Here is a 452011-nt window from a genome sequence, read left to right as displayed (position 1 = left end):
CTCGTAGCCGGATCCGGGCTTCTCCAGCAGGGACACGAGGATCGCGTGGTCGAGCGCCATGCCCCCGATCCTGCTATGCAACGAGTTGCATAGCAAGGTCGTCCGGGGCCGGTGAGACGCGGCTCACCTCCGGATCCGCCCCTCGGAGTTCACACCCCCGTCATACGCGGCCCTTGCCGCCCGCTCGAACGGTCGTTCATGATCTGCGCCATGCCAGCAGACGTCCGCGCCGCTTCCGGGCCGGTCCCGCCCCTGCCGCGCCGGGTGCGCGTCGGGTACGGGCTCGGCTCCCTGTGCACCGGCACCTTCGCCACCGTGCCCGGCCTGATCCTCCTGTACTACCTGACCGACGTCCTGGCCGTGCCCGCCGCCGTCGCCGGCGTCGCGGTGTTCCTGCCCAAGGCGTGGGACGTCCTCGTCAATCCGGTCGTCGGCGCCCTCTCCGACCGCAGCCGGCTGCGCGGCGGGCCACGCCGGCCGTTCCTGCTCCTCGGGGCGTGCACGCTCCCGCCGCTCTTCGCGCTGGTCTTCGCCGCGCCGCCGCTGCGGGGAGCGGCCGCCGCCGGGTACGTGGCCGTCCTGTTCCTGCTCGCGGCCACCGCGTACGCCGTCTTCCAGGTGCCGTACGTGACGATGCCCGCCGAGATGACGGAGGACCCCGCAGAGCGCGGCCGGGTCCTCGGCTGGCGCGTCGGGTTCCTGGGCGTCGCGATCCTGCTGTCCGGCGCGCTGGCCCCGGCGATCGCCCATGCCGACGGCGACGGCCCGGCGGGCTACCGGGTGATGGGGGTCGCCGTCGCCGGGCTGCTCGCGATGGGGATGTTCGGGGCCTGGTTCACCACCCGGTGGGCGCCGGTGGCTGCCCGCGGCGAGGCCGAGCCGTCGCTGCGGGCGCAGCTCGCCGCCGCCCGCTCGAACCGTCCGTTCCTCTTCCTCGCGGGCATGTGGACCCTCCAGGCCCTGGCCGTCGGCGTGATGCTCGCCGGGGTGCAGTACTTCGCCACGTACACCCTGGGCTCGCCCACCGCCGTCACCCCGCTCTTCGCCGGTCTGATCGGCCCGCTCGTCCTGGTCATGCCGCTGTGGACCCGGCTCGCGCGCCGCTCCGGCGCGAAGGCGGCGCAGTGGTGCGCCTCCCTGCTCTTCGTCGCCGGGGCGCTCCTCCTCTCCCTCACCCCGGTGACCGGACCGGCCGTCGGGTACGGCGCGGTCGCCGTCGTCGGCGTCGCCTACGCGGGGCTCCAGCTCCTCCCGCTGACCATGCTCGCGGACACCCTGGCCGCCGACGCGGTCCGCACCGGCCGGCAGCGCGCGGCGACCTTCACCGGTCTGTGGACCGCCGCCGAGACGCTGGCCTTCGCCCTGGGCGCGGGGGTGTTCGCGCTCGTCCTGGCCGCGACCGGGTTCCGCTCCTCCGACGCGGAGCACCGGGCGGCCCAGCCGGAGGCGGCGCTCACCGGCATCTCCCTCGGCACGAGCCTGCTGCCCGCCGTCCTGGCCGCCGCGAGTTTGTGGCTGCTGCACCGCTACCGCGAGGCCCCCTCCGCGGCCGTACCCGCCGTACCCGAACAGGCTGCCCCGCAGCAGGAAGTGAAGGCCCGCCGTGCCGACTGATCCCGTGGTCCCCGCCCGTACCGCCGCCGAGGTCCTCGCCGAGCTGCGCGGCCTGCGGGAGGCCGACGCGCCCACCCGGGGCGGCCGGACCTTCGCCTACGTCTACGACGCCGGGGTCGAGGGCCTCGACGAGCTGGCGGCCGCCGCGTACACGTCCTTCGCCACGGTCAACGGCCTCGACCCGACCGTCTTCCCGAGCGTGGCCCGCCTGGAGAACGACGTGGTGGGGGCGGTCGCCGCGCTGCTCGGCGCGCCCGGCGCCCGGGGCACCTTCACCAGCGGCGGCACGGAGAGCATCCTGCTCGCGGTGAAGACGGCCCGCGACCACGCGCGCGCGGAGCGCGGGGTGACGGCCCCTCAGCTCGTGCTGCCGTCCACCGCGCACGCCGCGTTCCACAAGGCCGCGCACTACCTGGGCCTGGAGGCGGTCGTCGTCCCCGTCGACCCGGACACCTTCCGCGCCGACGCCCGCGCGATCGACGCGGCGGTCACCGACCGCACCGTCCTGGTGGTCGCCTCGGCCCCCTCGTACGCGCACGGGGTGGTCGACCCGGTGGCGGAGATCGCGGCGGCGGCGGCCGGGCGGGGCGTGCTCTGCCACGTCGACGCCTGCATCGGCGGCTGGCTCCTGCCCCACCTGCGGCGCGCCGGGCGGAAGGTGGAGCCCTTCGACCTGTCGGTGCCCGGGGTCACCTCGCTCTCCGTCGACCTGCACAAGTACGGGTACGCCGACAAGGGCGCCTCCGTCGTCCTGTACCGGGACGCCGGGCTGCGGCGCCACCAGTACTTCGCGCACGCCGGCTGGCCCGGCTATCCGGTGGTCAACCCCACGGTCCAGGGCACCAAGTCCGGCGGTCTGCTCGCCCAGGCGTGGGCGGTCCTGCGGTACGTCGGCGAGGACGGCTACACGGCTCTGGCCGGGCGGGTCGCCGAGGCCTCGGACCGGCTCCTGGCCGGGCTGCGGGCGATCCCGGGGGTACGGGTCCTCGGCGACCCGGCCGCCGGGCTCGTCTCCTTCACCGTCCTGGACGGCGGGGGCGGGCCGGACCTGAGCCTGCTGCTGCACCTGGCCGACGAGATGCGGGGCCTCGGCTGGTACCTCCAGCCCCAGCTCTCCTTCGACGGCCTGCCGCCCAATCTGCACCTGACGCTGACCCCGGCCACCGCCGGCCGGGTGGACGCCCTGGTCGAGGACCTCGGGACCGCGCTCGTCGCCGCCCGCGCGCTGCCTCCCCTGACGGCCGATCCGGCGCTCGTCGGCTTCGCCGCGCGGCTCGACCCGGCGGCGCTCGGCCCGGACGAGATCGCCGCCGTCCTGGCCTTCGCGGGGCTCGACAGCGACGGGGGCCTGCCCGCCCGGACGGCACCGGTGCTCGTCCTGCTCGACGCGATGCCGGGGCCGCTGAAGGAGCGGCTGCTCGCGGAGTTCGTCGGGTCGGTCTTCCACAACGGGAGCTGAACCGGGCCCCGTTCTCCCCCGCTGCCCACCCTCGGCCGAAAACCCGTGGGCACGGGGAGGGACGGGCCGTACCGTTCTGCCGGTGGAGATCACCTTCAGGAAGCTTCCGGACGACCGGCACGAGATCGTGGTGCGCGACCGCGAGGGGCCGGACGTGCGACTGCCGCCCCGGCCGACCGGCCAGACCCTGCCGCACGACCTGGTGCACGCGGTCGTCGAGACCGCCCTCGGGATCGACGACGGGTTCTGGGGCGCGACGGCGCGCGGCGCGACCTTCGAGGGGTTCGAACGGGTCGAGCCGGGGCGGCACCGCCGCTCGGGCCTGAAGGTGCTGCGCCGCGGCGGTGACGCCGTGATGGCCGCCGAGCTGTCCGTGAACTGGGCCTACCGCGCCTGGCGGGGCCTGCCCACGGAGGGCAGGGGCGTGGGCCGTCCGCTCCTCTCCCCGGAACGGCTCGCCCTGACCACCGCCCCGCTCGACGCGGCGGCGGCCCGCTGGCACGACGTCCCGGAGGGCGGCGCGCTGGTGTGGCGCTGGGGGACGGACGGGCGGTAGCCCCGCCCCGGGCCTCCCGCCGGGCTCCACGTGCACACCCGGTGGTCCGGGGCGACCATCGAGGTATGGCTGGTAACCCGACGGCCACGCGGGCAGGCTCCGCCGCCTCGCGTGCGCCCCGCCAGAAGCTGGCGCTCGCGGCCATGCTCTTCGCGGTGTCGATGACCTTCATCGACCAGACGATCGTCTCGATCGCCGCCCCGAACATCACGGCCGAGCTGGGCCTCTCCGCCTCCGGGATGCAGTGGGTCGTCAACGCCTATCTGCTCTCCCTCGCCGCGTTCTTCGCGCTCGGCGGACGGCTCTCCGACATCTTCGGGCACCGCCGGATCATGCTGACCGGCACGCTGCTCTTCGTCGTCTCGTCGGCGCTCTGCGGCGCCGTGCCCTCCGGGGACTTCGCGCTGACCTGGCTGATCGTCTTCCGCGCCACGCAGGGCCTGGGGGCCGCGCTGATGTTCCCGGCGGCGCTCGCCGTGGTCATCGCGGTCTTCCCGGTGGAGCGGCGCGGCCGGGCGCTCGCCCTGTTCTTCGGGCTCTCCGGCGCCCTGACCGCCATCGGCCCGCTGCTCGGCGGCTGGCTGACCGCCTGGACCTGGCGGGCGATCTTCTGGGTGAACGTGCCGGTCGCCGTCGTCGCGATCGTGCTCACCGTGCTCGCCCGGGTCACCGAGAGCCGCCGCCGCGAACGCCTGGACGTCGTCGGCGCCGTCCTGGTCGCCGTCGGCATGGGGCTCGGCGTGCTGGGCTTCCAGCAGGCCTCGTCCTGGGGCTGGAGCTCCGTCACGACCTGGGCCTGCATCGTCGGCGGCATGGTGGTCCTGGTGCTGTTCTACGGCTACGAGCGGCGCACCGCGCAGCCGCTGATCGACTTCGACGTCTTCCGGGACCGGGCCTTCACCATCGACAGCCTCGTGCTGTTCTTCGCGATGCTCGCCTTCGTGCCGGTCTTCTTCTTCGCGTCGGTGTACGCCCAGGTGTCGCTGAGCGCCTCGCCGAACCAGGCCGCGCTGTTCCTGCTGTACTTCTTCATCGGCTTCGGCATCGCCTCCCAGTGGGGCGGCAAGATCCTCGACAAGCGGGGCGCCCGCCCGGCCATGAAGATCGGCTGCGCGCTCGGCGCGGTCGGCTTCTACCTGTGGGCCCAGAAGCTGACCGACCTGTCGATGCACGACCAGTGGCCGTACGCGGCCATGGCGGGCGCCGGCATCGGGTTCCTCCTCGCCCCCGCCTCCACCGACGCCGTCAACCGCTCCATCGGGGCCTCGTACGGCGAGGTCACCGGCATCACCCAGACCGTCCGCAACTACGCGGCGGCCATCGGCATGGCCGTCTTCAGCACCGTCCTCGCGCACGTCTCCGCGAACCGGATCACCGACACGCTCACCGAGCGCGGTCTGCCGCCGGCCGAGGCGGAGGCGACGGCCGGGAGGGTCGCGGAGGCGGTCACCGGCCATCCGGACGGCCGGGCGCCCACCGGGGACGGGCCCGTCGCCAAGGCGCTCCAGGGCGCGGGCGACGCGATCCGGATGGACTTCGCCGAGGCGAACCAGTGGGTCTTCTACGGCATGGCGATCGCGCTGGCCGTGGCCTTCCTCTTCGCCCTGGCGCACCCGGGGACGCGGGTCACCGGGAAGCCGCCGGAGGAGTGAGGCCCCGGGCCTAGGGCGTGTGTCGAAAGTGGCGTCGTCTGCCCGAAGGGCAGGCCCGGCGGTGTCCGGTGCGTGCGATCGCAAGGCGGAGGGTCGCCCCGATACTGGTTGTATCGGGGCGATCCGACAACGCGGCGAGCGTGCGTGCCGGACACCGCCGGGCAGGCGGGACTTTCGACACACGCCCTAGCGGGCCGCTCCGGGGAAGCGGAACTCGGTGCGGCGCCGGCCGGTGGTCCCCGGCTCCAGCACCGCGCTGGGGTACGCGGGGCGGTTGGGGGCGTCGGGGAAGTGCTGGGGCTCCAGGCACACCGCGCCGTGGCGGGGCAGCGGGCGGCCCTCGGGGTCGGTGAGCGTGCCGTCGAGCTGGTTGGCGGTGTAGACCTGGAGCCCGGGGGCGGTCGTCCACACCTCCATCGCGCGCGTCCCGCCCGGGGCGGCGAGCCGCGCGGCCCGGCGCGGCACGGCGGACTCCCCCGCCTCCCCTCCGGACAGTGCCCAGCAGTGGTCGTAGCCGCCGGCGCGGCGGACCTGTTCGTCACCGTCGGCCAGGACGCCGTCGCCGAGGCGGCGCGGGGTGGTCAGGTCGAAGGGGGTCCCCGCGACGTCCGCGACCGGGCCGAGGGGGATGCCGTCGGGGTCGACGGGCAGGTATCCGGCGCCGTCCACCCCGAGGGTGTGGTCCAGGACGTCCCCGCCGTCCGCCGCCAGGTTGAAGTAGGCGTGGTGGCTGAGGTTGACGACCGTCGTGCGGTCCGTGGTGGCGGCGCAGTCCAGGGCGAGGGTGCCGGCGGCGTCCAGCGCGTACACGGCGGTGACGTCGAGCGCGCCGGGGAAGCCCATGTCGCCGTCGGGGCTGTGCAGGCTCAGCCGCAGCCCGGCCGTGTCGCCGTCGGTGAAGGGCTCCGCCCGCCACACCCGGGCGTCGAAGCCCTCGGGGCCGCCGTGCAGGGCGTGACCCCGGTCGTTGACGGGGATCTCGTGGGCGGCGCCGTCGAGCGTGAAGCGGCCGTGGGCGATGCGGTTGGCGTAGCGGCCGATCAGCGCCCCGAGGTACGGGCTCTTCTCCGCGTACCGGTCGAGCGTGGGCAGCGACAGGACGACGTTCGCGGTGCGGCCGGTGGCGTCGGGGACGCCGAGGGCGTGCAGGACGCCTCCGTAGGTGAGGATCTCCGCGTGCACGCCGGAGGGGGATGCGAGGTGCCAGAGCGTGACGTCCTCTCCTTCCGGGGTGGTGCCGAACGGCCGGTGACGGACGGTGGGTCGGGGCATGGGGAGTCCTCGGGACGGGTGGGTGGCGGGGGTCTTGCTCTGTTCGAGGGTGCGGGCGTGAGGCGGAGCGGGGGCGAGGGGACGGGGCCGGTGGGGGCGATGGGGCCGGTGGGCCGGTGGGGCGTACTCCGCCCCGGCGGTCAGTCCGCGTCCCCTCCCCCGGGGGCCGGTGCGACCGTGTGGGCGCCGCCGGTGGATTCGCGGACCGCGAGCCGGTAGCCGGGCCTGATGCGGCGGGGCTCGGTGACGGTGCCGCCCGCGAGGCGTTCGACGAGCCGGTCGACGGCGTGCCGGGCGATGGCCTGCTTGTCCGGGCGGACGGTGGTGAGGCCGATCGCGCCGTAGCGGCTCTCCTCGATGTCGTCGAAGCCGACCACGGCGATGTCCTCGGGGACGCGCAGGCCGCGTTCGGCGAGGGTGCGCATCGCGCCGAGGGCGATCAGGTCGTTGTACGCGAAGACGGCGTCCGGGCGGGCGCCCCGTCCGAGGAGCTCCGCCATGGCCGCGGCGCCGTCGCCGCGCCCGTAGCCGTCGGTGGCGACGACCAGGGTCTCGTCGGGCTCGACGCCCGCGGCGGTGAGCTCCTCGCGCCAGCCGCGCAGGCGCAGGTGGGCGGGCTGGCGCTCGCGGCCGGTGCGGGAGCCGAGGAAGGCGATCCGCCGCCGGCCGAGGTCGAGGAGGTGCCGGACCGCGCTGCGGGCGGCGGCCACGTTGTCGATGGCGATCTGGTCGTACGGCGCCTCGTACTCCCGCTCGCCGAGGAGCACGAGCGGCGAGGTCTCCTGCCGGGCGAGCAGGTCGTCGTTCTCCAGGTGGATGGGGCTCAGGATCAGGCCGTCGATGACGTGGGAGCGGAACTCCTGGCAGACCAGGAGCTCCCGCTCGCGCAGTCCGGCGGTGTGGTCGACGAGCACGGTGTAGTCGTGCTGGGCGGCGGCGTCGATGACGGCGCCCGCCAGCTCGGCGAAGTACGGATTGCCGAGCTCGGGCACGGCGAAGGCGATGATGCCGGTGCGGCCCTTGCGCAGGTGCCGGGCGGTGAGGTTCGGACGGTAGCCGAGCTCGTCGATGGCCCGCTGCACCTTGGCGCGCATCTGCGGGGTGACGTGGGGATAGTTGTTCACCACGTTGGACACGGTCTTGATCGACACGCCGGCCCGCTGCGCGACGTCCTTGAGGCTGACGCCCACGGAACTCCTCTGGTTCGGCTCTGACCGGGCGGACCGGTGGTCCGGATGGTCCGGGTGGGGTTGGCTCCGGCGTCAGAGCGTTCTTCTGCTCCGTGAAACGTACCGCTGCGCCACGACGACCAGGATCAGGAAGCCTCCGCTGACCACCGACTGGTACGAGGAGTTCAGCGAGCCGATCTGGTTGATGAGGTTCTGGATGACGGCGAGCAGCAGGACGCCCCACAGGGTGCCGCCGACCGAGCCGGCGCCGCCGACCAGGAGCGTGCCGCCGATGACGACGGCGGCGATGGCGTCGAGCTCCATGCCGGTGCCGATGATGGTGACGCCGGAGGAGAGCCGGGCCGCGTTGAGGGCCCCGGCGAAGCCCGCGAGCAGACCGCTGAGCACGTACACCGTCACCTTGGCGCGGGCGACCGGCAGTCCCATGAGGGTGGCCGCGTCGCCGCTGCCGCCGACGGCGAACAGGGTCTGTCCGAAGGAGGTGCGCTGGAGGAGGACGCCGCCCGCGCCGAACAGGGCGAGCGCGACGAGGATCGGGTAGCCGAAGCCGAGGAAGCTGCCCTGGCCGAGTTCGGCGAACGCCGAGCCCTTGGGCACCAGATGGGTGGTGGCGCCCTCGTCGGTGAGGGCGAGCAGCAGTCCGCGCGCGCCGAGCAGGGAGGCGAGGGTCACGATGAAGGGCGCCATGCCGGCGCGGGCGATGAGCAGGCCGTTGAGCAGGCCGATCGCGCCGCAGACCACGAGCGGGACGAGGAGCGCCGGCAGCAGGCCCCACTGCGAGGCCCAGGCGGCGAGGACGCCGCCGAGGGCGAAGACGGAGCCGACGGACAGGTCGATGCCGCCGGTGATGATCACCAGGGTCATGCCGAGGGCCACGATCGCGAGGAACGAGGCCTGGACGAGGACGCCGCGGGCGTTGTCGAGGGTGGGGAAGGTGGGGTACGCGAAGGAGGCGATCAGCACGACGAGGAGCAGGACGGCCAGCACGCCCTGGCGCTGGACCAGGGAGAGGAGCCGCTCCGGGCCGGAGGCCCCGGCGGCCGTGCGGTCGGTCTTCGCCGCGGCGCCCGTCCCCGGCGCGGTGAGGGAGGAGGTGGGGTTCATCGGGATCGGCGCTCCCGTGCGACGTAGACGGCGGCGATGATGATGGCCGCCTGGGCGATCTGGGCGGTGGAGTCGGGCAGGTCGTGCTTGACGAGGGTGGCGCGCAGCAGCTGCATGAGCAGGGCGCCCGCGACGGTGCCGAGGACGCGGACGGAGCCGCCGCTGAGCGGGGTTCCGCCGACCACGACGGCGGTGATGGCGGAGAGTTCCATCAGGGTGCCGAGCGAGGACGGGTCGCTCGCGGTGAGCCGGGCGGTGGCGAGGACGCCGGCGAGGGCGGCGAGCACACCGCACAGGACGTAGACCCCGGTCAGGACGCGCTTCACGGGCAGGCCGGCCAGGGTGGCGGCGGCGCGGTTGCCGCCGATGGCGACGACCTGGCGGCCGAAGGTGGTCCGGTGGACGAGGAAGGCGACGGCGAGCGCGAGGGCTCCGGCGACGACCACGACCAGGGGGACGCCGAGGAGGCTGCCGGTGCCGAGGGCGAGCAGGTCGGGGTTGACGATCTGCTTGAGCTGTCCGTCGGCCATCACGAGCGCGAGGCCGCGTCCGCCGACGAACAGGGCGAGGGTCGCGACGATGGGTTGCAGCCCCACCACGGAGACCAGGGTGCCGTTGACCGCGCCGACGAGGGCGCCCGCGAGGAGGGCGACGAGCAGGGCGGGCACGAGTCCGTAGCCGAGGTAGAGCGGCAGCAGCGCCGTGGCCAGGGCCATGGCGGAGCCCACGGACAGGTCGACGCCCTCGGTGCCGATCACCAGGGCCATGCCGAGGGCCACGATGACGATCGGGGCGACCTGGACGAGCTGGGTGCGGAGGTTGTCGGCGGTGAGGAAGTGGTCGGTGAACAGGGCGTTGAACAGCAGGAGCGCGGCCACGGCGGCGTACACGCCGTACTCCTGGAACCACGCGGCGGCGTTCGGCCGGGTCCCGGCGGCGCGGGCCGGCGCCGCGGTGGCCTGGGTGGTCATCGGGGGTCCTCCTCGGCGGCCGGGGCGCCCGGTGCGGTGGGTTCGGGGTTCTCGGTGGTCTTCGCGAGCGGTACGGGGCCGGGCCCGGGCCCGGCTTCTCCGGCGGGTGGCGCGTGGTCGGCGAGGGCCGCGAGCAGGGCCTCCTCCGACACGTTCTCGCCGACCAGTTCGCCGGCCGCGGCGCCGTTCCTGAGGACGACGATCCGGTCGGCGCCCTCGACGAGCTCCTCGATGTCGGAGGAGATCAGGAGGACGGCGAGGCCCTCCCGCGCGAGTTCGTCGACGAGGGCCTGGACCTCGGCCTTGGCCCCGACGTCGATGCCCCGGGTGGGTTCGTCGAGCAGCAGGACCTTCGGTTCGAGGCAGAGCCAGCGGGCCAGGAGGACCTTCTGCTGGTTGCCGCCGGAGAGTTCGCCGACCTTCTGCTCGGGGCTGGACGCCTTGATCCGCAGCCGCTTCATGAAGACGTCGACCACCCGGTCCTGCCGCTCGCGCGAGACGATGCCGGCGCGGGAGAGCCGGGGCAGGGCGGCGAGCACGATGTTCTCGCGGACGGACAGGCCGGGGACGATGCCCTCGGCCTTGCGGTCCTCGGGGAGCAGGCTGATCCCGGCGCGGATCGCGCTCGCGGAGGAGAGCCGGCCGAGCGGTGTGCCGCCGACGCTCACCCCGCCCGCGTCCAGGGGCAGGGCTCCGGCCAGGGCCTTGGCGGTCTCGCTGCGGCCGGAGCCGAGCAGGCCGCCGAGGCCGAGCACCTCGCCGGGGCGGAGGTCGAGGGAGACGCCGTCCAGCTGGTGGCGGCGGGTCAGGCCGGTGGCGGTCAGGACGGGTTCGCGGGTGATGTCGTGGCCCTCGGCGCCGAAGCTCGTCACGCCGTGCCGGCGCACCTCGGAGATCTCGCGGCCCAGCATCATGGAGACGAGCCGCACGCGGTCGAGTTCGGCGAGCGGGCCGGTGTGGATGTGCCGGCCGTCGCGCAGGACGGTGACCCGGTCGCAGATCCGGTAGAGCTCGTCCATGCGGTGGCTGACGTACACCACGGCGATGTCGCGCCGGCGCAGGTCGTCGATGACGCGGAAGAGGGTCTCGACCTCGCGCGGTTCCAGGGAGGAGGTGGGCTCGTCCATGACGACGACGTGGGCCTCGACGGAGACCGCCCGGGCGAGGGCGACCATCTGCTGGGTGCCGATGCCCAGGGTGTTCAGCGGCCTGCGGGGGTCGACGGCGACGCCGAAGCCGCCGAGGAGTTCCGCGGCCTCGGCGTGCATCCGGCCGAAGTCGATGAGGCCGAGGCGGTTCTTGGGCTCGCGGCCGAGGAAGATGTTCCGGGCCACGCTCATCAGCGGGACCAGGTTCACCTCCTGGTAGATGGTGGAGATGCCGGCCTCCTGCGCCTCGGAGGGGCGGGCGAACCGCACCGGCCGTCCCGACAGGAGCAGTTCGCCGCCGTCCGGGCGGTGGACGCCGGTGAGCACCTTGATGAGGGTGGACTTGCCGGCGCCGTTCTCGCCGACGAGGGCGTGGGTCTCGCCGGCGCGGAGGGTGAACGAGACGTCGTCGAGGGCGACCACGCCGGGGAAGCGCTTCCCGACGCCGTGGGCCTCCAGCACCGTCGGCGCGGTGCCGCTCGCCGCGGACGCCGGCGTTACGGGGGGTGCCATGAACGTGGCCTTCCGAAGAGGGGTGATGAAGGGGATGGGGTCGGGGCCGCCCCGTCGCCGCGCGACGGTGAGCGAGACCGCCGCGGCGGGGAGGCGGGGCGGCCCCGCGGCCGGGCGGAGGCCCGGGCCGGTGGGCGTACGGACCGGGCCGCGGTTCCCGCCGGAACCACGGCACCGGCCCGTACGGATCGGGGGGCGGTGCGGAGGACGGCCCGTACCGGCCGTGGGTCAGTACGCTCCGCCGAGGGATTCCTTGGCGTTGGCCGGGTCGTAGGAGCGGTCCGAGATGATGACGTCCTCGGGGATGCCCTCGTCGGCGTAGAACTTCTGCGCGGTGGCGAAGGCCAGCGGGCCGAAGCGCGGGTTGGACTCGATGACGGCGTTCAACTCGCCGTTGGCCAGGGCCTGGACGGCGTTGCGGGTGCCGTCGATGGACACGATCTTCACGTCCTTGCCGGGGGCCTTGCCCGCCGCCTTGAGGGCGGTGACGGCACCGAGGGCCATCTCGTCGTTCTCGGCGTAGACCGCCGTGATGTCGGGCTTCGACTGGATGAGCTGCTCCATGACCTGCTGGCCCTTGTCGCGGGCGAACTCGCCGGTCTGCTGGGCGACGATCTCCAGGCCGGGGGCCGTGGCCTTCACCTGGTCGACGAAGCCCTTGGTGCGGTCGGTGGTGACGCTGTTGCCGGAGGAGCCGAGCAGGATCGCGACCTTGCCCTTGCCGCCGGTCGCCTTCACCATCGCGTCAGCGGCCCGCTTGCCCTGCTCGACGAAGTCCGAGCCGAGGAAGGCCAGGTAGTCCTTGCAGGCGATGGCGTTGATCTTGCGGTCGATGGTGAGGATGGGGACCTTCTTGGCGGCGGCGGCCTGGAGGGCGGGCTCCAGGCCGGCGGAGTTGAGCGGGGCGACGATGAGGAACTGGGCGCCCTGGGCGAGCATGTCCTGGATGTCGCTGATCTGCTTGGAGAGCTGGGACTGCGCGTTGGTGGTGAGGAGCTTCTTGACGCCGACCTTGGCGGCCTCGTCCTTGATGGACTGCGTCTCGGCGATGCGGAAGGGGTTGGCCTCCTTCTCCGACTGGGAGAAGCCGACGATCGCGTTCTTGAGGTCGAGCTTCGGCGCGCCGTAGGAGGTGAGGGTGCAGCCCTCTCCGGCGGCGGACGCGGTCGGCGTCTGGACCGTCTGGGCGCCCTGGCCGCTGTCGCCGCCCGCGTTGTCCGCGGTCTCCGACTTGGCGCAGCCGGAAAGGGCGAGCGCGGCGGAGGCGACGACGGCGCAGGCAACGGAGAGGGTGCGGGTTCTCTTCGGAAGGGTCGGCGAAAGGGTCATCGGGAGGACACTCCTTGGCGGGGGACAGCACCGCCGAGTGGCGTGCGGTCGCGCGGGGCGGGAAGAGGAGCCGGTCTGCCGCGATGGGCCGGCGGACCGTTGGTGCACAGCCTCGATCCACCCGGATCAAGGCTCTGAGCTGGGAGGACAAAGGCTCGGAGCAGCCGTTCGTCAGGTCGGCGGCTTCGGCTTTACAACGTTATAACCGCGTCCCGGCGAGCACGGCAAGGGGCCGGGACGACGTTTCCGGAATGCGTCCCCGCGGCGAAGCGGCCGTAACGGTCCCCGGGGTGACGGACCGTCGGCGCGGCCCCCGCACGAGGTCTGGACAGCCTCCGCACCGCGTGCTGTCATTCCGCTGCACACGATTTTCCAACGTTGGAATGACGGCCGTCCGCTCCCGCCGGCGTCCCCCGTGCCGGGGCGCGGACCGGCCGTACGCCGTCGTCCCCGGCCCGTCGGCGCGAGCGCGCGGCGACCGGCCGGACCACCCGTGCCCCGAGACGGACGCGCGGCACCACCGGAGTGCCTCCGGTGTCACGCCTCCCTGGGGCCCGGCTCCGATTCCCCTCTCCACGAGGAAAGACTCGATGACACGACGAAACACCCGCCCCCGAACCGGAATGGGGGCGCTGCTCACCGCGGCGGCCCTGGTGCTGTCCGTCGGCGCCCCGGTCTCCACCGCCTCGGCCGCGCAGCCGGCCGGGGCCGCCACCGCGTCCGCCTCCTCCCCCGCCGCCCCGGCCGCCCCCTCCCCGTCCGCCCGTGACGCCGCCGTCGAAGTCCACGGTCTGAAGGGCGAGTACTTCAGCATGTCGGCGCCCGGCGCCCGGGACTTCGCCGAGCTCGGCGGCACGTCCCTAGACCCGCGGATCGACTTCTCCGGCCTGACCGGCACGTTCCAGTCGCTCACCGGCCGGACCGAGCACACCACCGCCCGCTGGACCGGCCGGATCGAGGCCCCGGTCACCGGCGACTACACCTTCCACGGCATCGGGGACAACGGCTTCCGGCTCTTCGTCGACGGCGAGCCGGTCATCGACCACTGGGTGCCCGACTGGGACCGGGAGCAGACCGGCGCGCCCGTCCACCTGAAGGCCGGCGAGAAGCACGACTTCCGCCTGGAGATGTTCCAGGACGTCGGCGGCGCGAACATGTTCCTGCGCTGGTCGACGCCGACGCTGCCCAAGCAGCTCGTCCCGGAGTCCGCGTTCACCCCGCCCGCCGGCTTCGAGGTCTATCCGGTGGAGCCGACCGTCCCGGCGGACGGACGCCAGGTGCGGCTGCGGTTCGACCACCGGGTCGGCGGCCTGGAGAAGGTGGCGGACCACCTCACCGTCGAGGCCGACACCACCCCGATGCCGGTCAAGAGGGTCCGGGTGGCCCCGGGCGACCGCAACAGCGTCCTCGTCGACCTCGCGGAGCCGATCCAGAAGGGCCAGCGCGTACGGGTCGACTACGACGGTCTCGGCGGGCTGAGGAACGGCGCCGAGACCGTGCCCCGGATCCTGCGCTGGGCGGCCAACGCCTCCACCCACCGGCTCACCACCGAGTGGGGCGACCGGCTGGACGAGAGGAACCCGCTGCCGGAGTACCCGCGCCCCCAGCAGGTGCGCGGCAAGTGGAAGAACCTCAACGGCCCCTGGCAGTTCGCCGGGGCCGGGGCGGGCGAGACGCCGGTCTTCGGCAAGGACCTGGACGAGCGGATCACCGTCCCGTTCCCGGTCGAGTCGCAGCTCTCCGGCATCGAGCGGCACGAGGACCACATGTTCTACCGGCGCCTCGTGGACGTGCCGAAGGAATGGAAGGTCGGAAAGACCGGCAAGGGCGACCGGCTGATGCTCAACTTCGGCGCCGTCGACTACCGGGCCCGCGTCTGGGTCAACGGCAGGCAGGTCGCCGAACACACCGGCGGCTACAACGCCTTCGGCGCCGACGTCACCGACGCCCTCAAGGCCGAGGGCCCGCAGGAGATCGTCGTCGCGGTCACCGACACCGGCGGCCCGAACCAGCCCACGGGCAAGCAGTCCACCAACCCGGGCGGCATCTTCTACACCCAGTCCTCGGGCATCTGGCAGACGGTGTGGATGGAGCCCGTCGCCCCCGTCTCCATCGACGACGTCGTCACGACCCCGGACATCGACACCGGCACCCTGGCCGTGAAGGTCGAGTCGGCCCGCGCCTCGGCCGGCGCGCGCGTGGAGGCCGTGGCCCGCGACACCCGCGGCCGGGTGGTCGGCCGGACCACCGGCCCCGCCGGTGCGGAGCTGCGCCTGCCGGTGGCGAACCAGCGCCTGTGGAGCCCGGACAACCCGTACCTCTACGACCTTGAGGTGCGGCTGACGGACGGCAGGTCGTCCGACCGGATCGACAGCTACTTCGGCATGCGGAAGATCGCGGTCGAGAAGGTCGGCGGCTTCCCGAAGCTGGTCCTCAACGGCAAGCCGGTCTTCTCCCTCGCCACCCTCGACCAGGGCTTCTGGCCGGACGGCCTCCACACCCAGCCCAGCGACAAGGCGCTCGCGTTCGACCTGGAGGCCCACAAGAAGCTCGGCTTCAACGCCGTGCGCAAGCACATCAAGGTGGAGTCGCCGCGCTGGTTCTACCACGCGGACCGGCTCGGGCTCCTGGTCTGGCAGGACTTCGTCTCCGGCAACCTCACCGACGACACCGGCCACCGGGCCTTCGTCGACCAGGGCCGCGAGATGATGCGCCAGCACCACGACTCCCCGTCCGTCATCGGCTGGATCGTCTTCAACGAGGGCTGGGGCGAGTGGAACCGGGAGGAGACCGGGCGGATCGCCGAGGCGGTCAAGGCGGCCGATCCGTCCCGGATCGTCAACGCCCACAGCGGGGTCAACTGCTGCAACTCCAAGGGCGACTCCGGCAAGGGCGACGTCCTCGACCACCACGACTACAACAACACCGACGCCCCCTACCCGGACCACCGGATCGCGATGGACGGCGAGCACGGCGGCTTCACCCTGCGCACCCCCGGCCACATGTGGCCCGGCGCCCCGACCGTGATCTACAGCGGCGTCGCCGACAAGGAGGCGCTGACCCGGACGTACGTGGAGAACACCGAGAAGTTCTACCTGGAGGCCGCGGGCGCCGAGCTGTCCGGCTCCGTCTACACCCAGATCTCCGACCTGGAGAACGAGCTCAACGGCCTCTACACGTACGACCGCCGGGAGATCAAGGTCGACCCGGTGCGGGTCCGCGAGATCAACCGCAAGGTGATCGCGGCGGGCGCGGCCGCCGGGCAGCGCGCCCCGCTCGCGGGCGGCGGCTCCTGGTCCCTGGACGAGGGCGCGGGCACGACCGCGCGGGACTCCGGGCCGCAGAACCGGCCGCTCACCCTGAACGAGGGCACCGCGTGGGGCCCGGGCGTCGACGGCGGCGCGCTGAGGTTCGACGGGAAGGGTCACTTCGCCCAGACCGACGGGCCCGTGATCGACACCACCACGAGCTACACCGTGTCCGCGTGGGCCACGCTCGACGCCCTGCCGGGCAACTACGCGACCGTGGTCAGCCAGGACGGGCGGCGCCGGGAGAACCCCTTCTACCTCCAGTACGGGCAGGGCGCCTTCGCCTTCAGCACCCCGGGCGGCAACCGGGCCCGGTACGCGACGACGCCCGAGCTCGGCCGCTGGTACCACCTGGTGGGCGTGCGGGACGCCGCGAGGAACGAGATCCGGCTGTACGTGGACGGCTCGCTCGTGGCGACGGCGGCCTCCGGCCCGGCGGACGTGAGCACCGGCCCGCTCGCGGTCGGGCGGGCCAGGTGGGGCGGTGGGAACGTCGACTTCTGGAACGGCTCGGTCGACCGGGTGCAGGCCTTCGACAGGGCGCTCTCCTCCGAGGAGGTGACCGCGCTGCACACGGCCGGGAAGCCGTAGCCGGCACATGAAGGAGCGGGTCCTCCCGGGCGACAGCGCCCGGGAGGACCCGGTCCTCGTTCGACGAGGGTCCGTCAGGGCGCCCAGGGCGCCTCCAGGGTCCAGCCGCTGTCGGCCGTGAGCGTCTGCGGGCGGTCGAAGCCGCCGCTGCCGGCGCCCGAGGCGATGGACACCGCGGACTCGAAGTGGCGCAGGTACGCGCCGGGGACGTTCAGCGACTCGAAGGTGACGCCGGTCCCTCCGACGCCCGGCCGGGCGCAGAAGGTGGCGTCCTGCCGGAAGAGCGCGGAGCCGTCGTCGGCGGCGGTGCGCACCCGGCTGTCGGCGTGCCGCAGGAAGCGGCCCGGGTAGTTCACCGACTCGAAGGAGTAGCAGGACGAGTCGGCGAGGCCGCGCCGCACGGTGAACGTGGCGTCCTGCTTGAGCAGGGCGCCGCTGCCCGCGTTGACGATCTCGGTGAAGGCGAGGCTGTCGGCGTGGCGCAGGTAGCGGTCGGTGTGGCCCCAGGTGGTGACGCGCAGCGAGCGCCGCACGTCGGTGGGGAGGAGGACGGAGCTGCGCCACAGGGCGGGCTCCGCCGTGTTCCAGGTGGCGTCCGCCGCGAAGGAGGAGGCCGAGTCCCAGGGGTTGGCGCCGCCGCTGCGGGCCAGGTACACGGCGTCGGCGTAGTGCCGCAGGTACGCGCCGGGGAAGTTCAGCGACTCGTACGAGGTGCCGCCGGCCGCGAGTCCGGTGCGGGCGCACCAGGTGGCGTCGGCCGCGAACGACCCGCCCGTGCCGGCGTCGACGCGCACGCGGCTCGCGGAGTGGCGCAGGTAGCGGCCGGGGAGGTTGACCGACTCGAAGGAGTAGCAGCGCGGGTCGGCGAGTCCGGCGACCGTGCGGAAGGAGGCGTCCTGGCGGGCCCCGTCCGCGGAGGCGCCGGTCAGCACGTCGGTGCGGGCCAGGGAGTCGGCGTGCCGCAGGTAGCGGTCGGTGAAGCCGGGCGTGGTGACCCGGAAGGAGCGCACGTGGCCGAGGGTGTGGCCGGGTGTCGCGTTGAGGTTGCGGGAGGCCGCGATCAGGGAGCCGTGGGCGGCGCGCAGGGCGGCGGTGTCGACCTTCTGGACCCGCCGGTCGTAGGTGAGCAGGCCGTTGTACTCGCCCTCGACGTCGGTGATCTCGGTGTAGACGTAGGCGGAGACGCCCTTGGTGGTCATGAGCGCCTGCACGTCGCGGACCATGCCGGTGTACCGGTCGTTGAGCTGGGCGGCGCTGAAGACCTGCTCGTACGCGAAGAACTGCCCGTTGGGGCTGTACTCGTGGCCGGGCGTGCGCAGTCCGATGCCGCCGAACTCGCCGAGGACGGAGATCCGGGTGGCCGAGGGCCGGGGTGCGTCGGGGCCGGTGTAGACGTGCCAGTCCATGATGTCGCCGTTGCCCGGGTCGCCCTTGGAGACGCAGCAGTTGTAGCCGCTGTGGGAGTTCATCAGGCGGCCGGGGTCGTAGTTCTCCAGGTCGGTGGTGACCCGGCGGGTGTCGTCGAGGTTCCACTCGCCCCAGCCCTCGTTGAACGGGACGTAGGCGACGACGGCCGGGGAGAACCGGTGCTCGTCGACGATCTCGCGGGCCTCGGTCTCGAACTGGGCGATCTGCGCCGGGGTGCGGTTGGCGTCGAAGGCGGGTGTGGAGGGGATGTCCTGCCACACCAGGAGTCCGAGCCGGTCGGCGTGGTAGTACCAGCGGGCGGGCTCGACCTTGATGTGCTTGCGCACCATGTTGAAGCCCAGGTCCTTGTGCTTCTGCAGGTCGGAGGCGAGGGCGGCGTCGGTGGGCGCGGTGTAGAGGCCGTCGGGCCAGAAGCCCTGGTCGAGGGTGCCGATCTGGAAGACGAACTCGCCGTTCAGGGTGGGGCGCATGACCCCGTTGACGAGCTTCTTGCCGATCTCGCGCATGCCGAAGTAGCTGGTGACGGTGTCGACGGCGGCGCCGGAGGCGCCCAGGAGGGTGACCTTGAGGTCGTACAGGAAGGGGTCGTCGGGCGACCAGCGGCGGGCGTTCGGGACCGGTACGGAGAACTCGGTGAAGCCGCCGGTGGCGGTGCCGACCACCTGGGTGCCGTTCAGGGCCTCGGCGCGGACGGTGTGGCCGCTCACGTCGCCCCGGGTGAAGACCTTGACCCGCGCGGTGTTGGTGGCGAGGTCGGGCCTGATGTCGACGGAGTAGATCGACGAGACGGGGGTGGGCTCCAGCCAGACGGACTGCCAGATGCCGGAGGTGGGCGTGTAGAAGATGCCGCTCGGGTTGTTCACCTGCTTGCCGACCGGTTGCTTCTCGCCGCGTCCGTCGGTGGGGTCGTAGACGCGGACGACCAGCTCGTTGGAGCCGGCCCGGAGCTGCGGGGTGATGTCGACCTCGAAGCGGTCGTAGCCGCCCTTGTGGCCGGTGACGCGGGTGCCGTTGGCCCAGACGGTGGCCTCGTGGTCGACGGCTCCGAAGTGGAGCTGCACCCGGCGGCCCGACCAGTTCTGGGGGACGGTGAAGGAGCGCTTGTAGAACATCAGGTCGCGGTTGTCGTTGCGCATGATCCCGGAGAGGGCGGACTCCACCGGGTACGGGACGAGGATGCGCTCCGGCAGGGTCTGGCCGAGCGGCGGGGCCGCGTTGCGGTCGACGTTCCCCGCGCCGTCGGTGGGCGGGTTGAGGAACTCCCACTCGCCGTTCAGGGACTGCCAGTCGGGCCGCGTCATCTGGGGGCGCGGGTACTCGGGCAGGGGGTTGGTGGTGGACACCTGAGAGGTCCACGGGGTGGTCAGGGGCGGCGTCTTGGGGACGACGGCGGCGGAGGCTGCGGTGGTTCCGGTGAGGAGCAGGCCTCCGGCCATCGTCAACAGGGCCGCCAGGCAGGCGACGACGCGTCGCATCGGGTTCCTCCTGGGCAGGACGGCGCCCGGAGTCCTCGCACGTGCCGGGGCCGTCCGGCCCGTCGGCGTGCGGGATTCCGTGCGGAGTTGACGAGCGGCTCGAACGAGGGCCGTCCGGCGGAGCAAGGGCGGACGGGCCCGAGGGGCGGAGCGCCCCGGTCCTCGGCGGCGGACGAGGTGGGGAGGAACCTAACAGGAAACAGTTCTCAACGGAATCACCCAGGAACCGAAAGGAAACAAACAATTTCTTTCGCATCACTCCATGGTGCGAGCGCTCCCATATTGACATGCCCATCGCCAGCCGGGATGCTGCGGACGCTGGATTACATCGATGTAAACCGTGTCGGCCGGCCTCACCGGGAGCCACCATGCAGCGTGCACGACGCCCCTCCGGCGTACTCGTCCTGGCTCTGTCCCTGCTCCTCGCCCTGGTCACGGCCCTGCCCGGGGCCGCTCCCGCCGAGGCGGGGCAGACCTCGCTGCGGGCCGCCGATCCGAGCGTCCTGCGGGTCGGCGGCACCTACGTCGCGGTGCAGTCGACCGGCAACGGCATCGACGTGCGCCAGGCCTCGTCGACGGCCGGGCTCGCCACCGCGCCGGCCCGCCGGATCTGGACCGACGTCCGGAACCTCGGCGAGGTGTGGGCGCCGGAGATCGTCCGCGACGGCGGGCGCTACCACGTCTACTTCACGGCCGGCCGGGGCGCCGCCCACCGGATGTACGCGATCAGCTCCGCGAGCCCCGACAGCGGGTACACGGCGGAGACGAAGCTCGCCCTGCCCGACGACAAGTGGGCCATCGACGGCACCCTGTTCACCTTCGACGGACAGCGCTGGTTCGTCTGGTCCGGCTGGGCCGGGGACACCGATGTCGAGCAGAACCTCTACATCGCCCGGATGAGCAGCCCGACCACCCCGACCGGCGCGCGGTACGTCATCTCGCAGCCGCGCGAGCCCTGGGAGCGGGTCGTCGGCAACCCGTACATCAACGAGTCCCCCGAGGCGATCAAGGACCCGAACGGGCAGCTGCACGTCGTCTACTCCGCCAACGGGAGCTGGAGCGACCGGTACTGCCTGGCCGACCTGCGGCTGCGGGCCGGCGGCGACCCGACGTACGTGTGGGACTGGTACAAGTCGAACGGCTGCCTCTTCGGCTCCCACCGCGACGCCATGATGTCCGGCTGGGACCCGACGCTGCGCGTCGACGGCCCCGGCCACCACAGCTTCGTCCTGCTCGACGGCGACATCGCCACGAGCCCGCCGGCCGGTCCGACGTTCCCGCTGATGTTCCACGCGGTTCCGAAGGGGACGCCGTACTCCTGGGAGAACCGCTACTGGTACACCGGCGGCTTCTGCTGGTGGGGCGGCACCACGTACCGGCGGGCGAACGTCCCCGGCGCGCACACGGACACCGGCTGGAGCCTGAAGTTCTTCGAGTGACGGGCTCCCTGGGCATCGCCCCTCCCCCGCATCCGGAGTCCCCGCCCGCACCGAAGTACGGGTGGGGTCCACGAACCGGTCGGAGGGCGAGGAGGCGGCATGCGCATCGACGGGAAGCGCGTCCTGGTGGTGGGGGCCACCGGCACCGTCGGCGGACTCGCCGCGGAACGGCTGACGAGTCTGGGGGCGTCGGCGGCGCTGGCCGGCCGCGACCGGAAGCGGCTCGCCGGGGCGTCGGAGGCCCTGGGCGGGCGCCCGTACCACGCCTTCGAGGCCTACGACCTGGGCGCCTGCGAGGCGCTCGCCCCCTGGGCCGCCGAGGTCCTGGGCGGGCTCGACGCCGTCGTGGTCGCCCTGGGCGTGGCGGGCTTCGGAGTCGCCCGGGACCTGCCCGAGGCAGCCGCCGAGCACCTCGTGGCGGTGAACGCGCTGGCCCCCATGGCGATCGTCCGGGGGGCCCTGCGCGTGCTGCCGCCGGGCGGCGCCGTCTCCGTCGTCACGGGGGCGATCGTCGACCGCCCGATGTCCGGCACCGCCGACTACGCGGCGGCCAAGACCGCGCTCGCCGCGTGGCTCGGCGTCGCGGCCCGCGAGTCGCGGCGCACCGGGGTGGCCGTCCTGGACGTGCGCATGCCCCATCTGGACAACGGCTTCGCCGACCGCGCCGTGGTCGGCACCCCGCCGCCCCTGCCCGGGGGCGCCGCCGCGGCCGACGCGGTGGAGTCGTACCTCGTGGCCCCGCTCCTGGAACGCCTCGGGAGCGGCGGGCCCGCGCACGCGGGCCGGACGGGAGCGGCGGGAGGTGCGGGGCGGTGACCGGGGAGTTCTCCACCGGAGCCGGTCGCGGTGAGCCCGCCGTCCCGTCCCCGGCCTGGCGCGAGGCGCCCGACGGGGGCCTCACGGCGCCGCGCCGCTGCGCCCATCTGGCCGCCCCGGCGGGACCGGGTCAGGTCCCGGGCGCCGTGTGCGCGGCGTGCGCGGCGCGGGGCCGGACCTGGCGGCGGCTGCGGTGGTGCGCGACCTGCGGGCACGTGGGGTGCTGCGACAGCTCCCCCGGGGCGCACGCCCACGCCCACCACCTCGCGACCGGGCACCCGGTGGCGGTGTCCCTCGCCCCGGACGAGGACTGGGCCTGGTGCTTCGCGGACGAGCTGTTCCTGGTGCCGGTGGAGGCCTCCTGAGGGCTTTCCGCCCGGCAAGCGCGCCGGCGCGGGTTCAGGTCACTCCGGTCAGCGTGGCGTAGACGACCGTGTTGGCCCGGTAGCCGGTGTCGCCCGACCAGTCGCCGCCGCAGGTGATCAGCCGCAGCTCCGGACCGCCGGAGCCGCCGTAGACCTCTTCGTCGGGGAAGCGGTCCTTGGCGTACTCCTCCACCGCGTCGACCGTGAAGAGGGCCGTACTGCCGTCCGCGCGCTCGACCTCGATCCCGGCGCCCCGCGTCAGGGCGCCGAGCCGGTAGAAGACGGCGGGACCGGCGGGGGTGTCCAGATGGCCCGTCAGGACGGCCGTCCCCGCCGAGCCGGGCGGGGTCCCCCGCGCGTACCAGCCGGCGAGGGCCGGGAGGTTCGGCGGGGGCGGCTCCAGCTTTCCCGTCTCGTCCAGTTCGAGGCGCATCAGCCGGGCGTCGACCCCGATGAGCGGGATCCGGACCCGTACCGGATCGGACGCGGGGAGCGGCTCGGCGGTGGAACCGGGGCGGTCCGGGGCGTCCGCCCCGGCGGCCCGCGCCTCCCGGGGCAGGACCCGGGCGGCGGGCGGCGGGGCGTCGTGGCCGGCCGTCGCGTCGACGAGCAGCAGCGCCCCGGCGAGCGCGGCCCAGACCGGCAGCGGGACGCGCCGCGGGCGCGGGCCGCCGGACCGCGTCAGGCCCGGTTCCCCGCGCCCGCGGCGCGCCGGCGCATACCGAACGCTCCGGCCGCGACGGCCGCGCCCGCCAGGAGCCAGCCGAGGCCGGACTCGTTCCCCTCGCCCGCGGCCCCGCCGAAGCCGGCGTCGACGGCGCCGTTCGGGCGGCCGGAGACCCGGTACGTGGCGGTCATCTTCTTCCGGGGCGGGCACTTGAGCGTCACGGTGTCCGTACCGGAGGAGGCGTCCTTCGGCAGCCGGAACTCACCCGTCAGGACGCCCTTCCGGTCGCCCGGCAGGAGGTGGAACTTGCCGCCCGCCGCGGATTCGCCCTTGCCGTAGGTCTCCTTGCCGCAGGCGGTCGTGCTGACGGTGACGGTGTCGCCGGGGGAAGCCGTCCCCGGGGTGACGCGGACGTCCCCCGAAGCGGCGGCTTCGCCCTCGACGGCCAGGGCGATGGGGGCGGGCAGGACCAGGGCGCCGACGATCAGGAAGGCCGTGGCACCGGTACGGGCGAGACGCATGGTTTTCTCCTCGGACGGAGCGGTTCCCGCCCGGCTCTTCCGCGCGGCTCCTGTGCTGTGCTCCGAGCACGAGGGAAAGGCCCGCCGCCGGTCGTCGCAACGCGAGCGGCGCCCGGGGATGTCGCCCGGTCGGCCGCCCGGCCGCCGTCCGCGCCGCCGTCGTCGCAGGTCACGGCGGTGGGACCGGTGTACCGGAAACGCCCGTGTCCGAGGGGCGAACGGGTTAGGGCCCGTCCGGCCATGATCCGCAGGACGGGTCCCGGGGCGGGCGCCGGGGGTCCCGCCCGACGGGTGGGACGGGCCGCGGGTGCTGACGGCGCATCACGTGGCCTCCGCCCGGGCGGGGCGGCGTTCGGGGGACGGGCGGCCCGGCCGGGTGATCAGCGGTGGCGGGGCGGTGGGCCCGCTCATAGCTTCGCCGTATGACAAGACGACAGATCGCCCTCGTGGCATGCGCCGTGGCCGCCGTGACGACGGGTCTGGGCGCCGTCCCGCCCACCGCCCCCGAGGCCTCCGCCGCCTCCCGGACCGTGCACCGGGTGAAGCCCGGCGAATCGATCCAGAAGGCCGTGGACGCCGCGCGGCCGGGGGACAGCATCGTGCTCGCCCCCGGCACCTACCGCGAGAGCGTCACCATCACCACGCCGGACCTGACCCTGCGGGGCTCGACGGTCTTCCCGACCGTCCTCGTGCCCGGCAAGGCCGCCACCGGGGCGTGCGCCGGGGCCGGCCACGGCATCTGCGTGACCGGCACCGCCCAGCGCCCCGTCGAGAACGTGACCGTGCGCTCCCTGACGCTCAGGAACTTCACCCGGAACGGCCTGTGGGCCTCCCGCACCGACCGGCTGACGGTCCGGGGCGTGACCGCCGAGAAGAACGGCAACTGGGGCATCGCCCAGGAGCGCTCCGTCCGCTCCGTGCTCATCGGCAACACCGCCCGGGACAACGGCGACGCCGGCCTCTTCGTGTCCAACACCACCGACACGGAGGAGGGGGCCGTCGACGCCAGGGGCACGCTGATCAGCCACAACCGCCTGTCCGGCAACCGCATCGGCCTCACCGTGCGGCGGCTGCGGAACGTCACCGTCGACCGCAACGAGGCGACCGGCAACTGCGCCGCTGTCTTCGTCGTCGGCGACGAGTCCACCCCGCGCGCCGGGGCGATGCGCCTGCGCCGCAACCACATCCACGCCAACAACAAGTACTGCCCCAAGACCCCCCGCCTGCCCTTCCTCCAGGGCTCGGGGATCGTCCTCACCGGCGCCGAGGAAACGCTGGTGGCCGACAACAGGATCGAGGACAACAAGGGCGCCTCGCCGCTGTCGGGCGGCATCGTGCTCTTCAAGAGCTTCGTCGGCGCCCTCAACGAGCGCAACGAGATCCGCGACAACGTCGTGCTTCGCAACGGCACGGCCGACCTCGCCAACCGCGACACCGGCAAGGGCAACACCTTCCGCGGCAACACCTGCGAGGTCTCCGAGCCCGCGGGCATGTGCTGACCCCGCTCCTCCCCCCACTCCCCCACGGCACGACAGAGAAGGCAAGGCGACAGATGACGACCGTTGACCCGGTGAGGACCGTCGACCCCGCTCCCCCGCCGCCCATGCGGCTGCGGGAGCTCGTTTTCGGAGCGGCGTGCGCCGCCGCCGTGCGGGCCGCCGCCCGCCTCGGCGTGGCGGACGCCCTCCAGGACACGCCCGCGAGCGTGGAGGACCTGGCGGAGGCGGTGCAGGTCCAGCCGCGGACGCTGCGCAGGCTGCTGCGCGCCCTGGCCTGCCAGGGGATCTTCGCGGAGCAGCCCGACGGCTCCTTCGCGCACACGGAGATGTCCCGGCTGCTGCGCGAGGACGACCCGCACAGCCTGCGGTACATCGCGCTGTGGTGCACCGAGCCGTGGACGTGGGACGTCTGGCCGAGGCTCGACGAGGCGGTGCGCACCGGCGGCAGCGTCTTCGAGGACGTGTTCGGCAGGGAGTTCTTCCCGTACCTCAACGAGGACGCGCCCGAGTCCGCGTACGTGTTCAACCGGGCCATGACCACGTCGAGCCGGCAGTCCGCGCAGGACGTGGCCGACCTGATCGACCTGGCGGGCGCGGCGTCGGTCGCGGACATCGGCGGCGGCCAGGGGCACGTCCTGGCGAGCCTCCTGGAGCGGCACCCCGCCCTGGAGGGCACGCTGCTCGACCTGCCGGGCGTGGTGGGGAACGCCGACCCGCGCCTGCGGGCGGGCGGCGCGCTCGCCTCCCGGGCCCGGGTCGTGGCCGGGGACTGCCGCGAGGACATCCCGGTCGAGGCCGACGTGTACGTCCTCAAGAACATCCTGGAGTGGGACGACGACAGCACCCGCAGGGCGCTGGCCAACGTCCGGCGGGCGGCCCGGCCGGGCGCCCGCGTCGTCGTGATCGAGAACCTGGTGGACGACACGCCCTCGATGCGGTTCACGACGGCGATGGACCTGCTGCTGCTCCTCAACGTCGGCGGCGCCAAGCACACGCGGGAGAGCATGCTGGAGCGGCTGACGGACGCGGGCCTTGCCGTCGGCGAGGTCCGCCCGGTGAACGCCTACCTCCACGCCTTCGAGTGCACCGTCCCCGCCTGACCGGGGCGCCCCCCTCGTAGCGGGGGAAAGTCCGAGGCCGCCGGCTCCGCTTCTCGCGGGGCCGGCGGCCTTCGGGTTTCCCGTGCCTCGGGACCGGTCAGGAGGCGGGGTCCCGCTCCCAGCGGTAGAAGCACTGCGCCATGGCGTCCCTGGGGCTGCGCCAGGTCTCCGGGTGGTACGCGCTGACGTACGTCGCCAGGCGGTCGCTGACGTCCCGGAACTCGGGGTGCCCGGTCAGCTTCGCGATGGCGGGCGCCGGGTCCCGCTCGGACTCGATGAGGTGCAGGTAGACGTCGTCGCCGAACTGGAAGAGGCTGCGGCGGGAGACGCCCACCAGGTGGGGCAGTTCACCGCTGTCCGAGGCGGCGAACACGTCGGCGATCGCCGGCGCCGAACCGGGCGCCATGCGGGCGACGATCAGGGCGTGGTGCATCGGGCGTCCTTCCTGGGACGGCTCAGTCGGAGAGGACCGGGGCGGGCCGGCGCTCGCGGGCGGCCTGCTCGATGCGGTCCCGGATGAGGGCCATCTGGGTGCGGGAGTTGCGGTTGATGTTGTCGGTCATCCAGTCGTCGTCGACCGGGGCGTCCGGCTTCATCGCGAAGTCCTGCACCCAGCGCATGTGCACGCCGGCCGGGGTCTCCTCGTACTCCCACCGGATGTCCATGTGGGCGAAGGGGCCGGTCTCTACGCGGCGGGCGGTGACGGTGCGCCGCGCGCGGTCGGGGGTGCGCTCCGAGACCCAGCTCCAGACCTTCCCGGACTCGTCCGGGTGCATGGTCAGGCGGAAGGTCGTCGTGTCGCCCTCGCGGGAGAGCACCTCGACGGAGGCGTACTCGCTGAAGAGGTCGGGCCAGTTCTCGAGGTCGTTGGTGATGTTCCAGACCAGGTCGAGGGGGGCGTCGACGGTGATGCTGTTGTCGGTGTGTCCTGACACGTCAGACTCCGGTGGTGAGGGTGCTGTTGACAAGGCCGAGGAAGTCGGCCGGGGTCTTGCTGCGCTCGGCGTCGGGCGGCAGCGCCACGCCGTGGCGGTTCTCCAGCTCGCCGACGATGCCGAGCAGGCCGAGCGAGTCGACGCCGAGGGCGCTGAAGGGGACATCCGCGGCGTTGCGGAGGTCCTCGGGGGCGACGGTGACGCCCGCCGACTGCTTGACCAGCGCGGCCAGCTCTTCGAAGGTCAGTTCGTTGATGCTCATGTGCGTTCTCCTTCTTCCGCCCGGTCCTACCGGGCGGTCTCGTCGCCGCGGCGCACTACCAGCGCGGCGTTGGACCCCATGAGGCCCCTGCTGAGGACGAGGGCCGTCCGCAGGTCGGCGGGGCGGGCGCGGGACACCACCAGGTCGATGTCGTGGCAGACGTCGAACACGTTCGGGGTGGGGGGCACCAGGCCGTGTTCCATCGCGAGCACCGCGGCCGCGACGTCCAGGACGGGGGCCCCGCAGTAGGCGCGGCCGATCCCGGTCTTGGGCGCCGTGACGGGCACCCGGGCGGCGTGCGCGCCGAGGGCGTCGGCGATCGCCAGCGCCTCGGCACGGTCCGCCTCGGGCACGCCCAGGGCGTCGGCGAACACGACGTCGATCTCCTCCGGGGCGCAGTCGGCCTCGTCGAGGGCGACCCGGATCGCGCGGGCGAGTCCCTCCCGGGACTCGGCCCAGCGGGAGGCGCCGGTGAAGGTGGCGCCGTGGCCGGCGACGACGGCCCGGACGGCCGTCCCCCGGTCCCGGGCGCGGTCCTCGTCCTCCACGACGAGCACGGCGCCGCCCTCCGCCGGCACGAAGCCGGAGGCTCCGGCGGTGAAGGGGCGGTAGGCCCGGTCGGGCTCCTCGACGGTGCTGAGCTCGGGGTAGCCGAGCTGGCACACCATCGAGTACGGGGCGAGGGGGGCCTCGGCGGCGCCGACGACCATCGCGCCGGTCCCGCGCCGTACGGCCCTGGCCGCGTGGGCGAGGGCGTCCAGGCCGCCCGCCTCGTCGCTGGCGACCACGCCGCACGGCCCCTTGAAGCCGCTCCGGATGGAGATCTGGCCGGTGCTGGCGGCGTAGAACCAGGCGATGGACTGGTAGGGGCCGACGAACTTGGAGCCCTGGCCCCACAGCTTCTGCAGCTCCCGCTGGCCGAACTCGCCGCCGCCGGAGCCGGCGGCCGTGATCACCCCGATGGAGAAGGGGTCCTCGGGAGCGTCCCGGCCGAGGCCGGCGTCGTCGAGGGCGAGCGAGGCCGCCGCCATGGCGTAGTGGCTGAACCGGTCGGTCTGGACGAGGAAGCGGTCCTCGATGAGGGTCGAGGCGTCGAAGGACCGCACCTCGCCCGCGACCTTGAGGGGCAGGTGTTCGCACCCCTCGCGGGTGATGCGGTCCAGGACGCCGATGCCCTCCTGGACGGACTTCCAGTACGTGTCGGCGCTCAGTCCGTTGGGGGCGATCACCCCGATGCCGGTGACGACGGCGCGCTTGGGCTGCTCCGTGCTCATCGTGTCCTCCCTGCCGGCTCCGTCAGGAGCACGGCGGACTGGAAGCCGCCGAAGCCGCTGCCGACCGAGAGCACGTTCCTGAGCTTCCGGGGGCGGGCGGTGCGCGGCACGTAGTCCAGGTCGCACTCGGGGTCGGGGACCTCGTAGTTCGCCGTCGGGGGCACCACCTGGTGCTTGAGGGCGAGGACGCAGGCGGCCACCTCTATCGCGCCGATCGCCCCGAGCGAATGTCCCACCATGGACTTGATGGAGCTCATGGGGGTCTCGTAGGCGTGGGCGCCCAGGGAGCGCTTGACGGCGGCGGTCTCGTGGCGGTCGTTCTGCCGGGTGCCCGAGCCGTGCGCGTTGACGTAGTCGATCAGCGTGGGATCGATCCTGGCCTGGTCGAGCGTGCCGTCGATGGCCCGGGACATCTCCAGGCCCTCTCCGGTGAGACCGGTCATGTGGTACGCGTTGCCGTAGGTGGCGTAGCCGCCGATCTCGCAGTAGATGTGCGCGCCGCGGGCCCGGGCGTGCTCGTACTCCTCCAGGACGAGGACCGCCGCGCCCTCGCCCATGACGAAGCCGTTGCGGCGGTCGTCGAAGGGCTTGGAGGCGTGCTCGGGGTCGTCGTTGTCGGGCGAGGTCGCCTTGATGGCGTCGAAGCAGGCCATGGTGATCGGTGAGATCGGCGAGTCCGACGCCCCGGCGATGCAGACGTCCGCCCGGCCCTCCTGGATGGTGTGGAAGGCGTAGCCGACGGCGTCGAGGCCGGAGGTGCAGCCGGTGGAGACCGTCTGCACCGGGCCGCGGGCGCCGAAGCGTTCGGCGACGAACGAGGCGAGCGTGCTCGGCGAGAACGCCAGGTGCAGCTTCGGGTCGGCGGCGCGGTGGTCCACGTCCCACCGCTGTCCGCCCGCGCTGACCAGCACGTAGTCGTGTTCGAGCCGGGTGGTGCCGCCGACGGCGCTGCCCAGGGAGACCCCGATCCGCCACGGGTCCTCCGTGGCGGTGTCGAGCCCGGAGTCGCGGACGGCCTCCCCGGCGGCGACCGCCGCGAACTGGATGTACCGGTCCGCGTGCAGGCTCAGCTCGGCGTCGAGGCCGTGCGCCAGCGGGTCGAAGTCGCACTCGGCGGCGATGCGCGAACGCAGGCCGACCGGGTCGAACAGGGTGATGCCGCGGGTCGCGGTGCGGCCTTCGGCGAGGAGGTCCCAGAACGCCGCCGCTCCGGTGCCGCCCGGGGCGACCACTCCGATCCCGGTGACGGCCACTCGCCGGTTCACTCGATGGCCCCGGTGCGTTCCGGGACCTGGCCGGGGCCGCCCACGTTCAGCTGCGGCCCGGCGGCGGCGAGCTCGGCCTCGTCGGTCACCTCGGTGTCGACGTGGCCGAGGCTCGGCCGGGGCGCGAGCGGGCCCAGGTGGAAGACCATGCGGGCCTCCCGGTCGCCGACGTTGCGGAAGCGGTGCCGCACGCCGATGGGGACCAGGAGCCCCTGGTCGGGCCGGAGCGCGTACGTCTCGCCGTCCAGGTCCACTTCGAGGGAGCCGGAGACGACGTACACGAACTCCTCGGAGTAGGGGTGGTAGTGCTCGCCGATGCGCTCGCCGGGCTGGACGATGGCCAGGCCCATGAAGCCGCTGGTGGAGCCCACGGCGGCCGGCGTGAGCATGGCCCGCAGATCACCTCCGCGCCTGCGGTTGGGCTCTGTCTCGTCCAGGCTCACGATGAGGGGCTGCTGGTGGGGCATGGTGGGTACCTCCGGGTGGGGCGGTGACGTCCGGGCGGGGTCGCGGCCGTCGGTCAGGAGTCCGCCGAGGTGCGGTCGGTGACGGGCAGCATGTCGGCGTGCGACAGGAGCCGGTTGATGTTGCGGTCCGTCGTCAGGGAGCCCTCGACGCCGATCGCGGCGCCGTCCAGGAGGGCTTCGAGCTCCTCGGCCTTCCCGGGGCCCTTGAGGCCGAGGGAGGCGACGGGGTCGAGGTCGAGGTCGCCGGTGACGTCGACGAGGCGCACCACGATGTCGTCGCGGTAGAAGACGGTGCTGCTGTACACCGGGCTGCCCGGGTCGTCGGCGGCGGTGGCGTCCTGGTGGGCGAGCAGCCGGGCCAGGTCCGTCCCGCGGCCCTCCCGGGCCGGGTAGTACAGCGCGTGGCGCCGCAGGCCGGCCGGGGCGGGGCGGTCGGCGACCACGTGGTGCACGGCCGGCAGCGCGGCCCGGGTGAAGAAGACGCGGGCCGACTCGGGGTCGGTGAGGTCCCGGTCCTGCTCCAGGTACGGGTTGAGGGCCTCCTCGACCGCGCGGACCTCGGGCTGGCGGGCGACGTGGCGCAGGGCCGCGAGGAGGTCGCCCTCGACCTCCACGGCCCGCACGACGCGGTTGCCGTGCATGAAGAGGGAGGTGCGGCGCAGCCGGGTGTTCTCGTCCACCTGGGCCCGGGGCGAGTCGTAGCCGGAGAGGATCTCCGCGACCTTCGACTCCGAGCCCGGCTTGACGGTGAAGGTGAGGGCGTGACGGGCCACGCCGTCGCCCTCGCGGGCCGCGACCAGGCGGTCCGCCCGCTCCGTGTCCCGCGCACGCGGGCAGCCGCCGGTCTCCCGCAGGACGCTGTAGCGCATCGACCGGGTGTCCCGGACGCAGCTGTGCATCGGCTTGACGACCTCGACGTGGTCCTCGCTGTTGACCCAGGCGAGGAAGGGCGGGGCGCTCTCCCACTCGCTGGTGATGAGCCACTGCGAGGGGTTCTCGATGGACTGGCAGAGCTGGTCGCTGATGTGTCCGGGAACGGCGGCGACCTGCTTGCGCATCAGCTCGTACGCTTCGAGGAACTGCTGCTGGGCCCCTTCGTACAGGTCGAGCAGCAGGATCACGCGCAGCCTGGAGCCGTCGAACGCCGATTGCGAGACACGTGCCGAAACGGTCATCCGGCGCACCTCTTCTTTCTTCGGGAGTTTCCTTGGGTGGCTTCTTCGAGGCCTTCCCGGGGATCTGCTTCGGGGAAGCCGGGAGGGGACCGCCGTGCCGAGGGGGCAGGGGTCGTCATGTGCCGATCGTCGGCGTGCCTCCACGAGTCGCGCGAGTCCCACGGGGCGGATGAGTGAACTGCGCGTCATTCGGGTGCTCCGGACGCGCGAAGCGGTTTCCGGAGGGCATGGATCTCCATCCCACCCCCGACTCGCGTCACAGGTGACGCTGGAGGCACTCGATGAACCGATTCGAAGGGTCCGGCGAGGTCGTCGACACGTCCGTCCTCATCGTCGGCGGCTCTCTGGTCGGACTGTCCGCGTCGTTGTTCCTCGGCCGTCTCGGCGTGCCGCACGTGCTCGTCGAGCGCCACGCCGGCACCTCGGTGCATCCGCGCGGGCGCGGCAACAACGTGCGCACGATGGAGCTCTTCCGGGGCGCCGGAGTGCGCCGGCGCGTCCGGGACGCCGCGTCGGTCCTGGCGGACAACAACGGCATCCTCCAGGCGCCGAGCCTGGTCGGGGACGCCGGCGACTGGCTGTTCAAGGAGATCGACCCCGGCGGCGGCCTCGCCCGTTTCAGCCCGGCCGAGTGGTGCCTGTGCAGCCAGAACGAGCTGGAGCCCGTCCTCCGGGAGGGCGCCGCCGAGCTGGGCGGGGACCTGCGGTACGCGACGGAGCTGATGTCCTTCGAGCAGGACGCCGAAGGAGTGACCGCGCGGGTCAAGAGCCGGGACACCGGCGAGCACACCACGATCCGCGCGGAGTACCTCGTCGCGGCGGACGGTCCGCGCAGCCCCGTGCGCGAGCGGCTCGGCATCGGGCAGAACGGGCCCGGCGACCTGTTCCACAACGTGAGCGTCACCTTCGTCTCCCGCGGTCTCGCGGACGTCGTCGGCGACCGGCGCTTCATCGTCTGCTACCTGACGGACCCGGGGGCCGACGGGGCCCTCCTGCCGGTCGACAACCGGGAGCGCTGGGTGTTCCACGCGCCCTGGCACCCCGAGCGCGGCGAGACCCTGGAGGAGTTCACCGACGAGCGGTGCCGGGAGCACATCCGCCGGGCCGTGGGCGTGCCGGACCTCGACGTGGAGATCACCGGCCGGGCCCCCTGGCACGCCGCCGAGCGGACGGCCGAGCGGTACGGGGACGGGCGGGTGTTCCTGGCCGGCGACTCGGCCCACGAGATGCCGCCCACCGGGGCGTTCGGCTCCAACACCGGCATCCAGGACGCGCACAACCTCGCCTGGAAGCTGTCCGCCGTCCTGGACGGCTGGGCGGGACCCGGTCTGCTCGCGTCCTACGACGCGGAGCGCCGGCCGGTCGCGGAGGCGACCAGCGCCCGCGCCTCGTCCCGCTCGGTCGAGCACAGCCACCCGGGGTACGCGCCCGACCCCGGCATCGGCCAGGCCGGCCGGAAGGGCGGCATCCTCGGCGTGGTCCTGGGCTACCGCTACCCGCGGGGCGCGGTCCTGGGCGCCGACGAGACGCTGCCGGTCATGCCCGAAGGGCTGCGCCTCGCGGGCGAGCCGGGGAGCCGGTCGCCGCACCTGTGGCTGGACCGGGCCGGTGAGCGGATCTCCACCCTCGACCTGTACGAGCGGTGCCCGGTGCTGCTGAGTTCGGCGGGCGGCACGGGCGCGTGGCACGCCGCGGCGGCCCGGGTCGCGGAACGCCTCTCGGTGCCGCTCGACTCGTACCGGATCGGTGACGGGCCGGACGCCGATCTGGTCCAGGAGGCCGGTGCGGACTGGGCGGAGTCGCACGGCGTCACGGCGGGCGGGGCGGTGCTCGTCCGCCCCGACGGGTTCGTGGCGTGGCGCTCCGAGGGGCCGGTGGAGGACCCCGAGACGGAGCTGCGGACGGTCCTGGCGACCCTCCTCGACCTGGCGTGACCCCGAGAGGCCCCCTTCCCGCCCGGTGTCCCCGGGCGGGAAGGGGGCCTCGTCGTCGGCGCGGGGGCTCCCCCGCCCGCGCCGTCCGTACGGAACCGGTCAGGGCAGGTCAGGGCCGGTCATTACGGGTCAGAAGCGGTCCGAGCGGCCGGGGAGGCCCGGGAGGTCCCGGGGCGCCGACGGCGCGAGCCGCGGAGCGTCGGTCCTCCGGCCCTCCGGGGTCCGGCAGGACACGTCCGCGGCCGGCAGCCGGCCCGTCACCAGGTAGGCGGTGCCGATCGCGTCGGCGCAGGACCCGGAGCCGTAGACGCCGTGGCCCAGACCGTCGAGGACCGTGACCATGCGGGAGCCCTTCAGGGCCCGGCGCATGCCCTGTCCGCTGACCAGCGGCGTCTGGGGGTCCCACTCGTTCTGCAGGACGAGCGCGCGGACGGTGTTGCCGATCCTCGTCGCGGGCTCCGCGCCCTTCCCCCAGAACGCGCACGGCTTGATGTGGGACGCGAAGTCGCCGTACAGCGGGTACTTCGCCCTGTCGCGGATCGCGTCGCGGCGGTACCGCTCCGGGTCGCGCGGCCAGGCGCGGGTGTCGGCGCACACCACGGACCAGAAGAGCGCGTCCCCGTTGTCGGCCGGGACGTTACGGGCGGAGGACGGCGGGACGGGCGCGGTCGGCAGGCCGCGCCGCGACGGCGACGCGCTCGGCGCCGGGGCCTTGCCGGCGGCGGCCTCCTTGAGCATGACGACCGTCTCGGCGGCGTCCGTCACGTAGAAGAACATGGCCCGCCAGGAGCGGATGTCGTCGCCGGACACGAGCACGCCGTCGACGGGTATGGGCGTGCGGTTCGCCCCGGCGACCAGGTCCCAGAAGGTCTTGCGGACCTCGGCCGGGGTACGGCCCAGCTTGTACGTGGCGTTCCTCGCGGCGGTCCACTCGGTCCACCGCGTGAACGCCGGCTCCGAGCCCTCCGCCCACACCTGGATCATGCCCCGCCAGATCCGCTCGGGGTCGACCGCGCTGTCGAGGACGAACCGGTCGGTCCGCTGCGGGAAGAGCTGCGTGTAGACGGCGCCCAGGTAGGTGCCGTAGGAGTAGCCGAGGTACGAGATCCTCTTCTCGCCGAGCACGGCGCGGATCACGTCCATGTCCCGCGCGGTGTTGCGGGTGCTGAGGTGCGGCAGCACGGCTCCGTTCGCCGCCCGGCACTTCTCGGCCACGGTCCGCGCCCACCGGACGTCCTTGTCGAACGTCGCGGCCTTGTAGGGGCGCTGCCAGTTCAGCTCGGCGTCGGTCAGGCCGCAGCCCACCGGGGAGCTCCGCCCGACGCCCCTGGGGTCGAAGCCGATCAGGTCGTACCGCTGCTTCACGGCGTCCGGGAGCTGCGGTCCCAGGTACACCGGCATGTCGAGCCCTGTGTTGCCGGGGCCGCCCGGGTTGAGGAGCAGGACACCCCGCCGGTCCTCGGTGCCGGTCGCCCTCGTCCGGGAGATCTCGACGTCGAGCTTCCTGCCGTCCGGGCGGCTGTAGTCGAGCGGCACCTTGATCGTGGCGCACTCGTAGTGCGCCGGGCCCTCGGGCTCGCAGCGCTTCCAGCGCGGTTTCTGTCGCGTGTACTGCCCGAGGGGATCGACGGCGGCTGCCCGGGGCTCCGGGGCGGCCCCGGAGGCGGAGGCCGAGGCGGGAGTGAGGGCGGGCAGGAGCGCCGCGGCGACGCCCATGGCCACGAGGGATGCTGTTCGCCTGTGTCTCACAGTGGGTCAGATCCTTGCGGGAGGCGGGTGATTCGGTCTCATGCACCCTTGCTCACAAGGGAGTTGGACGAATCCTCCGTCCGGGCACCGTTGTGTCCGACCTCAGGAGGAGGACACGGCGCGGCGCGTGGTTCCCGGGGCGGAGAACGCGGTGTGCGGTTCGCGCGTCGCGGGCCACCGTGCCGAGGACGCGGCGGCCCGGCGACGTCACAGGCGCAGGGCCACCGCGGCGTGGTGGCCGTCCGGGACGAGGACGTCGGCGAGGAGCCATCCGGCCGGCGCGGCGGGGACCGGTCCCGAGCCCACGTAGTCGGCCGACGGGTCGGCGCCCAGGCCGACGCCGAGCCCCTTCAGATAGGCCTCCTTCCTGGTCCACACCCGGGCGAACGCGTCGGGCCGGCGGGCCGGGGCGAGGGCGGCGAGCTCCGCCGACTCCGCCGGGTGGAGCACCTCGCCCGCCTCCGCGACCGTGTGCGGGGGCGGCACCCGCTCGATGTCCACCCCGACCGGCGTGGACGCGAGGGCGATCAGACTCAGTCCCTCGCAGTGGGAGAGCGAGAAGTGCAGGCGCCCGTCCGGCAGGACGGGGCGGCCGTGCGGCTCGCCGCAGCAGGGGCACGGCGCCCGGGCCACCGACACGGCCCGGGGCGCGATCCCGAGCTGGGCGCCGAGCAGACGGCGCAGCCCCGCGTGGGCGCACAGGTAGGTGGCCCGGTCGCCGGGCCGGCGGAACTCCTCGGCGCGGGTCAGCTCCGTCCCGTCCAGGACGAGGGACGCGTACCGGCCGACGGTCTCCCGGTGCGCCTCGGTGGCCACCAGCCAGAGCTGGGGCCGTGCCGGGCGGAGGCCGGGGAGCACGGGCAGGGCGGCGGTGAGGAGCGGCAGCGCGGCGGGGACCAGCGGGCCGCCCGCCGGAGGCGGGGCGGGTGGAGGGAGGACGGGGGGTGGAAGGACCGGCTGGATCATGTCTGCCTCACACGGAAGTGACGGTGGACTCCGGTGCGGTACGGGCACGGGCGTCGGCGCGCGGAGCGGCCGGGTCCGTGTCCTTCCCGCTGTCGCTGTCATCGCTGTCGCTGTCGTCGCTGTCGTCGCTGTCGTCGCTGTCGTCGCTGTCGTCGCTGTCGTCGCTGCCGCTGCCGCGCAGGGCGAGGGCGGCGGCGATCGGGGAGAGGAGGGCGAGGCCCGCGCAGAGCAGCCAGGTTCCGGTCACCCCGAGGTGCAGCGAGACGGGGGTGAAGACGGCCAGGGAGAGGGGCGCGGCGCCGATGCCGGAGAGCGTGAAGGTGGACATGGCGGCGCCCATCCGCCCTTCGGGGACGGCCTGCTGGTAGGCGGTGATGAGGGCGGGCCCGTTGAGCCCGGAGAGGAGCCCGACGGCGCCGGCCGTGGCGGCGAGGACGGGGGCGGTGGGCACGAGCGCCATGGCCGCCATGCCGGCCGCGAGACCGGTTCCGGTCACCACCAGCTTGGCGTGGGCCGGGATGCGGTGGGCGAGGGCCGCGCCGAGGGCGGCGGACGCGAGCGCGCCGGCGCTGAAGGCGGCCAGGACCAGGGCCACGGCGCCGATGCCCCAGCCCCGTTCGACGGCGCGCAGGGGCAGGGCGACCTCGGCCGGCCACAGGAACGCCAGGTCCATGCAGAAGCAGGCGACGAACATCCACCGCAGGCGCGGATGGGCGGCGAGGAGGCGGAAGCCGTCACCGGACCGGGACAGGAGGGAGGGGCCCTGCGGGGCGCGTTCGGGGCGGGCCATGCCGTGGGTGACGTGGGCGGCGCAGCCCAGCCAGACGACGCAGCCGATCGCGGCCGCGGTGACGGCGCCGGGCAGGCCGCCGGCGATGACGAGCCAGGCCCCGAGCGGCGATCCGGCGATGGGGGCCAGGCGCAGCACCATGGAGAAGAGGGAGTTGGCACGGCCGAGCTGCTCCTGGGTGGCGAGCCTAGGCAGCAGGACCCCGGAGGCCGGTCCGGTGAGGCCGAGCAGGGCGCCGTCGACGAGGGCGATGGCGATCAGCGGCCACAGGCTCTCGGTGGTGGCGGTGACGAGCGCCCCGGCCGCGAGGACGGCGACGCGGACGCTCGTCGCGCGGAGCAGGACGGCCCGGGGGCCGAGCACGTCGGTGAGGGCGCCGCCGAAGAGGAGCAGCAGGGCGCGCGGGAGGGTGGCGGCGAGGGTGACGGCCGTGACGGCGCCGCGGCCGCCGAGCTGGACGGCGGTCCAGCTCATGGCGATCAGGAGGGCGAAGCTGCCCGCCTGGACGGCGGCCTGACCGACGACGAGGCTGCTGACGCGCGGCCAGTCGACGAAGGGCTTGGCACCGGGCGGCGCGGGAGGGGCGGGGGTCGTCGTTCCCATGGGGTCGGCTTTCTGTCGTCGGAGGGGCACGGGGCGCGTGCGGGCACGCGGATGTGCGGACGGGGCGGAACGGGTGGGCTCCGGGCGGGGCGGTACGCGTGGGCCGCCGGGTACGGGAGGCGGTCGCGAGGTCGGTCGGGGGGGCGAGGGTCGGGGCGGGTCTGGCCTGGCGGGGCGGGTCAGCGCGGGGACGTGCGGGGCGAGTCGGGCGGGCGGATCGGGACGTGGACGCCCGCCGTGTCGCCGCGGAGGCCCGCCGCGACGGCGAGGGCCACCGCGCGGTCGGCGGCCCGGCGCACCGCGCGCCGGCGGCGCGGGCCCCGGACGGCGGTGCGGGGGGTACGGAGTTCGACGCGGCCGCCGAGGTGGCCCCGGCCCGCCTCCGTGAGGGCGCGCTGCGCGCTGCGCCGGGCCGCGGCGGCGGCGCCCTCGTCGGGGGCGGTCACGGCGATGCCGGGGAGCTCCCGTACGGAGAAGCGGGCGTGCACGGTACGGCCGCCGCCCCGCGACCGGCGGGCGGTCACGGCGTCGCCCCGGCCGGGAGGACGGCGGGGTGGCCGGCGTGGGGGCCGTCGGGCCACCACAGGTCCTCGGGGCCGAGGGCGGTGACGGCGTACTTGCCCAACGCGCTGACGAGCAGCCGCAGTTCGAGGGCGATGCTCTCGACGAGGCGTTCCAGGCCGTGTTCGGGGTCCTCGTCGACGGCGACGAGGGCGGCCCGGCCGAGGCCGGCGGCGGTGGCGCCGAGGGCGAGGGCGCGCAGGACGCGTCCGCCCTCCCACATGCCCCCACTGGCGAGGAGGCAGCCCGCGGGGCGCCCGATGCGGCGCAGGCATTCGGCGAGGGGCAGGCCGACCTGGTCGAGGAAGGCGCCCGGGGCCCAGCCGGTGCCGCCCTCGGCCCCGTCGACGGTGACGGCGTCCGCTCCGGCGGCCCAGGCGGTCCGGGCGGCGTCGGCGATGTCGCGGCCGGGGTGGAACTTCACCCAGGTGCGGGCCTTGGGGAAGTTGTTGCGCATGAAGCGGAGCTGCTGGCGGAGGATCTCGTCGGTGAAGGTGCCGGGGGTGGCGCAGCGCAGTTGGCGTGCCCCCTCCGGGTCGAAGACCTGGCGCACGGTGAAGCGGCGGGCGAGCTGCTCGGCCTCGGCCCGGTCGACGACGGTCATGCCCCCGAGGCCGGGCTTGGCGCCCTGGCCGGTCTTCAGCTCGAAGGCGAGGCGGCCGGTCTCCAGGAGGGGGCGGATGGCGGGGTCGCTGTAGAGGAGGTTCCAGACCTCGGAGTCGGCGTCCTCGGTGGACTGCTGGACGACGACGCCGCCGGTGCCGTCGGGCGCGGCGTCGAGATAGGCCTCGATGCGGGTGAGGAGGGCGGACCGGGTGGCGTCGCCGGCCCGGCGGTAGCCGTGGACGGGGATCATGTTCTCACCGATGACCATGGGGATGCCGAGGCGGGCGGCCTGCCGGCTCGCGTGGACGGCGAGGTCGCCGCTGCCGGCGCGGGTGGAGCCGAAGGCGGACAGGTAGAGGGGCAGCCGGGCGGTGAAGCCGCCGGTGCGCGTGGTGAGGTCGACGTCGGTGAACTCCGGTTCACGGGCGAGGTCGATGAGCTTCTCCAGGCGCTCGGGCATGAAGACCGGCGGGACGATGCGCGCCCGGTCGAGGGCGTCTCCCGGGCCGTGACCGGCACCGCTCGGGCCGAAGAGGCGCGTGCCGTACGCGGCGGGGTCGGGGAAGACCTCGGCGGTGCCGCCCCGGGCCCGGGCGCGTACGGACTCCTCGGGGAAGCCGGGGGCGTCGAGGCCGGTCACGGGGTCACCGCCCCGGGGAGCTTCGGGTAGGCGCTGACCTGCCAGAGGGCGTCGAGCCCGGTGAGGAAGCGGACCAGGCGCTGGAGGCCCATGCCGAAGCCGGCGCTGGCCGGGATGCCCTCGCGGGCCTCCTTGAGGTACCAGGCGTACTTGGCGGGGTTCTCGCCGCTCTCCCGCATGCGGGTGACGATGGTGGCGTAGTCGGACTCGCGCTCGCTGCCGGAGACCAGTTCGCCGTAGCCGTGCGGGGCGATCAGGTCGAAGTTGCGCAGGACGCCGGGGCGTTCGGGGTCCTCGCGGTCGTAGAAGCCCCGGGAGCCCTTGGGGTAGTCGTCGACGAAGAAGGGGCGGTCGCTCTCCAGGGAGAGGATCCGCTCGCCGGTCCAGTCGATCTCGCCGTCGGGGTTCTGCGGGTGGCCGGCGGCGAGGAGGCGGGCCACGGCCTCGTCGTGGGTGCGGACGTCGTACTTGCCCGCGCGGACCTCGGCGAAGTCGCGCTCCTGCCGGCCGAGTCCGGTGAGCAGGTCGGGGACGGCCGTCCAGACGTGTTCGGCGACGTGGGTGAGCAGGCCGGCGGCGACCTCCTGGGCGTCCTCGCGGCTCGCGCCGGCGATCTCGACGTCGATCTGGTGGAACTCGACGAGGTGGCGGCCGGTGGTGGCGGTCTCCTCGGGCTCCACGCGGACGTTGGGGGCGATGTAGAAGAGCTTCGGGAAGCCGCGCAGGGAGGCCTGCTTGTAGAGGATGGCGCTGGTCATCAGCTTGTAGGGGTGGCCGTAGTAGTCGACGTCCAGGGCCTTGGCGCCGCGGCCGCCGGGGTCGGTGACGGGGCCGACGAGCGGCGGCAGGAGCTCGGTGAAGCCCTCGCCGTACAGGAAGTCGCGGGCGGCCCGGAGGGCCTGCTGCTGGACGAGCATGGCGGTCCGCAGCCGCGGCGAGCGGAGGTGTTCGCCGAGCGGGGGCGGCAGGGGCGGTGCGGCCGGCGCGTCGGCGGGGAGGGGCTGGTCCATGGCGGGGCTCCTGTTCGTGGTGGGTGCGGGTGGGCCGGGCGGTGGGCGTTCAGACGGTGAGCGGGGCGGCCCGCGGGCGGTCGCAGCCGTCCCCGTCGCCGTCCCCGTCCTCCTCGTCGTCGGGCCGCCACGGGTCGTCGTAGCGGCCCGCGACGTGGTGGAGGGCGGTGAGCAGGCCGTCCGCTGTGAGGGGGGTGGCGTCGGCCGCGGGGTCGGCGGTGATCGGCATGGCTCCGGTGCGGGCCCAGCGGAGCCGCCCGGCGGGGTCGATGAAGCCGCGGGAGCGGCCGGGGTTGTCGGGGTGGAGGCAGAACGGGACGTCGAGGAGTCCCCGGGCGAAGGCGGCCGGGAGGGCGCGGGAGATGTCGGGGTGGAGGCCGAGGACGGTCTCGATCAGGGTGCGGGCCTCCTCGTACACCTCTCCGTTCCCGTCCGCCGTGGGGGCGGGTTCCGGGGGTCCGGCGAGCGCGGCGGCCGCGGCGGCGGTCTCCAGGGCTCGGACGTTCTCCTCGACGGTGGGGATGCGGTGCGCCTCGGCGGCGGTCTTGACGATCAGCCGGCCCGCCCCGGAGCGCACGGCGAGGCGGGCGGACGCCTCCAGGAGGCGGGTGGCGCCGCGTTCGGTGCGGGGGAAGACGCCCATGTAGGTGTAGAGGACGACGTGGTGCTCGACGCCGGCGGGCAGGAACTCGGCGGCGAGGCGGCGCAGGGCCCGTACGGCCTCCTCGTCCTGGCCGGGGTCGGTCTGCTGGGCGTAGCTCAGGGAGACGCTGCGCAGCCCGTACTGGGCGAAGAACAGGCACTCCAGGACGCTGGTGGCGACCAGGAGGCCGGGCGGGCAGAGCTGGCCGAGCAGGCAGCCGCCGAAGCTCTCCAGGTGGGGGGTGGTGCCGGGGCGCGCCGTGCCGGCGAGCAGTTCGCAGGCGCGGGCCCAGGCCTCGACGGACTCCCGCAAGGGGGTGCGGCCGTAGGGCAGGCAGTACGAGACGGGGCCGCCCTCGGTGGCGGTCAGGCCGGCGGCGGTGAGGGCCTCGATGATGGTGCCGGGCCGGGCGGAGCCGTGGCGGACCTGGACGGGGAAGGCGTCGTCGTGGAGCCCTTCGAGGAGGGCGCGGGTGGTGTCCGGCGCGTGGGTGGCGATCGGGTAGCCGTTGAGGGGGACGTCCTCGGCGACGGCGGCGCGGGCGGCGGCGAGGTCGCCGACGCGGGTGTAGCTGTCGACGGTCAGGGTGCCGACGGTGTGGGCGGTGGCGGCCCGCGTCCGTGCGAGTCCGGCCCGCATCCGGCCCGGGTCGCCGAAGCCCATGCGGGGCTGGACGACGAGCCGGCCGGCGGCGGCGGAGGCCGCGACGAACGCCCCGAAGGAGGGGGCGGGGGCGGTATCGGCGGCGGTCAAGCCGGCACCTCCCGAAGCGACGTGACGGCCTCCCGGCGCGCCCCGGTCGCCAGAAAGGCCCGCAGGGCGTCCAGGTCCTCGCCGAGGACGGCGTCGCAGCCGGCCTCGGTCAGGCGCGCGACGTCCGCCTCCTGGCGGTGGCCGGCGACGCCGAGCTTTCCCCCGAGCACCACGGGCAGCCCGGCGAGGGCGGGCTCCGCGCGCAGCCGGCGGACGGCGGCGAGGCCGTCGCGGTAGCCGTGTCCGTTGACGCTGCTGAGCACCACCGCGTCGGGGGCGTGCCGCAGACAGGCGGCGGCGAGCAGCTCGGCGTCCGCGCAGGGGCCGAGCCCGACGACCTCGTGTCCCAGCTCCTCCAGGAAGAGCCCGAGGTACACCAGATTCCACGTATGGGAATCCGACGCGGTTCCGCTCAAGAGAATCTTCATGCCTGAAGAATAGATTTTGGCGCACCCCGGGAGGGGAAGTAGGAGCGGCAGCAAGGACCGGCACTTTCGTATTCTCATTTCCGCGCCGGCATCCCGCCGCCGGGAAACGGAAAAGGCGCCGCGCCCCGCGGTGAACGCGGGGCGCGGCGCCTTTTCCGGGTCATGCCCGGCGGGGCGTCAGGCGTACTGGGCGACGAGGCTGCGCGGGCGGATGTCGGTCCAGTGGGCGGTGACGTACTCCAGGGCCTCGGTCCGGCCGGTGGGGCCGTGAACGCTGGTCCAGCCGCCGGGGACGTCCGCGAAGGCCGGCCACAGGGAGTGCTGGCCCTCGTCGTTCACGACGACGTGGAAGGTTCCCTCGGCGTTGTCGAACGGGTTGACGGAATCGCTCATGACTGGCTCCTCATTTCCTTCTTCTGCAGGGCGGAGAGTTTCTCCGAGAGAATGCTTCCGATGTGTGCGAGTGGTTCGGGTCCGGCCATTTCGAGGTGGCCGCATTCGACGGTGTGGTTGTCGACGATTCCCTGGGCGAGGGGAATCCAGGTGGCGGCGAGGAGGCCTTCGGGCTCCCCCGGCCGGCGGGCGGTGAAGAACACCACGTCGGTGTCGGCGACGCCGGGCACGTGCCGGGCCATGAGTCCGGCGTGGGTCTCGGAGGCGCGGAGCACCGCCCGCAGCTCCGCGTCGGAGAAGCCGGCGAGGACGGGGTCCTCGCGGCGGATCCGCTCCGTCGCCTCCGCGAGGTCCCCGGCCGGCGCCTCGGCGGCCCGTTCCTCCGGCGGCAGTACGGAGACGCTGCCGGGTCCGGTCTGGTGGGCGTCCATCAGGGCCAGGAGCTCGACCCGCTCGCCGGCCTCGCGGAGCCGTACCGCCATGGTGTGGGCGACGACGCCGCCGTACGACCAGCCGAGCAGCCGGTAGGGGCCCCAGGGCTGGATCCGGCGGATCCGCTCCAGGTAGTCGTCGGCCATCTCCTCGACCGTGCGCGGCCGGTGGCCGGGGTCGCTCAGGGCGCGGGCCTGGAGGGCGTAGAGCGGCTGGTCGTCGCCGAGGTGGCGGGCGAGGCCCGCGTAGGCCCAGCCGACGCCGGTCCCGGGGTGGACGCAGAACAGCGGGCGGCGGGTGCCCCGGGTGCTGAGCGGCAGCAGGACGCCCAGGGCGGCGGCCGTGCCGTCGTCCCCGCTCCCGTCCCCGGCCTCGTCCTCGTACGAGCCGAGGAGGCCGGCGGGGGTGGGCAGGCGGAAGAGGTCGCGGACGGTGCGCTCGACGCCCAGGACGCCGCGCATGCGGTTGACCAGGCGGACGCCGAGCAGGGAGTGGCCGCCCAGGGAGAAGAAGTTGTCGTCGATGCCGACCTCGGGCACGTCGAGGATCTCGGCGAACAGGGCGCACAGCACCTCCTCGCGCGCGTTGCGGGGCCGCCGTCCGCCCTCGGCCGGGGCGGGCCGGTGCGGGGCGGGGAGGGCCGCGCGGTCGGGTTTGCCGTTGACGGTCAGCGGCAGGGCGTCGAGGACGACGACCGCGGAGGGCACGAGGTGTTCGGGGAGCGTGGCGCGGGCGGCGGCGAGCAGTTCGGCCCCGGTGACGGAGTGGCCGGCGCGGGGGACGGCGTAGCCGACGAGGGTCTTCTCGCCGGGCCGGTCCTCGCGGACCACGGCGAGCGCCTGGCCGACGGCGGGGTGTGCGGCGAGCGTCCGCTCGACCTCGCCGGGTTCGATCCGCACGCCGCGCAGCTTGATCTGGCCGTCCGCGCGGCCGAGGAAGCGGAGTTCGCCGTCGGGGGTCCACAGGACGCGGTCGCCGGTGCGGTACATGCGGCTGCCGTCGTTCTCGAACAGGTCGGGGACGAAGCGTTCGGCGGTCGTGCCGGGGCGGCCGACGTAGCCGCGGGCCACGTGCGTGCCCGCGATGTACAGCTCGCCGGGGACGCCGGGCGGCACGGGCCGCAGCGCGTCGTCGAGGACGTGGCTGCGGGTGTTGTCCATGGGCCGGCCGAGGTGGACGCCGGCGCCCCGCAGGGTGCGCCGTCCGGTGGCGAACCACTGGTTGTGGGAGGCGAAGGTGGTCTCGGTGGGTCCGTAGGAGTGGACGAGGACGGTGTCGGGGCAGTGGGTGAGGACCCGTTGGACGGCGGCCGGCGAGGCGACGTCCCCGCCGGTCCACACCTCGCGCAGCGCCCGGAGGGTGTCCAGGCCCTCGTCGGCCATGACGTGGAACAGGCCCACGGTGAAGTAGGCGCCGGTGACGCCGTGCCGGTGGACGGCGCGGGCGGTCTCGGCGAGGTCGGTGCCGTCGCCGGGGGTGACGACGAGGCTGCCGCCGCCGAGCAGCGGCACCCAGGTCTCGAAGACGGAGGCGTCGAAGCCGGTCGCGGAGTGCACCAGCATCCGCCGGGGCCCGCCGGCGGCGAGGTCGCGGTCGGCGGCGAGTTCGAGGACGTTGCGGTGGGTGACGCCGACGCCCTTGGGCCGGCCGGTCGATCCGGAGGTGAACATCACGTACATCAGGTCGTCGCCGGTGGCGCGCGGGGCTCCGGACTCCCCCGGTGCCGGGTCGTGCCCGGCGGGCGCGTCGACGGCGAGGACGGGGGCGGAGAGGCCGTCCGGGAGGGCGGCGGCGTGCGCCGTGTCGGTCGCCACGAGGCGGGCCCCGGCGTCCTCGGTCATCAGCCGGATCCTGGCCTCGGGGAGGCGGGGGTCCAGCGGGAGGTACGCGGCGCCGCACTTGAGGACGGCGAGCGCCGTCACCACCAGGGACACGCCCCGGTCGAGGAGGACGCCAACGGTGTCGCCCCGGCGCGTTCCGGCCGCGCGGAGGCGGGCGGCGAACGCGTCCGCCCGGGCGTCGAGTTCGGCGTAGGAGACGGTCTCGTCGTCGGTGACGAGCGCGGGGGCGTCGGGGGTCCGCGCGGCTTGGCGGGCGATCCGCTCGTGGACGGTCTCCGGCCCCGGGGGCGGCACGGTGGCGGTGTCGTTGTACTCGGCGCCGAGCCGGAGGCGGTCGGCGTCGGTGAGCAGGTCGACGTCCCCGATCCGTACGCCGGGGTCGGCCGCGGCGGCGCGCAGGGTCCGGTCCAGGTGGGCGGCGAGCAGGGCGGCGACGGGGGCGTCGAACAGGTCGGTGGCGTACTCCAGTCCGCCGGCCAGGCCGCCGGGGTGTCCTTCCGCGTCCCGCAGCTCCGTCAGGGCGAAGGTGAGGTCGAACTTGGTGGAGACGGTGTCGAGGAGGGCGGGTCCGCCCTCCCGGAAGAGGCCGCGCGCGGCGGCGGCGCCGGGGGTGTCGCGGGTGTAGTCGTGGTGGAGCTGGACGACGACCTGGGCCAGCGGGTGGTGGGCGGTGGTGCGGACGGGGTTGAGGTGTTCGACGACGCGGTCGAAGGGGAGCTCCTGGTGGGCGTAGGCGGCGAGGTCGGCCCGCCGGACCCGTTCGAGGAGTTCGGCGAAGGTGGGATCGCCGGAGGTGTCGGTGCGCAGCACCAGGGTGTTGACGAAGAAGCCGACCAGGTCGCCCAGGTTCTCGTCGTCGCGTCCGGCGGTCATGGTGGCGAGCGGCAGGTCGGTGCCGGCGCCGTGCCGGGTGAGGACGGCGGCCAGGGCGGCCTGGAGGACCATGAGGAGGGTGGCGCCGCCGCTCCGGGCGAGGTCCTCCAGGGCGCGGTGGGTGGCGGGGTCGAGGGCGACGGGGGCGTGTCCGCCGCGGTGGCCGGCCTCGGCGGGCCGGGGCCGGGCGGCGGGCAGTTCGAGGACGGGCGGCGCTCCGGCGAGGTTCTGCTCCCAGAACTCCAGGTGGTCCCGGGCGGCGGGCCCGTCGATCAGGTCCCGCTGCCAGAGGGTGTAGTCGGCGTACTGGACGGGCAGCGGCTCCCGGTCGGGGGCGCGGCCCCCGGCGCGGGCGAGGTAGGCGGTGGTGAGGTCGCCGAGGAGCGGTCCGGTGGACCAGCCGTCGGCGGCGATGTGGTGGACGAGGAGGACGAGGACCTGCCCGCCGTCGTGGAGCCCGCCGTCTCGGGGCTCGTCGTCGTACGCCCCGCCGTCGGGCAGCAGCAGCGTGGCCCGCAGCGGTGTCTCCTCGGCCAGGTCGAAGACGTGGCCGGCGGCCGCGGCGACGGCCTCGGGGAGCAGCGCGGCCGGGACGGACCGTACGTCGAGCGGGGGCCGGACGCCGGTCAGGACCTCCTGGTGGGGTTCGCCGTCGACGGTCCGGTAGCGGGTGCGGAGCACCTCGTGCCGGTCGGAGAGGTCGGTGAGGGCCAGGGCGAGGGCGTCCGGGTCGAGCGGCGCGGCCGGCCGCAGGACGAGGGGGATGTTGTAGGAGGCACTGGGGCCTTCGAGGGTGTCGATGAACCACAGCCGCCGCTGGGCGTACGAGAGGGGCAGCCGCTCGGGGCGGTCGGTGCGCGGGACGGGCCGGGACCGGGCGGTCCCGGCGGCGGTGCCGTTCCCGGTCTCCCGGTCGGCGATGCGGCGGGCGAGGGCGTCGGGGGTGGGGGCGAGGAGGAGGTCGCGGACCTGGACGTCGGCGCCGAGGCGGGCGCGGATCCGGTTGGCGAGGCGCACGCCGCTCATGGAGTGGCCGCCGATGGTGAAGAACCCCTCGTGCGGGCCCACGTCGTCCAGGCCGAGGGCCTCGGCGAAGAGTGCGCGGAGGGTGTCGAGGTGGGGCGGGGGCGGTTCGACGGCGGCGTGCGCGGCGGACAGGGCCTCCTCGGCGGCGGTCTCGGCGGCGCGGGCGGCGGTGCGGGCGCGCCGCGCGTCGAGGGCGAGCCGGTCGGCGGGCGCGACGAGCGCGGTGTCCGGGACGGGGTCGCCGGGCCGGTCGGCGGCGGTGCGTAGGGCGCGTTCCAGGGCGGTGAGGAGGAGCCGGGCGGTGTCCTCGTCGAGTACGTCCGTGGCGTGCTCCAGGGCGATCCGCAGTCCGGCGGGGGCGCCGTCGGCGTCGCGGAGCTCCTCGCAGGCGGCGGTGAGGTCGAACTTGGTGGTGGCCGGGCCGTCCTCGGCGAACCGGCCGTCGATCGCGCCGAGCCGGAAGGCCCCTCCTCCGGTGCCGGTGGTCCGCAGGGTGAGCATCACCTGGAAGAGGGGGTGGACGCCGGGCGTGCGGGGCGGGTTGAGGTGTTCGACGAGGAGGTCGAAGGGGAGCCGCTGGTGGGCGAATGCGGCGAGGTCGGTGTCGCGGACCCGTCGCAGGAGGTCGGTGAAGCCGGGGTCGCCGGAGGTGTCGGTGGGCAGGACGAGCGTGTTGACGAAGAAGCCGACCAGGTCGTCGAGGGCTTCGTCGTCGCGTCCGGCGACGGGGGTGCCGAGGGCGACGCGGTCGCCGGCTCCGGCCGCCCGCAGGGCGAGGGCCAGAGCGGTCTGGAGGACCATGAGGACGCTGGCGTCGTGCTCCTCGGCGAGGCGGACGAGCCGGGCGTGGACGCCGGCTCCGAGGGTGGTGGTCACCTGGGCGCCGGCGTGGTCGCGGACGGCGGGCCGGGGCCGGTCGAGGGGCAGGTCGGTCGCGTCGGGGAGGCCGTCGAGGGCGGTGCGCCAGTGGGCCAGGCCCCGGGCCGTGACGGAGTCGGGGTCGTCGCCGGTGCCGAGGAGGTCGTGCTGCCAGAGGGTGTAGTCGGCGTACTGGACGGGCAGCGGCTCCCGGTCGGGGGCGCGGCCCTCGACACGGTCGGCGTACGCCCGGGCCAGGTCGGTCATGAGGGGGGTGAGGGACCAGCCGTCGCCGGCGACGTGGTGGAGGAGGACGGCGAGGGTGGCGCCCGGGCCCTCGTCGGGCAGGAGGAGGGCGACGCGCAGGGGCAGTTCGCGGGAGAGGTCGAAGGTCTCGGCGGTGAAGGCGGCGACCTGGCCGGGGAGTTCGGCGGCGGGGCACTCGACGGTGCGGAGCCGGACGGCTGCGGGGGCCAGGACGTGCTGGTAGGGCTCGTCGTCGGGCGCGAGGAACACGGTGCGCAGGACCTCGTGCCGTTCGGCGAGGTCGGTGACGGCGGCGGCCAGGGCGGTGCGGTCGGGCACCGCGTCCAGGTGGAGGACGACCGGCATGTTGTAGGCGGCGGACGGGCCGTCGAACTGGTTGACCAGCCAGAGGCGCCGCTGCGCGTGGGAGAGCGGCACCCGGTCCCCGGCCGGCAGGGGCTCCTCGTGGACGACGGGCAGGCGCGGGTCGGTGGTGCGCAGCCTCTTCCGGTCGATCTTGCCCGAGCTGGTGCGGGGCAGGGCGACGACGGTGCTGACGGCGGGCACGGCGGCGGGCGGCATCCGGTCGCGCACCCGGGCGCGCAGTTCCTCCGCGCCGGTGCCGCCCTCGGTGACGACAAAGGCGACGAGCCGTTTGACGCCCTCGGCGTCCTGCTGGGCGACGACGGCGGCCTCCCGGACGGCGGGGTGGCCGGCGAGGACGGAGTCGATCGCGGCGGGGTCGATGCGCTGGCCGCCGATCTTCACCTCGTCGTCGAGGCGCCCGTGGTAGAGGATCTGCCGGTCCTCGCCGATGGTGACGAGGTCGCCGGTGCGGTAGGCGCGCTCGTCGTCCAGGGTGGTGAAGCGGCGGGCGTTGAGTTCGGGGCGGTGCAGGTAGCCGCGGGTCAGTCCGCCGCCCAGGAGCCAGAGTTCGCCGTCGACGACGGCGGCGCGGACGCCGGGCAGGGGGCGGCCGATGGGGACGGGGCCGGACTCGTGCCGGGTGAGGTCGGCGACGGTGGCCACGACGGTGGTCTCGGTGGGGCCGTAGCCGTTGAGCAGCCGGACCCGGTCGCCGGCCAGGGCGCGCCACTGGGCGATCCGCTCGGGCAGGACGGCCTCGCCGTAGACGAGCACGGTGCGCAGGTGGTCCGGGAGGCGGACGGCGCCGGTGGTCAGGACGTGGACGAGCTCGTGCCAGTAGGCGGCGGGCAGGTCGAGGAGGGTGATGCCGTGGCGCTCGCAGCCGGCGAGGAGTTCGCCGACGTCGAGCATGTCGTCGGTGCGCAGGACGAGGGTGCCGCCCGCGCCGAGGGTGGGGAAGACCTCCTGGACGCTGGCGTCGAAGTGCAGCGGGCTGAACTGGAGGACCCGGGAGTCGGGGCCGATGCCGTAGGCGGGGGTCGCGCCGGCGACGAAGTGGGCGAGGGAGTCGTGGGCGACGACGACGCCGTTGGGGGTGCCGGTGGAGCCCGAGGTGTAGATGACGTAGGCGGCGCCCGCCTCCGCGCCGGGTCCTTCGAGGACGAGTTCGCCGTGCCGGGCGACCTCGGCCGGGGTGGGGGCCAGGTCGCCGCAGGCGTCCCGGAGGATCGCGGCGTTGCGGGCGTCGGGGGCCTGGACGTCGAGCGGCAGGTAGGCGGCGCCGGTGGTGAGGACGGCGAGGAGGCCGACGATCGCGTCGGTGCCGCGGGGCCGGTGGAGGGCCACGAGGCGGCCGGGTCCCGCGCCCAGGGCGGCGAGCTCCCGGGCCCTTGCGTCCACGGCCGCGGCGAGCTCCGCGTACGTCAGCCGGGTGTCGGCGTGGACGAGGGCGGGGGCGTCGGGACGGGTGCGGACCTGATGGGCGATCAGGTCCAGGACGGGCGGGGCGGGGGCGGGAGAGGGTCCGCCGTCGAGCAGGTCGTCCGTTCTGCTGGGGGGCATGCTGGGTTCCTCCGGTAAGGGGCCGAGAGACCGGGGCGAACGGTTCCCCTCGCCTCCGTGCCCTCCACGCTAGGCGCGGCCCGCCCGCTCCCGGGGCAGTCGGACCGGCGGCTCCGGGCGGCAGAAGGCGCCGCCCGGAGCTGCCGGTGCCGGTCCGTCAGCGGCCCTGGCGCGCCCCCGCCCTGGTCCGGCGCCGCAGCGCCGGTGCGGCGGGTGGGCGGGGCGCCGCCGTGCCGGGCGCGGGCGGCGCGTCCGCGGGCGTCCGGTCCGCGTCGGCGAGGCGCCGGGCGAGGGAGGCCGCGGTGGGGTTGCGGAACACGTCCCGCAGGGTGAGGTCCCGGCCGAGGTCGGCGCGGATCCGGTTGAGCAGCCTGATGGCGAGGAGGGAGTGGCCGCCGGACTTGAAGAAGTTGTCGTTCCGGCCGAGGTCCCGGCCGCCGAGGACGTCGCGGAAGAGGGCGAGCAGCTCCTCCTCCCGGCCGTCCGGGGCAGCCGCGCCCGGCGCCTCCCCCTCGGACGGGAGGTCGGCGGGGTGCGCGCCGGGGGCGGGCAGCCGGTCCACGGCGACGACCCGGGCCGGGGCCAGGTACTCGGGCAGCCGCTCGGCGGCCCACTCCCGCAGCGCGGCCTCGTCGAAGGTGCCGGGACCGCCGGGCAGACGGGTGACGTACGCGTGGAGCCGGTCGTCGCGGACGGCGACGCCCGCCCCGGTCACGCCGGGGTGGCCGGTGAGGACGTCCTCGACGCGGCCGGGCTCCACCGGGTAGCCGCCCGCGGTGAGGACGGCGACGGGCCGCAGGGTGCCGTCGGCGGCCGGGAAGGCCCGCCGGCCGGTGGGCCGCGCGCCGCCGCCGGGGGCCGGCGCGTACACCTCTCCGGGGATCCGTACGGGCGCGGGGCGCCCCTTCTCGTCCCGTACGGCCTCCGGTCCCGAGGGGGCGGCCGGGCCGTACTGCGGTCCGGACAGCGGGAGTCCGGGGTCGGCGGCGAACGCGTCCAGGGTCTCGGCGAGGCGCCGGGCCAGGAGGCGGGCGGTGTCCTCGTCGTAGAGGGCGGTGGCGTATTCGAGGGCGCCGCGCAGTCCGGCCGGGGCGCCGTCCGCGTCGGTGAGCTCGGTGAGCGCGAAGGTCAGGTCCGACTTGGCGCCGACGGCGCGGAACGCGACCGGTTCGCCGTCCAGGACGTTCGGGGTGCGGGCGGCGGTCGCTGCGGTCGCGGCGTGGACCTGGAGCATCACCTGCACGAGCGGGGCGTGGGCGGCGGAGCGGTGCGGGCTGAGGTGCTCCACGAGCCGGTCGAAGGGGAGGTCCTGGTTGCTGTAGGCGGCGAGCCCCGTCTCGCGGACGCGGTGCACCAGGTCGGTGAAGGCGGGGTCGCCGGAGGTGTCGGTGCGCAGCACCAGCGTGTTGACGAAGAAGCCGACGAGGGGGTGCAGGGCGTCGTCCGCGCGGCCGGCGACGGTGGTGCCGATCGCGATGTCGGTGCCCGCGCCGTGCCGGGTGAGGAGGGCGGCCAGGGCGGCCTGCACGACCATGAAGAGGGTGGCGCCGCTGCTCCGGGCGCGGCGCAGCAGGGCCCGGTGCGTGGCGGCGCTCACGTCGAAGGCGGTGAGGGCGCCGGCCCCGTCGCTCTCCGCCGGGCGCGGCCGGTCGGTGGGCAGGGCGAGCAGCGGCGGCAGCCCGTCGAGCGCGGTGCGCCAGTGGGCCAGCTGCTCCCCCGAGAGGCCGTGTTCGCCGTCGAGGAGGTCGTGCTGCCAGAGGGTGTAGTCGGCGTACTGGACGGGCAGCGGCTCCCAGTCGGGGGCGCGGCCCTCCGTACGGGCCCGGTAGGCGGTGTCGAGGTCGGCGAGGAGGCACGGGGTGGACCAGCCGTCGCCCGCGATGTGGTGCAGGAGCAGCACGAGGACCTGGCCGCCGTCGGCGCCGGTGACGAGCCGGGCCCGGAAGGGGATCTCGGCGGCCAGGTCGAAGACGTGTCCGGCGGCCTCGTCGACGGCCGCCCGCAGCGCCTCGGGGCCGTCGACCGGGACCTGTTCGAGGACGGGCACGGCGCCGTCGAGGACCTGCTGGTGGGGCTCGCCTTCGGCGGAGCGGTAGACGGTGCGCAGCACCTCGTGGCGGGCGGCGACGTCCGCGAGGGCGGTGGCGAACACGGCCGGGTCGAGGGAGCGGTGGAGCCGGGTCACCACGGGGATGTTGTAGGTGGCGGACGGGCCTTCCAGCCGGTTCAGGAACCACAGCCGGCGCTGGGCGTAGGAGAGCGGGATCCGCTCGGGCCGCCGCTCCCGCGGCACCGGCCGCAGGGCCGGACGGTCGGGGCCCGCGACCTGGTCGCCGAGCCGCCGCAGGAGCTGCCGGGGCGTCGGGGCGAGGAACACGTCGCGGATCGCGGCCCGGAGCCCGAGGGCCGCGCGGACCCGGTTGGCGAGCTTGCCCGCGAGCAGCGAGTGCCCGCCGAGCTTGAAGAAGTTCTCCTCCGGCAGCACCTCCTCCCGCCCCAGGATCTCCGCGAACAGGCCGCGCAGGATCTCCTCGCGCGGGTCCGTGACGGCACGGGCCCCGTCCCGCACCCTCGTTCCGGCGGCACCGGCACCGGCACGGCTCCGCTCGGCGGCGAGGGCTTCGTGGCGCCGGTCGAGCTCCCGGCGCTCCTCGTCGGTGACCAGGCGGACGGTGTCGAGGGACGTGTCGGCGGGCCTCTCGGCGAGGGCGGTGAGGGCGCGGCGGAACAGGTCGAGCAGGAGGAGCGCGGTCTCCCGGTCGTAGAGGTCGGTCGCGTACTGGAGTCCGAGCAGCACGCCGCCCGGTTCGCCGTCGGGGCCGAGCGTCTCGGCGCAGTGGAAGCCCAGGTCGAACTTGGCGGCGGCCAGGTCGGCGCCGTCCAGGGTGCCGGGGATGCCGCCGAGCGCGCGGGCCGTGTCCTGCGCCTCCCCGGCGGTCTGCGCGCTGACCACGACCTGGAAGAAGGGGTGCCGGCCGAGGGACCGCTCGGGGTTCAGGTCCTCCACCAGCAGGTCGAACGGCAGATCGTCGTGGGCGAACGCCGCGAGGTCGGCCTCCCGCACCCGGTCCACCAGCTCACCGAGGGTCGGATTCCCGGACAGGTCGGTCCGCAGCGCCAGCGTGTTCACGAAGAACCCGACCAGATCGTGCAGCGCCTCCTCCGGCCGCCCGGCCACCGGCGTCCCGACCACCAGGTCGGACCCGGCACCCGCCGCCCGCAGGGCCAGGGACAGCGCGGAGCGCACCACCATGAAGAACGTCGCCCGCCGCGCACGGGCGAGACCGCCGAGCGCCTTGTGCACGCCTGCGCCGACCTCCGTGGTCACCACGTCGCCCCGCCGCTGTCCGGGCTCGGTCGACCGGGGCCGGTCGGCGGGCAGCCGCGTCTCCACCGGAGCACCGTCGAGCGCCGTACGCCAGAAGGCCAACCGGCCTCCCAGAACGCCGTGTTCGACACCGAGGAGGTCGTGCTGCCAGAGGGTGTAGTCGGTGTACTGGACGGGCAGCGGCTCCCAGTCGGGCGCGCGGCCCTCCGTACGGGCCCGGTAGGCGCGGTCCAGGTCCGCGAGCAGGCAGTCCACCGACCATCCGTCCGTGGCGATGTGGTGGACCAGCAGCACCAGGACCGCAGTCCCGTCCTCCACTCCGAACAGCCGTACGCGGAGCGGCAGTTCACGCGACACGTCGATCGACGTCCGGGCGAACTCCGTCGCCCGCGCCTTCGCCTCGCCGACGGGGGTGCGCTCCTCGACCTCCACCCGTACGCCGGGGACGCCGACGACCCGCTGGTACGGCTCGCCGTCCCGCGCCGGATACACCGTCCGCAGCACCTCGTGCCGCTCCACCACGTCCCGTACGGCCGCCTCCAACACCGCAGGATCGGGCACGGCGTCCAACCGGAGCACCACGGGCGCGTTGTACGCCGACGACGGGCCTTCGAGGCGGTTCAGGAACCACAGGCGGCGCTGGGCGTAGGAGAGCGGGATCCGCTCGGGCCGCCGTTCTTGCGGCACCGGCCGCAGGGCCGGACGGTCGGGGCCCGCGTCCTGGTCGCCGAGCCGCCGCAGGAGCTGCCGGGGCGTCGGGGCGAGGAACACGTCGCGGATCGCGGCCCGGAGGCCGAGGGCGCCGCGCACGCGGTTGGTGAGCTTGCCGGCCAGCAGGGAGTGTCCGCCGAGCTTGAAGAAGTTCTCCCCGGGCAGCACCTCCTCCCGTCCCAGGATCTCCGCGAACAGACCGCGCAGGATCTCCTCGCGCGGGTCCGTGGCGGTGCGCGCCCGGTCGCCGTCGCGCGGCTCCTTCCCGGCGCCGGCGCGATGCCGCCGGGCCTCGGCGAGCGCCCGGTGGCGGCGGTCGAGCCCGCGGCCCTCCTCGTCGGTGAGCAGGCGGACGGCGTCGAGGGGCGTGCTGTCCGGCTGCTCCGCGAGGGCGCTCAGCGCGCGCCGGAACAGGTCGAGGAGGAGGAGCGCGGTCTCCTCGTCGTAGAGATCGGTCGCGTACTGGAGTCCGAGCCGCAGCCCGTCCGGACCGCCGTCCGGATCGAACCGCTCCAGGCAGTCGAAGCTCAGGTCGAACTTGGCGGTGGCCAGGTCGGCGCCGTCGAGGACGGCCGGGATGCCGCCCAGGTGGTACGGGTCGTCCTGCGCGGTCCGCGCGCCGACCATGACCTGGAAGAAGGGGTGCCGGCCGAGGGACCGCTCGGGGTTCAGGTCCTCCACGAGCAGGTCGAACGGCAGGTCCTCGTGCGCGAACGCCGCCAGGTCCGCGTCTCGCACCCGGTCCACCAGCTCACCGAGGGTCGGATTCCCGGACAGGTCGGTCCGCAGCGCCAGCGTGTTCACGAAGAACCCGACCAGATCGTGCAGCGCCTCCTCCGGCCGCCCGGCCACCGGTGTCCCGACCACCAGGTCGGACCCGGCACCCGCCGCCCGCAGGGCCAGGGACAGGGCGGAGCGCACCACCATGAAGAACGTCGCCCGCCGCGCACGGGCGACACCGGTCAGGGCCTTGTGGGTCCCGGCGTCCAGGTCCAGGGTCACCACCGCGCCCCGCTGCCGCCCGGGTTCGGCCGGCCGGGGCCGGTCGGCGGGCAGCCGCGTCTCCACCGGAACGCCGTCGAGCGCCCGCCGCCAGAAGGCCAGTTGCTCGTGGGCGGTGCTGTCGGGGTCCCCGGGGTCGCCGAGCATGTCCCGCTGCCAGAGGGTGTAGTCCGCGTACTGGACGGGCAGCGGCTCCCAGTCGGGGGCCCGGCCCTCCGTACGGGCCCGATAGGCGCGGTCCAGATCGGAGAGGAGGCAGCCCACCGACCATCCGTCCGTGGCGATGTGGTGGACCAGCAGCACCAGGACCGCCGCCCCGCCCTCGACGCCGAACAACCGTACCTTCAGCGGGAGTTCTGCGGCCACGTCGACGGGGAGCCGGGCGAACTCCGTCGCCCGCGCCTCCGCCTCGCCGACGGTCAGGCCCCGCTCGACCTCCACCCGCACGCCGGGCGCGTCGACGATCCGCTGGTGCGGCTCGCCGTCCCGCGCCGGATACACCGTCCGCAGCACCTCGTGCCGCTCCACCACGTCCCGTACGGCCGCCTCCAACACCGCCGGGTCGGGCATCGACCCGAGCCGGAGCACCACGGGCGCGTTGTACGCCGACGACGGACCTTCGAGCCGGCTCAGGAACCACAGCCGGCGCTGGGCGTAGGACAGGGGGATCACGATTGCTGCTCCTCGGGAGTGGCGGAGGCGGGTGGGTGAGCCGGTGGCGGGGCCCGGGGCCTGGGCGGGGACGGGGACCGCGGTCAGGCATCCTTCGCGGCCGTCAGCCCCTCGATGTGGGCGGCGAGGTCGCGCAGCCGGGGGTTGGCGTAGACGGCCTTGACGGGCAGGGCCACGGAGAGCTCGGCCCGGACCCGGGAGACCAGCTTGATGGCGAGCAGGGAGTGGCCGCCGAGCTTGAAGAAGTTGTCGTCGGGGCCGATCGACGCGGCGCCCAGGACCTGGGTCCACACGCGGGCGATCAGCTCCTCCGCCGTGCCGGTCAGCCCCTCGGCGGAACCGGCGGTCCCCGCTTGGTCCTTCGGCGCCTCGACGCGGGTGGGGAGCGCGGCCCGGTCGAGCTTGCCGCTGGGCGTGGTGGCGAACCGGTCCACGGCGACGTACGCGGCCGGGACCATGTACGCGGGCAGGGCGGCGGTGAGCGCGGTGCGGAGCGCGGCGGCGTCCCCGCCCCGGTGGTAGGCGATGAGGCCGGGGGTGCCGCCCGCGTCCTCGCCGAGGATCACGGCGGCCTCGGCGACGCCGTCCACCCGGGTGAGGGCGGCCTCGATCTCCGGGAGTTCGACGCGGTGTCCGCGCAGCTTGATCTGGCCGTCGGCGCGGCCGAGGTAGACGAGCCGGCCGTCGGGGAGCCTGCGGCAGCGGTCGCCGGTGCGGTACATGCGTCCGCCGGGCGCGCCGGACGGGTCGGCGACGAAGCGTTCCGCCGTCAGGCCGGGGCGGTTGCGGTAGCCGCGGGCGACGCGCGGACCGGCCAGGTACAGCTCGCCGGCCTCGCCGTCCTCCACCGGGGCGAGGTCCCCGTCGAGGAGCAGGGCCCGGAAGTCGGGCAGGGCGGTGCCGATGTGCGGCTCGCCCGGCCGGTCGATCGGGGCGGCGGTGGCGTCGACGGTGCACTCGGTGGGCCCGTACACGTTGAGGGCGCGCAGGAGGCCGGAGGCGTGGGCGGCGGCCAGGCGGTCCCAGAGCGCCGGGCCGATGGGCTCGCCGCCGATCAGGAGGGTCAGCGGGCGCGGGCCGCCGTCCGGGGTGAGCAGGTCGAGGAGCGGGTCCGCGTGCGACGGGGTGATGTCCAGGTCGGTGAGGGCCTGCTCGTCGACGAGGGCGGCGAGGAGCGCCGGGTCGCGGCGGGTCTCCTCGTCGATCATGACGAGGGTGTCGCCCCGGCAGAGCCGTACCCACTGCTGCACGGACGCGTCGAACGACGGGGAGGCGTTCCAGCCGACCCGGCGGCCCTCGCCGGTGGCGGCGCCCGCGCCTTCGAGCTCTCGCAGCAGCAGGGAGACGGCGCCGCGGTCGATCTCCACGCCCTTGGGCCGGCCGGTGGAGCCGGAGGTGTAGATGACGTAGGCGAGGGTGCCGGCGGTGACCGGGACGGGCGCGTACGGGACGGGGGCGGCGTCGCGGGCGGTCGCGTCCGTCAGCTCGGCGAGGGTCACGGCGCGGGTGCCGGGGGCGGGGGAACCGGCCGGGCCGTCCGTCACCACCAGGTCGGCGCCGGAGTCCTCGACGAGGTAACGGCGGCGCTCGGCGGGCAGGGCGGGGTCGACCGGCAGGTAGGCGGCGCCGGCGGTGAGGGTGCCGATGATCGCGGTGACGAGGCCGGCGCCGCGCGGCAGGCAGAGCGCGACGACGCTCTCCGGCCCGGTGCCGAGGGCGGCGAGCCGGGCGGCGAACGCGGCGGCCTCGGCGCGCAGTTCGTCGAAGGTGAGGGTGCGGTCGCCCGCGACGACGGCGGTGCGCCCGCCGGGGGCGGTGGCGAGCCGGGCGAGCAGGTCGGCCGCGCCGGTGCCGGCGGCGGCGCACGGGCCGCAGGGGCAGGGGTCCGCGGTGCGGTGCTCCCCCGCGAGAGGGGCGGAGAGGGCGGCGGGGCGCTCGGGGAGGACGGCGGTCATGGCGGGGCTCACCTTCCGTACGGGGCGGTGGAGGGGGCGGTGGTCGGGGAGCAGGCGGACAGCGGCACCGGCTCGCCCATGGCGACGAGGATCTTGCGGTCCCCGGTGTACGACTCCCGGCCGTGGGCGCAGAGGATGTTGTCGACGAGCATCAGGTCGCCGGACTGCCAGGTCTCCCGCACGGTGACGGCCTGGTAGGCGTCGTTGACGGCGTCCACCTCGGCGTCGGTGAGGGTGGTGCCGTCGCCCAGGAGGGTCTGGAAGGGCAGGCCGTCCTCGCCGAACGTGTCGGTGAGGACCTCGCGGACGTCCTCGTCGAGGCTGCGGGCGTTCCAGAACGCGAAGTGGTTGAACCAGACGCGCTCGCCGGTCACCGGGTGGGTGATGATCGCGGAGCGGCGCTGGCGGGTGCGCAGGGTGTCCTCGTCGAGCCATTCGTAGCCGATGGCGTGGGCGTCGCAGTACGCCTCGGCGCCCGCCGGCTCGTCCGACGAGAACGCCTTGCGCCAGGGCATGCCCGCGAGGTCGGAGTAGTTGCGGACGAGGAGCCAGCCGGCCTCGGCGAACCGGTCGACGAGGTCCTGCGGGAGGGCGGCGAGGGCCTTCCGCATGTCGCCGACGGTGGTCGCGCCGCCCGTCTCGGGAGCGGTGACGCAGCCGAAGAGCAGCACGCCGGGGAAGTCGAGGGTGTAGCTGTTCTCGTTGTGCAGGCGGATCGGCTGGGCGGCGGGCAGGTCGGTGGAGGAGAAGACGCCCTCGCCGAAGTCGGTGCGCGGGGTGGCCTTCTCCTTGTAGCCGGCGCGCTCGGCGATCAGCGCGTCCCGGGCCTCGGCGAAGGTGGCCGCGTCCGTGACGGGCAGGCCGCGCAGCAGGACCGCGCCGGAGCGGTGCAGTTCGGCCTGGACGTCGGCGCGCCGGTCGGACAGCCACGCGGCGGCCTCGGCCATGGTGCCGAAGGCGGGCGTGTGGAGGACGGCCGGCTTGCCCGGCTCCCGGACTACGGTGACGCCGGTCGCGGCCGGGCTGGGGGCGAAGGTGGTCATGGCGGGTTCCTCGTCTTCCGTGGGAAGGGGGTGCGGGTGGGGTGGACGGGCGGCGCGGGTCAGGCGGCCGCGGTCGCGGAGCCGTGCAGGGCGGCGAGGACCGGGTTCAGCCGGGCGAAGAAGCCGGGCAGGTCCTGCTGGAAGTAGAAGTGGTCGCCGGGCAGCACCTCGGGCTCGACCGGGTGACCGGCCACGAGGGACCAGCCTCCGAGCATGTCGGCCGGGACGATCGGGTCGGCGTCGCCGCCGAACACCGCGACCGGGCAGTCGAGCCGTACGTCCGGGGCGGTGCACCGGTAGACGTCGTCGATGGCGAAGTCGGCGCGGATGGACGGCAGGACGATCTCGCGGAGCTCCGGGTCGTCCAGGATGCCGTCGTCGGTGCCGCCGCGCTCCTTGATGGCGGCGACGAGCTGGTCGTCGTCGAACCGCTCGGGGTGCACCGGGCACTGGTTGGGCAGGACGGGCGCCCGGCAGGCGGAGGCGATCAGCCCGTAGGGGGTGCGGCCGCCAGCCTGGAGGGCCCGGGTCACCTCGAAGGCGACCAGGCTGCCCATGCTGTGGCCGAGGACCACCAGGGGGCCGGTGTCCGAGGGGAGGGCGTCGACCACGGGGAGCGCCAGGTCGTCGACGGACTCGGGCAGGTCCTCGCTGTAGCGGGCGCCCCGGCCCGGGTACTGGCCGATCAGCAGCCGGACGTCGGCCGGCAGGTGCTCGCGCCACGCGCTGTACGCGTGGGCGTTGCCTCCCGCGTGCGGCAGGACGAGGAGCGACAGGCGGTGCGGGGCGTCTCCGGGGAGGTCCCAGACGACGTCTTCGGGGGCGGGGGCGGGGTCCGGGAAGGAGGTCATGAGCTGATCCGTTCTGTCTCGGTACGGCGGCGGAGGGCGGGTCGGGCCTTCTTCGCCGGGGCGGTGTCGGCCCTGAGCGCTTCGACGTGCGCGGCGAGCCGGGCGGGGGTCGGGTGCTGGAAGACGTCGCGGACGGTGAGCCGCACGTCCAGGGCACCAGCGACGTGGTTGGTGAGGCGGGCCCCCAGGAGGGAGTGGCCGCCGTGGTGGAAGAAGTCGTCGTCGACGGTGAGGTCGGCGGGCGCGTCGAGGACGCGGACGAAGAGGGCGAGCAGGGTCTCTTCGAGCGGGGTGCGCGGGGCACGGCCGGAGGCGACGACAGCGGCCGGCTCGGGAAGAGCCCGCTTGTCGATCTTGCCGTTCGGCGTGAGCGGCAGCCGCTCCAGGAACGTGACGTGGGTCGGGACGAGGTGCTCGGGGAGCCGTTCGGCGACGTGCTGCCGGATCTCCTCGGGATGGATGCCGGGGTGGGTGCCGGTGCTGCCGTCGGGCCGGGTGCCGGGACGTGTGTCGCCGTCGGTGACGACGTAGGCGGCGAGCCGGTCGCGGTGGACGGTGACGACGGCCTGGGTGACCCCGGGGTGGGTCAGAAGCGCGGCCTCGGTCTCACCCGGCTCCACCCGGAAGCCCCGGATCTTGATCTGGTCGTCCACCCGGCCCTCGTAGAGCAGGTGACCGTTCCGGTCGAAACGGGCCAGGTCACCGGTCCGGTAGAGCCGACCGGACCCGAACGGGTTCGGCACGAAACGGATGGCCGTCAGGTCGGGGCGTCCCAGGTAACCGTGGGCCAGACCCTCACCCGCGAGGTAGAGCTCGCCGGTCACCCCAGGCGAGCACAGGTTCAGATGGGCGTCGAGGACGTAACCCCCCTTGTTGACAAGCGGAGTTCCGATCGGGACGAGGGAGTGCGGTTCGTCGCCGTGCGCGATGGGGTGGGTGGTCGTGAAGCCCATCGACTCGGCCGGCCCGTAACCGTTGACGATCTCGACGCCGGGCCTGAGCCGCTGGAGCTTGTGGACATGGACCGGAGAGGCGGCCTCGCCACCGGTGAAGGCGACCGCGACCGTGTCGAACGCCTCGGGGTGTTCGTCGACCAGGAAGTTGAACAGACTCGCCGACAGCTGGAGCATCGTCACCCCGTGCCGACGGGACAGCTCACTGATCAGAACAGGCTCGGGCCGCTGCCCCGGCTGCAACACAGAGGTCCCGCCGTGCAGCAGCGCACCCCAGAACTCCAGACTGAACGCGTCCCACGACACCGGCGAGCACTGGAGGAACACCTCGTCCGGCCCGAACCGTCCGTACGACTGACCACTCACCGTCGACACCAGGTTCCGGTGCGACGACAGGATCCCCTTCGGCCGGCCCGTCGAACCCGACGTGAACATCAGGCAGGCGGAGTCGTCGGGGCCGACCGGCAGACCGAGGTCGTCGGTTCCGAGGGACAGGAACTCGGCCGGGGCCTCCGTGTGGGTCGTCCAGGGCCCGTCGACACGGGCGGCCAGGGACGGGCAGGTGAGGAGGTGCCGGATGCCGGCGTCGGTGGCGGCCGAGCGCAGCCGCTCGTCGGGGAAGTCCGGGTCCAGGAGCGTGTAACCGGCCCCCGCCTTGACCACCGCGATCACCGCGGCCGCGAAGTCCGCCCCCCGCTCAAGCAGCACACCCGCCATGTCACCGCGCTTCAGGCCGCACGCCCTCAGGTGGCGGGCCCACCCATTGGCCAGCGCGTTCAGCTCCGCGTAGGACACCTCCCGCTCGCCGTCGACCAGGGCGGTACGGTCCGGATGGCGGGCCGCCTGCTCCTCGAACCGCTCGACCAGCGACGCGTCACCCACCTCGGCCGCCGTCCCGGCCCACGCCCCGGTCAGCAGCTCGCGCTCCGCACCGGACAGCACCTCAAGCCCCGAGAGCCGGACACCCGGCTCGTCCAGCACCTGGGCCAGAATCCGGCCCAGAACCGACGCCATGCGCCGTACCGTCACCTCGTCGAACAGCTCCCCGGCGAAGAGGACCGCGCCGTGCAGGCGCCGGCTGTCGTCGGAGCGGAGCAGGAACTCCAGGTCGAACTTGACCGATCCGTTCGCGACCCCCGAGACCTCGGAGGTCCGGACACCGGCCAGGTCGAGCCGAGGGACGGTGCCCGCCTCAAGTCCCAGGCAGATCTGGAAGAGGGGGTGGCGCGAGAGCGTACGGGTGGGATTGACCGCTTCGAGGACCAGGTCGAACGGCGTCTCCTGGTGCGCGAACGCGTCCAGATCGGCGGCCCGCACCCGCCCCAGCAGCTCCCGGAACGTCGGATCACCCGCACTGTCGGTGCGCAGGACCAGCGTGTTCACGAAGAACCCGACCAGATCCTCCAATGCCCGGTCCCCACGCCCGGCCACCGGCGAACCGATCGCCAAGTCCGAACCCGCGCCCAGCCGGGTCAGCGCCGCGACCAGAGCCGCGTGCACCACCATGAACGGCGTGCACCCCTCGCTCCGGGCGAAAGCCGTCACCCGCTCGAACACGTCCGCGCCGAGGTCGACCTCGATCTGACCGCCCAGGTGAGAGGCCTTCGCCGGCCTGGGCCGGTCCAGGCTCAGGCCGTGCTCCTCGGGCAGGCCGTCCAGCGCGCCGCGCCAGAAACCGAGCTCCCGGCTCAGCAGACTCTCCGGGTCGTCGGCCGACCCGAGCACGCGCCGCTGCCAGGCCGCGTAGTCGGCGTACTGAACGGCCGGCGGCTCCAGCACACGCGGGTCCTCCGCTCCCCCGACCCGGGCCTCATAGGCCTGGCTCAAGTCCGTGAAGAACACGCCGCTCGACACACCGTCCGTCGCGATGTGATGCACCACGAGGAGCAGCACCGCCGACCCGTCACCCAGATCGAACACCACCGCCCGCACCGGAATCTCCGCAGCCAGGTCGAACACCCGGCCCGCCTCGGCGGCCAACTCCACGTCGAGGCGCCCGACCTGGGTACGACGTTCCTGCACGCGCACGCGTGCCCGCTCCGGCGGAAGGATCCGCTGACGCGGCTCACCGTCCACCGTCTCGAAAACCGTCCGCAGCGGAGCATGACGCCCCACCACGTCCCCCAGCGCCGCTTCCAGCGCCACCAGGTCCAGTTCGCCACCCTCCAGCCGCACCACCATCGGCACGTTGTAGGCCGCGCTGTCCCCGTCGAGCTGCGCGAGGAGCCACAGCCGCCGCTGCGCGAACGACGCCGGAGGCAGTACGCCTTCCTCGTCGGCACCCTCGCCCGCGACCAGTGGCGGAAGAACCGCCCGTACGCCTCCCTCACTCGCGACCAGCTCCGCGAGGCCCGCCACCGTCGGACGCTCGAACACGTCCCGGATCGTCAGCCGCACGCCCAGCGCGTCCGCGATGTGGTTCGTCAGCCGCGCCGCGAGCAGCGAATGGCCACCGTGGTGGAAGAAGTCGTCGTCGACGGTGAGGTCGGCGGCCGTGTCGAGGACGCGGACGAAGAGGGCGAGCAGGGTCTCTTCGAGCGGGGTGCGCGGGGCACGGCCGGAGGCGACGACAGCGGCCGGCTCGGGAAGAGCCCGCTTGTCGATCTTGCCGTTCGGCGTGAGCGGCAGCCGCTCCAGGACGATGACGTGTGCGGGTACGAAGTGCTCGGGGAGCCGGTCCGCCACGTGCCGCCGGATCTCCTCCGGGTGGGTGTCGCCGTCGGTGACGACGTAGGCGGCGAGCCGGTCGCGGTGGACGGTGACGACGGCCTGGGTGACCCCGGGGTGGGTCAGGAGCGCGGCCTCGGTCTCACCCGGCTCCACCCGGAAGCCCCGGATCTTGATCTGGTCGTCCACCCGGCCCTCGTAGACGAGACGCCCCTCCCGGTCGAAGCGTGCCAGGTCACCGGTCCGGTAGAGCCGACCGGACCCGAACGGGTTCGGCACGAAACGGATGGCCGTCAGGTCGGAGCGTCCCAGGTAACCGTGGGCCAGACCCTCACCGGCGAGGTAGAGCTCCCCAATCACCCCAGGCGGGCACAGGTTCAGATGGGCGTCGAGGACGTAACTCCCCTTGTTGACGAGCGGAGTTCCGATCGGGATCAAAGCGTGGGGCCGCTCGTCCGGCTCGACGGAATGGGTCGTGGTGAAGCCCATCGACTCGGCCGGCCCGTAACCGTTCACCACCTCGACGCCGGGCCTGAGCCGCTGGAGCTTGTGAACATGGACCGGAGAGGCGGCCTCGCCACCCGTAAAAGCGACCGCGACCGTGTCGAACGCCTCGGGGTGCTCGTCGACCAGGAAGTTGAACAGACTCGCCGACAGCTGGAGCATCGTCACGCCGTGCCGGCGGGACAGCTCACTGATCAGAACGGGCTCGGGCCGCTGCCCCGGCTGCAACACGGAGGTCCCACCGTGCAGCAGCGCACCCCAGAACTCCAGACTGAACGCGTCCCACGACACCGGCGAGCACTGGAGGAACACCTCGTCCGGCCCGAACCGTCCGTACGACTGACCACTCACCGTCGACACCAGATTCCGGTGCGACGACAGGATCCCCTTCGGCCGGCCCGTCGAACCCGACGTGAACATCAGGCACGCCACGTCGTCCCCGGTCAGCTCGATGCCGAGGTTCTCCCCGCTCAGGCCTTCCAGTTCCTCGGCCGCGCAGGAGACGGTCTGCCACGGCCCCTCCAGGCGTCCCGCGAGACGGGCGTCGGTGATCAGGACACCGATGCCGGCGTCGGTGGCGGCCGAGCGCAGCCGCTCGTCGGGGAAGTCCGGGTCCAGGAGCGTGTAACCGGCCCCCGCCTTGACCACCGCGATCACCGCGGCCGCGAAGTCCGCCCCCCGCTCAAGCAGCACACCCGCCATGTCACCGCGCCCCAGGCCCCGCGCACTTAACTGGCGGGCCCAGCGGTTGGCGGCGGCGTTCAGCTCGGCGTACGTGATCGTCCGCTCGCCGTCGACCAGGGCGGTACGGCCCGGATGGCGGGCCGCCTGCTCCTCGAACCGCTCGACCAGCGACGCGTCACCCACCTCGGCAGCCGTCCCGGCCCACGACCCGGTCAGCAGCTCGCGCTCCGCACCGGACAGCACCTCAAGCCCCGAGAGCCGGACACCCGGCTCGTCCAGCACCTGGGTCAGGACCTCTCCGAGCACCGTCACCATGCGCCGTACCGTCACCTCGTCGAACAGTTCGGCGGCGAAGAGCACGGTGGACCGGAGCGACTTCTCGTCGTCGGTGCGGAGGAAGAACTCCAGGTCGAACTTGGCGGATCCGTTGGAGACCGTTTCGACGGGGCCGGTCCGCACGCCCCGCAGCGCGAACGCCGGGCCCCCGTCGTTCTCAAGGCTCAGGCAGATCTGGAAGAGGGGGTGGCGCGAGAGCGTACGGGCGGGATTGACCGCTTCGAGGACCAGGTCGAACGGCGTCTCCTGATGCGCGAACGCGTCCAGATCGGCGGCCCGCACCCGGCCCAACAGCTCCCGGAACGTCGGATCACCCGCGCTGTCGGTGCGCAGGACCAGCGTGTTCACGAAGAACCCGACCAGATCCTCCAACGCCCGGTCCCCACGCCCCGCCACCGGCGAACCGATCGCCAAGTCCGAACCCGCACCCAGCCGGGTCAGCGCCGCGACCAGAGCCGCGTGCACCACCATGAACGGTGTGCACCCCTCGCTCCGGGCGAAAGCCGTCACCCGCTCGAACACGTCCGCGCCGAGGTCGACCTCGACCTGACCACCCCGATGCGACGCCCGCGCCGGCCTCGGCCGGTCCAGGCTCAGGCCGTGCCCCTCCGGCAGCCCGTCCAGCGCGCCGCGCCAGAAACCGAGCTCCCGGCCCAGCACGCTCTCCGGATCGTCCGCCTCGCCCAACACCCGCTGCTGCCAGGCCGCGTAGTCGGCGTACTGGATGGCCAGTGGCTCCAGTACACGCCCTTCCGCTCCCCCGACCCGGGCCTCGTACGCCCGCTCCAGGTCCGTGAAGAACACGCCGCTCGACACACCGTCCGTCGCGATGTGATGGACCACGAGGAGCAGCACCGCCGACCCGTCACCCAGGTCGAACACCACCGCCCGCATCGGAATCTCCCCGGCCAGGTCGAACACCCGACCCGCCTCCGCGGCCAACTCCCGATCGAGCAGGCCCGCTTCGGTCCGGCGCGACTGCACGCGCACGCGTGCCCGCTCGGCCGGCAGGATCCGCTGACGCGGCTCACCCTCCACCGTCTCGAAGACCGTCCGCAGCGGAGCATGACGCCCCACCACATCCCCCAGCGCCGCTTCCAGCGCCACCAGGTCCAGCCCACCGCCCTCCAGCCGCACCACCATCGGCACGTTGTACGCGGCACTGTCCCCGTCGAGCTGCGCGAGGAGCCAGAGGCGCCGTTGCGCGTACGAGGCCGGTGGGGGTCCGTCCCACTCCCCCGCGACCAGTGGCGGCAGAACCGTCCGTACGCCTCCCTCACTCGCGACCAGCTCCGCGAGGCCCGCCACCGTCGGGCGCTCGAAGACGTCCCGGATCGTCAGCCGCACGCCCAGCGCGTCCGCGATGTGGTTCGTCAGCCGCGCCGCGAGCAGCGAATGGCCGCCGAGGGCGAAGAAGCCGTCGTCGACGCCGATCGGGTCCGTCGTCTCCAGCGTGGTGGCGAAGAGGGCGACGAGGGTCTCCTCCGTCCGGGTGCGCGGGGCGCGCCGGGTGGTGAGGAGGGCCGTCGGTGCCGGCAGGGCCCGCTTGTCGATCTTGCCGTTGGGGGTGACGGGCAGCCGGTCGAGGAGGGTGAGGTAGGTGGGGACGAGGTGGTCGGGGAGGTGGTCCGCCACGTGCCGCCGGATCTCCTCGGGGTGGAGGTCCGGGTGGGTGGCGCCGTCGGTGACGACGTACGCGGCGAGGCGCTTCTCGTGGACGGTGACGACGGCCCGGGTGACCCCGGGGTGGGTCAGGAGCGCGGCCTCGGTCTCTCCCGGTTCGACGCGGAAGCCCCGGATCTTGATCTGGTCGTCCGCCCGGCCCTCGTAGACGAGGCGGCCTTCGGCGTCGAAGCGGGCCAGGTCGCCGGTGCGGTAGAGGCGGCCGGGCCCGAACGGGTTCGGCACGAAGCGGGTGGCGGTCAGGTCGGGGCGGCCCAGGTAGCCGTGGGCGAGGCCCTCGCCGGCGACGTACAGCTCTCCGGTGGTGCCGGGCGGGCAGAGGTTCAGGTACGGGTCGAGGACGTAACCCGGCTTGTCGGCGAGGGGGGTTCCGATCGGGATGACGGTGTGGGGGCGTTCGCCCGGTGCGACGGTGTGGGTGGTGGCGAAGATCATCACCTCGGCGGGGCCGTAACCGTTGAGGACGGTGATGCCGGGCCTGAGGCGCTGGAGCTTGTGGACGTGGGCCGGGGAGGCGGCCTCGCCGACGGTGAAGGCGGTGGTGACGGTGTCGAAGGCCTCCGGGTGCTCGTCGGTGAGGTAGTTGAAGAGGGTGGCGGACAGCAGGAGCGTGGTGACGCCGTGCCGGCGGGCCAGTTCGGTGACGAGGGCCGGTTCGGGTTTCTGTCCCGGCTGGAGGACGACGGTGCCGCCGTGGAGGAGGCCGCCCCAGAGCTCCAGGCTGAACGCGTCCCAGGAGACCGGCGAGCACTGGAGGTAGACCTGGTCCGGGCCGGTGGGAAGGTAGGGCTGGCCGATCAGGGTGGACACCAGGTTGCGGTGCGAGGACAGGATGGCCTTGGGCCGGCCGGTCGATCCCGAGGTGAACATCAGGCAGGCCGGGTCGTCGGGGGCGACGGGGAGGCCGGGGTTGCCGGGTCCGTAGGAGAGGAGTTCGCCGGGGGCCTCGGTGTGGGTCGCCCAGGGGCCGTCGAGGCGTCCGGCGAGGGACGGCCGGGTGAGGAGGTGGCGGATTCCGGCGTCGTCGGCCGCCGCGCGGAGGCGCTCGTCGGGGAAGTCGGGGTCGAGCAGGACGTGGGCGGCGCCGGTCTTCAGTACGGCGAGGAGGGCGGTGGTGAAGCGGATGCCGCGTTCCAGGAGGACGCCCGCCAGGTCGCCGCGTCCCAGGCCGCGTGCGTTCAGGTGGCGGGCCCAGCGGTTGGCGGCGGCGTTGAGCTCGGCGTACGTGATCGTCCGCTCGCCGTCGATCAGCGCGGTCGCGTCGGGGTGGCGGGCCGCCTGCTCCTCGAAGCGTTCCACGAGGGTCGTGGGGGCGGTGTCCGTCACCGGTCCGGCCCACGGGCCGGTGAGCAGGGCGCGCTCGGCCTCGGAGAGGACGTCGAGGTCGGCGATCCGGCGCTCGGCCGGGCGGTCGGCGGCGAGGACGGTGGTGAGGAAGGCGGCGAAGCGGTCCTGGTGGGCGGCCGCGGCCGCCGTGTCGACGCCGTCGACCGGGGTGTCGAAGTCGATCCGCAGTCCGTGCTCGGCGCCGAGGTCGAGCACGGCGACGGCCAGGTCGTCCACCGGGCCGTTGCTGACGTTGTGGTTGAGGGTCGGCCGGCCGCAGACGGTGAGCTCCGCGTGGAAGCCCATGATGTTGAGGACGGGCGCGGCGAGGCGGCGGGAGCCGTCGACGGCCCCGGCCTCCCGGCACAGCTCCTCGTACCGGGTGAGCTGGTGGCGCAGTCCGTGCTTGACCTCGGCGGCGGCCGAGCGGACCAGGGCGCCGAGGGGTTCCTCGGGCCGCACGCGGAGCCGGAGCGGCACCACGTTGGACAGCATGCCGGGGGTGCTGCGGGCCTGCCGGGTCGTGCGGCCCGTCACGGGCAGGGCGACGACCAGTTCCTCGCGTCCGGTGACGCGGTGCAGGTAGACCGAGAAGAGGGCCACGAGCAGTACGGACCAGGAGACCCGCTCGCCGCGGGCGACCGACCGCAGCCGGTCGGCGTCCGCCGCGGACACCCGCACGCTGCGGCGCGCGAAGGGCAGGCCGCCGTGCGCCGGGGTGGCCCTGCCGGTGCCCCGGACGAGTCCGGCGGGGGCGTCCGGGGCGCCGGCGAGGTACTCCCGCCAGGCGGCCAGGTCGGCGGCGGCGCGGTCGGAGTTCCGGTACTCGGCGTCCTCGGCGAGCAGGTCGGCGAGGCTCCCGAACGGGGAGGGTCCCCAGGGTTCGTCCGCGACCGCCCGCTCGTACAGCTCGATCAGGCGGGCGAGGGCCATCGACACGCCCACGCCGTCGACGACCAGGTGGTGGAACCCGTAGAAGTAGAAGTACCGCTCCTCCCCCAGCCTGATCAGCGCGCAGCGGACCGGCGGGCGGCGGGCGAGGTCGAAGGGGGCGGCGATCAGGCCGTCGATCAGCCGCCAGGCCTCGGCCTCGGGGTCGTCGGCCGCGCTCACGTCGGTGAACGGGAGGACGCGGGTGCCGGCGTCGGCGTCGAGCAGCTGCCACACCCGCTCGCCGTCGTCCTCGAAGCCGCGGACGCGGAGGAAGTCGGCCTCCTCCACGAGCCGGCGCCAGGCCGCCGCCATCAGCTCCGGGTCGACCGGGCCGAGGATCTCTCGGCACTCGGCGACGTTGTACTTCACGCCGGTCGGGTCGAGGGCGTGCGCCGTCCAGATGTCACGCTGGGCCACCGAGAGCGGCAACCGGACGGCGGCCGGAGCGGGTGCGACGGGCGTGTCGAACGGCATGGAGGGCTCCTGGGGAGGAAGGCGCGGCAGCGGGGGCGGGGCAGTGGCCATACAACCCGTGGGCGCGGGCCGGGAGCGGCAGTTGCTCCGGCGGTCCACGAGCGGTTCGGCAGCGCGGCGGCAGTCAGGCGGCAGCGGTTCCGGCAGGAGCGGGGGCGCCGGCCGTCGGCGCGCACGCGGTCGCCGAGGCGACGGCCCGTACGACGCACAGCACGCGGAACGCGGAGCGGCCGCCGTCCGTGCTGGACCGGATCACGCCGCCGACCAGCAGGTCGCGGACCATGCGGCCGCAGTGCGGCAGGGGCAGGCCGGTCAGCCGGACGACGTCCTCCAGGAGGAACTCGTCCCGGTCGGCGGCGCACAGTTCGGTGATCAGGCTCCGGTGGCCGGCGGGCAGGCCGGCCAGGGTCCGGCCGACGCTCTCCCTGAGGTGGGAGCCGGAGCGGCCGTCGGCCAGGTGGTCGAGGAGCGGGGCGGGGTCGGACTCGACGATGCCGCGCAGGGTGGGCAGGTCGCAGACGGTGAGCCAGGAGGCGGCCGCGGCGAGGGCGAGCGGGTGTCCGTCGAGGCGGTGGCAGACCCAGGCGACGTCCGTCAGGGCCCGGTCGTCAGGGACGATGTCGGGGCGGACGCGGCGGAGCCGGTCGAGGAAGAAGCGGGTGGCGGGGGCGTCGGGGCGGGCGCCGCCGGACGGGGCGGGCGCCTCCAGGGGCGCGAGGAGGAAGAGGCGTTCGCCGGGGACGTTCCAGGGGGTGTCGGCGGTGACGAGGAGCCGCAGGCCGGGAAGTTCGCGCAGGAGGCGGCTCAGCCGCTGGAAGTCGAGCCGTCCGGTGTCGGCGCCGTCGAGGACGAGGAGCGCCGCGCGGTCGCCGAGCAGGCCGGTGAGCGCGGCGGGGACGGTGTCGGACGGTCCGTCGCCGTGCAGGAAGCCGGCGCAGTCGGCGATCGGGGCGGCGAGCGGGTCGTCGTCGGCCGGCAGGCAGTCGGCGACCGCTCCGGGGGCGGTGTGCCACAGCACGGGGAGGCCGGCGTCATGGAGTCTGGCCGCCGCCTCCAGGGCGAGTCTCGTCTTGCCGACGCCGCTCAGGCCCACGACGGTGATCAGCCGTTCGGCCCCGGAGCGGAGCTCCTCCGCGATGACGGCGGCCTCGGCCCGCCGTTCGATCAGCGGGTGCAGGGGGACGGGCGGTGCCGAGCGCTCCAGGGGCAGGTGCGGGAGGCCGCCGCCCCGGTGGCCGCGCCGCACCGCCTCCTCCAGGGCCGTACGGGCCCGGGGCCCGAGGCGCAGGGCGTCGGCGATCAGGCGGACCGTGTCGGTCCTCGGCCGCTGGGCCTTGCCCTTCTCCAGGTCGCGGATGGCGCGCACGCTGATGGTGGAGAGGTCGGCCAGCTCCCGCTGGGTCAGGCCGATGCGGAGCCGGTGGCCGCGTATGAGGGTGCCGAGTGCGGCGGTGGCCGCGGTGGTGCCCTCCGGGGAAAGAATGGTCGTCGCCATGAAAAGCCCCCACTGGTCGGGTCGGGGCGGGGCCCTGGCGGCGTCCCGGTCGGGCCGCCGGCCGGCGCAAGGCCTCGCCGTCTGCTGCTCTCCATCGTGGGGACGGGGCTATCCAGGGGGCATCCCGCGGGCTAACCCGCAGGTGGGGGCGGTGCGTCGGGTGTCGTGACGGCGGGACGGGCTCCGGCGGGCGCGGGCTCCGGCCGTCTTCGAGTCCCGTGATAGGGGCCCGTGATAGTGGGGTGATAAGACAGCGGACGGTCCCGTGAATCCGGTCGTTCCTAGCGTGGTGGTCACAAGGAAGCGCCGCTCACCACCAGGGAGAATCCGATGTCGAAGACCACCGCCGCCCGCACCGCCCTCCGCACCGCCGTCGCCTCCGCGATGATCGTGCTCGTGACCGGCGTCGGCGCCCAGGCGAGCTGGGCGGACGGGCCCACGGGCACGACGACGGTGGCCCCCTACGAGAACGGGAACGGCGGCACCGCCGGTACGGGCACCACCACGGGCACGGGCACCACGGCCACCACCGACAACAACCCCTGGGACTGACCCCGTACGACCGCCGACCCGGTGCGGTCACCAGCCCAGCGCGGTCACCGAACCGATACGGCCACCGGCCTCGTACGACCACCGAACCGGTACGGCCACCGGCCCGGTACGGTCACCGGCCCCGTAGAACCACCGACCGCCCCCGCGACACCGGCTTCCCGCCGCGTCAGCCGGCTCCGAGCAATCGTTTCGCCTCCGCCAGTTCCCGCCCCATCCGCCGCTCCCGGAAGACCTCGACGGCCGGAGCGAGCAGTTCCCGGGAACGCCCCGGCTCCTCGACGAGCCGGGCGAGGTCCAGACGCACCAGCGCACCGCCGCTCAGGTCCATGATCTCCTCCCGCGCGGCCACGGCCCGGTCGTAGAAGTCCCTGGCCCGGTCGGGGCGGCCCATCACGGCGAACGCGTGACCGAGGTCGCGCAGCAGGTGTCCCTCGCCGATCACGTCGCGGGAGTCCCGGCAGAGTTCCAGCACTTCGGTGAAGGTCAGGACCGCCAGGTCGCTCCGTCCCTGTTCGAGGAGCAGCTGTCCGACGCGGCGCAGGGTGCGCGCCCTGCCGCCGGTGTAGCCGACCTCTTCGTAGATCTCCAGCGCCTCGTCCAGCTGCGTCTGCGCCGCGTCGATCTCCCCCTGGCGCATCCGGATGTGGGCGCTCTGGGTCAGGACGATGGCCCGCCCCACCACGTCACCGGCCCGGTCGAAGTCGGCCAGGGACCTCCGGTACAGCTCCAGGGCCGAGGCGTCGTCACCGTTGGTGCGCGCGATGAGCGCCATGTCGCGGCGGCACAGCGCCTCGCCCCGGGGCTCGTCGAGCGCCTGGAAGACGTCGAGCGCCGAGGTCAGCGCCTGGCGCGCCGTGTCGTACTGGCTGCGGCTCATGTAGAGCGAGCCGAGCGACGCGCGCACGGCGGCGGTGCCCCGCAGGTTGCCCGCCTTGCGGACCGCGGCCAGGGCCTTGAGGTGCGTCTGCTCCCACAGGTCGTAGTGGCCCCGCACCTCGAAGAGCGTGACGAGGGAGGTGGCGAGGTCCCAGCTCAGGTCGTGGAGTCCTTCGTCGGCGGCGTGCTCGACCATCCCGCACAGGGCGGTCTGCTCCGCGTCGAGCCAGGAGAGCGGGTCGGCCAGGACCTCCTCGGTGTACGAGGCGGGGGGCTCCCAGCGCGGGGCGTCGCCGTGCAGGACGGTGAAGTCGCCGCCGTACACCTTGCGGTGGGCCTGCTGGGTCAGATGCATCCAGCCGCCCGCCATGCGGGCCAGCGCCTCCCGGCGCACCTCCGGCGGGTGGTGGGCCGCCAGCTGCTCCCGCGCGTACACCCGGATGATCTCGTGGAAGCGGTAGCGGAAGCCGCCGGTGCGCTCGACGCCGTCGACGTCCAGCATCTGCACGTCGACGAGCGGTTCCATGAGGTCCGAGGGGAAGGGGCGGCGGTCGTCGAGCAGGGCGCCCGCCAGCCAGCTCGGGAGGGTCGGCGCCTGGGCCATGCTGAGGAGCCGCAGCAGCCGGCGGTCGTCCGGGCCGAGGCCTTCGTACGTGAGGGAGAGGCTGGCCCGCATCGTCATCTCGCCGTGCGTCAGTTCGTCGAGGCGGTGCCGTTCGTTGGCGAGGCGCTGCACCATGGAGGCGAGGGTCCAGTGGGGGCGCGCGGCGAGCCGGGCGGCCACGATCCGCAGGGCCAGCGGAAGGCGTCCGACTGTGCGGACCAGGGCCTGTGCCGCCTGGGCCTCTCCGGCGACCCGTTCCCGTCCGACGATCCTGGAGAGGAGTTCGAGGGCCATGTCCTCGTCGAGGACGTCCAGTTCGACCCGGTGGGCGCCGGGGAGCGCGGTGAGGCGGGCCCGGCCGGTGACAAGGACGGCGCAGCCGCGGCTGCCGGGCAGCAGCGGCAGCACCTGGCCCTCGCCGGCCGCGTCGTCGAGGACCACGAGGACCCGGCGGGAGGCGAGGCGGGTGCGGTACATCTCGGCGCGCTCGTCCAGGGTCTCCGGGATGAGCTGGCCGGGGATGCCGAGGGCCCGGAGGAAGCGCCCGAGCACCTCGGCGGGAGTGGCCGGGGTGCCGGTGGTGCCGCGCAGGTCACAGTAGAGCTGTCCGTCGGGGAAGCCGGTCTCGGCCAGGGTGTGGGCGACGTGCACGGCGAGGGTCGACTTGCCGGTGCCCGGTTTGCCGGTGATGGCGGCGAGTCCGACGGTGGTGCGGTCCGGTCCCCCGGTCAGCGCCCGTTCGAGGGCGGAGGTCCGGGCCTCGTCCGCCACGAAGTCGGCCACGGCGGCGGGGAGTTGGTGCGGGACGGTGTCGTGCCGCACGGCCTCCGGGGCGGGTTCCGGTGCGGAGGCGGCCGGGCCGTCGGCCTCCGGGGTCTCGGTCCCTCCGTTCGCCGCGGGCGCGTCGGGGACCGTCGCCCGCACCCGGTCGCGGTGCGCGCCGACGGGCGGGCGGGCCGGTCTCGCGTCGGCCCCGGCACCGGTGGGCGGGGGCAGCGCGCCGGCCAGGATCGCCGACTCCAGTTCGCGGAGCTCCCGGCCGGGCTCCAGGCCCAGTTCGTCGGCGAGGATCCGCCGTCCGGTCCGGAAGGCCTCCAGGGCCTCGGCCTGCCGGCCCGACCAGTACAGCGCCTGGATGAGCTGGCCGCGCAGCTTCTCCCGCAGCGGGTGCTCGTGGGTGAGCATCTGGAGTTCGCCCACGAGCCGGTCGTACTGGCCGAGTTCGAGTTCGAGCTGGATGCGGAGTTCGGTGGCGGTCAGCCGTTCCTCGTTGAGCTGGCGCGCCCGGTTGGCCAGCGGACCGCCGTCGAGGCCGGACAGGCACTCGCCCTGCCACAGCGTCACCGCGCTCCTCAGCAGGCCCACGGCCTCCCGGGGGGAGCCCTGGTCGCGCAGCCGCCGGGCCCGTAACACGAGGCCGGTGAAGAGCGCCGCGTCCACGTTGCCCGCCTCGGTGTGCAGGACGTAGCCCGGGGGCCGGGTCGTGATCGTGGCCTCCCCGTCGGCCCCGGTCAGCAGTTTCCGCAGGCGCGACACGCAGATCTGCACCTGGGTGCGGGCGGTCTCCGGCGGGTTGTCCTCCCAGATGAGGTCGACGAGGTGGTGGGTGCCGACGACCCGGTTCGCGTCGAGGAGCAGGGCCGCGAGGATCACCTCCTGGCGGCCGGGCGGCACCCGCAGGGGCCCGTCGGGGCCGTGCACCTGGAGCGGTCCGAGGAGCCGGAAGGGAAGGCGCGACACGTCCGGGAGTCCCGGGTCTCTCTCACCTGCGCCGTCAGTCACCGATTCCCCCACGAAACAAATGAGTTGACACTTGAGACCCAAGTGAGGACAGTCTCCACATCCACCCCCGCTCTGTCCATGCCGTGAAGATCCCGGTCGGAGATAGAGGGGTGATAACCCGGAGTTGGTGACGCCCCCCAGAATCCTGCACCGAGAGTGAAAGGGGCTCAGCCGTTGAACCTCCACGACGACACCACCATCGGGCTGCCGGACCAGGTCGACCTGGTCACCGCCGCGGGCGTCGACCACGTCCGTCTCGTCTACGACTACCTCGACGCCGGCGACCTGGACTCGTGCGCCTCCCTGCTGCACGACGGCGTGGTGTTCGAGCTGCCCGGCATGCCTCCCGTCCGGGGCCGTACGGCGGTCCTGCGTGCCCGGCTCGGCCACACCCCGCCGAGGGGCCGCCACGAGATCGACCGCCTCGTCGCCCAGAACCGCAGCGTGGTGGCGGCCGGCCGGTGCGTCGACCCGGACGCCGGCGGGCGGGAGCTGCGCTTCGTCGACTTCTTCAGCATCACCGACGACGGCATGGTCCTCGCGTGCACGCGGTACTACCACGTGGCGCCCTGACCGGACCGGGGCGGGGCCGGAGGGACCGGGTCGAAGGTCCCGGGCCGGAGGTCCCGGGTCCGGAGGCCTTGGGTACCTGCCGCCGGGTCCGCAGGGAGGTGGAAGGTGGGCACGACGGCCCGATGCCACGCGCGACGGCCCCGGAGCCCCAGGAAGGAGCGGCGAGGTGCACGGATCCCCGGACACGAACCGGACCGGACCGGCGGACACGGCCCGTACGACCGGTGCGGCGGCCCGTACGGCCGGTGCGGCCCGTACGACCGGAGCGGCCGGTGTGCCCCGTACGGCCGGAGCGGTCGACCGAGCCGGTACGGCCGAACCCGCCCGCCCCGCTCACCGCGGCCCCCGCCGCCCGGCGGAGTTCCGTTACCTCCTCGGCCGGGCACTGCCCTTCCTGGTGCTGGTGGCCGCCCCGCTCGCCGACGTCCTCACCGCGCCGGAGGAGCGGTTCGACCGTTTCCTCGTCGCCGCCCCCGCGCTCGCCGCGGTGACCTGGGGTGCCCGGGGCACGCTCGCGGTCGGCGCACTGGCGATGGGGACGACCGCGCTGCTCGTCCTGGGCCGGGACGATCGGCTCCTGGCCGGCCAGACGGTCCTGGCCGTCGTCACCCTGGCCGCGGCCCTCTCCAGCCAGGCCCGCCGGCGGCGGGAGGTGGAGCTGCGCCGGGTGAGCGAGGTCGCCGAGACCGCCCAGCGGGCGGTGCTGCGCCCGCTGCCCCGGCGCCTCGGCGGCGTCGACCTGCGGCTGCTGTACGAGGCGTCCGCGGCCGGCGCGCACGTCGGCGGCGACTTCTACAAGGCCCTGAAGGTCCGGGGCGGCGTACGGATCATGCTCGGGGACGTCCAGGGCAAGGGGCTCGCGGCCGTGGAGGCCGCCTCGCTGCTGCTGGGCTCCTTCCGCGAGGCCGCGTACACGGCCCCCGGACTGCCCGCGATCGCGGAGCGCCTGGAGGCGAGCATGGCCCGCTACGCGGAGAGGGCGCCGGAGTCGACGGCGGCCGACCGCTTCGCGACCGTCCTGCTCGCCGAGATCCCCGACGACGAGCCGGTCGTACGGCTCCTGAGCTGCGGCCATCCGGCTCCGGTCGTCCAGCGCGGCGCGGTCGTGCGCACGGTCGAGCTGTCCTCGCCGTCCGTGCCGATCCACCTGCCGGTCCCGGTCGACGCGCCCTTCACGGTGGACGAGGTGACGTTCGCCCCCGGCGACCGGATGCTGATGTTCACCGACGGCGTGAGCGAGGCCCGGGACCGCCACGGCGCCTTCTACCCCCTGGAGCGGCGGATGCGCGGTTGGGCGGCCGAGCCGGCCGACCGGATCCCGGACCTCCTCAAGGAGGACCTGGCCCGCTTCGGCGCCCACGGCCTGGACGACGACACGACGGCCGTCCTTGTGGTCCGGGGCGAGGCCGGGGAGGAGACCCTGCCGTCGCACGAGGAGCACCTGATCGGCGTCTGAGGGCCCCGGCCCGGCACGGGCCGCGCGGGACCGCGTAGGGTCGGCCCGCCCGGACACCGAACCCCCGAGGAACGCGCCATGGACCTGCTGCCCTTCACCGCGGAACACGCCGCCACCGTGGCGGGCTGGCCCGCCACGCCCGAGGAGGTCCTCCTGTGGTGCGGGCGCCGGGAGTTCCCCGTGGCGGAGGGGACCGTGGCCGGGTGGCAGGAGGACCAGGAGGTCCACGGGTACCTGCTCGTCGAGGCCGGGAACGAGGGCGGGGCCGAGGCCGTGACCGGGGCCGTGCTCGGATACGGCGAGGTGTGGACGGACGCCGAGGAGGACGAGGCCGAGCTGGCGCGCGTCGTCGTGGCCCCGGCGGCGCGCGGCCGGGGCGTGGGGCGGGTCCTGGTGCGGGCGCTCCTGGAGCGGGCCCGCGACGCCGGTTTCGACGACGTCTTCCTGCGGGTCCACCCGGACAACGCCGGCGCGCTGCGCTGCTACGAGGGGGCGGGCTTCGTCCGGGTCGCCCCGGAGGCGGCCGCCGGGTGGAACGCCGTCCAGCCGGTGGCGTACGTATGGCTCACCTGGCCCGCGCACGTGACGGACGCGCCCTAGGAGCCGTCCGGGGGCGGGCGGGTGGCGACGAGGACGCCGATCTTGTCGATGCGGTGCTCCGGGTTGCCCAGGGCGTCCCGCCAGTGGTTGCCGGCCGCGTCGTCCTCGGGCGTGGCGCAGGTGGAGAGGGTGATCATCGCCCGGGTGGGCCGCTCGTCCGGCTCCCCGGGGACCGGGGCGCGCTGCTCGGCGAGGGAGGCGGCGGACCGGAAGGACGTCGAGCGGGTGTCGACGATCCGGTACTCGTACACGGCGTCGTCGGCCGTCACGACGACCGTGTCGCCCTCCTCGACCTCGGGGAGCAGGCGCAGGGGCCCGCCGGCCGAGAGCCGGTGCGCCGTCACGAGGTAGTTGCCGACGTCGCCCGGCCCGACCCCGCCCCGGTCGCCGTGGGGGCTCGCCGCCACCCCGCGGTCCTGGATCCGCGTGCCGGCCCGGTCGTCGCTGGTGCCCTCGTACGGGAGGACGGGCAGGTCGGTCACCCCGATGGAGGGGATGTCCAGCTCGGCGCGGCGCGGACGGGCCTCGGGGACGGGTGAGGGGGACGGCGCGGCGGGGGCGGTCGCCGTGACGGCGCCGTCACGGGGGGTGACGGAGGGTGCGGACCGCGGATCCCGGGTGGTGGGCGGGGCCGCCGCGCCGTCCGGGAAGGGGCCGCAGCCGAGGGTAACGACGGCCGCCGCGGCGACGGCCGCGACGGCGAGGCGTGTGCGAGGGCGGGTTCGGGTCATGCCGGAGGGTCTCTCTCACGACGACACGGGACTCACCGGACCATTGTCCCGCGCCGCCGGGGTCCGCGCTCCCCGGTCCTCCAGGGCCCGGAGGACGGGGCCGAGGCGGTGTCCGCGTGACCGGACCGGCTTCCCGGGCGGGCACGGGCACGGCCCGGACGCCGTAGAGCGGGCGTCCGGGCCGTGCGGAGATCGTGCGCGGGTCGTCGGGTCGTCGGGTCGTCGGATCAGGGCAGGCGGTGGTCCTCGTTGAGCACGACACCGCGCTCGGGGCGGTACAGGTCGAAGCCCCGGGTGTCGCACTGCAGGCCGCCGACGATGCAGTGGTCGACCAGGGCCTTGAGGGTGCGCTCCTCCCACGCGTTGAAGAAGTCGTAGTGGAAGGAGTAGCCGCGACCGCTGGCCAGGCGGACCTGGCTCATGTCGCCGTTGACCGGCCACGCCATCTTGAACTCGATCATCGGCAGGGCGACCGGGTGGGAGGCCGGGCACATGTTGTCGTTGGTGCCGGGCTTGACCACCGGGTAGGCCATGTGGCTCTGGTGGTTCGGGGTGTCGAGGTACTTGCCGTCCCAGCAGCTGGGGGCCTGCATGCGCAGGTTGAGCTGGACGTCGGGCCGGCTCGGACAGTTCGCCGGGATGTCGGTGTTGAAGAAGCTGTCACCGCACTCCCAGCCCTCGACGAACCCCTTGTGGGACCGGAACTCCTGGGCGGTCTGCATCGGGTTGCCGACGACGAACCGCAGCCCCTTGGGGAAGGGCCGCACGCTCCGGTAGTCGGTCACGCCCGCCTTGTAGTAGATGACCTGCGGGCCCACGGGCAGGATCTTCTGGTCGCCCTTGTAGAGCGAGGGCATCCAGTACGCGGAGGCGTCCGCGGGCGCCTTGCACGTGGTGTTGCCTCCGTAGAGCGAGCCGGTGGTGCTGGCGGCGTCGGTGGAGGTGTTGCCCATGAACGTGTGGTCGTGGGACTTGCCGAACTGGCCCGGGTAGACGATCGGGTCGTCCGGCGCGGTGTGGGTGACGGAGCAGCCGGCCTGGAACTCGTGGTGGTAGGCCGGGGGCGGGGTGGCCGTGGACGGGACGACGCCGGTGACCTGGGGTACGGCCGGGATGTAGCCGTCCCCGTCGGCGTCGTCGCCCGAGGCCTGCGTGGAGGCGGCCATCCGATGGCCTTCGTGGTGGACGGCCGCGGCGACGGCGGACGGGACGCCGTCCGCCGGGTCCGTGGCCTGGGCGATGGTGCCGATGCCGAGGGCGCCGGCGATGAGGGCGGTGCTGACGAGGAGTACGGAGAGCCGCTTCGGACTCGATCTCATGGGGATCTCCTGCCCGTGGGGGTGGTTTCGCGTGAACGCGAGGACGCCACGCGAATGGTGTGATGGGTCCCGTGCGGTGGTGCCGGGGCGGCGGGGCCGAGCGGCGGGCCCCGCCACCCGTCATGGGGGTCCGGAGCCGTCAGGCGTAGACGCCGAACTCGTGGAGCGAGTAGCCCCAGCCGGTGCCGCGCGCGGTGAGCTGGAGCTTGACGTAGCGGGCGGTGGTGGCGGTCTCGATGGTGTCGATGTCGCCGTTGCCGGTGGTCGTGGTGTGGACGGTGCGCCAGGTCGTGCCGTTGTCGGAGACCTGGACCTCGTAGGACTTGGCGTAGGCGGGGTCCCAGACCAGCTGGAGCCGGTTGAAGGAGCGGACCGAGCCGAGATCGACCTGGATCCACTGCGGGTCGCTCCAGTCGCTGGCCCAGCGGGTGGCCGCGTTGCCGTCGGTGGCGTTGGAGGCGGGGCAGGGGCAGTCGCCGTAGGAGGCCTGGGCGGAGGAGGCGGTGGTGGGCCTGCCCAGGGCGATGTTGGTGCCGGCGACGGGCGGGGCGACGACCTTCACGGACTTGGTCTCGATGCCGGCGTTGCCGCGACCGTCCTCGGACTGGATGTACACCTTCCAGACGCCGAGCTTCTCGGGCGCGGTGACGGCGAAGGTGCCGTTGCCGGTGGAGCGCCACTTCGCCTCGATCAGCCGCTTGTCGCCGTTGGCGTAGTTCCCGCTGAGGAAGATCTTGTGGGTCAGGGGGTCGTTCTCGGGGTCGCGGATGTCGGCGCGGACGGTGAACTCGCCGCCTGCCGGGGCTGCGGAGGCCGGGTTGACGGTCATGTTGGTGATGACCGGCGGGGTGTTGTCACCGGCGGTCGACCCGGCGTACGCCTTCTTGACGGCGTAGTACGAGAGGCGCTTGAGGCCGTCGGGAAGGAGGTTGAACCAGACGCCGCCGAAGTCGTGTTCGAGACCGTAGTGGAACATCGTCGCGCCCAGGGCCACGCCCTGGTGCCCGGTGATGCAGTTCCAGGCCTTGGTGTAGCCCTCGGCCTTCTGGACGTCGGTCGGCTCGTCCGGGATGCCGTTGACGTCGTCGGGCACCTCCCACTCGCCGGCGTTTCCGGTCTCGGTGATGATGTACGGCTTGTTGTACCCGCCGTCGATCCAGTCCTGGCGCACGCCGCAGATGTCGCCGTACGCGTTCATCGAGTACAGGTCGAGGTCGGGCGCGTTGCGCTTGTAGTACGGCCAGGCGCCGGTCCAGGCGTCCGTCGAGGTGACGGGGTGGTCGGGGTCGATGGAGTGGATCTTCTTGGCGACGTCGTTGACGAAGGAGGTGTAGGCGTTGCGCTGGGCCTCCAGCTCGGTGCCGCCGTAACAGTTCTGCAGGCCGAGGACGGACTCGTTGCCGACGTTCCACATGAGGGTGGCCGGGTGGGACTTGTAGGTGTCGACCCACTTGGCGAACTCGGTGAGCATGGTGTTCTTGTACGTCGTGTCGGTGACGTAGTTGACGCAGCCGCCGGAGCCGGGGCCGCCGCCGGGCTGGAGCCAGAAGCCGTTCATCACCTTGAGGCCGTTGGCGGCCGCCGCGTCGAGCAGGGGCTTGCTGGAGGCGTCGGTCCCCCAGGTCCGGACGGTGTTGACGCCCATGGACTTCAGATCCGGCATGTAGCGGGGGGCGTCGGCCATCGCAGGGCCCCAGGTGAGGCCCTTGACGGTGTACGGCTGTCCGCCGACGGTCAGCTGCCAGTTGCCCTGCGAGCCGGTGACCCAGACGGCGCCACTGGGGCCGGGCTGGGTGGTGCCGCTCTCGCCGTAGACCCGGAACTCCCAGAGGGAGTAGCCGTATCCGGTAGCGCGGGCGACACCCTTGAGGCGTACGTAACGGCCGGTGCCGGAGAGCGTCAGGTCGTCGGTGCCGCCGTCGCCGGCGGTGACGGACCTGACGGTGCGCCAGTCGGTGCCGTTGTCGGAGAGCTGGATGTCGTAGGCCTTGCCGTAGGCGCCCTCCCAGTTCAGGACGACGCGGCTGACGTCCGCGCGCGCGCCGAGGTCGACCTGGAGCCACTGGTCGTCGTTCCACTGGCTGGCCCAGCGGGTACCGGTGAGGTCGCCGTCGACGGCGGCGGACGCGGTGTAGGCGGCGCCCTCGGTCGAGGAGGCGGTGGCGGGCTTCCCCTGGGAGAGGAGGGTCTCGGCGGCGGTGGCGGGCGCCGCGGTCAGCACGGTGGCGGAGGTGGCGAGCAGGGCACCGAGGGACACGAGCGAGGCCGTGGTGCGGGCCCGCCTTCGTGTGGTCGGGGCGGTGGTCATGGAGGCTCCTGGACAGGCGGTGGAGGGAGGGGATCTCCTTCCGGGCGGCGTGGCGGGGACTTGTGACGCCGCCCGGAAGGGGTCGGAGGGCCGGGACGCGCCGGTCGGGCGCGTCCCGGCGGGACCGTCAGGGGAAGGAGACGACGGTGGACGGCACGGTGGAGGTGCCCGCGGGGATGGTGGAGGCCCCGGTGTCGTTGATGACGTGGTTGTAGTGGCCCATGCCGCCGAGGGAGACCACGAGGAGGCTGTGGAACTTCACCCCCGGCTTGACGGGTGCCTTGAAGCCGTGGTCCTGGACGATGGTCGGGTCGACGTTGTAGTTGCAGTAGCTGCCGAGGCCCCACGCCTCGTGGGTGTTCACGGAGTCGTCGACGCGGTAGGCGGCGTAGCCCTTGGTGGAGCCGTTCTGGATGGCGGCCTGGTTGGGGGCGTCGTACGCCTTCTCGTTCTGGTAGAAGATCGTCCGGCCGCGCTCGCCGTACCACTCGACGTCGTACTTGTTGAAGTGCTCGACGAACAGGCCGGTGGCGAGCACGTCGTCGCCGTTGACGCGGACGCCGTAGTCGGCGCGGTTGGTCTCCCAGCCCCAGCCCTCGCCGTGGTCGGCGCGCCAGACCCAGGTGTGGTCGATGATGGCGTCGTCGCTGTTCACGACCATGCTGGTGGTGGCCTTGCCGGCGCCGGCGCCGCCGATGCGGATGTAGACGTCCTGCACGGTGGTGGGGTTGGCGGCGTGGTCGGCGGAGGAGTTCTGCGGGCCGAGCTCCAGCAGGGTCGGGGAGTTGACCGGGCCGGCGTCGATCAGGAAGCCGGCGAGGCGGACGCCGTCGACGTCGGCGACCTTCATCGCGGTGACGCCGTTGTCCGGGATGATCGTGGCGAGGCCGAGGCCGAGCACGATGGTGTTGGCGCGGTTCACGTTGATCGTCCGGTCGACGTGGTAGACGCCCGGGGTGAACAGCAGGTTCAGGCCCTGCTCCAGCGCCTGGTTGATCGTGGCGGCGGTGGCACCCGGCTTGACCACGTAGAACTGGCTGAGCGGGACGGACTCGCCCTGCGGGGCGCCGTTGGCCCAGCTGGTGCCGCGGGCGTTCACGCGCTTGGCGGGCGCGAAGACCTTGTACTCGTTGCCGTCGAGGTAGAGGTAGGGCTTCTCGCGGGAGATCGGGGTGGTGTCGAGCGTGGTGTAGCGGGGCTCCGGGAAGGAGGTGGCAGGAGCGCCCTGGACGCCCGAGAAGGTCTGGTTCCAGACGCTGTTGGACCAGCCGCCGATGGAGCTCTCGCGGGTGTACCACTGCTGCTGCGAGTAGTTCCCGACCTGGCCGTCGATCTTCGAGTCGGCGATGTAGCCGCCGCTGGCCCAGCCGTAGCCGTTCGGCGCCAGGTTGAGTCCGCCCTTGACGTGCATGCGGCGGAAGGAGGACGCCTGCGAGACGGCCCAGCGGTTGGTGCCGTTGACCGGGTTGAGGGTCAGGCCCTCGGCGCCGCGCCAGAAGTTCTGGGTGGCGTTGCCGTTGAACCAGCCCGCGTCGACGGTCACGTCGCCGTTGATGGTGGTGTCGCCGGGACGCAGCCCGAGGCCGGCGATCTGGGTGTAGAAGCCGATCTGGGCGTTGAGGCCGTTGTACGTGCCGGGCTTGAAGAGGAAGGCGTGCCGGCCGGAGCCGAACTGGGCCGACTCCTGCTGCTGGAAGACCTGGTCCAGCTTGCCCTGGATGTTCGGGGTGGAGGGGTCGATGACGTGCACGTTGGGGCCGAGGTCGCCGCCGCCGGGGAGGGTGGGGCCGGTGCCGTCGGTGGTGCCGTACACCTGGAACTCCCAGAGGGAGAAGCCGTACCCGGTGGCGCGGGTCTGTCCGTTCATGCGGACGTAGCGGCCGGTGCCGGAGAGGGAGACCTCGTCGGTGCCGCCGTCGCCGGCGGTGACGGTGGTGACGGTCCGCCAGTCGGTGCCGTTCTCGGAGGCCTGGATCTGGTAGCCCTTGCCGTAGGCGCCCTCCCAGACGAGGGTGGCGCTGCTGAGCGTGGCGCTGCGGCCGAGGTCGACCTGGAGCCACTGGTTGTCGCTCCACTGGCTGGCCCAGCGGGTGCCGGTGAGGTTCCCGTCGACGGCGGCGGACGCCGCGTAGGCGGCGCCCTCGGTCGAGGAGGCGGTGGCGGTCTTCCCCTGGGAGAGCAGAGCGGGGGCCGCTTGGGCCGTCGTGGCGGGGCCGAGGGCGAGCAGGCCGCCGGCCAGGGACGCGACGAGGGCGCCGACGGTGGCCCGTCGGACGGTGGGGGCGGGACGCCGGAGGACCGGCGGGGACCCGACGGAGGACATGGGTCTCCTCTGGGATACATGGGGGAAACGTGGGAGAGCGCTCTCCGAAACCTTGCATGCAGGGCCAGTTGACGGTCAAGGCATGTGACACGACTTTTCTTTTGGCTTTCATTAAGTCACGACACCGATAGGTTCCGGCCGGACCCGGACCGCTCCCCCACCGGACGCGCGGCACCGTTAAAGTGCGGAGGTGGGGAATCGAGCACCGACTCTGGAAGACGTCGCACGTGAGGCGGGGGTGTCGCGCGCCACGGTGTCCCGGGTCGTCAACGGGGTGCGGAACGTGGCCCCCGACATCCAGCGGAGCGTGCGCGACGCCATCGCCCGCACCGGCTACACGCCCAACCAGGCCGCCCGCTCCCTGGTGACGCGGCGGGCCGGGGCCGTCGCCCTGGTGCTCTCCGCGACGGACGGGGCCTTCGCCGCCCGGGTCTTCTCCGACCCGTTCTTCGGACGCGTCGTGGACGGCGTCCTGCCCGTGCTGCGCGAGCGCGCGATCCAGCCGGTGCTGCTCGTCTCCGAGTCGGAGCGGGCCAGGACCCAGCTCGTCGAGTACCTGCGGCAGGGGGCCGCCGACGGGGCGCTCGTGGTGCCGCTCGACGACGAGGACCCGCTGCCCTCGATGCTCGTGGCGGCGGGCCTCCCCACGGTCCTCTTCGGCAGGCCCCGCGGCGGGGAGCGGTGCGGCTTCGTGGACCTCGACAACGACGCGGGGGCGCGGCTGGCCGCCGAGCACCTGTGGGCCGCCGGACGCCGGCGCCCCGCCACCATCGCCGCGCCGGCCACCGCCCCCGCGGCGGCGGCGCGCCTGGACGGCTTCCGCCGGGCGTTCGCCGCCCGCGGCGTGCCGGACGTGCCCGTCGTACGGGGCCTGTTCTCGGTCGAAAGCGGCCGGACCGCCATGGCCGAGCTGCTGGCGGAACACCCGGACGTCGACGCGGTGTTCGCCGCGAACGACCTGATGGCCCGGGGCGCCTGCGAGTACCTGCGCGAGCGGGGCGTGGACGTCCCCGGCGCGGTGGCCGTCGTGGGCTTCGACGACTCGGTGGTCGCGCGCGGGGCGCGGCCCCGGCTGACCACCGTGCGCCAGCCGGTGGAGGGCATGGCGGCGGCGATGGCCGGCCTCCTGGTCGAGGAGCTGGAGGGCGCCCGGACCGGGCCCGCCTCGAAGGTCTTCGAACCGGCCCTGGTGGTGCGCGAGTCCGCCTGACGGGCCCTGGGGCCCGCCGGGCGCCGCGACACCCCCTAGGGAGCCAGGGCGTCCAGCACGGCGAGCTGTTCCGTGACGCGGCCGGCGGACCAGGTGGCGAGCCAGGTGGCGAAGCCGCCCTCGTAGGCGCGGGGGACGGCCTCCACGCGCATGACGAGGGCGAGGTGGATCCGGTAGAGGGCGAGCCGGATCCGGGCGCCGGTGCCGAGGGGCGGGAGGGGCGCGACGGAGCGGTAGCCGGCCATGAGATCGGGGTCGTCCTCGGCCGTGCCGAGCGGGTCGAGGCCGACGAGTTCGGCCAGGGGGTCGCCGAAGAAGGCGCGTTCGCCGTCGATGAGGCCGGCCAGGCGCCATCCGCCGTCCCCGGTCCTGCCGAGGACGACGTTGCCCTCCCAGGCGTCGAAGTGGACGAGGGCGGGACGGCAGACCTCGGCCAGCCGTCGGCCGAACCTCCGGGGCAGGTCGGCGAGGTCTCCGGCCGGGGCGGGCAGGGCGACGCCGAACCGGTGCGCGTCGGCGAGGACGGCGCGCAGCATGGCGGCGAAGGCGGTGGGCCAGTCGGGGGCGGAGAGGCCGGCGGCCGGTCGCGGGTAGCCGTGGGCCGGGCCGGTGACGGAGGCGGTACGGGCCAGGGCCTCCCCCAGTTCGCGGCGGAGCGCGGCGCGTTCGGCCGGGGCGATCCGGTCGCGGGCGGCGTCCCAGGTGGTGCCGTCGAGGTGGGAGAGGAACAGCCACTCGGCGGGGGTGCGGGGGCCGGCGGGCTCGTGGTGGAGGACGGCGGGGACCCGGACGCCCGCGCCGGCGGCGAGGCGGTGGAAGAGCGCCTCGGTGCCGAGGAGCCCCTGCTCGTAGGTGAGGCAGGGGGTGCCCGCCGGGGGCGCGGTTTTGAGCACCAGGCTCCGTCCGTCGGCGAGTTCGAACAGCCGGACGGAGTTGTAGAGGCCCCCGCCGAGGGCGGTGTCCCGGACGGCGGCCACCGGTCCGAGGGCGTGCCGCAGCCGCTCGGCGGCGGCGGTCTCGTCGGTGTCGGGCTCCGGTGAGCGGGACATGGGCGCTCCTCGTGGGGGTGGGCGGACGCGCGTCGGCCTCCGGAGGGGTGGCCCTCCGGAGGCTCGGGACGGGGCGCGGGTCAGCCGGCGGTGGCCTCCCGGTGGGCGCGGATGATCTCCGCGTACCGCCGGCCGCTCGTCTTCACGGTCCGCTTCTGCGTGGCGTAGTCGACGTGGACCAGCCCGAAGCGCTTGTCGTAGCCGTAGGCCCACTCGAAGTTGTCGAGCAGGGACCAGGCGTAGTACCCGGCGAGCGGGACGCCCTTGCGGACGGCGCGGGCGCAGGCCGCGAGGTGCTCCTCCAGGTAGCCGGTGCGCTCCGGGTCGTGGACGGCGCCGTCGGGGCCGACGGCGTCGGGGAAGGCCGAGCCGTTCTCGGTGACGTACAGCTCGCGCACGCCGTAGTCCTCGGTGAGCCGCAGCAGGAGGGCCTCCAGGCCGCCGGCGTCGATCTGCCAGTCCATGCCGCTGCGGGGCACGTCGGGCAGGCGCACCTCGCGGGCGTACGGGACGGGGCCCTCGGGGTCGTCGGCGACGGTGACCGGGAAGTAGTAGTTGAGGCCGTGCCAGTCGAGCGGGGCGGCGATGACGTCCGCGTCGCCCGGCCTCTCGGGGAGTTCGACCCCGTACAGCTCGCGCATGTCGGCGGGGAAGCCGCGGCCGTACACCGGGTCGAGCCACCAGCGGTTGGTGTGGCCGTCCATGCGGGCCGCGGCGGCGAGGTCCTCGGGCCGGTCGGAGGCGGGCGCGACGGTGGAGTGGTTGGTGACCAGGCCGATCCGGGCGCCGGGGGCGGCGGCGCGCAGGGCCTGGGTGGCGAGGCCGTGGCCGAGCAGCAGGTGGTACGAGGCGCGGACGGCGGCCGTGAGGTCGGTGAGGCCCGGGGCCATCCGGCCCTCCAGGTGGCCGATCCAGCCGGAGCAGAGCGGTTCGTTGAGGGTGGCCCAGCGGGTGACGCGGTCGCCGAGGCGCTCGGCGACGGCGGTGGTGTAGGCGGCGAGGTGCTCGGCAGTCTCGCGGACGGTCCAGCCGCCGCGGTCCTGGAGGGCCTGCGGCAGGTCCCAGTGGTAGAGGGTGACGGAGGGGGTGATGCCGGCGTCGAGGAGGCCGTCGACGAGCCGGTCGTAGAAGTCGAGCCCGGCCTTGTTGACGGGTCCGTCGCCGCCGGGCACGACGCGGGGCCAGGCGACGGAGAGCCGGTAGGTATCGGTGCCCAGCTCCTTCATCAGGGCGATGTCCTCGGGCCAGCGGTGGTAGTGGTCGCAGGCGGTGTCGCCGTGGTCCCCGTTGTCGATCGCGCCGGGGACCCGGGAGAAGGTGTCCCAGATGGAGGGGGCCCGTCCGTCCTCGGTGACGGCGCCCTCGATCTGGTAGGCGGAGGTCGCCGTGCCCCAGGCGAAGGACGGCGGGAAGGCGTCCAGGTCGAGCGCGGGGCGGGAACCGGTGGATTCGGACACGGGGAACCTCTTCGTGGTCGGTGTGGAGAGGGACGTCACTTGACCGCACCCGCGGTGAGGCCGGCGACGAGGTAGCGCTGGAGGAGCAGGAACCCGACGACGACGGGGACGCTCACCACGAGGGAGGCGGCCATCACCTGGTTCCAGTAGACGTCGTTCAGGGTGGCGTAGCCCTGGAGCCCGACGGCGAGGGTGCGCGTGCTGTCGGTGGTCATGACCGAGGCGAAGAGGACCTCGCCCCAGGCCGTCATGAAGGCGTAGATCGCGACGGCGACGATGCCGGGCGTCGCGGCCGGGATGATCACGCGGAACAGCGCCTTGATCGGCCCGCAGCCGTCGACCTTGGCCGCTTCGTCGAGTTCGCGCGGGATCGAGTCGAAGTAGCCGGTCAGCATCCAGATGGAGAACGGCAGCGAGAAGGTCAGATAGGTGAGGATCAGCCCTTCGCGCGAGCCGAACAGGGCGATGCCGGTGGCGTTGCCGAGGTTGACGTAGATGAGGAAGAGCGGCAGCAGGAAGAGGATGCCGGGGAACATCTGCGTCGACAGGACCGTCACCGTGAAGACCCGTTTGCCGCGGAAGGAGTAGCGGCTGACGGCGTACGCGGCGAAGATCGCGACGATCACCGAGAGCACCGTGGCCGCGCCCGCGACGACGATCGAGTTCACGAAGTAGTCGGCGAGCGGGACGGTCTCCCAGATGTCGAAGTAGGGCCGGAGCGTGAGCCCGGAGGGGATCCACTCGAACTTCCCCGAGACGTCCTTGAGGGGCTTGAGGGAGCTGGAGACCATCACGTACACCGGCAGGACGACGAAGCCGGTGAGCAGGGTGAGGAAGATCCGCCGGGTCCAGAGGAACGAGCGGGGTGCCGCCATGGGCGACCGGGCGGACGTGCGGCGGGCCGCGTGCTCAGACATCGGAGGTCTTCCTTCCGCGGGTGGTGAGCAGGAGGTAGACGCCCGTGACGACGAGGAGGAAGAGGAGCAGCAGTACGGACATGGCCGAGCCGGTGCCGAAGTTCCACGTCTGGAAGGACGACTGGTAGATGTGGAGCGAGATCAGGTCGGCGGCTTCGGGGGCCGCCTTGCCGAAGAGCACGAACGGCGTGTTGAAGTCGTTGAACGTCCACAGGAAGAGGACGAGGACGAGGACCTGGTTGACGGAGCGCAGGGACGGCAGGGTGATGTGCCGGATCTGCTTCCACACGCCGGCGCCGTCGAGGGCGGCGGCCTCGTACATGTCCCGGGGGATGTTCTGGAGTCCCGCCATGACGGTGAGGAAGGCGAAGGGCCAGCCCTTCCACACGGAGACGATCAGCAGGGCCCAGAAGCTGTTGTCGCCGATGAGCCAGAAGGCGGGGCTGTCGCCGATGCCGAGCTGGTCGTGCAGGACGTGGTTGATGACGCCGTTGTCCCGCTGGAACATGAACGCCCAGGTGATGACGGCCGCGTAGACCGGCAGGGCGTACGGGACGAGGAAGAGGGTCCGAAGGAACGCCCGGCCGCGGAAGTTCTCCTGGAGGAAGACCGCGGCGGCCGTTCCGAGCAGCCAGCACAGTCCGACGGAGAGGACGGTGAACAGACAGGTCGTCAGGAAGGACTTGAGGAGCGCCTGTCCGACGGGGGCGTCGAAGTCGATCGCGACGCTGTAGTTGTCGAACGCCGTCCAGGGCGCCTCGGACCAGTTCCGGATGTAGAACTGGGTGAGCTCGCGGAAGCTCATGGTGATGCCCATGAGCATCGGGACGAGGTGGACGAGGAGTTCGAGGAGCAGGGCGGGCAGGAGCAGCAGGTACGGCAGTGCGACGCGGCGGCGCCCGGAGCGGCGCGGGGTGCGCGCCTCTCCGGGTGCGGCCTTGCGCACCGTCCGCTCACTCGGAGGAGTGACGACGGTTTCGGTCATGGTGGGGCGGCCTACTTCTTGGGCATCTGCTGCTGGGCCTTTTCGAGCTTGGCCTTGACGGACTCCGTGGTGACCGGACGGCCGGCGGCGGCGTCGGCGAAGAGCTCCTTGACCGCGGTGCCGACGACGGTCTCGAACTGGGACTCCTCGGGGACCTGCGGCAGGGCGGCGGCGCTGGTGGAGAGGGTGTCGCGGATGACGGTGAGCGAGGGGTCGGCGAACGCGGCGTCCTTCTGGGCGCCCTTGACCGGCGGGACCGAGCCGTAGGCCTTGTTGAGGACGACCTGCTCCTCGTCGCTCGTCATGTACTTCACGAACTTCAGGGCGCCGTCGAGGTTCTTGGTGTTCTTGAAGACGGCGAGGTTGATGCCGGCGACCATCGAGTTGGTCTGCTCGCCCTGGCCGGGCTTGCCGGACGGGACGGGGGCGGGGGCGACGCCCCACTCGTCGGGGCCCATGCCCTGCGCGGAGAAGGTCTGCGAGGGGGTCTGCCACAGGACCATGCCGGTCTTGTTCTTGGCGAAGTCGCTGAGGGACTGGTTCTGGGAGTACTCGGCGTTGCCGGGGGCCACGATCTTCTGGGCGGCCATGAGGTCGACGTACTGCTTGACGGCGGCGACGGCGCCGTCGGAGGTGAAGTCGGGCTTGCCGTCGGCGGTGAAGAAGTCGGCCCCGTGCTGCTTGGCGAGGACGAAGACCTGGTGGATGTTGTTGGAGAGGTTGGAGCCCTCGACGCCGATGCCGTTCTTGCCCTTCGCGCCGAGCTTCTTGCCGGCCTCGGCCACCTCGTCCCAGGTGGTCGGCGGCTTGGCTATGCCCGCTTCCTTGAAGAGCTGCTTGTTGTAGTAGAGCGCGTAGGCCATGGAGTAGAGCGGGACGGCGGCCGGGTCCTTGCCGGGGACGCCGGTGGAGCCGAGCGCGGAGTCGACGAAGCGGTCCTTGCCGCCGACGGCCTCGAAGTTCTTGGCGTCCCAGGGCAGCAGCGCCCCGGTGGACTGCAGGGAGGCGCTCCAGGTGTTGCCGATGTTGAGGACGTCGGGACCCTGGCCGGAGGTGGTCGCGGTGAGGATCCGGTTGAGGAGGTCGGACCACGGGATCACCTCCAGCTTGACCTTGATCCCGGTCTCCTTCTCGAACTGGTCGAGCTCGGGCTGCAGGACCTTCTTGTCGACCTCCAGGCTGGCGCCCTGGTTGGAGGCCCAGTAGGTGAGGGTCTTCGGGGACGACCCGCTGTCTTCTCCCCCGCCGCAGGCGGTGGCGGTGAGGACGAGGGAGAGCGTGACGGCACCGGTGACAGCGGCTCTGATTCTGCGCATGGCTCCTGGGCCCTTTCAGGGACGAGGGAAGGGCCGGTACGGGGAGCCCCTGGACCGCTCTCCGTAACATCGGCTTAATTTAGGATGTGAGTTAAACCCCATGAGAAGGTCGCGTCAAGGCTTGTACTGCGGGTATGTTGAAACGAACGACATGAGAGACGGGGACCAGAGTGCACGCGAGAAGTGGCCGCACGGTGCGTGACCTGCGGCGCGAGAACCGCACCGCCGTTCTGCGCAGGCTGTACTTCGACGGACCGATGAGCCGGCTCACGCTGGGCCCCGCGACCGGGCTCAGCTCCGGCTCGGTCAGCAACGTGGTGGCCGAGCTCGTCGCGGAGGGGCTGGTCGAGGAGGCCGGCAGCGTCGACTCGGCCGGCGGGCGCCCCCGCACCCTGCTCCGGATCTCCCCCGGCAGCGGCTTCATGATCGGCGTCGACATCGGCGAGACCCGGATCAGGATCGAGCTGTTCGATCTCGCCCTCACCGAACTCGCCCGAACCGAGCGGCCGTTGGCGAGCTCCGGACCGCGCACCGCGCGGTACGACGTGGACCTCGTCGTGGCACACCTGCGGGAGGGCATCGCGGAGGTGCTGCGGACCGCGGAGGTGCCCGCGGAGCTCCTGCTCGGCGTCGGCGTCGGCGTGCCCGGCATCGTGGCCAGGACCCCGGAGGACGGCGCGGTCGTGCACGGCCAGACCGTCGACTGGGACGCCGTGCCCCTGGAGCGTCTGCTGCGCGAGCACGTGGAGCTGCCGGCCTCGGTGCCGTACTGGATCGACAACGGCGCCAAGACCCTCGGCCAGGCCGAGATGTGGTTCGGCGCCGGGCGCGGCGCCCGCAGCGCCGTCGTCGTGCTCTTCGGCTCCGGCGTCGGCGCCTGCGTGGTCACCGACCCCATGGGCCCCGGCCGGGCCCTCGAATGGGGCCATCTGACCGTACGGGTGCGGGGGCGCCGCTGCCGCTGCGGCTCACAGGGCTGCCTGGAGGCGTACGCGGGCGCGGAGGCGCTCCTCGAACGCTGGCGGGAGGCGGGCGGAAGGCCCCCGGAGGGCACGGACGAGGAGACGGCCCTGACGGCCATGCTCGCCGCCGCGTACCCGGCCGACGCCGGGACCGCCCCCGACGCCACCGCCCTCGCGGTCCTGGAGGAGACCGCGGAGTTCCTCGGCGCGGGCTTCGCCGACCTCATCAACCTCTTCCAGCCCGAGCGCATCCTCGTCGGCGGCTGGGCCGGACTCCAGCTCGGCACCCGCTTCCTGGAGACCGTGACCGGCTACGCCCGCGCGTACGCCCTGCGGTACCCGGCCAGCCGCACCGGCATCGGCCTGGGCACCCTCGGCCCCGAGGCCGTCACGGTCGGCGCGGCCCTGCTGCCCCTGGTCGACTTCTTCGCCCAGGGCGGCCGCCGCCCCGAGACCGAGCCGGCCCCGCCCTCCCCGGCCTGGCAGACCGCCCTGCGGGACCGCGTGTCGCCCTGAACCGGCGGCACCCTGGCCGTTCGCGCCGGATGGCCCACCCGGACAAATCGTCTGATACTGAACGCATGGCAGAGAAAACGGCGAAAGAGCACCCGCCGTCGAGCGTGACGGTCAAGGGGCGGGACGTCCGGCTGCGCACCATCGGCTTCCTGCTCCTCGCGGCCCTGGCGATCTGGTTCATCGCCGCCAACACCGGCTCCGTCACCATCCGCCTGTGGGTCCCCGAGGTCACGCTCCCCCTGTGGACCGTTCTCGCGGTCACCCTGCTCGCCGGGATCGCCCTGGGCCTGATCGTCGCCCGCCGCCGCGCCCGGCGCTGACCGCCGCGCGGTACGGCTTCTCCCGGACGGGGACGGCGTACGCCTCCGTCGCCCACGCCCCTTCCCGCTTCTCGGCTCCGGCGCCCGCGGCCACCGTCGTCCCGCCCATCGCCGTCCCACTCAGCGGCGGGCCAGGAGGGCGCGGGTCTCGCGGTCGACCTGCCGGGCCTCCCCGGTGGGCACGACGAGGACCGGGACCCGGGCGCCGGGTTCGCTGACGATCTCGGGGCGTTCGGCGACGAGCGGGCGCAGTCCGCCGGTGAGGCCGAGCACGGACAGCCCGGCACACACCTCCTCGCGCACCTCGGGCTGGTCCTCGCCGATCTCGCCGGTGAAGACCAGGGCGTCGAGCCGGTCCAGGGACGCGGCCGTCGCGGCGATGCCACGACGGCAGTGGTGGGTGAAGACGTCCAGGGCGAGCGCCGCCCGCTCGTCCCCCGCCGCCCGGTCGCGGACGAGGTCACGGGTGTCGTCCGAGGTGCCGGAGAGGGCGAGCAGCCCGGACCGGTGGTTCAGCGCGTCCTCGACGGCCTCGGCGGTCAGGCCGTGCCGGGTCTGCAGCCAGGTCAGGGCGCCGGGGTCGACGCTGCCGCTGCGGTGGCTCATCACCAGGCCCTCCAGCGGGGTGAACCCCATGGTGGTGTCGACGCTGCGCCCGTCCCGCACGGCGCAGGCGGAGCAGCCGCCGCCGAGGTGCGCGATCACCAGGCGGAGCCGCTCGGGCGGGCGGCCGAGGAGTTCGGCGGCCCGGTCCAGCGCCCAGGCGTAGGACAGTCCGTGGAAGCCGTAGCGGCGCAGCCCGTACTCCTCGCGCCACGCGGCGGGCACCGCGTACTCCCGTGCGGCGGCGGGCAGTCCGCGGTGGAACACGGTGTCGAAGCAGGCGACGTGCGGGACGCCGGACAGCAGGTGCCGGGCGGCGTCCAGGACCGTGAGGGCCGGCGGGACGTGCAGCGGCGCGAGGTCGGCCGCCCGGTCGAGCCGGGCGCGGACGTCGTCGTCGACCCGGACGTGGTCGCGCAGCTCCGGCCCGCCGTGGACGATGCGGTGGCCGACGGCCACCGGGGCGGGCGCCTCGTCGAGGAGCCGCCGCAGGACGTCCGGGGCGTCCTTGTCCGGCGGGCTGTCACTGCGGTGCTCGGCGAGGACCTCGCCGTCGCCGCCGAACACGGTCAGGCGCAGACTCGACGATCCCGCGTCGGCCACCAGAACGGGACCGTCCTCGTGTGTGGACATGTCGTTCCTCTCCCTCGGTACCGGTCGTTCGACCCGTCGGCCGAGGGCTCGGGTCCGGGCGGTGGTCGCCGCCCTGTACGCGTAACACCGGAGGAGGGACGGGAAACCTCCCTTCGGCCGTCCGTCCACGCCCGGTCGGGCGAGCGGCTGGACGGCAGCGCGCGGCGAAGGGGAAGCACCGGCCGGTCCGAGCCGGAGGCCGCTACTCCTCGTCGCCGGAGCCGGGCTCGGCCATCTTCCGGTGCGCCTCCGCCTTCAGGCTGTCGGGCAGGAGCTTGTTGGCGGCGGCCTGGGCCTTGGTCTTGGCCGAGCCCGCGACGATCCCGGCCTTTCCGGCGAAGAGGGCGTCCAGGCCCTGGCGCGCGACCTGGGCGAGATCGTCCTTCTCCTGCCGGCCGACCTTGGTGTCGTCCATGCCGGCGCGGTGGAAGAAGTCGGTCTCGGTCGGGCCGGGCATCAGGGAGGTCAGGGTGACGTCCGTGTCCTTGAGTTCGTTCTGCAGGGCCTCGGCGAAGGACTGAAGGAACGACTTGGACGCGTTGTACACGGCCTGGAAGGAGCCGGGCATCGTGGAGGCGATGGACGAGGTGACGAGGACGCGGCCCTCGTCGCGGGCGGTCATGTCGCGGAGGACGAGCTTGGCCAGGTGCACGGTGGAGCGGACGTCGAGGTCGATGACCTCCAGCTCGTCCGCCAGGTCGGTGTCGACGAACGCGCCGCCCCGTCCGACACCGGCGTTCAGGACGACGACGTCGAGCGGCCGGCCGAGACCGGTGGCCTCGGCAAAGAGGCGCTCGGTCTCCCCGGGGTCGCGCAGGTCGGCCCGGACCACCTCCACCCGCGCCCCGGCCGCCCGGACCCGCCCGGCCGCCCGCTGGAGCCGGGCGTCGTCCTCGGCGTTGACGACGAGGTCGTAGCCGCGTTCCGCCAACTGCTCGGCCAGTTCGAGGCCGATGCCGCTGGAGGCACCGGTGACGAGGGCGAGGGGCTTGGTGTCACTCATGCGCGATCGCTTTCGGTTCGGGGAGGGGTGGCCGCGGGAGCCGCGGGAGCCGCGGGAGCCGCAGGAGCCGCAGGAGCCGCAGGAGCACCCGTTCCCGTTTTCCGGTACGTGATGGCTTACGCGAACGAGCCGTTCACCCCTACGGGCGGGCCCGCCCGACGGCCGGACGCCTCCGGGGAAGCCGTCGGCGGTGACACGATGGTGGAGCGACCGTGACAGTCCCGGCGCGCGCGTGGCGCACCATGGCTCCGAGGAGGCCGACATGTCGATTCATTACCACAAGCAGATCACCCTGATCCCGAAGCTGCTCCGCCTGAACATCGGCTCGCACGGCTGGTCGCTGAGCTTCGGCCCGCGCCGGGCCCACGTCTCGTACCACGGCCGGGGCCGCCACAGCACGTCGGTGCGCCTCCCGGGCGGCTTCACCTGGCGCCGCCATTCACGGCGCCGCTGAGGAGGGGGCGATCCGTCGCACGACCGGGGCGGTCGTCACCGGCGCCGGTGCCACCGCCGTCCCCGACGAGGGGAGAGCGCGGGCGGACGGGCCGCCGGCCCGGGTCCCGTCAGCTCCGCCAGCAGGTGCCGGTACGCGGCGGGCTCTGCCGCGAAGTCCGTTCCGGCCGCGAGGGCGGCCCGGTCGGCGTCCTGGCCCCGGAGCAGATCGACCGAGGTCTGCGCGAAGCGTTCGGGCAGGCCGTTCCGTTCGGCCTCGGACAGCAGCGGACGCAGCTCGGCGACCGCCCGGGCGGCGTGCAGCCGGGCCGTCGGACCGGCCCGCAGCATGCTCCGCAGTCCGGCGGCCGGAGCCGCGTCGTCCAGGAGGCCGTCCAGCCGCGCCGAGAGCCGCCGACCGGCCACCGCCGCCTCGCGCGCCTGCGGGCCCGCCTCACGGAGTACCCAGAGCGTCGTGACCAGCCGAGGGCCGGGGATCCCGTCGGCGTTCCGGGGCAGGACGGCGTGGCGCTTCGCCTCGTGCACCGCCGCCACGGCCCGCTCGTAGTCCTCGGCCGCCCACCCGGCGGACGCGGACAGCCGGGCCGCACGGCGAACGAGCCGCGCCTCCACGCCGAGGACCCGGGGCAGGGCGCGGAGGTTCCCGCCGACCAGTCCGACGGCGACAAGCAGCACGCCGGACAGCAGGAAGGCGTCCGCGGGGCCGGAGTCCGGCTCGACGAGGTCCTCCAGGTTCCCCCGCTCGGGGCCCTCGGTGAGCATGAACCCGGAAGCCCAGCCGTAGCCGCGGCTGTCGGGGTACTCGGGCGCCTTGAGGAGGTCGGACCGGCCGGGATCGCACCGGTACGACGCTTCCCGCGCCCTCTTCTGGTACGGGTCGATCCAGCGGACCCGGCACGAACCGTCCGGTTTCTCGTCGAGGACCGTCAGGTCGATCTGCCGCGCCTCGGGCGGGTCGGAACCGGCGGCGTACAGCCCCACCGAGCAGGCGAAGAGCACGACGCCCAGAGTCAACACCCAACGGAAGCACGGCACGTGCCTCATTCCGTCCCCCCTCCGACCGTGTCCGGAAAAGGATCTCGCACCCGGGACGGACGCACGAGGGGGAAGCCCCGGCAGCGTGCGGACGGACATGCTGCCGGGCCCCGGCAGCATGCGGCACGGCCCCGGACACGCCCTACCGGGGCCTCCGTACGGAGAACTCGTTGTCGTCGGGGTCGAGCATCGTCACCCGGTCGTCGTCACCCTCCTCGGTACGTGTCGCGCCGAGGGACACCAGGCGGTCGAGTTCCGTCTCCCAGTCGGCTCCGTCGGGGAGCGCCAGCTCGAAGTACAGCCTGTTCACACCCGTCTTCGGGGCCACCGGAGGGCCGCCCCACGTGATCTTCGTACCGCCGTGCGGCGACTGGATCGCGGTCTCCTCGTCCTGGTCCCAGACCAGCGGCCACCCCAGCGCCTCGCTCCAGAAGTACCCGACCGCCTGGGTGCCGTCGCAGGCCAGCGCTCCGATGGAACCGGTGTCGGCGAGGAACGCGTTGCCCGCCTCGATGACGCAGAACTCGTTGCCGTCCGGATCGGCGAGCACCACGTGCCCCTCCTCCGGGAGCTGACCCACGTCGAGGTGTTCCCCGCCGAGCTCCAGCGCCCTGGCCACCGTCCTCTCCTGCTGCTCCGGGGAGTCGCTCGTCAGGTCGAAGTGCGCCCGGTTCCGACCGGCCCTGGGCTCCGCGCCCGGCAGGAAACGGATGCGGAACCCGTGGGCGTCGGGGGGCACGATCGCGCTGCCCTCGTCCGGGCCGTCGTCCGGCTTCCAGCCCAGGACCCCGGACCAGAAACGCGCCAGCTCCGGCGGCCTGGTCGCGTGGAAACAGATCGCGAACAGTCGACTGGTCATACCCCGTACGTCTCCGATCTCCTGACGGCCGACACGGCACCCCGCCGCACCCGCGGGCGCAGCCTAGGACGACCGTGCGACGCGCGCATCCGGGTTTCCGCCGGGCCGTACGCACCCGCCCCGCTACTGGAAGCTGAGCCGATGCGGATGGAAGGCGTCCGTGGGACAGGTGTGGACACGCAGGTATCCGCGCCCCAGGTGGACACCGGTGGGGGTGATGACGTGCCGGTACGGATCGGGACGACGGTCTTCCAGGGGAGCCCAGCTCTCGGAGGCCGGATCCCACTCGACGAAGTGGGCGGTGAGGAGGGGCGGCATGGGGGTGCCGCACACCGTGCAGTCGACGGGACGCGGGTCGGTGAGGTGCCAGGTGGCGAAGCCGCCGACCTTCCAGCCCGGGGCGAGGGACAGATCGCTGGAGTACTCGGTGGGGAAGTCCGCCTCCTCGTCCTCCTCGTCCTCCTCGAGGAGTTCCTCCTCCCACGTCGTGACGGCCTCCCACAGGTCCTCGGGGAGCAGACCCACGTACTCGTGCTCGACGACCTGCTCGGGATGGAGTTCACAGGGCTGGGGAACGCACTCGGGCGAGCCGACGACCAGCGGCTCGGGCTGTTCGGCGAGCACGGCCCCGACGTCCCGGCCGCGGCGCCACTTCAGTACGACGTCCACGCTCTCGTCGGGGCCGTGCGCCTCGAACGGGCACCAGAAGACCTGGAGGAGGTCGTATCCCTCGGGCCCGGTGAGGTCGGGGACGTCCCGGGCCCACAGCTGCGCGACGGCGAGCATCGGGACGGGATCCGCGTCGGCGATGCCGGGGTCGTGCAGCCGGTGCTGAAGGGTGCCGAGGAGGGCGAGCTCCTCTTCGGTCTTCTTCCGTCCCTCGGAAGCGGCGTAGATGCGACGCGCGAGCCGGACGTCGGCCAGCAAGTGCCCGGTTCCCTTGGGATGGACGGCGGTGCATACCGGCCATGGTTCGTCGGCCGGCCACAGCACGGGACCCGCGACGGAGCTGTCCTGCGCCTTCGGATCGCCGGGGTGGGGGTGGAGCCGCGTCGCGGTGCGCCGGAACTCGGCGAGACCGGGGAAGAGGGCCTCCACATCGACGGGACGCGGGGGTGTGGTGCGGGACATGCGCTCTCCGGGACGGTTCGTCGTGGGCACTGGAGGCCAATTCGGACGTATGCGGCAGGGTTCTCAAGAACGTGGGTGAAGGGGCCTTTTCCAACCTCACGATGTCGGCCGCGTGTTGGACGAGTCTGCGGAAAGACGAAGCTCCTGGAAGACGGGTTCACGATCAAGATCCACCGTCCACCATGAGCTTCGTGCGCTTGTCCACCCGCCGTCGATCGACCTGTCCGGGCGACACCCTGCCACCGATCGACCGGATCGCCGCCCGCACCCACGGCATCGTCGACGCGCTCACCGACGACGGCCTCGGGTGTTGGGCCGACTCACCCACAGCCGACCAGCAACCCGATCAGGCCCCCAACCCCTCTCACGCACCGATCGACGAGCTTCTTCAGCGTTGCCGCTCCGGGGTGAGGACGGCCTTGGCGATCGGCGTCATGCGGTCGGGACTGCATCGGGATCTGCGGAAGACCCGCCAGGACTTCAGGCGGGCGACGCCGCGTTCGACGGGTGCGCGCGTGGCGGCCAGGGTACGGTTGCGGGTCTTCTCGGTGGGGGTCGGTTCCTGCGGGGGCCTGCGTTTGATGCCGGTGGTCAGCCGCAGCGCCGGTCGCCCCCACGGGTGGCGATCAGCATGGTGACCGACTCAACGGGTGCGTGCGGCGGGTCGATTGCGGCAGGACGGACGACCGACAAGGCCTCCGGGCAACGTGATGGAGACGTCAGACATCTCGATCAACAGCCCGAGGGCTTCGCTCGTTGCGCTTCATGGACCTGAGCTGAAGCGCACTGGTTGTCACCGGCGGAGCCGGATGACGTGGCGGATGAGAGCGGACGAAGCAGTGTCGTTGCCACCAGCGAGGCACGCGGCTTGTCACACATACTCGTTCAGCAGCCTTTCTGTCACCGGTTCCCCGACGACCGGCTGCGCGGCCGTAGACGCTCACCCTGGGGTCCGAACATGATCAGGTACTCGACCGGTCCGCCGGGGCTGGCGTTCGCCACACCGTGCGGGGTGCGGGTGTCGAACTCGACGACATCCCCGGGGGTCAGGACGAGGTCTTGGTCGCCGAGGGCGAGCCACAGCCGCCCGTACAGGACGCACAGCCACTCGTGGCCGTCGTGGGAGACCTGACGGGGCCGCGCAGGCGGGTTCTCGAGGGCGGGCAGGACGTGCTTGTGGGCGTGCAGACCGCCGACGTACCGGGTCAGCGGCAGCACCGCCTTGTCGTCGCCGAAGCTCAGCGGCGCCGTAGCACGCGGCCCGGCCCCGGGGCCGGGCGCGGTGCCGACCAGCTCGTCCAGGGAGACGCCGTACTCCTTCGACAGGTGCAGCAGCACCTCCAGGGTGGGCTTGCGCCGGCCGGTCTCGATCCGGGAGAGCGTGCTGGTCGAGATGCCGGTCGCGCAGCTGACACCGGCGAGCGTCGCGCCGTAGTGCTCGCGTGTGGCCCGCAACCGGGGCCCCATCGCGGCCAGCGTGCCGTCCACGTCGTCGACTGCCACCCTTCCCGCTCCTTCTTGCCATGCCGCTCCAGCGATCTGTTCTGCGATCTTGCCAGAATGGCAACGCTGATCGTGCCGAGGGGCCGCCGCGCCGCATGATCGACGGGTACCCGCCAGCCGCCCTCGAACCGAGGAGAAGCCCATGCAGCTTGAGCCGACCGCCGAGCTCCGCCATCGCACCGTCGAGGCTCCTGCCGGACGCCTCCACCTGGTCGAGCAGGGCACCGGCCCGCTGGTCCTGCTCGTGCACGGCTTCCCCGAGTCCTGGTACTCCTGGCGCCACCAGCTCCCGGCCCTCGCCGCGGCCGGCTACCGGGCGGTGGCGATCGACGTACGCGGCTACGGCCGCTCTTCCAAGCCGGAGGCGACCGAGGCCTACCGGATGCTCGGCCTGGTGGAGGACAACGTCGCCGTCGTGCGCGCCCTCGGCGAGGAGAGCGCGGTGGTCGTCGGCCACGACTGGGGCTCCAACATCGCCGCCACCTCCGCCCTGCTGCACCCCGAGGTCTTCCGCGCCGTCGGCCTGCTGAGTGTCCCCTATGCACCGCCCGGCGGCCCCCGTCCCACCGAAGTCTTCGGCCGGATCGGCGGCTCCGAGCAGGAGTTCTACGTCTCCTACTTCCAGGAGCCCGGCCGCGCCGAGGCGGAGATCGAGCCCGACGTCCGGGGCTGGCTCGCGGGCTTCTACGCAGCCCTGTCCGCCGACACCATGCCGGCCGAGGGCGAGCCCGACCCGCACTTCGTCACCCGCGGCGACGGCCGGCTGCGCGACCGCTTCCCCGTAGGGGTTCTCCCGACCTGGTTGAGCGAGGACGACCTCGACGTCTACGCCGGGGAGTTCGAGCGCACCGGCCTGACCGGCGCCCTCAACCGCTACCGCAACATGGACCGCGACTGGGAAGACCTCGCCCCTCACCGCGGAGCCCCGATCGAACAGCCGTCCCTGTTCGCCGGCGGCGCACTGGACGCATCCACCACCTGGATGGCCGACGCCATCGACGCCTACCCCACCACCCTCCCCGCCCTGTCCGCCTCCTACCTCCTGGACGGCTGCGGCCACTGGATCCAGCAGGAACGCCCCAACGAGGTCAACAGCCTGCTGACCGACTGGCTCGCCACCCTCCAGGACTGAACCAGGCGAGCTGTCTGGGTAGTTTGGGGGTGTGTTTCGGGCGACCGCACCGAGGGCGCGCACGGCGGTCTGCTCGGTGATGCCGAACAGTCGCACTCCACGTACTCCAACACGCCAGTGACAACAAGCGCGTCTATGTGGCAACCATCGTGCCCCGGCTCAGGACCGTCGCCCGATCGGTGACCACGTCGAAGAAGCTCAGTCATCACGGCGGGATCCTTCTTGAGGGTGGGGCACCAACTTCCGACGCCAGAGCACTTGTTGCTCTCTGCCCACCACTCAAGCGAAAGCGGTGCCGAATCACTCATCCGCGTTCGAAAAAATTTCACTCACCGCACCGAAAGCAACACGGAGCGCAAGATCTGGAACCGGATTCAGATGCTACGAGCAGGCGTGACACCTCCATCAGGCCCACCGCCCCACGCCGGGACTGTGATGTACAGCGCGCCCCTTCCGTACGGCCCGACACCGCGGGCAAGGCGACCACTCACCTCACCGGCCCTGCACCACGACCGTCGCCGCCTCTGCCCTGGTTCTGTCAATCGGCGTTGAGGCGGCATGAACCACCACGATGTCACCGAGTCGGTGACTGAGCCTTTTCCATCCTGCCCCTGAAGGGTTATAAGGCGCGGTCAGCCGGGGTGGTGACGCAGCAGATCCCCCGGTCGTCGGCGGTGTTGATTCCACTCGACACCGCCGGCAGCCCGGGGCTCTGGTGGTTCCGCATCCTGCCATGCTCGACGTCCCGCACGAGCTGGTCGAGCATGTTTCCTGGCTGATCCACGCCCGAAGGCATGAACTGAACTCGCCTTGGAGACGGCTCGGTTGCTTCACGCAGGCTCTCCTCACGCTGGCCCATCCGCGTAAGAACGAGACGTTTGCCCAGCTGAAGTCCTGGCGCGTCCTCCGCCGAGCCAGATGCTCCACCCACCGCATCGGCACCCTCGCCCAAGCCGTCCACATCCTCCTGACCTGCGACCATTCAAGACGAAAAAGGCTCAGTCAGCACGAAGCCGGCACGGGAGTGAGCACCGCGCCGTCAAATCGCCCTGGACCAGGGCAACAGGGACAGTCGCCCCCCTCAACTCCTCCGGGCCCTCCGAACGGCCCGTGAGGGGCTCTCATGGCGGCCGAGCGCACTCGTCCGTCCTGAACTATGGTGTCCCACCACATACGCCCCTGACCTGCCACTTCCTACGGTGTGGCGACACCGAAACGTCCCCGCCCTTGCCTGGAAGTGGTGCACATGGCCGCCGCAACGCCCTCCCCGACCCCACCCGGATCCCTCAAGCGGATCGTCGCCGCCAGCCTCATCGGCACCACCATCGAGTGGTACGACTTCTTCCTGTACGGGTCCGCCGCGGCGCTCGTGTTCAACAAGCTGTTCTTCCCCGAGTCCGATCCGCTGGTGGGGACCCTGCTGTCCTTCCTGACGTACGCGGTCGGGTTCGCCGCGCGGCCGCTCGGGGCGCTGGTGTTCGGGCACTACGGCGACCGGCTCGGGCGGAAGAAGCTGCTGGTGCTCAGCCTGCTGCTGATGGGCGGGGCGACGTTCGCCATCGGGCTGCTGCCGACGCACGCGACCGTCGGGTCCGCGGCCCCCGTGCTGCTGACCGTGCTGCGGCTCGTGCAGGGCTTCGCGCTCGGCGGGGAGTGGGGCGGGGCCGTGCTGCTCGTGTCCGAGCACGGGGACGCGAAGCGGCGCGGGTTCTGGGCCTCGTGGCCGCAGACCGGCGCGCCGGCCGGGCAGTTGCTCGCCACCGGTGTGCTCTCCGCGCTGACCGCGCTGCTCTCGGAGGCCGCCTTCACCTCCTGGGGCTGGCGCATCCCGTTCCTGCTCTCCGGCGTCCTCGTGATCGTCGGCCTGTGGATCCGGCTCTCGGTCGACGAGTCGCCCGTCTTCAAGGCCGCGCTCGCCGCCGCCGAGGAGCGCAAGGCGACCGCCGGGCAGGTCGAGAAGATGCCGCTCGTGGCGGTGCTGCGCCACCACTGGCGGGACGTGCTCATCGCGATGGGCGCCCGCATGGCGGAGAACATCTCGTACTACGTGATCACCGCGTTCATCCTGGTGTACGCGACCACGCAGGTCGGGCTCTCCAAGCAGACCGCCCTGAACGCCGTCCTCATCGGGTCCGCCGTCCACTTCGCGGTGATCCCCCTGTGGGGCGCGCTGTCCGACCGGCTCGGGCGCCGGCCGGTGTACCTGATCGGCGCGGTGGGCGTCGGGGCCTGGATGTTCCCCTTCTTCACCCTCATCGACCGGGGCACCTTCGGCAGCCTGCTGCTCGCCGTCACGGTCGGCCTGGTCCTGCACGGGGCGATGTACGCGCCGCAGGCGGCCTTCTTCTCCGAGATGTTCGCGACCCGGATGCGCTACTCCGGAGCCTCCATCGGCGCCCAGTTCTCCTCCGTCGCCGCCGGCGCGCCCGCCCCGCTCATCGCGACCGCGCTGCTCGCCGACCACGGCACCTCGACGCCGATCTCCCTGTACGTGATCGCCGCCGCGCTGCTCACCGTCGTCGCGATCATCTGCGCCCGCGAGACCCGCGACAGCGACCTCGGCGACGTCGCCGAGCGGACCCCCGAGGACTCCCGCGTCCACGCCGACGCCTGACCCCCGTGACGTACGGAAAGGCCCCGGGCCCCGCTCGCCGTGAGCGGGGCCCGGGGCCTTTCCGTACGTCACGTACGTCGCTTCCTCCCGACCGCGTCCGCGAGGGCGTGCAGCCGGAGCGCGAGCTGGATCTCCAAGGCGCGCGACGGGGACTGCCAGTCGGGGCCGAGGAGCCGGCCGATCCGCTCCAGGCGCTGGGCCACCGTGTTGACGTGGACGTGGAGTTCGTCCTTGGTACGGGCGGGACTCATGCCGCTCGCGAAGTACGCGTCCAGGGTGCGGACCAGCTCGGTGCCGCGCCGCCGGTCGTAGGCGACGACCTGGCCGACGGTGCGGTCGACGAAGCCGCCGATGTCCCGGCTGTCCGCGAGCAGCAGGCCGAGGAAGCCCAGGTCCTCGGCGGCGGCGCCCTGCCCGGAGCGGTGCAGGAGCCCCAGCGCGTCGAGGCAGCGACGGGCCTCCCCGTACGCGACGGCCACCTGGTCCGGGTGGTCCAGGGGCGCCCGTACGGGAGCGGAGGCGCCGACGGTGACCTCTTCGCGCAGGGTGCCGCCGAGGCTCTTGGCGGTCTGCCGGGCGAGTTCGGCGGCGGTCTCGCCGGGGCCGAGCGGCAGCAGCAGGACCGTACCGCCGTCGCGCGCGGAGGCGAGTCCGTGGCGGGTGGCGGCCAGGTGGGAGGCGGCCGACCACAGGCGCTGCCGGTCGGCGCTCTCGCGGCGGCCCGCGTCGGTGTCGGCGGCGCCGCCGGCGGCCCGGTCGACGCGGGCGGCGAGCACGACGTGCGGGGCCTCGCTGTCGGTGCGGAGCCGGGCGGCGCGCTCGCGCAGCAGGCGGCGGTCGCGGTCGGGGGCGTCGAGCAGGTCGTCGAGGAGTTCGCCCCGCACCCGCTGCTCGGCCTCGCCCGCCGAGCGGCGGGCGAGCAGCAGCAGGGAGGTGACCAGGGCGGCGCGCTCCAGGGTGCGCTGGTCGACGGGGTCGAGGTCGGGCCGGCCGTGCAGGACGAGGGTGCCCAGGGCCTCGCCGCCGGCGGAGACCGCGGCGACCCAGTCGTCGCCCTCGCGGACCGCGTGGCCCCCGGCGCGGCGCGCGGAGCCCGCGCCCGTCTCGGTGAACTCGACCGTGCCGCCCAGGACTTCGGAGACGGCGCGCGCCACGTCGTGGACGCCGCCGCCGTGCAGGACCAGTTCGGAGAGGCGGTCGTGGACCTCGGAGGCCCGCTCGATGACGCCGCTGTGCTCACGGATGATGTCGTTGGCCCGTTCCAGCTCCGCGAGGGCCGAGCGGGTCTCGGCGAGGAGGTTGGCCGTGTCGATGGCGACGGCGGCGTGCGCGGCGAAGGAGCCGAGCAGCGCGACCTGTTCGCGCTCGAAGACCCTGGCCCTGCGGTCGGCCGCGAACAGCACCCCGATGACCTGGCTGCCGAGGCTGAGCGGCACCCCGAGGATGGCGACTAGGCCCTCGTCCCGTACGGCCGTGTCGATGGTCCGGGTGTGCTGGAAGCGCGCGTCGTCGAAGTAGTCGTCGGTGACGTAGGGGCGGGCGGTCTGGGCGACGAGGCCGCCGAGCCCCTCGCCCATGCCCAGTCTGAGCTGCTGGAAGCGGGCGGAGACGGAACCCTCGGTGACCCTCATGTACGTGTCGCCGGCGGCCGGGTCGTTGAGGCTGAGGTAGGCGACCTCGGTGCCGAGGAGCGAGCGGGCGCGCTGGACGATGGCGCGCAGGACCGCGTCGAGGTCGCGGAGTCCCGCGAGGTCGTGGGCGGTGGCGAAGAGCGCGGACAGCTCCGCCTCGCGCCGCCGCCGCCCCTCCAGCTCGGCCCGAACCCGCAGGGCGAGCTGCTTGGCCTCTTCGAGCTCCGCCAGCGCCTCGGGGCCCGCACCGCTCGCGCGGGCGAGCAGTACGGGACGGTCGTAGGCCTCCGTCGCGGCTCCCCGTGCGAGGAGTTCCAGGTAGGAGACGTGTTCGTGGGACATGGACACAGGGATACCTGCCGGACGTGTGGTCGCACCACCCCTGTGGACGACCTTCACAGGGGCACCTTCAGTGGGCGGTCCAGCCGCCGTCGAGGGTGAGGGAGATGCCGGTGATGAAGGAGGCCTGGGGGGCGCAGAGGTAGAGGACGGCCTCGGCGACCTCCTCCGGTTCGATGAGCCGCTTGAGCGCCGCGTCCTTGAGCAGGACGTCCGCGAGGACCCGCTCCGGCGGGATGCCGTGGGCGGCGGCCTGGTCGGCGATCTGGCGTTCGACGAGCGGGGTGCGGACGTAGCCGGGGTTGACGCAGTTGGAGGTGACTCCGTGCGGGGCGCCTTCGAGGGCGGCGGTCTTGGAGAGGCCCTCCAGACCGTGTTTGGCGGCCACGTAGGCGGACTTGAAGGCGGAGGCGCGCAGTCCGTGGACGGACGAGATGTTGACGATCCGCCCCCACCCCTGGCCGTACATGTGCGGGAGGGCGCCCCGGATGAGCCGGAACGGCGCCTCCAGCATCACGGTGAGGACGGTGTGGAAGACGTCCGGCGGGAACTCCTCGATGGGCCGCACGAGCTGGAGCCCGGCGTTGTTGACGAGGATGTCCGCGCCCGCGGCGGCGCTCTCCGCGGCGTCCAGGTCGGTCAGGTCGAGCAGCCGCGGTTCGAGTTCCCCGGGGAGCCCGGAGGCCTCTCCGGCCAGGGCGTCCAGGCCCTCGGCGGCCCGGTCGACGGCTCTGACGCGGGCCCCGGCGGCGGCGAGCCGCAGCGCGCAGGCGCGCCCGATGCCGCCGGCCGCGCCGGTGACGAGCGCGGTGCGGCCGGTGAGGTCGAGGGCGAGTCCGGCCGCGCGGGGCAGGGGTGCGGCGAGGTCGGTACCGGGGGCGGTGACGGGAGCGCTCATGCTCCGCACCCTATGAACGGCCCTCTCCCCCACCGATGTGCGTCGGGCCCATAGTTCAGCCGGTTGCTGTGGTGCGGAACCATGTGGGTTCGTCGGCGAGCGCCTTCTCGATCCGCATGAGGGAGAACCGCTTCATCTCCGGCAGGTCGTGCACGTCGAACCAGCTGACCTCGGTGGACTCCTCGTCGTTGACCCGGGCCTCCCCGCCGACGGCCCGGCAGCGGAAGGTCACGTCCATGAACTGGCACTGGTCGCCGTTGGGGTAGACGACGGGCTTGCTGAGGGTCTCGACGATCACGATCCGCTCGACCTCGCAGCGCACGGCGGTCTCCTCGTACACCTCGCGGACCGCGCAGTCGGCGGGCTGCTCGCCCGGCTCGACGATGCCGCCGATGATCGCCCAGCGCCCGTTGTCGGAGCGCCTTCCGAGCAGCACCCGGCCCCGGTCGTCGAACACGACGACGCTCACCCCGGGCAGGAAGAGGAGCTGGTGACCGGCCGTCTCGCGCAGGGTGCGGATGAAGTCAGGAGTAGCCATGGACCGACCCTAGGTCATGTACGGCGGGAGCCGACCGGTCCCGACCCCGGCCCCGTCCCCCGCTCCCGGCCGCCCCGCTCACTCCGCCCGCGTGCGGCGGGCCCGTACCGAGCGGAGCGCCGACCAGCCGAGTCCGGCGGCGGCGAGCGCCGCGAGGAGGGCCTCAGGCAGGGTGCCCATGCGGGTCGCGGGGGTCTGCGAGGAGCGCAGCGGCACCTTCTCGACCAGGACGTCCGGGGTGAACATCCTCGTCTCCGCGACGACCTCGCCGTCGGGGCGGATGACCGCGCTCACCCCGCTGGTGACGGGCACGACCACCGACCGGCTGTGTTCGACGGCGCGCACCCGGGACATCGCGAGCTGCTGGTAGGTCATCTCGCTGCGGCCGAAGGTGGCGTTGTTGCTGGGGACGGTGATGAGCTGCGCGCCGTGGGTGACGGTGTCGCGCACGGCCCAGTCGAAGGCCGCCTCGTAGCAGGTGGCGAGGCCGACCCTGGTGCCCGCGAGGTCGAAGACGCCGACCTCGGTGCCGGCGCCGAAGTCGCGGCTCACCCGGTCCACGTTGCTGTTGAAGATCCGGACGAGGGGCCGCATCGGGATGTACTCGCCGAAGGGCTGGACGTGCCGCTTGTCGTACGTGGCGACCGGGCCGCGTCCGGGCTCCCACTGGATGAGGGTGTTGCGGAGCTTGCCGGTCTCGGGGGCGATGACCGCGCCGATCACGGTGGGCGCGCCGATCGCGCGGACGGCCTCGTCGATGACGTCGGCGGCGTCGGCGTTCGCGTACGGGTCGATGTCCGAGGAGTTCTCCGGCCACAGCACGAAGTCGGGCCGCGGCTCGCGCTTCTCCTCGACCGCCTTGGCGAGCTCGCGGGTGCGGGCGGCGTGGTTGTCCAGGACGGCCCGGCGCTGGGCGTTGAAGTCGAGGCCGAGGCGGGGGACGTTGCCCTGGACGGCGGCGACGGTGGCGGTGCCGTCCTCGGCGGAGTCGTCGACGAGCGGCAGCGCGGCGAGCGCGCCGGTGACCGGGAGGAGCACGGCGAGCGCGGCGGCGACGAGCGGGCCGCGCGGGAGGGTGCCGGTGCCGCGCGGGCCGGTGGCGGCGGTGGCGGTGGACGCGGCGGCGTCGGGGGCGGGCCCGGCGGTGCCGGTGCGGCTCGAAGCGGTACCGGGGGCGTCGGGGGCGGGGACGCCCTGGGCGGGGGCTGTGTCACCCGGGACCCCGGCGTCCGGGCCGGTGGCGGTGGTGTCCGGGACCGTGGCGTCCGGGGCGGCCGCGTCGAGGGCGCGGCGGGCGCGGACCAGGCGGGTCGCCTCGTACAGGCCGAAGCCGCAGAGGGCGACGGCGAAGCCGAGCAGGGGGGTGCCGCCGACGGCGGCGAGCGGCAGGAAGACGCCGTCGGCCTGGCCGAAGGCGATCTTGCCCCAGGGGAAGCCGCCGAAGGGCACGCGCGCGCGTGCCCCTTCCGCGAGGATCCACACTCCGGCTGCGAAGAAGGGCCACCACGGGAGGCGGGAGACGGCCGCGACGCCGAGGCCCGCGGCGGCGACGAAGAGCGCCTCGACGGCGGCGAGGGCGAGCCACGGGCCGGGGCCGACCTCCTCGCCGGTCCACACGAGGAGCGGGAGCAGGAAGCCGAGGCCGGCCAGGTACCCGAGGCCGAACCCGGCGCGGAGCCGGCGGCCCCGCAGGGCCCAGCCGAGCAGGGCGAAGGCGGGCGGCGCGAGCCACCAGAGGGGACGCGGCGGGAAGCTCAGGTAGAGCACGAAGCCGGACAGCAGGGCCGCCGCGGGCCGCGCGAACCACCGCAGCCGGTGGTGGGCCGGCGCGGGTGCGGTGTCGGTCTCGGACGCGTCGACGGGGGTGATGGTGGCGCTCACCTTGCGGAGTCTACGGGTCGTTCCTGTCCGCCGGGCGTCCGGTGCGCACCCCTCTGACCGGCTCGGACGCGGCCGATCAGGAGGGCCGGGGAGCCCGGCTCCGGGGACGGACGCGTCACGCCCCCGTGGCCGCGGGCGGGCCCGGCGGGGTCAGCCGGCGCAGGCGGTCGCGGATGACGCGGACGGCGGACTCGGCGCCGTCGACGGTGACCGTGAAGGTGTGGCCGTCGTCCAGGCGCAGGACCAGGCCCTCGCCCCGCCGGACGATCACGGCCGTGCCCTTCTCGGGGCGCCAGCGGTAGCCCCAGCCGCCCCAGTGGCGCGGCGTGACGCTCGGGGCGAAGTCGGCGCCGACGACGTGGGAGAGCGGGATGCGGCGGCGCGGCAGGCCGATGTGGCCGCAGCGGACCTCCATGGCCCGGTCGTCGACCTTCACGGCCACGTGGACGAAGGCGAGGGTGCCGAAGAGGACGAGCAGTCCGACCGTGACGCAGCCGATCACCGCCATGAGGAGGGCCGCGATGCCCGAGGTCCACTGGAGCTGGACGGCGAGGGCGATCCCCAGGGCCACGCAGGCGGCGCCGGCCGCCGCGGCCACCCACTGGAAGCGGTTGGTGGCGCGGCCGGTCCAGACGTCGGACGTCCGCTCGTCGATGCGGGGGTCCCGGGAGAATTCCCTCATATCGGAAGAATACTCATGTTCGTCCCGGGCGGCGCGGCGGAAAGGAGCCTTCCGGTCACGCTCAGTGAGCGGGGGCGGTCTCCGCGAGGCCACGGCCCTCGGCATAGGCGAGGGCGGCGGCGGGGAGCCGGCCGGGGTGTCCGCCGAGGAGGACGGAGAGGGTGCCGGTGGGGTCGGCGTCGGGGGCGGGCTCGGCGCCGATCCGGCGCAGCGCCTGGGCGGCGACGGCGTCCGCGGAGCCGTGGAAGACGAGGGGCGGGAGGTCCGCAGGGCGGCGCGCCTCCAGGGCGGCGAGGATGCGCTCCTCGACCAGCTCGTAGTGGGTGCAGCCGAGGACGACGGCGCGGACGTCGGCCGGGGTGAGCGCGGCCGCCGCGGCGACGGCCCGGTCCACGGCGTCCTGGTCCGCGTGCTCCACGGCGTCCGCGAGGCCGGGGCAGGGCACCTCGGTGACCTCGGCTCCCCCGGCGAACTCCCGGATCAGTCCGCGCTGGTAGTCGCTGCCGGTGGTGGCCGGGGTGGCCCAGATGGCGATCTTGCCGCCGCCCGCCGCGGCGGGCTTGATCGCGGGCACGGTGCCGATGACGGGGACGTCCGGTTCGAGGGCGGCGCGCAGGGCGGGCAGGGCGTGCACGGTGGCGGTGTTGCAGGCCACGATCAGCGCCCCGGGGCGGTGCTCGGCGGCGGCGAGCGCGACGTCGAGGGCGCGCCCGGTGAGGTCCTCGGGGGTGCGCGGGCCCCACGGCATGCCGTCGGGGTCGTTGGAGAGGAGGATGTCCGCGTCCGGCCGGAGCCGCCGCACCGCGGCCGCCGCCGGGAGGAGGCCGATTCCGGAGTCCATGAGCGCGATCTTCACCCGGTCACCCTAGCCGATGAGCCCCGCATCCCCCTCGTTCTGGGGCAGACTGCCGCGAATGAGCACCCTTGCCTGGTTCACGTCCGCCTCCCTGGCCGCCTGGGTCTGGCTCCTCCTCGGCCAGGGGTTCTTCTGGCGCACGGACCAGCGGCTGCCGCCGACCGCGCGCGGCGGGCACGCGCGCGGGACACGGGACGACGGGAAGCCGGACGCGCACGGGGGCCGGGACGACGGGAGGCCGGACGCGCTCGTCCACGGGCACGCGCGCGAGGAGCCGGTCGCGTGGCCGCGCGTGGTGGTCGTCGTGCCCGCGCGGGACGAGGCCGGGGTGCTGCCGCTGAGCCTGCCGTCGCTGCTCGCGCAGGACTATCCGGGGATCGCGGAGGTGGTCCTCGTCGACGACGGGAGTACGGACGGCACGGGCGGGCTCGCCGTCGAGCTGGCCGGCCGGTGCGGCGGGCTGCCGCTGACCGTGGCGTCGCCGGGCGAGCCGGAGCCGGGGTGGACGGGGAAGCTGTGGGCGCTGCGGCACGGCATGGCGCTGGCACGCGCGCGGGGTCCGGAGTTCCTGCTTCTGACCGACGCGGACATCGCCCACGGGCCGGACAGCCTGCGCCTCCTCGTGTCGGCGGCGGTGGAGAACGATCTGGACCTGGTGTCGCAGATGGCCCGGCTGCGGGCCGAGAGCGCGTGGGAGCGCCTGATCGTGCCGGCGTTCGTCTACTTCTTCGCGCAGCTCTACCCCTTCCGCTGGATCAACCGCCTCCGTCCCCGGGCGACGGCGGCCGCGGGCGGCTGCGTGCTGCTGCGGACGGAGACGGCGGTGGCGGCGGGGGTGCCGGAGGCGATCCGGCAGGCGGTGATCGACGACGTGTCGCTGGCGCGGGCGGTGCGGCGGGCCGGCGGGCGGATCTGGCTGGGTCTCGCGGAGCGGGTCGACAGCGTCCGTCCGTACCCGGGGCTCGACGAGCTGTGGCGGATGGTCTCGCGGAGCGCGTACGCGCAGCTCCGGCACGATCCGCTGCTGCTCCTGGGGACGGTCGCGGGACTCGTGGTCGTCTATCTGGTGCCGCCGGCGGCCCTGGTGGCGGGCGCGGCGACCGGGGACGCGGTGGCGGCCTGGGCGGGGGGTGCGGCCTGGGCGGTGATGGCGGGGTCGTACGCGCCGATGCTCCGCCACTACCGGCAGCCGCTGTGGCTCGCCCCGTTGCTGCCGTTCACCGCGTCCCTCTACCTGCTGATGACGGTGGACTCTGCGGTGCGGCACCACCGGGGCCGGGGCGCGGCGTGGAAGGGGCGGACGTACACGCGCCCGGAGGCGGCGCCGGACCACCGCTGAGCACATCCCCGCGTCCGGAGGCGGCGCCGGACCACCGCTGAGCACATCCCCGCGTCCGGCGCCCTCTCCCCGTTCCCCGGAAGCGGAAATGGCATTTACGATACGGGGGGTAGCGTTTTCAATTACGGGGAGTAGTACCGTCCATTCGGCGCGTACACATCACCCTCGGAGCACCGGATTGACGCCCAATCAAGAGCCCCCAATCCAGGGCCTCCAATCATGCCCATGATCACTCCCCGCCCCTTCTCGGCACTTTTTCTTTATGCGTTCTTCATGCCGGGGGCACCGGTCGGAGCCACGAAGGGCCCGACCCACCGGTAACCCCCTCCGATCTCGGCTTTTACGTGATCTTGAGACAGGAAGCCGTCCGTTTTTGTCACGTTCGATCGGATTGGGGATCCATCACCTCACGAAGCCCGTCGAACAACCTTCCAAGCCGGTCTCCCCAAGCGGCACATCGTGGGCTTAACTATGTGCCATGACCTCCCCCCGCTCCACTTATGGAGGCGGTTACCACACCGCGCCGTCCTTCCCGGACACCCCGATCTACGACTCCCTGGTCGCGGAGCGGGGCACGCCTCAGATCGCCCCGATCCGAGTGCCCGCCGCCTACGACACCGGCAGCAGCTTCCCCACCGCCGGAAGCGGCTCCTACCTTCCGGCGCTCCCCTCGGCGCTGCCCGCCCTCCCGGCGGCGCCCACCCCCCAGCCCGCCCCCGCCTACAACGGCGGCTACGGCTACCCGCAGCCCTCGCCGCAGATGGCCCCCGTCCCCCTGCAGCAGGCCCCGGCGCCGTACATCCCGCAGCAGCCGTCGGCCCCCCGCGGCTATCCGACCGGCCAGTACCCGCAGCAGCCCCGGCCGGCGGCCGCCGGTTACGAGGCGATGCGTCCGGCGGCTCCCCGGCCCGCGCCGGTCCCGGCCCCCGCCCCGTACGGCGACCCGTACAACCGGCCCTACCAGGGCGGCACTTACTGACCGCCCCGTAAATCGGCAGCCCCCCGGCCGGGGCGGCTGGCAGGATGACTCCATGTCCTCTCCCGTGCTCCGCTCCGTCCACGTCCACCCGGTGAAGTCGATGCGCGCGCTGACGTTCCCGGAGGCGGAAGTGCAGCCGTGGGGGCTGGCCGGGGACCGCCGCTGGGTCGTCGTCGACGCGGCGGGCAAGATCGTGACCCAGCGCCGTCACCCCCGGATGGCGCTGGCCTCGGCCGAACCGCTGCCCGGTGGCGGGATCGTCCTGTCCGCCGCCGGGCACCCACCGCTGACGGTCGGGGTACCGCACCCCTCGGCCACCGTCACGGTGGACGTGTTCGACAAGCCCGTGGAGGCGGTCCCGGCCGGAGACGGCGCGGCCGCGTGGCTCTCGGCGTTCCTGGAGGGCGACTTCCGGCTCTTCCACATGGACGCGCCGGAGCACCGGCGTCCGGTGGACCCCGTGTACGCGCTGCCCGGCGAGACGGTGAGCTTCGCGGACGCCTATCCGCTGCTCGTCACCACCACCGCCTCGCTCGACGCCCTCAACTCCCTGATCGCCCGGGGCGACCGGGCCGAGGAGGGCCCCCTGCCGATGAACCGGTTCCGGCCGAACCTGGTCGTCGGAGGGACCGAGCCCTGGGCGGAGGACGCCTGGACCCGGATCGCCGTCGGAGAGGTCACCTTCCGGATCGCCCGGGCCTCCGGGCGGTGTGTCGTCACCACGACCGACCAGCTCACCGGCGCGCGCGGCAAGGAGCCGCTGCGGACCCTCGCCCTGCACCGCCGACGCGACGGCCGGGTCGTCTTCGGCCAGAACCTGGTCCCCGAGCACCCCGGCACGGTCCGGGTCGGCGACACCGTCAAGATCCTCGACTGATCCGCCGGGCGGGGCGCGCGTCACACCTCACCGGCCCGACGGGCGGGGAACCGGCCCCCGGACCGCCGAGTCCGGCGGGGAGGAGCGGTTCCGCCGCTCCGCGGTGGCCCGCTGGACCGCCCCGGACGGCTCGTCCCGTACGGGAACGGTGGCGACGGCCCGGCGGCACTCGGCGCCCGGTGACACCTTCGCCCTGTGGACGGACCGGGACGGGCGCCCGGTGGCGCCGCCGACGGGCGCGGACACCGCCCGCGCGCGTGGGCCGCGGCCGGTCCCGACCGGGGCCGCACCGGCACCGGAAGCTGACCGGGTCCGACCGGTCCCGACCGCTCCGGACCGGCGGTGACACACCCCGGGCACCAGCGGCGTTCCCGGTGCGGACGGGGGTACGCGACCCGTCAACCCCACACCGCCGCGCGCGCTACGGTGGGGCATCGGATCAGCGGCGAGGCATGAGGCGGGGGCAGGACACACCCATGGCACAGGGCACGGTCCAGGTGACGCACACCGGCACATCGCGGTGGCGGCGCCGCACGGGTGAGTACCCCTCCCTCGCCGCCGCCCTGGAGGCCGCGGGCGACGGGGACGTGCTCACCGTCGCCCCGGGGACCTACCGGGAGAACCTGGTGGTACGGCGGGCCGTCACCCTGCGCGGCCCCGAGGGCGGGGCGGGGCCGGTCCGGATCGCTCCCCCGGACGGCGTCCCGCTGACCCTGCGCGCCTCCGCCGTCCTCCAGGACCTGCACGTCGAGGGCCAGGACGTGGCGGCGCCCGCGCTGCTCGTCGAGGAGGGCACGCCCGAACTGCTCGACCTGCGGATCCTGACCCGGTCGGCCGCCGGGATCGAGGTGCGGGGCGCCGCCCGGCCCACGGTCCGCCGCTGCACCGTCGACAACGCGGCCGGGATCGGCATCGCCGTGCTGGACGGCGCGGGCGGGGTGTTCGAGGAGTGCGAGGTGGTGTCCGCCGGGCAGGCGGGCGTCTCGGTGCGGGGCGGCGCGCACCCGCGCCTGGAGCGCTGCCGGGTGCACCACGCCTCCGGCGCCGGGATCGCCGTCACCGGCGAGGGCAGCGCCCTGGAGGGCGTGGGCTGCGAGGTGTACGAGATCAAGGGCGCCGGGCTCCAGATCGCGTCCCGCGCCACCGCCCACCTCACCGACTCCTCGGTGCACCGCACGTCGGCGGACGGCATCACCCTCGACACCGACGCCGTCCTCACCCTCTCCGACTGCGACATCCACGACGTCCCGGAGAACGCGGTCGACCTGCGCTCGCGCTCGGTCCTGACGCTCACCCGGTCGACCGTCCGCCGCTTCGGCCGCAACGGCCTGTCGGTGTGGGACCCGGGGACCCGGGTGGACGCCAACCAGTGCGAGATCCACGACAGCACGGGCGACTATCCGGCGGTGTGGGTGAGCGACGGGGCGACCGCCGTCCTCGACGCCTGCCGGGTGCACGACGTGCCGGACGCGCTGTTCGTCCTCGACCGGGGCTCGCGGGTGGACGTGGTCGACAGCGACCTGTCCCAGGTGCGGAACACGGCGGTGTCGGTGAGCGACGGGGCGACGGCCCAGCTCGACGACTGCCGGATCCGGGAGGCGTCCACGGGCGCCTGGTTCCGGGACCACGGCAGCGGCGGCACCCTGGCCGGCTGCACGATCGACTCCGTGCAGACCGGGGTCATCGTCACCAAGGGGGCCGATCCCGCGATCGAGCGGTGCACGGTCACCTCGCCCGCCGAGGCCGGGTTCTACGTGTCGGCGGAGGGGCGCGGCTCCTTCCACGGCTGCCGGGTGACGGGCAGCGGCGGATACGGCTTCCACGTGACGGACGGCTGCCGGACGACCCTGCGCAAGTGCCGTACGGAGCGGTGCGCGCGCGGCGGTTACGAGTTCCCGGAGGAGGGCGCGGTCGCCGAGGAGTGCACCAGCGACGAGAGCGCGGTCCGCTCCTCCGTACCCGACTCCTCGGGCTCCGGCCCCTCCGCCACCGGGGGCGGTACGGTCCTGACGGCCACGCGGACGGCCGGGCTGCTCGGCTCCGTACCGGCCTCCCGGCCCCCGGCGGCGGCCCCGGAGCCGGAGCCCGTCCCGGCGGCCCGCTCCTCGCAGGACGTGCTCGGCGAACTGGACGCCCTGGTGGGCCTGGAGAGCGTCAAGCACGAGGTGCGGACCCTCACCAACATGATCGAGGTGGGGCGCAGGCGCCAGGAGGCCGGGTTCAAGGCCGCCTCGGTCCGCCGTCACCTGGTCTTCACCGGGAACCCGGGCACGGGCAAGACGACGGTGGCCCGGCTGTACGGCGAGATCCTCGCCTCGCTGGGGGTCCTGGAGCGCGGGCACCTGGTGGAGGTGTCCCGGGTGGACCTGGTCGGCGAGCACATCGGCTCGACGGCGATCCGCACCCAGGAGGCCTTCGACCGGGCGCGCGGCGGGGTGCTGTTCGTCGACGAGGCGTACGCGCTGTCGCCGGAGGACTCGGGCCGTGACTTCGGGCGCGAGGCGATCGACACGCTGGTGAAGCTGATGGAGGACCACCGGGACGCGGTGGTGGTCATCGTCGCCGGGTACACGGCGGAGATGGAGCGCTTCCTCACCGTGAACCCGGGGGTGGCCTCGCGCTTCTCGCGGACCATCACCTTCGGCGACTACGAGCCGGAGGAGCTGCTGCGGATCGTGGGACAGCAGGCGGACGAGCACGAGTACCGGCTCGCCCCGGGCACGGACGAGGGGCTGCTCGCCTACTTCGCGAAGCTGCCCAAGGGCCCGGCCTTCGGCAACGGGCGCACGGCGCGGCAGACCTTCGAGTCGATGGTGGAGCGGCACGCGGGGCGGGTCGCCGCGCTCGACGAGCCGAGCACGGACGACCTGACCCTGCTCTACCCGGACGACCTGCCCGAGCTGCCCTGACCCCTCTCCTCCTGGCCGCAGGCCCCTTCTTCGGCGGGCTCCGGCGGCTCCCCGGCCCCGCGCTGCCGGGGGACGGCGGGCGGGAGGCGGTCGAGGAGGCCGGTACGGCAGTGGGAGAACCCCGGGTCGGCCTGGTAGTCGGAGTGGCCCAGGATCGGCTCGGGCAGCGGGTGGTCGCGGGTGCGTCCGTAGGCGACCGGGTCGAGCAGGACCGGCTCGTCGACGGCGGGCCGCCCGTCCTCGGCGACGACCCGGACGGGTCCGCCGATCGGGTCGGTGGCGCGGTGGAGGTTGCTCCAGCAGTGGACCGTGCGGTTCAGGGAGCCCAGCGCCTCGGGCCCGAAGTAGGCCGGGAACCAGCGTCCGTAGAGCCGCTCCAGGGGTGAGCCGTAGGTGAGCAGGGCGACCCGGCGGCGGGTGGCCGGCTTGAGCTGCCAGACGGCGGCGGCGGCCAGGACGCTGCCCTGGGAGTGCCCGGAGATGACGAGCCGGCCGCCGGTGCGCCGGGTCCAGGAGCTCATCCGCCAGGTGAGGTCGGGGACCGCGCGCTCGGCGTAGCAGGGCGGGGCGAAGGGGTGGGCGGCGCGGGGCCAGAAGGTGCCGACGTCCCAGAGGATGCCGATGGTGCGGCGGGCGGAGGGGTCCCGGTAGGCGCGACGGCCCCAGGTGACGAAGAGCAGGAAGCCGAAGCCGATCATCCAGGAGCCGAGGGCCTGGGTGGCGGAGGCCAGGGCGGCGACGGCGGGGTGGGCGCCGTCGAAGGCCCGGCCCGGCACGTTCCCGCTGGCCCAGGCGCCGACGACGGAGGCGGCCCCGAGGAGCAGGGTGGCGCCGGAGACGACGCCGACGAGGACGGGCGCGGAGTCGGTGAGCGCCGCCCGGGCCCGGACGGTCGCGATCCGTCCCGTACGGACCGGGTCGCCCTCGCCGGCGGCGTCGTAGTCGGCCTCGACCTCGGAGCGCAGGCGCCGGGCGGCGAGCAGGGTCCGCGCGACGAGCAGGGCGGCGGGCACGGCGAGCAGCAGGAGCAGGACGGGGATCACGGACGCCTGCCAGCTGAGCAGGACGGGCGGGCTTATCCGGGGTCCGGGGTCGCCCATGCCGGGGGTGGCCGGTCCGTCGAGCCAGTCGGCGACGCGCTGGGCGACGCCGCCGGACATGACGCCGCCAAGGGCGCAGGCGAGCATGGCGACGGCGGGTCCGCCGAGTCCGTACAGGGCGGTGCGGGGGTCCCGGCGGGAGCGCTGGAGGAGGAGGGCGACCGCGCCGAGGGCGACGACGAGGGCGCCCTGGGCGACGGTGAGGGCGCTGAAGACGGCGTCGCCGGGGAGGGTTCCGGACGAGGCCCAGCCGGGGCGGGACCAGCCCGCGTACAGGACGGCGGCGAGGAGCAGGACGAGGGAGGCGCCGGGCAGCCAGGAGACCAGGGCGCGTTCGAGCCGCAGGTCGAGGTGGTTCTCGCTGCGCCCGCGCCGGCAGACGACCCAGAGGACGACGACGGCGAAGGCGGCGACGGCGGCCTGGAGGATCCGGCCGAGGACGGCGCCGGCCCCGGGCGCCGCGGTGTCGTGGCGGGCGGCGGCGGTGACGAGGGCGGCGGCGACGGTGAGGAATCCGGCGGCGGTGTGCGCGGCCCTGAGCCGGGCGACGATGCGGCGGCCGTACCAGAATCCGGGGCGGCCGAGGGCGGCGCGGGAACCCGCCTCGACGGCGGTGTCCCCCGGGGCCGGCGGCGGGTTGTCGTAGCCGGTGGGCGGGCGCTGGGCCTCGTACGCGCTCCAGGTCCGGTTGGACAGGTACCAGAGCAGGCCGACGAGGACGGCCGGCACGAGGGCGGCGACGGCGAGGCGGCGGCCGGGCACGGACCACCAGCCGCCGCGTTCGACGGAGAGGAAGCCCAGCCAGGAGGCGGAGTCGACGCAGGCGGGGGCGGCGGCGCACTGCCAGGCCGTCAGGTCGAGCGCGACCTCGCAGGCGGCGGCGGTGAGCAGGACGGTGAGGGTGAGGGCGACGAGCCGGACGAGGACCCCGTAGAGCCGGGCGAGCCGGTGTCCGCCCCGGGCGGGCGGGCGCATCCAGTGCGCGAGGTTGGCGACCATGAACGGCAGGAGCAGCAGCCACAGGGCGCGGGTGCCGTCGCCGGAGGTGAGGTTGGACCAGCAGTACGCCTCCGGGACCGGGCGTCCGGCGTACCGTCCGGGGTGGTCCTCGGCGTCGGCGTCCTCGGTCCGCCGGTACACGGCGGCGGTCCTGTCGCCGGTGATCCGTAAGGTCCTGGGGTCGTCGAGCATGTCCTGGGGGGTGGCTCCGCCGACTCCGTGGACGAGGAGTTCGAGCGCCGCGTCCCCGCTCTCCGGGACGGGTGTGGCAGGGGACACTGGGGCGGCTCCCTCATGAGGTGGGAAGATGCGACGTCGGAGACAGGATCGCGGACGGCCGCGCGGCCGCGCACGGTCCCTCACCGAATTTCACCCTCATCCCCCCCATCCCTCGTCCCCTGCGGAAGGACCGGCCCCGGCGGTGACTGACAACCAGAACCTCCTCGCGGAGCAGCGGCGCGCCCTGATCCTCGACGAGGTCCGGCGGCGCGGCGGTGTACGGGTCAACGAACTGACCCGCCGTCTGAGCGTCTCGGACATGACGATCCGCCGCGACCTGGACGCGCTGGCCCGGCAGGGCGTGCTGTCGAAGGTGCACGGCGGGGCCGTTCCGGTGGTCGAGGCGAGCACCCACGAGCCGGGTTTCGAGGCCAAGTCGGTGCTCGAACCGAGCGCCAAGGACGAGATCGCGCGGGCGGCGGCGGCGCTGGTGACGCCGGGCATGGCGCTCGCCCTGTCGGGCGGGACGACGACCTACGCGCTGGCGCGGCACCTGCTCGACGTGCCGGACCTGACGGTGGTGACCAACTCGGTGCGGGTCGCGGACGTGTTCCACGAGGCGGTGCGGGCCGGCGAGGCGCGGCGCGGGGCGGCGACGGTCGTCCTGACGGGCGGGGTGCGCACGCCGTCCGACGCGCTGGTGGGGCCGGTGGCGGACCGGGCGATCCGCTCGCTCCACTTCGACCTGCTCTTCCTCGGGGTGCACGGCGTCTCGGTGGAGGCCGGTCTGTCGACTCCGAACCTGGCGGAGGCCGAGACCAACACCTGTCTGATGCGTTCGGCGCGCCGGGTGGTGGTGGTCGCCGACCACACCAAGTGGGGGACGGTGGGCCTGAGTTCGTTCGCCTCCTTGGACGAGGTGGACACGTGGGTGACGGACGGGGGCCTGTCCGGGGGGACGCGGGCGGAGGTCGCGGAGCACGTGCCGGGGCTCGTGGTGGCGGGCGAGGAGCGGGCGTGAGCCCCTTCCAGGTCGAGCGGACCGTGCTGTCGGCGCCGGAGGAGGTGTGGCGGCGGCTCACGGACTGGCCGGCGCACGGGCGGCTGGTGCCGCTGACCCGGACGAGGATCCTGACGCCGGGGCCGAACGGCGTGGGCACCCGGTTCACCGCCCGGACCGGGATCGGCCGTCTGGCGTTCGACGACCCGATGGAGGTCGTGCGCTGGGAGCCCCCGGCGCCGGGCCGTCCCGGCGCGTGCCGCCTGGAGAAGCACGGCCGTGTCGTGCGGGGTTGGGCGCTGATCGAGGTGGCGGAGGCGCCCGGCGGCGGCTGCCGGGTGGTGTGGACGGAGGAGCTGGCGGTACGGGGTCTGCCGAGGGCCTTCGATCCGGTCCTGGCGCGGGCGGGACGGGTGGTGTTCGGGCGGGCGCTGGACGGGCTGCTGCGGAGGGGCTGAGTCTCCGGGCCCTCGCGGGGCCGGTCCCCGGCGTGGTGTTCGCCTCGCCCGCGTCCGCACCCTGTGCTGTCGACAGCGTGTCGGTTAAGGTGCCCTTTCCGCCCGCGTCCCCCGGAGGTCCGGTCCATGGCACGCCGACTGAGGCCGGTGGAGGTCGACTTCACCGCGTCCGCGCCCGTCCGCCTGGTGTTCACGGCGGCGCTAGCCGCCCCGCCCGCGGCCGTCTACCGGTCCCTGGCCGTGGAGGTGGGGAGCACGCCCTCGTGGTTCACCGCGCTCGTCTCCGCCGTCCCGACGGGTGACGGGGCGGGCCGCAGCGTCCGGCTGCGGGGCGGGATCGTCCTGGAGGAGACGATCCTGGCGGCCGAGCCCGGGGTCCGCTACGCCTACCGGGTGGACACGACGAACGCCCCCGGCGTGACGGCCGTGGCGGAGGAGTGGGCCCTCTCCCCCGCCGGGCGGGGGACGTCGCTGCGGTGGACGATGGCCGCCGACGGCCCGGCCCCGTTCCGCCTCGCGCTGCGGCTCGCGCGGCCGGGCCTCGGACGGTCCTTCCGGGGCGCGGCGCGGCGCCTCGACCGGCGGCTCACTCCGGCCAGGACCCCGTCGCCAGGAAGCTCTCGATAGCGGCGGCGTACGGGGCGATGTCGAGGCCCTGGGCGGCCAGCCAGTCGTCGGAGTAGTACTTGTCGAGGTAGCGGTCGCCGGGGTCGCAGAGCAGGGTGACGACGCTTCCGGTGCGTCCCTGCCCGACCATCTCGGCCACGATCTTGAAGGCGCTCCACAGGCCGGTGCCGGTGGAGCCGCCCGCCTTGCGGCCGATGGCCGTCTCCAGGGCGCGGACGGCGGCGACGCTCGCCGCGTCGGGGACCTTCATCATCCGGTCGACGGCCCCGGGCACGAAGCTCGGCTCCATGCGGGGGCGGCCGATGCCCTCGATGCGGGAGCCGCAGTCGGCGGTGGCGTGCGGGTCGTGGTGGGTCCAGCCGTCGAAGAAACAGGAGTTCTCGGGGTCGGCGACACAGATCCGGGTGTCGTGCTGCATGTAGTGCACGTAGCGGGCGATGGTCGCCGAGGTGCCGCCGGTGCCCGCGGTGGCCACGATCCAGGTCGGCTCCGGGTACCGCTCCAGGCGGAGCTGCTGGTACATCGACTCGGCGATGTTGTTGTTGCCGCGCCAGTCGGTGGCCCGCTCCGCGTAGGTGAACTGGTCCATGTAGTGGCCGCCGGTGCGCTCGGCGAGGGCGGCGGACTCCTCGTACAGGGTGCGCGAGTCGTCGACGAAGTGGCAGCGCCCGCCGTGGAACTCGATGAGCCGACACTTCTCGGGGCTGGTCGTGCGGGGCATGACGGCGATGAACGGGACGCCGATGAGCTTCGCGAAGTACGCCTCGGAGACGGCGGTCGAGCCGCTGGAGGCCTCGATGACGGGCTTGTCCGGGCGAATCCAGCCGTTGCACAGGCCGTACAGGAAGAGGGAGCGGGCGAGCCGGTGCTTGAGGCTGCCGGTGGGGTGGGTGGACTCGTCCTTGAGGTAGAGGTCGATGCCCCACCGCTCGGGCAGCGGGAAGCGCAGCAGGTGGGTGTCGGCCGAGCGGTTGGCGTCGGCCTGGACCTTGCGGACGGCCTCCTTGAGCCAGGCCCGGTAGGCGGGGTCGCTGCGGTCGACGTCGACGGTCGGCGTGGCGGTGGCGACGCCCCCGGCGCCGGGGGCCGAACCGTTCTGCGCACTGTGCTCGGTGGTGCTCATCCGCGCTTCTCCTCGATCGCTTCCCCGGGGGCGCTCCCCCGGGTGCTCCACTGCCGACAATACCGCTCTCACCTGGGCAAACGTTCCCTTTGAGCTTCCATAGGGAAGACTTGCGAAAGGGTGTGCGAAAGGGGCCGCGCGAGGGCCACTGGTGCGGTCGCGGACGGCCCGGCACACTGGGAGCGGCGGCCCGGGGGAAACGGGCGGGAAGGGGCGGATCGGCATGCGGGAACCGGAGTTCAGCGCCAGGGGCGTGGAGATCAACCGCTGGCTGCGCTCGCTGACGCGCGCGGGCGAGGTGCGGATCGAGGACGGGCGGCTCGCCCTGCTCACCAGTTACGGCAGCGAGATCGACAGCGCGCCGGTGACGGCGGTGCGGGCGGGGCGCCCGTGGTTCGCCGGGCCGGACGAGGCGGTGGCGACCGTGAACGGCACCCGGTACCGGCTGACGCTGCACCGGAAGGACCGGGACGGCGGCGGCACGGCGGACTCCGGGGAGGCCGGAAAGTCCGAGGAGCCCGGGAATCCCGGGGAGTCGAAGGAGGCGTCGGGGCGCTTCCTCGCCGCGCTCGAACGGGCGGCGCGACGGCGCTGACGCCCGGGATGCGCGGGGCTTCCTGACCTGGCACGGTTCGCCGTGAGTTGCGGGACGGTCACCACTGGCCCACGCTGGAATCACCTCACCGAGGGTTGACAGGTGGTGACGCTACGTCGTGGTCATCACCCCACTGGACCGCACGAGAGATCCGAACCTTCGTCTTCTTCCGGACTACTTCGGGGAGTCGCAGCCGTGATCAGCGAACCGAGCAGGTACTACGCGGTGGAGCTCCAGGCCCTGCCGCAGCGGATCGGACAGGTCCGCAGGATTGTCTCGGCGCATCTGCGCCACTGGCATCTCGACGCCCTGGTCGACCATGCCCTGCTGGGAGTCACCGAGCTCCTGACCAACGTCCATCGACACGCCCGGCCGGACAAGCGGTGCACCGTGGAGATCGAGCTGCTGCTCGACCGCCTCACGGTCTCCGTCAGGGACCACGACCCGCGCCCGCCGCGGACCGAAGGCCCGTTCGGCGACCCGGCCGACGGATCCCCCGACGGTCTCGCGACCTCCGGCCGGGGCCTCGTCCTCGTCGGCGCGGTCAGCGAGAGCTGGGGCGTCCGGCCGTGCGGGGACGACGGGAAGGTCGTGTGGTTCACCCTCGCGGCGCCGCCCGCGGGCACTCCCGTCGGGACGCGCGAGGAGGCCGTGTACGGCGCCGCGACCGAGGGTCCCTTCACCGGCTACGAGCGGGTGCCCGCCGTGCCCCTCGGCACCCCGGCCGAACCGGTCCTGAGCCCCGCCCCCGCGGTGGCCGCCGCCCGACCGGCCCTGGCGGGCCGGGCGGGCTGAGGAACCCGGGCCGGCGGGGGCGGGCACCTCCGGGTGTTCCACCTGTCGGAGCCGGGGCGGGCGGAGTCCGGGCAGGTGGAGTCCCGGGCTCAGGCCACGGCGACCAGGGTCAGATAGGCGATGCCGAGGACGCCCCGGTAGCCGTTCAGCCAGCCGGATCGCTGCCGGTCGACGCGCTCGCGCGTCTCGGCGGCGAGCGGGTGGCCGGGGTTCGCGGCGAGCCAGACCTCCGTGTCGTAGCGGTAGCCGGACTCGAACTCCTCCCACTCCTCGGCGCTCGCCGTCTCGATCCACGCGGGACGGAACCCGGCCGTGATCGCGAGGTCGACGAGGGCGCCGAGGGAGAGGTGGTCGTCGGCACGGGCGCCGGGCCACATGCCGGCCAGTTCGGTCTCGGTGGGGGTGCGCTCCCAGAAGCCCTCGCCCAGGACGACGCGGCCGCCGGGCCGGACGAGCCGGCGCAGTTCGCGCAGGGCGGCGGCGGGGTCGTGGGGCAGGTCGGGGTCGCAGAGCGCCTGACTGGAACCGAGGCAGAGGATCGCGTCGACGGGGCCCCGCTCGGTGCCGAGCGCCGACTCCTCGACGAAGACCACGCGGTCGGCGAGTCCGCGCTCCTCGGCGAGGGCGCGGCCGCGCGCCAGGTCCTCGGCGTCGATGTCGATCCCGGTCCCCTCGGACCCGGGAGCCGCTTCGAGGAGGCGCAGGAGCAACTCGCCCCAGCCGCAGCCGATGTCGAGCGCGTCGGCGGGCCCGGCGGCGGCGAGCCGCCCCAGGATGCGGGCGGCACGCGCCTCGGAGAGCGGCCCGTGGAAGGTGAGGCTGCCGAGGCGCGGGGGAAGTGCGGAGTCGGAAGAGGTCATGGGGCGGAACGGTACGTCGTACGGCGGGACGGTCCCACCGGTTTTCGGCGGGGGCAGGCGGGGGGGGCCGGGAGGGCGGAGGCCCGATCACGGCGGAAGGCCCGTCGCGGCCGGGAGGAAGACCGGTTCCGGTCGGGCGGAAGCCCGGTTCCGCGCCTAGCCTGGGAAGGATGTACACCACGCGCGTGTCCCGCCACGTCGACGCCCCGCCCCTGGCCGTCTACCGGACGCTCCTCGACCCGGAGGCCGTCCCGCGCTGGCGGGTGCCGTACGGCATGACCTGCCGGGTGCACGAGTTCGACGCGCGGGAGGGGGGCGCGTTCCGGGTCTCGCTGCGGTACGAGGGGGAGGACGGCGCCGGGAAGTCGGGGCCGCGCACGGACACGTACCACGGCCGCTTCGTAGAGCTGGTGCCGGACGAACGGGTCGTCGAGGTCGTCGAGTTCGAGACGGAGGACCCGCTGCTGCACGGCGCCATGACCCTGACGACGACCCTGGTCCCGGACGGCGGCGGCACGGAGGTCCTGGTCGTCCACGAGGGCGTCCCAGACGCGGTCCCCGCCGCCGACAACGAGACCGGCACCCGGACGGCCCTGGACCGGCTGGCGGCGTTGCTGGAAGGACGCCCGGAGTAGTCGCGGGCCGGGCGGCTCAGACCGGTTCGCGGGAGAGGGCCGCCAGGGGGTCGTCCAGGACCGGCTGCCAGGCAAGTTCGGCGGCGCCCACGAGGCTGTTGTGGTCCAGGGTGCAGGGGAGGATCGGCACGCCGCCGCTGCGGCCCCAGAGGCTGCGGTCGGCGACGACCGCGCGGAGGCGCTCGGGGTCGGCGTCGAGAAGTTCGCGGTGGAGGCCGCCGAGGATGATCCGGTCCGGGTTGAGGATGTTCACCAGACCGGCGAGGCCGAGTCCGAGGCGGTCGATCAGCTCGCCCACGGCGACCCGGACGCCGGGGTCGTCCGGAGCGGTGCGCAGCAGGTCGCGGGACTGCTGGAGCAGCGAGACCTCGGGGCCGGGGACGCGGCCCGCGGCCGTGAGGAAGGCGAGCGGGTCGGTCTCGACGTCGAGGCAGCCCCGGCCGCCGCAGTGGCACGGGCGGCCCTCCGGGTTCACCGTCAGGTGGCCGACCTCCAGGGCGAGGCCCGCGCTGCCGGTGTGCAGGCGTCCGTCGAGGACGAGCGCGCCGCCGACGCCCCGGTGGCCGGTGGCGACGCAGAGCAGGTCCCGGGCGCCGCGCCCCGCGCCGTGGCGGTGCTCGGCGAGGGCGGCGAGGTTCACGTCGTTGCCGGTGAAGGCGGGGCCCTCGATGCCGGCCTCCCGCACCCGCTCGGCGAAGATCTGCCGGACCTGCGCCCCGGCGGGCCAGGCGAGGTGGAGCGGGTTGAGGGCGGTGCCCTCGGGCTCGGCGACCGCGGAGGGCACGGCGAGGCCGGCGCCGACGCAGCGGCGGCCGCTCTCCGCGAGGAGGGCCGCTCCGGCGTCGACCACGGCGCCGAGGACCTGGGCGGGGTCGGCGGAGACGACGACGCTGCCGGGGGCCGTGGCGACGATCGTGCCGCCGAGGCCGACGAGCGCGGCCCGGAAGCCGTCCGGGTGGACCTGCGCGGCGAGGGCGACGGGGCCCTTCTCGTCGACGGCGAGCCGGTGCGAGGGGCGGCCCTGGGAGCCCGCCGCGGCACCGGGGTTGGAGTCGACCCTGATGAGGCCGAGGGCCTCCAGCTCGGCGGCGACGGCCCCGGCGGTGGCGCGGGTGACGCCGAGTTCGGCGGTGAGGACGGCCCGGGTCGGCGCCCTGCCGGTGTGCACCAGCTCAAGCGCGGGGCCGAGCGCGTTGCGCCCCCTGTCCAGCCGTGTCCGGGTCGTCGTCGCCTTGCCGTTCATGGGGGCGAGTCTCCCATGATCGGACGGCGCCCCCGACCTCGCGGCCCGGTTGATTCCCCCGCCCCTCGCCCCTATCCTGAATTTGTGCCGCTACTAAACAAAGTACGGACGGCCGCATCGGGGGGCCCCGGCGGAGACACCGCCGCCCGCTCCCTGTCCCGCCTCCGCTCCGCCCTGACCCTCTTCTTCGCGCTCGACGGCTTCCTGTTCGCCGGCTGGGTGGTCCGCATCCCCGCCGTCAAGGAGCAGACCGGCGCCTCCGCCGGGGACCTCGGCCTCGCGCTCCTCGGGGTGTCGGCCGGCGCCGTGGTGACCATGACGCTGACCGGGCGGCTCTGCCGCCGGTACGGCTCCCACGCCGTCACCGTCGCCACCGCCGTCCTCCTCTCGCTCTCCGTCGCCCTTCCCGCGCTCACTCGCTCCCCGCTCTCCCTCGGCCTCGTCCTGCTCGTCTTCGGGGCCGCGTACGGCGGGATCAACGTGGCCATGAACAGCGCCGCCGTGGACGTCGTGACCGCGCTGCGGCGCCCCGTGATGCCGGGCTTCCACGCCGCGTTCAGCCTCGGCGGCATGCTGGGGGCCGGACTCGGCGGGCTGCTCGCCGGCGGCCTCTCCCCCACCGCCCACCTCCTCGGCCTCACGCTCGTCGGCCTGGCCCTGACGGCCGCCGCCGGACCCGTGCTCCTGCGCCACCCCTCCCCCGCCCCGCCCGAGGCCCTTCCGGCGCGGTCCGCCGCGACCGCCGCCCCCGGCGCGCGGCCGGGCGCCCAGCGCCGCACGGTCCTGCTCTTCGGGGCGATCGCGCTCTGCACGGCGTACGGCGAGGGCGCGCTCGCCGACTGGGGCGCCCTGCACCTCACCCAGGACCTGCACGCCCATCCCGGGGTGGCCGCCGCCGGGTACTCCGTGTTCGCGCTGACCATGACCGTCGGCCGGCTCTCCGGCACCGCGCTGCTCGAACGCCTCGGCCAGACCCGCACCCTGGTCGCGGGCGGCGCGACCGCCGCCGCGGGCATGCTGCTGGGCGCGCTCGCGCCGACCGTCTGGGCCGCGCTCCTCGGCTTCGCCGTGACCGGTCTCGGCCTCGCCAACATCTTCCCCGTCGCCGTGGCCCGCGCCGGCGCGATCGCCGGCCCCGGCGGGGTGGCGACCGCGTCCACCCTCGGGTACGGCGGGATGCTGCTGGGCCCGCCCTCGATCGGCTTCCTCGCCGACTGGTTCTCCCTTCCGGCCGCGCTCACCACGGTCGCGGTGCTCGCCGCCGGGGCCGCGGTGATGGGCTACCTGGCCCGGGGCACCGGGGCCCGGGGCGGCACCGGGGCCGTGGAGGGAAACGGGCCCGCGGACGGCGGGCGGCCCGCTCAGGGCAGGGTCACCACCGTCGCCGCGTACGAGAGCCCCGCGCCGTAGCCGAGCAGCAGGGCCAGGTCGCCCGAGCGGGCCGCGCCGGTGTCGAGCAGGGCGTCCATGGCCAGCGGGACGGAGGCGCCCGAGGTGTTGCCGCTGGTGACCACGTCGCGGGCGACGGCGACCTCGGGCGGGAGGCCCAGGGAGGCGGCGAGGGCGTCGATGATGCGGGCGTTCGCCTGGTGCGGGATGAAGGCGCCCAGGTCGGAGGGGGTCACCCCGGAGGCGGCCAGGGCCTCGCGGGCGACCTCGGCCATCTCGTACACCGCCCAGCGGTAGACCTTCTGGCCCTCCTGGCGGAGGGCGGGCCAGCGCGGCGCGGGGTCGTCGCGCAGGGCGTTCCAGGGGACGGTCTGGGCGATGGCCCCGGCCTGGGAGCCGTCGGCGCCCCAGACGACGGGGCCGACGCCCGGCACGGGGGCGGGGCCGAGGACCACCGCTCCCGCGCCGTCACCGAAGATGAAGGCCGTGGAGCGGTCCTCCAGGTCCAGCAGGTCGGTCATCCGCTCCGCGCCCACCACCAGGACGTGTCCGCCCCGGCTGCGGACCGCGTCGGCGGCGAGGGCGACGCCGTGGACGAAGCCCGCGCAGCCGGCGGAGACGTCGAAGGCGGCCGCGCGGACGGCCCCGATCCGGTGGGCGACCTCCGTGGCCGCCGCCGGCGTCTGGCGCAGGTGCGTGAAGGTCGCCAGGACGACGCAGTCGACGGCCTCGGGGTCGACTCCCGCCGTCGCGAGCGCCTTGGCGGAGGCGGCCTCGGCCATGTCGGTCAGGGATTCGCCGGGACCGGCCCAGCGCCGGGTGACGATGCCGGTGCGGGACCGGATCCACTCGTCGGACGAGTCGATGTACCGGGCCGCCTCCTCGTTGGTGACGATGCGTCGCGGCCGGTAGGAGCCCACGCCCAGGATCCTGGCGCCCGGTGCTCCGGTCGGTGAGGTGATCCGTGCCGTCATGAGTGCCCCTCCGGGTGGGACGGACGCGCGGCGGGTTACGCCGGCGTCACGGACATCGGGTGGCGGAAGTAGTTCGACGGGTCGTACGCCTTCTTCACCCGCTGCAGACGCGGGTGGTTGCCCTTGTAGTAGAGGGTCTGCCAGGGGATGCCCGAGGTGTTGACGGCGGGGTCCGCCATGTCGTTGTCGGGGTAGTTGATGTAGCAGCCGTCCGTCTGGCCGTCGAGGCCGGGCACTCCCCCGGTGGCGGCGTGCACCTGGGCGTACAGACCACGCAGCCAGCCCTGGTGGGCCGCGTCCTCGGCGGGGTTGGTCCAGAAGGTCTGGTAGAGCATCTTCACCACGGAGCTGCGCTGCGGGATCGCGGTGGCGTCCGGGGCGACCGCGTTGACCTGCCCGCCGAAGGAGAACAGGATCAGCATCGCGCGCGGGTTGCGGTACGCGGTCGTGGTCATCGACGCGTACAGGGCGTCCAGCTGGGCGTCGGTGAAGGCGGTCCGCACGTACGCCGACTTGTGCGCGCCGCGCAGGGTCGGGTCGTTGAGGACCGGGTTGATGGTGGCGACCATCGTGGTCTGCTGGAGCCAGGGCAGGGTGCGGGCCGGGGCGCGGACGGTGGTGACGCCGTCGAGGACCGCGTTCAGGTAGGCGTCGAGCCTCGCCTGCGCGTCGGGCAGGTCCGCGTCGATCTGGGTGACCAGGTTCAGGGCGGCGCTCGCGCTGGTGTAGACGTTGAGGATGGAGCCGAGCTCCTTGTACGGGGAGTCCGGCGCGCTGTTCTGCTCGTGCCAGGTGCTGAAGTTCTTGAGCAGGCGGGTGAACGAGGTCCGGTCGAGCGCGGACCAGGGGATGGCCTGGAGGTGGCTGAGGACCCGGGCGGGCGGGGCGGGCAGCTGGGTGGCGGCCGGGGCGGTGCGGGTGCTGCCCGGGGAGCGCAGCCAGTAGCGGGTGACGATGCCGAAGTTGCCGCCGCCGCCACCGGTGTGGGCCCACCACAGGTCGCGGTGCGGGGAGGAGGCGTCGCGGGTGGCCTTGACGATCCGGGTCGTGCCGGCGGCGTCGACGGTGACGACCTCGACGCCGTACAGGTGGTCGACGACCAGTCCGTCGCGGCGGGAGAGCACGCCGTAGCCGCCGCCCGCGATGTGGCCGCCGGCGCCGACGCCGTAGCAGACGCCGCCGGGGAGGGTGACGCCCCAGCCCTTGTAGAGCTTCTCGTAGACGGGCAGGAGGCGGGCGCCGGGTTCGACGGCGAAGGCCTTCATCGTGTCGTCGTAGCCGACGCAGGTCATCTCCGAGAGGTCGAGGATGACGTCGACGTCCGGCCGGCAGACGAAGTCGGCGAAGCAGTGGCCGCCGCTGCGGACCGAGACCCGCTTGCCGGCCCGGAAGGCCTCGCCCAGGGCCGCGGCGGCGTCGGCGGCGGAGCGGATCATCTTGACGTACTGCGGCCGGGCGACGAACCGCTGGTTGTTGCCGGTGGTCAGGTGCGGGTAGCGCGGGTCGGCCGGGAGGACCTTGTCCCCGGTCGGCGACGCGGTGGTCGCCCGTGCGGCGGGGGCGCCGGCCACGACGCCGCCGGCCAGTGCGGAGGCCGTGACGGCGGCCCCCCGTATCAGGGATCTTCGGTCGAGTGCTGTCATCGGTGGGACTCCTCGGGGCGCTTCGGAAGGGTGTGGGGGCCGCGACGGGGCCCGGCCCGGAGGCCGGGCCCCGTCGCGGAGCGGGTCAGGACTTCGGCGTGGGGCCGTTGCCGAGGGACGAGGCGCCGCTGACGTCGATCACCTGGCCGGAGACCCAGCCGGCCGCGTCGGAGGCGAGGAAGCCGGCCAGGCCCGCCACGTCGGCGGGGGTGCCGGTGCGCCCGAAGGCGGACCAGCTCTCGGCGGCGGCCCGCATCTGCGGGTGGGCGAGCCACGGGTTGAAGTCGGTGTCGATGATGCCGGGGGCAATGGCGTTGACCGTGATCCCGCGCGGGGCGAGGGCCTCGGCCAGGGTGAGGGTGAGGGTGTTCACCGCGCCCTTGGTCATCGAGTACGCCAGTACGTTGGGCATGGCGATGCGGGTCGTCGCGCTGGAGACGTTGATGATCCGGCCGCCGTCGCGCAGCTTGTCCAGGCCCTCCTGGATGACGAAGAGCGGCGACTTCACGTTGACGGCGAGCAGCCGGTCGAAGTCGTCCTCCTTGATGGCGCCGATGGGGGCGAGCAGGCCCGCGCCGGCGTTGTTCACGAGGATGTCGACGCCGTCGGCGTGACGGGTGAACTCGGACCACAGGGCGGCCGCGTCGCCCGCGACGCCCAGCTCCGCCTGGAGGGTGAACGCCTCGCCGCCGGCGGCCTCGATCGCGCCCACCACCTCCTTGGCCTCGGCCTCGCTGCGGTGGTAGTGGACGCCGACCCGGGCGCCGTCCGCCGCGAGGCGCTCCGCGACCGCGCGTCCGATGCCCTTGCTCGCGCCCGTGACCAGCGCGACCTTGCCCGACAGTGTGCTCATCGAGCAACTCCCTTGTTTGTGTGGTGTGTACGGAATTTCGGAAGGTGGTTCAGGGGGTGGGGGGCGGGCCCCGCGAGGACCGGCCCGCCCGCGTCCGGTGCGGCGGTCACGGCTTCGCCTCCGCCGCCCGGGGGCGGGGGATCGCGAGGCAGACCGCCGCGGCGACCAGGGACAGCGCGAGCGTCACCCACCAGCCGAGCCGGAAGGAGCCGGTGCCGCCGCCCGCCAGGACCGGCACCAGGAGCGCGACGCCGAGGACCGCGCCGACCTGGCGGGCCATCGTCACGACGGCGGAGCCCGTGGAGAAGCTCGTGGGCGGCAGCGCCGAGACGGCCGCGCCCACCAGGGTGGGCACCGTCAGGCCCACCCCGACGCCGGTGAGCAGCATGCCGGGCAGCAGCCCCGTCACGTACCGGGGATCGGTGTCCAGGGCGAGGACCCACCAGCCGATGCCGAGGGCGAACACCACCGCGCCGGCGGCCGCGACCGCGCCGGCGCCCCAGCGCCGGGTGAGCGGGCCGGCCCCGATGGCGAGGAACGGCACCATCAGCGGCCCGGGGGCGATGGCGAGTCCGGTGGCCAGCGGTGACCAGTGCCAGACGTCCTGCGCCCACAGCACGGCCGAGAGCAGCATCATCGCGAAGGCGACCGCGAACACCAGGTTGGCCAGGGTCGCGGGCGACACGGCCGGCAGCCGCAGCAGGCCGAGCGGCAGCACCGGGGCGGGGTGCCGGGCCGACCGCACGACGAAGACGACGAGGGCCAGGACGGCGGCCGCGAGGCAGCCGAGCACCCGTCCCGAGGTCCAGCCCCAGTCCTCGCTGCGGATCACGCCCAGGGAGAGCAGCGCGATGCCGGCGGTGAGCAGCCCGGCGCCGAGCAGGTCCGGACGGGCGGCGGTCGCGCGGCCCGGGGTCGGCGGGACGGCCCGCAGGCCGACCGCCCAGGCCGCCGCGCCGATCGGCACGTTGACGAGGAAGATCCAGCGCCAGTCGAGCTGGGTGAGCAGTCCGCCGGCGAGCGGGCCGAAGGCGGCGGCGAGCCCGCTGATCGCGCTCCAGAGGCGGACGGAGGCGATCCGCCGCTCCGGGGGCGCCACGGTCAGCAGGATGCCGAGCGAGGACGGGATGAGCAGGCCGGCGCCGACGGCCTGCACGACCCGGGCGGCGACCAGCGTCCACACGGAGGCGGCGAGGGCGCACGCGATCGAGGCGAGCACGAAGACGGCGAGGCCCCACAGGTACGCGCGGCGCGGCCCGATCCGGTCGGCGAGCGCTCCGGCCGGGATGAGGGAGGCCGCGTAGACCACGGCGTACGCGTTGAGGATCCACGACAGCGTGGCCAGGGACGTGCCGCCGTAGTGGGCGCCCACGTCGGGCAGGGCGACGTTGACGATGAAGACGTCCAGGTTGGACATCGCCACGCCGGACGACACGACGCCGAGGACCACGCCGAACCTGGTGGCCTGGCGGGGGGCGGTGAGGGACATGGGGGTCTCCGGGCTCGTTCTCGGTGGTGCCTGCGTCAGCCGGTGGTGACCGGCAGCCGGTCGTGTCCGCGCTGGACGATCTGGTCGCGGAAGCCGGGGCTGCCGACGACCTTCAGGCCGGGCAGGCGGCGCAGCAGCAGGGGGATCGCCGTCTCGGCGGTGAGCCGGGCCAGGGCCGCGCCGAGGCAGTAGTGGGCGCCGGCGCTGAAGGTCAGCTGCTTCTGGTTGCCCTCGCGGTCGGGGTCGAAGCGGTGGGGGTCCGCGAACCGCTTCGGGTCGCGGTTGCCGGCCGCGACGAGGAGGGTGACGGCGCTGCCCCGGACGACCTTCTCGCCGAAGAACTCCAGGTCCTCGCTGGCCACCCGGTTCAGGGCGTGCACGGGCGGGTCCCAGCGCAGCACCTCCTCCAGGTAGCGGTCGACGAAGCGGGGCTCGCCGGTGAGGCGCCGGGCCAGGTCCGCGTCGCCGACGGCGATCCGGACCGCGTTGCCGAGCAGGTCCTGGGGCGCCTCGCTGCCCGCCACGATCACCGCCATGATGTTGGCGATCAGGTCCTCCTCGGTGAGGTCGCTGCCGTCGAGGGCGCGGATGAAGGCGCTGGTGAGGTCGGGACCGGGCGCGGCGCGGCGGGTGGCGACGAGGTCGGTGACGTACGCGGCGAGCTCCTCCATGGCGGCGTCGCCGGGAGCCAGCTGGGCGAGGTCGCCGACGGGGTCCATGGAGGTGGTGATGGCGGCGATGATCGGGTGCAGGCCGGGCAGGTCCGCCTCGGGAATCGCGAGCAGCTCGCCGAGGACGGCGATGGGGAGCCGGTAGGTGAACTCCTCGACCAGGTCGACCTCGGCGCCACCGGCCCCGAGCTCCTCGACGTGCCGGACGGCGTCGTCGGCGAGGCGCTCGACCATGGGGGCGAAGGCGGCGACGCTGTGGGCGGAGAAGGCGCTGGAGAAGAAGCGGCGCATCCGCTCGTGGTCGGGTTCGTTGCTGAACAGCATGTTCCTGGTGAGCCACACCCAGGAGGAGTGCTCGCGCCAGCCGGGCATGCGCAGGTCCTGCATGGCCGCGTCGGTCTGGAGCAGGACAGGGTGGCGCAGGGCCTTCGAGATCTGCTCGTGGCCGACGGCGAGCAGGTGCGTCTCGCCGAGCCTGACCAGGTCGCCGTGGGCCCGTAACTCCTCGTAGAGGGGATAGGGGTTCTGCTTGCCCTCGAAGGAGAGCAGCCGGATCATCACGTCCAGCGGCTCGGCCAGGGTCGGGGTCTCGGTCACTGCTGCTCCTGGGGGTGGGCGGGGGCGGGCGGGGTCGGGGCGCATCGGTGGGGGGTGGCGGGCTGACGGGCGGCGGTCCGGCCGCCCGTCGTTCAGAGCTGTTCCATCACGAAGTCCGCCTTGGTGGCGCCGCACTCGGGGCAGACCCAGTCCTCGGGGACGTCCTCCCAGCGGGTGCCGGGCGGTATCCCCTCCTCCGGCACGCCCAGCGCCTCGTAGTAGACCCAGCCGCACAGCAGGCACATCCAGGCGCGGCGGGCGGTGCGGACGCTCGTGTCGCTCATGTGCTCACTTCTCCGTTGCTCACTTCTCCGTCGCTCACTTCTCCGTCAGGGGGGTCACGGCGGCGCGTTCGGCCACGAAGCCGGTGATCAGGGCCTGGACCCCGGGGTCGCTGAGGATCCCGATGTGGCCGACGCCGCGCACGGTCTCCAGGCGGGCCCCGGGCAGGGCCCGGGCGATCGCCTCGGCGTCGGCGTACGGGACCCAGGTGTCGGCGGGGTCGTGGACGGCGAGGACCGGGCAGCGCAGGGACGCCCCCCGGGCGACGGCGTCCCAGTGGGAGACCGGGACGCCGTTGCGCCGGTGGAGCTCCGCGTAGACGCGCGCGCGGGCGGCGGGCCCGATCCGCATCCCGGCGCCGTCCCACCGGTCGAGCACGCCGCTCAGGGTGTGGGTGGGCGCGACCAGGACCAGGGCCTCCGGCTCCTCGCCGCGCAGGGCGAGCCCGCTGACCGCCGCGACGGCGCCGAGCGAGTGGGCGACGACCACCCGGACCCCGCCCAGGCTCTCCAGGACGGCCGCGACCGCCCGGGAGTACTGGGTCATGGTGGCCTGGGAGCCGGGCCACACCCCGTGCGCCGGCGCGTCGAACGCGGCGACGGTGAAGCCGAGTCCGCGCAGCGGGCCGACGAAGGAGTGCATGCTGCTGCTGTCGGACGCCCAGCCGTGCACCAACAGGGCGGTGGGGTTCCCGTCGCCGGGCTCCCCCCACACGTACCCCCCGGTGACGTCCGGGGAGCCGTCCACCGTGAACCGCTGCGCGCCCAGCGGCAGGACGTTGTCGGGGCGCAGGCCCAGCGCCCGGGTGTCGCTGAACACGTCGGTCGCCCAGCGCGCGGCGGCGCCCGGGGCGAGCGCGGTCAGGATCCCGTGGGCGGCGCCGCGCACGGCTCGGCGCCCGGTCACCGACCGGCCTCGGCGAGCGGGGGCCCGGAGGTCGGGTCGGACGGGGCCGGCGGCACCTTGGTGCCCGACAGCTCCTGGTAGTAGCCCGACTCGGTGTCGTAGAAGTGCAGGTGGCGGACGATGCTCCACATCTGCCGGAAGGTGAAGCGCTCCTCGCGCACCATCCCCGGGTACCGGTCCTTCAGCGCCTGCTGCGCCTTCGGGAGGTGGTAGAAGGGGATCACCGGGGCCACGTGGTGGGCGGTGTGGATCGAGATGTTGTGGGTGAGGAAGAGCAGCCACTTCGGGTAGACGTAGTCCGTCGTGACCAGGAGCCGGCTGGCGTTGCGGGTCCAGTGCTCGGCCGTCAGGTACGGGATGTCGCTGGCGCTGTGGTGCATCAGGGTCGTGGCGCTGAACCAGGCGTGGGTCGCGATCCAGGGCGCCACGAAGTACAGCAGCACTCCCTGCCAGCCGGTGAAGTAGCCGAGCGCGCCGAAGTACGGGACCCCCAGGGCCGCGACGAAGAGGATGGAGCGCCGTACGTCGCGGCGGTGGGACTCCTTGGGGAAGAAGCCGGGCCGGAAGCCGGACTCCACCCAGTAGTTGATGGTGCCGCCCCAGAACGCCCAGGTGCGGGTGGAGAGGTAGACCAGCTTCTGGCGGAGCGGCATGCGCTTGAACATGCCGGCCGGCAGGGGGCGCCAGTCGGTGTCCAGCTCCAGGTGGTTGGTGCTGGAGTGGTGCATGTTGTGGACGTGTCGCCAGGCGTGGAAGGGGTAGGCGAGCGGCAGCAGGGAGAGGTGCCCGACGGCCGTGTTCAGCCGCCGGTTGCGGGAGAACGAGCCGTGCCCCGCGTCGTGCGCGATGCAGTGCAGGCCCCAGCCGCCGAGGCCCGCCAGGAGCCAGAGCGGGACCCAGAACGCCCAGTGGGTGAAGGCGACGGCGACGGTGGCGCCGCCGTAGAGCAGCCAGCTCACCGCGAAGCCGAGCAGTCCGCGCGAGACCTTCGGCTCGAAGTACTCCTTGGGGACGGCGTTCTGGAGTCGCTCGCCCTCGATCGCGGCGGACTGGGCGAGGAACTTCGCGAACTGGTCGTCCGGCGCGGTGGGAAAGTCGAATGCACCCATGCCGAGTTCCTCCTAGACGGCCTGCTCCGGGAGCCGGAGCTCCTTGGCCAGGTAGCCGCTGAGATCGTCGATGGTCTGGTACTCGTAGAGCAGCCCCGGAGAGAGGCGCCGCTCGACGACCTTCTCCAGCGCGCCGGAGACCTGGACGGCGACTCTGGAGTCGAGTCCGTACGACTCGAAGGTGAGCGAGGTGTCGATCTTGTCCTTGGCGACCTTGAGGTGGTCGGCGAGGTAGTCGACGAGCCAGTCGCGCAGGGCGGCCCGGGTGAGCGGGCCGGCCGGCTTGGCGATCTTCTTCTTGAACACGCTGACTACTCCGTCTTGTCGGTGGAGCCGGCGGCCGCCAGGGCCCGCGCCTGCTCGCGCTTCTTCTCGATCTGCTCCTTGCTGGGCTCGCGCAGGTCCTTGACCACGCCGAGCTTGCCGAGGCCGGCGAGCATCCAGCCGCTGAGGTCCGGCTCCAGCCAGGTGACGCCGTGCCGGTACGAGCCGGGGAAGGCGTGGTGGTTGTTCTGGAGGCCCTCGCCGAAGGTCAGGAGGGCGACGGTCCAGTTGTTGGCGCTCTTGTCCTCGTTGTCGAAGGGGCGGCGGCCCACCGCGTGGCAGACGGAGCCGACCATCCAGGCGGCCTGGTTGGCGAGGAAGATCCGGGCGAGGCCGCCGAAGACGATGCCGGTGAGCAGGGACATCGCGGTCTGCTCGACGGCGAACCCGACCAGGCCGGGCAGGATCGTGCCGCCGATCACCCAGACCGGGTAGGTGCGGTGGTAGTACATCAGGCGGCGGCTGCGCAGCACGTCGGGCGCGAAGACCGACCACTTGGAGTTCTCGTCGCTGAGCATCCAGGGCATGTGGGCGTACCACAGGCCGTGCAGGCGCTGCTTGAAGGTGCGGCCGTGCAGGTTCGGCGAGTGGGGGTCGCCCTCCTGGTCGCTGAAGCGGTGGTGCCGGCGGTGGGTGGTGACCCACCACATGACGGGGCCCTGGGCGCCCATCGAGGCGGTGATCATCATGACCCCCTCGAAGACGGGGCCGGTCTTGAAGGCCTTGTGCGCGAGGTAGCGGTGGAAGCCCACCGTGATGCCGAACATGTGGACGAAGTACATGGCTCCGAAGAGCCAGAGGTCGGTGGCGGTGAAGTTCCCGGTGACCAGGAACCAGGCGGCCGCGGCGGTGCCCATCAGGGGCAGGGTCATGGTGGTCAGCGCCGAGAACCGCTTGGTCCGGAGGCTGATCGGGTCCAGCCGGACGATGGCGTTCGCCAGCGCGGCTGAGGAGGCCGTGGCGGTGGACATCAGCTCGCTCCTTTTCGACTCGCGGATTTTCGTTCCGGGTTGCGTGCGGAGGTGCGTGCGGGGTTCCGTTCCGGTGTGCGGTCCGGGTCCCGGCTCTGTTCGCGGACCGGTGCGCGGCGCGTCTTCCGGTCGGGGTAGCGCACGTCGTCGACCAGGCCGATCGCGTCCAGCAGCCGGATGACGGTGCCGGTCGGGTCGAACTGCCAGAACCCGTGCCGGTTGTGCGCGAGGGAGGGCCGCGCGTGGTGGTTGTTGTGCCAGGCGCCGCCGACCGAGATCGGCACCAGCGGGGGCACGTTGCGGCTGCGGTCGCGGGTGGAGTAGGGCCGGTTGCCCAGGGTGTGGCCGAGGGAGTTGACCGCCCAGGTGACGTGGTCGAGCAGGAAGATCCGTACGAGCCCGCCCCACAGGAGGCCGCCGACGGCGCCGCGCGCGCTTCCGGTGAGCAGCCAGCCGAGCAGCGCGGGCAGCGCGAGGCCGAGCAGGACCCACACCAGGTAGTACTGGTTGAGGCGCATCACGAGCCGGTCGCGGACCAGGTCGGGCACGCGCTTGGCCCAGTTCTGCCGGCGGACCTTGAACAGCCAGCCCACGTGCCCGTGCCACAGGCCGCGCAGCGTGGCCCAGCGGTCGTCGCCGAGCGGACGGGGCGAGTGCGGGTCGCCGTCGCGGTCGGTGAAGGCGTGGTGCGTGCGGTGGGTGGCCACCCAGAAGAGCACCGGGCCCTGGGCCGCCATGCTGCCCGCGATCCCCCACAGCGTGGTCACCACCGGCTTCGCGGAGAACGAGCGGTGGGAGAAGAAGCGGTGGAAGCCGCCCTCGACGCCGAGCGAGGTGATCGCGTACATGCCGGCGAGCAGTCCGAAGTCCACCCAGGTGAAGCCGTACGCGGCCGCGAACCAGACCGCGGCGAGCACGCCGAGGGCCGGGACGCCGACCGTGACGTACGCGAAGCGGCGCGCGGCGGCGTCGATCTCGCCCTCCTCCGGCACCGCGTCGGGGAGGTCCGGGTCCGTGTCGGGGGCGTGTAACGCGGCGTCGCGTCCGGCCATCACGCGACCTCGCTTCCGGCCGGGACGGCGAACCGCTTGAGCGTGCCGTCGAGGTAGGCGGTCCTGGTCGCCCTGCGGCGGACCTTTCCGCTGGTGGTCATGAGGACGGTGCCGGGCGGGCCGAAGCGGAGGACGGCGGGGCTCACCCCGTGGTCGGCGGTGACGGCCGCGGTGACCTCGGCGCGCAGGGCGGCCTCCTCGGCGGCGAACCGGCCGGAGGTGCCGCGGTACTCGGCGACGACCACGATCTGCTCCTCCACCGAGTCCGGCACGCCGGCCTCCTCGCCCGACACGGAGAACACGGCCGAGCGGCGCAGGGCGCCGTGGCAGCGCTCGACGGAGGCCTCGACGTCCTGCGGGTGGAGGTTCCGGCCGCTGACGACGATGACGTCCTTGAGGCGTCCGGTGACGAACAGTTCGCCGTCGAGGACGAAGCCGAGGTCGCCGGTGCGCAGGAAGCCCGGCCCCCCGTCCGTACGGCCGGCCGGGCGGGCGCCGAAGACGGTCTCGCTCAGTTCGGGGCGGCGCCAGTAGCCCCGGGCCACGCTCGGTCCGGACACCCAGACCTCGCCGATCCGGCCGTCCGGGAGGACGTTCGCGGTGTCCGGGTCGACCACGAGCACCTCGTGGCCGACGGCGAAGACGCCGCAGGAGACGGCCTCGACGGCGGTGGGGGCGCCGGCGGGGACGCGTACGGCCGTGCCGGTCGCGAGGGCGTCCTTGTCGAGGAGTTCGCGCCGGACGGCGCCGCTCGCGGTCGGCTTGCCGGTGACGAACAGGGTCGCCTCGGCCAGGCCGTAACAGGGGATGATCGAGGCGGCGTCGTAGCCGCGCGGGGCGAACCGCTCGCGGAAGCGCTCCAGCGTCGTCGCGGAGACGGGTTCGCTGCCGCAGAACACCTGGCGCAGCGCGGACAGGTCGAGGGTGTCCAGGGCGTCGTCGGGGATCTGCGTGGTGGCCAGCTCGAAGGCGAAGTTGGGGCCGACGGTGATGGTGACCCGGTAGTCGGTGAGGGCCTTCAGCCAGCGGTAGGGGTCCTGGACGAAGTGCACCGGCGAGAGCATGACCAGGGGCCAGCCGCCGTGCAGGGCCAGCATGATCGTGCCCATCAGGCCCATGTCGTGGTACGGCGGGAGCCAGGAGCAGCCGATCCGGTCGGGCTCCATGCCCATGTGGGCTTCCAGGACGCGGCAGTTGCTGACCAGGTTCTCGTGGGTGAGGACGATGCCCTTGGGGTCGCCGGTCGATCCGGAGGAGTACTGGAGGAGCGCGGGGTCCGCGAGGACGAGCGGCGGGGCCTCGGCGGCGGGGTCCTCGGTGAAGAGGGAGGTGTCGGGGAAGACCCACCTCGGGCGGTCGACGCCCTCGGGGTAGCGGGTCTCGAAGTCCTCGACGTGCGGGGCGAAGCGTCCGTCGGTGAGGACGGCCTGCGGGGCGCAGTCGACGACGATGGAGAGGAAGCGGGCTGTGGCGCGGCGCCCGAAGGGCGGGAAGGAGGGGACCGCGGTGCAGCCCGCCCGTAATATCCCCAGTAATCCGGCCACGTAGTCCAGTCCGGGGTCGAGCGCGAGGACCACCCGGCCGCCCGTCAGGCCGAGGCGGGTGAGTTCGCGGGCGACCGCGCGGGAGCGCAGTTCGAGGTCGCGGTAGGTCCAGTCGACCGGGTGGTCGGTGGTGCCGTCCGGCAGGAAGCGGAAGGCCAGGGCGTCGGGGTGGGCCTCGGCGCGGGCGGTCAGGATCTCCGGGAGCGACAGATCGCCCGGAGGGCTTGCGAAGGGTTCCATCGAGGACAACGGCCTTTCTGAATCGGTCTGGTCGCTCATGGACGTCTCGACGGCACGCCGGTAGCCCGGGAGCCGGGGCGGCCTCCGGAGAGGTCGTCCCGGCCTCGGATCCCGCCGTCGCGGGGCCGCTCCCGGAGCCGGGGTCGGCCGCCGCGGCAGGTCCTCCCGGCCTCGGTTTCAGCCGTCACGGCAGGCCCTCCGCCGGCCCCGGGGTCAGCCGCCGCGGACCATCCGCAGTTGCTGGGCGGAGCCCAGGTGCGTGCCGTCCGGGCCCCAGGCGTCGATCCACTCCGAGGACCAGCCGGAGGGGCCGGCCTGCCGGGTCGTGGCCCGGAGCAGCAGCCAGGGCGAGGACGCCTTGGCCAGGCCCGCGCCGGGCCGGACCGTGATCTCCACGGTCGGCACGAACGCGAGCGTCGAGAGCACCGCGGAGTAGGAGGGGGCGAGCGCGTCCATCAGGAGGACGAAGCGCGGGGCGTCGGGCGGGAGGTCGTCCTCGACCAGCCTGACCCAGGCCACCAGCTCGGCCTCCTGCCCGCCCGCGTAGGGGCGCGAGGAACCCACCGGCCTGATCTCCATGCTCGTCGAGATCGGCACGAATTCTTTCGGAATGGCGAATTTCTCGCACTCTTCGGGACCGGGAACCTCCGGAATGGGAAATTCCACGACCGGCCAGGAAACATCGCCGGATTCACCCGCGAAGACCGCCCACGAGTCGAGCAGTGTGCCCCGCTCGGACTCGATGCGTCCGGATACGGTCGAACTCGAACGGCCGGTGTGACCCGGCGCGGTCACGACCCGGAACGGGGAGTCGATCGACCGCCCGAACCGGCCCGTGACGCTGACGAGTTCACGTTCTCCGGCATGCTCGCGCATGGCCTCCGCGACGAGGCCGAGGGCCAGGCCGCCGTGCAGTCCACCGAAACCCTTGAGGTGTTCGGGAACGTCCGTGTATCCGGTGTGTAAATTGCGCAGAAACTTTCCCGGACCGACCTCTTCGGCCATGCCGCCCATCCCGTCCTTCGTGTTTTTCTGCATGTCCCGGCACTTTAGAGGTTCGGGCACCGCGACTTCCACCGGTTAGCGCTTCCGGACGGCTCCCGGAACCGCCTGCGGGAAAGAGAAGAAGCCGTGGGGGTCGTACGACGACTTGATTCGGCTCAATCGCGGAAGATTGGATCCGTAGTAGGCCTGCGCATAGTTCGTCAGGTTGGTGTCCGGGAAGTTCACGTACGAGCGTCCGTTGGAGTACGGGTCGACGGCGCCGAACAGTCCGTTCAGCCACCCCTCCGCCGCCGCCCGGTCCTCCGCCGCCGGGACGGGCGTGGCGAGGCTGACCGTGAGGGTGGCGCTGAAGAGGGAGTCGCGGTGCACCCACGCCGTCGCGTCGGTGGCCGGCAGGTTGGCGTTCTTGCCGAGTCCGAGCAGGGAGACGATCCGGGTCTGCCCGGCCCGCCGGTCCGCGTCGAAGGCGGCGAGCAGCTCGTCCACGCCGGACTGCGGCGGGATGCGGTGGAACATGCGGCCGCGGTTCTTGAGCCAGTTCTGCCGGGGCAGCGCGGCCTCCGGGTTGGAGCCGGTCTCGTGGCAGGCGTCGACGGTCTTGTCCTCGCAGCCGAAGACCCGCATCATCGCCCGGTCGTACGGCAGTTCCTGCACGACCCGGGTCGCCGGGGCGGTGCCGACCAGCGAGGCGAGCGCGGCCAGCTCGGCCTCCAGCTCCTCCGGGGTGCCGAAGTGGACGCCCGAGACGATGAAGACCGGCAGGCCGCCGGGCTTCGCGTCGGCGAGCCGCAGGATGCCGCCGCAGGCGAGGTCGGCCGAGGCCTGCGCCGACCAGTCCAGGTAGCCCTTGACCGCGCGCTGGGCGTCCGACCAGGACCAGGTCAGGGTGTAGTGGCCGACCCGGGTGATCGGGGTGGGCGCGACCCGGAAGTCGGTGACCACGCCGAAGTTGCCGCCGCCACCGCCGCGCAGCGCCCACAGCAGGTCCGGGTGGCTGGTCTTCGAGGCCGTGACGATCCGGCCGTCGGCGAGCACGACCCGGGCCGAGACCAGGCGGTCGGAGGCGGGGCCGTACTTGCGGTACTGCCAGCCGGTGCCGCCGCCGGTGAGGAAGCCGCCGGGGCTGACGGTCGGACAGAAACCGGCCGGAACGGTGATCCCGTACGGGGTGAGCCGGGGCAGCACGTCCACGGCCTGGACGCCGGGGCCGATGCTCACGGGGCCCGTGCCGTCGCCCGGGCGGACGTGGTCGAGCCGGGTCAGGTTGACGACCAGGCCCTCGGTGGTCGACCAGCCGCCGTAGCTGTGGCCGCCGGAGCGGACGGCGGTGTGCAGGCCGTGGTCCTGGGCGAAGAGCATCGCGGTGCGGACGTCCTGCGGGGTCTCCGCGTAGACGACCGCCCGCGGGCGCACGTCGTCGAACATGGCGGTGGCCAGCTTGCGCGCGCGGTCGTACTCCGCGTCGCCGGGGAGCACCAGGTCGCCGGTGAGGGAGCGGCTCAGGCGGCTCCAGGCGGCGCCGTGGGCGTGCCCGTGACGGGGGCGGGCCCCCGCGGTGGCGGCGGTGGCGAACGCGCCGGCGGTGGTGGCGAGTCCCGCGCCGGCAGCCAGCAGGGTCCTGCGGTTGATCATGGTCGTTCGTTCCCTTCGGGGTGGGTGTACCGCGCGTGTCGCGCCGGTGTCGGTTCCGGCCGAGCGGTTCGGCCGTCACGGCTCCGGCCGGACGGACCTGCCGTCACGGCTCCGGCCGGTGGTCGGGGAGGGGCCGGGCCCGGGCCCGGAGCAGGCGCTGCCAGCGCGCGGCGCGCGGGGCCGGGGCCGCCGGGCCGCCCCCGGCGCCCACCCACGCGGCGACGGGGCGGATCCCGTGCAGCGCGTTGACCAGCCAGGTCTCCCGGTCGTGCAGTTCCTCCGGGGCGGCCCGGCCGTAACGCACCACCACGCCGCTCTCCCGGGCCTGCCGGACGAGCAGGGCGCTGGTGACCCCGGGCAGCAGGTGCGGTCCGGGCTCCGGCAGGCACAGCTCGTCGTCCTCCCACCACAGCAGGCTGGCCGTGGTGGACTCGATGGCCGCCCCGCTCGCGGTGGTGAGCAGGGCGTCGTCCGCGCCCGCCTCCTGCGCCTCGGCCCTGACACGCGCGAGGAGGGCCAGGTCGGGGCCCTTGCGGTGGGGCGCGGTGCGCGGGTCGGCGTCCGGCCGGGGCAGGACGCGGACGGGTCCGAGCAGTTGCGGCGCGCGGCGCGGCCAGAGCGCGAGGACGCCGTCCCCGTGCAGCTCGACGCGCGGGAACCAGGCTCCCGTGCGGGGCAGCGCGGCGAGGGCGTCCCGCCAGAAGCGCTCCACGGCGGAGGCGTCCCGGCCGCTGTCGCGGCAGGCCCGGGTGAACCGCGCCCGGTGGCCCTCGACGTCCCGGACCCGGCCGTCCTCGACCAGCCAGGAGTCGGCGGCGAGCAGGGCGTCGGGGGCGGGGGCTCCTGGGACGAGGCCCCGGGCCCCGTCCCAGGCGAGCCGGGCCTCCGCGACGGCCGGGTCGTTGGGCGGATTCATCGGGTCAGTACCGTCCCTTGCCCTTGTTGGTCGGCGCTCCCGTACGGGGTCCGTAGGGGGCGCGTTCGAGCCATTCGCCGAAGGAGGGCACGACCGGGGAGAGGGCCGCGCCGACGGCCTGCCGGAGCCGGGTGACGCGGCTCCTGGGCCGGAGGTGGGCGAGGGCGGTGCGGGCGGCCTCGCTGTTGAACCCGGCGGCCTGCCGGCGTTCGACGGCGAACGCGCCGACGGCGCCGGCCCGCCGCTCCGGCGCCGCGAGGGCCTCGGCCACGGCGTCGGCGGCGGCGACGGAGTCGGCGATGCCGCTGTTCATGCCCCGGGCGCCGAAGGGCGGGAAGAGGTGGGAGGCCTCGCCGACGAGGAGCACCCGGTGGTGCGGGTCGGTGAAGGACTCGGCGACCACGTGCAGGAACTTGTACCGGGACACCCAGAGGAGCCGCTTCGCGTACTTCTCCCCGACGACCTCGGCCACCCAGCGGGCCGCCGCCGCCTCGTCGGCCCACTCCGCCGGGTCGTCGTCGTCCTTGCACTGGAGGTCGAGCTGGAAGCCGCCGGCGAAGGGCACCCGCATCACGCTGCGGCCGCCGAGCGCCGGGTGCTCGTAGACGAACACGCGCTCCAGCGGCAGCGGGTCCGCGGGGTCCTCCTCGACGTCGACGACGACGTGGAAGGCCTCGGAGCGCTCCCCCAGCATCTCGATGGACTGGGAGCGGCGCACCCGGGAGCGGGCGCCGTCCGCCCCGATCACGTACTCGGCCTCCCACACCGTGCCGTCCTCGGTGGTCAGCCGGGCCGACCGCTCCGACGTCTCCACGTCGGTGACGGCGGCGCCCCAGCGGAACACGACGCCCGCCTCGCGGCAGGCCGCCATCAGGTGCCGCTCGGTCTCGATCTGCCGCAGGCTGGTGAACGGCGGCACGAGGCCCTCGTGCTGCGGCTGGGGCGGATAGCTGCGGGCGAAGACCTCCCGGGAGCGGTAGACGGTGCGGCGGGTGGGCCACACCACTCCGTGGGAGACCAGGGTGCGGTCCAGTCCCGGGCTGATCCGGCCGAGCAGCTTCAGCGACTCGCGGTGCACGAACAGGGCCCGGCTGCCGGGACGCGTCCGGTCCTCCGGTTCGGCCTCCAGGAGGGTGACCGGCAGGCCGTGGCTGCGCAGGGCCAGGGCGGCGGTGAGGCCGACCGGTCCCGCGCCGACGACCAGGACCGGCGCCCGGCCGGGCTGGTGGCTGTTGGGGGTCATGACGGCTCCTCAGTCGGCGGCGGGGGCGGCCGGCGCGGTGTTCTCGCGGAGCATCCGGGTGATCTCCACCCGCTGGACCTTCCAGGTGGAGGTGCGCGGCACCTCGTTGAACGGCCAGTGCAGGGGTGCGGCGAGGGCGGGCAGGTCGGCGGTGGCGCGGTCCCAGCGCCCCTGGTCGAGCGGGGCGTCGCGGCGGGTGCAGACGACGGGGACGGGCTCGCCCTCGGGGCCGGTCACGATGATCACTTCGAGGAGCTCCTCCAGGCGCTTCAGGAGGATGTCCTCGAGTTCGAGGTTGGAGTCGATGGTGTCGATCTGGTCGATCTCGCGGTCGATCAGGTGGAGCCGGCCGAAGCGGCCGAGGGTGCCCATGTCGCCGAGCTTCCACCAGCCGTCGTTGAAGTTGTCCAGGTAGCGCTGGTGCTCGCCGAGGTACGTCATGATGCGGCCGCGACCGCGGAGTTCGAGGTTGCCGGGCTGTCCCTTGGGGACCGGGCGGCCCTGGTCGTCGACGACCCGCAGCTTGATGAAGCCGGGGAGGACGTAGCCGACGTCGCGGCCGTCGTTGCGCTCCGCGCTCTTCTCGGTGTACCAGGCGCCGGAGATGGGGCCGGTCTCGCTCTGTCCGTAGAGCTGGATCAGGAGCGGGCGGGGGCGCGCGGAGGCGGCGAGGAGGCGCTGGATGGTGCGCGGGTGGATGGCGTCGAAGGTGCTGCTGTAGTAGCGGATGCTGGACAGCGGGGCGCCGGGCGCGTCGGCCAGGTCCTCCCACTGGACGAAGTTGTTGGGGTGGGTCTCGACCAGGCCGGGGCGGTGCCGGACGAAGACCGGGGCGATCTTGTCCGGGTCGAGGTCGTTCAGGACCAGCAGCGGGTTGCCGTAGTTGAGGAAGACGCCGAGGGAGTGGAAGAAGCGCGAGTGCACGAAGGACATGCACAGCGCGACGGTCTCCTTCTTCCGGATCGGCCAGGCGATCATCTGCTGCGGCAGCAGCCGGTGGAACAGGGCCCGCGCGTTGTGGACCATCAGCTTGGAGACGCCGGTGGTGCCCGAGGTGTGGGTGATCAGGGCCGGCTGGGAGGGGTGGAGCTTCACGGCGGGGCGCCGGGGCAGCCCGTTCAGCTCGGCGAGCAGGCGCAGTCCGCCGTGCGCGTCCGTGCCGGCGAGCAGGGTCTCGTGGGTGAGTTCCCGGACGGGGACGCCGTCGAGGGGGCCGGTCAGCTTGGCGGCGTCGGTGACCAGCCAGGGCTTGTCCAGGCGGCCGAGGAGCTTGCCGACGATCTCGCCGGGCAGCGCGGAGGAGATCATCACCGGCACGGCGCCGACGCGGGCGATGGCGGCGGCGATCAGCGAGATGTCGAAGTTGTCGGACTTGTGGACGGCGACCCGTTCGGTGGGCCGGACGCCGGTGTGCCACAGGCGGGCGGCGAGGTCGTCGACGACGTCGGCGAGGGAGGCGTACGTGAAGCCGGTGCCGAGGTCGGGGAAGGTCGCGAGCGGCTGGTCGAGGGTGACCGGCGTGCCGGGGAACTTCGCGGCGGCCTGCTCCCACAGCAGACCGAGGTAGAAGGCCTTCTCCGGCAGTTTCCTGGCGAGCGTGGAGAGCATGGGGCTACTGCTTTCTCTGCGGAGGGAACGGAGGACGGGTCGGACGGGGGTGGGGGCGGGGCCGGGGCCGGGGGTCACCAGGCGCCCTGCCGGATGAGGAAGCGCTGGAGCTTGCCGGTGGCGGTGCGCGGCAGGGCGGCGACGACCTCGACGGCGCGCGGCACCTTGTACGGCTCCATGCGGGACCGGGCCAGGGCGATCAGCTCGGCCTCCAGGGCGGAGGGGTCCGCGGCGGCGGGGTGGCCGGGGCGCGGGACGACGAAGGCGCGCAGCTTGGACGCGCCCCGCTCGTTGCGGACGCAGGCCACCGCGATGTCGTGCACGGCCGGGTGGCGGGCGAGCACCTGCTCGATCTCGACCGGCGAGAAGGTGATCCCGCCGACCATCTCCAGGTCGTCGGTGCGGCCCCGGTGGGCGAGGGTGCCGTCGGGGTTGCGCACCACCAGGTCGCGGGTGTTCAGCCAGCCGTCGACGAGGGTCCGGGCGGTCTCCTCGGGCAGGTCGTGGTAGCCGCGGGTGACCGTCGGGCCGGTCACCCACAGCTCGCCGGGCGTGCCGTCCGGCACGGGCCGCCCGTGCTTGTCGCGCACCTGCGCCGTGAAGCCGGGCGCGGGCCGGCCCACCGTGCCGGGCGCGTGGTGGACGACGCCGTTGGTGGCGATGGCGTGCCCGGCCTCGGTCGAGCCGAGCTGGTCGTAGAGCGGGGCGCCGAGGAAGGCGCTCGCGCGCTCGCGCAGTTCGTCGGTGAGCCGCTCCCCCGCCGAGACGGCGGCGCGGACGCTCGCGAAGTGCGCCGGGTCGGTCTCGGCGACGAGGTTGGCGTACGCGGAGGGCACGGCGAACAGGTACGTGACCCGGTGCCGGGCGACCAGCTCGGCGATCCGGGCGGGCCGGGGCGGGCCCGGTTCCAGGACCGCGGAGCCGCCCGAGTACAGCGGGAACGCGAGGGCGTTGCCGAGCCCGTAGGCGAAGAACAGCTTGGACACCGACAGGGCGGTGTCGTCCGGGCCGAAGCCGAGCACCTGTGCGCCGGCGCCCGTGTAGTAGACCGGCAGGTCGGCGTGGCGGTGGACGACGCCCTTGGGGAGTCCGGTGGTCCCGGAGGTGTACTGGAGGTAGAGCGGGTGGTTCTCGTCGACCGGGGCGGCCGGGGCGGGCTCCGCTCCGGCCGCCAGGTCGAGCAGCCGCTCGCCGGTGAGGCGGGCGAGGCCGGCGAACCGGTCGGCGAGGGAGTCCTCGGCGAGGACCGCGACCGCGCCGCTGTCCTTGGCGACGTAGCGGTGCCGTTCGGCCGTGAGGCCGGGGTTGGCGAGGACGGCGACGGCGCCGAGGCGGGCGGCGGCGAGGAAGCCGACGACCCAGGCGATGCCGTCGGGCAGGGCGAGGAGGACTCCCCGGCCGGGTCCGGCCCCGTGCTCGGCGAGCACGGTCGCGGCCCGGGCGGCGAGGTCGTGCAGCCGGCCGTGGGTGAGGGTCAGGTCGCCCTCGTGGTAGGCGGCGCGGTCGGTCCAGTTCCGCTCGGCGGCGGCGTCCCCGAGCGCTGCGGCGACGTTCATGGCGTGGGGCTCCTGGTGGGTCGGCTCGTGGGCGGACGGGGTCTTGCGGGGGCTCCCCGACGAGGGCCCCGGGGCTCAGGAGCCCGTGACGAGCGGCTTTCCGAGGCGGAAGGCGCGCAGCGGGGCGGAGGCCTTGAGGACCATCTCGTCGAACTCGTCGTCGGCGTCGGAGTCCAGGACGACCGCGCCGCCCGCTCCGATCCGCCACTGGTCGCCGACCCTGACGGCGGTGCGGATGACGATGTTGAGGTCGGCGGTGCCATTGGTGGAGAGCCAGCCGATCGAGCCGGAGTACACCCCGCGGGCCTCGTCCTCCAGTTCGTCGATGATCTCCATGGTGCGCAGCTTGGGCGCCCCGGTCATCGAGCCGCCGGGGAAGCAGGCGCGCACCACGTCGATCGCGTCGAGCCCGGTGCGGACCCGGCCGCGGATCGTGGAGACGAGCTGGTGGACGGTGGTGTAGCTCTCGGTGGTCATGAGCCGGGGCACGTGGACGCTGCCCACCTCGCAGACCCGTCCGAGGTCGTTGCGGAGCAGGTCGACGATCATCAGGTTCTCGGCCCGGGTCTTGGCGCTGGCGGCGAGCGAGGCGCGCAGGGCCTCGTCCTCCTCCGGGTCCGCGCCGCGCGGCACGGTGCCCTTGATGGGCTTGGTCTCGACGACGCCGGAGCGGTCGATGGAGAGGAAGCGCTCGGGCGAGGAGCTGGCGACCTCGACGTCGCCGAGCCGCAGGTAGGAGGCGTACGGCGCCGGGTTGGCGCGGCGCAGGGCCCGGTAGTAGACGTAGCCGTCGTCCTCTCCGGGGAGCCAGGCGGAGGTGGTGAGGCAGACCTCGTAGCTCTCCCCCGCCCGCAGGTTCCGCTGGATCTCGTCGATCCGGGCCCGGTAGGCCTCCCGGCCGTGGGTGAGCCACTTCTCGGCGTCGACGGCCTCGCCCGGACCGGTGGTCCCGGCGGGTCCGGCCGGGCGGAGGGAGAGGAGGGCGGCGCTCGTGGTGTCGAGCCAGCGGACGGCGGCCGCCTCGGTGCCGGGGGTGGTGTCGCTGAGGGCGAGCAGGTACGTGCTGCCCTCCTGGTGGTCGACCACCACCACCCGGTCGGCGAAGATCCAGGCGGCGTCCGGGGTGGGCGAGACGTGCTTGTTGACCGAGCCGAGGTCGCCCTTGAGCTCGTAGCCGAAGTAGCCGACGTATCCGCCGGTGAAGCCGAACGGCAGGTCGGGGACGTCGAGTCGGCGCCGTCGCAGCTGCGCCTGGAGGTAGTCGAAGACCGTGCAGGGGATGCGGCGCGGCGGTTCGCCGGTGCGCTCGACCTCGGTCTCGCCCTCGGTCAGGCGGTAGCGAACCGTTTCGGCGAGCGGCCCCGAGGCGTCGCCGAGGAAGGAGAAGCGGGAGCGGCCGGGCTCCACGTGGGCGCTGTCCAGCCAGAAGGCGTTCGCGGCGGAGTCCGCGTACAGGTGGGTGAAGGCGGCCTCGGTGTCGACGGCGGTCTCGATGGTGCGCAGGTGGACGCGGTATCCGGCGGCGGGTTCGGCGGGTATCACCGCCCCGGGTAAGGCGACGGCGTACGGCTGTCCGGCGGGGACGGCGGGCGGGACCGCGGGCTCGGGGCGCGGGTGCTCCTCCCGGTGGGCGCGGGTGAGGTCGCGGAAGTTGGCCATCATCCGGCGGCCGTGCTCGGTGGAGACGGACTCCGGGTGGAACTGCACGCCCCAGATCGGCCGGGTGCGGTGCCGCAGGCCCATGACGACCCCGTCCTCGGACCGGGCGGTCACCTCCAGGGTGTCGGGCAGCGGCTCGGCGACGCCGAGCGAGTGGTAGCGCACCACGGTGAAGTCCTGCGGCAGGCCGGCGAAGACGTCCCGTCCGTCGTGGCCGATCCGGCTGAGGAAGCCGTGCCGCGGCTCGGGGGCGGGCCTGATCTCGGCGCCCTCGCCCAGTCCGATGCCCTGGTGGCCCAGGCAGACGCCGAGGACGGGAACGGTCGCGGTGCGCAGGACGTGCGCGGAGACGCCGAAGTCGCGGGGCCGGGCGGGGTGGCCGGGTCCGGGCGAGATGACGACGTTGTCGAAGGCCGTCAGGTCGAGTTCGGCGGCGCCCGGGGCGTCGTTGGTCACGACGACCGGCTCGACCCCGTTGACCTCGGCGAGGAGCTGGAACAGGTTGTAGGTGTACGAGTCGTGGTTGTCGATCAGCAGGGTTCTCATCACACGGCTTTCTCGGGAGGCGGCCTCGGGTCGGTCCTGCGGGCCCTTCGGTGCCTTCGGCCCTTCGCTGTCTCGGGTCCTCGGTCCTGCGGGCCCTTCGGGTCAGCCCTTGGCGATCAGCTCGGAGACGGCCGAAGCGGCCAGCAGTGCCTGGTCGTCGTTGAGACGCGGGTCGCAGAGCGTGCGGTAGGCGCGGCCGAGGCCGTCCTCGCGGGCCGGGCCGCCGGTGCCGAGGCACTCGGTCACGTCGTCGCCGGCGATCTCCAGGTGCACGCCGCCGGGCCACGCGTCCGCCCGGTGCATGGCCTCGAAGAAGCCGGTGATCTCGTCGAGCACGGCGCTCATGTGCCGGGTCTTGACCCCGGTCGCGGTGGTGACGGTGTTGCCGTGCATGGGGTCGCAGACCCACAGCACGTCGTGCCCGGCCGTGCGGACGGCCTCGACCAGGGCGGGCAGTTCGGCGCGGACCCGGCCGGCGCCGAAGCGGCCGATCAGGGTGAGGCGGCCGGGCCTGCGGTGCGGGTCGAGCCGGGCGCACAGGGCGGTCAGGGCCTCGGGCCCGGTGCCCGGCCCGATCTTGCAGGCGACGGGGTTGGCGAGCCGGGCGAGGAAGGCGACGTGGGCGCCGTCGAGGCGGCGGGTGCGTTCGCCGATCCACGGCAGGTGGGTGGAGAGCAGGTAGTCCTCCCCGGTGTGCCCGTCGCGGCGGACCAGGGCCTGCTCGTAGTCGAGGACCAGGGCCTCGTGGCTGGTCCACAGTCCGGTGTGGCGCCAGGTGCCGTCGCGGTGGGTGGCGGTCTGCCCGTAGTCCTTGAGGATCGAGCGCAGGCTGCCGTCCCAGGCGCGGGTGGGCAGGCCGGCGCCCCCCGTGGTGTACGAGCCGTCCGGAGGCAGCAGCGCGGAGGCGGACTCGTGCGCGATCAGGTGCAGTTCGTTGAGGACCGCGCGGGCGGTGGCGTAGCCGGTGAGCATGCGGCGCGGGTCGGGGACGCGGGCGGCCGGGTCGGCGGCGTGTCCGTTGACGAGGTCGCCGCGGTAGACCGGCAGGGTCAGGCCGTCGACGGTCTCCTCGGGCCGGGAGCGGGGCTTGGCGTACTGGCCGGCGAGCCGGCCGACGGTGATCGCGGGCAGCCGGGTGCGGCCGCTGATGATCTCGGCCATCCGTCCGATGACGCGGTGCTTGCCGCGCACGGCGGCGAGCCCGGCGGCGCCGACGGGCTCGGCGCAGTCACCCGCCTGGAGCAGGAAGGCGCGTCCCGCGCCCGCGTGGGCGAGGCCGGAGGCGAGCCGGCGCACGTCGGCGGGGGCGGTGAGGGCGGGGGCGAGGGCCAGTTGGTCCTGGACCCGGGCCGCCCGGGAGGCGTCGGGCCACCGCGGCTGCTGCTCGGCCGGAAGGTTGCGCCACTCGGTGAGGGCGAGCGGCGGCAGGGTGTCGGCCGCAACGGTCGGCGGGGAATCGGCGAGGGTCACGGCTTCTCTCTTCCGTCCGTACGAGGGGAATGGTTCCGTGCCGGTCGGTCAGCCTTCGTGCTCGGCGGTGACCAGTCCCTTGGGCTCCAGGAGGAACTGGGCCAGGCTGCCGTCGTGCGGGGTCTCGGGCACGCCCGCCCAGGGGCGGACGCGGCCGGTGACGACCTTGCGCACGGAGGGCTCGCGGAGCACCTGCTCGGCGAGGCCGGCGTGCTCGCCGAGGAGGCTGACGACGAGGGAGTCGCGCAGCGGGCGGGTGCCGTCGGCGGGGCGCCAGGGCGCCACCACGACGAACGGGAAGCCCAGTTCCGTACCGGCGACCGGGTCGTCGGGCCGGTCGACGGAGACGACGAGCGGGCGCAGCACGGTGGTGCCGTCGCCGGGGTTGGCGAGCAGCGAGCCACCGTGGCGGTGGGTGCTGTGGTCGGTGGCGCCCGCGGTGAGGTTGCGCAGGTGGTCGGCCAGGGCGGCGGCGGTGTCGGCGCCGAAGGCCGGCAGGGTGGCGCGCTCGTCGAGGACGGGGTGGACGGGCAGGTCGGCGAGCCGGGCGGCGAGGGCGTCGGCGAGCGGGGCGGCCTCTCCGGCGGTCAGGACGAGGGAGATGTTGTTGCAGCGCACCCCGCCGTCCTCGGCGATCCAGTCCACGAGGTCGTCGAGGACCTCCTTGTCGTCCTCGGCGCCCGCCCCGACGAGGACCTTGCTGCGGCCGGGGCCGCGCACGAGGACGTCGCTCCGGTGTCCGAACCGCTCGGCGGCGGCCGGTCCGCCGTAGACCAGGCCCAGGTCGGCCTGGGCGAGGAGGTGTTCGCCGACCTCGTGGTCGCCGGGCAGGAAGGCCAGGGTGTCCGGGTCGATCCCGGCGGCGAGCAGGGCGGCGAAGAGGCGGCGCGGGGTGAACGGGTCCCTGCTGCCGGGGCGGACGAGGACCCGGGCGCCCAGGGCGAGGGCGCGGACCCAGGTGACGTTGGGCTCGGGGTGGTTGTTGGGCACGACGGCGGCGAGCAGGGCGCCGCGCGGCACCCAGACGGTGCGGTAGCCAGGGGCCTCGAAGGGCTCCGGGTACTCGGCCCGGTTGATGCGCTCGATGATGCCGAGGGAGCCGCGGACGCCCTCGATGGCCCGGGTGACGGCGGCGCCGGGGGTGCCGGTGGCCAGGACGACCCGGCGGCGGTACTCCTCGGGGGTCTCGCCCTCCAGTTCGGCGGTGGCGAAGAGTTCACCGGCCTTCGCGAAGAGCTCGGGACCGGGGGCGGGGCCGGGCTTCGCGGCCCTGAGCCGGTTGAGGGCGGCCTGGGCGAGCAGCCGGGGGGCCAGGCCGACGGAGACGAGCGGGGTGCCGTCGAGGGCGGCGAGTTCGGCGCGGTCGCGGCTGTCGACGTCCTGGCCGCCGATGACGGGGTTGACGACGGGCAGGGACGGGGCGGCCATCAGTAGACCCCCTCGATCACGGCCGGGGCGTCCTTGGCCTTGAGGGGCGCGATGTCGGCGAGGCCGTCGAGGTCCGACCCGGCGGCCGGCTCGACGCGGATCGCGGTGTCCCGCTCCAGGACGTTGGGCAGGAACATGTCCCGGCTGAGCTGGTGGACGAGGACCTGGCCGCGCTCCCCGTACGCGACGGGGCCGCCGGTCTCCGGGTCGAGCAGTTCGACGAGGGACTGCGGGTGGTACGGGACGAAGACGCACGGGTGGCGGTCGCCGTCCTCGCGCGGGCGCTGCGGGGCGATGCCCATCAGGGTGTTGCCGTAGATCGCGGCGACCCTGGCGTTCGGGAAGAAGGTCTCCTCGATCTGCCGCAGCGACTCGGGACTGATGCTGGTGCCGGCCCACAGGATGGCTTCGAGGGAGTCGGCGAGCCGCTCGTACAGGCCGGGGCGGGCGCAGACGGCCTCCAGGACCGGGGGCGTGATGAAGAGCACGCTCACGTTCTGGGTGTTGACGACAAGTTCGATCTGCTCGATCAGGTACTCGCGGTACTCGGCGGCCAGTTCGGTCCGGCCGGAGCCGATGAGCCGCTTCACCCAGCGCGGGTCGAAGTCCAGGGTGAAGCACATCGAGCCGCGGAGCTGCGCCAGGTGCCGGACGGTGCGGCCGACGACGTGCGGGCCGGTGGGGCCGACGTGCAGCCAGTGGCCGCGGCCGGGGAAGCCGTGGGCGGCGAGCACCTCGCTGACCCATTCGACGTTGCGGGAGCGGGCGTGCGCGTCGACGACCCGCTTGGGCGCGCCGACGGTGCCGCCCGACTCGAAGACCTCGAAGGGCTGTCCGGCGGCACCGGCGGGCACCAGGTCCTCCACGGGCACGGTCCGCAGCTCGCCGCTGACGTCCGGGAAGCGCCGCAGGTCGGCGACCGAGGCGATGTCCGTGCGCGGGTCGAAGTCGAGCGTCTTCGCCTTGCGCAGCCAGAACGGGGAGCCGGTGGCGGGGTCGAAGTGCCAGTCGAGGGTGGCGCGCAGATGGTCCTGCAGAGTCATGTTCGTCCGTCCGTGGGTAGATCGGCTCAACGGCCCGGGGCGGGACCCGGGCCAGATCGGCACAACGGTGCTATGCGGAGGGGAAGTTCGAGCCATGCCGCCCTGATGGGAATTTACCTTTCCCGTGAGGCACCTTGGCTGTCAAGCGGGACTCGAGCAGACGAGCGAGCCGGCGGGGCAGACTGTTCAACTGCCGGATCGCCCACCTGGCCAGCCGCCCCGACCGCTCCTACCATCACCACCATGACCTCTGGAAACACCCAGCGCCTGGACCTGAACACCCTGTCCGCGCGCACGTACTCAGCCATGCACAAGCTGGCCGGTCAGGCCGCCCAGGCCGCCACCGAGGCCGGTCTCGAGCAGCCGCTCATCGAGCTCGTCCGCATCCGCGCCTCGCAGATCAACGGCTGCGCCTTCTGCATCGACATGCACACCCTCGACGCCCGGCACGCCGGCGAGAGCGAGCAGCGCCTGTACGCCCTCACCGCCTGGGAGGAGACCCCGTTCTTCAGCGAGCGGGAGCGGGCCGCCCTGGAGTTCACCGAGGCCGTCACCCTCATCCACGACGGACACGTCCGCGACGAGGTGCACGAGCGCGCGGTGAAGGTCTTCGGCGAGGAGCAGCTCGCCGCCCTGCTGTGGATCGTCGTCGTGATCAACAGCTACAACCGGGTCGCGATCCCGCAGCGGCTCACCCCGGGCAACTACACCCCCTCCGCCTGACCCGGGCACCGTCCGCCGTGTCCGCCTCCGGGCGGGCACGGCGCCGCGCCCCGAAGGGCGCGGCGGACCGAGAGACCGCCGCCATGCCCGCCCCCTCTCCGGCCGCGCTCCCCGAGGAGCGGCCCGGCCTCCCGCCCCGCGCCCCGGCACGGGACTTCACCGACGTCTTCACCCGGACGCTGCTCCGCCACCGCGGCCCGACCACGGAGCTCCTCGAACGCCGCGTCCGCCACCGGCTGCGGCTGCGGCTCGTCGGACAGACCCTGACCGGCAGCGCGTCCGGCGCGCGCCGCCTCGTCCGCCGCACCGAACTGGTCGCCCCGGACGGCACGGTGGTCTCCCGCAACCTGGTGCTCGGCCGGCTGCCGCGCGACGAGGAGCTGGCCTCCGCCGTCACCAGCCGCTCCGTCCCCCTCGGCCGTTCCCTGGCCGCGTACGGCGTCCCGCAGCGGCGCACCCCGCTGACCGCCGGTCTCGCCCCCTGGCGGGGCCCGGGCGGCGGGCCGTCCGCCGTGTCGCGCGGCTATCTGCTGCAACTGGCCGACGAGGCCCCGCTGTACGTCCGGGAGACCTTCCACCCCTCCGTGGCCCCGCCGGAGCGCGCCCCGTGAGCGCCCCCGACCCCGTGGTCGTGGTCGGCGCCGGACCGGTCGGCCTCTCCGCCGCGCTGGCCGCGCACGCCCTGGGCCTGCGCCCGCTCCTCCTCGAAGCCCGGGCGCGCACGGCCGAACGGCCCGGCAGCCGCGCCGTCTTCGTGCACCGCGCCACCCTCGACCGGCTCGACGCCGTCCGGCCCGGGCTCGGCGCGGAGATCGCCGCCCGGGGCCTGGTGTGGGACACCAAGCGCACCCTGTGGGCGGGCCGTCAGGTCCACCTCCGCACGTACGCCACCGATCCGGCGACGGCCCCCTTCACCAGCCTGCCGCAGACCGTCGTCGAGGACCTGCTGCGCCGGGCCTGCGACGAGGCGGGCGTCCGGACCCTCTGGGGCGATCCCGTACGGGAGGTGGTGCCGTCCTCCGACGGGGTGCGGCTGCGCACCGCGTCCGGCGCCGTCCACGGGGCCCGTCACGTCATCGCGGCGGACGGCGCGCGCTCGGCGGTGCGCGAGGCCGTGGGCATCGGGCTGGACGGCAGTACGTCGGCCACCGAGTTCGTGGTCGTCGACGTGGCGGACGGGGAACGGCCCGCCCGTCCCGAGCGGGTCTTCCACTACCGGCACCCGGCGGCGGGCGGACGCCATGTGCTCCTCGTGCCCTTCCGGGGCGGCTGGCGCGTCGACGTCCAGTGCCGCCCGGGCGACGACGCCCGGCACCTCGCGGCGACCGCCCGGGAGTGGCTGCCCGCGGTGCTCCCCCAGGTGCCCGGCCCCGAGGTCACCTGGTCCTCGGTCTACCGCTTCCAGCTCCGGGTCGCCGCCCGCTTCGCCGACGCCACCGGGCGGGTGCTGCTCGCGGGCGAGGCCGCCCATCTGCTGCCGCCCTTCGGGGCGCGCGGGATGAACTCCGGCGTCGGCGACGCCGTGGCCGCGGCCCGGGCCGTGCGGGACGACGCCGTGGAGGCGTACGTCCGCGAGCGGCGGACGGCGGCCGAGCGCAACGTCCGCGCGGCCGGCGCCGCCCTCGACCACCTGCTGGCCCCCCGCCCCGGCCTGCGCCTGCTCCAGCGGTCCGCCGCGGTCGCCGCCCCGCTGTGGCCCCGCGCGGGCCGCTGGCTGGACGCGGCCCCGTACGGACCCCGGATCAGGAAGGTGCGCTACTGAGGGCCCCTCCGGGACCGCTCCTCGCCGCGCCGGGCGCGTTCGGCGAACTCCTGCCAGACGCGGGCGTACTCGGAGGCCAGCTCCGCGACGGCGCCGGCCCGGTGGACGGGGACGCCGTCGGCGAGGGTCTGCCACTGCGCGGGGGGAAGGGTCAGCGCGCTCAGCAGGCGGAGCAGGACGCGGCCGCTCTCGGTGTGGCGCAGGGCGGGGTCGCGGCACAGGTTCTGGTAGGCCGCGGCCAGTTCCTCCTCCGGGGCCGGAGCCGGGGCCTGAACCGCTGCCGGGACCGGCCCCGGGGACGGAACCGCGCGCACCGGCGGCCCCGGTTCCTCCGGCCGCCCGCCGTCGCCGCCCCGCAGCCGCTCCGGTACGGGGTCCTCGCCGCGCCGCACCCGGTCGCGCACGTCCCGTACCGTCGCCGGCGACAGGCCCGTCCGCTTGGCGATCTCCCGCAGCGAGACGTCCGGGGACTCGGCGAGCAGGCGTCCGGCCTCGCGGCGGCCCTGGGCGGTGGACAGCGGGCGCACCCGGCCGTCCCGGCCGAGCCGCCCGGCCGGGGCGTCGGGCCCGGGAGCGCTGCGCCGCAGCGCGGCCACGGTGTGCGCGGACAGGCCGGACACGGAGGCGATGGCCCGGTCCGCCCAGTGCGGGTGGGAGGCCAGGATCCGCGCCGCCGCCGCCTGGCGCTCGGCGAGCGAGAGCGGCAGTCCGTGCCGGGTGTTGGCCTCGACGGCGTACACGAAGGCGTCCTCCGCCCCGCCGTCGAAGAACCGGACCTCGACCTCGGTCCGGCCGCGCAGCACGGCGGCCCGCAGCCGGTGCGTGCCGTCGACCACCCGCATCGATTCCCGGTGCACGACGATCGGCGGCAGTTCGCCCTCCGCCGCGGCGAGGATCCGCAGGTGCTCCGGGTGCTCGGTGCGGGCCCGGGGCGAGTCGGCGGGGTGCAGCGCGGCGACGGGCACGAGGTGTACGGCGGTGAGCAGGGGCGCCCGCGACGGCTCGGGCTCTCCCCCCGTACCCGGGAACGCCCCGGCCCTGACAGTGTTCACGGCTCTCTTCCTCCTCGTACGCGCGGTGGGCAACCGTGCGTTTCGCACGGTCGCCCACCCTTCGCGCGTCCCTGAAAACGTTCGAACGCCCGGTCGTTCAGTCGAGTGCGCGCAGCAGCGCGACGACCTCCCGGGCCGCCGCGTCGGCCTCCTCGCCGGCCGGCTCCGACCCCGGCGCCGCCTCCAGGAGCGGTACGGCGTCCGCGAGCAGCGCCGCGAGCCGGCCGTCGTTCTCCCGGGTGAAGGCCTCCGAGCCCTCCCAGAAGACGTCCCGCACCGCGCGGGCGGTGAGGAACGAGCCGTCCGGGGCGGAGGTCAGGAGCTTGCCCGCGAGGGACCGTTCGAGGGCGGTCGGGGTCCAGCGCCCGCCGGCCAGGTCCGCCGCGAGCGTCCGCGCGGCGGTCCGCACCCGGCCCGCGCCGGGCACCGGGCGGGTGCCGACGAGGAGGCCGGGGATCGGGTTGGCCCGGTAGTTGTCCCAGAACGCGTCGCCGAACCTCTCCACGGACTCGGCCGGCACCTCGGGCACCGCCCACGCGTAGTCCTCGAACCCGGCCGCCGCGAGGCACTCGGCGAAGGCCCCGTGGCTCCAGCGCGAGGTGGTGATGGTGGAGGTCTCGGTGCCGATGAGGTCGGTGACCAGGATCCCCCGGTCCCCGTCCGGGGTCTCCGAGACCACCCGCAGCCCGTACGCGTCCCACTTCGGTCCGAAGGGTTCGAACTCCGGCCGTACGGTGAGCGCGACGAACCGTCCGCCCGGGGCCAGGTTGTCGTGGATGCCGCGCAGCATGGCGGTCAGTTCGGCCTTGGTGGTGGCGTAGTTGAGCAGCCACACCGCGCTCACCAGGTCGAAGGCGCCCAGCCTGGGCAGCGCGACGGCATCGCCGACGTGGTAGGTGATGCCGAGCGGGCGCTCCCGCTCGGTCGCGCGGGCCAGTTCGACCATGACCGGGGACAGGTCGACGCCGACGGCCTCGGCGGCGCCGGCGGCCTTGATCAGACGGGTGTAGTGGCCGTGCCCGCAGGCCAGGTCGAGGACCCGCCGGCCATTCAGGTCGCCGAGGTGCTTGAGGACGTTGTGCTGCTCGGGTCCGGCGAGCGGGGCGGTGTCCTTGAAGTCCGAGTACCGGTCGCCGATCCCCGCGTACTGGTCCTGCTGCTCGCCCTCGACGGTCGCGTCCGCCGGGTGGGGGGCGAAGTCGGTGTAGCCGGTGGCCCCGCCCTCGTGGAAGGTGTCCTCGTCGGGCTCGGTGAGCGGGAGGCCCCGGCGGATCCGCTCGGGCAGGTCGGGGTTGGCGGAGAAGTACCGCGCGAAGGCCACGGCGTCGGCGGCCCCGGTGTCGAGCCGCCGCGCGGCGGTCTCCGGGTCGGTCGGGTCGTCCCCGGTGAACGGGTTGGTGAGCAGGGTGCCCGCCCAGCGCTCGCGCACCAGCCGGTTCAGCCGCTCGTCCGCGCTCTCCACCAGGTGCAGATAGGCGAGCCGTCCGGCGTCGAGGGCGTCCGCGAGCAGCCCGTAGACCACCGAGGGGTCCTGCTCGACGGTGTCGTTGTAGCCGCTGGCGGGCGAGATCCGCAGCGCCACCCGGTCCGCGCCGATCGCGTCGGAGACGGTGCGGACGGCCTCGACGGCGAAGCGGATCCGGGCGGCGGGGTCGCCGCCGTAGCCGTCCTCGCGGAGGTTGGTGTTGTCGCAGAGGAACTGGTGGATCAGGTACCCGTTGGCACCCTGGAGTTCGACCCCGTCGAAGCCGGCCTCGACCGCCGCGGCGGCGGCCGTCGCGAAGTCCGCCAGGGTCGTGGCGATGTCCTCGGCGGTCATCGCGCGCGGCTCCACGGTCGGCACGAGCCCCTTCGGGGTGCGCGCGTCGCTGAGCGCGGTCACGGCGGACGGGGCGAGCGGCCGTAAGCCCTCGGGCAGCAGGTCGGGGTGGGCGATGCGGCCGTGGTGGGAGAGCTGCGCCACGATGCGCCCGCCCGCCCGGTGCACCGCGCCGGTGACCTCCGCCCAGCCGGCGATCTGCTCGGGGGTGTGCAGTCCGGGCTGGCCGGCCGGTCCGGCGGCGGCCGGGCTGATCCGCACGCCCTCGGTGACGATCAGCCCGGCGGAGGCCCGCTGGGCGTAGTACTCGGTCATCAGCGGGCCGGGCACGCCGTCGGCGCCGGCGCGGTTGCGGGTCATGGGGGCCATGACGACGCGGTGGGGCAGGGCCAGGGCGCCGGCGGTGAGCGGGTCGTACAGGGATGGCATGGGTCTCTCTCCGTAGGGTGCTTCGGATGTCCGGCGGTTCAGGCGTTTCCGGGCCGGGCGTCGGCGGCCCCGGCCGCTCCGGTCCAGGTGGTGAGCTCGATGCCGTCGCCGAGCGGCAGGTCGAGCGAGACGTAGCCCCGGTCGCGGTCCCGGATCCGCTCCAGGTACGCGGCGGGCAGCATCGAGAGGTTGTCGGAGACGATCACGGCTCCGGGCGCGAGGACGGGCTCCAGGACCTCCAGGACCGGCAGGTACAGCTCCTTCCAGCCGTCGAGGAGGACGAGGTCGACGGGCGCGTCGAAGGCGCGCAGCAGCTCCAGCGCGTCGCCCTCCCGCACGTCGACGAGGTCGGCGAGCCCGGCCTCGCCGAGGTTGGCCCGGGCCCGGCGCACCTTGCTCGCGTCGAGCTCGGTGGTGACGAGCCGGCCCCGGCCGTTCTCCCGCAGGCCCGCGGCGATCTGCACGGCCGAGGTGCCGAAGGAGGTGCCGAACTCCACGACGAGCCGGGGGCGCAGCATGCGGACCAGGGTGTACAGCAGCCGCCCGGTGTGCGGGTCGACGGGGAGCAGCGCGTCGGCGCAGAGCGCGCTGGCCTCGGCGGGGGTGGGCGGGGCGGCCAGCCGGGCGGCGTCGGCGTGGGCGCGCTCCATCACCTCCTTGTCGTCCCGCTCGGCCTGGGAGTACAGCCGGTTCAGGACGGCGCGGACGGCGGGGTCGTCGAGCCCCGCGGGGCCCGGGGCGGCGGACTGGACGGTCACGGTGGGTCTCCCGCTCTCAGAGGGACGCGAGCAGGTCGCGGCGGACGTAGCTCTGGGCGTTGTAGATGGTCCGGCGGGTGTCGGTGATGGCCCGGCGGCCGTGCATCACCCGGGTGTTGTCGATGAGCGCGACGTCGCCGTCCTGCCACTCGATGTCCTCGGTGAGCCGGTCGGTGAGCCGCTTCATGCGAGCGGTCAGCTCCTCGCCGAGCGGGCTGCCGTCGGCGAAGGAGATGACCGGCCTCTCGTAGTTGTAGGAGGGGCCGAAGACGCTGTTGGCCCAGGAGAGCCGCTCGCCGAAGAGCGTGGCGTGGGCGGCGCCCGTGCGGTACGTGTAGTGGGCGGAGCCGTCCTCCAGCTGGACGAGCGTGGTGGACGCGCGGCCGTCCGGGGCGCTCTCGACCAGGGCGCGGAAGTCCTCGAAGGTGATGTCCTCCAGGGGCTTCGCGCCGCCGGTCTGGTGGCTGACGAACTGCTTCCACTTGGCTTCCTCGACCCGGCGCGCGTACGTGATGTCCTGCGCGAAGGCGGCCCGGTCGGCCTCCTCCGCGGCGTCCCACACGCGGTAGCCGTCGCACACGGTGGTCTGCGAGCCGTGGGAGGCGGCCTTCTCGCAGAGGAACCAGGTCAGGTCGGGTCCGAAGGGGCTGTTGCCGTTCTCCAGGTGGAGGCCGACGGCATCGGTGCCGGCGTCGACCTTCTGCGCGACGTCGCCGCCGTGGAAGGAGCGGGCGGGGTCGAGGGTGACGCGGTCGGAGTGGTTCTTGACGAAGAGGGAGAACTCCTCGACGGAGGGGCGGAATCCGCGCAGGACGACGTGCCCGGCCTCGGCGAGCAGCCTGACGACGGCGCGCGGGTCCAGGTCGCCGAGGGACGCCCCGTCGGCGCCGGGCGTGACGAGCTTTCCGGTGCCCGTGCCGAGGGGCGTGGTCTCCGGCCGGCTCACAGACATGTTGACCTCTCGTTCTTCGCGGTTGTCATCGCGATCGGTGAGTGAGGAGGTGCTCGACGACGGCCTTGCGCATGGGGCGTCCGGTGACGGTGAAGAGCCTGCGGTACGCCTCGTCGTCGGCGCCCATCAGGTGGACGGTCTCGACCCGTTCGACCTCGGAGAGGTGTTCGGCGCCGAACGCGGCGAGCGTGTGCTCCGCCTTGATCCGGTCGGCGGCGGGGTCGATCACGAACAGGCCGTGCAGGGCGGGCAGGTCGTTGCCGACGACGGCGACGGCTCGGACGAAGGGCAGCCGCGCGTACTGGGCCTCGACCCACTCGGGTGCCACGTTGCGGCCCGCCGAGGTGATGATGACGTTCTTCTTGCGTCCGGTGATGGTGAGGTAGCCGTCCTCGTCGACGCGGGCGAGGTCGCCGGTGTGCAGCCAGCCGTCGACGACGGCGCAGCTGGAGGGGTCCTCGCGGGTGTAGCCGTCGAAGAGGGAGGAGCTGGAGACGAGCAGTTCGCCCTCCTCGTCCAGCCGGACCCGGACGTGCGGGAGCGGGCGGCCCACGGTGCCGACGCGGCGGGCGCCGGGGGTGTTCCAGCTGACGACGGAGCTGTTCTCGGAGAGTCCGTAGCCCTCGTACACGGCGATCCCGAACGCGTCGAGTCCGCGCAGCGTCTCCGGGTGGACGGGGGCGCCGCCGCAGCAGATCAGGGGCGCCCGTTCGGTGCCGAACAGGGCGGGGGCGACGTCCAGTCCGTCGGCGGCGGCCCGGCGGGCGGCGTCGAGGAGCGCGTTGGCGAGCGCGGGGGTGGCGACGAGGGCGGTGGGGCGGGCCGCGGCGAGCTGCGGGAGCGCGGCCTCGACGGCGCCGCCGCTGGTGCCGACGAGCGGCGTGCCGGGCGGCAGCAGGGTCAGGCAGCCGCCGTCGAGCAGCACCAGGTACAGGCCGGTGACCTGCTCGATGAGGAGGCTGAAGGGGACGAAGGAGAGGTAGCCGGTGAAGGCCCCGGTGGGCATCGCCCCGTGCAGGGAGTCGATGAGGGCGCCGACGCCGTGGGCCCGGATCCGTACGCCCTTGGGGCGCGAGGTGGTCCCCGAGGTGTGGATGATCTTGCAGATCCAGTCCTCGTCGCCGTCGGGCACGGCGTACGGTGCGGTGCCGCCCGCGAGCGCGGCGAGGGAGACCTCGACGACCCGGCAGCCCTCGGGCAGCACCGGTCCCCATTCGGCGAGCCGTGCGGCGCCCTGCGCGTCCACCAGGCAGACGTCGGCCTCCTCCAGGAGCCCGGCGGCCTGTTCGCGCGAGAAGGCCAGCGGCACGGGGACCTCGGTGGCGCGCAGCGCGAGCAGGGCGAGGTCCGCGACGACGAACTCCGGCGTGTTGCCGCACAGGACGCCGATCCGGCCGGCGCCGGTGCCGATCCCGTCGGCGAGCGCCCGGGCGGCCCGGGTGATCTCCCGGTAGCCGTGGGCGGAGGCGACGCCGCCCCGGCCGTCGAGGACCCGGACGAGGGGCCGGTCGGTCTCGGCGTGGCGGCGCAGCGCGTTCTCAACGGCCCGCACGGCCGACCACCTCCCGGGGGGTGGTGGCGTCGGTGAGGAGCTCGACGACGGGCGCGAAGAAGGCGTACCGGCCGGTCGCCCCGGCGAACAGGCCGGCGAGCCGGGCGAGGTCGATGAAGCCGACGGTGGGGCGCTGGTCGTAGTAGGTGCCCCAGGCGGCCCGCTCCTCCGGCGTCAGGTGGTCCGGGTCGGCCTCGCCGAGCACGGTGTAGTTGATGTCGAGGCGGGCGAGCAGGTCGCGGAGCTGCCGGGTGACGGTGCACAGGATGTGTTCCATGCCCATGGTCCAGGCGATGATCGGGATGACCCGGATCAGTTCGCGTCCCGCTCCGCCGGGTCCCGCGAGCGCCCCGATCTCGATGATCCGGTCGCGGTCGACGGGGGTGCCGGTGCGGGCCGCGATGGCCTCCTCGATGCGGGTGTCGAGGTAGCGCTCGGAGAAGAAGGGCCGGTCCGGGGCTGCGTACGTACAGCCGGCGCAGGCCAGGACGGTTCCGCCGGGCACCGGGTCGCGCTCGGAGGGGACGGCCAGGACGAACGCGTCCGGGTCGGGCTTGACGTCGGCGGCGTGGGTCTCGGCGTAGGTGGTGCGGGCGAGTTCGCCGGCCCGGTGCCAGCCGTCGGTGTCCCGCAGGGCCAGGGATATCTTCAGCACGTCCGTGTCTCCGCTCGCGAGTGCTCGGGGTCGGGCAGACGGTGCGCCCAGGGACGGATCTGTTCGAGCTGGGCGGCGAGGGCGAACAGGGTCGCCTCCTCGCCGAAGCGTCCGGTCGCGTGGACGCCCACGGGGAGTCCGGCGGCGGTCCGGTGCAGCGGGACGGACATGGCGGGCTGCCCGGTGAGGTTGGCCAGTGGGGTCTCGTGGCAGAACTCGACGGCCCGCAGGAGCTGCCGGCGGGGGGAGCCGGTGGCGAAGGTGCCGAGCGGCGGGGCCGGTTCGGCGGTGACCGGGCCGAGGAGCACGTCGTACTCCTCGTGGAAGGCGGCGAGTCCGCGCGCGGCCCGCTGGAGGGCGGTGACGGCGAGCAGGTAGTCGGCGGCGCTCAGGCTCCGGCCCCGCTCGTACAGGTCCCAGGTGAGCTCCTCGAAGCCGTCCGGCTCCGGGGTCCGGCCGCTGAGCAGCGCGTATGAGGTGATGGCGGAGGACACTCCGGCGGCCCAGAGCGCCAGGAACGGTTCGACCAGGTCGGCGAAGGCGACGGCGGGTTCGGCCTCGGTCACGTCGTGGCCCAGGTCGGCGCAGAGCCCGGCGGCCTCGCGGACGGCCTCCGCGCAGGCGGGGTCGAGCCAGCCACCGCTGCCGGGCCTGAGGGTGAAGGCGATGCGCAGGGGCCGCAGGCGGGGGGCGTCGATGACGGCCCGGAGGAACGAGCCGGCGGGGGCGGGCGGCGCCCAGTAGGGGTCGCCGGGGGCGGGGCCCGCGACGGCGTCGAGCACGGCGGCGCTGTCCCGGACCGAGCGGCTGACCACGTGCTCGGAGGCGAGTCCGTTCATCAGGTCGCCGACGGCGGGTCCGAGCGGGGTGCGGGCCCGGGTGGGCTTGAGGCCGAAGACCCCGCAGTTGGAGGCGGGGATGCGGATGGAGCCGCCGGCGTCGTTGGCGTGCGCGACGGGGACCAGGCCGGCGGCGACGGCCGCGGCGGATCCTCCGCTGGAGCCGCCGGCGCTGCGCGCGGGGTCCCAGGGGTTGCGGGTCGGACCCTGGTGGCGGGGTTCGGTGGTGGGCAGCACCCCGAACTCGGCGGTCTTGGCCTTGCCGAGCACCCGCAGGCCCGCGGCGCGGAACCGGTCGCCGAGCTCGCTGCCCCGGTCGGGCACGAAGCCGGCGAGGAAGCGCGAGCCCATGGTCGCCTCGATGCCGGCGACGGTGGGGCCGAGGTCCTTGAGGAGGAACGGCACTCCCCGGAGCGGTGGCTCCCGGAGCGGCGATCCGTGGGGCGGTGCTCCCCCGGGCGGTTTCCGCGGCTCCTCGCCGGCCTCGGCGAGCGCCTGCTCGAAGGCGGTGACGGCGACGGAGCCGATCGGGCCGTCGTACCGCTCGATCCGGTCGACGGCGGCGCCGAGCAGTTCGGCCTCCGTCAGCTCTCCGTCACGGACGAGTCGAGCCTGCGCGTGCCCGTCGAGCCCCCGTAATTCCCCTAAGGAGGTCATACGGCCTCTCCCCTCCCAACCGATAGCTTTTATTAAAGCTTTCTCCTGAGAGAGTAGCCTCCGGGCGGAGGTCCATCAACCGCCCCCGGTGCGCGGGGCTTGCCCGCGTGCCGCAAAAATGGGATAGGTGCGTCAGGACGGCACCACGGGCGGACGAGCGGCCCGCCGCACGACGAGGAGATGCATGAACGACCAAGCCCCGGCCGGGGCGATCCCCCTGGACCGGCTGGCCCGCCACGCGAACCGGCTGGCCCAGCTCGTGAACGCGGCCACCCGGGCCGCGTCGGCCGACGCCGGTCTCACCCAGGCCGACACCGACGTCCTGCTCGCGCTGTACCGCTCCGAGGGCCACCGGCTCCGCCCGACCGCCCTGTCCGCCCTGTGCGAGCTGTCCTCGGGCGGCACCAGCAACGTGACCCTCCGGCTGGTGCAGGCCGGCTACGTCACCCGGGAGGCCAACGCCAACGACGCCCGGAGCACCTGGGTGCAGCTCACCGCGGAGGGCGAGGCCCTGGCCGGTTCGGTGCTCGCCTCAGCCACAGCGGCGCACGCGGAGCTGCTCGACCGGCTGCCGGACGGGCTCGCCGAGCGGCTCGACGACCTCCTCGCGACCGCCCTCGGCCACCTCGACCAGCGGGCGATGCCCCGCCTGCACTAGGGGGTGTCCCGACAGGGCCGCGAGCCGGGCCAGTTGCACGGGGTTGGGGACGCCCTCGACCCGGTAGCCGCCGGACACCACGGTCGGCGTCGTCCGCACCGAGGGCCAGCGGGCCACCGCCGTGCGGTGCCGCCGCGCGTACCGGGGCGAGTCCACCGCGGCGAGGAACCGCTCCGGATCGAGCCCCGCGCGCCCGGCCGCCCCGGCCAGCACCCCCGGCTCCGCTATGTCGAGCCGCTCCCGGAAGTACGCGTCGAAGACCTGGTCGCAGTAGGCGGCGCCGCGGCCCCGGTCCACCGCGTAGTGATAGCCCTGGAGGGCGAGCCGGGTGGGGGCGTACGGCGGGGGCTCCCGGTGGACCGGCACTCCGAGGCGGTCGGCGAGCGGGCGCACCCCGCTCTCCCAGACGCGGGCCGCCGGCAGCCTGTTCCGGGCGGCGCCCGCGGCCTCGTGGGGGTACCAGCGGACGGCCGGACCGAAGTCCTCGAACTCCGCGGCCAGCAGACGCCGGGTCAACATGCTGAAGGGACATCCGAAATCGAACCAGGCGTCGATGACTGCGGTCATGGCCATGAAGCATACTCAAATCGCTGTTTTCCCCAGGCACGTCCGGGACGATAATGTCACGTCCGCATCACGCCGACATCACACGTTGACCTCGAAGGACTCCGGCCGGCGGGCCGGACCGCCCCCTTCCGCGGAACAGTCTCGCCCCGCCGGATGAACCGCGCGCGAAGAACGCGCGGCCCCCTCCCCTCACCGGGACGTCGCGGAGACCTCCACCCGGCCGAGCAGGGTCTCGCCGTCGGCCGCGAGGACGCGCTTGCGGTAGGCGCCCGTCGCGTGGTCCGTCTCGCGCAGCTCGATCGCCCCCTCGGTCCGGGCGTGGACGTCCCCGAAGCCGGTGACCCCGAGGCCCAGGACCTTCAGCCGGGCCGGCTGGTCCGTGTCCGCGTACGAGGGCGCCTCCAGGTCCATGAGCTGACGGGCCACCAGGCCGGCCATGCGGCGGCCGGGGGCCACCAGGCCGTGGCAGCGGCCCTCGACGGCCGCGCACTCGCCGATCGCCCGGATCCGTTCGTCGGCCGTGCGGAGCCGGGCGTCGACGAGGAAGCCGCCCCGCTCCCCGGTCGCCAGGCCCGCCGGCGTGGCGAGTTCGTCCCGGGGCCGGATCCCGGCGGAGAACACGACGAGGTCGGCCGCGAGTTCGGTGCCGTCGGCGAACCGCACCGCCCTCGGCCCGACCGAGACCGTCCTCGCCCCGCAGTGCACCTCGATGCCGAGGCCCCGGACCAGCTCCCCCAGGAGCCGCCCGCCGTCCGCGTCGACCTGGAGCGGCATCAGATGGGGCGCGGTCTCCACGACGCGGGTGCGCATCCCGAGCCTGCGCACCGCGTCCGCCGCCTCCAGGCCGAGCAGCCCGCCGCCGACCACCACCGCCGGCCGGCCGGGGCGCGCGGCGGCCCGGATCGCGTCGACGTCCTCGATCCTGCGGTAGGTGAAGCAGTGCGGCAGGTCGTGCCCGGGCACGGGCGGGACGAACGGCCGCGAGCCGGTGGCCAGGACCAGCGCGTCGTAGGGCACCCGGGTGCCGTCCGAGCAGCGCACGGCCCCGCCCGCGCGGTCGATCCCGGTCACGGTGGTCGACAGGCGCACGTCCACGAGCGCGTCCGGCGGCACGCCGGGGAGGGCGAGGGCGGCTGGGTCGCGCCCGGAGACCAGGGAGGAGAGCGCGATCCGGTTGTAGGCGGGCCGCGGCTCCTCGGCGAGCACCACGATCCGCCACGTGCCGGAGACGTCCAGGGCGCGCAGCTCCTGGACCAGCCGGTGCCCGGCCGGGCCGTACCCGGCGACGACGAGGGTCCTCACCTCGCCTCCCGGGCCGGTCCCAGTGCCGCGCACACCGCGCGGAGCGTGTCGGAGCACCCTCCGCAGCCGGTGGTCGCGCGGGTCGCCTCCACCACCGCCCCGACGGACCGAGCGCCGTCGTGCCAGGCGCGTTCGACGGCCTCGCGGTCGACGCCGTTGCAGTGGCACACCACGGACTCGTCGGGCGCGGCACCCGCGGTGCCGAGCAGCAGCCCGAGCGGATCGGCGGGTAAGGGCGCCTCCCGGTCGTAGAGCTGGCTCACCGCCGCGATCCCCTCGGGGAGGCCGACCAGGACGGCCCGTGCGATCCGGTCCCGGACGAGTTCGAGGCGCGCGTACCGGCCGAGGGCGGGGTCGTGCAGGGTCACGGTCCGTTCGACGGGGAAGCCCGGGAAGCCCAGGCAGGCCACGTCGAGGCCGGGCACCCGGGGCCGCAGGATCGGCGAGGGGGCCGTGTACCAGGCCGGTCCGCCGGTCAGGTCGGCGGCCAGGGTCTCCGCCTGGCCCAGGGCCCCCACCAGGCCGGGCGCGCCCGTGCAGGCGCCGATCGCCCGGACGGCGGGATCGCTGGTGCGCAGCCGCCCGTCGACGACGACGCCGTGCCGCACCCGCAGGCCCGCCCCGAGGGCGAGGGAGGTCTCGGGGACGCTGCCGACGCACCACACGACGGTGTCGACGTCGAGGATCTCGTCCTCCTCGACCCTCTTGTCCAGCCGCAGCTCGACGCCCCAGTCCTCCAGGGCCGCCACCACCAGCGCGCCCGCCGTCGCGTCGAGGTGACGGTGCATCGGGTACGGGCCGGCGTGGGCCAGGACCACCTGGTGGCCGCGCCGCCGCAGCGCCGTCGCCGTCTCCACGCCGAGGACGCCGCCGCCGACCACGGCCACCCGGCCGTGCACCGGCCGCAGGCTGTCGTCGAGCGAGTGGAAGCCGCGCCCGGGGGCGACCGGCCGGGCCCCGGTGGCCAGGACGAGGGTGCCGTACGGTTCCGCCACGCTCTCCCCGGCCGACGTCCGCCCGTGCACAAGCCGGCGGGCCCGGTCGATCCGGGTGATCCGGACCCCGGGCAGCACCCTGGTCCCGCGCGGTGGTTCGGGCAGGGTCACCGCCTCCGGCGCCAGGCTGCCGTCGAGGACCGACCCGAGCAGGGTGCGCTGGTACGCGGGATGGGGCTCGGCTCCGAGGACGGTGACGGGGCCGCCGTGGCCGAGGGCGGCGAGCCTCTCGGTGAGCCGGTGCGCGGCGATGCCGTTGCCGACGACCACCACGCGCTCGTCGGCGCCGCACGCGCTCCGGCCCGCACCTCTCCCGGTTCTCCGGTGTTTCGTCCTGTTCACGTCCCGTCCCCCGTCCCCGTCTTCTCTTCTCGCTCGTCCACCGGTTCCACGCGGACCGCGCTCACCTTGAACTCCGGCATCCCGCTGCGCGGGTCGAGCGCCCCGCTCGTGAGCAGGTTCGCCCGTCCCTCGCCCGGGAAGTGGAACGGCAGGAACACCGTGTCCGTGCGCAGGCTCTCCACCGCCCGCACCCGGGCCACCACCGCGCCCCGCGCCGACACCACCCGCGCGAGCCCGCCCTCCACCAGTCCGGCCCGCCGGGCCGTGTCGGGGTGGATCTCCACGTACGCCTCCGGGACGGCCTTCGCGAGCCGCTCGACCCGCCGGGTCTGCGCGCCGGACTGGTAGTGGGCCAGGACCCGCCCGGTCGTCCCGTACAGATCGAACGATCCGCCGGGCCGTTCGGCCGCGTCCCGGTGCTCGACCGGGACGAAGCGGGCCCGGCCGTCCGGGTGGCCGAAGGAGTCGAGGAAGAGCCGCGGGGTGCCGGGGTGTCCCGGCGCCGGGCAGGGCCAGTGCAGGACCTCGCCCGCGTCGAGGCGCTCGTAGCTCACGCCGGAGTAGTCGGCCCGGCCGCCCGCCGTCGCCCGGCGCAGCTCGTCGAAGACCTCGCCCGGTCGGTCGGGCCACCGCTCGGCCGGCTCCCCGAGCCGTACGGCGAGCCCGCGCAGCACCTCCAGGTCGCTGCGGACCCCCGGCGGCGGGTCGAGCAGTCTGCGCCGGCGCAGCACCCGCCCCTCCAGGCTGGTCAGGGTGCCCTCCTCCTCGGCCCACTGCGTGACGGGCAGGACCACGTCCGCGAGGCGGGCGGTCTCGGAGGGCACGAAGTCGGCGACGACCAGCAGGTCGAGCGCGGCGAGGCGCTCGGTGACGTGACCGGCGTGCGGGGCGGAGACCACCGGGTTCGAGCCGAAGACGAGCAGGGCGCGCGGCCCGTGCTCCGTGCCGAGCGAGTCGAGCAGTTCGTACGCGCTCGGGCCCGGACCCGGCAGCCGCTCCGGGTCGACGCCCCACACCTCCGCCACGTGCGCGCGGGCCGCCGGGTCGGTGATGGACCGGTAGCCGGGCAACTGGTCGGATTTCTGTCCGAGTTCGCGGCCGCCCTGGCCGTTCCCCTGGCCGGTGAGGCAGCCGTAGCCGCTGCCCTGCCGCCCCGGCAGGCCGAGGGCGAGGGCGAGGTTGATGAAGGCGGAGACCGTGTCGGTGCCCTTGCTGTGCTGCTCGGCGCCGCGGCCGGTCAGGACGTACGCCCGCCGGGCGCCCGCCAGGAGCCGGACCGCCTCGCGCTGGGCGGCGACCGGGACGCCGGTGGTGCGCTCCGTGCGCTCCGGGGTCCAGGCGAGGGCCCGGCGCCAGGTCTCCTCGAAGCCGCCGGTCCGCTCCTCCACGTAGGCCCGGTCGAGGTGTCCGTCGACCACGGTGAGCTGCAACAGGCCGAGCGCCAGGGCGAGGTCGGTGCCGGGCGCGGGTCTCAGGTGCAGCGCGGCCCGTTCGGCGGTGGCCGTGCGGCGCGGGTCGATGACGACGAGCGCGCCGGCCCGGTCGAGGTGGCGCACGAGCGGCGGCATCGTCTCGGCCGGGTTGGCCCCGGCGAGCAGCACGACGTCGGCCTCGTCGAGGTCGGTGACGGGGAAGGGCAGCCCCCGGTCGACGCCGAAGGCGGCGTTGCCGGCGACGGCGGCCGAGGACATGCAGAAGCGCCCGTTGTAGTCGATGCGGCTGGTGCCGAGGGCGACCCGGGCGAACTTGCCGAGCAGGTAGGCCTTCTCGTTGGTGAGGCCGCCGCCGCCGAACACCCCGACCGCGTCCGGGCCGTGGGCGGCCCGCAGCTCCGCCAGCCGTCCGGCGACCAGGTCGAGCGCCGCGTCCCAGGTCGCCGGGGCGAGCCGTCCGTCGGCGCCCCGCACGAGCGGTGTGCGCAGCCGGTCGGCGGTGGTCAGGACCTCGGGCGCGGTCCAGCCCTTCTGGCACAGGCCGCCCCGCTTCCCGGTGCCGGCGAGGACGGCGGGCGTCACGGTCACCCGGTCGCCGGCGGAGGTGAGTTCCGTACCGCACTGGAGCGCGCAGTACGGGCAGTGGGTGAGGACGGTCCGCCCGGCGCCGGCTTCGGCGTGGTCGCCATGGTCCGTGTGGTCCGTGTGGCCAGCGCGGGCGGTGTCCTCGGCGCGGGCGTCAGACACGGCTGACCCCGCGGCGCCGCTCCCGCGACGGGTCGAGCGGGCCGCCCCCGTCGGACGCGGGCCGCAGGTAGACCGCCCGGACGACCGCCCCGCACACCACGTAGAAGCAGAGGAAGCCGAGGAAGGCGGGGGTCCCGCTGCCGCCCTCGGAGCCGTACGCGGCCCGGAAGGCGAGGTTCACCGCGACCCCGCCGAGCGCCCCGACGGCGCCCGCGATCCCGATCACGGCGCCCGAGCGCTGCCGGGCCCGGGCGAAGGCCTCGCCCGCGTCGCGGCCCCCGGTGACCTCGCGGCCCGCCTGCTCGGCGAAGACGGCCGGGATCATCTTGTACGTGGAGCCGTTGCCGATCCCGGTGAGCACGAAGAGGACCGTGAAGGCCGCGACGAACAGCCCGTACGAACCGGCCCGCGAGGCGAGCAGCAGTCCGCCCGTTCCCGCCGCCATCCCCGCGAACGTCCACGCGGTCACCCGGGCGCCGCCCCACCGGTCCGCGAGCCGCCCGCCGAAGGGGCGGGAGAGCGAGCCGAGCAGCGGGCCGAGGAAGGTGTACGAGGCGGCCTGGAGCGGGGAGGCGCCGAACTGGGTCTGGAGCACGAGCCCGAAGGCGAAGCCGTAGCCGATGAACGAGCCGAACGTGCCGACGTAGAGCAGCGAGATCCACCAGGTGTGCGCGGAGCGCAGGGCCGCGCGCCGGGCGCCCTTCTCGGCGCGCACCGGCGCAAGGTTGTCCATGCGCAGCGCGCACAGCAGGGAGACGACGACGATCAGCGGGAGGTAGCAGGCGGCGACGTACGACGGGTGGGTGTCGCCCGCGACGGCGATGACGAGCAGGCCGAGGAGCTGGACGACGGCGACGCCGAGGTTGCCGCCGCCCGCGTTGAGGCCGAGGGCCCAGCCCTGGAGGCGCTGCGGGTAGAAGGCGGTGATGTTGGTCATCGAGGAGGCGAAGTTGCCGCCGCCGACGCCGCCGAGCGCGGCGATCAGCACGAAGACCCAGAGCGGGGTGCCCGGCCGCTGGACGAAGTAGGTGGCGGCGCAGGCGGGCACGAGGAGGACGGCGGTCGCGAAGACGGTCCAGTTCCGGCCGCCGAAGCGGAGGACGGCGTGGCTGTACGGGATGCGGAGCGCGGCTCCGACGAGGGTGGGGGTGACGACCAGCAGGAACTTCTCGTCGGGCGTGAACGGCAGCCCGATGCGGGGGGACATGAAGAGCACGAGGACCGACCACATGCTCCAGACGGAGAAGCCGATGTGCTCGGAGGCGATGGAGAGGGCGAGGTTGCGACGGGCGACGCGTCTGCCCCGGGTCGCCCATAAGTGCTCGTTCTCCGGGTCCCAGTGCTCGATCCGGCGGCCGGTTCTTCTGCTCGGGTTCATCACTCGCCCTTCGGGCCGGATTCCGCACTGCGTCGACGAGTCTGCTTTCCGGACAGGAATCTTGGGCAGCGCCCGGGGACAGCGTCAACGGCCCGTTTCAGGGTCCGTCAAGTCCGCCCACCACGGCTCTCCGACGGGTGTTCCTCCCGCCGTGAACCCTTCGGCGGAGGCGCGTGAACAGGCGTGATCCGGCTGCGGTCGTACGGGAGAACGCCGTGACGGCACGGGAGAACACCCCGGCCGTACGGGACGGCCGGCCCTCGCTCCCCCTCCCCGTACGCCTCGGGAATCCCTGGTTTCCCGTACGCCTCAGGAGTCCCCGTCCAGCATCCGGGTCAGGACCTCGCGCTGGAGGGGCTTCGCCTCGGCGTGGCGGTCGAGGCCCTTCTCCGTGAGCTTCACCTGGACGCCGCGCCGGTCCTCGGGGCACATCCCCCGGGCCACCAGGCCGTCCTTCTCCAGGCGGGCGACGAGCCGGGACAGCGCGCTCTGGCTGAGGTGGACGCGGCCGGAGAGTTCCTGGACGCGCCAGGCCGCCGGGCCGCCCTCGGACGCGCCCTCGGCGAGGACGTCGAGGACCTCGAAGTCGCTGGCGCCGAGCCCGTGGGCGTGGAGGGCCCGGTCGAGCTCACAGGTCGTACGGGCGTGCAGGGCGAGGACGTCACGCCACTCCTCCACGAGCGCGCGTTCGGACTTGTTCGCTGCCATGGCCGCACATTAGCAGAGACGACCCCTTTTGTTGCACGAGAATTAAATGCGCTTGCATTCAATGCATGTGCATGTACTGTCTCCGTCCATGACCTCTCCGCTCACCGACGTGCCCAAGTCCGCGCAGGAACGCTGGAGTCCGCGCCTCTGGGGCACCCTGCTCGTGCTCTGCGCCGCGATGTTCCTCGACGCCCTCGACGTCTCGATGGTCGGCGTCGCCCTGCCCTCGATCGCCGCCGACCTCGACCTGTCCACCTCCACCCTCCAGTGGATCGTGAGCGGCTACATCCTCGGCTACGGAGGGCTGCTGCTCCTCGGCGGCCGCGCCGCCGACCTGCTCGGCCGGCGCCGGGTCTTCCTGATCGCGCTCGCCGTCTTCGCGGTCGCCTCGCTGCTCGGCGGGCTCGTCGACTCCGGGCCGCTCCTCATCGCCAGCCGGTTCGTCAAGGGGCTCAGCGCCGCCTTCACCGCCCCCGCCGGCCTGTCGATCATCACGACCACCTTCAAGGAGGGCCCGCAGCGCAACCGGGCCCTGTCCATCTACACCACCTGCGCCGCCACCGGCTTCTCCATGGGCCTCGTCCTGTCCGGGCTGCTCACGGAGCTGAGCTGGCGGTGGACCATGCTGCTCCCCGCCCCCGTCGCCCTGATCGCCCTCGTCTTCGCGCTGCGCCTCATCCCGCACAGCGCCCGCGACGACTCCTCCGGCGGCTACGACCTGCCGGGCGCCGTCACCGGCACGGCCGCGATGCTGCTGCTCGTCTTCACCGTCGTCGAGGCGCCCGAAGCGGGCTGGGCCTCCGCCCGCACCCTGCTGTCCTTCCTGGCGGCCGCCGCCCTGCTCGTCGCCTTCGTCCTGATCGAACGGCGCAGCCCGAGCCCGCTGGTGCGGCTCGGGGTGCTGCGCTCCGGCTCGCAGGTCCGGGCCCAGCTCGGCGCGGCGGCCTTCTTCGGCTCGTACGTCGCCTTCCAGTTCATCGTGACCCAGTACATGCAGTCGCTGCTCGGCTGGTCCGCGCTCCAGACGGCGCTCGCCTTCCTTCCGGCCGGCGTGCTGGTGGCCCTCTCGTCCACGAAGATCGGCGGGATCGTGGACCGGTTCGGCACGCCCCGGGTGATCGCGACCGGCTTCACGCTGCTCGTCGTCGGGTACGCGCTCTTCCTGCGCGTCTCGCTCGTCCCGCGGTACGCGGCCGTCATCCTGCCGTCGATGCTGCTCATCGGCGCGGCCTGCGCCCTGGTGTTCCCGTCGCTCAACATCCAGGCCACCAACGGCGTGGCCGACCGCGAACAGGGCATGGTCTCGGGCCTGCTCAACACCTCGATCCAGGTCGGCGGCGCGTTCTTCCTCGCCGTGACCACCGCCGTCATCACCGCGGGCGGCGGACACGGCGGGGACGCCTCCCCGCAGGCGGTCCTGGACGGCTTCCGCCCGGGTCTGGCCGTGGTGGCGGTCATCGCCCTCGCCGGACTGCTCATCACCCTGCCGGGGCTGCGGAGGCCGCGGGGCGCGGCGGCCGGGTCGGTCGTGGTCGCACGCTCCTCGGACCCCGAGCCGGCCACCGGGGACGCGACCGCGGGGAACACCGCCGCCGACGCCCAGGCCACCGGGGACGTCCCGGCCACCGGGGACGTCCCGGCGAAGGTCGCCCTCCGCGACTGACCGTCGGGAGGGAAACGGGGGAACGGGGGGAACGGGGGACGCGGCCGTCCGGCGCTTCGGCGACCGGGCGGCCGCGCCCGTACGTTCCCCGCCCCGCGTCGCCCCTACGGGTTCAGCCGCGCGGGAGCAGTCCCACGTCCTGGCCCAGGCGGCGGGCCGACGCGGTGAAGAAGGCGTCGCGGTCCTCGACGACGCGGTGGAACTGGCCGAAGACCTCGAAGGAGACGAGGCCGAAGAGCTGCGACCAGGCGGCGACGAGCGCGGCGGCGAGGGCCGGGGGCAGGTCCGGGGCGATGTCGGCGGCGATCCGCTCGGCCTCGGGGCGCAGGGCGTCCGGGAGCGGGGGGAGGGCGAGGCCCTCGCCGGTGTGGGCCAGGCGGACGATCTCGACGAGGGCGAGGCCGACGCGCGCGGCGGGGGCGATCGTGTCCTGGGGCGCGGTGTAGCCGGGGACCGGGGAACCGTAGATCAGGGCGTACTCGTGGGGGTGGGCGACCGCCCAGGCGCGGACCGCCCGGCAGACGGCGGTCCAGCGGTCCAGCGGGCGCTGCCCTGCGGAGTCGGCGGCGGCCCGCTCGGCGGCGGCGCCGACGGCGTCGTAGGCGTCGACGATCAGGGCGGTGAGGAGGTCGTCGCGGCTCGGGAAGTAGCGGTAGAGCGCGGAGGACACCATGCCCAGCTCGCGGGCCACGGCCCGCAGGGACAGCTTGGCGGCGCCTTCCGCCGCGAGCTGGGTGCGGGCCTCGTCCTTGATGGCGGCGGTGATCTCGATGCGGGCGCGGGCGCGGGCTCCTTGAACGGGCGTCATGGAGAGCAGTGTGCCACTTCCGGAGCACCGCACCGAAATGAGAGCACCGCACAGAAGCAAGAGCGACACATTGAAACAAGAGCACCGCTCTTGCTTGTGGGTGCCGAACCGTGCACACTGATCTCAAGAGAGAGCAGTGCTCTCGCTCGACTCGCTCCACTCCCCCGACTCGCTCCGCTCACCGCCGGAAGCCCTCAGGAGGCAGCCATGTCCGCCCAGCCCGCCGACCCCACCGGCTCCCCCGCGCCCCACGTCCTCAAGCCCGGCTGGTTCACCGTGAACGTCCTCAACCGCGTGGTCGCCTGGACGACCCGCCGGGGCATCAGCGTCTGGGGGTCCCGCGTGCTCGCCGTCCGGGGGCGCAAGAGCGGCGAATGGCGCCGCACCCCCGTCAACCTCCTGACGGTGGACGGCGCCCAGTACCTCGTGGCCCCCCGCGGCCACGTCCAGTGGACCCACAACATGCGGGCGGCCGGGGGCGGAGAGCTGCACCTCGGCAAGCACGTGCAGGAGTTCACCGCCGTCGAGGTCTCCGACGACGCCAAGCCCGCGCTGCTCCGCGCCTACCTCAAGCGCTGGAAGGCGGAGGTCGGCGTCTTCTTCGACGGGGTCGGCCCGGACTCCTCCGACGCCGAACTGCGCGCCGCCGCCCCGAAGCACCCCGTCTTCCGCATCACGACGACGGGCTCCGCCGGTCCGGCCGCGTGAACGGACCGGGCCGGCGGAGCCCGTAACAGGTCGGCCGGAGTCTCCGGCGTCCGCGGCGGACCGCCGCGGACCGTGCTCAGGCGTCCGCCCTCGTCCCCCCGGCGCCCCCGGCGCTGTCGACGCCCTCCGAGGCCTCCGTACGCCCGGCGCCCTCCGTGGCTTCCGTACCCTCGGCGCCTTCCGTGCCCTCCGGCTCCGACGCGTCCCGCTCCTTCGCCGTGACGCCCCGGCCCGCCGGGCCGACGCCGGACGAGGTGTCCATCCGCTTGTCCAGGAGTTCGAGCGCCCGCCGGGCCAGACCGTTCGAGCGGACCATGCCGCCGAGGGTGGCCGAGCCCCGGGTGATGTCGGCGAAGGCGTTCCAGGCCGGCCGCAGGCCCGTGAGCGTGGCGTGCAGCAGCCCCGGGCGCCGCTCGAAGACGGCGAGCATCCGCCGCCCGACCGCCATCTCCACGCCCAGGCCCGCCTTGATGGCGAAGGCGTAGTTCAGGGCCTGGCGGCGCGCGTCGACCGCGTCGTTCGCCTCGGCGACCCGCACCGCCCACTCGCCCGCGAGGCGGCCCGAGCGCAGCGCGTACGAGATGCCCTCGCGCGTCCACGGCTCCAGGAGGCCGGCCGCGTCGCCGCAGACCAGGACCCGGCCGCGGGAGAGCGGCGAGTCGTCGGTGCGGCAGCGGGTCAGATGGCCGGAGGAGATCGAGGGCTCGAACCCGGCCAGGCCGAGCCGGGCCACGAAGTCCTCCAGGTACCGCTTGGTGGCGGCCCCCTCGCCGCGCGCCGAGATGACGCCGACGGTCAGCGTGTCGCCCTTGGGGAACACCCAGCCGTAACTGCCGGGCATCGGGCCCCAGTCGATGAGGACGCGGCCCTTCCAGTCCTCGGCCACGGAGGGCGGCACGGGGATCTCCGCCTCCAGGCCCAGGTCGACCTGGCCCATCTTCACCCCGACGTGAGCGCCTATGCGGCTGGCACTGCCGTCGGCGCCGACGACCGCGCGCGCCAGGACCGTCTCGCCGTCGGCCAGGACGACGGCGGCGGTCCGCCGGTCCGGCACCGACGGCCCGTGCTGCTCCACCCGGGTCACCGTGGCACCGGTCCGCAGCTGGGCTCCGGCCTTCTGCGCGTGCTGGACGAGCCGCGCGTCGAACTCGGGCCGGTTGATGAGGCCGAAGAGCATCCGGCGCGAGCGGCGGGTGCGGGCGAAGCGCCCTTCGAGGGAGAAGGTGACGGCGTGCACCCGGTCCTGGAGGGGCAGTTCGAAGCCCGGCGGGAGCGAGTCGCGGGAGGGGCCGATGATGCCGCCGCCGCAGGTCTTGTACCGGGGCAGCTCGGACTTCTCCAGGAGGAGCACCCGGCGTCCGGCCACCGCCGCCGCGTAGGCCGCGGACGCGCCGGCCGGTCCGGCGCCGACGACCACGACGTCCCAGACGTCCGCCTCGGCGTCCGGGCCCGCCGCCCCGCCGTCCACGGCGGGGGCTGCGTCCTCGGGACCGCTCTCCGCCGCGTCCTCGAGGCCGTCCGCGCCCCCGTCGCCCACCGCGCCCGGGGTCTCGTCCCTCGCCGCCTCCGCACCCGTGCCCTCAGGAGCCGCGCCCTCGGGCTCGGTGTTCTCCGGACCGGCGTTCCCTGCGTGCTCGCTGCTCACGATGTGCTTCTGCTCCTGATCCGACCGGGGGTCTGCTCCTGACGCATCCTACGGCGCGGTAGCCGGAGCCCCGGCCGTAGGATCGACGGTGCGTTCGCCGCGCCACGAGACGCGGCGGCGCCGTCCTCTCCGTCGTAACGTCGCACCCACCAGGAGCGTGCCCATGACCGCGAATCCGATCGCCGAGACCGTACGGTCCCTGATGCCCCGCGCCAGGACGGAGCTCACGGAGCTGGTGGCCTTCGAGTCGGTGGCGGACGAGAACGTGGCCCCGCGCAGCGAGTGCGAGGCGGCGGCGAACTGGGTCGCGGACGCGCTGCGCGCCGAGGACTTCCAGGACGTGGCGCTGCTCGACACCCCGGACGGCTCTCAGGCCGTGTACGGCATACTCCCCGGCCCGGCCGGCGCGCCGACCGTCCTCCTCTACGCGCACTACGACGTGCAGCCGAAGCTGGACGAGTCCGCGTGGCTCTCCCCGCCGTTCGAGCTGACCGAGCGCGACGGACGCTGGTACGGGCGCGGCACGGCCGACTGCAAGGGCGGGGTGATCCTGCACCTGCTCGCGCTGCGCGCCCTGAAGGCGAACGGCGGCGTCCCGGTGACGGTCAAGGTGATCGTCGAGGGCTCGGAGGAGCAGGGCACCGGCGGTCTGGAGCGGTACGCCGAGGAGCACCCCGAGCTGCTGACGGCCGACACGATCGTCATCGGCGACGCGGGCAACTTCCGGGTGGGCCTGCCGACGGTGACCGCGACCCTGCGCGGCATGACGATGATCCGGGTGCGGATCGACACCCTGGAGGGCAACCTGCACTCCGGCCAGTTCGGCGGCGCCGCCCCGGACGCGCTCGCCGCGCTGATCCGCGTCCTCGACTCGCTGCGCGGCCCGGACGGCTCGACCGTCGTCGACGGCCTGCCGGGCGACCAGGTGTGGGAGGGCCTCCAGTACCCGGAGGAGAACTTCCGCCAGGACGCCAAGGTGCTGCCGGGCGTGGACCTGCCGGGCGGCGGCACGGTCGCGGACCGCATCTGGGCGCGCCCCGCCGTCACCGTCGTCGGCATCGACTGCCACCCGGTGGCCGGCGCCACCCCGTCCGTCCCGAGGACGGCCCGCGCGCAGATCAGCCTGCGGGTGCCGCCGGGCCAGGACGCGGCCGAGGCGACGAAGCTGCTCTTCGCCCACATCGAGAACCACACGCCGTGGAACGCCCGGGTGACCCTGGAGCAGGTCGGCCAGGGCCAGGCCTTCCAGGCGGACACGTCGAGCCCGGCGTACGCCTCGATGGCGGAGGCGATGGAGGTCGCGTACCCCGGTCAGGAGATGCAGACGGCCGGTCTGGGCGGCTCGATCCCGCTGTGCAGCACGCTGGCCTCGCTGTACCCGGAGGCGGAGATCCTGCTGATCGGCCTGAGCGAGCCGGAGGCGCAGATCCACGCGCCCAACGAGTCCGTGTCGCCGGAGGAGCTGGAGCGCCTGTCGGTGGCCGAGGCGCACTTCCTCCTCAACTACGCGCGCTCGAAGCAGGTCTGACGCATTCTCGGTTCCCGGTCGGGTTCAGCGTTCGGCGAAGCTCGCCGAGAGCGTAGAACCGGGCGGCGGACCTGCGCGGACGCGTAGGTTCGCCGCATGGACCCCATCACGGTGACTCCGCGGCTGCACCTGCTCGACCACCCCATCGGCCAGGCCTACCTCTGGCGGGACGAGGAGGAGCTGACCCTGATCGACGCGGGCTGGGCGGGTACGGCGGACGCGACGGCGGCGGCCGTACGGGCGGCCGGTCTGGACCCGGACCGGCTGCGCCGCATCGTGCTGACCCACTGCCACCGGGACCACGTGGGCGCGGCCGGGAAGCTCGCGGACCGCCACGGGGCCGAGATCGTGGCGCACCGCCTGGACGCGCCGGTGGTGCGGGGCGAGGCGCCGGTCCCCGAGCCCGACCTCCTGGACTGGGAACTCCCGCTGTACGAGCACGGTCTGACCGTGCCGGAGGCGCCGCCGACCCGGGTGGACCGGGAGGTCGGGGACGGCGAGGAGCTCGGCTTCGGCGACGGGGCCGTGGTGGTCCACACCCCCGGTCACACCCCGGGCTCGATCGCCGTGCACCTCCCCCGCCACGGCGTGCTGTTCGCCGGGGACACGGTGGCCTCGGTCCGGGGGGTGACCTTCGGCGTGTTCCACGCCGACCGCGCCCTCGCCCTGGAGTCGATGCGGAGGCTGGCGGAGCTGGACCCGTCGGTGCTGTGCTGCGGCCACGGCGCGCCGGTGGTCACGGACACGGCGGCCCGGCTGAGGGCGGCGGCGACGGCCGGGGCGGTCGTCCCGACCTGAGCGGCCCCGGTCGGGCCCCCGGGTGTCGCCGCCCGCCCCGGCCGGTCACCCCACCGGCACCCCGGCCTCCAGGTTGAGCACCGTGCCCCGCTCCCGCGCGCGCAGGGCCCAGCGGAGGCGCTGGTAGCGGACGGGCGGCAGCAGTTCGGCGGCCTCCTCCTCGGTGACGAAGCGCCAGTCGCGCAGTTCGGCGCCGGGAAGGCTCAGCCGCTCGGTGTCGGCGGGCCGGAGCGTGCCGCCGTCGAAGAGGAGGCGCAGCCCTCCGTAGCCCGGGGGCGCGGGCCGCTCCCAGTCGACGAGCAGCAGCCGGGGCACGGCGTCGAGCGCGAGGCCGACCTCCTCGGCCACCTCCCGCATCCCGGCCCGCGCCGGGGGCTCGCCCGGCTCCACGACGCCGCCGGGGAACTCCCAGCCGGGCTTGTAGGTGGGGTCCACGAGCAGGAAGCGGTCCCGTTCGTCGAAGAGCAGCACACCGGCGGCGACGGTCTCGCCGGTCGGCTCGGGCGTCTGGACGATCCCGCAGGGGGCGGCGAGCCCTTCCCGGATCGCGTCGGCGACGGCCCGGGCGGTCGCGGCCGCGGTGAGCGCCGAGTTGTCGACGGCGTACGCGTCGGCGGCGAGCCAGTCGAGGGCGGCACGGTACGGGTCCACGTGCCCGTGGCACCACTCCCGGACGCGGGCGTCGACCTCGGGGTCGCCGTACTCCGCCCGGGTGTCGATCCGTTGACGCAGGATCGTTTCCTCAGGTGTGAGCAGGATGTGGCGCACCTCGATGCGGCGGGCGGCGAGGCCGCCGAAGATCTCGTCCCGGTACTCCTGGCGGATCAGGGTCATGGGGACGACCAGGACGCCGCCGGTCTCGGCGAGCAGGGCGGCGGCGGTGTCGACGACGAGCCGCCGCCAGATCGGCAGGTCCTGGTAGTCCTCCACCTCGGCGAGCCGCTTGGCCGGAAGGAGCCGGCGCACCGCGCCGCCGGTCAGCTCGGGGTCGTACAGGGTGCTGTGCGGGATCAGATCGACCAGTTCACGCGCGGTGCTGGACTTTCCCGCGCCGAACGCCCCGTTGATCCAGACGATCACGTTTCCCCCTCTTCGATAGCCCCCTGTGGCTTGCCCGCAACACCCTGCCACGGAAACCACGATCGTATGGATCGGCGGCGGGACCGGCATGCGCGTGACACTTCGGGGAAACCGTCGTTGGGAACGGCAAGCACGAGGGGTGTGGAGATGAGTCGTACGGTTCTCGAACGTTTTCCGGCCGGCGGTCCGCGGGGCAGCTGGCCCGCCGAGGAGTTCGCCGGCGCGCGGCGCGACGAGGGCGTGCCGGCCCGGGTCGTGATGGACCTGGAGTCCGACACGTTCCTGGTGGTGGTCGAACAGAGACCGCCGGAGCGGAGGAAGGCCGAAGGCAGGCTGATCGGCCCGAGGAGGTCCGAGCGGGCCCGGGAGTAACCGGGCGCGCGAGCGGACGAGTGGGCGGGCAACCGGGTCCGCGAACGGACGAGTACGGGAGCAGCCGGGCGCGGGAGCGAACGAGTACGGGAGCAGCCGGGCGCGAGGACGCGAGGAGTCGTCGCGCCCCGCCGCGTGACGCCGTCCGTACGGCCTCAGGAACCGCCGCCGGCACCCGCGTTCGCGTCGGCGCGCGTCCCCTCCTCCCGCGCGTGCGCGGCGGCCGACGCCGCGCCGAGGAGGCCCGCGTCCGTGCCCGTGAGCGCCGGGACGACCTTCAGGTCCCGTACGAAGGAGAGGGTGGCGTAGCCGCGGAGGCTGCGCCGGAGCGGGGCGAAGAGGACCTCGCCCGCGCCCGCCACCCCGCCGCCGACGACCGCGACGTCGATCTCGACGAGGGCCGCCGTGGCGGCGATGCCCGCGGCGAGCGCCCGGGCCGCGCGTTCGAACGAGGCGACGGCCACCGGATCCCCGGCGCGCGCGGAGGCGGCCACCGCGGCGGCGGAGACGTCGCCGTCGGGCCCAGGCCGCCAGCCGTTCTCCAGGGCGCGGCGCGCCAGGTGCGGGCCGCTGGCGAGGCGTTCGACGCAGCCGCGTCCGCCGCACGCGCAGGGCTCCCCGTCCAGGTCGACCACGATGTGCCCGATGTGACCGGCGTTGCCGGTGGGGCCCGTGTGCAGGCGCCCGTCGAGGACGAGCCCGCCGCCGACGCCCGTGGAGACCACCAGGCAGAGGGCGTTGTCGTATCCTCGGGCGGCTCCGAGCCAGTGCTCGGCCGCCGTCATGGCGACGCCGTCGCCGACGAGGGTGACCGGCCGGCCGCCGGCGGCCCGGCGGACCCGGTCGACGAGCGGGTAGTCGCGCCAGCCGGGGACGTTGACGGGGCTGACGGTCCCCCGGGCCGCGTCGACCGGGCCCGCGCTGCCGATGCCGACGGCGTCGGCCGCCTCCCACAGCGGGGAGGCGGCGAGGTCGCCGAGGACGCCCTCGACCGCCGCCATCACCGTCTCGCCGTCCTCACGCGCGGGCGTGGGCCGCCGGGACCGGACACGGACGCGCCCCTCGCCGTCGACCAGGGCGCCGGCGATCTTGGTACCCCCGATGTCGAGGGCGGCGACGAGGCCCGTGGCGAGGTCGGTGTGCATGGGCGGGAAACCTCCGGGGACGGCCGGGAACGGGGGGCGTTCCGTATGGTCTCACGCGGCCTGACAACGTTGTCCAGGCCCTATGCTCGTCCGGAGTCCGAAAGACGGCCCGGCCACGGCGGGGTCCCGACACGACGGAGGAACCGCAGACCGTGGCCGACACCGCCCACCGCCCCGAGCACCGCTACGGCAACCGGCCCACGATGAAGGACGTCGCCGCCAAGGCGGGCGTCGGCCTGAAGACGGTGTCCCGGGTGGTGAACGGCGAGCCGGGCGTCACGCCCGACACCGAACGGCGGGTGCAGGAGGCCATCGAGGTCCTCGGCTTCCGGCGCAACGACAGCGCGCGGGTGCTGCGCAAGGGCAGGACCGCGACCGTCGGCCTGGTCCTGGAGGACCTCGCCGACCCCTTCTACGGTCCGCTGAGCCGGGCGGTCGAGGAGGTCGCGCGGGCGCACGGGGCCCTCCTGATCAACGGGTCGAGCGCCGAGGACCCCGAGCGGGAGCAGGAGTTGGCGCTCGCGCTGTGCGCGCGCCGGGTCGACGGCCTCATCGTCATCCCGGCCGGCGACGACCACCGGTACCTGGAGCCCGAGATCAGGGCGGGCGTCGCCACGGTGTTCGTCGACCGCCCCGCCGGGCGGATCGACGCCGACGCGGTCCTCTCCGACAGCTTCGGCGGCGCACGCGACGGCACGGCCCACCTGATCGCGCACGGCCACCGCCGGATCGGTTTCGTCGGCGACCGCCCGTGCATCCACACGGCGGCCGAGCGGCTGCGCGGCTACCGCGCGGCGATGGAGGACGCGGGCCTTCCGGTCCACGAGGAGTGGGTCTCGCCGGGACCGACCGACCCGGAGCGGGTGGACGCGGCGGTACGGGAGATGCTGGCCGCGCCCGAGCCGGTGACGGCGCTGTTCGCGGGGAACAACCGGGTCACCGTCACGGCCGTCCGGGCCCTCGCCGGGCAGGACCGGCCGGTCGCCCTGGTCGGCTTCGACGACATCGAACTGGCCGACCTCCTGGGCATCACGGTCGTCGCCCAGGACGCCGCCGCGCTCGGCCGGACGGCGGCGGAGCGGCTGTTCCGGCGCCTGGACGGGGCGGACGGGGCGCCCGAGCGGGTGGTGCTCGGCACCACGCTCCTCCCCCGCGGCTCGGGCGAGATCGCACCGCCGGCCGTCTGAGGCCGGCCCCGGCGGCCGCCCGGTTACTCGGCCGAGGCCGTGAGGTCGCCGCGGCGCGGGGCCGCGAAGCGGTCGAGGGCGGCGCGGGTCATGCCGGTGAGGGCGTCGACCTCGGCGGTGTCGAGGGCGCCGCAGTCGATGCCGCGCAGCAGGTAGGAGCTGAGCGCCTTGGCGGTGGCCGGCTCGTCCATGACGTCGCCGCCCGCGTGGTTGGCGTAGGCGGAGAGGCGCTTGGCGGCGGCCTCGAAGCCCTCGCGGTAGAAGGCGAAGACGGCGGCGTAGCGGGTGGGGATGTGGCCGGGGTGCATGTCCCAGCCCTGGTAGTAGGCACGGGCGAGGGCGCGGCGGGTGAGGCCGTAGTGCAGCCGCCAGGCCTCGTGGACCTGCGCGGTGGAGCCGACCGGCAGGACGTTGGTGGAGCCGTCGGAGACGCGGACGCCGGTGCCGGCGGCGGCGACCTGCATGATCGCCTTGGCGTGGTCGGCGGCCGGGTGGTCGCTGGCCTGGTGGGCGGCGGAGACGCCGAGGCAGGCGCTGTAGTCGAAGGTGCCGTAGTGCAGTCCGGTGGCGCGCCCCTCGGCGGCCCCGATCATGCGGGCGACGGCGGCGGTGCCGTCGGCGGCGAGGATGGCCTGGCTGGTCTCGATCTGGATCTCGAAGCCGAGGCGGCCGGCGTCGAGGCCGTGGGCCTTCTCGAAGGCCTCCAGGAGGCGGACGAAGGCGGTGACCTGCTCGGGGTAGGTGACCTTGGGGAGGGTGAGGACGAGGCCCTCGGGGAGGCCGCCGTGCTCCAGGAGGCCGGTGAGGAAGACGTCGGTGGTGCGGATGCCCCGGTCGCGTACGGCGGCCTCCATGCACTTCATCCGGATGCCGGTATACGGGGCGGCGGTGCCGTCCGCGTACGCCTCGGAGACCAGCCGGGCGGCGCGGGCCGCGTCCCGGTCCTCGTCGTCGCCCCCGTAGCCGTCCTCGAAGTCGACCCGGAGGTCCTCGATCGGCTCGCGCTCCAGCTTGGCCCGCACGCGGCCGTACACGTCCTCGGCGAGGTCGTCGGAGAGGCCGAGGACGGCGGCGAAGGAGGCGGCGTCGGGGGCGTGTTCGTCGAGGGCGGCAAGCGCCTGGTCGCCCCAGGAGCGGACGGTGCCGGCGTCGAAGAGGTTGCCGGGGACGTAGACGGTGTGGACGGGCTGGCGGGTGCCGGGGTCCCCCGGGTAGCGGCGGTCCAGCTCGGCGTCCACCGCGGCGAGGGAGGCGCTGATGCCCTCGCTGACCGCGCCCGCGAGGCTCGTCGACACCTTCTCCTGCTGACCCATCCCACTACCCTCCTGTTTTCCGCTGCACGGAATCAACAATCCGTATGGCGAAGTTAACGGGCGGCCGGGACCCACGTCAATGGGTGTCCGAAACGGCCGGGGGCCGCACGGTGAGAGTTCACCGTGCGGCCCCCGGTCCGACAGAACCGCAGGTCAGCCCTTGCGGGTCTTGACCTCTTCGGTCAGCTGCGGGACGACCTCGAAGAGGTCGCCCACCACGCCGTAGTCGACGAGCTCGAAGATCGGCGCCTCGGCATCCTTGTTGATCGCGACGATCGTCTTCGAGGTCTGCATGCCCGCGCGGTGCTGGATCGCGCCGGAGATGCCCGAGGCGATGTACAGCTGCGGCGAGACCGACTTGCCGGTCTGGCCGACCTGGTTGGCGTGCGGGTACCAGCCGGCGTCCACCGCGGCGCGCGAGGCGCCGACGGCCGCGCCGAGCGAGTCGGCGAGGGCCTCGATGACGGCGAAGTTCTCGGCGCCGTTGACGCCGCGGCCGCCGGAGACCACGATCGCGGCCTCGGTCAGCTCCGGGCGGCCGGTCGACTCGCGCGGGGTGCGCGAGGTGACCTTGGTGCCGGTGGCCAGCGGGCCGAAGGAGACCGACAGGGCCTCGACGGCGCCGGCGGCCGGGGCGGCCTCGACGGGGGCCGAGTTCGGCTTGACCGTGATGACCGGGGTGCCCTTGGAGACGCGGGACTTGGTGGTGAAGGAGGCGGCGAACACGGCCTGCGTCGCCACCGGGCCCTCGTCACCGGCCTCCAGGTCCACGGCGTCGGTGATGACGCCGGAGCCGATGCGGACCGCGAGGCGGGCCGCGATCTCCTTGGCCTCGGCCGAGGAGGGGACCAGGACGGCGGCCGGGGAGACGGCCTCGTAGGCGGCCTGGAGGGCGTCGACCTTGGGGACGGCGAGGTACTCGGCGAACTCGGGCGCGTCGGCGGTCAGGATCTTGACCGCGCCGTGCTCGGCGAGGACCGGGGCGGTGTCGGCGGCGCCGTTGCCGAGCGCGACGGCGACCGGGTCGCCCAGACGGCGGGCGAGCGTCAGCAGCTCCAGGGTGGGCTTGCGGACGGCTCCGTCGACGTGGTCGACGTAGACGAGGATCTCAGCCATGGGGATTCAATCTCCTGCGAAGGTGAGGGGGAGGTCTGAGGCGGCTCGCGCGGGTCGCCGGACGCACGTCCGGCTCGCGCGGCTGAAGTCTTAGATGAACTTCTGGCCCGCGAGGAACTCGGCGAGCTGCTTGCCGCCCTCGCCCTCGTCCTTGACGATCGTGCCGGCCGTGCGGGCCGGACGCTCGGTGGCGGAGTCGACCGCGGTCCACGCGCCCTCCAGGCCGACCTCCTCGGCCTCCAGGTCGAGGTCGGAGAGGTCCAGGGACTCCACCGGCTTCTTCTTGGCGGCCATGATGCCCTTGAAGGACGGGTAGCGCGCCTCGCCCGACTGGTCCGTCACGGAGACGACGGCCGGCAGGGAGGCCTCCAGCTGCTCGGAGGCGGCGTCGCCGTCGCGGCGGCCGGTCACCTTGCCGTCCTCGATCTTCACCTCGGAGAGCAGCGTGACCTGCGGGACGCCCAGGCGCTCGGCCAGGATCGCGGGCAGCACGCCCATGACGCCGTCGGTGGAGGCCATGCCGGCGATGACCACGTCGTATCCGGTCTTCTCGATCGCCTTGGCGAGCACCAGCGAGGTGCCCATGACGTCGGAGCCGTGCAGGTCGTCGTCCTCGACGTGGACGGCCTTGTCGGCGCCCATGGACAGCGCCTTGCGCAGCGCGTCCTTGGCGTCCTCGGGGCCGACCGTGAGCACGGTGACCTCGGCGTCGTCCGCCTCTTCCGCGATCTGCAGGGCCTGCTCGACCGCGTACTCGTCGAGCTCCGACAGCAGGCCGTCGACGTCGTCGCGGTCCACCGTCAGGTCATCGGCGAAGTGCCGGTCGCCGGTGGCGTCGGGCACGTACTTCACACAGACAACGATCCTCAAGCTCACGCCGGCTCTCCTACTGCATCGTCATAACTGGGCTGCCTTGTTGCTCGCAGCATAGGCGCCTGAAGGGCGGGTTTCCGGTCGGGGCGCCGTACGCCCCGCCCGAAATATTACTCGCCAGTACACCCAGTTCGTTACCACTGAGCAACCGCTCAGCCGTGTGACCTTCCCAACGCGCGGAGAGCGGCGCGCACGGGAACTCTCAGTCGCGCAGCGCGTTGAAGCGTCCGTGGTGGTACAGGAGGGGCCGGCCCGCCCCGTCCGGGTCGCCCGCGACCGCCTCCGCGATCACGATCCGGTGGTCCCCGGCGGGCACCCGGGCCACCACGCGGCACACCAGCCAGGCGAGGACGTCGTCGAGCACGGGCACGCCCTCGGGGCCGACGCTCCAGGCAGTTCCCTCGCCGAAGCGGTCGGCGCCGCTGCGGGCGAAGGTGGCGGCCAGGTCCTGCTGGTGCTCGCCGAGTATGTGCACGCCGATGAACTCGGCCTCGGAGACCACCGGCCAGGAGGAGGATGAGGTGCCGACGCCGAAGGAGAGCAGCGGCGGGTCGGCGGCGACGGAGTTGAGCGAGGTCGCGGTGAATCCCACGGGGCGCTCGCCGTGCGCGGTGACGACCGCGACGCCGGCCGCGTGCCGGCGGAAGACGGAGCGGAGCAGATCGGGTGAGGCCTGCCGGGGGGCGCCGATCGTGGGAACGGTGCGGAACTCGGGCGAAACCGTCATGGAATTGTCCTTCTGCGAGGGCGGCATGGAGGAGTCCTGGGGTGGGTCAGACGCCCGGACAGCGCGCGCTCGCGTTGCGGGCCAGGTCCACGTGGGCCCGGCCGTAGAGAAGGAGTTCCAGAGTCACTCCGTCAGGGTGACGATCGGTGGCGGTTGCAGTCAAGTGCGTACCGCGATGTGGGAGGAGCGGCACCGCGCGGGCCGGACGGGCCGGGCGGGGTTGCGTCGCGCGGGCCGGGGGGTGCGCCGTCGCGCGGACCGGGGGAGGTGTCACCGCGTCAGACCGCCCGTCCCAGGGCGGCGATGACGTCCGCCCTGCGGGGCTGCCCGGCGGCCCGGCGGACGACGCGCCCGGTCCGGTCCAGGACGAGCACGGTGGGGGTGCGGGCGATGCCGAGCGCGCGCACGAGGTCGAGCCGGGCCTCGGCGTCGATCTCGACGTGCCCCACGCCGGGCACCATCGCGGCGACCTCGGCGAGGGTGCGGCGGGTGGCCCGGCAGGGCTGGCAGAAGGCGGTCGAGAACTGGACGAGGGTGGCCCGCTCCCCCAGTTCGGCGCCGAGCGCCTCCGGTCCCAGGACCTCGCTCATCCCTCTCCGTTCCCTTCGTCTCCGCGCGCGCCCGTTCCGCGCGCCACGGGGTACAGCGCCGCGGGACGGGCATTCGATTCCCGTTCCGGCCACCGCGAGTGACGAGAATCTCCCCTCGCAAACGCGCTCAGGCTGGTCACGGCGTCCCTCATGGGGCACGATCTGCCCAAAGCCGAAAACCTACGGCCGCGTAACTTCGCCGGGAGAACCCTCCCCGGACAAGCAGGAAGAAGGGGTTCCTCTCCGATGGCAGAACTCGTCTATCGGCCGGTCGTCGGCGCCGCTCTGACCATGTTCAAGGCGCTGGACCTGAAGATCGACACGCAGGGTTCGGAGCACATCCCGCGGACCGGCGGAGCCGTCCTGGTCAGCAACCACATCAGCTACCTGGACTTCATCTTCACCGGTCTCGCCGCGCTGCCGCAGAAGCGCCTGGTGCGCTTCATGGCGAAGGAATCGGTCTTCCGGCACAAGATCTCCGGCCCGCTCATGCGCGGCATGAAGCACATCCCGGTGGACCGCTCGCAGGGCGAGCACGCCTACCGGCACGCCCTGGAGTCGCTGCGGTCCGGCGAGATCGTCGGCGTCTTCCCCGAGGCGACCATCTCCCAGTCCTTCACCCTCAAGGGCTTCAAGACGGGCGCGGCGCGCCTCGCGCAGGAGGCGGGCGTCCCGCTGATCCCGATGGCGCTGTGGGGCACCCAGCGGGTCTGGACGAAGGGCCGGCCGCGGAACTTCAAGCGGAACCACATCCCGGTGACGATCCGCGTCGGCGAGGCCGTGGAGGCCCCCGCCGACCAGTACGCGGGCGCCATCACCCGGCGGCTGCGCGAGCGCGTGCAGGAGCTCCTGGAGGCCGCGCAGCGCGCCTACCCGGTCCGCCCCAAGGACGCGGGCGACACCTGGTGGGTGCCCGCGCACCTCGGCGGTACGGCTCCGACGCCGGCCCAGGTCAAGGAAGCCTGACCGGCTCCGGCCCGGTCGGCTCCAGCCCGGCGGGAAGGGTCCGGTCCAGGTGCGGCCGGTCGCGGGCGGCCCTCAGGGCCGCCAGGACGGCCGGGTGCGGCTCGGCGTGGAGCAGCGGGTAGTCCACCTCGCCGAGCTCCGGCCGTACGGACCGGACGAGCCGCTCCTCCCCCAGGGAGAACCGGGTGTCGACGCCCGGCGCGTTGCCCCTCGGGTCCTGGCGGGCCCAGGTCCGCTCCCCCGGCAGCAGGACGGCGGTGAGGCCGTGCACCACGGGGTGGGATCCGTCGTCGTCGGTGAGCCGCTGGTAGCAGAGGGCGGCCGGGATGCCCCGGGCCCGCAGGAGCGCCGCGTACGCGACGGTCTTGGCGTAGCAGATGCCGGTGCGCAGCTCCAGGACGTCGGAGGCGCGCCAGGTGACGCGGAGGTCGCCGGAGTCCATGGAGTGCGGGATCGCGTCGCGCACGTACGCGAAGGCCGCCTCGGCGTACCCGCGGGCGTCGGGGTGCCCGGCGGAGAGGCGGTCCGCCACCTCCCGTACGCGCGGGTGCTCGTGGTCGACGGCCTCGCCCGCGGCGAGGTAGGCGTCGACGTCCGGGTCCTGCTGGATGAGTTCCATGCGGGACGACCCTAGGGAGACGGCCGGACGGAGTCAATGAATTTCCGTCCGGCCGTATATTCATGCATTCCGGTTCAGCGGGCCAGCTCTTCCTTCAGGGCCTGGAGGAAGGCGTCCACGTCGTCCTCCGTGGTGTCGAAGGCGCACATCCAGCGCACGTCGCCGGCGGCCTCGTCCCAGAAGTAGAAGCGGAAGCGCTCCTGGAGCCGGCGGCTCACCTCGTGCGGGAGACGGGCGAAGACCGCGTTGGCCTGGACCGGGTAGAGGATCTCCACCCCGTCGAGGGCGCGCACCCCGGCCGCGAGGCGCTGGGCCATCGCGTTGGCGTGGCGGGCGTTGCGCAGCCACAGGTCCTTCGCGAGCAGCGCCTCCAGCTGCACCGACACGAACCGCATCTTCGACGCGAGCTGCATGGACAGCTTGCGCAGGTGCTTCATGTGGCTGACCGCGTCCGGGTTCAGCACGATCACGGCCTCGCCGAAGATCATCCCGTTCTTGGTCCCGCCGTACGAGAGCACGTCCACGCCCACCGCGTTGGTGAACGCGCGCATGGGCACGTCCAGCGAGGCGGCGGCGTTGGCTATCCGGGCCCCGTCGAGGTGCACCTTCATGCCCTTGGAGTGGGCGTGCTCCACGATCGCGCGGATCTCGTCGACCGTGTAGACGGTGCCCAGCTCGGTGTTCTGGGTGATCGAGACGACCTGGGGCATGGCCCGGTGCTCGTCCTCCCAGCCCCAGGCCTGCCGGTCGATCAGCTCGGGGGTGAGCTTGCCGTCCGGGGTCGGCACGGTGAGCAGCTTGAGGCCGCCCATCCGCTCCGGCGCGCCGCCCTCGTCCACGTTGATGTGGGCCGACTCGGCGCAGATGACGGCACCCCAGCGGTCCGTGAGCGCCTGGAGGGCGGTCACGTTGGCACCGGTGCCGTTGAAGACCGGGAACGCCTCGGCGCTCGGCCCGAAGTGGCTGTGCACGATCCGCTGGAGGTGGTCGGTGTACTGGTCCTCGCCGTAGGCGACCTGGTGGCCCTCGTTGGCGAGGGCGAGGGCCGCGAGGATCTCGGGGTGGACGCCGGCGTAGTTGTCGCTGGCGAAGCCCCGGACCGACGGGTCGTGGTGACGACGCGCGTCGGTCCTGGGTCCGATGGCCGCGGTCACGGCTCGGGGGTCAGCCACAGGCGCTGTCCATTCACTTCCTGGGCGGGCCTGTCCCACAGGCCGGCGACCTCTGCGGCCAGGTCGTCGACGTCGGTGAAGCCCGCGAACTTCGCGTTGGGGCGCTCGGCGCGCATCGCCTCGTGCACCAACGCCTTGATCACCAGGATCGCAGCCGCCGCCTGCGGGCCTTCGTCGCCCCCCAGCTTGCGGAAGGAGTCCGCCATGGCGAGGGTCCAGGCCTCGGCCGCCGCCTTGCCCGCGTTGTACGCGGCGTTGCCCGCGACCGGCTTGTGGGCGCCGACCTGGCTGATCAGGGCGTAGCGGCCGCGGCCGCCCGCGCGGAGCAGCGGGTCGTGGAAGGCGAGCGAGGTGTGCTGGACCGTGCGGACCAGGAGCTTCTCCAGGAAGTCCCAGTCCTTGAGCTCGGTCTCCGTGAAGGAGGGGCTGCCGCGCCAGCCGCCGACGAGGTGGACCAGGCCGTCGATCCGGCCGAACTCCTTCTCGGTCTTCGCGGCCCAGTCGCGGGTGGCGGCGAGGTCGAGCAGGTCGACGGTGTCGCCGACGACCGTGGCGCCGCCGTGCGCGTAGCGGGCGGCGTCGACGGCCTCCGCGAGGCGGGCCGGGTCCGCGTCGGACGCGACCACGGTCGCGCCCGCGTCGGCGAGCCGCAGCAGCGTGGCGCGGCCCGCGGGGCCGGCCGCTCCGGCGACCGCGATGACGGCGCCGTCGAGCGGCCCGCCGTTTCCTTCGGCGTTCATGGACACCGTCTCCTCCGTGCGCTCGGCGTTCCCCGGTCCTTCGGCAGGAGCGCTCACGCGGCGGCCCGCTCGGTGCGCGGGGCGCCGGCGGCGGTGATCCCCTTGGTGTCGGCGATCACGCCCTTCAGCTTCTTGGCGAGGGCCTCGAAGAACATGCTGAGCGGAAACTCGTCCGGAAGCACGTCGTCCACGAGCTTGCGCGGCGGCAGGGAGAGGTCGAGGGCGTCGGGGCCCTTGGCCCACTTCGAGCCCGGGTGCGGGGCGAGGTAGGTGGAGACCAGCTCGTACGCCTTGAACCAGTGGACGAGCTTGGGGCGGTCGATGCCGTCGCGGTAGAGCTTCTCGATCTCGGCGCAGAGCTGGTTGGTGACCTCGGGGGCCCGCTGCCAGTCGATCTTGAGCGTGTTGTCCGTCCAGCGCACCACGTCGTGCTTGTGGAGGTACGCGAAGAGGAGCTGGCCGCCGAGGCCGTCGTAGTTGCGGTTCCGGTCGCCGGAGAGCGGGAAGCGGAACATGCGGTCGAAGAGGACGGCGTACTGCACGTCACGGCCGTGCGTGTTGCCCTCGGCCTCCAGCTTCACGGCCTCCTTGAAGGCGGTGAGGTCGCAGCGGAGCTCCTCCAGGCCGTACATCCAGAAGGGCTGGCGCTGCTTGATCATGAAGGGGTCGAAGGGCAGGTCGCCGTGGCTGTGGGTGCGGTCGTGGACCATGTCCCAGAGCACGAAGGCCTTCTCGCAGCGCTCCTGGTCGTCGATCATCGCGGCGATGTCGGAGGGCAGCTCGATGCCCAGGGTGTCGACGGCGGCCACGGTGACCTTGCGGAAGCGGGCGGCCTCGCGGTCGCAGAAGATGCCGCCCCAGGTGAAGCGCTCGGGGGCCTCGCGGACGGCGATGGTCTCCGGGAAGAGGACGGCCGAGTTGGTGTCGTACCCGGCGGTGAAGTCCTCGAAGGTGATGCCGCAGAAGAGCGGGTTGTCGTAGCGGGTGCGCTCCAGCTCGGCGAGCCACTCGGGCCAGACCATGCGGAGCACGACGGCTTCCAGGTTGCGGTCCGGGTTGCCGTTCTGCGTGTACATCGGGAAGAGCACGAGGTGCTGGAGCCCGTCGGCGCGGTCGGCGGCCGGCTGGAAGGCGAGCAGCGCGTCCAGGAAGTCCGGCACCGCGAAGCCGCTCGCGGCCCACTTGCGCAGGTCGGAGACGAGGGCGCGGTGGTAGGCGGCGTCGTGCGGGAGGAGGGGGGCGAGCCGCTCGACCGCGTCGACGACCCGGTCGAGGGTCTGCTCGACGAGGGAGCGGGCGGGGGCGCCCTCGGCCTCGAAGTCGACGGAGCCGTCCGCGCTCTGCCAGGCGCGGATCTCCTCCACGGCGTTCTTGAGCTCGGGCCAGGCCGGGTGGTCGACGACCCGCTCGTCGGTGGCTATCTCCCCACCGGTCACGTCCTGCACAAGAATTTCCGTCATGCCTCTTCCTCCACAGGAGAACCTCGCGTCAAGACACCGTATACATCGACGCTTCTCCCCCACAAGAGGAGCAAGAGAAATTATCCTGTGCGACCCCCCTGTCGACAGAAGTTTTTCCTGTCACCAGGGGGCGAGGCCACTCTTCCGCCATTCGGGTGCTTTCGCCCCGGGTCCGTTCTCTCGACCCGGCCCGACGGCTCACACCAGCGGCTTGACGAGCAGCTCGAACTCCAGGTCGTCGCGCTGGGGCAGGCCGAAGCGCTCGTCGCCGTAGGGGAAAGGCGTCGTCCGGCCCGTCCGCCGGTAGCCGCGCCGCTCGTACCAGGCGATCAGCTCCTCGCGCACGGAGATCACCGTCATGTGCATCTCGCGCACGTCCCACAGCTCGCGCACCCGGCGCTCGGCCTCCGCGATGATCAGCTTGCCGAGGCCCGCGCCCTGGAGCTCGGGACGGACGGCGAACATGCCGAAGTAGGCGGCCTCCCCGCGGTGCTCCAGCTGGCAGCAGGCGACGGTCTCGCCGTCCCGCTCGACGACCAGGAGGCGGCTGCCGGGGGCGGTGATGACGGCGGCCACGCCCTCGAGGTCGGTGCGCTGCCCCTGGAGGATGTCCGCCTCCGTGGTCCAGCCGGCCCGGCTGGCGTCGCCCCGGTAGGCCGACTCCACGAGCGGGACGAGGACGGGGACGTCCTCCAGGACCGCTTCGCGATAGCCGATCCGGCCGGTCTCCTGGGACGTGGCGGTGTCCATGTACGGGGCTCCCCTCGGGCTTCGGTGATCGGCGTGCGCGATCGCCCCGAGCCTAACGCGCGCACCTTTCGCTCCCCCTCGTACGCCTGTGCGCAACCGTGCGCCCGCGTACCGCCCCGGGGCGGCGGGCATCCCTCCCCGGAGGGGACGGGTGTCGAGGGGGAGGTGTGCCGTGCACGGACCGGCTCTGTCCGGGTGGCTGCTGGTCACCCTGTGCGCGGCGACGGGCGTGTACTGCCTGCTGCGGATGCGCGCGGGCACCGGGCGGGAGCGGCGGGCCGCGGGCGGCGAGGCGGTGATGGGGTTCGGGATGGCGTTCATGGCGCTGCCCGCGGCGGTCCTGACGCCGCCGGGGTGGAGCTGGGCGGTGTACGCGGCGGTGTTCGGCGCGACGGCGCTGCACGGCCTGCTCGCCGTCCGGCACGGCGCCCACCACCTGCACCACCTGGTGGGCTCGCTCGCCATGGTCTACATGGCGGTGGCGATGGCCGCCCCCGGCGCGCCGGGGGCGCACGCGGGGCACGCGGCGGCGGGCGCGGGGGGCATACCCGTGCTCACGGGCGGGCTCCTCCTCTACTACACGGTGTACGTGCTGCGCGCGGGGGCGCGGCTCGTCCCGGTGGCGGCGACCGCGGGCGGCCCGATGGGCGGCGGCGTGCCGACGGGCGGGTCGGCCCGGGCGGGCGGCCCGGAGACGACGCTGGCGTGCCGTCTGTCGATGGCGCTGGGCATGGTGGCGATGCTCGTGACGCTCTGAGGGGGCGAGGGACGGGGGACCGGCGGCGTGCGGGCGGGTGCTCGCACGGCCGGGAGAACCGGGCGGGCAGGAGTCCGGACGCGCAACGAAACCGTGGCGTACGTCACTTGCTCTCCGCGCCCGTACCCCCGACCCGTACCGCACTCATAGGCTGGCGCCATGTGGGTCTCCCTCGTGCTGTTCCTGCTCGGCCTCCTGACCGCCCTCGTGGCCCCCCGGCTGCTGTCCAGGGCGGACTGGGTCGAGCGAGAACCCGTGGTGGCCCTGTGGGTCTGGCAGTGCGTGGTGGCCGCCGTCCTGCTGAGCTTCGCGCTCTCCATGACGTTCAGCGCCTCGGCCGCCTGGCAGGCCGTGCGGGGCCAGGTCTTCGCGCCCGCGCCGAGCGCCGTGATCGAGGCGTACGAGCTCGGCACGAGCGGCCCCTGGTCCGCGGTGCTCGCGGTGGTCCTCGCGGCCGGCGGGGTGTGGTCCGGGGCGATGCTGGGGCGGGAGATCGGGCAGGCCCGCGCCCGGCGCCGGCAGCGCCGCTGCGACCTGCTCGTCCGCGCGCCCCTGATGCCCGGGGAGGAGCCGGGCGGCGAGCGCCTGGTGGTCCTGGAGGGCGAGCGGGCGGACGCCTGGTGGCTGGCGGGGCCCACGCCCCAGCTCGTCATCACCACGGCGGCGCTGCGCCGCCTGAAGGGGCGTCAGCTCGACGCGGTCCTGGCGCACGAGCAGGGCCACGCCCGGGCCCGGCACGACTGGCTGCTGCACTGCTCGGCGGCGCTGGCCGCCGGCTTCCCGGGCGTTCCCGTCTTCACGGCCTTCCGGGAGGAGATGCACCGGCTCGTGGAGCTGGCCGCCGACGACGTGGCCTCGCGCCGGTTCGGGCGGCTGACGATCGCGCTCGCGCTGGTCGAACTGAACGAGGACCGCGGGGTGTTCGGGCCCGGTCCGGTCCCGGGCGGGGGTCTGCCCCAGCGGGTGAACCGGCTCCTGACCGCGGCGCCCCGGCTCACGGCCGGACGCCGGCTGCGCCTGACGGCGGCCGCGTCCCTGGTGCCGGTGGTCCCGGTGCTCGTGGCCTTCGTCCCGGCCCTCCGCGCGCTGGGTTAGCCCTCTGACCCGCGGGGCACCCCGGGAGGCGCGCGAAGCACGCGGAGGGCCGTCCGGGGCGTGTGAGGGATCATGCGGCGGCGATCCTGGGGCAGGATCGGCCCATGCGCTCCTCCGCCGTGGTCTCCGGAGTCCTGTCCGCCCTGCTGATCGCGCTCGTCGCCGTGGGATGGTCGCCGCTGCTCTCCTTCGACCGGGCGGTCGCCGAGGAGCTGCACCGCGGCGCCGTCGCCCACCCCGGCCTCACCCGGGTCAACCGCGTCCTGAGCGACTGGGTGTGGGACCCGCTGACGATGCGCGCCCTGGCCGCCGGCACGGTGGTGCTGCTGTGGTGGCGGAGGGAGCGGCGGCTCGCCCTGTGGGTGGCCGGGACGAGCGTCCTGGCCCTGCTCCTCCAGCAGGGTCTGAAGGCCCTGGTGGGGCGGGAGCGGCCGCAGTGGCCCGATCCGGTCGACCAGGCGCACTACGCGGCCTTCCCGTCCGGGCACGCGATGACGGCGACGGTCGTCTGCGGGCTGCTGCTGTGGGTCCTCGCGCTGCACTGGCGGGACGGGTGGCGCGGCTGGGCGGCGCTGGCGAGCGCCGCGGTCGTGTCCGTGCTCGGAGTGGGGTGGACCCGGACCTACCTCGGCGTCCACTGGCCCTCGGACGTCGTCGGGGGCTGGCTCCTCGGCTGGTTCTGCGTGTCCGTGGCGGTCCTCACGTACCGCCGGAGCGGGCGGCGCGGCGTGCGGACCGCTCCCGGGGCCGGGGACGGTGGCGACGAGGACGGGGGGAGCAGAATGGACGGAGAACGATGAAGCCGTCTGTTCTGGACGATCCCCCGTGTCGCCCAGAACAGACGGCCTCCCCGGCGGTCCGCCACGGGGGCAGGCCGACGGTGTGCGCCGAGTATATTGGCCGGCAGCCAGTCAACGCAGGAGTCCAGCATGTCCCCGCGTAGCCCATCGGTCAATGAAGAGCTCCGGCGCCGGTCGCGGGAGCGCATTCTGCAGGCCACGGTGGAGCTCGTCGACACGCGGGGCTACGAGGCGACCACGCTCGGCGACATCGCGGAGCGGGCGGGCACGGCGCGGGGGCTGATCTCGTACTACTTCCCGGGCAAGCGGCAGCTCCTCCAGTCGGCGGTGCACCGGCTGATGCACCTCACGCTGGAGGCGGCGCTCGAACGCGAGCCGCGCACGGAGGACGGCCGGGAGCGCCTGGCCCGCGCGATCGACGCGATCCTGGGGCTCGCGGTGGAGCGCCCGACCCTGATGCGGACCCACATGGCGGGCATCCTCCAGGCCGAGGGCTTCGTGCGGTGCGAGGAGCAGCAGCGCCTCGCCTTCCTGCTGCGCGACACGGTGGAGCGGTACGGCTCCGAGGACGTGGACACGGACTATCCGCTGCTGCGGGCCCTGCTGATGGGCGCGGTGGTGGCGGTGCTGCTGCCGGGGGCCCCGATGCCGTGGACGCGGCTGCGGTCGGAGCTGTTCGCGCGCTACGGCCTCGACCAGGAACTGGGCGCGCCGCCGGACGGGGATGCGTCCGGCGGCGCGCCACGGCTCGGGTCGACGGCGGGCCCCGGGGGTCCCGCCGGGCGGGGTCAGTCGAAGTAGTCCGGCTGCGTCTGGACGTTGAGCTCGTCCAGCCGGATCCACCTCGCGGGGTCGGTCAGGCGGTCGGAGATCTTGAGGACGTCGAAGCCCTTGGCGATGTCGTTCGAGTAGATATGGCCGTTGTAGTAGTACGCGGACCACGAGCCGCCGACCGACAGGGTGGTGTCGGAGAGCGGGCCGCGCTCGAAGTAGGCGATCTCCTTCGGCTCGGCCGAGTTCGTGAAGTCCCAGACGGAGACGCCACCCTGGTACCAGGCCTGGACCATGAGGTCCTTGCCCTTGACCGGGATCAGGGAGCCGTTGTGGGCGACGCAGTTCTCGGTGGCGGCCTGGTGGCGCGGGATCTTGAAGTAGCTGCGGAAGACGAGCTTGCGCTTCTTGCCCTTGCCGACGATGTCGTAGATGCCGTCAGCGCCCCGGTTCGGGCCGACCTCGGCGTTGCAGGTGGCCGCGCCGCCGCCGCCGAGTTCGTCGGTGAAGACGACCTTGTTCGCCTTCAGGTTGAAGGTCGCGGAGTGCCAGAAGGCGAAGTTGACGTTGTCCTGGACGCGGTCGATCACCCGGGGGCGCTCGGGGTCGGAGATGTCGAAGAGGATGCCGTCGCCCATGCAGGCGCCGGCCGCGAGGTCCTCCTCCGGCAGCACGGTAATGTCGTGGCAGCCGGTGGTCTTGGAGACGCCCGGGTTGGTGGGGGCGCCCGGGTTGCCGCCGCCGTCCGGGCCCTCGCCCGGGAAGAGGACGGGGAAGCCGACGAGCCTGGCCTTCTCGGGCGCCTTGCGGGGCACCTTGATGACCGAGATGCCGTCGTGCGGGGGCTGGCAGTCGGGGAACGCGGCCCCGGGGCCGTACGACGAGACGTAGATGTACACGTCCTTGCGCTGCGGCACGATCGTGTGGGTGTGGGAGCCGCAGGCGGTCTCGACGGAGGCGACGTACTTCGGGTTCCCGATGTCGCTGATGTCGAAGATCTTCATGCCCTCCCAGGACTCCTTGACCGTGGCGGGCTGGGTGGTGCTCGCGCAGGAGTCGTCGCTCCGGGAGGAGTCGGTGGAGAGGAAGAGCAGGTCCCCGGAGACCGAGATGTCGTTCTGGGAGCCGGGGCAGAGGACCTGGGCGACGGTCTTCGGGGAGCTCGGCCTGCTGATGTCGAAGATCCGGAAGCCGTCGTAGTTGCCGGCGAAGGCGTACTTGCCCTGGAAGGCGAGGTCCGTGTTGAGGCCCGGCAGGGCGTCCTTGGGGATGTTCGCCAGGTGCTCGATGTTCCGGGTGTGGACGATCTCGTCCACGCCGGGTATCTCGCCGCTCCGGATCGCGGAACGCGCTTCGGCGGCCTGCTCCGAGGAGACGGTGGCCCGCGTGGGGGCGTCTCCGGGGTCGGGGGTGGCGGCCACGGGCCCGGCGGCGAGCAGCGTGGCCAGCAGTCCGGCCGCGGCGGATGCCACGCCCAGGCGTCTGATCCGTCCGCGCGGGTCGCGCGCGGCGGTCGTGGTACGCGGGGTACGCAACGAAGTCACTCCGTCCTCCCTGGTGTCCGTTCGGTCCCGAACGGATGCTGGACCCCGGCAGTATCTTCCTTGCCGTGCACATCTCAACAGATGGCAACACAGACGTAATGAAGGATTCTGATCGGTACCCCGGAGAAAAGTGCTAGGAACGGTCACGGTCCCGCAAGAACATCTGGAGGTCGCGTTGTTGATCCGCCGTCAGCGTGCCGTCGTCGCCGCGGCCCTCTGCGCCGCCGCCGTACTCGCCCTGGGCGCCTGCGACGCGGAGCCGGACGAGGGCTCGCCGCGGGCGGCGTCGACCGGGGGGACGGTGATCGCGCCGGGGAAGCCGGGCGAGCCGGCCCGGCGGGTGTCCCCCGAGGAGGCCGCCCGGCTGCTCCCCGACGAGAGCCCGAACGGCGCGGACTTCCGGTACGTCCAGATGATGATCGTGCACCACCGCCAGGCCCTGACGATGACGGAACTGGCGCCGGGGCGGGCGGAGTCCGACGGGGTCAGGAAGGTGGCCGAGCGGATCTCGGCCGCCCAGAAGCCGGAGATCGGCGCCATGGAGGGGTGGCTGAAGAGCAACGGCGGGCCGCGCGACCAGGGGGCGCACGATCACCACTCGATGCCGGGCATGGCCACGGAGGCCCAGTTGGCCGAGTTGCGCGAGGCCCGGGGCAAGGCCTTCGACGAGCTCTTCCTGAAGCTCATGGTCACCCACCACCAGGGGGCCGTGACGATGGCGGCGGAGCTGCTGGGCGCGGGCAACAACGGCCTGGTGGAGGAGATGGCGAACGACGTGATCGCCCAGCAGACCTCGGAGATCAACCGGATGCGCTCGCTGTAGGAGCGGGTGCCTCCCCGGTGGTGGGCGCCTCCCGGGCGCGGCCGTCAGGCCGCCGCGCCCCCGCCCGCTCCCTCGCGGTCGGCCTGGGCGGCCGCTGCCGCGAGGACGGTGTCGAGGAGGCCGGGGAAGAGGGCGTCGAGGTCGTCCCTGCGCAGGACGTTGAGCTTCGCCGTCCCCCGGTAGACCTGCCGGACCACCCCGCTCTCGCGCAGCACCCGGAAGTGGTGCGTCGTCGTGGACTTGGTCACCGGGAGGTCGAAGTACGAGCAGCTCAGCTCGGTGTCCTCGCGCGCCATCTCCCGCACGATCCGCAGGCGCACGGCGTCCGCGAGCGCGTGCAGCACGTCTTCGAGGCGGATCTCGTCGCCCTCGGGGTGTTCGAGGACGCGCGGGCTGCTGGTGGTCGTCATGGCGGCGGCTCCACTTCATCCGGGAAGACGCCATTGTACGAGGGATCCCGTAGTTCGATGATCGCCGTAGTTTGACAAGGGTCGTAGTACGGTGAGTATCGTACGAGCGTCTTCGCGGCATCCCGAGACCGAGGCACCCCGAAACGGAGTCCGTCATGAGCGTCGCCCTGTTCGAGCCCTACACCCTGCGTTCCCTGACCTTCCCCAACCGGGTCTGGATGGCGCCCATGTGCCAGTACTCGGCGGTGGCGACCGGACCGGACGCGGGTGTCGCCCACGACTGGCACTTCGCCCACTACGCCGCCCGCGCCACCGGCGGCGCCGGACTGATCCTGGTCGAGGCGACCGCCGTCGCCCCCGAGGGCCGCATCAGCCCGGCGGACCTCGGCCTCTGGAACGACGCCCAGACCGAGGGGCTGCGGCGGATCGCCGGCTTCCTCAAGGAACACGGCACCGTGCCCGGCATCCAGATCGGTCACGCCGGGCGCAAGGCCTCGACCGACCGCCCCTGGGAGGGCCGCGGGCCCGTCGCGCCCGGCGGCGACGGCTGGCAGCCCGTCGGCCCCAGCCCGGTCCCGTTCGACGAGGGCCACCCGGTCCCGACCGAGCTGACCGAGGAGCGGATCCGGGAGATCACCGGGCAGTTCGCGGACGCGGCCCGCCGCGCCCTGGACGCCGGGTTCGAGGTCGTCGAGGTGCACGGCGCCCACGGCTACCTCATCGGCGAGTTCCTCTCCCCGCACAGCAACCGGCGCACGGACGCGTACGGCGGCTCCTTCGAGAACCGGACCCGCTTCGCCCTGGAGGTCGTCGACGCGGTGCGCGCCGTGTGGCCCGAGGAGCTTCCCGTCTTCTTCCGGATCTCGGCCACCGACTGGCTGGAGGAGCAGGGCTGGACGCCCGACGAGACCGTGCGGTTCGCCGCGCTGCTGCGCGAGCACGGCGTGGACCTCCTCGACGTCTCCAGCGGCGGCAACGGCGGACCGGCCCGGATCCCGGTGGGCCCCGGCTACCAGGTGCCCTTCGCCGCCCGCGTCAGGGCGGAGACCGGGCTGCCCGTGGCCGCCGTCGGCCTCATCACCGAGAGCGGACAGGCCGAGAAGATCGTCGCCGGCGGCGAGGCCGACGCGGTCCTCCTCGGCCGCGAGCTGCTGCGCGACGCCTCCTGGCCCCGCCGCGCCGCCCGCGAACTGGGCGCGGAGATCCAGGCGCCGTCGCAGTACGCCTGGGCGATCTGACGAGGTCCCGGGGGCGGGGGCGCGTCCGGGAGGCGTTGTCAGTGGGCGGGTGCAGACTGGCCACATCCGTGACAAAGACGTCCTGGAGGTGGCAGCCATGCCCGACGCACTCCTCACCGTGGGGACCCGCAAGGGCCTCTTCATCGGCCGCAGGCACGAGGGGCGGTGGGAGTTCGACGACCCGGCGTTCCCCGCCCAGGCGGTGTACTCGGTCGCCGTCGACACCCGGGGGCCGGTCCCGCGCCTGCTCGTCGGCGGGGACAGCGCCCACTGGGGCCCGTCCGTCTTCCACTCCGACGACCTGGGCCGGACCTGGACCGAACCCTCCCGGCCGGCCGTGCGGTTCCCCGAGGACACCGGGGCCTCCCTGGAGCGCGTCTGGCAGTTGCACCCGGCGCCGGAGCACTCCCCCGGCGTGGTGTACGCGGGGACGGAGCCGGCCGCGCTCTTCCGGTCGGCCGACGGTGGCGAGTCCTTCGACCTGGTCCGGCCGCTGTGGGAGCACCCGACCCGCTCGCGGTGGGTGCCCGGCGGGGGCGGCGAGGCCGTGCACACCGTGGTCACCGACCCCCGCGACCCCGACGCGCTCACGGTCGCGGTGTCCACCGCCGGGGTGTTCCGGTCGCGGGACGGCGGGGCGGCGTGGGAGCCCTCCAACGAGGGCGTGTCCGCGGTGTTCCTGCCGGACCCGCACCCCGAGTTCGGGCAGTGCGTCCACAAGATCGCCCAGGACGCGGGCGACCCGGACCGGCTCTACCTCCAGAACCACTGGGGCGTCTTCCGCAGCGACGACGCGGGCGCCGTCTGGTCCGACATCGGCTCGGGGCTGCCCTCCGACTTCGGGTTCGCGGTCGCCGCGCACCCCCACCGCCCCGGCACCGCCTACCTCTTCCCCATCACGGCGGACTCCGACCGGGTGCCGGCGGGCCGCCGGTGCCGGGTCTACCGCACGACCGACGCCGGGGGCACGTGGGAGCCGCTGACGGCCGGACTGCCCGGGGGCGACCACTACGGCACGGTGCTGCGGGACGCGCTGTGCACGGACGACGCGGACCCGGCGGGCGTCTACTTCGGCAACCGGAACGGCGAGTTGTACGCGAGCGAGGACGACGGGGACACCTGGCGGCTCCTCGCCGAACACCTGCCGGACGTGCTGTGCGTGCGGGCGGCGGTGGTCTGAGGCGTACGCACAGGGGTGGTCCGGGACGTGCGGGCGGCGGTGGTCTGAGGCGTACGCACAGGGGTGGTCCGGGACGTGCGGGCGGCGGCCGGAGGCGCGCCGCCCGCGTTCCGGGTCACGGTTCGCCGGGTCAGGGCAGGCGCCAGTCCACCGGCTGCGCGCCCAGGCCGAGCAGGAGTTCGTTGGCGCGGCTGAAGGGCCGGGAGCCGAAGAAGCCCCGGTCCGCCGACATCGGGGACGGGTGCGCGGACTCGACCGCCGGGAGGCCGTTCAGGAACGGGCGGGTGTTGCGGGCGTCGCGGCCCCACAGGATCGACACCAGGGGCTTGCCCCGGGCCGCGAGGGCGCGGATCGCCTGCTCGGTGACCTCTTCCCAGCCCTTGTCCCGGTGGGCGCCCGGCTTGCGCGGGGCGGTGGTCAGGGCCCTGTTGAGGAGCAGGACGCCCTGGCTGGTCCAGGGGGTCAGGTCGCCGTTGGACGGCCGGGGCAGGCCCAGGTCGGTGTGCAGCTCCCGGAAGATGTTCTCCAGGCTGCCGGGCAGCGAGCGGACCTCGGGCGCGACCGCGAAGCTCAGCCCGATCGCCATTCCCGGCGTCGGATAGGGGTCCTGACCCACGATCAGGACCCTCACGTCGTCGAAGGGCTGCTGAAAGGCCCGCAGGACGTTCGGCCCGGAGGGCAGGTAGGTCCGGCCCGCGGCGATCTCCGCCCGCAGGAAGTCGCCCATGGCCGCCACACGTCCCGCGACGGGGCTCAAGGCCTCCGCCCAGCCGGGCTCCACCAGTTCACTCAAAGGTCGCGCTGTCACGGTCCGTCACTCTACCGGCCTACAGTGACAACGGCCCCGGACGTCCGCCCGGCCCCTCCCACCCCGCACGAGGACGGTGCATTTTGGTTTCCGTGAACGCCCCCTCCGACGGTCCGGCCGGTCTGGTCGTCGGCGTCGACTCCGGTGGTTCGGGGCTGCGGATCGCCCTGGCCGACGCCGCCACCGGCACGGTGCTCGACGGCAGCGCCTCGCGCGAACCGGTGCGGACCGGACCGGGCGGGATCTCCGCCTCCCACTTCCTGGAACAGGTCCTGCCGGCTGTCCGCGCCCTGGCCGGGCCCTTCGGCGGACGGCCGGTGCGCGCGGCGGCCGTGGGCGCCGCCGGCATGGCGACCCTCGGGGACGAGCTGCGGGCCGTGCTGCCGGGCGCGCTCGCGGAGGCGTGGGGGGTGCGGCGGCTCGCCCTCGCGGCCGACGCGGTCACCGCCTACGCGGGAGCGCTCGGACAGCGGCCGGGCGCGGTCGTCGCGGGCGGGACGGGGATGATCGCGCTCGGCACGGACCTGACGGCCTGGCGGCGGGCCGACGGCTGGGGGCATCTCCTGGGCGACTGCGGCAGCGGCGCCTGGATCGGCCGGGCCGGTCTGGAGGCGGCGATGCGCGCGTACGACGGGCGGCGGGGCGGTTCGGCGGCGCTCCTGGACCGGGCCGAGAAGCTGTTCGGGCCGGCGGCGGGGCTTCCGGCCGCGCTCTATCCGCGCGCGGACCGGCCCGCGGTGCTCGCCTCCTTCGCGCCGGAGGTGGGGCGCTGCGCCCCGGAGGACCCGGTGGCGGCGGACATCCTCGCGCGGGCCGGCGCGCACATCGCGGAGGCGGCCGGGGCCGTGTGCCCGGCCGGGTCCGGCGCCGCGGTGGCCCTGACCGGGGGCCTTTTCAGAATGGGCGACCCCCTGCTCGTACCCCTGGGGGCCGCGCTCGGGGAGCTGCTCCCGCACGTCCGGAGGGTGGAGGCGGCGGGCGATCCGCTGGCCGGGGCGGTCGCCCTCGCCTCGGCGCTCGCCACCGGGACGCTCCGGCTGCCGGAGGACCCGTCACTGCTCCGGCTGTTCGGCGAGGGTCCCTCGTAGCGGGACGTCCTCGCAGGTGGGGGCCGGTGCGGCGGGCCGGAGGACGGCCGGGCGGGGGCGGAGGCGGGGCCGAAGGGAGCGGAAGCGCCTCCGGGACCGGACATAGAGGGACAGAAGGCGCGTGACCGCACCTCAGCGAACGGCGGCGGGGGCGAAACCAGTAGCATGCGGCGCCATGAGCTCCCCCACTGGGCCTGCTTCCGGCCTGCCTGTACGAATGCCTCGACCCCGCCAGTCCGGGCGGCACCGTCGCCCCGAACCCGCGGCGGCGCCCGAGGGCGCTCCCGCACTGGTTCTCGCCGTGCCCGGCGTGCCGTCCGCCGCCATACGCTCGCTGGCCGAAGAGGTCGTGAGCATCGCCCGTTCCGAGCTGCCCGGCCTGGAGGCCGCGATCGGCTTCCTGGAGGGCGACGACGCCGAGTTCCCGTCCCTGGCGAACGTGCTGACGGCCGTCGAGTCGCTGCGCACCCAGCGGTACGAGCTGGCCCTGGCCGCCGGCCGCGAGGTCACCGCCCCGACGGGCCCGGCCGCGGTCGTCGTCCCGCTGCTCGCCGGTCCGGACAGCGCCCAGACGCGCCGGGTCCGCCAGGCCGTGATGGACGGCGGCAACACCGCCGAGCTGACCGACGTCCTCGGTCCGCACCCGCTGCTCGCGGAGGCGCTGCACGTGCGCCTGTCGGAGGCGGGCCTGGCCCGTGCCGACCGCGCCCGGCTGTTCACGGTCACGACGGCCGCCGACGGCATCATCCTGGCCACGGTCGGCGGCGAGGAGGCCGTGCAGGCCGCCGGGATCACCGGCATGCTGCTGGCCGCGCGCCTCGCCGTGCCGGTGATCGCCGCCGCGCTCGACCAGGAGGGCTCGATCGCCTCCGTCGCCGAGCAGCTGCGCGCCGCGGGCTCGGAGCAGCTGGCCCTCGCGCCGTACCTGATCGGTCCCGAGCTGGCCGAGGGGCTCCTCGACGAGGCCTCGAAGGAGGCCGGGTGCGCCGCCGCCGAGCCGCTGGGCGCCTACCCGGCGATCGGCAAGCTGGTCCTCTCGCAGTACTCGGCCGTGCTGGGCATCCCGCCGCAGCAGCCGCAGGGCGCGCCCGCGCTCTGAGGGGCGCGACGCCGTTCGCCGTTCCCACGGAAGGGCCCGCACCGGACGGTGCGGGCCCTTCGGCGTGTCCGGGCCGGGGGCGGGACGAGGACACGGCGGGCTCGGACTCGGCCCCGGACGCAGCCCCGGACCCGGACGCGGCCCCGGGTTCAGCCGAGGACGACGCAGGAGGCCGCCGGGGCCTCGATCGCGCCCGCGCGGGACGGGACGCCGGTGCCGGGGTCGAGGGCGAACCAGGTGACGTCGCCGGAGCGCTCGTTCGCCGCGTACAGGTGGCGCCCGGAGGGGGCGAGGGTCAGGTCGCGGGGCCAGGTGCCGCCGCAGGGCACGGTGGCGGTCAGCTCGGCCTTCGTCCCGTCCGGGTCGAGGGCGAGGACGGCGAGGGTGTCGTCGCCGCGGACCGCGGCCCAGAGGAAGCGCCCGTCGGGGGCGACGGCCACTTCGGAGGGGTAGCTGGGGCCGGGGGTGCCCTCGGGGACGACACGGGTCTCACCGAGCGGTTCGAGGGTGCCGGTCTCCGCGTCCCAGCGGCAGACGGTGAGGACGGGCTCCAGCTCGTGCAGGACGTACGCGTGCGTGCCGGACGGGTGGAAGGCGAGGTGGCGCGGGCCGGTGCCGGGGCGCAGCGCGGTCTCGCCGTGGAGGGCGGGCCCGTCGGCCGCGGGGTCGAGGGAGTAGACCCACACGGAGTCGGTGCCGAGGTCCACGCTCAGGGCCCAGCGGCCGCTGGGGTCGGGGAGCACCTGGTGGGCGTGCGGGCCGCTCTGGCGGTCCGCGACGGGGCCGCTCCCCTCGTGGCGCAGGACCGCCTCGGCGGGGCGGACGGTGCCGTCGACGGCCAGGGGCAGGACGGTGACGCTGCCGGAGGTGTAGTTGGCGGTCAGGACCTCTCCCCCGGCCAGGGAGAGGTGGGTGGGTCCCGCGCCGTCGACGGGGACGGGCGCGCCGAGCGGCCGGGGCGCGGGCCCGGTGACGTCGAAGGCGGCCACGGCGCCCGCGTCGGTCTCGGACACGGCGTACAGGAGGGGGCCCGCGAGGGCGAGGAAGGAGGGGTCGGCGACGGCGTCGCTCGCGCCGGTGACGGTCAGCGCGCCCGTCTCCGCGTCCACGTCGGCGACGAGGACCCCGCGTCCGCCCGCCGAGGTGAAGGAGCCGATGTAGGCCCGTACCGCGCCCTCGTGCTCCCGGTTCCCGACCGTTCCTGCGTCGCCCACGGCGTCTCCCCTGTCCCGGCGCCGGCCGCATTCGGCCGGCCGTTCGCGGCCGACGGTAGCAGGGGTCTAGACCAAAGGGCCGGAACCGGGTCGGTTCCGGCCCCGCGTCGGGACGTTCGGGTTCAGGCGGCCGGGACCAGGGGCGCGCGCGGGGAGGTGCGCAGGGGCGCCGCGAGGTCGACGAGGGCCTGCTCCAGGCCGTGCAGATGGCCGAGGGCGGCCTCGGCGCCGGGGTGGTGGTGCGGCACCCCGGCCGCCTCGGCGACCGAGGCCCCTACGGGCCGCGCCGGGGGTACGAGGGCGTGGACGGCGGCCTCGACGCGCCAGGCGGCGGCCGCGAGCCGGGCGTCGTGCGAGGCGTCCGGGTCGGCCGCGACGGCGGCGAGGCCCCTGATCTCGCGGGCGCAGTCGTCCAGGAGCGCGAGCACCCGGCGGGCGCGGGCCTTGCGGGCGCGCAGCGGGCTCAGCGGGTGCACGAGCGGCGCGAGGGAGAGCCGGACCCGGCCGAGCAGGAGCTCCAGCTCGGCGGCGTGCGGCGCCGGGTCGGCGTCCGGGTCGCCGGCGAGCCGGCGGGCGGCGGCCGTGGTGCAGGTGTGCACGCAGGTCACGGCCCGCTCGATCCAGGCGTTGGTGGCGGCGTGCGTGGTCACGGGCAGCAGGGCCACGCCGATCGCGGCGCCGACCGCGCCGACGGCGGTCTCCTGGAAGCGGAGCAGCAGCAGCCCGGGGTGCAGGACGCCGAGCAGCCCGTACAGAAGTCCGGCCATGACGGTCACGAAGAACATCATCCAGCTGTACGAGAGCGGGGCGGTGTAGAAGATCCCGAAGACGCACACGGCGACGAGGAGGGCGGTCGGGGCGGGCGCGCCGCCGAGGGGGACGGCGATCAGGAGTCCGGCGGCGATGCCGGTGACGGTGCCGAGGACCCGGCGGAAGCCCCGGACGAGGGTCTCGCCGCGCGAGGCGGTGTTGACGAAGATCCACCAGGCGGTGCCGACGGCCCAGTACCAGCGCTCGGGGGAGATCAGCTGTCCGGCGGCGAGGGCGACGGCGCAGGCGGCGGTGGCCTGGAAGGCCTGGCGGGTGGTGGGGCGGGCGAGGCCGGCGCCCGGCAGCGGGAGGGGCGCGGCGGGCGGCGGGACGCGCCGCTCGATGCACCAGGCGCCGAAGCGGACGGCGCCGGAGGCGAGCAGGGCGAGGGCCACGGCCGCGTACAGCTCCGGGAGCTGCGCGGGGAGCGCGTGCAGGAACTGCGTCACGAAGAACTGCATGAAGGCGAAGATGCCGAGGGCGTGTCCGCGCGGTCCCCAGCGGCGGGCGTAGACCCCGGCGAAGACGACGAGGAGCCAGGCGGCGTCGCGGAGGAGGGGGGCGCCGTGGAGGAGGGTCGCCAGGGCAAGGACGGGGAAGCCGGCGGCCGGCAGCAGGGCGGTGGTGACGGCCTGGCGGCGCACGGTCGGGTCGCCCACGGTGAAGAGGGCGAGCAGCGCGGCGAGGCCGGCCGTGATCGAGGCGGTGAGGGAGAACCCCGCGAGCTCGGCGAGCGCGACCGCGAGGCCGATGCCGAGGACCGCCCGCAGGGAGACGCGCAGTCGGACGAGACCCGGATCCGGGGCCACGAACATCTTCTTCACGGCTACGGCCGCCCCCTTGTCTTGCCTTTCGCCGGCCGTGCGGCGCCCCGGGGTGGTGGGGTCGCGCGGACACGACGAAGGCGCCGCGGTCCGGACCGGCCTCGTCGCCGCCCCGGCGCTGCGCGGCGCCGAAAGTACGTGGATACGACACAGGAAAACATCCCCGGTCCCATTGGCTCAACTCATCGCCGATCCACTGGACCATTGGCCCCACTCGGCGATCCGTCATCGCTCCATTGGTGGGCCAACGGACCATTCTCGCGGGAGCGCCGTCGCCGTGGCGGACATGGAAGGCGGCCCGGATCGCGGAACGATCGGCTCCAGGTCTCGACGGTTCACCCGGCGCGGGCCTATCCTCACTGCTTACTTACTCGTCAGTAACAGCTCCGCACCGTCGCTTCGGAGGATCCCCATGCCCCGGCCCGCACGCTCCGCCCTCGCTCTCGCCGGTCTGATGGCCGCCGCGGGCACCGCCCACTTCCTCGTCCCGAGGCCGTTCGACTCGGTCGTGCCGCGCGCCCTGCCGGGCAGCCCGAGGACGTGGACGCGGGTCAGCGGGGTCGCCGAGCTGGCGCTCGCCGCCGGTCTCGCGGTGCCGAGCACGCGCCGGGCGAGCGCCCGCGCGACCGCCCTCTTCTTCGTCGCCGTCCTCCCGGCCAACGTGAAGATGGCCTACGACTGGCGCCACCGCCCCGCGGCGGCCAAGGCCGTCGCCTACGGCCGCGTGCCCCTCCAGCTCCCCCTGGTCCTCTGGGCCCGGCACGCGGCCCGCGCGGAGGACTGAGGGGCGCGAAGGCACGGGAAGCGTAGAGTCGGGCCGCGGGCGGGACCGAAGGAGGCAGGCGGGGCATGGCGGTGGACGAACTCGACACCCGGATCCTGCGGCTGCTGATCGAGCAGCCGAGGACGAGCGTGCGCGAGTACGCGCGGATCCTGGGCGTGGCGCGGGGCACCGTGCAGGCCCGGATCGACCGCCTCGAACGCGACGGCGTGATCACGGCGACCGGCCCGGTCCTCTCCCCCGCCGCCCTCGGCCACCCGGTACTCGCCTTCGTGCACGTCGAGGTGACCCAGGGGCACCTGGACGAGGTCGGGGACGCGCTCGCGGCCGTGCCGGAGATCGTGGAGGCCTTCTCGATCACCGGCGGCGGCGATCTGCTGACCCGGGTGGTGGCGCGGGACGCCGGGCACCTGGAGGACGTGATCCAGCGGCTGATCCAGCTCCCCGGGGTGGTCCGCACCCGGACCGAGATCGCACTGCGCGAGCGGGTGCCCCACCGGCTGCTGCCCCTGGTCGAGGCGGTCGGACGGAGACCGGGGACTTCCTGAACCCCTTCAGAATAGGTCGCACCTGCGAGCCAAAAGGCCCTTTTGTCCTTGCATGTGCGGCGATCAACGGCTTAGTCTTCCGTCCATGCAGTCCTATACCATCGGGCAGGCCGCGCGTCTGCTGGGCGTCAGCCCCGACACGGCTCGCCGCTGGGCCGACGCGGGCCGGGTCACCACCCACCGCGACGAGAACGGCCGGCGGCTCATCGAGGGCCACGACCTCGCGGCGTTCTCCGTGGAGATCGCGCAGGGCGACGACGAGGACGCGTCGTACACGTCGGCGCGCAACGCCTTCCCGGGCATCGTCACGGCGATCAAGCTCGGCGACGTCGCGGCCCAGGTCGACATCCAGGCAGGTCCGCACCGGCTCGTCTCCCTCCTGACTCGGGAGGCCGTGGAGGAACTGGGACTGGAAGTCGGCATGCAGGCCACCGCCCGCGTGAAGTCGACCAGCGTGCACATCGACGTGACCTGACCCCGCGTCCGCCGGGAACGGAGAATGGCGGACAGGGAACGGGAAACGGCGGGGTCGCGGGATCAGCGGGTGTCGTGGACGCCGTCGGCGCCGTGGACGCTGCGGGCGACCAGGATCGCCACGTCGTCCTGGGCGGAGTCCCCGAGGAGCCGCGCGAGGACCTCGTCGCACAGCGTGTCCAGGGGCCGGTCGAGGGGCCGGAGCGCCTGGGCCAACTGCCCCATGCCCTGGTCGAGGTCCCGGTCGCGGGCCTCGACCAGGCCGTCCGTGTAGAGGGCGAGGAGTCCGCCCTCGGGCAGGACGAGCTCCTGCGTGCCGAAGTCGTGGGCGCCCGTGCCCAGCGGGGTGCCCGGCGGTCCTTCGAGGAAGCCGACGCTCCCGTCCGGGGTGGCGACGGCCGGCGGCGGGTGGCCCGCGCGGGCGATCACCCACCGGCCGGTGGCCGGGTCGTGGACCGCGTAGACGCAGGTCGCCATCTCGTCCTCGCCGAGGTCCGCCACGACGGCGTCGAGGGAGCTGAGCATCCGGGCCGGCGGGATGTCGTGACGGGCCAGGGTCCGCACGGCGGTGCGGAGCTGGCCCATGACGGCCGCCGCGTGGATGCCGTGGCCCATGACGTCGCCGATGACGAGCCCGGTCCTGCCGCCCGGCAGGGCGATGACGTCGTACCAGTCGCCGCCGACGTCGTGGGCGCTCGCGGGCAGGTAGCGGCCGGTGAGTTCGAGGCCGGTGACGGCGGGGAGCGCGTTGTTGGTCAGGGAGCGCCGGAGGGTGAGGGCGGCCTCCCGCTGGGTGGTGTAGAGGCGGGCGTTGTCGATGTTGAGGGCGGCGCGGGCCACGACCTCGTCGACCAGGACGCGGTCCTGGGCGTCGAAGGGCTCGCGGGTCCGCAGCCTGGTCACCGTGACCGCGCCGAGGACCTTGCCCCGGGCCACGAGGGGGACGAGCCGCGCCGAGCCGATGCGGTCGGCGAAGTAGTCGCGGAGCGCCTCGGTGCGCGGGTCGGCGAAGAGGGCCGGGAGGTCGGAGGCGTAGAGGTTGGTGGGCCGCCCGTGGACGACGACCCGCTCGTACACGGAGTCCAGCGGGATCTGGAAGGTCTGCCCCGGGAGCAGCACGGACGTGGGGGCGGTCGGCTCGGGGAAGCGGGCGGCGAGCCGTCGCAGGACGCCCCGGGTGGAGGCGGCCGGGTCGTCCGGTTCGAGGACCGACTCCAGCATCTGCACGTCGGCCGAGTCGGCGAGCTGGGGCACGAGGAAGCGGACGACCTCCTCCGCCGTCCGCCCGAGGTCCAGGGTGGTGCCGATCCGGGCGCCGGCCTCCGCGAGCAGGGCGAAGCGGTGGCGGGCCCGCTCGACCTCGTCGTGCGCCTCCTGGCTCTCGGTGATGTCGACGAGGGAGGCGATGAGCCCCAGGGGCCGGCGGTCGGTGCGGTCGAGGAGCGGGGCGTACGAGCAGGACCAGATGTGGTCGCGGCCGGGGTCGGCGGGGGTGCGGCCGACCCGGCGGGCGTCGACGACGGCGGTGCCGGTGTGGAGGACGCGGCGCATGAGGACTTCGAGCGAGTCGGCGTTGACGCCGGGCACGACCTCGGCGAGGCGGCGGCCCACGTGCTCGGCGGCCGGGACGCCGTTCATCCGGGTCAGGGCGTCGTTGACGCGCAGGAAGCGCAGGTCGGGGCCGAGCAGGGCGAGGCCGATGGGCGACTGGGTGAAGAGGCTCTCCATCGCCGCCAGGTTCTCCCGCATCCGCAGGACCTCGGAGGTCTCCACGGCGATGAGCATCGCCCCTGTCCGCCCCTTCGGGTCGGCGGCCGGCACGATCCACATCTCCATGGCGACCGTGTGCCCGTCGCGGTGGCGGACGGGCAGCGTGCCCATGATGGTCTCGCCCGCCTGGACGCGGAGGGTGAGCCGGTCGGCGAGCTCCCGGTTGGCGTCGGGGACCAGGAGCGGGGTGGCGAGCCGCCCGAGGACGTGCTCGGGGCGGTGGCCGAGGAGGTCCTGGGCGGCGAGGGACCATTCGACGATGCGGCCGTCGGCGTCCTCCCGCCAGAGGGCGATCGGCAGCAGTTCGCGGAGCACGCCGGCGTCCCCCACGGCCGCCCGGGGCGGCTGCGGGACCCTGCTCGACGACTGGTGAGTCTCCAACACACCGCCCCACGCCTCGGTCGGCCCCAGGGGGCGCAATCCCTACCGAATCACCCTATCCGAGACATCGGCGGCGAGCGCTGCGCATGCGGCCGTTCGATGCCCTCCGGCGGACCCGGGGCCGGACGTGACAGGCACGGCCGGAAGCGGCGAAGATCTGGACGCGGACGGCCGTCCGGCGGACCGGACGGCCACCGAGGCCGCCGGTGCCACCGGGAGGCGGAGGCGTCGGCGGACGTGTACGGCGAGGCGGGGGCGGCGGCCGGTACCGCTCCGAGGACCAGGGAACGACCCGAGTACAGGGGTGCGCGCGTGAGCAGAGTGATCGACGGCCGTTTCGAACTGGTGGAGCGGCTGGGCGGGGGCGGCATGGGAACGGTGTGGCGCGCCCGCGACCTGGCCCTCCACCGCGACGTGGCGCTCAAGGAGGTGCGCCCGCCGGACCCCGCGATGGCCGAGTACGACACCGAGGGCGCGCGGACCCTGCGCGCGCGGGTGCTGCGGGAGGCCCGTGCCCTGGCCCGGATCGACCACCCCAACGTGGTGACGATCCATCACATCGTGGACGCGGGCGAGGGCACCTACCCGTGGCTCGTGATGGAGCTGGTCACCGGCGGCTCCCTCCAGGACCGGCTCGACCGGGGCACGATGCCCCCCGCCGAGGCCGCCGGGCTCGGCCGCGAGCTGCTCTCGGCCCTGCGCGCCGCCCACGGCCTGGGCATCGAGCACCGCGACGTGAAGCCCGCCAACGTCCTGCTGCGGCCCGACGGGCGGCCGGTCCTCACCGACTTCGGCATCGCGGCGATCCAGGAGTCCACCGCGCTGACCGCCTCGGGCTCGATCATCGGCTCGCCGGACTACATGGCGCCCGAGCGGATCCGGGGCGGCGCGAGCGGCCCGGCGGCCGACCTGTGGTCGCTGGCCATGCTCCTGTACGTGGCGGTGGAGGGCCGCCACCCGCTGCGCCGGGAGAACACCCTGGCGACCCTGGCGGCGGTCATCTCCGACGACGTGCCTCCCCCGGTCCGGGCCGGCGCGCTGACCGGCGTACTGACCCGGCTGCTCGTCCGGGACCCGGCGGCGCGCCCGGACGCGGAGGAGCTGGACCGGGCGCTGACGTCCGTCGCGACGGGGACGCCGGAGGACGGCGGGGCGGTACGGGACCGGACGCCGGACTTCGGAGCGCCGGGCTTCGGAGCACCGAACGCCGGAGGCACGGGCTTCGGGGAGCCGGGCCCGGGAAGCGCGGGCGCCGGGGGGACGACGTCTTTCCGGCTCGCGCCGCCGGGGGCGGGCGGTCCAGCGGGCACGGGCCCCGGGCCCGGGTTCCCCGGGACGGGAGCTCCGGCGGGTTGGTCCGGCGACTCCCCCGCGACCGCCCCGGTGGCGGGCCGCGCTCCCGGGCGGCGCGGACGCCGGATCGTCGTGGCGGCCGCCGTGGCGGCGGTCCTGGCGGTGGGCATACCGGTCGCCGTCGTGAACTGGGACCGGGGCGCGGGCGAGCCGGGCGACGGGCCGACCGCCGCCGCCCCCTCGCACCGGGGACCGGGCGCGCAGCCCTCGAGGTCGGCGACGCCCTCGAAGGAGCCCGCGACGGAGGCGACCGCCGGGAAGCCCGACCTGCTGACGCCCGAGGGGGTCCGCACCGCCGTCGCCGCCGTCAAGGCGGCCTCGGGCAACGCAAAGGTCAGCAGGTTCGTCGTGTACCCGGAGTACGCGATGGCCGAGGCGATGGTCGAGGGCAGCACGAAGCGGTACGACCAGTACATGTACCGGGGCGGGGACGTGGCCGTCCGGCAGGGCCCCGGCGGCACCGCCTTCCCCGGCTCGGTCCCGGTCGACCTGGACACCTTCGCGTGGGACGCCCTGCCGGCTCTCCTGAAGCGCGCCGACAAGGAGCTGGGGGTGAAGGAGCCGACCCACCGCTACCTGGTCGTCAGCCCGGCCTCGACCCTCACGAACACCGCCGCCGGGATGAGCGTCTACCTGTCCGACACGTACGGGTCCGCCTATCTGGCGGCCGACGCGAAGGGCCGGGTGACCTCCGTCTACCCCCGCGAGGACTGACGGCGTCCGGAGGGGCCTGGCGGTCAGGCCGTTCCGGGGGCCGTGAACGCGACTCCGGCCGCCGGTACGGTGACCTCCGCGTCGCTCCCGAGGGCGTACGCCGCCACCCGTGAGGCCGTCGCGGCCGGAACCGCCTCGGCGACGCCCGGCACCGCCGGGACGTCCTGGGTGGCGTGCGCGTCGTGGGGCACGACGACCCGGTAGCCGCGCGCCAGGGCCGTCCGGGCCGTCGCCTGCACGCACATCTCCGACATCACCCCGCAGACGGCGACCGCCCGGACCCCCGCGCCGGTGAGGACGTCACCCAGCGGCGTCCCCACGAAGCCGTCGTCCTCGGGCTTGCGGATCACCCGTTCCAGCGGGCCCGGCTCCACGCGGTGGTGCAACTCCCAGCCGGGGGTGTGGGGTTCGTCCTCCGATCCGGGCGGGCCGTCGTTCTGGAGGTGGACGACGAGCGCCCCGGCCCGCCGGGCGCGGGCGATCAGGTCCGCCGTCCGGTCGACGAGCCGGTCCGCGTCGGGCACGGCCCCGTCGCCGGTGACGAACGCCGACTGCACGTCCACGACGATCAGGGCGTCGACGGGCGGGGACTCCGGGGGCTGCGCGCTGTCGGTCATCCCGCCATCCTCGTGCCCCACCGGGCCGTGCCGCCACGGGATTTCGGCCGGAGAGGGCCGCCGGTCAGCCGCCCGTCGCGCGGGACGCCCCGTTCAGGAGCCACCGGCCGGAGACGCCCGTCGCCAGGAGACCGGCGAGCAGGGCGACGAGGGAGGCGCCGGGGCCCGACGTCCAGTCGACCTCCGGGGCGTGGACGGCGAGGACGACGGCGGCGGCGAGGGCCACGGCCGGGACCGCGCCGAGGGCCGGGCGGAGCCGGGTCAGGTCGTCCTCGGCCAGGGAGGCGAGGACGCCGACGCCGAGGGCGAGCGCCCACACCCCGAGGCCCTGCGCGTCGGCGCGGTTCACCGTCCACGGCACGAGCGGGCCCCAGAAGGCGGGGAAGACGAGGAGACCGGCCCCGATGCCGAGCCAGCCGGAGCCGAGCACGGCGAGCGGCGGCTTCGACCAGCCGGGCAGCGGGGCGACGGGCACCCGCCGGCCCGCGTCCGCGAGCCGTTCCGGTCGGGCCGGGCGGCGGTACTGCGCGGCGAGGCAGCCGACGGCGCCGAGCGCGAGGACGCCGAGGACGGCGACCCAGCCGAGGCTGAACAGGGCGAGGAACAGCGGCCTCCCCTCGGCCGCCTGGAGGCTGCCGGCGTTCAGGAGGCTCACCGCGAAGAGGCCGACGAGGACGGTCACGAGCGGCAGGACGAGGCTCCGCGCCTCCTCCCAGACGCGGGCCCGGCCGAGCGTGAGGAGGGCGGGCGCCACCCCGGCCATCGCCGCGCCGAGGAGTCCGGGGCTGAGCGCCTCCGGGGACACCCAGGCCCCCGCCGCGTACCCGGCCAGGCTCGTGCCGGCGAGCAGGAGGCCGACGGCAAGGCCGACGCCCCCGACGACACCGCTCAGGACCACGACGCCGGGCGAGAGCTCCCGGCCGTCGGGCGTCCCCCCGTCCACGGGCGTCCGTTCTCCGGTGGTGCTCACGCGCGTTCCCCTTCCCGGGTGGCGGCCGACGCGGGCCCGGTGCGTACGAGAGCCGGTCCGGCCGCCGGCGGCTCCTGCCGCCTCACGACCTCGCGGGCGTGCAGGATCCGCAGGCTCACCGCCGTGACGGCCGCGTACGCGAGGACGCCGACGCCGATGCCGGCGCCCGCGATCAGGGCCGTCACCCGGTCGAGGCCGAGGGTCCGCTCCAGGACCGGGACCGTCACCGCCGAGAACGCGGGGGCCAGGCACAGGGCCGCGAGGTGCAGCCCCCACTCCTCGGCGGCCCAGAGGGCCCCCCGGGCGCGGGCGCGGGCCGCCCGCACGGCGACGACCGCGTACATCGCTCCGTACGGGACGAGGTACGCGAGCAGGAGCCGGCGGCCCGCCGTGCCCCCGTCGAGGAACGAGACCGTGATCCACGCGAGGCCCGCGGCGCCCGCGAGGTGGACGGCGACCCGGACGGGGGCCGGGCACCAGGTGCCGGTCAGGCCCGGGACGGAGGTGCGCCGGTCGAGGGCGCGGGAGGCCAGCAGCGCGCCGAAGACGACGAGCGCGCCGAGGTGCATGATCGCGACGCGGTTGACGTCGAGGATGTCGAGCCCGGGGTAGAGCCGGGGCAGCGCGCCCCATTCGAGCCGAAGGAGCGGAGCGGTCATCAGGAAGCCGTAGCAGAGCAGCATCCAGCGCTGGTGCAGGTCGGGGAAGCCCCGGACGGCGGCGAGGACGCCGAAGGTCACGCTGCCGACGGTGCCGACCAGGATGGTGGCGAGCACGATCCAGAACGCGGCCCCGCTGAACGCCTCCGCCGGCGGGGTGCGCACCAGGTAGAGGGCGGCGCCCGCCATCGACGCGTACACCGTGACGGCGAAGACGGTCCCGGCGGCCCGGTGCAGCCGGATCCGGCGCCGGACGGCCGAGAGGAGCTGCACGGGTCCGAGCAGCATCAGGAGGCCGCCGAGGACCGAGTGCACGATCAGCGGGACCAGGCTGCGCTCGTACGGCTCCGCCCGGTCGCGGACGGCCTCGGCCACGAACTCCGGCGAGACGGTCCGGCCGAGGACCCACTCGCCGAGGGCGGGCGCGCCCGGCCGGGCGTACGGCCAGAGTTCGGTCACGGCGATCGGCGCGTACGCGAGGCAGACCACCGTCACGGCGAGGACGGCCGCCCGTCCCCGTCTCGTGCCTGCCGTACGTCGACGTTCCACGGCGGTTCCCCCTTCGCCCCCTCCGCGCGCCCACGGCCGCGATAGTCCTGCCTGGACCATGGAGGGACTACGGAGGAAGGTAGGGCGGGCCGGGGACGGGGGTCAACCGGTCGGTAACAAGAATCCGGGGCGGGGCCGCGACGGGGTCAGGGCTCGCGGCTCTCGACCCACTGCCAGAAGTCGACCATCATCCGCTCGTAGCGGATGCCGAACTCCAGCGCCTCGCGCTGGCCGCGCGTCAGCAGTTCGCCCACGTCGCGGGCGAGTTCCTCGTACCCGTCGAGGGTCCGCCGGTGCTCCTCGACCTGGACGGGGGCGTGGACGCGCGGACTGGCCCCGAACCACAGCTTGAGGATGCCGCGTTCGCGGGCCTCGACGGGCACGAAGGCCGGGTCGGCGAGCCAGTCGCGCAGGGCCGCCGCGCCCTCCCCGGTGAGGCTCATCAGCCGCCGGTTCCGGCCGCCGGGCTGGCGCACCTCGGAGAGGAGCCCCGCCCCCAGGAGCCGGTCGCACTGCGCGTAGACCTGCGCGTGCGGCATGGACCAGAACGGCGCCACGGTCCGCGCCGCCTCGACCTTCACGTCGTACGGAGTGGCCTCGCCCAGCTTGTCGATGATGCCGAGCACGAGGTACGAGGGCGTGGTCAACCGGACTTCAGACATGCGGCGACCGTACCCCGGCCCTATTCCGTCCGGCGGGCCCTCGCCGGGGCGGCCCCGGAGACCGCTCCGGCCGGGGCGGGCTCCGGGCGGAGGAGGTCGCCGAGCGCGGTCAGGTGGATGAGCCGGAGGATCCGCGGCTGGTCGCAGAGGAGCCGCCAGCGCCCGCCCCGTTCGCGCGTGCGTTCGGCGCAGCGGACGAGGAGGCCGAGTCCGGTGGCGTCGCAGAAGGTGAGTCCCCGGATGTCGAGGGTCAGCGCGTCGGACTCACGGGCGAGGGCGTCGAGTTCGGGGCGCAGGCGCCGCACCAGGACGAGGTCGAGCTCGCCCCGGAGGGCGACGAGGGTGTGTCCGCCGGACGAACGTGCTTCCAGATGTCGGCCTTGACGGGGGATCAGCTGCATCGACCTCTCCAGGGGGTGGTTCCGTATGTCACACAGAGCGTGACCAACTCCTACCCGGAGGGGACGTTTCGCCTGTCACGCAATCACCCGAATCGGTGAATATCAGCCCCGTTTCCCGCGTCGGCCCCCGACGCACCCCTTCCCCGCCCGGGACCGTTCACCGCCCGTCCGACGCGAGGGCCGCGGCGGCCTCCTCCTGGATGCGGCCGAACTCGGCGCCCATGGAGGCGGCGAGCGCCTGGGCGGCGGAGAGGGGGCGGACCATGACGGTGAACTCGTCGATCCTGCCCTCCTCGTCGAAGTGGAGGAAGTCGCAGCCGTTGATCTCCTTATCCCCCACCTTCGCGGTGAAGACGAGGGCGTGGTCGCGGCCGTCCGCGCCCTCGATCTCGCGGACGTACCGGAAGTCGGAGAAGACCCGGAGGACCCCGCGCAGGATCGCGGCGGTGAGGGCCTTGCCGGGGTACGGCTTGAAGGCGACGGGGCTGGTGAAGACGACGTCCTCGGCGAGCAGCGCCTCGACGGCGTCGAGGTCGCGGTTCTCCACGGCGGTACGGAACGGGTGCACGGCACGACTCCATAGGCAACTAGTTGAATAGGTGCAGGGGCAGCTAACCGTATGGTCCGCGTTCCGTCCAGGGGTCACCCCCGGGGACGGACCGGCCGGCCCGTCAGCTCCGCCAGGGGGAGGCGGCGGAACTCCAGGGTCTCGTAGGGGCTCGTGGTCCCGGTCTCGTGGAGCAGGCCGACCGTCTCCGCGTCCAGGGGCACCAGGTCCGAGTAGGCGGCCTTCCGGCAGGAGACGGTCAGCGCCTTCACGGCGGTCCCGCCGTCGTCTTCGAGGCGCCAGACGGCGGGTTCGGCGCGGGCGTCCGGCACCGAGGGCGCCGAGAACAGCAGGACCCCGCCCGCGCGCAGGACGCTGCCCTGCACGACGGGCACGCCGTCCAGGGCGGGTTGGGGCGCGAAGGGCCGTTCGAGGGTCGCGCCGCCGTCGCCCGAGACGGCGTCCGCGCGGTTCCCCGGACTCGTGCCCAGTTGGTCGCGGGTGTTGAAGTACAGCCTTCCGTCGGGCAGTTCGGCGACGGTCGTCTCGTTGGCGTTCACGTGGCCGTCGTAGGTGTCGTCCACGAGACCGAGGCGCCAGGAGTGTCCGCCGTCGTCGCTGTGGAACGCGTGCGCCCCGTAGTGACGGGGTTCCCGCCCGGTGTCGGGGGACCCGGCGGGCGGTGCCGCCGAGTGGTCGGCGGGGACGACGAGCCGCCCCGCGTGCGGTCCCCGGGTCAGGGCGAGGGCGTGGCCCGGCCCGGTGGCGTACCAGCGCCATCCGGGGCGCTTCACGCTCGCGGTGATCTCCCGCGGCGCGGAGAAGGTCCTGCCGTCGTCGGCGCTGCGCTGGACGAACACCCGGCGCCCCCGGTCCGCCGGCACCTCGCCCCGCAGGATCCGCTCCTCCGTCGCCTCCCCGCCGTTGTAGGAGCTGAGCAGGACCACGTCGCCGGAGCGCGGGTCGACGACCGGCGCGGGGTTGCCGCGCGTGTCGCCGTCCCCGTCGGCGACGACCCGGCGCGGCCCCCAGGTGCACCCGCCGTCCTCCGAGCGCCGGACCACGATGTCGATGTGTCCGCTGTCCCCGCCGTCGTCGACCCGTCCCTCGGCGAAGGCGAGGACGGCGCCCTCGCGGGTGCGCACGGCGGCCGGGATGCGGTAGCTCGCGTAGCCGCCGGTCCCGGCCGTGTACGGGACGGAGGCCACGCACGGGGCCGGGGCCGGGGCCGCCGTCGGGACAGGGGCCGAGGCCCGGGCCGCTCCCGCGAGGACCAGCAGGAGCGCTCCCCAGGTCCGGACGACCGTCATGCGGTTTCTCCCTGCCGTCGCGCCGTCCCCCGGTCCGGTGCCCGGCGGCCCTCCGGGACAGTCTCCGGCCGGGGGCCCGGCCGGAGGGGACGGCGCGCCGGGCGGGACCGCGGACCGGGGCCGCCCGCCGAACCGGGCCTGCCGTGCCTCGGACCGCCGCCCCCTCGGGCCGGCGTGCCGTCGGCCCGCCGTCCCCCCAGGCCCCCCAGGCCGCCGTCCCCTCAGCCCGCCGTCCTCGCCATCCACGCCTCGACCTCGTCCGCCGAGCGCGGCAGGCCCGCCGACAGGTTCTCGTGGCCGTCCTCGGTGACGAGCAGGTCGTCCTCGATGCGGACGCCGATGCCCCGCCACTCCTCGGGCACGGTCAGGTCGTCGGGCTGGAAGTACAGGCCCGGCTCGACGGTCAGGACCATGCCCGGCGCGAGGACGGCGTCGACGTACTCCTCCGTGCGGGCCCGCGCGCAGTCGTGGACGTCCAGGCCGAGCATGTGGCCGGTCCCGGCCATGGTGAAGCGGCGCTGGAGGCCGAGGGCGTACGCGCGGTCCACCGGCCCCTCGACGAACCCCCACTCCACGAGGCGGGCCGTCAGGCTGCGCTGCGCCGCCTCGTGGAAGGCGCGGTAGGGGACGCCCGGCTTCACCGCCGCCATCCCGGCCTCCTGCGCCTCGTGCACGGCGTCGTACACCCGGCGCTGGACGGGGGTGAAGGTGCCGCTGATCGGGAGGGTGCGGGTGACGTCGGCGGTGTAGAGGGTGCGGGTCTCCACGCCGGCGTCGAGGAGGAGCAGGTCGCCGGGGCGCACCGGTCCGTCGTTGTCCGTCCAGTGCATGATCGTGGCGTGCTCGCCGGCGGCGCAGATGGAGCCGTAGCCGACGGAGTTGCCCTCCAGGCGGGCCCGGCGGAAGAAGGTGCCCTCGATCCAGCGCTCGGAGGAGGCGACCGCGCGGGAGAGCTCCGCGACGCAGTCGGTGAAGCCGCGCACGGTGGAGTCGACCGCCTTGCGCAGCTCGCCGACCTCCCAGGCGTCCTTGACGAGCCGGAGGCCGCTCAGCGCCTCCTCCAGCTCCTCGTCGCGCTCCTCGTCGGTGGTGACGGCCGCTTCGAGGGCCGGGTCGATCCCCCGGACGATCCGGGTGGGGACGCCGGTCCCGGCGGCCAGGTCGTCGGCGGCGGTGCGGACATCGCGGCAGGGCAGTCCGAGGACGGCGCCGGACTCGGCGAGGGAGGGGCGGCGGCCCGTCCACAGCTCGGCCGTGTAGCCGATCCAGAACTCGTCGTCCTCCCGGCTGTCGCGGGGCAGCTGGTAGCAGTACGCGTCGTGGCCGCCGTCGGCGCGCGGTTCGAGGACGAGGGCGCCGTCGCGGGCCCGGTCGCCGGTCAGGTGCACGTAGCCCGAGTACGGGCGGAACGGATAGACGTCGTCGTTGGAGCGGTACTTGAGGTTCCCCGAGGGGACGACCAGGCGCTCGCCGGGGAAGAGCGCGGAGAGCGCGGCGCGGCGGCGGGCCGCGTACGGGGCCTGCTCGTCGGGTTCGAGCCCGTGCCGTTCGGTGTCCGCCCACCCCGTCCTCATCAGGGCGGAGAGCTCCTCGGAGACGCCTTCGTAGAGACCGTTCTTGCGACCCTTCGCCACGTCCTGCTCCTTCTTCCGGTTCTTCCGGTCCCTCGGGGGGATTCCACGGCCGCCGGGCGTCGGCGGCCCCCGGACGGTACTGCGCCCGGCGCCCGCCGGTGGCCGGGGTCCGCCAGTGGCACGGATCGGCCAACCGGGATGCCGCGGGCACCGATAATGCGGTCATGGCGAACGACGCGAGGCTCGGTGAGGCGCTCCGGCTGCTGGGGGTCGGGGAGGGGGCCCGACGGCTCTACCCGCGCCTCCTGGAGCTCGGGCCCGCGCCGCTGGAGACGATCGGCGCGGCGGCCGGTCTGACGGGCGACGGGCTCGCAGCCGCGTACGGCGAGCTGGTCGACGCGGGTCTGGCGAGCGCCGTCGCGGACGGCGGGGACCCGGTGGCGCCGGTGCCCCCGGCGGCGGGTCTGGAGATCCTCGGCCGGCACCGGGCGGCCGAGCTGGACGAGGCCCGGATCACGGTCGGCGGGGCGTTCGAGGCGTTCCGGCGGCAGCGGCTCGCGGCGTACCACGACGACCTGGTCGAGGTGGTGACCGGGGAGGCGGTCGGACCCCGGATGCGGCAGGCCTGGGCCAGTGCGCGGGAGCAGATCCGGCAGCTGGACTCTCCCCCGTACTTCCCGCTGCCGAGCGCCACCGACGACGCGCTCGCGACCCTGGCGCGCGGGGTGACGCAGCGGGTCGTCTACTCGCAGGCGTCCCTGGAGCACCCGGGGCAGCTGGAGGAGGCGATCGAGCCGTGCGTGGAGGCGGGCGAGCAGGCGCGGGTGCTGCCGTCGGTACCGGTGAAGCTGCTGATCATCGACGAGGCGTACGCGCTGGTCTCGCTCTCCATCAGGGAGGCCGACGTCCACAACAGCATGCTGGTCGTGCAGCCGTGCGGCCTGCTCTCGGCGCTCGTGGCGCTCTTCGAGCAGACCTGGCGGAGCGCGCTGCCCCTGCACGGCCGCTCGGTGCGGCCGGCGGGGCTGCTGCCCGCCGACCGCCGGCTGCTCCGGCTCCTCGCGGCCGGGGCGGGCGACGATGTCCTCGCCCGGGAGCTCGGGGTCAGCCGCCGCACGCTCTTCCGCCGGATCCAGGTCCTGATGGCCCGGCTCGGTGCTACGAGCCGGTTCCAGATGGCGCTCCAGGCGCAGCGCTCGGGGTGGCTGTGACGTCACCCGTCCCCGGCCCGGTCTTCGTGAGGTTCTTCCACAGGAAGGTGTGCAGGAGGGCGCTGTTGTGGGCGGCCTGCTCGTTGTCCCCCGCGCCCGCGTGGCCGCCGCCGGTGTTCTCGTGGAAGAGGACGGGGTGGCCGAGCTCCCGGAGCCGCGCCGCCGTCTTGCGGGCGTGGCCGGGGTGGACGCGGTCGTCGCGGGTCGAGGTCATCAGGAGGACGGGCGGATAGGGCCGGTCCGCCTCCAGGCGGTGGTACGGGGAGAGGTCCCGCAGGTGCGGCAGGTCGGCCTCGTCGTCCGGGTCGCCGTACTCGGCGATCCAGGACGCGCCCGCCAGGAGCTTGTGGAAGCGGGTCATGTCGAGGAGCGGCACCTGCGCGACGATCGCGCCGAACAGTTCGGGGTACCGGGTGAGCATCGCGCCCATGAGCAGGCCGCCGTTGCTGCCGCCCACCGCGCCGAGCCGGTCCGGGGTGGTGACGCCCCGGGCGACCAGGTCCTCGGCGACGGCCGCGAAGTCCTCGAAGGCGCGCGGCCGTTCGGCGCGGAGCGCGGCCTGGTGCCAGTCGGGTCCGTACTCGCCGCCGCCCCGGATGTTGGCGACGACGTGGGTGCCGCCGCGCTCCAGCCAGGCCCGGCCCCGTACGGCGCCGTAGGAGGGGGTGAGGGAGACCTCGAAGCCGCCGTAGCCGTAGAGCAGGGTGGGCCCGGGGCCGGTGGCGGAGTGGTCGGGGCCGATGACGAAGTACGGCACGCGCGTGCCGTCCCGCGAGGTCGCGAAGTGCTGCGCGACGGTCAGACCGGTCGTGTCGAAGCGTTCCGGGGCCTGCTTGAGGACCTCGGTGTCGCCGCCGATCTCGCCGCGGCGGAGGGTGGAGGGCTGGAGGAAGCCGGACACGTCGAGGAAGTACTCGTCGGTGCGGTCCGGGTCCGTGCCGGTGACGCCGACGTCGGAGAGGGGCGGGACGCCGACGAGGGGCGAGCGCTCCCAGGGGCCCTCGTCGGTCGGGGTGAGGACCTCGACGCGGGTGCCGACGTCGCGCATCGTCTGGAGGACCAGGTGGTGGCGGGTCCAGGTGTGCCCGGCGAGGGCGGTCCGCTCGTCGGGCGCGAACAGGACCTCGTGGGCGCGGTCACCCGCGAGGAAGGCGTCGAAGCCGAAGGCGAGGAGGGAGCCGCTCGGCCGCCCGAGCCACTCGGACTTGAGGGCGACGATCAGGTGCCGGCGGTGCGCGTAGGCCTCGGCGTCCTCGGGCACGTCGATCCGCACGAGCGTCCCGCCGGGCTCCAGGAGGTGCGTCTCGCTGCGGAAGAAGTCCAGCGAGCGGCCGACGAAGTCCCGTTCGAAGCCGGGCGTGGTGTCGTGGTGGCCCCAGGCCGACACGTCCGCGCTCCCGGCCTCGAAGACGGTCTCGGCCTCCTCCAGGGGGGTGCCGCGCCGCCAGCGGCGGACCGTGCGGGGGTAGCCCGAGTCGGTCAGCGAGCCCGGTCCGGTGTCGGTGCCGACGAAGACGGTGTCGGCGTCGATCCAGCCGATCCGGGTCTTCGCCTCCGGCAGCCGGAAGCCGTCCTCGACGAACTCCTTCGCCTCCAGGTCGAACTCGCGGACCACCGCGGCGTCGGCGCCGTCCCGCGAGAGGCTCACCAGGGCCCGGTCGTGGGCGGGCCGGCGTGCGACCGCCCCGTCCCAGACCCACTTCTCGTCCTCCTCGGCGGCGAGCGCGTCGACGTCGAGGAGGAGCTCCCACTCGGGCTCGTCCTTGCGGTACTGCTCCAGGGTGGTGCGCCGCCACACCCCGCGCACGTGCTCGGCGTCCTGCCAGAAGTTGTAGAGGTGCGCGCCTCGCCGGGTGGTGTACGGGATGCGGTCCGAGGCGTCGAGCACCTCCCGCAGGCGCTCCTTCAGCGGGGTGAACCCGGGGTCGGCGGCCAGGGCCTCCGCCGTCTCGGCGTTCCGCTCGGCCACCCACGCGAGGGCGGCGTCGCCGGAGACCTCTTCCAGCCACAGGTACGGGTCGTCATCGCTCATCTGCGTATTGTGCGGGACCGGCGCGCGCGACCGAAGGGGGCCTCCGGTCTCAGCCGGTCCGGCGGAGCCGTACGCCCAGGTGGTGCTGGAGCGGCAGGCCGACGGCCGCGAGGTCGTGGACGAAGTCGAGCGTGTCCGGGTCGGCGAGGGTGTAGCGGCGGCGGGTGGCGTCCACCTGCTTGGCCGTGGGGGCGAGGGCGACCTCGTGAGTGGCGAGGTCGACCGCGGTGCCGTCCGCGCGGCCGACCGCGATCTCCGCGATACCGGTGGGCTGGGTGATCAGCGCCTCGACGCGCCCCTCCGGCTGGAGCCGCCACCAACCGCTCTCCCGTGCGGAGGGCCGCAGCGGGGCGCCGTCCCCGTCGACCAGCCAGGCCCGCGCCTCGTAGCGGAGGAAGGGCCGCCCGTCGTGGCTGAAGGCGACCTCCTGCTCGTACGCGAAGTCCCCGTCGAGCGACGGGTACCCGCCGCGTCCCCGGCCGGTCCAGGTCCCCAGGAGCCCGAGGACCGGCGCGAGCAGGGGGTGCGGGGCGGGCTCCGCGTCCGGCCGGAGGGCGTCGGGGTAGGGGTGCTGCCGGTCGGGGTCGGTCATGGGGCGTGCTCCTGGATCGTGGGCCGTGCCGGTTCGCAGCCCGGGGGGTGTCCTGCCGATCATGCCGGATCAGCGAGCGGCATGATCGGCGAGGAACCCCCGGGGCCCGTCTGGCGGCGGGCCGGGGCGGCGCGCTACGGCCGGGCGGGGATCCGGGGTCGGCGCGCTACGGCCGGGCGGAGGTCCGCTCCCCGTTCCGTGCCGTCACCCGCAGGACGACGGCGGCGGTCGTGCCCGCGAGGGGGCCCAGGCGAGGGCGGCCGGGACGCCGTGGCCGAGGCCGGCGGCCTCGTACACGAAGCCTCCGTACGGGCTCGCCGGACTCGTCGCGTTCTCCACCGGCGGGGAGACGAGCGGCCCGACGACGGTCGCGCAGACCGTGACGGCCGCCGTCGCCGGGACGGTGGCCCGGGTGAGCAGGCCGGGCGGCGACCCTGTCGTACGAGAGGACGACCGGGGACAGGGCGACCACGGCCGTCCCCGCGGTGGCGGCCGGGCGCGCGGCGCGGGCCGGCGGTCGCGGGGGAGACCGGAGGGCGGGGATCACGCTCCGGACCCGGGCACGCCCCCGTTCCGGTCCCCGGGACGGCACGTCCACTCCCCGAGACACCGTTGACCCGCCCCGTGACGGCCGCTACGTTCGCGCCATGTTGCGTACAGCCCTGCTCACCACGCGCGGTCACATCGACCTGCTGCGGGTGGCCTCCGCCGCGTGTCGTCGCGGCCGCTGACGCCCTTTCACCGCTCCTCCCCTCTTCCTGACGCCCTGACCGCCGTGTGCGCGCGCCCGTTCCGCGCCCGCGGTCGCTGAGGCGTACCCTCGCCGCCCCCTCCCTCCCGGAGTCCGTCATGACGGTCGACCATGCCCCACCGCCCTCCGCCCCTTCCGCGCCCGACATATCGGTTCTGCCCGGTTCGGACGTCGAGTCCCTCACCCCCGCACGGGGAGCCGGCCGCGGTCCCTCCGTCCCCCGCTGGCTGCGCCGGGCCGTCGGACCGGTGCTGCTGCTCCTCCTCTGGCAACTGTCGAGCTCGGCGGGGGTGCTGCCGGCGGACGTGCTCGCCTCGCCGGGGACCATCGCCCGGGCGGGCGGCGAGCTGATCGTCGACGGCACACTGCCGAACGCGATGGGGGTCTCGCTGCGGCGGGTCGCCGTGGGGCTGCTGCTCGGCGGCGCGGTGGGGATCGTCCTCGCCCTGGTGTCCGGTCTCTCGCGGCTCGGGGAGGACCTGGTCGACGCCCCCGTGCAGATGCTGCGGACGGTGCCCTGGGTCGGGCTCATCCCGCTGTTCATCATCTGGCTGGGCATCGGGGAGGCGCCGAAGGTGGCGCTCATCGCCCTCGGCGTCGCCTTCCACCTCTACCTCAACGTGTACGCCGGGATCCGGGGCGTCGACGCCCAGCTCGTCGAGGCCGGCGAATCCCTGGGGCTCGGCCGGTGGGGCCTGGTCCGGCACGTCGTCCTGCCGGGCGCGCTGCCCGGCGCCATGACCGGTCTGCGGTACTCCCTCGCCACCGCCTGGCTCGCCCTCGTCTTCGGCGAGTCCATCAACGCCGACGCCGGGATCGGCTTCCTCATGAACCAGGCCCGGGAGTTCTTCCGCACGGACGTGATCGTCGTCTGCCTGGTCGTCTACGCCTTCCTCGGCCTGCTCGCCGACGCCCTCGTCCGCACTCTCGAAAGGCTGCTGCTGCAATGGCGACCGACCTTCACCGGGCAGTGACCGTCCAGGGGCTCACCCGCTCCTTCGACGGACGTCCCGTGGTCGACGGGCTCGACCTGACCCTCCACGCCGGGCAGTTCACCGCGCTCCTCGGGCACAGCGGCTGCGGCAAGTCCACGCTGCTGCGCGTCCTGGCCGGGCTCGACCGGGAGATCTCCGGCACCGTCCTCGTCCCGCGCCGCCGTGCCGTCGCCTTCCAGGCGCCGCGCCTCATGCCCTGGAAGAAGGTCTGGCGCAACGTGCTGCTCGGCCTTCCGGGGAAGCCGGGCCGGGAGGTCGCGGAGAAGGCCCTGTCCGAGGTCGGCCTCGGCGAACGCTCGGGGGCCTGGCCGAAGACCCTGTCCGGCGGCGAGGCCCAACGCGCCTCCCTCGCGAGGGCGCTGGTACGGGATCCGGACCTGCTGCTGCTCGACGAGCCGTTCGGCGCGCTCGACGCGCTCACCCGGATCAAGGCGCAGCGCCTGGTGGCCGAGCTGTGGCAGCGGCGCGGCTGCACGGTCCTGCTCGTCACGCACGACGTGGACGAGGCGCTGCTGCTCGCGGACCGCGCGCTGGTGATGCGGGACGGGGTCATCGCGTACGACACCGCCGTCGACCTCGACCGGCCCCGCTCCCCCGGCGACCCCGCGCTCGCCGCGCTCCGCACCCGGCTGCTCGCCGAACTCGGCGTGGCGGAGGGCGAGTCCGTCGAGAAGGCGGCCTGAATCCCGTACGCGTACCCCACCTCCGCACGTACCTCCGCACACCTCCGAGGAGAGATCCGTGAAGTCGTTCCGCCCGTCCCTCGCCGCCCTGCTCGTGCCGCTGGCACTCCTCGCCTCCGCCTGCTCCGGCGCCTCCGCGGCCGGCGAGGCCTCGAACTCCGACGGCAAGGGCTCCCTCGTCCTGAACGTCGGTGACCAGAAGGGCGGCTCCGAGGCCCTGCTGCGCGCCGCCGGCGAACTCGACGACCTGCCGTACCGCGTCACCTGGTCGACGTTCACCTCGGGGCCACCCCTCCTGGAGGCGGTGAACGCGAAGGCCGTCGACATCGGCTCCGTCGGCAACACCCCGCCCGTCTTCGCCGCCGGGGCCGGTTCGAAGATCACCGTGATCGCCGCGACCCACGGCGACTCGGCGGGCGAGGCGATCCTCGTCCCGAAGGACTCGCCGCTGCGCACCGCGGGCGACCTGAAGGGGAAGAAGGTCGCCGTCGCGCAGGGCAGCTCCGCCCACTTCCAGCTCGTCGCCTCCCTCGCGAAGGCCGGCCTGAAACTGTCCGACGTCCAGGTCACCCTGCTCCAGCCGGCCGACGCCCTGGCCGCGTTCACCACCGGCAAGGTGGACGCCTGGGCCGTCTGGGACCCGTACACCTCGCAGGTCCTGCTCGGCGGGAAGGGCCGGGTCCTGGCCGACGGACGCGGGGTCGTCAACGGCCTCGGCTTCCAGGTCGCCTCCCCCTCCGCGCTCGCCGACAAGGAGAAGGCCAAGGCGATCGGCGACTTCGTCGAGCGGCTGCGCCGCGCCCAGGACTGGGTGTTCGAGCACCCGGAGGAGTGGGCGAAGGTCTGGGCGAAGGAGACCGGCCTGCCGTACGAGGTGGCGCTCGCCGCCGTCAAGCGCAGCAACGGCACCCGCATCCCGGTCGCCCTCGACGAGGCCGCCGTCGCCTCCGAGCAGCGGATCGCCGACACCTTCGCCGAACTCAAGCTGATCCCGAAGAAGTTCCGCTTCGCGGACTACGTGGACACCCGTTTCAACAAGGACCTGCCGCCGTCGACCACCGCGGCGCGCAGCTACGGAAAGGCCTCCTGATGAGCGTCCATCTGCACTGGTTCCTGCCGACCGGCGGCGACGGCCGGACCCTCGTCGACCGGCACGCGTACACGGACGGCGGGATCACCCGGAACCGGACCGTCTCCGGGGTGCGCGCGCCCGACATCGACTACCTGGTCCAGATTGCCAAGGCGGCCGAGCAGCTCGGCTTCGAGGCGGTGCTGACCCCGACCGGCACGTGGTGCGAGGACGCCTGGCTGACCACGGTCGCGCTCGCCCAGCACACCGAACGCCTCAAGTTCCTGGTGGCGTTCCGGCCGGGGGTGATCTCGCCGGTCCTCGCGGCCCAGATGGCGTCCACGTACCAGCGGATCACCCGGGGCCGGCTGCTCCTCAACGTGGTGACGGGCGGCGACTCGGCCGAGCAGCGCCGCTTCGGCGACCACCTCGACCACGACCGTCGGTACGCGCGCACGGCCGAGTTCCTCTCGGTGGTGCGGGGCGTGTGGGGCGGGCGGCCGTACGACTTCGAGGGCGAGCACTTCCACGTCGAGGGCGGGCTCACGGCCCTTCCGCCGGACCCGCTGCCCGAGATCTTCTTCGGCGGCTCGTCCGAGGCCGCCGGGCCGGTGGCGGCGGAGCACGCGGACGTGTACCTGACGTGGGGCGAGCCGCCGTGGCAGGTGAAGGAGAAGATCGACTGGATCCGGCGGCTCGCGGAGGAGCGCGGCCGGACGGTCCGGTTCGGCATCCGGCTGCACACCATCTCCCGCGACTCGGCCCGCGAGGCGTGGGCGACCGCCGACCGGCTGCTCTCCGACCTCGACGCCGAGACGGTCGCCGCCGCGCAGGAGCTCCTGGGCCGCAGTGAGTCGGTCGGCCAGCAGCGGATGCTGGCGCTGCACCGGGGCGGTTCGCTCGACCGCGACCGCCTGGAGATCTCGCCGAACCTGTGGGCGGGCGTGGGCCTGGTGCGGGGCGGGGCCGGGACCGCGCTCGTCGGCAGCCACGCCGACGTCGCGGACCGGATCGAGGAGTACCACGACCTCGGGGTGGAGCACTTCGTGCTGTCGGGCTACCCGCACCTGGAGGAGGCGTACTGGTTCGGCGAGGGCGTGACGCCGGAGCTGGCCGCGCGCGGACTGCTCCCCTCTCCCCCGGCCTCTCCGCTCCTTGGCGTCCCGGCGACGAACGGGCGCCCGGCCTCGGCGCCGGGCGGTGCCCCGCTGCTCGTGCCCGGCGGCCGGTAGGAACCGGCGGGGCGGGGCGCGGGAAGATCCGCGCCCCCGCCCCGGTTGGTAGAAGCGTGAACGATTTCGTGAGGGAAGAAACAGTGGAAGGCGGCGGGGAGGCCCGCCCGCTCGACGTCGTCGTCATCGGCGCCGGGCAGGCGGGCCTCTCCGCCGCCTTCCACCTGCGGCGCACCGGCCTGGAGCCGGACCGGGACTTCGTCGTCCTCGACCACGCCCCGCGCCCTGGCGGCGCCTGGCAGTTCCGGTGGCCCTCCCTCACGTACGGCAAGGTCCACGGGATGCACGCGCTGCCCGGGATGGAGCTGACCGGCGCGGACCCCGCGCGCCCCTCCTCCGAGGTGATCGGCGGCTACTTCGACGCGTACGAGCGGACCTTCGACCTGCGGGTCCACCGGCCCGTGGACGTCACCGCCGTCCGGGAGGGCGAGGGCGGACGGCTCCGGGTGGAGACCTCGGAGGGCGTCTACGCGACCCGGGCCCTGATCAACGCCACCGGTACCTGGGACCGTCCCTTCTGGCCGCGCTACCCCGGCCAGGAGACCTTCCGGGGCCGCCAGCTGCACACCGCCGGATATCCGGGCCCGGAGGAGTTCGCGGGCGAGCGGGTGCTCGTGGTGGGCGGCGGGGCCTCCGGGACCCAGCACCTGATGGAGATCGCCGGGGTCGCCGCCGACACGTTCTGGGTGACCCGGCGCGAGCCCGTCTTCCGCGAGGGTCCGTTCGGCGAGGCGGAGGGGCGGGCCGCCGTCGCGCTGGTCGAGGAGCGGGTGCGGCGGGGGCTGCCCCCGCAGAGCGTCGTCTCGGTCACCGGTCTCCCCCTCAACGACGCGATCCGGGAGGCACGCGCGCGCGGGGTCCTGGACCGGCTCCCGATGTTCGACCGGATCACCCCGACCGGGGTGGCCTGGGACGACGGCCGGAGCGTCGACGTGGACGTGATCCTGTGGGCGACCGGCTTCCGGGCGGCGATCGACCACCTGACCCCGCTGCGGCTGCGGGAGCCGGGCGGCGGCATCCAAGTGGAGGGCACGCGCGCGGTGCGGGACGAACGCGTCCACCTCGTGGGCTACGGCCCCTCGGCCTCGACGATCGGCGCCAACCGGGCCGGTCGCGCGGCCGTCTCCGACGTCGGGCGGCTCCTGCGCCGCGAGCGGGAACGGGACCGGGACGGTGAGCGGGCCGTCGCTCCCGCGAGCCAGTCCGTTGAATCGGTCCGCTGAACCAATCCGCCGATCCGGTCCGCTGATCCGGTCCGCTGAACGGGCCCGTCGAACCGGCCCGTCCCCGCCGCCTCAGGGTGTCGCCGCCCTCCGGCCCGCGTTGAACTCGGCCACGTTCACCTGGTGGGAGGCGTAGTCGGCGGTGAAGCGGGTGTCGCCCGGGGCGACCGTGACGAAGTAGAGCCAGTCCCCGTCCGCCGGACTGATCACCGCGTCCAGGGCCTGGTCCCCCGGATTGCCGATGGGGGTCGGCGGCAGCCCCTTGCGCGCGTAGGTGTTGTACGGGCTCGTGGAGCGGATGTCCTCGTGCGTGGTGTCCACGGTGCTGCGGCCGAGCGCGTAGTTGAGGGTCGAGTCCATCTGGAGGGCCATGCCCCGGGCGAGCCGGTTGTGGACGACCCGGGCGACCTTGGCCATGTCGTCCGGGTTGTCGGCCTCGGCCTGGACGATGCTGGCCGCGATCACCGCCTCGTACGCGCTCATCCCGTGGGCCCTGGCGCCCTCGGCGACCTTCTCGGTGCCGAACCGCTTTCCGGCCGTGGCCACCATGAAGCGCAGCAGCTCCTCCGGCGTGGTGGTCGGGAGGACCGGATAGGTGGCGGGGAAGAGGTAGCCCTCGGGGTTGCCGCGGGCCTCGGCGGGCAGCCGGAGGGCGGTGCCGGGCGCGGTCGCGGCCTTCCGCGCGGCCCCCTTGGGCAGTCCGAGCGCCCGGTCGACGGACGTGTAGACCTGGGCCGAGCGCCGGCCCTCCGGGACCAGCAGGGGGCGGGGCCGGTCGGCGGCCGGGCGGCCGTCGCGGACGAGCAGCAGGGCGGCGGTGACCGCGGCGGCCACGGCGAGCGCCGCTCCGAGGAGGAGCACCAGCCGTCCGCGGCGGGTAAGACGGGGTCGGGAACGGTGCGGGGGTGCGTACGGTGTCGGCCGGTACGTCATGGGCGCACGCTAACCCGGCCCGTACGGGAATCCGGGGAACCCCGCACGCGACGGCCCCCGTACGGAGGCCGGGCGTCGTCCACCGGAACGCTCACGCGGTCCGGGAGACGACCGCCTCCGCGCCGGTCCCCTCGTCCTCCGGGGTCGTGGCGCCGTCCCGGCGGACCAGGGCCGCGTACCGCCCGTCCCGGGCGAGCAGTTCCTCGTGCGTCCCGCGCTCCACGATCCGCCCCTCCTCCAGGACGACGATCTGGTCGGCGTCGCGGACGGTGGAGAGCCGGTGGGCGATGGTGATCGTGGTGCGGCCGGCCGACAGGGTGTCGACGGCCCGCTGCACGGCGTGCTCGGTGCGCGTGTCCAGGGCGCTGGTCGCCTCGTCGAGGACCAGCACCGGCGGGTCGCGCAGGATGGTGCGCGCGATGGCGAGGCGCTGCTTCTCGCCGCCCGAGAAGCGGTATCCGCGCTCGCCGACCAGGGTGTCGTAGCCGTCCGGGAGCGAGGCGATGTGGTCGTGGATCTGGGCGGCGCGGGCGGCGGCCTGGATCTCCTCGTCGGTGGCGTCCGGCTTGGCGAAGCGGAGGTTGTCGGCGACGGAGGCGTGGAAGAGGTAGGTCTCCTGCGAGACGACGCCGACCGCGCGGGCGAGGGTGTCGAAGTCCAGGTCGCGCACGTCGACGCCGTCGAGGGTGACGCGCCCGTCGGTGACGTCGTACAGCCGGGGCACCAGGTAGCTGAGGGTGGACTTGCCGGAGCCGGTGGGGCCGACGACGGCCAGGCTGCCGCCGGCGGGGACGGTCAGGTCGACGGCGTCCAGGGTGGGGCGGCCGGGGGCTTCGGGGTCGTACCGGAACTCGACCTTCTCGAAGGAGACCTCGCCGCGGATCCTCGGCAGCCGGACCGGGTCGGCGGGCTCGGTGATGTCGACGGGCAGGTCGAGGTACTCGAAGATGCGCTGGAAGAGCGCGAGGGAGGTCTGCATCTGCACGCCGGTGGAGAGCAGGCTGACGGCGGGCCGGAAGAGGCCCTGCTGGAGCGAGACGAAGGCGACGAGCGTGCCGAGGGAGATCGCGGTGCCGCCGGATCCGACGGCCAGGCCGGCGGCCCAGTAGATCAGGGCGGGCATGGCGGCCATGACGATGCCGATGACGGACATCCGCCAGCGTCCGGCCATGGAGGAGCGGACCTCCAGGTCGACCAGGCGCTCGGACTCCTCGGCGAAGGACCTGGTCAGCGAGTCGGAGCGACCCATGGTGCGGCCGAGCAGGATGCCGCTGACCGAGAGGGACTCGGTGACGGTCGCGGCCATGGCGGCCATCTGCTTCTGGCGCTGGGTGGTGATCCGCTTGCGCTCGCGGCCGACGCGGCGGCTGATCCAGACGAAGACCGGCAGCAGGAGCAGCGAGACGAGGGTGAGCCGCCAGTCGAGGGCGAGCATGGCGACGACGGTCGCGACGACGGCGGTGAGGTTGGAGACCAGGGAGGTGGCCGTGGAGGTCACGGTCGCCTGCATGCCGCCGATGTCGTTGGCGATGCGGGACTGGACCTCGCCGGTGCGCGTGCGCGTGAAGAAGGCGAGCGGCATCCGCTGGAGCTGCTCGTAGACCGCGGTGCGCAGGTCGTGCATGACGCGCTGGCCGACGGTGGTCGAGATGAGGGTCTGGAGGACGCCGAAGACGCCGGTCAGGACGGCGGTGACGATCATCCCGAGGGCGAGCAGGCTGAGCAGCCCGGTGCGGCCCTGGGGGATCGCGACGTCCAGGATCTCCCTGAGCAGGAACGGCGAGGCGACCGAGACGAGCGAGGCGGCGCCGACCAGGAGGCCGACGAGCGCCAGGCGCGCGCGGTAGGGGCGGAAGAGCCGCAGGATGCGCCGCACCTGGGCGGGCTCCTTCGGTTCTCCGGGGTCGCGGGGCGGGGGTGTCCATTCGGACCGGTCGTGGGGGCGCATGGGCTCCTTCGGAGGATTCGGTGTCGAGCAGAGCATAGGTCACTGTTACCTATACTCACAATGAACGGCATCCTGATATTGTTCCCGTCATGAGCACTACCGACCGTACGAGCGATCCGGACGCCCCCGGCCGTACGAACGAGGCGGACGCCCCGAGCCGCGCGGACCGCGCGGGCGGGCCGGGCGCCTCCGACGCCGACGGACTCCTCGCCGAGCAGCTGCTCCGGCTCGCCCGCCGGCTGCACCGCATCCAGAAGCGCCATCTGGAGCCGGTCGGCATCACCCCCGCGCAGTCCCGGCTCCTGCGCACGGTCGCGGCCTTCGGGGAGCCGCCCCGGATGGCCGACCTCGCGGCCCGTCTGGAGGTGGTCCCCAGGGCGGTGACCAGCCTCGTCGACGGCCTGGAGGCGGCCGGCCGGGTGCGCAGGGCGCCCGATCCGGTCAACCGCCGCGTGATCCGGATCGAGCTCACCGACGCGGGCCGCGCCACGCTGCGGGAGCTGCGCAGCGCGCGCCGGGCCGCCGCAGAGGACATCCTTGCTCCATTGACCGCCGAACAGCGCGAGGTGCTCGGAGGCCTGCTGACCGCCCTGGTCGACCCCGGCCCGGAGGGCGGCTGCTGACCCCTCGGGGACGGGATCGCGCCGAAGGGGAGCCGTGACATGCCGCTGCTGGAACCGGACCCGCAGGCCCTCCGTCCCGGCCGGGAGCGGACCCCGGCCCCGGACCGGGTCCCGTCGCTGCACGCCAAGGGCACCTCGCGCCGGCTGCGCGAGGAGCTGACCGGGATCCTCGGCCCCGGCAAGGTGCTCGGCAGGATCTCCGACCTGGTCCGCTACGCCTCGGACGCGAGCCCCTACCGCTTCGTCCCGCAGGTCGTCGTGGTCGCCGAGGACCTCGACGACGTCTCCGCCGTCCTGTCGTACGCGCACGGCAAGGGCCGCGAGGTCGTCTTCCGGGCCGCCGGGACCAGCCTCAACGGGCAGGCGCAGGGCGAGGACGTCCTGGTGGACGTGCGCCGCCACTGGGCCGGCGTCGAGGTCCTGGACGGCGGCGCCCGCGCCCGGATCCGGCCCGGCACCACCGTCGTGCGGGCCAACGCGGCGCTCGCCCCGCACGGGCGGGTCCTCGGCCCCGACCCCGCCAGCGCGATCGCCTGCACGATCGGCGGGGTCGTCGCCAACAACGCCTCGGGCATGACGGCCGGGACGACGCGCAACTCCTACCGGACGGTCGCCTCGCTCACCGCCGTCCTGCCGAGCGGCACCGTGGTCGACACCGCCGCCCCGGACGCCGACGAGGAGCTGGCGCGGGCCGAGCCGGCGCTCTGCGCGGAGCTGCTCGCGCTGAAGGCCGAGATCGAGGCGGACGCCGAGCTGACCGCCCGCATCCGGGCCAAGTACACCCTCAAGAACACCAACGGCTACCGGCTCGACGCCTTCCTCGACGGGGACACGCCCGTCGAGATCCTGCGGGGCCTCATGGTGGGCTCCCAGGGCACCCTCGGCTTCCTCTCCGAGCTCGTCTTCGACACCCTGCCGCTGGACCGGGCGGTCTCCACGGCCCTGCTCTTCTTCCCCTCGCTCCCGGCCGCCGCCGAGGCCGTGCCGCTGTTCAACGACGCCGGGGCGATCGCCGTCGAGCTGATGGACGGCAACACGCTGCGGGCCTCGGTCAGCGTGGCGGGCGTGCCCGCCGACTGGGCGGAGCTGCCGAAGGGGACGACGGCCCTCCTGGTCGAGTTCCGGGCCCCGGACGCGGCGGCCCTCGACGCCTGTGAGCGGGCGGCGGACGAGGTGCTCGCCGGGCTCGACCTCGTCGCCCCGGTGGCGTCCGTGGAGAACGCCTTCACCCGCGACCCGAAGCGGATCGGCGGCTACTGGAAGGCCCGCAAGGCGTTCGTGACGGCGGTCGGCGGCTCGCGCCCCTCCGGCACGACCCTGATCACCGAGGACTTCGCGGTGCCGCCGGCCCGGCTCGCGGAGGCCTGCGGCGCGCTGCTCGCCCTCCAGGAGCGGCACGGCTTCGACGCGGCCGTGGCCGGTCACGCGGCCCACGGCAACCTCCACTTCCTGCTCGCCTTCGACGCGGCTGACCCGTCCGACGTCGAGCGGTACGCGGCCTTCATGGACGAGTTCTGCAAGCTGACCGTGGAGCGCTTCGACGGCTCCCTGAAGGCCGAGCACGCCACCGGCCGCAACATCGCGCCCTTCCTGGAGCTGGAGTGGGGGACGCGGGCGACCGAGCTGATGTGGCGGATCAAGGAGGCCTTCGACCCGTCCGGGGTGCTGGCCCCGAGGGTCGTCCTGGACCGCGACCCGCAGGCCCATCTGCGCGGTCTGAAGACGATCCCGGCCGTGGAGCGGATCGCCGACCCCTGCATCGAGTGCGGCTTCTGCGAACCGACCTGCCCCAGCCACGACCTGACGACCACCCCGCGCCAGCGGATCGTGCTGCGCCGGGAGATGCTGCGGCAGGAGGACGGCTCGCCGGTCGAGGCCCGCCTCCTGGAGGAGTACGGGTACGACGCCGTCGACACCTGCGCCGGCGACTCCACGTGCGCGCTCGCCTGCCCGGTCGGCATCGACACGGGCGCCCTGATGAAGGAGTTCCGGCACGAGCGGCACTCGCCGCGCGAGGAGCGGATCGCCGCCCTGACCGCGCGGAACTTCCGGGCCGTGGAGGCCTCGGCGCGGCTCGCGGTCGCCGCCGCCGACCGGATCGGCGACCGGGTCGTGGAGTCGGTGACCGGTCTCGCCCGCAGGGCGGTCCGCCCCGACCTCGTACCGGAGTGGCTGCCGGAGATCCCCGGCGCGGCGCCGCGCCGGCTGCCCCGAACCCACCGCCCGGCGGCGGTCGCCGTCTACTACCCGGCCTGTGTGAACCGGATCTTCGGCACCCCGGACGGCGACCCCGGGCCCTCGCTCCCCGAGGCCGTCGTCGCCGTGTCGGCGCGGGCCGGACGGCCCGTGTGGATCCCGGACGACGTGGCCGGGACCTGCTGCGCGACGATCTGGCACTCCAAGGGGTACGAGCGGGGCAACGAGGTGATGGCGAACCGGATCATCCAGGCGGCCTGGGGATGGACGGCGGGCGGGAGGCTGCCGCTCGTGGTGGACGCCTCCTCGTGCACGCTCGGCGTCGCGCACGAGGTGGTGCCGTACCTGACGGAGGAGAACCGGGAGCTGCACGCCGGACTGACCGTGGTGGACTCCCTCGTGTGGGCGGCGGACGAGCTGCTCCCCCGACTCGACGTGCGCCGCCGGGTCGGCTCCGCCGTGGTCCACCCCACGTGCTCGATGCGGCACCTGGGCGACGAGGACCGGCTGACCGAGCTGGCCGGGGCCTGCGCGGAGGAGGTCGTCGTCCCCGCCGACGCGGGCTGCTGCGCCTTCGCGGGCGACCGGGGCATGCTGCACCCGGAGCTGACGGCGTCGGCGACGGCCCGGGAGGCGGCCGAGGTCACGGCCCGGCCGTTCGACGCGCACCTGTCGGCCAACCGGACGTGCGAGATCGGGATGGACCGGGCGACGGGCCGGACCTACGAGTCGGTGCTGATCGCGCTGGAACGCGCCACGCGCCCCTGACCCCGCGTCAGCTCTCCCGGAAATCCCGGGCGGTGGAGACCTTCGTACGTTCGGGTGAGGCGCGGCGGGCGGTACGGCACCGCGCCGGAGCCGGAACGTACAGTCCGACTGTCCGACTCCGGCTCCGGGAGGTTCCGTGAACGAGCAGACGCCGCCCGCCCCGAGCCGCCGCGAGGTCCTCAGGACCACCGCCGGAGCGGCTGGCGCGGGTCTCGCTCTCGCCGCCGTCGGCACCGGGGCGGCCCACGCGGCACCCGGCCCCGCGGCCGTCCCGGCGCGCCGGGACGCCACCATGGCCGGTGTCCCCTTCGAGGCCCGCTCCACGGTCCGGGTGGGGATCGTGGGCTTCGGCAACCGGGGCGCCGCCATGATCGGCCACTTCCTCGCCCACCCCTGGGTGCGGGTCGTCGCCGTCTGCGACCCGGTGCGCGCGAAGGCCGAGCGGGCCGCCGCGCAGGTCGTCGCCGCCGGCCGGCCCGCCCCCGCCCTGTACGCCAACGGCGAGGAGGACTACGAGAACCTCTGCGCCCGCACCGACCTCGACCTCGTGTACGTGGCCACCCCCTGGGAGAGCCACTTCGCGATCGCCCGGGCCGCGATGCTGAACGGCAAGCACGTCGGCGTGGAGTGCCCGGTCGCCATGGAGATGGACGAGCTGTGGGAGCTGGTCGACCTCTCGGAGCGGACCCGCCGGCACTGCATGCAGCTGGAGAACTGCTGCTACGGCCGGAACGAGATGCGGGTGCTGCGGATGGCGCACGCGGGGAAGTTCGGCGAACTCCTGCACGGGGCGGGGGCGTACAACCACGACCTGCGCGCCCTGCTGTTCTCGCCGACGTACTACGAGGGGCCCTGGCGCCGGCTGTGGCACACCCGGCTGCGCGGCGACCTCTACCCCAACCACGGCTTCGGCCCGGTCGCGAACTACATGGACGTCAACCGGGGCGACCGGGCGGTGAGCATCAGCAGCCTCGGCACCCCGGCGCTCGGCCTCGCCGAGTACCGGCAGGAGCACGTGCCGTCCGGCGACCCGAGCTGGAAGGAGACGTACGTCGGGAGCGACCGGACGGTCAGCCTCGTCCGGACGGCCAGGGGCCGGGTGATCCGCCTCGAACACGACGTCTCCACCCCGCACCCGTACAGCAGGGTCAACAGCCTGGGCGGCACCCGGGGCGTCTTCGAGGACTACCCGCCCCGGATCTATCTGGAGCCGGACCACCGGGACGACCAGTGGGGCGACTTCTCGGCCTACGCCGCCGCGTTCGACCACTGGCTCTGGAAGGACCACGCCAACCCGCCGGGCGCGCACGGCGGCATGGACTACCTCATGGTGTACCGCCTGGTGCAGTGCCTGCAGAAGGGACTCGTCCCGGACTTCGACGTGTACGACGCCGCCGTCTGGACGGCACCGCTGCCACTGAGCCACGCCTCGATCAGGGCGGGCGGGGCACCACAGGAGATCCCGGACTTCACCCGGGGGGAGTGGCAGCGGGCCCGGTCGGGAGTGGACTCGGTGAAGCCGGTCTGAGGGGTTTCCGTGCTCGGCTCCGGTAGGCGGGGGCTGGGCGGAGCGGGTGCCTTCTCAGTACTTGGTCGCAGAATCGGCCCGGGGTACCCGTACGCCTCAGCGACCGGCTGGAGGGCTCGCCCAAGGGGTCCCCTCGGCCGCCGCGTCCAGAAGGTCGCCCAAGCGGAGCGAGGCCGACGGTGAGGCGGAGAAGCACCTCGCCGGAGGCGCTGTGGCGACGCAGGAGGCTCTCGAAACCTTCGCCGGACCGGTAGGAACTCGCAGCGCAGGCGAGGAGAGCCTTCTCCACCAGGGAGTCGTCATCGGCATGCCGGTCGAGGTGCTCCCGCAGAACCTGCGGTCTCGACCTGGGCGACGGCACCGTGCGACTCGACAACACTCCTTGGTTCGCAAGCGGCGTGGCGTGCGGAGGCATCCTCACCACCCACTCCGACAAGGACGGCGTTCACCGGGTCGGCCAGGTGGTCTCGCCGTCGCAGAACTGCACGATCCAGCTGATCGTGCTGCCTGACGAGGGATCCGACGCAGCGCGGCAGAGCGCTCTGAAGGCCTTCGCGGAACTGGGAGTGGGTGGAGAGGGGATCGAGCAGTTCGGCATGGTCGCTCTCGATGTGCCGTCGGCGGCAGGCCTCGCAAAGGTCCAGCGGCTCCTCGATTACGGCGTAGCCCAGGAGTGGTGGGATGTGGAAGAAGGCTGCATCACCGACGCCTGGCGGGCAGCACGGATCCGATGAGATGCGCGCGCTCCGGCACCCGCCGACAGTGTCGGCACAAGTCCCGTCCGGGCAGAGGCAGAGCGGCCCGCGTCGCATCCGCCGGACCGCCTCTTCGAGCCCAGCCCGCTCCTGGGCTCGGCGGGAGGTGTCCGGGGCTGTGAAACCGCGGTCCTACGTTCCGTCGGCCGACCACAGCGACGGGAAGCAGCGTCACACAGTCGGCAGCCGCTTGGTGCTCGCCGGTCAGCAGTCGAACGCGTCGAGGTGCCGGCGCAGCAGGCCACCGATGTCTTCGCGGCCCCCTTCGACCGGCAGCGGCGAGGGGGTGTCCTCGCCGTTCGCCATGGCGAGGCTGCTGGCGAAGCGCACGAGGTCGGGCGCCGGAGCGAAGGAGTCGCGCAGCCAGACGGCGAAGGCGCCGGCTTCGTCCGCCGTCACGTCGGTGAGGGTGATGTAGGCGTAGTCGGGTTCGGTGATGGCCGCGGTGCCGTCCAGCCACACGTCCGGCGCCAGCTCGACCTCGAAGTCCAGGACGGTCATTTCGTGGACGCCGGACCGACGGTGCCCGATGACCGGGTCGGGGAAGGCCTCGCGCAGGGCCCGCTCCAGGGAGAGCAGCGTGGCGTGCCAAGCTCCACCGTCCCCCTCGGGGGGATAGAAGGCGAAGTTCGTCCGGATGTCTCGTTCCGTGGCCATGGTCTTCCTTGTTCTCAGGGGACGTACCGTGTCGAGCCGGGCGTGCCCGTCATCGCCATCATGGACTGCCAGTAGACGGCGTTGTCCCTGCCGTTCGTCACGATCTCCAGGCCCCTGATCTCGCTGTTGGCGGGATTGGCCATGGCTTGCTTGTAGCGGACGAGTTCCTTCTCGTCACCCGCGTACATGGAGTCGACGACGGGGTCCCACGCGATCTTCCCCTGGTTGTTGATCTTCACGGGCTTCGCCAGTGTCTCCTCGACCCGGTCGAGGGTGCGGAAGCTCTTCTTCGTGCAGTCCGGGTCCCGTGCGTGCTTCGCCTCGACGAGGTGGCCGTCGAGGGGGCGTATGCCGTCCACCATGAGCCCGCGCTTGCTCCCGAGCAACGGCACTTCCCGTTCGGGGTAGCCGGCCACGCGGAGCTGGTAGGCGTTGTCCGGGGCCGCCGGGCCACCGCCGCCTGCCAGGCCGCCGGGTCGGAGGGTGTTCGTCCACGAGCGGAACCGCTGCTGCTCTGCCACGGTGAGGAGGCGGGTCGTTCCGGGAACCGGCGGAATCGGGTCGGCGAAGGAGATGCCCGGGTCGACGGGATTGATCATCGGAGCCAGGGCCGGCACCTGCCCGGTGTACGACGCGAGGACGACCGGGACGGGTACGGGAATCGGCGCGGGAATGAGCGGCGGCAGGAACGGGAGTCCCGGGACGGCGGGCGCCGTCGGCGGATCGGCCGCGGGGAGCTTGACGCGTGCGGCGGACGAGTCCAGCGCATGGCCAACGGAGCCGAGGTCCCGGATCCAGGAGTCCACGAGCACGGCGTCGAGCAGTCCGCCGTCGTATCCGTTGCCCCCGAACATCGGCTGGTCCCAGGGCATGTCGACCGCGAAGAGGTCCATCCTGCGCTCGGCGATTTTCCCCTTGGCGGCCTCCACGTGCTCGGCGTACCGGTCGCATGCCTTGGCGATCTGTGTGCAGGCGGCGACGAGGTTCGTCACCAGCGGCTCGCCCTCCTCCGCCTTCGCCGGCGGGCAGGTAAGGCCGATGCTGTGCTTGACGTACGTCTGGAAGGCGTCGGCGGCCTCGCCGGAGTGTGCCTTGCTCGCGGTGAGGGCGTACGCCTGCGCGTCCTCCAGGAAGCGTTGCATGAGCACCCCGGCGTGACGCCAGGAGCCGGCGACGTCCCGGATCTTCTCCGGCGAGCCACGGAAGCGGTCACTGCCGCCGCCGGGGGCGTACTGCTCGTACCAGGCGGTCTCCCCCACCACTTCAGGAAGCTCCTGGCCCAGCCCGAGGTAGTTCTCGGTGCAGTCGGCACCGGGGTCGCCCATTCCTGCGGTGAGGTCGGCCTGCCGGCCCAGGAAGGCGGAGACCAGACGGCTTTCCTCGGCCATGAACTCGCGGGCGTTGCGCATCAGCCCCTTGCTCGTCTCGCCAAGGACGTAGGAGCTGAAGCCCATCGTGTCGAGCGTCGCGGAGGCTGCCGAGACATACACCTTGGCAAAGGCCCGCCCGGCTTCGTCGTCCCCCGCCATCCCGTGTTGCCGCGCCAGCTCGTGGCCGACGGCGACAGCCGTGTCACGTGCTCCCCGCATCGTGTCGAGAAGCCCCATGGAGCCGCGGATCATTCCCTCCGCGATGAACTTGACGTCCGGAGCCAGACCCATCACCGTCGCCTCCCCCTTGCAGACGTGAATCGTCAACCTACCTCAGGCTGATGCCATCGCCTGGGCGGTGTCGGATGCTCGGCTCGTTGCTGTCGGCCAAGGGGCGGAAACCGAGCATCGGGACCTCGTCCGGGTCGACGTCCTCGGACAAGGGCCGGCCTTCCAGGAGGAAGTCGAAGAAGGCGCGCAGGGCTTCGTCGCCCAGTTCCAGCGGGTGGAAGGGCAGCGCGTACGGCTCCTCGCCCCGCTCCCGATCGCACTCCACGGGACGGTCACCCACCCAGTAAGGCGCCTCGAAGACGGGTACGCCGACTCCCCTGGAACGTCGCCCTCCGTCGACTCCATCCCCCGGCCAGGGAAGACTTGGGCGATCAACGCCGCCGTTCCCTCGGCCACCGGCTCGCTGCCCCCGCAGTGCCGAGGCCACGTCTCCGTCCGCGTACGCCAGTAGCGCCGCCTTCGCTCCCATGCGACGCACACCAGCCCCACCGCTGACAGCCCCGCCGTCCCGAAAACACCCGAAGTTTTCGGGAGCGGCCAGCGACTGGGTACGTTCGTGCAGGCCAGAACCACCCCGCGCCCCCATCCGCCAAGTACCTTCAAGCACTTGGCCGCAGCCCTGCCCTCCGTCCGCACAGGGGCCGGGCACTGTCGTGTCCGGGCACGGCGTTCCGCCCGGTCCCTGTCCCGGCAGCGGCGCCGGCCGGGCGCGACCATGGCCGGATCCTTTCCCTCCGCGTGGAAAATCGATTGCCGGTTCCCGGGGAAAAAGCGAACCTTGCACGGTTTCCGGCGCCGTCGCACCCCCGACGCGCGTCTCCCCCGCCCTACCCGGAGACCCTGGGACGCCATGCAGATTCGAGATCTTCCCTACGCCGACCCGGGGGTCCCCGATGTGCGTTCGGGCACGCGGTTCCTCGTCTGGCTCGGTCGCCGACAGCTCGGCGGGCAGGTGAAGTCCCTGCTCTGGGGGCTGCTGCACTACCTGGGCATCGCCGGCCTGCCGTTCGGCATCGGCCTCGCCGTCCAGGCGGTCGTGGACCGCGACGGCGGGCGGCTCGCGCTCGCCGGGGCGCTGCTCCTCGCCCTGGGGGGCGCGATCGCGGCGGGCGACGTGATGCTGCACCGCACCGCCGTCACCAACTGGATCACCGCCGCCACCCGGGTGCAGCAGCTCCTCGCCCGCAAGACCGCCGAACTGGGCTCCGTCCTGACCCGGCGGGTCGCCGCCGGCGAGGTCGTCGCCGTCTCCACCGGCGACGTCGAGAAGATCGGCTGGTTCGTCGAGGCCCTGTCGCGGTTCGCGGCGAGCGCCGTCGTGCTCGTGGCCATCTGCGCGGGCCTCCTCGTCTACCAGCCCGCCCTGGGCGTCGTGGTGGCCGTCGGCGTCCCCGTCCTCGCCCTCGCCGTGCTGCCGCTGCTCCCCCGCGCGACCCGCCGGGCGGACGTCCAGCGCGAGAAGGCGGGCCGGGCCACGGAGCTGGCCTCCGACACCGTCGCCGGGCTGCGCGTGCTGCGCGGCATCGGCGGCGAGGAGCTGTTCCTGGGCCGCTACCGCGCCGCCTCCCAGGAGGTCCGCCGGGCGGCCGTGCACAGCGCGCGCATGTGGGCCCTGATCTCCGCGATCCAGGTCGTGCTGCCCGGTCTGCTGCTCATCGCGGTGGTGGTGCACGGCGCCCGGCTCGCGCTCGACGGGCGGATCGCGGTCGGCGAACTGGTCACCGTCTACGGCGCCGTGGCCCTCGCCCACCATCCGCTGCGCACGTTCGAGGAGATCGCGATGGCGTACTCCTTCTCCCGGCCGTCCGCGAAGCGGGCCGCGCGGGTCCTCGCGCTCGCCCGTACGACGACCGCCGCGGCGGCCGGGGACGGGGAGCGCCGGGCGTCCGGCGACCTGTACGACCCGCTGACCGGGGTGCGCGCCCCGGCCGGGCTGTTCACCGCCGTCGTCTGCGGCGACCCGGACGCGGCCGGGCGGCTCGCGGACCGGCTCGGTGGCCACCCGGCCGAACCGTCCGCCGAGGGGCGGGCCCACGCCTCGGTGCTGCTCGGCGGGGTCCCGCTCGACGAACTGCCGCTGGAGACCGCCCGTACCGCCGTCCTCGTGCAGGACAAGGACCCGGTGCTGCTCTCCGGCACCCTGCGCGAACTGCTCGACGTGCCCGCCTCGGGCGCGGTGCGGGCCGAGGACGCGCTGACCGCCGCCCGCTGCGAGGACGTCCTCGACGCGCTGGCCCAGGCCTCCGTGGACGCCGACGGCGACACGATGCGCACCCGGATCACCGAGCGCGGCCGGTCGCTCTCCGGCGGCCAGCGCCAGCGCCTCGCGCTCGCCCGGTCCCTGGTGGCCGACCCGGAGGTGCTCGTCCTGGACGAGCCGACCTCGGCGGTCGACGCCCACACCGAGGCGCGGGTGGCCGCCGGGATCGCCGGACTGCGCGCGGGCGCGACCACCGTCGTCCTCGCCTCCTCGCCGCTGCTCCTGGACCGCGCCGACCGGGTGGTCCTGGTCCACGAGGGCCAGGCGGTCGCCGTCGGCACCCACCGCGAACTGCTCGCCCGGGAGCCCCGCTACCGCGCGGTCGTCACCCGCGAGACGGACGGGGAGTTCGCGGTGGACACCGTGCGCGCACCGGGGGCCGTCGTACTCGAAGCACTGGAAGGGGAATCGGCATGATCGGCCTGGCTCCGCCGGAGTACGACCCGGGGGCCCCGACGACGGCGACGACGCTGCCCGTCGCCGCGACGGCGACCGTCCGCACCTACGTGCGCGCGCTGCTGCGCCGTCACCGCCGGGCGTTCGCCCTGCTCGTCGGGGTGAACGCGGTCGCCGTCATCGCCTCGATGGTCGGCCCGTACCTGCTGGGCTCGGTGGTGGACGGCCTGGCGGCCGGGGCCCGCGACCTGCACCTGGAGCGCACGGTCGCGCTGTTCGCGGGCGCGCTCCTCGTCCAGGCCGTGTTCGTGCGGCTGGTCCGGCTGCGCGGGGCGATGCTGGGCGAGGAGATGCTCGCGGACCTGCGCGAGGACTTCCTGGTCCGGTCGGTGGGCCTGCCGCCGGGCGTGCTCGAACGGGCCGGGACCGGGGACCTGCTCTCGCGGATCACCACGGACGTCGACCGGCTCGCCAACGCCATGCGCGAGGCCGTGCCCCAGCTCGCCATCGGCGTGGTGTGGGCGGGGCTGCTGCTCGGCGGCCTGGTGGTGACGGCCCCGCCGCTCGCGCTCGCCCCGCTCCTCGCGGCGCCGCTCCTCGTCGTGGGCTGCCGCTGGTACTTCCGGCGGGCGCCCTCGGCGTACCGCTCGGAGGCCGCGGGGTACGCGGCGGTGGCCGCCGCGCTCGCGGAGACCGTCGACGCGGGCCGCACGGTCGAGGCGCACCGCCTCGGGGCGCGCCGGATCGCCCTGTCGGACCGGCGGGTCAAGGAGTGGGTCGGATGGGAGAGGTACACCCTCTTCCTGCGGTCGGTGCTCTTCCCCGTCGTCGACCTCACCCACGTGGTGGTGCTGGGCGTCGTGCTGCTGCTCGGCGGGTCGTTCGTGCTGCGGGGCTGGATGGACGTGGGGCAGCTGACCACGGGCGCGCTGCTCTCGCAGATGCTGGTGGAACCGATCGGGATCGTCCTGCGCTGGTACGACGAGCTCCAGGTCGCGCAGGTCTCCCTGGCCCGGCTCGTCGGCGTCCGGGACATCGAGCCGGAGGCGGGCGACGAGAAGGTGCGGCCCGAGGGCCGGACGGTGCGGGCGGACGAGGTGCGGTTCGGCTACCGGGAGGGCGTCGACGTGCTGCACGAGGTGACCCTGAAGGTGGCGCCGGGCACCCGGATCGCCCTGGTCGGCCCGTCCGGCGCGGGCAAGTCCACCCTCGGGCGGCTGCTCGCGGGCGTCTACGCCCCGCGGACCGGGTCGGTCACCCTCGGCGCGGCCGAGCTGGCGCGGATGCCCGCCGAGCGGGTCCGCGAGCACGTGGCCCTGGTCAACCAGGAGCACCACGTCTTCGTGGGCTCCCTCCGGGACAACCTGCTGCTCGCCAGGGCCGGGGCCGACGACGCCGAGCTGTGGGCGGCGCTCGCGGCCGTGGACGCGGAGGGCTGGGCGCGGGGTCTCGACGGGGGTCTGGACACCGAGGTGGGCTCGGGCGGCCGGGCGCCGACCCCGGCGCAGGCCCAGCAGATCGCTCTGGCGCGGCTCGTCCTGGCGGACCCGCACACCCTGGTCCTGGACGAGGCGACCTCCCTGCTCGACCCCCGGGCCGCCCGCCATCTGGAGCGGTCGCTCGGCCGGGTCCTCGACGGGCGCACGGTCGTGGCGATCGCGCACCGGCTGCACACCGCGCACGACGCCGACCTGATCGCGGTGGTCGAGTCCGGCCGGATCAGCGAGCTGGGCAGCCACGAGGAGCTGGTCGCGGCGGACGGGGCGTACGCGGCGCTGTGGCGGTCCTGGCACGGGTGACCGGGCTGTATGTACGCGGGAGGGCCCGCACCGGGGATCCGGTGCGGGCCCTCCCTCGTACGCCACGGGCTACAGCAGGCCTAGCGCGAAGACCGCGCCGAGCCCGCCCAGGAGCATGAAGACGGGGGTGAGGACCTTCAGCTCGACCCAGCTTCCGGCCCGGAACCGCATGAACCTGGGCGGGCCGACCGGGTACCAGAACTTGCGGCCGACGGGTATGGGCCAGAGGACCGGGCAGCCCGAGACCGTCAGGGCGTCGCCGATGTCGTGGACGAGGGCGCCGAGGACGATCGGCAGCCCGAGCCACAGGTACTCCTGGCCGGGACCGGTGAAGAACCAGTTCGCGCCGTTGCCGGGGTCTTCGAGGATGTCCGCCATGATCCAGGCGCCGGCCGCGCCGAGCAGCCAGACCAGGACATCGCTGGAAGCGCGGGCGGCCTTCCACAGGAGGCCTTCCACGGCCAGGACGAGGTGGACGAAGAGGAGGGCGAGGACCGCCCACCGGCCGCCGCTGACCGCCGCCGCGGAGGCCCCGACGCCCATCAGGGCCGCCCAGAGCCAGGTGTGGGTGAGGGTCCGGTGTCCTCCGGTCCGCCGGGGGTCGGCCTTGGAGCGGGTGGCCTGGTAGACGGCGTACGACAGCTTGTCGATGATCCCGCAGAGGATCTTGGAGAGGGGTCCGAAGGAGCGCGATATGGTCGCGGACTTGTGGTCGAGGTCGGGGGCGAGGGCCGCGCCCGCGCAGATGAGCGCGCCGACGACGAGTACCGGCCAGGGCATCGGGCGGTCGTAGGCCGCCGCGAGGGCCCCGACCCCCAGCCAGGCCGCCGCTCCGGACAGTGAGTGCGCCGGTCCCATCATGGTTGGCCCGCCCCGTTTCTCCCCTGCCGGCGCTCGGTTGGCGCCCGGTCGACGGACGAGCCTACCGCCCGTGATCAACACCGTGGGTGGCCGGTTCCCTCCTCGGAACGGAATCCAGGCAAGATGGGGGCGTGACCCTTATCGACCAGCTGCCGCCGACCGCCGACCCCGACGCCCTCTTCGAGGCCTTCTCCTCCTGGGCCGGGGAGCGGGGCATCACGCTCTACCCGGCCCAGGAAGAGGCGCTGATCGAGGTCGTCTCCGGGGCGAACGTCATTCTGTCCACCCCCACCGGATCGGGAAAGTCGCTGGTCGCGGCGGGTGCGCACTTCACCGCGCTCGCGAACGACCAGGTGACCTTCTACACCGCGCCGATCAAGGCGCTGGTGTCGGAGAAGTTCTTCGACCTGTGCAAGCTCTTCGGCACCGAGAACGTCGGCATGCTGACCGGCGACGCCTCCGTGAACGCGGACGCGCCGGTGATCTGCTGCACGGCGGAGGTCCTGGCCTCGATCGCGCTGCGGGACGGCAAGTACGCCGACATCGGCCAGGTCGTCATGGACGAGTTCCACTTCTACGCCGAGCAGGACCGCGGCTGGGCCTGGCAGATCCCGCTGCTCGAACTCCCCCAGGCGCAGTTCGTCCTGATGTCGGCGACGCTCGGCGACGTGTCGATGTTCGAGAAGGACCTGACCCGGCGCACGGGACGGCCGACCTCGGTGGTCCGCTCGGCGACCCGGCCGGTGCCGCTCTCGTACGAGTACGTGCTCACGCCGATCACGGAGACCCTGACGGAGCTCCTGGAGACCAGGCAGGCGCCCGTCTACATCGTGCACTTCACGCAGGCGCAGGCCGTCGAGCGCGCGCAGTCGCTGATGAGCATCAACATGTGCACGCGCGAGGAGAAGGACAAGATCGCGGAGTTGATCGGCAACTTCCGCTTCACCACCAAGTTCGGCCAGAACCTCTCGCGGTTCGTGCGCCACGGCATCGGCGTGCACCACGCCGGCATGCTGCCGAAGTACCGGCGGCTGGTGGAGAAGCTGGCGCAGGCCGGTCTGCTGAAGGTGATCTGCGGGACGGACACGCTCGGCGTGGGCGTGAACGTGCCGATCCGCACGGTGCTCTTCACTGCCCTCACCAAGTACGACGGCAACCGGGTGCGGACGCTGCGCGCCCGGGAGTTCCACCAGATCGCGGGCCGGGCCGGCCGGGCCGGCTTCGACACCGCCGGCTACGTGGTCGCCCAGGCCCCCGAGCACGTCATCGAGAACGAGAAGGCGCTCGCGAAGGCCGGCGACGACCCGAAGAAGCGCCGCAAGGTGGTCCGCAAGAAGGCCCCGGAGGGCTTCGTCGCCTGGAGCGACACGACCTTCGAGAAGCTGATCGCGGCCGAGCCGGAGCCGCTGACCTCCCGCTTCAAGGTCACCAACATCATGCTGCTCTCGGTGATCGCCCGGCCGGGCAACGCCTTCGAGGCGATGCGCAAGCTCCTGGAGGACAACCACGAGCCGCGCAAGGCGCAGCTGCGGCACATCCGCCGGGCCATCGCGATCTACCGCTCGCTGCTCGACGGCGGCGTGGTGGAGCAGCTCGACGAGCCGGACGCCGAGGGGCGGACGATCCGTCTGACCGTCGACCTCCAGCAGGACTTCGCGCTCAACCAGCCGCTGTCGACGTTCGCGCTCGCCGCGTTCGACCTGCTCGACCCCGAATCCCCCTCGTACGCCCTGGACATGGTGTCCGTCGTGGAGTCGACGCTCGACGACCCGCGCCAGATCCTGGCCGCCATGCAGAACAAGGCGCGCGGCGAGGCGGTCGGGAGGATGAAGGCGGACGGCGTCGAGTACGAGGAGCGGATGGAGCGGCTCCAGGAGATCTCGTACCCGAAGCCGCTGGAGGAGCTGCTCTGGCACGCGTACAACGTCTACCGGACGTCGCACCCGTGGGTGGGCGACCACCCGGTGTCGCCGAAGTCGGTCATCCGCGACATGTACGAACGGGCCATGTCCTTCACCGAGTTCACCTCCTGGTACGAGCTGGCGCGGACCGAGGGCATCGTCCTGCGGTACCTGGCGAGCGCGTACAAGGCGCTGGACCACACCATCCCGGACGACCTGAAGACCGATGACCTGGAGGACCTGATCGCCTGGCTGGGCGAGATGGTGCGCCAGGTGGACTCCTCGCTGCTCGACGAGTGGGAGCAGCTGGCGAACCCGGAGGTCCAGACGGCCGAGGAGGCCCAGGAGAAGGCCGACCAGGTCAAGCCGGTCACGGCCAATGCCCGCGCCTTCCGGGTCCTGGTGCGCAACGCCCTGTTCCGCCGGGTGGAGCTGGCCGCCCTGGACAACGTGGACGCGCTCGGCGAGCTGGACGCGGAGTCCGGCTGGGACGCGGACGCGTGGGGCGAGGCGATGGACGCGTACTGGGACGAGTACGACGACCTCGGCACGGGCCCGGACGCGCGCGGTCCGAAGCTGCTCGCCATCGAGGAGGACCCGGCGCACGGCCTGTGGCGCGTCCGGCAGACCTTCGCCGACCCGAACGGCGACCATGACTGGGGCATCGGCGCGGAGGTGGATCTCGCGGCCTCCGACGAGGAGGGGCGCGCGGTCGTCCGCGTGACGTCCGTCGGACAGCTGTAGGAGGAGTTTCCGTGGTGACCAATCCCGCCGAGAGACTGGTGGACCTGCTCGACCTGGAGCGGATCGAGGTCGACATCTTCCGGGGCCGCAGCCCGCAGGAGTCGCTCCAGCGGGTCTTCGGCGGGCAGGTCGCCGGCCAGGCCCTGGTGGCGGCCGGCCGGACCGTGGAGGACGACCGGCCGGTGCACTCGCTGCACGCCTACTTCCTGCGGCCGGGCCGTCCCGGGGTGCCGATCGTGTACCAGGTGGAGCGGGTGCGCGACGGACGCTCGTTCACGACCCGCCGGGTCACGGCGGTACAGGAGGGACGGACGATCTTCAATCTGACGGCCTCCTTCCACCGGCCGGAGGAGGCCGGGTTCGAGCACCAGCTGCCGCCCCGGCACCTGACGGACCCGGAGAGCCTGCCGAGGCTGGTGGACGAGATCCGCGACCACCTGGGCGAGCTGCCGGAGGCCCTGGAGCGGATGGCCCGCCGACAGCCCTTCGACATCCGCTATGTGGACCGGCTGCGCTGGACGAAGGAGGAGGTCGAGGACGCGGATCCGCGCAGCGCGGTGTGGATGCGGGCCGTGGGGCCGCTGGGCGACGACCCGCTGGTCCACACCTGCGCCCTGACGTACGCCTCGGACATGACCCTCCTCGACGCCGTCCGCATCCCGGTCGAACCCCTGTGGGGCCCGCGCGGCTTCGACATGGCGTCGCTCGACCACGCGATGTGGTTCCACCGGCCGTTCCGGGCGGACGAGTGGTTCCTGTACGACCAGGAGTCCCCGATCGCCACGGGCGGCCGGGGACTCGCGCGGGGCCGGATCTACGACCGCGAGGGCAGGCTCCTGGTGTCGGTGGTCCAGGAGGGCCTGTTCCGCGCGCTCGGCTGAGCGTCACTCGAACTCGGTGCCGCCCTTGCGGGTGAGGTAGGCCGGGCTGACCGCCTTGGCGATGGCCCGGCCGCCCAGGACCGGGCTGTACCGCTCGGTCACGGGCCGGACGACGACGCCCTCCCGCAGGTGCGCCTCCCGGCCGGATACCGTCTCCCGGCCGCTCGCGTGCGCGAGGACGGTGTCCAGGTCGTACGGGCCGGAGTACAGGCGCGGGACGAGCGGGACCTCGCCGGGCTCCAGGACCTCGGCCGGGTCCAGCCAGCGGACCTGTCCGTCGATCTCGGCGGACACGTCGAACAGCGCGTACCCGACGGTCTCGCTCCGGGCGTCGGCGCCGTACGCCAGGTCCTGGACCCCGGAGCCGTACACCTCGCCGAAGAGGCCGACGCGGCGGGCGCCGAGGCGCTTGGCCAGGCGCTCGGCGACGGCGGCCAGGCCGTGGCCGTGGACGGCGCGCCAGTACAGGTTGCGCGGGTCCTCCTTGAGCGCGAGGCCCTTGGCCCCGAAGCCCTTGGAGGAGACCTGGACGCGCCCGTCCCCGGCCCCGTACGTCAGCAGGCAGGCCGTGCCGTGCAGCTTCTCCGTCAGGACGACGGGCTCGCCGGGCTCGAAGACGTCCGGATACCGCTGGAGGTTCTCGACGTCGACCCAGGGCAGCAGGTCGGGCGCGCGCTCCACGTCCCCGCTCATGTGCGTCGGTATCGGCGGCACCCACTTGACGATGCCGAGCCGCTCCGCGAAGTCGGTGCCCTCGGCCGCGGCCCGTACGAGGTCGGTGTCCGCGAGGGCGGCGGGCCGACAGACGAGCCCCTGGGACAGCTCCCCGCGCAGCCGCACCGCCTTGACCCGGTCCGCGTTCCCCCCGGCGAGGCGCCCGGTCAGTCCCAGCTCCTCGATGAGCGCGGCGGGCAGCACCGCCTGCTCGGGGATGTAGACGGCGGCGTCGCCGGTCTCGTAGACGCCCTTGGCGACGACGGCCCGGTAGAGGCCGACCTGGGCCAGTTCCAGGGCGTCGGCGTCGGGATGGGGGTGGACGGTCAGGACTTCGGCGGTGACGCGCAGGGTCGACATGGTTCAGGACTCCGGTTCCGGTGGCTCGGGTGTCGTTCTCATCCCGGTCACCCTGCCGGGCCGGGAAACCGCTGGCCCACCGGTTTTCGCGGCTGGTAGCGTCACGCGCCCGAATCGCCAGGCGGGTCCAGGCCCGGCAGGACGTCCTGCTCCACCTCGTGGCGGCGGGTGCGGATGTCCGGGCCCGGCGGATGGAGCTTGGCGTCACAGGTCGGGCCGAGGCCGGTGCGGCGCGAGTCCGCGCCCTTCAGGGGGCGGCCGCAGAGCCGGCACCGGATGCGGCGCGGCGCCCCCTCCGTCGTGGAGTCGATCGCGATTGCCATTAGTTCGTCGCCCATGGTCAGATCAAACCCCATCCCCCCGTGCGCACGAGGAGCGGCCATGAGCCTGTACGACATCCCGCTGAAGACCCTGAACGGCGAGCCGGTCTCCCTGGCCGACTACCGGGACCGCGCGGTCCTGGTCGTGAACGTCGCCTCCAAGTGCGGTCTGACCCCGCAGTACGCGGGCCTGGAGCGGCTGCAGAAGGAGTACGGGGAGCGCGGCCTCACCGTGCTCGGCGTGCCCTGCAACCAGTTCGCGGGCCAGGAGCCGGGCAGCGCGGAGGACATTCGGACGTTCTGCTCGACGACGTACGGGGTGTCCTTCCCGCTCCTGGAGAAGACGGACGTCAACGGCGCGGACCGCCACCCGCTCTACGCGGAGCTGGTGAAGGTCGCGGACGCCGGGGGCGAGGCCGGTGACGTGCAGTGGAACTTCGAGAAGTTCCTGATCGGCCGGGACGGGCAGGTCACGCGCTTCCGTCCGCGCACCGAGCCGGACGCCCCCGAGGTCGTGGCGGCCATCGAGGCACAGCTTGCCTGACGTGGCGTACGGCGCGGGGGTGGTCGAGCGGCTGCGGGCCGCCGGGTGCGTCTTCGCCGAGGAGGAGGCCGCGATGCTGCTCGCGGCGGCGCCCGGGCCCGCCGAGCTCGACCTGATGGTCGAGCGGCGGGCCTCCGGCCTGCCGCTCGAGCACGTCGTGGGACGGGCGGAGTTCGCCGGGCTGCGGATCGTCGTCGGCCCCGGGGTGTTCGTGCCCCGGCGGCGGACCGAGTTCCTGGTCGAGCGGGCCGTGGCCCTCGCCTCGCCCGGCGCGCTCTGCGTCGACCTGTGCTGCGGCTCGGGCGCGGCGGCCGCGGTGCTGCTCGACCGGGTCGAGGGCGCGGAGGTGCATGCCTCGGACGTCGAGCCGGCGGCGGTGGACTGCGCCCGGCGGAACGTCGAACCGCGCGGCGGCCGGGTGTACGAGGGGGACCTGTTCGCGCCGCTGCCGCCGGAGCTGCGGGGCCGGGTCGAGGTCCTGGTCGCCAACGTGCCGTACGTGCCCACCGGGGACATCGGCCTGCTGCCGCCCGAGGCCCGCGACCACGAGCCGCTCGTCACGCTCGACGGCGGCCAGGACGGCCTCGACGTGCTGCGGCGGGTCGCCGCCGGGGCGCCGGAGTGGCTGGCGCCGGGCGGCCACCTGCTGGTGGAGACGAGCGAGCGGCAGGCCGAGCGGGCGGTGGGGGCGGTCTCCGCGCACGGCCTGGAGGCGCGGATCGCCACGTGCGAGGAGCTGTGCGCGACGGTGCTCGTCGCCACGCGGGCGGGGTGACGCCCACGAGTGGCGGAGTGGCCGCTCAGCGGCCGAAGGTGTCGATGTTCTCGACGAGCCAGCGGCCGTCCCGGTGGACGACGTCCACGGCGAACATGGCGCCCGCGTAGACCCCCTGGTCCTGGGCCTTCGGCTGTTTGCCGCCGGTCTTGGCGGTCCCGGCCGTGCTCACGCTGCTCTGGTCGGCGTAGACCAGGACCCGGGCGCGTTCGCCGTCGATCCGCTCGACCGCGCTGTCGGTGACCGCCGTGGTGATCACCGTCTTCTGCTCGGCCGCCCGGGCGAGGACCCCGCCGAGGAGCGTCCGGTGCTGTTCGACCGCCTTCCCGGTGAGGAGGGTCTTCCCGGCCCTCTCGAAGGGGGCCGTGTCGGCGTGGTCGTAGGAGAAGAGCGCGGCGACGGCCGCGGCGGTCTGCCCCTTGATCTCGCTGGTACGGGCGAGGTCGGTGAGGGCGGTGTTGCCGCGCGCGGGGTCGTCGCGGAGCTCTCCCGCCCGGCTGTGCGCCCATCCGGCGAAGCCGCCGAGGAGGAGGGTCAGCACGCAGAGGACCACGAGGGGGGCGGGGCGGCGTGACGGGGTCCTGTCCCCGGTGGCCTCCCGCCCCGGCTCCCCGGCCCTCTCCCGTACGGGCTTCGCCGGTGGTCCCTTCCTCTCCGGCGCCTCGTCCTTCTCCCGTACGGGCTTCTCCGCCGACCGCTGCCGGGGGGCGGTGGCGGGCTCGGTCAGGAGGCCCACGGAGGCGCGGGGGCGCGGGGCCGTGCCCTCGGGCGCGGCGGCGAGGGCCTGGCGGCGGCGCTGGCGGTTGAGGTGGTGGCGGGGCGTGGGCATCGTGCGTCGTCCTTTCGGGTGCGGGCGGCTCTCGCGGGTGCGGTCCGGTCAGCCGGCCGCCGTGCCGCCCACGGGGGCCTGCCCCAGGGCACTGAGCTTCCACTGCCCGTCGGTCCTGGTGAGTTCGCCCAGCATGCGGCTGTCCTTGTCCGTGCTCTTGCTGTCGGGCGTCGTGACGGTGATGCGGAGGGCGACGAGCAGCCGGGCCCGCCCCGCGCGGTCGTCGAGTTCCGTGACGGCACCGGACAGCACCCGGGCCGTGGTCACCGTCTTCGCGGCCTTCACCTGCCCGGCGAACTCCGTCCGCCCGTCCACGAGTTGCTTGTGGAGCTCGCCGGTCGTGGAGGACTCCCAGAGGTCGAGGCCCTGGTCCACGCGCCGGTGGTCGAGCGTGTTGAGGTTCTGCACGGCCTGCTCCCCCGCCGCGAGCGCCCGGTCGCGCTGCACGGCGTACGCGGCGGAGTCGTCGTGGGCCGCGGCGTACCAGTCCCGGCCCGCCCAGGCCGCGAAGGCGCCCGCGACCAGGGTGAGGACGAGGGCCACGGCCAGGGCCGGGCGGATGCCCGCCGGGGTGCGGACCGCGCGTGTCATGGGGTTCTCCCGTCTCCCGCTCGTGCGCGTGCTCACGCTCAGCGGGCCTTGATGTCGACGATCAGCCACCGGCCGTCCCGGAACTCCGCGGTGACGGTGAGCTGGGCGGCGGCGGACGTGGCGGGCGCCTCGCCCCGCCGCGAGGTCTGGTCGAGGAACACGAGGAGGCGCGCGGTGTTCCCCTTGAGCTCGATCACCCCGGTGCGGACGGCCTGGGTGGTGAGGGTGATGCGCTGCTCGACCAGGCCGGCGCGGACCTGCGCGAACAGGTCGGCGTACTGGCGGGCGGCGCGTCCGCCGAGGACGGTTCCGGCGGAGCGTCCGGCGGCGTCCGGCTGGGCGGGGGCGTAGGAGAAGACCCGGGCGAGGCCTTCGCCGACGTCGCCGCCGACGCGGGTGGTGGCGGCGGTGTCGGTGAGCGCGTGGTTGCGGGCCGACGGGGTCGACCGGAGCTGGTGGGCCCCGTAGAAGAACGCGCTCCCGCCGAGGAGGAGGGCGACGACGGTCGCGACGAGGGCGATCCGCCGCAGGCGGGGGGTGAACCGGCCGGTGGCGGTGCGGGTGCCGGTGCCCGGGCCGCTGTCACCGTGGTCCGGGGCGTCCGTCCCGGAGTCCTCCGGGACCGGGGCCTCTCCGGCGGGTCCGTCCGCCGGGGCGGCCGTCTCCGGGGCGGCCGTCTCCGGGATCGTCCCGGCCGCCGTCGCTCCGGGGTCCCGGACCTTCCCGTCCGTGTCCCCGGACGGCCCGGTCGTCGTCTCCTCCGGGTCCGGCGAGGCGTACCGGGGTGTTTCCCCCGTGCTCTCCGGAACCCGGCGGACCGTTCCGCGCAGCAGTCGCGTCACTCGTCCCCGCCCTCCTTCTTCTCGTTCTCCTCCGCGCCGGCTACGGGGACCGCGCTCAGGGCCGCGACCTTCCACGTGTTCTCGCCGGTGCGGGTCAGGACGGCTTCCAGGCGCTTGCGGTCGGTGGCCGGGGCGGTGCCCCCGCGCGGGGTGACGTCGACGCGCACGGTCGCGATGAGCTTCGCCGTGCCGGCGCGCGTGTCGAGGGCGGTGAGCGCCGCCTCGGTGACCTCGGCCCGCGCCGAGGCGCCCACCGCGGGCGCGGTGCGGCCCAGTTCGGTGCGGAGCGGGCCGGTGGAGGCGTCGCGCCAGGCCCGTACGCCCGCTTCGGCGCGCTCACGGGTCGAGGCGTCGAGCGTGTTCAGGACCGTGAGACGCTGCCGGCCCTCGGTGAGCGCCGCGTCCCGCTCGCGGCCGAAGGAGAGGCCCTCGTCGGAGCGGGCCTGCGCGTAGGTCCACGCGCCGGTCCCGCAGAAGCCGAGGGCGACGACGAGGGCGCCGGTGCCGAGGATCCTCGCCCGCCTCACCGCGCGCTCCCGGTGCCCAGGCCGAGGAGCCCGGCCATGTCCGTCGGCCCGGCGCCCTGGCCGGGCAGCGCGAGCGCGCCGGGCAGGGCCTGCTTCCGCGGGTCCGCCGTACCGGTCGCGCTGCCCGAGGGCAGGGAGCCCGGCTTGGCGGGGGCGGGCACGGGGCCGCCCTTCGGGGCGTTCGCCGAGCCCCGCACGTTGATCCCGGCCGCCGCGGAACCCGTGCAGGCCGCGCCGGTGTTGAGGGCGGGCGCGGTGCCCAGGTCGAGGCCGTTGCGGTAGCGCGTGCCGCCGTACCCGGAGGTGCAGGGCAGCGGTTTGAAGAAGGTGACGGCCATGCCGAAGTTCACCTTTCCGCCGTCGACGGCGGTGGCTCCGGCCGAGACAGCCGCCGGGTACTTCACGAGCAGTTCCTCGATGCCGCGCTGCCGGGTGACGGCGACCTCCGAGGTGGTCAGGAGGTTGGCGAGGACGACGCCCAGGCTCGGGTCGAGGTCGCGCAGGAGGCCGCTGACCTGGCCGGCCGCGTCGGGGGTGACGGTCAGGACGCGCCGCAGGTCGGCGTCGGAGCCCTTGAGGGCGGCGGCGAGGTCGCGCGCTCCGGTGGCGAAGCCCCGGATGGCGCGGCTCTCGTCGGCCTGGGTGCGCAGGACGACCTCGCCGTCGTTGATGAGCCGGGTGGTGGACGGCAGGGCCAGGTCGGCGGCCTGGACGAACGCGCTGCCGTTGTCGAGGAGGGCCTGGAGGTCGTCGCCGTGTCCCTCGAAGGCCTTGCCGAACTCGTCGACGACCGTGCGCAGGGACTCCAGGGGTACGGAGGCGGTGAGGTCGTTCATGCTGGTGAGCACGTTGGTGACCGGGGCCGGCACCTGGGTGTCTTCCTGTTCGATGCGGGCGCCGTCGGCGAGGTAGGGGCCGCCGTCGCTCTCGGGGCGCAGGTCGACGTACTGCTCGCCGACGGCGGAGAGTCCGGCGACCACGGCCTGCGCGTCGGCGGGAATCCGGGGGGCCGACTTCTTGATGCGCAGTTCGGCGACGACCCCTTCGGCGGTGAGGCCGATGTCGCCGACGCGTCCGACGGAGACGCCCCGGTAGGTGACGTCGGAGTGGGTGAACAGGCCTCCCGTACGGGCGAGGTGGACCTTGACGGTGTAGTGGTCGGCGACGCCGACGTGGCGGCCGAGGTCGGCGTAGCGGACGCCGACGAAGCCGAGGACGAGGACGGCGATGACGAGGAACGCGAGGTTCTTCAGCCGTACGGTGCGGGTGATCACCGGTTCTCGCCTCCGTGCGTCGGGGTGCCGCCCGTGCGGACCGGGGGCAGCGGCAGGGTCGGCCCGGCGCTCTGTCCCCGGCGGGCGCCCGGCTCGGGCTCCGGTTCGGGCTCGGGCTCCGGTTCCGGTTCGGGTTCGGGTTCCGGGTCGGTCGTTTCGGGGGACGACGGGGTGGGGTCGGGGGTGGGCTCCGCCTTGGGGATCAGGGGCGGGATCACCTCGGTGCCGGGGGCGGCGGCGAGGTGCAGATAGGCGTTGAGGTAGTCGCCCTTGATGCCCCGCATCACCTCGTCGGTGAAGGGGTACGTCAGCAGGACCTGGAGGGATTCGGGCAGGTCGGCACCGGCGTCCGCGAGCGCTTTCAGGGTCGGCGCGAGGGCCCTCAGATCGGCGACCATGTCCTTCTTGCTGGCGTTGACGGTGGAGACGGCGACGCCGGACAGGGTGTCCAGGGCGCGCAGCATGGTGAGCAGGGAGCCCCGCTGGTTCTCCAGCGTCTTCAGGCCGGGCGAGAGGCCGGTGAGGACCGTGTCGACGTCCTTCTTGCGGCCGGCGAGGGTGGCGGAGAGCCGGTTGATCCCGTCGAGGGCGCGGGTGATGTCGCCGCGGTGCGCGTCCAGGTCGGTGACCAGGGTGTTCACCCGCTTCAGCATCGAGCGGACCTCGGGCTCGCGTCCGCCGAGCGCCGCGTTGAGCTCCCGGGTGATGGTCTTGAGCTGGTTGACGCCGCCGCCGTTGAGCAGCAGGGACAGGGCGCCGAAGACCTCCTCGACCTCCGTGTTCCGGCCGGTGCGCGCCAGCGGGATGACGCTGCCGTCGACGAGCCGCCCGCCGTCGTTCCGCCGTGCGGCCGCCTGCCGCGCGCCGCCCCGCTCGGTGCCGCTCCGGTTCGGCGCGACGAGCTGGACGTACTTCTCGCCCAGGAGGCTGGACTGCTCCAGGCGGGCGCCGGCGTCGGCGGGCAGCCGGACGTCGCCGTTGATCTTCAGGGTGACCCGGGCGGTCCAGCTCCCGGGCACCAGCTCGATGGCGGTGACGCGCCCGACGGCGACGTCGTCGACCTTGACCGCGGACTGGGGCACGAGGCTCAGCACGTCCTGGAGTTCGGCGGTGACCGTGTAGGGATGGGAGCCGAGGTCGGCGCCGCCGGGCAGCGGCAGGTCCTCGATGCCGTCGAACCGGAGCGGGTTCGCGGGGACCGCGCCGAGGACGACGGCGATGCCCAGGCCGAGGGCGACGGTGGCGACGGCTCCGGCGCCGAGGAGCTTCCCCGAGGGCGAGGTGCCGCGGCTCATCGCTCCCCCTTCCCGGTGCCCGCCGCGGAGCCGCCGGCCACCGGCAGCGGGAGCAGCGGTCCGCCCAGGCTGATCTCGTTGAGGTTGGCGCGGCCGTCGAGGGTGCGGGTGGCCGGATTGTAGGCGTTGACGAGGTTGCCGGCGGCGAGCGGGCCGACGTCGAGGGCCTCGGCGAGGGAGGCGCGCTGGTCGACGAGGGTCTGGGTGAGGGGCACGAGCCGGTCGACGTTCTTCTTCAGCTCGCCGCGGTTGTCCTTGATGAAGGTCTTGACCTGGGCGAGGGCCTTGCCGAGCTCCTTGAGGGCGCCGGTGAGGTCGTCCTTGTTGTCGGCGAAGTAGCCGACGACCTCGTCCAGGCGCTCCTGCGCGGTGCGGACGTCGCCGTCCTTGTCCTTGAGCATGGTGGTGAAGGTCTGGAGCTGTCCGAGGCTGGTGAACAGCTGCTCGCTGCTGCCGTCGAGGGTCTTGGCGGCCTTGCCGAACTCCTCGATGGAGGTGCCGATGGCGGCGCCGTTGCCCTTGAGGTTCTTCGCGCCGGTGTTCAGGAGCTCGGACAGGGCTCCGGCGGAGTTGGCGCCGTTCGGGCCGAGCGCCTCGCTCAGTTCGGTGATCGACGCGTAGAGCTGGTCGATCTCCACGGGGACGCGGTTGCGGGAGGCCGGCAGTTCGGCGCCGTCGGCGAGGGCGGGGCCGGTGCTGTAGGCGGGGGCGAGCTGGACGTAGCGGTCGGCGACGATGCTCGGGGCGACGACGGCGGCCCGGGCGTCGGCGGGGACGCGGACGCCCTCGTCGAGGTGGAGCCGGACGCGGACGCGGGTGCCCTGCGGTTCGACGGACTCGACCTCCCCGACCCGTACGCCGAGGACGCGCAGGTCGGATCCGGCGTAGACGCCGACGGCCCGGTCGAAGTAGGCGGTGATGCGGGTGCCGTCGGGTTCGAGGACGCGTACGGCGACGAATCCGCAGGCGGCGAGCACCACGAGGGCGAGTCCGGCGGCGAGGGGCGTTCTGGGCTTGGTCATCGTTCACCGCTCCCCTTGGCCGTCGCCGTCTGTTTCGGCGGCAGGCATCCGGTCGTGGGCTGCGAGGCTTCGGGCAGGTAGGTCCGGGGGACCACGCCGCACAGGTAGCTGTCGAACCAGCGCCCGTTGCCGAGGGTGTTGCCGACGAGGCGGTAGTACGGACCGACGAGCGCGAGGGTCTTGTCGAGCTGGCCGCTGTTCTTCTCCAGGACGGCGGTGACGCGGCCGAGGGCCTTGAGGGTCGGGCCGAGCTGCCGGTCGTTGTCGCCGACGAGGCCGCTGAGCTGGGTGCCCAGCTCCCTGCTGCCCCTGAGCAGGGCGCGGATGGCGTCGCGGCGCTTCTTGAGCTCCCCGAGCAGGGAGCCGCCGTCCTCGATGAGCGTCTCGAAGCTGGACTTCTTGTCCTCCAGGGTCTTGGTGAACTTCTTGCTGTTCTCCAGGAGCCGGGCGAGTTCGGTGTCGCGCTTGGAGACGGACCGGGACAGCTCGGACAGGCCGGTGGCGGCGTTGCGGACGTGCGGCGGGGAGTTCTTGAAGGTGTCGGAGATGGTCTCGAAGCTCTCCGCGAGCTTCTCGGTGTCGATGGCGTCGGCGGTGCCGCTGAGGTCCTGGAAGGCCTGCGTCACGTCGTACGGGGAGGTGGTGCGGGACCGCGGGATGCGGGTGCCGGGGTCCTGCGGGGCGGAGCCCAGCGGGTCGAGCGCCAGGTACTTCTCGCCGAGGAGGGTCTTGATGGCGATGGCGGCGGTCGACCGGTCGCCGACCCAGGCGTCGCCGACCTCGAACGTCACCTTGACCTTGGGTCCGTCGAGGGCGACTCCGGTGACCTTGCCGACCTTGACGCCGGCGATGCGCACCTCGTCGCCCTCGTCGAGTCCGGCGGCCTCGGTGAAGTCGGCGCTGTAGGCGGTGTCGCCGCCGACGAGGGGGAGCCGTTCCACGTTGTAGGCCAGGGCGGCGAGGAGGGCGAGGAGGAGGAGTCCGACGAGGGCGACGGCGACGGGGCTGCGTTCCTTGACCGGCTTGAACCGGGGGCGGGCGCTCATCCGCGGCACCTCGATTCGGTCACGGTGACGCCGGTCGGGGGCTTGGAGCCGTCGGAGGTTCCCACGCCGCTCACGCGCGCCTCGCAGAGGTAGAGGTTGAACCACGACCCGTACGAGGAGAGGCGGGCCAGGGCGGTCAGCTTGGCGGGGGTGTTGGCGAGGAAGGACTCGATGCGGGGGGTGTGCTCGCCGAGGTTCCCGGAGAGCCGGCCCAGTTCGCGGATGTCCTGCTTGAGGGGGGCGCGGCCCTCCTGGAACAGTCCGGCGGTCGTGGTGGTGAGGTCGCCGATGGCCTGGACGGCCTGGCCGAGGGGCTTGCGGTCGGCGTTGAAGCCGGTGACGAGCTTCTGGAGGGTGACGACGAGCTCGTTGAAGCCGGCCTCGCGGGTGTTGAGGGTGGTCAGGACGGTGTTGAGGTGGGTGACGACCTGGCCGATGACCTCGTCCTTGGCGGCGACGGTCTTCGTGAGGGAGCCGATGTGCCGCAGGAGGCTGTCGACGGTTCCGCTCTCGCCCTGGAGGACCTGGACGAGGGAGCCGGCGAGGTCGTTGACGTCGGCGGGCGAGAGGCCCTCGAAGAGCGGCTTGAAGCCGTTGAACAGCAGGGTGAGGTCGAGCGCGGGCGTGGTGCGCTCCAGGGGGATGGTGTCGCCGTCCTGGAGGGTGCCGGCGAGGTCCCCGCTGCCGCGGTCGAGGGAGACGTACCGCTGGCCGACCATGTTGAGGTACTTCACGGCGGCGGTCGCGGAGCGGGGCAGGGAGCGGTCCTCGCGGACCGTGAAGGTGACCTGGGCGGTGCGCCGTTCGACGACGCGCACGCCGGTCACCTCGCCCACCTTCACCCCCGCGATGCGGACGGAGTCGCCTTCGGAGAGGCCGGTGACGTCGGTGAAGAGCGCCTTGTACGAGCGGGTGGCCGAGCCGACGCCGGTGTTGGCGATGCTGAGGCCGAGGACGGTGGTGGCGAGGGCCGTGACGAGGACGAACACCAGGGACTTCAGGACCGTCCCGGTCAGGCCGCGCCGTCGCGTGTGGGCGGGGGGCTTCGTCATCGGAGGGTCACCTCCGCTCCGCGGAGGGCCGGTCCGGCGAGGAGGCTGCTCCAGTCCGGCAGGTCGCCGGGCCGCTTCTTCGCGGCGGGGGCGAGGAGTTCGTTGACGAGGTCGTTCTCCTGCGGGGAGTTGGCGGGCCCGAGGTCCTGGTCGGCGGCGGCGGAGGCCTGGGCGGCGGGTGCGGCCGGGACGCCGAGGTAGGGCACGGGGTGGCAGCGCGGGCCGCCGCCGGAGCCGTAGGAGGGGGCGTCGCGTCCGGGGGCGTAGGCACCGCGCGCGGGCACGGTGGTGACGTTCACGTGGATTCCCGGCCGGTTCGTGCCCTTGCCGAGCGCCTTGTCCATGGCGGGCACGAACTGGGCGAGGGTGCGCAGGGTGCAGGGGAAAGACGGGGAGTACTCGGCGAGCAGCTCCAGGGTGGGCCTGCTCGTGGCGCTGAGCCGGATGATGTTGTCCTTGTTCTGGCGCAGGAAGGCGGTCAGGTCCTGGGCCGTGCGGGTGGTGGCGCCGAGGGCGCCGGCCAGTTCGGCCTCCTTCTCGGCGAGGGTGCCGCTGGTGGTGGTGAAGTCGGTGAGCGCGGTGACGATGTCCGGGGCGGCGTCCGCGTAGAGGTGGCTGACCTTCACGAGTTCTTTCAGGTTGCGGTTGAGGGCGGGCAGCTGGGGGTTGAACTCGCGGAGGTGGGAGTCGAGTTGGCCGAGGGTGTCGCCGAGCTTGTCGCCGCGTCCCTCCAGGGCCCGGGAGACGGCGGAGAGGGTCGCCGAGAGCTTCTGCGGCTGGACGGCAGTCAGCAGCGGCAGGACGTTGTCGAGGACCTGCTGGAGTTCGACGGCGTTGCCGGAGCGGTCCTCGGGGATGACGGCCCCGGGGCCGAGCGGTTTCGCCGAGGGGTTCGCGGGTGGTACGAGGGCGACGAACCGTTCGCCGAACAGCGTGGTGGGCAGCATCTGGGCGCTTACGTCGGAGGGGACGTGGTCCAGGGTCCCGGGCCGCATGGCGAGGGTGAGCCGGGCTCCGGTGCCGGTGGTGTCGATGGCGCGGACCTCGCCTATGACGACGCCGCGCAGTTTCACCTCGGCGCCGAGGTGCATCTCGTTGCCGACGCTGCCGGTCTCGACGACGACCGGGTCGGAGTCGGTGAAGCGCTTGTCGTAGACGGCGACCGCCAGCCAGGCGAGCAGGGCGGGCACCAGCAGGAAGACGACGCCGGCGGACCGGCGGCGCAGGGTCTCGCCTCGTGGATCGCTCATCTCACCCCGCCACCTTCACGGTCGTGGTCGCGCCCCAGAGGGCCAGCGACAGGAAGAAGTCGGTGACGCTGATCAGCACGATGGCGTTGCGCACGGAGCGGCCGACGGCGATGCCGACGCCGGCGGGGCCGCCGGAGGCGCGGAAGCCGTAGTAGCAGTGGGCGATGATCACCATCACGCTGAAGATCAGCACTTTGAGCACCGACAGGAGGACGTCCGTCGGTGACAGGAAGAGGTTGAAGTAGTGGTCGTAGGTCCCCGCCGACTGGCCGTTGAAGAGGACCGTGATGTAGCGGGAGGCCAGGTAGGAGGAGAGCAGGCCGATCGCGTAGAGCGGGACGATGGCGACGACGCCGGCGATGATCCGGGTGGTGACCAGGTACGGCATGGAGCGGATGCCCATGCCTTCGAGGGCGTCGACCTCCTCGTTGATGCGCATGGCGCCGAGCTGGGCGGTGAAGCCGGCGCCGACGGTCGCGGAGAGGGCGAGTCCGGCGACGAGCGGGGCGATCTCCCGGGTGTTGAAGTAGGCGGAGACGAAGCCGGTGAAGGCGGCGGTGCCGATCTGTTCGAGGGCCGCGTGGCCCTGGAGGCCGACGACGGTGCCGGTGAAGAGGGTCATCGCGACCATCACGCCGATGGTGCCGCCGATGACGCCGAGGCCGCCGGAGCCGAAGGCGACCTCGGCGAGGAGCCGTTGCACCTCCTTGAGGTAGCGGCGCAGGGTCCGCGGGATCCAGAGCAGCGCCCTGACGTAGAACAGGAGCTGGTCGCCGGAGCGGTCGAGCCAGACGAACGGGGAGGCCATCGGCCTCAGCCTCCCTTCGGCGGGACGATCTGCAGGTAGATGCCCGTCAGCACCATGTTCACGAAGAACAGCAGCAGGAAGGTGATGACGACGGACTGGTTGACGGCGTCGCCCACGCCCTTGGGGCCTCCGCGGGGGTTGAGTCCCCGGTAGGAGGCGACGATGCCCGCGATGAACCCGAAGATCAGGGCCTTGAGTTCGCTGATGTAGAGGTCGGGCAGCTGGGCAAGGGCGGAGAAGCTGGAGAGGTAGGCGCCGGGGGTGCCGCCCTGGAGGACGATGTTGAAGAAGTAGCCGCCCAGGGTGCCGACGACGGAGACCATGCCGTTGAGGAGCACGGCGACCGCCATGGTGGCGAGGACGCGCGGGACGACCAGGCGCTGCACGGGCGAGACGCCCATGACCTCCATGGCGTCGAGCTCCTCCCGGATCTTGCGGGAGCCGAGGTCGGCGCAGATGGCGGAGCCGCCGGCGCCGGCGATCAGGAGGGCGACGATGAGCGGGCTGGCCTGCTGGATGACGGCGAGGACGCTGGCGCCGCCGGTGAAGGACTGGGCGCCGAGCTGCTGGGTGAGCGAGCCGACCTGGAGGGCGATCACGGCACCGAACGGGATCGAGACGAGCGCGGCCGGCAGGATGGTGACGCTCGCGACGAACCAGAACTGCTCGATGAACTCCCGGAACTGGAAGGGGCGCCGGAAGACGGCCCGGCTCACCTCGGCGGCGAGGGCGAAGAGGCGGCCGGTCTGCCGCAGCGCGCCGGTGATCACGCGCCGCTCCCGGCGGCCGGCATGCGCGGGGTGGGCGCCCCGGCGGTCCGCGCGTAGGTGTCCTGGATGGCGGCGCGGGCGGCGGGCGGCAGCCGGTCGAGCATGGCGAGGACCCGCTCGCGGCGGCGTGCGACGGCCGCGCGGGGCGGCAGGCCGGGCGAGGGTTCGAGCTGCGGGACGATGACGCGGGGCGCGGCCGTCCGTACGCCTCCGGCGCCGTCCGCCTCGGCGGCGAGGGTGGCGGCGTCCTTCTCCTCGGACATGCCGATGGGACCTTCGCGGCGGCCGGCGAGGAACTGGGTGACGACCGGTTCGTCGCTGGTGAGGAGGACTTCGCGGGGGCCGAAGGTGACGAGCTCGCGCCGGAAGAACATCCCCATGTTGTCGGGGACGGTGGCGGCGATGTCCAGGTTGTGGGTGACGATGAGCATCGTCGCGTCGATCCGCGCGTTGAGGTCGATGAGCAGCTGGGAGAGGTACGCGGTGCGGACGGGGTCGAGGCCGGAGTCCGGTTCGTCGCACAGCACGATCTGCGGGTCGAGGACGAGGGCGCGGGCGAGGCCGGCGCGCTTGCGCATGCCGCCGCTGATCTCGCCCGGCAGCTTCCCCTCGGCGCCGAGGAGGCCGACGAGTTCGATCCGCTCCATGACGATGCGGCGGATCTCCGACTCCCGCTTGCGGGTGTGCTCGCGCAGCGGGAAGGCGATGTTGTCGAAGAGGGTCATGGAGCCGAAGAGGGCCCCGTCCTGGAACATGAGGCCGAAGAGCTTGCGGGTCTCGTAGATGTCGCGTTCGGGGCTGCTGACCATGTCGACCCCGTTGATGAGAACACGGCCGCGCTGGGGTTTCAGCAGTCCGATGAGCGATTTCAGGAAGACCGTCTTGCCGGTTCCGGAAGGGCCGAGCATCACGCTCACCTCTCCGGCCGGCAATGTCAGCGTCACGTCCTGCCAGATGTTCTGCTTGCCGAAGGACATGGTCAGACCCTCAACGGCTACTTCGATTCCCATACCACCTCCAGCAGGCGTGAGTCGGGCGTGCGCCGCGGGCGCACGTTAAGTCGGTGCGGATCACCGGGACAATAGGCGCGGCGCCGCAATCCTTGATCCGCTTCCGTACTTGTCACCGCGGAGACAAACTTGGAGCTGTCTTTGTCTCCGCCGAGACACAGTGGGCATCGCTTCTCCCCAGGGCCCGGCGGGCGGGTCTCCGCCGGCGGAGTTCCGCCCCGGTGCGGCGCCCGGGTCGACCCACAGGGCTGCGCCGACCTGCGACTGAGCACCGCCCGGGGAACGTTACGGCCGAGTAACCTCCCGGGGCAATACCGGGTTCCGAGTTTTCGGAAGACAGGGGAGAACGGCCGGATATTTGTCATCGGGGAAACAGTTCCGCCGTCCGGATTATCACCGGGAAGAGCGAATACAAGCCTCTCGGGGCCGTCGCGCCACGGCTTGTTCCGAACGCTCGGACGATCGATCATAATTGTCGACATTGCGCACCCAGGAACCAAGGCGATTCCCGTTACCGCTCACCGGCCTGACAGGCAATGGGGCAACTTGAAAGAATCTTGGACTTCGCCATTGTTCAGCTAAGTTTCCCGCAAGTAACGTCAGGTTTCGCAGCCGGGGAATCCCGTGCCGCCGGCCGCTCGTCCCCCTCCAACGCGGCCACCCTCTGCTGGTCAATCCCCAAGGAGAGTCCCAGAGCCATGAAGAAGCCCATCAGAAAGCTCGCCGTCGTCGCAGGTGGCGCCTCCGCCGCCCTCGCCCTCGCGGTCTCCCCGGCCACGGCCGTGCCCTCGACGGTCTGGACCGTCACCCCGTCGCCGGCCAGCATCACCGCGGTCAACAGCGGGAACATCGTCCTCAGCGTCAACGGCATCGCCATGACGTGTACGAAGTCGAACGGCACGGGCACGGGGCAGAGCACCACCGGCAACCCGGCCACCGTCGGCACCATCAACTCCATCGCCTTCGGTGCCACCGGCGCGCCCTGCACCAGCCTCCTGGGCAACGTCACCACCGTGGCGACCACCCCCTGGACGATCGTGGCGCAGGACTACACCGCCGGGACCGGCGTCACCAAGGGCCACGTCGGCAACGTCGACGCCAAGGTGACCGTCGGCGCCTGCGTCTTCCGCGTGACGGGCAAGGCCTCCGGGACGTACACCAACTCCACGGGCGCGCTCGCGGTGAACAGCCTCGCCGGTGAGCTGACCGTCGTCTCGGCGACCAACTGCGGCAGCGCGGTGCCGGTCGGCGCCAAGCCGACCTTCAAGGGCACGTACCTCTTCAAGGCGGGCTCCGTCATCCCGACGATCGTCGGCTCCAACCCGTAAGGCGCAGGAACCCGCGTCCGTCCGGCCGGCGACCCCGGCCGGGCGGGCACGGGCCTGTCCGCGCCCCGGCCACCGGTCACGTCCCGAGGAGAGCCCGCACGCCATGAAGAAGCCGATCGGAAAGTCCGCCGTCGCCGCGGGAGCGGCCGCGGCCGCGCTCGTCCTCACGGCGGCCCCGGCCTCGGCCGTGCCCTCGACGGTCTGGACCGTCACCCCGTCGCCGGTCGCCTTCTCCGCGAAGAACGCCGCGAACCTCGCGATCTCCATCAACGGCGTCGCCATCACGTGCACCACGTCGTCCGCCTCGGGCACCCTCCAGAGCTCCGCCGGCAATCCGGCGACCGTCGGCGTCATCAGCTCGATCGCCTTCGGCGCCCCCGGCACGCCCTGCACCAGCGTCCTGGGCAACATGTCCATGGTCCCGACCACCCCCTGGACGATCGTGGCGCGGGACCACACCGCCGCGACGGGCGTCACCAAGGGCCACGTGGGTGGCATCGACATCAAACTCACCTGGGGCGCCTGCGTCTTCCGCGTCCGGGGCACGTCCTCCAGCACGTACACCAACGCGACGGGCAAGTTGTCCGTCGCCGGCGTCGCCGGAGAGCTGCCCGTCGTCGCGTCCACCAATTGCGGCGCGGCCATGCCGGTCGGCGCCAGCCTGCTCCTCAAGGCCGACCTCCTGCTCAAGAAGACGGGCACCACCACCGTCCCGACGATCGTCGGAACCAACCCGTGAAGCCCCGTACGGCCTCGTGAAGACCCGCACAGCACCCCACAGGGCGCCTTCGCGGGCTGTCCGCACCCCTCGCCGGCCTCCTCGTCCCGTCGGCGCACGACTGATCCGAGCGGAGCAACAGATGAGAGGCCCACGGCCCACCACCCGCCCCTCCCGCGTCCGGGCGCGCGGCGCGACGATCGCCGCGTTCGTGGCGCTCGCCCCCCTCCTCCCGGCCGCGGCGGCCGCCGTAGAGACCCTGAAGGTCGACACCGCGCTGTCCTACGTCTGCGACCTGCCCTCGGGACCGCAGACCGCGACGGTACGGATCACGGCGGCCTTCCCCGAACGGGCCTCGGCGGGAGAGGAGGTACGGCCCACCGACGTCACCACCACCGTGGAACTCCCCGCGGCGGCCGTCGCCGACCTGAAGGCCCTCAAGGCCGCCGAGGTCCGGGCGGAGACGGCGCTCGGCGTCGCCGTGGGCCAGAACGGCCGGGAGACGGGGGCCGCCTGGCGCGGCACCGCGCAGCCGGTCGGCGTACCGGCCGAAGGGCCGCTGGCGCTGGTCACGACCGGCGAGGTCCCGGTCGTGACCACGAGCGCCGCCGGGGACCTCTCCTTCACCGCGGGGAACCTCGACGTCGGCCTCGCCCTGAGCGCGGCCGACGGCACGCCCGCCGACCTCGCGTCCCTCTCCGTCCCCTGCACGCCGGACGCGGACGCGGAGCAGGGCGGACCGCTCGCCACCGTCCCGGTCGCCCCCGGTCCCTCCACCGGGGAACCGAGCGGCTCCCCCTCGCCGTCGGACTCCGCCCCGCCCTCCTCCTCCCCGTCGGCCCCAGGGCCGGACCCCTCGGGGAGCCAGGACGGCGGGACCCCGACGCGCGGCCTTCCGCAGACCGGGGAGAGCGGCCCCGGAGCCGGGAGGCCCCGGGAAGGGGCACCGGCCGGAGCCCCCGAGGTGGCGGACGCGGCGCCCGGGGCGTCGGCCGGCGCACGCTCCGCACCCACCTGCCGCAACGAGCAGGCGACCCCCACCACCCTGACCGCCTACATCACCGGCTACTCCAACGTGCGCAAGCTGAACGGCGCCAACATCATCCCGGTGTCCTGCGTCTTCATCGAGCAGGGCGAGCCCGGGGTCGAGTTCCGGCCGGATGGGATGCACGTGGTCCAGAAGTCGGACGCCGACCTCTTCCACGAGGGACGCAAGCAGACCCCGCCCTTCAAGGCCACCTTCCTGACGTTCGGCTTCGCCCCGACCACGGCGACCCTGGTCCTGGAGCAGGTGGGGCCCATGAGCGTCGAGTCGGACATGCTCGCCAACTTCCCCGTCTACACCTCGGACGCCTACGTCCGCGCCGCCCTCGTCCTGCGCGTGCTCGACGCCCGGGTCAACGGCACCCCGCTGGACGTCGGCCCCTCCTGCCGTACGGAGAAGCCGCTCACCTCAGTCGAACCCGACCCCGCCAAGTACCCCGGGGACCACCTGGTGCTGCACGGCAGGGGACGGCAGGTCATCCCCGACCCCGCCACCGGCTACCAGCTCACCAGCGGCGGCGCGCTCACCGGCGAGGTGACCATCCCGGCCTTCAAGGGCTGCGGGGCCGGGGGCGAGAACCTGGACCGGCTCTTCACCGCCTCCATCTCCGGTTCCGGCAACTACATCAAGCAGATCCAGGGCCAGACCTGCTCCGCCGGCCTGGAGGACCCGCCCATGGACCAGTGCACCGAGGACCGCCAGCCCCTGGTGATCCCCAAGCCCGAACGCTGAACCGGCACGCCCGCCCCGCCGTTCCCCCGTCCCCGCACCTCCACCCTCACCGGAAGGCTTCCGCCATGCCCCTCGTCTCCTCCCGCACGAAGCTGGCCACCGTCTCCGCCCTCACCGCCCTCGGCGCCTTCGCCTCCATGGGCACGGCGACCGCCGCCGCCCCCGAGCTGAACGGCGGCTGGGGGCCGTCCACCCGCTGCCCCGTCGACGCCCCCGCGATGCTCGCGGCCGACGGCCTCGACAAGGCGCCGCAGTGCGTCGCCTCCTTCTCCCTCAGCGGCTCCATCAAGCTGGGCAAGACGACGGTGAACACCGGGAAGACCAACCTCCAGATCGGCGCCATCCAGAACGCCGACGGCACCAGCACGGTCGTCGCCCCGCCCGCCGGCGCGATCATCGCCGACTCCGCCACCGTCCCCGGCGGCCTGCTCGGCCTGATGTGTCCGAGCGACATCCCGTTCATCACCAGCATCTGCAAGCAGCTGTCCGACGGGAAGCTCAACAAGATCACCGCGACCCTGGAGTCGGCCGGCACCCCCTCGGACTTCGACCAGATCGCGGGCGTCCTCACCGACCAGCCGATCGTCACCCTCCCGGTCCGGATCCGCCTGGAGAACCCGTTCCTCGGCAGCAACTGCTACATCGGGACGAAGGAGAAGCCGATCCTCCTGCGCCCGCGCAACTTCACCGCGCCCGAGTTCGGCCTGGAGCGCTTCAGCGCCGACGGCACCCCGAACGAGGAGGGCGACGTGAGCCGCATCAACCTCCTCGGCTCCACCCAGGGCGACAACACCTTCGCCGTCCCCGGCGCCAGCGGCTGCGGCCTCGGGCTGCTCGGCCTGATCGACGGCGCGGTCAACCTCAAGACGGGCCTGCCCTCCCCCGCCGGGAAGAACAGCCTCGTCCTCAACAACACCCAGACCTATCTGACCGGCCTGTACGCGCCGGGCGTCGTCGCCCCCGACGCCGGGAAGGTCTTCTCCCAGAGCTGGCACTCCGCCGTCAAGTAACAGCCACTCAGGGACGATTCCCGGCCTAGTCGGCGGCGCACGCCCTCCCGGGGACACCAACTCCTGCGCAAGTTGTGTACACCACCGAGCAGTTGTCCTAGCTTCAGCAGTCCCCGCAGGTACGCACCTGACGGCCGTGGCGGCGCCCCGTTCTCCGGGCAGGGCGCCGCACCGCCGTTCCCCCACCGGTCGCGCAGAAGAGCAAGGGATCGGTCCATGCCCGCTATCGCACAGCCGCCGAGCGTCGGCGAGCCCATCGACCCGCTCCCCCGGGAGTTCGCCGATCTGATGAGGCCGGAGATCCCCGGCCTCATCAAGGAGATCGGCGTGGAGGTCCAGCGGACCTATCCCGTGTACGCCCACCTCTTCAACGGGCCCCACTCGGACGCGATCCGCCAGGGCGTGGAGCAGGCCCTGGCGGCCTTCGTGGACCGGGTCGCCGACCCCGGGACGAACTCCGCCCTCCGCGACGAACTGCTGCGCAAGTTCGGCCGGGTGGAGGCCTACGAGGGCCGCGACCTCGACACCCTCCAGGGCGCCTACCGGCTCGGCGCCCGCATCGCGCTGCGCCGGGCCAAGAGCATCGGGCGCACGTACAACCTCTCCCCCACCCTCATCCTGGCCTTCGCGGACGCCCTCTTCGCCTACGTCGAGGAGCTGGAGGCGCTCTCCCGCGAGGGGTACGTCATGGTCCAGGGCCGCGCGATGTCGGACACGGCGGCACTGCGCAGACAGCTCCTCCACCTCGTCCTGGCCGGGCCGCCGCTGCCCCGGACGACCATCGCCGAGCTGTGCCGGGAGTCCTCCTGGGAACTGCCCGCCGAGTGCACCATGGTCGCCTTACGGGCCCCGGTCGCCGAACTCGTCCAGGCGGGCCTCGACCGGGACGTCCTCGCCGACCTCAGCCTCCCCCAGCCGCACCTGCTGATCCCCGGCCCGCTGACCCCCGAGCGCCTCGCGATGCTCGAATCCGCCCTGGCCGGCACCCCCGCCGTCGTCGGCCTGACCGTTCCGCCCCCGCAGGCCGCCCACTCCGTCCGCTGGGCCCGGCGCGTCCTCCAGCTCATCGACGACGACATCGTGCCGGACGCGCCGCTCGTGCGCTGCGAGGAACACCTGACAACGTTGTGGTTGCTCTCCGACCCGGCGCTCGTGCACCACCTCGCCGCGCGCGAACTGGCCCCGCTCGACGGCCTGTCCGGCAGCCGGCGCGACCGGCTGATCGAGACCCTGCGCGTCCACGTCTCCACCCGGGCCCCGGCCGAGCAGGTCGGCGAGATGCTGGGCGTGCACGCCCAGACGGTCCGCTACCGGCTGCGGAACCTGGACAACCACTTCGGCGACCGGCTCCTCGACCCCGACCGCCGCTTCGCCCTCGAAGCGGTCCTGCGTTCGCTGCACCTCAGGGACGGGAAGCGGAAGGACTGAGTCCGAGCGGGATCACCTCCGTACGATCACCATGTGATCGGATGGCGGTCATGAACGATCGGACCCTGTACCTGTTCAGCAGTGCCGCCTCTCCCGTCTTCGACGTCGCACGGGTCGTCGAGGAGGCGCAGGCCGACGGCTGGGACGTGTGCCTCGGCCTCACGCCGACGGCCGCCCGCTGGCTCGCCGGCTCCCTCGACGGCCTCGCCGCACTCACCGGGCATCCCGTGCGCTGGGACCACCGGCTGCCCGGCGAGCCGGCCGTGTGGCCGGAACCGGATGCGATCGTGGTCGCGCCGGCCACCTTCAACACGGTCAACCGGTGGGCGCTCGGGCTCACGGACACCTGGCTCGTCGCGGTGGTGGCCGAGGGCATCGGGAAGCGGATCCCGATGGCGGTGATGCCGTGCGTGAACTCCGCGTACGCCGCGCATCCCCGGTTCGGCCTGTCCCTGGACATCCTGCGCGGCGCCGGGGTGCGGGTCCTGTACGGCGAGGGAGGGTTCGTGCCGCACGAGCCGGGCCAGGGTGATCCGGCCGTCTACCCGTGGCGGACCGCCCTGGACGCGGTCGGGGACGTGCTCCGGCCGTTCTGACGCGTCCGCCCCGCGCCCCGGGAAGGGGTGCGGGGCGGACACGCGCTGCGGCGACCTGACTTACTTGGCGATCGTCCGGCTGATGACCAGGCGCTGGATCTCGCTGGTGCCTTCGAAGATGGTGTAGATGGCGGCGTCCCGGTGCATGCGCTCCACCGGGTACTCGCGGGTGTAGCCGTTGCCGCCGAGGATCTGGATGGCCTGGCCGGTGACCTCCTTGGCGACCTCGCTGGCGTACAGCTTGGACATGGAGCCCTCGGCCGAGGTGAAGGGCCTGCCGGCGGTCGCCATCCAGGAGGCGCGCCAGACCAGGAGGCGGGCCGCGTCGATCCGGGTGGCCATGTCGGCGAGCTGGAAGGCGACGCCCTGGTTCTCGATGATCGGGCGGCCGAACTGGACGCGGGTCTTCGCGTAGTCGAGGGCGACCTCGTACGCGGCGCGGGCGGTGCCGACGGCCATGGCGCCGACGGCGGGGCGGGAGGCCTCGAAGGTGGCCATGGCGGCGTTCTTCACGCGCTCGCCGCCCGCCTTCGCCTTCTCCCGGGCGCGGGCGAGGCGCTCGTCGAGCTTGTCCTTGCCGCCGAGGAGGCAGTGGCCGGGGATCCGGACGTCCTCCAGGACGACCTCGGCGGTGTGGGAGGCGCGGATGCCGTGCTTCTGGAACTTCTGGCCCTGGGAGAGGCCGGGGGTGTTCGGCGGCACGATGAAGGAGGCGTGGCCCTTGGAGCCGAGCTCCGGGTCGACGACGGCGACGATGACGTGGACGTTGGCGATGCCGCCGTTGGTCGCCCAGGTCTTGGTGCCGTTGAGGACCCACTCGTCCTTGGCCCCGTCGTACACGGCCCGGGTGCGCATGGAGGCGACGTCCGAGCCGGCGTCGGGCTCGGAGGAGCAGAAGGCGGCGACCTTGACGTCGTTGGCGTCGCCGTACATCTGCGGGACCCAGGTGCCGATCTGCTCCTCGGTGCCGTTGGCGAGGACGCCGACGGCGGCGAGGCCGGTGCCGACGATGGAGAGGGCGATGCCCGCGTCGCCCCAGAAGAGCTCCTCCATCGTCATGGGGATGCCGAGGCCGGTCGGGTCGAAGAACTGCTGGGCGTAGAAGTCGAGGGAGTAGATTCCGAGCTTGGCCGCCTCCTGGATGATCGGCCAGGGGGTCTCCTCACGCTCGTCCCACTCGGCGGCCGCGGGGCGCATGACGTCGGCCGCGAAGCCGTGGAGCCAGTCGCGCACCTGCTTCTGGTCCTCGTTGAGTTCGAACGTGAACTCGCCCATTTTCCCTCCCAGCAGTATGTTACTTGCGGTAACAGCAGTCTGTTACCGCCGGGTAGGGGCTGTCAACCTGCGCGGAAGCGGTTCGGCCCGACCGGCACCGGAACCGGGCCGGGTGTTACGTTGCGACGGCCCGGCGGACACAGAACACGGAACCGCGGAACCGCCGGGCGCGGAACCGCGGGATCGAGACCGTACGGCCGGGGAGACAGGCACATGGACATCGCGCACCGGACCACCGGCCCGCAGACGCCCGCCGAGCAACGGCGGCGCGAGCTGCTGGAGGCGGCGGACCGGGTGGTGCTCCGGGACGGCCCCAAGGCGTCCATGAACGCGATCGCGGCCGAGGCCGGCATCACCAAGCCGATCCTCTACCGCCACTTCGGCGACAAGGGCGGCCTGTACCGCGCCCTCGCCACCCGGCACACCGACGCGCTCCTCGGCGCCCTGCGGGCCGCGCTCGACGCCCCCTCCGACCGGCGCCGCCGGGTCGAGTCCACCCTCGACACCTATCTCGCCTCGATCGAGGCGATGCCGCAGGTCTACCGCTTCCTCATGCACCCCGCCGAGGAGCCCCACCAGACCGAGCAGGGCTTCGACGTCGGCCGCCACTCGGCCCCGCTGCTGCGCCGCATGGGCGAGGAGCTCGGCCAGGTCATCGCCGAGCGCGTCGACCTGGGCCCGGCCGCCGAGGCGCAGGCCCGCATCTGGGGCCACGGCATCGTCGGCATGATGCACGCGGCCGGGGACTGGTGGCTCGGCGAGCGCCCCTGCTCCCGCGCCGAACTCGTCCGCAGCCTGGCGGACCTCCTCTGGGGCCGCCTGGCCGAGGCCGACGACCGGGCGGACGGGCCGGGCTTCTAGGGTTCGCGCCCGGGGTCTGCCCCCCCGGAAGAGGAACCGGAAGCCCCCTCAGCCCTCCAGAACCGCCGCCCCGCCGCCCCACGGCTGCTTGCGGACCGCCCGCAGCAGACGTGACCTCCGCCACCCCGTGACGTGGTCCGCGTAGACCCCGCCCTCCAGGTGGTCGGCCTCGTGCTGGAGGCAGCGGGCGAAGAAACCCGTGCCCTCGACCCGTACCGGAGCCCCGTCCAGGTCCACGCCCTCCACCACCGCGCGGTCGAAACGGGGCGTCGGGGCCTCCAGGCCCGGCAGGGAGAGACACCCTTCCGGCCCCCTGAACACGTCTCCGTCCGCCTCCACCAGGCGCGGGTTCACCACGTGCCCCAGGTGGCGGACCTCCTCGTCGTCGGGGCAGTCGTACACGAAGACCCGCAGGCCCACGCCCACCTGGTTCGCCGCCAGACCCACCCCGTTCGCCGCGTACATCGTGGCGAACATGTCCTCGACGAGCCGGGCCAGTTCGGGTCCGAAGTCGGTGACGGGCGCGCAGGGCGCGTGCAGCACGGGATCGCCGAGCAGGGTCATCGCTCGGACCAGGCCGGAACTGCCGGGGATGGGGCGGTTTCGCATGCCGGTAAGGGTACGGTCCGCCGTGACCTGCCTATTTCACAGGATCGCTCGGCGGTGCCGCTGTTCGGGCTCCTGGCCGGATCTCGATAGGCTGAGCCCGGACCGACGCGAGGAGGAACAAGAACGATGTCAGGACACCCCGGTAATCCAGAGCCGCTGTCGCCGCGCGCCAAGCTGGCCGTGACGGCGGGCAGGGCCGCGGCCGCGGTGTCGCGGGCGGCGGGTCGCGGAAGCGGATCGGTGATCGGCGGCAAGGTGGCGCTGAGGCTCGACCCCGACCTCCTCGGGCGCCTCGCCCAGCATCTGGACGTCGTCCTGGTGTCGGCGACCAACGGCAAGACGACGACGACCCGGCTGATCGCGGAGGCCCTGCGCGCCGCCGGCCCCGTCGTCTCGAACGCGCTCGGCGCGAACATGCCCGCGGGCATCACCTCGGCGCTCGCCGGCGGCTCCGACTCCCGGTACGGCGTGATCGAGGTCGACGAGAAGTACCTCGCGGGCGTCGCCCGGGACACCACGCCCAAGGCGATCGCGCTGCTCAACCTCTCCCGCGACCAGCTCGACCGCGCCGCCGAGACCCGGATGCTCGCCGAGAAGTGGCGCGAGGGCCTGAACGGCACCAAGGCCGTGGTCATCGCCAACGCCGACGACCCGCTGATCGTGTGGGCCGCCTCCTCCTCCCCGAACGTGGTGTGGGTCGCCGCGGGCCAGGAGTGGAAGGACGACGCCTGGTCGTGCCCCGCCTGCGGCGGCGTCATGCAGCGCCCCGGCGACGACTGGTTCTGCGGCGAGTGCGGCTTCCGGCGCCCCGCGCCGAGCTGGGCGCTCAGCGGCGACCACGTGCTCGACCCGCACGGCTCGGCCTGGCCGATCCGGCTCCAGCTCCCCGGCCGCGCCAACAAGGCGAACGCCACCACCTCGGCCGCCGTCGCCGCCGTCTTCGGGGTGCCGCCGCAGGTGGCCCTGGAGCGCATGTACCAGGTGCAGGCCGTCGCCGGCCGCTACGACGTGGTCTCCTTCCAGAACCGCGACCTGCGTCTGCTCCTCGCGAAGAACCCGGCCGGCTGGCTGGAGACGTTCTCGCTCATCGACGGCCCGCCGGCCCCGGTGATCCTCTCCGTCAACGCGCGCGGCGCCGACGGCACGGACACCTCCTGGCTGTGGGACGTCGACTACGGCCGGCTCGCCGGCCACCCGATCATGGTGATCGGCGACCGCCGGCTCGACCTGGCGGTCCGCCTGGAGGTCGCGGGCGTGGACTTCCGCGTCTGCGAGAGCCTCGACGAGGCCGTCGCGATGGCCCCGCCCGGGCAGATCGAGCTGATCGCCAACTACACCGCCTTCCAGGACGTCCGCCGCCGCGTCGGCAACTGACCCGTAGAGGACATGCAGCATGAGTGACAGCAGCCTGCGCCTGGTCTGGGTCTACCCGGACCTGCTCAGCACCTACGGCGACCAGGGCAACGTCCTCGTCGTCGAGCGCCGCGCCCTCCAGCGCGGCCTCAGCGTCGAGCGCGTCGACGTCCGCAGCGACCAGCCGGTGCCGACCTCGGGCGACATCTACCTGATCGGCGGCGGCGAGGACCGCCCGCAGCGGCTCGCGGCCGAGCGGCTGCGGCGGGACGGCGGTCTGAGCCGGGCCGCCTCCAACGGCGCGATCATCTTCTCGGTCTGCGCCGGCTACCAGATCCTGGGCCACGAGTTCATCAATGACCTCGGCGAGCGCGAGGCCGGCCTCGGGCTCATCGACGTGATCTCGACCCGCGGCGAGGGCGAGCGGTGCGTCGGCGACGTCCTCGCGGACATCGACCCGCGCCTGGGCCTGCCCCAGCTCACCGGGTTCGAGAACCACCAGGGCATCACCCACCTCGGCCCGACGGCCCGGCCGTTCGCCCGGACCGTCCTCGGCAAGGGCAACGGCACCGGCGACGGCACCGAGGGCGCGTACAACGAGACCGTCTTCGGCACGTACATGCACGGTCCCGTCATGGCCCGCAACCCGCAGATCGCGGACCTGCTCCTGAAGCTGGCCCTCGACGTGAACGCGCTGCCGCCGACGGACGACCGCTGGTACGAGGCGCTGCGCGCCGAGCGCATCGCGGCGGCCACGCAGCCCGCCTGACCGGTCCGCACGGTCCGTCCGCACCTCCCGTACACACGTGCGTTGTCCACGGTGCGGACATCCGGTTCGGCCCCGCCACCCGGCGGCGATAGGGTGGCGGGGATCCAGCCGGACGACGTGGTCCGGGAGTCGGCCCACGTTGCAAAGGTTTATGGGCTATGCGCATTGGCGTGCTCACCTCCGGCGGAGACTGCCCCGGTCTGAACGCTGTCATCCGGTCCGTCGTGCACCGCGCCGTGGTGGACCACGGCGACGAGGTCATCGGCTTCCACGACGGGTGGAAGGGCCTCCTGGAGTGCGACTACCGCAAGCTGGACCTGGACGCGGTGGGCGGCATACTCGCCCGCGGCGGCACCATCCTCGGCTCCTCGCGGGTCCAGCCCGCGCACCTGGTCGACGGCGTCGAGCGCGCCCGGGGCCACGTCGCGGACCTCGGTCTCGACGCGATCATCCCGATCGGCGGCGAGGGCACCCTGAAGGCGGCGAACCTGCTCTCCGAGGCGGGCCTGCCCATCGTCGGCGTCCCGAAGACCATCGACAACGACATCGCCTCCACCGACGTCACCTTCGGCTTCGACACGGCCGTCACCGTGGCGACCGAGGCCCTCGACCGGCTGAAGACCACCGCCGAGTCCCACCAGCGGGTCCTGGTCGTCGAGGTCATGGGCCGCCACACCGGCTGGATAGCGCTGCACTCCGGCATGGCGGCCGGCGCGCACGCGGTCGTCGTGCCCGAGCGCCCCTTCGACATGGACGAGCTGACCGCCCGGGTCGGCGCCCGCTTCGCGGACGGCAAGCGGTTCGCGATCGTGGTGGTCGCGGAGGGCGCGAAGCCGCGCGAGGGCTCGATGGAGTTCAAGACCGCCGGCACCGACATCTACGGCCACGAGCGCTTCACCGGCGTCGCCAACCAGCTCTCCGTGGAGCTGGAGCGGAGGCTCGGCAAGGAGGCCCGTCCGGTGATCCTCGGCCACGTCCAGCGCGGCGGCACCCCGACCGCGTACGACCGCGTCCTCGCGACCCGCTTCGGCTGGCACGCGGTGGAGGCGGCGCACCGCGGCGAGTTCGGCATGCTGACCGCGCTGCGCGGCACGGACATCGTGATGGTCCCGCTGGCGCAGGCCGTGGAGACCCTCAAGACGGTCCCGGCCGACCGCTACGCCGAGGCGGAGTGCGTGCTCTGACGGCTCCCGTGCGTGACCGTACGCCTTCCCGTACGTGACACCCGCCCCCGGTCGCGATCGCGGCCGGGGGCGGTTCTAGTCTGGTGCGGACAACAAGCGCGAATCGGGCTCCGGGAGTGTACGGATGGATCACAGCGGGCACGGCATGACCACGGACCTGCCGCCGTTCACGCTGGGGCGGGGCCTGGAGTTCTCTCCCGACCTCTTCTTCCTGGTCGGCTGCCTCGCGGCGCTCGGCCTGTACGGGTGGGGCGTGGCGCGGCTGCGGCGGCGCGGGGACGCGTGGCCGGTGAGCCGGACGGTGTTCTTCACGGTCGGCGTCCTCACCGTCGCGCTCGTGATGTGCACCAAGCTGAACGACTACGGCATGGTCATGTTCAGCGTGCACATGGTGCAGCACATGGTGATCTCCATGCTGTCGCCGATCCTGCTGCTGCTCGGCGCGCCGGTGACGCTGGCGCTGCGGGCGCTGCCGGTGGCGGGCCGCGGCTCGACCGGGCCGCGCGAGCTGCTCCTGAAGCTGCTGCACAGCCGGTACATGAAGGTGATCACGCACCCCGGCTTCACCATCCCGATGTTCATCGCGAGCCTCTACGCGCTGTACTTCACGCCGCTCTTCGACTTCCTCATGGGGTCGAAGCCGGGGCACATCGGGATGATGGTCCACTTCCTGATGGTCGGCGTGGTGTTCTTCTGGCCGATCATGGGCGTGGACCCGGGCCCGCACCGGCCGGGGTACGTGATGCGGATGCTGGAGCTGTTCGCGGGCATGCCGTTCCACGCCTTCTTCGGCATCGCGCTGATGATGGCCTCGGAGCCGATGGTCGGGACGTACGCGAGCCCGCCGGCCTCGCTGGGGATCGACGCGCTCTCCGACCAGAACGCGGCGGGCGGCATCGCCTGGGCGTTCAGCGAGATCCCTTCCGTGCTGGTCCTGATCGCGCTCGTCTACCAGTGGTACCACTCCGAGCAGCGGCAGGCGGTCCGCAAGGACCGGGCCGCCGACCGGGACGGCGACAAGGAGCTGGAGGCGTACAACGCGTACCTGGCCTCGCTCCAGGCGCGGGGGAACTGACCTCCGGAAGGTCGTGGACGGGTCCGGTGCCGGTGCGGCGCCGGGCCCGTTCCGCGTGTGGAAGCCGGTTTCCGGCGCACGCCGGAGTGTCCGGGGAGTAGCGCGCGCCCCCCTCGCCGGGTCACGATGGTCGGAACGGCTTCCGCGGCCTCGGTCGGGAGGAGGGCGGACTGATGTCCGGTCCCACGAAGACGATGACGGTGCTCACCTGCGCCGCGCTGGTGCTCACGACGGCGTACACGGTCGCGCTCGGCAGCAGCGGCTGGCTCTGGTTCGGTCTGATGGTGCTGATCGTGGTGACGATCGGGGTCGCCGCGTCGGAGAGCGGGGCGGCCTCCGCCGGTCCGCGCCGACGCCCGCCGGACCGCTCGGGGCCCGCGGGTCCCATGGGCCCCCCGGGCATCTGACCCGCGTACGCCCCCGTCAGCGGGGCGCGAGGACGATCCAGACCTGCCCGGGGGCGAAGGCCAGGGGCTGCCCCTCCGGGGTGGTGAAGGACGTGCCGGACGCGACGGAGGGCCGGGACCAGCGGGCCTCGTGGGCGCGTCCGTCGCGCAGGACGATCGCGGTGCCCTCGCCGACGGTCTCGGTGTACGGGGAGACCGCGCCGGTTCGGTCGCGGAAGCCGGAGGGGCGGACGGTGACGCGCTGGACGACGACCGTCTCCGGGGTGAGCGGTCCGGTGTCGGTGGCGCGGGCCTCGCGGCCGTCCATGGCGACCCGCCAGGCGCGGTCGGCGGCGGACCAGGTGAAGGCGTAGCGGGCCGCCGGGTAGCGGACGGTCGAGGTGGTGGTCGGGGTGCCGTCCGGCGGGGCGGCCCCGAAGCGGAGGCCGATGTCGCGGGCGTCCCCGGCCTCCGGGGCGGCGGCGAGGGCGCGGGCGGGGCGCAGGTAGAGGTTGTGCGGGGCGGCCCGGTCCGGTGAGCGCAGGAAGGCCCCGGGCGCGGTGCTCTCGGTGACCGGGTAAAGCGGCGCGGCCTTCAGCAGCGGGTTCAGGGCGGACTGCGCCCCGGAGTAGGCGAGGGCGGGCCGGCCGAAGGGGGCGAGCAGGGCGATGTCGGACTCGCGGGCGCTGCGGACGGGTCCGGCGCGCTCGGGGAGGCGGGAGGAGTAGACGGCCAGGAGCCGGGTGGCGCCGCCCTCGACCTGTTCGACGTAGACGAGGTCGGCCGCGCCGAGCCCGGTGTGGGGGCGGGCCGCCGCCACGTTGTCGATCTTGACGGCGAGGACGGGCGCCGGTGCGGCGGGCAGGCCCGTGAAGGGCGAGCGGCCGGCCGGGGCCGTGGTGGTGGGGGCCGGGTCCGGCGCGGCCGTGCCGGAGCAGCCGTACAGCCCGGCCGCCGTCAGCGCGCAGAGGAACGCGGTGAGGATCCGGCCGGGGCGTCTCGTGCCGTGCCCGTTGGTCATGGTGTGCCCGTCGGTCATGGTGACGCTCTCCCACCAGTGGACCACGGGCCCGCGCGCGGATACAACGGGCGTGGCGGGAAGACGAACACATGACAGACGGACTGTCGGACGGGCGAACGGGGTCGCGAGTGTTCTACCAACTGATGAAGTACGTGCTCCTCGGGCCGCTGCTCAAGCTGCTGTTCCGGCCGCGGATCGAGGGCCTCGAGCACGTCCCGGCGGAGGGGGCCGCGATCGTGGCGGGCAACCACCTCTCCTTCTCCGACCACTTCCTGATGCCGGCCGTCCTGGACCGGCGGATCACCTTCCTGGCGAAGCAGGAGTACTTCACGGGGCCGGGCCTCAAGGGCCGGCTCACGGCCGCCTTCTTCCGGGCCGCCGGGCAGATCCCGGTGGACCGCTCGGGCAAGGAGGCCGGGCAGGCGGCGATCCGCGAGGGCCTGTGCGTCCTCGACCGGGGCGAGCTGCTCGGCATCTATCCCGAGGGGACCCGCTCGCACGACGGGCGGCTCTACAAGGGCAAGGTGGGCGTGGCGGTGATGGCGCTGCGGGCCGGGGTGCCGGTGGTGCCCTGCGCGATGGTGGGGACCTTCGAGATCCAGCCGCCGGGGCGGGTCGTGCCGCGGATCCGCCGGGTCACCATCCGGTTCGGGGAGCCGATGGACTTCTCCCGGTTCGCCGGGCAGGAGGGCGAGAAGGCGGTGGTCCGGGCGGTCACGGACGAGATCATGTACGAGATCCTGCGCCTGTCGGGGCAGGAGTACGTCGACGAGTACGCGGCGGTGGTGAAGGCCGCGGAGGCCGAGGGCGCTCCGGACGAGGAGCCGCGAAAGTTCCCCGGCGGGGAACGCTGAGGGCGGATCCGCGCACGGCGCAATCCCCTGGGCCCGCGCGCCGGAGGGTCGTAGCGTCCCGTCCATGACCAAGGGACACGCGTTCGTGCTGGGTGCGTCGGGACAGGTGGGGCGGGCGGCCGTGCGGGCCCTCGTCGCGGACGGCTGGGAGGTGACGGCCGCCTCGCGGGGCGGCGGGAGGGACGACAGGTGGCCGGAGGAGGTCCGGTCGGTGCGGCTCGACCGGAACGAGGAGGGGGCGCTCGCCGCCGGGATCGGCGACGGCTGCGACGTGCTCGTGGACATCGTGGCGTACGACCGTTCCCACGCCCGGCAGTTGACGGAACTCGCCGGCCGGATCGGCTCGGCGGTGGTGGTGTCGAGCGGCGCCGTCTACGAGGACGACCGGGGGCGCAGCTTCGACACCCAGGACGAGCCGGACGGCTTCCCCGCCTGTCCGGTGCCGATCCCGGAGGAGTGGCCGACGGTCGCGCCGGGCGAGGCCACGTACGGCACGCGGAAGATCGCACTGGAGCGGGAGTTGCTGGCGGCGGGCGGGGCGCTGCCGACGACGCTGCTGCGGGCGGGCGCGATCCACGGACCGCACTGCCCGGGGCCGCGCGAGCTGTGGTTCGTGAAGCGGGCGCTCGACGGCCGGCCGGTGCGCGTCCTGGCGTACGGCGGGAGGTCCCGGTTCCACCCGGCGCACGTCGACAACCTCGCGGAGCTGGTCCGGCTGGCGGCGGCGAGGCCGGGGAGCCGGGTGCTCAACGGCGCCGATCCGCAGGCGCCGACGGTGGCGGAGATCGGGGCCGCGATCGACGCGGTCCTGGGCGTGGAGAGCGAGCGGGTGCTGATCGAGGGGGCGCCGGAGGGTCCCGGGGGCCTGGTGGGGCTCACGCCGTGGACCGCGGAGCACCCGATCGTCTACGACATGGCGGCGGCGGAGCGGGAGTTGGGGTACCGGCCGGTGGTGTCGTACGCCGACTCGCTGCCGGAGACGGTGGAGTGGCTGGCCGGGCGGGTGCGGGAACGGGAGTGGCGGGAGGCGTTCCCGGGCCTCGTGAAGTACGGGGTGGACTGGTTCGACTACGCGGCGGAGGACGCCTGGCTCGCGGCGCGCGGGTGACGCGGGGGTGGAGGAAGGGACGCTCCCTCCACCCCCGTGCCGGTGCCGTTACGGCTGCGGGGTGGCGTGCGGGGCGCAGGTCTGGTCCCTGGCGTCCAGCTTCCCGGTCAGCAGGTAGGCCTCGACCTTGGTGTTGAGGCACGGGTTGACCAGGCCGGTGACGCCGTGCGAGCCGGCGTCCCGCTCCGTGATCAGGCGCGAGCCCTTGAAGCGCTTGTGCAGTTCGACGGCGCCCTCGTACGGGGTGGCGGCGTCGCGCTCGGACTGGGCGATGAGCACCGGCGGCAGGCCCCGGTGGGTCTTCACCTCGACCGGCCGCCGGTGCGGGGCCGCCCAGGTGGCGCAGGGCAGGTTCATCCAGGCGTTGGCCCAGGTCATGAACGGGTACTTCCGGTGGAGGCGGGTGTTGTCCCGGTCCCACTTCTGCCAGCTGGTCGGCCAGGGGGCGTCGGCGCACTCGACGGCGGTGTAGACGGCGTTGCCGTTCTCCGAGGCGATGTTGCCGGCCGTGTCGGTGGGGTCGGAGGCGGCCGAGTCGATCAGCGGCTGCGGGTCGCCGGCGGCGTATGCGCTCCAGGCCTCCGCGACCGGGGCCCACATGGAGTCGTAGTAGGGCGCGTTCTGGAAGAAGCCGATGAGTTCGGCCGGTCCGACCCTGCCGCCGAGCGGGTTCTTCTTGGCGGCGGCGCGCAGGACGTCCCACTGCTCGCGGACCTCGGTGTAGCTGTCGCCGAGGTGGTAGGTGGCGTCGTGTCGGGCGACCCAGGTCATCCAGTCCTTGAGGCGCCCCTCGAAGGCGATGTCCTGGTCGAGGTTGGCCTCGTACCAGATCTTGTCCCGGGACGGGTTGACGACGCTGTCGAGGACCATGCGGCGGACGTGGGTGGGGAAGAGGGTCCCGTAGACCGCGCCCAGGTAGGTGCCGTAGGAGACGCCGACGAAGTTGAGCTTCCTCTCGCCGAGGGCGGCGCGGATGACGTCGAGGTCGCGGGCGCTGTTGGGCGTGGTCATGAAGGGCAGCATGGCGCCGCTCTTCTCGGCGCAGCCCTTGGCGTACTCGGCGGCGAGCTTGCGCTGGGCACGCTTGTCGGCCTCGCTGTCGGGGACCGGGTCGGCCTTGGGGCCCTTGACGAACTCGGTCGGGTCGACGCAGGAGATGGGGGCCGAGTGGCCGACGCCGCGCGGGTCGAAGCCGACGAAGTCGTAGGCCTTGGCGGCGCCCGCCCAGATGGCGTTCTTGGTGGTGACGCGGCGCGGGAAGCGCAGGCCGGAGGCGCCGGGGCCGCCGGGGTTGTAGAGCAGGGCGCCCTGGCGCTCGGCGGGGGTGCCGGTGGAGCCGACGCGGTCCACGGCGAGCTTGATCTTCTTGCCGTTGGGCTTGGCGTAGTCGACGGGAACGGTGACCCAGCCGCACTGGATCGGCTTCTCCAGGCCCCAGTCGGCCGGACAGTCCTGCCAGTCGACGCCCGTGGCGGCGGCCCGGGCGGCGGCCACGGCGACGCCGAGGGATTCGGCGTCGTGGTGGTCGCGGTCGCTGTGGGCGCTCGCCGCCGGAGCCGCGAGCACGCCCGCGACGAGCGTGCCCGCTATCAGGGTGCCGGCCGAACCGAGCACTGCCGTACGTCTCATGGGTCCTCCCCCGGGGATGGCGCCGTTTCCCGTGGTGGCGCCGGGTTTCGGTGGTCCAGGGGATCCTTTCGTCCGTGGGGCCCACGGGGAAAGGGCGAACACCTGTTTCTTTGCCGAACCCATAACCGGTGAGCGTGTACCGCTGAGCGGTGAACTCCCCCGGTTCCGGCCGGGGAGCCCCCCGGTTCCGGCCGGTGGGGCTCAGAACGGGGCGAGGGCGTCCAGGGCGGTGTCGAGGAGGCGGCGCAGGGCCAGGGCGTCCGGTGCCACGGCGGTGACGAGGGCGGCGGGGCCCGCGAGCGGGGCGATCACCGCGTGCTCCCCGAGCAGCCGGGTCTCCACCGGTTTCTCCGCGAACGCCGGGTCGACGACGAGGAGTTGCCCGGTGGCCCGGTGGCCGCCGAGCACCGCGCCGCCGTCCCAGCCGCCGGGGGCGCCGGGGCCGAAGGACAGCTCCTGGTCGAGCAGGGGGCGCCCGGCACGGCGGACGGTGAGCCGGGTGGCGAGGGTGCCGGGCGGTTCGCCGTGCCGCCCGAGGACCTGCTCCTCGCGCAGGACGAGCCGCGCGGTGGGGGCGAGTTCGACCGTGGTGCGCATCCGCAGGCGCGAGCCGTGGACGGAGACCACCTGCTCGGGCAGCCAGCGGAGCACGCCGTCGTCGGCGACGTCGATCCAGACGTCGTACGCGGCGGGGTCGGCGCTCCGGCCCGGCAGGGCGAGGGTGGCGGCGGCCGAGTCGACCAGGAGCCGGGCCCCGGCCCGTACCCCGGTCTCGATCGCGAGCCGGTCGCCGCCGAGCGGGGCGCTCATCGCCCCGACGACGGTGACCCGGGTGTACGGCTCCGGTGCCCGGGTGCGGCGCAGGGCGAGGGGGCCGTCGCTCACCAGGAGCGGCAGCCCGCCGTCGGCGTCGGCGGCGATCCGGGCGGTGGCGCGCAGGCTCACGCGGTCCATGCCGCGAGCTGCGCCCGGACCCAGTCGGCGACGGGGCCGACGCCCTCCGCCGAGCGCAGGGAGGTGAAGAGGACGGGCAGTTCGCCGCGCTGCTCCTTGGCGTCGCGCGCCATCCGCTCCAGGTCGGAGCCGACGTACGGGGCGAGGTCGGTCTTGTTGACGACGAGGAGGTCGGCGGTGGTGACGCCGGGGCCGCCCTTGCGCGGGATGTCGTCGCCGCCGGCGACGTCGATGACGAAGACCTGGGCGTCGACGAGGCCCCGGGAGAAGGTGGCGGTGAGGTTGTCACCGCCGGACTCGACGAGGATGAGGTCGAGCGGTCCGACGGCGTCCTCCAGCTCCTCGACCGCTTCGAGGTTGGCGGAGATGTCGTCGCGGATGGCGGTGTGCGGGCAGGCGCCGGTCTCCACGGCCCGGATGCGCTCGGGCGGCAGGACGGCCTCGCGGAGCAGGAACTCGGCGTCCTCGCGGGTGTAGATGTCGTTGGTGACGACGGCGAGGGAGAGGGTGTCGCGCAGAGCGCGGCAGAGGGCGGCGACGGTGGCGGTCTTGCCGGAGCCGACCGGCCCGCCGAGTCCGACGCGCAGGGCGCGGCGGGTGCCGTCGGGGCGGTGGGCGTCGGCGGAGACGGCGCCGTGGTGGGTGTGGGCGTGGCCGAGGTGCATGGGACGGCTCCGGGGTGGTTGTGTCACGGAAGGGGTGGAATGGCAAAGGTGTCAGGGCGTCAGGACGCGAAGAGGCGGACCGGCCAGGCCGCGTGCTGTTCGGCGGTGAGGTCGAGCAGGGGCGCGGAGGCGGCCGGCAGGGCGTCCACGCCCTCCCGGGCGGCCGCCGCCGCCCGCTCGGCCACGTCGTCCATCTCGGGTGCGAGGCGGGCGAGGACGGCGGTGGCCCGGTAGGGGTCGAGGCCCAGGAGGCGCACCACGGCGGTCGCGGGGCCGCTGATCGTCTCGTACGCGACGCAGTGCGCCGCGTCCTCGGGGCCGAGTCCGGCGGCGCGGGCGGCGGCGCCGAGGACGACGGGCTGGTGGGCACCGCGCGGGAAGGCCGCCGCGAGGGCGTCGAGCCCGGGGTCCGGCCAGGTGGCGCGGGCGGCCCGCATCATCTGGCGGCCGAGCCTGCGGGCGGCGGCGCGCAGGGCGGGCGAGGGGGTGCGGGCGTCGGCCGCCGCGTCGAGCGCGTGCGGGTCGAGTCCGTGCGCGGCTGCGGCGGCGAGTCCGGCGGAGGTGAGGCCCGTGGTGTGCAGGCGCCCCCGGCAGAAGGCCTCCAGGTCGCCGGCGTCCTTGATCCGCCCGGCCCTGACGGCGGCCTCGGCGCCGCCGGAGTGGGCGTGCCCGCCGGCGGGGAAGCGCCCGTCGGCGAGCACGAGGAGGGCCGATCGCGCCCCCGGTCGCACCCCCATCAGAAGAGGAAGTAACGCTGGGCCATGGGCAGTTCGGCGGCGGGGGCCGGTTCGACCGCCTCGCCGTCGATGGTCACCGTGAAGGTGTCCGCGTCGACCTCGACCCGAGGCAGCGCGTCGTTCTCGCGCATGTCGGCCTTGGTGACCCTCCGGGTGCTGCCGATGGCGGTGAACTCCTTGTTCACGCCGAGCCGTCGCGGCAGGTCGTCCTCGATCGCCGCCTCCGCGACGAAGTTGAACGAGCCGGCCGCCGCGGCCTTGCCGAGCGCGCCGAACATCGGGCGCGGCAGGACCGGCTGGGGCGTGGGGATGGAGGCGTTGGCGTCGCCCATCTGCGCGTACGCGATCTGGCCGCCCTTGAGGACGACGAGCGGCTTCACGCCGAAGAAGGCGGGCTCCCAGAGCACCAGGTCCGCGAGCTTCCCGGGCTCGACGGAGCCGATGAGGTGGTCCATGCCCTGGGCGGCGGCCGGGTTGATCGTGTACTTGGCGACGTAGCGGCGCGCCCGGTGGTTGTCGGCGCGGCCGTCGCCGGGCAGGGCGCCGCGCCGCTTCTTCATGACGTGGGCGGTCTGCCAGGTCCGCATGACCACCTCGCCGATCCGGCCCATGGCCTGGGAGTCGGAGGAGATGATCGAGATGGCGCCGAGGTCGTGCAGGACGTCCTCGGCGGCGATGGTGGAGGGCCGGATGCGGGACTCCGCGAAGGCGAGGTCCTCGGGGACGGCCGGGTTGAGGTGGTGGCAGACCATCAGCATGTCGAGGTGTTCCTCGATGGTGTTGACGGTGTGCGGCCGGGTCGGGTTGGTGGAGCTGGGCAGGACGTACGGCTCGGAGACGACCGTGATGATGTCGGGGGCGTGCCCGCCGCCGGCGCCCTCGGTGTGGTACGCGTGGACGGTGCGGCCGGCGATGGCGGCGAGGGTGTCGCCGACGAAGCCCGCCTCGTTCAGGGTGTCGGTGTGGATGGCCAGCTGGGCGCCGGTCTCCTCGCAGACGTCCAGGCAGGTGTCGATGACGGCCGGGGTGGCGCCCCAGTCCTCGTGGATCTTGAACCCGAGGGCTCCGCCGCGCAGTTGGGAGTGCATGGCCTCGCGGGACATGGTGTTGCCCTTGCCGAGGAGGCCGATGTTGACCGGGAAGGTGTCCAGGGCCTCGAACATCCGGGCCAAGTGCCAGGGCCCGGGGGTGATCGTGGTCGCCTTGGTGCCCTCGGCGGGTCCGGTGCCGCCGCCGACGAGGGTGGTGACGCCGGTGGCGAGGGCCTGCTCGACGACGGTCGGCGAGATGAAGTGGACGTGGGCGTCGACGGCTCCGGCGGTGACGATCCGCCCGTTGCCGACGACGATCTCGGTCTCGGGGCCGATCACGAGGTCGGGGTGGACGCCGTCCATGGTGTCAGGGTTGCCGGCCTTGCCGAGGGCGGTGATCCGCCCGTCGCGGATGCCGATGTCGGCCTTGACGATCCCCCAGTGGTCGATGACCACGGCGCCGGTGATCACGGTGTCGGGGGCGCCCTCGGCGCGGGTGGTGCGGGCCTGTCCCATGGACTCGCGGACGACCTTGCCGCCGCCGAAGACGGCCTCCTCACCGGCGCGGCCAGGGCCGCCGCAGCGGTCCTCCTCGATCTCCACGAGGAGGTCGGTGTCGGCGAGGCGGATCCGGTCGCCGGTGGTGGGGCCGAACAGGTCGGCGTAGACGGAGCGGTGCAGCTCAGGCACGGGGGCCCCCGTCCGCGTCGGTGTCCGCGCCGGGTCCGGCCGCGCGGGCGGCGTCGAGCGGGCCGGCGGTCTCGCCGCGCAGTCCGGGCACGATCCGGCGGCCGGCGATCGGGACGAGCTCGACCTCCACGGGGATGCCGGGCTCGAAGCGGACGGCGGTCCCGGCGGCGATGTGCAGCCGTCGTCCGCGCGCGGCGGCGCGGTCGAACTCCAGGCCGGGGTTGACCTCGGCGAAGTGGTAGTGGGAGCCGACCTGGACGGGCCGGTCGGCGGCGTTGAGCACGGTGAGGCGGGTGACGGGGCGCCCCTCGTTGAGGGCGACGGGGCCGTCCGCGTACAGGATCTCTCCGGGGATCATCGGCGGCGCCCGTTCAGACGATGGGGTCGTGGACGGTGACGAGCTTGGTGCCGTCCGGGAAGGTGGCCTCGACCTGGACGTCGTGGATCATCTCGGGGATGCCCTCCATGACGTCGTCGCGGGTGAGCACCTTGCGGCCGGAGGCCATCAGCTCGGCGACGGTCCGGCCGTCGCGGGCGCCCTCCAGGATGTGGGAGGTCAGGAGGGCGACGGCCTCGGGGTGGTTGAGCCGTAGGCCCCGGGCCCTGCGCCTCTCGGCCACGTCCGCCGCCACATGGATGAGCAGGCGTTCCTGCTCGTGCGGGCTCAGTTGCACTCTTCCACCTCACAGTCGTCGACCGGGACGGCACCCGGACAGCTGCGGACCCTACCGACCGTCAACACTCTGTTGAACTGCTCGGATGCGGCCCGCGGCGAGACATTGCACGTTAGGGCGGAAGTTTTTCCGGCTCGTTAACTCCGGCTTTGCGTTCTCATGATCATCCGACCGGTGACACCCGCACGGGCCCCTAGGGGGTGCCGGGCTCGCGGTGGCGGGCGGCGAGGCCGAAGTGCCCCTGTTCGCCGGGAGCGGAGTCGAGGGAGTGGAAGCCGGAGACCGAACGGACCACCCGCTCCTCCTCCTGCTGCGCCGCCCCTTCGAGTACGTCCAGGTCAGCGGCGGACACCAGGGCGACGAGGGGCTTCCCGTGGCGGGTGACGACGACGCGTTCACCGCCGTACACGACGCGGTTGATGAGGTCCGCGAGCTCGGCTCGCGCTTGCGTCACGGGGATCTCGTAGGTCATGCTCCTCATCTTACGGCCTGTACGTCCTGTACATTTTTTACAGATGGAGGCGCCCGCCATGGACGCACGACACGTCCTGCCCGAGTTCACGGAGCGGACCGGTTCCGGCACCCGGGCCCTCGATCCGTACACGAAGCTGCTGGAGTCCCGGATCGTCCTCCTCGGCACCCGGGTCGACGAGATCTCGTCCAACGACGTGATCGCCCAGCTCCTGCACCTGGAGTACGCGGCGCCCGAGCAGGACATCGCGCTCTACATCAACTCCCCCGGCGGCTCCGTCACCTCCATGACCGCCATCCACGACACGATCCGGACGCTCGCCTGCGACGTGGCGACCACCTGCCTGGGCCAGGCCGCCTCCACCGCGGCCGTCCTGCTCGCCGCCGGCACCCCGGGCAAGCGGACGATGCTCCCCGGCGCCCGCGTCACGCTCCGGCAGCCCGTCGTGGAGGAGCCCCTGCGCGGGCAGCCGAGCGACCTCGACGTCCAGGCCCGCGAACTGCTCCGCCAGCGCGCCCTGATGGCCGGGCTGCTCGCCGGGCACACCGGACGGAGCAGCGAGCGGGTCGAGGCCGACCTCGACCGCCTCACGGTCCTGGACGCCCCGGCCGCGGTCGAGTACGGGCTCGTGGACCACGTGATCACGAGCCGGCGCGCCGCGGCCGGCGGCGCGGCGCGGTGAGCGGACCGTGGTTCCCGAGCCGCCGCCGCTGCCGGCCCTGACGCGGGCCGAGGGCGAGCTGATCGACGCGTACCTCGCGGTCGTCGACCTCCTGGGAAAGATCAATCCATCCAGAAGTACGCATACCTACGGGGCCCTGAGGGCGGCTCAGGCCCTGGTGGGGCGCGCGGAGGAGCTGCGCGAGGCGCTGGCGCTCATGCACGCGCGGGGCGAGAGCGAGGTGCACGCGGACACCCTGGCGCGCGCCCTGCGGACGTTGGACGGGGAGCGGCGGGCCGGCCGGGTCACGCTCCCCCGGACATGACGGAGTTGACATTCCGGCATGTCGTGTCGAGGGCCGGACGGCCGACACCCTCTGCCGGAACGACTCGCCCGTTCGACTGAGTCGACGAGTCGACATATGGCTCGGGCAAGTTGCGCACCGGGGGTACACATCTGGCGGAATCGGGCGTTCCTTTGCTGGTGCGGGGCCCGTCGGCCAAACCTCCAACAATCACGAAAGCATCCTGTCCACCCGAATGGATCAGTCGTGAGGACTCTCACATAACGCCGTTTCCACTCGGATTTCGACCAGGCTGTGGGGCAAGATCCCTGCCGACGACAAGCCCCCGCCATCCGAGGCGGGGCGGTCCGGGCGGACGCCGAGTCCTGCCGCCGTCCCGGACGCCTGGTCGACAGGATTGGATCGGCAGGAGTGGAGGACCCGAGCAGTACGGGCCGTACGCGCTGTTTCCGCAGCGGGACCGGCCCTTGGGGTGAAGCCGCAGCCGCGGCCGGGCATCTTCGCCTGCCCGAACCCGACAGGTCATCCTTCACAGGCGGCTGACGAAGGGTTGCGCATGACTGCGCAGATGTACGTCCCGTCCCTGCTGTCCCGGGCCGGAGCCGTCTCGGCTCTCACCCTCGCCGCCGTCGGCGGCACGCTGTTCGCGCCGGGCGCGGCACCGGAGGCACAGGCGGCGACCGCACACGCCAACAAGGCGCTGAGCGTCGCCGCCGCCAAGAAGGGGGCGCCCTACCGCTACGGGGCCACGGGACCCTCACGGTTCGACTGCTCGGGCCTGACGCTCTACGCGTACAAGCAGGCGGGCAAGTCGCTGCCCCGCACCGCGCAGCAGCAGTACAACAAGACGAGCCGCGTCTCCGCCGGCGGCAGGCAGCAGGGGGACCTGGTCTTCTTCCACTCCGGCGGGAAGGTCTACCACGTGGGCATCTACGCCGGGAGCGGCAAGATCTGGCACTCGCCCAAGACGGGCTCCTGGGTGAAGCTCGACAAGATCTGGACCTCGAAGGTCTCCTACGGACGCGTCCGGTGACCCCGCCCGGGCGCTGAGCGGGCGCCGGAGGGGAGGCCGGGGGGTGCGGTGGCGCCGCCGCACCCGGACCGTCTCCGCCCCACCGGCCACGACCCGCCGCATCGGCCGTGCTCCACAGCCCCGGCCGCGACCCGCCGGACCGGCTCTAACAGACCACCGGCGCGGCCGCCCTCCACGGCAGGGTGATGCCGACCGTCTTGCCGCCGTCCGGGGTCGGGGTCACCGAGAGGCGGCCGCCGGACCCCGCCGCCAGGGAACGGATGATGACCATGCCGCGCCCGTTGTCCTGCTGGACCGCCGCGGGGAGGCGGCGGGGCAGGCGCGGATGGCTGTCCGTGACGCCGACGTGGAGCTGCTCCCCGCGCTCCAGGCGGACGTCGACCGTGAAGGTGGGCGACTGGCCGAAGGTGTGCAGGACGGCGTTGGTGGCCAGTTCCGAGACGATCAGACGGACCGCGTCCGCCTGGTCGGAGAGTTCGTCGAGGCCCCAGCCGGTGAGGACCTCCGCGACGTACCGCCGGGCGGTGGGGACCGAGGCGGGCTCGCTCGGCAGGGTGACGGATGCTTCCTGATGGTCTGCCATGGCGACTCTGTCCCTTTCCCGCCGGGGCCGCTGCCCCGGATAGCACTGCGCGTCAGAGTCCCACCGATGGTGCCGCGCCGTACCGGGTTCCACCAGGAAGAACCGCCTCTGTCGCCCGAAGCGGTGAACCGTGCGAACGGTGAACGCCCCCGCCCCGGCCCTCAGGCGGCGGGCGCGGTCCGCAGGACCGTCTCCACCGCGCGGCCGATCTGCGCGTCCGTCAGGTCGGCGCGGGCCGTCAGACGCAGGCGCGAGACGCCGTCGGGGACGGACGGGGGACGGAAGCAGCCGACCGCCAGGCCCTGTTCCCGGCAGTCCGCCGCCCAGCGCAGCGCCGCCTCCGGGGAGGGGGCGCGGACCGAGACCACGGCCGCGTCGGGCCGGGCCGCGGTCAGACCGGCCGCGGTCAGCCGCTCGTACAGGGTGGTGGCGACGGTGCGGACCCGCGCGGCGAGCCCCGGTTCGGCGGCGATCAGCCGCAGGCTCGCGAGGGCGCCGCCGACGGCGGCCGGGGCGAGGCCGGTGTCGAAGATGAAGGTGCGGGCGGCGTTCACCAGGTGCTCGATCACCCGGGCCGGGCCGAGGACCGCGCCGCCCTGGCTGCCCAGGGACTTGGAGAGGGTCAGGGTGGCGACCACGTCCTCGTCGCCCGCGAGCCCGGCGCCGTGCGGCGCGCCCCGGCCCCCGTCGCCGAGGACGCCGAAGCCGTGGGCGTCGTCCACGACGAGACCGGCGCCGTGCGCGCGGCAGGCGGCGGCGAACTCCGCGAGCGGGGCCCGGTCGCCGTCGACGGAGAAGACGGAGTCGCTGACGACGAGGGCCCGGCGCCCGGGGTGCGCCTCCAGGGTCTTCCGCACGGCCTCGGGGTCGGCGTGCGGGACGACGGCGGTCTCGGCGCGCGCCAGGCGGCAGCCGTCCACCAGGGAGGCGTGGTTGGCGGCGTCCGAGACGATCAGGGAGTCCCGGCCGCCGAGCGCGGTGAGCACGGCGAGGTTGGCGGTGTAGCCGGAGGAGAAGACGAGGGCCGCCTCGAAGCCGCAGAAGGCGGCGAGTTCGCGCTCCAGGTCGGTGTGGAGCAGGGTGGTGCCGGTGACGAGCCGGGAGCCGGTGGAGCCGGCGCCCCAGCGCCGGGCCGCCTCGGCCGCCGCCCCGGTGACCTCGGGCCTGCGGGTGAGGCCGAGGTAGTCGTTGCCCGCCAGGTCGAGGAGGTCCGACTCGGCCGCCCGGGGCCGCAGCGTACGGACGAGACCGGCGTCGGCCCGGCGGCGCGCCTCGGCCCCGGTCCAGTCGAACGCGGTGCGGCGCGGGCCCGCGGCCCGCGTGTCGTCGGCCTGTGGCATGCGGGATCCTCCGTCGGCGCCTCCGGCCGTCCGGCCGGTGCCTTTTGTAGGCAGCGCACAGACCCTAGCCGGAGGAGACCGGGATCGTGGTGTGGTCATCCACACACCTCGATCGGGGCCGTTTGTGCGGATCCTCCTTGGCCCGGAGGCGGGCGGTAGGCCAGGATCAGCGGTTATGGACCTGCTGAACACGCTGGTGGAGAAGGGGCTGCGGCGCGAGCCGCCGACCCGTGAAGAAGCGCTCGCCGTCCTGGCGACCTCCGACGACGAACTGCTCGATGTGGTGGCCGCGGCCGGCAAGGTGCGCCGTCAGTGGTTCGGGCGGCGGGTGAAGCTCAACTACCTGGTCAACCTGAAGTCCGGCCTGTGCCCCGAGGACTGCTCGTACTGTTCGCAGCGGCTCGGCTCCAAGGCGGAGATCCTCAAGTACACCTGGCTGAAGCCGGACGAGGCCTCCAAGGCCGCCGCGGCGGGCGTCGCGGGCGGCGCCAAGCGGGTCTGCCTGGTGGCGAGCGGACGCGGTCCGACGGACCGGGACGTCGAGCGGGTCGGCAGGACCATCGAGGCCATCAAGGAGGAGAACGAGGGCGTCGAGGTGTGCGCCTGCCTCGGTCTGCTCTCGGACGGCCAGGCGGAGCGGCTGCGGGAGGCCGGCGCCGACGCGTACAACCACAACCTGAACACCTCCGAGGCGACGTACGGCGGGATCACCAAGACCCACACGTACGCCGACCGGGTGGACACCGTGCAGAAGGCGCACGCGGCGGGCCTGTCGGCCTGCTCGGGCCTGATCGCGGGCATGGGCGAGGCCGACGAGGACCTGGTCGACGTCGTGTACGCGCTGCGGGAGCTCGGCTCGGACTCGGTGCCGGTCAACTTCCTCATCCCGTTCGAGGGCACCCCGCTCGCCAAGGAGTGGAACCTGACCCCGCAGCGCTGCCTGCGGATCCTGGCGATGGTGCGCTTCGTCTGCCCCGACGTCGAGGTGCGGATCGCCGGCGGCCGCGAGGTGCACCTGCGCTCGATGCAGCCGCTCGCGCTGAACATCGCGAACTCGATCTTCCTGGGCGACTACCTGACCAGCGAGGGCCAGGCCGGCCAGGCCGACCTGGACATGATCGCGGACGCGGGCTTCGAGGTGGAGGGCGCGGGCACGCCCACGCTGCCCGCCCACCGCGCGGACGCGCTCGCGGCGGCCGGCGGCGGCTGCGGTTCCGGCGCTCCGGCGGGGAGCGGCGGCTGCGGCTCGCACGCGTCGGCGGAGAACGGCGCGGCGGAGGGCGGCGCGGGCTGCGGCTCGCACTCCGGCGGCGGCTGCGGTCCGTGCGGCGGACACGCCCCGGTCCCGGAGCCCGCCGAGGCGCCGGCCGCCGAGGCCGCGCCGGGCGGCGCCCGGACCGATCTGGTGGCGGTGCGCCGCCGGGGAGCCGGGACGGACCTCGCGCCGAATGCGTAACGACGAGCTCCTCGCCCTGGACCGGGCGCACGTCTGGCACCCGTACGGCCCCATGCCGGGCCGCACGGACCCGCTGGTCGTCGCGTCCGCGTCCGGGGTGCGCCTCCGGCTCGCCGAACCCGCCGAGGGGCGGGACGAGTTGATCGACGGCATGTCCTCGTGGTGGTCGGCGGTGCACGGCTACAACCACCCCGTCCTCAACGAGGCGGTGCGCGGCCAGCTCGACCGGATGAGCCACGTCATGTTCGGCGGGCTCACCCACGAGCCGGCCGTCCGCCTCGCGAGCAGGCTCGTGGAGATCACCCCCGAGCCGCTGCGGCACGTCTTCCTCAGCGACTCGGGCTCCGTCTCCGTCGAGGTGGCGGTCAAGATGTGCCTGCAGTACTGGCGTTCGCTCGGCCGCCCGGAGAAGCGGCGCCTCTTCACCTGGCGCGGCGGGTACCACGGGGACACCTGGCAGCCGATGTCGGTGTGCGACCCCGAGGGCGGGATGCACGAGCTGTGGACCGGGGTCCTCCAGCCCCAGGTCTTCACGGACGCCCCGCCGGCCGCGTACGAGGAGTCGTACGCCGAGCTGCTGCGGACCGCGATCGGGCGGCACGCGCACGAGCTGGCCGCGGTGGTCGTGGAGCCGGTGGTGCAGGGCGCGGGCGGGATGCGCTTCCACGACCCGGCGTATCTGCGGGTGCTGCGGGAGGCCTGCGACGAGCACGGCGTGCTGCTGGTGTTCGACGAGATCGCGACCGGGTTCGGGCGCACGGGCACGCTGTTCGCGGCCGACGCGGCCGGGGTCTCCCCCGACGTGATGTGCGTGGGCAAGGCGCTGACGGGCGGTTACCTGTCGATGGCCGCGACGCTCTGCACGGGCCGGGTGGCCGACGGGATCTCGCGGGGCGAGGTGCCGGTCCTGGCGCACGGGCCGACCTTCATGGGCAACCCGCTGGCGTCCGCGGTGGCCCTGGCCTCGATCGACCTGCTGCTCTCGCAGGACTGGCAGGTCGAGGTCAAGCGGATCGAGGCCGGTCTGCGCGACGGGCTCGCCCCGGCCGCGGACCTGCCGGGCGTGCGGGAGGTGCGGGTGCTCGGCGCGATCGGGGTCGTCCAGCTCGACCACGGGGTCGACATGGCGGCGGCGACGCGCGCGGCGGTCCGGGAGGGCGTGTGGCTGCGCCCGTTCCGGGACCTGATCTACACGATGCCGCCGTACGTGACGGGCGACGAGGACGTGGCCCGGATCTGCGCGGCGGTACGGGCCGCCGCGGCGGCGGGCTGAACGGAAGAAGGATGGAGCGGGCAGTGGGAATCGTCGTCGTCAGCGGCACCGGGACCGAGATCGGCAAGACGGTCGTGACCGCGGCGGTCGCCGCGGCGGCGACCGCCGCCGGGCGGTCGGTCGCGGTCCTGAAGCCCGCGCAGACGGGCGTCGGACCGGACGAGCGGGGTGACGCGGACGAGGTCGTACGGCTCTCGGGCGCGGCCGCCTCGGCCGAGCTGGGCCGCTTTCCGGAGCCGCTGGCGCCGGGGACGGCCGCCCGGCGGGCCGGTCTCGCGCCGGTCGGGCCCGGGGAGGTAGCCGAGGCCGCCCGGAAGCTGGCCGCCGAGCACGACCTGGTGCTCGTGGAGGGGGCGGGCGGGCTGCTCGTCCGCTTCGACGGGGAGGGCGGCACGCTCGCGGACGCGGCGGCGCTGCTCGGCGCGCCGGTCCTGGTGGTGGCCCCGGCCGGGCTCGGGACGCTCAACTCGGCGTCCCTGACGGCCGAGGCGCTGCGGGCGCGCGGGATCGAGCAGCTCGGCGTGGTGGTCGGCAGCTGGCCGGCGGCGCCGGACCTGGCGGCCCGCTGCAATCTGGCCGACCTGCCGGAGGCGGCGGGCGCGCCGCTGCTCGGAGCCGTGCCGGAGGGCTCGGGGACCCTGTCCCCGGCGGAGTTCCGCGCGGCGGCGGGCGGCTGGCTGGCCCCGGCCCTGGGCGGGACGTGGGACGCGGAGGCGTTCACGGAGGCGCATGCGGAGCCTTACGGGGGCTGAGTGGTGGGCCGGGGCGCAGGCGTGCGGGGCGGCCGGCGCCCCGGCCCGTCGTCCGGCCACGGGCCGCGCGGCTTCGTAGGCTGGACGTACGCGCGTCCAGGCACGAGGAGTCCCCGATGTCGTCTCCGCGGTCGGCGCCCGGCGGTCCGCCCCGGGTGCACCACCCCCTCTTCGCCCGCTTCTACGCCCGCTTCAGCGTCTCCGCCGAGACGCGAGCCGGGCTCGGGGCCCTGCGGGCCGAGCTGCTCGCCGGGCTCGCCGGACGGGTCGTCGAGGTCGGGGCCGGGAACGGGCTGAACTTCGGGCACTACCCGGTCGGGGTCACGGAGGTCGTGGCCGTCGAGCCGGAGGACCGGCTGCGCGGACTGGCCGAGCGGGCCGCGCGGCGGGCCGCCGTTCCGGTGACCGTGGTACCGGGGACGGCCGAGGCACTGCCGGCCGAGGACGGCGCCTTCGACGCGGCGGTGGTCTCCCTGGTCCTGTGCACGGTACGGGACGTGCCGACGGCCCTCGCGGAGCTGCGCCGGGTCCTGCGCCCGGGCGGCGAGCTGCGCTTCTTCGAGCACGGGGCGGCGGACACGCCGGGGCTCGCGCGGGTGCAGCGGGGCCTCGACCGCACGGTGTGGCCGCTGCTCTTCGGCGGCTGCCACACCTCCCGCGACCCGCTGGCCGAGATGGGGAGGGCCGGGTTCGCCCTCGGCCCGTACCGCTCCTTCGACGTCCCGGAGAGCGGGCCCCGGCTGCCGTCCTCCCCCTGCGTCCTGGGCACGGCCCGGCGGTGAGGCGGCGCCGTCCCGCTCCCCGGAACCTCCTGGCACGGCCGGAGGCCCCCGTGATGGGATCCGGCCATGATCGATCTGCAGATACGTGCCGCCACCGTCGACGAGGCCGAAACCGTCCTGGCCTTCTGGCGGGAGTCCGCCGAGGGGACGTCGGTCTCGGACGACGTGCCCGGGGTCACCCGGCTCGTCGAGCGCGATCCGGAGGCCCTGCTCCTCGCCCTGGCCGACGGGCGGATCGTGGGGTCCGTGATCGCCGGCTGGGACGGCTGGCGCGCCTCCCTCTACCGGCTGGCCGTCCTGCCCGCGTACCGGCGCCGGGGGGTCTCCACCGCGCTCCTGCGGGCGGCCGAGGAGCGGTTCGCCGCGCTCGGCGGGCGGCGCGCGGACGCCATGGTCCTGGAGGCGAACGGAACGGGACGGATGGTGTGGGCGGCCGCCGGGTACGAGCGCGAGGACCACTGGCGCCGTTGGGTGAAGCCGCTCGCGAAGTGAGGAGGGCAAGGGTGATCACCAGCCCGCTTTGCCTGTCCTTTACCATGGTCCCCACATTCCGACGACCGAAAGGTGTGAGCGTCCGCCCATGGGCGAGCCTCCCAGTAGCACTGGTTCCGAAAGACTCGAAAGCTCCGGCTCCGGCCGCCGACGCCGAGCGATCCTCCTCCCGCCGCGTGATCATGGGACGGAGGTGAACCGATGACCGAAGTGCTTCTGCTCCTCCTCGCGCTCCTGCTCTCCCTCGCGTGCGGCGCCTTCGTCGCGGCCGAGTTCTCGCTGACCACGGTCGAGCGCGGCGAGCTCGAGGCCGCGGCGAAGCGCGGCGAGCGCGGCGCGGCCGGCGCGCTGAAGGCCGTCAGGTCGCTGACGTTCCAGCTCTCCGGCGCCCAGCTCGGCATCACCGTCACCAACCTGGTGGTCGGCATGCTGGCCGAGCCGTCGATCGCCGCGCTGATCAAGGGCCCCGTCGAAGCCCTCGGCCTCTCCGCCTCGGTGGCCTCCTCGGTGGCCCTGGTCCTGGGCACCGCCCTGTCGACCGTGGTCCTGATGGTGGTCGGCGAGCTGGTCCCCAAGAACTGGGCCATCTCCTCGCCGCTCGCCGTGGCGAAGGTCGTGGCCACCCCGCAGCGCGTGTTCACGGCCGCCTTCAAGCCGCTGATCAGCCACCTCAACAACACCGCGAACCGGATCCTGCGCCGGCTCGGCATGGAGCCGACCGAGGAGCTGGCCTCCGCGCGCTCCCCGCAGGAGCTGGTGGCCCTCGCCCGGCACTCCGCGAAGGAGGGGGCCCTGGAGGCGGACACGGCCGAGCTGTTCGTCCGCACCCTCAACCTGGCGGAGCTGACCGCCGAGAACGTGATGACGCCCCGCGTGCAGGTCACCGCCCTGGACGTGCAGGCCACCGCCGAGGACGTGGCGAACGCGACCCGCGCGACCGGTCTGTCCCGCTTCCCGGTCTACCGGGACAGCCTGGACGCGGTCGTCGGCATCGCCCACATCAAGGACGTCCTCGTCATACCGGCCGCCGAGCGGTACCGCCGCCCGATCGGCGAGATGCTGCGCGAGCCGCTGCTCGTCCCCGAGACGCTGACCGTCGACAAGCTCCTCGACCGGCTGTCCGGGAAGCAGACGATGGCGGTCGTCATCGACGAGTACGGCGGTACGGCCGGGGTCGTCACCCTGGAGGACATCGTCGAGGAGGTCGTCGGCGAGGTGCGCGACGAGCACGACCCGCACGAGACCCCCGACCTGGCACGGGCCGGCGAGGACGCGGACGGGCGCGCGCTGTGGTCCGCCGACGGCGCGGCCCGCACCGACCAGCTCGGCGCGATCGGCCTGAAGGTGCCGGACGGCCCGTACGAGACGCTCGCGGGCTTCGTCGCCCACGAGCTGGGCCGCATCCCGGCCGTCGGCGACGGCGTGGAGCTGGCCGGCTGGCGGCTCGACGTCGTGGACGCCTCGGGCCGGCGCGCGGCCCGCGTACTGCTGCACGAACCCGTGCACGCCGTCGAGGACGAGACCGGGGAGGCCGGCCGATGATCGCGATCCAGTTGCTGATCGGCCTGCTCACCCTGGTCGTCAACGCCTTCTTCGTCGGCGCCGAGTTCGCCCTGATCTCGGTCCGCCGCAGCCAGATCGAGCCCCTGGCCGAGGCCGGGGACAAGCGGGCGCGCAGTGTCGTCTGGGGCCTGGAGCACGTCTCCGCGATGCTCGCGGCGGCCCAGCTCGGCATCACGCTCTGCACCCTGGTCCTGGGCATCGTCGCCGAGCCGGCCATCGCGCACCTGCTCGAACCGGTCTTCGACGCGGTCGGCGTCCCGCACGGTCTGGTGCACCCGATCTCGTTCGTGATCGCCCTGTCGCTCGCGACGTACCTGCACATGCTGCTGGGCGAGATGGTGCCGAAGAACATCGCGCTCGCCGAGCCGACGCGCTCCGCGCTGCTCCTCGGGCCGCCCCTGGTGACGCTCGCGCGGGCGCTGCGGCCGGTGATCTTCACGGTCAACGCCTTCGCGAACACCCTGCTCAAGCTGTTGCGGGTGGAGGTCAAGGACGAGGTCTCCGCGACCTTCTCGGACGACGAGCTGGCCCGCCTGGTCACCGACGCCGGTGACGCCGGACTCCTGGACGACCGGGCCGCCGAGCGGCTGCACGACGCCCTGGAGCTGGGCCGGCGTCCCGTGCGGGACGTGGTGATGCCGGCGGACAAGGTGGTGTCCACCCCGGTCGGCACCACCCCGGAGGAGCTGGAGGCGCTGTCCGCACGGACCGGGTTCTCCCGCTTCCCCGTGGTCGACCCCGAGCGGCACATCCTGGGCTATCTGCACGTCAAGGACGCCCTGGACATCGTCCCGCGCGACCTGCCGTTCCCGGTGACGTCGCTGCGGCCGATCGCCCGGGTGCGGGCGGACACGCCGCTGGACGACGTCCTGACCGCGATGCGCCGCAGCCGGACGCACCTGGCGGCGGTGCTCGACGAGAACGACCGGCCGGCCGGTCTCGTGGCGATGGAGGACGTGCTGCGCGAGCTGGTGGGGCGCCCCGCGGCGCCGTGACCGCCGCGCGCACGGAAGACGAAGGGCCCCGGGATCCGTCCCGGGGCCCTTCGGGCTTCGTTCAGAGCGCGGTGGCGGCCAGCCAGTCGTCCAGGAGGCCCCGATCGCCGGTGTGCGCGAAGCACGGCTCGTCGGCCCCGTACCGGTGGTGCAGCAGGAGCAGCAGCTCCCCGGCGTCCGCCTCGACGGCGGCGGTCGGCTCGGCGCCGCCGCTCCCCCGGGTCCAGGTGAAGCCGCCCCCGCCGAGGACGAGGGTCCAGACGGCGCCGGTGTCACGGGCGGTGAGGCGCAGGACCGTCCCGTCCCGGCCGAGCCGGGAGACCGGCTCGGCGATCCGGGCGACGTACGGGGCGTCGGTCAGGAAGTGGTCGACGGCGTCCGCGGCCGTGCCGGGGTCGAGGGGGCCGGTCTTCCCGTCGACGGCGAGTTCGGCGTCGGCGAGGTGGACCAGGGTCTCGACGAGCACGTGGCGGGGGTAGTGGCGGACGTGCGGGTCCGCGCCCGGGGACCAGACGGGGGCGTCCGGGTCGGCGTCGCGGGCGGCGGCGGCGAACCGCTCGGCGCCGGCGACGAGCCAGTCGGCGTACGCGGCGGGGCCGGCCGGCGGGTCGATGGGGAGGTCCTCCGCGAGGACGCGGACGGCGGAGCGGGTCCGTACGAGGTGCTCGGCCCAGCGGTGGACGGCGCCGACGTGCCGGGCGAGGTCCGCGAGGGTCCGGTCGGGGCGGCCGGGGACGGGGGTGGCGGGGTCGGCGTCGCGGACGACGGCGGCGAGGCGCCGGGTGTGGTCCAGGGCGGCGTCGCAGGCGGCGGCGTGGGGGTCCTCGGTGAGCCCGAAGCCCTCGGAGACCTTGAGCAGCTCTTCCCGCCAGGGGCCCTCGGGTTCGCACAGGGCCGTCGCGCGGAACAGCGCGTCGAGAGCGCGGCGGTCGGCGGCCGTGAGCCCGTCGAGGGTGTGCGCGGTGGTCTCCAGCCACTTCACGGCCGTGTCGGGGTCGAGAGTCTCGTCGTCGCAGGTCTCGACCGCCGTGACCAGCTCGGCCAGGGCCTTGGCCAGGGCGCTCAGCAGCGCGTCGCTCATTGGGTCTCCCCCTCCGGGTTCTCCACGGCATGCCTCGCATACCGCGCGGTATGATCGCTCCGCCATGGAGATCAATGCCACGTACAACAGTTTCGTCGCCCTCGGCGACAGCTTCACCGAGGGTATGTCGGACCTGAGGCCCGACGGTTCCTACGGGGGCTGGGCCGACGCCCTCGCGGGCCGTCTCGCCGCCCGCTCCCCCGGCTTCCGCTACGCGAACCTCGCCGTGCGCGGGAAGCTCATCGGACAGATCGTCGAGGAGCAAGTCGGCCCGGCCGCAACGATGGAGGCCGATGTGGTCACCCTCGTCGGCGGCCTCAACGACACCCTCCGGCCCAAGGTCGACATGGTCCGGGTGAGGGACCTCCTCACCGAGGCAGTGGAACGCCTCACACCCGCCTGCGGACAGCTCGTCCTGATGCGCAGCCCCGGCCGGAACGGGCCCGTCATGGAGCGCTTCCGGCCCCGGATGGAGGAGCTCTTCGCCCACATCGACGGGCTCGCCGCCCGGCACGGCGCCCTGGTCGTCGACCTGTACGGGGCGCCGTCGCTCGGCGACCCCCGTCTCTGGGACGTGGACCGGCTCCACCTGACGGCCGAGGGACACCGGCGGGTCGCCGAGGCCGTGTGGCAGACCCTCGGCCTGGAGCCCGGGGAGGACTGGCGCACCCCGATGCCGCCGACCGCGCGCCCGCGCTGGGCGAGCCGGCGGCTCGCGGACGCCCGCTTCGCCAGGCAGCACCTCGGCCCCTGGATCGGCCGGCGCCTGACGGGCCGCTCCTCCGGCGACGGCCGCGCGCCCAAGCGCCCGGAGCTGCTTCCGTACCCGCCCTCGGTGAGCGTCCGGGCCGAGCGCCCGTGACCCGCGTCTCGTAGCAAGCTCCACATCGGGCGGCGGCGCCGACCTGCAGAAACCGCCAGGTAAACTCTGCCCACGTGACTGCTGTGACTGCGAAGCCCCGCATCCCCAACGTTCTGGCCGGCCGCTACGCCTCCGCGGAGCTCGCCGTCCTCTGGTCCCCCGAGCAGAAGGTGAAGCTGGAGCGCCGGCTGTGGCTCGCCGTGCTGCGTGCGCAGAAGGACCTCGGGATCGAGGTTCCGGAGGAGGCCCTCGCCGACTACGAGCGCGTCCTCGACCAGGTCGACCTCGGTTCCATCGCCGAGCGCGAGAAGGTCACCCGGCACGACGTGAAGGCCCGCATCGAGGAGTTCAACGCCCTCGCCGGTCACGAGCACGTCCACAAGGGCATGACCTCGCGCGACCTCACCGAGAACGTCGAGCAGCTCCAGATCCGGCTCTCCCTGGAGCTGATGCGGGACCGCACGGTCGCCGTCCTCGCCCGGCTGGGCAGGCTCTCCGCCGAGTACGCCGAGCTGGTCGTGGCCGGCCGCTCGCACAACGTCGCCGCCCAGGCGACCACCCTCGGCAAGCGGTTCGCGACGGCGGCGGACGAGCTGCTCGTAGCGTACGCGCGCCTGGAGGAGCTGCTCGGCCGCTACCCGCTGCGCGGGATCAAGGGCCCGGTCGGCACCGCGCAGGACATGCTCGACCTGCTCGGCGGCGACGCCGGCAAGCTGGCCGACCTGGAGCGGCGGATCGCCGGCCACCTCGGCTTCGCGCACGCCTTCACCTCGGTCGGCCAGGTCTACCCGCGCTCGCTCGACTACGACGTGGTCACCACCCTGGTCCAGCTGGCCGCCGCGCCGTCCTCGACCGCCAAGACGATCCGCCTGATGGCGGGCCACGAGCTGGTCACCGAGGGCTTCAAGCCCGGCCAGGTCGGCTCCTCGGCGATGCCGCACAAGATGAACACCCGCTCCTGCGAGCGCGTCAACGGCCTCATGGTCATCCTGCGCGGCTACGCCTCGATGACCGGCGAGCTGGCCGGCGACCAGTGGAACGAGGGCGACGTGTCCTGCTCCGTGGTCCGCCGGGTCGCGCTGCCGGACGCCTTCTTCGCCCTGGACGGCCTCCTGGAGACCTTCCTGACCGTGCTCGACGAGTTCGGCGCCTTCCCGGCCGTCGTCGCCCGCGAGCTGGACCGCTACCTGCCCTTCCTGGCGACCACCAAGGTCCTCATGGGCGCCGTGCGCGCCGGGGTCGGCCGCGAGGTCGCCCACGAGGCCATCAAGGAGAACGCCGTGGCCTCCGCGCTCGCCATGCGCGAGCAGGGCGCCGAGCGCAACGAGCTGCTCGACAAGCTGGCCGCCGACGAGCGCATCCCGCTGGACCGGGCGCAGCTCGACGAGCTGATGGCGGACAAGCTGTCCTTCACGGGCGCCGCCGCCGACCAGGTCGCCACCGTGGTCTCCCGTATCGACGAGATCGTGAAGCGGCACCCGGAGGCCGCCGCCTACACCCCCGGGGCGATCCTCTGACGCCCTCTCCCCGGTTCACCCGGCAGGAGCTGGAGGCCGCTCGCGACCGCGTCGTCCCCGACGTGGTCGCGAGCGGCCTCTCGGTGCTCTTCTGCGGGATCAACCCGGGTCTGATGACGGCGGCGTCCGGCCACCACTTCGCCCGCCCGGGCAACCGGTTCTGGCCGGTGCTGCACCTGTCGGGGTTCACGCCGAGGCAGCTGCGGCCGGACGAGCAGGAGGAGCTCCTGACGTACGGCCTGGGGATCACGAACGTGGTGGAGCGGCCGTCCGCGCGGGCCGACGAGCTGACCCGCGAGGAGTACCGGGAGGGCGGGCGGCTGCTCACCGGGCGGGTGGAGCGGCTGGCCCCGCGCTGGCTCGCGATCGCCGGGGTCACCGCGTACCGCGCGGCCTTCGACGAGCCGAAGGCGGTGATCGGGCCGCAGGAGCGGACGATCGGCGCCACCCGGATCTGGGCGCTGCCCAGCCCGAGCGGGCTGAACGCCCACTGGTCGACGGAGGCGATGGCCGAGGAGTTCGCCCGGCTCCGCGAGGCGGCGGGGGTCGAGCGGCGCACGGAGGCGTAGACCGGATCCGGTCGGTCGGACCGATGCGGGTCCCGTACGGCTCTCGCGGGGCTCCGCGGGCGGTGGAACGGGACGTCCGGCACGTCCCGTTCCGCTCCGTATCCCTCCCCTGCCTCCCCCTGGCGTCCCCGCCCGCACCCGGCTCGGCGGGTCGAAGGTCCGGGGGTCGTCGGGACCGCGGGCACGGACCGTCACCCAAGCGTGACGGGGGCGGCACTCGCCGCATCAGGACCCATTGAGTACCATCCGGCTGAATGGCTCACGAGCTGGGAGGACACACGGTGGGGCGGCTGACCGGCGGGGATCCGTCTCTGCTGCGGCGGATCAACTCCGCGGTGGTACTCCATGCGCTGCGGGGCGCCGACGCGCCCACGCTCACCGATCTGACCCGGATCACCGGTCTGTCGCGGCCCACGGTCGAAGGGGTCGTCGAGGGCCTCATGGAGGGCGGGCTCGTCGTCGAGTCGGCGCCCGAGGAGGGCGAGGCCCGGCGGCAGGGGCGTCCGGCGCGGAGGTTCCGCTTCCGCGCGGAGGCCGGCCATCTGCTCGGCATCGAGATCGGCCCGCACCGGGTGGCCGCCCTGCTCTCCGGTCTCGACGGGCGGATCATCGGCGCCGGGTCCCGCGAGGTGTCGGAGACGGCGCCCGAGGACGAGCGGCTCGACCGGGTGCGCACGGTCGTCGCGGACGTGCTGCGCAGGGCCGGGGTCGCCCGGTCGAACCTGCGGGCCGTGGGCGTGGGCACGCCCGGCATCGTGGAGGCCGACGGGACGGTGCGCCTCGGCACGGCGCTGCCCGGCTGGACGGGCCTCGCCCTCGGCGAGCGGCTGCGGCGCTCCTTCCGCTGCCCGGTGATCGTGGAGAACGACGCCAACGCGGCGGCCGTCGCCGAGCACTGGAAGGGTGCGGCGACCGACTCCGACGACATCGTGTTCGTACTTGCCGGGCTGAGCCCGGGCGCCGGTTCGCTGATCGGCGGCCGGCTGCACCGCGGTTTCGGCGGGGCGGCCGGGGAGATCGGCGCCCTGCACCTGCTCGGCCGGGACGTCACCCCCGAGCACCTGCTGTCGACCACGGACGAGCCGCTGCACCCGCTGGACGAGCAGGCGGTCGCGGAGGTCTTCGCGCTGGCGAAGAAGGGCGACGCGCGGGCCGGGGCGGCGGTGGAGCGGTTCATCCAGCGGCTCGTGCACGACGTGGCGGCCCTCGTCCTGGCCATCGATCCCGAGCTGGTCGTGGTGGGCGGCTGGGCGGCCGGGCTCGACGGGGTGCTCCAGCCGCTCCGCGAGGAGCTGGCGCGGTTCTGCCTGCGGCCGCCCCGGGTGGTGCTCTCCCTGCTCGGCGAGGCCGCGGTGGGCACGGGGGCGCTGCGCCTGGCCCTCGACCACGTCGAGGAGCAGCTCTTCGCGGTCGACGGAACGGTGACGGCCCGCCGCTGAACCGCCGGAGGGGCGGTCCCGGGGCGGGCCGGTGCCTGTCGGGGAGCGCGGGCTACGAGGCCATGACCAGGTCGCCCGAGTCGCCGAACGTGAGGCGGCAGGTGTCGGCGCGGTAGGTGGCCACGGAGACGGCGGCGGTGCGGCCCCCGGAGAGGTAGCGGGTGGTCACGACCAGGACGGGTGCGCCGGGCAGCCGGTCGAGCTCCTTGGCGTCGTCGGCGCGGGCGGAGCCGAGCTCGACGGAGCGGTCCTGGCCGTCCAGGGCGAGGTGCTGGAGCTCGCGGAGCACGGCGCGGGCGCGGGCGGGGCCCGCGGGGGCGTCGATGGCGCTGAGGTCCGGGACGGAGCCGGCCGGCACGTAGAGCAGTTCGGCGGCGACCGGCTGGCCCTGGCCGATGCGCAGGCGGCGGACGACGTGCACCCGGTCCTCGGCGCCGGTCTCCAGGACGCGCGCGACGGCGGCCGGGGGCACGTCCGAGGCGGAGTCCAGGGACTGCCAGGCCTCGTCGCCGACGCCCGGCCAGGTGTGCTGGGTGGTGGAGACGTCCACGCCGACGCGCGGCGGGGCGACCGTGGTGCCGACGCCGCGGCGGCGCTGGAGGCGCCCTTCCAGCTCCAGCTGCTCCAGGGCCTGCCGGAGCGTGGCCCGGGCGACGCCGAAGCGCGCGGCGAGCTCGCGCTCGTTGGGGAGGATCTCCCCGACGGCGAAGTCCGAGTCGAGCGCTTCGCCGATCACTGTCTTGAGGTGCTGGTACTTCGGTTCCGGTACCGATGCCAGCTGCGTGGTCCCCACCCTGATCCTCCGCAATTCGCCGTGTCCCGCGGCGTTTTTCCGCGCCCTTGTTTATTAAAGGTTCCTGCACTAACTCTGCGACCATAAGGCGAGCCACCCCCTTGGTCAAGACCAATCCTCTGTCGAAAACCCCGGAATGTGGCCCTCTGACCTAGATCGTTCACAGGACGTTCGCACCCCTGTGAGGCGCTGGTAGCGGAAAACCCCCGCCGAGGGGCGGCAGAGGCGGGGGTTCGTACGGCGGCGACGGCGCCGGACGACGAAGAAGCGCGCCCCTCGGGGACCTCGGGAGCCCTCGGGTTCCTTCCGGATCGGGAGCCCTCGGGGGGAGAGCGCCGTGTTATGGCCAAGTGTTATTACCGCGCCCGGCCCCCTCTTCGGAATCATGGGTCATGTCCATGCCGAACCACCGCCCCGCCGGCGGGACTCCGGCATGCGCGCGGCCCCTCCGGGCCGTCCGCCCCCCACGCGCGCGTCCCCGGGCGCGCCCACCGAATAGAGGAACCTTGCGCATCTCACGGCTCGTGCCCGCCCTCGCGGCCGCCGCGGTCTCCGTCCTCGCCCTCCTCTCCCCCACCGCCTCGGCGGCACCGGCGTCCGCGCCCCCGGCCGTCCAGGCCGTGCAGCCGATCATCGGCGGCGGCTACGCCTCCAACGCCCCGTGGGCGGCCCGGCTGCTCTCGAACGGCCGGGAGACCTGTTCGGCCACGATCATCGCCCCGACCTGGATCCTCACCGCCAAGCACTGCGTCACCGGCGGCGGGCTCTCCTTCCGCATAGGCAGCCTCGACCAGCACAGCGGCGGCACCCTGGCCAACGGCGCCCAGACGTACACGCACAGCTCGGACCTGGCCCTCGTCCGCCTCGACCGCTCGGTCTCGGCGACCTACGCGACGCTCGGCCAGCCGGGCACCGTGCGCGTCGGCCAGAGCGTCCAGGTGTACGGCTGGGGCGCCACGTCCCAGTGCGGCTCGGAGGCCAACTGCCAGTCCCGCTACCTGAAGGTCGCCAACGTCACCGTCACCAGCGGCTGCACCGACGCCTACGGCGGCTCCGCGATCTGCGCCCGCCGGGGCGACGGCATCACCGCCGGCGGCGACTCCGGCGGCCCGATGATGGCCGCGGGCGTCCAGGTCGGCGTCGCCTCCACCAGCGACCGCCAGACCACCACGGCGTACACCAACGTGACCGCGTACCGCTCCTGGATCAGGTCGATCGCGGGCGTGTGACGCGTTCCCTCCCCGACGGCGACGGGCCTCCCACCGCACCGCGGTGGGAGGCCCGTCGCCGTGCCCGGAGGTCAGGCGCCCTTCAGGCCGTGGAACTTGTCGGGGTTCCGGATGATGTGGACGGTCTGGACGCGCCCGTCCCTGACCTCGATCTGGATGACCGTGTCGGGGCGCCCGTCGACGAACGCGACCAGGGCCGGGGCGCCGTTGAGCTCGACGATGCGGCGCTCGTACCGGAAGTTCTCGTCCCCGGCGACGGCGTTGAGGAAGCGGCCGACCTTGTCCGCGGTCTCGATGACCCGCAGCGGCGCCTTGGACTTGCCGCCGCTGTCGCCGACGAGCCGCACGTCCGGGGCGAGCAGGGCGAGGAGTTCGCCGAGGTCGCCGCCCGAGGCCGCGGCGAGGAAGCGCTCGGTGAGGTCGCGGCGCTCGGCCGGGTCGACGTCGTAGCGCGGCCTCCCCTCGTCCACGTGGCGCCGGGCGCGCCCGGCGAGCTGGCGCACGGCCGCCTCGGAGCGGTCCAGGGCGGTGGCGATCTCCCCGTACGGGAAGCCGAAGGCCTCGCGCAGCACGAAGACGGCCCGCTCCAGGGGCGAGAGGGATTCGAGGACGACGAGGACGGCGAGCGAGACGGAGTCGGCGAGCAGGGCGCGCTCGGCGGTGTCGGGGGCGGCCGGGCCGAAGTCGGTGACGACGGGTTCGGGCAGCCAGGGGCCGACGTAGGTCTCGCGGCGCGTGTGGGCGAGCCGGAGCCGGTCGAGGGCGAGGCGGGTGGTGATCCGCACGAGGAAGGCGCGCGGCTCGCGGACGGCGCCCCGGTCGGCGGCGGTCCAGCGCAGCCAGGCCTCCTGGACGACGTCCTCGGCGTCGGCGGCGCGCCCGAGCATCCGGTAGGCGACGCCGAGGAGCATCGGGCGGTGCTCCTCGAAGAGTTCGGTCAGCGTGTCGGTGGGGATGTCGGTGGGCACCCGCCCATCCCAGCCCACCGCCTCCGGCCTGTCCAGTTCGGGCAGCGCCCTTGAACTCCGGGCTACCGACCGGTAATTGTTACTGACGGGTCGTCCAAGAGGTGCCACGACGGTGTCACGACAGGGAGTCCGCATGCCCGCAAGGATCACGTTCACGATCAAGGCCCCCACGGGTCCCCGGACGACGTCCCTGACCTACGAGAGGAGGGGCGCGGGCGAGCCGCTGCTGCTCCTGCACGGCATCGGGCACCACTGGCAGGCCTGGGAGCCCGTCCTCGACGTGCTGGCCGCCGAGCGGGACGTGATCGCCGTCGACCTGCCCGGCTTCGGCGCCTCCGACGCGCTGCCCGAGGGATCCCCGTACGACCTGTCCACCGTCGCTCCCGTCCTCGGCGCCTTCTGCGGGGCCCTCGGCGTGGAGCGTCCGCACGTGGCGGGGAACTCGCTCGGCGGGCTGCTCGCGCTGGAGCTGGGCCGGGAGAAGCTGGTGCGCTCGGTCACCGCCCTCTCCCCCGCCGGCTTCTGGACGGAGGCCGAGCGCCGCTACGCCTTCGGGACGCTGCGGGCCATGCGGGGCGCGGCCCTGTCGCTGCCCGTGCCGGTGATCGAGCGGCTCTCCCGGACGCCCGCCGGGCGCACCGCCCTCACCAGCACCATCTACGCCCGGCCCGCGCGGCGCTCACCCGAGGCGGTCGTCGCCGAGACGCTCGCGCTGCGCGGCGCGACCGGCTTCCACCAGACCCTGGCGGCGGGCCGGACCGTGCTCTTCCGCGACGACGTCTCCTCCTCGGTCCCCGTCACCGTCGCCTGGGGCACCCGCGACCGGCTGCTCCTGCGCCGCCAGGGCGTCCGCGCGAAGCACGCCCTGCCCGGCGCGCGGCTCGTCCGGCTGCCCGGCTGCGGCCACGTGCCGATGAACGACGACCCGGCCCTCGTCGCCCGCGTGATCCTGGACGGCAGCCGCTGAGGCCGCTTTCGTACGGGTGAACAGGCCGGTGCCCAGGGCGGCGCCGGCCCCCACCAGCAGGCTGCCGGCCGCCTGCGGGAGACCGAAGGAGGCGCCCGCGACCAGGACGGCGCTCAGCGCGGCGGCGACCGGGATCGCCCCGGTGAAGAGGGTGGCCCGCTCCATGCCGATCCGCTGGACGCCCATGTAGAAGAGGACGAAGCCGACGACCGTGGCCAGGACGGCCTGCCAGACGAGCGCCCCCGCCTCCGCGCCCGTCGGCGTCCGCACGAAACCGGCGCCGTCCACGAGCAGGCCGAGGAGCGCCGCCTCGGCCGCGCCGATCCCGCAGACGGCGGCCGTGAGCAGCTTCGGACCGAGGATCCGCAGCACCGGCACGGCGAGGACCGTGAACCCCACCTCGCCCGCGAGCGCCGCCACCGACCAGCCGATCCCGGCCGCGTCCGTCCGCCCCCAGCCCTGCACGGTGAACGCGCCGGCGGCGACGAGCAGCGCCCCGTACAGCACGGCGCGGGCCGGCCTGCGGCCCTCGGCCAGCGGAACCAGGACGGCGACGACGACCGGCGCGCAGCCCACCAGGACGCCCGGGACGGCCGGTTCGGCGGTCCGCTCGGCGGCCAGGACGGCGAGGTTGAAGCCGATCATGCCGACGGCCGCGAGGGCGGCGAGCCGCAGCCAGTGACGGACGGTCAGGAGCCGGAGCGAGGCGAGTCCGCAGCGGCCGAGCAGCGGGAGCAGGAGCAGACAGGCGGCCCCGTAGCGGAGCGCCTGGCCGCCCGCGTACGGATAGGCGCCGAGCAGGCTGTTCGCGGTGAAGGAGGCACCGACGAGGGCGTAGGCGAGGGCCACGAGCAGGACCCCGCGCAGGGAGTTCGCGTTCATGGTGACGACGCTAGGAAGCCGCGCGGCCCCGGTTAAGGTCCACTTCCATGACTCCATCGAGGACCACTTCGGGCGGGGCGCCGGGGCCCGCCGGGCAGCCCGCGTGGGAGCTGCTGCTCCCGGCCGCCGGGGCGCCGGCGCGGCGGCGGGGCCGGGCGCTCCAGGAGGCGCTGCGCGAGGCGGTCCGCTCGGGGCGGCTCGCGGCCGGGACGCGGCTGCCGTCCACCCGCGAACTCGCGGCCGACCTCGGCGTCTCGCGGGGGCTCGTCACCGAGGCGTACGAGCAGCTCACCGCCGAGGGGTACCTGCGCGGCGAACGGGGCGCGGGGACGTGGGTGGGCGGGGCGGTCAGGGTTGGCGGGGTGGCCTCGACGGGCGGGGTGGCCGGGACAGGCGGGGCGGGCGGGGCCGTCGGGGCGCCGGACGTCCGGGTGGACTTCCGGCCGGGGGTCCCGGACCTGTCGCTGTTCCCGAGGAGCGCGTGGGCGGCGGCGCAGCGGTCCGTCCTGGCGCGGCTGCCCCACCGGGCCCTCGGCTACCCGGACCCGCGCGGCCTCCCCGAGCTGCGCGGGGCGCTGGCCGGGATGCTGGCGCGGCGCCGGGGCGTGGTGGCCGATCCGGAACGGCTCGTGGTCTGCTCGGGCGTGGCACAGGCGTCGACGCTCCTGGGGTTCGTGCTGCGGGCGCGGGGGCTGCGCGCGGTGGGCGTCGAGGATCCCGGCAGCCCGGAGCACGGGCGCCTCTTCGCCTCGACCGGCATGGAGACGGTGTGGCTGCCGCTGGACGGGGAGGGCCTGCGGCCGGAGCCGCTCGCCGCCTCGGGGGTGCGGGCCGTGGTCGTGACGCCCTCGCACCAGTTCCCGTCCGGCATCGCCTGGTCGGCGGAGCGGCGCGCCGCGCTCCTCGACTGGGCGCGGGCGGTCGACGGCTACGTCCTGGAGGACGACTACGACGGGGACTTCCGGTACGACCGGGCGCCGGTGGGCGCGCTTCAAGGACTCGATCCGGAGCGGGTCGTCTACGCGGGATCGGTCAGCAAGTCGCTGGCGCCGGGGCTGCGGCTCGGCTGGACGCTGGTCCCGGAGGCGCTGCTCGACGAGGTCGTGGAGCGGAAGCGGACGATGGACCTGGGCAATCCGGTGCTCGACCAGGCCGTCCTGGCGGAGTTCGTGACGCGGGGCGGGTACGACCGGCAGCTGCGCCGCTGCCAGCGCGCCTACCGGGAGCGGCGGGACGCGCTGCTCGCCGCCCTCGCCGAGCACCTTCCCGGCACCGGGGTGAGCGGCATCGCGGCCGGACTGCACGTCATCGCGCGCGTACCGGCGCGCTTCGGGCCGCCGGAACGCTTCCTGGCACGGGCGGCGGAGGCGGGGGTGGCTCTGCGGCCCCTGGAGGAGTACGGCACGGCCCGTCCGGCGGACGGGGACGTACGGCTCGTCATCGGCTACGCGCACCTGCCGCCGTCGGCGATCGCGGAGGGGATCGGGCTGCTGGCGGGGGTGGTGGGGGCGACGGCGGGCTGACCTCGCGGGGGCCGGGGGCCGGGGGTGAACGGATCGGGCCCGGGGCGACCGTTCCCCACGGGAGGCCCGGAGGGGCCCGGCGGAGCGATCTGTTCACGCGGGGTTCGCGCGGGCGCCGCCCCCGGCCGTTAGGCATGGGGCGGCGTACCGCCCACGACCGGAATCGACCACCTCCCGGAGGCCCTTCCATGTCCCACCCCGTGCCCGGCTCCTCCTCCGCGCCCGCCCGGCGCGGCCTCCTGCGCGGCTCGCTGGCCGCGTCGGCCGCGCTCGCCCTCGGCGGCAGCGGCCTCGCCGCTCCCGCGTTCGCGCTCTCCGGCCGTCCCCGGGCCGCCTGGGGCGTGCAGACCGGGGACGTCACGGCCTCCTCCGGTCTGGTGTGGGTGCGCTCCGACCGGCCGGCGCGCATGGTCGTCGAGACCTCCGCGACCGAGTCCTTCAGGCGGACGCGGCGCCACCGGGGGCCGCTGCTCGGGGCGGGCACGGACTTCACCGGCACCACGGCCCTGCGCGGCCTGCCGGCGGGCGAGCAGATCCACTACCGGGTCGTCCTGGCGGACCCGGACGACCCGCGCCGTACCGGCGAGCCGGTCACCGGCACGTTCCGCACGGCCCCGGACCGGCGTCGCGACGGCGTCCGCTTCCTCTGGTCCGGGGACATCGCGGGGCAGGGCTGGGGCATCAACCCGGACATCGGCGGATTCCGCGCGTACGAGGAGATGCGCCGGCTCGACCCGGACTTCTTCCTGTGCAGCGGCGACGCGATCTACGCGGACGGGGTGATCGAGCCGAGCGTGACCCTGCCGGACGGGCGGATCTGGCGGAACGTCACGACGCCGGAGAAGTCCAAGGTCGCCGAGACCCTGGACGAGTACCGGGGAAACTTCCGGTACAACCTGCTCGACCGCAACGTCCGGGCGTTCAACGCGCAGGTGCCGTCGATCGTGCAGTGGGACGACCACGAGGTGCGGAACAACTGGTACCCGGGGCAGATCCTGGACGACCCCCGGTACGCGGAGAAGGACGTGGACGTCCTCGCCGCCCGCGCGGCGCGCGCCTTCGGCGAGTACGCGCCGGTCTCCACCCTCCACGCACCCGGCGGGCGCGGTCGGGTGCACCGGGTGGTGCGGTACGGGCCGCTGCTCGACGTGTTCGTGCTCGACATGCGCTCGTACCGGAACGCCAACTCGCCGAACCGGCAGGCCGACGACACCACCGGCATCCTCGGCGCGGAGCAACTGGCCTGGTTGAAGCGGGAGCTGGCCGCGTCGACGGCCGTGTGGAAGGTGCTCGCGGCGGATATGCCGATCGGTCTGGTCATACCGGACGGGGCGGCGAACTTCGAGGCGATCGCGCAGGGCGATCCGGGCGCGCCGCTGGGCCGTGAGCTCCAGATCGCGGAGCTGCTGCGGTTCGTCAAGCACCGGCGGATCACCGGCACGCTGTGGCTGACGGCGGACGTGCACTACACCTCGGCGCAGCACTACGCGCCGGAGCGGGCGGCCTTCAAGGACTTCGCGCCCTTCTGGGAGTTCGTGTCCGGGCCGCTGGCGGCGGGCGGGTTCCCGGCGAACGCGCTCGACGGGACCTTCGGCCCCGAGCGGGTCTTCGTGCGGGCGCCGGAGCGGGCGAACCTGTCGCCGATGGAGAGCCCGCAGTACTTCGGCGAGGTCGACATCGACGGCCACAGCGGCGACCTGACCGTGCGGCTGCGGGCGGAGGGCGGGAAGGTCCTGTTCAGCAAGGTGCTGCGGCCGGGGCGCGTGGGGCAGTGAGACGGGGGTGTGCGGTGAGGCGGAGTCGTCGGTGAGACGGGGGTGTGCGGTGAGGCGGAGTCGTCGGTGACACGAGGCCGTTCGGTGACACGGGGCCGAGGGTGACTTCGGCGCGAAAACCCCTGCTCAGGGCCGTTGTCAGTGGCGGGTCCTACGGTTTTTTCCATGACGCGATCCGTACAGGCGCTCGCCTACGCACGCCCGTCCGCGCTGGAGTCCACGGGCTCCGGCCGGCTGCTCGGGCTGGAGACGGCGGGGGGCCTCACGCCCCGCGGGGCCGAGGCCCATCCCCGCTTCTTCTCCGGCTTCCTGGCCTCGCCGCAGGTCGCCGCGCGCGGTCTGCTCGCGGTCGCCGACGTGGCCGCGGCCCGCTACCACCAGCGGATACGGCCGGGTTCGCTGGATCCGGTGGTGACGGGGAACGGGGACCGGCTGCGGTTCGAGTCCTTCTCCGGCTGCGGCGGGGTGTACGCGCGCCTGGACGTGCTCGACGAGGGACTCGGCGGCGCGGAGACGGGGCACGGCACCACCAACGTCGACGTCAACGACCCGCTGCGCGAGGCGCTGTCGCGGATGACGGGGGACGATCCGCTGCACCTGCGGGTCGGTCCCGACGAGATGGCGGTGAGCACCCTCGCGGGCGCGGTCGTGGAGAAGAAGGTGCCGCTGCCGGACCGCTGGCTGCGGGGGTTCGCCGAGGCCCAGGTCGCCTCGGCGCGGTTCGACCTGCGGGCGGAGCTGACGGGGGCGGAGGCCGTGCGGTTCCTCCGGTCCCTGCCGCGCGCGCAGTCCCGGGGGCGCGGCCCGCTGTGGATCACGCGGTCGGGCCGGACACTGCGGCCGACGACCCGGCCGGGGGCGGGCGCGGTCTGCCTGCCGGGGCCGGACCGGCTGGTCGCCCTGGAGCGGGTGCTGCGGTACGCGACGGGGCTGCGGGTGTACGGGCCGGTGCCGGACGGCGTGGCGGCGGCGAGCGCCTGGGAGGTGACGCTGCCGGGGATGCGGCTGACGCTGACGCTGTCGCCCGACCCGTCGCGGGGCTTCTCCGGCGAGGGCGGGGTCCTGGAGGCGCTGGCGACGGAGGAGGCAGAACAGGACGCCGAGCTGGTCGCGGTGCTGCTGGCCTGGGAGCCGCGCGTCGACCCGGCCGACCTCGCGGCGCAGGCGGGTCTGACGGTCGACCGGGTGCGGGCGGCGCTGACCCGGCTCGGGACGGCCGGCCGGGTGGGGTACGACGTGGCGGACGCGGCCTACTTCCACCGGGAGCTGCCGTACGACGCGGACCGCGCCGAGCGCCACAACCCGCGTCTGGTGAGCGCCCGCCGCCTGGTCGCGGAGGGGGCCGTGGAGTTCGACGGGGAGTCGGCGGCGGTGGCCTCGGGCGACCGGCGCTACCGGGTGCGGAAGTCGGACGGGGCGCTGAGCTGCACCTGCCGGTGGTGGGCGGACCACCGGGGGCGGCGGGGGCCGTGCAAGCACGCGCTCGCGGTGCGGATGGCCCGGCGGGGCGCGGTGGTCGCGGCCGGGGCCGCGCCGTGACCGGCCCGGTGGCCGGGATCGGGGAATGGGCGGCCGGAGTGGTGGCGGGGATCAGGGAACGGGTCGAAGGGTCGGGACGGAAGACAATGGGGGCAGGCGTGGGAATCGGTACGGGGAGCGGTGCGGCGGTGTCGGTGGAGGACGGTGCGCGGGGTGCGGCCCCGGGCGACGCGGCGGTCGGGCGGCTGCTCGACGCGGTGCGCGCCGGGCAGGCCCGGCAGGTGCCGAAGCTCCTGGAGCCGCTGGACGCCGCAGCGCGCAAGGAGGCCCTCGGGAGGCTGAAGGCGCTGCGCGCCGAGGTCCGCTCCTGGGACTGGAAGCGAGGACAGGAGGCGGCCCGGATCCGGCGCGGCCTGTACGTGGCGGGGGCCGGGTGCCACACGGGCGCGGCGGCGGCCGCGACCTGGCTCGCCGGCAGCGACATGCTGGGCTGGGACCTCAAGGACGCGACCCCGGTCCTGGCGGTGCTCGCCGACCGGGACCCGGCCTGGCTGGCGGACGTGGCGGGACGGCTCGCCAAGCGGCGCAACGTCGCGGAGAGCGCCTACGAACTGGTCCGCGGGCTCGTGGTGCGCTCCGGCTGTCCGGTCCCGGCGACCGACGGCTACGTCCTGGGCTGGACGCGGAAGGTCACCGACAAGCGGCTCCTGGAGCGGCTGCGCGCGGACCCGCAGACGCCGGTCCTGGTGGCGCACGCGCTGTCGATGGGCGAGACTCCCGACCGGCTGACCTGGTCGGTCGGTCCCGAGGCGCCGACGCACTGGCCCACGGCGCTCACGGCGCTCGTCGCGGAGGGGGTGCTCGACCGGACCGAGGTGGTGGACCTGTGCGCGTCCCGGCTGCTGCGCGGCGGGCGGACGCGGGACCTGCGGTTCCCGCTGGAGGTGCTGCGGTTCCTCGCGCCGACCGGGGAGGAGCTGCGGGAGCGGGTCCCGGACTGGGTCGGGATGGCGGCCGACGCGCCGTCGCCGGTGGCCGGGTACGCGCAGGAGGTCCTGGCGGGGCTCGCCATGGAAGGGGCGTTGCCGGCCGGGGCGCTGGCCGAGATGACGGGTGCGGTGCTCTTCCGGACCGAGAAGAAGCTGGTGCGGGCGCAGTTGACCCTGGTCGGCAAGGTGCTGGCGCGGGAGCGGGGCGCGGCCGGCGAGCTGCTGCCCGCCGTCGCGGAGGCCTTCGGGCACGAGGACACCGGCGTCCAGGAGCGGGCGCTCAAGCTGGTGGGCAGGTACCTGTCCGCCGTGGACGCGGAGGTGCGGGCGGAGCTGGCCGAGGCGGCCGGGCTGCTCGGACCGGCGCACCGGCGGGCGGCCGTGGAGGTGTTCGGGGACGCCCTGGCCGAGCTCGACTCCGGTCCGTACGAGGAGATCCTGCCGCCGGTGCCGGGGCCGGAGCCGGTGGCGCCTCCGGCGGCCACGGTCGCGGAGCTGGTGGAGGAGCTGGTGGCGAAGGGGCTCATGGAGGAGCCCGTGGCGTTCGAGCGGGCGCTCGACGGTCTGGTGCGGCACGCGCACCGGGACCGGGCGGCGGTGGCGGAGGCGGTGCGGGAGGCGTTTCCGACGGGGGCCTGGGAGATGCCCCACCACTTCACGCACTACCCCCACGGCATCCACGTGGTGCTCGCGTCGCTGCTCGGCCTCGTGCAGCGGTCGGTGATCGACGCCCACCGGGCGGAGGTGCCCGACCGGGACTCCTGTTCCCACGAGGGCCTGTCGGGGATCCTCGACGCGCGGCTGTGGGAGGCCGCCGCCCTGGTGGGCACGGACGAGCTGCCGTTCCTGCTCGCCGCGCCGACCCTGCACACCGGCGGGATCGACCCGGTGGTGCTCGTGGAGCGGCTGCGGGCCTATCGGGACGCGGGCGTGGAGCCCGCCCCGGTGGACTTCGCCCAGGCCCTGGTCCGGGCCCCGCGGGCCGACCCGTCGGCGGGGCGGGCGGCCGGGGAGGCGGCGGCGCTCGGCACTCCGGCCGGTCTGCGGCTCGCCGCCTGGCTGCGGGACGAGGACGCGCTGGGGGCGACCGTGCGGTTCTTCCCCCGGGGGGCCAAGCAGTTCTCGGGGAAGTGGTGGCTGATCGACCGGACCGTGGTGGAGTTCGGGGAGCGCGCCGTGGTGCGGGAGGAGTTCCCGCCCGCCTTCCACTGGCTGGGCGGCGCCGTGCGGGCGACTCCCCGGCGCTGCTACCACTGGATCGGGGACCGGGCGCGGTGGGCGTCGGTGCTCCCGGCCGACCGCGAGGTCCTGGCGGCCTGCCTGCTTCCGGCCATGGCGCACTCCGTCGACGGGGACCAGCGCGGGACGACCGAGCCGCTGACCGCGCTGGCCGAGGCCGGCGGGCCGGTCGGCCGTGCGGTGCACCTGGCCCTGGCGTTCGGCCTCGGCTGTCTCGACTCCGACGACCGGCTGCGCGCGGTGGACGCGCTGCTCGTCCTGGCGTCGCGGGGCGAGCTGAACGCCCGGGCGCTCGGGGCGGAGCTGGCGTGGCTGGTGGCGGAGGGGTCGCTCAAGCCGAACCGGCTGGCGGAGGCGGTCCGGACGGCCTCCGTCACCGGGGCGTACGGGACGGTCTGGGCGGTCCTGGAGGCGATGCTGCCGGAGCTGCTCGGCGCGGAGAAGCCGGTGCGGGGGCTCGGCGAGCTGCTCGCGGTCGCGGCGGACTGCGTGGAGCGGTGCGGGGCCCGGGGCGAGCTCGCCGGGCTGGAGCGGGTGGCCTCGGCGCGGGGTTCCTCGCAGTTGGTGGTCCAGGCCGGACGGCTGCTGAACGCACTCCGTCAAGGGGTCGATCAGCCTCCGACAGAAACGACCTGAATCGGGTGTTAAGCCGCCAGAAGGGCGCTTAACCCGTCAGTCACAAAGCGTTCGTGATCACGCAACACCACTGGGCCACAGTGAAGTCATGACCGATGTGACGTCCTCGAAGAGCACCCGCCACCCGCACCACTGGCGGCACGACCTGATCGAGCTGGCCGCGCTGTTCACCGCCGTGGTGGTGGCCGACACGATCGCCAAGACCATCGCCAAGGGCCCGGAGGGCCCCTACCTCCTGGTCTTCTCGGCGATCGCGCTGGTCGCCACCGCCACCTTCCACACCTGGTGGGCGCGGCGGCGCAGCCATGCCAGCCATGCCCCGCCCGCCGGTGATCCCGGCGGGCGCCCGGCCCTCGTCCCCGGGGCGCGGCCGGAGCCCGGAGCACCGGAAGAGCCCCGTACGGAGGAGGAGTCCGGGCGGGCCGCCGGGACCGCGCTGTGGCGGATGCGCACCACCGTCGCGGACACCCCGGGCAGCCTCGCCGCCCTGTGCACGGTCCTCGCCCGCCTGGACGTGGACATCCTCACCCTCCAGACCCACCCGCTGGCGGACGGCACGGTCGACGAGTTCCTGCTGCGCGCGCCCGCCGACCTCTCCGCCCGGGCCCTGGCCCACGAGGTCGCGGCGGCCGGCGGCCGGGACACCTGGACCGAGCGGGCCGACGCCCACGACCTGGTGGACACGCCCACCCGGGTCCTCGGGCTGGCCACCCGTACGGCGCTCGACGCGGCCGAACTGCCGCTCGCGCTGCGCCAGCTCCTCGGCCGCTGCACCCTCCACTCCGTGCCGGCCGTCTCGCTCACCGGGCGGCCCACCGGCGAGCAGGCCCCGGTCGAAGGGGTCCTGGAGGAGACCGTGATGCGGCTGCGCGACCCGCACGGCGGCACGCTCGTCGTCGAGCGCCCCTACCTCCCCTTCACCCCGACCGAGTTCGCCCGGGCGCGCGCCCTGGTCGAGCTCGACGCCCGGCTCGGCCCTCGCCTCCCGCGCGGCCGGGACGTGCTGACCCTGCCCGAGGGCAACGAGATCACCGTCCGCCGCGCCGACCAGCGCGACCTGGCCGCCGCGCGGGCCATGCACGACCGCTGCTCGGCCCGCACCCTGGGCCTGCGCTACCACGGCCCGGTGGGCGACGCCGACCGCTACCTCGACCACCTGCTCAGCCCCCGCTTCGGGCGCACCCTCGCCGTGCAGACCACCTCCGGTCGCCTCGTCGCCCTGGGCCACCTGCTGTGGGACGGGGACGAGACGGAGGTCGCGCTGATGGTCGAGGACGACTGGCAGCGGCGCGGCATCGGGTCCGAACTCCTCGGCCGGCTCGTGGCGATGGCCGAGGAGGCCGGCTGCGACAGCGTGTACGCCGTGACCCAGTCGTCCAACACGGGGATGGTGGCCGCGATGCGGGCGCTCAACCTGCCCCTCGACTACCAGATCGAGGAGGGCACCCTGGTGATCACCGCCCGGCTGGCCTCGGAACGGCGCCCGGGCGCCCGGACGCGGCAGCACGGGGAGAGTCGGCCGGCGGAGCGCTGAGCGCCCGGGTCAGGTCCCGCCAGAGGTCTTCGACGTCCTCCAGGCCGACCGACATCCGCAGCAGGCGGTCGCTGACGCCCGCCGAGCGCCGGTCGCCCTCGGCCACGATCCGGTGGCTGATGGAGGCCGGGTGCTGGATGAGGGTGTCGACGCTGCCGAGGCTGACCGCCGGGGTGATGAGCCGTACCCCGGCGATCACGTCGTGCGGCTCTCCGTAGACCTCGAAGGCGATCATCGCGCCGCCGATCCGGGGGTAGTGGACGCGGGCGATCCGGGGGTCGGTGGCGAGCCGCCGGACGAGTTCGGCGGCCGTCGTGGACGCCGCCCTGACCCGTACCGGCAGGGTGGACAGGCCGCGGAGCAGCAGATAACCGGCGAGCGGGTGGAGCACCCCGCCGGTGGCGAAGCGGACCTGCCGGAGGGTGCGGGCGAACTCCTCGTCGCAGGCGACGACCCCGCCCATGACGTCGCCGTGGCCGCCCAGGTACTTGGTCGCGCTGTGCAGCACGATCCGGGCGCCCTGCTCGACCGGCCGCTGGAGGACGGGGGTGGCGAAGGTGTTGTCGACCAGGAGCGGCACGGAGCCGCAGGAGTGGGCAATGGCCCGGACGTCGGCCTCGGCGAGGGTGGGGTTGGCGGGCGACTCCACCATGACCAGGCCGGTGTCGGGCCGGATCGCCTCCGCGATGCCGGCCGGGTCGGTCCAGGTCACCTCGGTGCCGAGCAGACCGGCGTCCAGGAGGTGGTCGCTGCAGCCGTACAGCGGGCGGACCGCGACGACGTGGCGCAGGCCCTGGCTCGCCCGGGCGAGCAGGACGGCGGTCAGGGCCGCCATGCCGCTGGCGAAGGCGACGGCCGCCTCGGCGCCCTCCAGGCGCGCGAGGGCCTCCTCGAAGCGGGCGACGGTCGGGTTGTCGAGCCGGGCGTAGACGGGCGGGCCGTCGAGCCGGGCGCCGGTGGTGGCGAACTCGTCGATCCGGGCGGCCTCGCCCCGGGCGTCGTACGAGGGGTAGGTGGTGGACAGGTCGATCGGCGGGGCGTGCAGCCCGAGGTCGGCGAGGTCCTCGCGGCCCGCGTGCACGGCTTCGGTGGCAAGGGCCCTCGGGGTGACCGAGGGGCCGAGATCCATGGCGTCCATGGCGGCACTGTGAACGGATACCGGCAAGTAGCGCGGAAGCTCCGTGCTACGTTCGGCGGATGGCCGATTCCGTCGTACTGGACCCGGTCGATCTGCACATTCTTCGCCTCCTGCAGAACGACGCCCGGACCACCTACCGCGAGCTCGCCGCCGAGGTCGGCGTCGCTCCCTCCACCTGTCTGGACCGGGTGGCCCGGCTGCGGCGCACGGGCGTGATCCTCGGTCACCAACTACGTCTGGATCCGGCCAAACTCGGCCGTGGGCTGGAAGCGCTCCTGCTGGTCCAGGTCCGTCCGCACCGGCGGGAACTGATCGGTCCGTTCGTCGACCGGATCCGGGCCCTGCCGGAGTCCCGGGCGCTGTTCCACCTCACGGGCCCCGACGACTACCTGGTGCACGTGGCCGTGGCGGACCCCACCGACCTGCAACGACTCGTCCTGGACGAGTTCACCTCCCGCCGCGAGGTGGCCCGGGTCGAGACCCGGCTGATCTTCCAGCAGTGGGAGTGCGGGCCGCTCCTGCCCCCCTCCGCGGGGCCCTCCTTGTCAGCCGACTGAAGCCCGACGAGGATGACGCGGGCCCGCCGGAGAGGCCAGGATGGCCCCCATGCCAGAGATCTCCAGCAGCCCGCTGCCCCGCCAGGTCGCCGACGACCACGTCGACGCACTCATCGCCCTCGACCCGATCATCGGTACGTACCTGGGAGTCAGGGAGAGCGCCGGACTGCTGCCCGACTTCTCGCCCGCCGGCCAGCGGGCCGTGGCCGATCTCGCCCGCCGCACGCTGGCCCGGCTCGACGAGGCCGAGCGGGTGCCGGGGGCCGACGGCGACGCCGAACGGCGGTGCGCCCGGCTGCTGCGGGAGCGTCTGACGGCGGAACTGGCCGTGCACGAGGCCGACGAGGGCCTCTGTACCGTCAGCAACATGCGCTCGCCCGTGCACAGCGTCCGCATCGCCTTCACCGTGATGCCGACGGAGACCGAGGAGGACTGGGCGGCGGTGGCGGCCCGGCTGCGCGCGGTCCCGGCCGCCCTGGAGGGCTACCGCTCCGCGCTCGCCCTCGGCCTGGAGCGCGAGCTGTTCGGAGGCCCCCGCGCCACCGCCACCTTCATCGGGCAGCTCACCGAGTGGACCGGCGGCGCGGGCGAACGCCCCGGCTGGTTCCAGGAGTTCGCCGCCGGCGGGCCCGACGCGCTCCCCGAGGGGCTCCGCGCCGAGCTGGCGACGGCCGGCAAGGAGGCCACCGCCGCCCTCGGGGCGCTGCGGGACTGGATGCGGGACGTGTACGCCCCGGCCGTCGCCGGCGCCCCGGACACGGTGGGCCGCGAGCGCTACCGGCGCTGGTCCCGCTTCTTCAACGGCACCGACCTGGACCTCGACCAGGCCTACGCGTACGGCTGGTCCGAGTACCACCGGCTGCTCGGCGAGATGCGGACCGAGGCCGAGCGGATCCTGCCCGGCGCCGACCCCTGGGAGGCGCTCGCCCACCTGGACGAGCACGGCACCCACATCGAGGGCGTCGACGAGGTCCGCGACTGGCTCCAGCGGCTGATGGACGAGGCCGTCGAGGCGCTCGACGGCACCCACTTCGAACTCGCCGAGCGGGTGCGGCGGGTGGAGTCCCGGATCGCCCCGCCGGGCGGCGCCGCCGCGCCGTACTACACCGGCCCGTCCGAGGACTTCTCGCGCCCCGGCCGCACCTGGCTGCCCGTGGACGGCACGACCCGCTTCCCGGTGTACGACCTGGTGTCGACCTGGTACCACGAGGGCGTGCCGGGCCACCACCTCCAGACCGCGCAGTGGGTGCACGTCGCCGACCGGCTCTCCCGCTACCAGGCGACCATCGGCAAGGTCAGCGCCAACATGGAGGGCTGGGCGCTGTACGCCGAGCGCCTGATGGACGAGCTCGGCTTCCTGCCCGACGCGGAACGGCGGCTGGGCTACCTCGACGCCCAGATGATGCGCGCGTGCCGGGTGGTCGTGGACATCGGCATGCACCTGGGCCTGGAGATCCCGGCGGACTCCCCCTTCCACCCGGGCGAGCGGTGGACCCCGGAGCTGGCCCAGGAGTTCTTCCAGCGGCACAGCAGCCGCCCGCCGGCCTTCGTGGAGAGCGAGATGACCCGCTACCTCTCGGTACCGGGCCAGGCCATCGGCTACAAGCTGGGCGAGCGCGCCTGGCTGCTCGGCCGCGCCAACGCCCGGGCGGCGCACGGCGAGGCGTTCGACGCGAAGGCCTGGCACATGGCGGCCCTCTCGCAGGGGCCCCTCGGCCTGGACGACCTGGTGGACGAGATCTCCCGGCTCTGAGGACCGGAGCGAGGAGATCCCCCGGCTCCGAGGGCCGGAGCGAGAAGATCCCCCGACTCCGGGCCGGAGCGAGAAGATCCCCCGACTCCGGGCCGGAGCGGGGCGATCCCCCGACTCTGGGGCCGGAGCGGGTCGATCCCCCGGCTCTGAGGGCCGGAGCCGGGGAGATCCCCGGCCGCCCGGTCGGCCGGGGATCTCCCTTGATCGGCGGGGGATCCGCCTGCTATTGCTCCTCCATGAGCACCGCCTACACACCGGACGCCACCGACTGGCGCATCCTCGAAGTCCTCCAGTCCGAGGGCCGCGCCAGCTTCGCCGAACTCGCGCGCGCCGTGTCGATGTCGCCGTCCGCGGTGACCGACCGGGTGCGGCGCCTGGAGGAGGCCGGGGTGATCACCGGGTACACGGCGCTCGTCGACCAGGAGCGGCTCGGGCGCACCGTCCTCGCCTTCGTGCGGCTGCGCTACCCGCACGGCAACTACAAACCGTTCCACGACCTGCTCGACACCACCCCGGAGGTCCTGGAGGCGCACCACGTCACCGGCGACGACTGCTTCGTCCTGAAGGTGGCGGCGCGTTCCATGCGGGACCTGGAGACGGTCACCGGGAAGATCTCCGGGCTCGGACCGGTGACGACCAGCGTCGTCTACTCCTCGCCGCTGCCCCGGCGCCCCGTCAGCCGCTGAGCGCGTCCCCGCCGGTGCGCAGCCGCACGGCCGAGCCGTGCCGCTCCTTGACGACCTCCAGCTGGGCCGGGATCCGGCGGCGCAGGTCGCCGACGTGGCTGACGATGCCGACGCTGCGGTCCCGCTCGCGCAGCGAGTCGAGGACGTCGAGGACCTCGTCGAGGGTCTGCTCGTCGAGGCTGCCGAAGCCCTCGTCGATGAAGAGGGTGTCGAGCCGGACGCCGCCCGCCTCGTCCGTGACCACGTCGGCGAGGCCGAGGGCGAGGGCGAGGGAGGCGAAGAAGGTCTCGCCGCCGGAGAGCGTGGCCGTGTCGCGCTCGTTGCCGGTCCAGGCGTCGACGACGTGCAGCCCGAGGCCGGCCCGCCGGGCTCCGGAGCGGGCGTCGGAGTGGACCAGGGTGTAGCGGCCCGAGGACATGCGCAGGAGGCGGGCGGTCGCGGCGGCCGCGACCTGTTCGAGCCGGGCGGCCAGGACGTACGACTCCAGGCGCATCCGCCGCTCGTTCTCGGCGGAGGTGCCGGCGGTGAGGGCGGCGAGGCGGGCCACCCGCTCGTACTCCTCGCGGAGCGGTCCCAGACGGTGGACCTCGGCGGCGGCCTGCCGGGAGAGCCCGGCGAGCCCGGTGACCCGTTCGCGGGCGGCGGCGAGGGCGGAGTCGGCCTCGCGCAGGGCGCGTTCGGCCGCCGTGTGGACGGCCCCGGCGGTGATGGGATCGGCGGGCGGGAGCGCGGCGGCGGCCGCGGTGCCCGGCTCGGCGAGCCGGTCCGCGACGACGGCCTCCTCGGCCTGCCAGGCGTCAAGGCGTTCCTGGAGGTCGCGGCGCTCCCGCTCGCCCAGGAGCGCGTCGGCGGCCTCGTCGGGGGTGGCGAAGCCCTCCTTGTAGGCGGCGTCGGCGAGCCGGTCGTCGGCCTCCTTGAGGCGCCGGGCGGCGAGTTCGGCGGAGCGCACGGTGCCGGCGGCGTCGGCCAGGAGGACGATCCGGCGCTCCAGGCGGTCGGCGTGTTCGGCCACGGTGGCGAACGCGCCGCGCCCCCGGGCGATCTCCTCGTCGAGCGCGGCCCGCTCCCGGTCGAGGGCCTCGCGGCGCGAGGTCCGGGCGGCGACCCGCCGCTCGGCCTCCCGCTGCGCCGTCACCCGCTCCTCGTGCTCGCGCTCGGCCGCCGCGAGGGCCTGGCGCGCGGCGTGCGCCTGTCCGGCGAGCGCGTGGGCCTCGGCGTGCAGCCGGGCCAACTCCTCCACCTCACCGGCGAGTTCTTCGACGGCGGGGTCGGCGTCGGCCGTGTCGTCGTCCTGTCCGGTGCGGACCTCCGCGCGGGCCGCGGTCCAGGACTCGCGGGTGACGGCCAGTTCGCGTTCGACGGCCGTACGGCTCTCCTCCGCGGCGGTGTAGGCCGCGTAGGCGGCGTCCTCGGCGGCGCGGTCGACGTGGCCCGCGGTGGTGCGGGCGGGGGCCGGGTGGTCGGCGGAGCCGCAGACCTGACAGGGGGCGCCCGCCTCCAGACCGGCCGCGAGTTCGGCGGCGATGCCCTCCAGGCGCCGGGACTTGACGTCGAGCCAGGTCTCGTGGGCGTCGTTCCGCCGTTCACGGGCCTCCGCGAGGCGGCTCTCGGCCGCCTCGGCGCCCCGGGCCAGGGCGTCGCGGCGGCGGGCGGCGGAGAGCCGGCGGCGGGCGGGCTCCAGGCGTCCGGCGAGGTGCTCGGCGCGGGCGACGGCGTCCCGGGCGGCCTCGGCGCGCCCGGTGAGCAGGGCGCGGCGCGGCTCCCAGCCGGCGAGCCAGTCGGCCGCGTCCCGCAGGGCGTCCTCGTCGGCGCGCGCCTCACGTTCCAGTACGGTCCGCTCTCCGGTGACGACGGCGGCGCGGTGCTCGGCGCGGCGGGCCGCGTCGAGTCCGCCGAGCTCCTCGCGCAGCCGGTTCTCCAGGGCGGCGAGCTGCTCGGTCCCGGCGTCGGCGAGGTCGGGCGGCAGCGGGGCGCGGGAGCGGGCGAGGGCGGACAGGGCGGTGGCGTGCTCGCGCTCGGCGTCCCGGCGCAAGTCCAGGGCGGGGGCGACCCGGTCGGCCCGGAGGCTCCGGTCGAGGACGGTCCGGAGGCGGTCGCGCTCGGGGGCCCGCCCGGCGATCCGCTCGCGGCGCAGGAGGGCGTCGGCGTGGCGGGCCTGGCGGGCGGCGAGGTCGTGCTCGGCGTCGAGGGCGGCGCGCGCGTGCGCCCGGCGGCGCTCGGCGGCGGCGAGCCGCACGCCCGCGATGTCGAGGGCCTCGTGCGCCTCGGTGCGGGCCACGGCGGCCCAGGTGAGGACGGACGCGGCGAGTCCGGGCTCGCCGGGCCGGCCCTCGACCGGGGTGCGGGCCGCGTCGAGTCCGCCGGCGGCCTGGGCCGTGCGGTGGGCGAGGGCGAGCAGCCGCTCGTCCCCCTCCCGCACCCGCTGTTCGGCCACGCGCCGCAGATCGGCCAGGCGTTCCTCGACGGCGGCGAAGCGGCGGGTGTCGAAGAGGCGGCCGAGGAGCCTGCCCCGGGCCTCGGCGTCGGCGCGCAGGAAGCGGGCGAAGTCGCCCTGCGGGAGGAGGACGACCTGGCAGAACTGCTCGCGGCTCATGCCGAGGAGCTGGGTGATCTCCTCGCCGGTCTCCTGGTGGGAGCGGCTGAGTCCGTTCCAGGCGCCGGTGGCCGGGTCGTACTCGCGCAGCCAGGTCTGGGCCTTCTCGGTGGTGAAGCCGCCGCCGCGCTTCTTGGGCCGCTGCTGGGCCGGGCGGCGGGTGATCTCCAGCCGCCGCTCCCCCACGGTCAGTTCGAGGAGGACCTCGGTGTACGTGCCGACGGGGGCGTGGTCGCTGCGCAGGGAGGCGCCGGGCGTCTGGCGGACGCCGGGCACGCTGCCGTACAGGGCGAAGCAGACGGCGTCCAGGACGGAGGTCTTGCCCGCGCCGGTCGGCCCGTGGAGCAGGAAGAGGCCGGCGGAGGACAGGGCGTCGAAGTCGACCGTCTGCGTGGCTCCGAAGGGGCCGAACGCGGTGATCTCCAGGCGGTGCAGCCTCACCGGCCCACCTCGCGCTCGGCCGTGTCGACCCGTACGTCGTCGAAGGCGCCGTACAGGACGGCCCGTTCCGCTCCGTCGAGCGTCGCGCCGCCGCGCACGTGGGCCACGAAGTCCTCCGCGATCTGCTGGTCGCTGCGGTCGCGGAGCCGCTGGGCGTAGGAGGCGCCGGGGTCGCCGTCGGTCCGCTCGGGGTCGAAGACCAGGTTGAGGGTGTGCGGGAAGCGTTCGGCGAGCCGGTTCATGGGGTCGGCGGGCCGTACGGGGTCGGTGAGGGTGGCCTCGACCCAGGACCCTTCGTGGCGGGCGTGCGCGGGGTCGGCGAGGAGGTCGTCGAGCCGGCCCCGGAGCCGGGCGAGGGGGCGCGGAACGGGGCAGTCGAGGCGCTCGGCGTCGAGCTCCGCGCCGCCGGGGCCCGCCGGGCCGAGGTCGACCAGCCACATGGTCTTGCGGTGGTCGGCCTCGGAGAAGGAGTACGCGAGGGGGGAGCCGGAGTAGCGGACCCGGGGGGTGAGGGTCTGGCTGCCGTGGAGGTGGCCGAGGGCGACGTAGTCGACGCCGTCGAAGATCCCGGCGGGGACGGCGGAGACGCCGCCGACGGTGATGTCCCGCTCGCTGTCGCTGGGCGCGCCACCGGCGACGAAGGCGTGGGCGACGACGACGGAGCGGGTGCCGGCGGGCCGTCCGGCGAGGTCGGCGCGGACCCGGTCCATGGCGGCGGTGAGCACGGCCTCGTGTCCTGCCTTCCCGGCGCCGAGCCGTTCGCGGACGAGGGCGGGTTCGAGGTAGGGCAGGCCGTAGAGGGCGACGTCGCCGTGGGCGTCGGCGAGGACGACGGGGGTGCCGACGCCGTCGGGGTCGGTGCGGAGGTGGATGCCGGCCCGTTCGATGAGTCCGGCGCCGACGCCGAGGCGGCGGGCCGAGTCGTGGTTGCCGGAGATCATGAGGGTGGGGACCCCGGCCTCGGCGAGCCGGTGCAGGGCGGTGTCGAAGAGCTCGACGGCGGGCAGCGGGGGCACGGCCCGGTCGTAGACGTCGCCGGCGACGAGGACGGCGTCGACCCGGTGCTCGCGGACGGTGGCCACGAGGTGGTCGAGGAAAGCGGCCTGGGCACCGAGGAGCCCGACGCGGTGGAAGGACCGGCCGAGGTGCCAGTCCGAGGTGTGCAGGAGCCTCACGATGCCGTCCCACCCCGCATGTGCGCCGTTCCTCCCCCACCGGTGCCCGCACCGGTTCCCGTTCCTGTCCGCCCACCACGCTATCCCGAGCGGGGACGTGGGAACGGCCGTCCGGGTGAGGGAGCACCGGGAGCGGGGGCCCGGAGCGTGGTGTCCGGGGCGCGTGTCCCGGCAGTCGTACGTCCGGGGCCGTACGGCCGGGGCCGGGACGGAAGGCCGGGGCCGGGGGCGAGGCGGACCTCACACGTCGCCGTACGCCTCGCCGCCGAGTTCGAACGCGGCCGTGCCCGCCGTGGCGTCGGCGAGCCAGGCGCGGAAGGCGTCGACGTCGGCGTCCGGGAGGCCGATCCCGATCGTGACGGCGTCGGCGTACCGCACGTCCAGGACGGCCCGGCCGGTCGCCCGCAGGTCGTTCTCCAGCTTGCCCGCCCGCTGGTGGTCGACGGTGACGGTGGCGAGCCGGAAGCGCTGCCGGGTCACGGTGCCGAGCGCGTCGAGGGCCTCGCCGACCACCCCTCCGTACGCCCGGATCAGACCGCCGGCGCCGAGCTTCACGCCGCCGTAGTAGCGGGTGACGACGGCGACGACGTACCGCATCTCGCGGCGCAGCAACATCTGGAGCATGGGGACGCCGGCCGTGCCGCCCGGTTCGCCGTCGTCGCTGGCCTTCTGCACGGAGGCGTCGGCGCCGAGGACGTAGGCGAAGCAGTTGTGGGTGGCGGTCGGGTGCTCCCTGCGGACGCGCGCGACGAACTCCTGCGCCTCCCGCTCGTCGGCGACGGGCGCGAGCGCGCAGAGGAAGCGTGAGCGGTTGATCTCGGTCTCGTGCACGCCCTCGCGGGCCGGGGTGCGGTACTGCTCCTGCATCCGACCAGCCTACGGTCCGCCGGCCCGGCGCCTCCGGGCGGCCGGTCGGGGCCGGTGGGAATCACGGCCCGGCGCCGCTCGTTCTCCCGGGAGACGGACCGCGCCGAGGAGAGGCAGCAGAGACGATGAGCGCCGACAGCACGACCACCGCCGGTACCGCCGGGTACTCCGCCCCGGAGGCGGTACGGCGGATCCTGACGTCCACGGGCGACACCTGGGCGGTGGTGGGCCTCTCGAACAACCGGGCGCGGGCGGCCTACGGGGTCGCGGCCGTCCTCCAGCGCTTCGGGAAGCGGATCGTCCCGGTCCACCCGAAGGCGGAGACGGTCCACGGCGAGCCGGGCTACGCGTCCCTCGCCGACGTCCCGTTCCCGGTCGACGTCGTCGACGTCTTCGTGAACGGCGAGCTGGCGGGCGGGGTCGCCGACGAGGCCGTGGCGATCGGCGCCAAGGCGGTCTGGTTCCAGCTCGACGTGATCGACGAGGCCGCCTTCGCCCGTACCCGTGAGGCGGGCCTCGACATGGTGATGGACCGCTGCCCCGCGATCGAGATCCCGCGCCTGGGCTAGGGCGTTTCCTGCGGATCATGGCCGGGGCCGCGACGCCCGGCACGGCACCTCGCAAGGCGCCGCACCAGACGCCGCGTCCTACCCGACCCTGATCCGCAGGACACGCCCTAGGACTCCCGGGCCACGGGGACGCCGAGGCCCTCCAGGACGACCGCGCCGGGCAATTGGCCGAGGGCCTTGCCCGGCAGGATGAGCTTGCCCCGGCGGCGGCCGCTGCCGACGAGGACCCAGGGCATGTCGACGACGGCGGCGTCCACGAGGAGCGGCCAGGCGGCGGGGAGGCCGACGGGGGTGATGCCGCCGTACTCCATGCCGCTCTCGCCGGTGGCCGTGTCCATCGGGGCGAACGAGGCCTTGCGGGCGCCGAGGTGACGGCGCACCACCCCGTTGACGTCGACGCGGGTGGCGGAGCCGACGACGCAGGCGGCGAGGGTCGTGTCGCCGCCCCGTCTGGCCGCCACGACCACGCAGTTCGCGGAGGCGTCGAGGAGGCCGGCGCCGTGGTGCTCGACGAAGACGGCGGTGTCGGCGATGGCCGGGTCGGTGTCGACGTAGAGCACCTGGTCGGCCGGGACGGGTCCCGCCCAGGCGCGGACGGCGTCGGCGACGGGGCCGGTCAGGAGGTCGAGGCTGTCCGGGGCGGGCCGGGCGTCGGTGAAGTCTCCGATGGGTGCGCGCATGTCCGTCACGCTAACAACCGGCGCCGGGCGGACGGGGCGTCGTCTCGGAGTACGGGCGCTCGGAGTACGGACGGGGTGTCGTCTCGGAGTACGGGCGGGGGCGTGCGGACAGGCCCCTCAGGACGCCGCCGTGCCCGCCTGCTCGACCTCCCACTGCGCGAGCGCCGCGAGCTGCTCCGGGGTGACGTGCTCCGGGATCGGGACGGGGGCGGGGGTGCGGAGCGGGGGCTGCCAGCCGTTCTCCGGGTCCCAGCTGCGGACCACCTTCGCCGGGGCGCCGGCCACGACCGAGTGGTCCGGGACCTCGCCGCGCACCACCGCGCCGGCCGCGACGACCACGTTGCGGCCGAGGCGCGCACCGGGCAGGACCACCGCGCCCGTGCCGAGCCAGCAGCCGGGGCCGATGGAGACCGGTGCCGAGCGGGGCCACTGGCGGCCGACCGGCTCGTCCGGGTCGTCGTAGCTGTGGTTCGTCGAGGTGATGTAGACGTACGGGCCGCAGTACGTGTCCGAGCCGATCGTCACCTTCGCGTCGGCTATCACGTGGCTGCCCCGGCCGAGGACGACCCCGTCGCCGAGGGTCAGGACCGTCTCCGTCCCGAGGTCGAGGCCCGGCAGCATCCCGGCCGTCAGCGTGACCTGCTCGGCGACGATGCAGCACGCGCCGATCTCGATCCACCGCTCGCCGAAGACCGTGCCCTGCGGGAAGGCGAGCCGGGTGCCCTCGCCGAGCCGGCGGAAGCGCAGTCTCCCCTGGTGCTCGGCGGTGACGGCGCCGGCCTGCTGCACCCAGCGCCAGCCGCCCTGGAGGGCGTGCGCGACGACCCTGCGCCGCCAGGCGGCGAGGGATGAGAACGTGTTTCTGTTCCTGGGCACCCGGCCACGGTAGTCGGCGCCGTCGCGCCCGATCACCGCCGTGCGCTGTGATGTCCGTCATGGGCGCGGCATAGGCTGCGGCGCGGGGGCACCCCCGGGCGCGACACGACGGCTGACGATCAGGAGCGAAGAACCATGACAGAGGCGTTGATCAAGGGCGTGGGCGGCAAGGAGCCGCGGATCGACCCGACGGCCTTCACCGCCCCGACCTCGGTGGTCCTCGGCGAGGTGACCCTCGGCGCCCGCGCGAGCGTCTGGTACCACACGGTGCTGCGGGCGGACTGCGGTCCGATCGAGATCGGCGAGGACTCCAACGTCCAGGACAACTGCACGGTCCACGTCGACCCCGGCTTCCCCGTCTCGATCGGGGCCCGGGTGACCGTCGGCCACAACGCGACCGTGCACGGCTGCGTCATCGAGGACGACGTGCTCGTCGGCATGGGCGCCACGGTCCTCAACGGGGCCCGGATCGGCGCCGGGTCGCTCGTCGCCGCCCAGGCGCTCGTCCCGCAGGGCATGGAGGTCCCGCCGGGCTCGCTGGTCGCGGGCGTCCCGGCGAAGGTGCGCCGCCCGCTGACCGCGGAGGAGCTGGCCGGCATCCGGCTCAACGCCGAGATGTACCTGCACCTGGCCAAGGGCCACGCGGAGGCCTTCGGGGAGTGAGCGCGTCCCGTGCGCGGGAACGGACGGAGGGCGGCACCCGGTCGGGGTGCCGCCCTCCGCGCCGTACGGGAGGCGCTCAGTCCGCCACCGGGACCGGAGCCTGTTCCGGCTGCGGCTCGGCGGGGGCGGCGGCCCGTTCCGCGGCCGCCTTCTTGGCGCGGTTCTTGAGCACGAGCATCGAGGTGAGGCCGATCAGGACGGCGAGGACGAGCCCGAGCCAGGAGAAGCGCTTCAGCCAGGCCTCGGCGACGATCCCGACCGAGTAGATGACGGCCGTGGTGCCGCCGGCCCACAGGATGCCGCCGAAGACGTTGGCGACGAGGAACTTCCAGTACGGCATGTGCAGCACGCCCGCCAGCGGTCCGGCGAAGATGCGCAGGAGGGCGACGAAGCGGCCGAAGAAGACCGCCCACATGCCCCACTTCTGGAAGGAGCTCTCCGCGAGGGCGATGTTGGCCTCGCTGAAGTGCTTGGGGAACTTCCTCTCCAGCCGGGCGAGCAGCGGTCTGCCGCCCTTGCGGCCGATGGCGTAGCCGATCGAGTCCCCGATGATCGCGCCGGCGGTGGCGCAGGCGCCGAGCACGTAGGGGTTGATGTCGCCGTGCTGCGAGGCGAGCAGCGCGGAGCTCACGAGGACGATCTCGCCGGGCAGCGGGATGCCCAGGCTCTCCAGTCCGATCACCACCCCCACGAGGGTGTACACGGCGATCGGGGGGATCGTCTCCAGCCACTCCTGGACGTGCAACGCGGCTTCCTCCCGTTTCGGCTCCCCTGTCGCGCCCGGCCCGTGGTCGGGGGCCGTGGCGCCGTCGTGCACCTCGGCGGGCACGCCGGGGAAGCCTACCCGGCCCTTACCCGGTGCCGGGAACGCCTCCGCCCCCGCACCGGGAGGGGTGCGGGGGCGGAGGCGCGGTGTCCCGGGCCGCCAGCTCAGGCGTTCGGGCGGAGGGTCCAGACGACGGTCATCTCGCCGGTCACGGCGCCGTCCTCGCGGGTGATGTCGATCCGCACCGGGAACTCCGGGCGCTGTCCGGCGTCGAGTTCGGCGACGACCTCGGCGGCGGGGCGGCCCAGGGTGGCGGTGGCCGTGACGGCGCCCATGGCCAGCTTCTTGTAGCCGATCTCGGCCTTGACGGCGAGCGGGACCGCGCGGCTGAGCTGGTCGCCGAAGGCGGCGAGCACGATGGCGCCGCTGGCGGACTCGGCGAGCGTGAACATCGCTCCGGCGTGCGGGCCGCCGACGTGGTTGTGGTAGGCGGGCTGGTCCGGCAGGCGCACGACGGCGCGCTCGGCGGTGGTCTCCAGGAACTCCAGGTTCAGGGTCCCGGCCATGGGAACCGTCGCGGCGAGCATCTCGCCGACGGTCATCTGGTCTGCGCTCATGGAGCGTGATGTTACCCGCGAGTAGCAGCCTTGGCCATACCCCGCGCGCGCCCCGCGGCCTCCCTCCGGCCTCTCCTCGCCGGGGGCGGGCGTGGCCGGACGGCCCCCGCACCTCTATGGTTACTGGCCATGTGGCCAGGACAGCAGCCGCCCGGGGGCGAGCAGAACCCGCAGGACCAGAGTCAGAACCCGTACCAGCAGCCGGGGTACCAGCAGCCGAACCCGTACCAGCAGCCGCCGGCCCAGCCCGGGTACCCGCAGCAGCCGCCGACGCAGCCGGGTCATCCGCAGCCGCAGCCGGGGTACGGTCAGCAGCCGCCGGTCCCGCCGGGGTACCCGCAGCAGGGGTACGGCCCGCAGCCGGGGCAGCCGAACCCGTACCAGCAGCCGACCGTGCCGCAGCAGTACGCGGTTCCGGGGCAGTCCGGCGGTCCGGGCGGCCCCGGCGGGAAGAAGAAGACGGCGCTCGTGGCGATCGTCGCCGCGACCGCCGTGGTCGCCGCGACCGGCGTCACCGCCTTCCTGGTGTTCGGCAAGGACGACGGGGACCCGACCGCCGCCGACCCGAAGCCGTCCGCGTCGGCCACCGCCCCCGCGGACCCGTCGGCGATCCCCGAGCCGAGCCAGTCGTCCGGCCTCGACAACCCGCGCGACGACGCCGCGCGGCAGCCGACGATCCCCGGCTGGAAGGTCGTCCACAACCCGAAGTACGGCACCCTCTTCGACGTACCGCCGGAGTGGGAGGTGTCGAAGCCCGGGACGATCAGCTTCCTGGAGGACGAGAAGAAGGGCGACGGCAGCCCGCTCGTCACGATGTCCGGGCCCACGCACCTCAAGGGCAAGTGGTGCACCTACGACACCGACAAGAACGGCAGCGAGGAGTCCTGGAGCCTGGCGTCGGCCGGCACCAAGGGCGGCCAGGGCGCCAAGAACACCGGGGAGGCCGCGTACAACGAGGCCGGTACGTGGGTGTGGGGCGGCTACGCGCAGCACATGCCGCGGGAGAGCATCAAGATCACCAAGGCCGTCCCGTACACGACGAAGTCCGGTCTCACCGGCAGCGTGTCGACGGCCACGGCCACGGGTGTCAAGAAGCGCAACAAGTGCGAGTCGGACGGCAAGGCGATCGCCTTCACCTTCAAGAACGCGAAGAACGACTTCTCGACCTGGGTCCTCAACGGGGCCGACGGCGTCACCGACGAACTGCCGGACGCTACGATCCAGCAGATCCTCTCCACGGTCCGGCTCGCCGAGGACTCGTGACGCCCGGGACTTGTGACGCCCGGAACTCGTGAGGGCGGGGGATCGTGACCGCCGAAGAGCCGTGACGGCGGAGGCGTCGTGACGGCGGAGTGCCCGTGACCGCCGAGGGCTCGTGACGGCGGCGACGGGGGAAGCGTGACCGCTCCGGCCACCGGGACCCGGCGTCCCGGTGGCCGGTGCCGCGGCCCGTCCGCATATCGGTTTGGCACTTCGGCCGGACGCCGGGGATAGTCCCGGGGTGACCTCACCCGCCGACTCCCCCGCCCCTCCCCGCTCCCGCCGCCCCGAGTGGGCCGGGCGCAACTACCTCCTGCTGACCGCCGCCACGGTCGTGACCAACCTCGGCACGCACGGCGCCCTGATCGCCACCGTCTGGGCGGTCTTCGACTCCGGCGGCGACGCGGGCGACGTGGGCCTCGTGGCGATGGCGCGCTTCCTGCCGCTCGTCCTCTTCCTGCTCGTCGGCGGCGCCGTCGCCGACCGGCTGCCCCGGCACCGGGTGATGGTCGCCGCCAACGTCCTCAACTGCGTGTCGCAGGCCGTCTTCGCCGCCCTCGTCCTCTCGGGCGAGGCCCGCATCTGGCAGATGATGGTGCTCACCGCGCTCTGCGGCACCGGCCAGGCCTTCTTCAACCCGGCGGCCGAGGGCATGCTCATGGCCACCGTCAGCGGGGAGCAGGCGAGCCGGGCGTTCGCCGTCTTCCGGATGGCGATGCACGGCGCCTCCATCGGCGGCGCCGCGCTCGGCGGCGCGCTCGTCGCGTTCGTCGGACCCGGCTGGGTCCTCGTGGTCGACGCCGTCGCCTTCGCCGTCGCGGGCGGGCTGCGCGCCTTCCTGGACGTGAGGGGCGTCCCCGAGCGCGCCCCCGGCGGCGGGCTCCTCTCCGACCTGCGGGAGGGCTGGCGGGAGTTCGCCGGCCGGCCGTGGCTGTGGTCGATCGTCGCCCAGTTCTCCGTGGTGGTGGGCCTGATCGGAGCGGTCGAGGCGGTGTACGGACCGCTGGTCGCCCGGGAGGAGCTGGGCGGCGCGCGCCCCTGGGGCTTCGCGCTCGCCGCGTACGGGGTGGGGACGGTCGTCGGCGCGATCCTGATGACCCGGTGGAAGCCGCGCCGGATGCTGTTCGTCGGGACGCTGTGCGTCTTCCCGATCGCGCTGCCCTCGGCGGCGCTCGCGGTGCCGCTGTCCGCGAGCGGCCTGGCGGTCGCGATGTTCGTGAGCGGCGTGGCGCTGGAGGTCTTCGGCGTCTCGTGGATGACGGCGATGCACCAGGAGATCCCGGAGGAGAAGCTGTCCCGGGTCTCCGCCTACGACTGGTTCGGCTCGACGGCCCTGCTGCCGCTGACGACGGCGCTCACGGGCCCGGCGGAGGACGCGTTCGGCCGGAGCGGGGCGCTGTGGGGCGCGGCGGCACTGATGGTGGTCGTCACCGCCCTCGTCCTGCTGGTGCCGGACGTGCGGAACCTGACCAGGCGTCCGCACGCGCCCGTCGAGCCCACCGGGAAGGAGCTCCCGGCCGTGCCGGGGCCCCGCTCAGCCGATGCCGAAGGCGCCGTCCGGGGGAACGGGTGACGGCACGGCCCCGGCGTCCACGACCGGCTCCGCGTCCCCGGTGAACCGGGCGAGCGCGTCCCCGTGCTCCACGCGCGCGGGGAAGGCGTCCGCCGCGGCCCGGCGCGCGAGGCGGGCGGTGTCGAGCGCGCGGTCGGAGGCGACCAGGACGGCGTTGCCGAAGCGGCGGCCGCGCAGGACGCCCGGTTCGGCGACGAGCGCGAGCTCGGGGAGGACCGCGGCGAAGGTGGCGAGCTGGGAGCGGAGGAAGGCGAAGGGGGCGCCGTCGGCCAGGTTGGCGGCGTAGACGCCGCCGGGCCGCAGGACGCGCCGGACCTCGCGCGCGTACTCGACGGAGGTGAGGTGGGCGGGGACGCGCGAGCCGCCGAAGACGTCGCCGACGATCAGGTCGGCCGAGGCGGCGGGGGCCGCCTCCAGCCAGCGCCGGGCGTCCGCGCCGTGCACGGTGGTCCCGGACCCCTCGGGCAGCGGCAGGTGTTCCGCGACCAGGGCGAGCAGACCGCGGTCCGCCTCCACGACGTCCTGGCGCGAGCCGGGCCGGGTGGCGGCGACGTACCGGGGCAGCGAGAGCGCCCCGCCGCCCAGGTGCAGGACGTCCAGCGGCTCGCCCTCGCCGGCCGCGCCGTCGACGACGTGGGCGAGCCGGCGCGCGTACTCGAACTCCAGGTACGCCGGGTCGTCGAGGTCGACGTACGACTGGGGGGCGCCGTCGACCGTCAGGAGCCAGGCCCGCTCCCGGTCCACGTCGGGCATGAGGCGCGCGGTGCCCTGGTCGACCTCGCGGACGACGGGGATGTGCTCGTTCACGGTCCCATTGTGACGGTGCGGGGCCGGCCCTTCGGCGCGGGTGCCGTCCGCTTCTCCGCCTCCCCTGTCATGTCCCCGTTCCGGGACGGCGGTTGGGGAGGCCGGCGGGCGGGGTGAGGTTCTTGAGGGCCTCACGTACGGAGAGGGGCGAGAGCCGGGCGCCGTGGGCGGTGACGAAGGCGCGGACCTCGGCGGGGGCGGTCTTGGCGTACTCGCGCAGGCTCCAGCCGATCGCCTTGCGGACGAAGAAGTCGGGGTGGTCGGCGCGGCGCAGGCAGTGGTCGAAGAGGCGGTCCGCGTCGGTGTCCCCCTTGAAGCGGAGCTGGTGGAGGAGGGCGGTGCGCGCGACCCACAGGTCCTCGTCGTCGATCCACGCGTCCATCGCGGGGGCGAGGGCGGGGTCGGCCGCGACCAGGCCGCCGACGACGTGGGCGGCGAGGTGGTCGACCGTGTCCCACCAGGAGACGGTGGTGACGAGGCGGCGGGCGACGGGCAGGAAGCCGGAGGAGCAGCGCCGCACGTGGCGGCGGAGGTAGTCGACGGCGAAGTAGTGGTACTCGCGCTCGGGCAGCGCGAAGCAGCGCAGGGCGATCGCCGCGCAGTCGTCCTCGTCGGGACGCGGGGTGCCGTCGAGGACGGTCCGGGACAGGGCCCGGCGCTCGGGCGTCCGCACCCCGAGGAAGGGCGCGACGCCCTTCATGTACGCGACCATCTCCTGCGCCCGGAAGGGGTTCCCGGCGGCGGGATAGACGGCGGTGAGCCGTTCGAGGACGGTGTCGGCGAGGGCGCTGCCGGGGACTTCACCGGGCACGGGGTCGGCCGCCGGAAGCCTCCGGGCCGGGGCTTCCCCGGATACGGGTCCGGTCGCCGGGGCCCTCCGGATCGGCGCTCCCCCGGACACGGGATCGGTCGTCATGAGGGCCCCTCGGTCGTGGTGTGCTCCGGAATCCGGTCCGGACGGACATGACGCACATTACGGCGCTCCTACACATCCGTCCGTTACTCTCCCCGAATGCTCGCTCCCGCCCCCCGGCCGCCGGGCTCCCTCGCCGTCCGCTGTTCCCGGGTCCTCCTCGCTCCCCGCTCGCGGCTCGCGCTGCTCGCGCTGCTGCTGCTCACGGCGGCCACCCTCGTGGTGCTCTACGAACCGCAGCGCCTGCTGGCCTCGGGCTGGCCGCCGCGGACGAGCGGCGCCGGCGCGGTGCTGCTGTTCGCCCTGGCGTACGGGGTGTGCACGGCGGCCTTCGTGCCGCGTCCGGTCCTGAACCTGGCGGCGGGCGCGCTCTTCGGCTCGGCCGCCGGTCTGACGGGGGCGGTCGCGGGGACGGTGCTCGGCGCCGGGATCTCGTTCACCCTCGGCCGCTACCTGGGCCAGGACGCGCTGCGGCCGCTGCTGCGGGGCCGTCTGCTCACGGCGGCGGACGGGCAGTTGAGCCGGCACGGGTTCCGTTCGATGCTGGCGATCCGGCTGTTCCCCGGGGTGCCGTTCGCGGCGGCCAACTACTGCGCGGCGGTCTCCCGGATGAAGTACGTGCCGTTCCTCCTGGCGACGGGGATCGGCACGGTCCCGAACACGGCGGCGTACGTGGTGGCGGGCGCCCAGGCGGGTTCGCCGGACTCGCCGGCCTTCCTCTTCTCCGCGGGCTTCATCGTCCTGTCGGGGATCGGCGGCGCGGTGGTGGCCTGGCGCAAGCGGCACGGCCTGCGGGCACCGGTCCCCGCGCGGGACGACACGCCCGAACCGGAACTGGCGGGCAGCGCCCGCTGAGGTTTGCCGGAGGCCTCCCGGGAGATACGGCGGGCGCTACCTCGCGTACATCCTCTGTCGGGGGATTCTTCACCTCGGGACGGTACGCTGCGCACGACCTTCTGACCACACACGTACAAAACGGGACGGCCCTGGCCCCATGAGTTGGTTCGAATCGTTCATCCTGGGACTCGTCCAGGGGCTGACGGAGTTCCTCCCCATCTCCTCCAGCGCGCACCTGCGCCTCACGGCGGCGTTCGCCGGCTGGCACGACCCGGGGGCGGCGTTCACCGCGATCACCCAGATCGGCACGGAGACGGCGGTCCTGATCTACTTCCGCAAGGACATCGCGCGGATCGTCTCGGCCTGGTTCCGCTCCCTCACCGACAAGTCGATGCGGTCCGACCACGACGCCCAGATGGGCTGGCTGGTGATCATCGGCTCGATCCCGATCGGCGTCCTCGGCATCACGCTCAAGGACCAGATCGAGGGCCCGTTCCGGGACCTGCGGCTCATCGCCACCACCCTGATCGTCATGGGCGTCGTCCTGGGCGTCGCGGACCGGCTGGCCGCCCGGGACGAGATCGGCGGCCGCCACCGGGCGATCCGCGAACGCAAGACGCTCAAGGACCTCGGGGTGCGGGACGGCCTGATCTACGGCGTCTGCCAGGCGATGGCCCTGATCCCCGGCGTCTCCCGCTCGGGCGCGACGATCTCCGGCGGCCTGCTCATGGGCTACACCCGCGAGGCGGCGGCCCGTTACTCCTTCCTCCTCGCGATCCCGGCGGTCCTCGCCTCGGGCGCGTACGAACTGAAGGACGCGGGCGAGGGTCACGTCTCCTGGGGCCCGACCATCTTCGCGACGATCGTCGCTTTCGTGGTGGGATACGCCGTCATCGCGTGGTTCATGAAGTTCATCACCACCAAGAGCTTCATGCCCTTCGTGATCTACCGGATCCTGCTCGGCATCCTGCTGTTCGTCCTGGTGGGCACGGACGTCCTGAGCCCGCACGCGGGCGAGTCGGCGGGCTGACGGGCCCTCCGAGGGGGCGGGCCGTCAGGACGCCTGCGCCAGGGACTCCCGTACGACGCGCTCGCACAGCTCGTGGGTCAGCAGGGCGTCGCGGGCGCTGAGCACCCGGCCCTCGCGGACCGCGTCGAGGAAGGCGAGCACCGCCTGCTCGATGCCGCGCTGCCGGGCCACGGGCACCCAGTCGCCGCGCCGGCGGACGGTCGGCTGGCCCTTGTGGTCGACGACGTCGGAGAGGTTGAGGACCTGGCGCTTGGTGTCCTGGCCCGAGACCTCCAGGACCTCCTCGGTGGAGCCGTTCATCCGGTTCATCATGCCGATGGCGGTGAAACCTTCGCCGGAGAGCTGGAGCACCACGTGGTGCATCAGGCCTTCGCGGATCCGGGCCCGCACGTCGACGTGCTCGATCTCGCCGGGCAGCAGGAAGCGCAGGGTGTCGACGACGTGGATGAAGTCGTCGAGCACCAGCGTGCGGGGGTCCTCGGGCAGACCGATCCGGTTCTTCTGGAGCAGGATCAGGTCGCGCGGGTGCTCCAGGCACTGGGCGTAGCTCGGCGCGAGGCGCCGGTTGAAGCCGACGGCGAGGGAGACCGCGCGCTTCTCCGCGAGCTCCACGATCCGCTCGGAGTCGGCGTACTCGTAGGCGAGGGGCTTGTCGACGTACGTGGGGACGCCGGCGTCGAGGAGCCGCTCGGCGATCTCGGCGTGCGCGGCGGTCGAGGCGTGCACGAAGGCCGCGTCGAGTCCGGCGGAGAGCAGCCCGTCGAGGTCGGTGTGGCGCCGGTCGGCGGACAGGTGCAGGGTGTCGGCGACCCGCTCCACCGTGGCGGGGGTGCGGGTCTGCAGGTGCAGTTCGACGCCGGGGAGGGTGGCGAGGACGGGAAGGTAGGCCTTCTGCGCGATGTCGCCGAGTCCGATGCAGCCAACCTTCACGGGGGTCTCCCTTGTCGTCGTTCGCCGGCCCCGCTCGTACGGGCCGTTCGCGCCGGTCAGCTTACGCGGGACGGCCGGGGCCGCCGGGCGGGCGCCAGTCGGCGATGCCGTCGAAGCCCCGCAGGAGGAACCCGGGTCCGAGGCGGGAGGCCGCGCCGACGAGGGCCGAGCGCAGGGCGACGGCCGGGCGGGCGGAGAGCATCGTGAGCGCTCCGGTGCGGGCGGACTTGCGGACGACGGCGGTGGTGCGCGGCAGCCGGTCCGCGGTGTAGGCGGCGAGCGCGCGGCTCGGCGCGAACCCGTCTCCGGCGCCGACGTGGTGGGCGAGGACGACGGCGTCCTCGATGGCCTGGTTCCCGCCCTGGCCGAGGGACGGCGTCATCGCGTGCGCGGCGTCCCCGAGGAGGGCCACCCTGCCCCGGTGGTAGGCGGGCAGCGGGGTGATCAGGTGGTGCACGTCGTGCCGCAGGACCCGGTCGGGTCCGACGGCGGCGAGGACCTCGGGCACCGGGTGGTGCCAGTCCCCGAAGAGGCGCAGGAGTTCGGCCTTCTCGTCGTCGGGCGCGCGGGCTCCCTCGGGGGCGGTGGCCATGGCGTACGCGTAGACCCGGCCGTCCTTGAGCGGCTGGGTGCCCCACAGCCGTCCGGCGCCCCAGGTCTCGTGCGGCGCGAAGGGCCGCCGGGGGGCGGGGACGACCACCCGCCAGCTGGTGCGGCCGGAGTAGCGGGGGCCGGGGTGGCCGGGGAAGAGCGCCCGCCGGGTCGCGGAGTGGATGCCGTCGGCGGCGAGGACGAGTTCGGCCTCCCACTCCGTCTCCCCCCGGTCGCTCCGGGCCGTGACGCGGGCCGGGCGGCGGTCGTCCCCCGGGTCCGCCACCGCGGCGGTCGTCCCGGTCCGCACGGTCCCGTCCGGGAGGGCGGAGGTGAGGATCTCCACCAGGGTGGCGCGGTGGAGGAGGACGAGGGGGCCGCCGAAGCGCGCGGCGGCGGCCCGCGCGTCGGTGCGGACGAGCCAGCGGCCGCCGGGGGTCCGCATGCCGCCGTCCCCCTGCCAGGCGGCGAGGGCGCGGACCCGGTCGCCGAGGCCGACGACGTCCAGGGCCCGCTGGGCGTTGGGCGCGAGGCCGATGCCGGCTCCGACGGGGGTGAGGTCGGCGGCCCGCTCCAGGACGGTGACCCGCCAGCCCCTCCGGTGCAGGGCGACGGCGGCGGTGAGCCCCCCGATCCCGGCCCCGACGACGACGGCGCGGCAGGCGTCGGCGCGGTTCGTGTCAGGGCGGTCGGTGTCGGTGTCGGTGTCGCCACGGTTCATTTCCGCACCGTGCTGTTCCATGACTGCCCCCTCGGGTCGGGAATCCGCCGAACCGGGGACTACAGATGTAGTGGGCCCGGCACCACGACCGTACTACAGGTGTAGTGAAGGCGGGAGGGGCCGGTAGTAGGTTGTCCTCCATGACCGCAGCGCCGGACCCTTCCGCCCCGCGTGCCGAACGGATCGGCGACGCCGCCCTCGACCTGCTCGTCGAACGGGGGATGCGCGGCCTCACCCACCGCGCCGTGGACGAGCGGGCCGGGCTGCCGCAGGGGTCGACGTCCAACCACGCCCGCACCCGCCAGGCCCTCCTGGAGACGGCCGTGCGGCGCCAGGTCGAACTGGAGTCCCGGGTCCTCACCCCGCACGAGATGCCCGGTCCGGACGGCGGCGGGGACGCGCTCGTGGACGCGCTCGCCCTCGCCCTCCACCGCTACCTCACCGACCACCGCCCCCTGCTCGTCTCCCGCTACGAACTGGCCCTGGAGGCCACCCGCCGCCCCGAGCTGCGGAGCTTCTTCGACCGGGCGGGCGCGGTGTTCCACGGTCCGCTGACCGCGATGATGGCGGCGGCGGGCTCGACGGCCCCCGAACGGCACGCCCTCTCCCTGATCGCCTGGTCCGAGGGGCTGATGTTCTCCTGCGCGGCGGGCTCCTTCCACTCGGCCGTGCCGGACCTCGCGGAACTGCGGACCGGGATCGACGAGTTGCTGCGCGGCATGCTCGGGGGCCGGCCCCGGACCGCGCGGGCGTGAATTCGCTGGCGTCGTCCTGCGATCGTGGGGAACGATGCCCGGCATGACGACCGAACAGACCGAAACAGTCCCGCGCGTCTCGCCGTCCACCACCTCGGGCGAGCGCGAAGCGCTGGAGCAGTGGCTCGACTTCCACCGCGCGACCCTCGCGAGGAAGTGCGAGGGGCTCGACGACGCCCAGCTGCGCACCCCTTCCGCCCCGCCGTCGGACCTCAACCTGCTCGGTCTCGTCCGGCACATGGCAGAGGTCGAGCGCGGCTGGTTCCGCCGCACCCTGGCCGGCGAGGAGGCCCCCTGGATCTACTCGACGAAGGAGGACCTCGACCGGGACATCCACGCCGAGGAGGGGGACACCTACGAGGAGGCACACGCCACCTGGCAGGCCGAGATCGCCCACGCCCGCACGCTGGCGGCGACCCGCGACCTCGACGACCTGGGCGTCGGCAAGCGCCACAGCGGGGAGGAGTTCAACCTCCGCTGGATCTACCTCCACATGATCGAGGAGTACGCCCGCCACAACGGCCACGCGGACCTGCTCCGGGAGCGGATCGACGGCGCGACCGGCGACTGACCCGGACGGCTCGACCGGCGGCCGCCCCCGCCCCGCCGTCCCGGCACCTCGCCGTCCGGTCGGCCGGCGGGGTCAAGGCCGGGTGCGCACCGGCTCACCCGTGTGGGGCATTCCCCGCCGGTAGGGGCGCGGAGACCGCCGCCGGAGCAGCAGAGTGACGCGGGTGCATGGAACCCGAACCACAGCGAAGATCCTGTTAGGGGCCGCGATGGCCGCCCTGACCGGCTGCGTCTCGGTGGGCGCGCCGACGGCGCCCGCCCCCGTCCCCGCTCCGGCGGCGGAGCCCGTACGCACCGGGAAGGGCGTCGCGCCGCAGATCGTCGACGGCCCGGCCCGTGAGGCCCTCGAAGCGGCGCTCCCCGCTCCCCCGCCGTCCGCCGCGCCCCGCGCGACCTCCGCGGCCGAGCGGCAGCGGCGGTCGGCGGCCCCGGCGCTCCCGCAGGCGCCGCGCCCCGGTGTCGTACCGACCCGGCGCGAAGACCCGCGTCCGCCGGTCCGGCCGGACCGGCCCGGACCGGCCGCCTCGACCGGCCCGTCCGCGCCGACCGGGCCGCCCCGGGCGGTGGAGCCGTCGGTGAGGCCCCCGCTCTCCCCGTCCGACGTCTGCGCGCTGGGCGAGCGGTACGGGGCCCTGGGCCCCGGCGGCGGCCCGGGAATCTGCCCCGCCCCGTACGGCCGGTGAGCCGGGGGTACGGGGCCGAGCGGGCCGGCCGTGGGCGGCCGGCGGGCCGTCACTCCGCCCGCAGCCGCGACTCCAGGCGCCCGATCGCGGCCCGCACCCCGCTCCCGTAGCCGTCGTCGTCGAGGTGCTCCGCCGCCGCGCGGGCCCGGTCCAGATGGGCGCGTGCGGCATCGGGCCGGTGGAGCTTGGCGTAGTCGGCGGCCAGGTTGAGGTGGAGCGAGGGGTACAGGGCGCGAACTGCGGCCGAGGCGTCGTGCGCGGCGAGCCGCTCGTCCGTGAGGTCCTCGGCCGCGCTCAGCGCCCGCAGGTCCCAGGCCAGCTCGGTGTCGGGGTCGTCCTGGGTGTCCGCCATGTAGTGCGCGAGGGTGCAGCGGTGCAGGGGGTCCCCGTCCGGGCCGATCTGCTGCCAGAGCAGCCCGAAGCGGTTGCGGGCCTCCTCGCGGTCGCCGCCGTGGAGCAGCATCAGGGCCTGCCCGATCCTGGTCATGACCCCGTCGTCCGACACCTGCTGCTGCTCGGTCACCGCGACCTCCACAAGATCACCACTGGGAGGGCCGACGCTAGCCGCACCCGGCCCCGATCGGGCCGAGGCTCAGCCGAGGTCCGGGACGCGCCAGTCGATCGGCTCGTGGCCCTGCGCCGCCACGGCCTCGTTGATCTGGGTGAAGGGGTGCGACCCGAAGAACTTCTTCGCCGACAGGGGCGAGGGGTGGGCGCCCTTCACCACCACGTGCCGCTCCTCGTCGATGAGGGGCAGCTTCTTCTGCGCGTAGTTGCCCCACAGGACGAAGACGGCCGGGTCGGGACGCGAGGCGACCGCGGTGATCACCGCGTCCGTGAACTTCTCCCAGCCCTTGCCCTTGTGCGAGTTCGCCTCGCCGGAGCGGACGGTCAGCACGGCGTTGAGCAGGAGGACGCCCTGCTCGGCCCACGGCATCAGGTAGCCGTTGTCCGGGATCGGCAGGCCGAGCTCGGCGTTCATCTCCTTGTAGATGTTCCGCAGGGAGGGCGGGGTCTTCACGCCGGGGCGGACCGAGAAGCAGAGGCCGTGGCCCTGGCCCTCGCCGTGGTAGGGGTCCTGACCGAGGATCAGGACCTTCACCTTGTCGTACGGGGTGGCGTCGAGGGCGGCGAACACCTCGTCCTTCGGGGGGAAGACCGGTCCCTTGGCGCGCTCCTCCTCGACGAACTCGGTGAGCTGCTCGAAGTACGGCTTCTGCAGCTCCTCGCCGAGAACACCCCGCCAGGACTCGGGCAGCATGCTGGTGTCGGTCACGGTCAACAACCTCCGGTGGACGTTCCTGTCTACGTCCCAGAACCTACCGGGGGCCACTGACAGCGGCCCCCGCAGGTCCTCACCGGCGTCCGCCTACCAGCTGGCCCGGCGGTGCAGCTCCCACATCTGCATGACCGTCTGCGGGTCGAGAGCGCGCTCGCCGCCGCCGATGTCCTCACGGGCCGCGATGTAGAGCTTGCCCTGCCACAGGGGCAGCAGCCGGACGTCCTGGACCAGGATCTCCTGGGCCGCCACGAACTCGTCCGTGACAGTCCCGCGGTCGCTCTGGCGGCGGGACTTCGGGAGGAGCTCGTTGGTGATCCGGGGGCTCAGGTAGGGCGTGCCGAGGACGTTCTCCTTGCCCACGAAGGGCGCGACGAAGTTGTCCGGGTCCGGGAAGTCGGGGAACCAGCCTCGGCCGAAGACCGGGTACTCGCCCTTCTGGTAGGCCGCCTGGAACTCCGTCCAGGGCTTGCCGTTCAGGGTGACCTCGAAGAGCCCGGACTCCTCCAGCTGCCGCTTGAGTTCGGCGAACTCGGCGGCCGTCGAGGAGCCGTAGCGGTCCGTGGTGTACCAGAAGGTCAGCTTGACGGGCTTGTCGATGCCGGCCTCGCGGAGGAGCTCGGTGGCCTTCTCGACGCTGGGCGTGCCGAAGCGGTCGAAGAACTTGGTGGTGTGGGCCGCGATGCCCTTGGGCACCATGGAGTACAGGGGTTCGGCGGTGCCCTGGTAGACCCTGCTGACCAGTTCCTCGCGGTCGACGAGCTGGGCGATGGCCTTGCGGACGGGGAGCTTGGCGACCGAGGGGTCCTGGGTGTTGAAGACGAGGTAGCGGATGTCGGCGCCGGTCGACTCGACGAGCTGGAGCCCCTGGTTCTCGGGCTTGTCGTCCTGGAGGGAGACGACCTCCTCGGCGGTGAGGCCGCGGTAGGTGGCGTCGATCTCCTTCTTCCGGAGCGCCGTGACCATCGCCTCGGACTCCTTGAAGTACTTGATGGTCACCCCCCCGTTCTTCAGGGTGGCGAACCCCTTGTACGTGGGGTTCTTCGTCAGCTCGGCCGACTCGCCCTCGGTGTACGCGTCGAGGGTGTACGGGCCCGAGCCGGTGACCTTGCCGTCCTTGGAGCGGAGCCGGTCGGCCGGGTAGTCGGCCGGGTCCACGATGGACATGGCGGGGGTGGCGAGGACGAACGGGAAGGTGGCGTCCGACTTGTTGAGGCGGAAGACGACCGTGCTGTCGCCGACGGTCTCGATCTTGTCGAGGGAGCCGAGCATGCCGTTGGGGCCGCCCTTGTGGTTGATCGTGCGGATGCGCTCGATCGAGTACTGCACGGCCTTGGCGTCCAGCTTGTGCCCGTTGGAGAACGTGAGGCCGTCGATGAGCTTGCACTCGAAGACCCGGCTGGCGGTGTCCGTGAACTTGCAGTCCGCGGCGTCCGACTGCGGGGTCGTGCTGCCCGTCGGGAAACTCACCAGGGTCTGGAAGACATTCCTGAAGAGCTCCCAGGCATTGTCCCAGGACGCGGCCGGATCAAGCGTGGAGGGAGAACTCGTCGTGCCGACCACGAGCCTCTGATCCCCGGCGGATTCACTGTCCGAAAAGACACCGCATCCGGTCACCAGGGATATGGACACAAGGGCTGCAGCCGCCTGCAGACTGGTCCGGTTGAACACGTGCACGCTCCTCGTTCAGCCATGGGTCGGCCGACGATACCGCAGCACCCCGCCAGGTCAATGTTCGAGCCCGACGGGGCACTTGAGGCATTCGATGCAGAACCGGGCTCAATCCGGACACGAATTCCGGAAAGTGTCCGGTTATCGGTCACCCGACTCCGGCGTTCAGGAAAATCCCGCCGTCGACGACGAGCGTCTGGCCGGTGATCCACTCCGACTGGGAGGAGGTGAGGAAGGCGGCCGCGCCGCCGATGTCCGCCGGAACGCCGAGCCGGCCGAGCGGATAGGAGGCGGCGGCCTCCGCCTCGCGGCCCTCGTAGAGAGCCTGCGCGAATTTGGTCTTGACAACTGCCGGGGCGATTGCGTTGACTCGCACGACCGGCGCGAATTCATGCGCCAGCTGAAGGGTCAGATTGACCATCGCGGCCTTGCTCATTCCGTACGCCCCGATGAAGGGCGAGGCGGATACGCCGGCGATCGAGGCGATGTTCACGATCGCCCCACCGTTCTGCTTCTGCCAGGCGTGCCAGGTCCGCTGCGCGAAACCGAGCGCGGAGATCACATTGGTCTCGAAGACCTTGCGGGCCACATTGAGGTCCAGGTCCGCGATGGCGCCGAAGACCGGATTCGTCCCGGCGTTGTTGATCAGGAAGTCCACCCGGCCGAAGCCGTCCATCGCCGCCTCGACGGCGGCGGCCTGGTGGGCCTCGTCGTGGGCCTTGCCGGGGACGCCGATCGCCCGGTCCGCGCCGAGCCGCTCCACGGCCTCCTTGAGGGCCTCCTCGCCGCGCCCGGTGATGACGACCCGGTCGCCGCGGGCGACCAGCGCCTCGGCGATGCCGTAGCCGATGCCGCGGCTCGCTCCGGTGACCAGGGCGACCCTGCCGGACAGCTCCGGCGGTTCCTGCGTGCTCATGTCCGTCTCCTCCTGTCTCTGCCGCTGCCGGTCGTCAGTTGAGCGGGCCGCCGGCCACGTACATGACCTGGCCGGAGACGAAGCCGGCGTCGTCGCCCGTGAAGAAGGCGATCGCGTTGGCGACGTCCTCGGGACGGCCGACCCGCTGCACCGGGATCATGGAGGCGGCGGCGGCCTGGAACTCCTCGAAGCCCATGCCGACGCGCTCGGCGGTCTGCGCGGTCATCTCGGTGACGATGAAGCCCGGGGCGACGGCGTTGGCGGTGACGCCGAACTTGCCGAGCTCCTTGGCGAGGGTCTTGGTGAGGCCCTGCAGGCCGGCCTTGACCGCGGAGTAGTTGGCCTGGCCGCGGTTGCCGAGCGCCGAGGAGGAGGAGAGGGAGACGATCCGGCCGAAGCCCGCGTCCACCATGTGCTTCTGACAGGCCTTCGCCATCAGGAAGGCACCCTTGAGGTGCACGTTCATGACGAGGTCCCAGTCCGACTCGGACATCTTGAAGAGCAGGTTGTCGCGGAGCACGCCCGCGTTGTTGACGAGGATCGTCGGCGCCCCGAGCTCGGCGGCGACGCGCGCGACGGCGGCCTCCACCTGGGCGGCGTCGGAGACGTCGCAGCCGACCGCGAGGGCGGTACCGCCCGCGGCGGTGATCTTCTCGACGGTGTCCTTGCAGGCCGCCTCGTCGAGGTCGAGTACGGCGACGGCGCGGCCCTCGGCCGCGAGGCGGAGCGCGGTGGCCGCGCCGATGCCCCGTGCGGCACCCGTGACGACGGCTACGCGCTGCTCGGTGGTGGACATGCTTGGTTCTCCTCGCCCTTGGATCGTCCCTGGTGGCGGCCGGACCGGCGTCCGCTCCTGCGTCCCGCACATGAGCGACCGCTTAGTATCGTCCGCAGACGAGACGCTAGAAGCCCTGGCACCCGGTGTCAACGGCCCACCGGGTGCACCTGGTCACCCTGCGTCCGGGCGCGGGCGCTCAGCGCACGAGGAGATCGAGCAGCCGCTCCACCTCGGCCTCGGGATCGGCGGTGAGGCCGGTGTGCACGGGCCCCGGCTGCACGACCGTGGAGCGCGGCGCGATCAGCCAGCGGAAGCGGCGCCCCGCGTCGTCGCGCGCGGCCTGTCCGGCCGCGTCCCCGCCGAGGCAGAGCCCTTCGACGGCGCGCAGGGCCGCCCGTACGCCGGTCACGTCGGCCGCCGGGTCGAGCACCGTCAGCTTGGCCTCGTCCAGGTGCGTGCGGGCGGCCACGAAGGAGCGGGCGCGGCAGTAGACGACCACGCCCGCGTTGAAGCACTCGCCGCGCTCGACCCGCGGCACCACGCGCAGCAGCGCGTACTCGAAGACGTCGCGGTCGCTCACGTGGTGCTGTCCTTCTCGACGGGCTTCTCGGTGGACTTCTCGGCGGGCTTCCCGGTGGCCCGGTCGGCGGGCTCCCCGGTGGGGCGCGCGCGGGGCGCGAGGCGTTCGGCGAGCCAGCCGGGCGGCCGCTGGGGCCGGTTCTCGGTGCGCGGTCCGAGCGTGATCCGCTCGTGGATGGTGGCGGCGCGGGGCAGCAGCGCCTCGACGTAGGCGGCGCGCACCTCGTCCGGGCCCGTGAAGCCGGGCTCGTCGACGAGCCACTCGTCGGGCACGTCGGCGGCGACCTCGTCGAGGAGTTCGCGGGTGACGAGCGGGGCGAGCTCGGCGGCCGCGGCGGCGACGTCGGGCGCGAAGGGGGCGAGCGCGTGGTCGGAGGCGTCGTACGGCTTCGCGGCGGACGCCTGCGCCCCGGGCCAGTTGTGGTGCCAGATCATGGTGGCGCCGTGGTCGATGAGCCACAGGTCGCCGTGCCAGACGAGCATGTTCGGGTTGCGCCAGGACCGGTCGACGTTGTTGATCACCGCGTCGAACCAGACGACCCGGCCCGCCTCGGCCGGGTCCACCTCGTACGCCAGCGGGTCGAAGCCCAGCGACCCCGGCAGGAAGTCCATGCCCAGGTTGAGCCCGCCGCTCGCCTTGAGCAGCTCCTGCACCTCCTGGTCGGGTTCGGAGAGCCCGATGACCGGGTCGAGCTGGATCGTGACGAGCTCGGGCACCCGCAGCCCGAGCCGGCGGGCGAGCTGCCCGCAGATCACCTCGGCGACTAGGGTCTTGCGGCCCTGTCCCGCGCCGGTGAACTTCATGACGTATGTGCCGTAATCGTCCGCCTCGACGATCCCGGGGAGCGATCCACCTTCACGCAAGGGCGTGACATAGCGGGTCGCTGTCACCTCTGTAAGCATTTCCTCAGGCTATACGCCTCAGTCCCCTGGCAATCAACGGAAGGACTCTGCGGTCTACGACCGGGCGGCCCATACCCTGGGGAGAATCCGGGGAGTTTGGGCGACAAAGTGCCCAGGTCGGCGACCTCGACGATCCCTGGCAGCGAGCCAGCCTCACACATGGGTGCCACATGGCAGGCGACTGCGACCTTTTCAAGCACTTTCCCAGGCCGCCCATCTATTCAGCCTTGCAATCCACGGGTGACTTCTTCGGGGCGTCGAGGCAGCAATCGCCGACCAACGACGCTGGGGAGAATCTGGGGAGTTTCGGCTGGCAAGCCAGACTCCCCGCTCCCGAAGCAGACCGTCGATGGTGCCGTGCCCCTTACTGCCAGCCTCCGGCATGAAGGGAGCGCAGTAACCGAGGATGATCGCTGACGAGGGTGTCCGAGCCGGCGGGCCAGGGTGACAACGGACCCCCACTGCCAGGGAGACGTGCTCGCCCGCACCGAGGCGCTGCGCTCGGTCTACGCCGATGCCTTCTGCGCACCGCCCTGGAACCGCCGATCGTTGGATCACCTGTCAGGTTCCCCAGCCCGGAAGCGCGTGAGCCCCCATGAACAGTCGGACCCCCCGCCCCACAGCCCGCATCCTCGGCGGCAACCACGAGCTCGTCGTCGACAGTCTGTCGCTGGACGAGGACTCGTTCACCGTCCGTTACACGGTCAGGCCGCCCCTCCCCGAGGGGCAGGAAGGCGGGTCGCCCGTCCTGCTGGCGCTGGAGGCACGTGACGACGTCGGCAACGAGTACACCGACTGGGGCGGGGCGTACGGCCTGAGCGACGACGGCGGTCACACGGACGGCTCGATCAGCGGGCAGCCGGCCGTCGCCCAGTCCGCGCGTGTCCTCACGGTCCGCCTCACGTTCCTGCGGGAAGGGCGGGAATTCCCCTGCGACCTGCCGCTTCAAGTGCCGGGCACCCGACCGGACTCCGACTGACACGACCAGGCCCTCCACCGGCCTCATGTCGTCTTCTCCGGGGAGACAGCCGGACGTGACGGCGAGGGTCCGTCCGGCGTACGCAGGCCGAGCACCATGGTCAGCCCGCCCCCAGGGGTGTCCTCCGCCGTCACCGTGCCCCCCATCGCCTCCAGGAAGCCGCGCGCCACGGCGAGGCCGAGGCCGACCCCTTCACCGCGCGGGGCGTCGCCGTACCTCTGGAAGGCGCCGAAGATGCGGTCCTTGGCCTCGTCGGGGACGCCGGGACCGCGGTCGACGACACGGAGTTCGACGCGGTCGGCGAGGGCGCTCGCCGCGACGAGGACCGGCTCCCCGGGCGGGCTGTACTTGACGGCGTTCTCGACGATGTTGGCGACGGCCCGTTCCAGCACACGCCCGTCGTGGGCACGCCCGCGCAGACCTGTCCCGACGTGTTCGTCCCCTCGTGGGAGGAGCTGGGGGAAGGGGAGATGCGGGTGACGGTGCTCGGGAGCGGCAACCCGCCCCCGACCCGCGCCCAGGCGTCGGGCAGCGTACTCGTCGAAGTGGGCAACGCCGAGCGCGACATGTTCCTCTTCGACGTCGGCAGCGGATCGCTGGCGAACTTCCTGTGCCTGAAGCTCCCCGTGAACGGGCTGGACAAGGTCTTCCTGAGCCATCTGCACGCCGACCACACGGCCGACCTGATCACGCTGTTCGGAAGCTTCCGCAAGGCGGGGAGAGCGGGCCCGCTCCACGTCTGGGGCCCCAGCGGTTCGGAACCGCGGTTCGGAACCGCGGTTCGGAACCGCCCGCGCAGTCGAATGCATCGCCGAGGCGTGCGCCTGGGACACCGAGTCGACCCGCGGGTTCACGAGCAACGAGAGCGCGCAGATGCACGTGGCAGAGTTCCCCGCGACGAAGACGCACACCGTTTACGAGGACCACGGGGTCACGATCACCGCGTTCCCGGTGGTGCACGGGCTCGACGGCGCCGTAGGCTACCGGATCGACTACGTCGGCCTGAGCGTCGTGCACTCCGGTGACACCCGCCCCTGCTGGCCCCTGGTCCGGGCCGCCGAGAACGGTGTGGACCTCCTGATCCACGAGTGCTTCCCCTCCGCGGACCTGCTGGCCGCCCTCACGGGAAGGCCGATCGACAAGTTCGAAACGATCATGGGCATCCACACGGTGCCTCGGATGGCCGGCAAGGTGTTCTCGCTCGTCGAGCCGCGTATGGCGGCCCTGTGGCACACCATGCTCGTACCACCGCTGGTCGAAGGCATCTTCCAGCAGTTGCGCACCGCCTACGAAGGACCGGTCCCCCAGACGCAGGACCTCACGGTGTTCAACATCACGAAGGAAGCGGTCGTCGCCCGCCAGACGGAAACGGTCGCGCAGGCGATGGTCGTCCAGGGCGAACCCACCGTCCGGCCGACCTTCGGGGAGCGGCCCACTCCTCCCAGCTGGTGGAAGGACGCACTGATCACCGAAGACTCGCCGACCGTCGCGTAGATCAAGGGTTCAGCGATCCGAGAAGACCGTGTGCGACGGCGTGCGGGGCGCGCTTTCTCGTGCCCCTGCGTGCTCTTCGGCGGAGGCGCGGCGTTGCCGCGTGATCTCCCTACGGGTGCGTGGCGTCGGGGAGTTAGTCGCCTCGTCCGTGGGGGTCCATGCCGGCTTCCTTGAGGACGGCTCGGTGGACGTCGTGGATGAGGTGCTGTTGCGCTTCGGTGAGACCGCAGGTGACGGCTGGGCCCGAGCCGGGCTCGTCGCGTTCCCCCCAGATGACCAGGCTGTCGAGGAGGCTCTGGTCGGGTCCTCCCAGCACGGACGCGACGGACGAGGCGACGTGGTTGAAGCGGCGGTGGGCGCCGACGGGGCCGCCGGCGGCGGTGGTGTGGCCGTGGAGGCCGGGGCCGCCCCAACCGGCATGCTGGATGCTAAAGGTGGCGGGAGTCATGCGGGGCGGGTCACCGGCCTGGGCCGACGTGCCGGGGATGCCGTCGTGGAAGTGCAGGAGTCCGTCGGGACTGATCAGCGCGTAGGTACCGGGCATGGAGTGCCTGGTCTCGTGCGTCCGGTGGGCGTGACCCGCGAGCGGCAGGCTGCCACGGCGGTGCCAGGACGGGACGGATCGGGGAACGCGCCTGTCTGCCCGCCGAGGGCTACTTCCATCGTCCCTCGTTCTCCGGCTGGAGGCCAGTGTCCGAGGTACCGGAAACCGAGTGCAAGGGGCCGGAACCGCTGCCCGCATCTCCCAGGTCCCCGTACCGGCGGACGGCACTGTGTCCGGGCGGGGAACGCCGCGACGGAGGAAGGCCATGTCACCGTCGAGGGCTGGGCTTCTGGCGACCCGCGCGCAATGCGTCCGCGACCGGTCGTGGACGCACCGGTGGCAAGCGGCGACCCCACGCTCCCACCTCGGCGCGGGCGGCGCCGAGGTGGGAGAGGTCCCAGGACGGCTGCTTCGGCTGTCACGAGGGCTTGGCGGCTCCGTTGACCGGGGGCGGGAGGACGACGGCCATGGTGGTGTCCGCCGGATTGTCGTCCCGCTGTGCGGCGGCGGCCGTCTCGCGGGCGAGGAACGTGCCGAGTTCGCCGATGGTGCTCATGAGGGGGGCGGGGAAGACGACGGTGCTGTTCTTGTCCACCCCGATCTCGACCAGGCTCTGCAGGTTGCGCAGCTGGAGGGCGAGGGGGTGGGCCATCATGGTGTCGGAGGCGTCGCCGAGTGCCGCCGCGGCCATCGATTCGCCCTCGGCGCTGATGATCTTCGCCCTCTTCTCCCGCTCGGCCTCGGCCTGGCGGGCCATGGCGCGCTTCATGCTCTCGGGCAGCTGGATGTCCTTCAGCTCGACCAGGGTGACCTCGACGCCCCAGTCGGTGGTGGTGATGTCGAGGATCTCGCGGATGTCGACGTTGATGCGGTCGGTCTCCGACAGGGTCTCGTCCAGGGTGTGCTGTCCGACGACCTTGCGCAGGGTGGTCTGCGCGATCTGGTTGATGGCCGCGCTGACGTTCTCGACGGCGATGACCGACTTCACGGCGTCGACGACGCGGTAGTAGGCGACCGCGGAGACGTCCACGCTGACGTTGTCGCGGGTGATGATCCCCTGGGACTGGATGGGCATGGTGACGATCCGCAGCGACACCCGGTGCAGGACGTCCACGAACGGCACGATCAGCCGCAGCCCCGGCTCCCGGACACCGATCAGCCGGCCGAACCGGAACAGCACCCCCTTCTCGTACTGCCTGACGATCTTGACGGCCATCGCCAGCCCCACCAGGGCCAGCACGGCCAGGACGATCAGAAGGACGATCAACACGCCCATGACACCGCTCCTCAGAACGAGGACCACGTCACGCCCGCGCGAGGCCCGCCGACAGCGGCGACAAGAAGAGAACTTTCCCAGGTCGCCCGGAGGACTGCGCGGATCCTGCGCATGCGACGAGTCCTCCTCCTTCCCAGCATCGCGCGGGTTCCCGGCGGGGGGTAGGGGCCGAACGGTCCAGTGCACCAGTCGTGCGATGCCGCCGTCTCCGACGGGTTCGACGAAGAGGGCGGCATCCGGCCCGGTCGATGCAGGCGGCCTGCCAGCCGCGGCCGGCCAGGAGCGGACGGCGGGCCCGGGCGTTCCTCGGTGAGGACGGTGGGGTCGGCGGTCCCGATCTCCGTGCGTCCGGCGAGCACGGTGAACTCGGGCGCTGTCGTGAAGGAAGCAGTCGGCTCCACGAAGTGGCGGTGACCGAGGTGTTTCTCCGCTTCGGTTCCGAGACCTTTCCTGTTCGGTGGACCGGACGGAGAGGTCCGCCTTGTCACACCCCTGTGCGCTGCGGTACCTGCCATGGGTTGGCGGTCCGCAACGGGTACGGCAGCAATGCCTCGGGCATGTTCTGGTAGGCGACCGGGCGCAGCCACCGGGCGACGGCTGTGCCGCCCACGCTGGTGTGCAGGGGGTTGGTCGTGGCCGGCCAAGGGCCGCCGTGGTGCATGGCGCGGGTGACCGCCACTCCCGTCGGCCAGTCGTTCCAGATCAGGCGGCCTGCCCGCAGAGCGGACCAGATCTCGCGGGCCAGTTCCTCGTCCGCCTCTTCCTGGCCGTGCACCGTGGCCGTGAGGCTGCCCGGGAGCTCACGGAGGGTGGTGAGCAGATCCTCGGTGGAGGCATAGGTGACGACGGTCGATGCCGGGCCGAAGCATTCCCGGAGGAGTTCGGGATGGGCGCGCAGGTCGCGAGCCGTGACGGTGAGGAGTTCCGCCGAGGGACCGTCGGCTGGTCGGTCGGTGTGGTGGGGGCCGGTCGGTGCGGTCGCGATCCGCCGGACGGCGGGGTGGGTGGCCAGCTCGTCGAGGGTCGTGCGGTAGGCCTCGGCGATCCAGGATCCCAGCATCGGCGCGGGAGAGGTCTGGGTGAGGGCCAGGCGGAGAAGTTCGTCCAGGTCGTGCCGTTCGGGCAGGAAGAGCAGGCCAGGCTTGGTGCACAGCTGGCCCTGGCTGCGGGTGACGGACGCGATGTACTCGCTCACGAGGACGGGGCCGCGAGCGGCGAGCGCTTGGGAAGTGACCACCACGGGGTTGAGCGAGCCCAGTTCTCCGTAGAACGGGATCGGGTCGGGGCGGGCGGAGGCGAGGTCGAAGAGCATCCGGCCGCCAGTGGTGGAGCCGGTGAAGCTCACGGCCTGGACGGCGGGGTCGGTGACGAGGGCGCGGCCCGCCTCGCGGCCGTGGACGACGGAAAGCGCCCCCGGTGGCAGGACTTCGGCCGCGAGGGCGGCGGTCCGGTCGGTGAGACGGGGGTGGCCCTCGTGGGCCTTGACGACGACCGGGCAGCCGGCGGCGAGCGCGCTGGCGGTGTCACCGCCGAGGACCGAGAAGGCGAAGGGGAAGTTGGAAGCGGTGAAGACGGCGACCGGGCCGAGCGGGACGAGCATGCGGCGTACGTCCGGGCGCGGGGCGGGGACAGCCGTGTCGTCCGCCCGGTCGATCATGACATCGAGGTGGGCGCCCTCTTCGGCGATCTCGGCGAACATCTCCAGTTGTACGCGGGTACGCAGTACCTCGCTCCGCAGCCTGACGTCGCCGAGGCGGGTCTCCTCCTCCGCGAGGGCGACCAGTTCGTCGGTGTGCTCGCGGAGCACGTCGACGAGGTCTCGGAGGAGTGAGCCGACCTCGGACGGGGTGAGTGCGGCGAGAACGGGAGCGGCGGCGCGGGCGGCTTTGATGGGCAGGGGGTCGAGCGGGCAGCGGGAGGGCATGTCTTCTCTCAGTTGTGTCGCGGAGGGCTGGAGTCGGTTTCCCGGGCGGATCGCTGGGCGCCCCTAGGCGCTCGGAAGGCTCTTCTCTCCTGCCGTGAGCAGGAGTTCGGCCAGGTGCACGGCCTTGACCCGTGAGCATCTGCGGCGCAGGCCGGTGCGGAGCTGGCGCAGACACCCCGGATTGACCGCGGCGACGAAGTCGACACCGGCGGCCTCGATCTCGTCGATCTTGGCGGTGAGGATGCGACGCGATTCACGGGGTCGCAGCAGGGAGTAGGTCCCGGCGGCACCGCAGCAGGTGCCGGCCGAGGGGAGTTCGACGTAGTCGGCGATTCCGGCGAGCAGATCACGCGGGGCGGTCCACACTCCGAGGCCGTTGCGCAGGTGGCAGGAGTCCTGGAGCGCGACACGGGCCCGGCGGCCGTCGACCCGGAGTTCGCCGAGGGGGCGGTACGCGGAGCCGTTGGCCAGGTGCTCGGAGAGTTCGCGGACGCGGTCCCTGCCGAGGACCGAGGCGAGGTGGGCGGCGCAGCCGCCGGAGGTGGTGACGATGGTGCCGGGAAGGTCCTCGCCCATCCGGTGCGCGAGGCGCTCACCGGTGGCGGTGTCGCCGTTGTGGGCGTGCAGCGCGCCGCAGCAGCCCTGGCCGGCTGGGGCGGTCAGTCCGGGGACGAGGGCGAGAGCCGCGCGGCCGACGCGCGGGAAGAGGACGCGCTCGAAGCACCCGAGCATGAGCGAGGCCCCACCGGAGCCGACGGCCGGGGTCTCGGCGACGGCCGTGGGCGGGGTTCCCCGCAGTCGTCCCAGCAGGCGGAAGAGGACCCGCCGGCCGGCGGCCAGCATGAGGGCACGGGCGAGAACGGGCATCCGGCGTCCGCGCCACTGGTGGTCGCGCCACTGCTCCAGCAGCTGCCCGTACTCGACGCCGGCCGGGCAGGCCGGTTCGCAGGCGCGGCAGCCCAGGCACTGCGAGGACTGTTCCCTCAGCGTGGGGTCGTCGGGTTCGAGATCGCCGGTCTGCAAGGCGCGCATGAGGTTGATCCGGCCCCGGGGCGAGGACGCCTCGTCACCGGTCTCGGCGTAGGTGGGACAGGCGGGGAGGCAGAAGCCGCAGGAGATACAGCGGGAGAGGAGGTCCGGGTCGAAGACGGGCTTCGGCAGGGGGGCGGCGCCTGTGCGGTCGGTCATGAACCCAGCTTTCCGGGGTTGAGGATGCCGGCCGGGTCGAAGGCCGTCTTCAGCCGGCCCAGGAGGTCGATCTGGTCGGCGCCCAGCTGCGTGGTCAGGTAGGGGAGTTTGGCCGCGCCGACGCCGTGTTCGCCGGTGATGGTGCCGCCCAGGTCGATCGCGGCGGCGAAGATGTCGGCGAAGGCGCTCTCCGCGCGGGCGATGGCATCCGTGTCGTCCTGGGACTTCACCACGCAGGTGGGGTGAAGGTTGCCGTCGCCGGCGTGGCCGAAGGTGGCGATCGTGACGCCGTGTCGGGCTCCGATGGCGTCGATGCGGTCGACCATCTCCGCGATGCGGGGCCGGGGCACGGTGGCGTCCTCCAGGATGGTCAGCTCACCCAGCCGGGAGAGGGCGGGAAGTGCGCATCGCCGAGCGGCGAGGAGGGCCTCGGCCTGCGCCACTTCGGCTGCGGTCGTGACGTCGAGGGCTTCGTGGGCCGTGCAGACGTCACTCATGCGCTCCAGGGCGCGGGCGACCGTGTCGCTTTCGCCGTCGTCGCCGAAGAGAAGCAGTGCCCCCGCGTCGGTGCGCAGCCCGAGACGGGCGAAGTCCTCCACTGCCTGGACGCAGGAACGGTCGAGGAATTCGAGGGTGGCGGGGAGGATCCCGGCGGCGATGATCGCGGTGACGGCCCGGCCCGCGGCTGCCAGATCGGGGAAGTAGGCGACTCCCGTACCGGCAGTCGCAAGGGCGGGCCGCAGGGCGAGGGTGGCTTCGGTGATGACGGCGAGGGTGCCTTCGGAGCCGGTGAGGAGCCGGGTGAGGTCGTATCCGGCGACGTCCTTGTGGAGGCGGCCTCCGGTGCGGATCACCTCTCCCGTGGGCAGGACCGCCTCCAGACCGAGGACGTAGTCGCGGGTGACGCCGTACTTGAGGCCGCGCAGGCCGCCGGCGTTGGTGGCGATCGTGCCGCCGATGGTGGCCACCGTGCGGCTGCCGGGGTCGGGGGCCCACAAGAGGCCGTCGCGGGAGGCTGCTTCGGCCAGGGCCGCGCTGGTGACGCCGGGCTGGACCCGGGCCAGGAGTTCGGCCGGAGCGATCTCGAGGATCTGGTTCAGACGGGTCAGGACCAGGACGACGCCTCCTCGGGAGGCGACGGTGGCGGCGCACAGGTTGGAGCCGGCGCCGCGTGGGATCACGGGGACGGCGTAGCGGGTGGCGATGTCGAGGACGGCGGCGACCTCGGCGGTGTCGGCCGGGAAGACGACGGCGTCGGGCCGGGCGTGGAACAGCGGGGTCGCGTCCCGGCTGTAGGGGACGAGTTCGCCGTCCGTCTCCCGGAAGTGACCGGGTCCGACGACCGACCGCAGGGCCGCTCGTGCGGTGGCGTGCATGGGGGTCTCCTCGAAGCCGGGCCCCGCCCGGGGGAGGGGGCGGGACCCGGCGGTTTCTAGAGCCTGATCGCGGAGCGGTCGGCGATGAGGACGGGCGAGTCGTACACCGGCACGTTGCGGAAGGTGTGGGTGCTCCCCGATACCGTCCAGTCGGCGGCGGGGATGTCGAAGACGGCACCGGTCCGTACGTCGACGTAGACGGGGTCGGTGAAGTCGCCGTTGGGGAGGGTCAGGCGGACCGGGGTGCGGGTGGTGCTGTCGCCCGGGGTGGTGGTGCCGTTCCAGACGCCGACGATCTGGCGTCCGGTGTCGCGCTTCGCGAAGCCCTGGACGGTCAGGGTGGTGGCGGAGTCGGTGGTGAAGGGGTAGGCCGGCAGCGCCGTCACCGAGCTGTCGATGACGGCAGCGAGGGTCTGGACCGCGTAGTAGGACGGCTTGGCGTAGCGGATCGACTTGTCGCTGTTGGTCTGGAGCAGGCCCTTGCTGTTGATCTTCGAGGGGTAGTGGAGGTCGGAGATGCTGAAGGCGCTGGTGCTGATGCCCTGGCCGAGGTCGTGCGTGAGGCGGCGCAGGAACCACTTGGTCTGGCTCAGTTCGGTCCAGTCGAGGTCGCCGAGCGCGCCGAAGCTGTTGGGTGCGCTGGGGGCTCCGTTCTCGCCCTGCCTGAGTACGGCTCCGGGTGCGTACTGGTTGATCAGGGCCCGGATCCTGTCGACCTGCTGGTAGGTCCAGACGTCGTCGGGGTTGGGGTTGTAGGGGTGGTAGCTGATGCCGTCGAGCAGGTGGCTCTTGCCCTGTCCGGAGAGCCGGACGAGGAAGTCGTTGGTGTACGGGACGTCGATGCCGGCCTCGCCCGGCCCGTAGATGACGGAGTCGGGCTGTTCGGCGCGGACGCGGGCCGCCGTGCGGGCGAAGAAGTCGGCGTACGTGGCTGCCGGGATGCCGGCGAGGTTGGGCTCGTTCCAGATCTCCCACTCGGTGACCCGGTTCTCGTATCGCTTGACCATGGCGGTCACCCAGGCGTCCCAGGCGGCCAGGGCCTCGGTGGACGTCGGGATCTGGCCGCCGAGACCGGCGCCTCCGCCGCCCGTGTAGATGCCGTTGCCGTAGGACAGCTGGAGCCAGGGCCTGACGCCGCGGGCCGTGGCGTCGTCGACGATGCGGTCGAGCCATGTCCAGTCGTAGACCCCCTTCGTCTTCTCGGTCTTGGCCCAGCCGCCCTGCAGGCGGACCCCGGTCGCGCCCAGCCGCCCCAGGTAGGGGGCGTACGCCTGGTAGTTCGTGTAGTCGCGGTCGAGGGTCTCGGCCCCGACGAGCAGCTGGGAGGTGCCCACCTGTGCGGCCGTGCGGGGGGCGATCGTGCCGAGGTGCGGCCAGGCCGTCGGGGATGCCTCGGCGGTGGTGCGGACGTCGTCGAGGTAGGCGGTGCCGGTATCGGCCACGGAGACCCCGGCCTGCAGGCTGGCCAGATCGGTGGTGGAGGTGCGAAAACGCAGCCCGGCTGCGCGGCGTTCGCCGTCGATGTGGAGGTCGGCAGTGGCGGTGCCGGGGCGGGCGACGAGACGGATGTCGTACCAGCGGTTGGCGACGTAGGTGCCGAGGTCAATCCGGGTCGCGCCGTCGTAGGTGTAGAGGCGGCCGGTGGGGCTCATGGCGACTGTGACGCTGTGGCCGCCCGAGCTGTCGAGGTGTACGCCGACCGTGGCGGTGGACTGGGCGGCTCGCAGCCGGAATCCGGCGACGACGGTAGACGTCGTGGTTCCGAACGTGGCGGCGGCGGTGGTGTTGGCCGTGGTGGAGACGTCTCGCAGGCGAAGACTTCGGTCGACGGTGCCGGTCACGTCCTGGACTGTGACGTCACCGCTGGACGTCCAGCCGGGAGCGGGAGAGCCGGGCGCGACGGCGTCGAAGGTGCTGGAGAGGTTCGCCGCGGCGGCCGGGCCTGCCGAGGCGACGGAGATCAGGGCGCCGACCAGAGCGGCGGAGAGGAGGAGCGGGACGGTGCTCCCGTGACGGGAACGTACAGAGCCGGATGGAGCGGGGTTGACCATGATTCCTGCCTTCTGCGGGGGAGGGCGAATCGATCGGTGAACGGGATGTGGGTCGTGCTGCCGGAGCGCCGGTTGCCGGCGCTCCGGAGACTGGGCCGCCGGCGCGGTCGGAGGGCGCCGGGCGGACGGGGTTCAGTCGGTCGCCGGCAGCGTGCCGCGCGACTCGTCGTAGGCGCGGCGGGTCGCCTCGTCCGGGGGGTAGGTGCCGCGCAGGGGGGCGCCGCCTGCCACGCGGGCGACGATGAACGCCTCCTGCAGTTCCTGTTCCCGGGCCGCCCTGGCGATGACCGGGACGAGGTGGCGGGGTACGCAGACCACACCGTCGGCGTCGCCGACCATGACGTCCCCGGGGTAGACGGCGACGCCGGCGCATCCGATGGGGACTTGCAGGTCGACCGCGTGGTGCTGGGCGAGGTTGGTCATGGCGGCCGCCCCGGTGGCGAAGACGGGCAGGGGCAGGCGGCTGATCTCCTCGATGTCGCGCAGGGTGCCGTCGGTGACCACGCCGGCGGCGCCGTTGACCGCCATGCGGGTCAGCAGGATGTTGCCCGCGGCGGCGGCGCGTCCCTGGCCGCGGCAGTCCACGACGAGAACCTGGCCGGGGCCGGCCTGCTCGACCGCCACGCGCTGCGGGTGGTCGTAGTCGTCGTAGACCTCGAGGGTGTCGATGTCCTCGCGGGCCGGGATGTAGCGCAGGGTGAAGGCTTCGCCGACCATGCGCCTGGCGTCGGGCGTGACACAGGTCAGGCCCGCCAGAAAGGTGTTGCGCAGGCCGTGCTTGAAGAGTTGGGTGGTGATGGTGGCGGTGCTGGCCTCGCCCAGGGCGGCCAGATCATCGGGGTCGAGGGGCTGCCGGGGGGGCTGGGTCATGTCGGGCTTCCTTCGGTGCGGCAGAACAGCTGGCGGGCAGGGAGCGGGACGGTGATGCGGCAGGTCAGGGGACGGGACGGTCGAGAGCGGGGTCGGTCCCCGGCGGCCTGAGCTGCGCGCTCAGTCCCCCGTCGACGTTCAGCACCTGTCCGGTGATGAAGGACGCGTCCGCCGAGGCGAGGAACGCGACGGCCCCGGCGACATCGGATCCGTCGCCGACCCGGCCGAGTGGGACCGGCTGCGCGCGGGTCTGCCGCTGGGCCGGATCGAGGAGGGCGAAGCGGTCGTTGATGACAGGGCCGGGGGCGACCGCGTTGACGCGGATCCCTCGGGGCGCGAGCTCCAGGGCCATCGCACGGGTCGCCGCGTCGACGGCGCCCTTGCTGGCGTCGTAGGCGACGGCGGCCCGGTGGGCACGGGTGGCCCCGACCGAGGAGATGTTCACGATCGAGGAGCCGGCCGACATCACCCGGGCGGCTGCCACCGTGCACAGGAACAGCCCGCGCGCGTTGACGGCGAAACTGCGGTCCCAGTCGGCGACGTCGATGTCGAGCAGCGGACCACGACCCAGCATGGGTGCGGCCGCGTTGTTGACCAGCAGGTCGAGTCCGCCGAGGACATCGACCGTACGGTTGAGGCAGGCGTCGACCTGACGGGCGTCGGATACGTCGCCGGGGCAGGCCACCGCGGACATTCCCCTGTCGCGCATGGCTGCGGCTGCGGCTTCGGTCTCGGTCGGGTCGGGGCCGTTGAGGGCGACCGCCGCGCCTTCCTGGGCAAGCCTCCATGCGATGGCCAGACCGATGTTGCGTGCGCCTCCGGTGACGAGCGCGACCCGGCCGGTGAAGCGGCCTTCGGCACGGGCGTCACTCGTCGGCTGCGGTGCGTCGCTCACGTGGCGGCCACCTGCCGGTCGACGACAGCGGCGGCGCTGGTGGCCGCCCAGGTCAGCGGTCCGGCGGAAGCCGACAGCCGCTGGGGGTCGAGCGTCATGCCGAGGCCGGGGCCCTGCGGCACGGACAGCAGGCCGCCGGTGTAGCGGACGGGGTCGGTGACGACGTCCCGTGTGTAGAGGAGCGGTCCGACCGGGTCGCTCGGGACGGTGACGGCCGACATCGCCATGGCGATGTGGGCGGCGGCCGCCGTGCCGATGGACAGTTCCTGCGTGGTGCCGACCAGGCACGCCTTGCCGGCGGCGTCGGCTATCGCGAAGATCCGGCGGGCCGGTGTGATCCCGCCGATGGCGATGACGCTGACGTTGAACACGTCCACCGCGTCCGCGGCGACGAGGTCCAGTGCCCACCGGAAGCCGTAGACGTGCTCGCTGATCGGGACGGCGAGCCGGTCGCGGGCCCGGACCAGACCGCGGATGTCATGGTGCGGGGCGGGCGACTCGACGAGGTCGTAGCCGACGTCGGCCACCCGTTCGGCGAAGGCGCAGGCCGCCTTGGCGTCGAGGAGGTTCGAGAAGTCCAGGGACTTGATGGTGATGCGGTCGCCGAACCGTTCGCGGGCGGTGCGCAGGAATCGCTCGTCCAGGTCGAGGCGGCGTCCGACGTACACGCGGAAGAAGGTGAAGCCCTCTTCCAGTCGCTGTCCCACCATGGCGAGATTGCGTTCGACGTCCTCCTCGTGCTGCTGGCGGAAGATCGGATACGCGATGGGCACGGACTCTCGGACCGCGCCGCCGAGCAGGTCGCACACCCGGAGACCGAGCTGTTTCGCGGCCAGGTCCCAGAAGGCGATGTCGACCCCGCACTTGATGGCGCGGCTCTTGTCGTAGATGTATCCGGCCTGGGGGAAGTTCGCTTCCAGGCGGCGTTCCATCTCGGTGATCTGGAGTGCGTCGAGGCCCACGAGGATCTCGTTGAGGGTGGCTTCCAGTTCCGGTACGTCGAGGTGGTAGCGCGGGAGGTGCTGGAGGTCGGACATCTCACCGAGGCCCGTCAGCGCGTCGTCGTCGGTGAGGAGTTCGACGAGGATGTGTCCGCAGGTGATGCTGTTGTGCCGCGGCGTGTTGATCGAGGTCAGGCGGACTCGGGTCACTTCGGCCATGTGATGCTCCGTTCCTTGTCGGTGCCGGGAGTGCTCTCCGCGCCGGCGAGGCGGGGCGAGGTGCGCCCCGGGGCCATCGAGAGCAGTTCGCGGGTGTACGGGTGGGAGGGGGTCTCGTAGATCCGGTCGGCCGGGCCTTCCTCGACGATCCGGCCCTGGCGCATGACGGCGATGCGATGGGCGACCGATCTGACGACGGCGAGGTCGTGGGTGATGAAGAGGTAGGCCATGCCGTGGGCGGCCTGGAGGTCGGCGAGCAGGTTCAGGATCTGGGCCTGGACGGAGACGTCCAGGGCGCTGACGGCCTCGTCGCAGACGATCAGCCGTGGCTGCAGGGACAGGGCCCGGGCGATCGCGATGCGCTGGCGCTGTCCGCCGGAGAAGGCGGAGGGGAAGCGGTCCAGCGCGTACGCGTCGAGGCCGACGTCCTGGAGGAGGCGTACGAGCTCGGGTTCCGCGGTGTCCAGACCATGGACCCGCATCGGCTCGGCGAGGATCTCGCGGACCGTCATACGGGGATCGAGGCTGGCGTACGGGTTCTGGAAGACGACCTGGACCTCCCGCTGGAGCCGCCGCAGCTCCGAGGCGGACGGCCGTCGGACGTCGATGCCGTCGTAGCGGACGGTTCCCCCGGAGGGGGTCTCCAGCCTCAGCAGCATCTTGGTCAGGCTGGTCTTGCCCGAGCCGGACTCCCCCACGAGAGCGAGCGTCCGTCCCGGCGCGACCTTCAGGCTCACCTGCTGGACGGCGTCGACGTGCCCGGTGATACGGCGCAGCGCTCCGGTGCGGACCGGATAGCGCAGGTCGGTGGCGTCGAACTCGACGAGCGGCGTGCCGCCCTCCTGGTCGGCGTCCTGGGGCAGGTCGTCGGTCGTCACGGGCAGCGGCAGGGGCCGTTCGCGTGGTGCGTCGGCGAACAGGCACGCCGCCGCGTGGTTCTCGCCGACGGTGAGCAGCGGGGGCACGGCGCTTTCGCAGCTCTCCGTGCGAACCGGGCAGCGTGGCGCGAAGGAGCAGCCCGGGGGGCGTTCACTGAGCCGGGGTGGCCGGCCCTCGATGGAGGCGAGGCGGGTGCGGGCGGGTGCGTCCAGACGCGGGGTCGCTGCCAGGAGTGCCTGGGTGTAGGGCATGCGGGGATCGGCCAGGACCTGGGCGGTGGGTCCGCTCTCGACGATCCGCCCGGCGTACATGACCGCGACCCGGTCGGCCTGTTCGGCGACCACGCCGAGGTCGTGGGTGATGAGGATCAGGCCCATGCCGAGGTCGTCGCACAGCGAGCGGAGCATGGTCATGATCTCGGCCTGGACGGCGGCGTCGAGGGCGGTGGTGGGTTCGTCGGCGATGAGGAGTCGTGGGCGGGCGGCGATCGCCAGGGCGATGGCGGCGCGCTGGCGCATGCCTCCGGACAGTTCGTGGACGTACTGGGTCAGGCGCTTCTCGGGCTCGGGCAGGCGGGTCCGGGTCAACGCCTCGACCGCCCGCTTCCGCGCCTGCTCGCGGCTCATGCGTTCGTGCGCGCGGACGGCGTCCATGATCTGTGTGCCGATGGACAGCAGCGGGTTGAGGGCGGTGCCGGGGTCCTGGAAGACCATGGCGACCCGGTTGCCGCGTACCTCCCGCCAGGAGCGTCGGTCCAGGCCTCGCAGGTCGGTGCCGTCCAGCAGGATCGACCCGGTGGTCTCGCACAGGGGCGGGGGCGGGTTGAGGCCGAGCAGGCTCAGGGCGGTGACGGTCTTGCCGGAACCGGACTCGCCCACGATGGCGAGGGTTTCGCCGGTGTCGATGTGCAGGCTGACGTCGTCCACAGCGCGCACGGGTGGCTCGTCGGAGGCGCTGTGGAAGGTGACGCCGAGCCGGCTGATGTCGAGGAGGGTCATCATGGGCCCCTCAGGCGCCGAGCCGGGCACGCTCGAGGCGCCACTGGCCGTCGACGTCGAGGCCGACGCCCTTGAGGTCGCTGCTGTGGATCAGCGGTGACTTGGCCTGGTGCAGGAAGACCCAGTAGTTGTTCTCCAGGATGCGGCGCTGCACGTCGACGTACGCCTGCTTGCGCACGGCGCGGTCGTCCGTGCTCAGTCCCTTGTCGAGCAGGGCGTCGAGTGCGGAGTCCTTCAGGCCCGACCAGTTGCTCGGGCCGTCGCTGGCGAAGTACGGGTCGAAGGTGAGGGAGGGGTCCAGACGGGGGATGTCGATGACGAGGATCGCCGCGTCGAAGTCCTGATTCCGCATGCGTTCCAGCTGGGTCTGGAATTCGAGGATCTCCACCTTGGGGGCGAATCCCGCCGCGGTGAGCTGGCTCTGGAGCAGTTCTCCGACGGTGGGGTCGGGGGCGCGGCGGCGGGCGACGAGGGTGATGGGTACCTTTCCGCGCAGTCCGGCCTTGTCCAGGGTGGCGCGGGCCTTCTCGGGGTCGTACGGCAGGGGGGCGAGGGCGTCGTCGTAGAACCAGTCGTCGGAGGTGGCGAAGGAGGGGGCGATGTCGAAGTCGCCGCCTGCTGCGGCCTTGCCGACGGACCTGCGCTCGACGGCCATCGCGAAGGCCGCGCGTACCCGCGGGTCGCGGAAGGGTCCCTTGGTGACGTTGAGCGAGGCGTAGTAGTTGCGGCGTACGCCCTCGTCCTTGATCGTGACCCGCGGGGCGTCGGCCAGCTGCTTGTACTCCTCCGGGGGGAGGGCGCGCACCAGCTGCACCCCTCCGGTGGACAGTTCGGCGCGCAGGACCTTGGCCTCGGTGACGAAGCGCAGGACCACCTTGTCGAGGAGCGGCAGCGCGGTGCCCTCCTCGGTCTTGGCCCAGTACGTCTTGTTGCGCTCGGCGGTGAGCTGGACCTTGGTCCGCCACTGGCGGAACGTGAAGGGGCCGGTCCCCACCGGCCTGCGGCCGAACTCGTCGGCCCCCTTGGCGAGCGCGGTGGGCGAGGCGATCATGCCGGGCTCGTGGGCGAGCTGGGTGAGCAGCAGCGGATCGGCCGCCTTCAGGGTGACCGTGACGGTCCGAGGGCCGGTTGCCTTCACGTCACGGATGGAGGCCAGTGCGGCCGTCTTGGTGGAGCGGGTGGCGGGATCCGAGATCCGCTTCAGGTTGAGAACGACCGCGTCGGCGTCGAACGGGGTGCCGTCGTGGAACGTCACGCCCTGGCGGAGCTCGAAGGTGATCTCGGTGCCCGTGTCGGTCCATCGGGTGGCGAGGGCCGGCTCGAAGGTCCCGTCGCGGCGCTGACGCAGCAGGGTGTCGAAGAACAGGTTGAGGACGTTGCGGTCGGAGGAGATGGCGGAGCTCAGCGCCGGGTCGAGGGTGACGGGCTCGTTGTCGAAACCGGCGGTGAGCGTTCCCCCGGAGGTTCCGTCGGAGGAGTCCGAGGAACCGCATCCGGCCAGGGTGGCGATGGCCGCTGTGGCTGCGGCACCGGCCAGGACGGTGCGGCGTGGTATCCGGGGCGGCGTGGAACTGGGCATGACGAAGCACTTCCTCTGTACGGGGGAAGGGGGTGGAGGGCTGGGAGACGGCTCAGCGCGCGGGTGCGAGGTCCGGGCGGTGGGCGTCCAGCGCGTCGCGCAGGGCGTCGGCGAGCAGGTTGAACGCGGCGACGGTGAGGAGGATCGCGAGCCCGGGGAAGACGCTGAGCGACCAGCTCGCGCTCAGGTGGTCGGTGCCACTGGCGACGATCGCGCCCCAACTCGGTTGCGGTGGCTGGACGCTCAGCCCGAGGAAGCTCAGCGCGGCCTCGGCCATGATCGCGGTGGACACCTGGAGGGCGGCGAACACCAGCAGGGTGCCGGCGAGGTGGGGCAGCAGGTGACGGCGCATGATCGTCGTCCGTGTGACGCCCACGATACGTGCGGCGGAGACCCATTCACGGGTGCGCAGGGAGAGCACCTCGCCCCGGACCACGCGGGCGAAACGCGGGGTGGTGACGACGGCGATGGCGATCAGGGCGTTGCGCAGCCCGGGGCCGAGGGCCGCGACCACGGTGAGGGCGAGGACGAGAAGGGGGAACGCGAGCAGTCCGTCGGAGACGCGCATCACGAGGGTGTCCACCCAGCCGCCGCGGTATCCGGCGATCAGACCGAGCACCGTGCCGGCGATCAGGGCGGCGCCCACGGTGATGGTGGCCACCCCTACGGTGACCACGGCGCCGGCGACGATCCGGGCCAGGACGTCCCGTCCGATCTCGTCGGTGCCGAGCAGGTGCCGGGGACTGGGGCCGGTCAGGAGCCGGCCGGTGTCCGTGGCGCTGACCGAGTCCGACAAGAAGGGTGCGGCGGCAGCGGCCACGAGCAGGAGGAACAGCAGGGGTACGGCGATGTGGGCGCGGCGGTCACGGCGCAGCCGGTCCAGAACCGGTCTGCGGGAGACTTTCGGCGCGAGGTCTATGGCCATCGGCGCTCCAGGAGGTGCGTGCGGGACGTGCGGTGCGGGATGTGCTGATCGGCGCGCGGGGAGGCGCGGATCGGGTGACGCTGTGGGCGAGGCCGAGTCAGTACGTGATGCGCGGGTCGAGCCAGGCGTAAACCAGGTCTGCCAGCAGGTTCACCAGGAGGACGAGGACCACGACCATCAGCACGGCGCCCTGGACGACGGGGAGATCCCGGCTGAAGATGCCGTTGACGATCAAGGTGCCCATGCCGGGAACGGTGAAGACGGTCTCGGTGACGACGGTGGCGCTCATCAGCGCCCCGATCTGGAGAGCGATCACGGTCACGACCGGCACGATGGCGTTCCGCAGGGCGTAGACGCCCACGATCCGGCCGCGTGAGAGACCTGATGCCTCGGCGGTGCGGATGTAGTCCTCGTTGAACGCGGCGAGGAGAGCGGCGCGGGTCTGGCGCATGGTGACCGCGGCGATGGTGGAGCCGATCGTGACGGCTGGGAGGACCATGCGTCGCAGGTTCTCGACGGGGTCCTCGGTGAAGGGAACGTATCCCGAGGGCGGGAGGACCTTGAGCCACAGGGCGAAGACGAGGATGAGCAGTGCGGCGAGGTAGAAGTGAGGTGCGGACAGGGCGACCAGACCGACGGAGTTCAGCGCGGTGTCCGTACGGGTGCGCCGGCGTACGGCGGCGAGGAGGCCGGCGGGGATCCCGACGAGAACGGCGAAGACCAGCGCGATGACTCCGAGCTCGACCGTGGCGGCGAACCGGTCGGAGATGACCGTGCTCACCCTCTCGTCGGTGAGCCATGAGCTGCCCAGGTCGCCGCGGACCAGATCGCCGAGCCACTGGGTGAACTGCTGCCACAAAGGTGCGTCCAGGCCGAGGTCCTCTCGGAGTACCGCTCGGTCCTGCTCCGTGGCCTCCTGGCCGAGGATGGCGAGCGTGGGGTCGCCCGGCATCAGCCGCAGGAGCATGAAGAGCACCAGGGAGACGACGAGGGCGACCGGAATCAGTTGGAAGAGTCTGCGTACGAGGTATCCGGTCATTTCACCGGCTCCGGTAGAGGGGGCGGGGGTGCGGGCTTGGCCGTGCCAGGACAGCCGATCGGGCGGGAGAGGCCACTCAGCCACGCGAGGCGCTGCGCTGGGGCCAGGTCGTAGGCGTACAGGGCCAGGGAGCGGGCTCCGGCCGCGTACGCGTCCCGGGCGACATCCGCGAGTTGCTGCTCGCCGGTGGTCCGGTCAACGGCCAGGTTCCATCCGACGGTCACCTGCGCGCCGGTCCGGGCCGCTGAGGCGAGCTCGCGACGCAGCGCGTCATGATTCCCTGACAGGTCGGTGACGGTGAGGGCGCCCGCTGCTGCGGCGAGGGCGCTCGTGTCGGCGGCGGACTTGCCGTCGCAGGCATACGGGTCACTGGTGGTGCGTATGGAGACGGGCAGTCCGTCGGCTGCGGCGACGGCGTCCCGCACGAGGGCCACGGTGGTTCGCGAGCGCACGGCGAGAACGGTGTCGTGCAGGTCGGAGCCCAGGGCGGTGCGCGCGTCGACTTCGAGGTCGCCGGCTTCGCGTGGCTCGGCGAGTTGGGCGAGCAGTGCCGCGCGGACGGTTTCGGCCAGGGCGGGCACGTCGATGCCCGCGTCGGTGAAGCGTTCCGCGCAGGCGGAGCAGAAGCACAGGGAGAGCAGCCAGCGGTCCACCGGACGCAGGGCCGCGCCGAGTTTGTCATGAGCACTCTGGTGCTGCCAGCCCAGGTAGCCGAAGGCTTCGAGTTCGAGGCCGGTGACACCGGGTCGACGGGCGGTTCGGGCGACAAGATCGGTGGCATAGGCGCGGACCTCGGGCCGTGCCGGGCACAGTGCGTGCCGGTAGTGGTGGCCGAAGGCATTACGCAGGGCCGATTCGGGATGCCGGGTGGCGGGTCCGGACTGGTGGAGCCCGACGAGCCAGGCGGTCACACCGAGGCCGGCCCGCAGCAGGGCGGCCGTCGCGGTGGTCGCGTCGTCACCGAGAGGCGGCAGGGCGAGGTCGTTCCCGTCGACGGGGACGGCCTCGTCGCGGAACCACTGCCCGGCCCGGAAGTCGGCCACGGCACACGGGTCGCTGGTCGTCAGAAGCCACCGCCCGCCGTGATAGCTGAACGCCAGGTGGACACCGTCGACGCCATGGGCGGCCAGTCGGTCCGCCTGGACCTGCGGGTGCCGGCGGAAGGAGAGCGGGTGGGCGAACAGCTCGACGTTCACCGGGCGTCGCCGAGGCCGTCGCCGAGCGCGCGGGAGATGGTCTGTTTGGCCTTCTCGATGTGAGCGCGGGTCAGCCGTTCGACGAGCGGACCGTCGCCCTGCTCCATCGCCTCCAGGATCGCCGCGTGTTCGGCGGCCTCTTCCTCCCAGGTGGCACGCAGCCGCCAGCCGAGGCCGGCCACGAAGGCCGTGAGGTCCTGAAGCTGGTCCAGGAATCCGCACAGGAAGCTGTTGCCGCAGGCGCTGTAGAGCTCGCGGTGAAAACGCCGGTTGGCGATGCCCAGACCGCGCGTCTCGCCCGAGCCGATAAGCGTGGTCGCGTCCTGGAGCGCCTGACGGGCGGCCGCGTGGGCGCCCGCACCGAGACGGACCGCACCCAGACGAACGGCCTCGGGTTCCGCCGCACAGCGGGCGGCGTACAGCTCTTGCACGAGACGGTTGTCGGGGCGGCGGACACTGACTCCCTGGTAGGCGTTGATCTCCACCAGGCCGGTGGAGTGGAGCTGCTTCAGGGCCTCGCGCACCGGGGTCTTGGACACCCCGTACACCTCCGCGAGTTCCCGCTCCACCAAGGGCTTTCCGGGCTGAAGCGCACCTTCGAGGATCGCCTGCCGCAGCGCCTCGCGCACCCGGTCGGTTCGGGAGACGGCCTGGCGCAGTGGCGGTAGCGAGCCGGGCGGCAGGGCTTCGGCGCTGTTCACTGGATAGTCGATCTGTGGCATGGCGGCATGCTGATATACCAGCATGCCAACTCGCAACCCCCGCGCAGAGGTTCTTCGAAATGACCCGGCGACAGCCATCGGCACCGACCCGCATCGCCTGACCTGCCGTCAGAATATTTACAGGCGGTACAGGGTTGCGCTCAATTTCCACTTCTGTAACTGTCGTTCACGCACCACCCCACCCCCACAGCGGACTTCGGAGCGCACCCGTGTGTCGCGCACCGTCCCGGGCACCGCTCATACACGGCGTGACGCCCTCGCCCTGCTGCTCCCGGCGCCCTCTTTCCCGTGCGCGGTTCTCGACCGAGGGAGACACGGCCCGCTTCAGTCCGGATGACCTCGGAGACCAGGCACCAATGAAACGCACGCGCACCTTCGCCATGACCGCAGCACTGCTCGCATCGTCCGCCCCACTCGGCGTGGTCACCGTGGGAGCCGGTACGGCGCACGCGGCAGGCCGCACCTACTTCGTGAGCCCCGAAGGCAGCGACGGCAATCCGGGGACCTCGGCCGGAGCTCCCTTCCGCACCCTCCAGAAGGCCGCCGACAGCGTCGGCCCCGGTGACACCGTCTCGATCATGAACGGCACGTACTCGGAGCGCTCCGCAGGATCCAACGTGCTGACCATCAAGCGCTCGGGCCGACCGGGCGCACCGATCACCTTCACCGCACACCCCGGCCACCGGCCGGTGATCCACCCGGTGCGGGCGTGGAACGGCATCAGCGTCTACGGCGCGTCCTACATCTCCATCAAGAACCTTGAGATCAAGGGCAACAACGCCGCACTGAACCTGGCCGGGGCCGAACGCGGATCGAAGAAGGGCGACCCGACCTACAACACCAACTGCATCTCGATCGAACGAGACAGATCCACGGGTGCCGCGTCGCACCACGTCGAGGTGACCGGCAACAAGGTGCACGCGTGCGCGGGCGGCGGCATATCGGCGATCGAATCCGACCACGTGACCATCTCCGCGAACCACGTGTACTCCAACTCGTGGTACACGGTCTACGCCACCAGCGGCATCTCCGTCCTCACCCCGCGCGATGTGGGGAACTCCGACGCCAGGACGTACAAGATCCGCATCACCGGCAACCGCGTCCACGACAACGAGACCAAGATCAAGTGGGAGAGGTGCCGCTGCTACTCCGACGGCAACGGCATCATCATCGACACGCTCAAGGGCGACGCGGGCCACCCCGCCTACGGAGGACGCGTCCTGGTCGCCGGCAACCTGTCCTACGACAACGGCGGCTCGGGAATTCACTCCTACAAGAGCCAGCACGTCGACATCGTGCACAACACGGCGTACCTGAACGGCCGAAGCCCGCGCATGAAGAGCTACGCCAACATCTACGCCCACGACAGCACCGACGTGCAGCTGCTCAACAACATCGCGTACGGCCGGCCCGGCCAGGCGACGAACAGCAAGTCCCGCAACGTGGACGTGACCTACGACTACAACGTCTACTTCGGCGGCAAGGCTCCCGAGGTCAAGGGTCCCCACGACATCGTCGCCGACCCGAAGTTCGCCGACGCCAGCACCACTGCGGACACGGCCTTCCGGCTGCGAGACGGCTCCCCGGCCATCGGTTCGGGCACTCCGTTCACCGCCGTCACCACCGGCACCCGCAGGGCCGGCGGCGCGCCTGACCGTGGCGCCTACGGATTCGGCACCGGAGGCGTGACGCAGGAGGCTCCCGAATCCGACCTCGACGATTCCGGCTCCGACGGCCGACCGGGTGAGGCCCAGCCCAGGGAGGAGCAGCCCAGGGAGGAGCAGCCCGGCGAGACCGGCACAGGGACCTCGGCCGGCACGAGCGGAACCACCGCCTCGCCCGGTGCGGATGGGCTGAACGCCGGTACGGACGACGGCGGTTCCAGCCTCGAAGCGGACGGCGGGAACGGTCCGCTCGCAGAGACCGGCGGCTCCGATCCCCTGGTACCCGTCGGCATGGCGGCGGCCGCTCTCGCCCTCGGCGGCGGTCTCGTCCTGGTCGCCCGTCGCAAGCGTTCCTGACAGTCCGGTTCACCCGGACTCCCTGGCGTGGTGTCGGCCCCGTCCCCCGTACCAAGGGGCCGGCACCACCGCATGCTCATCCGGCCGGGCGCTCACGCAGTTCCTCGTGATCCGGCGGCTCAACTCGCGAACAGACATGTGCCATGGAAACCGAACAGCGACGCACGAAGAACACCCTCGCAGGTGAAGAACCACCCGACTCCCCACGGATCGCCTGGCGCAAGCAGATGAGGATAAGCGTCCTCGATGCCGCTCGCGACCTGACCTGCGAAGCCGGATGGGACCAGGTCAGCCTTGCGGCCGTCGCAGCACGAGCTCAGGTCTCCCGCCCCTCCGTCTACAAGGAGTTCGGCAATCGAGCCGGTCTGGGACGCGCACTGGTGGTCCGTGAGACCCGGCAGTTCCTCGCCGGGGTGGCCGACACGCTCCATCCCGGCCAGCCCGACTCCCAGGCCTGCCTCGAAGCCGCCATCCGGTATGTACTCGAGGAAGCTCACACCCAGCCCCTCATACGGGCTGTCATCGCAGCCGCCCGCCACGGCTCCGACAGCCTGCTCCCCTACCTCACCGCCCGAGCGGACCCGATCTTCGACGCGGGCCAGCACCTGGTGCGGGAATGGTTGGGCACACGCTACCCGGAGCAGCACACGGAGACTCTTGAGATGACAGCCGACATCGTCGTCCGCATGACCATCAGCCATCTCATCCTGCCCGCCACCGAACCGCACGTCACCGCCCGCAGGCTTGCCGCGGCCGCACTGAAACCGCTGCGGAGTTCGGCGTCAGCTAGAAGCTGCTGCAACGAATAGCGCGAACGGATCGGCTGTGCCTCACACACGGTGGCCGGCCGCCGGTCATCACGGACGACATGCTCCACACCGTCCTGCGCCGCAGCGCGGGCGGCGAGACGATCGAGGAAATCCAGCCCGATTCACTCGCCGCACTCCCGAACCGTCACCGTGGTCAAGCCCGGGTCCGGCAGCCCACCAGTCCACCACCCATGGCCGGGGCCGTACGAGGCGGCACCCGGCACACGGAGGTCCCGACCGCTCGGGGACCCTTGTGCCAATTCGGCGTTGACCGCTCCGCCCTGTCGCCGGGGGCGCCCTTTCTCGGGCACTGGAGCCCCCACGGCCCCTGACACCACACCGGAACTCACCCTGCGTCACTACCAGAAGCGGATGGGGCAGCGGCCCTTCTCGGAGGGCTCGAGGATCTCCACGCACTCAACATGGCGGGTCATCGGAAAAGCGTCGACGCCAAGCCTGCGGCTCGGGCGGGCGCACCCCGGCTAACGCCTTGCGCTCTCCCACCCGGTGTCATGCTTCGGCACTGCCCTACAGACGGTGACTCAGCATGCACTTGCCGGCGCCTCCGACGGGTCGACCTCGCCGTGCCACCACAGCCCGCCGCAACGGCACTCCTTGGGGAGAATCTGGGGAGTATCGACGGGCCTGGGGAGCGCGTGGGGAGGATCGACCGCGTAACGCAGCACGATCCCGAAAGACGCTGAAAGATCCATCCGCGCAGGTCAGGGGCGGGCACAGCCGCATCGATGCAGGTCAGCGCCACCAGGTGGACAACTTCATGACGTACGTGCCGAGGTCGTCGGCCTCGACGATCCCGGGGAGCGAGCCGCCCTCACGCAGGGGTGTGACATAGCGGGTCGCTACGACCTCTTCCAACACTTTCCCAGTCCACCCATCTCTTCATCCTTGCAATCCACGGACATCTTCGTGAGGGTGCGACGGGGAGAACCGCGTCGGCGACGCCGGGGAGAATCCGGGGAGCTGCGACCGGCACGCCGCCCTCCCCCACTCCCCGAGCGGTCCGCCGACGGCACCGCGCCCCTTACTGCCGGCCTCCGGCTCGAAGTGAGCATAGTAACGCAGGGTGACCGCCGGGGACGGGTGAGCCTTCTCCGCTCGGGGCCGGCCCCGGCGAGCGCTTGGACGATGCCGCGCGTGCGGGCAACCCCCACGCCCGGCCGCCGACGCCGGAGACGTCCGGCATCCACACAGATGCGGGGAGGTATTGTACGCCTCTTTGCCGACATTTCACTGCTTTCCGCATTTTTCTTGCCGAAAAGGGTGGATCCTTCCCTCCCGTGCGTCTACCGTGGACGCAGGCAGTAATTCGAATACACATTCGATAAGAGCGACGGCCGCGCGGACGCACGTCCTGCCGGACGAGGATCGCGTTCCCCTGTCCGCCGGGCCCGTCCGGAACCGCCGTCGCGGACGCCAGGAGTACGGCGTGAACCTCACCTTCACCACCGCCACCAAGGAACAGGCCAAGGCACGCATCGCGCTCGCCGGCCCCACCGGGTCGGGCAAGACCTACACCGCCCTGGTCATCGCCGCCGGGCTCGGCGAGCGGGTCGCCCTGATCGACACCGAGCACGGCAGCGCCGCCAAGTACGCCGACGAGTTCGCCTTCGACACCCTCCCGCTCACGACGTTCCAGCCCACCACCCTCGTCGAAGCGCTCGCGGTGGCCGCCCACGAGGGCTACGACGTCATGATCGTCGATTCCCTGAGTCACTTCTGGTCCGGCACCGGCGGAATGCTGGAGCAGGTCGACAACGCGGCCAAGCGCCTCGGGGCGGGCGGCAGCTTCGCCGGCTGGAAGGAGGCCCGCCCCCAGGAGCGGGCGATGATCGACGCCCTGCTCGCCTATCCCGGCCACCTCGTCGTCACCATGCGCACCAAGACCGAGTACGTCGTGGAGGCCGACGAGCGCGGCCGCAAGGTGCCGCGCAAGATCGGGCTCAAGCCCGAGCAACGGGAGGGCATCGAGTACGAATTCGACATCGTCGGCGATCTCGACCACGAGAACACCCTGGTGATCTCCAAGTCCCGGGCGAAGCCGCTGTCCGGGACGGTGCTCCACAAGCCGGGCCCGGAGTTCGCCGAGGCCGTCCTCGGCTGGCTCGAGTCCGGCAAGCCCGCCGTCTCCGTCTCCGACTACGTCACGGCGGCCACCGCGCCGGGCGCCGACCACGAGGAGCTGCGCGCCCTGTACGAGGAGGTCCGCCGGCACAACCTGCTCGGCGCCGCCGTCCTGGACGACACCGGGGAGACCCGCACGCTCGGCCAGCTGATAGTGCGCCACGGCACCGCGGCGGCGAGGAACAGGGTCGCCGAGGACATCGAGGCCGGGGCCGGGCGGAAGGGCGGGACCGCATGAACCTCAAGGAGCACGCCACCCGGGTCGCCGTGCTCCGGGTGCTGCTCGACGCCGTCGACGCCGAGTACCGGACCGAGCGCCACGAGGTCCTCGACGGACTGCGCACGGCCCGCGCCGAGCTGAACCTGAAGTCGGTCCGGGTGACCCTGCCGGACGACACACCGGTCGCCACGCTCACCCTCGTCGACCCCAGGCCGGCGGTCGTGGTCGCCGACGAGGAGGCCTTCACCGCCTGGGTGGCCGACAACCACCCCGGCGAGGTGGAGACGCTGGTCCGGGTGCGCTTCAGCTGGCAGCGGCAGTTCCTCGCACGGCTGCCCTGCCTCGATCCGGTCGTCGACCCGTCCACCGGCGAAGCGGTCCCGGGCCTTGGCGTGCTGTCGGCCTCCGAACCGCGGTCGTTCAGCCTGCGCCCCCTGCCCGGCGGACGGGAACGGATCTCCCGCGCCCTCCACACCGGCACGCTCGACCTGCGCCGTCTGCTCCCCCTCGAAGGTGGCGAGGAGCCATGACCGCCGTCGTCGCCCACCCCGGCCGGGACGCGCTCGGCACGGTGTGGTTCCTGGTCTCCCGAGCCGGTCACCTCGACTGCGGCCGCTGGACGTTCGAGGAGGGCGAGCGGCTGCGGTGCGCCTGCGGGGCCGTCCTGTACGTGTACCGGCGGCCGGTGGACACCGCGGGAAGCGGCGCACCGGCGTCGGCCGGCGCGTCCCCCCACGAAAGGGAAGAACGGATGCTGCCGGCCGAGACGGCCCAACTCGTCGCCCTGGTGGCGGCGATGTGCCCGTCGATGCACCTGGAGGACACCACGACGGACGCCTGGCACCTGCTGCTCGCCGACCTGGACGTCGCCGACGTGCGGGCGGCCGTGTCCCGGCTGGGCATGCGGCAGTCCCGTATCGCCGCTTCCGACATCCGCGCCGAAGTGCGCGCGATTCGGGAGGAGCGGCTCGCCCGCAACCCGCTGCCCCTCCCGGACAGCGACCCCGACGATCCTCGCCGTTACCGTGCGGAACTCCTCGAACTGGTGACCGCGATCGCCTCGGGACGGCGGGTCCGGCGCACACCCGCGGCCCCGGGCGGTCCGCCCGCCCGCCCCACCGGCTCGAAGCACGACCCCCGCGTCCGCTCCCTCCGCGTGCCCTGTCCCTGGTGCGGGGCCGCCGCGGGCCGTCCCTGCACCGTCCCCCGGCTCGGGATCCCGCTGAAAAGGGCCCCTGCCCACCAGGCACGGCTCCTCGCGGCCGGGCTCGCCGAGCCCGGGCCGGGGGCGGCCTCCCCTCCGGGCACCGGCCACCACCGGTACGAGGCCGCCCGCCGCACTCGAACAGGCACGGGTGAGGCATCACCCGTCGCACGAGAGGAGAACCGCCATGGCCGGTGAAACCGTCATCACCGTCGTCGGCAACCTGACCGACGACCCCGAGCTGCGCCTCACCCCGTCCGGCGACGCGGTCGCACACTTCACCGTCGCGTCCACGCCCCGCACCTTCGACCGGCAGAGCAACGAATGGCGGGACGCCGAGACCCTGTTCCTGCGCTGCTCGGTCTGGCGGCAGGAGGCGGAACACGCCGCCGAGTCCCTGACCCGCGGCACCCGCGTCATCGTCCAGGGGCGACTGCGCCAGCGGACGTACGAGACCCGGGAGGGCGAGAGGCGCACCGTCGTCGAGCTGGAGGCCGACGAGATCGGCCCGTCGCTGCGGTTCGCCGCCGCGACGGTCACCAGGCCCCCGCACACCGGCGTCCCCGCCGGTTCCCGCAGCGGCCCCCGTTCTCCCGACGGGGACCCGTTCCCCCGGCCCGACGGCGAGCGGCCGGTCCCCGCCGAGGCCGGACGGCACGCTCCCCGAGAGGAGGCGGACCCCTTCTGACGAGCCGACGCGCCCGTGCGCCGGCCGCGACCGCACACCGCACCCACCCGAGGCGGACCCCATGAAGGAACAGGACCGCGAGGAAGCGCTCGAACTCGCCCTCGCCCAGATCGAAAAACGGTTCGGCGCGGGTTCGGTGATGCGCCTGGGTGATGAGCCGGGGGTCCCGACCGAGGTCGTCCCCACCGGCTCGATCGCCCTGGATCTCGCGCTCGGCGTCGGCGGACTGCCGCGCGGCCGCGTGGTGGAGATCTACGGCCCGGAGTCCTCCGGCAAGACGACCCTGGCCCTGCACGCCATGGCCAACGCGCAGAAGGCGGGCATGACCGCGGCGTTCATCGACGCCGAGTACGGCTTCGACCTCGAGTACGCCAGGCGGCTCGGCGTCGACACCGATGCCCTGCTGGTCTGCCAGCCGGACAACGGCGAACAGGCCCTGCAGATCGCCGACACCCTCATCCACTCCGGCGCCCTGGGCCTCATCGTCATCGACTCCGTCGCCGCGCTCGTCCCGCGCGCGGAGATCGAGGGCGAGATGGGCGACTCGCACGTGGGCCTCCAGGCCCGGCTGATGAGCCAGGCCCTCCGGAAGATCGCCGGCGCGCTGGGCCACTCCGGAACCACGATGGTCTTCATCAACCAGCTCCGCGAGAAGATCGGCGTGATGTTCGGCTCGCCGGAGACCACGACCGGTGGCCGCGCCCTCAAGTTCTACGCCTCGGTGCGCCTCGACATCCGCCGCATCGAGACCCTCAAGGACGGCACGGACGCGGTCGGCAACCGCACCCGCGTCAAGGTGGCCAAGAACAAGGTCGCACCGCCGTTCAGGCAGGCGGAGTTCGACATCCTCTACGGCCGGGGCATCAGCCGCGAGGGCGAGCTGATCGACATGGGCGTGGAGCACGGCTTCGTGCGCAAGGCCGGTGCCTGGTACACGTACGAGGGCGACCGGCTCGGCCAGGGCAAGGAGAACGCCCGCGCCTTCCTGAAGGACCACCCCGGCCCGGCCGACGAGATCGAGGAGAGGATCAGGGAGAAACTGGACATCGTGGCGAAGCCGGAGGGCCCGGCGGCGGAGCCCCGGGCGGATACGGCGAACCGAGCGGCCCCGCCCGGCACCGTGCCGTTCGACCCGGCCGCGGCCGGTCGGCGCTCCACCGGGCCTGTCTCGTCGGCCCCGAGCGCTCCGGTCCCCCGTGTCCTCCTCGACGGCACCCCGGCCGGGCCGTGAAGACCGGCCTGCCGGTGTCCCGGGGCGACGCCCTGCTCCCCGGCGGCACCGCGCTCCGGGACGGGACGCCGGCCCCGGGCGGGACCGCCGCCAGCCGGCCCGCTGCGGCAGAGCCGGTCCAGCAGCTGGTCGCGGCCCCCGACGACGGCGAGGACCGGGCCACCGAGGCGGCGTTGCGCCCCAAGGCCCTGGACGGGTTCATCGGCCAGGAACGGGTCCGCGAGCAGCTCGACCTCCTCCTCCGGGCCGCGCGGCAGCGGAGCGCCACCGCCGAACACGTGCTGTTCTCCGGTGCCCCGGGGCTCGGCAAGACCACCCTGGCGATGATCATCGCCGCGGAGATGGACGCCCCGCTGCGCCTCACCTCCGGCCCCGCCATCCAGCACCCCGGGGCCCTGGCGGCGGTCCTGGCCTCGCTCACCGGGGGCGAGGTCCTCTTCCTCGACGAGATCCACCGCATGTCCCGGCCCGCCGAGGAGATGCTCTACCTGGCGATGGAGGACTTCCGCGTCGACATCGCCGTCGGCACCGGCCACGAAGCGGCCTCCATGCCCCTCGAACTGCCGCCGTTCACCCTCGTCGGCGCCACCGTCCGGGCCGGCCTGCTGGTCCCGCCGCTGCGCGACCGCTTCGGCTTCACCGCCCACATGGAGTTCTACGACCCGGCCGAACTGGAGCGCGTCGTCCACCGCTCCGCCCGGCTCCTTGAAGTGGAGATCGAGCCCGCGGGCGCCGCCGAGATCGCCGGTCGCTCCCGCGGCACCCCCCGCATCGCCAACCGGCTGCTGCGCCGGGTGCGGGACTACGCCCAGGTCACCGCGGACGGCGTGGTCACGCGTGAGATCGCGGCCGCGGCCCTGGGGCTCTACGAGGTCGACGGCCGTGGCCTGGACCGCTTGGACCGGGCCGTGCTGCGCGCCCTGCTGAAGCTGTTCGGCGGCGGACCGGTGGGCCTGACCACCCTCGCGGTCGCCGTGGGGGAGGAACGGAACACGGTGGAGGAGGTCGCCGAGCCGTTCCTGGTCCGGGAGGGGCTGCTGGCCCGGACGCCCCGGGGGCGGGTCGCGACGCCCGCCGCATGGATCCACTTCGGGCTCGCACCGCCGCCCGTGCCCACGTCGCCGCCGTGACCGGTCCGCTCGCCGACCGGGCGCCGGGTCCGCTCGGGACTGCGTGCGAGGAGTGCCCGGACCGCCGGGCCGGGGTCGCGGCGGACCCCGGCCCGGCGGCAGGGGGTCAGCTGCCCGCGGGCCGCGGGGCGACGACGCAGGAGGACTTCCCCGACTCCAGCGCGCCGTTGACGGCGGTCACGCAGAACTCGAAGTTCCACACTCCGGGGAACAGGAACGCGATCCCGTGGCTCGTCTCCTCGACGACGTACTCGTCGGCGGTGGACGGGCCGCCGCCGGTGACGTTGCGGACCCAGACCCGGTAGCCCGCCGCGGCGGCGGAGCCGGTCCAGTCCAGCCGGACGGTCGTGGCGTCGGTGGACGTCACCTTCAGGCCCGTCGGGGCGGGCGGGGTGCCGGCGCCGACGACGACGGGCCGGCCGAGCGCGGGCATGCCTCCGCCGGCCCCGTTCCAGGTCTGTACGGCCAGGGTGTAGCGGTGGCCGGGCTTGAGGCCGTCGAAGCGCAGCGACTTGCCGCGCGTGCCGACGGTCTCGATGAACGCGCCCGGGGTGTCCCGGTCGTAGGCGATGACCCCGTACCGGTCGATGGTGTCGGTGTGGGGGCCGGTGGGGGTCCCCCAGGCGAGGTCGATGCCGGTGGCGGTGGGGCGGGTGACGATGCCGACGGGTCCGGCCGCGGTCTTCGGGCGGGCGGTGGCCGACACGGTGCCCGACCAGGTCCCGCCGGACCCGCCGGTGTCGGCGCGCACCTGGTACTCCATCCGCTGGCCGTCGACCACCCAGGTGGAGTCGGAGCGGTTGGCGGTGACCCGGGTCGTGCTCCAGGCGGTGGTCCCGGCCGGGCGGGAGCGGACCTCGTACCCGAACGCGCCGAAGACGGGGTTCCAGGTGACGACGATGCCGGTGTCGGCGGAGGCGGCCTTCACTCCGGCCGGTGTGCCGCCGGGGCGGGCCGGGACGCCGGCGGGGACGGTGAGGGCGGACGTGCCGAGGCCGAACTCCTCGTGGAGGGTGTCGGCAAAGGCTCCGGCGATCTGGAACTCGCCCCGGGCGTCGGGGTGCAGGCCGTCGTAGGCGGCGGGGCACGAGGCGGGGGCGCAGTCGTAGGCGCCGCGCCAGTCGACGAGCTTCACCGGGGAGGCGGCGGTGTCCCAGTCGGGCACGGCGTCGGCGAGCAGCCGGTTGTAGGTGTCGGTCTTGGTGATCAGGTCGTCGCGGCCGCCGATCCTCTCCCGCTGCGGGACGTTGGCCAGGGCGAACTCGACGTCCGGCTTGGCGGCCCTGGCCTCGTCGACGAACGTCTTCATGCCGGCGAGGGTGCCGGGACCGTCGCTGACGAACCAGCCCATGTCGTTGAAGCCCAGGCCGACGAGGAGCAGGTCGGGCCGGTACCGCGCCACCTGTTCCCTGATCAGGTTCTTGTCCTGGGCGACCTGGCGTCCCCACACGGCGAAGTGGTCGCTGTCGAAGGCGGCCGCGTCCTTCGCGTAGGCGCCGGACGTGCGCCAGGCGTCGGTGCGGTAGCCGTCGGCGTCCTCGCAGCCGAAGGTACCGCCGTCGCATTCGGCCTTCAGGTGCAGGAGAACGGTTTCACCGGGCTCGGCGCGCAGGAAGTCGCGGGTGACGTTCAGGACGTCGGTGAAGTTCGCGTACTGGTGGGCGGAGCCGTGGTGGACGGTGAACTTCAGGCCCTCGTCGCCCTTGTCGAGCCGGACCCGGATGTCGAGGGCGCGGATGCCGGCGCGGTACTGGGTGGTGAGGGTCTTCGCGCTGAAGCCGTGGTTCTCCTGGGTCTGCGCGATGCTGGTGGCGACGCCCCCGCACTTCCCCGTCTTCGGGTCGCGCTCGCCGCAGAGCGCGAGGCTGTCGTGGGTGCCGGGCACGGAGAGCCAGGAGAGGCTGGTGCCGTCCGGGACGCGGGACATCCAGTCCACGTTCGCGGCGGACGCCTCGGTGATGCTGGAGTAGTGGTCGTTCGCCTGCGCGGGGGTCGCCCTCAGCGTGATGCCGGTGAGGGAGAGGAACAACGCGAGCGCGGTTCCCAGGACGGCGCGTGCGCGCCGCCGTCCGGCTCGCGGGGGGCGTTCCTGGCGTATGGGCGGTTCGGACGGGGGCATGCCCACCTTCTCGGGGCCGGGCCGCGTGGCGCGTGATCATCGGGTGGGTCGCCCCGAGTCCGGCAGCGGGACGTGGCGCTGTACGCGTCCGCGGGTGGGTGTCGCCGGGATCACGTCCGGCGCCGGCCCCGGCGGCACGGAGCGAAGCACTGCGGCAACAACGCGGCAACGAACTCTTGGTTTCGCGTGCATGGATCGCGAGCGGGCGCGGCCGTAGCGTCCTGTCCGCTGCCTTCGCCGCTCCGTACACAGCCGAGAGGATATTGTCATGCCCACGACCAACACGTCCGGTCCCAGTCGTCGGGGGGTGCTGGCCGGCGCCGCGGCCGTCGCCGCCGGCGCCACCGTTCCCGTGCTCGCCGCCGCACCCGCCCGGGCCGCCGCCGCGCGGCCCAACGTGCTGCTGATCGTCACCGACGACCAGCCCAAGCAGACCGAGTGGGCGACGCCGAAGACCGTCGCCTGGCTGGCGGGGCAGGGGGTGCGGTTCACCAACGGGCACGCCACCACGCCGCTGTGCGCGCCGTCGCGCTCGTCGGTGTTCTCCGGGCGGTACGCGCACAACCACGGGGTGCGGAACAACGGAGCCTCGCGTTCGCTGGACCAGCACACGACGCTGCAGCGGTACCTGAAGCAGGCGGGATACCGGACGGGGCTGTTCGGCAAGTACCTCAACTCCTGGAACCTGTCCGACGCCCCGCCGCACTTCGAGGAGTTCGCGCTGCTCAAGCCGTCGTACGTGGACGGGACGTTCAACGTGGACGGAACCGTGCAGACCGTGCCCGGCTACACGACCACCGTGGTGAAGAACCGCGCGCTGGCGTTCATCGACAAGTCCCGTACGGACGACCGGCCCTGGTTCGCGTACGTCACCCCGTACGCCTCCCACGGGCCCAACACCCCCGAGCCCAAGTACGCCGGCACCGACGTGCCGGCCTGGGACGGGCGTCCGTCCGTGCCCGAGGCGGACCGCAGCGACAAGCCCGCGTACGTGCGCGAGGCGACGCAGACGCTCGCGGACGGCCGGCTGACGCGGGCGAAGCAGCTGCGGACGCTGCGCTCGGTGGACGACGCGGTGGGGGCGTTCCGCGACAAGCTGGCGGCGCTGGGCCAGTTGGACAACACGCTGGTGATCTACATCGGCGACAACGGCTTCAACTGGGCCGACCACGGGCTCGGGGGCAAGGGCGTGCCGTACCGGCCCGCCCACGAGGTGCCGTTCTACCTCTCCTGGCCCGGTGGCGGCCTCGGCGGGGGCACGACCGACAACCGGATCGTGGCGAACATCGACATCGCGCCGACCGTGCTCGACGCGGCCGGGATCACGCCGGACACCCCGCACGACGGGCGCTCGCTGCTCGGCGGGTACTCCCGCGACCACCTGCTGATCGAGTGGTGGAGGCAGGGCACGGGCACGGAGGGACAGAACACCTGGTCCTCGTACGTCGCCAAGGACCGCCAGTACACGGAGTACTACGAGCTCCACACGGACGCCTCGGGCAACGTCGGCGGGACGGGCCGGGTCAAGTTCCGCGAGTACTACGACCTGGACGCGGACCCCTATCAGCTGAGCAACAGCCTCCACCAGGCCACGCCCGCGCAGGAGAAGGCGCTCGGCATCCCGGGGCTCGCGGCCGCGCTGGCCGCGGACCGCACGTCCTGAGGGGGGCCGCCGGGACGAGCGACCGGACGGGGGTCAGAGCCGCTCGCCCCGGCGGGGCGACTCCGGGGGGTGCGTCCCGCCGCCGTCCTCGGGGTCCTGTTCACAGCTGCGGCCCGGGTGGGACCGGTCGTCGGGGATCAGGAGCACTTCGGTGACCCGCTCGGGGTGTTCGACGGCGAGCCAGTCGTCCCCCACGGGGACGCGGCCCGGCCCGAACGCCTGGTACGGGTGGGCCTCCTGGCGTCCGAGGACCACGCGGTCCTCCCTGCCCTCACCCGCACCGCCCCGCGTAGAGACCGACCCGCTCGATGGAGCGGATCAGCCGGTAGTCCTCCTCGACCGCGCGAGCGGCGCCGGTCAGTACGAGTTCGCCGGGGGACGAGGCCCGGTCGAGGGTCTTGCGCAGGAGGCTGCCGGGCCGTGCGAACCGGATGATGTGGGCGAGGGTGGGCAGGGTCGAGATGGTCCGGAGCAGGGCGGCGTCGAGCACGCAGCCGTCGGCGGGAGCCGCGAGGGAGACCCGCATCACGGCCCGTTCCCGGCTCGCCGACGCCCTGCCCAGGCCGTCGGTCGTCGCCGCACGGGCCGCCGCGGCGATGTGGCTGACCGAAGGGGAGTAGTCGTCGGCCGGGGACGGCTGGGCGAAGGCGCGCGCCGACAGCAGGACCGGGCCGCGCCGTTCGCACCACGCCACCCGGAGCCGGGCGGCGCCGTGGGCGATGCCGAGCACGGGCAGGACCCGCAGGGCGTGGAGCGACAGCGCCCGGAAGAGCGGCCCGCGGTGGTCGAGGAGTTCGGAGCGGTCGTGCACCCGCGCGTCCGTCCGGATCTCGGCCCAGACGGCGGACACCAGGTGCTCGCCGGGCGTGGGGCCGCTGATGGTCTGGACGAGGTACTGCGGGCCGGGAACGCGCTGCTGGACCATCACCTCGCCCGACCCGGCCTGGTGCAGGGCGGCCCGGCCCACCCGGCGCCAGGCGGCGGCGACCTCGTCCGGCGTGGCGCAGACGACGGGCCGCGCCGTCACCGAGCTGTCGGCCGCCGCGACGACGTAGGACGGTAAGCGGACCATGTCGGTCCACCGCAGGGCGTCCCGCACGTCGGTGGAGTACATCGACGCGGCCGACGCGATCCCCGAATCGCCCAGCGCGGCCGCCTGGATCGCCCGGTTGGTCCGGACGAACGTCGTGCAGGGGTCGTTCCCGGGGAGGCCGAGGAGGCGGGAGAGCCGGTCGGCGAGTCCCACGCCCGAACCGCTCCCGGCGACCACCAGGTCGACGCCCCTGCCCGCGAGCCTCTTCACCGTGTGCCGCGTCCCGTTGTGCGCGACGGTGGCGGAGTACCCGGGGACGTCCGGGACGTGGTCGCGGTGGGCGGCGGGGCGCTCGTGGTCCGGCAGGACCACGGCGACGCAGTCCCAGCCCAGACGGGAGTACTCGCGGAGGTGGCCGTCGTCGTCGCCGTGCGGCGCGACGACGGCGACGGTGCCGGGGGCCGGCCGACGTGCGGAGGGGGCGTCCGGTGCGCGAGACATGGCAGAGCTCCCTCTGGCGGGCGGGGGAGCCGGGCGGACCGGGCCACGATCGGGAGCACCGCCGTCCGAGGCGGCGGCCGAGAGCCGTTCCCGAGGCCGGCGCGGTCGCGACGCGCCCGCCTCGAAGCACCCCCTGCGGTTCGGGTTGGTTCCGTGCCGGTGGTCCGGCCGGTCGCGACGACCGTGGAGCGGCGACGCCGCGTCCCCGTGCGGGCGGCCCTCCTCGTACCCGTCCCCCCGGGGGTTCCGCGTGCCAGCTCGCGTACCGCCGTACGCGGTCGGCCCGCCGAATTCCCCCAGGGGACCGGCACGTTCACCGATCTTGCTGCACCCGCCCGACCGTGTCAACAATTGTGAACTTCTTGGCCGAAGCCCGCCCCCCGGACGGCGGGCGGCCGTGACGCGGGCGGCGACGGACGGTTAACCTGCACCCGCCCGCACCTGCCCCTCCGCACCACCGCCTCGCACCCACCCTTCCGTACCACCAACCTCGCACCGCCCCTCCGCACCACCACCTCCTCCCGCCGAAGACCGGAGACCGGAGACCGCCCCGCATGAACGCCGTCGAACCACCGCCGGACGACCTCGCGGCGCTGATCACGGCGATCAACGATCTGCTCCCCTCCATGGCGATGACCCACGAGGACCTGGAGCTGGACTCGGTCGCCCACCGGACCGGCATCCCGGAGGAGGTCGTCCTCGCCCTCCTGCGGGGCGAGCCGGTGCCGGACGAGGCGCTGAACCCGGGCTTCACGGACCGTCTGGCCTTCCTCCTCGACACCCGGCGCGCGCCGGACGGGAAGCCCTACAAGCAGATCCACATCGCGGACGCGCTCGGACTGTCCCGGGGCATGGTCTCCGCCCTCCTCTCGGGCAGCCGGGAGGCCGGCCGGGCCGTGACGGCCTCGCTGGAGGAGTTCTTCGACGTGGACCCGGGATTCCTGAGCACCAACGGCCGGCGGGCCCTCGCGCGGGCGCTGCGCCCCGTCTGCGCGAGCCTCCTCACGCTGAGCACCCTGCGCGGGGAGCGCGTCAGCCACCTCGCGATGCGCAGCGGCATCGACGTCGCGGACATCAGGCTCGCCGGCCGGCTCCAGGAGGCCCTCGCGGCGGTCCTCACGCCCTCGCCGTCGGAACAGGGCCCACCAGTACGGGACCCGTCCGAACGGGCCCCTCAGGAACAGCCCCCGCGGGAACAGCCTCTGTGGGAACGGTCCTCCCCGCCGGAACCCGCGACCGACCCGGAGGAACGGGAGCTCCGGGAGATCGCCGACCAGGTCCGCGCCCTCGCCCCGCCCTCCCGCACCCGCCTCATGGGCAAGATCCGGGGACTGCTGCGACAGCCGTGACGGCCGGATCTCAGCCGCGCGGCCCGCGCCGGACCGCGGCCGGAAGAGAGCCCCGGCGCACCAGCTCCCGAAGCAGTACGGCGCCGCACCCGAGCGGCGAGGGCCCGCTCGGGCGGACCACGAGCGACGCCCCGGCCTTCCGCACCGCCGTCGCGCGCAGCTCCTGCACGCCCAGGACGGCCCGCAGGAAGGGGCGGTGGGCCCCGGCCGCGAGGTCGACGACCGGCCGTGCCGCCGCCAGGAAGGCGACGGCGACGTCGGTCTGACCGGCGACGAGCTCCGCGACCCGGTCCGTACGCTCCGCCTCCGCGTGGAGGTCCCGGACCGTCAGGCCGTGCCGGGCGAGGGCCTGGTCCGAGACGCCGACCCTCCCCTCCCGGACGTCCTGCGCGAGGTCCTCCAGGAAGTCGAGCCGTTGCATGGCCGTGATGAGCGCCAGGCAGGCGCGCTCGAACCCGGCCGACGCGGCCTCGCCGTCGGGCACCAGGAGGCCCATGGACAGCATCAGGGCGGGCAGCGAGTACCCCTCGACGTACCGCTCGACCTCGGCCTCTGTGCCGAACCGCTCCCAGGCCACCTCCAGGGCGGCCCCGTCGAGGAACGCCCGCACGCGGGCGCGCAGTACGGGATGCCGGTCGACCGCCCACACGAGGGCCCGGAGGACCGGGTGCGGGGACGCGCCGGTGGCCAGGGCCTCCTCCGTGAGCGCCCGCCACCGTCGGAGCGCCCCTTCGCGCTCGGGCAGGTCGCCCCGGTCGATCCGGTCGTCGGTCTCGTGCATGAAGGCGACCAGGACGACGACGTCGGGCTGGAGCGGCGCCGGCAGCAGCAGCCGGGCCGCCGTGTACTCGGCCGGTGCGAACCGGCGCACCGCCCGGCGCTGTGCCGTGTATCCGCGGCGGGCCTCCGGCTCCCGGATGCCCGCGCGGTCGAGGACGCGTTCCCACATGTCCGGTTCCCTCCCGTCAGCCGCTGATCAGCACGCGGGCGGCGCGCGCGAGGAACCGGACGTCGGTCAGGGCCTTCGGCGGCAGTTCCATGTTCACGACTCCCATGTACCGCGTGTTCACGGCGGAATCGAGCACGGACGCCTCGGTGAGCCTGTCGGCGACCCACTTCCGCGCGCGGTGGCCCCGGGGGTACGGGCCGGTGACGTGCGGCTGCGCGAGGTCGGCCGCCGTGGAGAGCTGCCAGGCCCCCTCCACGACGGCTTCGACGAGGCGGAAGTAGTTCCGGGCCGGGAGCCGCGGGGAGGGAGTCGAACGGAGGTGGGCGCCGAGGGCGTTGGCCGCGAGGGCCGACAGCGTCAGGCCCTGGCCGTAGACCGGGTTGACGCTGGCCAGCGCGTCTCCCACGACGACGAGTCCGCCGGGGAACCGGTCGAGGCGGGAGTGCGTGCGGCGGCGGCTCTCGACGAAGCGGTACGTCCTGACCCCGCCGATCATCGTGGCGGCGTCCGCCACCGTCCGGATCGGGTCGACGCAGCGGCGCATCCGCCGGAGGAACTCCTCGGGGTCGGGCCCGGGGCGGTGGTCGGCGTAGCCGGCCAGGACGACGGACCAGCGGTCGCCCTCCACCGCGGCCAGGGCGCCGGGCTCCGTCACCGTGGGCAGGTAGCCGCTCGCGGGCCCCGGGCTGGAGTGGGCGACGACCGTACTGCCCAGCTCGTCCCCGCGGTGGAACAGGGCGGTGGCGTATCCGAGGTCGATCCTCATGCTGTCGACGGGCGCCCCGTCCCAGCCGTGCCGGACGAGCCAGTCCTCCAGGGGGCTGTTGCGGCCCATCGCGTCGACCGCGAAGTCGGCGTCGATCGTCTCGCCGGGCCCGTCGCCGGATCCGTCACCGGCCGGGTCGCCGCTCTCGGGCGCCTCGATGGTCACTCCGGCCACGCGGCCGTTCCGGAGCACGAGGTCGGTGGCCCGCGCCCGGACGAACCGCACGTGCGCGAGCTCTTCGACCCGGCGGCGCAGGTGGTTCTCCAGGAACGGCCGGGTGGCGCCGAGCATGCGCGCCCCGGCCACCGGGGCCTTGAGGCGCCCGTCCAGGTAGAACCGCACGTCCTCGCCCTCGCCCAGGAGCGCGCCGCCCTTCACCAGGTCGTCGGTGATCCCGGGGAACCAGCGCTCCAGCTGCGTGTGCCCCCTGGACAGCAGGGCGTGGAGCTGGTGCCGTTGCGGGGCCCGTCGCCCGAGGCCGTCGGGGCCCATGACGTCGGGTTCCACCACCACGACGTCCTCGGCGTGGTCGCTCAGCACGCGGGCGGCGAACAGCCCGGCGTAGCTTCCGCCCATGACGACGGCCCGCTTCACGTGAACCCCCCGTCCCGGCCCGACGGCCGGGTGATCGAACGCTGTCGGTGACGCCGTGTTCCGTACCGGCCGGTGTCGGGCCCTGTCGGCGACGCCGTGTTCCGTACGGGCCGGTGTCGAACGCCGTCCGTGACGGCGTGCTCCGCACCGGCCGGTCAGGACATTACCGCGCGGTCACCGGAGGTCCCCCGCGGGCCGGCGTCCCCGGCGCGCAGCTCCCGCAGCGCCGCGACGGCGAGGGGGTGGTCCAAGTGGGCTGCGACGAGCAGGAGTCGGCGCCGCTCGTCGGACGCGGCCGTGTCCTCCCCGGGAAGCGGAGCTGCCGGGGCGTCCGGCGGGACCGGGCGGGCCGCGTGGAGCCGTGCCTCGCGGAGACGCAGGGCGGCGTCGAGCAGGACGACCGCCGTCACGACGGCCTGCCGCTCCGCCGCGGGGAGGGACGGGTCGCCCGCTTCCACGTGCCGTTCGGCGGTCCCGGCCGCGCCCGCCGACGACCAGGCCCGCAGCACGCGCATCCCGTCGAGGATCTCGACCACCCGGCGGTGCAGCGTGAAGCGCACGTGGGTGAGGCGCAGACCGGTGCCGCGCGGGTCGAGGGCGAGCCTTTCGTCCACGTCCTTCACCGCGAGCCGCCACAGCGGTTCGAGGGTCTTGACGTCCCGCCGTTCCCGCAGCCACGCGCTCACGGCGGCCCCGGTCATCCCGTAGCTCGTGAGGAGCGCCCCGACGGTGCCGAAGAGCGATCCCAGGACGCCCACCTCGTCGAGGGCGTGACCGCCCAGGCTCGCGAGGAGGACGGCCGGGACGTTGCACACCACGTACCCGAAGCAGATCACCATCGACACGCTGAAGTACCGGACCGCGTGCCGGAGGTCCGGGTCTCGCGGGACCGTGCGCCGGGCCAGCCGGGCGGTGCCGAGCGTGGCGCAGGACAGCGCGCCCAGGAACAGGGCGAGGAAGGCGAGGACGAACGGCTGCCCCTCGGCGAAGTCGGTGTTGAAGCGCAGGGGGTCCGCCGGGCGCCCGTCCAGGTCGGCCGCCCGGAAGGTGACCACCATGGCCGCGATCACGCCCGCGTACGCTCCGGCCCACGCCCGCGCGCACCGGTTCACCCCGGCGCGCTCGCCGGGCGACGAGGTCACGGTCCAGAGCGCCGTGAGGACGTGCGTGATCGCGTAGCAGACGACGATTCCCGCGTAGACCGGGAGGGTCGCGGCGCTGGGGCGCCCGGTGAGCTCGCCGAGGCCGCGGTAGCCGGCCGGGCTGGCCGCGGCGTACACCAGGACCGACACGAAGAAGCTGAGGGTGATCAGGGCCAGGGTGGCCGTCCGCTCCCGCAGGAGGGCCATGCCCTTCCCCGCGCTGATGAGCAGGTTGATCGCCGCCACGCAGAGGTAGACCGCCGTGGTCGTCCCCTCAGACACCGGCGCTCCTGTGCGCGAGGGCCGACGAGACCGGTTCGTCGCCGCGCGCCCCGGAGAGGTGCAGCCGTTGCAGCATGAGCGTCGCGAACGTCTCCGCGCCCAGTTCGGCCTTCTTGGTGTAGTGGGACCTGGTCAGGATCCGCAGTGCGGCCTCGGGCCTGATGCCGGGCAGGAGCAGGCGGACCACGGCCTCGTCCATCTCCAGGTCGTGGCCGCCGTCCTCGGCGGGGTGCTCCTCCCAGAGGTGGAAGAGCTCGTGCAGGGTGGCGTGCGCGCGGGTCAGCTCACCGGCCCGCGCGTCGACGACGACGTACTCCCGGTCGTGGCCCCGGACGCAGAAGGCGGACACCTCCGGCGGGAGCGGGACCCGGACCATGGTGATCCGCTTGCCCCGCTTCTCCTCGACCGCCCTGATCACCGCCTCCATGTCGCCGGCGCCCACGAGGCCGAGATCGCGGTTGATGAGGCGTCCGGCCCGGCGCGTCGCCACCCACAGGTGCACCTGCTCGCGCAGGGCGGTCCACCTGCCGGCCGCCCGCCCGCACGCGTCCGGACGGCGCGGCTCCTTCAGGGGCATCCCGGGTCTCTCCTCGTGCGCGAAGCGGGGTCTCCCGCGCTGCCCCGCGGGTTCTTCCCGCGCGCCCGGTCAACTCACGGAGAGTTAGGCTTCCTTACCGGTTCGGCGCTCGCAAGGAATCGAGGATGCCCATCGGCGCATTGCGCGGATGGGCAGGGGGACACTGTGGACGAACGCGGCGAAGCGGCCCACGAGGCCGACGGCTTCGGCCTTTCCGAGGACGACGTGCGGCTTTACCGGCAGCTCCGGCGCGGGGACGAAGGACCGGAGGCGGACGATCCGCGACTGGCGAACCTGCGGAGCGTCGGGGTCGTCTTCACCGAGCCCCTCACCGACCGGCCCAGCACGAGACCGCTCCCCTACGTCGAACGGGAGCTGATCCGCCGGGAACTTGACGAAGTCGAACGGCGCATCCGGCGCATCCGGCGGATCCCGTCGGTCCTGGGCGCCCTGGACCGGTCGGGGGCCGAAGTCCGGCCCGACACCGACGCGATCGAGATCGTCGAGGGGCCGACGGCCGTCCACCACCTCCTCCACAACGCGATCGAGGCCTCCACCGCCGTCTGGTCGTCCCAGACGCGGCCGAGGCACCCGGAGCGGCTGGCGACGTCGACCGTCCGCGACGTCGCCCTCCTGGAGCGGGGAGGCGTCCGCTACCGCAGCCTCTACCCGACGAGCGCCCGGACCCGGGCCCCCGAGACCGAGTACGCCCGGAGGACGGCCGGGACGGGGGCCGCCGAGAGCAGGACCTCCTCGCGCAGGTTCCCCCGCATGGTCATCACCGACACGGTGGCGCTGATCTCGGACCGCCGGGCGGGCGAGGGTAAGGACGAACCCGCCATCGCCGTCCGGGACCCGGCGCTGCTCGCCTGGCTGCGGGAGGAGTACGAGCTGCACTGGGAGGCGGCGGACCCCTGGTTCCCGGCTCCGGCGGACGGCCCCAGCGACCGCGAGCTGATCGAGCGCGACATCCTGCGGATGCTCTCCGAGGGCGGCACCCGCGAGGCCATCGCCCGGACGCTGGAGATCAGCCCGCGCACCTACACGACCTATGTGGCGGCCCTGCGCACCCGCTTCGAGGTCAGGACGAACGAACAGCTGATGTACGAGCTCGGCAAGCGGCAGCGGGCGGCCGTCGACGACGGATGATCCCGCGCGGGCGGCGTACCGTCCGGGCCGGGCGACCGCAGGTGCGAACGCCGTCCGCACCCGGCCGCGCTCCCGTCACCCGGGATCGCGCGGCCCCGGGGCCCCGGTCCCCGCGCCGTCCGGTTCCGGGCCCGGGTCCGTGTCCCGTCGGCCGGACCGGCCGAGGAGCGCGGTCAGGAGGACGGCGGTCAGCGTGCCGGCGACGACGCCGCTGCCCAGGACCGTGCGGGCCCAGCCGGGGAAGCCGTCGTACAGGCCGGGGGTCAGGAGCGGCAGCAGGCCGGCGGCGAGGGCCAGGGCTGCGGCCATGGAGCCCGTGCCGGAGAGGTCGGCGCGGCGGAGCATCTCGACGCCCATCACGGCGATCACCGCGTAGACGACGAGCGAGGAGCCGCCGACGACCGCCTCCGGGATGCCGGCGAGGGCGCGGGAGACGGGGGTCGCCAGGCCGACGCCGATCAGGAGCGCCCCGGCCGCGGCGGTGACGAAGCGGCTGCGGACCCCGGTGAGCCGGCCGATGCCGATGTTCTCGGCGCTGGTCACCATCAGGGACGTGCCGAAGAGGCCGCCCACGAGGGAGACGAGGGCGTCGGCGCGGGCGACGCGGGGGACGTCCCTGCCGGGGTCGGGGGTCCGGCCGACGGTCTCGCTGTTCAGCACGGTCTGGCCGGTGATCTCGGCCAGGGTGGTGAGGCTGAAGACGAGCAGCGGCAGGGCGGCCAGGACGTCGAACCGCGGTGTGCCGTACGGGAGGAGGGCGGGCAGCGAGAAGCCGCTGCCGGGCGCGGGCGCGAAGGCGCCGAGGCCGGTGACGACGGCGAGCAGGACGCCGGCCGCCATGCCGGTGAGGATCGCGGTCTGCCGCCAGACCCCGCGCAGCAGGACGTACGCGCCGACGGTGGCGGCGACGGTGAGGCCCGCGAGGAGGACGGCGCGGGGTTCTCCCTCGCCGTCGGGTCCGGTGACGAGCCGGGCGGCGACCCGGATCATCGCGATGCCGATGAGGAGGACGGTGACGCCCATGACGAGCGGCGGGAAGAGCCGGACCACGCGCGCGTAGAGCGGGAGCACGGCGATGAGCAGCGCCGCCGCGAGGAGGACGGAGCCGGCGGCGGTGGGCGTGCCGTGGTCCTGGGCGATCTGGAGGAAGAGTGCGGTGGCGGCGCCGCCGGGCAGCATGACGAACGGCAGCCGGGCGCCGATCCGCCACACGCCCAGGGACTGGAGCAGCGCGCCCGCCCCGCACAGGATCAGGACGGCGCTGAGCAGCGAGGCCGTCGTGCCGGGTGCGAGGCCCAGGGTGCCGGCGGTGAGGAAGACGGTGGAGACGGGCGCGGCGATCATCGCGAGGACGTGCTGCGCGGCGAGCGGCAGGAGTCTGCGGGCCGGGACGCGGGCGTCGACCGGGGCGGTGCCGGGCGCGGCGGCCGGTGCGGGGGCGGTGGTCGGGGTCACGAGCCGGCCCCCAGCCACGGGATGTCGGCGGCGGCGTAGCGGTAGGCGCGGAAGACGGCGTTGGGTTCGGACGGGAAGAGGCCGCGGACCTCGTCCTCCCGGTATCCGGCGAAGTGCGGGACGACGTACTCCCAGCACAGGTGGCCGTCCTTCGTCACCTCGAAGAGCCGGCCGGACGGGGAGTCGGTGACGAGGGTGTTGCCGTTGGGGAGGCGCTGCGCGGAGCCCATGAACGGGGCGAAGAAGAACTCGCGGGCCGGGTCGTGGTACTCCCACGCGACCTCGCCGCTCTCCCTGTCGAGCTCGACGACGCGGGAGTACGGAACGTCGTGGTGGGGGCGGAAGACGCCGTTGTCGAAGACGAGGAACCGGCCGTCGTCGAGCTCGGTCGGGGCGTGCTGCTGGCTGGTGGTGCCGGGGGCGCTGCGCCACAGGATCTCGCCGGTCTCCCGGCTGATGACGACGACGGCCGAGACGCTGCGGAGGCTGGCGAGGACGTTGCCGTCGCGGAGCGGGGTGACGCTGTTGATCAGGGGCCAGTGCTCGCGGGCGTACGCCTCGTGCAGCGGGTACGCGTCGCGGTCGAGGTGCTCGGAGGCGCTCCAGGACCAGAGGAGTTCGCCGTCGGGCCCGATCTCGCGGATGGTGTCGGCCCAGACGGTGCCGCCGTCGGCCTCGGAGCCGGGCACTCCGCCGCGTACGGCCTCGGCCTCGGCGCCCCGGAGGGGTTCGAGGGCGGTGTAGAGGATGCGGCCGTCGTCGAGGTGGTGGGCGTCGTGGTGCTGGAGGGGGTCGCGGTGCTCGCGGAGCACCGTGCCGTCGGGGGCGGCGTGGAGCATGACGCCGCCCCGGTACTTGTGCCACATCGGGAACAGGGCGTCCTCGCCGGGCAGGACGCCGTTGTAGGCGAGGGTGCCGTCGGCGAGCAGGCGGGCGTGGCGGCCGGGGCGGTACGGCAGGTTCCACTGGTGGACGGTCTCGCCGCGCAGGTCGACGAGGTACACCTCGCCGGTGCCGGTGAGCGGGGCGTAGAGGGTGTGGCCGTCGTAGGCGGCGGTCTCGTCCAGGGCGAGGAGGCCGGTCGGTCGTCGGCGGCGGGAGTTCTGGTCGATCGCGGGCATGGCGGGGCTCCTGCGTTGCGGGTCGGCTGCGGGGCTCCGGCGTCAAACTTTCTTTGACTGGAGCAACTGGCTTTGAAACTAGAGGCGTCATGTGACGGGCGTGTGTCAGGAGTGCGAAACCGTGCCCGGATCCCGTCACGGCCGCCGCGTAGGGTGCCGGGAGCAGCGAGGATCGCGGCGGGCACCGCCGGGCGGAGAGGGACGGGGACGACGATGGAGGCGAGGACGCCGCGCGGCGACGGAGCGAAGCGGGGCGGCGACGAGGGGCGCGCACCCCGGGTGGGGGCGGCCGTGCGCCGTCGGCGGCGGTCCCTGGACCTCACCCTGGCCGACGTGGCGGAGCGCAGCGGGCTCTCCTCGCCCTTCCTCAGCCAGATCGAGAACGACCGGGCCCGCCCCAGCATGCGGTCGCTCCAGCGGATCGCCGACGCGCTCGACACGACGGCCGTCCGGCTGCTCGCCGCGTCCGACGAGACCCGCACGGTGGACGTGGTCCGCGCCGGGGACGACAGCGGTCTGCGGGACGGCGCGCGGGTGCGGCCGGTGGTCCGGGGCCGCCACCAGGTGCACGCCCTGGAGTTCACCGGCGAGCACGACGCGGACCGCGAGTTCCTGCACCGCAACGACGAGTTGCTGTACGTCGCGGACGGGGCGGTGGAGGTGGAGGCGGAGGGCCGGGTCCACCGCCTCGGGCGCGGGGACACGCTGCTGATGTCCGGCGGGGTGCGCCACCGCTGGCGCACCGTCGGCCCCGGCGCCCGCGTCCTGGTGGTGGCGGTCGCCGACCACGTGGAGGTCCTGGAACCCTGACGCGGCCGGCGACCGGGGCCCTACGGGAGGGCGGCGCGGCCGAGGAGGACGGTGGCGGGCGCCCGTCGGCCGGTGGGTCCCTCGTGGCCGGTGGGTCCCTGCCGGTCGGTGGAACCCTGGTGGAAGGCGGGACCCGGGCCCGGGAGCACGTCGAATCCCGGGAGGGCGGAGCCGTCGGGGAGCCGGCCCGTGAGGCGCACCGGTCCCTCCGCGACGGCCCGGGCCGCCAGGAACGGGCCGCGCGCGGTGGCGGCGACCGCTCCCCCGGCGGTGACGCCGGTCAGCCGGCGGCTGCCCGCCGCGAGCAGGTACCGCGTGCCCGACGGGGCCGTCCAGTACGCGCCCGCGAGGACGTGCTGGCCGAAGCGGCCGCACGCCGCCGTGTCCCGGAGCTCCGTCACGGGCCGGGGCGCGGGGCCGCCCGGCGCCTCGAAGGAGACGGCCGCCCGGCCGCTGCCCTCCCAGGTCTCGGCGCGGGAGCAGACCCACAGGGCCCGGCCCGCCCGCTCGGGCAGGGGCTGTTCGGCGTACTCCCAGCGGTTGACCGACCGGACCCCGGTGCCGTGCAGCGCCGTCAGGGAGCAGGCCGAACGCGCCCAGGCCGCGAGCCCGCGTGCGCCGGTCGCTTCTCGGGGCGCGCGCGCCGGGGCGTCCGCGCCCGGCGGGGGCGTCCACGTGAGGTGCGCGGGGAGGAGTTCCCCGAGGTCGGCGAGGAGGAAGGCGTGGTCCTCGACGATCCGGGTCGAGGAACGGAGCTGGAGCGCGGTCGCGCCCGCGCACGCGCCGGGCGCACGCCCCGCGCCGGACGGAACGCCGTACGGGACGGGACCGGTCACTCCGTCCGGGGTGACGTCCAGCGGGCGGGCGGCGGTGCCGGGCGCGCCGAGGTCCCGTACCGCCGCCTCGGCGATCCAGGGCGCGAGGAGGTACCGGGCCCGCCCGGCGGTGCGGGTGAGGGCCACGGCGGCGCCGGTGGTGACGTCGGCGTCGTCGGCCCGCGCGAGGTCGAGGGCGGCGGGCCCGCGTCCGTCGCGGGGTTCGGCGTACCGGGCGAGCCTGCGCCCGTCGTGCAGGAGCACCACGTCCGCGCCGTCGACCGGGCCCGCGAAGAGGAGCCGGGGCGGTTCGGCGGGCGGGGAGACCGACGTGTCCGCCGCGGCGGTCGGCCGGACGCCGCCCCCGGCGCCCCGGGCCCACGCCTCCAGGGCCCGCCGGAGCAGGGCCGTGTCCCGTGTCCCGGCACCGCGGGCGGGCCAGGCGGTGAGGTCGACGCGCGAGGTGTCGGCCCAGCGGTCGGCGGGCGTGCGGAGGAGCGCGGCGGGGTCCGTCGACGGGGCCGGGGCGGCGCGGGAGGCGGCGGGCTCCGCCTCCGTCCCGGCGCGGATCCCGGCGGCGACGGCGACGCCCGCCGTGGCGAGCAGCAGCGCACCGGCGAGGGCGGCGAGCCGGGTGTGCCGGCGGCGGCGCAGGAGGTCGGTGGGGCGGGTGTGGACGGTGCAGGGGTCGAACTCGGCGCTGCGGAGGAGCGTCTCGACGTCGGTGCCGGACGCGGCGTCGATCCGTTCGGCGGCGCGGAGGGCGGCGGCGGGGTCCGCGACGTCCGCCGAGGCGAGGAGCCGGGCGGCCGCGTCGGCGGGGAGGCCTTCGAGCGTCCGCAGGGCGAGCGCGGCCCGGGTGGCGGGGGCGGCCTCGGCCAGGGCCCGGTCGAGGGCGAGTTCGTCGGTCCCCCCGGCCCGGGGGAAGAGCCGCAGGCCGAGGACGAGGGGCAGCGGGAAGGGGAACGGGGGCGGGAAGCGGCGCGGCGGGCGGAGCGCGGCGCGGACGACGGTCGCCCGCAGCCACGCGTGCGCGGGGCGCTCGCCGGAGCGCTGTCCGGGCAGGGAGGCCCCGCCCTTCGGCCGGCCGGCCGTCTCCGCCAGGGAGTTCTGGACGAGGGCGTGGGCGGCGAGGACGCGGCGGTGGCGGCCGAGCGCGGGCGGCAGGACGAGGTAGGCGAGCCGTACGAGCGCGGGGTAGTGCTCGACGAGCGCGGCCTCGGCGGCCTCGCGGGCGGGGCGGTGGGCTGGTATCGCGGCGCCGGGGACGGCGTGACGGGACGGCATGCCCGGCAAACGAGTCCGGCGGTCCCGGCGTCACTCCGCGCCGGTGGCGGGTCCACGCCTCGGGCACGACGGGGGACCGACACCGGGCACGGCATCAGGCGCCGGGCACGGCAGCGGAACCACCGGCATCGGCGCCGGGCCTGGCAGCAGAACCACCGGCACCGCAGAAGGACCACCGGCACCAAGCACCGGACACGCCACCAGGCACCGGACGCGGCAGCGGGACCACCGGCCCAAGTTCCGGTGGTCCCGCCTGTGAGTGCCCTTCGGACGTGTTCACGCGCGCGTGGGGCCCGTTCCCGTTCGGCCCGATCCCGTCCGGGCCGTCCCGCGGCCGCTCCCGCCGCGGGCTCCGCGCGCGTGGCGCCTGTTCTCCGGCGCCTACTTGGGCATCAGGACGGTGTCGACGATGTAGACGGTCGCGTTGGCCGTGGGAACGTTGCCGCAGACGACCTTCGAGGAGTCGTTGACCGTGTACTCCTCGCCCGAGCCCTTCGTGGTCAGCGTGCTCTTCTCAAGGGTCTCGAAGGTGCCGTTCTCCAGCTGCTTCGGGGTCAGCTTCTGCCCCACCACGTGGTACGTGAGGATCTTGGTCAGCGTCGCCTTGTCGGCCAGGACCTTGTCCAGGTCGGCCTTCGGGATCTTCGCGAAGGCTTCGTTGGTCGGCGCGAACACGGTGATGTTCTGGGCGTTGTTGAGGGTGTCGACCAGACCGGCCTGCTTGACGGCGGTCACCAGGGTGGACAGGGCCGGGTTGTTCGAGGCGGCGGTGGCGACGGGGTCCTTCGCCATGCCGTCGAAGGAACCGGCGCCCTCCTTCGGCACACCGGCACAGGCCGGGCCGAACGGGCCGTCGGGGGTCATGTCCGAGTCGGCGGGGGCCGAGGTGTTCTCCTGCGCGGGGGCGCTGGAGGCCGGGGCGCCGGACCCAGCCGCCTCGTTCTTGCCCGAGTCCGAGCAGGCGGCCAGGGAGAAGGGCAGTACGGCCGCGGCGGCCACGGCGACGGCGGCGCGGCGGATGCGGGAAGTGGTCATGGGAGGAACCTCTTTGGTCCGGATGCGTAGAGGACTGCGCACGTATGGGGAGAGACGGCACTGCCTCCCCGGCGGGGGGCGGTGGACCGTCCGGGCCGTCGGCGGCGAATCGTTCGCTTCCGGCCCTGCTGTCACGGGTGATTCGGAACAGGGCGCCGATCGGATGGGTCCGGAAGGGTCTTTCACCCGTTCGAGTGAGAAAAAGGCCGCGCGTTAGGGTGTGGGGTGCTTTCCCGGACCCTCCCCGCCCGCCCGTCCCTCGCCGACGCCGTCCTCCTCGGCCATACGGAACAGGGGCGGGAGTGGCCGCTCCTCGTCTGGGTCCCGGGGCCGGGCGTGCGGATGGTGTCGAGCGCGGTGCTCGGCGGGGGCATCGGCGAGCGGGAGTGGGTGGTCAACGCCCAGGTGCCGCCCGGTTACGACCGGCTCGACCCCGTCGCCCACCTCCGCGAACTCGCCTCGGACGCCGGACTCTCCGGCCCGGGCGTGGGCCTCATGACGGCGGCCCCGGTCGCGGACCGGCGCCACGCGGTGGACGGCGGCGCCCACGCCGTGGTCACGGCCGGGATCGGGGTACGGGGCTGGGCCGCCGCTCCGGGCGTCGGCGGGGTCGCGGTCCCGCGCCCCGGGACGATCAACATCATCGTGTCGCTGCCCGTGCCCCTGACGGACGCGGCCCTCGTGAACGCGGTGGCCACCGCCACCGAGGCGAAGACACAGGCCCTGGTCGAGCTGGGCGCGGACGCCTCCGGCACGCCGACGGACGCCGTCTGCGTGGCCGCGCCCTCCGCCGGCGGGGACGGAGCCGGATCGTTCGCGGAGCCCTTCGCGGGACCGCGCTCGCTCTGGGGCGCGCGGCTCGCCCGCGCCGTGCACCGGGCGACCCGGGAGGCCTGCGCGGGGCTGCTGGCCGCCGAGCGCACCGGACCGGCCGCCTGAACCGTACTCGCATCGCTTGTGCGTCGTAACCTGGTCGTATGACCGATTCGGCGACGTACGGCCTCACCACCGGAACGGTGGCGCGGCGCCTCGGGGTGTCACCGACCACCCTGCGCTCCTGGGACCGGCGGTACGGGATCGGCCCCGCCGCCCGAGAGGACGGGCGGCACCGGCGCTGGGCCCCGGACGACGTCGCGATGCTGGAGGAGATGTGCCGGCTGACGGCCTCGGGGGCCCCGCCGGCCGAGGCGGCGCGGATCGCGCGGACGGGCAGGACGGAGGTCCCGGACGCGGCCCCCGACACCGCGCCGGGGACACACGTCCGGTTCACGGCCCCGGCCCGTGAACCGGAACAGGAACCGGAACAGAAACCGGAATCGGAACCGGTGGACGAGCGGGAAGCGGGTCCCGGAGGGCCGAGGCCGGCCCGGCAGCCCGGGTCGGGCAACGGGCTGCCGCTCGGCGACGTGCGGCGGGAGTGCCGGGGGCTCGCGCGGGCCGCCGTGCGGCTCGACGGCCCCGCCCTGGACGCGCTGCTCCGGGACGCCGTCGCGGACCACGGGCTCGTCACCGCCTGGGAGGAGGTGATGGCCCCCACCCTGCACGCGGTGGGGCGCAAGTGGGAGTCGTCCGGCGACCGCTACGTCGAGGTGGAGCACCTGCTGTCCTGGCACGTGTCGACCGCGCTCCGGCAGGTCGCGCCCGCCGGACACGGCTCCGTGGCCCCCGTACCGCCGGTGCTCCTGGCCTGTGTGCCCGGCGAACAGCACACCCTGCCGCTCGAAGCGCTGGCGGCGGGGCTCTCCGAGCGCGGTCTGCCGACCCGGATGTTCGGCGCGGCCGTCCCCGCCGAGGCGCTCGACGCCGCCGTGCGGCGCATGGGCCCGGCCGCGGTCGTGCTCTGGTCCCAGGCGCGCTCCACCGCGAACCACGCCCTCGCCCGGCACGTCGCCGGGAGCTCGTTCGGCGTGAAGGGGGCGCGGACGCGTCCGCTGATGCTCCTGGCCGGTCCCGGCTGGGCGGGCCGGACCCCGGAGCCGGGGACGCTGCGCCCGGGCGGTCTGCGGGAGGCGCTCGACGCGCTCTCCCACCACACGGGGGTACGGGCCGCTCCCCCGGTGTGACCGGGCGCGGGGCGGGACCCGGTGGTCTCAGCCGTGCGACAGCAGCGCCGCCGTGAGTTCGGCCGCCCGGCGGTGCCAGAGGTCCGCGCCCCGGAGCATGGCGTGGCCGCCGATCCGCATCGGGATGCCCACCGCGTCGGCGCCCGCCGCCCGGGCCCTGCGGACGAAGTCCCAGGACTCGCGGGCGGAGGTGACGCGGTCGGTCTCGTCGTGGAGCAGGTAGAGGCGCCGGCCGCCGAGGTGCTCGACGGGCTCGCCGGACGGGCACCAGGGCGCGAGGGCGACGACCCCGCGCACCGCCGGGTCGCCGGCGGCGCGGAGCGCGGCGCGGCCGCCCATGGAGTGGCCGAGGAGCACGACGGGCACGGACCCGATCCGCTCCCGGAGGTCGCTCAGGGCGGTCTCGGCGTCCCGGGCGGCGTCCGCGCGCTCGCCGTTCCAGCCGCGGTGGCGGTAGCGGACCTCGGCGACGAGGACGCTCCGGCCCCGGACGGCACGGGTCACGGCGGCGGCGAAGGGGCGCATGCGCAGCGCGGGGAGGTTGAGGGCGGGCGGCGGCTCGGGCCCGTCGGCACGGCCGCCGTGGAGCAGCAGGACGGCCGCGGTGGGCGTGGCGGGGGCCGCGGGGGTGCTGCGGACGAGGAGGGCGCCGGTGCCGGCGCGCCGGGTACGGCAGACGTTCACCGCGCGGCCGTCCCGCCCGCGCGCCGGTGTGCCGGCCGGGGGGGAGAACCCGCTCGCGCGGGCCTCGTGGGCCGCGTGTCCGGGCCGCTGCGTCATGGGGCCTCCAGAAGTCGCTTGCCGCTTCCCAGGACGAGCGGTCCGCTCGTGGCGAGGGGGGAGACGACCGTGAGGGCCGCAGTCTGCCAGGTCTCACGGCCCGCCGGATACGGACCCCGCCGGACGGGGAGGTCCCGGAGCGGTCCGGATGCCGGGCGCCCGGCCGCCCGGACGGGGAGCGGGGCGGTCCGGACCGGCGGACCCGGCGGAGGACGGACCTCGCGCGGGTCATAGAACGTCAGGTCTTCGGGACCGGACGCGGAGCGGGGTACGAAGCCTGATTCGGAACCGCATGCGGAGCGGGGCACGAGGCCCGGTCCGGAACTGCATACGAGGCGGGGTGCGAAGCCCGGTCCGGAACCGCATGCGGAGCGGGGTCCGCGTCCGGTCTCAAGCGGTGGCCGCCTCCGCGACGGTCAGGCTGCGGCGCATCCGCTGGAGGCCCCGGCGCGCGTGGCTCTTGACGGTGCCGAGGGGCATGCCGGTCCGGTGGGCGATCTGCGTCTGCGTCAGGTCCCCGAAGAACGCGAGGGCCAGGACGTCGCGCTGGACGCGCGGCAGGCGGGCGAGTTCGCGGGTGACCACGATCCGGTCGAGGACGTGCTCGGGGCCCTCTCCGGTGCCGTCGGACGGGGGCAGGGCCGCTCCGGCGGCGGCGACGAGGTCGAGCCGGCGGGTGCGGGCGGCGAGGGCGTCGGCGATCTTCCGCCGGGTGATGCCGACCAGCCAGGCGGGCACGGAGCCGCGCTCGGGACGGTAGCCGGCACGGCCGCGCCAGGCGGCGAGGAAGACCTGCTGCGTGACGTCCTCGGCCTCGCGGGGGTCGCCCAGGGCACGGGCGGCCAGGGTGTGCACGAGGCGCGCCCAGCGGTGGTGGGCGAGGACGAGGCAGCGCTCGTCGCCCCGGACCAGCCCCAGGCCGACCTCCGCGTCGGAGAGCCCGAGGGGAAGGTCCGCCTCCCGGTCGGAGAGACCGGTGGGGAGGGCCGCCTCCCCGTCCCGCCGGAGGTCCGCGTGGCGGGCGGTGGCGGTCGGCTCTTCGGCGGGGGCGGGGCCGCGGACGGCCGTACGGGCTGCGTTCATGGCGAAGCTCCTCCTCGCTGGGGCTCCGTGCCCCCGGCTCCCTCAGACTCCGGCCGGAGAGCGAGGTGGAACAACTCGCATCGTTTGTGCGTCGTCTCTTCCCTCCCGGCGCATCGCTTCCCGTTCCGCCCTCCCGACCCTCGTCCCTCGCCCCTCCCGCCCTTCCCGCCCTAGTCCAGGCCCCTGCCGTGCCGGAAGCGGGCGGTGCCGTCGGCGAGTGCGACGAGCGGTTCGGGGTAGTCGTACGCGGCCCTGTCCCGCTCCTTCAGCTTCCAGGGCTCGTGGACCGAGGCGCCGGGGAGGGCGGCGAGTTCGGGGACCCAGCGGCGGACGTAGGCGCCGTCGGGGTCGTAACGCCTGCCCTGGGCGACGGGGTTGAGGACCTTGTTCGGGCGGCTGTCGGCCCCCGTCCCGGCCACCCACTGCCAGTTGAGCTGGTTGTTGGCGAGGTCGCCGTCCACGAGGAGGCTCAGGAAGTGCCGGGCGCCCTCCCGCCAGTCGAGGTAGAGCGTCTTGGTGAGGAAGGAGGCGGTGATCAGCCGGCCCCTGTTGTGCATCCAGCCCTCGTGGGCGAGTTGGCGCAGGGCGGCGTCCACCACGGGGTAGCCGGTGCGGCCCTCCCGCCAGGCCCGCAGGTCCGCCTCGGCCGCCGCGCCCCGCCGCCAGCGGTCGTGCCGGGGCCGGTAGTCCTCGGTGACGATCCCGGGCCGCGCGGAGAGCATCTGGCGGTGGAAGTCCCGCCAGCACAACTGCCGGACGAAGGCCTCGGCGCCCGGGCCGCCCCGGGCGCGGGCCCGGTGGACGGCCTCGGTGGCCGAGAGCGCGCCGAAGTGGAGGTACGGGGAGAGGCGCGAGGTGGTGTCGCCGGCGAGGTCGTCGTGGCCCGTCTCGTAGGCGTCGGCGTGCCGGGACAGCCAGGCGCCGAGCCTGCGCCGGCCCGTACTCTCGCCGCCCCTGGCCAGGCCCTCGGACACGTCCGACACGGCGGCGCGCGACGGCGGTTCGTCGGAGCGCAGGCCGTCCGGCACCCGTACCGCCCGGGGGGCCGCCAGGGGCGACCGGAGCTGTTCGCCCGACCAGCGCCGGAAGTACGGGGTGAAGACCGCGAAGTGGTCGGAGCCCTGCGGGGTGACGTCGCCGGGCGGCACGGCGGTGGTCACGGCGTCGTGCACGTAGAGGCGGCGCCCGTCGGACTCCAGGGCGTCCCGCAGCCGTTCCTCGCGGGCCCGGGCGAAGGACGAGTGGTCGGCGGCCATGTGGACCTCGTCGGCGTCGGACTGCCGCACCACGCCGCACACTTCGGCCACGGTGTCGCCCCCGCGCACGACGAGCCGCCCGCCGCGCCGCCGCAGTCCGGCGTCGAGGTCGGCCAGGCAGTCTGCGAGGAAGGCGAGCCGGTTCGGCGCGGCGAACCCGGCCCGGTCGACGGCGGGGTCGCGGACGAACAGCGGGACGACCTCGTCCGCCGCGTCCACGGCGGCGCGCAGGGGCGGATGGTCGTGCACCCGGAGGTCGGAGGTGAAGAGGACGACGGAGACGGTCATGACGCCTGTTCCTGGGGTTCGGCCACCGGGTGGTGCGCCGGTGGGCCGGACGTCACCCGGTGGACTGGGGCCGGGGCGCGGTCGCGCCCGCGGCACGACGGGGCCGTGCCGCGACACGGCGGTGCCCGCGGTGCGTCCGGGTCCGCGGTACGGCGGTGCGGTGCCGCGGGGACGGCCGCGCCTGCGGTACGGCTGTGCCGCTCTTCTTCTTCCTGCGCCCCGCGTACGGATGCGGAGGGGGCGCGCCGTCCACGGGCGGGCGGGCGGCCGCCGTTCAGCCGCGGGGCGGCGCTTCCCCCGCGTGGACCGGCACGTCCCCGGTGCGGACGGCCGGCGCGGGTTCACCGGCCGCCGCCCGCTCCGCCGTGCGGGCGATGTTCCTCGCCATGCCGCCGAAGACGACGGCGTGGAACGGCGCCACGCTCCACCAGTAGAGCTGTCCGGCGAGTCCGCGCGGGTGGAACAGGGCGCGCTGGCGGTAGCGGGTCCGCCCCGCCTCGTCCCGTTCGGAGCGCATCTCCAGCCAGGCGAGCCCGGGGAGCCGCATCTCGGCGCGCAGCCGGAGCAGGCTCCCCCGCTCGATCTCCTCGACCCGCCAGAAGTCGAGCGCGTCGCCGACCCGGAGCCGCTGGGCGTCGCGGCGGCCCCGGCGCAGGCCCACGCCGCCGGAGAGCCGGTCGAGCCAGCCGCGCACGGCCCAGGCCAGCGGGAAGGAGTACCAGCCGTTCTCGCCGCCGATCCCCTCGACGACCTTCCAGAGGGTCTCCGGCGGGGCGTCGACGGTCCGTTCGCGTTCGTCGGTGTAGAGGCTGCCGCCGGCCCAGTCGGGGTCGGTGGGCAGCGGGTCGCTGGGCGCTCCGGGCAGCGAGGCGGAGGACCACCGGGTGGTGACCTTGGCCTCCTGGACCCGCTGGAGGGCGAGTTCGAGGGCGCGGTCGAAGGAGAGCGGGGTGCCGGGCGGATCGGGGACGTACTCCGCGATGTCGTGCTCGGCGCAGACCACCTCGTACCGCAGCGACTCCGCGAGCGGGCGGGCCAGGCCGGCGGGGACGGGCGTGACGAGTCCGATCCAGTGGCTGGACAGGCCGGGGGTGAGCATCGGCACGGACATGATGAGGCGCTTGGGCAGCCCGGCGACCTCCGCGTACTTGATCATCATGTCGCGGTAGGTGAGGACGTCCGGGCCGCCGACGTCGAAGGTCCGGTTGACGTCCGCGGGCATGTCCGCGCTGCCGACGAGGTAGCGCAGCACGTCGCGGACGGCGATGGGCTGGACGTGCGTCCTGACCCAGCTCGGCGTCAGCATCACGGGGAGCCGCTCGGTGAGGTAGCGGAGCATCTCGAAGGAGGCGGAGCCGGAGCCGATGACGACGGCGGCGCGCAGCACGGTCGTGGGGACGCCGGAGTCGAGCAGGATCCTGCCGACCTCGGCCCGTGAGCGCAGGTGCGGGGAGAGTTCGCCCTCCGGTACGCCCGCCGGGGTGAGGCCGCCCAGGTAGACGATCCGGCGGACCCCGGCGGCGCGGGCCTCCTCGGCGAAGGTCCGGGCCGCGCGCCGGTCCTTCTCCTCGAAGTCCCGGCCGGACCCGAGGGAGTGCACCAGGTAGTAGGCCACGTCCACGCCCTCGAACGCGGGCTTCAGGGTGGCCGCGTCGGTGACGTCGCCCTTGACGACCTCGGCCCGGTCCGCCCAGGGGTAGTCGCGGAGGTTGGCGGGGGTGCGGGCCAGACAGCGCACGCGGTGACCGGCGTCGAGCAGCTCGGGGACGAGCCGGCCGCCGATGTAGCCGCCGGCCCCGGTCACCAGGCAGAGACCGGGGCCGGGGCCGGAATCGGAGCCGGACGGTCCTTCGGGCGCCGCGTCGGGCGGACCGTCCGGCGTCGGGTCGGGCGTGGCCCTGGGGTGCGTCGCCATGGCAGGGGGTGCTCCGTTCCGTCCCGGGTGCGTGCGTGCCGGGACCCGCGCGGAACGGGTCCCCCGTCGATTCTTCTCCCTGTCTTCCTCCGCCGCGGCCCGGACGGATGCGGGAGGACGGGGTCTATAGGCTGAACGCGTGGCCCGCGAAGAAGACCGAGACGTTCCCGCCGCCCCTCCGGGCGCGGCCGGTGACCTGCACAGTTTCGCCGTCGCGCTGCGCCGGACGCAGGGCGAGATCAACCGCCTGGTGCACGGTTTCGCCCAGGCGCAGGGGCTGCACCCCACGGACGTGCAGGCCCTGGCCGTCGTCCTGGACAGCCCCGAGCCGCTGACGCCGGGGCGGCTCCGGGAGCACCTGGGGCTGACCTCCGGCGCGGTGACGGCCTGTCTGGACCGGCTGGAGAGGGCCGGTCACATCCGCAGGTCCCGGGAGAGCGCCGACCGGCGTGTGGTGCACGTGCACTACGAGGACGGGGCGAGGGCGGCGGCCCGGCGCTACTTCCTACCGCTCGCGGAGGCGACAGCCCGGGCGCGGGACCGGTTCGACGACGACGAACTCGCGGCGGCCCTGCGCTTCCTGAACGTCCTGAACGACGAACTGGGCGCCCTGCGCGTACCGCGCCGCTGAGACGGGCGGGTCGCTGGAACGAGCCCGCCGCGAGGCGAGCCCGCCCCGAGAACGGGTCGCAGGACGAGCCCGTCGCGAAACGCGCGCGTCACGAAACGAGCGGCTGCTCCGAACGGGTGCATCCGCGGGGCCCGCCACCGCGGAAGGTCCCACGAGAGCACGCGTACGTGGTGTTCCGTGGCATCCGATCGCCCGTTCCGGGTACCCGGTCGTCCGGCCCTCCCCGGAGTGGTACACACTTCTCTCAATCATTGAGATTGTTAATGGTCAAGTCATAGTTCGGAGACCCGATGCCCCGCGCCCCCCGCCGGACCCGCTTCCTCGTCCCGCTGGTCCTGCTCCTCGTCTGGCTCGCCGTCGGCGGCGGCCTCGGCCCCTTCGCCGGCCGGCTCGGCGAGGTCTCCACCAACGACCAGGCGGCCTTCCTGCCGCGCAGCGCCGAGTCCACCGAGGTCATCGAGGCCCAGAAGGCCTTCCGCACCTCGGAGTCCGTGCCCGCGATCGTGGTGTGGACCGCGAAGGACGGCGGGACCCTGGACCCCGGTTCGGCCGCCGAAGCGACGCGGGCCCTCGCCGCGCTCTCCGGCCGCCCGGGAGTCGCCGGACCGCCCTCCCCCGCCCTGGCGTCCGAGGACGGGAAGGCGCTGCGGGCCGTCGTGCCGCTCCGGCCCGACCTCGGCGACACCCTGCCGGACACGCTCGACTCGGTGCGGGAGGCCGCGGCCCCGGTGCCCGGGACGACCGTGTGGCTCGCGGGCCCCGCCGCGACCCAGGCCGACCTCTCCGGCGCCTTCTCCGGCATCGACGGGCTGCTCCTCGGCGTCGCCCTGATCGCGGTGCTGCTGATCCTGCTCGTCGTCTACCGCAGCGTCCTGCTGCCCCTGATGATCATCGTGGGCGCGGTCTTCGCCCTCGGCCTGGCCTGCGCGATCGTGTACGTGCTCGCCGACGCCGACCTGGTCAGGGTCGACGGCCAGGTGCAGGGCATCCTGTCCATCCTGGTGATCGGCGCCGCGACCGACTACGCGCTGCTGCTCGCCGCCCGCTACCGGGAGGAGCTCACCGCCCCGGGCGCCGACCGCTTCGCCGCCATGCGCAAGGCCCTGCGCCGCTCCGTCGAGCCGATCGTCGCCAGCGCCGCCACCGTCGCCCTCGCGCTGATCGCCCTGCTCGCCAGCGACCTGTCCAACAACCGGGCGCTCGGCCCGGTCGGCGCCATCGGCATCGTCTGCGCCGTGGTCAGCGCGCTCACCTTCCTCCCGGCGGCCCTGGTCCTCACCGGCCGCGCCGCCTACTGGCCGGCCCGTCCGAAGACGCTCCCCGAGGGCGCGGACCCCGAGGCCCCCCGGGGCGGTCAGGCCCTCTGGCACCGCATCGCCGGCGTGGTCGACCGCGCGCCCCGCAAGGTGTGGGCGATCACCCTCGCCGGCCTCCTGGCCTGCGCCGCCTTCGCGCCCATGCTGAACTCCCGGGGCGTCCCCTTCGACGAGATCTTCGTGAACGACGCGCCGTCCGTCGCCGCGCAGGAGACCCTCGGCCGCCACTTCCCCGGCGGCGCGGGCAACCCCGCCGTGATCATCGCCGACGCCGGGGCGGCGACCCGCGTGGCCGCCGCCGCGGGGGACGTCGAGGGCGTCGACTCGGCGTTCCCGGTGGACGCGACGGGCCGCCCGGCCCCCGGGAAGCCGCTCGTCGTCGACGGCCGGGTCCGGATCGACGCCACCCTCGCCGACGCGGCCGACAGCGACGCGGCGCGCGAGACGCTCGCCCGGCTCCGCACCGCCGTGCACGCGGTCCCCGGGTCGGACGCCCTGGTGGGCGGCTCGACGGCGCAGCAGTACGACACCCAGCGCACCGCCGCCCGGGACCGCGCGCTCATCGTCCCGGTGGTCCTGGCGATCATCCTGGTGATCCTGGTGGCGCTGCTGCGCTCCCTCGTGCTGCCGCTGCTCCTGGTGGCCACGGTGGCGCTCAACTTCGCCGCCACCCTGGGCGTCTCGGCGCTCGTCTTCGAGCACGTCCTCGGCTTCACCGGCACGGACTCCTCGGTGCCGCTGTACGGCTTCGTCTTCCTGGTGGCGCTCGGGGTCGACTACAACATCTTCCTGATGTCCCGGGTCCGCGAGGAGACGCTGCGCCACGGGGTCCGCGAGGGCGTCCGCATCGGTCTGACCGCGACCGGCGGCGTGATCACCTCGGCGGGCGTGGTGCTCGCGGCGACCTTCGCGGCGCTCGGCGTGATCCCGCTGGCGTTCCTCGTGCAGATCGCGTTCATCGTGGCCTTCGGCGTGCTGCTCGACACCCTGGTGGTCCGGTCGCTCCTGGTCCCGGCGCTCGTCCGCGACCTCGGCCCGAAGGCCTGGTGGCCGGGGGCGCTGAGCCGCCTCCCGAAGGAGGGAGGGACCGCACCGGACCACTCGCGGAACTGACCAATCCCCCGGGGCCGCCGCTCCGAACACCCCCAGGAGCAGCGCACCCGAGGCCACGCAGGAGGGCACAGGCGGATGAGAGAGCACGCACGCGTCGGAGGCGGTCCGGTCCCGGACCGCGGCGACGGACTGCCCGAGCTGATGGTCCGGGTGGCCCGGGGGGACCAGGACGCCTTCGCCGGGGTCTTCGACCGGGTCTCCGGCCCCGTCCTGGGCGTGGTCCGCTCGGTGCTGCGCGATCCGGCGCAGTCCGAGGAGGTGACGCAGGAGGTGATGGTCGACCTCTGGCGCTCCGCCGCCCGCTACCGGCCGGACCGGGGCTCCGTCCTGAACTGGGCGCTGACCCTCGCCCACCGCCGGGCCGTGGACCGGGTGCGCTCCGAGCAGGCCGCCTCGGACCGCGCCCGGCGGGTCGCGCTGCTCGACCACAGTCCCGCGTACGACGAGGTGACCGAGGAGGTGGAGAGCCGTCTGGACCGCGAGCGGGTACGGCGCTGTCTGCAGGGCCTCACCGAACGCCAGCGGCAGTCCGTCACCCTGGCCTACTACCGCGGTCTGACCTACCGTGAGGTCGCGGAGCTGCTCTCGCTCCCCCTGGGGACCGTGAAGACACGTATGCGCGACGGGCTCATCCGGCTCCGCGACTGCCTGGGGGTGACCGCGTGATGACCACCGACGAGCTGCACACGCTGACCGGTGCCTACGTCCTCGACGCCCTGGAGACGGACGAGGAGCGGGAGGCCGTCGAACGGCACCTCGCCCAGTGCGACCCGTGCGCGCACGAGGTCCGCGAGCTCTCCGAGACGACCGCGCGCCTCGGCCTCGCCGTCGCCGCGCCGGTCGATCCGGCCCTGCGCGCCGAGGTCCTGCGCCGGATCCCGGACGTCCGTCAGCTGCCGCCCCCGACCCGGTCCGTGGGCCGGTCCGCGGGCGGCCTCGGAGGGCTGCGGCGGCTGCCCCGCTGGGCGCTCGCCGCCTCGGTCGCCGGTCTGGTGGCGCTCGGCGGCGTCGCGGGCTGGCAGTACGAGCGCGCGGAGGAGGCCGACCGGCGCGCGGCCGTCGCGGAGGAGCGCGCGGAGGCCGTCGCGGCCGTCCTCGCCGCGCCCGACGCCCGGGTCTCCACGGCCCGGCTCGCGGACGGCGCGGTGGGCACCCTCGTCCACTCCCCGTCCCTGGACCGGGCGGTGTTCGCCGCGGCGGGGATGCCGGCGCCGCCGCCCGGGAAGGTCTACCAGCTCTGGTACGACGACTCCGGGACGATGCGGTCCGCCGGTCTGATGACGCCGGACGCGGAGACCTCGACGGTCCTCCTGGAGGGGCCGGCGAACCGCTCGGCCGGCATCGGCATCACCGTGGAGCCGGAGGGCGGCTCGCCCCGCCCGACCTCGGACCCGGTGGCGACGATGGCGATGCCGGCCTGACGGCGCGGGGCGCGGCGGCCACGGCCCGGGGGCGGCCGCCGCGTCCCGTTCACGGCGTTCCGGGCGTCCCGGTGGGCGCCGGGGGCGCCGGGCAGGCCACCGAGCCGGGCTTCACGGACAGCTTGAGCTTCGGGGTGGTGAGGAGGCCCGGGAGCTGGAAGTCCTGGGCGGTGCCCGTGATCCGGTCGAACTTGGCGTAGCGCGCCTGGATGCCGAAGCGGTGCTGGGGGCTGCTCAGCGGGTTGTCCACGTACGCCCCGGAGGCGTCCTTGACGGTCTTCACGTCGGCGCCGTTGGTGTTGAGGTCGACGATGCCGTCCATGTCGAGCACGCCGGTGGCGTTCTTGAGGTCGAGGACGGTGTTCTTGGTCCTGATCTCCCAGGAGCCGGGGTTGTCGTCGCCGAGGACCAGCATCAGGGTGTACGTGGCTCCGCCGATCTGCTGCTTCTGGCTCAGGCACAGGCCGTTGATCATGCCGTCCGCGAAGCCCATGCGGAGCACCCGCACGGTCCCGCCCGAGCCGTCGGGCCGCACGACGGCCTGGTCGACGACGGCGGCGCCGTACTGCGTCCCGTACAGGCTGCTGGTGGTGAAGTCGACGGGCCGGTCCTGGATCTTGAGGCCGACAGCGAGGGCCCCGCTCGCCATGGCGGTCCCGAGGCCGCCGGCGGCGAGGAGCGCGGGGACGGCGACGGCGAGGGACTGGCGCCAGTGGGTGCGGCCCTCCTCCGGAGCGGCTTCCCCCGGGCCGGTCACGTGTCCTTCCGGGCTGTGGCGTTCGGGGCTCATGGCGAGGTCACCGTGATGGTTCCGGGGAGGTGGACGGGGTTGTCGGTGGAGTTGAGGGCCGCGTGGTCGTCGACGGTCCGGATGGCGTAGATGTCCCCGGCGAAGTCCTCGGCCCCGGCGGTGAGCGGGATGAGGGAGCCGAAGAAGTCGAGGAGGCCCTGCACCCCGCAGATCTTGACGAGGACGCGGAGGCAGACGTTGGTGATGTTCCCCCACATCGTCGTCGTCTCGGGCTTCCCCGCGCTGTCGTAGCCGCCGAGCGAGCCCTCGTTCGGCACGTCGATGGTGACGGTGTGGCCGTTCGCCCTCTGGACCACGTTCATGTGCGAGCGGATCTTGAGCTTGGTGAAGGTGTACTGGTTGGTGATCCGGGTCGTGCCGTCGGAGAGCCGGATGGTGACGTTCTTGTCGACGGTCAGCGAGACGGCGACCATGCTGTCGATGGTGACGCGCAGCGGGTCCGGGGCGGGCAGGAAGGGGACGCCGAGCGGCTGGACCGCGGCGGGCGCCCCCGAGGCGCTGCCCGGCTGCCCCGACCAGACGGCGGTGGCGACGGCGAGCACCAGGGAGGTGCTCACGGCCAGCGACTTCCGCCGCGCCCCGCCCCCTCCGCGCGGCCGGGCCGTCACCCTTCCACCGCCCTGCGGCGCGGGCGTTTGGCTCCCCAGCCCACCATCATGGAGCCGCCGAGGACGCCGAGCGCCATGCCGAGCAGGAAGCCGCCCAGGTTGGAGACGACGAGCGAGACGACGGCGAGGACCGCGCCGATGAGTCCGAAGGTGTACCGCTGGGCGGGCAGCGCCATCGGGATGAGGCCGCACAGGATCATCCCGCCGCCGACGAGGTAGCCGGCGATCCCCCCGAAGCCCGTGCTCACGATCAGCTGGAGCGAGCTGAGGGAGAACTTGAGGACGGTCCAGCCGCCGGCGACCAGCCACACCCCGCCCCAGAAGGGGCGGGTGCGGCGGAAGGACCCGAACCACGCCCACGCGGTCCGCACCCGGCTCAGCACGTCGTCGCCGATCCGGGCACGACCTTGATCTTCAGGTCGGGCAGGACGAGCGCGCCCGCCATCTCGGCGTCGTACGAGGTGGCGTTGAGGCCGTGCAGCTTGATGGAGCTGCCGCCCTCGCCGCCCGCCGAGCCGAGTCCGAAGCCGCCGGGCTGCGCGCCCGTGAGGGGCTTGCCGGCGACGGTGACCTGGTCGGCGGACTGGCCGAGCACCGCGTTCTGGAGGGTGGTGGGCCCGTACGCCTGGAGTTCGGTGGCCTGGATGTAGAGGTTCGAGGCGTCGATGTCGGTGGTGAAGGTCCCGGGCGGGGTGGCCGTCACCTTCTGACCGCCGGTCAGGAGCAGCGAGTACGGGACGCCGGCGATCTTCTGGTGGACGATCCCGCACAGTCCGGCGAGCCCGGCGCTCGCGAAACCGACGCGCGCCATGGCGGTGTTGGTGGTCGTGGTGCCGTCCGGGCGTCCGACGGCGGGGGTGTTGACGATGGCGCCGAAGCCGCTGCCCTGGACGCCGTTGGAGGTCAGGGTGAAGGGCTCGCCGGTGACGCTGAAGTTGGCGGCCAGCGCCCCCTGGGCGAGCGCCGTGCCGAGGGCCCCGATGGCCAGGGCCGAGGGGACGAAGGCGAGGGCGCCGCGTCCCCAGCGGGTGCCGCGGCGGGTGTCGTCGGCGGCCTCGGCCAGCATCCGGGTGTTCCAGTCGGCGGCGGCGCGGGCGCCGGCCGTGTGCACCCGGGTGAAGGACTTGCCGAGCCCGAGGGCTCCGGAGAAGAGGTGGTTCATGCGGATCCGCTCCCAACGGGCACGGGGGGTACGGGGGTTTCGGCGGCCTTCCGGTGACGGCGGAGGAGACCGCCGGTCCGCCCGGCGGGCTTCTCGGGGAGCCAGGCGAAGGCCATGGAGCCGCCGAGGACCGAGAGGACCATGCCGACGAAGAGGCCGCCGAGGTTCGACAGCGGGAAGGAGGCGACGCCCGCGATGACCGCGAGCACGCCGGCGGTGTGGCGCTGGCTCGGCAGCAGGAGGATGAGCAGGGCCATCGCCATGAGGACGACCCCGCCCGCCATGCCCGCGATCCCGCCGACGCCGACCTGGAGGATCTTGCCGAGGGGGGCCATCGGCAGGAAGAAGATGACGAAGCCGCCGATCCCGGTCCAGACGGCCGCCCAGAAGGGCCGGGTGCGGCGCCACTGGCGGAACGCCGCGAGCGCGCCGCGCGGGCGCGCGGTCCCCTCGGCGGAGGCGGGCTCCCCGGCCGGCCGGGTCGGCTCGGGCGGGTCGGTCGGCGGATCGGTGCTCATGGAGGCCTCGCAGCGGCGGTTCGGGGAGGGACGGGAGGGGTGCGGGGGCGGGGGCCCCGCGTCTCCGGAAGGACCGGAAGGACCCGGAGGGTCCGGAGGGTTCCGGAAGGCGCGGGGCCCCGGCCGGTGGCGGCGGTGCGCCGGGGCCGTACGGCTCAGCAGCCCTTGTCGCCGTGGGCGATGCCGATCGCCAGGTCGGGCAGGGTGATCGCGCCGGAGATCGTGGCGGCGTTGGCGTCGGCGTTGAGGTTCTTGATGTCCGTCCGGCCGCCGGTGGCGTCCAGGCCGAACTGGCCCGGGGTGCCGTCGGTGATGCCGGTGCTCTTGATCCCGGCGCTGTCGGCGGCGGCGCCGATGACGTTCGGGCTGCCGTCGGCGGCGTGCAGGGTGGCCGTCGACGCCTTGAGCGCCTGGGCGTCGAGGACCAGCTTGTTCGCCTGGAGCCCGGCACCGGCCACGAGCTGCTCGCTGGTGAGCGGGGTCGCGGCGGCCGGCGAGGAGATGTTGAGCGACCAGGTGCCGAGGCTGCCGATCACCGGGAGGTTGACCGACTGGACGGCGTGGACGCAGATGCCGTCCAGGCCCGCCTTGGCGAGTCCGACCTCGGCGGCGCCCTTCGGCCCGCCCGCGTCGACGGTGTGCATGACCGCGCCGATGCCCTGCGGCGCGGCCACCGTCTTGGAGCTGAGGGTGAAGGGGACGCTCGTCAGCGAGAGGTTCGCGGCGAGGGCGCCCTGCACCATCGCCGTGGCCATGGCGCCGATCGCCACGGTGGCCGGCAGGGCCAGGACCGCCGATCTGCGCCAGCGGGTGACCCCTCTGGTCTCTTCCTGCATGTGCTCTCCAACCGTCGTCCCGCACGCGGCGTGCGGGTGGGGGTGTGAACACAGCCGTGCGTCCTCGGCCGGATGGTCGGAGACGGATGACACTTTGCGGCTGCTTGTTCGAGAATTGGACACTCTCTTATTGAGTGTCAACACTTCGGACAATCCTGGGAAGAATTCCTCTGGACTAGGCTTGCCCGATGCCACGGTTCAGGGAGACGGTCCGGACACTGCTGCGCGAACGCCTGCTCGACGCGGCGTACGAGGCGGTCGCGGAGCGCGGCTTCGACAAGCTGCGCATGGCCCACCTGGCCGGCGCGGTCGGCGTCAGCCGGCAGACGCTGTACTCGGAGTTCCCCTCCAAGGAGGCGGTCGGCGAGGCCCTGTTCCAGCGCGAGCTGGAGCGCTGCCTCGTCGGCATCCAGGCGGGCCTGGACGCGCACCGGGACGACCTGCGCGCGGCCGTCGAGGCCGCCGTCGGCTTCACGCTCACGCTGGCCGGCCGGAACCCCCTGATCAGGGCCATGCTGACGAGCACCGGCGAGGACGGGCTGCTCCCCTATCTGACGACCCGGTCGGCGGCGGCGTTCGCCACGGCCACGGCCATGGCCGACGCGTACGTCACGGAGGCCTGGCCCACCGTCGATCCGGTGGCACGCGAACTGGCCGTGGACGCGGCGGTGCGGCTGACCGCGAGTCACATCGTGCAGGCCACGGCCTCCCCGGAGGAGTCGGCCCGGCGCGTCGCGGACACGGTGGTCAGGATCGCCCTGAGCACCGGCCGCGAGAAGCTTCCGTCGCACGCCCCCTAGGAGCCGCGCCAGGGACTCGGTCCCCGGTACTCCTCCAGGACGGGCCGGTTGCCGATGTCCGGGGACGAGGAGACGGGGAAGGCGCGCACGCCGACCCTCCCCTCGATCCGGTCGATCTCGCCCCAGCCGTACGCCCGCGAGTCGTCCGACAGGTCGGGGTTGTCGCCCAGGTAGAAGAACGCCCCCTCGGGCACGGTCCGCAGTTCGGCCCGCGCCGAGCGGGAGCCCTCCGGGGTGCAGCAGGCGCCCGTGCGGTGGGCCTGCGCGGCCCACTGGGGCGCCGCCACCCGGTACAGGGGCCCCTTGCCGCCCTCCTGGAGCAGGACGCGGAAGGGCTCGTCCGGCGTGGAGACGATCGCGACCCGGTCGCCGGGGAGTCCGATCACCCGCTTGACCAGGAGGGCGTCCTTGCCGGTGGCCCGCAGCAGCACCACGTCGAACCGGCGCGCCTCCCCTGCGGAGCCGGGGGCGGCGAGAACGCGGTCGCCCTGGTGGAGGGTGGGGGCCATGCTGGTGCCGTCGACCCGGATGCCGAGGGCGGTGACGGCCACTCCGGCGAGGAGGCAGAGCAGGACTCCGGTCCCGAGGACGGCGCCGGCCGCCCGGCGCGCCTTCACGGGCGTCGGGTGGGGTCCGGGAGCCGCACGCCACCGGACCGGTCGATTTCGGTCATGGCGGGACGGTAGGCCGGACGGCGGACGGCGGCTGTGACCGCACCGCTCAGGGTTGTTGACCGGACGGGCCGAACCGCACGGCGCTACCCCCGCCCCTGGTACGCGCGGGGCGTCTCGCCCGTCCAGCGCCGGAACGCCCGGTGGAAGGCGCTGGGTTCGGAGAACCCGAGCTGCCGGGAGAGCCGCTCGATGGAGACGCGGCCGCCGGCCAGTTCGGCGATGGCGTGGTCGCGCCGCACCTGGTCGCGGAGGCGCTGGTACGTCGTCCCCTCGGCGGCCAGCCGGCGGCGCAGGGTCTGCGGGCTGACGGAGAGCCGGACGGCGAGCTGCTCGGGCGTCGGCACGGGACCGGCGGGCAGGGCCTGCCCGATCAGGTGCCGCACCCGGCCGGTGACCGTACTGCCGTAGTCGGCGGAGACGAGCACGTCGACGGGGGCGCGGCGCAGGAAGACCTTGAGCGCGGCGCCGTCGCGGAGGACGGGTTCGTCGAGGTCCGCCCGGTCGAAGACGGCGGCCGTCCGCCCGGCGCCGAAGACGCAGGGCGCGCCGAACAGGAGGGCGTACTCGTGGGCGTGCCGGGGTTCGGGGTGGACGAACTCGACGCGGCGCAGGCCGATCCTGCGCCGGATCAGCCAGCCGGCGAAGCGGTGGGCGACGAGGACGGTGGACTCGGCGCCGAAGTGGAGCGGGTCGTCGTACCCGGAGACGTCGAACTCCAGCCGGGCCTCGTCGGCCTCCTCGCCGTCGGGGGCATCCGGGCCCGGCCCGGGCTCCACGAGCCGGAAGCGCGGTCCGGCGGGGAAGAGGGAGTAGAAGGTCTGGGCACGCCGGAGGGCCTCGCGCAGGTCCCGGCTGCCGTGGACCACGACGTGGGCCATCATCGCGAAGGTGCCGACCTTGCTGGGCGCGCCGCCGAAGCCGATCAGCTCGTCGTCGAGCGCGGCCCACAGCGTCCTGACGAGCCGGCCGAACTGCTCGGCGGGGACCCGGGCCTGGGGCTCCTCCTCCAGGAGCGCGGTGGGCAGTCCGGCCCGGGCGAGGAGCGGCCCCGCGGCCACCCCGCGCCGCTCGGCACCGAGCAGCGCGGCCCGCACGTGATGGGAGCTGACCGATCGTGCCGGCATGCGCGTCGCCTCCGTTCCGGCCGCGTCACGCCCCGGACTCCCCGAAGCTAGACACTTTCCCTGAGAGATGTCCAGGTTCGGACATTCTACTGAGAACTGTAAGGCTCCTCGGGCCCTTCCCGGACGGGGGAAACGGCGAGCGGACCACGCCCCGGCGGCTCGGCACATCAAAGGCCCAGCGGCTCGGCACACCAAAAGCTCAGCAGCTCAGCACCCCAACGGCTCGGCCACCGCCCGCAGCGCCCCGACGACCGCCCGCACGGAGGGGCGGCGGCCCGCGTCGGCGCGCCAGGTGGCGTAGATGTGCCGCCGCATCTTCTGGCGTACGGGCACGAAGGCGACGCCCTCCGGCACCGGGCGGCCGAGCCGGGGGGTCACGCAGACGCCGAGGCCGGCCGCGACGAGCGCGAGCTGGGTGTGGTGCTCGCCCGCGAGGTGGCCGATGCGCGGCTCGATGCCCTGCGAGCGCAGGGTGAACATCAGCCAGTCGTGGCAGAACTCGCCCTCCGGCCAGGACACCCACTCCTCGTCGGCGAAGTCGACCAGGTCCACCGCCTCGCACCCGGCCAGCGGGTGCGAGGCGGGCAGGGCCACGTCGGCGGTGTCGTCGAAGAGGTGGGCGCGCTCCAGGCCGCCGGGTACGGGCGCCCGCTTGTTGCTCCAGTCCAGGACGATCGCGAGGTCGGCGTCGCCGCGCAGCACCGCGCGCACCCCCGGCTCCGGCTCCAGCTCCGTCGTACGGACCCGGAGTTCGGGGTGGCCGGCGCGCAGGGCGGCGAGCGCGCCGGGGAAGAGGCCGCGGGCCGCCGTGGGGAAGCCGGCGAGCCGCACCTCGCCCACGACCCGGCCCCGCTGGGCCTCGATGTCGGCCTGGGCCATCTGGACCTGGGAGAGGATCCGGGCGGCGTGCTCGGCGAGCAGCATCCCGGCGTCGGTGAGGCGCACGCCCCGCCCGTTCTTGGCGAGCAGCCGCTGCCCGACCTCGCGCTCCAGCTTGGACAGCTGCTGGGAGACGGCGGAGGTCGTGACGTGCAGCCCGTCGGCCGCACCGCTGACGGAGCCGTGCCGGGCGACGGCGTCGAGGGTGCGGAGGCGCTCCAGGTTCAACATGTAAGCGATTCTAAGGGGAGGGGTCGAGGAAGTCTCACTTGTCCTAAGAGGTTGTTTCCGGTCACCCTGAGTGTCATGAGCCCCGCAGCCCCGCAGCCCGTCCCCCCGGTCCCTCCCTCCGCACTCCCCGCCCCTTCCGCCGGGCCGCCCCGGTCCGCCTCCCGTCCGCCGCTCGACTGGCGCGTCCGGTTCGGCGCGCTGGCCCTCATCTGGGGCTTCAGCTTCCTCTTCATCAAGGTCGGCACGGAGGGCTTCGCGCCCTTCCAGGTCACCTTCGGACGGCTCCTGTTCGGTACGGCGGTGCTCGCCGTCGCCCTGGTCGTGAAGCGGGACCGGCTGCCGCGCGGCGCCCGGGTCTGGGGCCATCTGACGGTCGCGGCCTTCCTCCTCAACGCGCTGCCGTTCTCCCTCTTCGCGTACGCGGAGCTGACGATCCCGTCGACCCTGGCGGGCATCTGCAACGCGACGACCCCGCTGTGGGGCATGCTGCTCTCCCTCGTCGCGCTCTCCGAGGACCGCCCGACCCGGGTCCGGGCGGCCGGTCTGGGCATCGGCTTCGTCGGCGTGCTGACCGTGCTCGGCGCCTGGCAGGGCTTCTCGGGCCTCGACGTGACCGGTACCGCGCTCGCCCTCCTCGCCTCGTTCAGCTACGCGGTCGGCTGGATCTACGTCCGCCGGACGCTGGCCGGCACCGGCGCCTCGAACCTCTCGCTCGCCGGTTCCCAGGTGGGTCTGGCGACGCTGCAACTGGCCGTGGTCACCCCGCTGTTCACCTCGCTCCCGGAGTCGGTGGAGCTCCTGCCGCTGCTCGCCGTGATCGCGCTCGGCGCGCTCGGCACGGGGTACGCGATGCTGCTCCAGTACGGCATCGTCGCGGAGGTCGGCCCGACGACGGCCTCCATGGTCACGTACTTCATCCCGGTCATCGCCACGGCGGCGGGCGTCACGCTCCTGGGCGAGCGGCTCGGCTGGAACACCCCGGTCGGCGCCGTCGTCGTCCTGGCGGGCGCGGCCCTCACCCAGACCCGCGCCTCCCGCCGCGGCACGGCTCCCCCGCCCGGAGCGACGGCCCCGCCCGCCGGAACGACGGCCCCCGAAGCGCCGGTACCGGCCCCCGCGCCCCGGGATTCCGCGACCTGCGCCTGAGCCTCCGCACCCCGGGGCGGGGCACGGACCGCGTGCGGGCGGCCCCCTACCCGTAACTGCGCGCCGGCGCGGGCCCCGCCGCCCCGGCGACCGCGTCGGCCAGCGGCTCGACGTCCGCGACGCCCAGGCCGGAGACGGTGAGCCGGACGGCAGGACCGGTCTCCATCCGGAACCGCGCGCCCGGCGCCACCGCCCAGCCCGCCGCGAGGAGCCGCGCGACCGCGCCCGTCTCGTCGGCGACCGGCACCCACACGTTCATGCCGGAGCGCCCGCAGGCCGCGACGCCGCGCCGGGCGAGGGCGCGGACGAGGCCGTCGCGCCGCTCGCCGTACGAGCGCGCGACGACGGCCGGGTCCACCGCCTCCGAGGCCCACAGGTGCGCGACGGTCCGCTGGAGCAGCCGGCTGACCCAGCCGGGGCCGAGCCGCTGCCGCCCGAGGACCCGGTCGACGGTCTCGGCGTCCCCGGTGAAGGCGGCGATCCGCAGGTCGGGGCCGTACGCCTTGGCGACCGAGCGGACGAGGACCCAGTGGTCGGTGCCCCCGGCCAGGGGGTGCAGCGGCTGCGCGACGATGCCGTGCCCGTGGTCGTCCTCGACGAGCAGGACGCCGGGGTGGGCGGCGAGGACCCGCCGCAGCTCCCGGGCCCGTTCCGCGCCGACGCAGGCGCCGGTCGGGTTCTGCGCCCGGTCGGTGACGATCACCGCCCGCGCCCCGTCCCGCCGGATCGCACGCTCGACCTCTCCGGGCAGCGGCCCCTCGTCGTCGACGGCGACCGGCACCGGTCGCAGCCCGAGCGCGGGCACCAGGTCGAGGAGGCTGCCCCAGCCGGGGTCCTCGACGGCGACGGCGTCGCCGGGCCTGAGGCGGACCGCGAGCACGCGCTCGATGGCGTCGAGGGAGCCCGAGGCCGCGCCGACGGGCCCGGCCGGCACGCCGTCCGCGTCGAAGGCGGCGCGGGCGAGCCGCCCGAACTCCTCGTCGACCGGGGCCTCTCCGTACATGCCGGGCTGTTCGGCGTACCGCCGCGCGACCTCCGCGAGGGCGTCGCCGAGGGGCGGGAGCAGGGCGCGGTCGGGGCTGCCGTTGCTGACGTCCCGCACCCCGGCGGGCGCCTCGACCCGGATGGAGCCGCGCGCGGTCGTGGCGGGCCGGGGCCGCACCCGGCTGCCGCGCCGCCCGTCCGTCTCGATGACCCCGCGCTCGCGCAGGGTGCGGTAGGCGGCGGCGACGGTGTTGGGGTTCACGCCCAGGGTGGCCGCCAACTCCCGCATGGGCGGGAGGAGTCGGCCGGGCGCCAGGGCACCCGTGCCGACCCCCCGCTCGACGCTGGCGGCGATCTCCGATGCGCGGCGGCCTTCGATCCGATACTCTCCTAGCACAAACACAAGTATGCACTAGTGCAATGGAGTGGGCAACATGAGCGCCACCGTCGAAGGACCCTCACCCACCGGCACCGCCTCATCGGTGCCGGCGCAGGCCGCCGCCTACACGCCGACCGCCCGGACCGTGCCCACCCGCTCCCGGGAGCGCGCCTCGTACGACCGGGAACTGGTCCACTCGATCCTCGACGAGGCCTACGTCTGCCACCTCGGCTTCGTCCGCGACGGCGTGCCGGTCGTGCTCCCCACCCTCTTCGGCCGGGTCGGCGAGCGCCTCTACGTCCACGGCTCCACCGGCTCGCGGCCGCTGCGCGCGACCGGCGACGGCACGAAGGCCCCCGGCCTGCCGGTCTGCCTGACCGTGACCCACGTCGACGGTCTCGTGCTCGCCCGCTCCGCCTTCCACCACTCCCTCAACTACCGCTCGGTCGTCGTCCACGGCACCGCCCACCGGGTCACCGACCCCGAGGAGCTGCGGACCGCCCTCGACGCCCTCGTGGACCACGTCGTCCCCGGCCGCTCCGCCGACTCGCGCCCCGCGAACGCCAAGGAGCTCGCCGCCACCGCCGTGATCCGCCTCGACCTCGACGAGGTCTCCGCGAAGGTCCGCACCGGCGGCCCCAACGACGACCCCGAGGACCTCGCCCTCCCCCACTGGACCGGCGTGGTCCCGCTGCGCGGCGGCTACGGCACCCCGGTCCCGGCGGACGACCTCGACCCGTCCGTCGCCCTGCCCGACTACCTCGCCGCGCTCTGACGGCGGGCGGAGGGAGGCACGGACCATGCTGATACACCCCTGGGACGCCGCGCACGACGAGGGCGAGTGGCGCGCGTGGCTCTCCCGGCACGACTTCGGCCAGCTCGCCGTCAACGGCCCGCCGGGCGAACCGCCGTGGGTGCAGCCGACGCACTTCCTGTACGAGCCCGAGCCCGGCCCGCACGGGCGGGTCCTGCTCCATCTGGCCCGGCCCAACCCGCTCTGGCGGGCCCTGGAGGCGAGCCCGGCGGTGCTCCTGAGCGTGGTCGACGACCACGTCTTCGTACCGGGCCACTGGACGGCCCCCGAGGGCGCGCCGCCCGAGCACGGCACCCCGACCTCGTACTACGCGGCCGTCCAGCTGCGCTGCACCGCGCGCGTGGTCGACGACCCGGCGGAGAAGGCCGCGCTCCTCAACCGCCAGGTCGCCCACTTCCAGCCGGAGGGCGGCACCGCGCCCGCCGCTCCCGGCGAGGCGCCGTTCGGCCGTCTCCTGCCGGGCATCCGCGTCCTCGACCTCGAAGTGACCGGTGTACGGGCCAAGTTCAAGTACGCGGGCAACAAGCCCCGGGAGGTCGGCGAGCGCGTCGCCCGCCACCTCTCCGACCGGGACGGCCCCGGCGACCGGGAGGCCCGGACCCACCAGCTCCGCCGCCTCGCGAACGGCTGACGCCCCGGGGCCCGCGCCGTACCGCCGCTACACCGTCACCGCCTCCCGCCGACGCTCCACCGCCGTCCGCGTCTCCGCGAGGGCGAGGCCGGTGACGGCGGCGAGGAGCAGCAGCGTGCCGAGCACGATCGCGGCGGTGAGCCGCTCGCCGAGGAGCGAGACCGCGATCAGGGCCGCGCTCACCGGCTCCAGGAGCATGATCACGGAGACGGTGGCGGCCCGGACGACCGCCGCTCCGGCGAAGTACAGGGCGTACGCGAGCGCGGTCGGCACCGCCGCCACGTACACGAGGAGGAGCAGCACCCCCACCGGCGTGCCGGTGTGCGGGACGAGCCCCTCCGCGAGCGCCGCGGGCAGCAGCCCGACCGTCCCGATCGCGAAGGCCCAGGCGGTCGTCGTCAGGGCGTCCGCGCCGCCGCCGTCGCGGCCGAGCCGGCGGGTGAGCAGGGTGATCGCCGCGTATCCGGCCGCCGAGAGGACCGCGAGGGCGATGCCCACCGGCCGCACCTCGGCGTCACCGCCGCCCAGGACGAGGACGCCGAGCCCGGCGAGCGCCCCGACGACGGCGAGGGACCCGCCCCGGCCCAGGCGCTCGCCCAGGGTGAGGCGGGCGCCGAGCGCGATGAGGACGGGGCCCGCGCCCAGGGTGACGACGGTGCCGACGGCCAGGCCCGTGGCCTCGACGGCGGCGAAGTACGCGCTCTGGAAGACGGTGAGCCCGACGCCGGTGCCGAGGATGCGGACCGCCCTGCGGCGGCACGGTTCCACCGGGACGGGGACGACCGCGCGCCGGGACCGCAGGGCGAGGGCGCCGAGCAGCAGGACCAGGCCGCCGGCGCAGCGCCAGAAGGAGAGGGCGAGGGGGCCCATGTCGCTGACGCGGAAGATCAGCGAGGCGGCGGCACCGGCCGTGCCCCAGGCGATTCCGGCGACGATCAGATAGAAGAGGCTCCGCCCGACGGACAGGGCGGATCCCGAGGAGTTCGACACGTGACTTCTCCGTGGAAGACGGGAGGGAAGGGTGGTCGCTGGACTCCGCGCGCGGGCAGCGACGAACCGCCCGGCGGCGAGGGATCGCCACTCGGGCCCGGTCTTCGTCGGGGGAGGTCTCCGCGCGCGCTAGGCGGCGGGGGGCGGAAGCACGGTCGCATGCATGATCGGCACCCTAGGGGGCGGTCCGCCCGGCGGACAACCCGGTTCCCCTGTCGGCCTCGCCGTCCCCGGACCGGGGCCCGGAGCCGTCCTCGGACCCGGCACCGACGCCCGTAACACTCCCGTCCTCGGACCCGGCACCGGCCCCCGTACCGCTCCCGGGTACGGCTCCGGCCCCGCTCACGTCCCCCGTGCCTCCGGCCACGGGTCCGGGCGGCGGCGTCTTCGGCGTCGAGGACTGGGCGATGAAGGCGCCGACGAGGACCAGCGCGCCGCCGGCGATCTGCGGCGCGCCCAGGTGCTCGCCGAGCAGGACCCAGGCCAGGACGGTCGCGATGACGGCCTCCAGGCAGGCCACGACGCCCGCGACCTGCGGGGAGAGCCGGCGCACCGAGATGACGCCGGTGACGTAGGCGAAGACGGTGGCGATCAGCACGATCCAGCCGAGCAGCAGCCAGGCGGGCACGCTGGTGTCGTCCATGGCGGCGCGGCCGCCGAGGACCGCCCAGTCCATGCCCCACGGCCGGGCCACGACGGTGAGGACGAGCGCGCCGATGAGCAGTCCGTAGGCGATGACGCCGACCGGGTCGGGCCGCTCGGCCCCTCCGTCCCCGTCGGCGCCCCGGTCGGAGAGGACGAAGTAGCCGACCTGGCAGCAGGCGGCGGCGAGCGCCAGGAGGAGCCCGAGCAGGTCGAAGCCCAGCCCGGACCAGACCTGGACGACGCACGCGAGGCCGCCGACCGCGAGGACGACGCCGAAGGCGGCGGCGCGGGTGACGGGCCGGCGCTGGACGAAGCGGACCCAGCCGAGGACGAGGGCCGGGGCGAGGTACTCGATGAGGAGGGCGACGCCGACGGGGATGCGGGAGATCGAGGCGAAGTAGAAGGCCTGGACACCGGCGACGGCGAGCAGTCCGAAGCCCACGAGGAGGGCCGGTTCGCGGCGCAGGAGGTCCCGGTGGCGCCAGGCCACCGGGAGCATGAGGAGCGCGGCGCCGGCGACCCGGAGCCAGACGACGTGGAGCGGGTCGAGTCCCGCCTCGATGAGCGGCTTGGCCGCCACTCCCGAACCACCGAATGCGAAGGCCGAGGCCAGGGCGAGTCCCAGGCCGGCGCTTCTCCCCTGAGACGCGTGCATGGGGTCATCATGACAGGACGACGTCAGGGGTGTAACCCCCGTTACACCTGTTGAGACGGCCCCTCGTGACGGGCTCCTCCGGCGGCCCGGTCGAGGGCGGCGTCACCGGCCCGTTCGAGGGCCTCGCACGGGGTGGCGGCGAGGTCGGCGCGGGCGGCCAGGGCGGCCGGATCGACCCCGGCGCGGCGCAGCACCTCGACGGCCCGGCTCTCGGGGTCGGCGGCGACGACGGCGAGCAGGTCGACGCCCCGGGCCTGCGGTTCGCCGCGTCCGGCGGCCCGCCGGAGGGCGCCCTCCAGGGCGGCGGCCGCGGCGGGCGACCAGCCGGAGGGCCGGACGTCCCGGGATTCGGTCCCGCGCGCGGCGGGCAGCAGGCGCCGGTCCGCCGAGTCCTCGACGGAGCGCTGCCAGCGCAGGCCGTAGCCGATGGACCGCTGGACGAGGTAGCCGAGGACGCGGGCGAGCTGCTCGCGACCCTCGAACACGGCGGCGGCCTCGGGGTCGGACTCGACGAGCGAGTGCAGCAGGTGCGCGGTGTCGATCTGGCGGTCCCCGTCCCGGAGGGCCCGGCGGCGCGCGCCCGAGACGGCCGCCGCGAGCGAGGGCGTCAGGAAGGGGACGAGCTCCGCGCGCAGGGCGGCGGGCTGCCGGAGCGACGGGGGGCGCGGGACGGGACTGTGCACGCTCCCACCTCATCAGGTCGGGACGGCCGGAACATCACCGGAGAGGAGCATGTGCGCGTCCCACCGGAGGCGGGTACGGGCGCGTGGTTCCTCCTCCTTGCGAATGAGATCGCGCGCGACACCCCCGAAAAGGCGCGCGCCGCCTTGCCTCGCGCCCCTCGTGCAACCACGGCCCCCTCTCCGCTCGTCTTCCGAACGTGTTCTGGATGGTGGGTCTGCTCGCGCTCGACGGGCGGCAGTACGTGTACCGGGTGTACGCACCCCGGGAGGCGCTGCCCGGCGATCTGTTCTGGACCGCGTTCCACTGCCACGAGGAGGACGGGGCGCCGCGCGCCTCCGACAGCTTCGACGCGGCGGAGATCTGGTGGATCGGCGACGGGGCGGGCCCGACCACGGCGGAGCTGACGGTCCACCACTCCTGAGCGCCCGGGAACGGGAACGAACGGAAGGGGGCCTGCGGCAACCGCCGCAGGCCCCCTTCCGTATCCCCTCCCCGCACCTCCGCGCCTCAGTGCTCGTCGGCCAGGATCAGGTACAGCTTCTTGCGCGCCTCGTTGATCACGGCGACCGCCTTATCGCGCTGCTCGGGGCTGCCGGTCTTCCAGACCTGCCCGAACGCCTCCATCAGACCGAAGCCGGCCTGCCGGATCTCGTTCACGGCGTCCCAGTCGACTCCGCGCCCGGCCTCCTCCCAGGGAGCCTCGGGCCCGTTCTCGGCCTCGGCGCGCCCGGAGTCGGTGAGCGTGAACAGCTTCTTGCCGCCCTCGCTCGCGCTGGTGATCAGCCCCTCGTCCTCCAGGAGCTGGAGGGTGGGGTAGACGGAGCCGGGACTGGGCTTCCAGGCCCCGTCGCTGCGCTCGCCGATCTCGCGGATCATCTCGTAGCCGTGCATCGGGCGGTCCTTCAGGAGCGCCAGGATCGAGGCCCGCACGTCACCGCGCCGCGCCCGTCCCCGGCCGCCGCCGCGACCCCGGCCCCCGAAGGGGCCTCCTCCGAACGGTCCGCCGCCGAACCCGGGCCCGAAGGGCCCGAACGCGGCGCGCCGCCCCTCGAAGTCTCCCCGGCCTCCGGGGCCACGGCCCCCACGGCCGGCTCCGTGTCCGTTTCCGCACTCGTGTCCATGTGAACGCATCGCAACGCTCCTTCCATCGGGATTTCTTCTACGAACCATCGCGATGCTTCAACGATATATCGGAACTGTTCGGTAAGCAAGAACTCGAGAAGCCACGAGCGGTGGACGAACACCAGTTCGACAAGGAGGGAAAAGAAAAGGTGCCCTCCCCGGCCGGGGAGGGCACCTTCACGGACCTCGGTCCGAACGGGACCTCAGTCCAGACAGAACTCGTTGCCCTCTATGTCCTGCATCGTGATGCAGGACTCGTTCTCCTCGTCGGCGAACTGCGTGTACAGGTGGACCGCGCCGAGCTCGACCAGCCGTGCGCACTCCGCCTGGAGCGTGGTGAGGCGCTCCTCGCCCACGAGACCGGTGCCGGCCCGCACGTCGAGGTGCACCCGGTTCTTGGCGACCTTGCCCTCGGGGACGCGCTGGAAGAACAGCCGCGGACCCTCGCCCGAGGGATCGGCGCAGGAGAACCACTTCACCTCGTGCCCGTCCGGCAGCGAGCGGTGGTAGTCGTCCCACGTGGCGAAACCCTCCGGCGCCGGCGGCACGACGTACCCCAGCACCTCGCACCAGAAACGGGCGAGACGCTCGGGATCCGCGCAGTCGAATGTGACCTGGATCTTCTTGACCGTTGGCATCGGGCCACCCTAGTGGCGCGTACCGCCCACCGGCATCCCGTATTTGACCTTGACACCGTGACAAGCCCTTCACTGGCGCCGAGGAGGTGGTCCCGATGACCATGACGAACGAGAAGAACGAGCAGAGCGGGAGGACGGCCCCGGAGACGGCGCGTGCCCTCCGGGCGCTGGAGAGCGACAGCGCGTCGGTCCGGCTGCGGGCGGCCCTGGCGGTCGGCACGGCCCCGGACCGGGAAGCCGTGGACAGGCTCGTCGAACGGTGCGCGGTCGAACCCGACTTCTCCGTGCGCGAGATGCTGACCTGGGCGCTCACCCGCCACCCGGCGTCGACGACGGTCCCCAGGCTCCTCCCCGAGGTGCGCTCGGAGCGCGCGCAGGCCCGGAGCCAGGCCCTGCACACCCTGTCCAAGATCGGGGACCGGCGGGCCTGGCCGGTGATCACCCCGGCGCTGCTGTCCGACGCCGACGACGAGGTGGCCCGGAGCGCCTGGCGGGCGGCGGTCGTCCTCGTGCCCGAGGGGGAGGAGCCCTGGCTGGCCGTAGGGTTGGCGACGCAGCTCGGGCGCGGTGGACGCGAGACGCGACTGAGCCTGAGCCGGGCGCTGATCGCGCTCGGGGAGGCGGCGGTGCCGGTGCTCGCCGCCGCGCGGACGCACCCCGACCCCGAAGTGCGCACGCACGCCGTCGCCACGGAACGGCTGTGGCGCGACCCGGACGCCGGCTTCGAGTCCGCGGTCGAGGAGGCGAAGCGCGTCGTGGCCCTCGGCGGGCCGGCCGGGAGGAGTGACAGGCGTGTTGATCGGTGACGTGGCCCGGCGGTCCGGGGTCAGCGCCCGCATGCTCCGGCACTACGAGTCGCTCGGCCTGGTGCGCCCGACGGGCCGCACCGGTTCCGGCTACCGGGAGTACTCCGGCGAGGACGTCCGGCGGATCTTCCACATCGAGAGCCTGCGGTCGCTGGGCCTCTCGCTGCGCGAGGTCGGGCGGGCGCTCGACGACCCCGGCTTCGCGCCCGCGGAACTCGTCGACGACCTCGTGCGCCGGACGCGGGAACGCATCGCGGCGGAGACGGAGCTGCTCACGCGGCTCCGCCGGATCGACGCCGCGGAACCAGTGGGCTGGGAGGACGTCCTGCGGACCGTCGCGCTCCTCCAGGCGCTGAGGTCGAAGGACGCGGACACGCGCCAGCGCACGGCCCTGTCCGCGTCCGGGGAAGCCCCCCTGCCGGTGGAGGCGCTGGTCGAGGCCGTACTGGACGAGTCGGACCCGAACGTCGCCGGAGCCCTCCGCTGGGCCCTGGCGCGCGCGGGCGGGGACGGCCCGGCGCTGCTCGCGGAGGCCCTCGACTCCCCCGCCGCCGAGGTGCGGGAACGCGCCGTCCGGTCCCTCGCCGAGATGCCGGGCGACGAGGCGACCGCGCTCCTGCGGGACGCCCTCGCGCACCCCGACGCCACGGTCCGCCGGTGCGCGGCTCCGGCGCTGGCGGCACGGGGAGTGGCCGACGCGATCCCGACGCTCGTCGACATGGTCGTCGGGGAGACGGAAGAGACGCAGCAGACGAACGACGTCGACGCGGCCGACGCGCTGAGCGCCCTCGCGGGCGACCCCGCGCTGGCGGACCGGATCGCCGGCGCCCTCGTCGACCGCCTCGCCCGCGCCACCACCGGACTGCCGGCGCGCCGACGGCTGACCCAGGCCCTCGCGGACGTCCCGGGTGCCACGGCGGCGCGCGCCCTCACCCGCCTGTCCCACGACGAGGACCGCGCCGTCGCCCTCACGGCGACGTACGTCCTCGCGCTGCGCGACGGACGCTGACGCGCCACGGCGCCGGATACTGGCCGGTGTGATCACCGCGTACCCGCACACACCGCTCAACGGCCCGGTGGACTTCGCCTCCCGCCTGACGGCGGCCGAGGACTGGACCCATGCCGCTCTGGAGGCCCGGCAGGAGGGGCTGTGGACACCGACGGAGACGGAGTGCCCGGTCCTGTCCGACGTGGTGGCGGCCACCAACCCCCTGCACGGGGGCCGTCTGCCGCCGCACACCGGCGATTCGGTGTACGTGCGCCTCGGACGGATCAGGAACTGGGCCGGTGTGCTGCGGCTCGCCGCCCGGGCCGGGGGCTGGGAACTCCGTCCGGTCGTGGGCACGTCCCCCTCCTCCCTCACCCGGCCCCTCGGCGCCGCCGATCTGCTGTCGGGCGTCTACGCGCTCGCCGAACAGGGCGAACAGTGGCAGCGGCTGCTGATGGCGACCGCCGCCGGCCTCGACGCCGCGGCCCGCGAGCGGCCTCCACGGCGGACGCGGACCCTGGAGCAGGCGCTCGCGGAGCGTGCGCCGGGGTTCGCGAAGGACCTGGCCGCCACGGAGGCGTTCTTCACCGGCCCCGGCTCCCTGGAGGACTTCTGGCCCCACCTCGGCTGACCGCGCTCCCGGCTCCCCCGCGCGCTCACCCCGCGGCGGTGCCCCCGTTCCGGCGCGCCCGCACGGCCCGGACCAGGCGGGTGGTCCCGTACCCGAGGAGCCAGGGCAGCACCGTGATGCCGCCGATGTGGACGGCGGCGTAGCCGACGAGGTCCTCGGTGCGCTTCTGCTGGTCCAGGGGCAGGAGCATCACGGCCGCGGAGACCCCCACCGGCACCAGCGGGAGCAGCACCGACCACAGCCGCGGTCGCAGACCGGGCCGGGCCGCGCACCACGCCCCCGCGGCCCCCATCAGGAAGGGCCCGAACGGCACCCACAGCACCACCGGGTAGAGGAACAGGACCCACCGGTCGTCCGAGTACCCGAACATCGTCGAAGCCCCCCGAGGCCGCTCACGGCGGACACCCCCCGTGTCCCGTCCCGCCGTCCTCCCGACCACGACGACGCGCGGAACGACCGGTCCAGTTCTCCGCGATTGGCCTTGGCCGCCGGAAATCCGCCGCCGGTACCGTCGGCGCCATGCGCATCCGAATCGTCGACGCCTTCACCGACCGGCCCTTCTCCGGCAACCCCGCGGGAGTGCTCCTCCTCGACTCCTTCCCGGAGGACTCCTGGCTCCAGAAGGTCGCCGCCGAGGTCAACCTGTCCGAGACCGCCTTCGCCCACCCGCTGCCCGCCGGCGGCGAGGCGGACTGGGCCCTGCGCTGGTTCACGCCGGCCACCGAGGTCGACATGTGCGGCCACGCCACCCTGGCCACCGCCCACGTCCTGCACACCACCGGCACCGCGACCGGCACCGTCCGCTTCGCGGCCCGCTGCGGCCTCCTCGGCACCACCACCGAGGCCGACGGGACGATCACCATGGACTTCCCGACCTCGCCCCTCGTCCCCGTCCCCGGTCCCGACGGCCTGGCGGAGGCGCTCGGCGCCGAGGTCGTCGCCGTGCACGACACCGGGGTCCACATCGGGGACCTCGTCGTCGAGCTGCGCGACGAGGCCGCCGTCCGCTCCCTCGCCCCCGACCTCGCCGCCCTGAAGCGCATGTCCTCGCGCGGGACCATCGTGACCGCCGCGGCCGAGAAGCCGGACAGCGGCTACGACTTCGTCTCGCGCGGCTTCTTCCCGGCCGTCGGCATCGACGAGGACCCGGTGACCGGCAGCGCCCACACCGCGCTCGCCCCCTACTGGTCAGCCCGGTTCGGCCGCGACGAGCTCACCGGCCTCCAGGGCGGCGCCCGCACCGGCCTGGTCCGCACCCGCCTGCGCGGCGACCGCACCCTCCTCAACGGCCACGTGGTCACGGTCGTCGAGGGCGACCTGCACGCCTGACGACCGGCCGCGAGGACGGCGCAGGGGCGTACGGAGGATCCCGTACGCCCCTGCGGCGCGAGCGACCGCCCGTCACACGGTCGGCAGCCACCCCACCTTCCCGGCCAGCAGCCCGTATCCGACGAAGGCCACGATGTCGAGCAGCGCGTGCGCCACGACCAGCGGCCCGACCCGGCCCCAGCGGCGGTACAGCAGGACGAAGACCACGCCCATCACCACGTTGCCGATGAAGCCGCCGACGCCCTGGTAGAGGTGGTACGAGCCGCGCAGCACCGAGCTGGCCACCAGGGCGGCCATCGGCGTCCACCCCAACTGCCCCAGTCTGCGCAGCAGGTAGCCGACGACGATCACCTCCTCCACGACGGAGTTCTGGATCGCCGACAGGATGAGGACGGGGTACTTCCACCACACGTCCGGCAGCGACTCGGGCACCACCGTCAGGTTGAACCCGGTCGCCCGCGCCGCCAGGTAGAAGGCGAGTCCGGCGCTCCCGATCCCCGCCGCGACCAGCGCCCCGCGCCCGAGGTCGGGCCACGGGCGGGTGCGGTCGAAGCCGATGGCCCGCAGCCCTGCGCCCTCCCGCAGCAGGAGGTGGGCGACGAGGACGACCGGCACGAGCGCCGTGGCGATGCCGAACAGCTGCCAGGACAGGTCGAGCCAGGGCCGTCCGGGGGCGTACGAGCCGTTGAGCGTCGCCGCCTGCTCCTTCAGCGCGCCGGGCCTGGTCAGCGAGCCGATGAAGCTGATGAGGGCCGAGACCGCGCTCGCCCCGAGCGAGAGGGCGAGCACGATGAGCGTCTCGGAGCGCAGCACCGTGCGCGGCAGGCCTCCGGGGGGCGGGCAGTCGTCCCTCACTCGTTGCTCCGACACCACACCTGTCTCCACTTCACTTCCCCGACGACACGTCCCGGGCGACGCTTCCCGGGCGGACCGGACCACGACGACCCGGACCGTCTGGACATGATCGCCCATGAACCGCCCGGGGAAGGGACGGGGGCCGGGAGGCGCGTCAGTGGATGCCCACCGGCCAGGTGTGCACCGGCTCCCCCTCCCGCATGAGCGTCCGGTACCGGCGCGTCGTCGCCGCGAGCGCCGTCTTCCGGTCGAGGCCCGACTCCAGGGCCCGGTGGAAGGTGCCGACCTGCCAGGAGGCGCCGTTCACCCGCCGCAGACAGCGCTGTTCGATCACCCCGAGGTAGAGGTCGCGGTCGGCGGGTTCGATGTGCCAGGCGTCGAGCCCGGACGCGGCGAGCGGCAGCAGTTCGTCGAGGACGAGCCGTACGGCCGGCAGGGTGGCGACGCCGCCCGCGCGCCCCGGCCGGGGCCAGCGCAGCTCCGCCTCGATGCCGTGGCGGCAGGCCGTGTCGAAGTTGGCCTCGGCGTCCTCGAAGGCCATCCGCTTCCACACGGGCCGGGGCTCGTCGGCGAGCGCGCGCACCAGGCCGTAGTAGAAGGCGGCGTTCGCGATCACGTCGGTCACGGTCGGCCCGGCCGGCAGGACCCGGTTCTCGACCCGCAGGTGCGGGACGCCGTCGACCAGGCCGTACACCGGCCGGTTCCAGCGGTAGACCGTGCCGTTGTGCAGGACGAGTTCCTGGAGGCGCGGCACCCCGCCCCGGTCGAGGACGAGTAGCGGGTCCTCGTCGTCGTGGAGGGGGAGGAGGGCGGGGAAGTAGCGGAGGTTCTCCTCGAAGAGGTCGTACGCCGAGTCGATCCACCGCTCCCCGAACCAGGTGCGCGGCCGCACCCCCTGGGCCTGGAGCTCGGGCGGCCGGGTGTCGGTGGCCTGCTGGAAGAGGGGCGGGCGGGACTCCCGCCACAGTTCGCGGCCGAAGACGAAGGGCGCGTTGGCGCCGAGCGCGATCTGCACCCCGGAGACGGCCTGCGCCGCGTTCCAGACGGCGGCGAACCGGGCCGGGGTCACCTGGAGGTGGAGCTGGACCGAGGTGCAGGCGGCCTCGGGGACGATCGACTCCGAGGTGCAGCGGAGGTGTTCGACGCCGTGGATGTCGAGGATGAAGTCCTCGCCCCGTGCGGCGAGGATCTGGTCGTTGAGGAGGGCGTAGCGGTCGTTGTCCGACAGGTTCTCCGGGACCAGGTCGTGCTGTTCGAGGGTGGGCAGCACGCCGATCATGACGACGCCCGCGTCGAGCTCCGCCGCCTTGCGGTCGGCGTACCCGATTCCGGCTCCGATCTCCTCCGCGAGCCGGTCGAATACGCGCCCCTCCAGCTGGTGGGGGGCGATGTTCACTTCGAGGTTGAACATTCCGAGTTCCGTCTGGAAATCGGGGCTCGCGATCTTTTCGAGAACCGGCCCGTTCAGCATGCGGGGCAGTCCGTCGGCGCCGGTGAGATTGAGTTCGATCTCCACGCCCATGAGATTGCGCGGCCGGTCGAACCTCTTCTCCGCCAGGAGCCTCGCGAGCCCCGCCAGACATTGCTGGAGTTTCCTCCGGTACTGCTGCCGGTCGGACGGGCCGAACCCGTCGGCCACGACCTTCTCGCCCATCGAAGCGTCCTTCCCCGGGTGGGCGGCCGTCACGGCGGCCGCGCGTCACGGACCATGATGCCCACCTCTCTGATCCACAACGCCTGCGGAACGCACCTGCCGGAGGATAGGCTGGATGCAGCACTCCAACGGCACATTCCACGGGCATGGAACAGACGACATATACCAATGTCATATTGTCCCGGAATTCGGGGTCGTAATTCAGCCGACCGGCTCCTCGCGGTACGGGCAGGTGGGAGCGGTATCGTCCTCATGATTCCGCTCGGACGCCCCTCGATGACGACCTGATGACGCCTTGTCAGGAATATCGGCGACGTCTAGCGGAAACACTGTGTGAACACATGTCGTATAAACTCCGCGGACGAGGCAGAGTGTTGGCGCCCGGCCATGGCCCCATGGCCCCTCTCTGGCCCCGCCGCCGACAGCGCCGTCGTACCTGCCCACGCGTCACCGTGTCTCCTGAGCGAGAGGCGACCCACCATGCTCCGACCCTCCCCGGCCCCCGCGCCGGCCCTCCGCAGCGTCCTCGCGGCGCTCGGCTCACCGACCGCCGTCCGTGAGGCGCGCACACCCGCCCTGCGGGCCGCGCAGGGACCACTGAGCCCCGAACTCCCGCTGCCCGTACACGTGTTGGGCATCACCGGAGCCCCGGGACACCCTCCCCGCACCCGGCTCGCCGGGTGGCGCTTCCTGATCAGGAACGGGGAGCGGACGATCGCCGCCGCCGACACCATGCTCACCCCGGACGGCTGGTCCTTCTCGCACTTCTTCGAGGGGCCGTACGTCTCCGCCACGGAACGGGCCCTGCACCAGGCCGAGGGCCTGCCGGTCGCGTACCAGCCCCGGCTGCTCTCCGTACCGGAGCTCTACATGCTGACCCTCTGGCTGCACGCCGACCCGGAGACGGACGGCACCACCGTCGTCCCGGACGCCGCCGACCTGCTGGTGCCCCTGGCCCCCGCACCGCCGGGGATCGCGTCCCACCGCCCGTACCCGGTCGCCGACCTCCTGCCCGTCCTCAGCACGCGCCTCGCGCCGCCGCCCCTCCTGGGCTCGGCGGCGCCCGCCTGATCCACCGCACGCGCGCCCGCGCCCCGTGACCCGACAGGATCACGGGGCGCACTGCTGTCCGAAAAGTCCGCCCGAACGCAGCGTCCGAACACCCCGCCCTTACGGACTAGCCCGCTCGGGCCACCCCGAACCACCCGAAGGGACGGGGTGGTTGAGCTGAACCGCCCCTGCGGGTGACGCGTCCTCCCCGAAGAGGACGAGCTGCCGCGAAATCCCTGCGGAAGTCCGTCCCGGGGGCAAGACTTGGACCGGAACCGAACCGACCGCCGGGGGCGGCCATGAACGCGCAGAGCCGCAGGACATCCACTACGACGCAGCGAAAGAACCCACCCATGTGCCAGCACCAGCCCGCCTGTCCCACCGCCGACTCCGCCGACCGCGAGGCGGCCCGACTGACGGCACACCACCCGGAGCAGGGCTGGAGCCTGCTGTGCAACGGCGTCCTGCTCTTCGAGGACACCGGTGAGCTCCTGCCGGACGGGCAGATCATCGCTCCGCACCGGCCGCTCACGGCGGGCCGGGTGACGACCGCCGCCTGACGGGGCGGCGCGAAGCCCGAGGGCCGGTCCGGAGAAGAACTCTCCGGACCGGCCCTCGGCCCTCGTCGTGAAGGCCCCGGCCTCAGTGGTCGTACTCGTCCAGCGGCGGGCAGGAGCAGACCAGGTTCCGGTCGCCGAAGGCGCCGTCGATGCGGCGCACCGGCGGCCAGTACTTGTCGGCGGCCGAGACGCCCGCCGGGAAGACCGCCTCGTCACGGGTGTACGCGTGGTTCCACTCGCCGCCGAGCGCGGCCGCGGTGTGCGGGGCGTTGCGCAGCGGGTTGTCCTCCGCCGGCCACTCGCCCGCGGCGACCTTCTCGATCTCGGCCCGGATCGCGATCATCGTGTCGCAGAAGCGGTCGAGTTCGGTCAGGTCCTCGGACTCGGTCGGCTCGATCATCAGCGTGCCGGCCACCGGGAAGGACATCGTCGGCGCGTGGAAGCCGTAGTCGATGAGGCGCTTGGCGATGTCGTCGACGGTGACGCCGGTCGCCTTGGACAGCGGGCGCAGGTCCACGATGCACTCGTGGGCGACCAGACCGGCCGGACCGGTGTAGAGCACCGGGAAGTGCGGCTCCAGGCGCTTGGCGATGTAGTTCGCCGCGAGCACCGCGACCTGGGTGGCGCGCTTGAGGCCCTCGCCGCCCATCAGGCGCACGTACGACCAGGAGATCGGCAGGATGCCGGCGGAGCCCCACGGGGCGGCCGAGATCGGGCCGACGCCGGTCTCCGGGCCCGCGGTGGGCTGGAGCGGGTGGTTCGGCAGGTACGGGGCGAGGTGGGCGCGGACGCCGACCGGGCCGACGCCGGGGCCGCCGCCGCCGTGCGGGATGCAGAAGGTCTTGTGCAGGTTCAGGTGCGAGACGTCGCCGCCGAAGTGGCCGGGCTTGGCCAGGCCGACCAGGGCGTTGAGGTTGGCGCCGTCGACGTACACCTGACCGCCGGCCTCGTGGACCTCGGCGCAGATGTCCGCGACGTGCTCCTCGAACACGCCGTGCGTGGACGGGTAGGTGATCATCAGGACGGACAGCTCGTCGCGGTACTGGGCGATCTTGGCCCGCAGGTCCTCGACGTCGACCTCGCCGTCGTCGGCGGTCTTGACGACGACGACCTTCATGCCGGCCATCACGGCGGAGGCGGCGTTGGTGCCGTGCGCGGAGGACGGGATGAGGCAGACGGTGCGCTGCTCGTCGCCGTTGGCCCGGTGGTACGCGCGGACGGCGAGGAGGCCGGCCAGCTCGCCCTGCGAACCGGCGTTGGGCTGGATCGACACCTTGTCGTAGCCGGTGACCTCGGCGAGGCGCTCCTCCAGCTCGGTGATGAGCGTGACGTAGCCCTCGGCCTGCCCGACCGGGGCGAAGGGGTGCATCTGGCCGAACTCGGGCCAGGTCACCGGCTCCATCTCGGTGGTCGCGTTCAGCTTCATCGTGCAGGAGCCGAGCGGGATCATGCCGCGGTCGAGCGCGTAGTCGCGGTCCGCGAGGCGGCGCAGGTAGCGCAGCATCGAGGTCTCGGAGCGGTGCGCGTGGAAGACCGGGTGGGTCAGGTACGCGTCGGAGCGCAGCAGACCGGCGGGCAGCGCGTCCTCGGTGGCGGCGTCCAGGGCCTCGGCGTCGGCGGTGACGCCGAAGGCGGCCCAGACGGCGGCGAGCTGCTCGCGCGTGGTGGTCTCGTCGCAGGAGACCGACACGTGGTCGGCGTCGGCGCGGTAGAGGTTGACGCCGGCCTCGCGGGCGGCGGCGGCGACCGCGTCGGCCTTGCCGGGCACGCGGGCGGTGAGGGTGTCGAAGAAGACGTCCTCGGTCAGCTCGACGCCCCCGGCGCGCAGACCGGCGGCGAGGATCGCGGCGTACCGGTGGGTGCGCAGCGCGATGCCCTTGAGGCCCTCGGGGCCGTGGTAGACGGCGTACATGCCGGCCATGACGGCGAGCAGCACCTGCGCGGTACAGATGTTGCTGGTGGCCTTCTCGCGGCGGATGTGCTGCTCGCGGGTCTGGAGGGCCAGGCGGTAGGCGCGGTTGCCGTCGGCGTCGACGGAGACGCCCACGAGGCGGCCGGGCAGGGAGCGGGCGTGCTTGTCCTGGACGGCCATGTAACCGGCGTGCGGGCCGCCGAAGCCCATCGGGACGCCGAAGCGCTGGGTGGTGCCGACGGCGATGTCGGCGCCGAGCTCGCCGGGCGAGGTGAGCAGGGTGAGGGCGAGCAGGTCGGCGGCGACGGTGACGATCGCGCCGAGCTCGTGGGCCGCGTCGATCAGCGGCTTGACGTCGCGGACCGCACCGGAGGCGCCGGGGTACTGGAGGAGCACGCCGAAGACGCCGCGCTCGGCGATCTCGGCCGGGATGCCCTCGCTCAGGTCGGCGACGACGACCTCGACGCCGGTCGGCTCGGCGCGGGTCTCGATGACGGCGATCGTCTGCGGCAGGGCGTCGGCGTCGATCAGGAAGACGCCCTTCTTCACCTTGCCGACGCGGCGGGACAGCGCCATGGCCTCGGCGGCGGCGGTGCCCTCGTCGAGCAGGGAGGCGCCGGAGGTGGGCAGGCCGGTCAGGTCGGCCACCATCGTCTGGAAGTTCAGCAGGGCCTCCAGGCGGCCCTGAGAGATCTCCGGCTGGTACGGCGTGTAGGCCGTGTACCAGGCGGGGTTCTCCATCACGTTCCGGAGGATGACCGGCGGGGTGAAGGTGCCGTAGTAGCCGAGGCCGATCATCGGGGCGAGGACCTGGTTGCGGTCGGCGAGCGCGCGCAGCTCGGCGAGCACCTCGGCCTCGGTGCGCGCGGCCGGCAGGCCCAGCGCCTCGGCGTTCTTGATCACGTCCGGCACCGCGGCGGCCGTGAGCTCGTCGAGCGAGCCGTAACCGACCTGGGCGAGCATCTTGGCCCGGGCCTCGGCGTCGGGCCCGATGTGCCGCTGTTCGAAGGGGATGCCCTGCTCGAGCTCGGAGAGCGGAATGCGGTTGGCGGTCATGTACGGAGGCCTCCTGGTCGTCACGACCTGCGAGGGGCACCACGGCGCGGGTACCCGGACGGCCTCCCCCTCTGTCATCTCAACCTGAGAGTTTCACCGGCACGCCTCGCGGCACGCCGGCTTTCACCGTCGGTGAGAGCGCATGCCGTCGGACATCCGCTCTGCTTTCCAGAGTGACCTCGTCCGCGCGGTACAGGGGCCTGAGAGATTCCGGGGAGGATTTGCTCCTTCGGCGCCCACCGGAAGGTTTCTCCGGGGGACTCTCCCGCACGGGGTCGACAGCCACACCCAGCCTACCAGCGCGGTTGGCACTCCCTTCGCTCAAGTGGCCGACATCCCGGATGTGCCCTTTGGTAGGGGGTAGAGGAGTTGCGACCAGTTGGAGGGACCGTGCAGACCGACATCGATCCGCGCAGCCTGATCGGCCGCAAGGCGTACGACCGGAACGGACACAAGATCGGAACCGTCGACGAGGTGTACCTGGACGACGCGACGGGCGTCCCGGAGTGGGCCGCGGTCCGCACCGGCCTGTTCAGCCGGGACGCCTTCGTCCCCCTGGAGCCGAGCGACCTGCTCGACGACGGCCTCCACGTCCCGTTCGAACGCGCCCTCATCAAGGACGCCCCGGACTTCGGCGTGGGCCGCCACCTCTCCCCGGAGCAGGAACTCCAGCTCTACCGGCACTACAGCCTCGCGCTCCCCCCGCCCCCGACGGACGTCCCGGACAAGGACTTCGGCCGCCTGGCGGGTCAGGACGGCGGCTGACCCGGAACCGGCCCCGGCACACCCGCCCGTCGCCACGGGCGACGAGCAGGCGAGCCCCGCGGCCGAAAACGCCTCACGGCCCGCAGCCGCCGACGTCGCGACACCGCTCACGGGAGAACCCGCACCTCCCCCCACCCACCGTCACAGGTGGTGCGGGTGGGAATCCGGCCCGGCCGCCGGGCCGGGCGCACCCCCGCGGCCCGCAGCCGCCGACGGCGCGGGCACGGGCACCGCCCCCGGCACAGGGTCCCGCACCAGCGGCAACGCCTCCCCCGCCTCCAGCTCCGGATCGTCCACCGCGAACGTCCGCACCCGCCCCGGCGCCGACCCCGGCTCCTCGAACCGCACCGTGACCCGCCCGAGCCCGCTCCCCTGCACCCACCCGGCCCCGTGGACCACGTGCCGCACGTCGTGCCCGGGCGCCCAGTGCCGCTCGACAGGCCTGGCCGGCTCGGCCACCGGGGCCACCGGCACCGCAGGAACAGCGCCGGCGCCCTCTTGGTCCCGTTCCCCCACCGGCTCCGCCTGGGCGAACAGATCCTCCTGCGTGTAGTCCGCGAGCCCGCTCACCCCCACCCCGAGCAGCCGCACGCCCCCCGTGGTGTCCACGGATTCGAGCAGCCGCCCCGCCGCCTCCCGCACGACCCCGAGCGCGTCCGTCGGCCCCCGCAGCGTCTCGGAGCGGGTCAGCGTCGAGAAGTCGAACCTCCGCACCTTCAGGACGATCGTCCGCCCCGAGTGCCCCGACGCCCGCAGCCGCTCCACGCACCGCTCCGCGAGCCGTTCGACCTCGCCCCGGATCCGCACCCGGTCGTGCAGGTCCACGGCGAAGGTGTCCTCGACGGAGACGGACTTGGCGTCCCGCTCGGCCACCACGGGCCGGTCGTCGTGCCCCCGGGCCATCCGGTACAGCGAGGACCCGTGCGCCCGCCCGAGGAGCCGTACGAGTTCGTCCTCGCCCGCTTCCGCGAGGTCGGACACCGTCGTCATCCCGGCCCGCCGCAGGTGCTCCCCGGTCGCCGGCCCGACCCCGGGCAGGATCCGCACGGACTTCGGTCCGAGGAGCTCCCGCTCGGTGCCCGGCTCTATGAGGGCGAGTCCGTCGGGCTTCGCCTGCTCGGAGGCGATCTTCGCGAGCATCTTGGACCCCGCGAGCCCCACGGACCCGGTGAGCCCGGTCGTCGCGAGGATGTCGGCCCGCAGCCGCTCCCCCGCCGCCCGCGCACCGGCCGTGTCGCGGGCGACGTCCCCCGCCTCTAGGTCCACGAAGGCCTCGTCGAGGCTGAGGGGCTCCACGAGCGGGGACAGCAGCCCGAGCAGCCGCATGACCTGCTCGCTGATCGACCGGTAGAAGGCGAAGCGCGGCACGAGATAGGCCGCGTTCGGCGCGAGCCGCCGCGCCTGGCCCATCGGCATCGCCGAGTGGACTCCGAAGCGGCGCGCCTCGTACGACGCGGTGGCGACCACGCCCCGGGGCCCGAGCCCGCCCACGACCACGGGTTTTCCGCGCAGGCTGGGCTTCGCCGCCTGCTCGGCGGCGGCGAAGAACGCATCCATGTCGAGATGCAGGATCGTCGGCGCGGTTCTCACGCCTCCGATGCTCCCTCATCCCACTGACAACGCCCCGCGACGGCCCCGGGCCGGCTCAGACCGCCCGGTCCCGGCGCCGCCGGGCCAGCTCGTCGCCGGGGTTGTGCCCCACCAGCGTCTCGCCGGTGTCCACCCGCTCCCCGTGGAGCTGCGAGAGCGCCGCCTCCACGTCCCGCCAGACCACTCCGACGGCGATGCCGAAGACGCCCTGACCGCCCTGGAGCAGATCGACGACCTCGTCCGGCGAGGAGCACTCGTAGACCGTGGCCCCGTCGCTCATGAGCGTCATCCGCTCCAGGTCCCGGAAGCCCCGGGCCCGCAGGTGCTGCACCGCGGCCCGGATGTTCTGCAGGGCCACCCCGGTGTCGAGAAAACGCTTGACGATCTTCAGGACGACGACGTCACGGAAGCTGTAGAGCCGCTGCGTACCCGACCCGTAAGCGGGCCGCACGCTCGGTTCCACGAGTCCGGTGCGCGCCCAGTAGTCCAACTGGCGATAGGTGATCCCGGCGGCCGCGCACGCCGTGGGGCCGCGGTAACCGATCACCTCGTCCGCCGCGCCCGTACCGGCCTCCGTACCGAAGTCGCCCACTCTGCCGTGAAGCGGATACGGACCGTTCTCCCCGGACGCCCGTCCGAGGGAGCTGCCCGCCGTACCGTCCGCGCTGCTCATCACGCCGACCCTCCGTCCTTGACCTGCCCACACGAAGGTAGGCAGTCACTCGGGGTGCGTCAACGATCGCCACACTCGGCACGCCGAGTGATAATCACCCTGAGAGTGGTTTCCCGTGTCTCTCTCCGGGGAAAGGCTACTCGAATGCTCTGACAGCACCCCGCGAACGGCCCATGGCCGCACCGCTCGTTCTCACTGACTGTTGGTCCCGAAATCCTCCGGTGAGATCTGGTCGAGGAATTCGCGGAACTTCTCCACCTCGTCCTCCTGCTCGTCCGGAATCGCGATGCCGGCGTCGTCCAGGACACCGTCGCTGCCGAAGATCGGCGTCCCGGTCCGGAGGGCCAGCGCTATCGCGTCGGACGGCCGGGCGCTCACCTCGACGCCGCTGGCGAAGACCAGTTCGGCATAGAAGACCCCGTCACGCAGATCCGTGATGCGGACTTCGGTGAGCTCCTGTCCCACGGCCTCCAGCACGTCCTTGAACAGGTCGTGCGTCAGCGGTCGCGGAGGGGCCATCCCCTGCTGCGCGAAGGCGATCGCGGTCGCCTCCCCCGGTCCGATCCAGATGGGGAGGTAACGATCGCCTCCCACTTCACGTAGGAGCACGATCGGCTGATTGGAGGGCATTTCCACTCGGACACCCACAACGTCGAGCTCGTTCACACAGCAACCCTAGGACGTGCCCGACCGGTTTGGATAGTCGGGCCCCTCCGAGGCCGCTCACGAGGTCACTGCGAGCGGATGCCCAGGGCGATCTGCATCAGGGCCGCGTGCAGCCGCACCGACTGCGCGGCCAGTTCCATGGCGGTGGCCTCCGCATGGGCCCTGGTCTGCGGATTGCGGTGCCGGCGCAGCGGCGCGACCACCTGTTCGATCAGCCCGGCCTCGCGTTCGGCGGCCGCCTTCACGGCCCGCAGGTGGCGGGGCTCCAGGCCGAATCTCCCCAGATCCGCCACGAGCCGGGCGACGGTGACGGCCTCGGGGTCGTACCCCCCGCCCTCCGTCTCGGCGATCAGACCGTACGACTCCCACTCGGCGAGCTCGGCCTCGGTAACCTCGGCGGCGGCGAGCAGCTCGGCCCGTCCGAGCCGCGCGGCGGCCGACGGCTCCGCCTCCTGCTCCCAGGGGCCCTCCAGGAGGTCCCGTCGGCGCCCCGGGGCCGGGAGGCTGATCTCCTCGCCCCGGGCGAGGGCGTCGAGGTGCTCGCGGATGACCTTCAGCGGAAGGTAGTGGTCCCGCTGCATCCGCAGGATGCGGGCGAGCCGCTCCACGTCCTGCGGGCCGAACTTCCGGTACCCGGAGGCCGTCCGCCGGGGCTCGACGAGCCCCTCGGCCTCCAGGAACCGGATCTTGGAGATGGTCACTTCGGGAAACTCGTCGCGCAGCAGGCTCAGCACCGTGCCGATGCTGACCATGTCGCCCGCGGCGGCGGTGCCGGATCCGGCACCGCCCGTCGGTGTTCGCAGCATGGACCTTCCCTGAAGGGGGTTCCCCGAGGCGTCACACGCCCCGCTGGCTCGAATGGAAGACCAGCCGGTACTTGCCGATCTGCACCTCGTCACCGTTGGACAGGACGACCGAGTCGATCGGCTCGCGGTTGACGTACGTGCCGTTGAGGCTGCCGACGTCCGAGACGGTGAAACTGCCGTCCTGACCCCGCCGGAACTCGACATGCCGCCGGGAGACCGTGACGTCGTCCAGGAAGATGTCGCTCTGCGGGTGACGGCCGGCCGTCGTCAGCTCCCCGTCGAGGAGGAACCGGCTGCCGGAGTTCGGACCCCGGCGCACCACGAGGAGCGCGGAGCCAGGCGGCAGCGCCTCCACGGCCGCCAGCGCCTCCGGAGAGAGCGAGGGCAGCGCGGTCTGGCCGGTGACCTCGGCATCGTAGGCCTCCAGGCCCGAGATGGAGATCGTGGACGTCGTCTCCGACGCGCGCTCGGGAGCGATCCCACCGCGCAGCGGCGTGCCGCAGTGGGAGCAGAAGCGGCTGTCGGCCGCGTTGCGGTGACCGCACCTCGTACACACCGGCATGGACGCGTCCTCCTGCCGCGGCTGCCCCGCGGAGGTCTGTGTCGCATACGGGTCGGGGGAAAACCCTCCACCCGTACTTGAGGTCGATGGTTCTCCGAAACCTATGCGGGCGGCCCCGGCGGGGTCAACAGAAGACGCGCCCGGTCCGCCCGGAATGTCACCGCCCTGTCCCCCGACCTCGTCACGGAAGAGCGGGCGCTCGCCGCCCTGCTCCTCACTCTGGGCGTGGCGCGGCGCGCGGTGCCTGGCGTTGCCGCCGTCCTCGCGTGCGCTCTTGCCGAACAACTTCGCAAACAACTTCACGGGCGATTCCCCTTGACCGAAACAGACCCGCCCGTGGGGCAGGACGAACCGAGATCCATCACACCTGCCGACCCGGACACCTTCACAACGTCCGTATCCTCCGGACAGTTTCCACCACGCACCACCGTTGTGATGCGCCGACCCCCCGCAAGGCCCAGCCCTTGTCGCGGGACCCCCCTCGTACGCCTCCTCACTGCGAGGACGACTGAGCGTAGTCAGGCCGCTTCGCAGGTCGCAAGGCGTCGACGACGATCTTCGGCGACCGTTCCACCGTGACCGCGGCCTGCTCCTTCTCGAGGGTCTGCACGACACCGCCGGGGATGTTGAGCGCGGGCTCCAGATCCTCCGGCTTGCCGATGACCTTGAAGACGTACGGAGCGGCCACCTGCGTTCCATCGATCCGCATGTCGTCACCGCTGCCGGTGAAATAACTGTCCGCCACCACCCGGACACCGTTGACCTGGATCGCTTCCGCGCCCGCCGCCCGCAGCTCCTGGATGGCGTCGAGCAGCATGTCCGACTCGACGGCCCCGGTGGGGTCGCCGACGGACAGCGTGATGCCGGGGCCCTCGGCGGCGACCGTGCCGGCCAGGATGCCGAGCTGCCGCTCCTTCTCCTGGGTCTGCTTGCGCGCCTCCTCGGCCTGGTCCGAACTGGACTCCAGCTCGGAACGCTGCTTCTCCAGCCGGGCCTTCTCGTCCTCCAGGCGCTGCGTGCGGTCGTCGAGCTCGTCGAGGATCCGCACCAGGTCCTCCTGGCGCGCGCCCCGGAGGGCGCTGTTGTCACTGGTCGAGGAGACCTGAATGGCCAGACCGAGCCCGAGGCCGAACAGGAGCAGTGCGACGACGAGTTGGGCCCGGGTCACCCGGGGCGGCCACAGCGCGGAGACCAGCCTGCGCCGCCCGCCCCGCTCGTCCCGGGCGGACGGGGCCGGCGGCTCGGCGGCGAGGGGTGCCTCGGCGGGCGTTCCGGCCACCGGAGGCGCCTCGGCCGCAGGAGGAGGCGTCACGGGCTTCCGTACGCCCCGGTCCGCGCTTCCGGGCGCCGCGGGGTTTCCGGGCGCGACGGGCCTCCCGGACGCCGCGGGCGAGTCGGGAACCGCGCCGGGAGCGCCCCCGCCCGTGGGCTTCCGGTGCTGGTGGGGGTGGGCGGCGGGCGGATGCTTCTCCACCTTCCGGAAGACCTGGGTGTCCACGTCCTCGGGCACGTCGGGCATACCGGGCCTCCGGGGCGCCGCAGGTCCTCCCGGAGCCCCGGCCCCCTCGGGCTCCCCGGAAAGCCGCCGCTCCTCCGGCCCTCGGGGCCTCCGGGGGTCCTGCGGGCTCTGCGGGCCCTGCGGAGCCCGAGGGCTCCGAGGCTTCTGCGGACTCTGCGGGTCCTGGGGGTTCCGCGGGTCCTGCGGGTTCTCGCTCATCGGCCTCACGCCCGGAAGACGTGGCGCCGGATGGCGGCCGCGTTGGAGAAGATCCGGATGCCGAGGACGACGACCACACCGGTCGACAGCTGCGCGCCCACGCCCAGCTTGTCGCCGAGGAAGACGATCAGGGCGGCCACGACCACGTTGGACAGGAAGGAGACCACGAAGACCTTGTCGACGAAGATCCCGTCGAGCATGGCCCGCAGCCCGCCGAAGACCGCGTCGAGGGCGGCGACCACGGCGATCGGAAGATAGGGCTCGACCACCGCCGGAACCTCGGGGCGGACCAACAGTCCGACCACCACTCCGACGATCAAGCCCAGTACGGCGATCACGATGTGCCCTTCCCTGTGTCGGCCGTGGCCCGACCGGAGGGCGTCGCCCCGGCCCCCCTCGGCTCTGCGGTACGTACGGTCAGGCTCGGCGCGGCCGGCAGGCGCACGTCGCCCTCGGCGGAGATGCTGCTCCTGATCCCGAAGTTCTCCACCAGCGCGTGCAGGTACTGCCCGTCGGCGCTGTCCTGGAACGCGGTGCTCAGCTTCTGCCCGTTCCCGATCGCGAGGACGGTGTACGGCGGCACCAGCGGCTTGTTGTCGACCAGTACGGCGTCGCCGGCGGCCCGGATCGCGGACAGCGACGTCAGCCGCTGCCCGTTGATCGCGACCGCTTCGGCGCCCGACTCCCACAGCCCGTTGACCACGCGCTGCATGTCCCGGTCGCGGACCCGGCCCGTGTCGGCGAAGCCGCTGCTCTCCCTCGGTCCGCCGCCACCGGTGTCGGTGTCCTTGGCGTCGTCGACGACCAGCTTCACCCCGGGGCCGTGCACCGGCGTCGCCCCCGAGAGCAGCGCCACCAGCTCGGCCTGGTCGCCGCCGTACTCCTGGAGCGCCTGCCTCTGGCGCTCCCCGACCTCGGCCCGGATCCGCTCGACGTCCTGCTCCAGGCCGTCGGCCTCCGAGGACTCCGTCTCGATCCGGTCGATCAGCTCCTGCCGCTCCTTGGCGACGACCGGCGCGGAGACCCGCGCCTCGGCCGCGCCGACGGTGACCACGGCGGCCGCGAGCAGGAGGCCGGCGGCGACGCCGAGCTTCGCCCGCAGACTGCGGGGCAGCCCACCGCCCTCGGCGGCCCGCCGGGCGGTCGCCTCGGCGTACCCGTCGTCGAGGGCGTGGTCGATCACATTGTTCAGCAGCGACATGGACGCGTCCGGTCGCGGCGGTGGTGAACCGGTGCTCCGAACGGGGGGCTGCTGCGACATGCCGCACATCGTCGCACGTCGTACGGCGTACCGCCGAATGGCCCCTCCCTGCGGTGGGGAGGCACCCCGGAGGGCGCCTCCCCACCGCAGGGGTCGTCCGCGTCAGCGACCTGCGCTGTCGACCACCGCGGCCCACTCGTCGAGCAGGGCCTGCGCGGAGGTGTCGTCGGGGCCCTCCGCCCACAGATGGGTGACGGCCTCGGCGGGGTCGGGCAGCACCATCACCCAGCGCCCGTCGGCCTCGACCACGCGGACGCCGTCGGTGGTGTCGACGGAGCGGTTGCCCGCCGCCTCGACCACCTTGCGCATCACGAGCCCCTTCACGGCCCACGGGGTCGCGATGTCCCGCTTGAGGACGTGGGCCCGCGGGATGCGGGCGTCGATCTGGCTCAGCGTGAGCTGCGTCCGCGCCACGAGACCGAGCAGCCGCACGAAGGCGGCGGTCCCGTCGAAGACACTGCTGAATTCGGGCACGATGAACCCGCCGCGCCCGTCGCCGCCGAAGATCGTCGACTCCTCCCGGCCGACCCGGGTGAGGTCGTCGGGCGAGGTGGTCGTCCAGTCGACCTGGGTGCCGTGGTACGCGGCGACCTGTTCGGCGATCCGCGTGGTGGTCACCGGCAGCGCGACCCGTCCGGAACGCCGCTCGGCCGCCACCAGGTCCAGCATGACCAGGAGCGCCCGGTCGTCCTCGATGATCCGGCCCCGCTCGTCCACGAGCGAAAGACGCTCGCCGACGGGGTCGAACCGCACGCCAAACGCGGCCCGCGCCGACGCCACGATCTCCCCGAGCCGTACGAGCCCGGCCCGCCGGCTCTCGGCCGACTCCGTGGGCCTGGACTCGTCGAGACCGGGATTGATCGTCAGCGAGTCGACCTGGAGCCGCCCGAGCAGACTGGGCAGTACGAGCCCGGCGCTGCCGTTCGAGGCGTCCACGACGACCTTCAGTCCGGCCTCCGCGATCCCGGAGGTGTCGACGTTCCGCAGCAGCGACCCGGTGTACGAGTCGAAGACGCTCGCCGGGAAGGAGAGGTCCCCGATCTCGCCGGGGAAGGCCCTCCGGTACTCCTGGCGCGCGAACACCCGGTCGAGCTTGCGCTGCCCGCCCTGCGAGAGGTCGGCGCCGCGCTCGTCGAAGAACATGATGTCGACGGAGTCGGGCACGCCGGGCGAGGTCCGGATCATGATGCCGCCGGCGCTTCCGCGCGCGGTCTGCTGTCTCGCCACCGGCAGCGGTACGTTCTCCAGGTCCCGTACGTCGATGGCGCTGGCCTGCAGCGCCGAGATCACCGCCCGTTTCAGCGCACGGGCGCCCCGGGAGTGGTCACGGGCCGTGGTGACGGTCGAGCCCTTCTTCAGGGTCGTGGCGTACGCGCCCGCGAGGCGGACGGCCAGCTCGGGGGTGATCTCCACGTTGAGGATACCGGAGACACCGCGCGCTCCGAAGAGGTGGGCCTGTCCCCGGGACTCCCAGATGACCGAGGTGTTGACGAACGCGCCGGCCTCGATCGTCTTGAACGGGTACACCCGGACGTTGCCCTGCACGATCGATTCCTCACCGACCAGGCACTCGTCCCCGATGACGGCTCCGTCCTCGATCCGGGCGGCCCGCATGACGTCGGTGTTCTTGCCGATCACACAGCCGCGCAGATTGCTCTGCTGGCCGATGTAGACGTTGTCGTGGACGACGGCCTTGTGCAGGAAGGCACCGCTCTTGACGACCACGTTCGAGCCGACGACGGTGTGCTCGCGGATCTCGGCACCGGCCTCCACCTTGGCGTAGTCGCCGATGTAGAGCGGGCCCCGCAGCACGGCGTCGGGGTGCACCTCGGCACCTTCCGAGACCCAGACGCCGGGCGAGATCTCGAAGCCGTCGATGTCGACCTGGACCTTGCCCTCCAGGACGTCCGCCTGGGCCTTCACGTAGCTCTCGTGCGTGCCGACGTCCTCCCAGTAGCCCTCGGCGACATAGCCGTAGATCGGCTTGCCCTCCTTCATGAGCTGCGGGAAGACGTCCCCCGACCAGTCGACCGACGTGTCGGCCTCGACGTAGTCGAACACCTCGGGCTCCATCACGTAGATGCCCGTGTTCACGGTGTCCGAGAAGACCTGGCCCCAGGTCGGCTTCTCCAGGAAGCGTTCGACCTTGCCCTCCTCGTCGACGATGGTGATGCCGAACTCCAGCGGGTTCGGCACCCGCGTGAGGCAGACCGTGACGAGTGCGCCCTTCTCCTTGTGGAAGGCGATGAGATCGGTGAGATCGAAATCGGTGAGCGCGTCCCCCGAGATGACGAGGAAGGCGTCGTCCTTCAGCGCTTCCTCGGCGTTCTTCACGCTTCCCGCTGTACCGAGCGGCTTCTCCTCGTTGGCATAGGTGAGCTCCATCCCGAGCTCTTCGCCGTCACCGAAGTAATTTCGGACCAGAGAGGCGAGAAACTGCACGGTGACGACGGTCTCGTTGAGACCGTGCCTCTTGAGCAGTCGCAGGACGTGCTCCATGATCGGCCGGTTCACCACCGGCAGAAGAGGCTTGGGCATGCTCGAGGTCATGGGGCGAAGACGGGTTCCCTCGCCACCGGCCATCACGACGGCCTTCATGTCGGAAACGTCCTCCTTCAAGAGATGACGGTCATGCCGACTTCGCCTGTCCGCTCAGTAGCCCGCGGACGTCCTCGTTGTTGCCGGCGACGCTGCTCGACACAGAAGGAACGGGCTCAATCGGCCTCGGTATCCGTCTTCACGAGTCGACGGACCTGGACCACGTAGAGGATCCCTGCCCACCAATACAGAGTTGTACCCCATCCGGCGAAGGCCCACCCGAAAACTTCAGCGAGTGACGAAAGCCAGCCCGTTCCGTCACTGAGAAGCAGCAACGGGAACGCGTACATGAGGTTGAAAGTCGCAGCTTTCCCGAGGAAGTTGACCTGCGGCGGCGGGTAGCCGTGCCGACGGAGGATTCCCACCATGACGAGGAGCATGGCCTCGCGCGCCAGGAGGGCGGCAGTCAGCCACAGGGGAAGGATCTCCCGCCAGGTGAGGCCGACGAGGGTGGACAGGATGTACAGGCGGTCGGCGGCGGGATCGAGCAGCCGGCCGAGGCTGCTGATCTGGTTCCAGCGTCGGGCGAGTTTCCCGTCGAGATAGTCGCTGACACCACTGAGCGCCAGGACGAGAAGCGCCCATCCGTCACTCTTGGGGCCGCCGAACTCGGGGCGGAGAATCAGCCACAGAAACAGCGGCACGCCGACGAGGCGCGCCATGCTGAGAATGTTGGGGATGGTGAGGACCCGGTCGGTCTGAACGCGAGTCTCCTGGACCTCCACCCGGGGGCCTCCTGCTGGGATGGTGCCGACGTTGCCCCCCGACCCTACCGTCAGCCGACGAACCGCCGCGCACTGGGTCTCGCCGGCCCCGGAACGCAGAAAAGCCCCGCACCAGAAGGTGCGGGGCTTTCCCACAATGATTGTTCGGCGGTGTCCTACTCTCCCACAGGGTCCCCCCTGCAGTACCATCGGCGCTGAAAGGCTTAGCTTCCGGGTTCGGAATGTAACCGGGCGTTTCCCTAACGCTATGACCACCGAAACTCTATGAAGATAGACGAACTCAACCAGCACAGGGAGTTCGTTGCTTCAGAACTGACACAGTGGACGCGAGCAACTGAGGACAAGCCCTCGGCCTATTAGTACCGGTCAGCTCCACCCCTTACGGGGCTTC

General features: G+C 73.8%; 390 protein-coding genes, 1 rRNA gene, 7 pseudogenes and 2 riboswitches (1 of these 400 cut by a window edge). Of the genes and pseudogenes, 153 read left to right on the top strand and 245 right to left on the bottom strand.

The features are described 5' to 3' along the window. A protein-coding gene (locus AB0398_RS06820; protein ID WP_366372785.1) for a PadR family transcriptional regulator crosses the window boundary here: on the bottom strand, nt 1-60 show its 5' end (the start). 513 nt of this gene lie to the left of the window's left edge; 60 of the gene's 573 nt are visible here — the first part of the coding sequence; the start codon lies at nt 58-60; its stop codon lies off the left edge, out of view. A gap of 150 nt (nt 61-210) precedes the next feature. Between AB0398_RS06820 and AB0398_RS06815 the strand changes: the two genes are divergently transcribed. The 4 genes from AB0398_RS06815 (at nt 211) to AB0398_RS06800 (ending at nt 5281) form a co-directional block, all read left to right on the top strand. Then, nucleotides 211-1614 (top strand): MFS transporter, encoded by a 1404-nt coding sequence (locus AB0398_RS06815; protein WP_366372784.1) that lies wholly within the window; start codon nt 211-213, stop codon nt 1612-1614. Further along, on the top strand, nt 1604-3073 hold the full coding sequence (locus tag AB0398_RS06810) for an aminotransferase class V-fold PLP-dependent enzyme (RefSeq protein ID WP_366372783.1): 1470 nt from the start codon (nt 1604-1606) through the stop codon (nt 3071-3073). The genes AB0398_RS06815 and AB0398_RS06810 overlap by 11 nt, the downstream gene beginning before the upstream one ends. 82 nt (nt 3074-3155) lie before the next feature. Beyond that, nucleotides 3156-3629 (top strand): hypothetical protein, encoded by a 474-nt coding sequence (locus AB0398_RS06805; RefSeq protein WP_366372782.1) that lies wholly within the window; start codon nt 3156-3158, stop codon nt 3627-3629. Nucleotides 3630-3772: 143 nt separating this feature from the next. Further along, nucleotides 3773-5281 carry an MFS transporter gene (locus AB0398_RS06800; protein ID WP_366373015.1) on the top strand — a complete coding sequence of 503 codons (1509 nt, stop codon included), beginning with the start codon at nt 3773-3775 and terminating at the stop codon, nt 5279-5281. Nucleotides 5282-5467: 186 nt separating this feature from the next. On the opposite strand, the gene AB0398_RS06795 is transcribed toward AB0398_RS06800, so the two are convergent. From AB0398_RS06795 to AB0398_RS06770, 6 genes are all read right to left on the bottom strand, one after another. After that, nucleotides 5468-6553: an aldose epimerase family protein gene (locus tag AB0398_RS06795; RefSeq protein WP_366372781.1), complete on the bottom strand. Its 1086-nt coding sequence runs from the start codon at nt 6551-6553 to the stop codon at nt 5468-5470. A gap of 140 nt (nt 6554-6693) precedes the next feature. Further along, complete coding sequence (locus AB0398_RS06790) at nt 6694-7743, bottom strand: LacI family DNA-binding transcriptional regulator (protein ID WP_366372780.1); 1050 nt, start codon at nt 7741-7743, stop codon at nt 6694-6696. A 72-nt stretch (nt 7744-7815) separates the two neighbouring features. Next, nucleotides 7816-8847: an ABC transporter permease gene (locus AB0398_RS06785; RefSeq protein WP_366372779.1), complete on the bottom strand. Its 1032-nt coding sequence runs from the start codon at nt 8845-8847 to the stop codon at nt 7816-7818. Further along, on the bottom strand, nt 8844-9818 hold the full coding sequence (locus AB0398_RS06780; protein WP_366372778.1) for an ABC transporter permease: 975 nt from the start codon (nt 9816-9818) through the stop codon (nt 8844-8846). Before AB0398_RS06780 ends, AB0398_RS06785 begins: the two co-directional genes overlap by 4 nt. After that, nucleotides 9815-11479 carry a sugar ABC transporter ATP-binding protein gene (locus tag AB0398_RS06775; protein WP_366372777.1) on the bottom strand — a complete coding sequence of 555 codons (1665 nt, stop codon included), beginning with the start codon at nt 11477-11479 and terminating at the stop codon, nt 9815-9817. Before AB0398_RS06775 ends, AB0398_RS06780 begins: the two co-directional genes overlap by 4 nt. Before the next feature lie 228 nt (nt 11480-11707). Then, nucleotides 11708-12808, bottom strand: a complete 1101-nt coding sequence (locus AB0398_RS06770) for an ABC transporter substrate-binding protein (protein WP_366372776.1) — start codon at nt 12806-12808, stop codon at nt 11708-11710. 590 nt (nt 12809-13398) lie between these two features. On the opposite strand from AB0398_RS06770, the gene AB0398_RS06765 reads away from it, so the two are divergent. Further along, on the top strand, nt 13399-16707 hold the full coding sequence (locus AB0398_RS06765; RefSeq protein ID WP_366372775.1) for a LamG-like jellyroll fold domain-containing protein: 3309 nt from the start codon (nt 13399-13401) through the stop codon (nt 16705-16707). Between the two features lie 74 nt (nt 16708-16781). Here the strand turns inward: AB0398_RS06765 and AB0398_RS06760 are convergent, their stop codons facing one another. After that, on the bottom strand, nt 16782-19610 hold the full coding sequence (locus AB0398_RS06760; protein ID WP_366372774.1) for an AbfB domain-containing protein: 2829 nt from the start codon (nt 19608-19610) through the stop codon (nt 16782-16784). Between the two features lie 368 nt (nt 19611-19978). Here AB0398_RS06760 and AB0398_RS06755 point away from each other — a divergent pair, with 368 nt between their 5' ends. From AB0398_RS06755 to AB0398_RS06745, 3 genes are all read left to right on the top strand, one after another. Then, nucleotides 19979-21049, top strand: a complete 1071-nt coding sequence (locus AB0398_RS06755) for a glycoside hydrolase family 43 protein (RefSeq protein WP_366372773.1) — start codon at nt 19979-19981, stop codon at nt 21047-21049. Between the two features lie 99 nt (nt 21050-21148). After that, nucleotides 21149-21865 (top strand): SDR family NAD(P)-dependent oxidoreductase, encoded by a 717-nt coding sequence (locus tag AB0398_RS06750; RefSeq protein ID WP_366372772.1) that lies wholly within the window; start codon nt 21149-21151, stop codon nt 21863-21865. Beyond that, nucleotides 21862-22230 carry a UBP-type zinc finger domain-containing protein gene (locus tag AB0398_RS06745; RefSeq protein ID WP_366372771.1) on the top strand — a complete coding sequence of 123 codons (369 nt, stop codon included), beginning with the start codon at nt 21862-21864 and terminating at the stop codon, nt 22228-22230. The genes AB0398_RS06750 and AB0398_RS06745 overlap by 4 nt, the downstream gene beginning before the upstream one ends. A gap of 34 nt (nt 22231-22264) precedes the next feature. On the opposite strand, the gene AB0398_RS06740 is transcribed toward AB0398_RS06745, so the two are convergent. Both AB0398_RS06740 and AB0398_RS06735 read right to left on the bottom strand, forming a co-directional pair. Continuing rightward, nucleotides 22265-22789 (bottom strand): class F sortase, encoded by a 525-nt coding sequence (locus tag AB0398_RS06740; protein ID WP_366373014.1) that lies wholly within the window; start codon nt 22787-22789, stop codon nt 22265-22267. 122 nt (nt 22790-22911) lie between these two features. Then, the gene (locus tag AB0398_RS06735; protein WP_366372770.1) at nt 22912-23418 is read right to left on the bottom strand and encodes a sortase; all 507 of its coding nucleotides are present in this window, start codon (nt 23416-23418) and stop codon (nt 22912-22914) included. 422 nt (nt 23419-23840) lie between these two features. Between AB0398_RS06735 and AB0398_RS06730 the strand changes: the two genes are divergently transcribed. Next, nucleotides 23841-24917, top strand: a complete 1077-nt coding sequence (locus AB0398_RS06730; RefSeq protein ID WP_366372769.1) for a right-handed parallel beta-helix repeat-containing protein — start codon at nt 23841-23843, stop codon at nt 24915-24917. Nucleotides 24918-24970: 53 nt separating this feature from the next. Then, nucleotides 24971-26017: a methyltransferase gene (locus tag AB0398_RS06725; protein WP_366372768.1), complete on the top strand. Its 1047-nt coding sequence runs from the start codon at nt 24971-24973 to the stop codon at nt 26015-26017. A 97-nt stretch (nt 26018-26114) separates the two neighbouring features. Here AB0398_RS06725 and AB0398_RS06720 read toward each other — a convergent pair whose 3' ends face one another. Genes AB0398_RS06720 through AB0398_RS06690 form a run of 7 tightly spaced genes read right to left on the bottom strand, consistent with a single transcriptional unit; the run spans nt 26115 to nt 31395 of the window. After that, nucleotides 26115-26450 (bottom strand): TcmI family type II polyketide cyclase, encoded by a 336-nt coding sequence (locus AB0398_RS06720; RefSeq protein ID WP_062757670.1) that lies wholly within the window; start codon nt 26448-26450, stop codon nt 26115-26117. A 22-nt stretch (nt 26451-26472) separates the two neighbouring features. After that, complete coding sequence (locus AB0398_RS06715) at nt 26473-26952, bottom strand: SRPBCC family protein (RefSeq protein WP_366372767.1); 480 nt, start codon at nt 26950-26952, stop codon at nt 26473-26475. A 1-nt stretch (nt 26953) separates the two neighbouring features. Further along, the gene (locus AB0398_RS06710) at nt 26954-27214 is read right to left on the bottom strand and encodes an acyl carrier protein (RefSeq protein WP_366372766.1); all 261 of its coding nucleotides are present in this window, start codon (nt 27212-27214) and stop codon (nt 26954-26956) included. A 26-nt stretch (nt 27215-27240) separates the two neighbouring features. Further along, complete coding sequence (locus AB0398_RS06705) at nt 27241-28488, bottom strand: ketosynthase chain-length factor (protein ID WP_366372765.1); 1248 nt, start codon at nt 28486-28488, stop codon at nt 27241-27243. Continuing rightward, entirely contained in the window at nt 28485-29753 is a 1269-nt protein-coding gene (locus tag AB0398_RS06700) for a beta-ketoacyl-[acyl-carrier-protein] synthase family protein (RefSeq protein ID WP_366372764.1), read from the bottom strand. Before AB0398_RS06700 ends, AB0398_RS06705 begins: the two co-directional genes overlap by 4 nt. Further along, nucleotides 29750-30220 (bottom strand): cupin domain-containing protein, encoded by a 471-nt coding sequence (locus AB0398_RS06695; RefSeq protein ID WP_366372763.1) that lies wholly within the window; start codon nt 30218-30220, stop codon nt 29750-29752. Before AB0398_RS06695 ends, AB0398_RS06700 begins: the two co-directional genes overlap by 4 nt. 53 nt (nt 30221-30273) lie before the next feature. Then, nucleotides 30274-31395, bottom strand: a complete 1122-nt coding sequence (locus AB0398_RS06690; RefSeq protein ID WP_366372762.1) for a SchA/CurD-like domain-containing protein — start codon at nt 31393-31395, stop codon at nt 30274-30276. Between the two features lie 281 nt (nt 31396-31676). Between AB0398_RS06690 and AB0398_RS06685 the strand changes: the two genes are divergently transcribed. Then, nucleotides 31677-33329: an FAD-dependent monooxygenase gene (locus AB0398_RS06685; protein WP_366372761.1), complete on the top strand. Its 1653-nt coding sequence runs from the start codon at nt 31677-31679 to the stop codon at nt 33327-33329. Nucleotides 33330-33458: 129 nt separating this feature from the next. On the opposite strand, the gene AB0398_RS06680 is transcribed toward AB0398_RS06685, so the two are convergent. The 16 genes from AB0398_RS06680 to AB0398_RS06605 all read right to left on the bottom strand — a co-directional run bounded on the left by AB0398_RS06680 (nt 33459) and on the right by AB0398_RS06605 (nt 70293). Beyond that, nucleotides 33459-35078, bottom strand: coding sequence for an alpha/beta hydrolase (locus tag AB0398_RS06680; protein ID WP_366372760.1), 1620 nt, complete (start codon nt 35076-35078; stop codon nt 33459-33461). 207 nt (nt 35079-35285) lie between these two features. Then, nucleotides 35286-36044 carry a 4'-phosphopantetheinyl transferase superfamily protein gene (locus AB0398_RS06675; protein ID WP_366372759.1) on the bottom strand — a complete coding sequence of 253 codons (759 nt, stop codon included), beginning with the start codon at nt 36042-36044 and terminating at the stop codon, nt 35286-35288. 7 nt (nt 36045-36051) lie between these two features. Continuing rightward, complete coding sequence (locus tag AB0398_RS06670) at nt 36052-37437, bottom strand: MFS transporter (protein ID WP_366372758.1); 1386 nt, start codon at nt 37435-37437, stop codon at nt 36052-36054. 179 nt (nt 37438-37616) lie between these two features. Further along, nucleotides 37617-37961: a hypothetical protein gene (locus AB0398_RS06665; protein WP_366372757.1), complete on the bottom strand. Its 345-nt coding sequence runs from the start codon at nt 37959-37961 to the stop codon at nt 37617-37619. After that, nucleotides 37958-39244 carry a glutamate synthase-related protein gene (locus AB0398_RS06660; RefSeq protein ID WP_366372756.1) on the bottom strand — a complete coding sequence of 429 codons (1287 nt, stop codon included), beginning with the start codon at nt 39242-39244 and terminating at the stop codon, nt 37958-37960. Before AB0398_RS06660 ends, AB0398_RS06665 begins: the two co-directional genes overlap by 4 nt. Next, nucleotides 39241-40254, bottom strand: a complete 1014-nt coding sequence (locus tag AB0398_RS06655) for an asparagine synthetase A (protein WP_366372755.1) — start codon at nt 40252-40254, stop codon at nt 39241-39243. Before AB0398_RS06655 ends, AB0398_RS06660 begins: the two co-directional genes overlap by 4 nt. Nucleotides 40255-40303: 49 nt before the next feature. Then, nucleotides 40304-41650, bottom strand: a complete 1347-nt coding sequence (locus tag AB0398_RS06650; protein WP_366372754.1) for a methylaspartate mutase — start codon at nt 41648-41650, stop codon at nt 40304-40306. Further along, nucleotides 41647-42078: a cobalamin-dependent protein gene (locus AB0398_RS06645; protein ID WP_366372753.1), complete on the bottom strand. Its 432-nt coding sequence runs from the start codon at nt 42076-42078 to the stop codon at nt 41647-41649. Before AB0398_RS06645 ends, AB0398_RS06650 begins: the two co-directional genes overlap by 4 nt. 177 nt (nt 42079-42255) lie before the next feature. Beyond that, entirely contained in the window at nt 42256-42471 is a 216-nt protein-coding gene (locus tag AB0398_RS06640) for an MbtH family protein (RefSeq protein ID WP_366372752.1), read from the bottom strand. After that, nucleotides 42468-49676: an amino acid adenylation domain-containing protein gene (locus AB0398_RS06635; protein WP_366372751.1), complete on the bottom strand. Its 7209-nt coding sequence runs from the start codon at nt 49674-49676 to the stop codon at nt 42468-42470. Before AB0398_RS06635 ends, AB0398_RS06640 begins: the two co-directional genes overlap by 4 nt. A gap of 157 nt (nt 49677-49833) precedes the next feature. Then, on the bottom strand, nt 49834-55389 hold the full coding sequence (locus tag AB0398_RS06630; protein ID WP_366372750.1) for a condensation domain-containing protein: 5556 nt from the start codon (nt 55387-55389) through the stop codon (nt 49834-49836). Nucleotides 55390-55472: 83 nt separating this feature from the next. After that, entirely contained in the window at nt 55473-57344 is a 1872-nt protein-coding gene (locus AB0398_RS06625; protein WP_366372749.1) for an amino acid adenylation domain-containing protein, read from the bottom strand. A gap of 8 nt (nt 57345-57352) precedes the next feature. Further along, nucleotides 57353-58387, bottom strand: coding sequence for a TauD/TfdA family dioxygenase (locus AB0398_RS06620; RefSeq protein ID WP_366372748.1), 1035 nt, complete (start codon nt 58385-58387; stop codon nt 57353-57355). Nucleotides 58388-58446: 59 nt separating this feature from the next. Further along, nucleotides 58447-59238, bottom strand: a complete 792-nt coding sequence (locus tag AB0398_RS06615) for an alpha/beta fold hydrolase (protein WP_366372747.1) — start codon at nt 59236-59238, stop codon at nt 58447-58449. Further along, nucleotides 59235-68798 (bottom strand): amino acid adenylation domain-containing protein, encoded by a 9564-nt coding sequence (locus AB0398_RS06610; protein ID WP_366372746.1) that lies wholly within the window; start codon nt 68796-68798, stop codon nt 59235-59237. The genes AB0398_RS06615 and AB0398_RS06610 overlap by 4 nt, the downstream gene beginning before the upstream one ends. A 124-nt stretch (nt 68799-68922) precedes the next feature. Beyond that, nucleotides 68923-70293, bottom strand: coding sequence for a helix-turn-helix domain-containing protein (locus tag AB0398_RS06605; protein ID WP_366372745.1), 1371 nt, complete (start codon nt 70291-70293; stop codon nt 68923-68925). A gap of 330 nt (nt 70294-70623) precedes the next feature. On the opposite strand from AB0398_RS06605, the gene AB0398_RS06600 reads away from it, so the two are divergent. Continuing rightward, a complete protein-coding gene (locus AB0398_RS06600; RefSeq protein WP_366372744.1) occupies nt 70624-70845 on the top strand; it encodes a hypothetical protein in 222 nt (73 codons plus the stop codon). A gap of 166 nt (nt 70846-71011) precedes the next feature. Here AB0398_RS06600 and AB0398_RS06595 read toward each other — a convergent pair whose 3' ends face one another. Continuing rightward, nucleotides 71012-74065 (bottom strand): BTAD domain-containing putative transcriptional regulator, encoded by a 3054-nt coding sequence (locus tag AB0398_RS06595; RefSeq protein WP_366372743.1) that lies wholly within the window; start codon nt 74063-74065, stop codon nt 71012-71014. A gap of 216 nt (nt 74066-74281) precedes the next feature. Here AB0398_RS06595 and AB0398_RS06590 point away from each other — a divergent pair, with 216 nt between their 5' ends. The 3 genes from AB0398_RS06590 (at nt 74282) to AB0398_RS06580 (ending at nt 76736) form a co-directional block, all read left to right on the top strand. Further along, on the top strand, nt 74282-74680 hold the full coding sequence (locus tag AB0398_RS06590; RefSeq protein WP_366372742.1) for a nuclear transport factor 2 family protein: 399 nt from the start codon (nt 74282-74284) through the stop codon (nt 74678-74680). 166 nt (nt 74681-74846) lie between these two features. Next, complete coding sequence (locus AB0398_RS06585) at nt 74847-76136, top strand: PP2C family protein-serine/threonine phosphatase (RefSeq protein ID WP_366372741.1); 1290 nt, start codon at nt 74847-74849, stop codon at nt 76134-76136. A 78-nt stretch (nt 76137-76214) separates the two neighbouring features. Beyond that, nucleotides 76215-76736 carry an N-acetyltransferase gene (locus AB0398_RS06580; RefSeq protein WP_366372740.1) on the top strand — a complete coding sequence of 174 codons (522 nt, stop codon included), beginning with the start codon at nt 76215-76217 and terminating at the stop codon, nt 76734-76736. Here the strand turns inward: AB0398_RS06580 and AB0398_RS06575 are convergent. The 4 genes from AB0398_RS06575 to AB0398_RS06560 all read right to left on the bottom strand — a co-directional run bounded on the left by AB0398_RS06575 (nt 76733) and on the right by AB0398_RS06560 (nt 83417). After that, a complete protein-coding gene (locus tag AB0398_RS06575; RefSeq protein WP_366372739.1) occupies nt 76733-77467 on the bottom strand; it encodes a class E sortase in 735 nt (244 codons plus the stop codon). The two genes, AB0398_RS06580 and AB0398_RS06575, sit on opposite strands and share 4 nt — an antisense overlap. 227 nt (nt 77468-77694) lie before the next feature. Continuing rightward, on the bottom strand, nt 77695-78786 hold the full coding sequence (locus AB0398_RS06570) for a DUF1996 domain-containing protein (protein ID WP_366372738.1): 1092 nt from the start codon (nt 78784-78786) through the stop codon (nt 77695-77697). 139 nt (nt 78787-78925) lie between these two features. Continuing rightward, nucleotides 78926-81094, bottom strand: a complete 2169-nt coding sequence (locus AB0398_RS06565) for a discoidin domain-containing protein (protein WP_366372737.1) — start codon at nt 81092-81094, stop codon at nt 78926-78928. Nucleotides 81095-81221: 127 nt separating this feature from the next. Then, nucleotides 81222-83417 (bottom strand): discoidin domain-containing protein, encoded by a 2196-nt coding sequence (locus AB0398_RS06560; protein ID WP_366372736.1) that lies wholly within the window; start codon nt 83415-83417, stop codon nt 81222-81224. 190 nt (nt 83418-83607) lie between these two features. On the opposite strand from AB0398_RS06560, the gene AB0398_RS06555 reads away from it, so the two are divergent. Further along, the gene (locus AB0398_RS06555; protein ID WP_366372735.1) at nt 83608-84627 is read left to right on the top strand and encodes a LacI family DNA-binding transcriptional regulator; all 1020 of its coding nucleotides are present in this window, start codon (nt 83608-83610) and stop codon (nt 84625-84627) included. Between the two features lie 35 nt (nt 84628-84662). Here AB0398_RS06555 and AB0398_RS06550 read toward each other — a convergent pair whose 3' ends face one another. The 5 genes from AB0398_RS06550 to AB0398_RS06530 form a co-directional block, all read right to left on the bottom strand. Next, nucleotides 84663-85676, bottom strand: a complete 1014-nt coding sequence (locus AB0398_RS06550; protein ID WP_366372734.1) for a phosphotransferase — start codon at nt 85674-85676, stop codon at nt 84663-84665. A gap of 80 nt (nt 85677-85756) precedes the next feature. Next, nucleotides 85757-87133 carry a GH1 family beta-glucosidase gene (locus AB0398_RS06545; RefSeq protein ID WP_366372733.1) on the bottom strand — a complete coding sequence of 459 codons (1377 nt, stop codon included), beginning with the start codon at nt 87131-87133 and terminating at the stop codon, nt 85757-85759. Between the two features lie 35 nt (nt 87134-87168). After that, nucleotides 87169-88008, bottom strand: a complete 840-nt coding sequence (locus tag AB0398_RS06540; protein ID WP_366373013.1) for a carbohydrate ABC transporter permease — start codon at nt 88006-88008, stop codon at nt 87169-87171. A 34-nt stretch (nt 88009-88042) separates the two neighbouring features. Continuing rightward, entirely contained in the window at nt 88043-89035 is a 993-nt protein-coding gene (locus AB0398_RS06535; protein WP_366372732.1) for a sugar ABC transporter permease, read from the bottom strand. An 11-nt stretch (nt 89036-89046) separates the two neighbouring features. Further along, nucleotides 89047-90351, bottom strand: a complete 1305-nt coding sequence (locus AB0398_RS06530) for a sugar ABC transporter substrate-binding protein (protein ID WP_366372731.1) — start codon at nt 90349-90351, stop codon at nt 89047-89049. Nucleotides 90352-90521: 170 nt separating this feature from the next. Here AB0398_RS06530 and AB0398_RS06525 point away from each other — a divergent pair, with 170 nt between their 5' ends. Both AB0398_RS06525 and AB0398_RS06520 read left to right on the top strand, forming a co-directional pair. Next, nucleotides 90522-91829: an ROK family transcriptional regulator gene (locus AB0398_RS06525; protein WP_366372730.1), complete on the top strand. Its 1308-nt coding sequence runs from the start codon at nt 90522-90524 to the stop codon at nt 91827-91829. Nucleotides 91830-91894: 65 nt separating this feature from the next. Further along, a complete protein-coding gene (locus tag AB0398_RS06520; RefSeq protein ID WP_366372729.1) occupies nt 91895-92149 on the top strand; it encodes a LapA family protein in 255 nt (84 codons plus the stop codon). 120 nt (nt 92150-92269) lie between these two features. Here the strand turns inward: AB0398_RS06520 and AB0398_RS06515 are convergent, their stop codons facing one another. Both AB0398_RS06515 and AB0398_RS06510 read right to left on the bottom strand, forming a co-directional pair. Next, nucleotides 92270-93385, bottom strand: coding sequence for an acetate/propionate family kinase (locus tag AB0398_RS06515; protein ID WP_366372728.1), 1116 nt, complete (start codon nt 93383-93385; stop codon nt 92270-92272). Nucleotides 93386-93587: 202 nt separating this feature from the next. Continuing rightward, nucleotides 93588-94388, bottom strand: coding sequence for an SDR family NAD(P)-dependent oxidoreductase (locus tag AB0398_RS06510; RefSeq protein WP_366372727.1), 801 nt, complete (start codon nt 94386-94388; stop codon nt 93588-93590). A gap of 262 nt (nt 94389-94650) precedes the next feature. On the opposite strand from AB0398_RS06510, the gene AB0398_RS06505 reads away from it, so the two are divergent. After that, entirely contained in the window at nt 94651-94842 is a 192-nt protein-coding gene (locus tag AB0398_RS06505) for a DUF4236 domain-containing protein (protein WP_366372726.1), read from the top strand. 35 nt (nt 94843-94877) lie between these two features. Here the strand turns inward: AB0398_RS06505 and AB0398_RS06500 are convergent, their stop codons facing one another. The 5 genes and pseudogenes from AB0398_RS06500 to AB0398_RS06480 form a co-directional block, all read right to left on the bottom strand. Next, nucleotides 94878-95858 carry a hypothetical protein gene (locus AB0398_RS06500; RefSeq protein ID WP_366372725.1) on the bottom strand — a complete coding sequence of 327 codons (981 nt, stop codon included), beginning with the start codon at nt 95856-95858 and terminating at the stop codon, nt 94878-94880. Between the two features lie 160 nt (nt 95859-96018). Beyond that, entirely contained in the window at nt 96019-96735 is a 717-nt protein-coding gene (locus AB0398_RS06495) for a VOC family protein (RefSeq protein WP_366372724.1), read from the bottom strand. Between the two features lie 123 nt (nt 96736-96858). Next, the gene (locus AB0398_RS06490) at nt 96859-97866 is read right to left on the bottom strand and encodes a hypothetical protein (protein ID WP_366372723.1); all 1008 of its coding nucleotides are present in this window, start codon (nt 97864-97866) and stop codon (nt 96859-96861) included. 388 nt (nt 97867-98254) lie between these two features. Next, nucleotides 98255-98461: pseudogene (locus AB0398_RS06485) on the bottom strand (transposase family protein); the annotation flags it as partial. Nucleotides 98462-98766: 305 nt separating this feature from the next. After that, on the bottom strand, nt 98767-99369 hold the full coding sequence (locus AB0398_RS06480) for a helix-turn-helix domain-containing protein (RefSeq protein ID WP_366372722.1): 603 nt from the start codon (nt 99367-99369) through the stop codon (nt 98767-98769). Between the two features lie 142 nt (nt 99370-99511). On the opposite strand from AB0398_RS06480, the gene AB0398_RS06475 reads away from it, so the two are divergent. From AB0398_RS06475 to AB0398_RS06465, 3 genes and pseudogenes are all read left to right on the top strand, one after another. Next, nucleotides 99512-100501, top strand: a complete 990-nt coding sequence (locus AB0398_RS06475) for an alpha/beta hydrolase (RefSeq protein WP_366372721.1) — start codon at nt 99512-99514, stop codon at nt 100499-100501. A gap of 674 nt (nt 100502-101175) precedes the next feature. Then, nucleotides 101176-101390 (top strand): annotated as a pseudogene (locus tag AB0398_RS06470) (IS5/IS1182 family transposase); the annotation flags it as partial. A gap of 357 nt (nt 101391-101747) precedes the next feature. Then, on the top strand, nt 101748-103115 hold the full coding sequence (locus tag AB0398_RS06465) for an MFS transporter (RefSeq protein ID WP_366372720.1): 1368 nt from the start codon (nt 101748-101750) through the stop codon (nt 103113-103115). Nucleotides 103116-103183: 68 nt separating this feature from the next. Here AB0398_RS06465 and AB0398_RS06460 read toward each other — a convergent pair whose 3' ends face one another. From AB0398_RS06460 to AB0398_RS06435, 6 genes are all read right to left on the bottom strand, one after another. Further along, a complete protein-coding gene (locus AB0398_RS06460) occupies nt 103184-105088 on the bottom strand; it encodes a GAF domain-containing protein (RefSeq protein ID WP_366372719.1) in 1905 nt (634 codons plus the stop codon). Between the two features lie 67 nt (nt 105089-105155). Beyond that, nucleotides 105156-105983: a 3-hydroxybutyrate dehydrogenase gene (locus tag AB0398_RS06455; protein WP_366372718.1), complete on the bottom strand. Its 828-nt coding sequence runs from the start codon at nt 105981-105983 to the stop codon at nt 105156-105158. A gap of 55 nt (nt 105984-106038) precedes the next feature. Then, nucleotides 106039-106521: an NUDIX domain-containing protein gene (locus tag AB0398_RS06450; RefSeq protein WP_366372717.1), complete on the bottom strand. Its 483-nt coding sequence runs from the start codon at nt 106519-106521 to the stop codon at nt 106039-106041. A 78-nt stretch (nt 106522-106599) separates the two neighbouring features. After that, nucleotides 106600-108402 carry an apolipoprotein N-acyltransferase gene (lnt, locus tag AB0398_RS06445; RefSeq protein WP_366372716.1) on the bottom strand — a complete coding sequence of 601 codons (1803 nt, stop codon included), beginning with the start codon at nt 108400-108402 and terminating at the stop codon, nt 106600-106602. Between the two features lie 115 nt (nt 108403-108517). Next, a complete protein-coding gene (locus AB0398_RS06440) occupies nt 108518-109084 on the bottom strand; it encodes a hypothetical protein (protein WP_366372715.1) in 567 nt (188 codons plus the stop codon). 61 nt (nt 109085-109145) lie between these two features. Beyond that, the gene (locus tag AB0398_RS06435) at nt 109146-109940 is read right to left on the bottom strand and encodes an aspartate/glutamate racemase family protein (RefSeq protein ID WP_366372714.1); all 795 of its coding nucleotides are present in this window, start codon (nt 109938-109940) and stop codon (nt 109146-109148) included. 58 nt (nt 109941-109998) lie between these two features. Here AB0398_RS06435 and AB0398_RS06430 point away from each other — a divergent pair, with 58 nt between their 5' ends. From AB0398_RS06430 to AB0398_RS06415, 4 genes are all read left to right on the top strand, one after another. Next, nucleotides 109999-111279, top strand: coding sequence for a glycosyltransferase (locus tag AB0398_RS06430; protein WP_366372713.1), 1281 nt, complete (start codon nt 109999-110001; stop codon nt 111277-111279). 478 nt (nt 111280-111757) lie between these two features. After that, on the top strand, nt 111758-112258 hold the full coding sequence (locus tag AB0398_RS06425; RefSeq protein ID WP_366372711.1) for a DUF6643 family protein: 501 nt from the start codon (nt 111758-111760) through the stop codon (nt 112256-112258). Nucleotides 112259-112310: 52 nt separating this feature from the next. Further along, nucleotides 112311-113135 carry an MOSC N-terminal beta barrel domain-containing protein gene (locus AB0398_RS06420; RefSeq protein WP_366372710.1) on the top strand — a complete coding sequence of 275 codons (825 nt, stop codon included), beginning with the start codon at nt 112311-112313 and terminating at the stop codon, nt 113133-113135. Nucleotides 113136-113611: 476 nt separating this feature from the next. Then, the gene (locus AB0398_RS06415) at nt 113612-116044 is read left to right on the top strand and encodes a right-handed parallel beta-helix repeat-containing protein (RefSeq protein ID WP_366372708.1); all 2433 of its coding nucleotides are present in this window, start codon (nt 113612-113614) and stop codon (nt 116042-116044) included. On the opposite strand, the gene AB0398_RS06410 is transcribed toward AB0398_RS06415, so the two are convergent. Then, the gene (locus AB0398_RS06410; RefSeq protein WP_366372707.1) at nt 116014-118422 is read right to left on the bottom strand and encodes a hypothetical protein; all 2409 of its coding nucleotides are present in this window, start codon (nt 118420-118422) and stop codon (nt 116014-116016) included. The two genes, AB0398_RS06415 and AB0398_RS06410, sit on opposite strands and share 31 nt — an antisense overlap. A gap of 142 nt (nt 118423-118564) precedes the next feature. On the opposite strand from AB0398_RS06410, the gene AB0398_RS06405 reads away from it, so the two are divergent. The 3 genes from AB0398_RS06405 (at nt 118565) to AB0398_RS06395 (ending at nt 120447) form a co-directional block, all read left to right on the top strand. Continuing rightward, entirely contained in the window at nt 118565-119383 is an 819-nt protein-coding gene (locus tag AB0398_RS06405; RefSeq protein WP_366372706.1) for a DeoR/GlpR family DNA-binding transcription regulator, read from the top strand. Continuing rightward, entirely contained in the window at nt 119380-119820 is a 441-nt protein-coding gene (locus AB0398_RS06400) for an SRPBCC family protein (RefSeq protein WP_366372705.1), read from the top strand. The genes AB0398_RS06405 and AB0398_RS06400 overlap by 4 nt, the downstream gene beginning before the upstream one ends. Before the next feature lie 126 nt (nt 119821-119946). Beyond that, nucleotides 119947-120447, top strand: a complete 501-nt coding sequence (locus AB0398_RS06395; RefSeq protein ID WP_366372703.1) for an SRPBCC family protein — start codon at nt 119947-119949, stop codon at nt 120445-120447. Here AB0398_RS06395 and AB0398_RS06390 read toward each other — a convergent pair. Further along, nucleotides 120407-121570, bottom strand: a complete 1164-nt coding sequence (locus AB0398_RS06390) for a PLP-dependent cysteine synthase family protein (RefSeq protein WP_366372702.1) — start codon at nt 121568-121570, stop codon at nt 120407-120409. The genes AB0398_RS06395 and AB0398_RS06390 overlap by 41 nt on opposite strands. A gap of 223 nt (nt 121571-121793) precedes the next feature. On the opposite strand from AB0398_RS06390, the gene AB0398_RS06385 reads away from it, so the two are divergent. Together AB0398_RS06385 and AB0398_RS06380 are read left to right on the top strand one after the other, a co-directional pair. Continuing rightward, nucleotides 121794-122165 (top strand): hypothetical protein, encoded by a 372-nt coding sequence (locus AB0398_RS06385; RefSeq protein WP_366372700.1) that lies wholly within the window; start codon nt 121794-121796, stop codon nt 122163-122165. 195 nt (nt 122166-122360) lie between these two features. Next, nucleotides 122361-122960: an ATP-binding protein gene (locus tag AB0398_RS06380; protein WP_366372699.1), complete on the top strand. Its 600-nt coding sequence runs from the start codon at nt 122361-122363 to the stop codon at nt 122958-122960. A gap of 89 nt (nt 122961-123049) precedes the next feature. On the opposite strand, the gene AB0398_RS06375 is transcribed toward AB0398_RS06380, so the two are convergent. Continuing rightward, nucleotides 123050-123820 (bottom strand): class I SAM-dependent methyltransferase, encoded by a 771-nt coding sequence (locus tag AB0398_RS06375; protein ID WP_366372698.1) that lies wholly within the window; start codon nt 123818-123820, stop codon nt 123050-123052. 170 nt (nt 123821-123990) lie between these two features. Between AB0398_RS06375 and AB0398_RS06370 the strand changes: the two genes are divergently transcribed. Continuing rightward, complete coding sequence (locus AB0398_RS06370) at nt 123991-124455, top strand: SRPBCC domain-containing protein (RefSeq protein ID WP_366372697.1); 465 nt, start codon at nt 123991-123993, stop codon at nt 124453-124455. 16 nt (nt 124456-124471) lie between these two features. Here AB0398_RS06370 and AB0398_RS06365 read toward each other — a convergent pair whose 3' ends face one another. Further along, a complete protein-coding gene (locus AB0398_RS06365) occupies nt 124472-125698 on the bottom strand; it encodes an ROK family protein (RefSeq protein ID WP_366372696.1) in 1227 nt (408 codons plus the stop codon). A gap of 84 nt (nt 125699-125782) precedes the next feature. Here AB0398_RS06365 and AB0398_RS06360 point away from each other — a divergent pair, with 84 nt between their 5' ends. Further along, on the top strand, nt 125783-127108 hold the full coding sequence (locus AB0398_RS06360; RefSeq protein ID WP_366372695.1) for an MFS transporter: 1326 nt from the start codon (nt 125783-125785) through the stop codon (nt 127106-127108). Here the strand turns inward: AB0398_RS06360 and AB0398_RS06355 are convergent. From AB0398_RS06355 to AB0398_RS06250, 22 genes are all read right to left on the bottom strand, one after another. After that, the gene (locus AB0398_RS06355; RefSeq protein WP_366372694.1) at nt 127060-128061 is read right to left on the bottom strand and encodes a beta-ketoacyl-ACP synthase III; all 1002 of its coding nucleotides are present in this window, start codon (nt 128059-128061) and stop codon (nt 127060-127062) included. The two genes, AB0398_RS06360 and AB0398_RS06355, sit on opposite strands and share 49 nt — an antisense overlap. 35 nt (nt 128062-128096) lie before the next feature. After that, nucleotides 128097-129704, bottom strand: a complete 1608-nt coding sequence (locus AB0398_RS06350) for an FAD-binding protein (RefSeq protein ID WP_366372693.1) — start codon at nt 129702-129704, stop codon at nt 128097-128099. 85 nt (nt 129705-129789) lie between these two features. Continuing rightward, nucleotides 129790-130557, bottom strand: a complete 768-nt coding sequence (locus tag AB0398_RS06345) for an SDR family oxidoreductase (protein WP_366372692.1) — start codon at nt 130555-130557, stop codon at nt 129790-129792. A 106-nt stretch (nt 130558-130663) separates the two neighbouring features. Beyond that, complete coding sequence (locus AB0398_RS06340) at nt 130664-132046, bottom strand: MFS transporter (protein ID WP_366372691.1); 1383 nt, start codon at nt 132044-132046, stop codon at nt 130664-130666. Nucleotides 132047-132081: 35 nt separating this feature from the next. Then, nucleotides 132082-133314 (bottom strand): cytochrome P450, encoded by a 1233-nt coding sequence (locus tag AB0398_RS06335; RefSeq protein WP_366372690.1) that lies wholly within the window; start codon nt 133312-133314, stop codon nt 132082-132084. A 92-nt stretch (nt 133315-133406) separates the two neighbouring features. Then, nucleotides 133407-133598 carry a rubredoxin gene (locus AB0398_RS06330; protein ID WP_366372689.1) on the bottom strand — a complete coding sequence of 64 codons (192 nt, stop codon included), beginning with the start codon at nt 133596-133598 and terminating at the stop codon, nt 133407-133409. Nucleotides 133599-133632: 34 nt separating this feature from the next. Then, a complete protein-coding gene (locus AB0398_RS06325) occupies nt 133633-134502 on the bottom strand; it encodes an alpha/beta hydrolase (protein WP_366372688.1) in 870 nt (289 codons plus the stop codon). After that, a complete protein-coding gene (locus AB0398_RS06320) occupies nt 134499-135611 on the bottom strand; it encodes a fatty acid desaturase (RefSeq protein WP_366372687.1) in 1113 nt (370 codons plus the stop codon). Before AB0398_RS06320 ends, AB0398_RS06325 begins: the two co-directional genes overlap by 4 nt. Nucleotides 135612-135623: 12 nt before the next feature. Beyond that, nucleotides 135624-135917: an acyl carrier protein gene (locus AB0398_RS06315; protein ID WP_366372686.1), complete on the bottom strand. Its 294-nt coding sequence runs from the start codon at nt 135915-135917 to the stop codon at nt 135624-135626. Between the two features lie 5 nt (nt 135918-135922). After that, nucleotides 135923-136906 carry an acyl-CoA desaturase gene (locus AB0398_RS06310; protein ID WP_366372685.1) on the bottom strand — a complete coding sequence of 328 codons (984 nt, stop codon included), beginning with the start codon at nt 136904-136906 and terminating at the stop codon, nt 135923-135925. Further along, nucleotides 136906-137958 carry an acyl-CoA desaturase gene (locus AB0398_RS06305; protein WP_366372683.1) on the bottom strand — a complete coding sequence of 351 codons (1053 nt, stop codon included), beginning with the start codon at nt 137956-137958 and terminating at the stop codon, nt 136906-136908. Before AB0398_RS06305 ends, AB0398_RS06310 begins: the two co-directional genes overlap by 1 nt. After that, entirely contained in the window at nt 137958-139742 is a 1785-nt protein-coding gene (locus AB0398_RS06300; protein ID WP_366372682.1) for a fatty acyl-AMP ligase, read from the bottom strand. The genes AB0398_RS06305 and AB0398_RS06300 overlap by 1 nt, the downstream gene beginning before the upstream one ends. 213 nt (nt 139743-139955) lie before the next feature. Continuing rightward, on the bottom strand, nt 139956-140780 hold the full coding sequence (locus AB0398_RS06295; RefSeq protein WP_366372681.1) for an acyl-CoA thioesterase domain-containing protein: 825 nt from the start codon (nt 140778-140780) through the stop codon (nt 139956-139958). 42 nt (nt 140781-140822) lie between these two features. Continuing rightward, entirely contained in the window at nt 140823-142379 is a 1557-nt protein-coding gene (locus AB0398_RS06290; RefSeq protein ID WP_366372680.1) for an FAD-binding oxidoreductase, read from the bottom strand. Nucleotides 142380-142482: 103 nt separating this feature from the next. Continuing rightward, nucleotides 142483-143295 carry an aminotransferase class IV gene (locus tag AB0398_RS06285; protein WP_366372679.1) on the bottom strand — a complete coding sequence of 271 codons (813 nt, stop codon included), beginning with the start codon at nt 143293-143295 and terminating at the stop codon, nt 142483-142485. Nucleotides 143296-143299: 4 nt separating this feature from the next. Continuing rightward, nucleotides 143300-144538, bottom strand: coding sequence for an FAD-dependent monooxygenase (locus AB0398_RS06280; protein WP_366372678.1), 1239 nt, complete (start codon nt 144536-144538; stop codon nt 143300-143302). A 9-nt stretch (nt 144539-144547) separates the two neighbouring features. After that, on the bottom strand, nt 144548-146146 hold the full coding sequence (locus AB0398_RS06275) for an AMP-binding protein (protein WP_366372677.1): 1599 nt from the start codon (nt 146144-146146) through the stop codon (nt 144548-144550). 74 nt (nt 146147-146220) lie between these two features. Continuing rightward, complete coding sequence (locus AB0398_RS06270; protein ID WP_366372676.1) at nt 146221-147702, bottom strand: AMP-binding protein; 1482 nt, start codon at nt 147700-147702, stop codon at nt 146221-146223. 75 nt (nt 147703-147777) lie between these two features. Then, nucleotides 147778-149907, bottom strand: coding sequence for an aminodeoxychorismate synthase component I (gene pabB / locus AB0398_RS06265; protein WP_366372675.1), 2130 nt, complete (start codon nt 149905-149907; stop codon nt 147778-147780). A gap of 102 nt (nt 149908-150009) precedes the next feature. Then, entirely contained in the window at nt 150010-151377 is a 1368-nt protein-coding gene (locus tag AB0398_RS06260; RefSeq protein WP_366372674.1) for a 3-deoxy-7-phosphoheptulonate synthase, read from the bottom strand. Nucleotides 151378-151425: 48 nt separating this feature from the next. Beyond that, entirely contained in the window at nt 151426-152805 is a 1380-nt protein-coding gene (locus tag AB0398_RS06255) for an aldehyde dehydrogenase family protein (protein ID WP_366372673.1), read from the bottom strand. Beyond that, a complete protein-coding gene (locus AB0398_RS06250) occupies nt 152805-153848 on the bottom strand; it encodes an AMP-binding protein (RefSeq protein WP_366372672.1) in 1044 nt (347 codons plus the stop codon). Before AB0398_RS06250 ends, AB0398_RS06255 begins: the two co-directional genes overlap by 1 nt. A 243-nt stretch (nt 153849-154091) precedes the next feature. Between AB0398_RS06250 and AB0398_RS06245 the strand changes: the two genes are divergently transcribed. The 3 genes from AB0398_RS06245 (at nt 154092) to AB0398_RS06235 (ending at nt 156333) form a co-directional block, all read left to right on the top strand. Then, nucleotides 154092-154571 carry a carboxymuconolactone decarboxylase family protein gene (locus AB0398_RS06245; RefSeq protein ID WP_366372671.1) on the top strand — a complete coding sequence of 160 codons (480 nt, stop codon included), beginning with the start codon at nt 154092-154094 and terminating at the stop codon, nt 154569-154571. Between the two features lie 83 nt (nt 154572-154654). Next, complete coding sequence (locus tag AB0398_RS06240; RefSeq protein WP_366372670.1) at nt 154655-155182, top strand: hypothetical protein; 528 nt, start codon at nt 154655-154657, stop codon at nt 155180-155182. Next, nucleotides 155179-156333, top strand: coding sequence for an FAD-dependent monooxygenase (locus tag AB0398_RS06235; RefSeq protein WP_366372669.1), 1155 nt, complete (start codon nt 155179-155181; stop codon nt 156331-156333). The genes AB0398_RS06240 and AB0398_RS06235 overlap by 4 nt, the downstream gene beginning before the upstream one ends. Here the strand turns inward: AB0398_RS06235 and AB0398_RS06230 are convergent. From AB0398_RS06230 to AB0398_RS06200, 7 genes are all read right to left on the bottom strand, one after another. Further along, nucleotides 156327-157385, bottom strand: a complete 1059-nt coding sequence (locus AB0398_RS06230) for a ParB N-terminal domain-containing protein (protein WP_366372668.1) — start codon at nt 157383-157385, stop codon at nt 156327-156329. The two genes, AB0398_RS06235 and AB0398_RS06230, sit on opposite strands and share 7 nt — an antisense overlap. A gap of 97 nt (nt 157386-157482) precedes the next feature. Continuing rightward, nucleotides 157483-159633 carry a methyltransferase domain-containing protein gene (locus AB0398_RS06225; RefSeq protein ID WP_366372667.1) on the bottom strand — a complete coding sequence of 717 codons (2151 nt, stop codon included), beginning with the start codon at nt 159631-159633 and terminating at the stop codon, nt 157483-157485. 38 nt (nt 159634-159671) lie between these two features. Continuing rightward, nucleotides 159672-160391: a class I SAM-dependent methyltransferase gene (locus AB0398_RS06220; protein ID WP_366372666.1), complete on the bottom strand. Its 720-nt coding sequence runs from the start codon at nt 160389-160391 to the stop codon at nt 159672-159674. Nucleotides 160392-160407: 16 nt separating this feature from the next. Beyond that, complete coding sequence (locus AB0398_RS06215; RefSeq protein ID WP_366372665.1) at nt 160408-161343, bottom strand: TauD/TfdA family dioxygenase; 936 nt, start codon at nt 161341-161343, stop codon at nt 160408-160410. Nucleotides 161344-161368: 25 nt separating this feature from the next. Then, on the bottom strand, nt 161369-162895 hold the full coding sequence (locus tag AB0398_RS06210) for an AMP-binding protein (RefSeq protein ID WP_366372664.1): 1527 nt from the start codon (nt 162893-162895) through the stop codon (nt 161369-161371). Next, nucleotides 162882-163550 (bottom strand): thermostable hemolysin, encoded by a 669-nt coding sequence (locus AB0398_RS06205; RefSeq protein WP_366372663.1) that lies wholly within the window; start codon nt 163548-163550, stop codon nt 162882-162884. Before AB0398_RS06205 ends, AB0398_RS06210 begins: the two co-directional genes overlap by 14 nt. Continuing rightward, on the bottom strand, nt 163544-165046 hold the full coding sequence (locus AB0398_RS06200) for an amidase (RefSeq protein WP_366372662.1): 1503 nt from the start codon (nt 165044-165046) through the stop codon (nt 163544-163546). Before AB0398_RS06200 ends, AB0398_RS06205 begins: the two co-directional genes overlap by 7 nt. 184 nt (nt 165047-165230) lie before the next feature. On the opposite strand from AB0398_RS06200, the gene AB0398_RS06195 reads away from it, so the two are divergent. Continuing rightward, nucleotides 165231-165704, top strand: coding sequence for a MarR family transcriptional regulator (locus AB0398_RS06195; protein ID WP_366372660.1), 474 nt, complete (start codon nt 165231-165233; stop codon nt 165702-165704). A 39-nt stretch (nt 165705-165743) separates the two neighbouring features. Here AB0398_RS06195 and AB0398_RS06190 read toward each other — a convergent pair. The 6 genes and pseudogenes from AB0398_RS06190 to AB0398_RS06165 all read right to left on the bottom strand — a co-directional run. After that, nucleotides 165744-166271 (bottom strand): annotated as a pseudogene (locus AB0398_RS06190) (DsbA family protein); the annotation flags it as partial. A 189-nt stretch (nt 166272-166460) separates the two neighbouring features. Next, entirely contained in the window at nt 166461-167573 is a 1113-nt protein-coding gene (locus tag AB0398_RS06185) for an FAD-dependent oxidoreductase (RefSeq protein ID WP_366372658.1), read from the bottom strand. Next, nucleotides 167570-168838 (bottom strand): FAD-dependent oxidoreductase, encoded by a 1269-nt coding sequence (locus tag AB0398_RS06180; protein WP_366372656.1) that lies wholly within the window; start codon nt 168836-168838, stop codon nt 167570-167572. The genes AB0398_RS06185 and AB0398_RS06180 overlap by 4 nt, the downstream gene beginning before the upstream one ends. Before the next feature lie 68 nt (nt 168839-168906). Further along, entirely contained in the window at nt 168907-171090 is a 2184-nt protein-coding gene (locus AB0398_RS06175) for a molybdopterin oxidoreductase family protein (protein ID WP_366372655.1), read from the bottom strand. Next, on the bottom strand, nt 171083-172468 hold the full coding sequence (locus AB0398_RS06170; RefSeq protein ID WP_366372654.1) for a nitrate/nitrite transporter: 1386 nt from the start codon (nt 172466-172468) through the stop codon (nt 171083-171085). Before AB0398_RS06170 ends, AB0398_RS06175 begins: the two co-directional genes overlap by 8 nt. 309 nt (nt 172469-172777) lie before the next feature. Beyond that, the gene (locus AB0398_RS06165) at nt 172778-173176 is read right to left on the bottom strand and encodes a MarR family transcriptional regulator (protein ID WP_366372652.1); all 399 of its coding nucleotides are present in this window, start codon (nt 173174-173176) and stop codon (nt 172778-172780) included. Nucleotides 173177-173264: 88 nt separating this feature from the next. Here AB0398_RS06165 and AB0398_RS06160 point away from each other — a divergent pair, with 88 nt between their 5' ends. Further along, complete coding sequence (locus AB0398_RS06160) at nt 173265-174839, top strand: MFS transporter (protein WP_366372651.1); 1575 nt, start codon at nt 173265-173267, stop codon at nt 174837-174839. A 112-nt stretch (nt 174840-174951) separates the two neighbouring features. Here AB0398_RS06160 and AB0398_RS06155 read toward each other — a convergent pair whose 3' ends face one another. Further along, entirely contained in the window at nt 174952-175647 is a 696-nt protein-coding gene (locus AB0398_RS06155; protein WP_366372650.1) for a TetR/AcrR family transcriptional regulator, read from the bottom strand. 207 nt (nt 175648-175854) lie between these two features. On the opposite strand from AB0398_RS06155, the gene AB0398_RS06150 reads away from it, so the two are divergent. Beyond that, nucleotides 175855-176355 (top strand): nitroreductase family deazaflavin-dependent oxidoreductase, encoded by a 501-nt coding sequence (locus AB0398_RS06150; protein ID WP_366372649.1) that lies wholly within the window; start codon nt 175855-175857, stop codon nt 176353-176355. A 76-nt stretch (nt 176356-176431) separates the two neighbouring features. Here the strand turns inward: AB0398_RS06150 and AB0398_RS06145 are convergent, their stop codons facing one another. Continuing rightward, complete coding sequence (locus AB0398_RS06145; RefSeq protein ID WP_366373012.1) at nt 176432-177823, bottom strand: geranylgeranyl reductase family protein; 1392 nt, start codon at nt 177821-177823, stop codon at nt 176432-176434. Between the two features lie 340 nt (nt 177824-178163). Here AB0398_RS06145 and AB0398_RS06140 point away from each other — a divergent pair, with 340 nt between their 5' ends. Continuing rightward, on the top strand, nt 178164-179528 hold the full coding sequence (locus tag AB0398_RS06140) for a dipeptidase (protein WP_366372648.1): 1365 nt from the start codon (nt 178164-178166) through the stop codon (nt 179526-179528). A gap of 96 nt (nt 179529-179624) precedes the next feature. After that, nucleotides 179625-180326, top strand: a complete 702-nt coding sequence (locus AB0398_RS06135; protein ID WP_366372647.1) for an MBL fold metallo-hydrolase — start codon at nt 179625-179627, stop codon at nt 180324-180326. A gap of 45 nt (nt 180327-180371) precedes the next feature. Here the strand turns inward: AB0398_RS06135 and AB0398_RS06130 are convergent, their stop codons facing one another. After that, nucleotides 180372-181406, bottom strand: a complete 1035-nt coding sequence (locus AB0398_RS06130) for an NUDIX domain-containing protein (RefSeq protein WP_366372645.1) — start codon at nt 181404-181406, stop codon at nt 180372-180374. A 147-nt stretch (nt 181407-181553) separates the two neighbouring features. On the opposite strand from AB0398_RS06130, the gene AB0398_RS06125 reads away from it, so the two are divergent. Further along, a complete protein-coding gene (locus tag AB0398_RS06125; protein ID WP_366372644.1) occupies nt 181554-181778 on the top strand; it encodes a hypothetical protein in 225 nt (74 codons plus the stop codon). A 155-nt stretch (nt 181779-181933) separates the two neighbouring features. Here the strand turns inward: AB0398_RS06125 and AB0398_RS06120 are convergent, their stop codons facing one another. Further along, a complete protein-coding gene (locus AB0398_RS06120) occupies nt 181934-182923 on the bottom strand; it encodes an ROK family protein (protein WP_366372643.1) in 990 nt (329 codons plus the stop codon). 203 nt (nt 182924-183126) lie between these two features. Between AB0398_RS06120 and AB0398_RS06115 the strand changes: the two genes are divergently transcribed. Next, nucleotides 183127-184110, top strand: coding sequence for a LacI family DNA-binding transcriptional regulator (locus tag AB0398_RS06115; RefSeq protein WP_366373011.1), 984 nt, complete (start codon nt 183127-183129; stop codon nt 184108-184110). A 23-nt stretch (nt 184111-184133) separates the two neighbouring features. On the opposite strand, the gene AB0398_RS06110 is transcribed toward AB0398_RS06115, so the two are convergent. The 5 genes from AB0398_RS06110 to AB0398_RS06090 all read right to left on the bottom strand — a co-directional run bounded on the left by AB0398_RS06110 (nt 184134) and on the right by AB0398_RS06090 (nt 188729). After that, nucleotides 184134-185423, bottom strand: coding sequence for an aldolase/citrate lyase family protein (locus AB0398_RS06110; protein WP_366372641.1), 1290 nt, complete (start codon nt 185421-185423; stop codon nt 184134-184136). 153 nt (nt 185424-185576) lie between these two features. Continuing rightward, the gene (locus tag AB0398_RS06105; protein ID WP_366372639.1) at nt 185577-186539 is read right to left on the bottom strand and encodes an electron transfer flavoprotein subunit alpha/FixB family protein; all 963 of its coding nucleotides are present in this window, start codon (nt 186537-186539) and stop codon (nt 185577-185579) included. A 90-nt stretch (nt 186540-186629) separates the two neighbouring features. After that, on the bottom strand, nt 186630-187415 hold the full coding sequence (locus tag AB0398_RS06100) for an electron transfer flavoprotein subunit beta/FixA family protein (protein ID WP_365548084.1): 786 nt from the start codon (nt 187413-187415) through the stop codon (nt 186630-186632). A gap of 199 nt (nt 187416-187614) precedes the next feature. Next, nucleotides 187615-188139: a flavin reductase family protein gene (locus AB0398_RS06095; protein ID WP_366372637.1), complete on the bottom strand. Its 525-nt coding sequence runs from the start codon at nt 188137-188139 to the stop codon at nt 187615-187617. A 278-nt stretch (nt 188140-188417) separates the two neighbouring features. Beyond that, a complete protein-coding gene (locus AB0398_RS06090; protein ID WP_366372635.1) occupies nt 188418-188729 on the bottom strand; it encodes a thioredoxin family protein in 312 nt (103 codons plus the stop codon). 246 nt (nt 188730-188975) lie between these two features. Here AB0398_RS06090 and AB0398_RS06085 point away from each other — a divergent pair, with 246 nt between their 5' ends. Then, complete coding sequence (locus AB0398_RS06085; protein WP_366372633.1) at nt 188976-189695, top strand: lysophospholipid acyltransferase family protein; 720 nt, start codon at nt 188976-188978, stop codon at nt 189693-189695. Here AB0398_RS06085 and AB0398_RS06080 read toward each other — a convergent pair. From AB0398_RS06080 to AB0398_RS06060, 5 genes are all read right to left on the bottom strand, one after another. Further along, entirely contained in the window at nt 189682-190314 is a 633-nt protein-coding gene (locus tag AB0398_RS06080) for a transglutaminase family protein (RefSeq protein WP_366372631.1), read from the bottom strand. The genes AB0398_RS06085 and AB0398_RS06080 overlap by 14 nt on opposite strands. Nucleotides 190315-190388: 74 nt before the next feature. Further along, nucleotides 190389-191468, bottom strand: coding sequence for a low specificity L-threonine aldolase (locus AB0398_RS06075; RefSeq protein WP_366372629.1), 1080 nt, complete (start codon nt 191466-191468; stop codon nt 190389-190391). Then, a complete protein-coding gene (locus tag AB0398_RS06070) occupies nt 191465-192226 on the bottom strand; it encodes an SDR family oxidoreductase (protein ID WP_366372627.1) in 762 nt (253 codons plus the stop codon). The genes AB0398_RS06075 and AB0398_RS06070 overlap by 4 nt, the downstream gene beginning before the upstream one ends. Nucleotides 192227-192279: 53 nt before the next feature. Further along, nucleotides 192280-193686, bottom strand: a complete 1407-nt coding sequence (locus tag AB0398_RS06065) for a DUF6421 family protein (protein WP_366372625.1) — start codon at nt 193684-193686, stop codon at nt 192280-192282. 198 nt (nt 193687-193884) lie between these two features. Then, nucleotides 193885-194436: a GNAT family N-acetyltransferase gene (locus AB0398_RS06060; RefSeq protein ID WP_366372623.1), complete on the bottom strand. Its 552-nt coding sequence runs from the start codon at nt 194434-194436 to the stop codon at nt 193885-193887. A gap of 172 nt (nt 194437-194608) precedes the next feature. Between AB0398_RS06060 and AB0398_RS06055 the strand changes: the two genes are divergently transcribed. From AB0398_RS06055 to AB0398_RS06040, 4 genes are all read left to right on the top strand, one after another. After that, nucleotides 194609-195193, top strand: coding sequence for a DUF5134 domain-containing protein (locus AB0398_RS06055; protein ID WP_366372621.1), 585 nt, complete (start codon nt 194609-194611; stop codon nt 195191-195193). Between the two features lie 159 nt (nt 195194-195352). Continuing rightward, the gene (locus AB0398_RS06050) at nt 195353-196288 is read left to right on the top strand and encodes a M56 family metallopeptidase (RefSeq protein ID WP_366372619.1); all 936 of its coding nucleotides are present in this window, start codon (nt 195353-195355) and stop codon (nt 196286-196288) included. Between the two features lie 104 nt (nt 196289-196392). Next, the gene (locus tag AB0398_RS06045) at nt 196393-197088 is read left to right on the top strand and encodes a phosphatase PAP2 family protein (RefSeq protein ID WP_366372617.1); all 696 of its coding nucleotides are present in this window, start codon (nt 196393-196395) and stop codon (nt 197086-197088) included. A gap of 129 nt (nt 197089-197217) precedes the next feature. Continuing rightward, the gene (locus tag AB0398_RS06040; RefSeq protein ID WP_366372615.1) at nt 197218-197889 is read left to right on the top strand and encodes a helix-turn-helix domain-containing protein; all 672 of its coding nucleotides are present in this window, start codon (nt 197218-197220) and stop codon (nt 197887-197889) included. On the opposite strand, the gene AB0398_RS06035 is transcribed toward AB0398_RS06040, so the two are convergent. Then, nucleotides 197877-199403: a hypothetical protein gene (locus tag AB0398_RS06035; RefSeq protein WP_366372613.1), complete on the bottom strand. Its 1527-nt coding sequence runs from the start codon at nt 199401-199403 to the stop codon at nt 197877-197879. The two genes, AB0398_RS06040 and AB0398_RS06035, sit on opposite strands and share 13 nt — an antisense overlap. A 175-nt stretch (nt 199404-199578) precedes the next feature. Between AB0398_RS06035 and AB0398_RS06030 the strand changes: the two genes are divergently transcribed. Then, nucleotides 199579-200226, top strand: a complete 648-nt coding sequence (locus AB0398_RS06030) for a DUF305 domain-containing protein (RefSeq protein WP_366372611.1) — start codon at nt 199579-199581, stop codon at nt 200224-200226. A 44-nt stretch (nt 200227-200270) separates the two neighbouring features. Here the strand turns inward: AB0398_RS06030 and AB0398_RS06025 are convergent, their stop codons facing one another. After that, nucleotides 200271-200636, bottom strand: a complete 366-nt coding sequence (locus AB0398_RS06025; protein ID WP_366372609.1) for an ArsR family transcriptional regulator — start codon at nt 200634-200636, stop codon at nt 200271-200273. Between the two features lie 155 nt (nt 200637-200791). On the opposite strand from AB0398_RS06025, the gene AB0398_RS06020 reads away from it, so the two are divergent. Together AB0398_RS06020 and AB0398_RS06015 are read left to right on the top strand one after the other, a co-directional pair. Beyond that, nucleotides 200792-201874, top strand: coding sequence for an NADH:flavin oxidoreductase/NADH oxidase (locus AB0398_RS06020; RefSeq protein WP_366372607.1), 1083 nt, complete (start codon nt 200792-200794; stop codon nt 201872-201874). A gap of 97 nt (nt 201875-201971) precedes the next feature. After that, a complete protein-coding gene (locus tag AB0398_RS06015) occupies nt 201972-203054 on the top strand; it encodes an exo-alpha-sialidase (RefSeq protein WP_366372605.1) in 1083 nt (360 codons plus the stop codon). Nucleotides 203055-203184: 130 nt separating this feature from the next. Here the strand turns inward: AB0398_RS06015 and AB0398_RS06010 are convergent, their stop codons facing one another. Further along, a complete protein-coding gene (locus AB0398_RS06010; RefSeq protein ID WP_366372603.1) occupies nt 203185-203862 on the bottom strand; it encodes a uracil-DNA glycosylase in 678 nt (225 codons plus the stop codon). 83 nt (nt 203863-203945) lie between these two features. On the opposite strand from AB0398_RS06010, the gene AB0398_RS06005 reads away from it, so the two are divergent. Next, on the top strand, nt 203946-204950 hold the full coding sequence (locus AB0398_RS06005; RefSeq protein WP_366372601.1) for a BadF/BadG/BcrA/BcrD ATPase family protein: 1005 nt from the start codon (nt 203946-203948) through the stop codon (nt 204948-204950). Nucleotides 204951-205125: 175 nt separating this feature from the next. Beyond that, nucleotides 205126-206049 (top strand): hypothetical protein, encoded by a 924-nt coding sequence (locus AB0398_RS06000; RefSeq protein ID WP_366372600.1) that lies wholly within the window; start codon nt 205126-205128, stop codon nt 206047-206049. Between the two features lie 149 nt (nt 206050-206198). On the opposite strand, the gene AB0398_RS05995 is transcribed toward AB0398_RS06000, so the two are convergent. Together AB0398_RS05995 and AB0398_RS05990 are read right to left on the bottom strand one after the other, a co-directional pair. Beyond that, nucleotides 206199-207263, bottom strand: coding sequence for a lactonase family protein (locus tag AB0398_RS05995; protein WP_366372598.1), 1065 nt, complete (start codon nt 207261-207263; stop codon nt 206199-206201). Nucleotides 207264-207385: 122 nt separating this feature from the next. Beyond that, nucleotides 207386-208888: an FUSC family protein gene (locus AB0398_RS05990; RefSeq protein WP_366373010.1), complete on the bottom strand. Its 1503-nt coding sequence runs from the start codon at nt 208886-208888 to the stop codon at nt 207386-207388. Between the two features lie 421 nt (nt 208889-209309). On the opposite strand from AB0398_RS05990, the gene AB0398_RS05985 reads away from it, so the two are divergent. From AB0398_RS05985 to AB0398_RS05975, 3 genes are all read left to right on the top strand, one after another. Next, on the top strand, nt 209310-209681 hold the full coding sequence (locus tag AB0398_RS05985; protein ID WP_366372596.1) for a hypothetical protein: 372 nt from the start codon (nt 209310-209312) through the stop codon (nt 209679-209681). Between the two features lie 65 nt (nt 209682-209746). Further along, nucleotides 209747-210226, top strand: coding sequence for an Lrp/AsnC family transcriptional regulator (locus tag AB0398_RS05980; protein WP_366372594.1), 480 nt, complete (start codon nt 209747-209749; stop codon nt 210224-210226). Between the two features lie 85 nt (nt 210227-210311). Beyond that, nucleotides 210312-210701 (top strand): helix-turn-helix transcriptional regulator, encoded by a 390-nt coding sequence (locus tag AB0398_RS05975; RefSeq protein ID WP_366372592.1) that lies wholly within the window; start codon nt 210312-210314, stop codon nt 210699-210701. A 62-nt stretch (nt 210702-210763) separates the two neighbouring features. On the opposite strand, the gene AB0398_RS05970 is transcribed toward AB0398_RS05975, so the two are convergent. After that, complete coding sequence (locus tag AB0398_RS05970) at nt 210764-212854, bottom strand: SpoIIE family protein phosphatase (RefSeq protein WP_366372590.1); 2091 nt, start codon at nt 212852-212854, stop codon at nt 210764-210766. Nucleotides 212855-213163: 309 nt separating this feature from the next. Between AB0398_RS05970 and AB0398_RS05965 the strand changes: the two genes are divergently transcribed. Beyond that, the gene (locus AB0398_RS05965; protein ID WP_366372589.1) at nt 213164-214918 is read left to right on the top strand and encodes a serine/threonine-protein kinase; all 1755 of its coding nucleotides are present in this window, start codon (nt 213164-213166) and stop codon (nt 214916-214918) included. A 23-nt stretch (nt 214919-214941) separates the two neighbouring features. Here AB0398_RS05965 and AB0398_RS05960 read toward each other — a convergent pair whose 3' ends face one another. The 8 genes from AB0398_RS05960 to AB0398_RS05925 form a co-directional block, all read right to left on the bottom strand. After that, nucleotides 214942-215535, bottom strand: a complete 594-nt coding sequence (locus tag AB0398_RS05960; protein ID WP_366372587.1) for a cysteine hydrolase family protein — start codon at nt 215533-215535, stop codon at nt 214942-214944. 64 nt (nt 215536-215599) lie between these two features. Further along, a complete protein-coding gene (locus tag AB0398_RS05955) occupies nt 215600-216505 on the bottom strand; it encodes a hypothetical protein (RefSeq protein ID WP_366372586.1) in 906 nt (301 codons plus the stop codon). Further along, on the bottom strand, nt 216502-217713 hold the full coding sequence (locus tag AB0398_RS05950; protein WP_366372584.1) for a DUF2306 domain-containing protein: 1212 nt from the start codon (nt 217711-217713) through the stop codon (nt 216502-216504). The genes AB0398_RS05955 and AB0398_RS05950 overlap by 4 nt, the downstream gene beginning before the upstream one ends. Nucleotides 217714-217859: 146 nt before the next feature. Beyond that, nucleotides 217860-218375: a PadR family transcriptional regulator gene (locus AB0398_RS05945; protein ID WP_366372582.1), complete on the bottom strand. Its 516-nt coding sequence runs from the start codon at nt 218373-218375 to the stop codon at nt 217860-217862. 20 nt (nt 218376-218395) lie between these two features. Next, a complete protein-coding gene (locus AB0398_RS05940) occupies nt 218396-218776 on the bottom strand; it encodes an STAS domain-containing protein (RefSeq protein ID WP_366372580.1) in 381 nt (126 codons plus the stop codon). A gap of 157 nt (nt 218777-218933) precedes the next feature. After that, nucleotides 218934-219344 (bottom strand): nuclear transport factor 2 family protein, encoded by a 411-nt coding sequence (locus AB0398_RS05935; protein ID WP_366372578.1) that lies wholly within the window; start codon nt 219342-219344, stop codon nt 218934-218936. A 74-nt stretch (nt 219345-219418) separates the two neighbouring features. Continuing rightward, nucleotides 219419-220633 carry a sialidase family protein gene (locus AB0398_RS05930; RefSeq protein WP_366372576.1) on the bottom strand — a complete coding sequence of 405 codons (1215 nt, stop codon included), beginning with the start codon at nt 220631-220633 and terminating at the stop codon, nt 219419-219421. A gap of 221 nt (nt 220634-220854) precedes the next feature. Further along, nucleotides 220855-222267, bottom strand: a complete 1413-nt coding sequence (locus AB0398_RS05925) for an aminopeptidase P family protein (protein ID WP_366372574.1) — start codon at nt 222265-222267, stop codon at nt 220855-220857. Between the two features lie 164 nt (nt 222268-222431). Between AB0398_RS05925 and AB0398_RS05920 the strand changes: the two genes are divergently transcribed. Then, nucleotides 222432-223418: a LuxR family transcriptional regulator gene (locus AB0398_RS05920; RefSeq protein WP_366372573.1), complete on the top strand. Its 987-nt coding sequence runs from the start codon at nt 222432-222434 to the stop codon at nt 223416-223418. Here the strand turns inward: AB0398_RS05920 and AB0398_RS05915 are convergent. Both AB0398_RS05915 and AB0398_RS05910 read right to left on the bottom strand, forming a co-directional pair. Continuing rightward, a complete protein-coding gene (locus AB0398_RS05915) occupies nt 223366-225450 on the bottom strand; it encodes a prolyl oligopeptidase family serine peptidase (RefSeq protein WP_366372571.1) in 2085 nt (694 codons plus the stop codon). The genes AB0398_RS05920 and AB0398_RS05915 overlap by 53 nt on opposite strands. Nucleotides 225451-225499: 49 nt before the next feature. Further along, the gene (locus AB0398_RS05910) at nt 225500-226042 is read right to left on the bottom strand and encodes an FABP family protein (RefSeq protein WP_366372569.1); all 543 of its coding nucleotides are present in this window, start codon (nt 226040-226042) and stop codon (nt 225500-225502) included. A gap of 849 nt (nt 226043-226891) precedes the next feature. On the opposite strand from AB0398_RS05910, the gene AB0398_RS05905 reads away from it, so the two are divergent. The 5 genes from AB0398_RS05905 to AB0398_RS05885 are packed head-to-tail and all read left to right on the top strand — an operon-like array spanning nt 226892 to nt 231995. Beyond that, nucleotides 226892-227767: an ABC transporter permease gene (locus AB0398_RS05905; RefSeq protein WP_366372567.1), complete on the top strand. Its 876-nt coding sequence runs from the start codon at nt 226892-226894 to the stop codon at nt 227765-227767. Further along, nucleotides 227740-228471, top strand: a complete 732-nt coding sequence (locus tag AB0398_RS05900; RefSeq protein WP_366372565.1) for an ABC transporter ATP-binding protein — start codon at nt 227740-227742, stop codon at nt 228469-228471. The genes AB0398_RS05905 and AB0398_RS05900 overlap by 28 nt, the downstream gene beginning before the upstream one ends. Before the next feature lie 58 nt (nt 228472-228529). Beyond that, nucleotides 228530-229561: an ABC transporter substrate-binding protein gene (locus AB0398_RS05895; protein ID WP_366372564.1), complete on the top strand. Its 1032-nt coding sequence runs from the start codon at nt 228530-228532 to the stop codon at nt 229559-229561. Continuing rightward, on the top strand, nt 229561-230772 hold the full coding sequence (locus tag AB0398_RS05890) for an LLM class flavin-dependent oxidoreductase (RefSeq protein ID WP_366372562.1): 1212 nt from the start codon (nt 229561-229563) through the stop codon (nt 230770-230772). Before AB0398_RS05895 ends, AB0398_RS05890 begins: the two co-directional genes overlap by 1 nt. Nucleotides 230773-230828: 56 nt before the next feature. After that, complete coding sequence (locus AB0398_RS05885) at nt 230829-231995, top strand: NAD(P)-binding domain-containing protein (protein ID WP_366372560.1); 1167 nt, start codon at nt 230829-230831, stop codon at nt 231993-231995. 72 nt (nt 231996-232067) lie between these two features. Here AB0398_RS05885 and mltG read toward each other — a convergent pair whose 3' ends face one another. Further along, nucleotides 232068-232928 carry an endolytic transglycosylase MltG gene (mltG, locus tag AB0398_RS05880; protein WP_366372558.1) on the bottom strand — a complete coding sequence of 287 codons (861 nt, stop codon included), beginning with the start codon at nt 232926-232928 and terminating at the stop codon, nt 232068-232070. Between the two features lie 91 nt (nt 232929-233019). Further along, a complete protein-coding gene (locus tag AB0398_RS05875) occupies nt 233020-234876 on the bottom strand; it encodes an ABC transporter ATP-binding protein (RefSeq protein WP_366372556.1) in 1857 nt (618 codons plus the stop codon). 89 nt (nt 234877-234965) lie between these two features. Here AB0398_RS05875 and AB0398_RS05870 point away from each other — a divergent pair, with 89 nt between their 5' ends. The 4 genes from AB0398_RS05870 (at nt 234966) to AB0398_RS05855 (ending at nt 240725) form a co-directional block, all read left to right on the top strand. Then, nucleotides 234966-235499: a MarR family transcriptional regulator gene (locus tag AB0398_RS05870; protein WP_366372554.1), complete on the top strand. Its 534-nt coding sequence runs from the start codon at nt 234966-234968 to the stop codon at nt 235497-235499. Between the two features lie 39 nt (nt 235500-235538). Further along, nucleotides 235539-238463: an FAD-binding and (Fe-S)-binding domain-containing protein gene (locus AB0398_RS05865; protein WP_366372552.1), complete on the top strand. Its 2925-nt coding sequence runs from the start codon at nt 235539-235541 to the stop codon at nt 238461-238463. Nucleotides 238464-238599: 136 nt separating this feature from the next. After that, nucleotides 238600-239991: a Gfo/Idh/MocA family oxidoreductase gene (locus tag AB0398_RS05860; RefSeq protein WP_366372550.1), complete on the top strand. Its 1392-nt coding sequence runs from the start codon at nt 238600-238602 to the stop codon at nt 239989-239991. A 347-nt stretch (nt 239992-240338) separates the two neighbouring features. Further along, a complete protein-coding gene (locus AB0398_RS05855; protein ID WP_366373009.1) occupies nt 240339-240725 on the top strand; it encodes a DUF4265 domain-containing protein in 387 nt (128 codons plus the stop codon). A gap of 225 nt (nt 240726-240950) precedes the next feature. On the opposite strand, the gene AB0398_RS05850 is transcribed toward AB0398_RS05855, so the two are convergent. Genes AB0398_RS05850 through AB0398_RS05840 form a run of 3 tightly spaced genes read right to left on the bottom strand, consistent with a single transcriptional unit; the run spans nt 240951 to nt 243329 of the window. Next, nucleotides 240951-241403 (bottom strand): hypothetical protein, encoded by a 453-nt coding sequence (locus AB0398_RS05850; protein WP_366372548.1) that lies wholly within the window; start codon nt 241401-241403, stop codon nt 240951-240953. A gap of 14 nt (nt 241404-241417) precedes the next feature. Next, a complete protein-coding gene (locus AB0398_RS05845; RefSeq protein WP_366372546.1) occupies nt 241418-243100 on the bottom strand; it encodes a restriction endonuclease fold toxin-2 domain-containing protein in 1683 nt (560 codons plus the stop codon). A 1-nt stretch (nt 243101) separates the two neighbouring features. Beyond that, the gene (locus AB0398_RS05840) at nt 243102-243329 is read right to left on the bottom strand and encodes a hypothetical protein (protein WP_366372544.1); all 228 of its coding nucleotides are present in this window, start codon (nt 243327-243329) and stop codon (nt 243102-243104) included. Nucleotides 243330-243914: 585 nt separating this feature from the next. On the opposite strand from AB0398_RS05840, the gene AB0398_RS05835 reads away from it, so the two are divergent. Beyond that, complete coding sequence (locus tag AB0398_RS05835) at nt 243915-245741, top strand: ABC transporter ATP-binding protein (RefSeq protein ID WP_366372542.1); 1827 nt, start codon at nt 243915-243917, stop codon at nt 245739-245741. Then, nucleotides 245738-247519 carry an ABC transporter ATP-binding protein gene (locus tag AB0398_RS05830; RefSeq protein WP_366372540.1) on the top strand — a complete coding sequence of 594 codons (1782 nt, stop codon included), beginning with the start codon at nt 245738-245740 and terminating at the stop codon, nt 247517-247519. The genes AB0398_RS05835 and AB0398_RS05830 overlap by 4 nt, the downstream gene beginning before the upstream one ends. Nucleotides 247520-247588: 69 nt before the next feature. On the opposite strand, the gene AB0398_RS05825 is transcribed toward AB0398_RS05830, so the two are convergent. Further along, nucleotides 247589-248380, bottom strand: coding sequence for a metal-dependent hydrolase (locus AB0398_RS05825; RefSeq protein ID WP_366372538.1), 792 nt, complete (start codon nt 248378-248380; stop codon nt 247589-247591). Nucleotides 248381-248511: 131 nt separating this feature from the next. Between AB0398_RS05825 and AB0398_RS05820 the strand changes: the two genes are divergently transcribed. Both AB0398_RS05820 and AB0398_RS05815 read left to right on the top strand, forming a co-directional pair. Beyond that, the gene (locus tag AB0398_RS05820) at nt 248512-251025 is read left to right on the top strand and encodes a DUF3516 domain-containing protein (protein ID WP_366372537.1); all 2514 of its coding nucleotides are present in this window, start codon (nt 248512-248514) and stop codon (nt 251023-251025) included. A gap of 14 nt (nt 251026-251039) precedes the next feature. Next, entirely contained in the window at nt 251040-251906 is an 867-nt protein-coding gene (locus tag AB0398_RS05815) for an acyl-CoA thioesterase II (protein WP_366373008.1), read from the top strand. A 3-nt stretch (nt 251907-251909) separates the two neighbouring features. Here AB0398_RS05815 and AB0398_RS05810 read toward each other — a convergent pair whose 3' ends face one another. Both AB0398_RS05810 and AB0398_RS05805 read right to left on the bottom strand, forming a co-directional pair. Next, complete coding sequence (locus AB0398_RS05810; protein ID WP_366372536.1) at nt 251910-252980, bottom strand: RNA ligase (ATP); 1071 nt, start codon at nt 252978-252980, stop codon at nt 251910-251912. A gap of 101 nt (nt 252981-253081) precedes the next feature. Further along, nucleotides 253082-253318 carry a DUF6011 domain-containing protein gene (locus AB0398_RS05805; RefSeq protein WP_366372535.1) on the bottom strand — a complete coding sequence of 79 codons (237 nt, stop codon included), beginning with the start codon at nt 253316-253318 and terminating at the stop codon, nt 253082-253084. A 43-nt stretch (nt 253319-253361) separates the two neighbouring features. On the opposite strand from AB0398_RS05805, the gene AB0398_RS05800 reads away from it, so the two are divergent. Both AB0398_RS05800 and AB0398_RS05795 read left to right on the top strand, forming a co-directional pair. Next, a complete protein-coding gene (locus tag AB0398_RS05800) occupies nt 253362-253844 on the top strand; it encodes a glutathione peroxidase (protein WP_366372534.1) in 483 nt (160 codons plus the stop codon). Further along, on the top strand, nt 253837-254619 hold the full coding sequence (locus AB0398_RS05795) for a putative protein N(5)-glutamine methyltransferase (RefSeq protein ID WP_366372533.1): 783 nt from the start codon (nt 253837-253839) through the stop codon (nt 254617-254619). Before AB0398_RS05800 ends, AB0398_RS05795 begins: the two co-directional genes overlap by 8 nt. 25 nt (nt 254620-254644) lie before the next feature. On the opposite strand, the gene AB0398_RS05790 is transcribed toward AB0398_RS05795, so the two are convergent. From AB0398_RS05790 to AB0398_RS05730, 13 genes are all read right to left on the bottom strand, one after another. Beyond that, complete coding sequence (locus tag AB0398_RS05790) at nt 254645-255448, bottom strand: hypothetical protein (RefSeq protein ID WP_366372532.1); 804 nt, start codon at nt 255446-255448, stop codon at nt 254645-254647. A gap of 48 nt (nt 255449-255496) precedes the next feature. Further along, complete coding sequence (locus AB0398_RS05785; protein WP_366372531.1) at nt 255497-256039, bottom strand: nuclear transport factor 2 family protein; 543 nt, start codon at nt 256037-256039, stop codon at nt 255497-255499. 38 nt (nt 256040-256077) lie between these two features. Beyond that, the gene (locus AB0398_RS05780; RefSeq protein WP_366373007.1) at nt 256078-256725 is read right to left on the bottom strand and encodes a hypothetical protein; all 648 of its coding nucleotides are present in this window, start codon (nt 256723-256725) and stop codon (nt 256078-256080) included. Nucleotides 256726-256877: 152 nt separating this feature from the next. Next, nucleotides 256878-257408, bottom strand: a complete 531-nt coding sequence (locus AB0398_RS05775) for a hypothetical protein (RefSeq protein WP_366372530.1) — start codon at nt 257406-257408, stop codon at nt 256878-256880. Then, a complete protein-coding gene (locus AB0398_RS05770; RefSeq protein WP_366372529.1) occupies nt 257405-258682 on the bottom strand; it encodes an MlaD family protein in 1278 nt (425 codons plus the stop codon). The genes AB0398_RS05775 and AB0398_RS05770 overlap by 4 nt, the downstream gene beginning before the upstream one ends. Beyond that, nucleotides 258679-259977 carry an MlaD family protein gene (locus tag AB0398_RS05765; protein WP_366372528.1) on the bottom strand — a complete coding sequence of 433 codons (1299 nt, stop codon included), beginning with the start codon at nt 259975-259977 and terminating at the stop codon, nt 258679-258681. Before AB0398_RS05765 ends, AB0398_RS05770 begins: the two co-directional genes overlap by 4 nt. After that, nucleotides 259974-260999: an MCE family protein gene (locus AB0398_RS05760; protein WP_366372527.1), complete on the bottom strand. Its 1026-nt coding sequence runs from the start codon at nt 260997-260999 to the stop codon at nt 259974-259976. Before AB0398_RS05760 ends, AB0398_RS05765 begins: the two co-directional genes overlap by 4 nt. Then, nucleotides 260996-262045 (bottom strand): MCE family protein, encoded by a 1050-nt coding sequence (locus AB0398_RS05755; protein ID WP_366372525.1) that lies wholly within the window; start codon nt 262043-262045, stop codon nt 260996-260998. Before AB0398_RS05755 ends, AB0398_RS05760 begins: the two co-directional genes overlap by 4 nt. Continuing rightward, complete coding sequence (locus tag AB0398_RS05750) at nt 262042-263097, bottom strand: MlaD family protein (RefSeq protein WP_366372523.1); 1056 nt, start codon at nt 263095-263097, stop codon at nt 262042-262044. The genes AB0398_RS05755 and AB0398_RS05750 overlap by 4 nt, the downstream gene beginning before the upstream one ends. Next, complete coding sequence (locus AB0398_RS05745) at nt 263094-264347, bottom strand: MCE family protein (protein WP_366372522.1); 1254 nt, start codon at nt 264345-264347, stop codon at nt 263094-263096. The genes AB0398_RS05750 and AB0398_RS05745 overlap by 4 nt, the downstream gene beginning before the upstream one ends. A 1-nt stretch (nt 264348) precedes the next feature. Continuing rightward, nucleotides 264349-265155, bottom strand: coding sequence for an ABC transporter permease (locus AB0398_RS05740; protein WP_366372521.1), 807 nt, complete (start codon nt 265153-265155; stop codon nt 264349-264351). A 5-nt stretch (nt 265156-265160) separates the two neighbouring features. Then, entirely contained in the window at nt 265161-265925 is a 765-nt protein-coding gene (locus AB0398_RS05735; protein WP_366372520.1) for an ABC transporter permease, read from the bottom strand. After that, nucleotides 265922-266935, bottom strand: coding sequence for an ATP-binding cassette domain-containing protein (locus AB0398_RS05730; protein WP_366372519.1), 1014 nt, complete (start codon nt 266933-266935; stop codon nt 265922-265924). The genes AB0398_RS05735 and AB0398_RS05730 overlap by 4 nt, the downstream gene beginning before the upstream one ends. 698 nt (nt 266936-267633) lie before the next feature. Here AB0398_RS05730 and AB0398_RS05725 point away from each other — a divergent pair. From AB0398_RS05725 to AB0398_RS05700, 6 genes are all read left to right on the top strand, one after another. Then, nucleotides 267634-268263, top strand: coding sequence for a hypothetical protein (locus AB0398_RS05725; RefSeq protein ID WP_366372518.1), 630 nt, complete (start codon nt 267634-267636; stop codon nt 268261-268263). A gap of 103 nt (nt 268264-268366) precedes the next feature. Then, nucleotides 268367-269002, top strand: a complete 636-nt coding sequence (locus AB0398_RS05720) for a hypothetical protein (RefSeq protein ID WP_366372517.1) — start codon at nt 268367-268369, stop codon at nt 269000-269002. A gap of 121 nt (nt 269003-269123) precedes the next feature. After that, nucleotides 269124-270758 (top strand): DUF6801 domain-containing protein, encoded by a 1635-nt coding sequence (locus AB0398_RS05715; RefSeq protein WP_366372516.1) that lies wholly within the window; start codon nt 269124-269126, stop codon nt 270756-270758. Nucleotides 270759-270823: 65 nt separating this feature from the next. Then, complete coding sequence (locus tag AB0398_RS05710) at nt 270824-271768, top strand: hypothetical protein (RefSeq protein WP_366372515.1); 945 nt, start codon at nt 270824-270826, stop codon at nt 271766-271768. 216 nt (nt 271769-271984) lie between these two features. After that, entirely contained in the window at nt 271985-273196 is a 1212-nt protein-coding gene (locus tag AB0398_RS05705) for a helix-turn-helix domain-containing protein (RefSeq protein WP_366372514.1), read from the top strand. A 50-nt stretch (nt 273197-273246) separates the two neighbouring features. Then, a complete protein-coding gene (locus tag AB0398_RS05700; protein ID WP_366372513.1) occupies nt 273247-273792 on the top strand; it encodes a flavoprotein in 546 nt (181 codons plus the stop codon). 60 nt (nt 273793-273852) lie between these two features. Here the strand turns inward: AB0398_RS05700 and AB0398_RS05695 are convergent, their stop codons facing one another. Continuing rightward, nucleotides 273853-275067 (bottom strand): acyl-CoA dehydrogenase family protein, encoded by a 1215-nt coding sequence (locus AB0398_RS05695; protein ID WP_366372512.1) that lies wholly within the window; start codon nt 275065-275067, stop codon nt 273853-273855. Between the two features lie 213 nt (nt 275068-275280). On the opposite strand from AB0398_RS05695, the gene AB0398_RS05690 reads away from it, so the two are divergent. Continuing rightward, complete coding sequence (locus AB0398_RS05690; RefSeq protein WP_366372511.1) at nt 275281-275928, top strand: TetR family transcriptional regulator; 648 nt, start codon at nt 275281-275283, stop codon at nt 275926-275928. Between the two features lie 48 nt (nt 275929-275976). Here the strand turns inward: AB0398_RS05690 and def are convergent, their stop codons facing one another. Beyond that, entirely contained in the window at nt 275977-276537 is a 561-nt protein-coding gene (gene def, locus AB0398_RS05685) for a peptide deformylase (protein WP_366372510.1), read from the bottom strand. 126 nt (nt 276538-276663) lie between these two features. Between def and AB0398_RS05680 the strand changes: the two genes are divergently transcribed. The 5 genes from AB0398_RS05680 to AB0398_RS05660 all read left to right on the top strand — a co-directional run bounded on the left by AB0398_RS05680 (nt 276664) and on the right by AB0398_RS05660 (nt 281325). Further along, nucleotides 276664-277911, top strand: coding sequence for a MurT ligase domain-containing protein (locus tag AB0398_RS05680; protein ID WP_366372509.1), 1248 nt, complete (start codon nt 276664-276666; stop codon nt 277909-277911). 19 nt (nt 277912-277930) lie between these two features. Further along, a complete protein-coding gene (locus tag AB0398_RS05675) occupies nt 277931-278659 on the top strand; it encodes a glutamine amidotransferase (protein WP_366372508.1) in 729 nt (242 codons plus the stop codon). A 158-nt stretch (nt 278660-278817) separates the two neighbouring features. After that, entirely contained in the window at nt 278818-279843 is a 1026-nt protein-coding gene (locus tag AB0398_RS05670) for a 6-phosphofructokinase (protein ID WP_366372507.1), read from the top strand. A 124-nt stretch (nt 279844-279967) separates the two neighbouring features. Continuing rightward, nucleotides 279968-280918 carry a cytochrome c oxidase assembly protein gene (locus AB0398_RS05665; RefSeq protein ID WP_366372506.1) on the top strand — a complete coding sequence of 317 codons (951 nt, stop codon included), beginning with the start codon at nt 279968-279970 and terminating at the stop codon, nt 280916-280918. 173 nt (nt 280919-281091) lie between these two features. Continuing rightward, nucleotides 281092-281325 carry a hypothetical protein gene (locus tag AB0398_RS05660; protein ID WP_366372505.1) on the top strand — a complete coding sequence of 78 codons (234 nt, stop codon included), beginning with the start codon at nt 281092-281094 and terminating at the stop codon, nt 281323-281325. A 16-nt stretch (nt 281326-281341) separates the two neighbouring features. On the opposite strand, the gene AB0398_RS05655 is transcribed toward AB0398_RS05660, so the two are convergent. Then, nucleotides 281342-282343: a DUF3048 domain-containing protein gene (locus AB0398_RS05655; RefSeq protein ID WP_366372503.1), complete on the bottom strand. Its 1002-nt coding sequence runs from the start codon at nt 282341-282343 to the stop codon at nt 281342-281344. 110 nt (nt 282344-282453) lie between these two features. Between AB0398_RS05655 and AB0398_RS05650 the strand changes: the two genes are divergently transcribed. Together AB0398_RS05650 and AB0398_RS05645 are read left to right on the top strand one after the other, a co-directional pair. Beyond that, on the top strand, nt 282454-283179 hold the full coding sequence (locus AB0398_RS05650; RefSeq protein WP_366372502.1) for a lysophospholipid acyltransferase family protein: 726 nt from the start codon (nt 282454-282456) through the stop codon (nt 283177-283179). Nucleotides 283180-283243: 64 nt separating this feature from the next. Next, nucleotides 283244-284287 (top strand): NAD-dependent epimerase/dehydratase family protein, encoded by a 1044-nt coding sequence (locus AB0398_RS05645; protein ID WP_366372501.1) that lies wholly within the window; start codon nt 283244-283246, stop codon nt 284285-284287. Nucleotides 284288-284335: 48 nt separating this feature from the next. Here AB0398_RS05645 and AB0398_RS05640 read toward each other — a convergent pair whose 3' ends face one another. The 8 genes from AB0398_RS05640 to AB0398_RS05605 form a co-directional block, all read right to left on the bottom strand. Further along, nucleotides 284336-285916, bottom strand: a complete 1581-nt coding sequence (locus AB0398_RS05640) for an alpha/beta hydrolase (protein WP_366372500.1) — start codon at nt 285914-285916, stop codon at nt 284336-284338. Nucleotides 285917-286117: 201 nt separating this feature from the next. Beyond that, a complete protein-coding gene (locus AB0398_RS05635) occupies nt 286118-286861 on the bottom strand; it encodes an urease accessory protein UreD (RefSeq protein WP_366373006.1) in 744 nt (247 codons plus the stop codon). Continuing rightward, nucleotides 286858-287535: an urease accessory protein UreG gene (gene ureG, locus AB0398_RS05630; RefSeq protein ID WP_366372499.1), complete on the bottom strand. Its 678-nt coding sequence runs from the start codon at nt 287533-287535 to the stop codon at nt 286858-286860. Before ureG ends, AB0398_RS05635 begins: the two co-directional genes overlap by 4 nt. 59 nt (nt 287536-287594) lie before the next feature. Next, nucleotides 287595-288272 carry an urease accessory UreF family protein gene (locus AB0398_RS05625; RefSeq protein ID WP_366372498.1) on the bottom strand — a complete coding sequence of 226 codons (678 nt, stop codon included), beginning with the start codon at nt 288270-288272 and terminating at the stop codon, nt 287595-287597. Beyond that, the gene (locus AB0398_RS05620; protein ID WP_366372497.1) at nt 288272-289993 is read right to left on the bottom strand and encodes an urease subunit alpha; all 1722 of its coding nucleotides are present in this window, start codon (nt 289991-289993) and stop codon (nt 288272-288274) included. The genes AB0398_RS05625 and AB0398_RS05620 overlap by 1 nt, the downstream gene beginning before the upstream one ends. Next, complete coding sequence (locus AB0398_RS05615) at nt 289986-290351, bottom strand: urease subunit beta (RefSeq protein ID WP_366372496.1); 366 nt, start codon at nt 290349-290351, stop codon at nt 289986-289988. Before AB0398_RS05615 ends, AB0398_RS05620 begins: the two co-directional genes overlap by 8 nt. A 13-nt stretch (nt 290352-290364) precedes the next feature. Then, complete coding sequence (locus AB0398_RS05610) at nt 290365-290667, bottom strand: urease subunit gamma (protein WP_366372495.1); 303 nt, start codon at nt 290665-290667, stop codon at nt 290365-290367. Nucleotides 290668-290860: 193 nt separating this feature from the next. Continuing rightward, nucleotides 290861-291139: a type II toxin-antitoxin system Phd/YefM family antitoxin gene (locus AB0398_RS05605; protein ID WP_366372494.1), complete on the bottom strand. Its 279-nt coding sequence runs from the start codon at nt 291137-291139 to the stop codon at nt 290861-290863. Between the two features lie 43 nt (nt 291140-291182). On the opposite strand from AB0398_RS05605, the gene AB0398_RS05600 reads away from it, so the two are divergent. The 3 genes from AB0398_RS05600 to AB0398_RS05590 all read left to right on the top strand — a co-directional run bounded on the left by AB0398_RS05600 (nt 291183) and on the right by AB0398_RS05590 (nt 293137). Next, nucleotides 291183-291821 (top strand): ATP-dependent Clp protease proteolytic subunit, encoded by a 639-nt coding sequence (locus tag AB0398_RS05600; RefSeq protein WP_366372493.1) that lies wholly within the window; start codon nt 291183-291185, stop codon nt 291819-291821. 7 nt (nt 291822-291828) lie between these two features. After that, nucleotides 291829-292125: a hypothetical protein gene (locus AB0398_RS05595; RefSeq protein ID WP_366372492.1), complete on the top strand. Its 297-nt coding sequence runs from the start codon at nt 291829-291831 to the stop codon at nt 292123-292125. Between the two features lie 350 nt (nt 292126-292475). Beyond that, nucleotides 292476-292657: riboswitch (cyclic di-AMP (ydaO/yuaA leader) on the top strand. A gap of 3 nt (nt 292658-292660) precedes the next feature. Then, a complete protein-coding gene (locus tag AB0398_RS05590) occupies nt 292661-293137 on the top strand; it encodes a C40 family peptidase (protein ID WP_366372491.1) in 477 nt (158 codons plus the stop codon). A 145-nt stretch (nt 293138-293282) separates the two neighbouring features. Here AB0398_RS05590 and AB0398_RS05585 read toward each other — a convergent pair whose 3' ends face one another. Beyond that, nucleotides 293283-293720 (bottom strand): ATP-binding protein, encoded by a 438-nt coding sequence (locus AB0398_RS05585; RefSeq protein ID WP_366372490.1) that lies wholly within the window; start codon nt 293718-293720, stop codon nt 293283-293285. Nucleotides 293721-293881: 161 nt separating this feature from the next. Further along, nucleotides 293882-295060 (bottom strand): 8-amino-7-oxononanoate synthase, encoded by a 1179-nt coding sequence (locus AB0398_RS05580; protein ID WP_366372489.1) that lies wholly within the window; start codon nt 295058-295060, stop codon nt 293882-293884. 175 nt (nt 295061-295235) lie between these two features. On the opposite strand from AB0398_RS05580, the gene bioB reads away from it, so the two are divergent. From bioB to AB0398_RS05545, 7 genes are all read left to right on the top strand, one after another. Then, nucleotides 295236-296516: a biotin synthase BioB gene (gene bioB / locus AB0398_RS05575; protein ID WP_366372488.1), complete on the top strand. Its 1281-nt coding sequence runs from the start codon at nt 295236-295238 to the stop codon at nt 296514-296516. Beyond that, a complete protein-coding gene (locus AB0398_RS05570) occupies nt 296509-297789 on the top strand; it encodes an adenosylmethionine--8-amino-7-oxononanoate transaminase (protein WP_366372486.1) in 1281 nt (426 codons plus the stop codon). Before bioB ends, AB0398_RS05570 begins: the two co-directional genes overlap by 8 nt. 23 nt (nt 297790-297812) lie before the next feature. Next, nucleotides 297813-298541: a dethiobiotin synthase gene (bioD, locus tag AB0398_RS05565; protein WP_366373005.1), complete on the top strand. Its 729-nt coding sequence runs from the start codon at nt 297813-297815 to the stop codon at nt 298539-298541. A 116-nt stretch (nt 298542-298657) separates the two neighbouring features. Then, nucleotides 298658-299323, top strand: coding sequence for a class I SAM-dependent methyltransferase (locus AB0398_RS05560; protein WP_366372485.1), 666 nt, complete (start codon nt 298658-298660; stop codon nt 299321-299323). Nucleotides 299324-299389: 66 nt separating this feature from the next. Next, a complete protein-coding gene (locus AB0398_RS05555; RefSeq protein ID WP_366372484.1) occupies nt 299390-299815 on the top strand; it encodes a GNAT family N-acetyltransferase in 426 nt (141 codons plus the stop codon). A gap of 201 nt (nt 299816-300016) precedes the next feature. Then, nucleotides 300017-301357: a hemolysin family protein gene (locus AB0398_RS05550; protein WP_366372483.1), complete on the top strand. Its 1341-nt coding sequence runs from the start codon at nt 300017-300019 to the stop codon at nt 301355-301357. Continuing rightward, entirely contained in the window at nt 301354-302373 is a 1020-nt protein-coding gene (locus tag AB0398_RS05545; RefSeq protein ID WP_366372482.1) for a hemolysin family protein, read from the top strand. The genes AB0398_RS05550 and AB0398_RS05545 overlap by 4 nt, the downstream gene beginning before the upstream one ends. A 61-nt stretch (nt 302374-302434) precedes the next feature. Here AB0398_RS05545 and AB0398_RS05540 read toward each other — a convergent pair whose 3' ends face one another. Then, nucleotides 302435-303454, bottom strand: coding sequence for a maleylpyruvate isomerase N-terminal domain-containing protein (locus AB0398_RS05540; RefSeq protein ID WP_366372481.1), 1020 nt, complete (start codon nt 303452-303454; stop codon nt 302435-302437). Between the two features lie 64 nt (nt 303455-303518). Here AB0398_RS05540 and AB0398_RS05535 point away from each other — a divergent pair, with 64 nt between their 5' ends. From AB0398_RS05535 to AB0398_RS05520, 4 genes are all read left to right on the top strand, one after another. Beyond that, a complete protein-coding gene (locus AB0398_RS05535) occupies nt 303519-304316 on the top strand; it encodes an SGNH/GDSL hydrolase family protein (protein ID WP_366372480.1) in 798 nt (265 codons plus the stop codon). Nucleotides 304317-304390: 74 nt separating this feature from the next. Then, nucleotides 304391-305833 carry an adenylosuccinate lyase gene (gene purB, locus AB0398_RS05530; protein ID WP_366372479.1) on the top strand — a complete coding sequence of 481 codons (1443 nt, stop codon included), beginning with the start codon at nt 304391-304393 and terminating at the stop codon, nt 305831-305833. A 62-nt stretch (nt 305834-305895) separates the two neighbouring features. Beyond that, a complete protein-coding gene (gene mug, locus AB0398_RS05525) occupies nt 305896-306402 on the top strand; it encodes a G/U mismatch-specific DNA glycosylase (protein WP_366372478.1) in 507 nt (168 codons plus the stop codon). A 281-nt stretch (nt 306403-306683) separates the two neighbouring features. Further along, complete coding sequence (locus tag AB0398_RS05520; RefSeq protein ID WP_121831754.1) at nt 306684-307841, top strand: ROK family transcriptional regulator; 1158 nt, start codon at nt 306684-306686, stop codon at nt 307839-307841. A gap of 52 nt (nt 307842-307893) precedes the next feature. On the opposite strand, the gene AB0398_RS05515 is transcribed toward AB0398_RS05520, so the two are convergent. Then, nucleotides 307894-308634: a GntR family transcriptional regulator gene (locus tag AB0398_RS05515; RefSeq protein WP_366372477.1), complete on the bottom strand. Its 741-nt coding sequence runs from the start codon at nt 308632-308634 to the stop codon at nt 307894-307896. Between the two features lie 506 nt (nt 308635-309140). On the opposite strand from AB0398_RS05515, the gene AB0398_RS05510 reads away from it, so the two are divergent. Beyond that, nucleotides 309141-309863, top strand: a complete 723-nt coding sequence (locus tag AB0398_RS05510) for a trypsin-like serine protease (protein WP_366372476.1) — start codon at nt 309141-309143, stop codon at nt 309861-309863. Between the two features lie 71 nt (nt 309864-309934). Here the strand turns inward: AB0398_RS05510 and AB0398_RS05505 are convergent, their stop codons facing one another. Further along, entirely contained in the window at nt 309935-310819 is an 885-nt protein-coding gene (locus AB0398_RS05505; protein WP_366373004.1) for an RNA polymerase sigma-70 factor, read from the bottom strand. A 145-nt stretch (nt 310820-310964) separates the two neighbouring features. Here AB0398_RS05505 and AB0398_RS05500 point away from each other — a divergent pair, with 145 nt between their 5' ends. Next, the gene (locus tag AB0398_RS05500) at nt 310965-311798 is read left to right on the top strand and encodes an alpha/beta fold hydrolase (protein WP_366372475.1); all 834 of its coding nucleotides are present in this window, start codon (nt 310965-310967) and stop codon (nt 311796-311798) included. 45 nt (nt 311799-311843) lie between these two features. Here the strand turns inward: AB0398_RS05500 and AB0398_RS05495 are convergent. After that, nucleotides 311844-312443 (bottom strand): annotated as a pseudogene (locus AB0398_RS05495) (EamA family transporter); the annotation flags it as partial. A gap of 284 nt (nt 312444-312727) precedes the next feature. Between AB0398_RS05495 and AB0398_RS05490 the strand changes: the two are divergent. From AB0398_RS05490 to AB0398_RS05470, 5 genes are all read left to right on the top strand, one after another. Beyond that, nucleotides 312728-314203 (top strand): PLP-dependent aminotransferase family protein, encoded by a 1476-nt coding sequence (locus AB0398_RS05490; RefSeq protein ID WP_366372474.1) that lies wholly within the window; start codon nt 312728-312730, stop codon nt 314201-314203. A 188-nt stretch (nt 314204-314391) separates the two neighbouring features. Continuing rightward, nucleotides 314392-315978 (top strand): alkaline phosphatase D family protein, encoded by a 1587-nt coding sequence (locus AB0398_RS05485; RefSeq protein WP_366372473.1) that lies wholly within the window; start codon nt 314392-314394, stop codon nt 315976-315978. Nucleotides 315979-316143: 165 nt separating this feature from the next. Next, complete coding sequence (locus AB0398_RS05480; protein ID WP_366372472.1) at nt 316144-317517, top strand: SWIM zinc finger family protein; 1374 nt, start codon at nt 316144-316146, stop codon at nt 317515-317517. Nucleotides 317518-317615: 98 nt separating this feature from the next. Further along, the gene (locus AB0398_RS05475; RefSeq protein ID WP_366372471.1) at nt 317616-320321 is read left to right on the top strand and encodes a DUF6493 family protein; all 2706 of its coding nucleotides are present in this window, start codon (nt 317616-317618) and stop codon (nt 320319-320321) included. An 88-nt stretch (nt 320322-320409) separates the two neighbouring features. Next, nucleotides 320410-321855 carry a GNAT family N-acetyltransferase gene (locus AB0398_RS05470; RefSeq protein ID WP_366372470.1) on the top strand — a complete coding sequence of 482 codons (1446 nt, stop codon included), beginning with the start codon at nt 320410-320412 and terminating at the stop codon, nt 321853-321855. Here AB0398_RS05470 and AB0398_RS05465 read toward each other — a convergent pair. Continuing rightward, nucleotides 321776-322993: an aminotransferase class I/II-fold pyridoxal phosphate-dependent enzyme gene (locus AB0398_RS05465; RefSeq protein ID WP_366372469.1), complete on the bottom strand. Its 1218-nt coding sequence runs from the start codon at nt 322991-322993 to the stop codon at nt 321776-321778. The genes AB0398_RS05470 and AB0398_RS05465 overlap by 80 nt on opposite strands. 59 nt (nt 322994-323052) lie before the next feature. On the opposite strand from AB0398_RS05465, the gene AB0398_RS05460 reads away from it, so the two are divergent. From AB0398_RS05460 to AB0398_RS05450, 3 genes are all read left to right on the top strand, one after another. Further along, entirely contained in the window at nt 323053-323550 is a 498-nt protein-coding gene (locus AB0398_RS05460) for an Lrp/AsnC family transcriptional regulator (protein ID WP_366372468.1), read from the top strand. A gap of 49 nt (nt 323551-323599) precedes the next feature. After that, the gene (locus AB0398_RS05455) at nt 323600-325303 is read left to right on the top strand and encodes a DUF885 domain-containing protein (RefSeq protein WP_366372467.1); all 1704 of its coding nucleotides are present in this window, start codon (nt 323600-323602) and stop codon (nt 325301-325303) included. A 236-nt stretch (nt 325304-325539) separates the two neighbouring features. After that, a complete protein-coding gene (locus AB0398_RS05450) occupies nt 325540-325989 on the top strand; it encodes an Lrp/AsnC family transcriptional regulator (protein WP_366372466.1) in 450 nt (149 codons plus the stop codon). Here the strand turns inward: AB0398_RS05450 and AB0398_RS05445 are convergent. The 3 genes from AB0398_RS05445 to AB0398_RS05435 all read right to left on the bottom strand — a co-directional run bounded on the left by AB0398_RS05445 (nt 325979) and on the right by AB0398_RS05435 (nt 331065). Further along, nucleotides 325979-329023, bottom strand: a complete 3045-nt coding sequence (locus AB0398_RS05445) for an SMC family ATPase (protein WP_366372465.1) — start codon at nt 329021-329023, stop codon at nt 325979-325981. The genes AB0398_RS05450 and AB0398_RS05445 overlap by 11 nt on opposite strands. Continuing rightward, on the bottom strand, nt 329020-330198 hold the full coding sequence (locus AB0398_RS05440) for an exonuclease SbcCD subunit D (protein ID WP_366372464.1): 1179 nt from the start codon (nt 330196-330198) through the stop codon (nt 329020-329022). The genes AB0398_RS05445 and AB0398_RS05440 overlap by 4 nt, the downstream gene beginning before the upstream one ends. Before the next feature lie 240 nt (nt 330199-330438). Further along, nucleotides 330439-331065 (bottom strand): YigZ family protein, encoded by a 627-nt coding sequence (locus AB0398_RS05435; RefSeq protein WP_366372463.1) that lies wholly within the window; start codon nt 331063-331065, stop codon nt 330439-330441. Between the two features lie 125 nt (nt 331066-331190). Between AB0398_RS05435 and AB0398_RS05430 the strand changes: the two genes are divergently transcribed. Next, nucleotides 331191-331634, top strand: coding sequence for a CoA-binding protein (locus tag AB0398_RS05430; protein WP_366372462.1), 444 nt, complete (start codon nt 331191-331193; stop codon nt 331632-331634). A 107-nt stretch (nt 331635-331741) separates the two neighbouring features. Here the strand turns inward: AB0398_RS05430 and AB0398_RS05425 are convergent, their stop codons facing one another. Both AB0398_RS05425 and AB0398_RS05420 read right to left on the bottom strand, forming a co-directional pair. Continuing rightward, the gene (locus AB0398_RS05425) at nt 331742-332314 is read right to left on the bottom strand and encodes a YbaK/EbsC family protein (RefSeq protein WP_366372461.1); all 573 of its coding nucleotides are present in this window, start codon (nt 332312-332314) and stop codon (nt 331742-331744) included. Between the two features lie 117 nt (nt 332315-332431). Then, complete coding sequence (locus AB0398_RS05420; RefSeq protein WP_366372460.1) at nt 332432-333190, bottom strand: acyltransferase; 759 nt, start codon at nt 333188-333190, stop codon at nt 332432-332434. A gap of 135 nt (nt 333191-333325) precedes the next feature. Between AB0398_RS05420 and AB0398_RS05415 the strand changes: the two genes are divergently transcribed. Further along, a complete protein-coding gene (locus tag AB0398_RS05415; RefSeq protein ID WP_366372459.1) occupies nt 333326-333853 on the top strand; it encodes a gamma carbonic anhydrase family protein in 528 nt (175 codons plus the stop codon). A 76-nt stretch (nt 333854-333929) separates the two neighbouring features. On the opposite strand, the gene AB0398_RS05410 is transcribed toward AB0398_RS05415, so the two are convergent. Continuing rightward, nucleotides 333930-334598, bottom strand: a complete 669-nt coding sequence (locus tag AB0398_RS05410) for a DedA family protein (protein WP_366373003.1) — start codon at nt 334596-334598, stop codon at nt 333930-333932. Between the two features lie 185 nt (nt 334599-334783). Further along, a complete protein-coding gene (locus AB0398_RS05405) occupies nt 334784-335221 on the bottom strand; it encodes a DUF4442 domain-containing protein (protein WP_366373002.1) in 438 nt (145 codons plus the stop codon). 144 nt (nt 335222-335365) lie between these two features. Here AB0398_RS05405 and AB0398_RS05400 point away from each other — a divergent pair, with 144 nt between their 5' ends. Together AB0398_RS05400 and AB0398_RS05395 are read left to right on the top strand one after the other, a co-directional pair. Then, entirely contained in the window at nt 335366-336499 is a 1134-nt protein-coding gene (locus AB0398_RS05400) for a hypothetical protein (protein ID WP_366372458.1), read from the top strand. 238 nt (nt 336500-336737) lie between these two features. Further along, complete coding sequence (locus AB0398_RS05395; RefSeq protein WP_366372457.1) at nt 336738-338069, top strand: MFS transporter; 1332 nt, start codon at nt 336738-336740, stop codon at nt 338067-338069. Here the strand turns inward: AB0398_RS05395 and AB0398_RS05390 are convergent. Next, the gene (locus AB0398_RS05390) at nt 338031-338876 is read right to left on the bottom strand and encodes a fused MFS/spermidine synthase (protein ID WP_366372456.1); all 846 of its coding nucleotides are present in this window, start codon (nt 338874-338876) and stop codon (nt 338031-338033) included. The genes AB0398_RS05395 and AB0398_RS05390 overlap by 39 nt on opposite strands. A 67-nt stretch (nt 338877-338943) precedes the next feature. Next, the gene (locus AB0398_RS05385) at nt 338944-339792 is read right to left on the bottom strand and encodes a DNA alkylation repair protein (RefSeq protein WP_366372455.1); all 849 of its coding nucleotides are present in this window, start codon (nt 339790-339792) and stop codon (nt 338944-338946) included. Between the two features lie 96 nt (nt 339793-339888). Here AB0398_RS05385 and AB0398_RS05380 point away from each other — a divergent pair, with 96 nt between their 5' ends. Both AB0398_RS05380 and AB0398_RS05375 read left to right on the top strand, forming a co-directional pair. Continuing rightward, entirely contained in the window at nt 339889-340644 is a 756-nt protein-coding gene (locus AB0398_RS05380; RefSeq protein ID WP_366372454.1) for a TVP38/TMEM64 family protein, read from the top strand. Nucleotides 340645-340783: 139 nt separating this feature from the next. Continuing rightward, nucleotides 340784-341656, top strand: coding sequence for an undecaprenyl-diphosphate phosphatase (locus AB0398_RS05375; RefSeq protein WP_366372453.1), 873 nt, complete (start codon nt 340784-340786; stop codon nt 341654-341656). Between the two features lie 24 nt (nt 341657-341680). Here the strand turns inward: AB0398_RS05375 and AB0398_RS05370 are convergent, their stop codons facing one another. Next, nucleotides 341681-342586, bottom strand: coding sequence for a Gfo/Idh/MocA family oxidoreductase (locus AB0398_RS05370; RefSeq protein ID WP_366372452.1), 906 nt, complete (start codon nt 342584-342586; stop codon nt 341681-341683). 61 nt (nt 342587-342647) lie between these two features. Beyond that, on the bottom strand, nt 342648-343898 hold the full coding sequence (locus AB0398_RS05365; RefSeq protein ID WP_366372451.1) for an FAD-dependent monooxygenase: 1251 nt from the start codon (nt 343896-343898) through the stop codon (nt 342648-342650). 140 nt (nt 343899-344038) lie between these two features. Between AB0398_RS05365 and AB0398_RS05360 the strand changes: the two genes are divergently transcribed. From AB0398_RS05360 to AB0398_RS05350, 3 genes are all read left to right on the top strand, one after another. Beyond that, nucleotides 344039-344653 carry a TetR/AcrR family transcriptional regulator gene (locus tag AB0398_RS05360; RefSeq protein ID WP_366372450.1) on the top strand — a complete coding sequence of 205 codons (615 nt, stop codon included), beginning with the start codon at nt 344039-344041 and terminating at the stop codon, nt 344651-344653. 43 nt (nt 344654-344696) lie between these two features. Next, a complete protein-coding gene (locus tag AB0398_RS05355) occupies nt 344697-345224 on the top strand; it encodes a DinB family protein (RefSeq protein WP_366372449.1) in 528 nt (175 codons plus the stop codon). Between the two features lie 208 nt (nt 345225-345432). Next, on the top strand, nt 345433-345906 hold the full coding sequence (locus AB0398_RS05350) for a hypothetical protein (RefSeq protein WP_366372448.1): 474 nt from the start codon (nt 345433-345435) through the stop codon (nt 345904-345906). 49 nt (nt 345907-345955) lie between these two features. On the opposite strand, the gene AB0398_RS05345 is transcribed toward AB0398_RS05350, so the two are convergent. The 7 genes from AB0398_RS05345 to AB0398_RS05315 form a co-directional block, all read right to left on the bottom strand. Beyond that, nucleotides 345956-346429 (bottom strand): hypothetical protein, encoded by a 474-nt coding sequence (locus tag AB0398_RS05345; RefSeq protein ID WP_366372447.1) that lies wholly within the window; start codon nt 346427-346429, stop codon nt 345956-345958. Between the two features lie 69 nt (nt 346430-346498). Then, nucleotides 346499-347182, bottom strand: a complete 684-nt coding sequence (gene ung / locus AB0398_RS05340; protein WP_366372446.1) for a uracil-DNA glycosylase — start codon at nt 347180-347182, stop codon at nt 346499-346501. Between the two features lie 93 nt (nt 347183-347275). After that, on the bottom strand, nt 347276-348856 hold the full coding sequence (locus AB0398_RS05335; RefSeq protein WP_366372445.1) for an ABC transporter substrate-binding protein: 1581 nt from the start codon (nt 348854-348856) through the stop codon (nt 347276-347278). 148 nt (nt 348857-349004) lie between these two features. Further along, a complete protein-coding gene (locus AB0398_RS05330; protein ID WP_366372444.1) occupies nt 349005-349772 on the bottom strand; it encodes an SDR family oxidoreductase in 768 nt (255 codons plus the stop codon). Nucleotides 349773-349806: 34 nt separating this feature from the next. Beyond that, nucleotides 349807-350568: a 3-oxoacyl-ACP reductase FabG gene (fabG, locus tag AB0398_RS05325; protein ID WP_366372443.1), complete on the bottom strand. Its 762-nt coding sequence runs from the start codon at nt 350566-350568 to the stop codon at nt 349807-349809. 178 nt (nt 350569-350746) lie between these two features. Continuing rightward, on the bottom strand, nt 350747-351130 hold the full coding sequence (locus AB0398_RS05320; RefSeq protein WP_366372442.1) for a DUF3037 domain-containing protein: 384 nt from the start codon (nt 351128-351130) through the stop codon (nt 350747-350749). Then, nucleotides 351127-352032, bottom strand: coding sequence for a HipA family kinase (locus AB0398_RS05315; protein ID WP_366372441.1), 906 nt, complete (start codon nt 352030-352032; stop codon nt 351127-351129). Before AB0398_RS05315 ends, AB0398_RS05320 begins: the two co-directional genes overlap by 4 nt. A gap of 595 nt (nt 352033-352627) precedes the next feature. Here AB0398_RS05315 and AB0398_RS05310 point away from each other — a divergent pair. Further along, on the top strand, nt 352628-353011 hold the full coding sequence (locus tag AB0398_RS05310; RefSeq protein ID WP_329852227.1) for a hypothetical protein: 384 nt from the start codon (nt 352628-352630) through the stop codon (nt 353009-353011). A gap of 23 nt (nt 353012-353034) precedes the next feature. Here AB0398_RS05310 and AB0398_RS05305 read toward each other — a convergent pair. Then, nucleotides 353035-353403 (bottom strand): annotated as a pseudogene (locus AB0398_RS05305) (sensor histidine kinase); the annotation flags it as partial. Nucleotides 353404-353481: 78 nt separating this feature from the next. Here AB0398_RS05305 and AB0398_RS05300 point away from each other — a divergent pair. Further along, nucleotides 353482-353736 (top strand): annotated as a pseudogene (locus AB0398_RS05300) (MBL fold metallo-hydrolase); the annotation flags it as partial. An 82-nt stretch (nt 353737-353818) separates the two neighbouring features. Next, nucleotides 353819-354505, top strand: coding sequence for an MBL fold metallo-hydrolase (locus tag AB0398_RS05295; RefSeq protein ID WP_366373001.1), 687 nt, complete (start codon nt 353819-353821; stop codon nt 354503-354505). Between the two features lie 133 nt (nt 354506-354638). Here AB0398_RS05295 and AB0398_RS05290 read toward each other — a convergent pair whose 3' ends face one another. The 16 genes and pseudogenes from AB0398_RS05290 to AB0398_RS05215 all read right to left on the bottom strand — a co-directional run bounded on the left by AB0398_RS05290 (nt 354639) and on the right by AB0398_RS05215 (nt 373127). Next, entirely contained in the window at nt 354639-355049 is a 411-nt protein-coding gene (locus AB0398_RS05290) for a hypothetical protein (RefSeq protein ID WP_366372440.1), read from the bottom strand. Between the two features lie 418 nt (nt 355050-355467). Then, nucleotides 355468-356325 carry a slipin family protein gene (locus AB0398_RS05285; RefSeq protein ID WP_329852423.1) on the bottom strand — a complete coding sequence of 286 codons (858 nt, stop codon included), beginning with the start codon at nt 356323-356325 and terminating at the stop codon, nt 355468-355470. A gap of 192 nt (nt 356326-356517) precedes the next feature. Beyond that, nucleotides 356518-356768: pseudogene (locus AB0398_RS05280) on the bottom strand (ATP-dependent helicase); the annotation flags it as partial. A 41-nt stretch (nt 356769-356809) separates the two neighbouring features. Continuing rightward, nucleotides 356810-358249 (bottom strand): aldehyde dehydrogenase (NADP(+)), encoded by a 1440-nt coding sequence (locus AB0398_RS05275; protein WP_366372439.1) that lies wholly within the window; start codon nt 358247-358249, stop codon nt 356810-356812. Nucleotides 358250-358312: 63 nt separating this feature from the next. Next, nucleotides 358313-359437 (bottom strand): (Fe-S)-binding protein, encoded by a 1125-nt coding sequence (locus AB0398_RS05270; RefSeq protein WP_366372438.1) that lies wholly within the window; start codon nt 359435-359437, stop codon nt 358313-358315. Then, the gene (locus AB0398_RS05265; protein ID WP_366372437.1) at nt 359434-360813 is read right to left on the bottom strand and encodes an FAD-linked oxidase C-terminal domain-containing protein; all 1380 of its coding nucleotides are present in this window, start codon (nt 360811-360813) and stop codon (nt 359434-359436) included. The genes AB0398_RS05270 and AB0398_RS05265 overlap by 4 nt, the downstream gene beginning before the upstream one ends. A gap of 56 nt (nt 360814-360869) precedes the next feature. Then, nucleotides 360870-362864 (bottom strand): hypothetical protein, encoded by a 1995-nt coding sequence (locus tag AB0398_RS05260; RefSeq protein WP_366372436.1) that lies wholly within the window; start codon nt 362862-362864, stop codon nt 360870-360872. Nucleotides 362865-362996: 132 nt separating this feature from the next. Continuing rightward, nucleotides 362997-363734, bottom strand: a complete 738-nt coding sequence (locus tag AB0398_RS05255; RefSeq protein WP_366372435.1) for a ribonuclease activity regulator RraA — start codon at nt 363732-363734, stop codon at nt 362997-362999. A gap of 64 nt (nt 363735-363798) precedes the next feature. After that, entirely contained in the window at nt 363799-364629 is an 831-nt protein-coding gene (locus tag AB0398_RS05250) for a glucose 1-dehydrogenase (protein WP_366372434.1), read from the bottom strand. Next, the gene (locus tag AB0398_RS05245; protein ID WP_366372433.1) at nt 364626-365789 is read right to left on the bottom strand and encodes an enolase C-terminal domain-like protein; all 1164 of its coding nucleotides are present in this window, start codon (nt 365787-365789) and stop codon (nt 364626-364628) included. The genes AB0398_RS05250 and AB0398_RS05245 overlap by 4 nt, the downstream gene beginning before the upstream one ends. Beyond that, nucleotides 365777-367666 carry an ABC transporter ATP-binding protein gene (locus AB0398_RS05240; protein ID WP_366372432.1) on the bottom strand — a complete coding sequence of 630 codons (1890 nt, stop codon included), beginning with the start codon at nt 367664-367666 and terminating at the stop codon, nt 365777-365779. The genes AB0398_RS05245 and AB0398_RS05240 overlap by 13 nt, the downstream gene beginning before the upstream one ends. Nucleotides 367667-367676: 10 nt before the next feature. Continuing rightward, a complete protein-coding gene (locus tag AB0398_RS05235) occupies nt 367677-369245 on the bottom strand; it encodes an ABC transporter substrate-binding protein (RefSeq protein ID WP_366372431.1) in 1569 nt (522 codons plus the stop codon). A gap of 52 nt (nt 369246-369297) precedes the next feature. Continuing rightward, a complete protein-coding gene (locus AB0398_RS05230) occupies nt 369298-370170 on the bottom strand; it encodes an ABC transporter permease (protein ID WP_366372430.1) in 873 nt (290 codons plus the stop codon). A 97-nt stretch (nt 370171-370267) separates the two neighbouring features. After that, the gene (locus AB0398_RS05225; protein WP_366372429.1) at nt 370268-371209 is read right to left on the bottom strand and encodes an ABC transporter permease; all 942 of its coding nucleotides are present in this window, start codon (nt 371207-371209) and stop codon (nt 370268-370270) included. Beyond that, a complete protein-coding gene (locus tag AB0398_RS05220) occupies nt 371206-372405 on the bottom strand; it encodes a hypothetical protein (RefSeq protein ID WP_366372428.1) in 1200 nt (399 codons plus the stop codon). The genes AB0398_RS05225 and AB0398_RS05220 overlap by 4 nt, the downstream gene beginning before the upstream one ends. Then, nucleotides 372402-373127 carry a GntR family transcriptional regulator gene (locus tag AB0398_RS05215; protein WP_209497960.1) on the bottom strand — a complete coding sequence of 242 codons (726 nt, stop codon included), beginning with the start codon at nt 373125-373127 and terminating at the stop codon, nt 372402-372404. The genes AB0398_RS05220 and AB0398_RS05215 overlap by 4 nt, the downstream gene beginning before the upstream one ends. 356 nt (nt 373128-373483) lie before the next feature. Between AB0398_RS05215 and AB0398_RS05210 the strand changes: the two genes are divergently transcribed. Together AB0398_RS05210 and AB0398_RS05205 are read left to right on the top strand one after the other, a co-directional pair. Then, the gene (locus tag AB0398_RS05210; RefSeq protein ID WP_366372427.1) at nt 373484-375148 is read left to right on the top strand and encodes a right-handed parallel beta-helix repeat-containing protein; all 1665 of its coding nucleotides are present in this window, start codon (nt 373484-373486) and stop codon (nt 375146-375148) included. Between the two features lie 143 nt (nt 375149-375291). After that, nucleotides 375292-375957 carry a TetR family transcriptional regulator gene (locus tag AB0398_RS05205; RefSeq protein ID WP_366372426.1) on the top strand — a complete coding sequence of 222 codons (666 nt, stop codon included), beginning with the start codon at nt 375292-375294 and terminating at the stop codon, nt 375955-375957. A gap of 753 nt (nt 375958-376710) precedes the next feature. Here the strand turns inward: AB0398_RS05205 and AB0398_RS05200 are convergent. After that, complete coding sequence (locus AB0398_RS05200; protein ID WP_263973268.1) at nt 376711-376833, bottom strand: hypothetical protein; 123 nt, start codon at nt 376831-376833, stop codon at nt 376711-376713. Nucleotides 376834-377404: 571 nt separating this feature from the next. Between AB0398_RS05200 and AB0398_RS05195 the strand changes: the two genes are divergently transcribed. From AB0398_RS05195 to ruvB, 6 genes are all read left to right on the top strand, one after another. Then, nucleotides 377405-378337, top strand: coding sequence for an ATP-binding protein (locus tag AB0398_RS05195; RefSeq protein WP_366372425.1), 933 nt, complete (start codon nt 377405-377407; stop codon nt 378335-378337). Continuing rightward, complete coding sequence (locus tag AB0398_RS05190; protein ID WP_366372424.1) at nt 378334-378849, top strand: hypothetical protein; 516 nt, start codon at nt 378334-378336, stop codon at nt 378847-378849. The genes AB0398_RS05195 and AB0398_RS05190 overlap by 4 nt, the downstream gene beginning before the upstream one ends. Then, a complete protein-coding gene (locus tag AB0398_RS05185) occupies nt 378846-379721 on the top strand; it encodes a hypothetical protein (RefSeq protein ID WP_366372423.1) in 876 nt (291 codons plus the stop codon). The genes AB0398_RS05190 and AB0398_RS05185 overlap by 4 nt, the downstream gene beginning before the upstream one ends. Next, nucleotides 379711-380211 (top strand): single-stranded DNA-binding protein, encoded by a 501-nt coding sequence (locus tag AB0398_RS05180; RefSeq protein ID WP_366372422.1) that lies wholly within the window; start codon nt 379711-379713, stop codon nt 380209-380211. Before AB0398_RS05185 ends, AB0398_RS05180 begins: the two co-directional genes overlap by 11 nt. A 61-nt stretch (nt 380212-380272) precedes the next feature. Continuing rightward, nucleotides 380273-381442: a recombinase RecA gene (recA, locus tag AB0398_RS05175; protein WP_366372421.1), complete on the top strand. Its 1170-nt coding sequence runs from the start codon at nt 380273-380275 to the stop codon at nt 381440-381442. Between the two features lie 125 nt (nt 381443-381567). Then, nucleotides 381568-382572, top strand: coding sequence for a Holliday junction branch migration DNA helicase RuvB (gene ruvB / locus AB0398_RS05170; protein WP_366373000.1), 1005 nt, complete (start codon nt 381568-381570; stop codon nt 382570-382572). Between the two features lie 106 nt (nt 382573-382678). Here ruvB and AB0398_RS05165 read toward each other — a convergent pair whose 3' ends face one another. Further along, nucleotides 382679-384691, bottom strand: coding sequence for a phosphatidylinositol-specific phospholipase C domain-containing protein (locus AB0398_RS05165; protein WP_366372420.1), 2013 nt, complete (start codon nt 384689-384691; stop codon nt 382679-382681). Between the two features lie 268 nt (nt 384692-384959). Here AB0398_RS05165 and AB0398_RS05160 point away from each other — a divergent pair, with 268 nt between their 5' ends. Next, nucleotides 384960-386354, top strand: coding sequence for a sulfatase (locus AB0398_RS05160; RefSeq protein WP_366372419.1), 1395 nt, complete (start codon nt 384960-384962; stop codon nt 386352-386354). 33 nt (nt 386355-386387) lie between these two features. On the opposite strand, the gene AB0398_RS05155 is transcribed toward AB0398_RS05160, so the two are convergent. Further along, on the bottom strand, nt 386388-386609 hold the full coding sequence (locus AB0398_RS05155) for a hypothetical protein (RefSeq protein WP_366372418.1): 222 nt from the start codon (nt 386607-386609) through the stop codon (nt 386388-386390). 16 nt (nt 386610-386625) lie between these two features. Next, nucleotides 386626-387888, bottom strand: a complete 1263-nt coding sequence (locus AB0398_RS05150; protein ID WP_366372417.1) for a hypothetical protein — start codon at nt 387886-387888, stop codon at nt 386626-386628. A 554-nt stretch (nt 387889-388442) separates the two neighbouring features. Between AB0398_RS05150 and AB0398_RS05145 the strand changes: the two genes are divergently transcribed. Beyond that, a complete protein-coding gene (locus tag AB0398_RS05145) occupies nt 388443-389237 on the top strand; it encodes a hypothetical protein (protein WP_366372416.1) in 795 nt (264 codons plus the stop codon). Between the two features lie 10 nt (nt 389238-389247). On the opposite strand, the gene AB0398_RS05140 is transcribed toward AB0398_RS05145, so the two are convergent. The 4 genes from AB0398_RS05140 to AB0398_RS05125 form a co-directional block, all read right to left on the bottom strand. Beyond that, nucleotides 389248-390186, bottom strand: coding sequence for a squalene/phytoene synthase family protein (locus tag AB0398_RS05140; protein WP_366372415.1), 939 nt, complete (start codon nt 390184-390186; stop codon nt 389248-389250). Between the two features lie 16 nt (nt 390187-390202). After that, nucleotides 390203-391546, bottom strand: a complete 1344-nt coding sequence (locus AB0398_RS05135) for a hypothetical protein (protein WP_366372414.1) — start codon at nt 391544-391546, stop codon at nt 390203-390205. Between the two features lie 155 nt (nt 391547-391701). Next, nucleotides 391702-392970, bottom strand: a complete 1269-nt coding sequence (locus tag AB0398_RS05130) for an MAB_1171c family putative transporter (protein WP_366372413.1) — start codon at nt 392968-392970, stop codon at nt 391702-391704. Next, nucleotides 392963-393547, bottom strand: coding sequence for a hypothetical protein (locus AB0398_RS05125; protein ID WP_366372412.1), 585 nt, complete (start codon nt 393545-393547; stop codon nt 392963-392965). The genes AB0398_RS05130 and AB0398_RS05125 overlap by 8 nt, the downstream gene beginning before the upstream one ends. A 165-nt stretch (nt 393548-393712) precedes the next feature. Here AB0398_RS05125 and AB0398_RS05120 point away from each other — a divergent pair, with 165 nt between their 5' ends. Next, the gene (locus tag AB0398_RS05120) at nt 393713-394696 is read left to right on the top strand and encodes a LuxR C-terminal-related transcriptional regulator (RefSeq protein WP_366372411.1); all 984 of its coding nucleotides are present in this window, start codon (nt 393713-393715) and stop codon (nt 394694-394696) included. 75 nt (nt 394697-394771) lie between these two features. Here the strand turns inward: AB0398_RS05120 and AB0398_RS05115 are convergent, their stop codons facing one another. Together AB0398_RS05115 and AB0398_RS05110 are read right to left on the bottom strand one after the other, a co-directional pair. Continuing rightward, nucleotides 394772-396151: a solute carrier family 23 protein gene (locus AB0398_RS05115; RefSeq protein ID WP_366372410.1), complete on the bottom strand. Its 1380-nt coding sequence runs from the start codon at nt 396149-396151 to the stop codon at nt 394772-394774. After that, entirely contained in the window at nt 396148-397272 is a 1125-nt protein-coding gene (locus AB0398_RS05110) for an arylsulfotransferase family protein (RefSeq protein WP_366372409.1), read from the bottom strand. The genes AB0398_RS05115 and AB0398_RS05110 overlap by 4 nt, the downstream gene beginning before the upstream one ends. Before the next feature lie 213 nt (nt 397273-397485). On the opposite strand from AB0398_RS05110, the gene AB0398_RS05105 reads away from it, so the two are divergent. Further along, a complete protein-coding gene (locus tag AB0398_RS05105; RefSeq protein WP_366372408.1) occupies nt 397486-398082 on the top strand; it encodes an XRE family transcriptional regulator in 597 nt (198 codons plus the stop codon). 20 nt (nt 398083-398102) lie between these two features. On the opposite strand, the gene AB0398_RS05100 is transcribed toward AB0398_RS05105, so the two are convergent. Both AB0398_RS05100 and AB0398_RS05095 read right to left on the bottom strand, forming a co-directional pair. Further along, nucleotides 398103-400184 (bottom strand): hypothetical protein, encoded by a 2082-nt coding sequence (locus tag AB0398_RS05100; protein WP_366372407.1) that lies wholly within the window; start codon nt 400182-400184, stop codon nt 398103-398105. A 381-nt stretch (nt 400185-400565) separates the two neighbouring features. Then, complete coding sequence (locus tag AB0398_RS05095) at nt 400566-401219, bottom strand: fasciclin domain-containing protein (protein ID WP_366372406.1); 654 nt, start codon at nt 401217-401219, stop codon at nt 400566-400568. 225 nt (nt 401220-401444) lie between these two features. Here AB0398_RS05095 and AB0398_RS05090 point away from each other — a divergent pair, with 225 nt between their 5' ends. After that, nucleotides 401445-402158, top strand: a complete 714-nt coding sequence (locus AB0398_RS05090) for an adenosylcobinamide amidohydrolase (protein WP_366372405.1) — start codon at nt 401445-401447, stop codon at nt 402156-402158. 38 nt (nt 402159-402196) lie between these two features. Further along, a complete protein-coding gene (locus AB0398_RS05085; protein WP_366372404.1) occupies nt 402197-403282 on the top strand; it encodes a MerR family transcriptional regulator in 1086 nt (361 codons plus the stop codon). 27 nt (nt 403283-403309) lie between these two features. On the opposite strand, the gene AB0398_RS05080 is transcribed toward AB0398_RS05085, so the two are convergent. The 4 genes from AB0398_RS05080 to AB0398_RS05065 form a co-directional block, all read right to left on the bottom strand. Further along, on the bottom strand, nt 403310-403966 hold the full coding sequence (locus AB0398_RS05080; protein ID WP_366372999.1) for an alpha/beta fold hydrolase: 657 nt from the start codon (nt 403964-403966) through the stop codon (nt 403310-403312). Between the two features lie 486 nt (nt 403967-404452). Further along, a complete protein-coding gene (locus AB0398_RS05075; protein ID WP_366372403.1) occupies nt 404453-405145 on the bottom strand; it encodes a sigma-70 family RNA polymerase sigma factor in 693 nt (230 codons plus the stop codon). Nucleotides 405146-405315: 170 nt separating this feature from the next. Beyond that, nucleotides 405316-406689 (bottom strand): deoxyribodipyrimidine photo-lyase, encoded by a 1374-nt coding sequence (locus AB0398_RS05070; protein ID WP_366372402.1) that lies wholly within the window; start codon nt 406687-406689, stop codon nt 405316-405318. 274 nt (nt 406690-406963) lie between these two features. Next, nucleotides 406964-408604 (bottom strand): SDR family oxidoreductase, encoded by a 1641-nt coding sequence (locus tag AB0398_RS05065; RefSeq protein WP_366372401.1) that lies wholly within the window; start codon nt 408602-408604, stop codon nt 406964-406966. Nucleotides 408605-408743: 139 nt separating this feature from the next. Between AB0398_RS05065 and AB0398_RS05060 the strand changes: the two genes are divergently transcribed. The 4 genes from AB0398_RS05060 to AB0398_RS05045 all read left to right on the top strand — a co-directional run bounded on the left by AB0398_RS05060 (nt 408744) and on the right by AB0398_RS05045 (nt 413085). Continuing rightward, nucleotides 408744-409235 carry a MarR family transcriptional regulator gene (locus AB0398_RS05060; RefSeq protein ID WP_366372400.1) on the top strand — a complete coding sequence of 164 codons (492 nt, stop codon included), beginning with the start codon at nt 408744-408746 and terminating at the stop codon, nt 409233-409235. Nucleotides 409236-409525: 290 nt separating this feature from the next. Continuing rightward, the gene (locus AB0398_RS05055) at nt 409526-411664 is read left to right on the top strand and encodes an MMPL family transporter (protein WP_366372399.1); all 2139 of its coding nucleotides are present in this window, start codon (nt 409526-409528) and stop codon (nt 411662-411664) included. 75 nt (nt 411665-411739) lie between these two features. Beyond that, nucleotides 411740-412330 carry a sigma-70 family RNA polymerase sigma factor gene (locus tag AB0398_RS05050; protein ID WP_366372398.1) on the top strand — a complete coding sequence of 197 codons (591 nt, stop codon included), beginning with the start codon at nt 411740-411742 and terminating at the stop codon, nt 412328-412330. Further along, complete coding sequence (locus AB0398_RS05045) at nt 412330-413085, top strand: anti-sigma factor (protein WP_366372397.1); 756 nt, start codon at nt 412330-412332, stop codon at nt 413083-413085. Before AB0398_RS05050 ends, AB0398_RS05045 begins: the two co-directional genes overlap by 1 nt. A gap of 49 nt (nt 413086-413134) precedes the next feature. On the opposite strand, the gene AB0398_RS05040 is transcribed toward AB0398_RS05045, so the two are convergent. From AB0398_RS05040 to AB0398_RS05015, 6 genes are all read right to left on the bottom strand, one after another. Beyond that, nucleotides 413135-413875, bottom strand: coding sequence for a DUF6230 family protein (locus tag AB0398_RS05040; RefSeq protein WP_366372396.1), 741 nt, complete (start codon nt 413873-413875; stop codon nt 413135-413137). Further along, a complete protein-coding gene (locus AB0398_RS05035) occupies nt 413872-414453 on the bottom strand; it encodes a hypothetical protein (RefSeq protein WP_366372395.1) in 582 nt (193 codons plus the stop codon). The genes AB0398_RS05040 and AB0398_RS05035 overlap by 4 nt, the downstream gene beginning before the upstream one ends. Before the next feature lie 47 nt (nt 414454-414500). Next, nucleotides 414501-414887 carry a DUF6114 domain-containing protein gene (locus AB0398_RS05030; RefSeq protein WP_366372394.1) on the bottom strand — a complete coding sequence of 129 codons (387 nt, stop codon included), beginning with the start codon at nt 414885-414887 and terminating at the stop codon, nt 414501-414503. Beyond that, nucleotides 414881-415666, bottom strand: coding sequence for a DUF6230 family protein (locus tag AB0398_RS05025; protein WP_366372393.1), 786 nt, complete (start codon nt 415664-415666; stop codon nt 414881-414883). Before AB0398_RS05025 ends, AB0398_RS05030 begins: the two co-directional genes overlap by 7 nt. Continuing rightward, complete coding sequence (locus tag AB0398_RS05020; RefSeq protein WP_366372392.1) at nt 415663-416184, bottom strand: DUF6114 domain-containing protein; 522 nt, start codon at nt 416182-416184, stop codon at nt 415663-415665. The genes AB0398_RS05025 and AB0398_RS05020 overlap by 4 nt, the downstream gene beginning before the upstream one ends. 155 nt (nt 416185-416339) lie before the next feature. Further along, nucleotides 416340-417020, bottom strand: coding sequence for a cholesterol esterase (locus AB0398_RS05015; protein WP_366372391.1), 681 nt, complete (start codon nt 417018-417020; stop codon nt 416340-416342). Nucleotides 417021-417208: 188 nt separating this feature from the next. On the opposite strand from AB0398_RS05015, the gene AB0398_RS05010 reads away from it, so the two are divergent. Further along, nucleotides 417209-417820 (top strand): TetR family transcriptional regulator, encoded by a 612-nt coding sequence (locus AB0398_RS05010; RefSeq protein ID WP_366372390.1) that lies wholly within the window; start codon nt 417209-417211, stop codon nt 417818-417820. On the opposite strand, the gene lepB is transcribed toward AB0398_RS05010, so the two are convergent. The 3 genes from lepB to AB0398_RS04995 all read right to left on the bottom strand — a co-directional run bounded on the left by lepB (nt 417817) and on the right by AB0398_RS04995 (nt 420728). Next, nucleotides 417817-418437 carry a signal peptidase I gene (gene lepB, locus AB0398_RS05005; protein WP_366372389.1) on the bottom strand — a complete coding sequence of 207 codons (621 nt, stop codon included), beginning with the start codon at nt 418435-418437 and terminating at the stop codon, nt 417817-417819. The genes AB0398_RS05010 and lepB overlap by 4 nt on opposite strands. A gap of 140 nt (nt 418438-418577) precedes the next feature. After that, complete coding sequence (locus tag AB0398_RS05000) at nt 418578-419618, bottom strand: AraC family transcriptional regulator (protein ID WP_366372388.1); 1041 nt, start codon at nt 419616-419618, stop codon at nt 418578-418580. Nucleotides 419619-419825: 207 nt separating this feature from the next. Beyond that, nucleotides 419826-420728 (bottom strand): LysR family transcriptional regulator, encoded by a 903-nt coding sequence (locus tag AB0398_RS04995; protein WP_366372387.1) that lies wholly within the window; start codon nt 420726-420728, stop codon nt 419826-419828. 75 nt (nt 420729-420803) lie between these two features. Here AB0398_RS04995 and AB0398_RS04990 point away from each other — a divergent pair, with 75 nt between their 5' ends. Further along, complete coding sequence (locus tag AB0398_RS04990; RefSeq protein WP_366372386.1) at nt 420804-421874, top strand: DMT family transporter; 1071 nt, start codon at nt 420804-420806, stop codon at nt 421872-421874. A 46-nt stretch (nt 421875-421920) separates the two neighbouring features. Here the strand turns inward: AB0398_RS04990 and AB0398_RS04985 are convergent, their stop codons facing one another. Beyond that, entirely contained in the window at nt 421921-423255 is a 1335-nt protein-coding gene (locus AB0398_RS04985; RefSeq protein WP_366372385.1) for an aminotransferase class I/II-fold pyridoxal phosphate-dependent enzyme, read from the bottom strand. Nucleotides 423256-423292: 37 nt separating this feature from the next. Here AB0398_RS04985 and AB0398_RS04980 point away from each other — a divergent pair, with 37 nt between their 5' ends. Together AB0398_RS04980 and AB0398_RS04975 are read left to right on the top strand one after the other, a co-directional pair. Continuing rightward, nucleotides 423293-424012: a pyridoxamine 5'-phosphate oxidase family protein gene (locus AB0398_RS04980; RefSeq protein ID WP_366372384.1), complete on the top strand. Its 720-nt coding sequence runs from the start codon at nt 423293-423295 to the stop codon at nt 424010-424012. 25 nt (nt 424013-424037) lie between these two features. Further along, nucleotides 424038-424682, top strand: a complete 645-nt coding sequence (locus tag AB0398_RS04975; RefSeq protein ID WP_366372383.1) for an FMN-binding negative transcriptional regulator — start codon at nt 424038-424040, stop codon at nt 424680-424682. 27 nt (nt 424683-424709) lie between these two features. On the opposite strand, the gene AB0398_RS04970 is transcribed toward AB0398_RS04975, so the two are convergent. The 3 genes from AB0398_RS04970 to AB0398_RS04960 form a co-directional block, all read right to left on the bottom strand. Continuing rightward, on the bottom strand, nt 424710-425672 hold the full coding sequence (locus AB0398_RS04970) for a DMT family transporter (RefSeq protein WP_366372382.1): 963 nt from the start codon (nt 425670-425672) through the stop codon (nt 424710-424712). A 175-nt stretch (nt 425673-425847) separates the two neighbouring features. After that, complete coding sequence (locus tag AB0398_RS04965; RefSeq protein WP_366372381.1) at nt 425848-426972, bottom strand: EamA family transporter; 1125 nt, start codon at nt 426970-426972, stop codon at nt 425848-425850. Nucleotides 426973-427013: 41 nt separating this feature from the next. Then, nucleotides 427014-427607 carry a Clp protease N-terminal domain-containing protein gene (locus tag AB0398_RS04960; protein WP_366372998.1) on the bottom strand — a complete coding sequence of 198 codons (594 nt, stop codon included), beginning with the start codon at nt 427605-427607 and terminating at the stop codon, nt 427014-427016. A gap of 245 nt (nt 427608-427852) precedes the next feature. Between AB0398_RS04960 and AB0398_RS04955 the strand changes: the two genes are divergently transcribed. Then, on the top strand, nt 427853-428077 hold the full coding sequence (locus AB0398_RS04955; protein ID WP_366372380.1) for a hypothetical protein: 225 nt from the start codon (nt 427853-427855) through the stop codon (nt 428075-428077). Between the two features lie 86 nt (nt 428078-428163). Here the strand turns inward: AB0398_RS04955 and AB0398_RS04950 are convergent, their stop codons facing one another. Both AB0398_RS04950 and AB0398_RS04945 read right to left on the bottom strand, forming a co-directional pair. Then, nucleotides 428164-428787 (bottom strand): PadR family transcriptional regulator, encoded by a 624-nt coding sequence (locus AB0398_RS04950; protein ID WP_366372379.1) that lies wholly within the window; start codon nt 428785-428787, stop codon nt 428164-428166. Between the two features lie 194 nt (nt 428788-428981). Next, nucleotides 428982-429416 (bottom strand): VOC family protein, encoded by a 435-nt coding sequence (locus AB0398_RS04945; protein ID WP_366372378.1) that lies wholly within the window; start codon nt 429414-429416, stop codon nt 428982-428984. A 95-nt stretch (nt 429417-429511) separates the two neighbouring features. On the opposite strand from AB0398_RS04945, the gene AB0398_RS04940 reads away from it, so the two are divergent. The 3 genes from AB0398_RS04940 to AB0398_RS04930 are packed head-to-tail and all read left to right on the top strand — an operon-like array spanning nt 429512 to nt 431841. Continuing rightward, entirely contained in the window at nt 429512-430222 is a 711-nt protein-coding gene (locus AB0398_RS04940; RefSeq protein ID WP_366372377.1) for a HEAT repeat domain-containing protein, read from the top strand. Continuing rightward, the gene (locus AB0398_RS04935; RefSeq protein WP_366372376.1) at nt 430209-431231 is read left to right on the top strand and encodes a MerR family transcriptional regulator; all 1023 of its coding nucleotides are present in this window, start codon (nt 430209-430211) and stop codon (nt 431229-431231) included. Before AB0398_RS04940 ends, AB0398_RS04935 begins: the two co-directional genes overlap by 14 nt. A 28-nt stretch (nt 431232-431259) precedes the next feature. After that, nucleotides 431260-431841, top strand: coding sequence for a hypothetical protein (locus AB0398_RS04930; RefSeq protein ID WP_366372375.1), 582 nt, complete (start codon nt 431260-431262; stop codon nt 431839-431841). Between the two features lie 25 nt (nt 431842-431866). On the opposite strand, the gene AB0398_RS04925 is transcribed toward AB0398_RS04930, so the two are convergent. Then, nucleotides 431867-432211 (bottom strand): hypothetical protein, encoded by a 345-nt coding sequence (locus tag AB0398_RS04925; RefSeq protein WP_366372374.1) that lies wholly within the window; start codon nt 432209-432211, stop codon nt 431867-431869. A 149-nt stretch (nt 432212-432360) separates the two neighbouring features. On the opposite strand from AB0398_RS04925, the gene AB0398_RS04920 reads away from it, so the two are divergent. Beyond that, nucleotides 432361-433170: a PhzF family phenazine biosynthesis protein gene (locus AB0398_RS04920; protein WP_366372373.1), complete on the top strand. Its 810-nt coding sequence runs from the start codon at nt 432361-432363 to the stop codon at nt 433168-433170. A gap of 72 nt (nt 433171-433242) precedes the next feature. Here AB0398_RS04920 and AB0398_RS04915 read toward each other — a convergent pair whose 3' ends face one another. Together AB0398_RS04915 and AB0398_RS04910 are read right to left on the bottom strand one after the other, a co-directional pair. Beyond that, nucleotides 433243-434025, bottom strand: a complete 783-nt coding sequence (locus tag AB0398_RS04915) for a CPBP family intramembrane glutamic endopeptidase (protein WP_366372997.1) — start codon at nt 434023-434025, stop codon at nt 433243-433245. Nucleotides 434026-434179: 154 nt separating this feature from the next. Next, nucleotides 434180-435679 carry a glutamate--cysteine ligase gene (locus AB0398_RS04910; RefSeq protein ID WP_366372372.1) on the bottom strand — a complete coding sequence of 500 codons (1500 nt, stop codon included), beginning with the start codon at nt 435677-435679 and terminating at the stop codon, nt 434180-434182. A 480-nt stretch (nt 435680-436159) separates the two neighbouring features. On the opposite strand from AB0398_RS04910, the gene AB0398_RS04905 reads away from it, so the two are divergent. Both AB0398_RS04905 and AB0398_RS04900 read left to right on the top strand, forming a co-directional pair. Continuing rightward, on the top strand, nt 436160-436750 hold the full coding sequence (locus tag AB0398_RS04905; protein WP_366372371.1) for a hypothetical protein: 591 nt from the start codon (nt 436160-436162) through the stop codon (nt 436748-436750). Between the two features lie 332 nt (nt 436751-437082). Next, complete coding sequence (locus tag AB0398_RS04900) at nt 437083-437289, top strand: DUF5999 family protein (RefSeq protein ID WP_053648929.1); 207 nt, start codon at nt 437083-437085, stop codon at nt 437287-437289. Between the two features lie 82 nt (nt 437290-437371). Here the strand turns inward: AB0398_RS04900 and gcvP are convergent, their stop codons facing one another. Next, nucleotides 437372-440257 (bottom strand): aminomethyl-transferring glycine dehydrogenase, encoded by a 2886-nt coding sequence (gene gcvP / locus AB0398_RS04895; RefSeq protein WP_366372370.1) that lies wholly within the window; start codon nt 440255-440257, stop codon nt 437372-437374. A 178-nt stretch (nt 440258-440435) separates the two neighbouring features. Beyond that, a riboswitch (glycine riboswitch) is annotated at nt 440436-440535 on the bottom strand. Between the two features lie 112 nt (nt 440536-440647). On the opposite strand from gcvP, the gene AB0398_RS04890 reads away from it, so the two are divergent. Further along, nucleotides 440648-441022: a PRC-barrel domain-containing protein gene (locus tag AB0398_RS04890; protein ID WP_366372369.1), complete on the top strand. Its 375-nt coding sequence runs from the start codon at nt 440648-440650 to the stop codon at nt 441020-441022. Nucleotides 441023-441163: 141 nt separating this feature from the next. Here the strand turns inward: AB0398_RS04890 and AB0398_RS04885 are convergent, their stop codons facing one another. The 11 genes from AB0398_RS04885 to rrf form a co-directional block, all read right to left on the bottom strand. Continuing rightward, nucleotides 441164-442612, bottom strand: a complete 1449-nt coding sequence (locus AB0398_RS04885) for a DNA polymerase IV (protein WP_366372368.1) — start codon at nt 442610-442612, stop codon at nt 441164-441166. Nucleotides 442613-442667: 55 nt separating this feature from the next. Continuing rightward, nucleotides 442668-443285 carry a MerR family transcriptional regulator gene (locus tag AB0398_RS04880; RefSeq protein ID WP_366372367.1) on the bottom strand — a complete coding sequence of 206 codons (618 nt, stop codon included), beginning with the start codon at nt 443283-443285 and terminating at the stop codon, nt 442668-442670. Nucleotides 443286-443477: 192 nt separating this feature from the next. Beyond that, a complete protein-coding gene (locus tag AB0398_RS04875; protein ID WP_017238433.1) occupies nt 443478-443951 on the bottom strand; it encodes a bifunctional nuclease family protein in 474 nt (157 codons plus the stop codon). Nucleotides 443952-444016: 65 nt separating this feature from the next. Next, nucleotides 444017-444757: a MerR family transcriptional regulator gene (locus AB0398_RS04870; RefSeq protein WP_366372366.1), complete on the bottom strand. Its 741-nt coding sequence runs from the start codon at nt 444755-444757 to the stop codon at nt 444017-444019. Nucleotides 444758-444788: 31 nt separating this feature from the next. Next, nucleotides 444789-445730, bottom strand: coding sequence for an FHA domain-containing protein (locus tag AB0398_RS04865; protein WP_366372996.1), 942 nt, complete (start codon nt 445728-445730; stop codon nt 444789-444791). An 82-nt stretch (nt 445731-445812) separates the two neighbouring features. Then, a complete protein-coding gene (locus tag AB0398_RS04860) occupies nt 445813-446838 on the bottom strand; it encodes a DUF881 domain-containing protein (RefSeq protein ID WP_366372365.1) in 1026 nt (341 codons plus the stop codon). A 203-nt stretch (nt 446839-447041) separates the two neighbouring features. Further along, complete coding sequence (locus tag AB0398_RS04855) at nt 447042-447374, bottom strand: small basic family protein (protein WP_015032176.1); 333 nt, start codon at nt 447372-447374, stop codon at nt 447042-447044. Next, entirely contained in the window at nt 447371-448297 is a 927-nt protein-coding gene (locus AB0398_RS04850; RefSeq protein ID WP_366372364.1) for a DUF881 domain-containing protein, read from the bottom strand. Before AB0398_RS04850 ends, AB0398_RS04855 begins: the two co-directional genes overlap by 4 nt. A gap of 102 nt (nt 448298-448399) precedes the next feature. Next, the gene (locus AB0398_RS04845) at nt 448400-450895 is read right to left on the bottom strand and encodes a mannose-1-phosphate guanyltransferase (protein WP_366372363.1); all 2496 of its coding nucleotides are present in this window, start codon (nt 450893-450895) and stop codon (nt 448400-448402) included. A 116-nt stretch (nt 450896-451011) separates the two neighbouring features. Next, on the bottom strand, nt 451012-451620 hold the full coding sequence (locus tag AB0398_RS04840) for a CDP-alcohol phosphatidyltransferase family protein (protein ID WP_125667251.1): 609 nt from the start codon (nt 451618-451620) through the stop codon (nt 451012-451014). A gap of 142 nt (nt 451621-451762) precedes the next feature. Then, nucleotides 451763-451879: ribosomal RNA gene (gene rrf / locus AB0398_RS04835) — 5S ribosomal RNA — on the bottom strand. Between the last annotated feature and the right edge of the window lie 132 nt (nt 451880-452011).

It is taken from the genome of Streptomyces sp. NPDC086147 (assembly GCF_040702165.1).
Lineage (GTDB): Bacteria > Actinomycetota > Actinomycetes > Streptomycetales > Streptomycetaceae > Streptomyces.
Note: the sequence above shows the minus strand (reverse complement) of the source record. Positions and strands in the feature narration are given on the sequence as shown.

Excerpts from the sequence above, each read along its gene's own strand:
- AB0398_RS06815 (WP_366372784.1), top strand. The coding sequence starts at position 211 with ATGCCAGCAGACGTCCGCGCCGCTTCCGGGCCGGTCCCGCCCCTGCCG.
- AB0398_RS06800 (WP_366373015.1), top strand. The coding sequence starts at position 3,773 with ATGCTCTTCGCGGTGTCGATGACCTTCATCGACCAGACGATCGTCTCG.
- AB0398_RS06795 (WP_366372781.1), bottom strand. The coding sequence starts at position 6,553 with ATGCCCCGACCCACCGTCCGTCACCGGCCGTTCGGCACCACCCCGGAA.
- AB0398_RS06785 (WP_366372779.1), bottom strand. The coding sequence starts at position 8,847 with ATGAACCCCACCTCCTCCCTCACCGCGCCGGGGACGGGCGCCGCGGCG.
- AB0398_RS06780 (WP_366372778.1), bottom strand. The coding sequence starts at position 9,818 with ATGACCACCCAGGCCACCGCGGCGCCGGCCCGCGCCGCCGGGACCCGG.
- AB0398_RS06775 (WP_366372777.1), bottom strand. The coding sequence starts at position 11,479 with ATGGCACCCCCCGTAACGCCGGCGTCCGCGGCGAGCGGCACCGCGCCG.
- AB0398_RS06770 (WP_366372776.1), bottom strand. The coding sequence starts at position 12,808 with ATGACCCTTTCGCCGACCCTTCCGAAGAGAACCCGCACCCTCTCCGTT.
- AB0398_RS06765 (WP_366372775.1), top strand. The coding sequence starts at position 13,399 with ATGACACGACGAAACACCCGCCCCCGAACCGGAATGGGGGCGCTGCTC.
- AB0398_RS06760 (WP_366372774.1), bottom strand. The coding sequence starts at position 19,610 with ATGCGACGCGTCGTCGCCTGCCTGGCGGCCCTGTTGACGATGGCCGGA.
- AB0398_RS06755 (WP_366372773.1), top strand. The coding sequence starts at position 19,979 with ATGCAGCGTGCACGACGCCCCTCCGGCGTACTCGTCCTGGCTCTGTCC.
- AB0398_RS06750 (WP_366372772.1), top strand. The coding sequence starts at position 21,149 with ATGCGCATCGACGGGAAGCGCGTCCTGGTGGTGGGGGCCACCGGCACC.
- AB0398_RS06735 (WP_366372770.1), bottom strand. The coding sequence starts at position 23,418 with ATGCGTCTCGCCCGTACCGGTGCCACGGCCTTCCTGATCGTCGGCGCC.
- AB0398_RS06730 (WP_366372769.1), top strand. The coding sequence starts at position 23,841 with ATGACAAGACGACAGATCGCCCTCGTGGCATGCGCCGTGGCCGCCGTG.
- AB0398_RS06725 (WP_366372768.1), top strand. The coding sequence starts at position 24,971 with ATGACGACCGTTGACCCGGTGAGGACCGTCGACCCCGCTCCCCCGCCG.
- AB0398_RS06720 (WP_062757670.1), bottom strand. The coding sequence starts at position 26,450 with ATGCACCACGCCCTGATCGTCGCCCGCATGGCGCCCGGTTCGGCGCCG.
- AB0398_RS06710 (WP_366372766.1), bottom strand. The coding sequence starts at position 27,214 with ATGAGCATCAACGAACTGACCTTCGAAGAGCTGGCCGCGCTGGTCAAG.
- AB0398_RS06705 (WP_366372765.1), bottom strand. The coding sequence starts at position 28,488 with ATGAGCACGGAGCAGCCCAAGCGCGCCGTCGTCACCGGCATCGGGGTG.
- AB0398_RS06695 (WP_366372763.1), bottom strand. The coding sequence starts at position 30,220 with ATGCCCCACCAGCAGCCCCTCATCGTGAGCCTGGACGAGACAGAGCCC.
- AB0398_RS06690 (WP_366372762.1), bottom strand. The coding sequence starts at position 31,395 with ATGACCGTTTCGGCACGTGTCTCGCAATCGGCGTTCGACGGCTCCAGG.
- AB0398_RS06685 (WP_366372761.1), top strand. The coding sequence starts at position 31,677 with ATGAACCGATTCGAAGGGTCCGGCGAGGTCGTCGACACGTCCGTCCTC.
- AB0398_RS06675 (WP_366372759.1), bottom strand. The coding sequence starts at position 36,044 with ATGATCCAGCCGGTCCTTCCACCCCCCGTCCTCCCTCCACCCGCCCCG.
- AB0398_RS06670 (WP_366372758.1), bottom strand. The coding sequence starts at position 37,437 with ATGGGAACGACGACCCCCGCCCCTCCCGCGCCGCCCGGTGCCAAGCCC.
- AB0398_RS06655 (WP_366372755.1), bottom strand. The coding sequence starts at position 40,254 with ATGGACCAGCCCCTCCCCGCCGACGCGCCGGCCGCACCGCCCCTGCCG.
- AB0398_RS06645 (WP_366372753.1), bottom strand. The coding sequence starts at position 42,078 with ATGAAGATTCTCTTGAGCGGAACCGCGTCGGATTCCCATACGTGGAAT.
- AB0398_RS06640 (WP_366372752.1), bottom strand. The coding sequence starts at position 42,471 with ATGAGCGATTCCGTCAACCCGTTCGACAACGCCGAGGGAACCTTCCAC.
- AB0398_RS06635 (WP_366372751.1), bottom strand. The coding sequence starts at position 49,676 with ATGCCCCCCAGCAGAACGGACGACCTGCTCGACGGCGGACCCTCTCCC.
- AB0398_RS06625 (WP_366372749.1), bottom strand. The coding sequence starts at position 57,344 with ATGACCGCCGTCCTCCCCGAGCGCCCCGCCGCCCTCTCCGCCCCTCTC.
- AB0398_RS06620 (WP_366372748.1), bottom strand. The coding sequence starts at position 58,387 with ATGACCACCTTCGCCCCCAGCCCGGCCGCGACCGGCGTCACCGTAGTC.
- AB0398_RS06615 (WP_366372747.1), bottom strand. The coding sequence starts at position 59,238 with ATGACCTCCTTCCCGGACCCCGCCCCCGCCCCCGAAGACGTCGTCTGG.
- AB0398_RS06610 (WP_366372746.1), bottom strand. The coding sequence starts at position 68,798 with ATGCCGTTCGACACGCCCGTCGCACCCGCTCCGGCCGCCGTCCGGTTG.
- AB0398_RS06605 (WP_366372745.1), bottom strand. The coding sequence starts at position 70,293 with ATGGCGACGACCATTCTTTCCCCGGAGGGCACCACCGCGGCCACCGCC.
- AB0398_RS06600 (WP_366372744.1), top strand. The coding sequence starts at position 70,624 with ATGTCGAAGACCACCGCCGCCCGCACCGCCCTCCGCACCGCCGTCGCC.
- AB0398_RS06580 (WP_366372740.1), top strand. The coding sequence starts at position 76,215 with ATGGACCTGCTGCCCTTCACCGCGGAACACGCCGCCACCGTGGCGGGC.
- AB0398_RS06575 (WP_366372739.1), bottom strand. The coding sequence starts at position 77,467 with ATGACCCGAACCCGCCCTCGCACACGCCTCGCCGTCGCGGCCGTCGCC.
- AB0398_RS06570 (WP_366372738.1), bottom strand. The coding sequence starts at position 78,786 with ATGAGATCGAGTCCGAAGCGGCTCTCCGTACTCCTCGTCAGCACCGCC.
- AB0398_RS06565 (WP_366372737.1), bottom strand. The coding sequence starts at position 81,094 with ATGACCACCGCCCCGACCACACGAAGGCGGGCCCGCACCACGGCCTCG.
- AB0398_RS06560 (WP_366372736.1), bottom strand. The coding sequence starts at position 83,417 with ATGTCCTCCGTCGGGTCCCCGCCGGTCCTCCGGCGTCCCGCCCCCACC.
- AB0398_RS06550 (WP_366372734.1), bottom strand. The coding sequence starts at position 85,676 with ATGTCCCGCTCACCGGAGCCCGACACCGACGAGACCGCCGCCGCCGAG.
- AB0398_RS06540 (WP_366373013.1), bottom strand. The coding sequence starts at position 88,008 with ATGGCGGCACCCCGCTCGTTCCTCTGGACCCGGCGGATCTTCCTCACC.
- AB0398_RS06535 (WP_366372732.1), bottom strand. The coding sequence starts at position 89,035 with ATGACCGAAACCGTCGTCACTCCTCCGAGTGAGCGGACGGTGCGCAAG.
- AB0398_RS06530 (WP_366372731.1), bottom strand. The coding sequence starts at position 90,351 with ATGCGCAGAATCAGAGCCGCTGTCACCGGTGCCGTCACGCTCTCCCTC.
- AB0398_RS06520 (WP_366372729.1), top strand. The coding sequence starts at position 91,895 with ATGGCAGAGAAAACGGCGAAAGAGCACCCGCCGTCGAGCGTGACGGTC.
- AB0398_RS06515 (WP_366372728.1), bottom strand. The coding sequence starts at position 93,385 with ATGTCCACACACGAGGACGGTCCCGTTCTGGTGGCCGACGCGGGATCG.
- AB0398_RS06510 (WP_366372727.1), bottom strand. The coding sequence starts at position 94,388 with ATGAGTGACACCAAGCCCCTCGCCCTCGTCACCGGTGCCTCCAGCGGC.
- AB0398_RS06505 (WP_366372726.1), top strand. The coding sequence starts at position 94,651 with ATGTCGATTCATTACCACAAGCAGATCACCCTGATCCCGAAGCTGCTC.
- AB0398_RS06495 (WP_366372724.1), bottom strand. The coding sequence starts at position 96,735 with ATGACCAGTCGACTGTTCGCGATCTGTTTCCACGCGACCAGGCCGCCG.
- AB0398_RS06490 (WP_366372723.1), bottom strand. The coding sequence starts at position 97,866 with ATGTCCCGCACCACACCCCCGCGTCCCGTCGATGTGGAGGCCCTCTTC.
- AB0398_RS06475 (WP_366372721.1), top strand. The coding sequence starts at position 99,512 with ATGCAGCTTGAGCCGACCGCCGAGCTCCGCCATCGCACCGTCGAGGCT.
- AB0398_RS06465 (WP_366372720.1), top strand. The coding sequence starts at position 101,748 with ATGGCCGCCGCAACGCCCTCCCCGACCCCACCCGGATCCCTCAAGCGG.
- AB0398_RS06460 (WP_366372719.1), bottom strand. The coding sequence starts at position 105,088 with ATGTCCCACGAACACGTCTCCTACCTGGAACTCCTCGCACGGGGAGCC.
- AB0398_RS06455 (WP_366372718.1), bottom strand. The coding sequence starts at position 105,983 with ATGAGCGCTCCCGTCACCGCCCCCGGTACCGACCTCGCCGCACCCCTG.
- AB0398_RS06450 (WP_366372717.1), bottom strand. The coding sequence starts at position 106,521 with ATGGCTACTCCTGACTTCATCCGCACCCTGCGCGAGACGGCCGGTCAC.
- AB0398_RS06440 (WP_366372715.1), bottom strand. The coding sequence starts at position 109,084 with ATGAGGGAATTCTCCCGGGACCCCCGCATCGACGAGCGGACGTCCGAC.
- AB0398_RS06430 (WP_366372713.1), top strand. The coding sequence starts at position 109,999 with ATGAGCACCCTTGCCTGGTTCACGTCCGCCTCCCTGGCCGCCTGGGTC.
- AB0398_RS06425 (WP_366372711.1), top strand. The coding sequence starts at position 111,758 with ATGACCTCCCCCCGCTCCACTTATGGAGGCGGTTACCACACCGCGCCG.
- AB0398_RS06420 (WP_366372710.1), top strand. The coding sequence starts at position 112,311 with ATGTCCTCTCCCGTGCTCCGCTCCGTCCACGTCCACCCGGTGAAGTCG.
- AB0398_RS06415 (WP_366372708.1), top strand. The coding sequence starts at position 113,612 with ATGGCACAGGGCACGGTCCAGGTGACGCACACCGGCACATCGCGGTGG.
- AB0398_RS06395 (WP_366372703.1), top strand. The coding sequence starts at position 119,947 with ATGGCACGCCGACTGAGGCCGGTGGAGGTCGACTTCACCGCGTCCGCG.
- AB0398_RS06390 (WP_366372702.1), bottom strand. The coding sequence starts at position 121,570 with ATGAGCACCACCGAGCACAGTGCGCAGAACGGTTCGGCCCCCGGCGCC.
- AB0398_RS06385 (WP_366372700.1), top strand. The coding sequence starts at position 121,794 with ATGCGGGAACCGGAGTTCAGCGCCAGGGGCGTGGAGATCAACCGCTGG.
- AB0398_RS06375 (WP_366372698.1), bottom strand. The coding sequence starts at position 123,820 with ATGACCTCTTCCGACTCCGCACTTCCCCCGCGCCTCGGCAGCCTCACC.
- AB0398_RS06370 (WP_366372697.1), top strand. The coding sequence starts at position 123,991 with ATGTACACCACGCGCGTGTCCCGCCACGTCGACGCCCCGCCCCTGGCC.
- AB0398_RS06365 (WP_366372696.1), bottom strand. The coding sequence starts at position 125,698 with ATGAACGGCAAGGCGACGACGACCCGGACACGGCTGGACAGGGGGCGC.
- AB0398_RS06355 (WP_366372694.1), bottom strand. The coding sequence starts at position 128,061 with ATGACGGCACGGATCACCTCACCGACCGGAGCACCGGGCGCCAGGATC.
- AB0398_RS06350 (WP_366372693.1), bottom strand. The coding sequence starts at position 129,704 with ATGACAGCACTCGACCGAAGATCCCTGATACGGGGGGCCGCCGTCACG.
- AB0398_RS06345 (WP_366372692.1), bottom strand. The coding sequence starts at position 130,557 with ATGAGCACACTGTCGGGCAAGGTCGCGCTGGTCACGGGCGCGAGCAAG.
- AB0398_RS06340 (WP_366372691.1), bottom strand. The coding sequence starts at position 132,046 with ATGTCCCTCACCGCCCCCCGCCAGGCCACCAGGTTCGGCGTGGTCCTC.
- AB0398_RS06330 (WP_366372689.1), bottom strand. The coding sequence starts at position 133,598 with ATGAGCGACACGAGCGTCCGCACCGCCCGCCGCGCCTGGATGTGCCTG.
- AB0398_RS06320 (WP_366372687.1), bottom strand. The coding sequence starts at position 135,611 with ATGGGTGCATTCGACTTTCCCACCGCGCCGGACGACCAGTTCGCGAAG.
- AB0398_RS06310 (WP_366372685.1), bottom strand. The coding sequence starts at position 136,906 with ATGTCCACCGCCACGGCCTCCTCAGCCGCGCTGGCGAACGCCATCGTC.
- AB0398_RS06305 (WP_366372683.1), bottom strand. The coding sequence starts at position 137,958 with ATGGCCGGACGCGACGCCGCGTTACACGCCCCCGACACGGACCCGGAC.
- AB0398_RS06300 (WP_366372682.1), bottom strand. The coding sequence starts at position 139,742 with ATGGAACCCTTCGCAAGCCCTCCGGGCGATCTGTCGCTCCCGGAGATC.
- AB0398_RS06295 (WP_366372681.1), bottom strand. The coding sequence starts at position 140,780 with ATGCAGAAAAACACGAAGGACGGGATGGGCGGCATGGCCGAAGAGGTC.
- AB0398_RS06290 (WP_366372680.1), bottom strand. The coding sequence starts at position 142,379 with ATGATCAACCGCAGGACCCTGCTGGCTGCCGGCGCGGGACTCGCCACC.
- AB0398_RS06285 (WP_366372679.1), bottom strand. The coding sequence starts at position 143,295 with ATGAATCCGCCCAACGACCCGGCCGTCGCGGAGGCCCGGCTCGCCTGG.
- AB0398_RS06280 (WP_366372678.1), bottom strand. The coding sequence starts at position 144,538 with ATGACCCCCAACAGCCACCAGCCCGGCCGGGCGCCGGTCCTGGTCGTC.
- AB0398_RS06275 (WP_366372677.1), bottom strand. The coding sequence starts at position 146,146 with ATGCTCTCCACGCTCGCCAGGAAACTGCCGGAGAAGGCCTTCTACCTC.
- AB0398_RS06270 (WP_366372676.1), bottom strand. The coding sequence starts at position 147,702 with ATGAACGTCGCCGCAGCGCTCGGGGACGCCGCCGCCGAGCGGAACTGG.
- pabB (WP_366372675.1), bottom strand. The coding sequence starts at position 149,907 with ATGAGAACCCTGCTGATCGACAACCACGACTCGTACACCTACAACCTG.
- AB0398_RS06255 (WP_366372673.1), bottom strand. The coding sequence starts at position 152,805 with ATGGCCGCCCCGTCCCTGCCCGTCGTCAACCCCGTCATCGGCGGCCAG.
- AB0398_RS06250 (WP_366372672.1), bottom strand. The coding sequence starts at position 153,848 with ATGACTCTGCAGGACCATCTGCGCGCCACCCTCGACTGGCACTTCGAC.
- AB0398_RS06245 (WP_366372671.1), top strand. The coding sequence starts at position 154,092 with ATGACCTCTGGAAACACCCAGCGCCTGGACCTGAACACCCTGTCCGCG.
- AB0398_RS06240 (WP_366372670.1), top strand. The coding sequence starts at position 154,655 with ATGCCCGCCCCCTCTCCGGCCGCGCTCCCCGAGGAGCGGCCCGGCCTC.
- AB0398_RS06225 (WP_366372667.1), bottom strand. The coding sequence starts at position 159,633 with ATGCCATCCCTGTACGACCCGCTCACCGCCGGCGCCCTGGCCCTGCCC.
- AB0398_RS06215 (WP_366372665.1), bottom strand. The coding sequence starts at position 161,343 with ATGTCTGTGAGCCGGCCGGAGACCACGCCCCTCGGCACGGGCACCGGA.
- AB0398_RS06200 (WP_366372662.1), bottom strand. The coding sequence starts at position 165,046 with ATGACCTCCTTAGGGGAATTACGGGGGCTCGACGGGCACGCGCAGGCT.
- AB0398_RS06195 (WP_366372660.1), top strand. The coding sequence starts at position 165,231 with ATGAACGACCAAGCCCCGGCCGGGGCGATCCCCCTGGACCGGCTGGCC.
- AB0398_RS06170 (WP_366372654.1), bottom strand. The coding sequence starts at position 172,468 with ATGAACCCGAGCAGAAGAACCGGCCGCCGGATCGAGCACTGGGACCCG.
- AB0398_RS06165 (WP_366372652.1), bottom strand. The coding sequence starts at position 173,176 with ATGGCAGCGAACAAGTCCGAACGCGCGCTCGTGGAGGAGTGGCGTGAC.
- AB0398_RS06160 (WP_366372651.1), top strand. The coding sequence starts at position 173,265 with ATGACCTCTCCGCTCACCGACGTGCCCAAGTCCGCGCAGGAACGCTGG.
- AB0398_RS06155 (WP_366372650.1), bottom strand. The coding sequence starts at position 175,647 with ATGACGCCCGTTCAAGGAGCCCGCGCCCGCGCCCGCATCGAGATCACC.
- AB0398_RS06150 (WP_366372649.1), top strand. The coding sequence starts at position 175,855 with ATGTCCGCCCAGCCCGCCGACCCCACCGGCTCCCCCGCGCCCCACGTC.
- AB0398_RS06140 (WP_366372648.1), top strand. The coding sequence starts at position 178,164 with ATGACCGCGAATCCGATCGCCGAGACCGTACGGTCCCTGATGCCCCGC.
- AB0398_RS06135 (WP_366372647.1), top strand. The coding sequence starts at position 179,625 with ATGGACCCCATCACGGTGACTCCGCGGCTGCACCTGCTCGACCACCCC.
- AB0398_RS06125 (WP_366372644.1), top strand. The coding sequence starts at position 181,554 with ATGAGTCGTACGGTTCTCGAACGTTTTCCGGCCGGCGGTCCGCGGGGC.
- AB0398_RS06120 (WP_366372643.1), bottom strand. The coding sequence starts at position 182,923 with ATGCACACCGACCTCGCCACGGGCCTCGTCGCCGCCCTCGACATCGGG.
- AB0398_RS06115 (WP_366373011.1), top strand. The coding sequence starts at position 183,127 with ATGAAGGACGTCGCCGCCAAGGCGGGCGTCGGCCTGAAGACGGTGTCC.
- AB0398_RS06110 (WP_366372641.1), bottom strand. The coding sequence starts at position 185,423 with ATGGGTCAGCAGGAGAAGGTGTCGACGAGCCTCGCGGGCGCGGTCAGC.
- AB0398_RS06105 (WP_366372639.1), bottom strand. The coding sequence starts at position 186,539 with ATGGCTGAGATCCTCGTCTACGTCGACCACGTCGACGGAGCCGTCCGC.
- AB0398_RS06095 (WP_366372637.1), bottom strand. The coding sequence starts at position 188,139 with ATGACGGTTTCGCCCGAGTTCCGCACCGTTCCCACGATCGGCGCCCCC.
- AB0398_RS06090 (WP_366372635.1), bottom strand. The coding sequence starts at position 188,729 with ATGAGCGAGGTCCTGGGACCGGAGGCGCTCGGCGCCGAACTGGGGGAG.
- AB0398_RS06085 (WP_366372633.1), top strand. The coding sequence starts at position 188,976 with ATGGCAGAACTCGTCTATCGGCCGGTCGTCGGCGCCGCTCTGACCATG.
- AB0398_RS06080 (WP_366372631.1), bottom strand. The coding sequence starts at position 190,314 with ATGGAACTCATCCAGCAGGACCCGGACGTCGACGCCTACCTCGCCGCG.
- AB0398_RS06070 (WP_366372627.1), bottom strand. The coding sequence starts at position 192,226 with ATGAACGCCGAAGGAAACGGCGGGCCGCTCGACGGCGCCGTCATCGCG.
- AB0398_RS06065 (WP_366372625.1), bottom strand. The coding sequence starts at position 193,686 with ATGACGGAAATTCTTGTGCAGGACGTGACCGGTGGGGAGATAGCCACC.
- AB0398_RS06060 (WP_366372623.1), bottom strand. The coding sequence starts at position 194,436 with ATGGACACCGCCACGTCCCAGGAGACCGGCCGGATCGGCTATCGCGAA.
- AB0398_RS06050 (WP_366372619.1), top strand. The coding sequence starts at position 195,353 with ATGTGGGTCTCCCTCGTGCTGTTCCTGCTCGGCCTCCTGACCGCCCTC.
- AB0398_RS06045 (WP_366372617.1), top strand. The coding sequence starts at position 196,393 with ATGCGCTCCTCCGCCGTGGTCTCCGGAGTCCTGTCCGCCCTGCTGATC.
- AB0398_RS06040 (WP_366372615.1), top strand. The coding sequence starts at position 197,218 with ATGTCCCCGCGTAGCCCATCGGTCAATGAAGAGCTCCGGCGCCGGTCG.
- AB0398_RS06025 (WP_366372609.1), bottom strand. The coding sequence starts at position 200,636 with ATGACGACCACCAGCAGCCCGCGCGTCCTCGAACACCCCGAGGGCGAC.
- AB0398_RS06020 (WP_366372607.1), top strand. The coding sequence starts at position 200,792 with ATGAGCGTCGCCCTGTTCGAGCCCTACACCCTGCGTTCCCTGACCTTC.
- AB0398_RS06015 (WP_366372605.1), top strand. The coding sequence starts at position 201,972 with ATGCCCGACGCACTCCTCACCGTGGGGACCCGCAAGGGCCTCTTCATC.
- AB0398_RS06000 (WP_366372600.1), top strand. The coding sequence starts at position 205,126 with ATGAGCTCCCCCACTGGGCCTGCTTCCGGCCTGCCTGTACGAATGCCT.
- AB0398_RS05990 (WP_366373010.1), bottom strand. The coding sequence starts at position 208,888 with ATGTTCGTGGCCCCGGATCCGGGTCTCGTCCGACTGCGCGTCTCCCTG.
- AB0398_RS05985 (WP_366372596.1), top strand. The coding sequence starts at position 209,310 with ATGCCCCGGCCCGCACGCTCCGCCCTCGCTCTCGCCGGTCTGATGGCC.
- AB0398_RS05980 (WP_366372594.1), top strand. The coding sequence starts at position 209,747 with ATGGCGGTGGACGAACTCGACACCCGGATCCTGCGGCTGCTGATCGAG.
- AB0398_RS05975 (WP_366372592.1), top strand. The coding sequence starts at position 210,312 with ATGCAGTCCTATACCATCGGGCAGGCCGCGCGTCTGCTGGGCGTCAGC.
- AB0398_RS05960 (WP_366372587.1), bottom strand. The coding sequence starts at position 215,535 with ATGACCGACAGCGCGCAGCCCCCGGAGTCCCCGCCCGTCGACGCCCTG.
- AB0398_RS05945 (WP_366372582.1), bottom strand. The coding sequence starts at position 218,375 with ATGTCTGAAGTCCGGTTGACCACGCCCTCGTACCTCGTGCTCGGCATC.
- AB0398_RS05940 (WP_366372580.1), bottom strand. The coding sequence starts at position 218,776 with ATGCAGCTGATCCCCCGTCAAGGCCGACATCTGGAAGCACGTTCGTCC.
- AB0398_RS05930 (WP_366372576.1), bottom strand. The coding sequence starts at position 220,633 with ATGACGGTCGTCCGGACCTGGGGAGCGCTCCTGCTGGTCCTCGCGGGA.
- AB0398_RS05920 (WP_366372573.1), top strand. The coding sequence starts at position 222,432 with ATGGCGAACGACGCGAGGCTCGGTGAGGCGCTCCGGCTGCTGGGGGTC.
- AB0398_RS05915 (WP_366372571.1), bottom strand. The coding sequence starts at position 225,450 with ATGAGCGATGACGACCCGTACCTGTGGCTGGAAGAGGTCTCCGGCGAC.
- AB0398_RS05910 (WP_366372569.1), bottom strand. The coding sequence starts at position 226,042 with ATGACCGACCCCGACCGGCAGCACCCCTACCCCGACGCCCTCCGGCCG.
- AB0398_RS05905 (WP_366372567.1), top strand. The coding sequence starts at position 226,892 with ATGACGGTCGACCATGCCCCACCGCCCTCCGCCCCTTCCGCGCCCGAC.
- AB0398_RS05900 (WP_366372565.1), top strand. The coding sequence starts at position 227,740 with ATGGCGACCGACCTTCACCGGGCAGTGACCGTCCAGGGGCTCACCCGC.
- AB0398_RS05890 (WP_366372562.1), top strand. The coding sequence starts at position 229,561 with ATGAGCGTCCATCTGCACTGGTTCCTGCCGACCGGCGGCGACGGCCGG.
- mltG (WP_366372558.1), bottom strand. The coding sequence starts at position 232,928 with ATGACGTACCGGCCGACACCGTACGCACCCCCGCACCGTTCCCGACCC.
- AB0398_RS05875 (WP_366372556.1), bottom strand. The coding sequence starts at position 234,876 with ATGCGCCCCCACGACCGGTCCGAATGGACACCCCCGCCCCGCGACCCC.
- AB0398_RS05870 (WP_366372554.1), top strand. The coding sequence starts at position 234,966 with ATGAGCACTACCGACCGTACGAGCGATCCGGACGCCCCCGGCCGTACG.
- AB0398_RS05865 (WP_366372552.1), top strand. The coding sequence starts at position 235,539 with ATGCCGCTGCTGGAACCGGACCCGCAGGCCCTCCGTCCCGGCCGGGAG.
- AB0398_RS05850 (WP_366372548.1), bottom strand. The coding sequence starts at position 241,403 with ATGGCCACGGAACGAGACATCCGGACGAACTTCGCCTTCTATCCCCCC.
- AB0398_RS05835 (WP_366372542.1), top strand. The coding sequence starts at position 243,915 with ATGCAGATTCGAGATCTTCCCTACGCCGACCCGGGGGTCCCCGATGTG.
- AB0398_RS05830 (WP_366372540.1), top strand. The coding sequence starts at position 245,738 with ATGATCGGCCTGGCTCCGCCGGAGTACGACCCGGGGGCCCCGACGACG.
- AB0398_RS05825 (WP_366372538.1), bottom strand. The coding sequence starts at position 248,380 with ATGATGGGACCGGCGCACTCACTGTCCGGAGCGGCGGCCTGGCTGGGG.
- AB0398_RS05810 (WP_366372536.1), bottom strand. The coding sequence starts at position 252,980 with ATGTCGACCCTGCGCGTCACCGCCGAAGTCCTGACCGTCCACCCCCAT.
- AB0398_RS05805 (WP_366372535.1), bottom strand. The coding sequence starts at position 253,318 with ATGGGCGACGAACTAATGGCAATCGCGATCGACTCCACGACGGAGGGG.
- AB0398_RS05800 (WP_366372534.1), top strand. The coding sequence starts at position 253,362 with ATGAGCCTGTACGACATCCCGCTGAAGACCCTGAACGGCGAGCCGGTC.
- AB0398_RS05790 (WP_366372532.1), bottom strand. The coding sequence starts at position 255,448 with ATGCCCACGCCCCGCCACCACCTCAACCGCCAGCGCCGCCGCCAGGCC.
- AB0398_RS05785 (WP_366372531.1), bottom strand. The coding sequence starts at position 256,039 with ATGACACGCGCGGTCCGCACCCCGGCGGGCATCCGCCCGGCCCTGGCC.
- AB0398_RS05765 (WP_366372528.1), bottom strand. The coding sequence starts at position 259,977 with ATGAGCCGCGGCACCTCGCCCTCGGGGAAGCTCCTCGGCGCCGGAGCC.
- AB0398_RS05760 (WP_366372527.1), bottom strand. The coding sequence starts at position 260,999 with ATGACCAAGCCCAGAACGCCCCTCGCCGCCGGACTCGCCCTCGTGGTG.
- AB0398_RS05755 (WP_366372525.1), bottom strand. The coding sequence starts at position 262,045 with ATGAGCGCCCGCCCCCGGTTCAAGCCGGTCAAGGAACGCAGCCCCGTC.
- AB0398_RS05750 (WP_366372523.1), bottom strand. The coding sequence starts at position 263,097 with ATGACGAAGCCCCCCGCCCACACGCGACGGCGCGGCCTGACCGGGACG.
- AB0398_RS05745 (WP_366372522.1), bottom strand. The coding sequence starts at position 264,347 with ATGAGCGATCCACGAGGCGAGACCCTGCGCCGCCGGTCCGCCGGCGTC.
- AB0398_RS05740 (WP_366372521.1), bottom strand. The coding sequence starts at position 265,155 with ATGGCCTCCCCGTTCGTCTGGCTCGACCGCTCCGGCGACCAGCTCCTG.
- AB0398_RS05730 (WP_366372519.1), bottom strand. The coding sequence starts at position 266,935 with ATGGGAATCGAAGTAGCCGTTGAGGGTCTGACCATGTCCTTCGGCAAG.
- AB0398_RS05725 (WP_366372518.1), top strand. The coding sequence starts at position 267,634 with ATGAAGAAGCCCATCAGAAAGCTCGCCGTCGTCGCAGGTGGCGCCTCC.
- AB0398_RS05720 (WP_366372517.1), top strand. The coding sequence starts at position 268,367 with ATGAAGAAGCCGATCGGAAAGTCCGCCGTCGCCGCGGGAGCGGCCGCG.
- AB0398_RS05715 (WP_366372516.1), top strand. The coding sequence starts at position 269,124 with ATGAGAGGCCCACGGCCCACCACCCGCCCCTCCCGCGTCCGGGCGCGC.
- AB0398_RS05710 (WP_366372515.1), top strand. The coding sequence starts at position 270,824 with ATGCCCCTCGTCTCCTCCCGCACGAAGCTGGCCACCGTCTCCGCCCTC.
- AB0398_RS05705 (WP_366372514.1), top strand. The coding sequence starts at position 271,985 with ATGCCCGCTATCGCACAGCCGCCGAGCGTCGGCGAGCCCATCGACCCG.
- AB0398_RS05700 (WP_366372513.1), top strand. The coding sequence starts at position 273,247 with ATGAACGATCGGACCCTGTACCTGTTCAGCAGTGCCGCCTCTCCCGTC.
- AB0398_RS05695 (WP_366372512.1), bottom strand. The coding sequence starts at position 275,067 with ATGGGCGAGTTCACGTTCGAACTCAACGAGGACCAGAAGCAGGTGCGC.
- AB0398_RS05690 (WP_366372511.1), top strand. The coding sequence starts at position 275,281 with ATGGACATCGCGCACCGGACCACCGGCCCGCAGACGCCCGCCGAGCAA.
- def (WP_366372510.1), bottom strand. The coding sequence starts at position 276,537 with ATGCGAAACCGCCCCATCCCCGGCAGTTCCGGCCTGGTCCGAGCGATG.
- AB0398_RS05680 (WP_366372509.1), top strand. The coding sequence starts at position 276,664 with ATGTCAGGACACCCCGGTAATCCAGAGCCGCTGTCGCCGCGCGCCAAG.
- AB0398_RS05675 (WP_366372508.1), top strand. The coding sequence starts at position 277,931 with ATGAGTGACAGCAGCCTGCGCCTGGTCTGGGTCTACCCGGACCTGCTC.
- AB0398_RS05670 (WP_366372507.1), top strand. The coding sequence starts at position 278,818 with ATGCGCATTGGCGTGCTCACCTCCGGCGGAGACTGCCCCGGTCTGAAC.
- AB0398_RS05665 (WP_366372506.1), top strand. The coding sequence starts at position 279,968 with ATGGATCACAGCGGGCACGGCATGACCACGGACCTGCCGCCGTTCACG.
- AB0398_RS05660 (WP_366372505.1), top strand. The coding sequence starts at position 281,092 with ATGTCCGGTCCCACGAAGACGATGACGGTGCTCACCTGCGCCGCGCTG.
- AB0398_RS05655 (WP_366372503.1), bottom strand. The coding sequence starts at position 282,343 with ATGACCGACGGGCACACCATGACCAACGGGCACGGCACGAGACGCCCC.
- AB0398_RS05645 (WP_366372501.1), top strand. The coding sequence starts at position 283,244 with ATGACCAAGGGACACGCGTTCGTGCTGGGTGCGTCGGGACAGGTGGGG.
- AB0398_RS05640 (WP_366372500.1), bottom strand. The coding sequence starts at position 285,916 with ATGAGACGTACGGCAGTGCTCGGTTCGGCCGGCACCCTGATAGCGGGC.
- ureG (WP_366372499.1), bottom strand. The coding sequence starts at position 287,535 with ATGCACCTCGGCCACGCCCACACCCACCACGGCGCCGTCTCCGCCGAC.
- AB0398_RS05625 (WP_366372498.1), bottom strand. The coding sequence starts at position 288,272 with ATGGGGGTGCGACCGGGGGCGCGATCGGCCCTCCTCGTGCTCGCCGAC.
- AB0398_RS05615 (WP_366372496.1), bottom strand. The coding sequence starts at position 290,351 with ATGATCCCCGGAGAGATCCTGTACGCGGACGGCCCCGTCGCCCTCAAC.
- AB0398_RS05605 (WP_366372494.1), bottom strand. The coding sequence starts at position 291,139 with ATGACCTACGAGATCCCCGTGACGCAAGCGCGAGCCGAGCTCGCGGAC.
- AB0398_RS05600 (WP_366372493.1), top strand. The coding sequence starts at position 291,183 with ATGGAGGCGCCCGCCATGGACGCACGACACGTCCTGCCCGAGTTCACG.
- AB0398_RS05590 (WP_366372491.1), top strand. The coding sequence starts at position 292,661 with ATGACTGCGCAGATGTACGTCCCGTCCCTGCTGTCCCGGGCCGGAGCC.
- AB0398_RS05585 (WP_366372490.1), bottom strand. The coding sequence starts at position 293,720 with ATGGCAGACCATCAGGAAGCATCCGTCACCCTGCCGAGCGAGCCCGCC.
- AB0398_RS05580 (WP_366372489.1), bottom strand. The coding sequence starts at position 295,060 with ATGCCACAGGCCGACGACACGCGGGCCGCGGGCCCGCGCCGCACCGCG.
- bioB (WP_366372488.1), top strand. The coding sequence starts at position 295,236 with ATGGACCTGCTGAACACGCTGGTGGAGAAGGGGCTGCGGCGCGAGCCG.
- AB0398_RS05570 (WP_366372486.1), top strand. The coding sequence starts at position 296,509 with ATGCGTAACGACGAGCTCCTCGCCCTGGACCGGGCGCACGTCTGGCAC.
- AB0398_RS05560 (WP_366372485.1), top strand. The coding sequence starts at position 298,658 with ATGTCGTCTCCGCGGTCGGCGCCCGGCGGTCCGCCCCGGGTGCACCAC.
- AB0398_RS05555 (WP_366372484.1), top strand. The coding sequence starts at position 299,390 with ATGATCGATCTGCAGATACGTGCCGCCACCGTCGACGAGGCCGAAACC.
- AB0398_RS05550 (WP_366372483.1), top strand. The coding sequence starts at position 300,017 with ATGACCGAAGTGCTTCTGCTCCTCCTCGCGCTCCTGCTCTCCCTCGCG.
- AB0398_RS05545 (WP_366372482.1), top strand. The coding sequence starts at position 301,354 with ATGATCGCGATCCAGTTGCTGATCGGCCTGCTCACCCTGGTCGTCAAC.
- AB0398_RS05540 (WP_366372481.1), bottom strand. The coding sequence starts at position 303,454 with ATGAGCGACGCGCTGCTGAGCGCCCTGGCCAAGGCCCTGGCCGAGCTG.
- AB0398_RS05535 (WP_366372480.1), top strand. The coding sequence starts at position 303,519 with ATGGAGATCAATGCCACGTACAACAGTTTCGTCGCCCTCGGCGACAGC.
- AB0398_RS05500 (WP_366372475.1), top strand. The coding sequence starts at position 310,965 with ATGCCCGCAAGGATCACGTTCACGATCAAGGCCCCCACGGGTCCCCGG.
- AB0398_RS05490 (WP_366372474.1), top strand. The coding sequence starts at position 312,728 with ATGACTCCATCGAGGACCACTTCGGGCGGGGCGCCGGGGCCCGCCGGG.
- AB0398_RS05485 (WP_366372473.1), top strand. The coding sequence starts at position 314,392 with ATGTCCCACCCCGTGCCCGGCTCCTCCTCCGCGCCCGCCCGGCGCGGC.
- AB0398_RS05480 (WP_366372472.1), top strand. The coding sequence starts at position 316,144 with ATGACGCGATCCGTACAGGCGCTCGCCTACGCACGCCCGTCCGCGCTG.
- AB0398_RS05470 (WP_366372470.1), top strand. The coding sequence starts at position 320,410 with ATGACCGATGTGACGTCCTCGAAGAGCACCCGCCACCCGCACCACTGG.
- AB0398_RS05465 (WP_366372469.1), bottom strand. The coding sequence starts at position 322,993 with ATGGACGCCATGGATCTCGGCCCCTCGGTCACCCCGAGGGCCCTTGCC.
- AB0398_RS05460 (WP_366372468.1), top strand. The coding sequence starts at position 323,053 with ATGGCCGATTCCGTCGTACTGGACCCGGTCGATCTGCACATTCTTCGC.
- AB0398_RS05455 (WP_366372467.1), top strand. The coding sequence starts at position 323,600 with ATGCCAGAGATCTCCAGCAGCCCGCTGCCCCGCCAGGTCGCCGACGAC.
- AB0398_RS05450 (WP_366372466.1), top strand. The coding sequence starts at position 325,540 with ATGAGCACCGCCTACACACCGGACGCCACCGACTGGCGCATCCTCGAA.
- AB0398_RS05435 (WP_366372463.1), bottom strand. The coding sequence starts at position 331,065 with ATGCAGGAGCAGTACCGCACCCCGGCCCGCGAGGGCGTGCACGAGACC.
- AB0398_RS05430 (WP_366372462.1), top strand. The coding sequence starts at position 331,191 with ATGAGCGCCGACAGCACGACCACCGCCGGTACCGCCGGGTACTCCGCC.
- AB0398_RS05425 (WP_366372461.1), bottom strand. The coding sequence starts at position 332,314 with ATGCGCGCACCCATCGGAGACTTCACCGACGCCCGGCCCGCCCCGGAC.
- AB0398_RS05415 (WP_366372459.1), top strand. The coding sequence starts at position 333,326 with ATGACAGAGGCGTTGATCAAGGGCGTGGGCGGCAAGGAGCCGCGGATC.
- AB0398_RS05405 (WP_366373002.1), bottom strand. The coding sequence starts at position 335,221 with ATGACCGTCGGCGAGATGCTCGCCGCGACGGTTCCCATGGCCGGGACC.
- AB0398_RS05400 (WP_366372458.1), top strand. The coding sequence starts at position 335,366 with ATGTGGCCAGGACAGCAGCCGCCCGGGGGCGAGCAGAACCCGCAGGAC.
- AB0398_RS05385 (WP_366372455.1), bottom strand. The coding sequence starts at position 339,792 with ATGACGACCGATCCCGTGTCCGGGGGAGCGCCGATCCGGAGGGCCCCG.
- AB0398_RS05380 (WP_366372454.1), top strand. The coding sequence starts at position 339,889 with ATGCTCGCTCCCGCCCCCCGGCCGCCGGGCTCCCTCGCCGTCCGCTGT.
- AB0398_RS05375 (WP_366372453.1), top strand. The coding sequence starts at position 340,784 with ATGAGTTGGTTCGAATCGTTCATCCTGGGACTCGTCCAGGGGCTGACG.
- AB0398_RS05365 (WP_366372451.1), bottom strand. The coding sequence starts at position 343,898 with ATGAACCGTGGCGACACCGACACCGACACCGACCGCCCTGACACGAAC.
- AB0398_RS05360 (WP_366372450.1), top strand. The coding sequence starts at position 344,039 with ATGACCGCAGCGCCGGACCCTTCCGCCCCGCGTGCCGAACGGATCGGC.
- AB0398_RS05355 (WP_366372449.1), top strand. The coding sequence starts at position 344,697 with ATGACGACCGAACAGACCGAAACAGTCCCGCGCGTCTCGCCGTCCACC.
- AB0398_RS05350 (WP_366372448.1), top strand. The coding sequence starts at position 345,433 with ATGGCCGCCCTGACCGGCTGCGTCTCGGTGGGCGCGCCGACGGCGCCC.
- AB0398_RS05330 (WP_366372444.1), bottom strand. The coding sequence starts at position 349,772 with ATGAGCACGCAGGAACCGCCGGAGCTGTCCGGCAGGGTCGCCCTGGTC.
- fabG (WP_366372443.1), bottom strand. The coding sequence starts at position 350,568 with ATGTCCACCACCGAGCAGCGCGTAGCCGTCGTCACGGGTGCCGCACGG.
- AB0398_RS05315 (WP_366372441.1), bottom strand. The coding sequence starts at position 352,032 with ATGCTTACAGAGGTGACAGCGACCCGCTATGTCACGCCCTTGCGTGAA.
- AB0398_RS05310 (WP_329852227.1), top strand. The coding sequence starts at position 352,628 with ATGAACAGTCGGACCCCCCGCCCCACAGCCCGCATCCTCGGCGGCAAC.
- AB0398_RS05290 (WP_366372440.1), bottom strand. The coding sequence starts at position 355,049 with ATGCCCGGTACCTACGCGCTGATCAGTCCCGACGGACTCCTGCACTTC.
- AB0398_RS05285 (WP_329852423.1), bottom strand. The coding sequence starts at position 356,325 with ATGGGCGTGTTGATCGTCCTTCTGATCGTCCTGGCCGTGCTGGCCCTG.
- AB0398_RS05275 (WP_366372439.1), bottom strand. The coding sequence starts at position 358,249 with ATGCCCTCCCGCTGCCCGCTCGACCCCCTGCCCATCAAAGCCGCCCGC.
- AB0398_RS05270 (WP_366372438.1), bottom strand. The coding sequence starts at position 359,437 with ATGACCGACCGCACAGGCGCCGCCCCCCTGCCGAAGCCCGTCTTCGAC.
- AB0398_RS05265 (WP_366372437.1), bottom strand. The coding sequence starts at position 360,813 with ATGCACGCCACCGCACGAGCGGCCCTGCGGTCGGTCGTCGGACCCGGT.
- AB0398_RS05260 (WP_366372436.1), bottom strand. The coding sequence starts at position 362,864 with ATGGTCAACCCCGCTCCATCCGGCTCTGTACGTTCCCGTCACGGGAGC.
- AB0398_RS05255 (WP_366372435.1), bottom strand. The coding sequence starts at position 363,734 with ATGACCCAGCCCCCCCGGCAGCCCCTCGACCCCGATGATCTGGCCGCC.
- AB0398_RS05245 (WP_366372433.1), bottom strand. The coding sequence starts at position 365,789 with ATGGCCGAAGTGACCCGAGTCCGCCTGACCTCGATCAACACGCCGCGG.
- AB0398_RS05240 (WP_366372432.1), bottom strand. The coding sequence starts at position 367,666 with ATGACCCTCCTCGACATCAGCCGGCTCGGCGTCACCTTCCACAGCGCC.
- AB0398_RS05235 (WP_366372431.1), bottom strand. The coding sequence starts at position 369,245 with ATGCCCAGTTCCACGCCGCCCCGGATACCACGCCGCACCGTCCTGGCC.
- AB0398_RS05230 (WP_366372430.1), bottom strand. The coding sequence starts at position 370,170 with ATGGCCATAGACCTCGCGCCGAAAGTCTCCCGCAGACCGGTTCTGGAC.
- AB0398_RS05225 (WP_366372429.1), bottom strand. The coding sequence starts at position 371,209 with ATGACCGGATACCTCGTACGCAGACTCTTCCAACTGATTCCGGTCGCC.
- AB0398_RS05215 (WP_209497960.1), bottom strand. The coding sequence starts at position 373,127 with ATGCCACAGATCGACTATCCAGTGAACAGCGCCGAAGCCCTGCCGCCC.
- AB0398_RS05210 (WP_366372427.1), top strand. The coding sequence starts at position 373,484 with ATGAAACGCACGCGCACCTTCGCCATGACCGCAGCACTGCTCGCATCG.
- AB0398_RS05205 (WP_366372426.1), top strand. The coding sequence starts at position 375,292 with ATGGAAACCGAACAGCGACGCACGAAGAACACCCTCGCAGGTGAAGAA.
- AB0398_RS05190 (WP_366372424.1), top strand. The coding sequence starts at position 378,334 with ATGAACCTCAAGGAGCACGCCACCCGGGTCGCCGTGCTCCGGGTGCTG.
- AB0398_RS05185 (WP_366372423.1), top strand. The coding sequence starts at position 378,846 with ATGACCGCCGTCGTCGCCCACCCCGGCCGGGACGCGCTCGGCACGGTG.
- AB0398_RS05180 (WP_366372422.1), top strand. The coding sequence starts at position 379,711 with ATGGCCGGTGAAACCGTCATCACCGTCGTCGGCAACCTGACCGACGAC.
- recA (WP_366372421.1), top strand. The coding sequence starts at position 380,273 with ATGAAGGAACAGGACCGCGAGGAAGCGCTCGAACTCGCCCTCGCCCAG.
- AB0398_RS05165 (WP_366372420.1), bottom strand. The coding sequence starts at position 384,691 with ATGCCCCCGTCCGAACCGCCCATACGCCAGGAACGCCCCCCGCGAGCC.
- AB0398_RS05160 (WP_366372419.1), top strand. The coding sequence starts at position 384,960 with ATGCCCACGACCAACACGTCCGGTCCCAGTCGTCGGGGGGTGCTGGCC.
- AB0398_RS05150 (WP_366372417.1), bottom strand. The coding sequence starts at position 387,888 with ATGTCTCGCGCACCGGACGCCCCCTCCGCACGTCGGCCGGCCCCCGGC.
- AB0398_RS05145 (WP_366372416.1), top strand. The coding sequence starts at position 388,443 with ATGAACGCCGTCGAACCACCGCCGGACGACCTCGCGGCGCTGATCACG.
- AB0398_RS05140 (WP_366372415.1), bottom strand. The coding sequence starts at position 390,186 with ATGTGGGAACGCGTCCTCGACCGCGCGGGCATCCGGGAGCCGGAGGCC.
- AB0398_RS05125 (WP_366372412.1), bottom strand. The coding sequence starts at position 393,547 with ATGCCCCTGAAGGAGCCGCGCCGTCCGGACGCGTGCGGGCGGGCGGCC.
- AB0398_RS05110 (WP_366372409.1), bottom strand. The coding sequence starts at position 397,272 with ATGCCCGCGATCGACCAGAACTCCCGCCGCCGACGACCGACCGGCCTC.
- AB0398_RS05105 (WP_366372408.1), top strand. The coding sequence starts at position 397,486 with ATGGAGGCGAGGACGCCGCGCGGCGACGGAGCGAAGCGGGGCGGCGAC.
- AB0398_RS05100 (WP_366372407.1), bottom strand. The coding sequence starts at position 400,184 with ATGCCGTCCCGTCACGCCGTCCCCGGCGCCGCGATACCAGCCCACCGC.
- AB0398_RS05095 (WP_366372406.1), bottom strand. The coding sequence starts at position 401,219 with ATGACCACTTCCCGCATCCGCCGCGCCGCCGTCGCCGTGGCCGCCGCG.
- AB0398_RS05085 (WP_366372404.1), top strand. The coding sequence starts at position 402,197 with ATGACCGATTCGGCGACGTACGGCCTCACCACCGGAACGGTGGCGCGG.
- AB0398_RS05075 (WP_366372403.1), bottom strand. The coding sequence starts at position 405,145 with ATGAACGCAGCCCGTACGGCCGTCCGCGGCCCCGCCCCCGCCGAAGAG.
- AB0398_RS05070 (WP_366372402.1), bottom strand. The coding sequence starts at position 406,689 with ATGACCGTCTCCGTCGTCCTCTTCACCTCCGACCTCCGGGTGCACGAC.
- AB0398_RS05065 (WP_366372401.1), bottom strand. The coding sequence starts at position 408,604 with ATGGCGACGCACCCCAGGGCCACGCCCGACCCGACGCCGGACGGTCCG.
- AB0398_RS05055 (WP_366372399.1), top strand. The coding sequence starts at position 409,526 with ATGCCCCGCGCCCCCCGCCGGACCCGCTTCCTCGTCCCGCTGGTCCTG.
- AB0398_RS05050 (WP_366372398.1), top strand. The coding sequence starts at position 411,740 with ATGAGAGAGCACGCACGCGTCGGAGGCGGTCCGGTCCCGGACCGCGGC.
- AB0398_RS05045 (WP_366372397.1), top strand. The coding sequence starts at position 412,330 with ATGACCACCGACGAGCTGCACACGCTGACCGGTGCCTACGTCCTCGAC.
- AB0398_RS05040 (WP_366372396.1), bottom strand. The coding sequence starts at position 413,875 with ATGAGCCCCGAACGCCACAGCCCGGAAGGACACGTGACCGGCCCGGGG.
- AB0398_RS05025 (WP_366372393.1), bottom strand. The coding sequence starts at position 415,666 with ATGAACCACCTCTTCTCCGGAGCCCTCGGGCTCGGCAAGTCCTTCACC.
- AB0398_RS05020 (WP_366372392.1), bottom strand. The coding sequence starts at position 416,184 with ATGAGCACCGATCCGCCGACCGACCCGCCCGAGCCGACCCGGCCGGCC.
- AB0398_RS05015 (WP_366372391.1), bottom strand. The coding sequence starts at position 417,020 with ATGCAGGAAGAGACCAGAGGGGTCACCCGCTGGCGCAGATCGGCGGTC.
- AB0398_RS05010 (WP_366372390.1), top strand. The coding sequence starts at position 417,209 with ATGCCACGGTTCAGGGAGACGGTCCGGACACTGCTGCGCGAACGCCTG.
- AB0398_RS05000 (WP_366372388.1), bottom strand. The coding sequence starts at position 419,618 with ATGCCGGCACGATCGGTCAGCTCCCATCACGTGCGGGCCGCGCTGCTC.
- AB0398_RS04995 (WP_366372387.1), bottom strand. The coding sequence starts at position 420,728 with ATGTTGAACCTGGAGCGCCTCCGCACCCTCGACGCCGTCGCCCGGCAC.
- AB0398_RS04990 (WP_366372386.1), top strand. The coding sequence starts at position 420,804 with ATGAGCCCCGCAGCCCCGCAGCCCGTCCCCCCGGTCCCTCCCTCCGCA.
- AB0398_RS04980 (WP_366372384.1), top strand. The coding sequence starts at position 423,293 with ATGAGCGCCACCGTCGAAGGACCCTCACCCACCGGCACCGCCTCATCG.
- AB0398_RS04975 (WP_366372383.1), top strand. The coding sequence starts at position 424,038 with ATGCTGATACACCCCTGGGACGCCGCGCACGACGAGGGCGAGTGGCGC.
- AB0398_RS04965 (WP_366372381.1), bottom strand. The coding sequence starts at position 426,972 with ATGCACGCGTCTCAGGGGAGAAGCGCCGGCCTGGGACTCGCCCTGGCC.
- AB0398_RS04950 (WP_366372379.1), bottom strand. The coding sequence starts at position 428,787 with ATGCGTTCACATGGACACGAGTGCGGAAACGGACACGGAGCCGGCCGT.
- AB0398_RS04945 (WP_366372378.1), bottom strand. The coding sequence starts at position 429,416 with ATGCCAACGGTCAAGAAGATCCAGGTCACATTCGACTGCGCGGATCCC.
- AB0398_RS04940 (WP_366372377.1), top strand. The coding sequence starts at position 429,512 with ATGACCATGACGAACGAGAAGAACGAGCAGAGCGGGAGGACGGCCCCG.
- AB0398_RS04925 (WP_366372374.1), bottom strand. The coding sequence starts at position 432,211 with ATGTTCGGGTACTCGGACGACCGGTGGGTCCTGTTCCTCTACCCGGTG.
- AB0398_RS04920 (WP_366372373.1), top strand. The coding sequence starts at position 432,361 with ATGCGCATCCGAATCGTCGACGCCTTCACCGACCGGCCCTTCTCCGGC.
- AB0398_RS04910 (WP_366372372.1), bottom strand. The coding sequence starts at position 435,679 with ATGGGCGAGAAGGTCGTGGCCGACGGGTTCGGCCCGTCCGACCGGCAG.
- AB0398_RS04905 (WP_366372371.1), top strand. The coding sequence starts at position 436,160 with ATGCTCCGACCCTCCCCGGCCCCCGCGCCGGCCCTCCGCAGCGTCCTC.
- AB0398_RS04900 (WP_053648929.1), top strand. The coding sequence starts at position 437,083 with ATGTGCCAGCACCAGCCCGCCTGTCCCACCGCCGACTCCGCCGACCGC.
- gcvP (WP_366372370.1), bottom strand. The coding sequence starts at position 440,257 with ATGACCGCCAACCGCATTCCGCTCTCCGAGCTCGAGCAGGGCATCCCC.
- AB0398_RS04880 (WP_366372367.1), bottom strand. The coding sequence starts at position 443,285 with ATGAGCAGCGCGGACGGTACGGCGGGCAGCTCCCTCGGACGGGCGTCC.
- AB0398_RS04870 (WP_366372366.1), bottom strand. The coding sequence starts at position 444,757 with ATGCTGCGAACACCGACGGGCGGTGCCGGATCCGGCACCGCCGCCGCG.
- AB0398_RS04860 (WP_366372365.1), bottom strand. The coding sequence starts at position 446,838 with ATGCCCGACGTGCCCGAGGACGTGGACACCCAGGTCTTCCGGAAGGTG.
- AB0398_RS04850 (WP_366372364.1), bottom strand. The coding sequence starts at position 448,297 with ATGTCGCAGCAGCCCCCCGTTCGGAGCACCGGTTCACCACCGCCGCGA.
- AB0398_RS04845 (WP_366372363.1), bottom strand. The coding sequence starts at position 450,895 with ATGAAGGCCGTCGTGATGGCCGGTGGCGAGGGAACCCGTCTTCGCCCC.